Annotated in this window: 375 protein-coding genes, 1 tRNA gene and 9 pseudogenes (1 of these 385 cut by a window edge); 200 read left to right on the forward strand and 185 right to left on the reverse strand. The window is 71.6% G+C overall.

Annotated features, from left to right (window positions below; genetic code table 11):
* Window positions 1-317: 317 nt before the first annotated feature.
* Together GA0070622_RS12540 and GA0070622_RS12545 are read right to left on the reverse strand one after the other, a co-directional pair.
* Window positions 318-845 carry a PH domain-containing protein gene (locus tag GA0070622_RS12540; RefSeq protein ID WP_091573469.1) on the reverse strand — a complete coding sequence of 176 codons (528 nt, stop codon included), beginning with the start codon at window positions 843-845 and terminating at the stop codon, window positions 318-320.
* Between the two features lie 52 nt (window positions 846-897).
* Window positions 898-1125, reverse strand: a complete 228-nt coding sequence (locus GA0070622_RS12545; protein ID WP_091573470.1) for a hypothetical protein — start codon at window positions 1123-1125, stop codon at window positions 898-900.
* Window positions 1126-1364: 239 nt separating this feature from the next.
* On the opposite strand from GA0070622_RS12545, the gene GA0070622_RS12550 reads away from it, so the two are divergent.
* The 7 genes from GA0070622_RS12550 to GA0070622_RS12580 all read left to right on the forward strand — a co-directional run bounded on the left by GA0070622_RS12550 (window position 1365) and on the right by GA0070622_RS12580 (window position 8451).
* On the forward strand, window positions 1365-2471 hold the full coding sequence (locus GA0070622_RS12550; RefSeq protein WP_091573471.1) for an AAA family ATPase: 1107 nt from the start codon (window positions 1365-1367) through the stop codon (window positions 2469-2471).
* The gene (locus GA0070622_RS12555; RefSeq protein ID WP_176559001.1) at window positions 2450-3442 is read left to right on the forward strand and encodes a DUF58 domain-containing protein; all 993 of its coding nucleotides are present in this window, start codon (window positions 2450-2452) and stop codon (window positions 3440-3442) included. Before GA0070622_RS12550 ends, GA0070622_RS12555 begins: the two co-directional genes overlap by 22 nt.
* Entirely contained in the window at window positions 3439-4389 is a 951-nt protein-coding gene (locus GA0070622_RS12560) for a VWA domain-containing protein (protein ID WP_091573473.1), read from the forward strand. The genes GA0070622_RS12555 and GA0070622_RS12560 overlap by 4 nt, the downstream gene beginning before the upstream one ends.
* A 583-nt stretch (window positions 4390-4972) precedes the next feature.
* The gene (gene fabG / locus GA0070622_RS12565) at window positions 4973-5677 is read left to right on the forward strand and encodes a beta-ketoacyl-ACP reductase (protein WP_091573474.1); all 705 of its coding nucleotides are present in this window, start codon (window positions 4973-4975) and stop codon (window positions 5675-5677) included.
* Between the two features lie 24 nt (window positions 5678-5701).
* Window positions 5702-6469, forward strand: a complete 768-nt coding sequence (gene fabI / locus GA0070622_RS12570; RefSeq protein ID WP_091573475.1) for an enoyl-ACP reductase FabI — start codon at window positions 5702-5704, stop codon at window positions 6467-6469.
* A 134-nt stretch (window positions 6470-6603) separates the two neighbouring features.
* Window positions 6604-7635 carry a ferrochelatase gene (locus GA0070622_RS12575; protein WP_091573476.1) on the forward strand — a complete coding sequence of 344 codons (1032 nt, stop codon included), beginning with the start codon at window positions 6604-6606 and terminating at the stop codon, window positions 7633-7635.
* Between the two features lie 36 nt (window positions 7636-7671).
* Window positions 7672-8451, forward strand: coding sequence for an HAD-IIA family hydrolase (locus GA0070622_RS12580; RefSeq protein ID WP_091573477.1), 780 nt, complete (start codon window positions 7672-7674; stop codon window positions 8449-8451).
* A 9-nt stretch (window positions 8452-8460) separates the two neighbouring features.
* Here GA0070622_RS12580 and GA0070622_RS12585 read toward each other — a convergent pair whose 3' ends face one another.
* Window positions 8461-9255, reverse strand: a complete 795-nt coding sequence (locus GA0070622_RS12585; RefSeq protein WP_091573478.1) for a hypothetical protein — start codon at window positions 9253-9255, stop codon at window positions 8461-8463.
* A 161-nt stretch (window positions 9256-9416) separates the two neighbouring features.
* Between GA0070622_RS12585 and GA0070622_RS12590 the strand changes: the two genes are divergently transcribed.
* Entirely contained in the window at window positions 9417-10229 is an 813-nt protein-coding gene (locus tag GA0070622_RS12590) for a DUF3097 domain-containing protein (protein ID WP_091577252.1), read from the forward strand.
* 143 nt (window positions 10230-10372) lie between these two features.
* Here the strand turns inward: GA0070622_RS12590 and GA0070622_RS12595 are convergent, their stop codons facing one another.
* Window positions 10373-11686 carry a serine hydrolase domain-containing protein gene (locus GA0070622_RS12595; RefSeq protein WP_091577255.1) on the reverse strand — a complete coding sequence of 438 codons (1314 nt, stop codon included), beginning with the start codon at window positions 11684-11686 and terminating at the stop codon, window positions 10373-10375.
* Window positions 11687-11774: 88 nt separating this feature from the next.
* Between GA0070622_RS12595 and GA0070622_RS12600 the strand changes: the two genes are divergently transcribed.
* The 5 genes from GA0070622_RS12600 to GA0070622_RS12620 all read left to right on the forward strand — a co-directional run bounded on the left by GA0070622_RS12600 (window position 11775) and on the right by GA0070622_RS12620 (window position 17396).
* Complete coding sequence (locus GA0070622_RS12600; protein ID WP_091573479.1) at window positions 11775-12248, forward strand: NfeD family protein; 474 nt, start codon at window positions 11775-11777, stop codon at window positions 12246-12248.
* Window positions 12249-12253: 5 nt separating this feature from the next.
* Window positions 12254-13360 (forward strand): SPFH domain-containing protein, encoded by a 1107-nt coding sequence (locus GA0070622_RS12605; RefSeq protein WP_091573480.1) that lies wholly within the window; start codon window positions 12254-12256, stop codon window positions 13358-13360.
* A 130-nt stretch (window positions 13361-13490) separates the two neighbouring features.
* Entirely contained in the window at window positions 13491-14294 is an 804-nt protein-coding gene (locus GA0070622_RS12610; protein ID WP_091573481.1) for a hypothetical protein, read from the forward strand.
* A gap of 103 nt (window positions 14295-14397) precedes the next feature.
* On the forward strand, window positions 14398-16599 hold the full coding sequence (locus GA0070622_RS12615) for a transglycosylase domain-containing protein (RefSeq protein WP_091573482.1): 2202 nt from the start codon (window positions 14398-14400) through the stop codon (window positions 16597-16599).
* Between the two features lie 236 nt (window positions 16600-16835).
* Entirely contained in the window at window positions 16836-17396 is a 561-nt protein-coding gene (locus GA0070622_RS12620) for a dihydrofolate reductase family protein (RefSeq protein ID WP_091577258.1), read from the forward strand.
* A 4-nt stretch (window positions 17397-17400) separates the two neighbouring features.
* On the opposite strand, the gene GA0070622_RS12625 is transcribed toward GA0070622_RS12620, so the two are convergent.
* Window positions 17401-19239: a thiamine pyrophosphate-requiring protein gene (locus GA0070622_RS12625; RefSeq protein WP_091573483.1), complete on the reverse strand. Its 1839-nt coding sequence runs from the start codon at window positions 19237-19239 to the stop codon at window positions 17401-17403.
* A 111-nt stretch (window positions 19240-19350) separates the two neighbouring features.
* On the opposite strand from GA0070622_RS12625, the gene GA0070622_RS12630 reads away from it, so the two are divergent.
* The 3 genes from GA0070622_RS12630 (at window position 19351) to GA0070622_RS12640 (ending at window position 23482) form a co-directional block, all read left to right on the forward strand.
* Window positions 19351-20160: a TrmH family RNA methyltransferase gene (locus GA0070622_RS12630; RefSeq protein WP_091573484.1), complete on the forward strand. Its 810-nt coding sequence runs from the start codon at window positions 19351-19353 to the stop codon at window positions 20158-20160.
* A gap of 44 nt (window positions 20161-20204) precedes the next feature.
* On the forward strand, window positions 20205-21656 hold the full coding sequence (gene argG, locus GA0070622_RS12635; protein ID WP_091573485.1) for an argininosuccinate synthase: 1452 nt from the start codon (window positions 20205-20207) through the stop codon (window positions 21654-21656).
* Window positions 21657-21739: 83 nt separating this feature from the next.
* The gene (locus tag GA0070622_RS12640) at window positions 21740-23482 is read left to right on the forward strand and encodes a PucR family transcriptional regulator (RefSeq protein ID WP_483819070.1); all 1743 of its coding nucleotides are present in this window, start codon (window positions 21740-21742) and stop codon (window positions 23480-23482) included.
* Between the two features lie 151 nt (window positions 23483-23633).
* Here GA0070622_RS12640 and GA0070622_RS12645 read toward each other — a convergent pair whose 3' ends face one another.
* Together GA0070622_RS12645 and GA0070622_RS12650 are read right to left on the reverse strand one after the other, a co-directional pair.
* The gene (locus GA0070622_RS12645; RefSeq protein WP_091573487.1) at window positions 23634-24983 is read right to left on the reverse strand and encodes a MurL-like N-terminal domain-containing; all 1350 of its coding nucleotides are present in this window, start codon (window positions 24981-24983) and stop codon (window positions 23634-23636) included.
* Window positions 24984-25018: 35 nt separating this feature from the next.
* Window positions 25019-26476: an RNA-guided endonuclease InsQ/TnpB family protein gene (locus tag GA0070622_RS12650; RefSeq protein WP_255292801.1), complete on the reverse strand. Its 1458-nt coding sequence runs from the start codon at window positions 26474-26476 to the stop codon at window positions 25019-25021.
* Between the two features lie 201 nt (window positions 26477-26677).
* On the opposite strand from GA0070622_RS12650, the gene murD reads away from it, so the two are divergent.
* Entirely contained in the window at window positions 26678-28024 is a 1347-nt protein-coding gene (gene murD, locus GA0070622_RS12655) for a UDP-N-acetylmuramoyl-L-alanine--D-glutamate ligase (RefSeq protein WP_091573489.1), read from the forward strand.
* Window positions 28025-28026: 2 nt separating this feature from the next.
* Here murD and GA0070622_RS12660 read toward each other — a convergent pair whose 3' ends face one another.
* The 3 genes from GA0070622_RS12660 to GA0070622_RS12670 all read right to left on the reverse strand — a co-directional run bounded on the left by GA0070622_RS12660 (window position 28027) and on the right by GA0070622_RS12670 (window position 30167).
* Window positions 28027-28581 (reverse strand): DUF6114 domain-containing protein, encoded by a 555-nt coding sequence (locus GA0070622_RS12660; RefSeq protein ID WP_245666196.1) that lies wholly within the window; start codon window positions 28579-28581, stop codon window positions 28027-28029.
* 1 nt (window position 28582) lies between these two features.
* On the reverse strand, window positions 28583-29212 hold the full coding sequence (locus tag GA0070622_RS12665; RefSeq protein WP_091573490.1) for a DUF6230 family protein: 630 nt from the start codon (window positions 29210-29212) through the stop codon (window positions 28583-28585).
* 190 nt (window positions 29213-29402) lie between these two features.
* Window positions 29403-30167 carry a TetR/AcrR family transcriptional regulator gene (locus tag GA0070622_RS12670; RefSeq protein ID WP_091573491.1) on the reverse strand — a complete coding sequence of 255 codons (765 nt, stop codon included), beginning with the start codon at window positions 30165-30167 and terminating at the stop codon, window positions 29403-29405.
* Window positions 30168-30481: 314 nt separating this feature from the next.
* On the opposite strand from GA0070622_RS12670, the gene GA0070622_RS12675 reads away from it, so the two are divergent.
* Entirely contained in the window at window positions 30482-31168 is a 687-nt protein-coding gene (locus GA0070622_RS12675) for a Tat pathway signal sequence domain protein (protein WP_091573492.1), read from the forward strand.
* Window positions 31169-31229: 61 nt separating this feature from the next.
* Here the strand turns inward: GA0070622_RS12675 and GA0070622_RS12680 are convergent, their stop codons facing one another.
* Window positions 31230-32189, reverse strand: coding sequence for a hypothetical protein (locus tag GA0070622_RS12680; protein WP_091573493.1), 960 nt, complete (start codon window positions 32187-32189; stop codon window positions 31230-31232).
* A gap of 261 nt (window positions 32190-32450) precedes the next feature.
* On the opposite strand from GA0070622_RS12680, the gene GA0070622_RS12685 reads away from it, so the two are divergent.
* Together GA0070622_RS12685 and GA0070622_RS12690 are read left to right on the forward strand one after the other, a co-directional pair.
* Window positions 32451-33752, forward strand: coding sequence for an aspartate aminotransferase family protein (locus GA0070622_RS12685; protein ID WP_091573494.1), 1302 nt, complete (start codon window positions 32451-32453; stop codon window positions 33750-33752).
* Window positions 33749-35239: a CoA-acylating methylmalonate-semialdehyde dehydrogenase gene (locus GA0070622_RS12690; protein ID WP_091573495.1), complete on the forward strand. Its 1491-nt coding sequence runs from the start codon at window positions 33749-33751 to the stop codon at window positions 35237-35239. Before GA0070622_RS12685 ends, GA0070622_RS12690 begins: the two co-directional genes overlap by 4 nt.
* Here the strand turns inward: GA0070622_RS12690 and GA0070622_RS12695 are convergent.
* Complete coding sequence (locus GA0070622_RS12695; protein ID WP_091573496.1) at window positions 35211-36686, reverse strand: acyltransferase family protein; 1476 nt, start codon at window positions 36684-36686, stop codon at window positions 35211-35213. The genes GA0070622_RS12690 and GA0070622_RS12695 overlap by 29 nt on opposite strands.
* Before the next feature lie 161 nt (window positions 36687-36847).
* Between GA0070622_RS12695 and ngcE (GA0070622_RS12700) the strand changes: the two genes are divergently transcribed.
* The 7 genes from ngcE (GA0070622_RS12700) (at window position 36848) to GA0070622_RS12730 (ending at window position 41923) form a co-directional block, all read left to right on the forward strand.
* Window positions 36848-38263 (forward strand): N-acetylglucosamine/diacetylchitobiose ABC transporter substrate-binding protein, encoded by a 1416-nt coding sequence (gene ngcE, locus GA0070622_RS12700; RefSeq protein WP_091573497.1) that lies wholly within the window; start codon window positions 36848-36850, stop codon window positions 38261-38263.
* A 7-nt stretch (window positions 38264-38270) separates the two neighbouring features.
* A complete protein-coding gene (locus tag GA0070622_RS12705; RefSeq protein WP_091573498.1) occupies window positions 38271-39179 on the forward strand; it encodes a carbohydrate ABC transporter permease in 909 nt (302 codons plus the stop codon).
* Window positions 39176-40081, forward strand: coding sequence for a carbohydrate ABC transporter permease (locus tag GA0070622_RS12710; RefSeq protein ID WP_425412762.1), 906 nt, complete (start codon window positions 39176-39178; stop codon window positions 40079-40081). Before GA0070622_RS12705 ends, GA0070622_RS12710 begins: the two co-directional genes overlap by 4 nt.
* A gap of 86 nt (window positions 40082-40167) precedes the next feature.
* A complete protein-coding gene (locus GA0070622_RS12715) occupies window positions 40168-40725 on the forward strand; it encodes a hypothetical protein (protein ID WP_091573499.1) in 558 nt (185 codons plus the stop codon).
* 86 nt (window positions 40726-40811) lie between these two features.
* Window positions 40812-41186: a VOC family protein gene (locus GA0070622_RS12720; RefSeq protein ID WP_176559000.1), complete on the forward strand. Its 375-nt coding sequence runs from the start codon at window positions 40812-40814 to the stop codon at window positions 41184-41186.
* The gene (locus GA0070622_RS12725; protein ID WP_091573500.1) at window positions 41179-41499 is read left to right on the forward strand and encodes an ArsR/SmtB family transcription factor; all 321 of its coding nucleotides are present in this window, start codon (window positions 41179-41181) and stop codon (window positions 41497-41499) included. The genes GA0070622_RS12720 and GA0070622_RS12725 overlap by 8 nt, the downstream gene beginning before the upstream one ends.
* Window positions 41492-41923 (forward strand): SRPBCC family protein, encoded by a 432-nt coding sequence (locus tag GA0070622_RS12730; RefSeq protein ID WP_091573501.1) that lies wholly within the window; start codon window positions 41492-41494, stop codon window positions 41921-41923. Before GA0070622_RS12725 ends, GA0070622_RS12730 begins: the two co-directional genes overlap by 8 nt.
* Before the next feature lie 627 nt (window positions 41924-42550).
* Here the strand turns inward: GA0070622_RS12730 and GA0070622_RS12740 are convergent.
* Complete coding sequence (locus tag GA0070622_RS12740; protein WP_091573502.1) at window positions 42551-43540, reverse strand: N-acetylglucosamine kinase; 990 nt, start codon at window positions 43538-43540, stop codon at window positions 42551-42553.
* 153 nt (window positions 43541-43693) lie between these two features.
* On the opposite strand from GA0070622_RS12740, the gene GA0070622_RS12745 reads away from it, so the two are divergent.
* The 10 genes from GA0070622_RS12745 to GA0070622_RS12790 all read left to right on the forward strand — a co-directional run bounded on the left by GA0070622_RS12745 (window position 43694) and on the right by GA0070622_RS12790 (window position 53139).
* Complete coding sequence (locus GA0070622_RS12745; RefSeq protein WP_091573503.1) at window positions 43694-44656, forward strand: MurR/RpiR family transcriptional regulator; 963 nt, start codon at window positions 43694-43696, stop codon at window positions 44654-44656.
* Window positions 44653-45402, forward strand: a complete 750-nt coding sequence (locus tag GA0070622_RS12750; protein WP_091573504.1) for a sugar isomerase domain-containing protein — start codon at window positions 44653-44655, stop codon at window positions 45400-45402. Before GA0070622_RS12745 ends, GA0070622_RS12750 begins: the two co-directional genes overlap by 4 nt.
* A 24-nt stretch (window positions 45403-45426) precedes the next feature.
* A complete protein-coding gene (gene ngcE / locus GA0070622_RS12755; protein ID WP_091573505.1) occupies window positions 45427-46839 on the forward strand; it encodes an N-acetylglucosamine/diacetylchitobiose ABC transporter substrate-binding protein in 1413 nt (470 codons plus the stop codon).
* Between the two features lie 22 nt (window positions 46840-46861).
* Window positions 46862-47803 carry a carbohydrate ABC transporter permease gene (locus GA0070622_RS12760; protein WP_091573506.1) on the forward strand — a complete coding sequence of 314 codons (942 nt, stop codon included), beginning with the start codon at window positions 46862-46864 and terminating at the stop codon, window positions 47801-47803.
* 13 nt (window positions 47804-47816) lie between these two features.
* Window positions 47817-48773, forward strand: coding sequence for a carbohydrate ABC transporter permease (locus GA0070622_RS12765; RefSeq protein ID WP_091573507.1), 957 nt, complete (start codon window positions 47817-47819; stop codon window positions 48771-48773).
* A 150-nt stretch (window positions 48774-48923) separates the two neighbouring features.
* Window positions 48924-50594, forward strand: coding sequence for a bifunctional 3'-5' exonuclease/DNA polymerase (locus GA0070622_RS12770; RefSeq protein WP_176710454.1), 1671 nt, complete (start codon window positions 48924-48926; stop codon window positions 50592-50594).
* Window positions 50595-50737: 143 nt separating this feature from the next.
* Window positions 50738-51331, forward strand: coding sequence for a nucleotidyltransferase family protein (locus tag GA0070622_RS12775; RefSeq protein WP_091573508.1), 594 nt, complete (start codon window positions 50738-50740; stop codon window positions 51329-51331).
* A 103-nt stretch (window positions 51332-51434) separates the two neighbouring features.
* Window positions 51435-51767: a TfoX/Sxy family protein gene (locus tag GA0070622_RS12780; RefSeq protein ID WP_091577267.1), complete on the forward strand. Its 333-nt coding sequence runs from the start codon at window positions 51435-51437 to the stop codon at window positions 51765-51767.
* Between the two features lie 95 nt (window positions 51768-51862).
* Complete coding sequence (locus tag GA0070622_RS12785; RefSeq protein ID WP_091577270.1) at window positions 51863-52582, forward strand: VOC family protein; 720 nt, start codon at window positions 51863-51865, stop codon at window positions 52580-52582.
* A 62-nt stretch (window positions 52583-52644) separates the two neighbouring features.
* Window positions 52645-53139, forward strand: coding sequence for a hypothetical protein (locus tag GA0070622_RS12790; RefSeq protein WP_245666198.1), 495 nt, complete (start codon window positions 52645-52647; stop codon window positions 53137-53139).
* 9 nt (window positions 53140-53148) lie between these two features.
* Here the strand turns inward: GA0070622_RS12790 and GA0070622_RS12795 are convergent, their stop codons facing one another.
* The 5 genes from GA0070622_RS12795 to GA0070622_RS12815 all read right to left on the reverse strand — a co-directional run bounded on the left by GA0070622_RS12795 (window position 53149) and on the right by GA0070622_RS12815 (window position 60922).
* A complete protein-coding gene (locus tag GA0070622_RS12795) occupies window positions 53149-54051 on the reverse strand; it encodes an amidohydrolase family protein (protein WP_091573509.1) in 903 nt (300 codons plus the stop codon).
* The gene (locus GA0070622_RS12800; protein WP_091573510.1) at window positions 54048-54857 is read right to left on the reverse strand and encodes a metal-dependent hydrolase; all 810 of its coding nucleotides are present in this window, start codon (window positions 54855-54857) and stop codon (window positions 54048-54050) included. The genes GA0070622_RS12795 and GA0070622_RS12800 overlap by 4 nt, the downstream gene beginning before the upstream one ends.
* Before the next feature lie 200 nt (window positions 54858-55057).
* A complete protein-coding gene (locus tag GA0070622_RS12805) occupies window positions 55058-57448 on the reverse strand; it encodes a serine/threonine-protein kinase (RefSeq protein ID WP_091573511.1) in 2391 nt (796 codons plus the stop codon).
* A gap of 77 nt (window positions 57449-57525) precedes the next feature.
* Entirely contained in the window at window positions 57526-58851 is a 1326-nt protein-coding gene (locus tag GA0070622_RS12810; protein WP_176710455.1) for a glycosyltransferase family 4 protein, read from the reverse strand.
* 127 nt (window positions 58852-58978) lie between these two features.
* Entirely contained in the window at window positions 58979-60922 is a 1944-nt protein-coding gene (locus tag GA0070622_RS12815; protein WP_091573513.1) for an amylo-alpha-1,6-glucosidase, read from the reverse strand.
* A gap of 42 nt (window positions 60923-60964) precedes the next feature.
* Between GA0070622_RS12815 and GA0070622_RS12820 the strand changes: the two genes are divergently transcribed.
* A complete protein-coding gene (locus GA0070622_RS12820; RefSeq protein ID WP_091573514.1) occupies window positions 60965-63664 on the forward strand; it encodes an MGH1-like glycoside hydrolase domain-containing protein in 2700 nt (899 codons plus the stop codon).
* Here the strand turns inward: GA0070622_RS12820 and GA0070622_RS12825 are convergent.
* Window positions 63648-65033, reverse strand: a complete 1386-nt coding sequence (locus GA0070622_RS12825) for a WD40 repeat domain-containing protein (RefSeq protein ID WP_245666199.1) — start codon at window positions 65031-65033, stop codon at window positions 63648-63650. The genes GA0070622_RS12820 and GA0070622_RS12825 overlap by 17 nt on opposite strands.
* Window positions 65034-65234: 201 nt before the next feature.
* Here GA0070622_RS12825 and GA0070622_RS12830 point away from each other — a divergent pair, with 201 nt between their 5' ends.
* From GA0070622_RS12830 to GA0070622_RS12840, 3 genes are all read left to right on the forward strand, one after another.
* Window positions 65235-65909, forward strand: coding sequence for an HAD family hydrolase (locus GA0070622_RS12830; protein ID WP_176710543.1), 675 nt, complete (start codon window positions 65235-65237; stop codon window positions 65907-65909).
* Window positions 65910-65931: 22 nt separating this feature from the next.
* Entirely contained in the window at window positions 65932-66717 is a 786-nt protein-coding gene (locus tag GA0070622_RS12835) for a DUF4184 family protein (RefSeq protein ID WP_091573517.1), read from the forward strand.
* A gap of 377 nt (window positions 66718-67094) precedes the next feature.
* Window positions 67095-67802 (forward strand): AMIN-like domain-containing (lipo)protein, encoded by a 708-nt coding sequence (locus GA0070622_RS12840; protein WP_091573518.1) that lies wholly within the window; start codon window positions 67095-67097, stop codon window positions 67800-67802.
* A 21-nt stretch (window positions 67803-67823) separates the two neighbouring features.
* Here GA0070622_RS12840 and GA0070622_RS12845 read toward each other — a convergent pair whose 3' ends face one another.
* The 4 genes from GA0070622_RS12845 to GA0070622_RS12860 all read right to left on the reverse strand — a co-directional run bounded on the left by GA0070622_RS12845 (window position 67824) and on the right by GA0070622_RS12860 (window position 69717).
* On the reverse strand, window positions 67824-68105 hold the full coding sequence (locus tag GA0070622_RS12845; RefSeq protein ID WP_245666200.1) for an SCO0607 family lipoprotein: 282 nt from the start codon (window positions 68103-68105) through the stop codon (window positions 67824-67826).
* Between the two features lie 74 nt (window positions 68106-68179).
* Window positions 68180-68455, reverse strand: a complete 276-nt coding sequence (locus GA0070622_RS12850; protein WP_091573520.1) for a hypothetical protein — start codon at window positions 68453-68455, stop codon at window positions 68180-68182.
* A gap of 47 nt (window positions 68456-68502) precedes the next feature.
* The gene (locus tag GA0070622_RS12855; RefSeq protein ID WP_091573521.1) at window positions 68503-68934 is read right to left on the reverse strand and encodes a RusA family crossover junction endodeoxyribonuclease; all 432 of its coding nucleotides are present in this window, start codon (window positions 68932-68934) and stop codon (window positions 68503-68505) included.
* Window positions 68935-69138: 204 nt separating this feature from the next.
* On the reverse strand, window positions 69139-69717 hold the full coding sequence (locus tag GA0070622_RS12860) for a DsbA family protein (protein WP_091573522.1): 579 nt from the start codon (window positions 69715-69717) through the stop codon (window positions 69139-69141).
* Window positions 69718-69925: 208 nt separating this feature from the next.
* Here GA0070622_RS12860 and GA0070622_RS12865 point away from each other — a divergent pair, with 208 nt between their 5' ends.
* Genes GA0070622_RS12865 through GA0070622_RS12880 form a run of 4 tightly spaced genes read left to right on the forward strand, consistent with a single transcriptional unit; the run spans window position 69926 to window position 74257 of the window.
* Window positions 69926-71209, forward strand: a complete 1284-nt coding sequence (locus GA0070622_RS12865) for an ABC transporter substrate-binding protein (protein WP_091573523.1) — start codon at window positions 69926-69928, stop codon at window positions 71207-71209.
* Window positions 71206-72201, forward strand: coding sequence for a carbohydrate ABC transporter permease (locus GA0070622_RS12870; protein WP_091573524.1), 996 nt, complete (start codon window positions 71206-71208; stop codon window positions 72199-72201). The genes GA0070622_RS12865 and GA0070622_RS12870 overlap by 4 nt, the downstream gene beginning before the upstream one ends.
* A 1-nt stretch (window position 72202) precedes the next feature.
* A complete protein-coding gene (locus GA0070622_RS12875) occupies window positions 72203-73039 on the forward strand; it encodes a carbohydrate ABC transporter permease (RefSeq protein WP_091573525.1) in 837 nt (278 codons plus the stop codon).
* A gap of 9 nt (window positions 73040-73048) precedes the next feature.
* Window positions 73049-74257, forward strand: coding sequence for an ABC transporter ATP-binding protein (locus GA0070622_RS12880; RefSeq protein ID WP_091573526.1), 1209 nt, complete (start codon window positions 73049-73051; stop codon window positions 74255-74257).
* 71 nt (window positions 74258-74328) lie between these two features.
* On the opposite strand, the gene GA0070622_RS12885 is transcribed toward GA0070622_RS12880, so the two are convergent.
* Window positions 74329-75432, reverse strand: a complete 1104-nt coding sequence (locus GA0070622_RS12885) for a winged helix DNA-binding domain-containing protein (RefSeq protein ID WP_091573527.1) — start codon at window positions 75430-75432, stop codon at window positions 74329-74331.
* 380 nt (window positions 75433-75812) lie between these two features.
* On the opposite strand from GA0070622_RS12885, the gene wrbA reads away from it, so the two are divergent.
* Window positions 75813-76430, forward strand: coding sequence for an NAD(P)H:quinone oxidoreductase (gene wrbA / locus GA0070622_RS12890; RefSeq protein ID WP_091573528.1), 618 nt, complete (start codon window positions 75813-75815; stop codon window positions 76428-76430).
* Window positions 76431-76502: 72 nt separating this feature from the next.
* Here the strand turns inward: wrbA and GA0070622_RS12895 are convergent, their stop codons facing one another.
* The gene (locus GA0070622_RS12895) at window positions 76503-78422 is read right to left on the reverse strand and encodes an anthranilate synthase family protein (RefSeq protein ID WP_091573529.1); all 1920 of its coding nucleotides are present in this window, start codon (window positions 78420-78422) and stop codon (window positions 76503-76505) included.
* 258 nt (window positions 78423-78680) lie between these two features.
* On the opposite strand from GA0070622_RS12895, the gene GA0070622_RS12900 reads away from it, so the two are divergent.
* From GA0070622_RS12900 to GA0070622_RS12910, 3 genes are all read left to right on the forward strand, one after another.
* The gene (locus tag GA0070622_RS12900) at window positions 78681-80063 is read left to right on the forward strand and encodes an FGGY family carbohydrate kinase (RefSeq protein WP_091573530.1); all 1383 of its coding nucleotides are present in this window, start codon (window positions 78681-78683) and stop codon (window positions 80061-80063) included.
* A 122-nt stretch (window positions 80064-80185) separates the two neighbouring features.
* A complete protein-coding gene (locus GA0070622_RS12905) occupies window positions 80186-82750 on the forward strand; it encodes a sensor histidine kinase (protein WP_245666201.1) in 2565 nt (854 codons plus the stop codon).
* Window positions 82747-83169, forward strand: coding sequence for a roadblock/LC7 domain-containing protein (locus GA0070622_RS12910; RefSeq protein ID WP_013287300.1), 423 nt, complete (start codon window positions 82747-82749; stop codon window positions 83167-83169). Before GA0070622_RS12905 ends, GA0070622_RS12910 begins: the two co-directional genes overlap by 4 nt.
* A 121-nt stretch (window positions 83170-83290) precedes the next feature.
* Here GA0070622_RS12910 and GA0070622_RS12915 read toward each other — a convergent pair whose 3' ends face one another.
* Entirely contained in the window at window positions 83291-84778 is a 1488-nt protein-coding gene (locus tag GA0070622_RS12915; protein WP_091573531.1) for a GH1 family beta-glucosidase, read from the reverse strand.
* A gap of 839 nt (window positions 84779-85617) precedes the next feature.
* On the opposite strand from GA0070622_RS12915, the gene GA0070622_RS12920 reads away from it, so the two are divergent.
* Complete coding sequence (locus tag GA0070622_RS12920; protein ID WP_176710546.1) at window positions 85618-88515, forward strand: glycoside hydrolase family 48 protein; 2898 nt, start codon at window positions 85618-85620, stop codon at window positions 88513-88515.
* Window positions 88516-88803: 288 nt separating this feature from the next.
* On the opposite strand, the gene GA0070622_RS12925 is transcribed toward GA0070622_RS12920, so the two are convergent.
* Entirely contained in the window at window positions 88804-89499 is a 696-nt protein-coding gene (locus GA0070622_RS12925; protein WP_091573533.1) for a DUF3159 domain-containing protein, read from the reverse strand.
* A gap of 87 nt (window positions 89500-89586) precedes the next feature.
* On the opposite strand from GA0070622_RS12925, the gene GA0070622_RS12930 reads away from it, so the two are divergent.
* A complete protein-coding gene (locus GA0070622_RS12930) occupies window positions 89587-90474 on the forward strand; it encodes a phosphatase PAP2 family protein (protein WP_176710456.1) in 888 nt (295 codons plus the stop codon).
* Window positions 90475-90482: 8 nt separating this feature from the next.
* Window positions 90483-91154 carry a maleylpyruvate isomerase N-terminal domain-containing protein gene (locus GA0070622_RS12935; protein ID WP_091573534.1) on the forward strand — a complete coding sequence of 224 codons (672 nt, stop codon included), beginning with the start codon at window positions 90483-90485 and terminating at the stop codon, window positions 91152-91154.
* Between the two features lie 6 nt (window positions 91155-91160).
* Here GA0070622_RS12935 and GA0070622_RS12940 read toward each other — a convergent pair whose 3' ends face one another.
* Complete coding sequence (locus GA0070622_RS12940) at window positions 91161-92000, reverse strand: DUF1028 domain-containing protein (protein WP_091573535.1); 840 nt, start codon at window positions 91998-92000, stop codon at window positions 91161-91163.
* 63 nt (window positions 92001-92063) lie between these two features.
* The gene (locus GA0070622_RS12945) at window positions 92064-93275 is read right to left on the reverse strand and encodes a low temperature requirement protein A (protein WP_091573536.1); all 1212 of its coding nucleotides are present in this window, start codon (window positions 93273-93275) and stop codon (window positions 92064-92066) included.
* A gap of 145 nt (window positions 93276-93420) precedes the next feature.
* Between GA0070622_RS12945 and GA0070622_RS12950 the strand changes: the two genes are divergently transcribed.
* Both GA0070622_RS12950 and GA0070622_RS12955 read left to right on the forward strand, forming a co-directional pair.
* Complete coding sequence (locus tag GA0070622_RS12950; RefSeq protein WP_091573537.1) at window positions 93421-94401, forward strand: LLM class F420-dependent oxidoreductase; 981 nt, start codon at window positions 93421-93423, stop codon at window positions 94399-94401.
* Between the two features lies 1 nt (window position 94402).
* On the forward strand, window positions 94403-95203 hold the full coding sequence (locus GA0070622_RS12955; RefSeq protein ID WP_091573538.1) for an SDR family oxidoreductase: 801 nt from the start codon (window positions 94403-94405) through the stop codon (window positions 95201-95203).
* A 445-nt stretch (window positions 95204-95648) separates the two neighbouring features.
* On the opposite strand, the gene GA0070622_RS12960 is transcribed toward GA0070622_RS12955, so the two are convergent.
* From GA0070622_RS12960 to GA0070622_RS33680, 6 genes and pseudogenes are all read right to left on the reverse strand, one after another.
* Complete coding sequence (locus tag GA0070622_RS12960) at window positions 95649-98015, reverse strand: transglutaminaseTgpA domain-containing protein (RefSeq protein WP_091573539.1); 2367 nt, start codon at window positions 98013-98015, stop codon at window positions 95649-95651.
* Entirely contained in the window at window positions 97991-99145 is a 1155-nt protein-coding gene (locus tag GA0070622_RS12965) for a DUF58 domain-containing protein (protein WP_091573540.1), read from the reverse strand. Before GA0070622_RS12965 ends, GA0070622_RS12960 begins: the two co-directional genes overlap by 25 nt.
* 2 nt (window positions 99146-99147) lie before the next feature.
* Window positions 99148-100143: an AAA family ATPase gene (locus tag GA0070622_RS12970; RefSeq protein WP_091573541.1), complete on the reverse strand. Its 996-nt coding sequence runs from the start codon at window positions 100141-100143 to the stop codon at window positions 99148-99150.
* Window positions 100144-100168: 25 nt separating this feature from the next.
* Entirely contained in the window at window positions 100169-102793 is a 2625-nt protein-coding gene (locus GA0070622_RS12975) for a fibronectin type III domain-containing protein (RefSeq protein ID WP_091573542.1), read from the reverse strand.
* 145 nt (window positions 102794-102938) lie between these two features.
* Window positions 102939-103700: a fibronectin type III domain-containing protein gene (locus GA0070622_RS33675; protein ID WP_091577278.1), complete on the reverse strand. Its 762-nt coding sequence runs from the start codon at window positions 103698-103700 to the stop codon at window positions 102939-102941.
* Window positions 103701-105980: 2280 nt separating this feature from the next.
* Window positions 105981-106154, reverse strand: a pseudogene (locus tag GA0070622_RS33680) (hypothetical protein); the annotation flags it as partial.
* 198 nt (window positions 106155-106352) lie between these two features.
* Between GA0070622_RS33680 and GA0070622_RS12990 the strand changes: the two are divergent.
* Window positions 106353-106436: transfer RNA gene (locus GA0070622_RS12990), tRNA-Leu, on the forward strand.
* A 532-nt stretch (window positions 106437-106968) separates the two neighbouring features.
* On the opposite strand, the pseudogene GA0070622_RS12995 reads toward GA0070622_RS12990, so the two are convergent.
* Window positions 106969-108261, reverse strand: a pseudogene (locus tag GA0070622_RS12995) (recombinase family protein); the annotation flags it as partial.
* Between the two features lie 387 nt (window positions 108262-108648).
* Window positions 108649-109817, reverse strand: a protein-coding gene (locus GA0070622_RS13010) for an IS3 family transposase (RefSeq protein ID WP_091568968.1) whose coding sequence is annotated in 2 segments (ribosomal slippage) — window positions 108649-109530 and window positions 109533-109817 — 1167 coding nt in all. Because the reading frame shifts where the segments join, the coding sequence is not laid out codon by codon here.
* A gap of 343 nt (window positions 109818-110160) precedes the next feature.
* Here GA0070622_RS13010 and GA0070622_RS13015 point away from each other — a divergent pair.
* Both GA0070622_RS13015 and GA0070622_RS13020 read left to right on the forward strand, forming a co-directional pair.
* The gene (locus GA0070622_RS13015; RefSeq protein WP_091573544.1) at window positions 110161-113127 is read left to right on the forward strand and encodes a BTAD domain-containing putative transcriptional regulator; all 2967 of its coding nucleotides are present in this window, start codon (window positions 110161-110163) and stop codon (window positions 113125-113127) included.
* Window positions 113124-114098 (forward strand): DUF2637 domain-containing protein, encoded by a 975-nt coding sequence (locus GA0070622_RS13020; protein WP_425412763.1) that lies wholly within the window; start codon window positions 113124-113126, stop codon window positions 114096-114098. Before GA0070622_RS13015 ends, GA0070622_RS13020 begins: the two co-directional genes overlap by 4 nt.
* 232 nt (window positions 114099-114330) lie before the next feature.
* Here the strand turns inward: GA0070622_RS13020 and GA0070622_RS13025 are convergent.
* The 6 genes and pseudogenes from GA0070622_RS13025 to GA0070622_RS13050 all read right to left on the reverse strand — a co-directional run.
* Window positions 114331-115254, reverse strand: a pseudogene (locus GA0070622_RS13025) (ISL3 family transposase); the annotation flags it as partial.
* 56 nt (window positions 115255-115310) lie between these two features.
* Window positions 115311-115826, reverse strand: coding sequence for a hypothetical protein (locus GA0070622_RS13030; protein ID WP_091573545.1), 516 nt, complete (start codon window positions 115824-115826; stop codon window positions 115311-115313).
* The gene (locus GA0070622_RS13035) at window positions 115823-117853 is read right to left on the reverse strand and encodes a hypothetical protein (protein WP_091573546.1); all 2031 of its coding nucleotides are present in this window, start codon (window positions 117851-117853) and stop codon (window positions 115823-115825) included. Before GA0070622_RS13035 ends, GA0070622_RS13030 begins: the two co-directional genes overlap by 4 nt.
* Window positions 117850-118179 (reverse strand): helix-turn-helix domain-containing protein, encoded by a 330-nt coding sequence (locus GA0070622_RS13040; RefSeq protein ID WP_176710457.1) that lies wholly within the window; start codon window positions 118177-118179, stop codon window positions 117850-117852. The genes GA0070622_RS13035 and GA0070622_RS13040 overlap by 4 nt, the downstream gene beginning before the upstream one ends.
* Entirely contained in the window at window positions 118179-119300 is a 1122-nt protein-coding gene (locus GA0070622_RS13045; protein ID WP_245666204.1) for a tyrosine-type recombinase/integrase, read from the reverse strand. Before GA0070622_RS13045 ends, GA0070622_RS13040 begins: the two co-directional genes overlap by 1 nt.
* A gap of 169 nt (window positions 119301-119469) precedes the next feature.
* Window positions 119470-120117, reverse strand: a pseudogene (locus GA0070622_RS13050) (transposase); the annotation flags it as partial.
* A 231-nt stretch (window positions 120118-120348) separates the two neighbouring features.
* On the opposite strand from GA0070622_RS13050, the gene GA0070622_RS13055 reads away from it, so the two are divergent.
* Window positions 120349-121107 (forward strand): XRE family transcriptional regulator, encoded by a 759-nt coding sequence (locus GA0070622_RS13055; protein WP_141684550.1) that lies wholly within the window; start codon window positions 120349-120351, stop codon window positions 121105-121107.
* A gap of 154 nt (window positions 121108-121261) precedes the next feature.
* Here GA0070622_RS13055 and GA0070622_RS13060 read toward each other — a convergent pair whose 3' ends face one another.
* The gene (locus tag GA0070622_RS13060) at window positions 121262-121744 is read right to left on the reverse strand and encodes a hypothetical protein (protein ID WP_091573549.1); all 483 of its coding nucleotides are present in this window, start codon (window positions 121742-121744) and stop codon (window positions 121262-121264) included.
* 211 nt (window positions 121745-121955) lie between these two features.
* Between GA0070622_RS13060 and GA0070622_RS13065 the strand changes: the two genes are divergently transcribed.
* Genes GA0070622_RS13065 through GA0070622_RS13075 form a run of 3 tightly spaced genes read left to right on the forward strand, consistent with a single transcriptional unit; the run spans window position 121956 to window position 124165 of the window.
* Window positions 121956-122408 carry a hypothetical protein gene (locus GA0070622_RS13065; protein ID WP_245666206.1) on the forward strand — a complete coding sequence of 151 codons (453 nt, stop codon included), beginning with the start codon at window positions 121956-121958 and terminating at the stop codon, window positions 122406-122408.
* 58 nt (window positions 122409-122466) lie between these two features.
* Window positions 122467-122994 carry a DUF4279 domain-containing protein gene (locus GA0070622_RS13070; RefSeq protein WP_176710458.1) on the forward strand — a complete coding sequence of 176 codons (528 nt, stop codon included), beginning with the start codon at window positions 122467-122469 and terminating at the stop codon, window positions 122992-122994.
* Window positions 122995-123046: 52 nt separating this feature from the next.
* Window positions 123047-124165, forward strand: a complete 1119-nt coding sequence (locus GA0070622_RS13075; protein WP_245666598.1) for an IS630 family transposase — start codon at window positions 123047-123049, stop codon at window positions 124163-124165.
* 3 nt (window positions 124166-124168) lie between these two features.
* On the opposite strand, the gene GA0070622_RS13080 is transcribed toward GA0070622_RS13075, so the two are convergent.
* Window positions 124169-124435, reverse strand: coding sequence for a hypothetical protein (locus GA0070622_RS13080; RefSeq protein WP_091573553.1), 267 nt, complete (start codon window positions 124433-124435; stop codon window positions 124169-124171).
* Window positions 124436-124545: 110 nt separating this feature from the next.
* Here GA0070622_RS13080 and GA0070622_RS13085 point away from each other — a divergent pair, with 110 nt between their 5' ends.
* Together GA0070622_RS13085 and GA0070622_RS13090 are read left to right on the forward strand one after the other, a co-directional pair.
* Window positions 124546-125304, forward strand: a complete 759-nt coding sequence (locus tag GA0070622_RS13085) for a hypothetical protein (protein ID WP_245666208.1) — start codon at window positions 124546-124548, stop codon at window positions 125302-125304.
* A gap of 213 nt (window positions 125305-125517) precedes the next feature.
* The gene (locus GA0070622_RS13090) at window positions 125518-125898 is read left to right on the forward strand and encodes a hypothetical protein (protein WP_141684551.1); all 381 of its coding nucleotides are present in this window, start codon (window positions 125518-125520) and stop codon (window positions 125896-125898) included.
* Between the two features lie 347 nt (window positions 125899-126245).
* On the opposite strand, the gene GA0070622_RS13095 is transcribed toward GA0070622_RS13090, so the two are convergent.
* The 15 genes from GA0070622_RS13095 to GA0070622_RS13160 all read right to left on the reverse strand — a co-directional run bounded on the left by GA0070622_RS13095 (window position 126246) and on the right by GA0070622_RS13160 (window position 140384).
* On the reverse strand, window positions 126246-126707 hold the full coding sequence (locus GA0070622_RS13095) for a DUF4262 domain-containing protein (RefSeq protein WP_091573556.1): 462 nt from the start codon (window positions 126705-126707) through the stop codon (window positions 126246-126248).
* Window positions 126708-126798: 91 nt separating this feature from the next.
* Window positions 126799-127164: a hypothetical protein gene (locus GA0070622_RS13100; RefSeq protein WP_091573557.1), complete on the reverse strand. Its 366-nt coding sequence runs from the start codon at window positions 127162-127164 to the stop codon at window positions 126799-126801.
* 334 nt (window positions 127165-127498) lie between these two features.
* Window positions 127499-127831, reverse strand: coding sequence for a hypothetical protein (locus GA0070622_RS13105; protein ID WP_091573558.1), 333 nt, complete (start codon window positions 127829-127831; stop codon window positions 127499-127501).
* A gap of 470 nt (window positions 127832-128301) precedes the next feature.
* Window positions 128302-128724 (reverse strand): hypothetical protein, encoded by a 423-nt coding sequence (locus GA0070622_RS13110; RefSeq protein ID WP_141684552.1) that lies wholly within the window; start codon window positions 128722-128724, stop codon window positions 128302-128304.
* 290 nt (window positions 128725-129014) lie between these two features.
* A complete protein-coding gene (gene istB / locus GA0070622_RS13115) occupies window positions 129015-129833 on the reverse strand; it encodes an IS21-like element helper ATPase IstB (RefSeq protein ID WP_091573560.1) in 819 nt (272 codons plus the stop codon).
* Window positions 129830-131506: an IS21 family transposase gene (gene istA, locus GA0070622_RS13120; RefSeq protein ID WP_091573561.1), complete on the reverse strand. Its 1677-nt coding sequence runs from the start codon at window positions 131504-131506 to the stop codon at window positions 129830-129832. Before istA ends, istB begins: the two co-directional genes overlap by 4 nt.
* Before the next feature lie 310 nt (window positions 131507-131816).
* Window positions 131817-132305 carry a hypothetical protein gene (locus GA0070622_RS13125; protein ID WP_091573562.1) on the reverse strand — a complete coding sequence of 163 codons (489 nt, stop codon included), beginning with the start codon at window positions 132303-132305 and terminating at the stop codon, window positions 131817-131819.
* 158 nt (window positions 132306-132463) lie between these two features.
* A complete protein-coding gene (locus GA0070622_RS32020) occupies window positions 132464-132790 on the reverse strand; it encodes a hypothetical protein (protein ID WP_141684553.1) in 327 nt (108 codons plus the stop codon).
* Window positions 132791-133416: 626 nt separating this feature from the next.
* Window positions 133417-133830, reverse strand: coding sequence for a hypothetical protein (locus GA0070622_RS13130; RefSeq protein WP_091573563.1), 414 nt, complete (start codon window positions 133828-133830; stop codon window positions 133417-133419).
* A 27-nt stretch (window positions 133831-133857) separates the two neighbouring features.
* Window positions 133858-134862 (reverse strand): DUF4192 domain-containing protein, encoded by a 1005-nt coding sequence (locus tag GA0070622_RS13135; RefSeq protein WP_091573564.1) that lies wholly within the window; start codon window positions 134860-134862, stop codon window positions 133858-133860.
* Window positions 134863-135062: 200 nt separating this feature from the next.
* Window positions 135063-136661: a vWA domain-containing protein gene (locus GA0070622_RS13140; protein ID WP_091573565.1), complete on the reverse strand. Its 1599-nt coding sequence runs from the start codon at window positions 136659-136661 to the stop codon at window positions 135063-135065.
* A 21-nt stretch (window positions 136662-136682) separates the two neighbouring features.
* Window positions 136683-137822: an AAA family ATPase gene (locus GA0070622_RS13145; RefSeq protein WP_091573566.1), complete on the reverse strand. Its 1140-nt coding sequence runs from the start codon at window positions 137820-137822 to the stop codon at window positions 136683-136685.
* A 273-nt stretch (window positions 137823-138095) separates the two neighbouring features.
* Window positions 138096-138398: a hypothetical protein gene (locus tag GA0070622_RS13150; RefSeq protein ID WP_091573567.1), complete on the reverse strand. Its 303-nt coding sequence runs from the start codon at window positions 138396-138398 to the stop codon at window positions 138096-138098.
* Complete coding sequence (locus GA0070622_RS13155; protein ID WP_091573568.1) at window positions 138391-139503, reverse strand: DUF4314 domain-containing protein; 1113 nt, start codon at window positions 139501-139503, stop codon at window positions 138391-138393. Before GA0070622_RS13155 ends, GA0070622_RS13150 begins: the two co-directional genes overlap by 8 nt.
* Window positions 139500-140384, reverse strand: a complete 885-nt coding sequence (locus GA0070622_RS13160) for a hypothetical protein (protein WP_091573569.1) — start codon at window positions 140382-140384, stop codon at window positions 139500-139502. Before GA0070622_RS13160 ends, GA0070622_RS13155 begins: the two co-directional genes overlap by 4 nt.
* Window positions 140385-140776: 392 nt before the next feature.
* Between GA0070622_RS13160 and GA0070622_RS13165 the strand changes: the two genes are divergently transcribed.
* Window positions 140777-141688, forward strand: a complete 912-nt coding sequence (locus GA0070622_RS13165; protein ID WP_141684554.1) for a hypothetical protein — start codon at window positions 140777-140779, stop codon at window positions 141686-141688.
* Window positions 141689-141757: 69 nt separating this feature from the next.
* Here GA0070622_RS13165 and GA0070622_RS13170 read toward each other — a convergent pair whose 3' ends face one another.
* From GA0070622_RS13170 to GA0070622_RS13230, 12 genes are all read right to left on the reverse strand, one after another.
* On the reverse strand, window positions 141758-142813 hold the full coding sequence (locus GA0070622_RS13170) for a C40 family peptidase (protein ID WP_091577288.1): 1056 nt from the start codon (window positions 142811-142813) through the stop codon (window positions 141758-141760).
* 47 nt (window positions 142814-142860) lie between these two features.
* Entirely contained in the window at window positions 142861-143382 is a 522-nt protein-coding gene (locus tag GA0070622_RS13175) for a hypothetical protein (protein WP_176710459.1), read from the reverse strand.
* A gap of 83 nt (window positions 143383-143465) precedes the next feature.
* A complete protein-coding gene (locus GA0070622_RS33070) occupies window positions 143466-144302 on the reverse strand; it encodes a hypothetical protein (protein ID WP_245666217.1) in 837 nt (278 codons plus the stop codon).
* 81 nt (window positions 144303-144383) lie between these two features.
* Window positions 144384-145022 carry a GGDEF domain-containing protein gene (locus tag GA0070622_RS13190; RefSeq protein ID WP_091573571.1) on the reverse strand — a complete coding sequence of 213 codons (639 nt, stop codon included), beginning with the start codon at window positions 145020-145022 and terminating at the stop codon, window positions 144384-144386.
* A gap of 90 nt (window positions 145023-145112) precedes the next feature.
* Window positions 145113-145946, reverse strand: coding sequence for a MarR family winged helix-turn-helix transcriptional regulator (locus GA0070622_RS13195; RefSeq protein WP_091573572.1), 834 nt, complete (start codon window positions 145944-145946; stop codon window positions 145113-145115).
* A gap of 578 nt (window positions 145947-146524) precedes the next feature.
* The gene (locus tag GA0070622_RS13200; RefSeq protein ID WP_176710460.1) at window positions 146525-147346 is read right to left on the reverse strand and encodes a hypothetical protein; all 822 of its coding nucleotides are present in this window, start codon (window positions 147344-147346) and stop codon (window positions 146525-146527) included.
* Window positions 147347-147812: 466 nt separating this feature from the next.
* Window positions 147813-148655, reverse strand: a complete 843-nt coding sequence (locus GA0070622_RS13205) for a replication-relaxation family protein (RefSeq protein ID WP_091577296.1) — start codon at window positions 148653-148655, stop codon at window positions 147813-147815.
* Between the two features lie 367 nt (window positions 148656-149022).
* On the reverse strand, window positions 149023-151461 hold the full coding sequence (locus GA0070622_RS13210; protein ID WP_245666219.1) for a type IV secretory system conjugative DNA transfer family protein: 2439 nt from the start codon (window positions 151459-151461) through the stop codon (window positions 149023-149025).
* Window positions 151462-151535: 74 nt separating this feature from the next.
* Window positions 151536-153323, reverse strand: coding sequence for a VirB4 family type IV secretion system protein (locus GA0070622_RS13215; RefSeq protein WP_091573573.1), 1788 nt, complete (start codon window positions 153321-153323; stop codon window positions 151536-151538).
* Complete coding sequence (locus tag GA0070622_RS13220) at window positions 153320-154291, reverse strand: PrgI family protein (protein WP_091573574.1); 972 nt, start codon at window positions 154289-154291, stop codon at window positions 153320-153322. Before GA0070622_RS13220 ends, GA0070622_RS13215 begins: the two co-directional genes overlap by 4 nt.
* Window positions 154288-155208 (reverse strand): TrbL/VirB6 family protein, encoded by a 921-nt coding sequence (locus GA0070622_RS13225; RefSeq protein ID WP_091573575.1) that lies wholly within the window; start codon window positions 155206-155208, stop codon window positions 154288-154290. The genes GA0070622_RS13220 and GA0070622_RS13225 overlap by 4 nt, the downstream gene beginning before the upstream one ends.
* Before the next feature lie 2 nt (window positions 155209-155210).
* The gene (locus tag GA0070622_RS13230) at window positions 155211-155588 is read right to left on the reverse strand and encodes a pilin (protein ID WP_091573576.1); all 378 of its coding nucleotides are present in this window, start codon (window positions 155586-155588) and stop codon (window positions 155211-155213) included.
* Between the two features lie 1084 nt (window positions 155589-156672).
* On the opposite strand from GA0070622_RS13230, the gene GA0070622_RS13235 reads away from it, so the two are divergent.
* The 9 genes from GA0070622_RS13235 (at window position 156673) to GA0070622_RS13275 (ending at window position 164730) form a co-directional block, all read left to right on the forward strand.
* Window positions 156673-157542 (forward strand): hypothetical protein, encoded by an 870-nt coding sequence (locus GA0070622_RS13235; RefSeq protein WP_091573577.1) that lies wholly within the window; start codon window positions 156673-156675, stop codon window positions 157540-157542.
* 354 nt (window positions 157543-157896) lie between these two features.
* The gene (locus GA0070622_RS13240; protein ID WP_091573578.1) at window positions 157897-158781 is read left to right on the forward strand and encodes a hypothetical protein; all 885 of its coding nucleotides are present in this window, start codon (window positions 157897-157899) and stop codon (window positions 158779-158781) included.
* Between the two features lie 4 nt (window positions 158782-158785).
* Window positions 158786-159763 (forward strand): TRM11 family SAM-dependent methyltransferase, encoded by a 978-nt coding sequence (locus tag GA0070622_RS13245; protein WP_425412777.1) that lies wholly within the window; start codon window positions 158786-158788, stop codon window positions 159761-159763.
* A 47-nt stretch (window positions 159764-159810) separates the two neighbouring features.
* Complete coding sequence (locus tag GA0070622_RS13250) at window positions 159811-160356, forward strand: DNA cytosine methyltransferase (protein WP_091573580.1); 546 nt, start codon at window positions 159811-159813, stop codon at window positions 160354-160356.
* A 508-nt stretch (window positions 160357-160864) separates the two neighbouring features.
* Entirely contained in the window at window positions 160865-161002 is a 138-nt protein-coding gene (locus tag GA0070622_RS33075; RefSeq protein WP_245666223.1) for a hypothetical protein, read from the forward strand.
* 101 nt (window positions 161003-161103) lie between these two features.
* Window positions 161104-161412, forward strand: a complete 309-nt coding sequence (locus GA0070622_RS13260) for a helix-turn-helix domain-containing protein (RefSeq protein WP_141684555.1) — start codon at window positions 161104-161106, stop codon at window positions 161410-161412.
* 62 nt (window positions 161413-161474) lie between these two features.
* Window positions 161475-162611: a tyrosine-type recombinase/integrase gene (locus GA0070622_RS13265; protein ID WP_091573582.1), complete on the forward strand. Its 1137-nt coding sequence runs from the start codon at window positions 161475-161477 to the stop codon at window positions 162609-162611.
* Between the two features lie 594 nt (window positions 162612-163205).
* Entirely contained in the window at window positions 163206-164162 is a 957-nt protein-coding gene (locus GA0070622_RS13270) for a hypothetical protein (protein WP_141684556.1), read from the forward strand.
* Between the two features lie 301 nt (window positions 164163-164463).
* Entirely contained in the window at window positions 164464-164730 is a 267-nt protein-coding gene (locus GA0070622_RS13275) for a hypothetical protein (protein ID WP_091573553.1), read from the forward strand.
* Window positions 164731-164733: 3 nt separating this feature from the next.
* Here GA0070622_RS13275 and GA0070622_RS13280 read toward each other — a convergent pair whose 3' ends face one another.
* Complete coding sequence (locus GA0070622_RS13280) at window positions 164734-165852, reverse strand: IS630 family transposase (protein ID WP_245666598.1); 1119 nt, start codon at window positions 165850-165852, stop codon at window positions 164734-164736.
* Between the two features lie 100 nt (window positions 165853-165952).
* Between GA0070622_RS13280 and GA0070622_RS13285 the strand changes: the two genes are divergently transcribed.
* The gene (locus GA0070622_RS13285) at window positions 165953-166396 is read left to right on the forward strand and encodes a hypothetical protein (protein ID WP_141684557.1); all 444 of its coding nucleotides are present in this window, start codon (window positions 165953-165955) and stop codon (window positions 166394-166396) included.
* Window positions 166397-166994: 598 nt separating this feature from the next.
* On the opposite strand, the gene GA0070622_RS13290 is transcribed toward GA0070622_RS13285, so the two are convergent.
* The 4 genes from GA0070622_RS13290 to GA0070622_RS32845 form a co-directional block, all read right to left on the reverse strand.
* Window positions 166995-169670: an NACHT domain-containing protein gene (locus GA0070622_RS13290; RefSeq protein ID WP_176710462.1), complete on the reverse strand. Its 2676-nt coding sequence runs from the start codon at window positions 169668-169670 to the stop codon at window positions 166995-166997.
* Between the two features lie 119 nt (window positions 169671-169789).
* Window positions 169790-172513, reverse strand: a complete 2724-nt coding sequence (locus GA0070622_RS13295; RefSeq protein WP_091573586.1) for an ATP-binding protein — start codon at window positions 172511-172513, stop codon at window positions 169790-169792.
* A 363-nt stretch (window positions 172514-172876) separates the two neighbouring features.
* Window positions 172877-173587 carry a MerR family transcriptional regulator gene (locus GA0070622_RS13300; RefSeq protein ID WP_091573587.1) on the reverse strand — a complete coding sequence of 237 codons (711 nt, stop codon included), beginning with the start codon at window positions 173585-173587 and terminating at the stop codon, window positions 172877-172879.
* 268 nt (window positions 173588-173855) lie between these two features.
* Window positions 173856-174344, reverse strand: coding sequence for a hypothetical protein (locus GA0070622_RS32845; protein WP_218060573.1), 489 nt, complete (start codon window positions 174342-174344; stop codon window positions 173856-173858).
* A 233-nt stretch (window positions 174345-174577) separates the two neighbouring features.
* On the opposite strand from GA0070622_RS32845, the gene GA0070622_RS13310 reads away from it, so the two are divergent.
* Window positions 174578-175746, forward strand: a protein-coding gene (locus tag GA0070622_RS13310) for an IS3 family transposase (RefSeq protein ID WP_091568968.1) whose coding sequence is annotated in 2 segments (ribosomal slippage) — window positions 174578-174862 and window positions 174865-175746 — 1167 coding nt in all. Because the reading frame shifts where the segments join, the coding sequence is not laid out codon by codon here.
* Window positions 175747-175965: 219 nt separating this feature from the next.
* Window positions 175966-177213, forward strand: a complete 1248-nt coding sequence (locus tag GA0070622_RS13315; protein WP_245666225.1) for a barstar family protein — start codon at window positions 175966-175968, stop codon at window positions 177211-177213.
* A 1264-nt stretch (window positions 177214-178477) separates the two neighbouring features.
* Here the strand turns inward: GA0070622_RS13315 and GA0070622_RS13320 are convergent.
* Window positions 178478-179302 carry a DUF2306 domain-containing protein gene (locus tag GA0070622_RS13320; RefSeq protein WP_091573588.1) on the reverse strand — a complete coding sequence of 275 codons (825 nt, stop codon included), beginning with the start codon at window positions 179300-179302 and terminating at the stop codon, window positions 178478-178480.
* A gap of 151 nt (window positions 179303-179453) precedes the next feature.
* Window positions 179454-180686, reverse strand: a complete 1233-nt coding sequence (locus GA0070622_RS13325; protein ID WP_091573589.1) for a cytochrome P450 — start codon at window positions 180684-180686, stop codon at window positions 179454-179456.
* 210 nt (window positions 180687-180896) lie between these two features.
* Here GA0070622_RS13325 and GA0070622_RS13330 point away from each other — a divergent pair, with 210 nt between their 5' ends.
* The gene (locus GA0070622_RS13330) at window positions 180897-182204 is read left to right on the forward strand and encodes a cytochrome P450 (RefSeq protein WP_218060574.1); all 1308 of its coding nucleotides are present in this window, start codon (window positions 180897-180899) and stop codon (window positions 182202-182204) included.
* Here GA0070622_RS13330 and GA0070622_RS13335 read toward each other — a convergent pair.
* The gene (locus GA0070622_RS13335; protein WP_091573590.1) at window positions 182201-182989 is read right to left on the reverse strand and encodes a DinB family protein; all 789 of its coding nucleotides are present in this window, start codon (window positions 182987-182989) and stop codon (window positions 182201-182203) included. The two genes, GA0070622_RS13330 and GA0070622_RS13335, sit on opposite strands and share 4 nt — an antisense overlap.
* Before the next feature lie 158 nt (window positions 182990-183147).
* Between GA0070622_RS13335 and GA0070622_RS13340 the strand changes: the two genes are divergently transcribed.
* Complete coding sequence (locus GA0070622_RS13340; RefSeq protein ID WP_091573591.1) at window positions 183148-184362, forward strand: cytochrome P450; 1215 nt, start codon at window positions 183148-183150, stop codon at window positions 184360-184362.
* A gap of 6 nt (window positions 184363-184368) precedes the next feature.
* On the opposite strand, the gene GA0070622_RS13345 is transcribed toward GA0070622_RS13340, so the two are convergent.
* Window positions 184369-185238 carry an AfsR/SARP family transcriptional regulator gene (locus GA0070622_RS13345; protein WP_176710463.1) on the reverse strand — a complete coding sequence of 290 codons (870 nt, stop codon included), beginning with the start codon at window positions 185236-185238 and terminating at the stop codon, window positions 184369-184371.
* A 276-nt stretch (window positions 185239-185514) separates the two neighbouring features.
* Between GA0070622_RS13345 and GA0070622_RS13350 the strand changes: the two genes are divergently transcribed.
* The gene (locus GA0070622_RS13350) at window positions 185515-187146 is read left to right on the forward strand and encodes a PhpK family radical SAM P-methyltransferase (RefSeq protein ID WP_091573593.1); all 1632 of its coding nucleotides are present in this window, start codon (window positions 185515-185517) and stop codon (window positions 187144-187146) included.
* A gap of 57 nt (window positions 187147-187203) precedes the next feature.
* Window positions 187204-189024, forward strand: a complete 1821-nt coding sequence (locus tag GA0070622_RS13355; protein WP_091573594.1) for a non-ribosomal peptide synthetase — start codon at window positions 187204-187206, stop codon at window positions 189022-189024.
* A 28-nt stretch (window positions 189025-189052) separates the two neighbouring features.
* Here GA0070622_RS13355 and GA0070622_RS13360 read toward each other — a convergent pair whose 3' ends face one another.
* Window positions 189053-190276 (reverse strand): cytochrome P450, encoded by a 1224-nt coding sequence (locus GA0070622_RS13360; RefSeq protein ID WP_245666227.1) that lies wholly within the window; start codon window positions 190274-190276, stop codon window positions 189053-189055.
* Window positions 190277-190435: 159 nt separating this feature from the next.
* On the opposite strand from GA0070622_RS13360, the gene GA0070622_RS13365 reads away from it, so the two are divergent.
* Window positions 190436-191167 carry a thioesterase II family protein gene (locus GA0070622_RS13365; RefSeq protein ID WP_091573595.1) on the forward strand — a complete coding sequence of 244 codons (732 nt, stop codon included), beginning with the start codon at window positions 190436-190438 and terminating at the stop codon, window positions 191165-191167.
* 26 nt (window positions 191168-191193) lie between these two features.
* Window positions 191194-192957 (forward strand): non-ribosomal peptide synthetase, encoded by a 1764-nt coding sequence (locus GA0070622_RS13370; protein ID WP_091577315.1) that lies wholly within the window; start codon window positions 191194-191196, stop codon window positions 192955-192957.
* A 175-nt stretch (window positions 192958-193132) separates the two neighbouring features.
* Here GA0070622_RS13370 and GA0070622_RS32525 read toward each other — a convergent pair whose 3' ends face one another.
* From GA0070622_RS32525 to GA0070622_RS13390, 3 genes are all read right to left on the reverse strand, one after another.
* Window positions 193133-193717: a phosphopantetheine-binding protein gene (locus tag GA0070622_RS32525; RefSeq protein ID WP_176710465.1), complete on the reverse strand. Its 585-nt coding sequence runs from the start codon at window positions 193715-193717 to the stop codon at window positions 193133-193135.
* Entirely contained in the window at window positions 193714-199422 is a 5709-nt protein-coding gene (locus tag GA0070622_RS13385; RefSeq protein WP_091573596.1) for a non-ribosomal peptide synthetase, read from the reverse strand. Before GA0070622_RS13385 ends, GA0070622_RS32525 begins: the two co-directional genes overlap by 4 nt.
* Window positions 199423-199734: 312 nt before the next feature.
* On the reverse strand, window positions 199735-200349 hold the full coding sequence (locus GA0070622_RS13390) for a GNAT family N-acetyltransferase (RefSeq protein WP_245666229.1): 615 nt from the start codon (window positions 200347-200349) through the stop codon (window positions 199735-199737).
* A 381-nt stretch (window positions 200350-200730) separates the two neighbouring features.
* On the opposite strand from GA0070622_RS13390, the gene GA0070622_RS13395 reads away from it, so the two are divergent.
* The 11 genes from GA0070622_RS13395 (at window position 200731) to GA0070622_RS13445 (ending at window position 222705) form a co-directional block, all read left to right on the forward strand.
* The gene (locus GA0070622_RS13395; RefSeq protein ID WP_091577320.1) at window positions 200731-201171 is read left to right on the forward strand and encodes a flavin reductase family protein; all 441 of its coding nucleotides are present in this window, start codon (window positions 200731-200733) and stop codon (window positions 201169-201171) included.
* 119 nt (window positions 201172-201290) lie between these two features.
* Complete coding sequence (locus GA0070622_RS13400) at window positions 201291-202691, forward strand: cytochrome P450 (RefSeq protein ID WP_091573598.1); 1401 nt, start codon at window positions 201291-201293, stop codon at window positions 202689-202691.
* Window positions 202691-203560, forward strand: coding sequence for an O-methyltransferase (locus GA0070622_RS13405; RefSeq protein ID WP_218060575.1), 870 nt, complete (start codon window positions 202691-202693; stop codon window positions 203558-203560). The genes GA0070622_RS13400 and GA0070622_RS13405 overlap by 1 nt, the downstream gene beginning before the upstream one ends.
* Window positions 203561-203840: 280 nt before the next feature.
* Entirely contained in the window at window positions 203841-205757 is a 1917-nt protein-coding gene (locus GA0070622_RS13410) for an AMP-binding protein (protein WP_091573599.1), read from the forward strand.
* On the forward strand, window positions 205757-211513 hold the full coding sequence (locus tag GA0070622_RS13415; protein ID WP_091573600.1) for a condensation domain-containing protein: 5757 nt from the start codon (window positions 205757-205759) through the stop codon (window positions 211511-211513). Before GA0070622_RS13410 ends, GA0070622_RS13415 begins: the two co-directional genes overlap by 1 nt.
* A 1-nt stretch (window position 211514) precedes the next feature.
* Window positions 211515-211769: an acyl carrier protein gene (locus GA0070622_RS32530; protein ID WP_176710466.1), complete on the forward strand. Its 255-nt coding sequence runs from the start codon at window positions 211515-211517 to the stop codon at window positions 211767-211769.
* A gap of 33 nt (window positions 211770-211802) precedes the next feature.
* Window positions 211803-212747, forward strand: a complete 945-nt coding sequence (locus GA0070622_RS13425) for a chlorinating enzyme (RefSeq protein ID WP_091573602.1) — start codon at window positions 211803-211805, stop codon at window positions 212745-212747.
* A gap of 74 nt (window positions 212748-212821) precedes the next feature.
* Window positions 212822-214018, forward strand: coding sequence for an alpha/beta fold hydrolase (locus GA0070622_RS13430; RefSeq protein ID WP_091573603.1), 1197 nt, complete (start codon window positions 212822-212824; stop codon window positions 214016-214018).
* Window positions 214019-214221: 203 nt separating this feature from the next.
* Window positions 214222-218514: a HemK family protein methyltransferase gene (locus GA0070622_RS13435; protein WP_091573604.1), complete on the forward strand. Its 4293-nt coding sequence runs from the start codon at window positions 214222-214224 to the stop codon at window positions 218512-218514.
* 148 nt (window positions 218515-218662) lie between these two features.
* The gene (locus GA0070622_RS13440) at window positions 218663-221785 is read left to right on the forward strand and encodes a non-ribosomal peptide synthetase family protein (RefSeq protein ID WP_141684559.1); all 3123 of its coding nucleotides are present in this window, start codon (window positions 218663-218665) and stop codon (window positions 221783-221785) included.
* Window positions 221755-222705, forward strand: coding sequence for a GHMP family kinase ATP-binding protein (locus GA0070622_RS13445; RefSeq protein ID WP_218060576.1), 951 nt, complete (start codon window positions 221755-221757; stop codon window positions 222703-222705). The genes GA0070622_RS13440 and GA0070622_RS13445 overlap by 31 nt, the downstream gene beginning before the upstream one ends.
* A 10-nt stretch (window positions 222706-222715) precedes the next feature.
* Here the strand turns inward: GA0070622_RS13445 and GA0070622_RS13450 are convergent, their stop codons facing one another.
* Genes GA0070622_RS13450 through GA0070622_RS13470 form a run of 5 tightly spaced genes read right to left on the reverse strand, consistent with a single transcriptional unit; the run spans window position 222716 to window position 230593 of the window.
* Window positions 222716-223648 carry a TauD/TfdA family dioxygenase gene (locus GA0070622_RS13450; protein WP_091573607.1) on the reverse strand — a complete coding sequence of 311 codons (933 nt, stop codon included), beginning with the start codon at window positions 223646-223648 and terminating at the stop codon, window positions 222716-222718.
* Window positions 223645-224907 carry an ATP-grasp domain-containing protein gene (locus tag GA0070622_RS13455; RefSeq protein ID WP_091573608.1) on the reverse strand — a complete coding sequence of 421 codons (1263 nt, stop codon included), beginning with the start codon at window positions 224905-224907 and terminating at the stop codon, window positions 223645-223647. The genes GA0070622_RS13450 and GA0070622_RS13455 overlap by 4 nt, the downstream gene beginning before the upstream one ends.
* The gene (locus GA0070622_RS13460) at window positions 224900-226336 is read right to left on the reverse strand and encodes a lyase family protein (RefSeq protein WP_091573609.1); all 1437 of its coding nucleotides are present in this window, start codon (window positions 226334-226336) and stop codon (window positions 224900-224902) included. Before GA0070622_RS13460 ends, GA0070622_RS13455 begins: the two co-directional genes overlap by 8 nt.
* On the reverse strand, window positions 226333-227439 hold the full coding sequence (locus GA0070622_RS13465; protein WP_245666231.1) for a pyridoxal-phosphate dependent enzyme: 1107 nt from the start codon (window positions 227437-227439) through the stop codon (window positions 226333-226335). The genes GA0070622_RS13460 and GA0070622_RS13465 overlap by 4 nt, the downstream gene beginning before the upstream one ends.
* Before the next feature lie 10 nt (window positions 227440-227449).
* Window positions 227450-230593 (reverse strand): non-ribosomal peptide synthetase, encoded by a 3144-nt coding sequence (locus GA0070622_RS13470; protein ID WP_091573610.1) that lies wholly within the window; start codon window positions 230591-230593, stop codon window positions 227450-227452.
* 1089 nt (window positions 230594-231682) lie between these two features.
* On the opposite strand from GA0070622_RS13470, the gene GA0070622_RS13480 reads away from it, so the two are divergent.
* On the forward strand, window positions 231683-232981 hold the full coding sequence (locus GA0070622_RS13480) for a cation:proton antiporter domain-containing protein (protein WP_091573612.1): 1299 nt from the start codon (window positions 231683-231685) through the stop codon (window positions 232979-232981).
* A 134-nt stretch (window positions 232982-233115) separates the two neighbouring features.
* Here GA0070622_RS13480 and GA0070622_RS13485 read toward each other — a convergent pair whose 3' ends face one another.
* From GA0070622_RS13485 to GA0070622_RS13495, 3 genes are read right to left on the reverse strand one after another with little or no spacing between them, the layout of a single operon-like run.
* Entirely contained in the window at window positions 233116-234468 is a 1353-nt protein-coding gene (locus GA0070622_RS13485) for an MFS transporter (protein WP_091573613.1), read from the reverse strand.
* 60 nt (window positions 234469-234528) lie between these two features.
* Window positions 234529-235308, reverse strand: a complete 780-nt coding sequence (locus GA0070622_RS13490; RefSeq protein ID WP_218060577.1) for a thioesterase II family protein — start codon at window positions 235306-235308, stop codon at window positions 234529-234531.
* Between the two features lie 22 nt (window positions 235309-235330).
* Window positions 235331-235540, reverse strand: coding sequence for an MbtH family protein (locus GA0070622_RS13495; protein WP_091573614.1), 210 nt, complete (start codon window positions 235538-235540; stop codon window positions 235331-235333).
* Window positions 235541-235841: 301 nt separating this feature from the next.
* On the opposite strand from GA0070622_RS13495, the gene vioD reads away from it, so the two are divergent.
* Together vioD and GA0070622_RS13505 are read left to right on the forward strand one after the other, a co-directional pair.
* On the forward strand, window positions 235842-236981 hold the full coding sequence (vioD, locus tag GA0070622_RS13500) for a capreomycidine synthase (RefSeq protein ID WP_176710467.1): 1140 nt from the start codon (window positions 235842-235844) through the stop codon (window positions 236979-236981).
* Window positions 236982-237040: 59 nt separating this feature from the next.
* Complete coding sequence (locus GA0070622_RS13505) at window positions 237041-238105, forward strand: MupA/Atu3671 family FMN-dependent luciferase-like monooxygenase (protein ID WP_091577331.1); 1065 nt, start codon at window positions 237041-237043, stop codon at window positions 238103-238105.
* A 54-nt stretch (window positions 238106-238159) separates the two neighbouring features.
* Here the strand turns inward: GA0070622_RS13505 and GA0070622_RS13510 are convergent, their stop codons facing one another.
* Window positions 238160-239290, reverse strand: coding sequence for an aminotransferase class I/II-fold pyridoxal phosphate-dependent enzyme (locus GA0070622_RS13510; protein ID WP_091573615.1), 1131 nt, complete (start codon window positions 239288-239290; stop codon window positions 238160-238162).
* A 231-nt stretch (window positions 239291-239521) separates the two neighbouring features.
* Between GA0070622_RS13510 and vioC the strand changes: the two genes are divergently transcribed.
* Window positions 239522-240550 (forward strand): arginine beta-hydroxylase, Fe(II)/alpha-ketoglutarate-dependent, encoded by a 1029-nt coding sequence (gene vioC, locus GA0070622_RS13515; protein WP_091573616.1) that lies wholly within the window; start codon window positions 239522-239524, stop codon window positions 240548-240550.
* Here the strand turns inward: vioC and GA0070622_RS13520 are convergent.
* Both GA0070622_RS13520 and GA0070622_RS13525 read right to left on the reverse strand, forming a co-directional pair.
* Window positions 240544-241713 carry an aminotransferase gene (locus tag GA0070622_RS13520; RefSeq protein WP_091573617.1) on the reverse strand — a complete coding sequence of 390 codons (1170 nt, stop codon included), beginning with the start codon at window positions 241711-241713 and terminating at the stop codon, window positions 240544-240546. The two genes, vioC and GA0070622_RS13520, sit on opposite strands and share 7 nt — an antisense overlap.
* A 72-nt stretch (window positions 241714-241785) precedes the next feature.
* Window positions 241786-242277, reverse strand: coding sequence for a response regulator transcription factor (locus GA0070622_RS13525; protein WP_218060578.1), 492 nt, complete (start codon window positions 242275-242277; stop codon window positions 241786-241788).
* Between the two features lie 862 nt (window positions 242278-243139).
* Between GA0070622_RS13525 and GA0070622_RS13530 the strand changes: the two genes are divergently transcribed.
* The 5 genes from GA0070622_RS13530 (at window position 243140) to GA0070622_RS13545 (ending at window position 251400) form a co-directional block, all read left to right on the forward strand.
* Entirely contained in the window at window positions 243140-243817 is a 678-nt protein-coding gene (locus GA0070622_RS13530; RefSeq protein WP_245666233.1) for an SDR family NAD(P)-dependent oxidoreductase, read from the forward strand.
* A 90-nt stretch (window positions 243818-243907) separates the two neighbouring features.
* Window positions 243908-247462 carry a non-ribosomal peptide synthetase gene (locus tag GA0070622_RS13535; protein ID WP_091573619.1) on the forward strand — a complete coding sequence of 1185 codons (3555 nt, stop codon included), beginning with the start codon at window positions 243908-243910 and terminating at the stop codon, window positions 247460-247462.
* The gene (locus GA0070622_RS33080; protein WP_245666234.1) at window positions 247455-248237 is read left to right on the forward strand and encodes an alpha/beta hydrolase family protein; all 783 of its coding nucleotides are present in this window, start codon (window positions 247455-247457) and stop codon (window positions 248235-248237) included. The genes GA0070622_RS13535 and GA0070622_RS33080 overlap by 8 nt, the downstream gene beginning before the upstream one ends.
* Window positions 248234-250186, forward strand: a complete 1953-nt coding sequence (locus GA0070622_RS13540) for an amino acid adenylation domain-containing protein (protein WP_281187036.1) — start codon at window positions 248234-248236, stop codon at window positions 250184-250186. Before GA0070622_RS33080 ends, GA0070622_RS13540 begins: the two co-directional genes overlap by 4 nt.
* On the forward strand, window positions 250183-251400 hold the full coding sequence (locus GA0070622_RS13545) for a cytochrome P450 (protein ID WP_091573621.1): 1218 nt from the start codon (window positions 250183-250185) through the stop codon (window positions 251398-251400). The genes GA0070622_RS13540 and GA0070622_RS13545 overlap by 4 nt, the downstream gene beginning before the upstream one ends.
* A 25-nt stretch (window positions 251401-251425) precedes the next feature.
* Here the strand turns inward: GA0070622_RS13545 and GA0070622_RS13550 are convergent, their stop codons facing one another.
* The 8 genes and pseudogenes from GA0070622_RS13550 to GA0070622_RS13590 form a co-directional block, all read right to left on the reverse strand.
* Entirely contained in the window at window positions 251426-251935 is a 510-nt protein-coding gene (locus GA0070622_RS13550; protein WP_141684560.1) for an SRPBCC family protein, read from the reverse strand.
* 14 nt (window positions 251936-251949) lie between these two features.
* Complete coding sequence (locus GA0070622_RS13555) at window positions 251950-252492, reverse strand: CGNR zinc finger domain-containing protein (RefSeq protein WP_091573623.1); 543 nt, start codon at window positions 252490-252492, stop codon at window positions 251950-251952.
* 92 nt (window positions 252493-252584) lie between these two features.
* Window positions 252585-253136: a mycothiol transferase gene (locus GA0070622_RS13560; protein WP_091573624.1), complete on the reverse strand. Its 552-nt coding sequence runs from the start codon at window positions 253134-253136 to the stop codon at window positions 252585-252587.
* A 254-nt stretch (window positions 253137-253390) separates the two neighbouring features.
* Window positions 253391-253972, reverse strand: coding sequence for a CbrC family protein (locus GA0070622_RS13565; protein ID WP_091573625.1), 582 nt, complete (start codon window positions 253970-253972; stop codon window positions 253391-253393).
* A gap of 363 nt (window positions 253973-254335) precedes the next feature.
* A pseudogene (locus tag GA0070622_RS13575) lies at window positions 254336-255117 on the reverse strand (transposase family protein).
* Window positions 255118-255353: 236 nt separating this feature from the next.
* On the reverse strand, window positions 255354-256406 hold the full coding sequence (gene trpD / locus GA0070622_RS13580; RefSeq protein WP_091573627.1) for an anthranilate phosphoribosyltransferase: 1053 nt from the start codon (window positions 256404-256406) through the stop codon (window positions 255354-255356).
* Between the two features lie 110 nt (window positions 256407-256516).
* Complete coding sequence (gene tnpC / locus GA0070622_RS13585) at window positions 256517-257764, reverse strand: IS66 family transposase (protein WP_218060579.1); 1248 nt, start codon at window positions 257762-257764, stop codon at window positions 256517-256519.
* A gap of 240 nt (window positions 257765-258004) precedes the next feature.
* On the reverse strand, window positions 258005-258883 hold the full coding sequence (locus GA0070622_RS13590) for a LysR family transcriptional regulator (RefSeq protein WP_091573628.1): 879 nt from the start codon (window positions 258881-258883) through the stop codon (window positions 258005-258007).
* 190 nt (window positions 258884-259073) lie between these two features.
* Here GA0070622_RS13590 and GA0070622_RS13595 point away from each other — a divergent pair, with 190 nt between their 5' ends.
* The 13 genes and pseudogenes from GA0070622_RS13595 (at window position 259074) to GA0070622_RS13645 (ending at window position 270916) form a co-directional block, all read left to right on the forward strand.
* A complete protein-coding gene (locus tag GA0070622_RS13595) occupies window positions 259074-259877 on the forward strand; it encodes a GNAT family N-acetyltransferase (protein WP_091573629.1) in 804 nt (267 codons plus the stop codon).
* A 193-nt stretch (window positions 259878-260070) separates the two neighbouring features.
* Window positions 260071-260505 (forward strand): hypothetical protein, encoded by a 435-nt coding sequence (locus GA0070622_RS13600; RefSeq protein WP_091573630.1) that lies wholly within the window; start codon window positions 260071-260073, stop codon window positions 260503-260505.
* Window positions 260502-261443, forward strand: a complete 942-nt coding sequence (locus GA0070622_RS13605) for an ATP-binding cassette domain-containing protein (RefSeq protein ID WP_091573631.1) — start codon at window positions 260502-260504, stop codon at window positions 261441-261443. The genes GA0070622_RS13600 and GA0070622_RS13605 overlap by 4 nt, the downstream gene beginning before the upstream one ends.
* Window positions 261440-262189: an ABC transporter permease gene (locus GA0070622_RS13610; RefSeq protein WP_091573632.1), complete on the forward strand. Its 750-nt coding sequence runs from the start codon at window positions 261440-261442 to the stop codon at window positions 262187-262189. The genes GA0070622_RS13605 and GA0070622_RS13610 overlap by 4 nt, the downstream gene beginning before the upstream one ends.
* Before the next feature lie 157 nt (window positions 262190-262346).
* The gene (locus GA0070622_RS13615) at window positions 262347-263981 is read left to right on the forward strand and encodes a TlrC/CarA/OleB/SrmB family ABC-F type ribosomal protection protein (protein ID WP_091573633.1); all 1635 of its coding nucleotides are present in this window, start codon (window positions 262347-262349) and stop codon (window positions 263979-263981) included.
* A 79-nt stretch (window positions 263982-264060) separates the two neighbouring features.
* Window positions 264061-265623, forward strand: coding sequence for an FAD-dependent monooxygenase (locus tag GA0070622_RS13620; RefSeq protein ID WP_281187038.1), 1563 nt, complete (start codon window positions 264061-264063; stop codon window positions 265621-265623).
* 106 nt (window positions 265624-265729) lie between these two features.
* A pseudogene (locus tag GA0070622_RS13625) lies at window positions 265730-266323 on the forward strand (MFS transporter); the annotation flags it as partial.
* Between the two features lie 83 nt (window positions 266324-266406).
* Window positions 266407-266685 (forward strand): annotated as a pseudogene (locus tag GA0070622_RS33450) (MFS transporter); the annotation flags it as partial.
* A 70-nt stretch (window positions 266686-266755) separates the two neighbouring features.
* Window positions 266756-267010 (forward strand): hypothetical protein, encoded by a 255-nt coding sequence (locus GA0070622_RS33085; protein ID WP_245666239.1) that lies wholly within the window; start codon window positions 266756-266758, stop codon window positions 267008-267010.
* Between the two features lie 19 nt (window positions 267011-267029).
* Entirely contained in the window at window positions 267030-267830 is an 801-nt protein-coding gene (locus GA0070622_RS13630; protein ID WP_091573634.1) for a GNAT family N-acetyltransferase, read from the forward strand.
* Between the two features lie 678 nt (window positions 267831-268508).
* The gene (locus tag GA0070622_RS13635) at window positions 268509-268895 is read left to right on the forward strand and encodes a hypothetical protein (RefSeq protein ID WP_091573635.1); all 387 of its coding nucleotides are present in this window, start codon (window positions 268509-268511) and stop codon (window positions 268893-268895) included.
* Between the two features lie 20 nt (window positions 268896-268915).
* Entirely contained in the window at window positions 268916-269419 is a 504-nt protein-coding gene (locus tag GA0070622_RS13640) for a DUF6036 family nucleotidyltransferase (protein WP_141684561.1), read from the forward strand.
* A 328-nt stretch (window positions 269420-269747) separates the two neighbouring features.
* Window positions 269748-270916 (forward strand): IS3 family transposase gene (locus tag GA0070622_RS13645; protein WP_091568968.1). Its coding sequence is split into 2 segments (ribosomal slippage): window positions 269748-270032 and window positions 270035-270916, totalling 1167 coding nucleotides; the frame shifts between segments, so codons are not numbered across the junction.
* Between the two features lie 720 nt (window positions 270917-271636).
* Here the strand turns inward: GA0070622_RS13645 and GA0070622_RS13650 are convergent.
* Window positions 271637-272368: a DUF2470 domain-containing protein gene (locus GA0070622_RS13650; protein WP_091573637.1), complete on the reverse strand. Its 732-nt coding sequence runs from the start codon at window positions 272366-272368 to the stop codon at window positions 271637-271639.
* A 70-nt stretch (window positions 272369-272438) separates the two neighbouring features.
* Here GA0070622_RS13650 and rpsD point away from each other — a divergent pair, with 70 nt between their 5' ends.
* Window positions 272439-273047 (forward strand): 30S ribosomal protein S4, encoded by a 609-nt coding sequence (gene rpsD, locus GA0070622_RS13655; RefSeq protein ID WP_091573638.1) that lies wholly within the window; start codon window positions 272439-272441, stop codon window positions 273045-273047.
* Window positions 273048-273094: 47 nt separating this feature from the next.
* Here rpsD and GA0070622_RS13660 read toward each other — a convergent pair whose 3' ends face one another.
* The 4 genes from GA0070622_RS13660 to GA0070622_RS13675 are packed head-to-tail and all read right to left on the reverse strand — an operon-like array spanning window position 273095 to window position 278620.
* Window positions 273095-274240, reverse strand: coding sequence for an alanine racemase (locus tag GA0070622_RS13660; protein ID WP_091573639.1), 1146 nt, complete (start codon window positions 274238-274240; stop codon window positions 273095-273097).
* A complete protein-coding gene (locus tag GA0070622_RS13665; protein WP_091573640.1) occupies window positions 274237-275832 on the reverse strand; it encodes an IucA/IucC family protein in 1596 nt (531 codons plus the stop codon). The genes GA0070622_RS13660 and GA0070622_RS13665 overlap by 4 nt, the downstream gene beginning before the upstream one ends.
* Complete coding sequence (locus GA0070622_RS13670; RefSeq protein WP_091573641.1) at window positions 275829-277448, reverse strand: IucA/IucC family protein; 1620 nt, start codon at window positions 277446-277448, stop codon at window positions 275829-275831. The genes GA0070622_RS13665 and GA0070622_RS13670 overlap by 4 nt, the downstream gene beginning before the upstream one ends.
* Entirely contained in the window at window positions 277448-278620 is a 1173-nt protein-coding gene (locus tag GA0070622_RS13675) for an ATP-grasp domain-containing protein (RefSeq protein WP_091573642.1), read from the reverse strand. The genes GA0070622_RS13670 and GA0070622_RS13675 overlap by 1 nt, the downstream gene beginning before the upstream one ends.
* Before the next feature lie 459 nt (window positions 278621-279079).
* Between GA0070622_RS13675 and GA0070622_RS33685 the strand changes: the two are divergent.
* Window positions 279080-279718, forward strand: a pseudogene (locus tag GA0070622_RS33685) (alanine--tRNA ligase-related protein); the annotation flags it as partial.
* A gap of 537 nt (window positions 279719-280255) precedes the next feature.
* Here GA0070622_RS33685 and GA0070622_RS33690 read toward each other — a convergent pair.
* Window positions 280256-280744, reverse strand: a complete 489-nt coding sequence (locus GA0070622_RS33690) for a CGNR zinc finger domain-containing protein (RefSeq protein ID WP_425412778.1) — start codon at window positions 280742-280744, stop codon at window positions 280256-280258.
* A gap of 88 nt (window positions 280745-280832) precedes the next feature.
* Window positions 280833-281291 carry a Fur family transcriptional regulator gene (locus tag GA0070622_RS32855; protein WP_218060581.1) on the reverse strand — a complete coding sequence of 153 codons (459 nt, stop codon included), beginning with the start codon at window positions 281289-281291 and terminating at the stop codon, window positions 280833-280835.
* An 85-nt stretch (window positions 281292-281376) separates the two neighbouring features.
* Here GA0070622_RS32855 and GA0070622_RS13695 point away from each other — a divergent pair, with 85 nt between their 5' ends.
* From GA0070622_RS13695 to GA0070622_RS13710, 4 genes and pseudogenes are all read left to right on the forward strand, one after another.
* Window positions 281377-281991 (forward strand): superoxide dismutase, encoded by a 615-nt coding sequence (locus tag GA0070622_RS13695; RefSeq protein ID WP_091573644.1) that lies wholly within the window; start codon window positions 281377-281379, stop codon window positions 281989-281991.
* A 4-nt stretch (window positions 281992-281995) separates the two neighbouring features.
* Window positions 281996-282265, forward strand: a complete 270-nt coding sequence (locus GA0070622_RS13700; RefSeq protein WP_091573645.1) for a hypothetical protein — start codon at window positions 281996-281998, stop codon at window positions 282263-282265.
* 863 nt (window positions 282266-283128) lie between these two features.
* Window positions 283129-283299 (forward strand): annotated as a pseudogene (locus GA0070622_RS33695) (cation:proton antiporter); the annotation flags it as partial.
* 268 nt (window positions 283300-283567) lie between these two features.
* Window positions 283568-284857, forward strand: coding sequence for an ArsB/NhaD family transporter (locus tag GA0070622_RS13710; RefSeq protein WP_091573647.1), 1290 nt, complete (start codon window positions 283568-283570; stop codon window positions 284855-284857).
* Between the two features lie 3 nt (window positions 284858-284860).
* Here GA0070622_RS13710 and GA0070622_RS13715 read toward each other — a convergent pair whose 3' ends face one another.
* The 3 genes from GA0070622_RS13715 to GA0070622_RS13725 all read right to left on the reverse strand — a co-directional run bounded on the left by GA0070622_RS13715 (window position 284861) and on the right by GA0070622_RS13725 (window position 287148).
* Complete coding sequence (locus GA0070622_RS13715) at window positions 284861-285307, reverse strand: CBS domain-containing protein (protein WP_091573648.1); 447 nt, start codon at window positions 285305-285307, stop codon at window positions 284861-284863.
* A gap of 72 nt (window positions 285308-285379) precedes the next feature.
* Window positions 285380-286663, reverse strand: a complete 1284-nt coding sequence (gene nhaA / locus GA0070622_RS13720) for a Na+/H+ antiporter NhaA (RefSeq protein ID WP_091573649.1) — start codon at window positions 286661-286663, stop codon at window positions 285380-285382.
* A gap of 113 nt (window positions 286664-286776) precedes the next feature.
* Window positions 286777-287148 carry a hypothetical protein gene (locus tag GA0070622_RS13725; RefSeq protein ID WP_091573650.1) on the reverse strand — a complete coding sequence of 124 codons (372 nt, stop codon included), beginning with the start codon at window positions 287146-287148 and terminating at the stop codon, window positions 286777-286779.
* A 500-nt stretch (window positions 287149-287648) separates the two neighbouring features.
* On the opposite strand from GA0070622_RS13725, the gene GA0070622_RS13730 reads away from it, so the two are divergent.
* Window positions 287649-288458 (forward strand): hypothetical protein, encoded by an 810-nt coding sequence (locus tag GA0070622_RS13730; protein WP_091573651.1) that lies wholly within the window; start codon window positions 287649-287651, stop codon window positions 288456-288458.
* Between the two features lie 39 nt (window positions 288459-288497).
* Complete coding sequence (locus tag GA0070622_RS32025) at window positions 288498-288716, forward strand: hypothetical protein (protein WP_176710468.1); 219 nt, start codon at window positions 288498-288500, stop codon at window positions 288714-288716.
* Between the two features lie 48 nt (window positions 288717-288764).
* Here GA0070622_RS32025 and GA0070622_RS13735 read toward each other — a convergent pair whose 3' ends face one another.
* The 3 genes from GA0070622_RS13735 to GA0070622_RS33700 are packed head-to-tail and all read right to left on the reverse strand — an operon-like array spanning window position 288765 to window position 290393.
* A complete protein-coding gene (locus GA0070622_RS13735; RefSeq protein ID WP_176710469.1) occupies window positions 288765-289853 on the reverse strand; it encodes a CapA family protein in 1089 nt (362 codons plus the stop codon).
* A 53-nt stretch (window positions 289854-289906) separates the two neighbouring features.
* A complete protein-coding gene (locus tag GA0070622_RS13740) occupies window positions 289907-290194 on the reverse strand; it encodes a DUF2277 domain-containing protein (RefSeq protein WP_091573653.1) in 288 nt (95 codons plus the stop codon).
* A gap of 4 nt (window positions 290195-290198) precedes the next feature.
* Window positions 290199-290393 (reverse strand): DUF2795 domain-containing protein, encoded by a 195-nt coding sequence (locus GA0070622_RS33700; RefSeq protein WP_218060582.1) that lies wholly within the window; start codon window positions 290391-290393, stop codon window positions 290199-290201.
* On the opposite strand from GA0070622_RS33700, the gene GA0070622_RS32860 reads away from it, so the two are divergent.
* From GA0070622_RS32860 to GA0070622_RS13755, 3 genes are read left to right on the forward strand one after another with little or no spacing between them, the layout of a single operon-like run.
* The gene (locus GA0070622_RS32860) at window positions 290358-290528 is read left to right on the forward strand and encodes a hypothetical protein (protein WP_218060635.1); all 171 of its coding nucleotides are present in this window, start codon (window positions 290358-290360) and stop codon (window positions 290526-290528) included. The genes GA0070622_RS33700 and GA0070622_RS32860 overlap by 36 nt on opposite strands.
* Before the next feature lie 33 nt (window positions 290529-290561).
* On the forward strand, window positions 290562-290765 hold the full coding sequence (locus GA0070622_RS13750) for a hypothetical protein (protein WP_091573654.1): 204 nt from the start codon (window positions 290562-290564) through the stop codon (window positions 290763-290765).
* A gap of 23 nt (window positions 290766-290788) precedes the next feature.
* Entirely contained in the window at window positions 290789-291865 is a 1077-nt protein-coding gene (locus GA0070622_RS13755) for an FUSC family protein (protein ID WP_091573655.1), read from the forward strand.
* Between the two features lie 137 nt (window positions 291866-292002).
* On the opposite strand, the gene GA0070622_RS13760 is transcribed toward GA0070622_RS13755, so the two are convergent.
* From GA0070622_RS13760 to GA0070622_RS13775, 4 genes are read right to left on the reverse strand one after another with little or no spacing between them, the layout of a single operon-like run.
* The gene (locus tag GA0070622_RS13760) at window positions 292003-293916 is read right to left on the reverse strand and encodes a golvesin C-terminal-like domain-containing protein (protein ID WP_141684563.1); all 1914 of its coding nucleotides are present in this window, start codon (window positions 293914-293916) and stop codon (window positions 292003-292005) included.
* 38 nt (window positions 293917-293954) lie between these two features.
* Entirely contained in the window at window positions 293955-295406 is a 1452-nt protein-coding gene (locus GA0070622_RS13765) for a sulfatase family protein (RefSeq protein WP_091573657.1), read from the reverse strand.
* Between the two features lie 26 nt (window positions 295407-295432).
* The gene (locus GA0070622_RS13770) at window positions 295433-297160 is read right to left on the reverse strand and encodes a glycosyl hydrolase family 28-related protein (RefSeq protein WP_091573658.1); all 1728 of its coding nucleotides are present in this window, start codon (window positions 297158-297160) and stop codon (window positions 295433-295435) included.
* Between the two features lie 29 nt (window positions 297161-297189).
* Window positions 297190-298434, reverse strand: a complete 1245-nt coding sequence (locus tag GA0070622_RS13775; protein ID WP_091573659.1) for an ROK family transcriptional regulator — start codon at window positions 298432-298434, stop codon at window positions 297190-297192.
* A gap of 202 nt (window positions 298435-298636) precedes the next feature.
* Here GA0070622_RS13775 and GA0070622_RS13780 point away from each other — a divergent pair, with 202 nt between their 5' ends.
* The 6 genes from GA0070622_RS13780 to GA0070622_RS13805 are packed head-to-tail and all read left to right on the forward strand — an operon-like array spanning window position 298637 to window position 307293.
* A complete protein-coding gene (locus tag GA0070622_RS13780; protein WP_091573660.1) occupies window positions 298637-299962 on the forward strand; it encodes an ABC transporter substrate-binding protein in 1326 nt (441 codons plus the stop codon).
* Between the two features lie 58 nt (window positions 299963-300020).
* Window positions 300021-302423 (forward strand): FAD-dependent oxidoreductase, encoded by a 2403-nt coding sequence (locus GA0070622_RS13785; protein WP_091573661.1) that lies wholly within the window; start codon window positions 300021-300023, stop codon window positions 302421-302423.
* The gene (locus GA0070622_RS13790) at window positions 302413-303762 is read left to right on the forward strand and encodes a glycoside hydrolase family 125 protein (RefSeq protein WP_218060583.1); all 1350 of its coding nucleotides are present in this window, start codon (window positions 302413-302415) and stop codon (window positions 303760-303762) included. Before GA0070622_RS13785 ends, GA0070622_RS13790 begins: the two co-directional genes overlap by 11 nt.
* Window positions 303759-305501 carry a hypothetical protein gene (locus GA0070622_RS13795; protein ID WP_091573662.1) on the forward strand — a complete coding sequence of 581 codons (1743 nt, stop codon included), beginning with the start codon at window positions 303759-303761 and terminating at the stop codon, window positions 305499-305501. The genes GA0070622_RS13790 and GA0070622_RS13795 overlap by 4 nt, the downstream gene beginning before the upstream one ends.
* A complete protein-coding gene (locus GA0070622_RS13800; RefSeq protein WP_245666241.1) occupies window positions 305498-306469 on the forward strand; it encodes a carbohydrate ABC transporter permease in 972 nt (323 codons plus the stop codon). The genes GA0070622_RS13795 and GA0070622_RS13800 overlap by 4 nt, the downstream gene beginning before the upstream one ends.
* The gene (locus GA0070622_RS13805; RefSeq protein ID WP_245666251.1) at window positions 306466-307293 is read left to right on the forward strand and encodes a carbohydrate ABC transporter permease; all 828 of its coding nucleotides are present in this window, start codon (window positions 306466-306468) and stop codon (window positions 307291-307293) included. The genes GA0070622_RS13800 and GA0070622_RS13805 overlap by 4 nt, the downstream gene beginning before the upstream one ends.
* A gap of 56 nt (window positions 307294-307349) precedes the next feature.
* Here the strand turns inward: GA0070622_RS13805 and GA0070622_RS13810 are convergent, their stop codons facing one another.
* Entirely contained in the window at window positions 307350-307682 is a 333-nt protein-coding gene (locus tag GA0070622_RS13810; RefSeq protein WP_218060584.1) for a phytanoyl-CoA dioxygenase family protein, read from the reverse strand.
* A gap of 20 nt (window positions 307683-307702) precedes the next feature.
* Here GA0070622_RS13810 and GA0070622_RS13815 point away from each other — a divergent pair, with 20 nt between their 5' ends.
* The 5 genes from GA0070622_RS13815 (at window position 307703) to GA0070622_RS13830 (ending at window position 313902) form a co-directional block, all read left to right on the forward strand.
* Window positions 307703-308263: a GNAT family N-acetyltransferase gene (locus tag GA0070622_RS13815; protein ID WP_281187039.1), complete on the forward strand. Its 561-nt coding sequence runs from the start codon at window positions 307703-307705 to the stop codon at window positions 308261-308263.
* Window positions 308264-308353: 90 nt separating this feature from the next.
* Window positions 308354-308530: an NUDIX hydrolase gene (locus tag GA0070622_RS13820; protein WP_245666255.1), complete on the forward strand. Its 177-nt coding sequence runs from the start codon at window positions 308354-308356 to the stop codon at window positions 308528-308530.
* Window positions 308531-308875: 345 nt separating this feature from the next.
* A complete protein-coding gene (locus GA0070622_RS32540; protein WP_176710471.1) occupies window positions 308876-312985 on the forward strand; it encodes an nSTAND1 domain-containing NTPase in 4110 nt (1369 codons plus the stop codon).
* Window positions 312982-313509 (forward strand): LppP/LprE family lipoprotein, encoded by a 528-nt coding sequence (locus GA0070622_RS13825; protein WP_176710472.1) that lies wholly within the window; start codon window positions 312982-312984, stop codon window positions 313507-313509. Before GA0070622_RS32540 ends, GA0070622_RS13825 begins: the two co-directional genes overlap by 4 nt.
* Before the next feature lie 27 nt (window positions 313510-313536).
* Window positions 313537-313902: a CU044_2847 family protein gene (locus GA0070622_RS13830; RefSeq protein WP_091573665.1), complete on the forward strand. Its 366-nt coding sequence runs from the start codon at window positions 313537-313539 to the stop codon at window positions 313900-313902.
* 394 nt (window positions 313903-314296) lie between these two features.
* Here the strand turns inward: GA0070622_RS13830 and GA0070622_RS13835 are convergent, their stop codons facing one another.
* From GA0070622_RS13835 to GA0070622_RS13840, 3 genes are all read right to left on the reverse strand, one after another.
* Window positions 314297-315256, reverse strand: a complete 960-nt coding sequence (locus tag GA0070622_RS13835; protein ID WP_176710473.1) for a peptidase M23 — start codon at window positions 315254-315256, stop codon at window positions 314297-314299.
* A complete protein-coding gene (locus tag GA0070622_RS32545; RefSeq protein WP_176710474.1) occupies window positions 315235-315486 on the reverse strand; it encodes a hypothetical protein in 252 nt (83 codons plus the stop codon). Before GA0070622_RS32545 ends, GA0070622_RS13835 begins: the two co-directional genes overlap by 22 nt.
* A gap of 122 nt (window positions 315487-315608) precedes the next feature.
* Window positions 315609-316217 (reverse strand): DUF2690 domain-containing protein, encoded by a 609-nt coding sequence (locus GA0070622_RS13840; protein WP_176710475.1) that lies wholly within the window; start codon window positions 316215-316217, stop codon window positions 315609-315611.
* A 772-nt stretch (window positions 316218-316989) separates the two neighbouring features.
* On the opposite strand from GA0070622_RS13840, the gene GA0070622_RS33090 reads away from it, so the two are divergent.
* The 3 genes from GA0070622_RS33090 to GA0070622_RS13855 all read left to right on the forward strand — a co-directional run bounded on the left by GA0070622_RS33090 (window position 316990) and on the right by GA0070622_RS13855 (window position 322436).
* Window positions 316990-317412, forward strand: coding sequence for a hypothetical protein (locus GA0070622_RS33090; protein WP_091573667.1), 423 nt, complete (start codon window positions 316990-316992; stop codon window positions 317410-317412).
* An 80-nt stretch (window positions 317413-317492) separates the two neighbouring features.
* On the forward strand, window positions 317493-318215 hold the full coding sequence (locus GA0070622_RS13850) for a hypothetical protein (protein WP_141684564.1): 723 nt from the start codon (window positions 317493-317495) through the stop codon (window positions 318213-318215).
* A gap of 804 nt (window positions 318216-319019) precedes the next feature.
* A complete protein-coding gene (locus GA0070622_RS13855; RefSeq protein WP_091573669.1) occupies window positions 319020-322436 on the forward strand; it encodes a 3-keto-alpha-glucoside-1,2-lyase-like domain-containing protein in 3417 nt (1138 codons plus the stop codon).
* A gap of 188 nt (window positions 322437-322624) precedes the next feature.
* On the opposite strand, the gene GA0070622_RS13860 is transcribed toward GA0070622_RS13855, so the two are convergent.
* Complete coding sequence (locus GA0070622_RS13860; protein ID WP_425412764.1) at window positions 322625-324079, reverse strand: hypothetical protein; 1455 nt, start codon at window positions 324077-324079, stop codon at window positions 322625-322627.
* A gap of 239 nt (window positions 324080-324318) precedes the next feature.
* On the opposite strand from GA0070622_RS13860, the gene GA0070622_RS13865 reads away from it, so the two are divergent.
* The 4 genes from GA0070622_RS13865 to GA0070622_RS13880 are packed head-to-tail and all read left to right on the forward strand — an operon-like array spanning window position 324319 to window position 327160.
* The gene (locus GA0070622_RS13865) at window positions 324319-324999 is read left to right on the forward strand and encodes a class I SAM-dependent methyltransferase (RefSeq protein ID WP_091577355.1); all 681 of its coding nucleotides are present in this window, start codon (window positions 324319-324321) and stop codon (window positions 324997-324999) included.
* Window positions 324972-326258 carry a molybdopterin-dependent oxidoreductase gene (locus GA0070622_RS13870; protein WP_091573671.1) on the forward strand — a complete coding sequence of 429 codons (1287 nt, stop codon included), beginning with the start codon at window positions 324972-324974 and terminating at the stop codon, window positions 326256-326258. Before GA0070622_RS13865 ends, GA0070622_RS13870 begins: the two co-directional genes overlap by 28 nt.
* The gene (locus GA0070622_RS13875; RefSeq protein ID WP_141684565.1) at window positions 326255-326686 is read left to right on the forward strand and encodes a hypothetical protein; all 432 of its coding nucleotides are present in this window, start codon (window positions 326255-326257) and stop codon (window positions 326684-326686) included. The genes GA0070622_RS13870 and GA0070622_RS13875 overlap by 4 nt, the downstream gene beginning before the upstream one ends.
* Window positions 326687-326722: 36 nt before the next feature.
* Entirely contained in the window at window positions 326723-327160 is a 438-nt protein-coding gene (locus GA0070622_RS13880) for a hypothetical protein (RefSeq protein ID WP_091573673.1), read from the forward strand.
* Between the two features lie 83 nt (window positions 327161-327243).
* Here the strand turns inward: GA0070622_RS13880 and GA0070622_RS13885 are convergent, their stop codons facing one another.
* Entirely contained in the window at window positions 327244-327744 is a 501-nt protein-coding gene (locus tag GA0070622_RS13885) for a peroxiredoxin family protein (RefSeq protein ID WP_091573674.1), read from the reverse strand.
* A 91-nt stretch (window positions 327745-327835) separates the two neighbouring features.
* On the opposite strand from GA0070622_RS13885, the gene GA0070622_RS13890 reads away from it, so the two are divergent.
* The gene (locus GA0070622_RS13890; RefSeq protein ID WP_091573675.1) at window positions 327836-328474 is read left to right on the forward strand and encodes a TetR/AcrR family transcriptional regulator; all 639 of its coding nucleotides are present in this window, start codon (window positions 327836-327838) and stop codon (window positions 328472-328474) included.
* A gap of 44 nt (window positions 328475-328518) precedes the next feature.
* Here GA0070622_RS13890 and GA0070622_RS13895 read toward each other — a convergent pair whose 3' ends face one another.
* From GA0070622_RS13895 to GA0070622_RS13905, 3 genes are all read right to left on the reverse strand, one after another.
* Window positions 328519-330213, reverse strand: coding sequence for a DUF1996 domain-containing protein (locus GA0070622_RS13895; RefSeq protein ID WP_245666256.1), 1695 nt, complete (start codon window positions 330211-330213; stop codon window positions 328519-328521).
* Window positions 330214-330412: 199 nt separating this feature from the next.
* Window positions 330413-330721, reverse strand: a complete 309-nt coding sequence (locus tag GA0070622_RS13900) for a winged helix-turn-helix domain-containing protein (protein ID WP_091573677.1) — start codon at window positions 330719-330721, stop codon at window positions 330413-330415.
* Entirely contained in the window at window positions 330718-331197 is a 480-nt protein-coding gene (locus tag GA0070622_RS13905; RefSeq protein WP_091573678.1) for a hypothetical protein, read from the reverse strand. The genes GA0070622_RS13900 and GA0070622_RS13905 overlap by 4 nt, the downstream gene beginning before the upstream one ends.
* A gap of 340 nt (window positions 331198-331537) precedes the next feature.
* On the opposite strand from GA0070622_RS13905, the gene GA0070622_RS13910 reads away from it, so the two are divergent.
* Window positions 331538-331990 carry a hypothetical protein gene (locus tag GA0070622_RS13910; RefSeq protein ID WP_091573679.1) on the forward strand — a complete coding sequence of 151 codons (453 nt, stop codon included), beginning with the start codon at window positions 331538-331540 and terminating at the stop codon, window positions 331988-331990.
* A 137-nt stretch (window positions 331991-332127) separates the two neighbouring features.
* Here GA0070622_RS13910 and GA0070622_RS13915 read toward each other — a convergent pair whose 3' ends face one another.
* On the reverse strand, window positions 332128-332736 hold the full coding sequence (locus tag GA0070622_RS13915; protein ID WP_091573680.1) for a flavodoxin family protein: 609 nt from the start codon (window positions 332734-332736) through the stop codon (window positions 332128-332130).
* Window positions 332737-333043: 307 nt separating this feature from the next.
* On the opposite strand from GA0070622_RS13915, the gene GA0070622_RS13920 reads away from it, so the two are divergent.
* From GA0070622_RS13920 to GA0070622_RS13955, 8 genes are all read left to right on the forward strand, one after another.
* Complete coding sequence (locus GA0070622_RS13920; protein WP_176710476.1) at window positions 333044-334582, forward strand: glycosyltransferase family 39 protein; 1539 nt, start codon at window positions 333044-333046, stop codon at window positions 334580-334582.
* Between the two features lie 370 nt (window positions 334583-334952).
* Complete coding sequence (locus GA0070622_RS13925; RefSeq protein WP_141684566.1) at window positions 334953-336167, forward strand: MFS transporter; 1215 nt, start codon at window positions 334953-334955, stop codon at window positions 336165-336167.
* Between the two features lie 159 nt (window positions 336168-336326).
* Window positions 336327-337097 (forward strand): ABC transporter permease, encoded by a 771-nt coding sequence (locus GA0070622_RS13930; RefSeq protein WP_245666258.1) that lies wholly within the window; start codon window positions 336327-336329, stop codon window positions 337095-337097.
* Window positions 337098-337656: 559 nt separating this feature from the next.
* Window positions 337657-338466, forward strand: a complete 810-nt coding sequence (locus GA0070622_RS13935; protein ID WP_091573684.1) for an RNA polymerase sigma factor SigF — start codon at window positions 337657-337659, stop codon at window positions 338464-338466.
* 639 nt (window positions 338467-339105) lie between these two features.
* The gene (locus tag GA0070622_RS13940; protein ID WP_091573685.1) at window positions 339106-339564 is read left to right on the forward strand and encodes a hypothetical protein; all 459 of its coding nucleotides are present in this window, start codon (window positions 339106-339108) and stop codon (window positions 339562-339564) included.
* 19 nt (window positions 339565-339583) lie between these two features.
* Complete coding sequence (locus tag GA0070622_RS13945) at window positions 339584-340813, forward strand: NRAMP family divalent metal transporter (protein ID WP_091573686.1); 1230 nt, start codon at window positions 339584-339586, stop codon at window positions 340811-340813.
* A gap of 2 nt (window positions 340814-340815) precedes the next feature.
* A complete protein-coding gene (locus GA0070622_RS13950) occupies window positions 340816-341190 on the forward strand; it encodes a hypothetical protein (RefSeq protein ID WP_091573687.1) in 375 nt (124 codons plus the stop codon).
* A complete protein-coding gene (locus tag GA0070622_RS13955) occupies window positions 341180-341470 on the forward strand; it encodes a PRC-barrel domain-containing protein (protein WP_091573688.1) in 291 nt (96 codons plus the stop codon). Before GA0070622_RS13950 ends, GA0070622_RS13955 begins: the two co-directional genes overlap by 11 nt.
* 241 nt (window positions 341471-341711) lie before the next feature.
* On the opposite strand, the gene GA0070622_RS13960 is transcribed toward GA0070622_RS13955, so the two are convergent.
* Genes GA0070622_RS13960 through GA0070622_RS13970 form a run of 3 tightly spaced genes read right to left on the reverse strand, consistent with a single transcriptional unit; the run spans window position 341712 to window position 343413 of the window.
* Window positions 341712-342344: a DUF3618 domain-containing protein gene (locus tag GA0070622_RS13960; RefSeq protein ID WP_091573689.1), complete on the reverse strand. Its 633-nt coding sequence runs from the start codon at window positions 342342-342344 to the stop codon at window positions 341712-341714.
* Window positions 342341-342781, reverse strand: a complete 441-nt coding sequence (locus GA0070622_RS13965) for a phage holin family protein (RefSeq protein ID WP_091573690.1) — start codon at window positions 342779-342781, stop codon at window positions 342341-342343. Before GA0070622_RS13965 ends, GA0070622_RS13960 begins: the two co-directional genes overlap by 4 nt.
* Complete coding sequence (locus GA0070622_RS13970; RefSeq protein WP_245666260.1) at window positions 342778-343413, reverse strand: hypothetical protein; 636 nt, start codon at window positions 343411-343413, stop codon at window positions 342778-342780. Before GA0070622_RS13970 ends, GA0070622_RS13965 begins: the two co-directional genes overlap by 4 nt.
* Window positions 343414-343992: 579 nt before the next feature.
* Here GA0070622_RS13970 and GA0070622_RS13975 point away from each other — a divergent pair.
* Window positions 343993-345345 carry an AI-2E family transporter gene (locus GA0070622_RS13975; RefSeq protein ID WP_091573691.1) on the forward strand — a complete coding sequence of 451 codons (1353 nt, stop codon included), beginning with the start codon at window positions 343993-343995 and terminating at the stop codon, window positions 345343-345345.
* 181 nt (window positions 345346-345526) lie between these two features.
* Window positions 345527-346708 (forward strand): PP2C family protein-serine/threonine phosphatase, encoded by a 1182-nt coding sequence (locus GA0070622_RS13980; RefSeq protein WP_245666262.1) that lies wholly within the window; start codon window positions 345527-345529, stop codon window positions 346706-346708.
* A 282-nt stretch (window positions 346709-346990) separates the two neighbouring features.
* Here GA0070622_RS13980 and GA0070622_RS13985 read toward each other — a convergent pair whose 3' ends face one another.
* Together GA0070622_RS13985 and GA0070622_RS13990 are read right to left on the reverse strand one after the other, a co-directional pair.
* Window positions 346991-348472, reverse strand: a complete 1482-nt coding sequence (locus GA0070622_RS13985; RefSeq protein WP_091573692.1) for a gluconokinase — start codon at window positions 348470-348472, stop codon at window positions 346991-346993.
* A 301-nt stretch (window positions 348473-348773) separates the two neighbouring features.
* Complete coding sequence (locus GA0070622_RS13990; protein ID WP_091573693.1) at window positions 348774-349334, reverse strand: DUF6328 family protein; 561 nt, start codon at window positions 349332-349334, stop codon at window positions 348774-348776.
* Window positions 349335-349598: 264 nt separating this feature from the next.
* Between GA0070622_RS13990 and GA0070622_RS13995 the strand changes: the two genes are divergently transcribed.
* Window positions 349599-350348 carry a ZIP family metal transporter gene (locus GA0070622_RS13995; protein ID WP_218060585.1) on the forward strand — a complete coding sequence of 250 codons (750 nt, stop codon included), beginning with the start codon at window positions 349599-349601 and terminating at the stop codon, window positions 350346-350348.
* Window positions 350349-350846: 498 nt separating this feature from the next.
* On the opposite strand, the gene GA0070622_RS14000 is transcribed toward GA0070622_RS13995, so the two are convergent.
* The 6 genes from GA0070622_RS14000 to GA0070622_RS14025 form a co-directional block, all read right to left on the reverse strand.
* Window positions 350847-352490 (reverse strand): serine/threonine-protein kinase, encoded by a 1644-nt coding sequence (locus GA0070622_RS14000; protein WP_141684567.1) that lies wholly within the window; start codon window positions 352488-352490, stop codon window positions 350847-350849.
* Window positions 352491-352568: 78 nt separating this feature from the next.
* Entirely contained in the window at window positions 352569-353288 is a 720-nt protein-coding gene (locus GA0070622_RS14005; protein ID WP_091573695.1) for an anti-sigma factor, read from the reverse strand.
* Window positions 353285-353902: an ECF RNA polymerase sigma factor SigK gene (gene sigK, locus GA0070622_RS14010; protein WP_091573696.1), complete on the reverse strand. Its 618-nt coding sequence runs from the start codon at window positions 353900-353902 to the stop codon at window positions 353285-353287. The genes GA0070622_RS14005 and sigK overlap by 4 nt, the downstream gene beginning before the upstream one ends.
* A 60-nt stretch (window positions 353903-353962) precedes the next feature.
* Window positions 353963-354652: a class F sortase gene (locus GA0070622_RS14015; RefSeq protein ID WP_091577363.1), complete on the reverse strand. Its 690-nt coding sequence runs from the start codon at window positions 354650-354652 to the stop codon at window positions 353963-353965.
* A gap of 13 nt (window positions 354653-354665) precedes the next feature.
* Complete coding sequence (locus GA0070622_RS14020; protein ID WP_091573697.1) at window positions 354666-355451, reverse strand: hypothetical protein; 786 nt, start codon at window positions 355449-355451, stop codon at window positions 354666-354668.
* A 528-nt stretch (window positions 355452-355979) separates the two neighbouring features.
* Window positions 355980-356783, reverse strand: coding sequence for a hypothetical protein (locus GA0070622_RS14025; protein WP_091573698.1), 804 nt, complete (start codon window positions 356781-356783; stop codon window positions 355980-355982).
* A 299-nt stretch (window positions 356784-357082) separates the two neighbouring features.
* On the opposite strand from GA0070622_RS14025, the gene GA0070622_RS14030 reads away from it, so the two are divergent.
* Together GA0070622_RS14030 and GA0070622_RS14035 are read left to right on the forward strand one after the other, a co-directional pair.
* Window positions 357083-357397, forward strand: a complete 315-nt coding sequence (locus tag GA0070622_RS14030; protein WP_091577365.1) for a hypothetical protein — start codon at window positions 357083-357085, stop codon at window positions 357395-357397.
* A gap of 283 nt (window positions 357398-357680) precedes the next feature.
* Complete coding sequence (locus tag GA0070622_RS14035) at window positions 357681-358292, forward strand: hypothetical protein (RefSeq protein WP_091573699.1); 612 nt, start codon at window positions 357681-357683, stop codon at window positions 358290-358292.
* Window positions 358293-358379: 87 nt separating this feature from the next.
* Here the strand turns inward: GA0070622_RS14035 and GA0070622_RS14040 are convergent, their stop codons facing one another.
* From GA0070622_RS14040 to GA0070622_RS14055, 4 genes are all read right to left on the reverse strand, one after another.
* Window positions 358380-359174, reverse strand: coding sequence for an SGNH/GDSL hydrolase family protein (locus tag GA0070622_RS14040; RefSeq protein WP_091573700.1), 795 nt, complete (start codon window positions 359172-359174; stop codon window positions 358380-358382).
* 332 nt (window positions 359175-359506) lie between these two features.
* Entirely contained in the window at window positions 359507-359980 is a 474-nt protein-coding gene (locus GA0070622_RS14045; protein ID WP_091573701.1) for a response regulator, read from the reverse strand.
* A gap of 188 nt (window positions 359981-360168) precedes the next feature.
* On the reverse strand, window positions 360169-360618 hold the full coding sequence (locus GA0070622_RS14050; protein ID WP_141684568.1) for a hypothetical protein: 450 nt from the start codon (window positions 360616-360618) through the stop codon (window positions 360169-360171).
* 494 nt (window positions 360619-361112) lie between these two features.
* Window positions 361113-361550: a hypothetical protein gene (locus GA0070622_RS14055; protein WP_091573703.1), complete on the reverse strand. Its 438-nt coding sequence runs from the start codon at window positions 361548-361550 to the stop codon at window positions 361113-361115.
* Between the two features lie 488 nt (window positions 361551-362038).
* Between GA0070622_RS14055 and GA0070622_RS14060 the strand changes: the two genes are divergently transcribed.
* Window positions 362039-362833, forward strand: a complete 795-nt coding sequence (locus GA0070622_RS14060; protein WP_091573704.1) for a hypothetical protein — start codon at window positions 362039-362041, stop codon at window positions 362831-362833.
* Window positions 362834-362981: 148 nt separating this feature from the next.
* Complete coding sequence (locus GA0070622_RS14065) at window positions 362982-363194, forward strand: hypothetical protein (protein WP_091573705.1); 213 nt, start codon at window positions 362982-362984, stop codon at window positions 363192-363194.
* Window positions 363195-363214: 20 nt separating this feature from the next.
* Here the strand turns inward: GA0070622_RS14065 and GA0070622_RS14070 are convergent, their stop codons facing one another.
* The 10 genes from GA0070622_RS14070 to GA0070622_RS14115 all read right to left on the reverse strand — a co-directional run bounded on the left by GA0070622_RS14070 (window position 363215) and on the right by GA0070622_RS14115 (window position 374091).
* A complete protein-coding gene (locus tag GA0070622_RS14070; RefSeq protein ID WP_245666264.1) occupies window positions 363215-364426 on the reverse strand; it encodes a low temperature requirement protein A in 1212 nt (403 codons plus the stop codon).
* A 160-nt stretch (window positions 364427-364586) separates the two neighbouring features.
* Complete coding sequence (locus GA0070622_RS14075; RefSeq protein ID WP_218060586.1) at window positions 364587-365429, reverse strand: PIG-L deacetylase family protein; 843 nt, start codon at window positions 365427-365429, stop codon at window positions 364587-364589.
* The gene (locus GA0070622_RS14080) at window positions 365426-366667 is read right to left on the reverse strand and encodes a glycosyltransferase family 4 protein (RefSeq protein ID WP_091573707.1); all 1242 of its coding nucleotides are present in this window, start codon (window positions 366665-366667) and stop codon (window positions 365426-365428) included. Before GA0070622_RS14080 ends, GA0070622_RS14075 begins: the two co-directional genes overlap by 4 nt.
* Window positions 366664-367545, reverse strand: coding sequence for a sugar phosphate isomerase/epimerase family protein (locus GA0070622_RS14085; protein ID WP_091573708.1), 882 nt, complete (start codon window positions 367543-367545; stop codon window positions 366664-366666). Before GA0070622_RS14085 ends, GA0070622_RS14080 begins: the two co-directional genes overlap by 4 nt.
* The gene (locus tag GA0070622_RS14090; protein ID WP_091573709.1) at window positions 367542-369029 is read right to left on the reverse strand and encodes a YcaO-like family protein; all 1488 of its coding nucleotides are present in this window, start codon (window positions 369027-369029) and stop codon (window positions 367542-367544) included. The genes GA0070622_RS14085 and GA0070622_RS14090 overlap by 4 nt, the downstream gene beginning before the upstream one ends.
* The gene (locus GA0070622_RS14095) at window positions 369026-369853 is read right to left on the reverse strand and encodes an MBL fold metallo-hydrolase (protein WP_091573710.1); all 828 of its coding nucleotides are present in this window, start codon (window positions 369851-369853) and stop codon (window positions 369026-369028) included. The genes GA0070622_RS14090 and GA0070622_RS14095 overlap by 4 nt, the downstream gene beginning before the upstream one ends.
* Window positions 369854-369855: 2 nt before the next feature.
* Window positions 369856-370842, reverse strand: a complete 987-nt coding sequence (locus tag GA0070622_RS14100; RefSeq protein ID WP_091577370.1) for a Gfo/Idh/MocA family protein — start codon at window positions 370840-370842, stop codon at window positions 369856-369858.
* A gap of 2 nt (window positions 370843-370844) precedes the next feature.
* Window positions 370845-371993 carry a class I SAM-dependent methyltransferase gene (locus tag GA0070622_RS14105; protein ID WP_218060587.1) on the reverse strand — a complete coding sequence of 383 codons (1149 nt, stop codon included), beginning with the start codon at window positions 371991-371993 and terminating at the stop codon, window positions 370845-370847.
* Window positions 371990-372916, reverse strand: a complete 927-nt coding sequence (locus GA0070622_RS33455) for a hypothetical protein (protein WP_091573711.1) — start codon at window positions 372914-372916, stop codon at window positions 371990-371992. Before GA0070622_RS33455 ends, GA0070622_RS14105 begins: the two co-directional genes overlap by 4 nt.
* Window positions 372913-374091, reverse strand: coding sequence for an inositol-3-phosphate synthase (locus GA0070622_RS14115; protein WP_091573712.1), 1179 nt, complete (start codon window positions 374089-374091; stop codon window positions 372913-372915). Before GA0070622_RS14115 ends, GA0070622_RS33455 begins: the two co-directional genes overlap by 4 nt.
* Window positions 374092-374241: 150 nt before the next feature.
* Between GA0070622_RS14115 and galE the strand changes: the two genes are divergently transcribed.
* Window positions 374242-375318: a UDP-glucose 4-epimerase GalE gene (galE, locus tag GA0070622_RS14120; protein WP_245666266.1), complete on the forward strand. Its 1077-nt coding sequence runs from the start codon at window positions 374242-374244 to the stop codon at window positions 375316-375318.
* A 48-nt stretch (window positions 375319-375366) separates the two neighbouring features.
* Here the strand turns inward: galE and GA0070622_RS14125 are convergent, their stop codons facing one another.
* The gene (locus GA0070622_RS14125) at window positions 375367-375945 is read right to left on the reverse strand and encodes a dihydrofolate reductase family protein (protein WP_091573713.1); all 579 of its coding nucleotides are present in this window, start codon (window positions 375943-375945) and stop codon (window positions 375367-375369) included.
* 148 nt (window positions 375946-376093) lie between these two features.
* On the opposite strand from GA0070622_RS14125, the gene GA0070622_RS14130 reads away from it, so the two are divergent.
* Window positions 376094-377284, forward strand: a complete 1191-nt coding sequence (locus GA0070622_RS14130; RefSeq protein ID WP_176710477.1) for an FUSC family protein — start codon at window positions 376094-376096, stop codon at window positions 377282-377284.
* Between the two features lie 82 nt (window positions 377285-377366).
* On the opposite strand, the gene GA0070622_RS14135 is transcribed toward GA0070622_RS14130, so the two are convergent.
* From GA0070622_RS14135 to GA0070622_RS14150, 4 genes are all read right to left on the reverse strand, one after another.
* Entirely contained in the window at window positions 377367-377930 is a 564-nt protein-coding gene (locus GA0070622_RS14135; RefSeq protein ID WP_141684569.1) for a hypothetical protein, read from the reverse strand.
* Window positions 377931-378805: 875 nt separating this feature from the next.
* Complete coding sequence (locus GA0070622_RS14140) at window positions 378806-380050, reverse strand: PP2C family protein-serine/threonine phosphatase (RefSeq protein ID WP_176710478.1); 1245 nt, start codon at window positions 380048-380050, stop codon at window positions 378806-378808.
* Window positions 380051-380564: 514 nt separating this feature from the next.
* Window positions 380565-380993, reverse strand: coding sequence for a hypothetical protein (locus GA0070622_RS14145; protein WP_091573716.1), 429 nt, complete (start codon window positions 380991-380993; stop codon window positions 380565-380567).
* Window positions 380994-381106: 113 nt separating this feature from the next.
* Window positions 381107-381493 carry an ATP-binding protein gene (locus GA0070622_RS14150; RefSeq protein ID WP_141684571.1) on the reverse strand — a complete coding sequence of 129 codons (387 nt, stop codon included), beginning with the start codon at window positions 381491-381493 and terminating at the stop codon, window positions 381107-381109.
* 346 nt (window positions 381494-381839) lie between these two features.
* Between GA0070622_RS14150 and GA0070622_RS33705 the strand changes: the two genes are divergently transcribed.
* From GA0070622_RS33705 to GA0070622_RS14170, 4 genes are all read left to right on the forward strand, one after another.
* A complete protein-coding gene (locus GA0070622_RS33705; protein WP_141684572.1) occupies window positions 381840-383399 on the forward strand; it encodes a YhjD/YihY/BrkB family envelope integrity protein in 1560 nt (519 codons plus the stop codon).
* A complete protein-coding gene (locus GA0070622_RS14160) occupies window positions 383396-383677 on the forward strand; it encodes a DUF3618 domain-containing protein (protein ID WP_091573719.1) in 282 nt (93 codons plus the stop codon). The genes GA0070622_RS33705 and GA0070622_RS14160 overlap by 4 nt, the downstream gene beginning before the upstream one ends.
* The gene (locus tag GA0070622_RS14165) at window positions 383674-383946 is read left to right on the forward strand and encodes a DUF4235 domain-containing protein (protein ID WP_091573720.1); all 273 of its coding nucleotides are present in this window, start codon (window positions 383674-383676) and stop codon (window positions 383944-383946) included. Before GA0070622_RS14160 ends, GA0070622_RS14165 begins: the two co-directional genes overlap by 4 nt.
* 100 nt (window positions 383947-384046) lie before the next feature.
* On the forward strand, window positions 384047-384244 hold the full coding sequence (locus GA0070622_RS14170; RefSeq protein WP_091573721.1) for a hypothetical protein: 198 nt from the start codon (window positions 384047-384049) through the stop codon (window positions 384242-384244).
* 77 nt (window positions 384245-384321) lie between these two features.
* Here the strand turns inward: GA0070622_RS14170 and GA0070622_RS32560 are convergent, their stop codons facing one another.
* From GA0070622_RS32560 to GA0070622_RS14195, 6 genes are all read right to left on the reverse strand, one after another.
* Window positions 384322-384483 carry a hypothetical protein gene (locus tag GA0070622_RS32560; RefSeq protein WP_176710479.1) on the reverse strand — a complete coding sequence of 54 codons (162 nt, stop codon included), beginning with the start codon at window positions 384481-384483 and terminating at the stop codon, window positions 384322-384324.
* Window positions 384484-384736: 253 nt separating this feature from the next.
* A complete protein-coding gene (locus GA0070622_RS14175) occupies window positions 384737-385384 on the reverse strand; it encodes a TetR/AcrR family transcriptional regulator (RefSeq protein WP_091573722.1) in 648 nt (215 codons plus the stop codon).
* A 248-nt stretch (window positions 385385-385632) separates the two neighbouring features.
* Window positions 385633-386106, reverse strand: a complete 474-nt coding sequence (locus GA0070622_RS14180) for an NlpC/P60 family protein (RefSeq protein ID WP_176710480.1) — start codon at window positions 386104-386106, stop codon at window positions 385633-385635.
* 236 nt (window positions 386107-386342) lie between these two features.
* Window positions 386343-388415: an amylo-alpha-1,6-glucosidase gene (locus GA0070622_RS14185; RefSeq protein ID WP_245666268.1), complete on the reverse strand. Its 2073-nt coding sequence runs from the start codon at window positions 388413-388415 to the stop codon at window positions 386343-386345.
* A 334-nt stretch (window positions 388416-388749) separates the two neighbouring features.
* Window positions 388750-389715, reverse strand: a complete 966-nt coding sequence (locus GA0070622_RS14190; protein ID WP_176710481.1) for an NADP-dependent oxidoreductase — start codon at window positions 389713-389715, stop codon at window positions 388750-388752.
* A gap of 146 nt (window positions 389716-389861) precedes the next feature.
* Window positions 389862-390338: a GNAT family N-acetyltransferase gene (locus tag GA0070622_RS14195; protein WP_091573726.1), complete on the reverse strand. Its 477-nt coding sequence runs from the start codon at window positions 390336-390338 to the stop codon at window positions 389862-389864.
* A 148-nt stretch (window positions 390339-390486) separates the two neighbouring features.
* Here GA0070622_RS14195 and GA0070622_RS14200 point away from each other — a divergent pair, with 148 nt between their 5' ends.
* Window positions 390487-391269 (forward strand): hypothetical protein, encoded by a 783-nt coding sequence (locus GA0070622_RS14200; RefSeq protein WP_091577380.1) that lies wholly within the window; start codon window positions 390487-390489, stop codon window positions 391267-391269.
* A gap of 198 nt (window positions 391270-391467) precedes the next feature.
* Here GA0070622_RS14200 and GA0070622_RS14205 read toward each other — a convergent pair whose 3' ends face one another.
* Window positions 391468-392001, reverse strand: coding sequence for a VOC family protein (locus GA0070622_RS14205; RefSeq protein ID WP_218060588.1), 534 nt, complete (start codon window positions 391999-392001; stop codon window positions 391468-391470).
* Between the two features lie 58 nt (window positions 392002-392059).
* The gene (locus tag GA0070622_RS14210) at window positions 392060-392611 is read right to left on the reverse strand and encodes a hypothetical protein (RefSeq protein ID WP_091573728.1); all 552 of its coding nucleotides are present in this window, start codon (window positions 392609-392611) and stop codon (window positions 392060-392062) included.
* A gap of 309 nt (window positions 392612-392920) precedes the next feature.
* On the opposite strand from GA0070622_RS14210, the gene GA0070622_RS14215 reads away from it, so the two are divergent.
* Entirely contained in the window at window positions 392921-393454 is a 534-nt protein-coding gene (locus GA0070622_RS14215; protein WP_091573729.1) for a dihydrofolate reductase family protein, read from the forward strand.
* Window positions 393455-393559: 105 nt separating this feature from the next.
* Here GA0070622_RS14215 and GA0070622_RS14220 read toward each other — a convergent pair whose 3' ends face one another.
* Window positions 393560-393841 carry an NUDIX domain-containing protein gene (locus GA0070622_RS14220; protein WP_091573730.1) on the reverse strand — a complete coding sequence of 94 codons (282 nt, stop codon included), beginning with the start codon at window positions 393839-393841 and terminating at the stop codon, window positions 393560-393562.
* Window positions 393842-393895: 54 nt separating this feature from the next.
* On the opposite strand from GA0070622_RS14220, the gene GA0070622_RS32565 reads away from it, so the two are divergent.
* Window positions 393896-394066 carry a hypothetical protein gene (locus tag GA0070622_RS32565; RefSeq protein WP_176710482.1) on the forward strand — a complete coding sequence of 57 codons (171 nt, stop codon included), beginning with the start codon at window positions 393896-393898 and terminating at the stop codon, window positions 394064-394066.
* A 276-nt stretch (window positions 394067-394342) separates the two neighbouring features.
* Here GA0070622_RS32565 and GA0070622_RS14225 read toward each other — a convergent pair whose 3' ends face one another.
* Window positions 394343-394747: a DoxX family protein gene (locus GA0070622_RS14225; protein ID WP_091573731.1), complete on the reverse strand. Its 405-nt coding sequence runs from the start codon at window positions 394745-394747 to the stop codon at window positions 394343-394345.
* A gap of 204 nt (window positions 394748-394951) precedes the next feature.
* Here GA0070622_RS14225 and GA0070622_RS14230 point away from each other — a divergent pair, with 204 nt between their 5' ends.
* Window positions 394952-395422: an SRPBCC family protein gene (locus tag GA0070622_RS14230; RefSeq protein WP_091573732.1), complete on the forward strand. Its 471-nt coding sequence runs from the start codon at window positions 394952-394954 to the stop codon at window positions 395420-395422.
* Between the two features lie 140 nt (window positions 395423-395562).
* Here GA0070622_RS14230 and GA0070622_RS14235 read toward each other — a convergent pair whose 3' ends face one another.
* Window positions 395563-396741, reverse strand: a complete 1179-nt coding sequence (locus tag GA0070622_RS14235; RefSeq protein ID WP_141684573.1) for an FUSC family protein — start codon at window positions 396739-396741, stop codon at window positions 395563-395565.
* 91 nt (window positions 396742-396832) lie between these two features.
* The gene (locus GA0070622_RS14240) at window positions 396833-397321 is read right to left on the reverse strand and encodes a hypothetical protein (RefSeq protein ID WP_141684574.1); all 489 of its coding nucleotides are present in this window, start codon (window positions 397319-397321) and stop codon (window positions 396833-396835) included.
* Window positions 397322-397732: 411 nt separating this feature from the next.
* On the opposite strand from GA0070622_RS14240, the gene GA0070622_RS33095 reads away from it, so the two are divergent.
* On the forward strand, window positions 397733-399751 hold the full coding sequence (locus GA0070622_RS33095; protein ID WP_091573735.1) for a cellulase family glycosylhydrolase: 2019 nt from the start codon (window positions 397733-397735) through the stop codon (window positions 399749-399751).
* Window positions 399752-399831: 80 nt separating this feature from the next.
* Here the strand turns inward: GA0070622_RS33095 and GA0070622_RS14250 are convergent, their stop codons facing one another.
* The 3 genes from GA0070622_RS14250 to GA0070622_RS14260 all read right to left on the reverse strand — a co-directional run bounded on the left by GA0070622_RS14250 (window position 399832) and on the right by GA0070622_RS14260 (window position 405246).
* Window positions 399832-401370 carry a ricin-type beta-trefoil lectin domain protein gene (locus tag GA0070622_RS14250; protein ID WP_091573736.1) on the reverse strand — a complete coding sequence of 513 codons (1539 nt, stop codon included), beginning with the start codon at window positions 401368-401370 and terminating at the stop codon, window positions 399832-399834.
* A gap of 165 nt (window positions 401371-401535) precedes the next feature.
* Complete coding sequence (locus tag GA0070622_RS14255; protein ID WP_245666271.1) at window positions 401536-402696, reverse strand: RICIN domain-containing protein; 1161 nt, start codon at window positions 402694-402696, stop codon at window positions 401536-401538.
* Window positions 402697-402891: 195 nt separating this feature from the next.
* A complete protein-coding gene (locus GA0070622_RS14260) occupies window positions 402892-405246 on the reverse strand; it encodes an AbfB domain-containing protein (RefSeq protein WP_091573737.1) in 2355 nt (784 codons plus the stop codon).
* A 323-nt stretch (window positions 405247-405569) separates the two neighbouring features.
* Here GA0070622_RS14260 and GA0070622_RS14265 point away from each other — a divergent pair, with 323 nt between their 5' ends.
* From GA0070622_RS14265 to GA0070622_RS14285, 5 genes are all read left to right on the forward strand, one after another.
* A complete protein-coding gene (locus tag GA0070622_RS14265) occupies window positions 405570-406646 on the forward strand; it encodes an ABC transporter substrate-binding protein (RefSeq protein WP_091573738.1) in 1077 nt (358 codons plus the stop codon).
* 72 nt (window positions 406647-406718) lie between these two features.
* Window positions 406719-408260: a sugar ABC transporter ATP-binding protein gene (locus GA0070622_RS14270; RefSeq protein ID WP_091573739.1), complete on the forward strand. Its 1542-nt coding sequence runs from the start codon at window positions 406719-406721 to the stop codon at window positions 408258-408260.
* On the forward strand, window positions 408247-409221 hold the full coding sequence (locus GA0070622_RS14275; RefSeq protein WP_091573740.1) for an ABC transporter permease: 975 nt from the start codon (window positions 408247-408249) through the stop codon (window positions 409219-409221). Before GA0070622_RS14270 ends, GA0070622_RS14275 begins: the two co-directional genes overlap by 14 nt.
* Window positions 409218-410240: an ABC transporter permease gene (locus GA0070622_RS14280; protein WP_091573741.1), complete on the forward strand. Its 1023-nt coding sequence runs from the start codon at window positions 409218-409220 to the stop codon at window positions 410238-410240. The genes GA0070622_RS14275 and GA0070622_RS14280 overlap by 4 nt, the downstream gene beginning before the upstream one ends.
* 46 nt (window positions 410241-410286) lie before the next feature.
* A complete protein-coding gene (locus tag GA0070622_RS14285) occupies window positions 410287-411297 on the forward strand; it encodes a LacI family DNA-binding transcriptional regulator (RefSeq protein WP_091573742.1) in 1011 nt (336 codons plus the stop codon).
* Window positions 411298-411341: 44 nt separating this feature from the next.
* Here the strand turns inward: GA0070622_RS14285 and GA0070622_RS14290 are convergent, their stop codons facing one another.
* Window positions 411342-413003 (reverse strand): RICIN domain-containing protein, encoded by a 1662-nt coding sequence (locus GA0070622_RS14290; protein WP_245666273.1) that lies wholly within the window; start codon window positions 413001-413003, stop codon window positions 411342-411344.
* A 182-nt stretch (window positions 413004-413185) separates the two neighbouring features.
* Here GA0070622_RS14290 and GA0070622_RS14295 point away from each other — a divergent pair, with 182 nt between their 5' ends.
* The gene (locus tag GA0070622_RS14295) at window positions 413186-414808 is read left to right on the forward strand and encodes an RICIN domain-containing protein (RefSeq protein WP_176710483.1); all 1623 of its coding nucleotides are present in this window, start codon (window positions 413186-413188) and stop codon (window positions 414806-414808) included.
* 42 nt (window positions 414809-414850) lie between these two features.
* On the opposite strand, the gene GA0070622_RS14300 is transcribed toward GA0070622_RS14295, so the two are convergent.
* The gene (locus GA0070622_RS14300) at window positions 414851-415885 is read right to left on the reverse strand and encodes a LacI family DNA-binding transcriptional regulator (RefSeq protein ID WP_091573743.1); all 1035 of its coding nucleotides are present in this window, start codon (window positions 415883-415885) and stop codon (window positions 414851-414853) included.
* 306 nt (window positions 415886-416191) lie between these two features.
* Here GA0070622_RS14300 and GA0070622_RS14305 point away from each other — a divergent pair, with 306 nt between their 5' ends.
* The 7 genes from GA0070622_RS14305 to GA0070622_RS14335 all read left to right on the forward strand — a co-directional run bounded on the left by GA0070622_RS14305 (window position 416192) and on the right by GA0070622_RS14335 (window position 426150).
* On the forward strand, window positions 416192-417454 hold the full coding sequence (locus GA0070622_RS14305; RefSeq protein WP_091577387.1) for an extracellular solute-binding protein: 1263 nt from the start codon (window positions 416192-416194) through the stop codon (window positions 417452-417454).
* A 70-nt stretch (window positions 417455-417524) separates the two neighbouring features.
* Window positions 417525-418496: a carbohydrate ABC transporter permease gene (locus GA0070622_RS14310; protein WP_091573744.1), complete on the forward strand. Its 972-nt coding sequence runs from the start codon at window positions 417525-417527 to the stop codon at window positions 418494-418496.
* A 13-nt stretch (window positions 418497-418509) separates the two neighbouring features.
* Window positions 418510-419391, forward strand: coding sequence for a carbohydrate ABC transporter permease (locus tag GA0070622_RS14315; protein ID WP_091573745.1), 882 nt, complete (start codon window positions 418510-418512; stop codon window positions 419389-419391).
* Window positions 419388-421025 (forward strand): glycoside hydrolase family 43 protein, encoded by a 1638-nt coding sequence (locus GA0070622_RS14320; RefSeq protein ID WP_091573746.1) that lies wholly within the window; start codon window positions 419388-419390, stop codon window positions 421023-421025. The genes GA0070622_RS14315 and GA0070622_RS14320 overlap by 4 nt, the downstream gene beginning before the upstream one ends.
* Window positions 421026-421428: 403 nt before the next feature.
* A complete protein-coding gene (locus GA0070622_RS14325; protein ID WP_218060589.1) occupies window positions 421429-423462 on the forward strand; it encodes an AbfB domain-containing protein in 2034 nt (677 codons plus the stop codon).
* Between the two features lie 49 nt (window positions 423463-423511).
* Complete coding sequence (locus GA0070622_RS14330) at window positions 423512-424708, forward strand: RICIN domain-containing protein (protein ID WP_245666275.1); 1197 nt, start codon at window positions 423512-423514, stop codon at window positions 424706-424708.
* A gap of 395 nt (window positions 424709-425103) precedes the next feature.
* Entirely contained in the window at window positions 425104-426150 is a 1047-nt protein-coding gene (locus GA0070622_RS14335; RefSeq protein WP_245666277.1) for an FUSC family protein, read from the forward strand.
* Window positions 426151-426650: 500 nt separating this feature from the next.
* On the opposite strand, the gene GA0070622_RS14340 is transcribed toward GA0070622_RS14335, so the two are convergent.
* Both GA0070622_RS14340 and GA0070622_RS14345 read right to left on the reverse strand, forming a co-directional pair.
* Window positions 426651-427922, reverse strand: coding sequence for an MFS transporter (locus GA0070622_RS14340; RefSeq protein ID WP_091573747.1), 1272 nt, complete (start codon window positions 427920-427922; stop codon window positions 426651-426653).
* On the reverse strand, window positions 427915-428400 hold the full coding sequence (locus GA0070622_RS14345) for an ArsR family transcriptional regulator (protein ID WP_245666279.1): 486 nt from the start codon (window positions 428398-428400) through the stop codon (window positions 427915-427917). Before GA0070622_RS14345 ends, GA0070622_RS14340 begins: the two co-directional genes overlap by 8 nt.
* Before the next feature lie 578 nt (window positions 428401-428978).
* Here GA0070622_RS14345 and GA0070622_RS14350 point away from each other — a divergent pair.
* The 9 genes from GA0070622_RS14350 (at window position 428979) to GA0070622_RS14390 (ending at window position 448228) form a co-directional block, all read left to right on the forward strand.
* Window positions 428979-430034, forward strand: coding sequence for an amino acid--tRNA ligase-related protein (locus GA0070622_RS14350; protein ID WP_091573748.1), 1056 nt, complete (start codon window positions 428979-428981; stop codon window positions 430032-430034).
* A gap of 153 nt (window positions 430035-430187) precedes the next feature.
* On the forward strand, window positions 430188-432755 hold the full coding sequence (locus GA0070622_RS14355; protein ID WP_141684575.1) for a non-ribosomal peptide synthetase: 2568 nt from the start codon (window positions 430188-430190) through the stop codon (window positions 432753-432755).
* Entirely contained in the window at window positions 432752-436006 is a 3255-nt protein-coding gene (locus tag GA0070622_RS14360) for a non-ribosomal peptide synthetase (protein ID WP_091573750.1), read from the forward strand. The genes GA0070622_RS14355 and GA0070622_RS14360 overlap by 4 nt, the downstream gene beginning before the upstream one ends.
* A complete protein-coding gene (locus tag GA0070622_RS14365) occupies window positions 436003-437349 on the forward strand; it encodes a condensation domain-containing protein (RefSeq protein WP_091573751.1) in 1347 nt (448 codons plus the stop codon). The genes GA0070622_RS14360 and GA0070622_RS14365 overlap by 4 nt, the downstream gene beginning before the upstream one ends.
* Before the next feature lie 70 nt (window positions 437350-437419).
* The gene (locus GA0070622_RS14370; protein WP_245666281.1) at window positions 437420-439273 is read left to right on the forward strand and encodes a non-ribosomal peptide synthetase; all 1854 of its coding nucleotides are present in this window, start codon (window positions 437420-437422) and stop codon (window positions 439271-439273) included.
* On the forward strand, window positions 439270-446373 hold the full coding sequence (locus tag GA0070622_RS14375) for an amino acid adenylation domain-containing protein (protein WP_091573752.1): 7104 nt from the start codon (window positions 439270-439272) through the stop codon (window positions 446371-446373). Before GA0070622_RS14370 ends, GA0070622_RS14375 begins: the two co-directional genes overlap by 4 nt.
* A complete protein-coding gene (locus GA0070622_RS14380; RefSeq protein WP_091573753.1) occupies window positions 446370-447098 on the forward strand; it encodes an aspartate/glutamate racemase family protein in 729 nt (242 codons plus the stop codon). Before GA0070622_RS14375 ends, GA0070622_RS14380 begins: the two co-directional genes overlap by 4 nt.
* Complete coding sequence (locus tag GA0070622_RS14385) at window positions 447095-447313, forward strand: MbtH family protein (RefSeq protein WP_091573754.1); 219 nt, start codon at window positions 447095-447097, stop codon at window positions 447311-447313. The genes GA0070622_RS14380 and GA0070622_RS14385 overlap by 4 nt, the downstream gene beginning before the upstream one ends.
* A 69-nt stretch (window positions 447314-447382) precedes the next feature.
* Window positions 447383-448228: a class I SAM-dependent methyltransferase gene (locus GA0070622_RS14390; RefSeq protein WP_245666283.1), complete on the forward strand. Its 846-nt coding sequence runs from the start codon at window positions 447383-447385 to the stop codon at window positions 448226-448228.
* Window positions 448229-448451: 223 nt separating this feature from the next.
* Here GA0070622_RS14390 and GA0070622_RS14395 read toward each other — a convergent pair whose 3' ends face one another.
* Complete coding sequence (locus GA0070622_RS14395; RefSeq protein WP_176710485.1) at window positions 448452-450113, reverse strand: amino acid adenylation domain-containing protein; 1662 nt, start codon at window positions 450111-450113, stop codon at window positions 448452-448454.
* A 383-nt stretch (window positions 450114-450496) separates the two neighbouring features.
* On the opposite strand from GA0070622_RS14395, the gene GA0070622_RS14400 reads away from it, so the two are divergent.
* Both GA0070622_RS14400 and GA0070622_RS14410 read left to right on the forward strand, forming a co-directional pair.
* Window positions 450497-451801, forward strand: a complete 1305-nt coding sequence (locus GA0070622_RS14400; RefSeq protein ID WP_245666607.1) for an FAD-binding oxidoreductase — start codon at window positions 450497-450499, stop codon at window positions 451799-451801.
* Window positions 451802-452147: 346 nt separating this feature from the next.
* Window positions 452148-452618 (forward strand): hypothetical protein, encoded by a 471-nt coding sequence (locus tag GA0070622_RS14410; protein ID WP_091573757.1) that lies wholly within the window; start codon window positions 452148-452150, stop codon window positions 452616-452618.
* Window positions 452619-452743: 125 nt separating this feature from the next.
* Here the strand turns inward: GA0070622_RS14410 and GA0070622_RS14415 are convergent, their stop codons facing one another.
* Window positions 452744-453349 carry a TetR/AcrR family transcriptional regulator gene (locus GA0070622_RS14415; RefSeq protein WP_091573758.1) on the reverse strand — a complete coding sequence of 202 codons (606 nt, stop codon included), beginning with the start codon at window positions 453347-453349 and terminating at the stop codon, window positions 452744-452746.
* A 70-nt stretch (window positions 453350-453419) separates the two neighbouring features.
* Between GA0070622_RS14415 and GA0070622_RS14420 the strand changes: the two genes are divergently transcribed.
* A complete protein-coding gene (locus tag GA0070622_RS14420; protein ID WP_091573759.1) occupies window positions 453420-454688 on the forward strand; it encodes an FAD-binding oxidoreductase in 1269 nt (422 codons plus the stop codon).
* Between the two features lie 40 nt (window positions 454689-454728).
* Window positions 454729-455460: a MerR family transcriptional regulator gene (locus tag GA0070622_RS14425; RefSeq protein ID WP_091573760.1), complete on the forward strand. Its 732-nt coding sequence runs from the start codon at window positions 454729-454731 to the stop codon at window positions 455458-455460.
* 63 nt (window positions 455461-455523) lie between these two features.
* Here the strand turns inward: GA0070622_RS14425 and GA0070622_RS14430 are convergent, their stop codons facing one another.
* Together GA0070622_RS14430 and GA0070622_RS14435 are read right to left on the reverse strand one after the other, a co-directional pair.
* A complete protein-coding gene (locus GA0070622_RS14430; protein ID WP_091573761.1) occupies window positions 455524-456174 on the reverse strand; it encodes a DUF3159 domain-containing protein in 651 nt (216 codons plus the stop codon).
* Window positions 456175-456488: 314 nt separating this feature from the next.
* A complete protein-coding gene (locus tag GA0070622_RS14435) occupies window positions 456489-457985 on the reverse strand; it encodes an alpha/beta hydrolase (protein WP_218060590.1) in 1497 nt (498 codons plus the stop codon).
* A gap of 264 nt (window positions 457986-458249) precedes the next feature.
* On the opposite strand from GA0070622_RS14435, the gene GA0070622_RS14440 reads away from it, so the two are divergent.
* Entirely contained in the window at window positions 458250-459470 is a 1221-nt protein-coding gene (locus GA0070622_RS14440) for a phthiocerol/phthiodiolone dimycocerosyl transferase family protein (RefSeq protein WP_141684576.1), read from the forward strand.
* Here the strand turns inward: GA0070622_RS14440 and GA0070622_RS14445 are convergent.
* Window positions 459436-460764: an MFS transporter gene (locus GA0070622_RS14445; protein WP_091573764.1), complete on the reverse strand. Its 1329-nt coding sequence runs from the start codon at window positions 460762-460764 to the stop codon at window positions 459436-459438. The genes GA0070622_RS14440 and GA0070622_RS14445 overlap by 35 nt on opposite strands.
* 90 nt (window positions 460765-460854) lie before the next feature.
* On the opposite strand from GA0070622_RS14445, the gene GA0070622_RS14450 reads away from it, so the two are divergent.
* Window positions 460855-461373, forward strand: partial view of a CGNR zinc finger domain-containing protein gene (locus GA0070622_RS14450; RefSeq protein WP_091573765.1) — the 5' portion only. It continues 102 nt past the right edge of the window; 519 of the gene's 621 nt are visible here — the first part of the coding sequence; its start codon is at window positions 460855-460857; the stop codon falls past the right edge of the window.

Consider the following 461373-nt stretch of genomic DNA (forward strand, 5'->3'; position numbering starts at 1 on the left):
CTCCTCGCCGCCGGCCGGCGGACCCCACGGGCCGGGCGGGGGCGCGGCCGGCGCGGCCCACGGCCCGGCAGCCGGTCGCGGCCCGTACCCCGGGTGTGGCGGCCCGTACCCCGGGTGTGGCGGCCCGTATCCCGGTTGCGGTCCGTGACCGGGCGGTGGTTCGTGGCCGGGCGGTGGTTCGTGGCCCGGCGGCGGGGCGGGCGGGCCGTAGCCGGTCGCGGGGGGCCAGGGGTGTCCGTTCGTCGTCGGCTCCGCATCGGCGGGCCGGTCCTCCCGGGGCGGGGGAGCGCCGCCGGACTCCGGCTCGCTCCGCCCGCTCACAGGCCCTCCGCCCGGTCCTCGCCCAACGCGGTCAACCGGTCCCGCAGCCGGGACGCCTCGGCCGGGCGCAGGCCGGGCACCCGGGCGTCGCTGGCCGCCGCGGCGGTGTGCAGCTGCACCGTGGCCAGGTCGAAGGCGCGCTCCAGCGGACCCGCGCTCACGTCGACGAACTGCATCCGGGAGTACGGCACGATGGAGAGCCGCCGGACCAGCAGCCCGTGCCGGACGAGCAGGTCGTCGTCGCGTTCGGCGTACCCCCAGGCGCGGACCGCGCGCACGATGGTGACCGCGCGCCACGCGGACAGCAGCAGCGCCACGCCGATCGCGGCGCCGAGCAGCCAGTGCCCGGCGACGGCCCAGATCACGCCGAGCACCACCAGCGCCACGGCCAGCAGGATGCCGAGCCGGATCAGCTCCACCCAGATCAGGTCGCGGGAGATCGGCTGCCAGCGGACCGTCTCCGGCCAGGGCTCCAGCGGCCCGGGCGGAGTGGGCGGCGGGCCGGCGCGGTCGGCACCGGTCACCGGGCGGACCCGCCGTGGCGGCGGACGGCGCGTGGTCGGACGGTCTGCTCGTTCACGATTCGAGCGTAGGCGATTCCGGCAGCGGCACCACCTCGCGCAGGAAGCCGCGCGCGTCGAGGAAGTCACCGAGCGAGGCGCGGTGCGCCGGGCAGGCCAGCCAGGTCTTGCGCCGCTCGGGGGCGTGCAGCCGGGGATTGTGCCAGCGCAGCTGGAACACCGCGGGGGCGCGACATCCCCGCGCCGAGCAGATCAGCGCCTGGTCCGGGATGGGAGTCGTCACCGGGGCGAGTCTAGGGCCGCACGCCGGAAGTTTGAGCGCCGGGCGGCCACGGGGGGAGCCGCCCGGCGACGGGGTGAATCGTACACACGCCGGACCCCTTGTTGTCCACCCGTGTTCAGCGTTTTCCGCGCGGTGGGACGGCGCGGCGGAATCGTGCCTCTCCCGCCCTCGGCTCTCAGCTAGGCATGACAGTCTTAACGCGCACCACGCCACGACGACGACCCAGCTGTGGAGGACCGGTGGCCCAGCCGACCACGCCCGACGTGCCGAACCCGACCGAGGCGGCGCCGGACGCGCCGCCGCCGGCGACCACCACGCCGGCGCAGGACGCCACGCTGCTGGAGCGGGCGCTGTTCGAGATCAAACGGGTGATCGTCGGCCAGGACCGGATGGTCGAGCGGATGTTCGTCGCGCTGCTGGCCCGCGGGCACTGCCTGCTGGAGGGCGTGCCCGGGGTGGCCAAGACGCTCGCCGTGGAGACCCTGGCCCGGGTGGTCGGCGGTTCCTTCGCCCGGGTGCAGTTCACCCCGGACCTGGTGCCCGCCGACATCATGGGCACGCGGATCTACCGGCAGTCCAGCGAGAAGTTCGACGTCGAGCTGGGCCCGGTCTTCGTCAACTTCCTGCTCGCCGACGAGATCAACCGCGCGCCGGCCAAGGTCCAGTCGGCGCTGCTGGAGGTGATGAGCGAGCGGCAGGTCTCCATCGGCGGCGAGAGTCACCGGGTGCCCGACCCGTTCCTGGTGATGGCCACCCAGAACCCGATCGAGCAGGAGGGCGTCTACCCGCTGCCCGAGGCGCAGCGGGACCGCTTCCTCATGAAGATCGTGGTGGGTTACCCCACCGACGCCGAGGAGCGCGAGATCGTCTACCGGATGGGCGTGGCGCCACCGGAGCCGACCCGGGTGTTCGACACCCCGGACCTGATCGCCCTGCAGCACAAGGCCGACCAGGTCTTCGTGCACAACGCGCTGGTCGACTACGCGGTCCGGCTTGTGCTCGCCACCCGCGCCCCGGCCGAGCACGGCATGCCCGACGTGGCCCAGCTCATCCAGTACGGCGCCAGCCCGCGTGCCTCGCTCGGCCTGGTCCGGGCCACCCGCGCGCTGGCGCTGCTGCGCGGCCGGGACTACGCCCTGCCGCAGGACGTGCAGGACATCGCGCCGGACATCCTGCGCCACCGGCTGGTGCTCAGCTACGACGCGCTCGCCGACGACGTGCCGGCCGACCACATCGTGCACCGGGTGATGTCGACCATTCCGCTGCCCGCGGTCGCGCCCCGCCAGCAGGCCACGCCACCACCGGTGGCCGTGCCGCACAACGGTTGGCCCGGGCAGCGGCCGTGACCCCGCCCACCCGGCTGCCGGCCACCGGCGACCGCTCGGGCGCCGTACTGGCCCGGCTGCAGCTCATGGTCACCCGCAAACTGGACGGGCTGCTCCAGGGCGACTACGCCGGCCTGCTGCCCGGCCCGGGCAGCGAGGCGGGGGAGTCCCGGGAGTACCGCCCCGGCGACGACGTCCGCCGGATGGACTGGCCGGTCACCGCCCGCACCACCATGCCGCACGTGCGGCGTACGGTGGCCGACCGCGAGCTGGAGACCTGGCTGGCGGTCGACCTGTCGGCCAGCCTCGACTTCGGCACCGGGCGGTGGCTCAAGCGGGACGTGGCGGTCGCCGCGGTGGCCGCGCTGGCCCACCTCACCGTGCGCGGCGGCAACCGGATCGGCGCGGTGGTCGGCACCGGGGCGCCGGCGACGCCCGGCCGGTGGCGGGGCGGCTCCCCGCCCGCCGGGCCGGGCTCGCTGCACCGGCTGCCCGCCCGGGCCGGGCGGAAGGAGGCGCAGGGCCTGCTGCGGGCGGTCGCCGGCACCGAGATCCAGCCCGGCCGCAGCGACCTCGGCGCGCTGGTGGACATGCTCAACCGGCCGCCGCGCCGGCGGGGCGTCGCGGTGGTGATCTCCGACTTCCTGTCCCCGCCGCAGCAGTGGGGTCGCCCGCTGCGCAAGCTGCGGGTCCGGCACGACGTGCTGGCCGTCGAGATCGTCGACCCGCGTGAACTGGAACTGCCCGACGTGGGCGTGCTGCCGGTCGTCGACCCGGAGAGCGGGGAGCTGCACGAGGTGCAGACCGCCGACCCGGGGCTGCGCCGCCGCTACGCCGAGGCGGCGGCCGCCCAGCGCGGGGCGATCGCCGCCGAGCTGCGCGCCGCCGGCGCGGCTCACCTGCGCCTGCGTACCGACCGAGACTGGCTGCTGGACATGGTGCGTTTCGTCGCCGCGCAGCGGCACGCCCGTACCCGAGGGACGACCCGATGATCCGATTTCTGCAACCGTGGTGGCTGCTGGCCGTGCTGCCGGTGCTCGCCCTCGCCGCCGCGTACGTCTGGCGGCAGCTGCACCGCCGGCAGTACGCGTTGCGCTTCACCAACGTGGACCTGCTGCGCACGCTCGCGCCCAAGGGGCTCGGCTGGCGGCGGCACGCCGCGGCCACCGCGTTCCTGCTCTGCCTGCTGGTGCTGGCCACCGGGCTGGCCCGGCCGGCGATCGACACCCGGGAGCCGCTGGAACGGGCCACCGTGATGCTCGCCATCGACGTGTCGCTGTCCATGCAGGCCGACGACGTGGCGCCGAACCGACTGGAGGCGGCGCAGGAGGCCGCGAAGCAGTTCGTCGGGGAGCTGCCGGAGAGCTACAACCTGGGGCTGGTCTCGTTCGCCAAGTCGGCCAACGTGCTGGTGCCGCCGACCAAGGACCGGGGCGCGGTGACCACCGCCATCGACGGGCTGGTGCTGGCCGAGGCCACCGCCACCGGTGAGGCGGTCTTCACCTGCCTGGAGGCGATCCGGTCGGTGCCGGCCGACGGCGCCGCCGGCATCCCGCCCGCCCGGATCGTGCTGCTCTCCGACGGCTACCGCACGTCGGGCCGGTCGGTGGAGGAGGCGGCCGCGGCGGCGCAGGCGGCGAACGTGCCGGTCTCCACCATCGCCTTCGGCACCGACTCGGGCCAGGTCGACATCGGCGGCCAGCTCCAGCGGGTGCCGGTGGACCGCAGCGCGCTCTCCCAACTGGCGGAGACGACCCAGGGCTTCTTCTACGAGGCCGCGTCGGTGAGCGAGCTGAAACAGGTCTACCAGGACATGGGCAGCTCGATCGGCTACCGCACCGAGCCCCGCGAGATCACCCAGTGGTACGCGGGGATCGCGTTGCTCCTGGCGCTCTGCGCCGGTGGGCTGAGCCTGCTCTGGACGTCCCGCCTGATCTGAGCCGGGCGCGGGTCGGCGGCGGTCAGTGACCGCCGCCGGCCAGCACGAACAGGACGGCCACCCAGACGGCGGCGAGAGTGAAGCCCAGCGGGGCGGCGTAACGGCTCATGATTGTGCTCCGTGGCGACGGTCGGCCCGGTGACGCGGGCCGCAGGGTGGACCGGGAGGGACGCACACGAAGTCGTGACCGGGTGCTCCGCCGCGCGGCAGGGCCGATCCCGGCGCGGGCCGGGGAGCGGATGCGGTGCGGGGGGCGGGAAGCGGGTCAGCCGCGTCGACCGAGCCGTGGCTCAGCGGGGCTGACGGTGGGCCCGGCCACGACTGGGAGGATCGCTATCTCGCACAGCGATCACCTCCTGCGTTCGGCGGGGCCCGGAGCGCGGGCGCAGAACGGCCCGCAGACGCGATCATCGTACACCCGGGGTGGGTCGGGCGCGCGCTCGGCCGACCGGCCCCGGGTGACCCCCGCCGAGCGGTGGATGCCCGCCGGCCGCGCGCGTCGCTGACCTGGTCGGGTTAGCGCTTACCTGTCGGTAACCCCTAGGCTCCGACCGACCGAGAGATCAGGAGCAGAGGGGGACCCGTGGCCCGTACCGTGCTGGTGACCGGCGGAAACCGGGGGATCGGCCTGGCCATCGCGCAGGCCTTCGCCAAGCAGGGCGACCGGGTGGCGGTGACCTACCGCAGCGGCGAGGCTCCCGAGGGGTTCTTCGGGGTGCGCTGCGACGTGACCGAGGCCGACTCCGTCGACGCCGCGTTCGCCGCCGTCGAGGCCGAGCTGGGCCCGGTCGAGGTGCTGGTCGCCAACGCCGGCATCACCGACGACACGCTGATCATGCGGATGTCCGACGAGCAGTTCACCCGGGTGGTGGAGACGAACCTGACCGGCTCGTTCCGGGTCGCCAAGCGGGCCTCCACGAAGATGCTCCGGGCCAGGTGGGGCCGGATGATCTTCATCTCCTCGGTGGTCGGCCTCTACGGCGGCGCCGGTCAGGTCAACTACGCCGCGAGCAAGGCCGGCCTGGTGGGCGTGGCCCGCTCCATCACGCGCGAGCTGGGCAGCCGCAACATCACCGCGAACGTGGTGGCGCCCGGCTTCATCGACACCGACATGACCGCGGCGCTGCCCGAGGAGCGCCGCACCGAATACCGCAAGGCCATCCCGGCCGGCCGGTTCGCCGAGCCGGAGGAGGTGGCCGCCGTGGTCACCTGGCTGGCCTCGGACGCGGCCGGCTACATCTCCGGCGCCGTCATCCCGGTCGACGGCGGCCTGGGCATGGGTCACTGAGAGAGAGCACGGAGGAACTGCGCAATGTCCGGACTCCTGGCCGGTAAGCGGCTGCTGGTCACCGGCGTCATCACCGACGCCTCGATCGCCTTCTCCGTGGCGAAGCTCGCCCAGGAGAACGGCGCCCAGGTCGTGCTCACCGGCTACGGTCGGCTCTCCCTGGTGGAGCGGATCGCCAAGCGCCTGCCCGAGCCGGCCCCGGTGATCGAGCTGGACGTCACGAACGACGAGCACCTCGCCGGCCTGACCGACCGGGTACGCGAGCACGTTGACGGCCTGGACGGGGTGGTGCACTCGATCGGGTTCGCCCCGCAGAGCTGCCTCGGCGGCGGCTTCCTCGACGCGCCGTGGGCGGACGTGGCGACCGCGCTCCAGGTCTCCACCTACTCCTACAAGTCCCTCGCCATGGCGGCGCTGCCGCTGATGTCCTCCGGCGGCGCGGTGGTGGGCCTCACGTTCGACGCGACCAAGGCCTGGCCGGTCTACGACTGGATGGGCGTGGCCAAGGCCGGCCTGGAGTCCGCCTCCCGCTACCTGGCGCTGCACCTGGGCAAGCAGGGCATCCGCAGCAACCTGGTGGCCGCCGGGCCGCTGCGCACCATCGCGGCCAAGTCGATCCCCGGGTTCGACCAGTTCGAGGAGGCGTGGGCCCAGCGGGCCCCGCTGGGCTGGGACCTCACCGACCAGGAGCCGGCCGCGCGGGCCTGCCTGGCGCTGCTCTCCGACTGGTTCCCGGCCACCACCGGCGAGATCGTGCACGTCGACGGCGGCTACCACGCCATCGGCGCCTGAGGTGTAAGGAGGGGCCCCTTGTTAACGCATTCTGCATAACAAGGGGCCCCTCCTAACATTGCCCGCTCGGGCGTTACCGCCATGAGCCGGGGGCGTCGCACGAGCGTCACGGCGGGCGGGGAAGAATAGGGGCCATGGCGTACGACGCGTTGGTGCTGGTCTCCTTCGGTGGTCCCGAGCGGCCCGAGGACGTGCTCCCCTTCCTGCAGAACGTCACCCGGGGGCGGGGCGTGCCGCCGGAGCGGCTGGCCGAGGTGGCCGAGCACTACCTGCACTTCGGTGGGGTGTCCCCGATCAACCAGCAGTGCCGCGACCTGCTCGCGGCGATCCGGGAGGACTTCGCCGCCAACGGCGTCGACCTGCCGGTCTACTGGGGCAACCGCAACTGGGACCCGATGCTCGCCGACACGGTGGCGCGGATGCGCGACGACGGGGTCACCCGGGCGCTGGCGTTCGTCACCAGCGCATACGGCGGCTACTCCTCCTGCCGGCAGTACCAGGAGGACATCGCCTCGGCGCGGGCCGCGGTCGGCCCGGACGCCCCGCTGATCGAGAAGCTGCGCCAGTTCTGGGACCACCCGGGCTTCGTCGAGCCGCACGCCGACGCGGTCCGCGCCGCGCTCGCCCAGCTCGACCCCGCGAAGCGGGACAGCACCCGGCTGGTCTTCACCGCGCACTCGATCCCGGCCTCGGCGGCCGCCACCGCCGGCCCGCACGGCGGCCGGTACACCGCCCAGTTGGAGGAGACCGCGCGGCTGGTGCACGCCGCCGCGGCCCCGGACCTGCCGTACGACCTGGTCTGGCAGAGCCGGTCCGGCCCGCCGCAGGTGCCGTGGCTGGAGCCGGACATCAACGACCACCTGACCAGCCTGGCCGAGCAGGGCGTGACCGGCGTGGTGGTGAGCCCGATCGGCTTCGTCTCCGACCACCTGGAGGTGGTCTGGGACCTGGACACCGAGGCGCTGGAGACGGCCAAGCAGCTCGGCCTGGACTTCGTCCGCGCCGGCACGCCGGGCACCGACCCACGGTTCGTGGCGATGGTCCGGGAGCTGGTCGCGGAGCGCACCGCTCCCGACGGGGAGCGGCTGCGCCGCCGCCTCGGCGAACTGCCGGCCTGGGACACCTGCCCGGCGCTGTGCTGCGTGCCCGCGGCCCGCCGGCCCTGAGCCCGACCGACCACCGACACCCCTGGGGACGACACGATGCATGACCGCAAGCCGGTGCAGAGCTGGCTCACCGACATGGACGGCGTGCTGGTGCACGAGGGGCAGCCGGTGCCCGGCGCCCCGGAGTTCGTCCAGAAGCTGCGCGCCTCCGGCAAGCCGTTCCTGGTGCTGACGAACAACTCCATCTACACCCCGCGCGACCTCCAGGCCCGGCTGGCCCGGATGGGGCTGGACGTGCCGGAGGAGGCGATCTGGTCGTCCGCGCTGGCCACCGCGCAGTTCCTGGCCGACCAACGGCCGGGCGGCACCGCGTACGTGATCGGTGAGGCCGGCCTGACCACGGCGCTGCACGCCGTGGGCTACGTGCTCAGCGACTTCGCCCCGGACTACGTGGTGCTGGGGGAGACCCGCACCTACAGCTTCGAGGCGATAACCAAGGCGATCCGGCTGATCAACGACGGCGCCCGGTTCATCTGCACCAACCCGGACGCCACCGGCCCGTCGGTCGAGGGCGCGCTGCCGGCGGCCGGCTCGGTGGCCGCGATGATCTCCAAGGCGACCGGGGTGGATCCCTACTTCGTCGGCAAGCCGAACCCGATGATGATGCGCTCGGCGTTGAACACCATCGACGCGCACTCGGAGTCCACCGCGATGATCGGTGACCGGATGGACACCGACATCCTCTGCGGCCTGGAGGCCGGGCTGGAGACGATCCTGGTGCTCACGGGCATCAGCAGCCGGGTCGAGGCGGAGCGCTACCCCTACCGGCCGTCCCGGATCGTCGACTCGGTGGCGGACCTCATCGACGAGATCTGAGCCGGGGCGTCACAGCCGCAGCGGGGCGTTGCAGGCGGCCACCAGGGCCTGTCGGCAGGCGGTGGTCAGCGGTCGCAGCGCCGCGTCCCGCTGCTGGGCCTCGAACGTGTTCACCGCGCCGCCGGGGGCGCTCTCCCCGGCCAGGGCGAGCACCCGGTCCAGCACGGCCGCGCGGGCGAACAGCCGGCGCGCCCGCGGGTCGAAGCCCGGGGGAAGGTCGGTGGTGCCGTCGGGGCGGCGCAGCGCGGCGAGCGCGCCGGCCAGCTCCGGGCGCCACTGGGCGACGTCCAGCCGGGTCAGCGCCGCAGTCGTCTCGGCCAGCGCGGCGGCCAGCTCCGCCTCCGCCTCGGCCGCGCCGGGCGAGGTGAGCGACGCCTTCGGCGCGTCGGCGGGCAGCGGGTGCACCCGCCAGAGCACCGTCTCCCAGGTCATGCCCGAGCCGGAGGTGTGGGTGCGGACCTCCGGCACCAGCCCGAGCCCGCTGGCCACCACGGCCTCGCCGGCGAGCAGGGCCGCGCCGGTGAAGTCACCGGGGCCGGGCAGGCCGCGCGGGTCGCCGGGCGCGGGCAGCACCAGGCGGATCTCGTCCGGGGAGTGCCGGGCCAGGCTGGGCAGCGCCTCCCGCAGGGACACGTCGGTCCAGGTGCCGGGCGCGTCCGCGACCAGATGCTCCTCGTCGCCGGCGATGGCGTCGGCGACCTCGTCGAAGGGCACCAGGCCGGCGCGCCAGGCACGTACCCAGGCGACGAACCGGCTCGACCGGCGCGGAGCCAGCGTGGCCGCGCCCGTTGCGGGGGAGGACATGCGGAAAGGGTACGTGCTCCCCGCCGCCGCTGTCTCGGCTGCCGCTCCGGCGGCGTGACCTGCCCCCAACTACCCCCTTCGCACCGTTTCGTGTCGCCCGGTGGCGTCACGGTCGGCGCGTCGGCGAGCGACACGCCGGGCCGGTGGTTAGCGTGATCGTCATGGCGGGGCGATACGACGGGGACGTGCTGGCGGGCGACTGGCGGCGACGGAAGGCGATCCCGGAGGTCGACGCCGAACCCGACCTGGTGGTCGAGGACGCCGACTCCGGGTTCTGCGGCGTGGTGGTCGGCTTCGAGTCCGGCGCCGTGGTGCTGGAGGACCGGCACGGGCGGCGGCGCAACTTCCCGCTGCTGCCCGCCGCGTTCCTGCTCGACGGCCGCCCGGTCACCCTGCGCCGGCCGGTCCGCGCGCCGGTGCCGGCCGCCCGGCGGCGCACCGCGTCCGGCTCGATCGCGCTGGACGGCGTACGGGCGCAGGTCGCCAAGGCCAGCCGGATCTGGGTGGAGGGCGTGCACGACGCCGCGCTGGTGGAGCGGATCTGGGGCGACGACCTGCGGATCGAGGGCGTGGTGGTGGAGCCGCTCGACGGCATCGACGACCTCCCCGCGGACGTGCGCGCGTTCGCGCCCGGCCCGGATCGGCGGCTCGGCGTGCTGGTCGACCACCTGGTGGCCGGCTCCAAGGAGAGTCGGATCGTGGCGCGGGTGGACTCGCCGTACGTGCTGGTCACCGGGCACCCCTACGTCGACGTGTGGCAGGCGGTGCGGCCGGCGGCGCTGGGCATCGCGGCGTGGCCGGTGGTGCCTCCCGGCCGGCCGTGGAAGGAGGGCGTCTGCGCCGCGCTCGGGGTGGCCGAGCCGGCGGACATGTGGCGGCACATCCTGTCCCGGGTGGACAGTTTCGCCGACGTGGAGACGCCACTGATCAACGCCATGGAGCGGTTGATCGACTTCGTGACCTCGCCTGCGTAGTGGTTTCAGTGCTGCCGTCGACCACGAGACCGTGGCCCAGCCGGCCCGATCCCCGCCCCGCCCTCCCTGCTCCGTGATCAAGGAGTTCACGCCCGCCTGGAGATCCACACCCAAACCCCTTGATCACCGCCCTCGCGGTTGGGTCAGGGGGTTTGGTGGGGGGTGCGGGTCAGGACGAAGGTGGCGATGTCGAGCGCGACAGGGGTTCCGGCCTCGTCGCGGATGACGGTGAGGATCTCGCCGTGCTGGGAGCCGGAGTGGCCGCGCCAGCGGTCCGGTCCCTCCGGGGTGAAGCGCAACGGTGCCCGCCCCGCCGGACCGCCCACCAGGTCGCCGGCGGCGTCGACGTGGAACTCGTGCGCCAGGCCCATCCACCACCAGTGACCGGCCAGCTCGGCCGCCTCGGCTCCGGGCGGCGTGGCCGGGCGCCACGGGGCGGGCAGCGGCGGCTCGGCGTCGAGCACGTGGGTGAGCACGTCGCGGCCGAGCCCGGAGATGTGGTGCCCGCCGCGCAGGCCGTACGAGTTGGCGAAGTCGACCACGGCGGTGCCGGTGGGCCGGTGCACGGTCAGGCCGGCGACGTATCCGGGCATGGAGCCGCCGTGGCCCACGTAGACCCGGTCGCCGACCCGGTAGAGCTCCACGCCGAGGCCGTGCCCGCCGGTCCAGGAGTCCAGGTCGCTGATCGACACCGGCGCGCACATCTCGGTCAGGGTGGCCGGGTCGAGCAGCGCCGGGTCCGGGTCGGCCAGGAACGTCGCCCAGCGGGCCAGGTCCGCGACGGTGGACCAGAGCTGCCCGGCCGGCGCCATCGCCGCGGTGTCGGTACGCGGCTCCTCCCGCAGCGTGTCGTGCCAGGGGTGCACGACGTAGCCCGGGGCGTACGGCTCGGTCGGGTGGAAGGTGGTGCGGCGCATGCCGAGCGGCTCCAGCAGCCGCTCCCGCACCAGGTCGGCCCAGGGCGTGCCGGTGATCCGCTCCAGCGCGCCGCCGAGCAGCCCGTACGCCAGGTTCGAGTAGTGGTAGACGCGGTGCGGCGGGTGGGCGATCTTCGCCGGCGTCAGCCCGGCGAGCAGCGTGTCCAGGTCGGCCCCCTCGGCGCGTTCCCACCAGTGCCCGTCCGGCTCGCGTTGCAGGCCGCTGGCGTGCCCGAGCAGCTGGCGCACGGTGAGCGCGCCGACCGGGGTGCCGGGCAGGTGGGTGTCGAGTGGGTCGTCCAGCGCCAGCCGCCCGGCGTCGCGTTGCTGCATCACCAGCACGGCGGTCATGGTCTTGGTGATCGAGCCGATCCGGTACTGCAGGTCGCCGTCCGGGCGGGGCTGCTCGCCGGCGACCGCCAGGTGTGCCAGCCCGCCGTCGCGGACCACGCCGAGGGCGAGCGACGGGGCGTGCCCCTCGGCCTGGGCCCGGGCGACCAGCAGGTCAACCCGGCGTGCGGTCTCGGGCAGCAGAGCCATCTCGTCCTCCTCGTCGGCGGGCACTGCGCCGAGCCTAGCGATCATGACAGTTCGATGACACGTGCGTTGACGTGTCACGATTGGTCTCGTGGACGCCGTGTTCTGGATCGTGCTGGGTGTGGTGCTGGCGGTCGCCGAGATCTTCACGACGACGCTGTTCCTGATCATGTTCGGCGTCGGCGCGTTCGCCGCCGCCGGCGCCGCGGCGCTGGGTGCCCCGGTGGCGCTCCAGGCGGTGGTCTTCGCCGTCGTCTCGGCGCTCTCGCTGGCGGTGGTGCGGCCGGTGATCCGCCGTAACGCCCGGTCGGCGCTGGAGACCGGCGAGCAGCCGTTCGGCGTCGAGGCGATCGAGGGGTCGAGCGCGGTGGTCCTGGAGGCGGTGGACGCCGACCACGGGATGGTCAAGATCGACGGTGAGCTGTGGACGGCCCGGTCGTACGACGCGACGCAACGCTACGCGCCGGGTGAGCGCGTGCAGGTGATAAAGGTCCGGGGCGCGACCGCCCTGGTCTGGCAGGACGACATTTCCGCCCCGGGCGAGCTGCCCGAAGCGAGAGGGTGAACCATATGGAGTTTGCAGCGATCCTGTTGATCGCCGTGGCGGTCATCGTGGTGGTGACGCTGGCCAAGGCGGTGCGGATCGTGCCGCAGCAGCGTCAGGACGTGGTGGAGCGGCTCGGTAAGTACAAGCGGACGCTGAACCCGGGTCTCAACCTGTTGGTGCCGTTCGTGGACGCGGTGCGCACCAAGGTCGACCTGCGCGAGCAGGTGGTCAGCTTCCCGCCCCAGCCGGTGATCACCTCGGACAACCTGGTCGTCTCGATCGACACCGTCCTCTACTTCAAGGTGGTCGACTCGGTCCGGGCGACCTACGAGATCTCCAACTTCCTCCAGGCGATCGAGCAGCTCACCGTCACCACGCTGCGTAACGTGATCGGCTCGCTGGACCTGGAGCGCGCGCTGACCAGCCGCGAGGAGATCAACCGGCACCTGTCCGGCGTGCTGGACGAGACCACCGGCCGCTGGGGCATCAAGGTGACCCGGGTCGAGATCAAGGCGATCGAGCCGCCGCCGAGCATCCGTGACTCGATGGAGAAGCAGATGCGAGCCGAGCGGGACCGCCGCGCCGCCATCCTCAACGCCGAGGGGCACAAGCAGTCGCAGATCCTCACCGCCGAGGGTGAGAAGCAGGCCGCGGTGCTGCGCGCCGACGGTGACCGGCAGGCCCGGATCCTCCAGGCCGAGGGTCAGGCCAAGGCCATCCGCACCGTCTTCGACGCGATCCACACCGCCAACCCGAGCCAGAAGGTGCTGGCCTACCAATACCTCCAGGCGCTGCCGCAGATCGCCAACGGCACGGCCAACAAGGTGTGGATCGTCCCGACCGAGCTGACCAAGGCCCTGGAGGGCATGGGCGGCGCGCTGGGCGGCCTGGCCAACATGGCCGGCGACGCGCCGGCGCCGGGGGCCAGCCAGACCGCCGGCGAGGTCGAGCGGGAGGCCGCCGAGGCGGCCCAGGCCGCGGCCGTCGCGGCCCAGGAGATCCACGACGAGGTACGCGTCGCGGAGGCGCAGGCCACCGGTGGCAACGCCCCCCAGGGCCTGCCGGCCCCGGAGCCGGTCTCCCCGGCGAGCCTGCTCAACGACCCGTCGGACCAGCGCGAGCGGGGCTGACCGGCAAATCCGAGAATCGCTCATACGGCGCTCCGGCGCCTGCCACCATCGGTGCAGAGGACGGATGGTGACCAGGCCCGGAGCGCCGTTTGCGTGTCCCGGGCGGCCCGTGGCGCGAGCGAGGTGACGCATGAAGGAACCGGCGAACCGGCTCTTCTCCCGGACCCCGGTCCCCGGCGCGCACGATCCCGGTGGACCGCTCGGCTCGCGGCGTACCGGGGGTGGGTTCGGGGTCCTGCCGTTCGTCTCCGAGCCGGGGCGGGGCGCGCCGGCCACGGACGCGAGCTGGGCCTGGTCGGTACGCCGGTTCGCCCGCGCGGCGGTCTGGCTGCTGCCCGCGTACGCGGTCCTCTACGGCGTAGTGGCGATGGCCAGCGACGGCGGGGTGGGCAACGACCCCTACCCGGCCGACGGGCAGCCGCTCTACCTGGTCGGCTGGGTGGCGTCGGTCTGGCTCGGGCTGCTCGCCCTGCTCGCGCTCACCGGCCTGCTCGCCGCCACCCGCTGCCGCCGGATCGCCCTGGCCGGGCTGCTGGCCAGCATCGGCGGGATGGTGCTGATGCTGCCGTTCGCCGGGCTGGCCGAGCAGACGCCGGTGTTCGGGCTGACCGCGCGCGGCATCGTGTTGTTCGGGGCGACCTGCTACAGCGTGGGGTGGTTCCTCACCGGCTGGTCGGTGGCCCGCTCGGGGATGTTCTCCTACGGCGACGGCACCATGCTGATGATCGCCGCTCCGCTGCTCGGCCTGGGCGGCGCGTTGATCGGTTCGCTCCAGACGTTCGGGGCGATCTTCGTGCTGGTCGCCGGCATCGGCATCGGCTACCGCTCGGGTCGCCTCGTCCCGGAGACGATCGCCCGGGACGCGGCCACCGCCAGCGTCGCCGCCGCCCCGGCCGCGCCCTCGTCACCGGACGGCCCGCTTGCCGCCGGATGACCGGATTCCCCGGCCCGGCGGAAACTGAGCGGTTGCCGTGAGGTAACTGACAGTTGCCTGGCGAAGTGGCCGGTAGGCGGCTTTCGCGGCAATCCTGGAGCCCATGCCGTCTCCCCGGTCGCCGCTGTCGCGGCTCCTCACCGTGCTGCTCGCCGGCGTGCTCGCCGGGCTCGTCCTCGCGCTGGCCGCGCTGCCGACCGGCCTGCTCGGCGGGCTCGTCGCCAAGGCGAGCCTCGGGGCGTACGAGGAGCTGCCCGACGCGCTGCGCACCCCCGTCCAGCCGCAGCGCTCCTACCTCTACGCGAACGACGGCAAGACCCTGATCACCACGTTCTACGACGTGAACCGCACCGACGTGCCGCTGGCCGAGATCGCCCCGGTGATGCGGCAGGCGATCATCGCGGCCGAGGACCGGCGGTTCTACTCGCACGGCGGCGCCGACCTGCGCGGCATCGCCCGCGCGCTGGTCGCCAACGTCAAGGGCGGCGGCACCGAGCAGGGCGGCTCCACGCTGACCATGCAGTACGTCCGCAACGTGCTCAAGACCGACCCGACCCGCACCGCCGAGGAGCGGCAGGCCGCCACCGAGCAGACCGTCGGGCGCAAGCTCCAGGAGATCCGGTACGCGAACGCGCTGGAGCAGTCGCTGAGCAAGGACGAGATCCTCAACCGCTACCTCAACATCGCGTACTTCGGCTCCGGCGCGTACGGCGTCGCCGCCGCCGCCCAGCGCTACTTCGGCAAGGCCCCGGCCGACCTGACGCTCGGCGAGGCGGCGCTGCTCGCCGGCCTGGTCCAGTCGCCGGACGCGTACAGCCCGATCGACGGCGACAAGAACCAGGCCACGGCCCGCCGGGCGTACGTGCTGGACTCGATGGTGGAGACCGGCGCGATCACCGCGCAGCAGGCGGCGGCGGCCAAGGCCGCGCCGCTCACCCTGCGCCCGACCGCCCAGCCCAACGGCTGCACCGCGACCGCGCAGGGCCGCGACGACTGGGGCTTCTTCTGCGACTACCTGCGCCAGTGGTGGCTCACCCAGCCGGCGTTCGGCAGCACCCCGGAGGAGCGGGAGCAGGCGCTGCGCCGCGGCGGCTACCGGGTGACCACCACGCTCGATGCGAAGGTTCAGCAGACCGCGCAGCAGCAGGCCACCAAGGTCTACGGGTACGACGACAAGCGCGCGCTGCCGATCGCGGCGGTCGAGCCGGGCACCGGCCGGGTGCTCGCCATGGCGGTCAACCGGCACTACAGCCTGGCCGACAACCCGGCCGGGCAGGCCAACCACCCGAACACGGTCAACCCGCTGATCTCCGGTGGCGCCAGCGTCGACGGCTACCAGGCCGGCTCGACGTTCAAGCTGTTCACCATGCTGGCCGCGTTGGAGGCCGGCAAGCCGCTGGCGACCGGTTTCGACGCCCCGAGCAAGCTGCCCACCCGCTACGCCTCCGACGACGAGGGCAACTGCGACGGCACGTGGTGCCCGGCCAACGCCAACCCGGAGTGGATGGACGGCTACCGGATGATGTGGGACGGCTTCGGCCGCTCCGTCAACACGTACTTCGTCTGGCTCGCCGAGCAGGTCGGCGAGGACAAGGTGGTGGAGATGGCGCAGCGTCTCGGCATCACCTTCCGGGCCGACTCGGATGCCGCGTTCGCCCGGAACGACGCCGCGGACTGGGGCGCGTTCACCCTCGGCGTGGCCGCCACCACGCCGCTGGACCTGGCCAACGCGTACGCGACGGTGGCCGCCGAGGGCACGTACTGCTCCCCGCTGCCGGTGGTCTCGGTGACCGCGCCGGACGGCGGGAAGGTCGACGTCGGGCAGCCGAACTGCAAGAAGGTGCTGGAGCCGGACGTGGCCCGGGCGGCCACCGACGCGGCCCGCTGCCCGGTGGGCCAGCAGTCGGCGTACGGGCAGTGCAACGGCGGCACCGCCACCGGCGTCGACCGGATCGTGGACCGTCCGGTGGCCGGCAAGACCGGCAGCTCGGAGCGGAACGCCACCGAGACGTTCGTCGGGTTCACCCCGCAGGTCGCCGTCGCCGGCATCGCGGCCAACCCGGACGACTCCACCGACCTGGTCGGCTCCGCCGTGCAGGCGAAGGTGATCGACGCGGTGGCCCGGACCATCAAGGCGGCCGTCGCCGGCAAGCCGGTGCGCGACTTCACCGCGCCCAGCCGGGAACTGGCCGGTGAACCGCGGCGCCCGCAGCCGCGCGAGGAACCCCAGCGTCCCACCCCGCGCGACGAGAACCGCGACAACCTCCCGTCGGACCTGCTCCGCTGGCTCCAGGGCCGCGGCTAGCGGTCAGGCGGGTTCCCGCCGCTCACCGCGTCCGGTAGCGGCGGGGGCCGCCTGACCCGGCAGGGCGGCGTCCCGCGCGCAGGTGCGCCGGAGCCCCGATGTCGGTGCGGGTCACGCACCCGGAGGCCGGCCGTCCTGGACAAGAATCGTCGCGGGGGTGTCGGATCCGTCGCGGCGGCTCCGACCCACCGGTGAGCGCGCCCGTCGGGGCGCACCGGTACGCGGAGGAACACACCATGGGCAAGATCATCTACTGGGTGCACCAGTCGGTCGACGGCTTCATCGAGGGGCCGAACGGCGAGTTCGACTGGCCGGAGATGGGGGAGGAGCTGTCCGCGTACTCCCAGGAGCTGTCCGAGCGGGCCGGCGCGTTCCTCTACGGGCGGCGGGTGTGGGAGATGATGTCCTCCTACTGGCCTCGGGTCGAGTCGATCTCCGACCACCCGCACGACCTGGCGTTCGCGCCGATCTGGCGGTGTACCCCGAAGGTGGTCGTCTCCCGCACGCTCGCCGAGGCCGACCACGGCGCCCGGGTGGTCGGCGGCGGCGACCTGGCCGCGGAGGTGGTCGAGGTGCGCGACCAGCTCGACGGGGATCTGCTGCTCACCGGCGGCACCGGCGCGGCGACCGCGTTGGCCGCGCTCGGGCTGGTCGACGAGTTCCAGGTGGTGGTGCACCCGGTGCTGCTCGGCGGCGGACGGCAGGTGCTGCCCGACCTGGCCCGGCAGGACCTGCGGCTGGTCGACACGCGCGGTTTCGACTGCCGCTCGGTGCTGCTGCGCTACGCGCGGGCGTGACCGGTCACCGGCCGCGGCGGCGGGGGCGGTAGGTGGCGAGGGCGGCGGGCACGCCGCGACGGAGGATGCCGGCGCGGTCGCTGTCCCCGCGCAGCACCGCGGCGGCCGTCTTGCGGGCCTGTTCGGCGGTGAAGTGCGGCGGCAGCATCAGCTCCGCCGGGTCGACCACCGCGTTGATCACGGTCGGCCGGTCGGCGCGCAGCACCCGCTGCCACATCTCCGGCACCCGGTCCGGGGAGTCGACCAGCTCGCCGCCGAGCCCGAGCACCTCGGCCCACCGGTGGTACGCCACGTCCGGCAGGTCCTGGCTGTCCGGGAACATCGGCGTGCCCTCGCTCGACCGCTGCTCCCAGCTGACGAACGCCAGGTCCCGGTTGTTGAGCACCAGCACCACGAACCGGGGGTCGGCCCACTCCCGCCAGTACTTCGCCACCGTGATCAGCTCGTTGACGCCGTTCATCTGCATCGCCCCGTCACCGATCAGTGCGATCACCGGGCGGTCCGGGTGGGCGAACTTCGCCGCCAGCGCGTACGGCATGCCCCCGCCCATCGACAGCAGCGTGCCGGAGAGGCTGGCCAGCATGCCCGGGCGGACCCGCAGGTGCCGGGCGTACCAGGCGGTGGCGGTGCCGCAGTCGACGGCGAGCATGGCGTCGTCGGGCAGCGCGTCGTCGAGCGTGGCGAACAGCAGCTGCGGGTTGAGCGGCTCGGCCGGTTGCTCGGCCAGCTCGCGCTGCGCCGCCCGCCACTTTCCGGTGGCGTCGGCGATGGTGGCCCGCCAGGCGGTCGGCGCCGGGCCCGGGCCCAGCTCGTCCAGCAGGGCGCGCAGCGTCGGCCCGGCGTCGCCGGTCAGGTTGACCTCGGTGGGGTAGCGCAGCCCCATCCGGCTGCCGTCCCGGTCGATCTGCACCGCCCGGGCCTGCCCCTCCGGCGGATAGAACTCGGAGTACGGCATCTGGCTGCCGACGATCAGCAGCCGGTCGCACTCCCGCATGAGCTGCCAGCTCGGGCGGCTGCCGAGCAGGCCGATGGCGCCGGTGACCCAGGGCTGCCGGTGGTCGACGGCGGCGAAGCCGAGCAGCGCGGTGGCCACCCCGGCGCCGAGCCGGTCGGCGATCCGGCGTACCTCGTCCTCGGCGCCGAGCGCGCCCTGGCCGACCAGCATCGCGACCCGTTCGCCGCCGCGCAGCACCTCGGCCGCCCGGCGGACGTCGTCCGCCGGTGGCACGGTCGGCGGGCTGCTCGGCACGGCGCTGGTGTGGTAGTAGCCGTGCGCGTGCGGCGGCTGCGGCACCGCCGGTTCGTCCTGCACGTCGGAGGGGAGGACCAGGGCGGTCACGGTACGCCGGGCCAGCGCCGTGCGGCAGGCCCGGTCCACCAGGTGCCGGGCCTGGGACGGGTCGTCGAGCTGGGCCAGGAACGCCGACGCCACGTCCTTGTAGAGCGCGAGCAGGTCCACCTCCTGGTAGTAGCCGCCGCCCTCGGCGGGCAGCGCGGTGTGTCCGAGCAGCGCCACCACCGGCTGGTGGTCGAGCTTGGCGTCGTAGAGGCCGTTGAGCGCGTGGATCGCGCCCGGGCCGCTGGTCACCACCACGCAGCCGAGCGGGCCGCCGCCGTACTTGACGTGCGCGCCGGCCGCGAAGCCGGCGGTCTCCTCGTGGCGCACCTGGATGAACCGGGCGCGGTCCTGGGCGCGTTGCAGGGCCGAGGTCATCCCGTTGATCCCGTCGCCCGGGTAGCCGTAGTAGCGGTGCACCCCCCACTCGGCGAGACGGGCCACCAGGTAGTCGGCGACCGTGGCGTTGCGGGGCAGCCCGCCGTCCCCGCTGTGGTCCGCGCCCATCGTGGTGGTCCCTTCGTCGCCGCTGTCCGCTTCCCCGGTCCCTTCCCCGCCTCGGGCGGGGGAAACCGGCCCGCGCCGGGGCGGCCGGGCGGGTCGGGGCAGAATCGTCGGGTGCCCGTCCACGAGATCACCGACCCCGACGACGACCGGATCGCCGACTACCGCGCCCTGACCGACGTGGAGCTGCGGACCCGCTGGGAGCCCCCGCACGGGTTGTTCATCGCCGAGGGGGAGCTGGTGCTGCGGCGGGCGCTGCGCGCCGGCTACCCGGCCCGGTCGTACCTGGTCGACGCGAAGCGGGTGGACCAGCTCGCCGACCTGGACACCGGGGACGCGCCGGTGTACGCCGCGACGCCGGACGTCCTCCAGCGGGCCACCGGCTTCCACGTGCACCGGGGGGTGCTGGCCTCGTTCCACCGCCGGCCGCTGCCGTCGGCCGACGAGGTGCTGGCCGCCGCCCGGCGGGTGGTGGTCCTGGAGGACGTCAACAACCACACCAACCTCGGCGCGATCTTCCGCGGGGCGGCGGCGCTCGGCGTCGACGCGGTGCTGCTGTCGCCGACCTGCGCCGACCCGCTCTACCGGCGCAGCGTACGGGTGAGCATGGGCGAGGTGTTCGCGGTGCCGTACGCGAAGCTGGAGCGGTGGCCGGCGGGCCTGGACCAGGTGCGGAAGGCGGGTTTCACGGTGCTGGCCATGACGCCGGCGCCGGACGCGGTGCCGATCCAGCGGCTGACCCCGGCGCAGCGGGAGCGGGCCGCGTTGCTGCTGGGGGCCGAGGGGCCGGGCCTGACCGAGGCGGCCCAGTCGGCCAGCGACGTGCGGGTGGTTCTGCCGATGCGGCGCGGGGTGGACTCGCTGAACGTGGCCGCCGCGGCGGCGGTGGCGTTCTGGGAGCTGGGTCGCGACGACCCGCTCTGAGGATTCGCTTGCATGACCATGCGCCTTGACGCATAATCTTTCCTGTGTCCAAGGTTCTCACCTCCCTGCCCATCGGTGAACGCGTCGGCATCGCCTTCTCCGGCGGCCTCGACACCTCCGTCGCGGTCGCGTGGATGCGCGACAAGGGCGCCGTGCCCTGCGCCTACACCGCCGACATCGGCCAGTACGACGAGCCCGACATCGCCTCGGTGCCCGGCCGCGCGCTCAGCTACGGCGCCGAGGTCGCCCGGCTGGTCGACTGCCGCGCCGCCCTGGTCGAGGAGGGACTCGCGGCGCTGACCTGCGGCGCCTTCCACATCCGCTCGGGCGGGCGGGCCTACTTCAACACCACGCCGCTCGGCCGGGCCGTGACCGGCACCCTGCTGGTGCGGGCGATGATCTCCGACGACGTGCAGATCTGGGGCGACGGCTCCACCTTCAAGGGCAACGACATCGAGCGGTTCTACCGCTACGGCCTGCTGGCCAACCCGCAGCTGCGCATCTACAAGCCGTGGCTCGACACCGACTTCGTCACCGAGCTGGGCGGGCGCACGGAGATGTCCGAGTGGCTGCTCGCCCACGGCCTGCCCTACCGCGACAGCACCGAGAAGGCCTACTCGACCGACGCCAACATCTGGGGCGCCACCCACGAGGCGAAGACGCTCGAACACCTCGACACCGGCATCGAGACGGTCAGCCCGATCATGGGGGTCCGGTTCTGGGACCCCGCCGTGGAGATCCCCACCGAGGACGTCACGATCGGCTTCGACCAGGGCCGCCCGGTGACCATCAACGGCAAGGAGTTCGGCAGCGCGGTCGACCTGGTGCTGGAGGCCAACGCCATCGGCGGCCGGCACGGTCTCGGCATGTCCGACCAGATCGAGAACCGGATCATCGAGGCCAAGAGCCGGGGCATCTACGAGGCACCCGGCATGGCGCTGCTGCACGCCGCGTACGAGCGGCTGGTCAACGCCATCCACAACGAGGACACGCTGGCCAACTACCACACCGAGGGCCGCCGCCTGGGCCGGCTGATGTACGAGGGACGCTGGCTGGACCCGCAGGCGCTGATGCTGCGCGAGTCGTTGCAGCGCTGGGTCGGCACCGCCGTCACCGGCGAGGTGACGCTGCGGCTGCGCCGCGGCGAGGACTACTCGATCCTGGACACGAGCGGTCCCGCGTTCAGCTACCACCCGGACAAGCTGTCCATGGAACGCACCGAGGACTCGGCGTTCGGCCCGGCGGACCGGATCGGCCAGCTCACCATGCGCAACCTGGACATCGCCGACTCGCGCGCCAAGCTGGAGCAGTACGCCTCCCTCGGCATGGTCGGCGGCGCGACCCCGCAGCGGATGGTCGGCGCCGCGCAGGCGGCCTCGACCGGGCTGATCGGCGCGATGCCCGAGGGCGGGGCGGAGGCCATCGCCTCCCGGGGCGTCCCCTCCGCCGAGGACGCGGCGCTCGACCGCGCCGCGATGGAGTTCGGCGTCGACTGAGCGGGGCGCGGTGCGTCGACGGGCGGGCCGGCTCCCGGGGCGGGCCTTCGGCAGCGGCGGTGACGCAGGGTAGCGTGTCGCCCGTGTTCCCTACCGTGCGTGAGGTGCTCGCCCTGGTGCCGGTGCGCCACGGCGCGCCCCGCCTGGTCGCCGGCGACGCCGGGCTGGACCGCCCGGTGCGGTGGGTGCACGTGGCCGAGGTGCCGGACATCGCCACCCTGCTCGGCGGCGGGGAACTGGTGCTCACCACCGGCATCGGGCTGCCCGCCGACGACACGGGGCTGCGCGCGTTCATCGGCGACCTGGCCGACGTCGGGGTCTCCGGGCTGGTCGTCGAGCTGGGCCGCCGTTACGTCAGCGGGGTGCCCCGGGTGATGGCCGCCGCCGCCGAGCGGCGCGGACTGCCCCTGGTCGAGCTGCGCCGGGCCACCCCGTTCGTGCGGATCACCGAGGCGGTGCACGCGCTGATCGTGGACGCCCAGCTCACCGAGCTGCGCGCCACCGAGGAGATCCACCAACGGTTCACCGAGCTGTCCGTGGAGGGCGCCGAACCGACCGAGGTGCTCCGCCAGGCCGCCGAGCTGGCCGGCTGCCCGGTCGTGCTGGAGAACCTGTCCCGGCAGGTGCTCGCGTACGACCCGGCGGGAGAGAGCGCGGAACTGCTGCTGGACGGCTGGGAGCAGCATTCCCGGCAGATCCGCCCGGCCGGCCGGACCGCGTACGACCCGGACAGCGGCTGGCTGGTGACCACCGTCGGCGCGCGCGGGCAGGACTGGGGACGGTTGCTGCTGCGCTGGCCGGCGGCCGAGGCGACCCCGCCCACCCGGCTCACCATCCTGATCGAACGGGCCGCCTCCACGCTGGCCCTGGGCCGGCTGATCCGGCGCGACGCCGAGGGCCTGGAACGGCAGATCCACCGCACCCTGCTGACCGCGCTGATCGACCACTCCCGCCCGGTGGACGAGGTGGCCCTGCGCGCCAAGGCGCTCGGCGTCACCCTGGACCGCCGGCACCTGGTCGGCGTGGTGGTCCGGCACCGCGCCGACGACGCGGCCGGCGACGCCGCCGACCTGCCCGAGGACTCCGGCCCGGCCCGGTTGCGCGACCTGGCCGAGGCGGTCGGCGCGGCCCTGCGGGAGGCCAAGCTCACGGCCCTGACCAGCGCCGTCGACGACCAGGCGGTGGGCGCGCTGCTGGCGCTGGCCGACCCGGCCGACGAGGAGAAGGCACTCGCCGCGTTCGCCGCGGCGTTGCGCCGGGTACGCCTCGACGCCGCCCCGGCCCGCCCGCCCGCTGTCCGCCCGACCCGCCAGGGAGACCCCGGTGGCCGGGGCGGATCGTCCGGGGCGGCGCGGTCCGTCGACGCGGTGACCCGCCCGTCGGTGGTCGTCGCGGCCGGGTCCGGCGTGGGCAGCCTGCGCGAGGCGCGCCGGTCACTGGTCGAGGCGCGGCAGATCGCCGAGGCGGCCCGGCGGGACCCCCGCGACCTGCCCTGCTTCCGGCTGCCGCACGTCGGGCTGGCCGGTCTGCTGCACCTGCTGCGGGACGAGCCCCGGTTGCAGACGTTCGTCGAGCGTGAACTCGGCCCGCTGCTGGCGTACGACGCCCAGCACCCTCGGGAGCAGTTGCTCGGCACGCTGCGGGCGTACCTGGAACAGGGGCGGAACAAGTCGGCGGCGGCGTCGGCGGCGCACCTGTCCCGGCCGGCCTTCTACGAGCGGCTGGCGCGCATCGGCCGCATCCTCGACGCCGACCTCGACTCCGTCGAGCAGTGCCTCTCCCTGCACGTGGCCCTGCTGGCCCTAGACGCCGTCCGCACCCCCTGACCCCCCACCCCACCCAGCCCCACCCCCGCCCCCGCCCCCGCGCGGACCGACGGTCGATCATGAAGTTGGCCGGGACGAATCGGGCGTGACGCCGGCTCAACTTCATGATCGACGGCGGGGGTCGGGGTGGGGCGGGGCTGGGTGGGGTGGGTCAGGCGAGCGCGGTGAGGGCCTTGGCGTAGGGGGCGGGCACGAAGTTCGGGCCGCCGGGGGTGAAGACGTCGGAGGTGGACGCCGCCTGCCAGGCGGTGTTCGGCAACGCCGTCACCAGGGCCCGGACCACCGGTGCGTCGCGCCACTGGTCCTGCTGGGCGAGCAGGCTCAGCGCGACCACCGACTCCTCCACCTCGCCGACGCACTCGAACGGCTTGTGGCCGTCGACGCCGAGCAGCTCCCGGTAGCCGGGGATCTGGGACTCGTCGGCCAGCAGGTCGCCGCCGAAGATGCCGGTGAGCCGCTCGCGGGGCATGAACGGGGCCATGGCCAGGAAGACGAAGCGGCACTTCGGGCAGTCGCGGCACCAGCGCTCGCTCGCGTCGCGCAGCTTGAACGCGGCGTTGCAGCTGGTCACCACCGCGTCGTAGCGGTCGATCTCGGCGAAGAGCCGGGCGATGTGCAGCTCGGACAGGGAGCGCAGCAGCGAGAAGTACGGCTCGGTCAGCCCGGCGTGCTCGGCCAGCGCCGCCCGCAGCAGCCCCTCCGCCTCGACGCCCTTGGACCACTGGTGGTTGATCTCATGGCCCTGCCAGACCAGGTTCGGGTCGGACGCGGACCGCTCGTTCGACATCACCACCGGGCCGAGCCCGTGCAGCACGGCGGTGGCGACCGCGATCAGCGAGTTGATCGCGGTGACCGGGATGTGCCCGTTGCGCGCGCCGGCGGCGTTCAACTCGAACAGCACCGGGTCGAGCCGACGCCGGGCGGCCAGCGGCACCAGGTCGGACGCCTCGTTGACCGAGACGATCACGTGGTTCGGGTTGACCGAGAACGGCACCGGGTCGAGGCCGGCCCGGCGCAGCGCCTCCAGCGTGACGATCGAGTCCTTGCCACCGCCGACGGCGGACAGCGGGCGGCGGTCGGAGTTGTCCAGCGGCGTCGCCGGGTCCACGGTGCCGGAGGGCACCTCGGGGCGCAGCTCCAGCACGTGCGGCAGCTGGTTGCGGTACGCGTACTCGGCGAGGCCCTTGCGGTAGACGGCGGTGACCAGCTCGACGGCGGCGGCGCCCAGCGGCGCCGGCAGCACCAGCCGGGGCGGCGCGGCGGCCTTGTAGTAGCTGACGCCGGCGACCACGTGCAGCAGCTCCAGGACCCGGGCGAGGGTGGCCGCGGTGGCGTCGGACACCGGCTCGGCCGGCAGCGGAAGCGTGATCACCTCGGTGAACCGCTGCTCGCCGTCGGGACCGGTCAGGGCGTAGTCGAACAGGACCTCGCCGGTGGCGAAGTCGATCGAGTAGGACGGGAAGGTGAAGGCGTCCATCCGCCGCAGCTGCTCGTTGGGCACACGCAATACTACAGCGCGTCTCAAGGTCCGTTGGGTCATGAGACACCGCCCTTCTCGGGCGTCCCTGCCGTTACGGGTGTTCGTGGCGGCGGGGTTCCTCCGTCGTCAGGGCTGGTTGCACCGGCGCGTGAGCGCTGGCCAGAGCCGGTCCCTCGGGAGGCGTTGGTGATCGGGCCTCGTGCTTCGGGGTCCCGAGTCCGGGCATGGTGTTGCTCGGCCCAGACGGCGAGGTTGACCGCTGCGTTGACGTCCCGGTCCGCCGTGTGCCCGCACTCGTCGCAGCGGAAGACCCGCACGGACAGGGGTAGGGCGGGGCCGGTGACGCGGCAGGCACTGCACATTCTGGTGGACGGGTACCAGCGGGGTGCCCGGATGGCCTGCCCGCCCCGCCAACCTTGTTTGTAGCCGATGATGCGGGCCAGTTCAGCCCAACCCGCATCGGATATGGCGGCGGCAAGACGCCGGTTGCGCAGCAGACCGGCGATGTGCAGATCTTCCAGAGCCAGCCGGTCGTGGGTCTTGACCAGCTGGTTGGCGACCTTGTGCAGAAAGTGACGACGCACATGCGCAACACGATGGTGGGCACGAGCTAGCCGGGTGACAGCCTCGGCCCGATTGCGGGAGCCTCGCCGTTTGCGAGTGACCTGGCGCGACAGCCGGCGTAGCCGAGGCAGGGCCGTCCGCAGCGGGCGCGGTGGATCAGTGACGCGTAGCCGCTGTCGGCCGGTGGTGTCGGCGGCCACCACGAGGGCAGTGAGGCCGCGGTCGATGCCTACCCAACCACCGCTGTCGGCGTCGGGGCGTGGCGGGTGCTGGCGGGCGGGATGCAGGTCCGCCGCCTCCACTGTCACGGTGATGGTCCATCGGCCGGCCCGGCAGGAGACGGTGGCATACCGGATGTGCGCTCGGCCTCCGCGAATCATCCGCCGTAGTCGGCGGGTGTCTTCCCGTACCCCCAGGACTCCGATCCTCGGCAGACAGATACTCCGAGGACCCGCCATCGGATCCCCCACCCGGATGCTCGCCCGACCCGCCTTGGTCTTGCAGCGGATCCGGAACGACGGCTGGGTGCGGCTCTTGCGTTTGAATGTCGGGAACCCCACCCGACGACCTGGCCGCTTCCCCGATCGCGAGTCGGCCCAGGCGGTCAGGGCGCGGCCCAGGTCGACAGCGGCTTCCTCACACACCTGCTGACACACCTGTGCGCGCCACGACAATCCCGTCGCCGCGATCTCGGCCGAACCCGCCGAGTCGACTACAAAGCGGCGGCCCGCCTGCGCCGAGATCTTCCACGAGTTGAACGCGTTGATCAGGTCGAAACCCGACCACGGCACCACCACCGACCCGCCCCGGTGCCTCGCATCCAGGGCGCCCTTCACCAGAGCCAGGCACTGGTTGAACGCGAACCGAGCCGCCCCCGTGTGACGGACCAACACCATCACCTGCGACGGTGACGGGTCAGCTGTGAACCGGAACGCAGTAAACCTCCCCACAGCCCCACAGCATGCCTGCCACCTACGACACAACAGTCCGCGGGCGGCAGGATGGGGCGGAAATCCCGGCCCTGACGAACGGCCGGTGCCGGGAGGGGCAACAGCGGGCGCCCAGGCGTTCGAACGCCCGTGAACCTCAGCCTGTATAGGCTGCAATCGCCCTCATCCTTCATGAGGGGAGGATGTCAACGAGGAGAGCCTGTGCGCCTGTCTGATCTGCGCGGACGTCATGTCGCCGTCTGGGGCGCCGGCCGCGAGGGCCGGGCGGCGGTGACCGCGATCGCCGCGCACGGCCCGGCCGGCCTGGTCGCCGTGGACGACAGCGCGAACTTCCTCGCCCTGCCCTGGGAGGGCCCGCTCGCCGAGGCGGCGCCGCTGGTCACCGGCGAGGAGGGCTTCGCGCGGCTGGCCGCCGCCGACGTGGTGGTCCGGTCGCCGGGGGTGCCGAACACCCACCCGTGGATGGTGGAGCTGCGCCGCCGGTCGGTGCCGGTGACCCAGGGCAGCGCGCTCTGGATGGCCGACCACGCGGACCGCACCGTCGGGGTGACCGGCAGCAAGGGCAAGAGCACCACCTCCAGCCTGATCAGTCACCTGTTCACCGCGATGGACCGGCCGAACGTCTTCGGCGGCAACATCGGCGTGCCCCTGCTCGACCTGCCCGAGGCGGAGCTGTACGTGCTGGAGCTGTCCAGCTACCAGTGCGCCGACCTGACCGACTCGCCCCGGGTGGCGGTGGTGACCGCGCTGTTCCCCGAGCACCTGGACGCGCACGGCGGCGAGCGGGAGTACTACCGGGACAAGCTGAACCTGGTCGCGCACGGCCCGCACACGGTCGTGGTCAACGGCGCCGATCCGCGACTGGCCGTGGAGCTGGGCGACCGGGCGGCGGTGCGGGCCGGGTCGCCGGACACCACCCACGTGGCCACCGGGCCGGACGGCACGCGGTGGTTCCACCTGCGGGACACGCCGCTGTTCCCGCGCGCGGTGCTGCCGCTGGTCGGGCGGCACAACGAGGGCAACCTCTGCGTGGCGCTCGCCGTGCTCGACGCGCTCGGCGTCGACGTGGTGGCGCGCAGGGACAGCCTCGCCGTGGCGGTCGCCGAGTTCCAGGGCCTGGCCCACCGGCTCACCGAGATCCCCGACCCGTCCGGGCTCACGTTCGTCGACGACACGCTCGCCACCAGCCCGTACGCGGCCATGCACGCGATCGACGCGTACGAGGGCCGGCCGCTGACCGTGATCGTCGGCGGCACGGACCGGGGGCTCGACTACACCCCGCTGCGGGAGCACCTCGCCGAGCGGGAGATCACGGTGATCGGCATCCCGGACAGCGGTCCCCGCATCGTCGAGGCGCTGGCCGGGCTGCCGGCGGTCCGCACCGAGCTGGCCGAGGACCTGGTGGCCGCCGTCGGCCTGTCCCGCAAGCTCACCCCGGCCGGCGGCGTGGTGCTGCTGTCCCCGGCGGCGCCCAGTTACGGGCGGTTCCGCAACTTCGAGCACCGCTCCGAGGTGTTCGCCCAGGCGGTCGCCGACACGGCCCGCTGAGGTCAGCCCCGGTCCGCCGGTCCGCCCCGCGACTCCGCCGGCACCGCGTCGGCGGCCGGTGGCGCGTCGGCGGCCGGCGGGGTGTCGTCGCCCGGCACCGTGTGGTCGCCGGGCGGCAGGGTGTCGTCGGCCGGCTCGCGGGGGGCCGGGGGCGCGGGCTCGGCGGCCCGTCCGGGCCGCTGCTTGACCGGTGTCCAGGCGAACGCGAGCGCGCCGCCGACCAGTGCCAGCAGCATGCCGACGAGGAAGCCGCCGAGGTTCGAGGTGAGCCAGGAGACCAGCCCGAGCAGCAGCGAGAGCAGCGCGTAGAAGACCCGCTGCTGCGGGGTGGCGATCAGCAGCACCCCGCAGAGCACGAGGACCGCCGGGACCAGGTACGCGGCCAGGCCCTGCGGCCCGACGTGCAGCAGCACCCCGAGTGGCGCGCGCAGCGTCACCAGCATCTCCGCGCCGCCGAGCGCGATGAGCAGCCCGGCGGTGAACGGCCGGGCCCGTCGCCAGCGGCGCCAGCGCCCGCGGGTGCGGGTGGCCGGCGCCGCGTGCTGTCCGCCGGTCACGTCAGCACCCGTCGGAGCTGAAGCCCATACGCAGGTTGGGCAGCGTGAAGATCGCGGCGGTGGTGGCGTAGTTGTTCTGCCGCAGGTTGGTGATGGTCACCGTGTCGGCCTGCTGGGCGAAGACGCCCGGGTTGCCAGTGACGCCGGGGACCTGGTCGACCGTGCTGGCGTCCTGCCCGACGTTGATCTTCTTGAACGAGGCGTTGCCGGCGATCTCGTCGCCGTCGACGACGAGCGTGCGGGCGGTGACCGGCTTGCCGGAGCCGCCGGCGGTGATCCGCAGGTTGGTCCCGCCCAGGTTGATGCTCTGGCACAGGTTGGTCAGCTCGGCCTTGTCGATGGCCGAGACGATGACGAGCACCTGACCGCCGGTGTCGCCCTGGTTCGGGCTGTCCGGGATCATCTGGTCGAGCGTGGCGAACTGCTCGAACCCGGTGCCCTCCAGCCGGTCGGCGGTGACGGTGAACGGCATGCCGGAGATGGCGAACTGCGCGCCGAGCACGCCCTGCGCGGTCAGCACCACCATGCCGGCGGCCCCGGCCGCCACCGCGCCGAGGGTGACGGCGAACCGGCGCCAGCGGACGCCGCTGCTCGGCTGGTCGGCCTCGATCGGTGCGGTCTGCTCCGACATGGCGGCTCCCTTTCGAGATCAATTCATTAGCGACGATGTGAATTGGCTTTGCGGGGTTTCCGCGCCACGGAGGCGCAGGCCGAAGTTACCGCTGGGTAAAGGGGCGGTCAACAGCCCGTAGCAGCGAGTTGGGCGGCATGTGCGAATTGCGGCCAAAGTGAAAAACCGCAGCGGTTTCCCACCGGGTCGGTCAGGGTTGGCCGGTCGGCGCGCAGGGCGCGGTCGTGCTCGGGCCGTCGTCCGGGCGGGTCGGTCGGGTGGCCCGCCGGGCGCCGTCGGGTCCCAGGAACGGCGCGGTGGCCGCGTACGTGAGCACCGGCAGCAGCGCCGGCAGCTCCTCGGCCCGGCCCTGCGCCACCCGGCCCCGGATCGTGGCGTGGATGCCACCAACCACAGTGGACACCAGCACGTCCCGGTCCACCCCGGTGACCGCCGGCCCGGGACCCGCGTCGGCGAAGAACCGGCGGAAGCTGTGCAGCAGCGCGTCGCGTTCCCGGCGGGCGTCCGGACCGGCCGCGTCCACCTCGACCAGCGCCATCCGGGCGAAGGCGGGCACGCTGGCGAGCACGTCGAGCAACGTGCGCAGCGCCGCCCGGGCGGCGTCCGGCCAGTGCGGCCCGGCGTCCCGGTAGGCGCCCTCCATCAGCTGCGAGACCACCGAGATGCCGTGCCGGTACGCGGCGAGGAACGCGTCCTGCTTGCCGCTGAACAGCGCGTAGAACGCGGGCCGGGTGACCCCGGCGGCGTGGCAGATGTCGCTGACCCGGGCGGCGTCGTACCCCCGGGTGGCGACCTCCCGCACCAGCCCGTCGAAGAGGCGGTCGCGTTGGGTCGCCGCCACCTCCTCGGCCGGCACCCGCCGCGGGCCGCGCTTGATGGCGCGGTCGGGGTCGCGGCCGTGCCGAGCGCCGGGCAGCGGGGCGGGCGCCGGCGGTGGCGGGCTCTGCGTGGTCAAGATATCGGCCTTCCTTGATGCGTTGACTTTACGACCCTCTGAGGTTTATAACTTTCGACACGCTCAGTCCACGCCCCGTCACCGCTGGTGATCTCTCGAACGGTCACCCCTGTCGCGTCGAAGGAGGGCCCGAATGGCTGCCATTATCGCCGCCCACGGGCGTCCTCCCAAGGGCGGAGAGAAGCAGGTGACGCGGCGTCGCCGCAGTGCCCCACGCCGCCGGTCCCGCTGAGTCGCGGCGGCTCACCACCCCCGGCGCCGTCCGTCCCGGACGCCGCCGGCACGTCCCCGTCCCACCCCCGGAAGGAACCCCCATGCCCAGGTACGGACGCATCGGCGCGGGCCTCGCCGCCCTGGCGCTGCTGACCGGTCTGGTCGGCGCCGCCCCCGCCACCGCCGCCCCCTCCACCTCGCTGGCCAGCGCCGTGCTGACCTACCCGACCGTCGCCGGCACCGCCGTGTCGGTCAACGACGTCATCCAGGCCAGCCTGAAGAGCGGCACCAACGCCACCTTCTACTCGTCGGCCAGCGGCACCAGCGGCATCAAGTGCGCCGCGTCCAGCTTCAGCGCGAAGGTGCTGAGCAACCCGACCGCTCCCGGCACCGCCACCGAGAGCCTCACCGCGCAGACGTTCAGCAGCTGCACCACGAACGTCTTCGGCACCACCGGCGTGCAGAGCGTGACCGTCAACAACCTGCCCTACACCACGTCGGTCACCAGCGCGGGCGTGGTCACCATCTCCGGCACCGCGGCCGCGCCGATCCAGAGCACGGTCGTGCTGAACTCCCTGCTCGGCCCGATCACCTGCGTCTACCGGACCAGCACGAACACGCTCACCGGCACGGCGGCCAACGCCACCAACTCGATCGCCTTCACCAACCAGACGCTGACCAAGTTCTCCGGTCCGTCGCTCTGCTTCGGCACCGCGTACTTCACCGCGACCTACTCGCCGGTGAAGGACACCAGCAAGACCGGCAGCCCGGCCGTCTACGTCAACTGACCACCCGACCCATCGGCCGGCGCGCGGCGGTTCGCCGGGCGCCGGCCGTCGGTCCGGGCCGTCAGCCGGTGGTCAGCGCCGCGTGCAGCGCCCGCATGGACCGCAGTGCGGAGCGGATCTCCTGCAGATAGCGTCCCGGGGTGAGGGTCGGCTCCGGCACCGGAACCGGCTCGCTCGCCGCCGGGTCCACCCCGACCGTCTCGATGCCGCACCCGTACGGCACGGCCAGCGTCCGCAGCGCGTCGCAGTGCTGGAACGGCACGTAGATCGGTGCGGTCACCATCAGCACCGGGTCGCCGGCCCGCAGCCGGACGTGCTCGGCCCAGAACCGCTGCGTGTCGGCGGTGTGCGCCCGGCGGCGGTCCGGCTCGCTCGACGGCGCGGCGAGCACCCGGACCGGGGGCAGCCCGGCCGGCCGGTAGGTGCGTGACGACCAGGCGCGGTGCGGGTGGTCGGCCGGCCCGCCGCTCTCCCGCGCCGGCTCGTCCACCCCGAACGCCAGCCGTACGCCGGCGTCCAGGACGTCCACCTCGGTGGCGCACCCGGGCACCCCGGCCCCGGCCAGCATCGCCGACTCGGCGGGGGAGAGCGGCCGGAAGCTGCCCAGCACCGCCACCTCGCCGGCCACCCGGGCCGTGCGGGCCAGCAGGGCCGCGTACGCGGTTCGCCGCAGGCACGCGTGCGCCAGCCCGCCGAGCACCAGCAGGTGCGCGTACCCCGAGCGGGCCGGCGGGGTGGCCCGGACCAGGCCCAGCGCCGTGGCGGCGGCCAGCACCAGTCCGGCGGTCCCCGGGTCGAACGCCGGTTCCCGGGCGTCCGGACGTTCCCGCCCCTGGCGGAAGTCCCAGCGCCGGGCGGAGAACACGTCCAGCCCGGCCAGCACCGCCGCCAGGTCGCCGGCCGGCCAGTCGCCGCCGAAGTGGGCCACCAGGCCGCGCAGTGGCGGTGACTCCACCCAGGACCGCACCCCGGACAGCAGCTCCGCGTGGCTCGTCCCCGCCGCGCCGGCCGGCAGCTCCACCTGAGTCGTCCGCACCCGGCGGATGCTACCGGCGGCGCCTGTCGGTCGCGGCCGTGACGCGACCGCGCTGCGGATCGCGTGGTAGAGCACGCCGACCGGCGACGGGAAGGCCGGCGGATGGCCCGTTTCGCTCCGGATAGCGCAACGACCGCTTGACGTGGTGTCAGGTCGGGGGCGTCGCCGCGCGACACAGTGACAGTTGTCCCTGTCCGGGCGCGGTGGGAGCGTGCGGGGACCAGACCGCCGCTGAAGGGTGCGCCGATGACGTCCGACGACCTCCTCGCCCGGCACCGGGCCGTACTCCCGTCCTGGATGCCGCTCTACTACGCCGAACCGCTGGAACTCGTCGCCGGCTCCGGTCGCCGGGTCACCGACGCGGCCGGGCGCAGCTACCTGGACTTCTTCGGCGGAGTGCTGACCACCATGGTCGGCCACGACATCCCGGAGATCCGGGAGGCGGTCGAGCGGCAGCTGCGCACCGGCCTCGTGCACACCTCCACGCTCTACCTGATCCGGCAGCAGGTGGAACTGGCCGAGAAGGTCGCCCGGCTCTCCGGCATCCCCGACGCCCGCGTCTTCTTCACCAACTCCGGCACCGAGGCCAACGAGGCCGCCCTGCTGGTCGCCACCAACCACCGGCGCTCGCACCAGATCCTCGCCGTGCGCAACAGCTACCACGGCCGGTCGTACGCGGCGATGGGCGTGACCGGCAACCGCGGCTGGTCGGCCAGCGCGCTCAACCCGTTGCAGGTGGCGTGGCTGCACTCCGGCGAGCGGTTGCGCGGCCTGCTGGCCCGGCTCGACGCCGACGACCGGGTCGACGCCGCGGTCGAGGACCTGCGCGAGGTGCTCGCCACCCAGACCGCCGGCGACGTGGCCTGCCTGATCGCCGAGCCGATCCAGGGCGTCGGCGGCTTCGTGCACGGCCCGGACGGGCTCCTCGCCGCCTGGAAGAAGGTGCTCGACGAGCACGGCATCCTGCTGATCAGCGACGAGGTGCAGACCGGCTGGGGGCGCACCGGCGAGCACTTCTGGGGCTACCAGGCGCACGGCGTGACACCGGACCTGCTCACCTTCGCCAAGGGCGTCGGCAACGGCTTCGCCCTGGCCGGCGTGGTCGGCCGGGCCGAGATCCTGGAGTCGGTGCCGGCGATCAGCTTCTCCACCTTCGGCGGCAACCCGATCTCCACCGCCGCCGGCAACGCGGTGCTCGACTATCTGCTCGACCACGACCTGCAGGCCAACGCGGCACGGGTCGGCGCGATCCTCGCCGACGGCCTGCGCGCGGCCACCGCCGAGCTGGACCAGGTCGCCGAGGTACGCGGCAAGGGCCTGATGCTGGCCGTCGAGTTCGTCCGCCCCGGCACCGTCGAGCCGGACGCGGAGCTGACCACCCGGGTCTTCGAGGCGTGCCGCGCCGGCGGCCTGCTGGTCGGCAAGGGCGGGCTGTACGGCAACGTGGTGCGGATGGGTCCGCCGCTGACGCTGACCGAGGACGAGGCCCGCGAGGGCCTGGCCATCCTTCTCGACGCGATCCGGGCGTCGGTCGGGGAGGCGGCGTGAGCGTGATCGGGCACTACGTCGACGGCAAGCCGACCGCCGGAGAGTCCGAGCGGCGCGGCGACGTCTTCGACCCGGCCACCGGCCTCCGTAGCGCCCAGGTGGCACTGGCCGGCGCGGCCGACGTGGCCGGCGCGGTGGAGGCCGCCGAGCGTGCCGCCCGCGGCTGGCGGGACGCCTCGCTGGCCCGACGCACGGCGGTGCTGTTCGCGTTCCGGGAACTGGTGCACGCCCGCCGGGACCGGCTCGCCGAGGTGATCACCGCCGAGCACGGCAAGGTGCTCGCGGACGCCGCCGGCGAGGTGCAACGCGGGCTCGAGGTGATCGAGTACGCCTGCGGCATCCCCTCGGCGCTGCGCGGCGGGTTCAGCGAGAACGTCTCCACCGAGGTCGACTCCTACAGCCTGCGGCAACCCCTGGGCGTGGTCGCGGTGATCTCCCCGTTCAACTTCCCGGTGATGGTGCCGCTCTGGTTCGTGCCGGTGGCGGTGGCCTGCGGCAACGCGGTGGTGCTCAAGCCGAGCGAGAAGGACCCGAGCGCCGCCCTGCTGCTCGCCGAGTGGTTCACCGAGGCGGGCCTGCCCGACGGGGTGCTCAACGTGGTCAACGGCGACAAGGAGGCGGTCGACGCCCTGCTCGACCACCCCGGCGTACGGGCCGTGTCGTTCGTCGGCTCCACCCCGGTGGCCCGTTACGTGCACCAACGCGGCGCGCTGGCCGGCAAGCGGGTGCAGGCGCTGGGCGGGGCGAAGAACCACATGGTGGTGCTCCCCGACGCCGACCTGGACCTGGCCGCCGACGCGGCGGTCAACGCCGGGTTCGGCTCGGCGGGGGAGCGGTGCATGGCGATCTCCGCCCTGGTGGCGGTGGAACCGGTGGCCGACGCGCTGGTCGAGCGGATCGCCGAGCGGATGGGCCGGCTGCGCACCGGGGACGGTCGACGTGGCTGCGACATGGGTCCGCTGGTCACCGCCGCGCACGCCGAGCGGGTGCGTTCCTACGTGGAGTCGGGGATCGCGGCCGGCGCGGTGCCGGTGGTGGACGGGCGGGACGTCACGCCGGACGGCGAGCCGGGCGGCTTCTGGCTCGGCCCGACGCTGTTCGACCACGTCACCCCGGACATGTCGATCTACGCCGACGAGATCTTCGGCCCGGTGCTGAGCGTGCTGCGCGTCGGCTCGTACGACGAGGCGGTGGAACTGGTCAACGCGAACCCGTACGGCAACGGCACGGCGATCTTCACCAACGACGGCGGGGCCGCCCGGCGGTACCAGCACGAGGTGGAGGTCGGGATGGTCGGGATCAACGTGCCGATTCCGGTGCCGATGGCCTACTACTCGTTCGGCGGATGGAAGGCGTCGCTCTTCGGCGACCTGCACGCGCACGGCGCCGACGGGGTCGCGTTCTTCACCCGGGGCAAGGTGGTCACCAGCCGCTGGCTCGACCCGCGCCACGGCGGGGTCAACCTCGGCTTCCCCACCCAGACCTGAGCAGCCGCAGCAGTCCCGCCCCGGCCAGGTACGCCACCAGCGCCGGGGCGGGCAGGCCGAGCGGCTCGGCCGCCTCCTTCGGCGCGAGGCTGTTCAGCAGCAGACCGGCGACCAACGTGGCGTACCCGGCGACGGCCAGCGCGGTCGACACCCCGCCGTGCGCGCGGAATCGACCACGGCCGCCGGGCGGGCCCGACGGGCGGCGGGTGCGGGCCTCGATCGGGCCGAAGACCGCGACCAGGGCGGCCAGCACCACGGCCAGGCCGAACAGCCACGGGACGCGCCAACCCCACCAGGCGGCCGAGCCGACCGCGGGCGTGGGCAGCACGCCGAGCGCGTCGAGCAGGCCGACCAGCAGGATCGCGGCGGTCAGGTGCCAGAGGAAGACGGTGAGCACCACCGCGTTGACCGCGATCACCGCCTGCCACGGGCCGGACCGGCGCAGCCAGCGCCCGGCCGGACCGCGCAGCAGCAGGATCAGCCCGAGCTGGGCGGCGGCCGCGGCGAGCAGCGCCAGGCTCGGCGGCGCCGCGTTGTCCAACCGCTCGCCGGGCACGTGCAGCATCGCCACCGGGTACGGCCCGGCGACGGTGAGCAGCACCAGCGCGACCAGGCCGCCGGCCAGCAGGATCGAGCCGGCCCGGGGGGAGAGCGGCAGTTCGCGTCGGCGCAACCCGGCCCGTTCGTGGCCCTGGCGGCCGTCCGCGCGGCCGACGGCGTCGTGCGGTCCGACGCCCGTCGCCGCCGATCTGCCGGGGCGGCCGGCTCCGGGCGTGTCGCCGGCCGGGTGCGCCGGTGGGCTCGCGTCGTACCAGGCGAAACCGAGCTGGTGCACGGCCAGCCAGGCGAACAGGTAGTTGCCGTCGGCAAGGCCGGCCGGACCGAGGATCCGGCCGAGGTCACCGAGCGCGACCAGCCCGACCAGCGCCACCAGCACGGCCAGCCCGAACCGGCGGTGCAGCGCCACCATGGGTGGGGTCAGCGCCACCACCGCGACGTACGCCACCAGGAACCACAGCGGAATGGTGGCGAACCAGACGACGGTGCGCACCTGCGTCGCCTCGGCGCCGCGCAGCGTGGCGACCGTGGCGCCGGCGGCGAGCACCAGCAGCAGCGTGGTGGTCGGTCGGACCAGGCGGGCGCTGCGGTCCACCAGCCAGCCGGTGGCGGATCCGCCGCGACGCCGGCGGGCGGCCAGCGAGGCGGCGTTGGCATAGCCGCCGACCAGGAAGAACACCGGCATCACCTGGGCCACCCAGGTCAGCGGCCAGGCCCAGGGCAGGTCGGCCAGCGCGGAGCGGCCGGCCGGGCGGCCCTGGTCGTAGCCGATCACCGTGACGCCCCAGTGGCCGAGCACGACCATGGTGATGGCCAGCGCCCGGAGCAGGTCGACGTAGCGCTCCCGCCCCGGCGGCGTGTGCTCGGCGAGCTGCCGCAGGCGGCGCATGGGGCCAGGCTATGCCAGCCGCCGGCGACCGGTACGGATAACGGATCGGTCGAGAAGTCTTGTGATCCGCGTCGCGCCAGCGTAGAAATTCTTCAGCAACAACAGCCGATGTGAAGACAAGCGACAGATCCGCCACCCCGCGTACGAACCGAGGAGTTGCGATGAACAGGCGTGAGATCCTCCGGCGCAGCGCCGCCGCCGGTCTGCTGGCCACCCCCGCCGCCGGCCTGCTCGCCGGCTGCGCCACCTCCGGTGGCGACGACAAGGGCGACGGTGGCGCGTACCAGGGCACCAAGAGCGAGCAGAACCCGCTCGGGGTGAAGGAGGACGCGCCACTGGAGGTGGTGATCTTCAACGGCGGCTTCGGCGAGGAGTACGCCAAGGCGCACGAGGCCATGTACAAGGAGAAGTACCCGAAGGCGGAGATCAAGCACTCGGCCACCGCGGAGATCAGCAAGACGCTCCAGCCCCGCTTCGTCGACGGCAGCCCGCCGGACGTGGTCAACAACTCCGGCGCCGGCCAGATCGACTTCAACGGCCTGGTCTCCCAGAACGCGATCGCCGACCTGGGCGAGCTGCTCGCCGCGCCCAGCCTCGACACGCCCGGCAAGACGGTGAAGGACACGCTGCTGCCCGGCACCGTCGAGGTCGGCTCCTACGACGGCCGGTTCCTGGTGCTCAACTACACCTACACGGTCTACGGCATCTGGCACTCGACCAAGCTCTTCGCCGACCGCGGCTGGACCTACGCCAAGACCTGGGACGAGCACATCGCGCTCTGCCGCCAGATCAAGGCCGCCGGCATCGCCCCCTGGACGTACGCCGGCGTGCACCCCCGCTACATGAGCTGGCCGCTGATCTCCACCGCGATCAAGCTGGGCGGTCCCTCGGTCGCGCTGGCCATCGACAACCTGGAGCCCAACGCCTGGAAGTCGGACGCCATGAAGACCGCCGCCGACGCCTGGCACCAGATCGTCAAGGACAAGTTCATCCTCGACGGTTCGCCGGGCCTGGACCACAAGCAGTCGCAGACCGCCTGGTGCCAGGGCAAGGCCGCGTTCATCTCCTGCGGCTCCTGGCTGGAGAGCGAGCAGAAGGACGTCACCCCGGCCGGCTTCAACATGACCGTCGCGCCGACGCCGAGCCTGGGCAGTGGCGACAAGCTGCCGTTCGAGGCGATCCGGGGCACCGCGGGCGAGCCGTTCATGGTGCCGGCGAAGGCGAAGAACGTGGCCGGCGGGCTGGAGTACTTCCGCACCATGCTGTCGCGCAAGGGCGCCCAGGACTTCACGAAGAAGGTCGCCAGCCTGCCCGTGGTCGCCGGCGCCACCGAGGGCATCGACCTGCCGTACGGGCTCAGCACCGTGGTCAAGGCGCTGGACGCGTCCGGCTCCAACGGCTTCAACTGGGTCTACAACAACTACTACCGCAAGCTGGAGCGCAACCTGGTCGACGCGGCCTGCGGCGAGTTCTTCAGCGGCCGGATCTCCCCGGCGGAGTTCCTCGACCAGTGCCAGAAGGGCGCCGACTCGATCGCGCAGGACAGCTCGGTGAAGAAGTACAAGCGGGCCGCGTGACGATCGGATGCGACACGGCCGATACCCGCTGATCCTCAGCTTCCTGCTGCCACCGCTGGCGCTCTACGGCATCTTCGTGCTCTCGCCGTACCTCCAGGCGTTCCAGATCTCGACCACCGACTGGCTGGGCTACTCGGCGGAGGCCGACCCGGTCGGCCTGGCGAACTTCCGCACCCTGCTGCACGACGGGTACGTCTGGAACGCGTTGAAGAACAACGCGATCCTGCTCGCGGTGGTGCCGGTGGTGACCATCGCGCTGGGTCTCTTCTTCGCCAGCATGCTCACCATGGGCGGGCGCAAGGGCCGCGCCGGCGTCACCGGGGTACGCGGGACGGCCGTCTACCGGCTCGTCTACTTCTTCCCGCAGGTGCTCTCCGTGGTGATCATCGCGTTGCTGTGGAAGGAGATCTACAGCCCGACCAGCGGTCTGCTCAACGGCGGGCTGCGGGCGGTCGGGCTGGCCACGCCGGCCTGGCTCGGCGACCCGAGGTTCGCGTTCTGGTGCGTGCTGGCCGTGATGGTGTGGAGCAACGTCGGGTTCTACGTGGTGCTGTTCGGCGCCGCGATGCAGGCCATCCCGCGCGACATCTACGAGGCGGTGCTGCTCGACGGCGCCTCCCGCGCCACCATGCTGCGGAAGATCACCATCCCGCTGCTCTGGGACACCATCCAGGTGGCCTGGATCTACCTGGCCATCGCGGCGCTGGACGGTTTCATCCTGGTCCAGCTCATGACCAACGGCGGGCCGAACTTCTCCTCCGACGTGATCGGCCTGCGCATGTACGACACCTCGTTCGGCAGCGAGAACAAGTTCGGGTACGCCTCCGCGATCGGCGTGGCCATGTTCTTCCTGACCCTCTCGGTGGCGGTGCTGGCGCTGCGGACCGCCCGGCGTGATCGGATCGAGTACTCGTGACCACAGTGGAAACCGGGGCCCCGACCACCGTCGCGGCGGATGCGGCCATCCCGGCCGACCGTCCGCCCCGGCGTGAGCTGGGCGTGGCGAACGTCTTCTCGCACGGCTTCCTGCTGCTCTGGGCGGCGATGACGATCCTGCCGCTGGCCTGGATGCTGCTCAGCTCGCTGAAGAGCAACGGCGAGATCATCGCCGACCCCTGGGGTCTGCCCGAGGCGCTGCGGTTCGACAACTGGGGACGGGCCTGGACCAACGCCCACATCGGCCGGTTCTTCTTCAACAGCCTGGTGGTGGTGACCGGCTCGCTGACGCTGACCATGCTGCTCGGCGCCACCGCCGCGTACGTCTTCGCGCGCTACGAGTTCCGTGGCCGGCAGGTGGTCTACTACCTGTTCGTCGGCGGGATGATGTTCCCGGTGTTCCTGGCCCTGGTGCCGCTGTTCTTCGTGGTGCGCAGCGTCGGCCTGCTCGGCACCTGGCCGGGGCTCATCCTGGTCTACACCGCGTACTCGCTGCCGTTCACCGTGTTCTTCCTGACCGCGTTCTTCCGGACGCTGCCGACCTCGATCGCGGAGGCCGCCATGATCGACGGCTGCGGGCACTTCCGGCTCTTCTTCCGGGTGATGCTCCCGATGGCACGACCGGGACTGATCAGCGTCGGCATCTTCAACTTCCTCAGCCACTGGAACCAGTTCCTGCTGCCCCAGGTGCTCATCCCCGGCGACGGGCAGGACCGGATGCTCGCCCAGGGACTCAGTTCGCTCGCGGTAAGCCAGGGATACGCCGGCGACTACGCCCAGCTCTTCGCCGGCCTGACCATCGCCGTGCTGCCGGTGCTCGTGGTCTACGTGGCGTTCCAGCGGCAGGTCCAGGCCGGCCTGACCGCCGGGCAGCTCAAGTGAGGTCGTTGCCACAGGCAACGGGACAGTGGGGATGATCGTGCTCCTCTAGGGTGAGCCGGCACGCTCACCTCATCGACAGGAACCTCATGTTCTTCCTCATCTACACGCTGCTGTTGCTGCTCGGCGGCATCGCGATGGTCGCCCTCGGCATCGCCGTCAAGGAGCAGGGGACCGGCTCCCGGATCCTCAACGTGGTCGTCGGGCTCGCCATGTTCGCCTACGGCTTCTATCTGTTCTTCCTCTTCGAGGGCGGCCGCTACCAGATCTTCTTCTACGTCTTCGTCCTGCCGATCCTGCTGGCCGTGCGCGCGGTGAAGGCCCGCAACGAGGCCCGCGAGCAGGCCGCGGCACACCAGTTCGCCGGCGCGCCGCAGCCCGGGATGTTCGCCCCGTCGGCGCACGGCCAGCCGGCTCCCGGCTACCCGGCTCCCGGCTACCCGGCTCCCGGCCACCCGGCTCCGGGTCAGGCGGGCGCCGGCTACGGCGTGGCCGGTCAGGGGCATGCGGCGGCGCCGCACGGCCAGCCGGTGGCGCCGCACGGTCCGGGCCCGCAGGGGTACCCGACCGCGCCGCACGCTCCGGGCCCGCAGGGGTACCCGACCGCGCCGCACGCTCCGGGCCCGCAGGGGTACCCGAGCGCTTGAGCAGGTACGCAGGCCGGTCGCCCGTCGTGGCGGCCGGCCTCTCCTCCGCTTGACCGGTAGGAAATCTCCTACCTATGCTGGTGGGCATGTCCGTCAACCACGTGCAGATCGTCTCCGTACCCGTCAGCGACCAGGACCGGGCCCGCGACTTCTACGTCGACGTGCTCGGTCTGGACCTGGTGCGGGACAACCCGATGGGACCCGGCGGCCGCTGGGTGCAGGTGGCCCCGAAGGGAGCCGCGACCACGCTGACGCTGGTCACCTGGTTCGAGAGCATGCCCGCCGGCTCGCTACGAGGGTTGGTGCTGGAGAGCGACGACCTCGACGCCGACGTCGTCCGGCTGCGTGAGCGGGGAGTCGTGTTCGCCGAGGACGGGATCCAGGTCGCACCCTGGGGTCGGTACGTCACCTTCGCCGACCCGGACGGCAACGGCATCGCCTTGCAGGAGACCCGTGTCTGAGCCGGACGTCTTCGCGGCCCTGGCCAACCCCACCCGGCGCGAGCTGTTGCGGCTGCTCCGCGAGGAGGGGGAGCAGCCGGTGCAGCGGCTCGCCGACCGGTTCGACATGCGCCGACCCAGCCTGTCCGAGCACCTGCGGGTGCTCAAGGACGCCGGGCTGGTGACCGAGCAGCCGGTCGGGCGGCAGCGGTTCTACGCGTTGCGCCCCGAGCCGCTGCGCGAACTGGCCGACTGGCTCACCCCGTACGAGCGGTTCTGGCGCTCCCGCCTGGCCGGGCTGCGCGAGGTGCTGGACGAGTTGCCCGATGAGTGAGCCGGCACGTATCGCGGTGGACCAGTTCCTGCCCCACCCGCCGGCCAGGGTGTGGCGGGCCCTGACCGATTCTGATCTCCTCGAACGGTGGCTCATGCCGAACGACTTCCGGCCGTCGCTGGGGCACCACTTCACCTTCCGCACGCTCGCGCGCCCCGGTCAGGGGTTCGACGGGGTGGTCCACTGCGAGGTGCTGGAACTCGACGAGCCACGGCGGCTGCGGTGGGCGTGGCGTGGTGGCTCGCTCGACACGGTGGTCACCTGGACGTTGGTCCCCGAGGGCAGGGGCACCCGGCTGTTCCTGGAGCACGCCGGATTCGACCCGGACGACCCGCTGCAGCGGCGGACGTTCACCCTGCTCGACGGTGGCTGGCGTACCCGGGTCTGGACCCGTCTCGCCGCCACGCTGACCGCACTGCCCTGACCCGCCGTCCCGCCGCTGCGGTGCGCGGCGGACGTTCCGTCCCGCAGTGGCCGGGCTCTGCCGGCGGCGCGGTGGGTGGAACGTCGGGGGTGTGGGCGGGCCGGTGTGGCGCTTACGGCTCCTCCGAGCCGGTGGCGCTGCGTGCCCGGCGAGTGTGGGTCGTTCACGTCATCGGCTTCTCGGTCGCGGACGGGACGTGGTCTCTCCGTCGCCTGTCGAGCTGATAACACCAACGACTCAGCGGCTGTGGGTGAGGGTGAGTCGTTGGTGTTATCAGCTCGACAGGGTGTGCGGGGGCTTATCGTCCGTCGGCGCGGGGCGCGGGGCGCGGGGCGCGGGGCGCGGGGCGCGGGGCGCGGGGCGCGGGGCGCGGGGCGCGGGGCGCGGGGCGCGGGGCGCGGGGCGCGGGGCGCGGGGCGCGGGGCGCGGGGCGCGGGGCGCGGGGCGCGGGGCGCGGGGCGCGGGGCGCGGGGCGCGGGGCGCGGGGCGCGGGGCGCGGGGCGCGGGGCGCGGGGCGCGGGGCGCGGGGCGCGGGGCGCGGGGCGCGGGGCGCGGGGCGCGGGGCGCGGGGCGCGGGGCGCGGGGCGCGGGGCGCGGGGCGCGGGGCGCGGGGCGCGGGGCGCGGGGTCAGGCCGGTGGCGGGACGAGGCGGGCGTGCAGCGCGGCCGGGTCGGCCACCTCGGGCAGGTCCCGGGCGGCGAGCCAGGCCGCGGCGGCGGCGCCGTCCCCGGCGCTGTGCAGCGGGGCGTCCGGCCAGCGGACGGTCAGCTCGTACCGGACGGCGGCGGCCAACGGCGTGTCGCCGGTGAGCAGGCCGCCGCCGAGCACCACCGGATCGGTCGCGTCGGCCGGGCGGATCCGGGAGACACTCTCGGCCAGCAGCGCGGCGGCCTCGCCGATCAGGGCGGCGGCGGTCGGCTCGCCCTCCCGGGCCGCCGTGACGACCAGCGGTGCGAGGCGGGCCAGGTCCACCGGAGGCCGTCGGGTCACCGCCTGTACGACCGCATCGGCGGTCGCCCGGGGTCGGGCGGCCACCTCGGTCGTGCCGGTCAGCTCCGTGAGCACGCGGCGGGCGAGCACTCCCGGGGCGTCGGCCCGGTCCAGGTCGGTCAGGAGTCGGCGGACCGCCTCGCGGCCCAGCCAGAACCCGGAGCCGGCGTCGCCGAGCAGCCAGCCGTGGCCGTCGGCGGTGCGGTCCAGGCGCAGGTCACGCACCTGGGCGGCGATCGCGCCGGTGCCGGCGATGAGCACGGTGCCCTCGGGCGCGGCGGTCCCGGAGGCGTAGGCGACCAGGGCGTCACCGTGCACGGTGTACGGGCAGGCGAGCCCCGCCTCGGTCCAGGCCCGGTCGAAGGCGTCCCGGCCGTGCGGGTCGGCGAGGAGGCGGCCGGCGCCGGCGAGGCCGATCACGCCGGCGCGTACCCGGGTCGGGTCGACCTCGGCGAGCGCCGCGCGGAGGGCGGCGAGCAGTTCGGCGGCGGCCCGCTCGGCGCCGTGACTGGTCGGGTTGCCGCCCCCGGCGCGGCCGTCGCCCAGGCGTACGCCGTCGAGGCTCAGCGCGGTGGCGCGGGTGGACGTACCTCCGACGTCGAGGCCGACCACGACGGTGTCCGACATGGCTCCCATGCTGGTCGGCCGCGTTCCCGGACGCAAGATCACGGCTGTGCGTCAGGTAACAGTTTGAAAACTTCGCCCACGCTCTTGACACGGAGGGGCCTTCAGTAAGAACTTTTACCACTAACAGTTAACACTCTTTCCGAAAGGCGTCCGATGGTTGATCACGAGGTGGACACCCCCGCGGGGACCGCGGTGATCGACGCCGACGCGGTCGACCGGCGGGGTGCGGTGACCGTCTCCTCGGACGGGGTGCTGGCCAGGGTCCGGGCCGGCGCGGGGGAGCTGACGGGGGCGTTGCGCCGGGTCGCCGAGCACGTGCTCAGCGACCCGGAGGCGGCGGCCCGGGCCACCATCGTCGAGCTGGCCGAGCGCAGCGGCACGTCACCGGCGACCATCACCCGGTTCTGCCGGGCGATGGGCTTCGAGGGCTACGCCGACCTGCGACTCGGCATCGCCGCCGAGACCGGCCGGGCCCGGTCCGCCGGCTGGACCGTCGACATCGGTCGTGAGATCCAGCCCGGCGACCCGCTGTCCCGGGTGCTCGACCAGATCATGGCCGCCGACACTCGGGCCATGCACGACACCGCGGCGCTGCTCGACCTGCACGAGGTGGAGCGGGCGGCGGTGGCCATCGCCGGGGCCAGCCGGGTGAACATCTTCGGCGCCAGCGGCAGCGCACTGGTCGGCGAGGAGATGCAGTTCAGCCTGCACCGCATCGGCGTCGCCGCCTGGGCCTGGAGCGACGTGCACGAGGGGCTGGCCAGCGCCGCGCTGCTGGGCGCCGGGGACGTCGCGCTCGGCATCTCGCACACCGGTCAGACCCGCGAGACCATCGAGCTGCTCGCCGAGGCGGGCAGCCGCGGGGCGACCACCGTCGCGCTGACCGGCTTCCCCCGCTCGCCGCTGGCCGAGCTGGCCGACATCGTGCTGGTCACCGCCAGCCAGGCGACCACGTTCCGGCCGGACGCGCTCTCCGCCCGGCACCCTCAGCTCGTCGTGCTCGACCTGCTCTACATCGCGGTGGCGCAGCGCACCCACGACCGCGCCCACGCGGCCTTCCGGCGTACCGCCCAGGCCGTCGACGGGCACAAGGCCGCGAAGGGGTCCCACACATGATCAGTGCCCAGCGGTACGCGGACGCCGTCCGCCCGGTGCTCGACCGGCTGGTCGACAGCCAGGCCGCCGTGGTGGACCGGGCGGCCGACCTGATCGCCGGCGGCCTGCGCGCCGGCGGCGTCCTCCAGGCGTTCGGCGCCGGCCACTCGGAGGCGTTCGCCGCCGAACTGGTGGCCCGCGCCGGTGGCCTGGTTCCCACCAACCGACTCTCCCTGCACGATCTCGTGCTGCACGGCGACGCGCCCCGCGACGTGCTCGCCGACCCCAAGCTGGAACGCGACCCGGCGGTGGCGCACCAGCTCTACGCCCTGGCGGCGCCGCAGCCGGAGGACGTGTTCGTGGTCGCCTCGCAGTCCGGCATCAACGGCTCCGTGGTGGAGCTGGCGACGCTGGTCAAGCGGGACGGTCATCCGTTGATCGCGGTCACCTCGGTCGAGCACACCGCCCGGGTCGCCCCTCGGCACCCGTCCGGGCAACGGCTCGCCGACCTCGCCGACGTCGTGCTGGACAACGGCGCGCCGTACGGCGACGCACTGCTGCCGCTCGAGGGCGGCGGCGCGGTCTGTGCGGTCTCGTCGGTCACCGCGGCGCTGTTGGCGCAGCTGCTGACCGCCGAGGTCGTACGACGGTTCCACCAGGCCGGAGAGGTACCCCCTGTCTACCTCTCCGCCAACGTCCCCGGTGGGGACGAGCACAACCTCGCCCTCGAGTCGCGGTACGCCGGGCGCCTCCGGCGGACCGCCTGACCCGACACCACAAGGAGAGACAAGATGTCGGTTACCCCCGAGAAGTCCGGCGACCTCAGCCGTCGGACCCTGTTGCAGCGCGCCGCCGCGGCCGGCCTGATCGCGGTCCCGGCCGCCGGTCTGCTCAGCGCCTGCGCCGGCAGCGAGCCGAGCAAGTCCGACGGCGGCGGCGCGGCCAAGAGCAAGGACAACCCGTTCGGCGTCAAGGACGGCAGCGCCGTCAAGGTGGTCGTCTTCAACGGTGGCCTGGGTGACCAGTGGGCCAAGGAAGACAAGGTCATCTTCAACGCCAAGCACGCGAACGTCACGGTCAACATGTCTTCCACTCAGAAGATCAAGACCGAAGAGCAGCCGAAGATGGCGACCCAGCCGAGCGACCTGGTGATGAACTCGGGCGCCGACATGATGGACCGCAGCACGCTGATCAACGAGGGCGCCATCGAGCCGCTCGACGACTTGCTCACCGCGCCGGCCTGGGACGGCGAGGGGACGGTGGCCGACTCGCTGCTGCCGGGCACCGTCGCCGACGGCACCCAGAACGGCAAGTTCTACGTGGTGAACGTGGCCTACACGGTCTGGGGCAACTGGTACAACGCCGCGCTCTTCAAGAAGGAGGGCTGGACCGCCCCGACCACCTGGGACGAGTTCTTCGCCCTGGCGCCGAAGATCAAGGCCAAGGGCATGGCGCCGTACGTGCACGACGCCGCACACGGCTACTACCCCCGCTGGGCGCTGTTCGCGAGCATCTGGAAGGCCGTCGGCAAGCAGGCCGTGGTCGACATCGACAACCTGAAGGACGGCGCCTGGAAGGCCGACGGCATCGTCGCCGCGCTGGAGCCGTGGGAGAAACTGGTCAAGGACAAGCTGCTCCTGCCGGGCAAGCTGGACCACACCCAGTCGCAGCAGGCGTGGCTGGACGGCAAGGCGGCGTTCATCCAGGTCGGCACCTGGCTGAAGAACGAGATGTCGGCGACCATCCCGCCGGGCTTCGAGCTGACCATCTCCGACTACTGGAGCAAGCCGGGCGACAAGGCCGCCAAGGACGTCTTCGCCTCCTCCGGCGAGGGCTTCGTGGTGCCCAGCAAGGCGCCGAACAAGGAGGCCGCGAAGGAGTTCCTGCGGGCCATCCTGTCCAAGGCCGGTTCGGCGAAGTTCGCCGAGCTGACCAAGTCGCTGGCCTCCACCAAGGGCTCCGGTGACAACGTCCAGGACAGCGCGCTGGCCAGCGCGAACAACCTGGTCAAGGGTGGCAGCGGAGAGCTGATCTCGGTGAAGTTCCCGGACTTCTACGCCGACCTGGACAAGGAGAGCCAGAACCTCTCCGAGGAGCTGATGGCCGGCCGGCTCACCGCGCAGCAGTTCGTCGACAAGATGCAGGTGGCCGCGGACAAGGTCGCCAAGGACTCGTCGATCAAGAAGCAGACCCGCACCGCCTGACATCGTCGAGGAAGTGAGTCCAATGCGGCACGGAGTCGCGCGTTTCGTCACGGGCTTCCTGGCCCTGCCCGTCGCGCTGTACCTGTTCTACGTGGTGTGGCCGTTCGCCCAGGCGGCGGGCTACTCGCTGACCGACTGGGGCGGGTACTCGGATTCCCAGAACTTCGTCGGGCTGGACAACTACGTCCGACTGTTCTCCGACGAGCTGATCCGGAAGGCGTTCTGGCACAACGTGTTCTTCCTGGTCACCGTGCCGCTGTTCACGATCGCGCTGGCCCTGTTCCTCGCGTTCCTGCTCAACGTGGGCGGACGCGAGGACAGGGCCGGCATCCGCGGGGTGTTCGGCTCCGGGATCTACAAGGTGATCTTCTTCTTCCCGCAGGTGCTGTCGCTGGTCGTCATCGCGGTGATGTGGCAGCAGATCTACCGGACCGACGGGCAGGGTCTGATCAACGGCCTGCTGATCAAGATCGGACTGGTGGACGCGGACAACCCGATCGCGTTCACCGCCGACCCGGAGCCGTTCCTCGGCGTACCCGCGGTGCTCTGGTGGTTGCTGCTCATCGCGGTGTGGAGCGGCGCCGGCTTCTACATGGTGCTGTTCTCCGCCGCCATGCAGTCGATCCCGAAGGACATCTACGAGGCGGCGATCCTCGACGGCGCGGGTCGGTTCCACACCTTCTTCCGGGTGACCCTGCCGCTGCTGCGGGACAGCATCTCGGTCGCCTGGGTCTACCTCGGCTTCATCGCGCTGGACATGTACGCGCTGGTCTTCGTCATGACACCGAGCCAGGGCGGCCCGAACCACGCCAGCGAGATCTTCGCCTCGGTGATCCAGTTCAACGCGTTCCAGAAGGGCCAGTTCGGCTACGCCTGCGCCATCGCCGTCGCGCTGGCCATCTTCACCATCCTGCTGGCCGCGCTCCAGTTGCGGATCACCCGCCGTGAGCGGATCGAGTTCTGAGGAGGTTTGGACGATGAGCACGGTGACACACTCCTCCGGCCGGACCCGACCCGACACGGAGCCGCCGTCCGGCCCGCCGACGGGCCGGCGGGCCAAGGGCGCCGGCAACGGCCTCGGCGGCCGGTTCTTCAACGGCTTCTCCCACCTGTTCCTCGCGGTCTGGGCGATCATGGTGGTCTACCCGCTGCTGTGGGTGGTGATGTCGGCGCTCAAGACGGACTCGGAGGTGATCCGCGAGCCGCTGTCGCTGATCCCCGACGCGTTGCAGTGGGACAACTTCGCCCGGGCCTGGACGGCCGGGATCGACAGCTTCTTCCTCAACACGCTGCTCGTGCTCGTCTTCAGCGTGTCCCTGACGATGCTGCTCGGTTCCATGGCCGCGTACGCCCTGGCGCGCTACGAGTTCCGCGGCAACCGGCTGATCTACTGGATGTTCCTGTCCGGGTTGACGCTGCCGATCTACCTGGCCGCGGTGCCGCTGTTCAAGGGCGTCTACAACACCGGGGTCAGCCTCCCGCTGCTCGGCCCGAACAAGCACCTCATGCTGATCCTCGTCTACGTGGCCTGGTCGCTGTCGTTCACGATCTTCTTCATGCACTCGTTCTTCCGGACGCTGCCCGACTCGATCGCCGAGGCGGCCCAGGTCGACGGGGCGTCGCACACCCGCACGTTCTTCAGCGTGATGCTGCCGATGGCCAAGCCCGGCCTGATCAGCATCGGCATCTTCAACGTGCTCGGCCAGTGGAACCAGTGGTACCTGCCGACGCTGCTGATGCAGTCGGTCGCCGGTGAGCCGAAGCACCAGGTCATCGCGCAGGGTCTGATCGAGCTGTCGGTCAACCAGGGCTACAAGTCCGACTGGTCCGGCTTGTTCGCCGGCGTCACGATGGCGATGCTGCCGGTGCTGATCGTGTACATCGTCTTCCAGCGCCAGGTGCAGTCCGGTCTCACCGCCGGCGTCAGCAAGTAGCACCCGCCCGCCCCCTCCCGCCGCGGGAAGGAAGGGCCCCTTCTTAACCGCCGTTGTTAAGAAGGGGCCCTTCCTCTACCGGAGGCGTTAAAAGGGGGCCCTTCCTTTCCCCCGCACAGCGTGTCGGTGGGGCGAGGCAGAATCACCTCCGTGCTGGTGGCGGTGGTGGCGGACGAGCGGGGCGGCGGCGTGCTGCAACCGCTCGACGACACCGGTCGCCCGGTCGGCCCGGCCGAGGAGGTCGTCGACCTGGCCGGCGCGGTGGCCGCCCGCGAGGCCGCCGACCGGCCCCGCTGGGTGTGGGCCACCGGCGGCGGCGTCTACCCGGGGTTGCTGCGTGCCGGCGTCCGGCTCGACCGCTGCCACGACGTGGAGCTGACCGAGGCGCTGCTGCTCGGGCACGCCGGCCGCTGGGGCGAGCCCCGGGCGCTGCCCGCCGCCTGGGCCCGGCTGACCGGCGCGCCGGTCCCGCCGGATCCGGCGCCGCGCCCGCCCGAGCCGCCCGGGCACGGCCAGGCCGCGCTCTTCGAGCCGCCGTCCGGCCCCGCGGGCCCGGGCGTCCCGGCCCTGACCCGGGTGTACGCCGACCAGCTCGCCCGGATCGCCGCGACCGCCCATCCCGGCCGGTTCCGGCTCCTGGTGGCCGCCGAGTCGGCCGGTGCGCTGGTCGCCGCCGAGATGGGCGCGGCCGGGCTGCCCTGGCGGGTCGACGTGCACGACGCGATCCTGGCGGAGCTGCTCGGCGAGGCGTCCCCGGTGGGTGGGCCACCTCGCCGGCTGGCCGAGCTGCAGGCGCGGATCGCCGCCGCGTTCGGCGTACGCCGGTTGCACGCCGACTCGCCGGCGGAGCTGTTGCGGGCGTTCGCCCGGGCGGGTGTGGAACTGCCCAACACGCGGGCCTGGGTGCTGCGGGGGGTGGAGCACCCGGCGGTGCCGCTGGTCCTCGAGTACAAGGAGCTCTACCGGATCTGGACGGCGCACGGCTGGGCCTGGCGCGACGCCTGGGTGTCCGGCGGCCGGTTCCACCCGGAGTACGTGCCGGGCGGCGTGGTGTCCGGCCGGTGGGCCACCCGGGGCGGCGGGGCGTTGCAGATCCCGAAGGTGATCCGCCGGGCCGTGGTGGCCGACCCGGGTTGGACGTTCGTGGTGGCCGACGCGGGCCAGCTCGAACCGCGGGTGCTCGCCGCGGTCTCCGGTGACGAGCGGCTGGCCGCCGCGGGCGGCGCCGGCGACCTCTACGCGGCGCTGGCCCGGGACGCCTTCGGCGGTGACCGGCCCCGGGCCAAGGTGGCGCTGCTCGGCGCGATGTACGGGCAGACCGGCGGCGCGGCGGTGCCGGCGCTGGCGGTGTTGCGGAAGAACTACCCGACCGCGTTCGGCTACGTCGAGGCGGCCGCCCGCACCGGCGAGGCCGGCGGGCTGGTCCGGTCGTGGCTGGGCCGCACCTGCCCGCCGGGTTCGGTCGGTTTCGCCGAGGACGACGCGACGCCGGACGGCGAGGCGGATCCACACAGCCCGTCGGCCCGGGCGGCCCGGTCGCGGGGGCGCTTCACCCGCAACTTCGTCATCCAGGCCACCGCCGCCGAGTGGGCCTCGACGCTGCTGGCCACGCTGCGCACCGAGCTTGCCGGCACCGCTGCCGAGCTGGTCTTCTTCCAGCACGACGAGGTGGTGGTGCACTGTCCGGACGGTCAGGCCGCCGCCGTCGCCGAGGCGGTGACCGCGGCCGGCGAGCGGGCCACCCGGCTGTTGTTCGGCGACACCCCGGTCCGCTTCCCGCTCGACCTGTCCACGGTGGACTGCTACGCCGACGCGGCATAGTCCCACAATTTTCCGATTTGCCCCGCTACCCGGCCCTGATCGTGCTCGTTGGGTCCGGTGTGCGTACGACGGGACGGACCGGGCGCGGCTGTGCCCGGTCCGTCCCCCTGGTCGAGGGGGCACCGCTGAACCGGATCGCTGCAATGATCATCGCCGCTGGTGGCGGCCGCCGCATCGGCGGCCCCGAGGCGTTGCTGCACCAGGGTGAGAAGCCGCTGGTGAGCCAGATGATCGACACGATGACCGAGGCGGGCTGCGCGGACGTCGTGGTCGTGCTGGGCGCGGCGGCCGAACAGGTGCGGCAGACCACCGACCTCACCGGCGCCACCGTGGTGGTCAACCGGGCCTGGGGGACCGGCGTGGGCTCCTCGATCCGGGCCGGGCTGGCCGCGCTGACCGACGACGGCATCGAGGCGGTCGTCGTGGTGCCGGTGGACATGCCCGGGCTCACCGCGACGGCGGTCCGCCGGGTGACCGCCTTGCCGTACCCGGACGTGCTGGTCTGCGCGACCTACGACGGCCTGCGCGGCTACCCGATGCTCTTCGGCCGCCGACACTGGTCCGGCATCGCCACGCTGGCCAGCGCCGACGTCGGTGCCCGGCCCTACCTGCTGGCGCACAAGGACCAGATCGTGGACATCGCCTGCGACGCGGTGGCCGACGGCAGCCGGATCGACAGCCCGGAACTGATGGCGCTCTACGGGCTGTCGATACCCGAGCAGCGCGTGGGCGCCTGACGGGTAAGGAAGGGCCCCTTCTTAACGCCTGCGGTAGAGGAAGGGCCCCTTCTTAACAAGCGCGCCCACGGTGGGTGTCGGACCTCGGTGCCAGGATGTGACGGTGGCCTACGACGAGGACCTGGCGAACCGGGTGCGGGAGCTGGTCGGGCGCGAGCCCGGCGTCACCGAACGGCGCATGTTCGGCGGCCTGGCGATGATGCTGCGCGGCAACATGTCGGTGGTGGTGCGCGGCGCCGGCGGCCTGATGGTGCGCGTCGATCCGGCCGACACCGAGGCGGCGCTGGCCGAGCCCGGCGCCGGGGCGACCGTGATGCGCGGGTGGCCGATGCGGGGCTGGGTCACCGTCGACCCCGCCGCGTGCGAGCGCGACGCCGACCTGGCCCGCTGGGTCGACCGCGGGGTCCGCTCCGCCCGGGCCCTGCCGGCGAAGTAGCCCGCCCGATATTCGGCTGCGGCCGGCCCCGCTCCGCCCTACGCTCCCGATCTGTCGACAGACACTCGGACGGCGGATCGGAGATGGGCACCGCGATGACGAGTCACCTCTACGCGATCAGCGTCGACGCGGCGGAGCCGCTGCGGCTCGCCCGGTTCTGGTCGGGGGTGCTGGGTCGGGAGATCGTCGACGACCCGCGCGAGGGGGTCGCGCTCCTGCCCGACGGCGACCCCGGCTTCCGCGTCCGCTTCCTCCCGAACCCACATCCGAAGGCCACGCAGAACCGGGTGCACTTCGACCTGACCAGCGGATCCCCGCAGGACCAGCGGGAGACGGTGGCCCGGGCGCTGGCCCTGGGCGGGCGGCACATCGACATCGGGCAGGGCCCCGACGACGGGCAGGTGGTGCTCGCCGACCCCGAGGGCAACGAGTTCTGCGTCATCGAGGCGGACAACACCTTCCTCGCCGGCTGCGGGCCGATCGGCGCGGTCAACTGCGACGGCACCCGGGCGGTCGGCTACTTCTGGCGCGCGGCGCTGGGCTGGCCCCTGGTCTGGGACCAGGACGAGGAGACCGCGATCCAGTCGCCGGGCGGCGGCGCGAAGGTCACCTGGAGTGGCCCGCCGCTGATGCCGAGCGACGGACGGGACCGGCTGCACCTCGACGTCGTCCCGGCGGGCGGCGACCGGGACGCGGAGGTCGACCGCCTGGTCGCGCTCGGCGCGACCCGGGTCGGCACGGGCCGGCACACGGCCGACGACGTGGTGCTCGCCGACCCCGACGGCACCGAGTTCTGCGTGCTGACGCCCCGCTGACGCGAGGTTCCTCGCATTCGCTACCGTCCGCGGGGGACGACACCCGACGGGGAGGGAGCGTCGTGTTCGCTCGTCATCTGGTGGGCATGGCCACCGCCTGGCTCGTGGTCCTCGCCGAGACGGTCGCCGGCTACCTCGGCCTGCTGTCGTACGCGCTGGTCACCGACGCCGACCCGGGCGGGCCGCTGGCCGGTCCGCTGCTGGTGCTGATCGCGGCGGTGCTCGGCCTGGTCCTGCTGCCGCTGCTCTTCCTGCCCGCCGTGGCCGTCGCCGAGGCGGCCGGCCGGCGCCGGGGAGTCGTCGCGACGTCGGCGCTCGCCGGAGCCGCCGCGATCGTCCTGGCCGTCGGGTACGCCGTCGCCGCGTCGGTCGCCACGGACGTTCCCGCCGCCCGCATCCCGGTCGCCACGGACGTTCCCGCCGCCCGGATCCCGGTCGTGGCGGGGTTCGCCGCGCTCGCGGTCCTTCCGCCGACGGTCGCGTACGCCCTCGCCGCCCGTGGCGTCGGGCGACTCCGGAGCCGCCTCGGGTGGGCGCGGCGCGCCGTCGCCCGGTGAGGCGTCGGCTCAGGCCAGGTCGAACAGCGCGGCCGCGTTGCCCCAGCAGACCGCGCGCAGCCAGTCGTCGCCCAGGTCCAGCCGGGCCAATCCGTCGAGCTGCTCGGCGTACGGGTAGGGGATGTTCGGGAAGTCGCTGCCCAGCAGCACCTTGCCGGCCAGGCCCAGCTCGCGCAGCCGGGGCCGCTGCGCCGGCGGGAACGGCACGAACCGGTCGAAGAACGAGGTGAAGGCCATGGTGGTGTCGAGCCGGACCTCGGCGTACCGGTCGGCCAGGTCGAGGAACGCGACATAGTCGGGCGCGCCGAGGTGGGCCACGACGGTGGCCAGCCGGGGGTGTCGGGCGAGCAGCGCGGCGAACGGTTCCGGCCCGGTGTGCGCGGTGCCCACCGGGGCGTGCCCGGCGTGCACGACCACCGGCACGCCGGCGTCCGCGAGCAGGCCCCACACCGCGTCCAGGGCCGGGTCGGTGGGGCGGAAGCCACCCACCTGCACGTGCACCTTGAACACCCGGGCGCCGGCGGTGAGGGCGTCCGCGACGTACCGGGCGGCGTCCGGCTCGGGGAAGAACGTCGCCGACGGCAGACACCCCGGGGTACGCGCGGCGAAGTCCAGCGTCCACCGGTTCAGCGACTCGGCCATGCCGGGCCGGTGCGGGTACGCCAGCGCGGTGAACGCCCGCACGCCGAGCCGCCCGAGGTGCGCGACCCGGGTGTCGTCGTCCCAGCGGTAGCGGATCGGCCACTCGGTGCCGACCAGCGGGCCGGCCGCGTCGAAGTAGGCCCACACCTTGGCCAGCAGGCGGGGCGGCAGGAAGTGGGTGTGCACGTCGGCCAGGCCGGGCAGCCCGAGCCGCTGCCAGAACGCCGGCACCGCCTCGTCCTCGGCCGGCGCCGGGAAGGCCCCGGTCACACCTGGATGTCGAAGCGTTGCAGCACCGACGGCGCGACCAGGCCCACCGCGGCGAGCACGGCCAGCACGGTCAGCGCGGCCCGCAGCACGACCGTCTCGGCCTTGCTGCCGGTGCGCAACGCGATCTTGTTGGGCAGCCCGATCATGGTCCACATCCGGCGTCTGATCGGGATCGGCCAGAGGATCGGCACGCCGGCCCGGGTGATCATGTCGCCGAGGATGTGCACGAAGCAGCCCACCCCCATGGCGAGGCCGATCATCGGATAGCCCCGGTCGCCGGGCAGGTTGGCGAACGTGAACCAGGCCGCGGCGGCCGACACCAGCGTGACCACGACCCAGCCGGCCCGTTCCGCCCACTCGTCGAAGAGCCCGCGCAGCGCCAGGCCGATCATGAAGAACAGGATGCCGACCACCGCCCACTTGCCGTAGTGGGCGCAGAGCGCGGTGGTGCCCCATCCGACCAGCACGGTGAACGGGATCGTGTGGGTCAGGGTGCGGTGCCCGTTGTTGCGGCGCGGGTCCTTGCTGAGCTTGGTGGCGTAGTAGACGCCGAGGGAGATCTTCTCCATCACCTCGGCGACGAAGAGGCTGAACACGCCGAACGTCCGGGCGACGGTGGCGCCGCCCTGGTTGCGGGTGACCTTGCCGGAGAGGTCGAGGTCGGGAAAGAGCGCCCCGCCCGCGCAGACCGCGGTGCCCACCGCCAGTGCCAGCGGCGTCTGGTGGTAGTCGGCGAACTGGTCCAGCGCCCAGGAGCCGGTCAGCCACACCGCCGCGCCGGACAGCGCGTGGGATGGTCCCATCATCTCGGCTCGCCCTCCCCAGAGATCTTGATCGAGAAAACTACGCCACTGTAGTCAGGCCGTGCGACGGCGGGGCATCATCCGGACGGTCCACTGGGGAGGGGGCGCCGGGGCGTCCCGGTGACGCCCGCCGGATCACCAGGAAGTATGTCGCCCCGGCCCGGCCCGCCGGCCCCGACTGTCGGTGATGAGACGCCTGCCGGTCACCCCGCGGTACGGGTGGGCCGGATCGGCCGGATGCTCTCGCGGATCAGCGCGAACTGCGCGGCGGCGGCGGTCCAGTCGGCGTCGGAGGTGGTCCACCCCAGCGTCCAGCCGGCCTCCTCGCCGGGCAGCACCCGTAACGCGTGCATGCGCTCGCCGTACGGCGCGGTCCACCGGCACTCCCACTCCGCGCCGTCGCCGTCGGCGGCCAGCCGCACCTTCTGGTAGTGGGGTAGCCGGCCGGCGGACGTCAGGTCCCGCTCGGACGACCGCAGCCGACCGACCGGGTCCCCGCCCGGGTAGGGCTCGACGCCCAGGATGCGCCGGGTGGCCGGGTCCTGGAAGCAGGTGGTGTCGCCGGAGCGCAGTTGGAGCCAGCCGGCGGGCAGGGCGATGTGGAACCCGCCGGTGTCGGCCGGCCAGACCCAGCCGGCGGGCACGGTGATCGCCGGGTCGGCCGGTGGCGGGCCCTTCTGCACGGGGGTGCCCGCCACGTCGGGCCGGATGCAGGGGAACGGCGGGGCCGGCACGCCGCCGGGCCCGCCGGGTGGTCCGGGTGGGCGGTCCCAGGGCTGGGCGGAGCCCTCGCCGCGCCGGTCGTCGTCCGGCGGGTGCGCGTGGTCGTCGGTGACGGCGAGCGCGGTGCCGACCCCGGCGGCCACGGCCAGCGCCGCGGCCGCCGCCGCCAGGCCCCAGCGTCGGGCCGCCGCCGCGCCCGCGCCGCCGTCCGTCCGTCCGCCCTCGGGAGCACCGGGAGCGGTTCCGCCGGGCATGCCGCCGCCGAGGATCGGGTCGCCGGACGTGCCGCCGTGGCCGGCCTCGCCGCCGCGCGTGGGCACCCCGCCGAGGTCGTCGGGGCGTACGGGGAGCGCGCCGCTTCCCGCACGGCCACCGCGCAGCACGCCGGTGTCCACCGGGCCGCTGTGGGTGACCGGGGCGGGACCGGGTGGCGGCGACGTCTGCCCGCCGGTGTGCACCGGGCTGAGGGCGTCGGCGCGGGCCTGAGGGCCCTCCGGCCCGGTCGGGCTGCCCGGGTCCACGAAGCTGGTCAGGACCGTGGGACCGAGGCTGCCGCTCGGACGGTCGGTGGTCTCCCGGTGCGGTCCGCCACGACCCGTCCGGGCTGACCCGTCGGGCTGGCCCGGTTCGACCGGCCCGGCCGGTTCGACCGGTTCGGTCGCCGACTCGGTGGCGTCCGCCTCGCCGGGCGGCGCCCATTCGCTGCGCAGGGCCGCCCGACTCCAGGCGCGCGCGGCGGCGGCGGGCGGCATCAGGTCGGGATAGTCGACGGGCGGCCCGGCCGCGGTGCCGGTGCTGTCCCAGCCGTCCGCGTCGGTCCGGCCCGGCTCGTGGGTCCGGCCCGGCTCGTGGGTCCGGCCCGGCTCGTGGGTCCGGCCCGGCGGGTCGGCTGCGCCGGCGGACCCGGTCCGCGCCGGCACGTCCGCGCCGGCCGACCGGCCGGGCGCCTCGCCGGCCGAGCCGGCCGAGCGGGCCGACCGCCCGGCGGCCGGCCGGTCCGCCACGTCGGCGCCCGGCGCTTCGGCGCCCGGCGCTTCGGCGCCCGGCACGTCGGCGTCCGGCGCGGTGGCGGCGGTGAGCAGCCGGACGGTCTCGTCGTGGCCGAGCCGGTTGCGGGGGTCGCGGCGCAGCAACCCGACCAGCACCGGCATCAACGGACCCGCGTGCGGGGCCGGGTCCGGGGGCTGGCTGGCCAGCGCGGCCAGCGTGGCCATCGCGGTGCTGCGGGCGTACGGGGAGCGGCCCTCCACGGCCGCGTGCAGCGTGGCGCCCAGCGACCACAGGTCCGCCTCCACGCTGGACGCGCCCTCGGCGGCGCGTTCCGGGGCCACGTACTGCGGGGAGCCCAGGACCAGCCCGGGACGGGTCATGGCCCCGTCGCCGCCCTCGAACACGGCCAGCCCGAAGTCGGTGAGCAGCACCCGGCCGTCGCGGGCCAGCAGCACGTTGGCGGGCTTCACGTCGCGGTGCAGCACCCCGGCCTCGTGCGCGGCGCGCAGCGCGGCGAGCACGGCCAGCCCGATCCCGGCGGCCCGCCGGGGCGGCAGCGGGCCGTCGCTCTCGATGATCTCCTGAAGCGAGCGGGACGGGACGTACTCCATGATCAGCCACGGGTCGCCCTGGACCCGGACCACGTCGTAGACCCGCACCACGTTGGGGTGGCTGAGCCGCGCGGCCGTCCGCGCCTCGCGCAGCGTGCGCGCGCGCAGCTCGTCCCGCTCGTGCTCGGCGAGCCAGTTCGGCGGCACCACCTGCTTCACCGCCACCTCGCGGTGCAGCTCCTCGTCCCGAGCGCGCCAGACCTGGCCCATCCCGCCGCGGCCGACCAGCTCGAGCAGGCGGTACCGCCCGGCGATCACTACCTCCCGCACCGCACTCCTCACCGCTGGTCGTGGTCCACAATAGCCAACGGATCGGACGGTACCTATCGTTCGTCGGGGCGGCGTCCCTAGCTCGCCGCGCCGGCCAGCAGATTTCCGTCCGGAATGGCGATGGCGGACCGGTTGCCGGCCAGCAGCGCGGCGGCCCGGCGGGCCTGGAACGTGTGGTGCTCCCGGCGGGCGACGGCGTAACTCCCGGCGGTGCGGGCGGCGATGGCCGACCAGGCGTAGCGCCGGGTCACCATGGTCCGCGCCCGGCGCGCCACCCGGCGGGCGAAGACCTCGTCGCCGAGCAGCCGGTCGACCGCGCCGGCCAGCGCGTCCGGGTCGCCGTGCGGGAAGGTCACCCCGGTCACGCCCGGTTCGACGATCTCGGCCAGCCCGCCGGTGCGCGCCACCGCGAGCGGCGCGCCGGCGGCGGCCGCCTCCAGCGCGATCATCCCGAACGGCTCGTAGAGGCTGGGGATCACCGTGGCGTCGGTGGCGGCGAGCACCGCCGGAAGCTGGGTGGCGTCCAGGAAGCCGGCGAACCGGACCGTGTCGCCCAGGCGCAGCCGGTCGACCTGGTCGACCAGCTCGTCCCGGTACGGGCCGTCCCCGGCGATCACCACCCGCAGCCCCGGGTGCCGGTCGGCCAGGTGCGGCACGGCGTGCACCAGGTGCTGCACGCCCTTCTCGTAGACCAGGCGGCCGGCGTACCCGATCAGCGGCCCGCCGGCGGCGAAGCGCGCCCGGGCCGAGGCGACCGCGTGCGGACGGGCCCGCCAGGCCCGGTCGTCCACGCCGTTGGCGACCACGTCGATCCGGCCGGACGGCACGTCGAACAGCCGGGCCACCTGCTCCCGCATGTAGCCGGAGCAGGCGATCACCCGGGCCGAGGCGTTGCTCAGCCAGTGCTCGATACCGTGGATGGTGCGGTTCATCTCCGCCGGCAGCCAGCCCTGGTGCCGGCCGGCCTCGGTCGCGTGGATGGTGGTCACCAGCGGCACGTCGAGGTGCTCGGCCAGGGTGACGGCGGTGTGCGCGACCAGCCAGTCGTGGGCGTGGATCACGTCGTAGCCGCCGGAGCCGGCGGCGCGCAGGGCGGCCCGGGTGAGCGTGTGGTTGAACGCCATCGTCCAGGCCAGCAGGGAGTCGGTGGCCAGCGGGAACCGGACCGGGTCCTCGGCCGCGCGGACGATGCGGACGCCGTCGGCGTACTCCTCCAGCCCGACGCCCTCGGCGTGCCGGGTGACCACGGTGACCTCGTGCCCGGCGGCGGCCAGGGCGACGGAGAGCGCGTGCACGTGGCGGCCGAGCCCACCGACGAGCACGGGTGGGTACTCCCAGGAGAGCAGCAGCACCCGCAGGTGCCGGGCGGGCTGGATGTCGATCACTTCGGCGTCAGCTGACACGCGGCCCCCTTTGAGTTGTGGTGTCCCCGCCCCACGGCGTCGCCGCGGGGTTCCGGTGGGGTCGCCACCCATCCTGCCCAGGGGTCGATAACCAGCGGCGACGCGCCGGTTGCCGGTCTGTAACGCGTTACCGGCGGGCGCGTCGCGCGCGCAGCAGCTCCGCCACCGACCAGGCCTGGAACGGGCAACCGGTGGCGGCGTGCGGCGCGGCGCCGTCGGCGGTCTCGCTGACCGAGCCGAGGCCCACCTCGGTGAGGTGCCCCTCCAAACCCACCAGCAGGTCGTCGGTGTGCAGGCCGGCCCGGCGGTACGCGTCCACCAGCGGCCCGGTCAGCCACGGCCAGACCGTGCCCTGGTGGTAGGCGGAGTCCCGCTCGGCCGGACCGCCCCGGTGCCGCCCGACGAAACCGGGGGAGTCGGGGGCGAGGCTGCGTGGTCCGAGCGGGGTGAGCAGCGCCTCGGCGACGCGGCGCAGCGTGGCCTCGTCCGGCTCCAGCGGCGCGTACGGCAGGGACCAGGCGAGCAGCTGGTTGGGGCGCAGCAGGTCGTCGTCGTGGTGCGCCGCGCCGCCCAGCGGGTAGGCGGGCGCCGGTGCGTCCACCACGTCGTGCAGCCAGCCGGCCGGCGCGGGGAAACGGGAGCGGAACGACGTGGTGGCCCGGGAGTGCAGGTCCCACAGCGCGCCGGCGTCCCGACCGGCCAGCTCGGTCAGCTCGGCGAGCCCGGCCAACCCGTTGACCCACAGCGCGTTGACCTCGACCGGCTTGCCGGTGCGCGGCGTCACCGGCACGCCGTACACCCGGGCGTCCATCCAGGTCAGCGCCACGTCCGGCGGGCCGCCCTGGGTGAGCAGCCCGTCGGCCGGGTCGACGCCGATGCCGTAGCGGGTGCCGGCCACGTGCGCCTCCACCACGGCGTGCAGCGCGGGCAGCAGCTCGTCGCCGAGGTCGGTGTCGCCGGTGACCGTGACGTGCCGGTTGACCGCGTGCAGGAACCACAACGTGCCGTCGACCGTGTTGTGCTCGACCCGGCCGGTGTCGGCGGTGTTCGCCAGCATGCCCTCCGACAGTGTGCCCGCGTACGCCCGCAGCAGGTCGCGGCCCTCGTCGGCGCGGCCGGTGCAGAGGAACAACCCCTCGTAGGAGATCATCGTGTCCCGCGACCAGGCGCCGAACCAGGGGTAGCCGGCCACCACGTCCGGGCCGGTGGCGGCGCGCACCACGAACGCGTCGGCGGCCAGCGCGAGCGTCGCCTCGACCGCGTCGTCGGGCTTCGCCGCGGCCACCACCGCGCGGTGGCGCCGCCGGGCCGCCTCGACGACGGCGGTCGCCGGCGGGGGCTCCTCGGCCAGGTCGTCCGCCCAGGCCAGCACCGTCACCGTCGCCCCCGGCTCGTCCAGCGCGCCGGAGAACCGGCCGGCGTACCAGAGGTCCTCGTCCGGGTGCAGGCCGCGGGCCGCCTCCTCCCGGTGGCGCACGCCGTGCCACCACTGGCCCTCCGGCGTCCAGTCCGGCCCGGCGAGCCGGAACGCGCCGTCGACCACCGCGCCGCCGGCCGCCGGCTCCAGGCGGGGCGCCGGCCCGTCGGCCCGCCGCTCGCCGTGGGCGTCCCGCCACGTGCAGGCGGCGGCCAGGTCCAGCCGGACCGGGCCGCCGGAGACCAGCCGGTGCACCACGGCGACGCACGACCGGCCGTACGTCATGGCGATCTCCCGCTCGATCACCACCTCGCCGATCCGCCACCGCCAGCGCGGCAACCCGTCGGCCAGGTCGAAGCGTTCCAGCAGCTCGAAGCCGCGCGGGTCGACCACCCCGGAGGACCACTCGTGCGCGCCGAGCCGGACCTGCCGCCCCGACGGCAGGGTCACCGCCGGGTCGAGGCCGGCCAGTCCCACCTTGCGGGACGCGGGCGTTTCGCCCGCCACCACGAGCAGGCCGTGGTAGCGGCGGGTGCGCAGCCCGGCGACGGTGCCCATGGCGTAGCCGCCGCGCCCGTCCGTGACCAGCCATTCCCGGCCGGCGGACGCGGACAGGTCACCGCAGACCTGCGGGCCGAAGCGGATGTCGATCAACTTTCCTCCACCGGCAGCGAGGTGTGACATGCCACGGCGACAATGGCCGCTGTGGAGAAGTACCCCGGAGGCGTCGAAGATGTGCGGGTGATCACCGACCGCCCGACCTCCGCGACCTCCGACCCCGAGCGGCACCGGCTCGCCCAGGCCGACGCCGGGGAGCAGGACTGGCGCGCATGGGGCCCCTATCTGTCCGAGCGGGCGTGGGGGACGGTACGGGAGGACTACAGCGAGCACGGCACGGCCTGGGACTACTTCCCCCACGATCATGCGCGGTCCCGAGCCTACCGGTGGAACGAGGACGGCATGGCGGGCGTCTGCGACGACCGGCAGACGTTCTGCTTCGCGCTGGCGCTGTGGAACGGGCGGGACCCGATCCTCAAGGAGCGCATGTTCGGCCTCGGCGGCGACGGCGGCAACCACGGCGAGGACGTCAAGGAGTACTGGTGGTACGAGGACTCCACCCCCACCCACTCCTTCATGCGGTGGCGCTACCACTACCCGCAGGCCGCCTTCCCGTACGACGAGCTGGTCGCGGTGAACGCGCTGCGCGGCCGGGACGACACCGAGTACGAGCTGGTGGACACCGGCATCTTCGACGACGACCGGTACTGGGCGGTCACCGTCGACTACGCCAAGGCGTCCCCGACCGACATGTGCCTCCTGGTCACGGTCGCGAACCGCGCTGACGAGGACGCCACCCTGCACGTGCTGCCCACGCTCTGGTTCCGCAACACCTGGGCCTGGGGGCTGCCCGGCGGCGAGCGGGTCCCGCAGCTGGTCGGCTCCGGCTCCCGGCTGGTCGGCGAGCACTGGGTGCTCGGCCAGCTGCTGCTGGAGGGCGACGGCGACCCGACCCCGCTGCTCTGCGACAACGAGACCAACGCCGAGCGGCTGTGGGGGCTGGCCGGGCGGTCCGCGTACCCGAAGGACGGCATCAACGACCACGTGGTGGCCGGCGCCGCCACGGTCAACCCGGAGCGCACCGGCACCAAGGGCGCGCTGCACTACGTGCTCGACGTGCCGGCCGGCGGGCAGCGGCAGATCCGGCTGCGGCTGGCCCGCACCGCGCCGCCGCCGGCCGGCGACCCGCCCGCCCCGGCCGACCTCGGCGACGGGTTCGACACCGTGCTCTGGGCCCGGCGGGCCGAGGCGAACCGGTTCTTCGACAGCGTGATCCCGGCCGCCGCCACCGCCGACGAGGCCCTGGTCGCCCGCCAGGCGATCGCCGGGCTGATGTGGGGCAAGCAGTTCTACCACTTCGACGTCAAGCGGTGGCTGGAGGGCGATCCCGGCTCGCCGCCGCCGGCCGGCCGCCGGCACGGGCGCAACAGCGCCTGGTGGCACATGAACAGCTTCGACGTGATCTCCATGCCGGACCCGTGGGAGTACCCCTGGTACGCGGCCTGGGACCTGGCCTTCCACTGCGTCACCATCGCCCGGGTGGACCCGGCCTTCGCCAAGGAGCAGCTGCTGCTCCTGCTCCGCGAGTGGTACCTGCACCCCAACGGCCAGATCCCGGCGTACGAATGGGCGTTCGGGGACGTGAACCCGCCGGTGCACGCCTGGGCCGCGCTGAAGGTGTTCGAGATCGACGGCTCCCGGGACCACGAGTTCCTCGCCCGGGTGATGCACAAGCTGCTGCTCAACTTCACCTGGTGGGTCAACCGGAAGGACACCGGCGGCAACAACGTCTTCGAGGGCGGCTTCCTCGGGCTGGACAACGTCGGCCCGTTCGACCGCTCGGCCGCGCTGCCGGTGGCCGGGGTGCTGGAGCAGTCCGACGGCACCGGCTGGATGGGCATGTACGCGCTCAACCTGCTCGACATGGCGATCGTGCTGGCCGAGCACGACCGGGCCTACGTCGACACCGCGACGAAGTTCTTCGAGCACTTCGCGTACATCGCCGCGGCCGCGTACGACCAGGGGCTGTGGGACGACGAGGACGCGTTCTTCTACGACGTGCTGCGACTGGCCGACGGCACGCAGGTGCCGCTGAAGGTGCGCTCGGTGGTCGGGCTGCTGCCGCTGGCGGCGGTCACCCGGCTCACCGCCCGGACCATGCGCCGCCTGCCCGAGCTGGGCGCCCGGCTGCGCTGGTTCCTCACCAACCGCCCCGAGTACGCCGAGGTGATCGGCGCCCGCCGGCTCGGCCCGGACGGCCGTCAGCAGCGCCTGCTGTCGATGGTCGGCCCGGAGCAGGTGGTGCGGCTGCTGGCCCGGATGCTCGACACCGACGAGTTCCTCTCCGAGTACGGCCTGCGCACGCTCTCCCGCGCCCACCTGGACAAGCCGTTCACGGTCACGCTCGGCGGGCAGGAGTTCAGCGTCGGCTACGAACCGGCCGAGTCCACCAGCGGGCTGTTCGGCGGCAACTCCAACTGGCGCGGCCCGATCTGGATGCCGACGAACTTCCTGCTGATCAGCGCGCTGCGCGACTACGCCGCGTTCTTCGGTGACGACCTCCAGGTGGAGTATCCGACCCGGTCCGGGGTCAAGCGCACCCTCGACGAGATCGCCGACGACCTGTCGGCCCGGCTGATCTCGCTGTTCACCCGGGACGGGTGGGGCCGGCGGCCGATCTACGGCGCCGCGCAGCTGTTCCAGACCCACCCGGACTGGCGGGACCTGATCTGCTTCCCGGAGTACTTCCACGGCGACAACGGCGCCGGTCTGGGCGCCTGGCACCAGACCGGGTGGACGGCCCTGGTCGCCGACCTGATCCTCACGCTGCGCCGATGAGCGCGGGGCGCGCCGGCTCCGGCGCGCCCCGCACCGCCTGGGGCAGCGGGAGGAACGCCACCCGGGCGTGGTACTCGCGGGCGAACGTCTCGGTGTCGCTGCCCACCCACAGGCCCCGGTCGGTGGCGTACAGCTCGGCGGTGCCGACGCCCCGCGCCTTGGTCGGGTTCCACGGCAGCGCCCGGCCGGTGGTCGGGTGGATCGCGCCGATGCCGGGCCGGGACACCGCGCCGGCGCCGGCGGAGTTGCGGCCCAGGGGGTTGTCCAGCCAGCGCTGGTGCCCGCCCACGTAGACCGCGGCGCCGGTGACCGCCACCGAGAGCAGCGTGTCGCCGCCGGTGTAGTTGGCCCAGGTCGGCTGCTTGCCGCCGGTGGGGGCGCCGAACTCGAACCGGGCCGCGGTGTCGCAGAGCGTGCCGGGGAACGGCCCGCCGGTGGTGACCACGACGAACCAGCTACCGTCCGGTGCGATGTCGACGCCGCGCAGGTAGGCGGGCATCGTCCTGGCGCACGGCGGCTGGTAGCGGTCGGTGGACCAGCCGGAGAGCGTGGCCCCGGCGGCGGTCAGGTCGGCCACCGCGAGCTGGTGCCGCGCCACGCCCGCCACGGTGCTGAAGTTGCCGGCGAGGACCAGCTTCCGGCCGTCGGGGGAGACGTCCAGCGCCTCGACCTTGACCGGCGCGGTCGCCCCGGAGCTGGTCACCCGGGGCCCGGCCAGGCGCAGGTCCACCGACGGGTCCGCGGCGCCGGTGGTGGCGTCCACCGCCGTCAGGCCGCGCCGGGTCACCCCGCCGACGGTCTGGAACGCGCCGCCGACGACCAGCCGACCGCCGACCAGGCGTACGTCGTTGACCTGGTTGTTGAGGGCCGGCGGGGTGAACCCGGCGACCCGGGCGCCGGTGGCCGCGTCGATCCGGGCCAGCCGGGACGCGGCCACGCCGCCGACAGTGGTGAACGCGCCCCCGACGTAGAGCGAGCGGCCGTCCGGGGCGGCGGCCAGCGCCCGCACCGCGCCGTTGACCCGCGGCCGGAACGTGGTGTCGATCCGGCCGGTGGTCGCGTCGAGGGCCACCAGCCGGGGCATCGCCAGCTGGGCCGACTGCCCGGCGTTGCGGACCGTGGTGAAGGTGCCGGCGAGGTAGACCCGGTTGCCGATCTGCAGGATCCGGTTCACCGTGCCGTCGAGCGCGTGCGGGGTCCAGTCGACCGGGTCGGCGCCGACCATGGTGGTGTGCGGGGCGTTGACGGCGAGGGCCGGAGTCGTCGGGAGCGCGCCGCCCACGGCGGCGATCGTGGCCGCCACGGCGACGACCGCGCGTCGCCGGCGACGGGTGCGGGACGGTGGTGCTGGGGCGGATGCGGTCGTCATCGCCGAAGCATGCCGCCCGAGCAGGCGTTCCGCAGTCGGGTAGCCGCCCCTGACCGCCCGCCGAACGGCCGGTCCGCGCGGGCCCGACCGGTGGTGGGGCGAGGCCCCGCTCAACTCAGGTGTGGCCCGGGGAGGGCCGGAGTAGGGTGTGCGGGTCCACGAGGGGAGGGTGGTGTGACGCGACCGCGCCGGGAGGCCGCCGTGCTGGTCTTCGACGCCGACGACACGCTCTGGGAGAACAACGTCCTCTTCGAGCGGGTGATCGACGACTTCCTCACCTGGCTCGACCACCCCACCCTGGACCGGACGCAGATCCGGGCGGTGCTCGACGACATCGAGCGGGCCAACGCCGTGGCGCACGGCTACGGCAGCAAGGTGTTCCTGCGCAGCCTGGGCGAGTGCCTGGAGAAGCTGCGCGAACGCCCGGCCACCGGGCCGGAACGCGCCGAGATCGAGCAGCTCGCGGCGGCGCTGGTCGGGCACCAGGTCGAGCTGATGCCGGGCGTGGCGGAGACGCTGGACGACCTGGCGACCCGCCACGACCTGCTGCTGCTGACCAAGGGCGAGCGGGAGGAGCAGCAGCGCAAGCTCGACGCCTGCGGGTTGCTGCACCACTTCCGGGCGGCGCACATCGTGGCGGAGAAGGACGCGGACACCTACCGGTGGCTGGCCCGCGAGCACGCGTTCGACCCGACGGCGGCGTGGATGATCGGCAACTCGCCGCGCTCGGACATCCTGCCCGCCCGGGCCGCCGGGATGAACGCGGTCTTCATCCCGAACGAGAACACCTGGGTGCTGGAGCACGAGGAACTCGACCCGACGGACCCCGGGGTGATTCGGCTGGCCGCGTTCGGAGACCTGGTCCGGCACTTCTGATCCGGCCGGTAACGTCCGACAGGTGCCGCTCACCTTCCCGTCGCACCTCGCGCCGGTGCTGCCGCTGAAGCGGTGGCGGCCGCACTGGTTCGACGGGGTGGCGCTGGCCACCGGCGCGGTGGCGCCGGACGTCGCCTACCTGTTCAGCGGCACCCGCCTCGACCTCGGCCTGCGCACGCACACGCTGGGCGGGCTGCTCTGGTGGTGCCTGCCGGTCGCGCTCGCGTACGCCTGGATCGTCCGCCGGGTGGTCGCCGGCATCGCCGCGCACCTGCCCGCGCCGAGGTTCTTCGGCTGGCCGCAGTACGCCGCGTTGGCCGGCGTACGGCATCCCTGGCAGGTCACCGTCTGCTCGGCCCTGATCGGCGCGTTCAGCCACGTCGCCTGGGACCGGATCAGCCACACCGAGCGCCTGCCCCGCCTGTTCGGCGTCGCCGACTTCCACGCCCTGACCGGGATGTACTGGTGGCAGTTCGCGGACGTGTTCGCCAGCCTCGGCGGCGGCCTGCTGGTGGTGGTCCTGGCGCTGTACGACGCGCGTCGCGGCGCGATCTTCGACGGCGTGCCACCGCCCGCGCCGCCGACGAACCGGCTCGTGTTCTGGCGGGTGGCCCTGGCGGTCACCGGTCTGGGGGCGCTGCTGCTGCCCGGGCTGCCGGCGGCCACCATCCCCGCCCCGGCCGGCGTCCGCGTGCTGCACCTGGGGGCGCTCGCCCTCGTCGCCGGCGCCGCGGCGGCCCGGTCCGCGCCGCCGCGGCGGGCCGATCGCGGTCGGCGTCTCGAAGACGAACAGCGCCCGGTCGGCTGACCCTGTTACGTCGACATGCCGCATTTCGGCATTGACATCAATCACAGCCGCGGGGGTGCGGTCGAAGCTTGTCCGACCTGCGCCGACCTGCCTAACCTGAGCCGGCGTCCACGCCTCGTCGGGGTGAGTCGGGGGCGCACCGGAGTCCGGTGGTGTGAGCACCGTGGAGCTGAGTGCGGGCAGACCGGCTCGCCGTGCGGAGCCCGGCGTGGGCGGCGTGCCACGCCCGTCGTGTTCCCACGGCGTAGACCGTTACCACGCCGGACGGCCGGGGTCAGGGCCGGGGAGTTGCGGACCCGGTCCTGACCCGTCCGGCCGACCGGAATCCGGGCGGGACGCCTCTGGTGCGCGCGCCGGTCACGGAGCGACACTGAGTCATGACACCTCAGCGCGTACCGCTGCTCGCCGGGCTGGTCGTGCTGCTCGCGGCGGCCTGCACCTCGACCGGCCACGACGGCGCGACCCCGGCGCCACCGGCGACGTCCGCCACCGCGGCGCCGCCGGTCACGACCGCCGCCGCGACCCCTCCCGCGGCGACCACCGCACCCACCGCGACCGACCCGTCGGCGACCGCCGGTTCCTGGCGGGTGACCTGGGGCTGGGCGGTGCCCGGCTCGCCCGCCCGGGTGACGCATCCGGTGCGCGTCCCGGTGACCCCGGCCCCCGGCGAACCGCTGCCCGTGCTGGTGTCGGTGCAGACCGGCGACCACCCCGCGGAGGGGTTCAGCCGGATCACCTTCGCCTTCCGCGGGCCCACCCCGTCCTACCAGGTCGGCTACGTCCCGCAGGTGGTGACCGAGGGGCGCGGCGCGCCGGTCACCCTGCCCGGCACGGCGTACCTGTCGGTGCGGTTCGAACCGGCGCAGGCGCACGACGCCCGGGGCGGTGGGACGGCCGACGTGCCGCCGGCGGCGATCGGCTACCCGACGCTGCTCGGATGGGCGGCGGCCGGCGACTTCGAGGGGCACCTGAGCTTCGGGCTCGGCCTGCGGCCACCGGACGGTGGGCGGTTGCCGGTGCGGCTGGGCGAGTCGACCCGGCCGGACGGCACCCACGTCGTCTCCGTCGACGTCCGGCGGGCCTGACCGCCGGACCCGCCGGTCGGCTCAGGTCTCGATGACGGCGCCGTTCTCGTCGATGCCGTGGGTCCGCCAGTAGACGTCCCACTCGTCGTCGACGTGCCGCGGCACCTTGTCCGGCGGGAAGCGCACGTACGGGGCGGTCGGCTCCTCCCCGTCGGGGAGGCAGTCCCGGCCGCCGCCCGGGCCGACCGCGATGACCGGGTACTCACCGTCGGCGCAGATGCTCTCCCGGTAGGAGCACCCGGTGGTGAGCATGAGCCCGCTCAGCCCGACGGTGGCGAGGACGACCACGATTCGAGTTCGCACGCGGAGAATTCTCGTCGCCCCGCGCGCGTCCGCCATCGGTACGCGTACTCACCTTCGCCGGCGGGACCGCCGGCTCAGCCGACCTCGCCCCGGACGATCGCCACCGCGACCCGACAGAACTCGTCCATGTCGGGCTGGAAGCCGGCGGCGATGTCCGGGTGCAGGCCGGCGCGGGTCTCGTCGAGCAACCGACGGCAGACGTCCTCGACCGGCTCGCCCGCGTAGCTGGCACGGACCCGGTCGGCGGCCGCCTGCAGGGCCGAGGTCAGCTGATCCTCCAGCGGGCCGCGCAGCTTCTGCTGCACAGGATCGAGCCCGCTCGGATCGAGCGTGACATGTGGCTCCGACATCGGCGCTCCCTTCGTCGGCGTCCGCGGTACCCCACCGCGGGCGTCGGTCAAACCATCGTCGGTACGGCCGCGACCCGGACCTGGTAGGAGAACTCCTCCGCCGGCTCCTCGGCGTACGACAGCCGGCGGATCTGCCGGTCGTCGGCCCAGAGGGCGACGTCGACCAGCACCCCGAGGTGGGCGAGGCCGATGTTGGCCACCCGCTTCTTGTCCTGCAGCACCGCGCACACCCCGCCGAGCAACGTGCTGGCGTCGGAGGTGCGGTGCCCGGGCGGGCAACGCAGGGTCAGGTCCACCTCGATCGGACCGGCGAGCGGGGTCCACCCGGTGCGCTGGGCCGCCGTGCAGGCGGCCTGGAGCAGCGCGCGGACCCTCGTCGCCTGCCGGTGCCCGGCGGCGAAGATGGACAGGGCCTCGGTCTTGACCGGGGGCAGGCCGCTCACCTCGAACGTCAGGGCGAGAGCGCGGGTGTCCTGCACGACGGCACCTCCTCGGGGGAATCCTGCCCAACCGGTACGCGAGCAGACGGCAGTTCCCGCGAGAACCAACCGATCGGGCGGGCGGTGGGGGACGGCCGGCGGCGTATCGACATCGGCGGCGACGCGCTGGCTACGGAGCTAGGGAAACGCTAGTCGAGTCGACTGACGCTGGGTAGTCTCCCCGCTCACGGAGTGGGACGGCGGTCAGCGGCGCGCGCGCTTCAGCTCGTGGAACGTCTCCAGACGCAGCAGCGGCAGCATCGAGTCCCAGATCGTCACGGCGTCCTCGACGCCGGGGACCTCGGTCAGGATCGGGCCGTGGATGCCCCGGCGGGCGTCCGGCACCATCAGCACCGGCGAACCGATGTCCGGCCCGGCGGAGCCGTACGCCAGGGCGTGCGACGCGTGGACCGCCTCGTCCCAGCTCTCGTCGTCCAGCGCGGGCGCCGCGTCGGCCAGGCCGGCCGCGTCCACCGCCGCCGCGACGACCCGGTCGCCGAGCGGGTCACCCGCGTCGTGGCTGCGCGTGCCCAGCTCCGTGTACAGGCGGCCCGCGTCGTGGTGGCGGCCCTGCGCGCGCAGCGCCTCCACCAGCCGCAGCACCCGCCCGGAGGCCGCCATCGCCTCGGCGTACTCCGGGGCGGTCTGCCCGTCGTTGAGGATGGCCAGGCTGAACGCCCGCCACTCGACGCCCAGCCCGCGCGCCTCGGCGACGGCGACCAGCCAGCGGGAGGTGCGCCAGGTCCACGGGCAGACCGGATCGAAGAAGAAGGTGGCGTCCATCACCACAACCTAGGCCGGGGAGCGGCGGGGCGCAGCGCGGCGGTCACCGTCACGTGACCGTGATGTTTCGCTTCGTCGCAGGTCGGGCACGTTCAGCCGCACGAAACGCCCGGGGCGTCGGGCGGACAGGCCGGTGCCTCGACCGTCTCGCCGTGCGCCGGGGCACGGGTGACCTCCCCGGTTCTTCGCCGAAGAGAGGGGGAGGGTGATGACGACAGTCCCCGACACGGCCGCGCGGCGGCCGGTGAGACGCGCGGCGGCTGCGGCCGCCGCGCTGGCGTTGGTGGCCCCGCTGGCCGCCTGCGGGTCCGGCGGCGACGGCGGCACGCCCACGATCAACCTGTACTACCCGCCGGAGCAGAACCTGCAGAAGGTGGTCGACGACTGCAACGCGCAGGCGCAGGGGCGGTACCGGATCTCGTACCGGGTGCTGCCGCGGGAGGCCGACGAGCAGCGGGTGCAGATGGTGCGTCGGCTCGCGGCGCAGGACACCGGCATGGACGTGCTCGGTCTGGACGTCACCTGGACCCAGGAGTTCGCCAGCGCGAAGTGGATCCGGGAGTGGACCGGCCAGGACAAGGCCGAGGTGGAGCAGGGCACGCTCGGCGGCCCGCTGGACACCGCCCGGTACGAGGACAAGCTCTACGCGGCGCCGAAGAACACCAACGTGCAGCTGCTCTGGTACCGGTCCGACCTGGTGTCGCAGCCGCCGAAGACCTGGGACGAGATGATCTCCGCGGCCCAGCAGCTCAAGCAGCAGGGCAAGCCGTACCAGGTGCTCACCATGGGCGCCCAGTACGAAGGACTGGTCGTCCTCTACAACACGCTGGCCGAGAGCGCCGGCGGGAAGATCCTCAGCGACGACGGCAAGAAGGCGGTGATGGACGCCGGGACCGTGCGCGCGCTGGAGCAGCTCAAGACGTTCGCCACGGCCGGCGTGACCTCGCCGTCGTTCAGCAACGCGGTCGAGGACCCGGTGCGGCTGGAGTTCCAGTCCGGGCGCGGCGCGTTCCAGGTGAACTGGCCGTTCGTGTATCCGGCCATGCAGGAGGCCAACCCGGAGCTGGCGAAGAACGTGAAGTGGGCGCGGGTGCCGGGGGTCGAGGCGGGCACCCCGAGCAAGGTCACCATCGGTGGGGTCAATCTGGCGGTCAGCACCTACTCGAAGCACCCGACCGAGTCGTTCGAGGCGGCCCGGTGCCTCCGCAACGCCGAGCACCAGAAGTTCTCCGCGGTCAACGACGGCGTGCCGCCGACCATCGAGGCGGTCTACGACGACCCGGAGATGGCTGAGGCGTACCCGATGAAGGAGACCATCCTGGAGGAGCTGAAGGAGCCGGCGGTGCGACCGCTGACCCCGGCGTACCAGAGCATCTCCACGGTGATGTCGGCGATCCTGTCGCCGCCCTCGGGCATCGACCCCGAGCGGACCGCGGACGAACTGCGCGAGGCGATCGCCGACGCGCTCGAGTCGAAGGGGGTCCTTCCATGAGCGTGAACGCGACTCCGGCGGGCGCCGAGGCCACCGTCGAGGCGGAGGAGTCGACCGGCCGGCACGCGGCCGTGCCGGCCCAGCGTGCCCGGCGGCGCGCCACCGCCCCGCTGAGCGAGAACAAGCGGGCCGAGCGACGCCTCGGCTGGCTGCTCTGCGCACCGGCCGCACTGGTGATGGTGGCGGTCACCGCGTACCCGATCCTCTACTCGGTCTGGCTGTCGTTGCAGCGGTTCGACCTGCGGTTCCCGGACGAGCGGCAGTTCGTCGGGCTGGAGAACTACGTCACCGTGCTGACCAACGACTTCTGGTGGACCGCGTTCGGGGTGACCGCCCTGATCACGGTGGTCACGGTCGCGATCGAGCTGGTGCTCGGCATGGGCCTGGCCCTGATCATGCACCGGACGCTCGTCGGCCGGGGCATCGTACGCACCGCGGCGCTGATCCCGTACGGGATCGTCACGGTGGTCGCGGCGTTCTCCTGGCGGTACGCCTGGACGCCCGGCACCGGTTACCTGGCGAACCTGTTCGACGGCAGCGCGCCGCTGACCGAGCGGGCCAGCTCGCTGGCGATCATCATGCTGGCGGAGATCTGGAAGACCACCCCGTTCATGGCGCTGCTGCTGATGGCCGGGCTGGCGCTGGTGCCGGAGGACCTGCTCAAGGCGGCCTCCACCGACGGCGCCACCGCGTGGCAGCGGTTCACCAAGGTGATGCTGCCGGTGATGAAGCCGGCGATCCTGGTCGCGCTGCTGTTCCGCACGCTCGACGCGTTCCGGGTCTTCGACAACATCTTCGTACTCACCAACGGTGGCAACGAGACCTCCTCGGTGTCGATGCTCGCCTACAACAACCTGATCCGGGGTCTCAACCTCGGCATCGGCTCCACGATGTCGGTGCTGATCTTCATCACCGTGGCGATCATCGCCTTCGTCTTCGTGAAGTTGTTCGGCACCGCTGCCCCCGGCAGCGACGATGGGGAGAGGCGCTGACATGGCCGTGGAAACCACCACCCGGGCGAAGCTGCGCTGGGGCGTGCTGGACCTCGTGGTCGTCGTCTTCGCGCTGGTGCCGGTGCTCTGGATCGCCTCGCTGTCGTTCAAGACCCCGGCCACGCTCACCGACGGCAAGTTCTGGCCGCGCGAGTGGACGCTGGAGAACTACCGGACGATCTTCGACACGGACCAGTTCGTCCGGGCGCTGGTCAACTCGATCGGCATCGCGCTGATCGCCACCGTGATCGCGGTGGTGCTCGGCACGATGGCCGCGTACGCGATCTCCCGGCTGGACTTCCCGGGCAAGAAGCTGCTCGTCGGCGTCTCCCTGCTGATCGCGATGTTCCCCCAGGTGTCGCTGGTGTCGCCGCTGTTCGAGATCGAGCGGCAACTCGGCCTCTTCGACACCTGGCCCGGGCTGATCCTGCCGTACATCACGTTTGCGCTGCCGCTGGCGATCTACACGCTGTCGGCGTTCTTCAAGCAGATCCCGTGGGACCTGGAGAAGGCGGCCAAGATGGACGGCGCCACCCAGGGGCAGGCGTTCCGGCGGGTGATCGCGCCGCTGGCCGCGCCGGGCGTGTTCACCACGGCCATCCTGGTCTTCATCTTCTGCTGGAACGACTTCCTGTTCGCGATCACGCTCACCTCGACCGAGCGGTCCCGCACGGTCCCGGTGGCCCTGCAGTTCTTCACCGGCGAGTCGCAGTTCGAGGACCCGACCGGGGCGATCTGCGCCGCCGCCGTGGTGATCACCGTGCCGATCGTCCTGTTCGTGCTCTTCTTCCAACGCCGCATCGTCTCCGGTCTGACCTCCGGCGCAGTCAAGGGATAGGTGGTAACAGTGGCCGACATCGTGCTGGACAAGGTGAGCAAGCGGTTCCCGGACGGGACCACCGCCGTACAGGACGTCGACCTGGAGATCGCCGACGGCGAGTTCGTCATCCTGGTCGGCCCCTCGGGCTGCGGAAAGTCCACCACCCTCAACATGATCGCCGGGCTGGAGGACATCAGCTCCGGCGAGCTGCGCATCGCGGGGGAGCGGGTCAACGACAAGGCGCCCCGGGACCGGGACATCGCCATGGTCTTCCAGTCGTACGCGCTCTACCCGAACATGACCGTGCGGGAGAACATGGCGTTCCCGCTGCGGCTGGCGAAGCTGGACAAGGAGACCATCAACCAGAAGGTCGACGAGGCCGCCAAGGTGCTGGAGCTGACCGCGCTGCTGGACCGCAAGCCGGCCAACCTCTCCGGCGGCCAGCGGCAGCGGGTGGCGATGGGTCGGGCGATCGTCCGCCAGCCCAAAGCGTTCCTGATGGACGAGCCGCTGTCCAACCTGGACGCGAAGCTGCGGGTGCAGATGCGGACCGTGGTGTCCCGGCTGCAGAAGCAGCTCGGCACCACCACCGTCTACGTGACCCACGACCAGACCGAGGCGATGACCCTGGGCGACCGGGTGGTCATCATGCGCGGCGGCGCGGTGCAGCAGGTCGGCCCGCCGCAGGAGCTGTACGACAACCCGCGCAACCTCTTCGTCGCCGGGTTCATCGGCTCGCCGTCGATGAACTTCCTGCACGCCGCGGTGGAGGAGGGACGGCTGCGCACCGCCCTGGGTGACGTGCCGATCGGCGAGCGGATCCGCCGCGAGCTGGAGGCCGGCGACGCGCCCCGCGAGCTGATCCTCGGCGTCCGGCCGGAGCACTTCGAGGACGCCGCGCTGGTCGACGACGAGACCCGGGCCCGGGGCCTGGAGTTCGAGGCGCCGGTCGACATCGTCGAGTCGATGGGGTCGGACAAGTACGTCTACTTCACCGTCGAGGGGGAGCGGGCCAGCGCCGCCGAGCTGGAGGAGCTGGCCGCCGACGCGGGCGCCTCCGACTTCGCCGGGGCCGGGTCGAGCCTGGTGACCCGCCTGTCGGCGGAGTCGTCGGTGCGCGAGGGCGAGACCCGCCGGGTGTGGTTCAACCTGGAGAAGATCCACCTGTTCGACCCGGGCAGCGGCCGCAACCTGACCCTGCACGAGGGCCGGGCGGCCGGCGCGCTCGCCGACTGAGCACGCTCACGCGCAAGGGCCGGTGGCGTACGCGCCGCCGGCCCTTGCGCTGCGCCGCCACCCGGGCCCGGTCACCAGGAGTGGCGCAGCTCCAGCTCGAGGAAGCGGGCGTAGCCGGCCAGGGCCGTGTCGACCCGGGCGCGCAACGCGACGTCGAACGGCACGAGCTGCCGCACCGTCACGGTCACCGCGCTCTTGCCCAGCGTGCGCTTCCAGGTGCCGACCACCCGGCCGTCGCGCACGACCGTGGACTGGAACATCCCGTTGTTGCCGGGCACCACGGCGTCGGCGTGCGCCGGGTCGAGCATCAGCGAACGGTCCTTGAAGCCGAGCAGGTACTCGTCGAAACCGGGGAGCGTGTGCACGTCGTCGACAGATGTGCGGGGCGCGTCGAGCAGCGCGGCGTCGACCACCGCCGCCTCGCCGTCGACCTCGACCGGGGCGAGCAGGTCACCGGCCAGCGCGAGGGCCCGTGTAGCGTCGGTGACGGTGAGCCCGCTCCAGCGGGCCAGCTCGTGCCGGGTCACCGGACCGTGGCCGCGCACGTAGCGGTGGGCCAGCATCGCCAGCGCCTCGTCCCGCTCCGGGCGGTACGGGTCGGGCACCCACTCGTCGAGCAGCACGAACGTCTGCTCGGCGCCGACGTGCGGGGCGATGCAGGTGATGCCGCGCTGGCTGGCGTACCAGAGCAGGTGGTAGCCGCGCTGGCCGGTGGTGTCCAGCCCGGCGTCGCGCAGCGCGGCCAGGCAGTCGGTGCGGCTGAGCCGACCGCCGCCGGACAGCGCCTCGCCGAGCACGTCGCCGGCCTGGTCGCCGTCGGCGACGGTGAGCCCGAGCTGACGCCAGCGGCCGGCGACGGTGGCCAGCGCCCGCACGCCGGTGACCGCCAGCATCCAGTGCGCGTCGCGCGCCGGCACCAGGTGCACCGTGCCCCGCATCGGCCAGGTGCGCAGCGCCTCGCGCCGCTCCAGCGCCGCCCGTACGTCGTCCTGGGTCCGGCCGGGCAGGCGTGCGCCGAGCGACCACGGCCCGCTGGCGGCGTCCTGTGCCTGCATGGCGCCGAACCACTCGACCACGTCGGCGACGCTCTTCGGCCGGGCGGTGGGGTGCGGGCGCAGCAGCAGGCTGGTCATCCGCAGGGCGAGCGCCTCGGCGCGGCTGAGACGTAAGGGCACGGGCGGCCTCCCGTCGGCGGGTGGACGGTCAGCATAGGCCCGGCGTCCGACGGCACCGGACGGACCGGACCGCCCCTGATCGCGCTGCGCCGGCCACGCTGCCGACGGAGCGCGATCCCCCGTTCAGGTTCCCGGCGCGGGGGCGGCGGTCGGCCGGCGCCGGTGCGACCAGGATCCCCGGCGCGCGCGGGCGGAAGGCCGATTGCCCACGGAACTTGCGCAAATCTTGAGCCGGGTCGCGCCCGGTCCGGCCGCCGGTCCGGGTACCGGAGGTCTCCGGCCCGGCCGGTCGGCGGCGGGCGGCGCGGCACGCCCGACGTTTGACGCGACAAGTAACGGGTAGTCGCCGGAGCTGACCCGAATCGAGGAGGAAACGTCTGATGGATGGCCAGGTCAAGGTCGCGGTGATCTACTACAGCGCGACCGGCATCACCTACCAGATGGCGCAGTCGGCGGTCGAGGCGGCCGGGGAGGCCGGCGCCGAGGTGCGCCTGCGCAAGGTGCGTGAGCTGGCGCCCGACGAGGCGATCCGCTCCAACTCGGGCTGGCAGGCGCACCGGCTGGAGACGCAGGACGTGATGGAGGCGCAGCCGGACGACCTGTCCTGGGCGGACGTCGTGATCATGGGCTCACCGACCCGGTACGGCATGATCGCCGCGCAGCTCAAGCAGTTCATCGACACCACCGGCCCGCTCTGGGCGCAGGGCGCGCTGGCGGACAAGGTGTACACCGGCTTCACCTCGACCGCGACCTCGCACGGCGGCCAGGAGGCGACGCTGCTGTCGCTGTACACGGTCTTCTACCACTGGGGCGGCATCGTGGTGACCCCCGGATACACCGACCCCAGCCAGTTCGTCGCCGGCAACCCCTACGGCGCCTCGCACACCAGCAACAACGGCGAGGTCGCCCCGGACCACGTGGCCCTGGCCGCCACCGCGCTGACCGCCAAGCGGGCCGTGCTGATGGGCGCCGCGCTGAAGAAGGGCATGGCCGGCTGACCGACCCGGGTGGGCGGCCGGTGGCCGGACGGGGGCTCTCGAACCCGTCCGGGCCACCGGCCGTCCTTCGCCCTACCCCCGATCGACCGCCCCATGCGCGCTCAGCGCCGGCCGGTCCAGCAGATGCCCGAGCAGGTCCGCCAGGACCGCCGTGCCGTCCTGGCTGAGCACCGACTCCGGGTGGAACTGCACCCCGGCGAAGCCCGCGCCGCGCAGCGCGTGCACCGCGCCGTCGCCCGGGTCGCGGGACAGCTCGACCGGGCCGTACGGGCCGGACACCCGGTCGGCGTCGGAGCGGGCGGTGAAGCTGGCGTAGAACCCGACCCGTCGGGTCACCCCGAACACCGGCACGTCCTGCGGCAGCCCCTGGTAGGGCGCGTCGCGGCGGTGCAGCGGCAGCCCGAGCAGCCCGGCCAGCAACTGGTGGCCCAGGCACACCGCCAGGGTCGGGCGGCCCGAGGCCAGCAGCTCGGCCAGGAGCGTCCGCAGCGCGGCCATCTTCGGCGCGGTCACGTCGCGCGGGTCGCCCGGGCCGGGACCGACCACCACCAGGTCGTACCCGTCGAGCGGGCCCGGGTCCGGCCAGTCGCGCCGGCTGACCGACAGGCCGAGCGCGCCGAGCTGGTGGGCGAGCATGCCGGTGAACGTGTCCTCCCCGTCGACGATGAGCGCCCGGCGGCCGGCCAGCCCGCGCAGCGCGATCGCGCCCGGCTCCCGCTGCTCCAGCCAGAACCGCGCCAGCGGGGTGTTGCGGGCGGCCAGCGCGGCCCGTACCTCCGGGTCGTCGGCGTGGCGGACGGCCGGCTCGACGCCCGGGTGCGGCGCCTCCGGGCCGAGACCCAGCGCGGCCAGCACACCGGCGGCCTTGGCGTGCGTCTCGGCCACCTCGCCGGCGGTGGTGGAGTGCCGGACCAGCGTGGCGCCGACCGGCACCCGCAGCGCGCCCTCGGGCGAGAACTCGGCGGTGCGGATGAGGATCGGCGCGTCCAGCGTCTGCCGGCCCTGCTCGTCGCGGCCGAGCAGGGCGAGCACCCCGGCGTAGTAGCGGCGGCCGGTGCGCTCGTGCCGGGCGATCACCCGGCAGGCGTTCTCCATCGGGCTGCCGGTCACCGTGGGCGCGAACATGGTCTCCCGCAGCACCTCCCGTACGTCCCGGGAACAGCGCCCGGCCAGCAGGTACTCGGTGTGCGCCAGGTGCGCCATCTCCTTCAGGTACGGCCCGACCACCTGCCCGCCGTGCTCGGCGACGACGGCCATCATCTTCAGCTCCTCGTCGAGCACCATGTACAGCTCCTCCACCTCCTTCGGGTCGTGCAGGAAGCGCAGCAGCGCGTCCCGGTCCACGGTCTCGCCCCGGTGCCGGAAGGTGCCGCTGATCGGGTTCATCTCGACCAGGCCGTCGGCGACGCTGACGTGCCGCTCCGGGCTGGCCCCGACCAGGATCCGGGTGCCGGTGTGCACCAGGAACGTCCAGTAGGCGCCGCGCTCGCGCACCAGCAGCCGACGCAGCGCGGCCAGGGCCGTGGCCAGCGGGTCGCCCTCCACGGTGGCCCGCAGGGTGCGGTGGATGACGAAGTTCGCCCCCTCGCCGTGACCGATCTCGTCGGCCAGCACCCGCTCGACGATCGCCGCGTACTCGTCGTCGGCGATGTCGAAACCGGCGTCGCGGGTGCGCACCGGCGCGTCGGGCAACGCGTCCAGCACCTCGTCGAGCGGTATCCGCCGGTGCCGCTCGACCGCCAGGTATTCCAGCGGCAGGCCGTCGTCCACGCAGTCGAAGCCGCGCTCGGTGATCTGTCGGAACGGCACCAGGGCCAGCGTGCGCGGGCCGGCCGCGCCCTCGGGCACGGGCAAATCGGCGAGCTGGTCGGCGGTGCGTACCGGACCGGCGAACAGGTCGACGTGGTCGGCGCCCTCGCGGCGGACGAGCGCGAAGGGGCCGGGGTCGAGGCCGGCGGCGACAGCGGCGAGCGGGTCGGACGGGCGGGTCATCGGGTCTCCTCGGTGGGCCGGTGGCCGCCGGTGAGGCGGCCCGGGTTGCCGGGGGAGACCGGCGGCCGCCTCGTGGGGCGGCCGCGTGGGGAAGCTACGCGCGGGGGTGGGCCGCCGGGTCGGCGGGCCACCAGCAGTTCGGGTGCGCGGGCATGGCGATCACTGTACGCGATCGGTCGGCGTCGGGGAACCCGATCGCGCGGGAGCGCGTACGGATCTTGGCTTCGCCGCCGGTCCCGCCGGGTAGGTTGACCGGCGATGGACATTCTCGCTCTGGACCTGGGCACCTCCTCGGTACGCGGGCTGGTGCTGGACGCGGACGCCGTGCCGCGCCCGGGCGCGCTGGCCCGCCGCAAGGTGCACCTGGCCACCGGCGACGACGGCACCGGGACGCTGGACGCCGCCACCTACCTGGCGTGCCTGGTCGAGTGCCTGGACGAGCTGGCCGCCGGTGGGCACCTGCGGCGGGTCGGCCTGGTGGCGACGTCCGCGCAGTGGCACTCGGTGCTGCCGCTGGCCGCCGACGGCACACCGTCCGGTCCGGTGCTGACCTGGCTGGACACCCGGGCCGCCCCGCCGGACGGCGACGGCGGTCCGACCGACCCGGAGGACTACCACCGGCGTACCGGCACCTGGTGGCACCGCTGTTACTGGTCGGTGCGGCTGCCCTGGCTGCGGGAGCGGTGCGGGGACCGGACGGTGCGGTTCGCCGGGCTGGCCGAGTACGTCCTCGGCGAGCTGCTCGACGCGGCGCCGATGTCCATGTCCCTGGCCTCCGGCACCGGGCTGCTCGACCTGCGGGACCTGGACTGGGACGCGGAGGCGTGCGCGCTGGCCGGCGTCCGTCCGGACCAGCTCCCGCCGCTGGCCCCGCCGGGCTGGTACGGCCGGCTGGGTGCCGGCTACGCGAGGCGCTGGCCGCAGCTGGCCGAGGCGCAATGGTCCGCGCCGATCGGCGACGGGGCGGCCTCCAACGTCGGGTCCGGCTGCGTCGACCCGTCGCGCGCGGCGGTCACCATCGGCACCTCCGCCGCGGTCCGCATGATCCAGGCGGTGCCGGCCGGTACGGAGCTGCCGCCGCTGCCCGACCAGCTGTGGCGCTACCGGGTCGACCACGACCACGTCGTCACCGGCGCCGCGTACTCCAGCGGCGGGAACCTGTTCGCCTGGGCCGACCGGGAGCTGCGGCTGCCCACGGGTGCGGAGCTGGAGGCCGCGCTGCACCGGGCCGCCGCCGACCTGGTCGTGCGGGCCAATCCCCGCTTCGGCGGCGACCGGCCACCCGGGACGGCGCCGGCCGGCTCCGGTGAGCTGCGCGGGCTGAGCTTCGGCACCACCGCCGTCGACATCCTCGCCGGGCTGATGGCCGGCCTGTGCCGGCTCGTCGCCGACGACCTGGCCCAGCTCGAGGCCGGCGTGGGCGAGCCGATGGAGGTGGTGCTCGGCGGCGGGGCGTTGACCGCCTCACCCTGGTGGCGCGGGGCGTTCGCCGACGTGCTCGCCCCGCGTACGGTCCGGTGGCAGCGCAACCCGGAGATCGGGGCGACCGGCGCCGCGCTGGTGGCGCTCGGTCGGGTCGCCGAGGCGATCGACATCGGCGGCATCGGCCGGACGGACGAGGGCGCCGCGCCGAACACGTGACCGCCCACCCGCCACGCTGACCGTCCTGCTCATGCCGCCCGGGCGGCCGTTGACACCGCCTCCGGGCCTGGTTGGATGGACTCCGCTCCCCGCCGTGGTGGAGTCGGAACGAGGAGGCAAGTGTGGGCGCAGCTCCCGACCCGGCCCGCGGTGCGGCCCCACCGCCGCACCGGCGGCGCTCGGGGTTCCGGCTGCGGGACTGGCGGATGGGCACCAAGCTCGCCACCGTCCTGGTGATCCCCACGCTGGCGTTCCTCGTCCTGGCCGGCATCCAGACCCGGGGGCTGGTCGGGCAGACCACGGCGCTGAGCGACTTCGCCCAGCAGGTCGGCATCGGCCGGCAGATCGCCGCCACGGTGGACCGGCTCCAGCAGGAGCGGGACCGTTCCGCCGGCGAGCTGGCCGCGTTGCGCCGCGCCGGCACCGGCGCCGACCGCGACGCCGCGGTCGCCGCGTTACGGCCGTTGCAGGAGGCCACCGACCGGGCGGTGGACGAGCTGCGCGTCGCGGCCGAGCCGCTGGCCGACGCCGACGCCGCCTGGCGGGTCTCCTACTCCGAGGCGCTGGAGGCGTACGACCAGGTGGTGAACATCCGGGCGGCGGTGCCGCCCGCGGTGCTCTCCAGCGACACCGTGCTCAGCAACTACCACCGGGCCGTGGCGGCGCTGCTCAACCTGCTGGCCGAGCCGTCGCCCGGCGACGACCAGCAGGCGTTGACCGAGTCCGTGCTGCGCTACGTGCAGCTGTCCCGGGTCAAGGAGCTGTCCTCCCGGATCCGCGGCGAGCTGTACGCGGCGTCCCGCGCCGGGCGGTACGAGCAGGACGACCAGGTGAGCCTGAGCGACCTGCGGGCCCAGCAGCTCACCGCGCTGGGCGCGTTCCGGGTCGCGGCGACCGCCGAGCAGGTCCGCCGCTACGACCGGACCTCGGTCGACCCGGCCTTCGTCACGGCCACCCGGCTGGAGGAGCGGACCCTGCCCACCGGCGCGGCGGAGCCCGCGCTGCTGTCCGCGCCGCAGTGGTGGGCGGCCAGCGAGCAGCGGCAGGAGCTGTTCCGCCAGTTGGAGGGCGAGCTGCTCGACGACGCGGTGCGCCGGGCCGACGACGCCAGCGCCCGGCAGCTGCGCGAGACGCTGCTGGTCGCCGGCGGCATCGTCTCGGTGCTCCTGATCGCCGTGCTGATCTCGCTGCTGGTCGGCCGGTCCGTCGCCCGCGCGATGCGGCAGCTGCGCGGCCAGGCGCTGCGCATCGCGCAGGTGGAGCTGCCGCTCACGCTGGAACGACTGCGCACGGTGGACCGGCCGGTGGGCGCGATCGACGTGCCACCGGCGGTGGTCGACTCGCAGGACGAGATCGGCGAGCTGGCGGAGGCGTTCGTGGCGGTGCACCGCAGTGCCGTCGACGTCGCGGTCGAGCAGGCGATGATGCGCCGCAACGTCAACGCCATGTTCGTCAACCTGGCCCGGCGCAGCCAGGTGCTGGTCGAGCGGCAGCTGGAGCTGCTCGACGACCTGGAACGCGAGGAGAGCGACCCGGAACAGCTGGAGAACCTGTTCAAGCTCGACCACCTCGCCGCCCGCATGCGCCGCAACGACGAGAGCCTGCTGGTGCTCGCCGGCACCGAGTCCACGCGACGGTGGAACCGCCCGGTCGGGCTGGGCGCGGTGCTGCTCGCGGCGAGCGCGGAGATCGAGCAGTACCAGCGGGTCCGCCACCAGAACCGCACCGACCTGCACGTGGTCGGGCACGCCGTGGGTGACCTGGTGCACCTGTTCGCCGAGCTGCTGGAGAACGCCACCGCGTTCTCCCGCCCGGAGACCGTGGTGCGGGTGGTGGTCGAGGCGGACGGCCCGGGCGCGCTGGTGGAGATCGTCGACCTGGGGCTCGGCATGAGCCCGGGCGCGCTGGCCGAGGCGAACGCCGTGCTGGCCGAGCCGCCGGCCGCCGACGTGGGCGCCTCGGAGCGGATGGGCCTGTTCGTGGTGAGCCACCTGGGCGCCCGGCACGGCGTGCGGGTGCAGTTGCGCCCCGGCCGGGAGGGCCTGGTCACCCGGGTCCGGATCCCGGCCCACCTGCTGGCCGAGGCCCCCGCCCCCGGGCTGGAGCCGCCCGCTCCGGCGCGGATGCTGACCAGCCAGGTGGCCGCGGCGTCCCGGGCGTTGGGCGCGGCCACCGCCGAGCTGCCGGTGGCCGGGCGGCACCCGGTGCCGCAGCCGGGCCCGCCGGCGGCGCTGCCGGTGTCGCCGCTGACCGGCCGGCCGCTCGGTGACGTGGCGGAGGTTGCGCCGACCGGCCCGCCGACGCCCACCGGCCCGCCCGCCGCGGTGCCCCGACCCCGTCCGGTGCCCGGCCGGGCCGAGGACGTGCTCACCCCGGGGGTCGCGGCGGCGGCCGGCGGCGGCTGGTTCAGCCGGCAGGGACCGACGTCGTCGGTGCTCGGTGTGACGCCGGCGCCGGCGCCGACGCCGGTGACCGGGGGGACCAACGAGCGGGGTCTGCCGGTACGCGTGCCGATGGCCCAGCTCACCTCGGTCACCTCGGCCGCCCGCCCCGCCGTGCGGCAGGAGCCGGACCCCGAGGCGGTCGGCGGTATGCTGTCCCGCTTCTACGGCGGGGTGCGGCGGGCCGAGGCCGAGGAGACCACCGAGATGTATCTGCCGCGCGACGAAGGGGGACGACGACAGTGACGACGTTGAGCCAGGAGGCACGGGACCTGAGCTGGCTGGTGAACGCGTTCGCCGAGCGGGTCCCCGGGGTGGCGCACGCCGTCGTGGTGTCCTCCGACGGGCTGCTGGTGGCGATCTCCGCGCACCTGCCGCGCGACCACGCCGACAAGCTCGCCGCCGTGACCTCCGGCCTGATGAGCATCACCGCCGGCGCGGCGCAGATGTTCGACGGCGACGTCGTCAAGCAGACCGTGGTCGAGATGGGACGGGGCTACTTCCTCGTCATGCAGATCCGGGACGGCTCGATCCTGGCGACGCTGGCCGGCGCGGACGCCGACATCGGCGTGGTCGGCTACGAGATGGCCCGGCTGGCCAAGCAGGCCGGCGAGATGCTCACCCCGGCGCTGCGCGCCGAGCTCCAGCAGGCGCTGCCGCGTTGAGCGGCCATCACGCGCTGCCGCACTGAGCGGCCATCACGCGCTGCCGCGCTGAGCGGCCATCACGCGCTGCCGCGCTGGGCGCGGGTGCCCGGCCGGCGGTCCGCCGGCCGGGCCGTCCCGGTCAGAGCCCGTTGCGGCGGATCACCTCGCGGTACCAGTGGGCGCTGCGCTTGAGCACCCGCCGCTGGCTCGCGTAGTCCACGTAGACCAGGCCCCAGCGCTGGTCGTAGCCCTCGGCCCACTCGAAGTTGTCCAGCAGCGACCACACGTGGTAGCTCTCCAGCGGCACGCCGTCGCGCACCGCGCGGTGGGCGGCGGCGAAGTGGTCGCGCAGGAAGCTGACCCGGCCGGCGTCGTCGACGGTGCCGTCCGGGCCGGGGGTGTCCGGGCAGGGCAGGCCGTTCTCGGTGATGGTGATCGGCACCCGCCCGTAGTCGCGGGTGACCCGGGTCAGGATGTCGTACATGCCCTCGGGGTAGATCTGCTGCCACTCGGCCTCCGAGGTGGGCCACTTCCGCACGGTCCCGCCGCCGCCGGTGACGTAGATCGGGGTGTAGTACTGCACCGCGAGCAGGTCGACCGGGCTGGAGATGATCTTCAGGTCGCCGTCCCGGACGCCGCGGACCATCCGGCTGTCCGGCCCGAGGTCGGCCAGCACGTCCTGCGGGTACTCGCCCTTGAAGACGGAGTCGAGGTAGAGGCGGTTCTCGTAGCCGTCGTAGAGGCGGGTCGCGGCGGCCGCCTCGGCGCTGTCGTCGGCCGGGTAGCAGGGGTGCAGGTTGAGCGCCGGGCCGATCCGGCCGGACGCGCCGGAGGCGCGCAGCGCCTGCACGGCGAGACCGTGGGCGAGCTGGAGGTGGTGCGCCACCAGGTAGGCCGCCGCCTCGTCCCGGTGGCCGGGCGCGTGGTGACCCCAGATGTAGCCGTTCTGCACCACGGTCTTCGGCTCGTTGATCGTCAGCCACGCCGGCACCCGGTCGCCGAGCGCCCGGAACACGGCGTCGGCGTAGTCGGCGAAGCGCTCGGCGGTGTCGCGGTTCTCCCAGCCGCCGTCGTCCTGCAACGCCTGCGGCAGGTCCCAGTGGAACAGCGTGGCCATCGGCGCGATGCCGCGCTCGTGCAGCCCGTCCAGCAGCCGGCGGTAGAAGTCCAGCCCACGCTGGTTGGGGCGGCCGGACCCGTCGGCCTGAATCCGGGGCCAGGAGATGGAGAACCGGTAGCTGCGCAGCCCCAGCTCGCGCATCAGGTCGAGGTCCTGGGCGTACCGGTGGTAGTGGTCGGCCGCGACGTCGCCGGTGTCACCGTTGCGGGTGCGCCCCGGGGTGTGGCTGAAGGTGTCCCAGACGGACTCGCCCCGTCCGTCCTCCTTGGCCGCCCCCTCGATCTGGTACGCCGAGGTCGCCGCGCCCCAGCCGAAGCCGTCCGGGAACCGCAGCCCGCCGTCCGGGTCGGCGTCGGTGTTGCGCTCGGGTGGGCTGTCGCAGCCGCTGACGGCGACGGCTGCGGTCCCGGCCAGGGTGGCGCCGGTGAGCCCGGTCCGGGCCGCGCCGGCGGCGGTGGCGGACAGGGCGGCGCGGCGGAGCAGGCGCCGTCGGGTGAGTAACGACATGGGACTTCTCCTCGAAGTGACGGGCCACCCTGGGGCCGGGAGCGCTCCCAGCATAGGCCAGGGGCGGCCGGCCTCGATCCGGCGGTCGCGGCGGGAGGCGGCGCGGCCGGCGGGCGGCCGGAGGTGGGGTGGGCGGGTGTCGCTCGGGGGGCTGGGGCGAGCGGCGAGGGTGGGGCAGATAGCGAGAAAGGCCGTCCGGGTGGCGTGTCACGCCTGTCCCGTCGGCCTCTTTTGCCGTCGACAACGGGGGTTTAGTGTGGGGACGGGGGAGGGCAACCCCCGTCCCCACCGGTGATGCACACACGCACGAAGTGGAATTGGCGTCCGTCGTGCGTGTCGCGCGGGAGCCGGGCCACGCGAGTGGCTCTGGTTCCACCTCCCTCCGTCTGGCGGGTGATGGCCGGCGGCGGTGTCCGGGCTGGTCCGCCGTCGGCCACAGGGCCGACGCGTCGGGCACGGGTGTCCCCGACGATCCAGTACTTACATCTCCGTCGATGGAAGCGCTCCCATCGGCGATGCTGCGACTGTAACGCCCGTCACGGCTTTGGAAAAGCCCCTAAACGAGATCGAAACATGGACGTGGGTATCTGCCCTGGCCGTTGTGGTGGGAGCGCTTCCATGTCACACTCTCGACACACGCGACGTTGGAGCCAGCTCGCGAGCGCGGGCCGCCGAGGGCACCCGGTGAGAACCGGTGCGGCGCCCGATCCCCGGCACGGCCGGGACGACCCCTTTCCGGACGCCTCCGTCCCCCCGCGTACGCCCGTCGACGCGTGGAGGCGCCCCGCCGGGACCCCGGTCCCGGCCCGGTCCGAGGAGACACCGCCCACATGAGACTTCTGGCCAGACGTCGCCGTACGGCGATGGTCGCCGCCACCGCCCTCGCCATCGGCGGGGTGGCCCTGCCCGCGAGCTCCGCGCAGGCCGCACCGGCCTGCGACGTGACCTACGCGACCAGCGACTGGAGCACCGGCTTCACCGCCACCGTCACCATCAAGAACCTGGGTGACGCCCTGAACAACTGGTCGCTGAAGTTCGCCTTCCCGAACAGCAGCCAGCGGGTCACCCAGGGCTGGTCGGCGAAGTGGAGCCAGTCCGGCAGCGAGGTCACCGCGACCAACGAGTCGTGGAACGGCAGCCTGCCCACCGGCGCGTCCACCAGCATCGGCTTCAACGGCAGCTACAGCGGCAGCAACCCGAAGCCCACCGCCTTCACGCTCAACGGTGTCGCCTGCAACGGCGCCACCACCAACCAGCCGCCGACGGTCTCCCTCGGCGTGCCGGCCGGCCCGTTCGAGGCGCCGGCGGACGTCCCGCTGACCGCGACCGCCAGCGACCCCGACGGGACCATCAGCAAGGTCGAGTTCTACCGCAACGGCCTGCTGGTCAACACCGACACCACCGCGCCGTACGGCTACGACCTGCTCGACCTGCCGGCCGGCAGCTACACGGTGCAGGCCAAGGCGTACGACAACGCCGGCGGCAGCGCGACCGCGGAGAAGTCGTTCACGGTCAGCGCGGCCACCGGGCCGAAGCTGGTCGCCACCCCGTCGGCGGTGAGCGTCGAGGAGGGCGGCAGCGCCACGGTGCGGTACACCCTCAGCGCGGCGCCCAGCGCCAACGTCCCGGTGACCCTCGCCGTCACCGGGGACAGCGACATCACCGTCTCGCCGGCCACGCTGACGCTCACCCCGAGCAACTGGAGCACCGGCGTCACCGCCACCGTCTCCGCCGCGGAGGACGCCGACACCGCCGGCGGCACCGCCACGGTGACCGCGTCGGCCACCGGCTTCGCCCCGGTCGCGGTGGTCGCCACCGAGGTCGACAACGACACCCCGGGCGGCGACAACGCCTACATCAAGAAGTTCCTCGACCAGTACGGCAAGATCAAGAACTCGGGCTACTTCAGCCCCGAGGGCGTGCCGTACCACTCGATCGAGACGCTGATCGTCGAGGCGCCCGACCACGGGCACGAGACCACGTCCGAGGCGTTCAGCTTCTGGCTCTGGCTGGAGGCGCAGTACGGCCGGGTCACCCAGAACTGGGCCCCGTTCAACAACGCCTGGACCGTGATGGAGAAGTACATCATCCCCAGCCACGCGGACCAGGCCACGGCGGGCGCGCCGGGCACCCCGCAGTACGCGGCCGAGCACAACCTGCCCAGCCAGTACCCGTCGGCGCTGGAGGCCAGCGTCCCGGTCGGCCAGGACCCGCTGCGCTCGGAGCTGCAGTCCACCTACGGCACCGGTGACATCTACGGCATGCACTGGCTGCTCGACGTGGACAACACCTACGGCTTCGGCCGCTGCGGCGACGGCACCACCAAGCCCGCGTACATCAACACGTTCCAGCGGGGCACCCAGGAGTCGGTGTGGGAGACCGTGCCGCAGCCGTCCTGCGACACGTTCAAGCACGGCGGTCCGAACGGTTACCTGGACCTGTTCGTCAAGGAGTCCAGCGCCCCGGCCAAGCAGTGGAAGTACACCAACGCGCCGGACGCCGACGCCCGGGCCGTGCAGGCCGCCTACTGGGCGCTGACCTGGGCCAAGGCGCAGGGCAAGGAGGCCGACGTGGCGGCCACCGTGGCCAAGGCCGCGAAGATGGGCGACTACCTGCGCTACGCGTTGTTCGACAAGTACTTCAAGAAGATCGGCAACTGCGTCGGGGCGTCCACCTGCCCGGCCGGCAGCGGCCGCGACTCGGCGCACTACCTGCTCTCCTGGTACTACGCCTGGGGTGGCGCGTACGACGCCTCGCAGAACTGGTCGTGGCGGATCGGCTCCAGCCACAACCACTTCGGCTACCAGAACCCGTTCGCGGCATGGGCGATGACCAACGTCGCCGAGCTGAAGCCGAAGTCGCCGACCGCGGTCTCCGACTGGCAGAAGAGCCTGGACCGGCAGCTGGAGTTCTACACCTGGCTGCAGTCCGCCGAGGGCGGCATCGCCGGTGGCGCCACCAACAGCTGGGACGGCAGCTACGCCCAGCCGCCGGCCGGCACCGCCACCTTCTACGGCATGTTCTACGACGTCGACCCGGTCTACAACGACCCGCCGTCCAACCAGTGGTTCGGCATGCAGGCCTGGTCGATGCAGCGCATCGCCGAGCTGTACCTGCAGACCGGCAACGCCAAGGCCAAGGCGCTGCTGGACAAGTGGGTGCCGTGGGCGATCGCCAACACCACGACCGGCGCCAACTGGTCGATCCCGTCGGACATGAAGTGGACCGGCCAGCCGGCCAACTGGAACCCGACCAGCCCGCAGCCGAACACCAACCTGCACGTCGAGGTGACGGTCAAGGGCCAGGACGTCGGCGTCGCCGCCGCCTACGCCCGCACGCTCATCGCGTACGCGGCCAAGTCCGGCAACACCGCGGCGAAGACCACCGCCAAGGGTCTGCTGGACGCGCTGTCGGCGGCCGCCGACAGCAAGGGCGTCTCGATGCCGGAGAAGCGCGGCGACTACAAGCGCTTCGACGACGTCTACAACGCCGCCGACGGGCAGGGCCTCTACGTGCCCTCCGGCTGGACCGGGAAGATGCCCAACGGCGACGCGATCGCCAGCGGCAAGAGCTTCCTGGACATCCGGTCGTTCTACAAGAACGACCCGGACTGGCCCAAGGTGCAGGCGTACCTGGACGGCGGCGCGGAGCCGGTCTTCAACTACCACCGGTTCTGGGCCCAGGCGGACGTCGCGATGGCGTACGCCGACTACGGCACCTACTTCCCGCAGGGATGAGATGACCCCTCCTCCGTGGGCGGGGTCCGCCCCGCCCACGGAGGAGGCCGCCCCGGCCGATGGGGGAACGGAGCGGCCGGGTCGGCGGACGGCCTGACGCCCACGGTCAGGCCGGGTGGGCCGGCCGTCCGGACGACGCAGCGGACGGACCGGCCCACCACTCCGCCCGGGGACCACCCATGGCGCGAAAAGGCACGGAAAAATCAGCGCTCCACGGGATCACATCCGTGGCGCGGACGGAGTAACGTATTTCACGGAGAGGCCGCTCCCCCCGTGGCGGCCTCTCCACTACTTTTCCGGGGCCGTCGCCGGCTCCCCGTCCGGATCGGGCGCGACCAGCGGGTGTCGTGGTCCCGGGTGTCCGGGCGGCAGCGACCGGCTGACCACCACCCAGCTCGCGGCCAGCGCCGCCGCGATCAGCGGCCAGGTCAGCGCCGCCCGCGTCACGGTCAACGCCACCACCCGCCCGTCCAACCAGAGCGGCACGAAGACCGCCACCCGCAGCACGTAGGTGGCCGTCCACACCCAGCTGCCCCGGCCGTACGCCCGCAGCAGCGCCGGGTCGCGGCGCCACCGGGCCCGCTGGCGCAACGCCACCCCGACCACCACGCCGAGCAGTGGCCAGCGCACCACGATGCTGACCGCCCAGGCCAGCGCGCTGGCCGCGTTGGAGGCGATCTGGAGCAGGAAGAAGTCGGCGGCCCGGCCGGTGCGCACCGCGATCAGCGCGGCCACGCAGACCGCGAGCAGACCGATCAGGACCGAGCGCGGGCGGTCGCCGCGCCGCCACCGCCAACCGGCCACGGCGGCGCCGGTCAGCACCGCGGCGAGCACGCCTCCCCACAGCCCGCCGAGCACCCAGCCGAGCCCGAACGCGAGCGGGGGCAGCGTCGCGTCCACCGCGCCCCGCCGCCCGCCGAGCAGGTCGGCCAGCGACTCCGGGCGCGGCTCGGCGGGCCGTTCCCGTTCCGGTCCGCCGGTCACCTGCCACCTCCTCCGATCGCCCCGCCTCAACCTACGCCGGGATCCGGGGCGCTCCCGCGCGCGCCGGACCGGGCCGACCGCTAAGTTGTGCGGGTGCGGGAGACGGCGAGGGGTTGGACGGCGGTCTGGTTGGTCGTACTGGCCCTGACCCAGACAGCGATGTTCGTGCTGGTGTGGCGGTTCGCCGTGCACAGCGAGCTGGGCCAGTGGCTGGACACGGTCGCGTTGACCGGCAACCGGATCGGCCAGGACCGCATCGACGGTCCGGTGGACACGCTCCTCAACGCCATGTCGGTGGTGTCGCTGCTGGTCGCGACCGCGGTGATCGGCTTCATCGCGTTGATCCGTGGCCGCAAGGCGCTCGCGGTCACCGCCACACTGCTCATCGCCGGGGCGAACGTGAGCACCCAGCTGCTCAAGTACTACCTGACCCGACCGGACTTCGGTGTCGACCCGGAACGGGCCGCCGCCGGCAACAGCCTGCCCAGCGGGCACACCGCGGTGGCGGCGTCGGTGGCGATCGCGCTGATCCTGGTGCTGCCGCGGCAGGTGCGGGTGGCCGGCGCGTTCCTCGGCGCCGGGTACGCGGCCGCCGCCGGGGTCGCCACGCTCTCCGCCGGCTGGCACCGGCCCAGTGACGCGGTCGCCGCGTACCTGGTGGTGGGCGCGTGGGCCGCGGCGGCCGGGCTGGTGCTGCTGTTCTTCCAGCGGGAACAGGCGGTGGTGGAGCCGGGCGACGCGCACCGGCTGGGCGCCGCCGTGCTCGGCGTCGCCGGCGCGGTGGCCCTGCTGGGCTCCGCGCTGGCGCTGTCCTGGTTGGTCGACCGTTCCACCGTCGCCGTCGAGGAACTCGGCCGCCGTCCGCTCTTCATCGGGTACGCGGGCAGCGCGGCCGGCATCGCCGGCACGATCGCCGTGGTGGCCGCGTTGGTGCTCGCCGTGGTGCACCGGCTGGTGCCCCGGTGGAAGGGCTGAGTACGCCGGTGGAACCGGCACGGGCGGCGTTCCGGGACGAGTGCGCCCGGCTGGAGCGGGTGCTGCACGGCCTCGACGAGGCGGCGCTGGACCGGCCCACACCGTGCCCGCCCTGGCTGGTGCGGGACCTGCTCGCGCACGTGGGCACCGGGGCCGGCCGGCTCGCCGGGATGCTCGCCGAGCCCGCGCCACCGCGCGCTGAGGTGGACGCGGCCGGCTACTTCGGCGCGGCCAAGTTCAGCCCGCCGGTCGACCGGGAGCGGATCGACGGGGCGCGGCGGGCCGCCCGGGAGCTGCCCGACGTGACCGAGGTGGCGCGGGAGTTCGGCCGGGCCTGGCGGGCCACCGACACGGCGGTGGCCGACGCGCCCGTCGGCCGGGTGGTGCGGACCCGGCACGGTGACGCGATGGCGGTGGGCGAGTTCCTGCGTACCCGGGTGGTGGAGGTCGCGGTGCACGGCCTGGACCTGGCCGACGCGCTCGACCGGTCGCCCTGGACCACGCCGGCCGCGGCGGCCGTGGTCGTCGACGTGCTCACCGGCGGGCGGCCGGTGCCGGCCCGGCTCGGCTGGGACGCGCTCACCGTGCTGCGCAAGGCCACCGGCCGGCTGCCGGTGACCGACGCCGAGCGGACGGCGCTGGCGGAGGCCGGCATCCGCCGGCTGGCGTTCGGCGGCTGACGCCGGTCAGGCCGACGCGGCACGCCGCAGGTGCTCCAGCACGATCGGATCGATCCGGCCGGGCACGAACCGTTCCTCCAGGTTCTCCAGGCCGGACCAGGCGGCGAGCGCGTCGTCCAGGCCCGCCGGGCCGACCGGGTGACCGGCGGCGGCGAGCAGGTCCGCCACCTCGACGGCGAGCGGGCCGGTCAGGTCGCGCAGGGTGGCCGGGTCGGGGCGACCGAAGATCATGGTGTGGATGCCGAGCAGGCGACCCAGCTCGGCGACCGGGTCCGGGTGGTCGTCCACCCGCAGGTCGACCAGTTCGTCGCCGGTGCCCGCGTAGCCGCCGTGCCGCTGCACGACGAGCAGGGCGGCGCTCTGCCGGCCGCGTCGGTCGCCGCCGGCCCGGTCGCCGGCGGTGAGCGCGGCGAACAACCGCTGCGGGAACGGCAGGTCGGTGTCGGTGAGCCAGGCGTCGCGCAGCGCGTCGATCACCTGCGGGCCGGTCAGGATGTTTCCCTGCGCGGCCCACCCGTCGCCGGCCTGACCGCCGGCCCACGGGTGGCAGCGCGGCCCGGTCCAGGTGGCCCCGACGCCGGTCGCCCCGACCACGCCGAGCTGCCGGTCGTCGCGTCCCGGGTCGGCGGCCACCAGACCGGCCACCACGTCCACGGCGGGGACGCCGGTGCGCAGCAGGGCGAGCGCCTGCGCCCGGTAGGCGAGGTTGGCGTGCGCCTGCGTGGCCACCGCCCCGACCTGCGCCTCGGCGGCCGGCACCAACGCCCCGGCGGCGAGGAACCGGCTGGCCACGGCCACGCCGTAGAGCTGCCCGTCGGCGGATCGGGCGACGAGCGAGAAGGTCACGCGCGGATCGTAGCCCGCGGGTGGGGGCGTCGTCCCGCACCGACCGAAGCGCGTGGGCGACGGTCAGAACGGCGGCGCGGCGGCCTCCGGCGGCCGGCCCCAGGCGCGCCGGGCGTCGGCCACCGCGACCGCCACCAGCACCACGACCGCGACGCTCGCCGCGACCAGCGGCGCGGTCCGCAGCAACAACGGCACGGGCAGCAGCAACGCGGCGATCGCCACCAGCCGGGACGGGGACACGCGGCCGAACACCTCGTACTCGAACCGGGCCCGGCCGGCGAGGAACAGCGCCGGGCCGCCCAGGATCATGGCCAGCCAGGGCAACTCGTTGTGCCCGGTCGGGTGTTCGATGACCAACTCGTAACCGATCGCGGTGGCCACCACGCCGATCACCATGACCAGGTGGGTGTCGGCGGCGGAACGGCCGATGGTGGCCGGGTGCGCGGCCCTTGTCACCGCCTCGCCGAGGATCTGCCCGGCCCGCTGCACGTAGATCCGCCACAGCAGGATCGAGGTGGCCAGCGCGAACGCGAACGCCGCGACGGTGGTCGGCTGGGTCGGCACGCCGGTGAACGTCCAACCGGCGAGCAGGATCGTCTCGCCGAGCGCGACCAGGAAGAACTGCTGGTAGCGCTCGGACAGGTGCTCGCCGTGGATGTCCCACCGGGAGAGCGTCGAGCGGCCCAGGCCGGGCACCGGCCAGCCGAACCGGGCGGCCAGGTATTCCACCAGCAGCGCGAGCGTCCAGAGCACCACCCGGGCGTCGACCGGCAGCACCGCGCCGGCGAGCCAGAGCACGCCCGTGGCGCAGAACGTGATCAACATGCGCAGCTTCAACCGGCGGTACTGGAGCTTGCGCAGCACGAGCATGAGGATCGCGGGCCGGCTCACCTGCGCCACCACGTACGCGACGGCGAACGGCAGGCCGTTCTCGCTGAACGCGCGGGGGATCGCCACCCCCATCACCATCGCCGAGAGCAGCGCGGTGATCACGATGATCTGCAACCACAGGTGGTACGGGTCGTACCGGCTGGTCGTCCACGCCGTGCCCTGCCAGACCGCCCAGAGCGCGAACAGCAGCAGCAGCGTCTTGCCGCCACCGGTCACCGCGGACCAGTTCGTCTGGCCGCCCTCCAGCGCCAGGTCCTCGAAGGCGCGTGCGGAGATCCGGGTCAGCGCGAACACGTAGACCAGGTCGAAGAAGAGTTCCAGGAAGGTCGCCCGGCCCCCGTCACCGTCGGTCGCGCGCAGCGCGGCGGGCTCGGCGACCTTCACCGTCGTCTCCCGTCCCCGATCCCGCTCACCCGGCAGTCGTAACACTCTTTCCGGGCGTCATGGTGCGGATCGGTCGTATCGGTGGAGGATCTTGCTCCCGGCGGTGGTGGACGGGCACGATCGACAGGTGACGAACCGATGGGGTATGACCGTACCGCTGGGCGGCATCCCGCTCGCCGACCACGCCGCCGTCTACGCGGCCCTCGACCACGCCGGGTTCACCGACGTCTGGTCGTCGGAGGTGGCCGGGACCGACGCGTTCACCCCGCTCGCGCTCGCCGCCGCCTGGGCGCCCCGGCTCCGCCTCGGCACCGCGATCACCCCGGCCTTCACCCGGGGCCCGGGGCTGCTCGCGATGAGCGCCGCCGCCCTGGCCGAGGCCGCGCCGGGCCGGTTCGCGCTCGGCGTCGGCGCCTCGTCGCCGGTGGTGGTGCGGGACTGGAACGCGGTGGCGTACGACGAGCCGTTCAAGCGGACCCGGGACGTGCTGCGCTTCCTGCGGGCCGCGTTGCGCGGCGAGACCGTCGACGGGGCGTTCGACACGTTCGCGGTCCGGCGGTTCACGCTGGAGCGTCCGCCGGCCGTGCCGCCGCCGGTCCTGCTGGCCGCGCTGCGCCCCGGCATGCTGCGACTCGCCGCCGCCGAGGCCGACGGGGTGATCCTCAACTGGCTCGCCGCCGAGGACGTGCCGACCGCCGTCGCCGAGCTGGGCGAGCGCCGTCCCGGCTTCGAGGTCGCCGCGCGGATCTTCGTCTGCCCCACCGAGGACGCCGGGTACGCCCGCGCCCTGGGCCGCCGCCTGATCACCGGCTACCTCACCGTGCCCGCGTACGCCGCCTTCCACCGCTGGCTGGGTCGGCAGGAGACGCTGGGCCCGATGTGGCGGGCGTGGGAGGCGGGGGACCGCCGGGGCGCCGCCGCCGCGGTCCCGGACGAGGTGGTCGACGCGCTCGTGCTGCACGGCTCGCCCGAGCAGTGCGTGGCCGGCGCCCGCCGGTACGCCGCGCACGGCGTTGACGTGCCGGTGCTGGCGGTGCTGCCCACCCCGGAGACGACCGAGGGCGGCGCGGACGCCTGGGCCGGTCTGCTGCCCCGGCTCGGCGTCGACGCGACGGAGGTGGCCTGAGATGAACCTGACCGACCGGGTGGTCGTGATCACCGGTGGGGCCGGCGGGATCGGCGCGGCGCTGGGCCGGCGGTTCGCCGCCGAGGGCGCCGCCGCCGTCGTGCTGGCCGACCTGGCCGCCGACGCGGCCCGCGCGGCGGCCGAGGCGATCGGCCCGGTGGCGTCCGGGGTCGCACTCGACGTCACCGACGAGGCGGCGGTACGCGCGCTGGTCGACGAGACCGAGCGCCGCCACGGCCGGATCGACCTGTTCTGCGCGAATGCCGGCGTGGCCACCGGCGGCGGCATCGACGCGCCGGACGCCGACTGGGACCGGGCCTGGCGGGTGAACGTGCTCGGTCACCTGCACAGCGCCCGGGCCGTGCTGCCCGGCATGCTGCGCCGGGGGCAGGGCCACCTGCTGCTCACCTGTTCGGCCGCCGGGGTGCTGACCGCGGTCGGAGACGCCCCGTACACCGCCACCAAGCACGCGGCGGTCGGCTTCGCCGAGTGGCTGGCCATCACCTACCGCGACGCCGGCATCCGGGTCAGCGCGCTCTGCCCGCAGGGCGTGGACACGCCGATGCTCGCCGACGGTCTCGCCGAGGGGCACCTGGGCGCCCGGGTGATCGCCGCGTCCGGCGCGATCCTCACCCCGGACCAGGTCGCCGACACCGTCGTCGCCGGGCTGGCCGAGGAACGGTTCCTGATCCTGCCCCACCCGGAGGTGGCCGACTACGCCCGCCGCCGGGCCGAGGACCCGGACGGCTGGCAGGCCGGGCTGCGCAAGCTCGTCCGCAAGCTGCGCGCCGCCGATCGCTGACCGAGGTGCCGGCGCGCGTCCCGGGTCATGTGCGGTCTGCCGGTGCCGGCGCGGCCTCCCAGTGCCGCCGGAACCGGTCGCCGGTCCCGGCGGAATCGTGCCGGTGCCGCCGGTGCCGCCGGTGCCGCCCCGGCCCGTGTCTCGTGGCGCTGCCTTTCGAGCTGAGTCGTTGGTGATATCGCGCCGAGGCGGCCCAAGGCCGTGCGGATCCCGAGCCGCCGAGATCGTCGGCCGGCACGGGCGCGCGCCGTGGGCATCGACGCGACGCCGTCCGGCAGGGGTGAGTCGGTCGAGATCGCGGCGGGCACGGGCGGGCGCTGTGGGCATCGACGTGACGCCGTCCGGCAGGGGTGAGTCGTTACTGATATCAGCTCGAAAGGCGTCCGCGACGCTTGCCGTCACCCCGCACCCTGCCGCTCGCGCCGGCACGTGCCCGGGCGGTCCGTCAGCGGCGCCAGCGCAGCGGACCCGGGTGCACCGTCCATCGCAGCCGCGCCCACCGGGACCGGGCCGCGCGCAACGCCGTGATGTAGCCGGTGCACACCTCCACCGCCCGGTCGGCCTGCGCCGCGTCGACACTGCCCGGCGCGAAGGCGACCCGGTTCACCAGGTCCGCCAGCTCGCCCACCCCGCCGTCCACACCGCCGTCCGGCCAGGCTGCGCCGCTCACGCCTGCGCCGCTCACGCCCGCACCGCTCACGCCCGCGCCGCTCACGCCCGCACCGCTCACGCCCGCGCCGCTAACCGCCGCGCCGGCCGTCGGCGGACCCGAAGCCCGGGCCGCCGCGAGCGTGGCCCGGGCCTGCTCGGCGACCTCCTCCGCCGCCAGGTCGTCGCCCACGGGCCGGCCGGCCAGCCGCAGCGCGTCGGTCAGCTCCCGCCAGGCGCCGGTCACCCGCCGGCCGGGGTCGCCCCGCTCCAGCCGGGACCGGCTCAGCCGGCGGCGCATCGCGGCCAGGACCGCCAGCACCGCACCGACCAGCAGCACCAGGCCACCGACGCCACCGGCGACCAGCACCGGCGTACCCGGGCCCCGGTCCTGCCGGCCCGGCGCGGGCGCGGCGGCCGGGGGAGTGGCGGAGGGCTCCTCGGTCGGCGCCGGCACCTCCGACGGCGGCGGGTCCTCCGGCTTCGGCCGGAAGTCCTCCTCCACCGGGCGGGGCTCGGAGTCCGGGCGCGGCATCGGATCGAACGGCACCCAGCCGACGCCCTCGAACAGCACCTCCGGCCAGGCGTACGCGTCGGCGGCCCGCACCGGCCCGTCGGCCTTCGGTTCGAACCCGACCACCACCCGGGTGGGCAGACCGGCGAGTCGGCCGAGCACCGCGAACGCGGCGGCGAACTGCTCCGACGTGCCCCGCTGCCCGCCGCCGTTGCGCGGCCCGAACAGGAAGAACGTCAGATTGGGGTAGGCGTGCCCGCTCGGGGCGTCGGCGGTGACCCGGTAGTGCTCGGCGAGGAACGTGGCGATCGCGTCGGCCCGCGCGTACGGGGCGCCGTTCTCCTCGGCGAGCTGGGTGGCCAGCCGCCGCAGCTGCTCCGGCGCGCCGTCCGGCACCCGCAGCACCCGGGCCACCGCGTCGCCGGCCGGCACGTTCGCGGTGGTGACCAGGTTCAGGTCCGGGCGCTCCCGCACCGAGGACACGTCGTACCGCAGCCCCGGGGCCAGCCCTTCCGGCCGGATCACCGTGCCGGTCTCCGGGTCGTAGGCCACCCGCGCGCCGGTCACCTCGCGTGGCGTGGGCACCGCCGGCAGCAGCCGCCCGGTCAGGTCGCCCACCGTGATCTCCTGGCGGACCGTGTCGGTGGTCGCGCCGGGCGCCGACTCGGCGGCGGGCAGGACCCGCCCCGCGTTGCGATAGGTGGCCCCGACCCGCCAGGTCACCCCGTCGTAGTCGCTGAGCACCGCCAGCCGGATCCGCGGCGGCCCGCCGTCGCCCGCGCCGGCGAGGGTACGCACGTCGAGCAGCCGCTGGTCCGGGTTCAACGCCCAGCCCGAGATCCGGATCAGCGGGTTCTCGTCCAGCGACTCGACCTGCGGCGGCTCCACGTAGCGGCGCGGATCGACCGGACGGTCCTCCACCTGACCGGCCACCACCGGTGCGAGCAGCGCGGCGAGCCCCACCACCACGGCCAGCCCGGCGGCGGTCGCGGCGACCAGTCGCAGCCGCACCGCCGCGCGTACCGTCGGGGGGAGGTCGTCCACCGGATCGCCGGCGGCCGGGTCGGCCCGCCGGCCCGGTATGGCCAGGCCGGCGGCGGCGACGGCCGCGAACAGCACCGTCGGCCCGACCGCCGGCTCCGCGTTCGGCCCCACCACGTAGAGCACGCCTCCGTAGAGCAGCACCGGCGGCAGGTAGCCCAGCAGCACCCGCCCGGCCCGCAGCGCCACCTCGGCGGCGGTCAGCCCGGCCAGCCAGGCGGCCACCACCGGGACCAGCACGGTGTCCGGCGCCGGCTCGACCGGGATCATCGCGGTGAGCAGCCGGGGGATGGCGTTGCGCGCGGCGTCCACGGCCACCTCGCCGAGCCCGCCGGGCAGCGCCGCGTGACTGGCGGCCAGCCGCAGCGACAGCAGCGTCCAGCCGGTCAGTGCGGCCACCGACAGGGGCGCCACCAACCAGGACGGCAGTCGCCGGGCGGCCACGCTGACCAGCACCGAGCCGACCGCCGCGCCGACCATCAGCCGGGTCAGCAGCGGGTCCGCGTACACCCGGCCCAGCACCACACCGGACAGCGCGACCAGCACGACCAGCGCCGCCGGCACCGGCACGGCGCGCAGCCGCGTCACCACCGGCGGATCCCGTCCCACTCGGCGGCGAACGCCGCGCCGTCCCCCGCGTCCAGCACCACCAGGCCCGTCGCGCCGCCCGCCGTCGGCCCGGTCGCGCCGAACACACCGACCACGACCGACGGGTACGCGCCGCGCAGCGCGCCGACGTGGCCCAGGTCGTCGCGGCCGCCCGGCCCGGTGAGGAACACCAGCGTGTCGCCGAGCCGGTCCCGGCGCAGTCGGGCGGTCGCCGCCGGAAGCACCTCCGCGTCGCCGTCGGTCAGCTCGACCGCGGCGAGGCGGTCCAGCGGGCCGGCCGCCCCGGCGGGCTCGGCCTCGGCGGGCGCCACCAGCAGCAACCGCACCGGCAGGTCCTCGCGCACCGCGGCGGCCACCACCGACGCGGCCGCTTCGCACGCCGACTCGAACGACTCCGCCACGCCCGCGACCCGTCCCGGGTGTGCGGCGGACCGGTTGTCCAGCACCACCACGAGCCGCGGCAGGCTGGTGTCCACGTTCTCCCGCACCATCAGCTCGCCCACCCGGGCGCTGGTCCGCCAGTGCACCCGGCGCAGCTCGTCGCCGACCACGTACTCCCGCAACGAGTCGAACGTGATGGAGCCGTGCGGCACGCTGTCGGTGCGCCCGTCCAGGCTGCGCCCCGCGCCGGTGGGCACCGCGGACAGCGGGTGGATCCGCGGGTGCACCCACACCGGGACGGTGTCGCCGTAGCCGCGGGCCAGCGCCACCAGGCCGAGCGGGTCACGGCGGACGACCCGCAGCGGCCCGACCGGCACCACTCCCCGGCGCTGCGTCGGCACCGCATAACGCACCACCGTGTCGCCTCCGGGGCGCAGCCGTAGCAGCGGCACCGGCACCAGCGCGCCGGCGCAGCGATCCTCGGCCACCAGGTTCGCCGCCCGCAGCCGGCCGGTGTTGCGCACCGTCAACTCCATCGCCGCCGGCTCGCCGCGGGCCACCCGGTCCGGGTCGGCCCGACGCTCGACGGTCAACCGGGGCCGCCACGCGGCGGTCACCCCGGCGTAGCCCACCGCCACGGCCGCCGCCGCGCCGAGCACGGTCAGCTCCGGGTACGCGTACCGGAAGCCGACGCCGAGCAGCACCAGGGCGGCGACGAGCAGCCCGATCCCCCGGGCGGTGATCCCCACGCTCAGCCGTGCACCGGGGCGGGCTGGCCGGACGGCAGCGGCACCGGCACCGAGGCCACCGCCTGGCGCAGCACCTCGGCCGGCGTGACGCCCCGCACCTGCGCGTCCGGGGTGAGCAGCAGGCGGTGCGCGAAGACCGGCTCGACCAGCGCCTTCAGGTCCTCCGGCATGATCCAGCCCCGGCCGTCGATCAGCGCGTACGCGCACGCCGCCCGGGTCAACGCGATCACCCCGCGCGGGCTGACCCCGACCCGCACCTGCGGGTGGGTACGGGTGGCCGCGGCCAGCCGCACCGCGTACGCGTAGAGCGGCTCGGCGATGTGCACCCGCCGGGCCATCTTCACCATCTCACCGACGGTGGCGGTGTCGGTGACGGCGGTGAGTGAGTCGGGGGAGCGGACCGTGGCGCCCCGCAGCACCTCCACCTCGACCGCCTCGTCCGGGTAGCCGACGGAGAGCTTCACCAGGAACCGGTCGAGCTGTGCCTCGGGCAGCCGGTAGGTGCCGTCCATCTCCACCGGGTTCTGCGTGGCCACCACCAGGAACGGCTGCGGCACCGGGTGGCGTACGCCGTCCACGGTGACCGTCCGTTCCTCCATCACCTCCAGCAGCGCCGACTGGGTCTTCGGCGAGGCCCGGTTGATCTCGTCGGCGATGACGATGTTCGCGAAGACCGGCCCGGGGTGGAACTCGAAACCGCGGCTGGCCTGGTTGAAGATCGTCACACCGGACACGTCGGAGGGAAGCAGGTCGGGCGTGAACTGGATCCGCCGCCACTGCCCCTTCACGGTGGCCGCCACCGCCCGCGCGAGCGTGGTCTTGCCGACCCCGGGCACGTCCTCCAGCAGCACGTGCCCCTGCGCGAACAGCGCGGTCAACGCCAGCCGGACCACCTGCGGCTTGCCCAGCACGACCGCGTTGACGTTGTCGGCCAGCCGGGCGGCGAGGGCGGCGAAGCCCTGCACCTCCGGCTGGCTGAGCGGTTCGTGCGTGTTCACGGTGTGCCTTTCGGTCCGGGCGAGGTCAGCAGGTGGGCAGCACGTTGAGGTTGTCGCCGCCCTCCAGGTTGAGCCACGCCCACGGGATGTACGTCTTGCCCTCGTACGCGATCTGGATCCACCAGGTGCTCTGCTTGTTGTTGTTGTAGATCCAGGCGTCGACGTCCTCGCCCTTGGCCTTGCAGTACGTGCGCAGCCGCGTGCCGTCCGGCACCCAGCCCGCCTGCCGGTCGTCGTCCTGCTGGGTGACCTTGAAGATCTCGTTCCCGTTGCGACCCGGCACGTCCTTGTTGCAGTACGTCCGCTGGTCCCCGTCCGGGCCGTTCTTGCAGGTGGCGATCCCGTAGACCGGGTCGGTGGTCTGGGCGCGGTCGGCTGTGCCCTTACCGGCGGCGTTGGACGCGGTCAGCGTCACCGTGTAGGCCGTGCCCGGCGTCAACCCGGTCACCCGCAGGCTGGAGCAGCTCCCGCTGGCCGTCTTCCCGCCGGTCGCCGCCGTGCAGGTGGCCCGCCCGCCGCCCGCGTCCACGGTGAACGTCACCGTCACCGAGGTGGCGTCCGCCGACGAGCCGGTCACCGTGATCCGGGGCGGGGCCACCGTACGCGCGGTGGTGCTGGCCTCCGGGCCGTCGCCGGCCTCGTTGACCGCCTTGACCTTCACGGTCACGTTCTGGCCGTTGCCGAGGCCGCCCACGGTGGCCCGCACGTCGGTCACCTCGACGGTCTTGCCGCCGGCCTCCACCACGTACTTCGTCACCGGGCGGCCGTTCTCCACCGCCGGCGACCACTCCACGGCGATCGTCCCCGGCTGGTCGGCCACCGTGGACGCGCGCAGCTCGGTCGGTGCCTTCGGCACCGTGAACGGCACCACCGTGTTGCTCACCGGCGACGCCTTCGACCCGGCGCCCCGGTCGCTGACCGCGGTCACCGTGAACGCGTACTGGGTGCCGTACTCCAGCGCGCCGGCCGGCACCACCAGCTCGGTCTTCGGCGACTCGCCGGCCGGGGCGCTCGCGCCGGCCGAGGTCGCGGTCACCGCGTACTTCGTGACCGTGTTGCCCTGGCCGTCGGCCTCGGGCCAGCTCACCCGGACCGTGCCGTCCGGGCGGGCCTCGGCGGTCACCGAGGCCGGCGGGTCGGGCACCTCCGCGGTCGGCACGACCGGGTTGCTGCGGCGCGCCGGACCGTCGCCCTTCGCGTTCACCGCGTGCACCGAGAACGTGTACGTCTCACCGTTGGTCAGACCGGTGACCTCCAACGCGCGCTGGTTCGCGCCCACCTGGTGGGTCTGACCGCCGCCCTCCACCACGTACCGGGTGATCTCGGCGCCGTTGGACGCGGCGGCCTGCCAGCTCACCCGCGCCGACGCGTTGCCCGCGGCGGCGGTGACCGCCTTCGGCGCGCCCGGCTTGCCCACCTTCGGCTTCTTCGGCGGGGGCGGCGGCGGGGGAACCGGCGGCGGGTCGCCGCCGAGCACGTCGTTGGCGTACTTGTTCACCTCGCGGACCCGGTTGCGGTCGTCGACCACCTGGGCGGTGGACGAGTCCGGCGGGTTGATGAACAGGTGGTTCTCCCGGACCTCCAGCTCCACCGGGCCGGGCCGGCCGGAACCCTTGATCGTCTCCACCAGCTGCCCGGCGGCGTCGAACGAGTAGACCGCGCCGGTGCTCTCGTCGGCGCAGTAGAACCGGCCCGCCCAGGCCACCGCCGGGCTGAGCCGCGCGCCCGTCCCGGGCACCGTGAACCGCTTCACCTCGGCGCCGTCGCGGACCACGTGCACCGACCGGTCACCGGGAACGGTGACCGGCACCTGCGGCCCGCTGGTCCGCGGCGGCAGGTTGCCCGGCGCGGTCATGGTCAGCCCGGCCCGCTGCGTGCGGCCGCCGACCACGGTCACCAGCGACGCGGACGTGCGGTCCAGCACCGCCACACCCTCGTCGAGCGTGGACACGACCAGCTCGTGCGCGGGTTCGGCCACCTCGTGGGTCTCGACCCGCTTCGGGCTGAGCCCGGCCGGCGGGGCGGCGCCGGGGGTGTCCGGCAGGTCGGCGGCGGTGATCGCCGAGACGGTGCCCTCGCTCGGCACCGCGATCCACAGCTTGCCGGCGCCGTCGAACGTCCCGCCGGCGATGCCCGGCGGGTAGCGGACCGGCTCGCCCACCGGCGTCAGCGCCCGCGGGTCGAGCTGCCGGACGATGCCCTGCACCGCGTCCACCACGAACGCCGCGTCCTCGTGCAGCGCCACGCTGACCCCGAACCCCGGCGCGGTCGGCGTGCTGGCGGTGATCTGCAACGTCGCCAGGTCCAGCGAGCTGACCTGGCCGGTGTTGAGGTCGCGCAGGATCAGCAGCCGGTCGGTCTGGGCGACCTGCATCTGGTGCCGCCGCCCGCCGGGCACCTCCATCCGGGTGTCCACCCGGGCGGTGACACCGTTGACCCGGGCCAGCTCGCTGCGGGTGGTGCTCCACAACCAGGAGGACGCGTCGTAGTTGGCCACCGCGTTGTCGGCGGCGCCCAGCCCGAGCACGGTCAGCCCCATCGCGGCCAGCAACGCGGCCACGGTGCCGATGGTCACCAGGCCGCCGCGCGTCCGCGACCGGGGGCGGGCCGTCTCCGGCCCGGTGCTCGTGACGTCCTCGATGGTGGTCACTGCCGGCTGCCTCCCCGCGTCGGTGGGGGAGGGCGCCGCGCGTGGTCGACCCTCCCCAGAGCCGGGAGCCATCATAGGTGCCGGCAGGAGCCGGTGAAACCCGCACCGTCTCCCTGTGGACACCGAGCGTGTCCTCGGTGGCCCCTCACTTCGGCGTGGCGCCGCCGTTCCGGTCCGTGCACACCTGACCGGACGTGGCGTACGAATCGGTCGAGTAGACCGCCAGCACGGTGAAGCAGTAGTCCAGCCGCGCGCTCAACCCGTTCACCGTGTACCGGGTCTGCCCGGCGTCCACGGTGGCCATCACCCCGAGCTTCTGCCCGGCCTGGCCACCAGCCACGACGAACGGCACCGCGCCGTTCGTCGGGTCGGTCCAGGTCACCGTGATCGTGGTCGTGTCGTCCCGCAACCGCAGGTCACCCGGCGGCGGCCCGGTCACCTTCGGCTTCGGCGCGCTCGGCGCCGGCGCCGGCGGCGCCGCGTCCCGGTTCAGCCACACCCCGCCCGCCCCGACCGCGACCACCACGGCCAGGACCGCGCCGCTGACCAGCAGGGCCAGCGTCGTCCGGTTCCGGCCGCCCGACTCCGGCTCCTCCACCTGCGGGTACGCGGCCGGCTGGTGGAACGACGGCGGCACCGCCGGCCACGAGCCCTGCTCCGGCCACGAGCCCTGCTCCGGGTACGCGGGCTGCTCCGGGTACGGGGGGTGGTCCGGCCGCGTCGGCTCGGGGAAGTCGAGCAGCCCGTCGTAGACCGGCAGTGACCGTCCCTCGTCCGGCGTCTCCTCGTGCTCGTCCGGCTCCGTCCCGTGCCCCGGCGCCGGCTCGGTGGCCGGCTCGGGCTCCGGGCCGGACGGCCGGTCCACCGGTTGGGGCGGCGCGACGCTGCTCCACGGTGGAGCGGTCATGCCCCACGGCGGCACCGGCGACCCACTGACCGGTGAGGCGCTGATCGGGGCCGCGCTGACCGGCATCCCGCTGACCGGGTACGCGGCAGGCCCGCTGACCGGGTGACCGGGTGGTCCGCTGACCGGGAAGGTCGGTGGGGCGCTGACGGGTTGTCCGGGTGGTCCGCTGACCGGGAAGGTCGGTGGGGCGCTGACGGGTTGCCCCGGCGGCCCGCTCACCGGACGGGTCGGTGGGGCGACGACCGGCGGGACCGGTGGCGCGGTCGACGGGGGCATGGGGGCGGCCGGCCCGGCGGCGGACGGTGCGGCCGCCGACGCCTCAGTGGCCGGTGGCCCGCTCACCGGCGTGTCACCTCGCGGCGGCGCGCTCACCGGGAACGCGCTCAGCCGCGCCGCGTCCACCGGCGGAGTGTTCGGGGGCGGACCGCCGGTGGGACGGGCGTCCGGGCGGGCCTGACCTGTCGCGGTCGCCGCGCGCTCCGCCTCCTCGCGCAGCAGCGGACCGATCTGCTGCACCTGGACGGTCGGCCTGTCCCAGCCCGGGCCACCGGGAACGGGCGGCGTCGTGCCGGCTTCCGGCCGGCCCGGTGGGTTCGGGTCCGGGCGTCCTGGCGTGCGTTCGCCGGCACCGGGCGCCGGCACTCCCGGCGCTGGCGGCGCTGGCGGCGGCGAGGGAACTGCCGGGCGGGGCGTGGAGTCCGGCGCCGTCGGAGCCGGTGGTGCGGAGATCGGTGTCGCCCCGACGGGTGCGGGTCCGGCAGCGGTCGCCGGTGCCGCCGTGGTGCGCGACGGCGGGGCGGGCGCCGCCGGGACCGGAGGTGTCGAGGCGGCCCCGGGGAACTGCGCCGCCGGGGCGGGTGGGCCAGAGGTGGGGGCGGGGACCGGTCGCCCCGGGGCCGGAGGAGCGGAGACCGGCGGGGCGGCGGGCACGGCCGGTGGCGGCGGAAGGACGCCGTGCGCCGGCGGGCCCGAGGTCGGGGCCGGCGGGACCGCGCTCGGCGCCGGCGGCACCGAGATGACGGCCGGCGGTGGCGGGAGGACGACGTGTGTCGGCGGACCCGAGGTCGGCCTCTGCGGGACGACGGCCGCCGGCGGCGGGAGTGTTCCAGGGGCCGGCGGGCTGGAGATCGGCGCCGGTGGCGCCGCGGTGACAGCGGGCGACGGTGGTGGGATGACCGGGGCCGGTGGCAGGGCGGAGGTCGAGGTGACCGGCGCCGGTGGCACGGGCGGTACCGAGACGGGATGCACCGGGCCGCGCGGCGCGGACCCGTGCGGGGCGTTGGCCGGCGCCGGGCCGGCCGCCGACGTCGTCTGCCAGGTGGCCGGTGCGGCCGGCGGCCCCGGCAGCGAGGGCGCGGGCGGAACGACCCGTGGGTGTCCCGGCGGCGGTGCACCGACAGCGGGAGGGACGGTCGGGGGCACCGGCGTGACACCGGGGACCGGCGGTCCGGTCAGCGGTGGCGCCGGCGGGACGGCGGGTGCCGGTGGCCCGACCGTCGGCCGCGGCGCGGTGTCGAAGGCCGCCGGGCGGCCCGGACCGGCGGCGGGTGGCGCGGGGAACCGGGTGGTGGCTTCCTCGGGCGGCGCGGCGAACCGCGTGGTCGCCTCCTCGGGCGGCGTCGGAAGGCCGGTGGTCGGCGGCACGGGCGGAGGAGCCCACGGACTCGACGTACGGTCCGGCGCGGCCGGTGCGAGCGGAGGCGATGAGATCGGGATCGCCGGCGAGGGCGGCAGCGTGCCGTGGGCGCGAGCAGGGGCTCCCGGGCGCGGCGAGGGAGGCGCCGCCGGATCGGGCGCGGGCGTCGGCCGCGGCGCCCGGGGCGTCGGCTGCGGGGCCCACTCTGCACCCGGTACGCGTGGTGCGGGCGGCACCGGGGGAGTGGGTCGCGGCGGGACCGGCGGGGGAGGGTACGACGGCGTGACCGCCGGTAGCGACACGGTGGGCCCGGACAGCGCCGGATCGGGGCGCGGGCCGGCAGCGGCGGCGGAGCCGCCGGGAGGGGGGCCGTAGCCGGCGGGAGCGGCGGCGGAGCCGCCGAGGTAGTGCCGGGCCGCGCGTACCGCCGGGTGGTCCGGACCGAGCACGGCGGGCCCGGCGGTGGCGACGCGGCTGTAGTTGCGGCGGGCCTCGTGCCGGTTGCCCAGCTCCTCCGCCACCGCGGCCAGGTCGAAGCTGAGCGCGAGCATCAGCGGGTCGGCGTCGCCGCGGCGACGCTCACCGGCCGCGTACGCCTCCTCGAGCGTCCGTCGGGCGGCGGCCGGGTCGTCGGCCTCCCGGTGCAGCCGGGCCAGCAGGTGGCCGGTGGCCAGGACGTCCTGGTGGTCCTCGCCGTACGCCGGTCGGGCCGCGGTGATCGCGTCGGCGAGCAGCCGGCGGGCGCCGGTCAGGTCGCCCGCCGCGCGCAGTGCGAGGGCCTGGTGTTGAGCGGCGGTCAACGGGGAGGGGTGGGACACGTGAGCAATGCTGCCCGGAATCGTCCGTCGCGCGCTACCCGCCCGCCAGTGGACGGCCTTGACCTGGGGAAACGTGGGGCGTCAGCGGTGATGTGCATGATCGTTCCGGGCCGTGTACAGTAATCCCCCGTGCGGCCCGACGGCCGGCTGATCCGGTGAGAAGATCACCTCGGCCGACCGGGTAGGCTGTACGTGCAGGTCCGGGTGGCGGAATGGCAGACGCGCTAGCTTGAGGTGCTAGTGCCCGTATAGGGCGTGGGGGTTCAAGTCCCCCCTCGGACACAAACCATTGCCCCACGGTGCGCGCTGAGATCCACTTCAGCGCGCACCGTTTGTGTTCCGGCTGGTAGTTCAGCCGGAGTCCGAGTTGCCGGTAGACCTCGGCCTTGTCGGCGGGGTCGGCGTGACGGAGCACGGTGGTGATGTCGCCGAGCGCGGTCACCAGAGCCGCGATCTCTGCTCGGCTCAGCCGGCGCGGAGTGGCACCCGCGATGGCGCGTAGTTCGGCTTCCGCGCGGGTGCGTTCGGCCTGGGCTTGGGCGATCCAGCCGGTGACCACGGCCGGGTCGGCGCCGGCGTCGAGGGCGGCGCGGTAGCGCTCCAGCTTGGCGTCGCACTCGGTGATGATCGCTTGGGCTGCGGTGCCCGTTGTAGGCGGATGGTTCAGGGGTTGGGCGTCGGCCATCGCGGTGATCGTCTGTGCGATGCGGTGGGGCGCGAAGGCGGAGGCCAGCCAGGCGTCGAGTGGTTCGGTGAGTGCGTCCTCGCGTAGGTACACGTTGCGGGGGTGGGGGACCTGGTTGGCGAGTGCGTACTCCTGCGGGAAGCGGCAGCGGTAGTAGGCGTCGCCGTGGTTGTACTGGCCCTGCATGCGACGGTCGCAGGCGGCGCAGTAGATGAGGCCCCGGAAGGCGTACGGGTTGCGGGTGCGCTGCCGGACGTGTTGTCCACCGGTTCCCTGGCCCCGCCGGTGCAGGATGGCTTGGGCCTCTTCGAAGGTCGCGTCGTCGATGAGTGGTTCGTGGGTGATGTCCTTGGAGACCACCCACTTGTCGCGGGGGTTCCAGCGCATGACGCCGGTGTGGCCCATGGCCACGTCGTCGACGTCGAGCAGCACTTCGTCGGTGCGTTGCTTGTTCCAGACCTGCCGGCCGGTGTAGCGGGGGTTGGTGAGTATGACGCGGACGGCGCTTTTGGACCAGGCGATGCCGCTGCGGTGGCGGTTGCGGGCGCGGTCGTGGGCTGATGGGCAGGGCACGTGATTGGCGGTGAGTCCCTCGGCGATGGCGAACAGGCCGATACCGGTGATGAACTCGGTGAAGATCCGACGGACGACGGGCGCGGTCTGCTCGTCGGGGATGAGGCCCTTGAGGTGTTTGCCGTCGGCGGCCTTGGCCGGGTTGGGGTGGGGTCCGAGGTCGCGCAGTGTGTAGCCGTAGGGCGGGCGACCGCCGAGGTAGCGGCCCTCGAGCAGGGTCTGGGCGGCCATGGCGGTGCGGACGCGCAGCTTGATGCGGTTGCGTTCGCCTTTGCTCATGCCGCCGAAGACGGACATGACCAGTTCGTGGGCCTCGTTGTCGGGGTCGATTGGGCCGCCGATCTCGGGCACCCACAGTTCGACGCCGTAGTGAGCGAACAGCGGCACCGTGAGGCCGAACTGGTTGCCGTAGAAGGCGCGGTGAGGTTCACCGACCACGACGGCGGAGAACCCCCGCCGAGGATCGCGCAGCGCCGCGAGAAGGAGGCTCGCCTGGACTCGTCGCTGCCAGGGGAGGGAGCGGCTCTGGCCGACGTCGAAGTACTCCGTGACGATGCGTCCACCGTGAGGCTGAATGAGTGTGGTTGCCCGGGTGAGTTGCCAACTTCGGGACGATTCGGGGTCCTGGTTGTCCTCGGTCGACACGCGGCCGTAGAAGGCGAAGGGTTTCGGTGGAGGGGCGTTCATCGGTTCTCCTGGTTCGAGTTTTCGGTGCGGCGGTCGTTCACGTGTCTGAGGAGCTTCAGCAGGGCGGCAGCGGCGCCGGGGTTCAACTCGGGTGGCTGCTCGGGTACTACCACGCTGGCGACGCTGGGCGGTGCACTGCTGTCGACGGTCTCGACCGTCCATGAACGATCGTCTTCGCTCGTCTGGTCAAGTCCCTCGTCGGCCGGCGCGGCCGAATCCGGCTCTTGGTGATGTTCAGACTGGTGGTCGGGCGGCAGCGTCATGCGCCTCCGTCCGGCGGTCGCCCCGGCCGGCACACGCTGCGGTGGGCCTGCGCCGTCCGCTCCTTGGCCTCCGTCAGCTCGCGGTGAGAGGGGGCGGACTGGAGGTCGAGGCCAGCATCGGCCGCGAGGATGGGCGGGATCGTGGCGCTGTAGCTCGTAGCGCTGGTGACTCGGGCCGTGGCAGATGGGTGGGTTGTCATGGGAGATGTCCTTCGGGTTGGTCGGTGCCGGTTGCTCCGGCGGGCATGAAGAAGGGGTCTGCTGCACCGGCAGGTGACAGGCGTAGTCACGCGGCCTGACTGGCCGGTGGGTGCATGATGGTCTCGAATTCAACGGGGGTCAATCGGGACAGTGACCGTTGGCGTCGGCGGCGGTGGTAGGTCCGTTCGATCCAGGTCACGATCGCGATCCGTAGTTGCTGGCGGGTGGTCCATGATCGTCGGTTGAGGACGTTGTTCTGCAGGAGGCCGAAGAAGGATTCCATGGCGGCGTTGTCGCCGGCGGCGCCGACACGGCCCATCGATCCGGCCATCCGGTGGCGGTGGAGGGCTCGGACGAATTTCCTGGAACGGAATTGGGATCCGCGGTCGGTGTGCAGGATGCAGCCGGCCAGGTCACCGCGTCTGGCTGCGGCGTTGTCCAGTGCGGCGACGGCCAGGCGGGACTTCATCCGCGAGTCGATGGAGTAGCCGACGATGCGGTGGGACCAGACGTCCTTGATCGCGCACAGGTAGAGCTTGCCCTCGGCGGTGTGGTGCTCGGTGATGTCGGCCAGCCACAGCCGGTTCGGGCCGTCGGCGGTGAAATTCCGCCGGACCAGGTCGTCGTGCACCGGCGGGCCGACCTTGCCGCCCTTACCCCGACGCTTGCGCTTGCCGAAGGCGCTCCACCAGCCGTTGCCGGAGCAGATCCGCCACGCGGTGCGGTCGGCCATCGGCTGCCCGGCGTCGCGGGCCTCGTCGACCAGGAACCGGTAGCCGAACTCCGGATCGTCGCGGTGGGCGTCGAACAACGCGTTGGCCCGGTACGCCGCCACCAGGTCGGCGATGGTGACCGGTCGGGCCAGCCACCGGTAGTAGGGCTGGCGAGCGATGTTCAATACCCGGCACGTCACCGCCACGGGGATCCCGTCGGCGGCCAGCTCGCTCACGAGCGGGTAGAGCCTTTTCCCGGCAGATGCGCCTGCGACAGGTAGGCAGCGGCCCGGCGCAGGACCTCGTTCTCCTGCTCCAACAACCGGATCCGCTTGCGCGCCTCGCGTAGCTCGGCCGACTCATCGCTGGCCGTCCCCGGCATGACGCCAGCGTCGATGTCGGCCTGGCGCAGCCACTTGAACAGCGTCATCGGGTGGACCCCGAAGTCCTTGGCGATCTGCTCGACGGTCACGCCTGGCTCGCGGTCGCGAGCGACACGCACGACGTCATCGCGGAACTCTCTGGGGTAGGGCTTGGGCACAGCGACATCCTTCCAGCCTGCCCGCAGGGCAAGCCATCTCAGATGTCACCTATCGGTGCAGCAGACCCGAAGCACCGTTAGCGAGACAGCCCCGGCGCGGTAGCGCGTGCCGCCCACTGCGGCGCGACCGTTTGCAGGAGCCGTGACTCGGTGAGCTGCGGCTGTAAGGGCGTGTGAGGTTGTGTAAGGCGTTGTCAGCCGTCGCACCGGTGCACCGCCATTACCACGGCCATAGCGTCAAATCATTCCCAGACCACCGCCATCCGCAGCCCTCGTTCGCGGCGCGCTCGCCGCCGCATCCGACCTAGCGGCGGCCTGGCAGTCTGCGACGCGAGGAGGTCAGGTGAAGTCGAGAGCAGCGAACGCCGCGGCCGCCGCCACGTCCATCATGTGCACTCTTGTCGTTGCCGCGATCCTCGTCGCAAGCGGTGTGTGGCAACCTCGGCTACCGTCGCCAGCGGCGCTCCGGCAATGGATTCACCAACCGTTGACGACCGACTTCGTCATCCTCCTGGCCGGAGCAGGCGCCGTGATGCTGTGGCTGCTCCTGGCAACCACCGTCCTGACCCGCGCCTACACGACGCTGGCACGCCGCCTGCGCTGGCTGCCCGCCCTCCATCTACCCGGCCCGGTCCAGGGCCTCACCGCCGCGCTGCTCGGCGCCACCGCCGTCACCACCGCCACCGCGGGCACCCCCGCCCACTCCGCCCCCGCAACCGGAACCGCGCACGACAGCGACGCGCAGCCTCCGCAAGCTTCGACCACCGCCCCAGCGACCCGCCCTGTGAGCAGCAGCCAACAGCTGATTCTGATGCCGGCTGACCGTACCTCCACTCACACCGTCAGGCGGGGGGACACCCTCTCCAAGATCGCCGCTGAGCGGCTCGGCGACGCCGACCGCTGGCCCGAAATCTTCGCCCTCAACCGCGGCATCCACTTCATCCATACCGGCGGAATCCTGCGCAACCCAAACGTTATCTACCCCGGCTGGACCCTCACCCTGCCCGACGACGCCACCCCACCGACCACACACCGGCCCCGCCCCGAATCACCACCGACGGCCCCGGATGAGCCGGACCTCGCCACCCCGGCCCCCGCCCCGACAACCGCCCCGCCGCCCTCGACACCGCACCCGGCCCCACCCACGGCAACCACTCCCACAATCGAGCCGAGCCACGCGCCGACACCCACCACCGCCAGCACCTGCGCCAGCACAGACAACACCACGAGCACGCCTACCTCCGAACCGACCGCGGACCGTGGACCCCGCCCCACCAGCCCCGACCGCGGCGTGGCGCTGCCCAGCGGCAGCTGGATAAGCCTCGGCCTCGCCCTGGCCATCACCACCGCCGCCGCCCTCGTCTGGGCGCACCGGCAGCGCCGCTACACCGCGGGCAAGCCCTCCACCACGCCGCGCTGGGAGAAGCAAACTCTCGCCCCCTTGCCCCGGCTGATTGGGCAGATCCGCCGCGCGCTGCGCCATACCGCCGCCATGGCGGGAGAAACGGGCCAAGACAACGAGCCGGCGGACGACGCAGCCGGCGATCCGGACGGCACCAGCTCCCTGAGCAACACCAGTTCGACCAGTCAACAAGTGACGTCACGCGATCCGTCGGCCACCGCCTCACCCGCCACCACCGCGCTGACCAGCACCCACAGTTTCGGCCCGGTCATGCCGGCGCCTGCGCCGCTGACGGTATGGCCGCCCGCCGGACTGGGCCTGACCGGACCCGGCGCAGACGCCGCCGCCCGAGGCTTCCTCACCGCCGCCCTCGCCACCGACACCGACGAACATCCCCAGGCGCGCACCCACGCCGTGATGACGGCCGCGACTGCGGCGACCCTACTCGGCGCCACCACAGGCACCCTGCCCCGCACACCCCGGCTCAGGATCACCCCCACCCTCGACGACGCGCTGAACCTCCTCGAAGCCCTGGCGCTGCACCGCACCCGACTGATCGACCAGCACGAGACCGCCACCGTCGCCGACCTACGCGCGGACGCCTACGAAGAGCCCCTCCCACCGGTCATGCTCCTCACCCACCCCCCAGACCGGCGCGAGCGCCCCCGCGTCGCCGCCCTGCTCACCCAAGGGCAGCACCTGGACATCCACGGCGTGCTCCTCGGCCCCTGGTCCGACGGCACCACCGTCACCGTCAACGAAGACGGCACCACCACCCCCGCCGACGGCGACCACGCCTCCCACCGCGCCGACATCGGCCGGCTCACCGTCCTCGAACCCACCGAAACCCTCGATCTGCTCACCGTGCTGGCCGAGGCCCACACCGGCGAGGCCCCCTCCCCGGCCCCCGCCGAGCCCACACCCACCGCACATGGCACAGGCGCACAGCCCGACCCGCGAACACCCCTCGCAGACCAACATCAGCCAGCAACGACGCCGGCCGACACCCCCCTACACGCCGCTCACCACGAAATCCAGGCGCTCGACACCGGCCACGCTGACGCCCTCGACCAGCCTCTCGCCACCAGCACGTCGGCGACCAGCTCCACCCCACCAGCCCCCGAAACCGGCACCGTCACCACGGTCGCGATCACCGTGCTCGGCACTCCCGCCCTCACCCACGCGGACCCCCAGCGCAGCCTGCGCGCCAAATCCCTCGAACTGCTCGTATACCTGGCCGCACGCGACGGCACCGCCACCACCGAGGCCATCCTCGACGACCTGCTGCCCGACGCACCCGCAAGCAAAGCCACCCACCGGCTGCACACCTACGTCTCCGACCTACGCAGCGCCCTGCGCCACCACGGCGGACCCGGCACCTACCTCACCCACCCCCACCACCGCTACGAACTCAACCCCGACCGCCTCGACGTGGACCTGTGGCGGATGCGCGCCGCCCTCCGCGCCGCCAACACCGCCACCAGCAAAGCCGAACGGGTTGCAGCGCTGCGCCGCGCCGTCGACACCTACCGCGCACCACTCGCCGACGGCTGCGACTACGAGTGGCTCGAGCCCCACCGGGAAGCCGTGCGCCAACAAGCCCTCGACGCGGCCGTCGCCCTCACCGAGGAACTCGACGGCCAACCAGCCGAGCAGCTAGCCGTCGTCGACGCCGCCATCGGCCAGCACCCCTACGCCGAGCAGCTGTACCAGGTGGCCATGCGCGCCCGCGCGCACCTCGGCGACATCGACGGCCTGCGGACCCTACGCCGAACCGTGACACGGCAACTCGCCGACATCGACGCCGAGCCCAGCGACGACACACTCACCCTGGCCGACCAACTCATCACCAAGCTGCGCCCCGCCAGCCCAGAAGGTCGGGCGTCAGCGCAGGGAGCACGCTCGTGAGCCCGCTGACCAGCCCCACCACCCGCGCCGCAGAGAACTCGACAAGCGAGGCCGCGACTGACGTGGCTGTGGTGCACCTGAAGCGGCTGCGATGGGCAGTACGGGCAACCCTCACCCTCGGAGTCGCCGCATCGGTCGCCGCGAACGTGCTGCACGCCCGACCGAACCCCATCAGCCAGATCATCGCCGCGTGGCCGCCGCTGGCGCTGCTGCTCACCGTCGAGCTGATCTCCCGCGTCCCGCACCACCGCCGCTCCCTCGGCATCATCCGCATGGCCGCCACCAGCGTTATCGCCGCTATCGCCACCTGGGTGTCGTACTGGCACCTCGTCGGGGTCGCCGCCCGCTACGGCGAGGCCGGCGCAGGGGCCGCCTACCTCCTGCCCATCTCCGTTGACGGCCTCGTCATCGTCGCCAGCGTCAGCCTCGTCGAGCTCACCGCCCGGATCCGCGCGGAACAACCCGAACAGCACCCCCAGCCTCCTGTGGCCGCCACACCCAGCCCTGCGTCCACGACACGCATGCCGCACGTCGCGTCAGCGGGCCGCCGAGACGGGGGCACTGTAGACCCGTCATCCGGCGCGAGGGCATCAGCCGATCCGGTCCCGTGCCCTGACCCGCCGCAGCGTCGCCCACAACATGACGCCAGCGACGGTGAGCGCCGGCCGAGGCGCCACCTGGTCGACGTCGCCAAGCCACCCTCGGCCAACGCGCGGGCGCAGCAGCCGCCCGCCACCAGCACCGCGAACGGCGAGCCGGCGGTGAACGGCGACGAGCTGGTGCCGTCGGAGACGGCCGCCGCCGTTGCCCACTGGCACCGGCGGGAGCCCCACCTGCATCCGGCCGAGATCGCGGCGCGTATCGGACGCTCGGAACGCACCGTGCGCCGGTACTGGCCGCCACGTCCGCAGACACCACCGTCAGCCAACGCAAACCACACCAGTGATCTCACCGAAGGGGCCTGCACCTAGCGACCTCGACCGCTCCTACGACCCACGGAACTCCGGGGGAAGAGATGTCGGCGTACGGGTTCCGGTGCGCAATCGGGTACGCCAGACGTGCAAGGTCGGGGCGCGAAGCATTCGGGACGCTGCGACGGCGGCCGGCCCCACCTCCCCTACTCACGAGAGTAGTCGGTGCACGTGTCAACGCCGGCTGAACTTTGGCTCTGGCACAGATTCTGTGATTGATCTTGGCGGCGGCTCACGTGTTGGTCAGGACGCGTTTGCGCAGGAGGTCGAGGTTCGCCCGGCCATACATCTGTCGCTTGACGGTCTTGATGCGGTTGACCTGGCCCTCGACCGGACCTGAGCTCCAAGGTTGGGCGAGGCCGGCGACGACGGCGTCGCGGTCGCTGGCCAGGCCGGCGGCGAAGCCGCGGATCTCGGGGTATCCGGCGTGGCGGGCGCGGTTGATCCAGGCGTCGAGGTGCTGCCCGGTGCCTTGGTGGCGGACCAGCGCGGCGAACCCGCGGGCGAGGCCGGCGATGGTGTCGAGGTCCGGGCAGCGGCGGCGGGCGTCGGCGAGATCGGCGTGTTCGTCGTCGGTGAGTTTGTGGCCGGGTCGCATGATCCAGGCGGTGATCCGTCGGGCCGACGGCACCCGGACCACGGTCGCCGGGGCAGGCCGGGCGCGGTTGGTGGTGAGCCAGTCCCGCAGCACCCGCACGCTGCCTTGGTAGCCGAGGGCCAGGATCTCGGCGTGCAGGTCAGCGGTCTGGTGGACGCCGTCGGTGAGGCGTTGCCGCAGGTAGGGGTGGAACGGGGCGAGGACGCTGGGTCTGCTGCTGGCGTTCGGGCCGATCAACGCCTCGGCGGTGGCGGCGTGGGCGTACTTGCGGGCGGTTCTGACGTTCATGTCGAGGCGGCGGGCGGTCGCGCTGATCGAGAGTCCTTCGGCTCGTAGGGCGTGCACGGCCGCGTGTCGTTGACGGGTGTTCGCCGCCCGACGCCCCGCCCCGACTGGTTCGTCGGCTAGCGCGGCCAGGGCAGATGGTGGTTCGGCGTGGGTGCGGAGGCATCGGCGGTGCCCGCGGATGACCCTCTCGACGGTGTCGCTGAGGTTCTTCAGCAGGTGCCACCGGTCGGCGACCTGGATCGCGTCAGGTGCTCCCTTGCGGGCGCCGTCTAATGGTGAGATCAGCTATTGGAAGTGTTGGAATACCTGCCGTCGGTCGAGATGCGTCAGATGTCGCCGGGGGTTCTAGTAGCGGCGAACTGTGCCGCGGCGTCGAGGACTTGTCCGAGGAAGCCGCGCAGGTCGGGGGCGACGGGCTCGAATCCGCTGTCGGTGGAGGCGTCGCGTGAGCGACGCACCGTGTTGTCAGGGCTGATGGCGTAGAGGATTCCGCCGCCGTTGCTGGCGAAGATGGTGCCGGTGTTGTCTCCCTCGAGGAGGACGGGGCCGTCGGCGAGTTGAGTGATGACGTCGTCGGGCGCGTGGATGAAGATGCCGTTGCCGATGTCGGACATGGTCACTTCGTGGATCACCTGATAGAAGGTGATGAGGTCCGGCGGAGTACTCGGCTGTGCCCGGAGAGCGTCGAGAGAGCTCTGGTCAGGGCCTGCTGGGATGACCTCGTTCTGTCCGGGCGGGAACGGGTAGTAGGTGTCGAACGCGGCCAGCACCGATTTCAGGTGCGTGGTGATGTCGGCGGCCCAGGTGCGGACCCAGCGCGGGTCGAGAGAGTCGGAGTTCACTGAGGTGTCCTGTTGTTCGAGGCAGGGCTGGCGGGAGACGACGAGCGGGCGCTGACTTCGGCGGCGTAGGAGGTCCAGTCGCCGTTGGGGAGCTGTTGCCATTGGATGGCGGCCTTGATGTGGATACCGAGCATTTTCGCCAGGATCGCTGCCGGGACCTCGGCAGCGAGCATGAACAACGCGGTGTTGCGGCCTTGGCGTGGTTGCAGTCCGTGCGCGTGCAGCCGTCGGGCGAGGGCGCCTTCGGTGAGTGGACGTGCTGGCCATCTTCCGGGAAACAGCCAGGTCGACGGTGTGTTGATCAGGCTGCCGCCTGGCGTCTGGCTGGTGGCGTCCGCGAGTTCGTTGACGAGGCGGTCCAACGGGGCAGGAAGGACGACGGGCCGGCTGCCCAGGGTGAGCAGGGTCTGGCCGTCGGCGTGTTGGACGTGGTGGGTGGTCAGGGTGCTGATGACGTTGAGTTTCTGGGCGTAGAGCAGGATCAGGAGTCCGGCGACCCGGTCGGTGGTCGGGTAGGTGTCGTCGTGCAGCAGGCGTCGCGTATCGGCCCAGCGGCGGTCCTGGTCGAGTGGCCCGGCGGGGCCGGTCCAGCGGGTTGCCGGAGCGGTGAGCCGGGGTGCGTGGTGGTGGGTGGTGGCCCATCGCACGAAGTTGGTGGATCGGGTCGCGGGTGCGGGTTTGCTGGCCAGCCACTGGTCGAGGTCGGCTTGGGTGCAGGTGGCCAGGGCCGATCCGCGGGTGTGCAGCCAGTCCAGGAAGGCAGCGGCGCCCGCGACGTGTCGACGGATGTTGGTGACCTGCTGGTGGGAGGCGGGCTGACCGTCGAGGCGGCCGCGCAGCCGCCGCAGGTGGTGCCAGACCGCGTAGGAGTGCAGGACGCGTTGGTGCTCGAGGGTCTCCCGCGCGGCGATCGTCTTGGTGATCCACGGTTCCAGGGCGGCCAGGCGCTCGTCGCGTGGCGGCAGTGCGCCGGCGACGACGAGTATGGAGCGGATGTGCGCGAGGGCGCCGCTGGGCGGTATCGCGTCCAGCGCCTGGTGGGTGATGGTGGGCCGTGTGAGCGCGACGGTGTGCAGGGTGTCGCGGACGCCGGGGTTGTGCAGCCAGTCCAATGCGTGGTCGGGGCGGTCGACCTGGGCGAAGGCTTGGCGCAGCCGGTCCAGTTGAGTTGCGGTGGTGCCGTCGGCGACGGTGAGGATCTGGCGGAGGCGGCGGTCGAGGGAGCAGCGGGCGCATTCGGTCGTGGTGAGTTGCCAGGTGATGCCGCAGACGCCGCAGCGGGTCCAGAATGCCGGGTCGGGGTTGATGCAGCGGGCGCACAACGGCGCGTCGAGCGTTCCGCCCTTGACCGAGGCGCCAGCGCCGCAGCGGGAGCAGACGGCCCAGCGTTCGCGGCAGCGGTCACACATCGGCTGGCCGGTAGCACGGGAGATGCTGCCCCGGCCGGTCCGTCCGCAGATGCCGCAGACGAGCTCGGGCCGCGGACGGCAGCGGGTGCAGACCGGCCCGGTCTCGGTCATCGCGGCGACCCGCCGCTGGTCGCCGCAGCTCGTGCAGGCCTTCCAGCTTCTGGGGTCACGCCACCAGCAGGCCTGGCAGATCGGGTGGCCGTTGTCGTTGCGGCGAGCCGGAGGCCGCAGCTTCCCGCATCGACCGCACGTCATCGCCACGGCCTTTCTGGTGCAGCCGTCGCAGAGCCGCAGCCCGTCGAACGGCCGGCCGAGCGGGCGCTGCTTCCCGCAGCGTGGGCAGAGCGGCGCGACCACGGTGGTGGCGCCAGCCCGGACCAAGGCGTCGACGAGGCGCAGCACGCCGGGCAACGTCGCGGCGGCGGCCTGGCCGGTGAGCAGGTCCGGCCGGCCGACGACCTCCTCGGCGATCCGGCGCTGCCCGGCAGGCAGCGCAACCGCCTCGCGGACCGCGGCAAGGACTGTTTCCGTCTCCAGGGCGGGCTCGAGCTCGGCCAGCAGCACCAGCAGCGGACCGACCTGCTGCGCGAGCAGCGATCGGTCGATCCTCTTGGTCACTCGGTGATCCTGGCCCGCTTCGGCCGCAGCACGCCCAGGCCGGCCGGGTCGGTGCCACCCGCCGCCTTCTTCGGCCGGGTCTGGGCACCGGCCGCCGGGACCGGCTCGATGAGGTCGTCCATCGAGCAGTCGAGGATGTCCAGCAGCGCCATCAGGATCTTCAGGCTCAACCGCTCGGGCCGCTCGGTGACCAGCCGGAACACCTGGCTGGAGGACAAGGTGATGTCCCGTTCGGCCAGCGGCTTGATCAGGTCCGTGGTCTGGAACATGCCGCGGTCGGCCATGATCCGACGCAGATGCCAGCGGTAGTCCAGCTTGGGGGCCATCAGCGGTCCTTCCCGTCCGACGGGGCCGGCCCCAGGGCCGGCGCGAGTGCCTTGCGCAGTGCGGTGTTCATGAAGTCGTCGGACACATGCGTGTAGATCGCCGTGGAACTGTCGCTCTCGTGCCCGACCTGGACCTGGATGAAGCGCCGGTCCACCCCGTCCTCAGTGTTGTGGGTGACATACGCGTGCCGCAGCGCGTGCGGGGAGAGGGTTCTCGGCAGTCCCAACGCTTCCCTGTAGGACACGAACCTCGCGTTGATCTCCGGCGGCTGGATGCGCCCGCCACGTTCGGTCACCCACAACGCTGGATGGTCGGTGAACCCGAACCGGGGACGGACGTTCTCGACGTAGTCGCTCACCGCCTCGACCGCCCACCCGAACACCGACAGCACGTTGCGGCGCCGGGGCGGCTGCCCTCGTTTGGCCTTGCCGTAGCGGACGTGCAGCGATCCGTACCGGCCGAACTGCGGGGCAGCCGGGTTGCGGCCCCAGTCCGCGATGTCGAGCTTCGAGGTCTCGGTGCGGCGCAGGCCCCAGCCATACATCACCTTGAACAACGTCGCGTCTCGATAGGCCGCCAGGGCGCCCTTGCGCTTCGCGCGGACCGCGCGCTCGACCTGGTCGTCGGCGTAGTCCAGGAACCGCTGCAGCTCGTCGCGGCTGAACGGACGCTCGTCCGGATCGCCCTCATACGACTGCAGATGGGCGATCGAGTTCCACTCGTGCACGATCGCCACCGGGTGCTCGCCCGGCCCGAACTCCTGCTCGCATGCGACCGCCCAGCCATACCGGCCGTCGCAGAGAAACTCGTTGAAGATCCGCAAAGTCCCCTGGTAGGCGCGGATCGTCGCTGGCGCCAAATGCCGCTCCGCCGTCAGCGACATCGACCACTCGTCCACGTGCGCCGGCGTCCACCGCCACGGGTACTCGTTGGTGAACGCCATGAACTGGCGTACCAGCCGCTCCCGCTCCGCGATCGTCTCCTCCCGCAGCCCCCGCGCGGTCTGCTGCGCCCGCCAGCCCCGCAACATCGCCTCGCCCATCGCGTCCTGCGGACGCAACCGGATCACACCCGACACCAGCTCCAGATGCGCCGCACCCGCCAAGCCGACCCGCCGCAACCGACCCTCCCGACACGCCCGGACAGCGGGACGATCATGCATCAGAAGGGATCATCAAGCCAAACACGCAGGTCAACGCCGTGCCCTGCCGTGGGGTGCGTTAGGCTCCAGCTACCGCCCCCACCACGCCTTCAGCGACTTCTTCGCCCGTCTGATGCAATTCCCGAGGGTTGGCATAGCTGCCGCCTCGATCCCGGCAGATGATCTGCACGCCGGGATGCTCGCGAAGCCACGCGGAGAGGGTGTCGGCGGTGCGGTCGGACAGAACGTCGATCGGCCGGCGGGTATGCATGTCGAGCAGCACCGTCGCATATCGGTGCCCTCGGCGGCGGGCGAAGTCGTCGACGCCCAGCACCGTCGGAGTCACCGGCGGCGGGTCGGGCATCCGGCGGATCATCCGGATCAGCGTCGAGCGGGACACCGACACCGCCAACCGCTGCGCCAACCGGCTGCCCGGTCGACCGCCCAACGCCACCGCGACAGCTTCCAGGTCACCGGCTGCGACGACGGTGTGACGGGCATGCCGACGAGTCAGGCCAGGAACCTGCTCAACGAAGGTCCGCCGCCTGCATTCGGTGTTCACGCAGGTGAATCGGCGGACCGTCAACGCGACCAGCACCTCGTGACCACCTAACCTCACATCGGCCAGCCTCCGCACATAGCGACCATGCACAGTGGTCGACCAGGTGCTGCAGGTGCCACATCGCGCCTGCACAGTCTGTGTCGCCGCGTCGATCCTGACCCCGACGCCCCGGACCACCACCGCGTCCAACCGCAGGCCCGTCAGGTGCGGCAGCAACGCCGGAATGATCTCCATCCCGGCACCCAACCCGAACTACCGACGAGCGCGACTCACAAAATGTGTGCCAGAGCCAGTTTTCAGGCGGAGCCGACAGCACGGGAGCTGGCGCCCGGAGCGCGGCACGTCCGGACGGTAACGGGCCACCTCGGCGTAACGCTGTGTAGCGCGCGGATCGCGGCATGAGCGGATGTTCTCGCCGTTTCAGGCGTCAGCAACGTGGACCAGCGGACGGTACGGTCGCACGTCGTGGGAGATTCACCGTTCGGCGTGCGGTTGTGGCGCCTGTTGTCGCAGCGACGGCCTACGTTTGACACGTCGATCGAGCAGATGCGGGTCGTCCTGACCCGGGAGGCAGGCGTCCCGAGCGAGGAGCTCGCCGCGGTCATCGACAACAGCGCTGCGCCGGGACCAGACCTCGTCCGAAAACTGGCGCCGGCACTCCGTATCCATACCGCCGACCTTTTCGTCATCGCCGGGCTGCCGGTGCCGGATGACCTGGCCTCGGCCTGGCCAACGTCGCCGTGGAACGTGGGTTCGGTCGTCCGACGCGCCGCCCGGATGGACGCAGACCAGCGGGACCGGCTGGCGGCGCTGGTCAGATCCCTGCCGGTGCAGCCGCCGGATAGATCCCAGCCGGCCGACGACTACCCGGACACCCCTGGAGCGCTACTGCTGCGCCTGCTGCGCAACCGCAACATTCGCCCACAAAACGCACAGATCCTCCAGGTTGTCGGAGACGGTCCGTACGTCTCTGACTCCACAGTCGCGATGCTGGGCCCAGGCAAGGTGACCATCACCCCGCAGTACGTGACGGCGTTCGCGCACCTGCTCGGCTATCCGCCCGGCGACATGGTCGCGCTGACCGGGATCGGGCCGGTCGTCGAGGAGGCGAGGGTACACCCAGCGAGCGCGGAGATCGCCGCGCTGGCCTGGAGTGCCCGGCTGCTCAGCAGTAAGCAGTTGAGCCAAGTGATTGAAACGGCCGATGCTATACGGCACGCCTGAATCTCCGCTGTGGACGCCCTCAACCTAACGTAACTCGACATCGATGCCGCTGTCTGCGGCATGTGCGTGCACACGACTCGTGCGCCTGTGAGGGTGCATCCTGCGGTGGGTGCCGCTATCAGGGCGATTGGTTCCCGATCGCCGGGGGTGGCGGTTACTCGCGTCCCACGGCGATAACCCGTGCCCGGTCGCCGTTAAAGTCCGGGTTGAGGCGGTCGGCCAGGCAGGACCGGTGCGCGGCGAACGACGCACATCCCGCTTTCTCGCTGCTGCGCACATCGACAGTAACGCCGTCGCCGCCGGGGCTGAGGATCGTGAGCTGGCCGCAGCATCCGCACGGCCAGCTGAACTCGCGCAGGTCCGCGGCACGCATCGTCAGGCGTATCCAGACGGGCGGGTGGTACCGGCTGATCTCTTGGACGACCGCGTCGACCTGCTCGCCTACCGGCGGGTACTCCTCGGGCAGTGCCCGAGGAGCGCCCGACGGGCTGTCGATGAAGCCGGCGTCCACCGACGCGCCCACCGTTTCATGTCCGAGGACCTCGGCCATGACCCCCCAACGCTCATGGCTCATGACCCTCGCCCGGACAGCGGTTCCCACCACCAGGTCACCGCCAACGCTGTCGAAACGCTGCATCGGCTGATCGTCGCGCACCGCCTCGTCAGCGGCACAGCCGGGGGCATGCCCACTCCAGTCGGTGGGCAGCCCCAACGACGGCCCAGATACGACTTGCAGCACGTCCGCTCGCTCGGCGGCAGATGCGCGCACGAGGGCTGGCCTCAACACAGCGTGGGGGCCTCCGTTCCTGAGATGCGCCTCCTACGCCAGAATGCCGGATGATCCCTGCGTGGAAATCACCCAACTGCTCCAGGCGGGAGTGACCAACCCGCACCCCGATCAGGCGGCCAGTGCCACCTGGCTGGCCATGGTGTACGCCAGCACCAGGGCACTCGGCGGTGTGGTCACCCCCTCGGCCGAGGAGCCGATGACCGGCCGAAATCACTACAGGGTCGGAGTGCGGCTTCGTGATGGCAGGCCCATGAGCATCCTCTTCAACGCTGCGGCATTCCTGGTCGCTGGAGCCGAACGACAAGATCCCCACATGGTCGACGCGGTGTTCGTTGACGTCCCCGGTGGGGAGATCTACCGCCGCGCAGCGCTGCGGCTTGCCACCGCGGCAGAGCTGAATCAGCCGCTTGAAGACCGACACCTAGATCTTCTTACCGAAGAGGAACGCCAGGATGCCGCCTACCACCAACCGAGTCGGCTCGGTGACCTGCTCTTCAACTGGTTCGACTGAGCTGCCCCTCCGCGCTGGCCATGCGGCATGTGCGGATGTCCCGATCGGCGCTGCAGGAGTGAGCGACAGGCAGATCTTCGAGGCCTTCCAGGGGTCGTATGCTCTCCGGATCGTGGACAGAGACGAAGACCAGGGCGTCACCGGCCCTGCGGTGGTCAGGTGCATTCAACGCGCCTACCTGACGGTGGCGCCTGCGGGGGATGCTGATGGGTTGGACTTCGATCCGGCACACGTAACGCGGCTGGTCGGGCTGGAGCCCACGCGGGTTCACATGCGCGGCGAAGCCTTGGGGCCGCGCGTGCGCAGGTCGAGCGGCTGGTACGTCGACGTGCCGCAGCGGGATGAGTACGACACTGAGCTACTTCTCAGGGAGTTGCTCGATGTGATCGAGCCTCACGCCGAAGGGCTGGCGCACGCCCAGCAGGTGCTGGGACTCCGGGCGGGGATCAACGTCGTGGCCGAGATGCGCTCTGGACGAGACAGAGCCGGCGACATCCGGGTGACGACTCCCGCTTTCCACCTCACCGCGGCGACGATGCGGCGACTGGCTAGTGCTCTGACCACGAAGGTTCGCGGTGTTCGATGACACGCCGTCCGGCCTGGCTGACGGACGGCATCGCGGCCATCAGGCTGTGGCGGTGGCAGAACCCGTGCGCGTCCGGCGGCTCAGCGACCAGGAGGGTCAGCAGCTGCTGAGGATCACCCGTCGTGGTACCGGCTCGGCAGTCCGATTACGGCGGGCCATGGTCGTGCTCGCTTCAGCCGGTGGGAACACCGTGCCGGCGATCGCCCGGCTGGTGCAGGCGGATGAGGACACGGTTCGGCAGGTCATTCACCGGTTCAACGAGATGGGCATGGTCAGCCTGGACCCTCAGTGGGCGGGTGGCCGTCCCCGCCTGATCAGCGACGATGACGAAGCGTTCATCGTCGAGACGGCCAGCGCCCGCCCGGAAGCACTGGGGCGGCCGTTCACCCGCTGGAGCGTGCGGAAGCTCGCCGACTACCTCACCGGCCATGCCGCCCGCCGAGTTCGGATCGGCCGGGAGCGGCTGCGACAGATCCTGCATCAGCACAGGATCACGTTCCAGCGGACGAAGACGTGGAAGGAGTCCACCGACCCCGATCGGGATGTCAAGCTGGCCCGCATCGAGTACGTCACCGCGCATTTCCCGCAGCGGGTGTTCGCCTTTGACGAGTTCGGGCCACTGGTCATCCGTCCGCAGGCCGGTGCCGGGTGGGCGCCGTCAGGGCATCCGCAGCGGCTGCCGGCGAACTACCACAAGTTGCATGGGGTCCGGCAGTTTCACGGCTGCTACAGCGTCGGTGACGACCAACTTTGGGGTGTGGTCAGACGTCGCAAGAGCGCCACCAACACCCTGGCCGCGCTCAAATCGATCCGGGCCGCACGTCCGGACGGGGCGCCGATCTACGTCGTCCTCGACAACCTGTCCGCGCACAAGGGCACCAAGATCCGGGCGTGGGCGGCTCGGAACAAGGTCGAACTGTGCTTCACCCCGACGTATGCGTCCTGGGCCAACCCGATCGAAGCGCAGTTCGGCCCGCTGCGGACCTTCGTGATCGCCGGCTCCGACCACCCGAATCACACCGTCCTGACCCGCAAACTGCAGGCCTACCTGCGCTGGCGAAACGCCAACGCACGCCACCCCGACGTTATGGCCGCCCAACGCCGCGAGCGCGCCCGTATTCGCAGCGAACGCCAACAAGTCTGGCGACAGCCGACCACACGTGCTGCCTGAGCGTCACGCGCCGGTTGGCCGCCCCACCTCGCCAAGCGCATCCAGTAACCGCTGCCTCGCCTCCTGCAGCCGGACCGGGTAGTCCGGCCTGAACACCTCCACCAGCGAGGTCTCCAGCGCACCCGAGATGCGATACAGCGGTGACCACACCGCCCGGTCACGATCGACCAACTCGTCGAAATCGGCAGTGCCCATCATCCGATGAAGCCAGTCCGAGAACACCAACGCCTCGTCCCGGCTCAGCCCGATCATGAAGTCATCCTCCGCCACCGCGCCGAGGCTACCGTCCGCTCAACACCGCGAACGTTCGTGGTCAAGGCACTAGCCTAGACCTGTGGCTCGACTGCGATCAGTACGTCTACTGACAGGCGACGCCCGTCGTGCCCACCTTCACCGAAGCCGACGACAGTCGACCGTACCTCCGAACCCTCAACGCGGCCATGAGGGCCGGCGTAGCGATACAGGATCGAACTAAACGCGATGCGGTCACCGGTATGACCAGCGATGATCCGTCGGTGGGAAAGGTGCGCGGGGCCGATGGTCTGCGCGGCCGTTTCGAGGGCGCGTTGCGCGACCTGCGGGGGCGGCGCCTGACGTCGGTCGACTACTGGGACGTGCACAACTTCGGCCCGGATCGCGCGCCATGGGACTATGGCGACTGGCATCACGCCGTCATGGGCGTGCAACTCGGCACCGACCTCGGCGCCGTGACCGTGACCTGGACCGACACGTTCTACCCCTATGGCGTCGAGGTCTTCCACGAGCCGATCGGACATCACCTCGTCCTCGGCGAATCCGGTCCGGCCCGCGTCGGCCCGGATGTCGAGGGCCAGAGTCGCTGGGCTCCACTTCTCGGATCAAGGGTGCACAGCACGGCCTGCCACTGGGAGCAGTTCCAGATCGGGCCGAGCGGGCGGGCGAACGGCAGCATCGCCGCGCCGGCGCATTCGGTCGACGTGCCCGTCGCGTTGCGCCTGGATTTCGCGGCAGGTTCGATCTGGTTCGTCGCTGCCATCCCGCAGCTGCTCGACCCGCAGGGCGTCTTCATCCCCGGCGACGAAATCATGGTGGTCTTCTCCGCCGAGAAGATGCGCGACCTGGGCTTCGAGGACCCCGCGTTCATTGGCCCATCCCCCTGACCAGCTCGACCAATTCAGCCGCACCCGAACCCGTGCCCGTAGGGTCGCCTGATCAAGGGGTTCGGTCGGGCGCAGCCGTCACGACAGGCGGCAGAAGAGGATGTGCGACGGGTAAGGGGCTAGCGTGATTGAGTCATGCGCTGTATCGGTGGGAGTAAGAGGAATTCGGTGACTATGACGGACGCGTTGGATGAGACGTGGAGGTGGGCCGCGTTGGACGATCTCGCAGTCATCTGGAACCGTGCCGCCGACTACGGCGCTGACGGTCAAGCCCCTGAAGGAACACCGCCAGGGATTGCGCACCTTTCCTTCCTGTTACGTGTCTACAACTCGGCCATGGGCGGCGGCTTGGGCTTCGCCGTGGAGGTCAACGAGCCTTTCCGCTTGAGACGGGCGATCGACGCGATGCGATACTTCCGCCTGTCCGAGCTTGCTGACCTCCTGACTGACGTCTTGAACCATGAGTCGGACATCGAATACGCTGGATCGCGGGAACGTCAGTTCTATGACCTTCTCGGACCAGCGGAGGAGAATCTGGATAAGGCATTCAGAGTCAGAGCGGCCGAGACTCCAAGCGACTTCGGTCTTCGATAGAGCCCGCCGGGCTCAGGCCGAATGTTATGCGATCTGTGCACTTATCTCGGCAGATCCGGACACCACCGGGGCTCGGCAAATGTCACTATGGGTAGTCGATGAAGTCTGTGTGCTGGCGGCGACTCGGCCGGTCAGCCCGCCGATGAGCTTGCGGATGTCGATGGCCGTTGTGTACTCGCTGGCGTACGCGGTTCTGCGCTGCAGCCCGTACGCCGACAAGAGACGCCGCAAAGACGAAGGACCGATCTTCTTCCTCGCGCCGGTCGTTGACAGGCGGCTCCGGCGACGAAGGACCTCGCGGCGAGGGGCCGGATGCGACATCGCATCCGGCCCCACGGGGCCGAGGCCTACGGCTGCCCGATCAGCGGCTGCGCGGCGGAGGGAAACCCGTAGGCGGTGTCCCAGGGGAAGCGGCCGTGCCGGTCAGGCCAGACAACCTGCTGCAGGCGGACGCGGTCGGGGCCGTAGCGGCCGATCGCGCCGCCCGGGTGCAGCTGCTCGGTCGGGTCGCCGTCGATGATGACCGCGTCGTATCCGGCGATGAGGTCGCCGATGCGCTGACCGTGACGGAAATGCTCGGCCTTGTCGTAGACCCTGCTCGCGAGGTCGTTGAGCAGCGCTTGGGAGGTAGCCGGGTCCAGTCCGGCGATGATCAGCTCCGGGTAGTCATGTGCGGTGAGCCCGACGGTGTAGGCGAAGGGTGCGGTGTCGGCGGTGTCGTCGTCGCTGGGGACGACGAGAGTTACCGCCCAGCCCACCCTGTCGATGATCTCGCCTTGGCGGTACAGGAAGTCATCTATGCCGGTCACGAGGAACGCTCCTTCATTGGGATGCGGGCAGCGGTGGCCAGCCGCGCGGCTCGTGCCGCACCCGCTCCGCGCATTCGTTGGTGTGGTTCGTTCAGGTAGAGGTGCTGAAGTCGGATGGACCCTGCTCGGGCGGGTCGACCTCGACGAAACCGAAGAGCCGTGCGATGAGTTGCAACGCCTGGGTGTCGTAGCGGTCGGCGAAGCCGCGGCAGATCGCCGGTTTGACCTCGGGATGCGTGTAATGCGGAAGCGTCGAGTGGCAGATGATGAAGGACTGCCTGGTTCGGGCTTCAGTGACAATGTCGTGTAGCCGGCCCGGGGTGAGATGCATCTTGTTGCCTGGCGCGAACACGCAGGTGTCACACTGTCGCGATAGCAGCCGTGACTTGCCCAGCTGAGGGTCGCCGACGCTGAGGTCGCCGCCATCGGCGTCGTCCGGGTCGATCGCGGGTGCCATAGGGTTTCTCCTCTCCTTGTGAAGCATTGGGGCGCTGTTCGAGCGGCTGGTCTGTGGGGCGAGGCTTGCTGGCGGTCCGGACCTGCACCGCAGGTGCGCGGGGGCGCGACCAGCGCGTTAGCCGCGGGCGAGCCGGATAGGTTCTGGCAGCCTGCAGCCGACGCCGTTGCCCGTGGTTGCGGCATCCGCGTCCGAGGCCCCGGTAGCCCGCGGTGGTAGGGCGCAGGGCATGAGGCGCCGAAGCGCGGACAACGCCCGTGACTTGGTGAGGCGTCAGTCGCCGGTAGGACGGAAGGACCGACTGCGGCGCCGGGTGGGGAGTCAGCGCGGGTTGTTAGGCGGCGTGCGGCGCCGGCATCGGCCGTTGCGGCGGTGGGACCGGCTGGATGGGCCGGAACCAGCCGGCGAACCGCGCCGCCGCGCTGGCTGGAGCAGCGATCTTCGCTCGCCCTCGGGCGAGCACTTCGCCTCGGGTGGCCGCGTGGCAGGCGCGGCGGGCGTCGCGCGCCGGCGGGCAGGGGTAGGCCTCGCCGGTGCAGCGCAGGTTGGCGCAGCGGTCCGGCCGGTGGGGATCAGGGAGGTGGGCAGACGCGACGTCGGCGGCGAGCAGCCACAGCAGGACGTCGGTGACGTCGCGGGGGATGCGGCGGCGGTGCGGCTGCGTCATCGGCGTTGCCTCTCGCGGATTGTCGGCTCGGGTGGCCGCCACCCAGGCCAGCGGTGTGGGCCGCTGCCGGGTCCGCCGGGGTGGCGGCAGCCACGAGTGACGCTCGACTTTCCCGATAGATCAAGTCGTCGAGCGGGTGAGCCTGAGCTTCAGCCAAGGAGGGAGCGGCCGCAGTGGGCAGGAAGCATTCCAGCGCCCAGCGCGCCGACGGCTCGGCAACGCCCTGTCCCGGGAGGCTGGACGGCCTGCGGCCGCCCGACGAGCAGATCCACCGCACCATGCGTGGCCCGCAGCAGTCTCCGGCCTGGAAGTCGGCTGGTAGCGGCGGACCCCCCGGAACCTGCTGTGTGTGGGATTTCCGCACTTTTCTCGGGAGCCGCGCGGTGATCGCCTCACCCCCACCGTGGTGAGCGGGGCCAGCCTCACAGTCAGAGGAGACCCGCTTTCCCCGGGTAACCGGGATGCGCTGGTTACCGCGGGCAGCCGGGCCACGGGTCGGTGGGGTCAAGGTCGCCCGGGTCGGCGTTGTCGCGTTCGTTGCCGTTCCACTCGATGCGTGCCTCGATTTCGGCGCCGGCGAGGGCGGTTTCGATTGCGGCTTCGGCGGCGTCGAAGGCGTCATCGCTCGTGCCGGCCGTGAGCTCGGCGAGGACGGTCAGGGTGAGGCGGACCTGCCAGCGGCGGGGCAGCAGCGGCAGGTCGACGACCTCCATGACCCGGTTGGCCGCGTCTATGTCGATGTCGTGTTCGCTGACCGCCTCGCGCAGCGCCTGCCACATCTGTCTGCGGAGCTGCGTCAACGATTCGCCGATTGCGGGCGGCGGCTGCGGGTCGCTGTGGTTGATTCCGGCAGGTTGAACCGGCACCACCCGGGCAGGTTCTTTGGGCACCACCTGCAGTCGTGATTGATCGGCAGGTGTTGATGGTTAGCTTCTTTGGGGACCAGTCTGGCGAGCTGTCACGATCGGCATCTTTATTGGGCACCAGGTTGCGACGCGGCCCGAGGTTCGGATGTGGGTCGCTGCGCTGCGTTCGGGCTGGAGCTGGTTAGTATCGGGCCAGACCGGGTTCTTTCAGGCCGCGCTCCCGATGCGGGGTCTGAGGGACCCGGCTCTTTATGTGAGGGTGGAACGCGGCGGCGCCGGGACGGTTCGTCCCGGCGCCGTTGTTCCTGCCGGGGCTGTCAGCTGCGGTTGCGTTCGAGGGTGCTCTGAAGTCGGTAGGAGTCGTTGCCGGTCTCGACGAGGTAGCCGTTGAAGGTGAGGCGGTCGACGATGGCGGAGCAGAGGCGTTCCTCGGTGAAGGTCTTGTCCCATTCGGAGAACGGGGCGTTGGAGGCGACGGCGATGGCTTTGCGTTCCTCGCGTTCGGTGAAGATCTGGAACAGCAGTTTCGCGCCGGTGCGGTCGAGGTTGAGGTATCCGAATTCGTCGAGGCAGAGCAGGTCGTAGCGGGAGTAGCGGTAGAGGGTTTTGGACAGGCGCTTCTCGTTGTGGGCTTCAGCGAGTTCGTTGACGAGGTTCGCGGTGGTGGTGTAGCGGACCTTGAGGCCGTGTTCGGCGATGGCGGTGCCGATGCCGATGAGCAGGTGGCTCTTGCCGGTGCCGGAGTTGCCGACCAGGACCAGGGGTGCGCCGGCTCGGACCCAGGCAGGGTTGGCGAGGTTGTTGACGTAGACGGCATCGACCTGGGGGTTCTTGTCGTAGTCGAAGTCCTCCAGGCGTTTGGGCCGGTGGAACGCGGCGTCTCGGACGAGGCGTTGTCTGCGCCGCTCGTCACGGTCGGCGATCTCGGCGCGTAGGAGGTCGAGCAGGAAGCCTTTGTAGTTGGCGCGGTCGCGCAGGGCCTGTTCGGCGATGTCGGCGTATCGGTCGCGGATGCTGGGCAGGCGCAGTTCGGTGCAGGCGGTGTCGATGGCGGCGTCGATCGGGTCGATGCCTGGGGCGGACTGGCGGGGCCTCGGGGTGCGGGACACCTTGGCGGTGGAAGCGGTCGCGCTCACGCGGATGTGCCTTTCGATCGGTGGGACAGCAGCTGGTCGTAGACGCTCATCGGTGGTGGCTTGTGCTCGGTGCCCGAGGGCAACCGCCGCGCGTGCAGGGAGATCACCCGCGCCCCGGCGGGAACTGGCTCGTCGGCCGGCTCGGCCAGGTCAAGTCCGTCCTCGACGCCGTCGTCGACGGGCGCCACGGCGTCCGACGGGTTCGCGGCGACGCCCGCGTCGGCGGCCTTCCGTGCCTCGATCGCGACCAGCTCCGGGCTGCAGGAGCCGGCGTTGACGGTGGCGGTGATCCCGGCGACCAGGGCCGCGTGGGGCAGCTGCCGATGCAGCAGCAGCACCTCGATCAACGCCCGGGTGCCTTCGGCCTCGCCGTGCGCGGCGCGGGCGGCGGCCCAGAACGCGTCGTGCGCTGATGTGAACGACCCCTCGTGCCGGGCTTGAGCCAACGCCGTCGACCCAGCGAGGGCGCCGGGCTTGACCAGCAGGATCTCCAGGTAGTGGTCCAGGTCGTCGCGGTAGTCGTAGCGGCGGGACAGCCGCGGGTGGCGGGCGACGACCTGCCGGCCGTCGAACACGAGGACCTCGTTGGCTCGCAGGCTGACCCGGACCTTGCGGTCGATGAACCGGGCGGGCACCGAGTAGTAGCACTGCCGGACCACGATGCGGGCGTTGCGGCGCACCAGCGGCGTGAGTGTGGTCCCGAGCTCGAAGTCGTCGGCCGGAAGCGGATGCAGCAGCGGCGCCTCGGCGCCGAAGTTGAACCCGATGCTGGCCGGCGCGCCGTGCACGTGCCTGGCGTCTTCGGCGGCGTCGATGGCGGCCAGGCGGTCGTTGAGCTCGGCCAGGGATGCGACCTGCGGAGGCGGAACCAGGTGGTTGCGACGAAACCGGCCGCCCTCATGCTCCACCCCGCCCTTCTCGTGCGCGCCGTCCTTGCCGGGCAGGCAGTAGAACGCGTGGAAGCCGTAGTGGGAGCGGAACACCACCCACCGCTGCGACTCGATCCGGCCGCGGCCGAACAGCACTTGGCGCACCGCGGGTTTGAGATTGTCGTAGCGGATGTGGCGGGTCGGCACCCCGCCGAGGATCCGAAACGCCTCGACGTGGCCCTCCATGAACGCCTCCTGGCCCTGGGAGGCGAACACCCGGTGCACCGCCTTGCCGGAGAACGACATCCGCAGCGTGAACAGGTAACACTTCATCTGCGTGCCACCGACAACGGCGAACGCCTCGGCGAAGTCGACCTCCGCTTCCTCACCCGGCGGGTGGACCTGCGGCACCATCCCGTCAAGGTGCCCACGGCCCTCACGCGCCTCAGCGAGGATCTCCGGCCGTCGTCGAGCGACGTAGTTGCGCACCGTCGAGTACGACGCGTCGGTGAAACCGTGCTCGACGGCGAGGCGCTGGCAGATCCGCTCGATCGTGTGCCGCTGTTTGCGCGGCCCCACCACGTCCGAGCGCAGCATGTCGTCGACCACCGCGAGCACCGGCCCCAGAGCGAGGGGCCGACCGCGGACCGGCGGCTTGCGCGGCGGTGGAACCGCCGACGCCAACGCCGCCCGGACGGTGCGGCGCGACACCTGGTGCCGACGCGCCAACTCCCGCTGCGACACCGACGGATCCGCCCGCCGATCAGCGCGGATGCGCTCGAACAATTGAACACGCGTGAACAACTCGGCCTCCCGATATGACCGAGATCAACCTAAACCGGCCGATATCAACAAGTCGAGCAAGAGCGGCATGCCGGGCGTTTCGCGTGTCGAGCGCGAGTGTGGAACCGATACGGACCTTCACTAGTCACCGGCCCTCATCGGCCGGAAGCTGCAGGTGAAGGCCCCACCCCGAGCTTCCGGCCGGCCGGCGCGCGAACTTTGGTGACCGTGGCGAGTCGCCGTGACCGCGCCTGGTCGGGGCTGCCGGCAATACTCCCGCAGTCGAGCCGGCGGGCCGCCGCGAAAACGGCGGCCGCCGGCCCGTGGGTGATCAGGCGCTGATGTAAACGGAGATCGAGGGGACCATGCCGGCGAACGGCTTGGAGAAGTTCGCGCAGGCGACCCACCAACCGGTGCCGTGAGCGCCAGGCTTGCCCGTGTTCGGGACGTACCGGGTGTAGTTACTGAACGCCGTGGCGGACCACCCGTAGGTCTCCAACGCCTTCGATCTGCAGCCCTCGTTGTACCAGTTCGACTCGTTCGACGACGGCTTGTTGGGGCACAAGTAGAGGTAGAGAGTTGTCTGCACTTGGCCCGCCGAGTCGTTGCAGTAGCGCAGCTTTGCGATCACGCCTCCCGCGCCGGACGAGACGTGCGGCGCGTCCATGGTGATGTTGCACGGGGCTTGCGCGGTGTCACTGCTGGCCGATGCAGGGGCGCTTGCGGCTCCCGAGGCCAGCACCACGGCCAGCGCCACAAGCAGGCGAACAAGCCACGCTCGGTGGCCCACGTTCGCGACAGAGCTCGTTCCGTTGATCATTTCGGATTTCCTCCCCGTCGACAACAAAGCCGGCGACTGTGAACTACGCCGTCGGCCATCGACACTGCTCGTGAGAGCGACCAATGTCAACGCCGCCTGTCTCAGAAGGCGTCATATCCGACCTGCTTAACCTCCAGGAGAAAATGCTCATTCATCAGCTAATGATTGGCCGCACGGGGATCTTGGCCGGCCGGTCGAACGATCATTTCCCGTAACGTACCTACCCGCACGCCGATCCCGGCAAGTGCCTCCGGTACCAGCGTGAGAGCGACCTCCAACCCCCCCCAGGGCTGCTCGTGAGGAACCACCACGGTCGCACCGGTCGCTCGATAAGCTCCACCATCCTCCAGATGAGCATGAGCATCCTCGACAGGCGACCAACTTTTCAGTAGACGCGACACCTCATCAAGAGCGCCGGCAGGCACATCCGAATGCGCCTCATAAGAGATCATCACCTCCCAACGACCCACCATGTCGCCCGACATCACTCCACCCCATTTCGATGATCTTCAACAGCACTAATAACTCACGATTAGTGAACCACTCGCGCAGCCTCACGCGCACCGGCATCTACGGCGTGAGGTCGCCGAGAAGCGGCTCAATGCGCTTCAGGCCAGACGTCGGCGAGCGGAGCGTCGTGATCGACGCCAGCGACTCATCCGACCGAACACCCCGCCCGAGTGGTCCGGATCGCCAACCTTCAGCCCGCGCAACGCACGCCCGGTGGTGCCGAAACAACCTGTCGATCAAGGCCACAGTCGCCAAGATGGCACCAACTCTAGTTGTCGATCTTCAGCACCGACATGCTGAGCACCAGCGACCAAACACCACTCGGTGGTGCCCAAAGAACCTGCCCGGGTGGTGCCGGTTCAACCTGCCGGAATCACTGTGGTGGTTACGCAGGTAGGCCTGGATCTGGGTGGTGGTGTGAGTGAGCCATCCCAGCGGGGCTGGCTGGCCGGGGTGGAAGGCGTCCCACGCATGGCGCAGGACGGATTCGAGGCTCGGGGGTGCGGCAGGGGCCGCCGTCGGTTCGGTCATCAGGTCCTCCGGTGCGTAGCGTGCCGGCGCACCCGCCGCCCGGTCGGGGCGGCGGGTGCGGGTGTCTGGCTCAGGGCGTCGAGTCGGTGGCGTCGCCCGGCGACTCGGCGGGGTTGACGCACTCGGGAATCGGGAGCACGGCGAGGTCGGTGCGGATCAGGGCGCCGCAGGTGTGTCGTAGGGCGGCGGTGGCCTTGTCGTGCTGGGTGAGAGCGGCGGTGAGGGCGTCAGCGACCCGGTCAAGCCGCTGTCGTAGCGACAGAACGGTGTCGGCGTCGCTGCTGGCGTGGACGTCGCAGAGCAGGTTCGCGGCGTCGGTCAGGGCGGTGATCTGGGCGCTGGTGGCGGCGATGGTGCCAGCCGCGGCAAGCAGCGCGCACAGCTGCTCTGGGTGGTGTGCGTAGGCCTCGGCGAGCTGATCAGGGTCGAGGGCGTAGCCCTGGTCGTGCAGCAGCCGCTGGACGTCGAGGTGTAGAGCGGACATGGATGTCTCCAGACGGGACGGGCGCGGTCAGGCGATGGTGGGCTGGCCGGGGTGGGGCCAGCCGTCGAGCACGGACGGGGGGAGCCCGGCGCGCAGCGCCTGGTCGATCAGCCGGGCGAGGGTGTAGGCGGGGTTGGCGGCCAGGGCGCGGTCGACGGCGATGGAGGCGAGCGCGCCGTCGCCGCGGCGCCACGCGGCGAAGGCGAGCAGACTCGCCGGTGCGGCGGCGAGCGGCGGGTGCGCGCGGCGGGTGATGTCGGTCCACATGGCGACGTGCCAGGGCTGGGCGTCGGTGGCCTGCCAGGCGACGTCGCGGATCGCGGGGACGGGCAGCAGGACAGTGAGCCAGGCCAGCTCGTCATCGGTGAGGGTCTGCTCGTCGGCGTAGCGGGCGAGCATGTCCCGCACCGCCTGTTCGCCGGCGCGGATCAGGCCGTCGCGTCCGGCCTCGCTGATGAGGGTGCGGCGGCGGGCTCGGGCGTGGGCGGTGGCGCGGGTGACGGCGACGCGGGCGTCCCCGGTGGTGGGGGCGATGCTGGCCACGAGCGCGGCCCGGTCGGGTAGGGCGTGACGGCCGGCGACGATGGCGTGCATGGTGATGTCGCTGCGCTGGGGGTCGAAGGGCACGCCGTCGGTGGGGCAGCAGGCGGGGTCCTGGCAGAGGTAGGAGAAGTAGCGGCCGTCGGTGACCCGCAGCGCGTCGAAGACGTCGATGTCGGTGGCGGCCAGCCGCGGGATCACGGTGTCGATGGTCGGGGTGACGGTGGCGGCGGGGCCGTAGCCGACGGCGATGGCGCGGGTGGCCGCGGCGTTTCGCAGCATGCGGAGCTGCGACAGGATGTAGTCGTCGGCCCAGGCGGCGACCTGGCTGGGCTGGGGGAGGTCGGCGCGGCTGGCGACGGCGATCCGGGTGCCGGTGAGGCCGACGATCAGGAGGCTGTCGGTGGGGTGGAAGCCGAGCAGGTAGGGCACGGCGGTGAGCAGGTCCGCGGGCGAGGTGATCGGCAGGCGCGGGTTGTTCGGGCTGTTCACGTTTTCTCCTGTTCTGTCGTGATGGGTCCGGGCACGGCTGAGCGGCCGTGCTCGGCGGTGGAGTGCGCGGGGTGGCCGAGCAGCGGCCAGTGGGAGCGCGATGAGTGATCTCGACCGGTGGTTGTTGGCGTGACGGCTGGAGTTCGGTGGACCGCGAGCCGACACCTCGGCCAGGGGAGAGCCCGGCCGAAGAGGCGGGGTCAGGCGTGCTCGAGGGCGGTGACTGCGGCGTCGGCGATGTGGCCGATGGCCTGCACCGGGTCGGGCACCAGGATGGTGGTGGTGTCGGTGAAGGTGTGCCCGTCCAGGTCGGCGGGGCGCAGCCACAGCACCGGGCAGCCCGTGCGGTGCAGGGTGGTGATGAGGCGTTGGGCGGGGCCGGTGTCGGGCAGGTCGCCGTCGGAGACGACGGCGAGCATCCGCAGCCGGCCGGGCTGGCGCAGCTGCAGCAGCTGGTCGGCGAGTTTCACCGCGTCGGTGAAGGCCGTGCTGCCGCCATCGGCGCGTAGTTCCAGCACGTGGGTGGGCCGTCGCCGGGGCGGGACGAGCAGGGTGACGTCGTTGCCGAAGGCGATGGTGGCGGTGACTGCCTGGTTGCTGTGGGCGGCGTGGGCGAGGATCCAGCCGGCGGATGACAGGGGCGCCGCGTAGGGGTGCATGGAGTAGGAGGCGTCGACGATGACGCCCAGGTGCAGGGTCGGTTTCGGCGGCGGCAGCTGGGTGCGGCGTTGCCAGGGCGTGGCGGTGGGCATGGCGCCGGCGGCGATCTGCGCCTGGGCGGTGATGGCGTGGCGGGTCCGCAGCCGTCCCGGCGGAACCGTGCTGGGCCGCGTGTCGGGTTCAGCGTGGTGGGTGCGGGCGGCGCGCAGCCGGGCGGCGAGGAGGCGGGCCGCCGCACGTTCACCGTCGGTCGGGTCGCGGCGGGTCCACGTCGCGGGCGCGCAGAACCGTTCGGTGATCTGCTGGTCCCGGTATTGCCCTGGTGTGAGCCCGGCGGTGTGGGCGAGGTAGTCGGTGAGCGCCTGGGCGAGCAGGCCGGCGAACACGCCTGCGTCCGCTGCGGGTGCCTGTGGTTGGCGGTGGGGGTCGATGTCGAGGATGCGGCACCACCGCCACGCGAGGTCGATCATGGTGTCGGCGTCGCTGTCGTCGACGGTGTGGGCTTGGCGCCACAGCTGGCGTAGCTGCAGCAGCCGCTTGCGGCCGAGGACGGTGGTGACGGCGGCACGGATCCCTCGGGTGTCCTTAGCGGTGAGGATGCGGGCATCGACCCGCGCCAGGAGCAGTCCAGCGAGGTGGGCGGCGTGCCAAGGGTCGTCGACGGCGACGTCGTCGGGGCTGATCAGGGTGGTGACCGTGTGGCGTAGCCACCGCCGGTCGCCGCGCCGACGGGTGCGCTGTCGGTACTCGATGCGGGACTCCTCCAGTAGCTCGGCGACGGCGGCGACGACGGCGGGGGTGCCGGGCGGGGTGCGCCAGCGGCTGTGGGCGGCGTGCGCGGCCTCGTGTACCAGCAGCCCGTAGGCGGTCGGTACCAGGCGTTTGTGCCCGGCGCGGCGGGGGTTGGCGATGTCGGGGGAGCCGATGTAGGTGGCGTCGACCTCGATGCGGCCGGCGTCGGGGTAGCAGCAGGCGGGTGCGCCGCCGCCGGCGCCGGGGGCGACGGTGACGGTCAGGTCGCTGCGCCCGGCCAGGGTCGGGATGTGCCGGGTCCAGGCGTCGCTCCACACCTGCCAGTCCGGATCACTGGCCGCGGGTGCGGCGGGGCCGGGCTGCAGATGTGGGGATGGATGAGGCATCAGGGGTTCTCCTTTCGGGGGTCAGCGCTGTTTGCCGAGGGTCAGCGCGGTGATGTCGGTGCCGAACTGTTGGCGCAGCGCGGTGAGGACCTGATCGCGGTCGTCGGCGGGGGCGCGGCCGGCCAGGTTGGAGATGGCGGCGGGCAGGCCGAGGGTTTTGCGGACGCGGGCGAAGCCGAGCAGCTCCCGCAGTTGCGGCGCCCAGCCGACGCGCCCGGCGGCGAGGTCGGCGTTGAGCGCGATCGCGGCTTGGACGGCGGGGTTGGGGACGCCGAGGTGGCGGGCGAGGTCCCAATCGGTCGTGACCTCGATGTGCACGTCGAACCGCGACGCCAGCGCTTCGGTGAGGATTGCGCCGTGGACGCCCGGGTTGTGGCCGGCGATGACATAGAACCCGTCGACGGCTTCGACGCGTTCATTGCGGTAGCCGGGAATGGTGATCACCCGGCGGCCGTCCATCGCGGGGTAGAGCACGGCGAGGACTTTCGGCGGGATGAGGGTGGCGTCGTCGACCAGCAACGCCCTGCCGTCGCGCATGGCGGTGACGAGGGGCCCGTAGACGAACTCGAACCCGCCGTCGGGCAGCGGGATGAAGTTGCCGAGAAAGTCCTCCACGACGGTGTCGCCGGTTCCGGCGACGGTGAGCAGGTCGGGGAAGGCGGCCTCGACGAGGGCGGTCTTGCCGGTGCCGGGCGGCCCGTAGAGCAGCACGGGGATACGCTTCTCGCGCAGCCTGCGCAGCACGTCCACGTCGGTGGCGCCCGCGAGCTTGCGGGGGAAGTACAGGTCACCGTTGGGGCGCGTGACGGGCTGCCGCCGACCCGCCCCGTGACGTCCTTGGCGGGGTGTACGCGGGGCGGGCGGTGGCATAGTCCCGGCGGCGTCGATCCCGGCCTGGGTGATCTGGAACCGGTGCGGGCCCGTCAGGTGGGTGGCGTAGCCGGCGGCGGCCATCTTTTTGCACGCTTCGAACACCGCGCCGGTGGACGGGGCGGCGATCGCCGTGGTCAGCTCCCCGACCTTGAACACCCGGTCGGGGTGCGCGGCGAGGTGAGCGGCGACCTGCCGGTAGAGGTAGCCGGGCCGGCGGCCGTCACCGGGATCTGCTGTGGGGGAGGCATCACCGGTTTGCGGGGCTGTGGGTGGGGTTGCAGGGTCCATGCAGGCCTCCTGTGATCTGGGGTGGGGCCCGCGCACCCCCGTCTCCGGGGTGCGCGGGCAAGGTGCGGTGTCCGCGCGGTGGAGACGGGGCGGTTGACGGGCCGGACCCCGGTTGGCAGGGGATGGCCGGCAAGCTCCGTGAGGTGCTCAGCAGGCAGCCCAAACGGGCTGCGGATCGGTGGTGCCGCCGCCATCGGGTGGTGGGCGACGACAAGGAACGCACCCGCGCCGGAATTGATCAAGTCGGTCCGGCAACGGGTGCCCCGGGAGGGGTTATCTGCGGCGGAGGGTGACCTCGCTGCGGGGGCGGCGGGAGATCTGCACGGTCAGCCCGAAGACGCTGCCGTCGGACAGCTCCAGCCATACCCCGCGGTCCAGAGTCAGGACCCCCGCGTCCCGGTACGTGCGCGCCGAGGTGATGGTCACCGGCAGTCCGTCGTCGTGGGTGAGCTGCGGCAGGTCGGCGTCGTCGCACAGCTCGTCCAGGTCGGCGCTGGTCAGCAGGCGCAGGACGAGGGCTTGCAGGAGTTCCTCGTGGGCGTACTCGCCGAACTCGTCCGCCAGGTCGTCAGGCATCAGCTGCTCCCTCCGCCGATGTTCCGGGAGTGCTGGCGGCGGTGGGCGGGTCGGGGATGTCGCCTGCGATGCGGTCGCAGTCGTACGGATGCACCGGCAGCCACGTCCACGCGCGGCCCATCACCATGTACCGGCCGCCGGCGTCGGGGCTGATCCGTTCGACCGCGTCCGGGTCGTCGTGCACGCGGGTTTCGTCGGCGACGATGACATCGCCGTCGAACGACAGCCGCGCCATGGACTCGTCGACCATCCGCTCCTGCCGCTGCCCGCTGATGCCTTCGGCGGCGAGCTGGTGCCGGTAGCGGTCGCGGGCGGCCTGCTGGTCGGCGACGATCGCCTCGGCTACCTGCCGGGTGCAGGTGAACACCGCCCACCCGTTCCACGTGTCCACCAGGATGCCGACGAACCCGACCGGGATCCGCATCTGTCCGTCGCCGTTCGGCGTCCACGCCCAGTCCCCGGCGAAGACCCCCGGCCCGCCCAGGCGCACCCGGTCGGGAGCCAGGTGGCTCATGTCCCGGTCGTCGCTGTGCGGGTGCAGCACGATCCGGCACTGCCGGGCCACCTCGGCTTCGGCGGCGTCGTCGAAACCGTCGCACCACGCCCACCGCGTCTGGTCGCGCCGGCGGGCGGTCAGGTCCTCCCACGCCGGAGCACCCTGCGGGGCGTGCTCGGCATACCGGTCGCGGTCCTCGGCCAGGACGTACCGGTCGACGGTGGGCAGCCCGTCCATGACGGGCGGGTCCACGTCATCGATGCCGGCCAGCACCTGCCGCGCGACGTCGCGGACGTCGCCGGTGGCCCTCCCGCCGATGAGGTTCTGCGCCCACCACACGGCTGCGTCCCAGCCAGCCGCCGTGCCCGCGACCCGCATCGCGTCGAGCACCTGCTCCCAGCTGGCGACGCCAGTAGGGGCGGGGAGCCGGCGGACGCGGTCACCGGCGCCGAGAAGCATCGACAGGCAGGAGCCGCTGTCCCAGTTCACCTCGAGGACCCGCTGGTCCGGGTCGTAGTGGCGCACCGTGCCCTCGTCACCCGGACGCAGCAGCGTGTGCAGGTCGCCGGTGTGCTCCAGCGCCACCCGCTCGCCAGGCTGGTAGGTCATCGGGCCCCCTCCCGCCCCGTCAGGACGGCGTGGCAGCGAGCGGCGACACCGTCGCGGACGGCGTCGGTGAACCCGTCCCGCACCGCGTCAACCACCAGCGCCTGATCGTGGTCGGGCAGCTCCGACCAGCCAGGGGCGCCGGCCGGGACGTGGGCTTGGTAGCGGTCGGCGTCGTAGCCGGCGACGTCGAAGCGTGGCAACGCCGCCAGGACCGCGTCGTCGCTGCTGTCGATGCCCTCGAGGACCGTCTGGGCGGTCTGCGCCTGCTCCGATGCGGTGCGTCCCTCGAGGGCGTGCTGCTGCCACCAGCCCACCGCGAGCTGTCCCTCACGCTCACCGGCGTTCCGCAACGCCAGCAGCACCTCCGAGTCGACCGGCGACACGGCCGCCTGATGGGTGCTACTGGAGGCGGCGCTGGCCGGGGAACTGGCGTACGGGGCTGCGGAAGTGGCCGGGTCGAGCCAGTCGGCGGCGAGCAGCACCCCCTCACGGCGGTACCGGGCCGGCACGGTCTGCTCATTGGTGACCCGGCGCAGCCACCCGGCCAGCGCGGCACGGATCGTGCGGGAGGCGGTGGCGTAACGGGCCCGTGCTTCCCGGGCACGCCGGTTCGCCTCCTGCGCGTTACGCCGGTCCACCTGGGTATGCAGGTCGAGCAGCCACTGGTGCTCCACGCTGCTGATCCAGCCGCAGCCGGGCTCGGTCAGCAGCCGGCGCAGCGCCTCGGCGTAGTAGTCGTCGCCGTAGCGCGGGGTCTTCTCGTGGTGGACCAGGGTGTTCTGGATGTTCTGCAGCCGGCGGCCCAGCGCGACCCAGTCCGTGTGATCCTCGGGCCGGGTCCCCGGCTGTTTCCTGCTGCTGGTGTGATCCGTGTCGGTCACGCTGATGTCCTCTCAAAGGGATGGGGGATCCGCAGCGGGCGGCGCCCGGGGGCCGCGGAGGCCGACGGGATCCGTGGACGGCTGTGATGTGGGGCGTAGATTTCTGTGAGAGTGCTGTTGCTCGATGGCTTGGCCTGCCCGTCGATCCGGTTTCTCGCGGACTTGGCGGTGCTTCCATAACGCCGATCTGACATTTCGCTCGGCAGCTAAGGGCCGCTTCAGGTGGCGGGGATGACCGAGCTTCTTGCTGCCATGGCGATAGTTCTGGGGCTCTTGATATTCCAAGGCGGTGGCATCGTGCAGGGCGGGGCGGCGCTGCCAAGGACGGTGCCAAGAGGCGGAGGTCTAGAGCTGGCAGCGGGTTGGTCCCGTCCAGGGATAGGGTGCGCCCTGTGAATGCCACCTCGCCCGATCCCCGTGTGCCGCCGGCTCCTTCGCTGGCTGAGGGCTTCCGGGAGGTGCTCGACGCCTTCGAGGAAGATGCGGGCCGCGCGCCCCATCTGGTGGAACTGCTGGAGATCCTGCGCGAGGGCGCCCGAACGCTGCCTAATAATGCGTTGGCCGACGGCCACCCGGACGAGATTGTGGGTTTCGTCGTGCGGCCACGCACACGCGCCCGTAATACCGACGTCCTTGGCGGCCTCAACGACGGCCCGTACGTCGCCGCCTCAGATGCCTTCAACCATTGGTGGCAGACCGGCGCGGGTGCGCCTATCACCCTCGTCGACCTTGCCGCCGTAGTGCTTGAGGCGCTTCGCTATGTCGGCCCAGCCCTGCTCGACTCCTCGGAGGTCGCCCGGCTCACCGCGATTACCCCGAAGCGAAGGCGGGCGAAGGCCCGCGCCCGCATCGGTGACATCATCGCCGTGCCCACCGATAACCACCACTACCACCTGGTCGTGCTCGTCTGCCGGAACAGGTTCGGCGCGGCCTTCGGATTGATCCGCGGTCGGTATCCGCTGCGGAATCCGCCAGCTGGCCTCACTGCGGCAGCCACCGGCATCGTCAGATACTGCGACGAGGAAGCGATCTCGACCAGGCGGTGGCGCATAGTCGGGCACGACAGTCAGCAGCTCGGCTGGTTTCCCGCCGATCCGGAGATCTACCACCGGCCCGGACCGCTGCTTGAAGGCTTGCCCACCGTCGGCGAGTTCGGATCAGGAGAGACAGCGACCGGTCACCTGCGTGACCTGACCGCCGCCGAGGCGCTCGCCATCGACCTGGCCGGCAGCTATGAGCAGGTGTACCTGCACGAGCATTTTGAGCCGGCGCTCGCCGAATTCATCGCCCCGCACAACGGTTAGCCCAAGGAACCTCGAACGCTCGGCGCATCCCAGATGATCATTTCCACCATGAACCGACGCCGCGGTGGTTCAGCTGATGACGCGGCGCACGGCGGCGAGGTGCGCGGCCCACACGGACAGGCGACTGATCTTGACGACGTCGCCGCTGTGCGGGGCCTGCACGATCAGCCCCTGGCCGAGGTAGAGGCCCACGTGCCCGGGCTTGGTCGTGGTGCCGCGGCTGCCGGGAATGAACAGCAGGTCCCCCGGCCGCAGGTCCCGGTAGTCGGTGACCGGCCGGCCCGCGTGGATCTGGTCGCTGGTGGTGCGGGGCAGGATGATGCCGGCGGCCCGGTACGCCTGCTGGATGAGGGAGGAGCAGTCGCATTGGCGGGCGGGGATACCGGAGTGGGGTGCGGTGCAGTCCCCGCCGAAGGTGTACGGGCTGCCGAGCTGCGCCAGCGCCCAGCCGACCGCCGTCACGACCGGCCCCGGCGTGCCCGCCGGCAGGGTGAACCCGGCGGGCAGCGGCACCTGCTCGCCGCCGGGCTGGCCGTCACCTGCGTCGAACAGGCACAGCGGGTTGCTCATCGCCTGCTCCAGATCCCCTCCGACGGGCCCGGCGGGGGTGCCGCCGGCCAGGACGCGGACCAGGGCGATCGCGTCGTCCTCCCACTTCGCGTAGGCGCCGGGGTAGGCGGAGCGCTGCACCGCTTGGGCGGCGTCGGTCAACGCCATGGCCTGCCAGCCGTCGACGGCCAGCAACGCCCGGTAGAACCGGCCGGCCGCGTAGCGCGGGTCCTGGAGTTGAGCGGGTGTGCCCCAGCCCTGGGACGTGCGCTGCTGGAACAACCCCACCGAGTCGCGGTCCCCGCGGGACAGGTTGCGCAGGGTGGACTCCTGCATGGCGGTGGCCAGGGCGATGACCCAGCCTCGGGGCGGGACCGTGAGCTCGACGCCGACGGACACGATCACCGCCGCGTTGGTGACCTGCTCGCCCGTCGAGCCGCCAACGCCGGTGGCAGGCGGGGACACGGTGACGGTGGGCAGCAACGGCTGCCGGCCCGGGCCGACAGTGCCGTTGCACGCGGCCGAGGCGGTACCACCGCCGGTGAACAGCATCCCCACTGCGCCCGCGCACAGCATCAGCACGGCGAGCACCCCGGCGGCGATGGCGGCGAGACCGCGCCCGCTCACCGCAGGGCTCCCGCAGGCTGATGTGGGGCGTGGCCCGCTGCCGGGGAGCGGCTCGCCGGGGTGCAGGTGGCATCCAGTGACGGGGGCAGGCAGCCGGCGAGCCGGTAGCGGGCCAGGTGCTGCCCGTCGTCGGTGTGCACGGCGACCTCGGCGGTGAGCGGGTCGATCAGGTAGATCCATTCCACGTCGAGGTGCCGGGCGTGCGACAGCGGGAACACAGTCACCGGTTCCGGCGCACCGTCGGTGGTGCTGGCGAGGGTCATGCCGACGCCGGGCACCGGGCGCTGCCCGGCGAACCCGGATTCGGTGGCGGCGGTGATAGCCGGGTCGAGGTACTCCCAGTCGGCGGCGAGGATCGCGGTGCTCAGTGCGTGGGTGTCGCGGCGGGCGTGGCCGACCCAGATTGCGGCGATGGCGGGCACGACAACGCTCGGGTAGCCGTCGAGGAGCACGAACCGGGCGTACACGAGGCGCGGGTTCGCGACATCGGTGGTGCCGACGAAGCAGTGGGTGCTCACGGGGCAGGTCTCCTTCGCAGCAGATGCGGGAACGGGAGGCAATGAGGTGCGCGGACCGGTGGCCCCGACGCGGGACCGGCCGGTCACGGCTCGTCCGGTTGCTGAGGTGCCGGCCACGGGGCGGGCTTGGCGCGCCAGCCGAAGATCGGGTCGCTGGTCTCGACGGATCCGCAGCGGCTGCAGCGGATGTAGGTGTCGTCGCCGTAGCCGGCCATGGACGGCATCTCGTCCTGGACGACCTCGTCGACGGCCCCGCACACCTGGCAGCGCAGTGACGTCCCGTCGGGCCCCCACGTGATGAAGATCGGCTCCTCGTCGGTGCCGCCCGGTCGCCCTCGCGGGCCGGTCATGCCATGCCCCCGTCTGCTGCTGGCCTTCTGGGTGGTGGCGGTGAGGAGGGCGGTCAGTCCCGGGTAGGTGGCGGGGACGTTGCCCGGGTCGGGGCTGTCGTCGATGAGCAGCAGCGGTTGGTCATCGCCGCGCGGGTGGGTGAGTTGGTAGAGGCGGCCGTCGGTGTCGACGGCGTTGATGCGGCGGGCCTGCCCCGGCGCGTCGCCGTTGGTGAGGATGTCGTCGTAGCAGGTGGCCCAGGCCAGTAGCCGCGCGTCGGGTTCGGTTGCCCTGATCAGGCGGACGATCGTGTCGAGGGTGGCCTGGTAGGGCGTTGCCGCGTGGGGCTGGCGCAAGCCTGCGGCGAGGCGGTGCAGCAGGGCGGGCAGGCCAGCGGGGTCGGTGAGCAGGTCGTCGCGGCGCAGCGGGAATTCCACGCTGCGCAGAGCGCGTGCGGGCGAGGCCGTGTGGAGGGGGCGGGTGTGGATGAGCAGCAGCGTCGGGGGCTGGCCCCAGCCCAGATGCTCGGCGTCGACGTCGGTGGCCAGGAGGCAACCGGCCAGGGCGTGGACAGCGGTGAGGGACAGCACAGGGGTCTCCCTTGTCAGGGGCGGAAATGGGGGAGGGCCCCGCAACCGGGTGGTTGCGGGGCCCTCAAGGCGTCAGACCTGTCAGTGGTGGTGGCGGTCGCGGCTGCGTCCCACCGGGGTGGCCAAGGGATGGTGGCCGTACACGCCGGTACCGGAACGCTTCGCGTGGTACATCGCCGTGTCCGCCTCGGCCAGCAGCTGGCGGGGGTTGGCGGACAGGTAGGCGGGGTTGTGGGTGTAGCCGACGGAGCCGCTGACACGGACCTCGCCGCTGTTCAGGCGGAAGGGGGCGGCGCCGATGGCGTGCCATGCGGTGCGGGCGGCACCGGCCACGTCCTCCTGGTCGCCCCGTACGAGGAGGGCGAACTCGTCGCCGGACAACCTTGCGGCGATCTCCACCGGCGCGTCGAGGGCGGCGAGGAGCCGGCCGACGTGGGCGAGGAGCAGGTTGCCGGCGTCGTGGCCGAGGGTGTCGTTGACCGTCTTGAACCCGTCGAGGTCGAGCAGCACCACCCCGACCGCCGCCCGGTCGGCGAGGGCGGCGCGTAGTCGGGTGAGGAACAGCCGCCGGTTGGGCAGCCCGGTGATCTCGTCGTGGCTGGCCTGGTAGCGGGCCGCGTCGAGGGCTTGCTGTTGACGCCACAGGAGGGCGCCGGCGAGGGCGAGGCCGGCGAGGATCCCGCCGACGGTGGTGACGATTCCTTGCAGGATGGGAGACACTCGGATCGCTCCTTGGTCAAGAAGGAGCACCGGGGGCGGGCGTGAGGCCGCAAACTTCGACGCCCGCCCTCGGGCTGCCTGACGAATGGGCTACAGACCGCCGGTGGCGGGGGCGAGTTGAAAGGTGGCCGGCCGTTCGACGGTCTGTACGAGCGCGCCGGCGGCGACCAGCTTGATCGCCGCGTTGAACACCGCGCCCTGGCTGGCTTTCCTCGCGCCGCTACCGGCGTTCGCGGCGTCGATGAGCTTGCACAACTCACTGGTCTTGTACTGCCGGTCGGGGTGGGCCTCGAGGATGTCCAGTACGGCACCGCGCAGGGAGCCCTTCACCCGGCGGCCATTCCCCGTTGCGGTTGCCTGCCCCTGCGGGTCGGCGTTCAACCCACCCTCGCCCTTGGCCTCGGCGTCGTCGGGCGCGGCGTCGGACTGCTGGCGGTCGTGGCCTGCTTCCTCCGAGGGCGGCCGCTGCTCGTCGCCGCCCCTGGAAGACGTGACGGTGTCCGGCGGAGCAGGTGCGCCGCCGGTGGAAGCCAGGGCCGGGGACGCCTCGTCTGCCGGTGCAGGGGGCTCGCTGTCCCGTTCGGGCGCGTCAGGGGTGTCGAGGGGATCGGTTGGGGTGGCGGTGTCCGAGGTGGCGGCCGCGGTCCCGCCGGGTGGTGTGTCAGCCGCATCCTGGGTGGACGGTGGCGTGGCGGTGGTGGTGCGGCCGGTGTCGGTCAACCGCCACATGGCGCGGTTGTCGTCGCTGCGGAACCGCTCGGCGTGCCCGGTCTTCTCCCAGGCGCGTAGCTTCGCCGTCGCCGTGGAATAGCCGAGCCCGGCGTGCTCGGCCACGGCCGTGGCAGTGGCCTCGCCGAGCTCGCGGAGCGCGGCGAGGACCGTGAACATCGTGTGCGCTGGCACGGGCTGCGGTGCATCCGTCATGGGCACGTCCTTCCTGGTGTGGAGGTCAGCAGTGATCCACGCTTCAACCGCACCGCTGATCAAGTGCGACGACCGGATCTCGGGACATCCCGAGATCCGGTCTGCGGTCGGTTGCCAGCCAGGGGCGTGGCGGGCGCGCGTGGGAAGGAATGACTGATCGGCCGGGGGGCGCCGGCTGGGGTGCGGTCAGAACGAGGGGCCTGATGCCGTGTGCCCCGGTGAGGCGGTGGGCCGGGCAGGCCATGGCGTGCTGCGCGACGGGCAACCCGCCGTCGATGTGGACGCTGTGGGAGGAACTTCCTGCCGATGGCGCTGGAAGAGGAATACGGCGGCCTGTTTCAGGCCGGGCGGGAGCGGGTGCCCCCTGGCCGGGGCGCCCGGCCTGTGGAGCACTGACCGCCGCTGCGTGCGGCGGTACGGCAGCTGGCCGTTGAGGCATCTGCGTTGCGCCGACGGCAGCAGCGGAGAGTAGGCCCCGCAGGGTGACACAGCCTGTACCGGACCGCTGGGGCATCCCAGCTGGGCTGGGCCCTGCAGCGGGTTGCCGGTGCCCTGGACCCCGGGCGTTGAGGTGGGGTCTAGAGGGCGACGGAGAGGAGCCGCTGATCGGGGTCGAGGGTGTCGAGGTGGGCCAGGGCCTGCTCGAGGTAGGTGATGCGGTGGGCGAGGGCGTCGCTTTCCGGGGCGAGCTTGCGGCCGTCGGCGGTGAGCATCGCGTCGCCGGCGACGGCGCTGGCGGCGCGGTAGTGCTGGTAGGCCATCTGGCCCGCCTGGTACATCTCCAGCTCGCCGACGCTGGGCTGGCCGGGGCCGGGAGCGGCGGCGGCGTGCAGGCGCATGGCGTGGACGCGGGGTTGGGCGTGGAAGTCCGCGATCGCGGTGTCGAGGGGGTAGCGGTCGGGGTCGGTGAGGTGGCGGGTTTCGATCAGCGGCCATGGGGTGGCGGCTCGGGTGCCGTGGACGATCTGCTGCCAGATCTGGTAGCGGATCCCGGCGCCGAGGGCGGCGGCGTGGCGCATCCCGTGCAGGTCGAGCAGCCGGACTGGTCCGCCCGCACAGGGCGCGGGTCGGCCCTTGCGCAGCCCGATCAGTTGCTGGCGCTGCCAGACGCGCAGCTGCGGTACCGCCCAAAACTGGGGCGTGAGGGTGCCGGTGACATTGAAGTGGGTGTCGAGCTGGTGGCTGGTGAGCGCCTGCGCGGGCAGCGCGTCGGGCAGGCAGATGATCATCGTGGCGATGGTCGGGGCCGGCGTGACGGTTGGCCGGGCGGTGGCGGTGGGCCGGGTGCGGACCGGGCGGGGCGCCGCTGCCGGCATTGCCTTCGCGGACGCCGGTCGTGTCGGGGTGGCTGGCACACGGCTGCCGTGGCGGGTCAGCGGGGTGCCGTTGACAGTGGACATAAGCCGTCCTCCTTTGGTGGGGGTTCGCGTGGGCGCGCAGGGATGACCGGCCCATCGGGTACGTGGGTCGGATCAAGGGAAGAGGTGGTTGTGGGTGGCTGGTGTGACCTCGAGGGGTCGCCGCGCGGGCGCGTGCCGACCGGCCGAAGCGGGTGGGCGTCGCGTGTCGCTGGGATGCGGCGGGGGATCCCTGAGGTGGGACGAGCCGGGTGGAGCGAATATCTGGGGTGTTGTATGCCGGAAAGGTAGCGGCTGCCACTCACAGCGCGTTGCGACGCGACAGCGGCAGGAAGAGGCCTTTGGCCTGCACTGTGAGAGATCACCACCCGCTGTGGGGCGGATGAGGTGTCTCGCTGTGAGAGGTCGATCCACTCACAATCGATCTTGCGGTGTGACAGTCATGCCCCGCGCTGAAGGGCGTGGCTGGGCCGTGACCTGCGGTGTGAGCGGCTGTGAGCGGAGCCTGTCAGAGGTCGGCGTCGCGGTCGGTGTAGCGGTGGGGGTTCGTGGCGGGGTTGTCGGGGCCGTGGTCGCTGGGCAGCTCGTGCAGCCAGCGGCGTAGCCCGGGCTCGGTGGCCAGTGTCCAGGCCGGTCCTGCGGGGTGTTCGTCGTGGATGCCGGTGGCGACGGGCATGGCGGTGGGCACTCCGGCGAGGGCGCGTAGGAGGTTGGCCTCGCGGCGTCGGCTGCGCACGCGCAGCAGGACCGGGTAGCGGGGCCCGAACTGGGTGAGGCGTTCGTAGCCGCGCAGCTTGCGCAGCACGACGGCGAGCGGTTCGGTGCCGTTGTCATGCTCGAGGAAGAACCCGACCTGCTGGTCCCCAACACACCACACGCCGTGCCCGTCGGGTCGGATGCCGGCGAGAGCGTAGGCGGCGGTGGCGTGCTGCTCGGACCACCACCTCGCCAGCCGCACGTTTGGATGGGTGCGGGCGTGGGCGAGGAGGTCGACGAACAGTTGGTTGGTGCCGAGCAGGTGGGCGAGGCGGGAGCTGCCGACGATGCGTTCGGTGCGCTCGATGCTGCTGCGCGGCGCTCGGGCGTCGGGCCGGTCCGGGTCGTTATAGGCGGTGGGGTGCACGAGCATGCCGAGCGGGCCGAGGGCGTAGAGGTACTGCCCGTCGCCGGTGGTGATGTCGACGAAGCGGCTGACGGCCTCGATGCCGTGCAGGGTGGCCAGCCGTAGCCGGGCGGAGCGGCGGGAGGTGAACGCCGCGTCGGTGATCTGGTCGGCGGAGAGCACGTAGTGCTCGGCCAGCCAGGCGAGGAGCTGACGGTCGCGCAGCGTGAGCCGGCGCAGGTTCTCCAGACGGGAGCGGCGGCTGGTGGTGCTGCGCGAGGCGAGGAGCCGGGGGTTGGATGACCGGGGATGGAAGACAGGTCGATCGGTAGACACGAGCGGACATCCCTTCAGGGAGGAGGTGGATCCCCTCCGTTGGAGGGGTCTCTGGGATCAGGGTTGGTGGTGACCGCGCCGCTGCGCCGCCGTGTGCTGCGCTGACAGGCCTGCCCGCGCTGGTCGCAGCGGCTGTCAGCCCGTTGGCGGTGAAGGGCGGAGGAAGCGTCTGCGGAAGGGGCTACGGAAACCCCGCCAGGCGCCTGACAGACGCCGAAGAAGCCTCCGTCAGCCCGGCCACCTGGTCACACCGGCCGAGCCTCTTGCGGTCGACCGGGCCTCAAGGACTGGCCTTGTCACCCTCCGCACGGGGTGCGCGGGTCCGCTGAGGCGGCTTGGAGTAGCGGTCGACCAGAGCGTCGATCGCGCCGATGTCCTGTGCCGGGACGGCGCGCGCCGCGGCCTGCCGGATCGCGGTCGCCTCGCCGATCAGCGGCTTGGGCGGGCGGGTCCTCATGGTGAACGCTGGCGTCTGCCGGCCGCCCACGACCAGACGGGTGGCGGCGGTGTAGGCGTCGAGGTGGGTCAGGTCGTGCTCGTCGAGCTCCGGCAGGGTGTGCCGCGCCAGGACGCGGGCGTCCTCCGGCGCGCACGAGAAGTAGATTTTGTTGCGGGCGTTCGCTGATGCGGCGGCGAGGAGGTCCTTCGGGAACTGGGCGAGGTCCTGATGCGCCAGGACGAGCGAGAGCCGGTACTTGCGGGCCTCGGCGAGCATCGTGTCGAGGCTGTTGGCGAGGGTGAGGAAGTTCTGCGCCTCGTCGATGATCAGGGTGGCGTCGCGGCGTTTGTCGGGGGCGATGCGTGCCCGGGCGGTGGCGGCCTGCCACACCTGCGCCAGGACCAGGGAGCCGAGCAGTTTGCTGGTGTCCTCACCCAGTTGGCCTTTCGGGATGCGCATGAGCAGCGCGCCGCCGTCGAGGACCTTGCCGATGTCGAAGCTCGAGCGCGGGTAGCGCATGGTGCGCTTGACGAAGTCGCGCAGGAGGAACGCCCGGAGGCGGGCGAGCACTGGTCCGATGACCTGCGAGCGCAGGGCGGGGTTGAGCTCGTCGTACCACTGCCAGAACCCGGACAGGCCGGCCGGGTCGTCCAGGTCGACGGTCATCGCGGAGCGGAACTGGGCGCTGTTGAGCAGGGGTGGGATGTGTTGCAGGGTGACGTTGGCGTGCCGCAACAACGTCAGGCAAGCGACCCGCATGACGTCGTCCATCCGAGGGCCCCACGCTTTGGCGAAGATGTTCCCGAAGATCGACACCAGGTTGTCGACCACGAGGTCAGGGTCGTCGCCGGCGAGTGGGTTGATGGTCGGCGGATTCGGCTGGTCCGGGTCGAAGATGACGAGGCGGTCAGCGACCGATGCCGGGAGCCGGTCGAGGATGTCGAGGACCATGTCGCCGTGCGGATCGATGACGACCGTGCCGCGGCCGGCGGTGATGTCGTCAACGGCCATGTTGACCAGCAGGGTCGTCTTCCCGCTGCCGGTGGAGCCGATCACGTGCAGGTGATACCGCGCATCCGGCACGGCCAGGGCCACGCCGTGGCCGCCGACCTCGGCGGTGCCGAGGAGCTTGGTGCCGCGTCCGCCGGCCGCGACGGCGACCGGTGCGGGCATGGACTTCGCCCGCGCGCGGTCCAGGCCAGGGACGGCCAGATCTTGGGGCAGCGCGGCGAGCGCGGCCAGTTCGGGCGTGGAGGTGAGGAATCCGGCGCCGAGGCGCCGCCGCGCGAGGACCGCGGCCGGGGCGGGCATGCGGGCTCGGTGGGTGAGCCGGTTGCGGCCGGAGTACACGGCGAAGGATGAGGCGATGGTGTCGGCGATGCCCCGTAGCCGTGGCCGCTGGTCGGTGCCGGCGCGTCGGCTGTCCTTGCCGACGGCGTATCGGATGGCGGTCTCCCACAGCGGGTGGGAAGCCTTGTCGAGGATGGCCCGGACATCGCGTTCCACTCCGGGGTCGCGGCGACCCGTCTGGCCATACCTGCCGGGGCTGGGGGTGCGGCCGGGTAGGAATGCCTCGACGAGCCACAGCAGCGGCGCGGCCGGGTTGATGGCGGGCAGGGCGGTCTTGCCGTCGCGCAACCTGCCGGCGGTGCGTCGGGCGCGTCGGGCGCGGCGGGGTGTGGCGGGGCGGGCGAGGATCTGCACGCAGGCGTGCTCGTCGGCCCGCAGCCCGGAGCCGGCGGAGATCAGCGCGCGCAGCGGGTCGTTGTCGTGGTCGATGCGCAGGGGCAGCCATTCGGCGGCGGTGGGCAGCAGATGTCCGCCCACCCCTGTTGGCATGTCGAGCGGGATGGGTGGGGCGGGGGTGTCGTCGGTGGTGCAGGCGGCGCCGGGCCAGGCGGCGCGGACGGCGGCTTCGACGGCGCCGGGTGGGACGGTGCCGGGTACCCAGATGGAGATGAGCAGCCGTCGTCCCGTCCAGGCGTACTGCCAGGTGACGTGAGGGCTGCCGTAGAGCCAGCGGCGGCGCCGCGACGGGGTGAGGGTGCCGGCGAGGTTGGCCCACAGCGCGCCCGCGCAGTGCGCGTCGACCTCGGGGGGTGGGGCGATCGTCACGAGCCGTGCACCCGCACTGTGCCGGCGGTGCCGCCACGCTGCGACCAGGTTGCGGCCGGCGACGTGCGCCACGAGCAAGCCGGCGGCGACGGCGAGCAGCCACGGCCGCTGCCCCACCCACGCGGTGGCCTCGAGCAGCCAGCGGGTGGCGCCGGTGGGCGGCACGACAATATCGGCGTCTGGGCCGGTCGGATGGGGGGTGAAGGTCAGGATGGCCGCGGGGTCTGCGGCGGGTGGGGTCACAGGTCGTCTCCCCCGTCGAGGTCGGCGAGTTCGCTCGGGCGGGTCGTACACAGCTGGTGCTCCGCCTGCGAGGCGATGGCCTCGAAGCCGGTCCGGTTCGTACCGGAGATCAGCAGTCCGGTGCCGACCCGCGCGGCGAGGAGCAGCCGCCGTTCGCCGGCGGTGAGCCCGAAGGCGTCGCCGATGGCGTCGATGGCCTGTGGGGCCTGCTTGAGCAGGATCTGGGTGGCGGCGTTGGCGACGACGGCCTGACCGAGGTCGGTGCCGAGAAGGTCGGCGACGTCCTGGGTGATGACGGTCAGGCCGGCGTGGCGTTTGCGGGCGGCCTTGGACATGCGGAACAGGAACCGGGCGCCTTCACCGTCGCGCAGGAGCAGCCACGCCTCGTCCACGACGACGAGCCGCCGTACGTCCGTACGGCCGGGGGAGTCGACCTGCCGCCAGATCGCGTCCAGGGCGAGCAGGGTGCCGACGGTGCGCAGTTCGTCGGGCAGGTGCCGCAGGGACCACACCACGAGGTGCCCGTCGGGGCGGGTGGTGGTGGGCCCGTCGAACAGGTGCGAGAACGACCCGTCGACCCAGGGGGTGAGGCGGGCGGCGAGCTGCCCAGCGGCGGGATCGGTGTCGGCGTGCAGGCAGCCGGCGAGGTCACGAAGCAGTGGGGCGGGCCGGTGGTGCGTGGTCGGGTCCGCGGTGATGCCCGCATGCCGGTAGACGGCCAGGATCGCCCGGTCCAAGGCCGCCCGTTCCGCCGGTGGCGGCTGCTGACCCAGCAGCACGCTGATGAGGGTGTGCAGGAACAGGCCACGGCGGGTGAGCACGTCAGGGCGGGAGTCACCTGCCGGCAGGTCGAGAGGGTTGACCTTCACCCCGCACGCGCCGAGGCGGACCACGGCTGCACCGACCGCGTCGGCCAACCGCAGGTACTCGTCCTCGGGGTCGATGACGGCGACCTGCACCTGCTGGTAGAGGTTGCGCAGGATCTCCAGCTTCACGAAGTACGACTTGCCGGCGCCCGAGCGGGCGAGAACGACGCTGTTGTGGTTCTCCTGCGCCCAGCGGTCCCACCACACGATCCCGCTGGAGTCGGGGTTGATCCCGTAGAGCACCCCGCCGTCGGCGGGCGGGTCGCCGGGCAGCGGCGCGGGCAGGTCCGCAGAGGCCAGGGGGAACGCGGCGGCGAGAGCGGCGGTGTCCATGGTGCGGCGCATCTGCAGGCTGTCGGTGGCCAGCGGCAGGGTGGTGGTCCACCCGGCCAGGTGCCGCCACGTCGCCGGCTGCACCTCGATCAACGTGGACGCGGCGGCCGCCTTCACCTGCGCGCACGCCTCCAAGAGTTCGTCCTCGGTGCGGGCGTGCACGGTCAGGTAGAGGCCGACGCGGAACAGCTTCGCCGCACCGCGCGCCAACCGCTGGGCGAGGTCCGCGGCGTCGTCGGCGGCGGCTTCCACGGATGGGTCGGGCAGCTTGCCGCGGCCGGCGTCGGCCCGGCGGGACGATTCGAAGCGGGCCCGCTGGTTGCGCAGCCGGGCGGCGGCGACCGGGGCGGGCAGCGGGTCGATGTGCAGGGCGAGGTCGAGGCGGCCCGGCCACGACAACAGGGGTTCGAGCCAGGCCGGGCCAACCTCGGCCGGGTAGCCGGTCACCACGAGGGTGGCGGCGTAGCCATCCCCGACGCGCAGGAACCGCGGGGTGACCTCAACCGCAGCGGGGGCGACGGCGGCCGCCAGCCCGTCCGGCTGGCAGCCACCGTCGGCAGGCTGGGATCTGCGGCGCAGCTTCATGTCGGTCGGCTCCTTCCGTGCCGGTGACGCCGATGGGGCGTGGGTGAGGTAATGACGGTGTCGGGTGCCGCGAGGCCGCCGGGCCGGGGCGGCCGGTAGGGGTCGGCGGCCGCGGCGAGCGCCGCGGTGACCGCCGGCCCGTCCAGCGCCCGGGTGGTGACGCCGAGACCGGACAGGGCGCGGACCGTGTCATCGGCGCGCCGTCGCGCCGTGTGCTCGCCACGCTCACCGGCGCGCGTGCCGGTGACGATGAGGACCTGCCGGCGCAGCGGATCCTTGCGCGCGGCGAGGTCGTCGAGGAAGCGGGCGTGGTCGCAGGCCGCGTCGGTCAGCGCCGGGTGCGGCAGCCGCATGGCCGCGTGGGCGAGGCTGTGGGCGGCCGAGTGCAGGTCCACCGGCTGCGCCGACACCACGATCTGCGTCGGGGCCGACAAGCTGTTGAGCCAGCGGCCGAAAGTGTCGACCAGGGCCGCCTGCTCATCGCCGGTACGCAGCGCGAGGTTGACGTTCGTCGTGGCGACCATCGCCGCTCGCGCGGCGCCGAGCCGGATCTCCCCTGCGTCGTCGATGGCGTCGGCGGGCAGCTTCAGCGGCGCCGGCAGCATCACCCTCGTCGTCGGCGCCTGCACCCAGTCCGGTGTCTTCGACGTCGTGTCCGTTGTCGACAGCGCGCGCGGAGCCCGCGCGTGACGGACGGCGGCGAGCAGCCACCCGTCCAATGGCAGGCCGTCGCGCCGGCCGACAGCGACACCGAAAACCAGGCCGCCGCCGACAACGGCGGCGCCGACGAGCACCGGCGCGGGCACGACCTGATGCAGGGCCCGCCAGACGCCGTAGAAGGCGAGGGCGGCGACGGCGAGGATCGCCAGCTGCCGGAACGTCAGCCCGTACAGCACCTTGTCGGGAGCGTCGACGTCCGCGGGCATCCGCACCCTGCCCGGATCGGCGCGTTCGTCGTGGCGGCTCATCGGCCGACCGCCTTCAGCCCGCGGCCGAGGCCGAAAACCGTACGGGTGGCCTGCTGCACGACGATGACCCGCACCGCCGCGCCGAGCATGTTCACCCCGCGGCCGCTGTTGCCCGCGGCCACGTAGCGGCGCATCAGGGACGGCACGCGCAGCGTCGTCCAGAGCATGACCATGACCACGAACAGGTTGATCGCGCCGCCCGGATCCACCGGCAGCCCGAGCACGGGCAGCAGGTGCTCGGGGTCGGTGAGCATCCACTGCCCGGCGTAGAGGGTGAAGCCCTGCACCACGGGCACGGCGAGGACACCGGTGTAGGACCGCCACCACATGCGGGCGACCGGTTCGGTCTGCGGCATCGCGTGACACGCGAGGGCCAGTGGGGCGAAGGCGGTCAGGACGATGACGACGGCGAAGCGGACGATCACGCTGAACGCGGTGCCCGCGAGGAGCACGGCGATGATCGCCACGCAGATCACGAACAGCAGCACCGCCGTGCTGTCCTGCCCGGCGAGGATGTGCGTCTTGATGGCGCGCAGCGCGCCGTCGCTGTCGCCCTCGGGTGTGGTGAGCGCGCCGGTCAGGGCGTTGGCCAGGTCGATGAGCATGCCGCACCACAGCTGCGAGAAGTGCGCGGCGACGAACCCGACGACCAGCCTCGGAACCAAGTCTTTGGCCGTGTAGCGGGTGGTTTCACTGCCGCCGGCGGTCATGGTGAGTACCCCGGCGGCCACGAAGGCGAGGACGAAGACGGTGTCGACGACGAGCACCGAACGGCCCGTCAGGGCCTGCACCTGCGGCAGGGCGGTGACCTTCGGGGTGATCAGCAGCGCGCTGCTGATCACCCCGAACAGCGCGTCCAGGCTCGCGAGGATCGCCGCCGCCAGCCAGTCCAGGATCTGGTCGAGTAGCCAGCCCATGGTCAGCCCCCGACGATGCCTTGGACGACCTGCAACAGGACAGGGGCGAGGACGGCCAAGCCGTAGCCGACCAGGGCGTTCTTCAGTGCGCCCTTGGCCCGCTCGACCTGCGCCGGGTCGCCGCCTGCGGTGGCCCAGTAGACGCCGGCCAGAACGAGGAACAAGGTGGCCAGCGCGGCGAGGATGCCGACCAGCCAGGCCCGCAGATTGGCGATGACAACCGGCAGCGAGTTCACCGCCACGATCGCCGGCGAACCCGGATCGGCGTGCGCGGCGGCCGGCGCCGCCACGACCAGGATGACGCCGACGGCCACCGGGACGAGGCGGCGCAGGACGGGGACGTTGGTGAGAGCACGAAAACGTGCCGACATGCGGGACATGACTCTTTCACCTCCGGCCCCGCCGACGTCCGGGGACGCGGCGGGGTGCTAGCGGATGGTCACGGGAGACCGCCGCCGGGCCCGCGGACGGCACGCGCGGCGAACCAGACCGTCCCCGGGAGGAGCCCTTCCTCCCTTGTCGGGTAGCGGGTGTTCGATGAGGTGTCAGCGCACCAAGCACTGCGCGGCACCCGAGGCGGCCGGCACGGCGGGCGGCCCGACTAGGTGCGGACCCGGCGGCGGGCGGGATCCTCGCCACACGATGGGCGACGAGAAGTCCCGCACCCCCAAACCGCCGGTTGTGTGCTCTGGCGAACGCCCCCGGTTATCACCGCCACTCACAGCGGCCCACAGCAACTCCATCTCGCGCCGATGGGGCTCCGCCTCGACGTGATGGCGGATGTCGGCCAGGGACCACCGACGCGCGACACCTGGTCGCGTCGTGGCGATGTCAGGCACGGCTGTCACACACGAAGCACCGCTGAAGGCCGCCCACGTTGGCGATAGGCGCCGATGACACGGCGCGGACGACACCTCCTGCGACCATCACCGCCGATGTCACCGATGCGTTGCCATCCTGCCGCTGACTGACCTCAGGTCTCGGTGTCAGCCCGGCGTTGTGACGTCGTGGGGGGGGGGGGGGGCATTGATGGACGTCGATGCCGCGTCGCGCCAGACGCGGCATCGGTGACATCGTCGTGGTCGCCCGATGTCACAGGTGCCGGGATGTAAGTCGTTGTGAGCGGCCGTGAGCGGCGGTGAGTGTCACCTCCGGCCGGCGGCAACCCCGTCGCGCTGCATCCGGCTGTCGACGGCTCTGCCCTCGGCGGCCGGTGGCATCAGCGCCTGGCCTATGTCACAGCCCAGCTCAACGGCACTGACAGATCCAATGCCAACGACATGCCTCGATGTCACGGGTTGCCTGCCTGTGGCGGTGTCACGAGTGCCGGCGCCGCCCCCGTAGGGCCATGGCCTGCGCTGTGAGCGGGTTGTGTGACGGCCGTGGCCCAATCGGTACCGCCGCGCCGCCGTGACATCGCGACCTTGCCGAACCGGCGGTCATCTTCGACAGGGGAGTTGTGACATGAGCCTGTCCGCCACCGACTGGCCAACCTCGCCGCTCGCAGCCGCCGACGCCGCCTTCACCGCCCTGACCAGCGAGCCAGCACCCCTGACACTCGACATGGATGCCTGCGGGGTGCCCAACGCCGCGGGGTCGGGTGTCATGACACTGCCGGCGCTGCGCGACTGGCTCCTGCGTCACCCTCAGGCATACGCGCTACGCGACGGCGTGTGGCGGGAGCTGATCCGCCGTGCCCGCTTGGACGGGCCGGCGTGGGTGATCGCCGCGGTCGGGATGGCCATGCCCGCCCTGCGCCGCTACGCCGGCCAGTTGTGCGCCGGCTACGACGGCGACCCCGACGACATCGACGCCGAGATCCTCACCGGATTCCTCACCGCCCTGCGCGACCGCGTCGACCTGACCCGCGACGCCCCGTACGCGGCGCTGTGCCGGGCGGCGTGGCGCGCCGGGCACCGGCTGCGCCTGCAGGCCGGCGAGTACACCTCGATCGCCGACGTCGACCACCTGCCCGGCTCCCGCACCCCCAAGGTGCCCTACGGACACCCCGACGTGCTCGTGCGCCGCGCCGTCGGCCTGGGCATCCTCGACCTAGACGACGAACAGCCCTACATCGACGTGCGGCTCGGGCGGCGGGCGATCGAGCCGATCGCCGCCGGACTCGGCATCACCGTCGACGCCCTACGCATGCGTCTGGGCCGCATCGACACCCGCATCGCTGACGCACTGCACAGGGGCCTGCTCACCGGCATCGCCTCCCCGCACGCCGCCGCCACCCTCGCCGCGCAAGCCGACCACCGAGCAGCCACCCGCGCCGGCCGGACCACCACCAGCCGACCACACCTCGACAACGAAGCCGCGGCGGCCGCCTGAGGCGTCCACTGGCACGGCCCTGCCTGACCGGCCCGAACTCGCAACACCCGGCGGCGCCCTCACCCTCTCCGGTGAGGGCGCCGCCGCATGTCCCCACCGCACAGCAGCCCAACCCCACACCCCGCCCCGCCCAGCCGGGTTGAGCGGGCGCACCTGGAGCCAACAGACGGGGTGCTCGCCACCCCCTCACCAGCCCATGGCTATACCACCGCTGACCTGCGATGTGAGCGCAACGAACCCCTGACCGTGAGCGCTTGCGAGCCGCTGTGAGAACCGGGGGCGTTCGTCAGAGCACACAACCGCCGGTTTGGGGATGTCAGCGCACCACCCGCGCGGCGCGGAGCCGACATCCAGATGAGCGAGCACACGCCGCAGCACCACCACGACCCCGCCCACCCCGTCGACCCGCATGTCGACCCGACCCTCATCGACCTGGTGGCCGGTGACCCGCCGGTCCCGATCACCGTGTGGCGCACCGCCCGCACCGACGCCGACACCGGCCGCGCGATCGGCGCCCGGCTGGCCTACCGGCTCGTGGCCGCCTACAGCCGCCCCGGCGACGCGGTCATCGACCTCACCACCGACCACGCCCTCACCAGCGCCTGCACCACGGGCGGGCGCCGGCACCACCCCGGCTGGTTCACCGACGCGTCCAGCCTGATCATCGGCCCGCCGACCCGCACCGACCCGGCCGCCCAGCCCGACAACGGCGACCTGCCGGACACGGCCGCCTGGTTCGGTGACGACCTCACCGACACCAACCTGCCCCCGTTCAGCAACCCGGCTGCCCCTGTGCCCGACGGCGCGTCCCTGGCGGAGGCGACCAGCCTGGTCGTGGCCTGCTGGCCCCTCGACACCGCCGACGCGACCAACCGCATCCGACTGGCATGGCTGTTGACCGCCTGCGGGCGGCTGCTGCACTCCGGCGGCTGCCTGATCCTCGTCGTCACCGCCCCCGCCAGCGCGGCCGCCCCGCAGGACTTCACCCCCGTCGTGCACGCGGCCGCCGCCGTCGGGCTGGGCTACCTGCAGCACATCGTCGCCGTCACCGCCGACACGTGCGGCGACGCGTTCGTCTACCACGTCACCGACGAGGAACTCCTCGCCCTCGCCACGCAGGCCGAGCAGCCGTGGACGGTGGCGCACCTGCAGGTGCACGCGGACCTGTTGGTGTTCACCCACCACCAGGCGCCGACGCCCCAGCGGAATCCCCGCGCGCGAGGTGGTCACCGTGGCTGAGGACCTGCCCTTCACCGCCGACCCGAACCAGCCGACAGACCCGGTCGAGGACACCCACCACGGCCAGCACCGCCTCTACGAGGACCGCCACCGCGACACCGGCGAACGCCGCGTCCTGGACGGGCCGGAGGGACTGTCGGTGTGGGCGACCGCCCAGCGGACCGGGCCGGTGCAGCGCCGCGGCCGCTACGTGCCCGAGTCGGTCAAGCACCCCGCGCGGATGCTGCCCGCGATCGCCGCGCACGCCATCGCCGCCTACACCCAGCCCGGCGACCTGATCCTCGACCCGATGTGCGGGATCGGCACCACCCTGGTCGAAGCGATCCACACGGGCCGCGACGCGATCGGGGTGGAGTACGAGCCGCGATGGTCGAACATCGCGGACGCGAACATCACTCACGCGCAGCAGCAGGGCGCCGGCGGCCGGGCCTCCGTGGTCCGCGGCGACGCCACCCGCCTGCGATCCCTGCTGCCCGCCGCCCTCACCGGGCAGGTCGCCCTGGTCGTCACCTCACCGCCGTACGGGCCCACCGTTCACGGCCTCGTCCGACCCGGCGCCGACGGGGTGGCGAAGTTCGACAACGCCTACAACGACGGCACCGACCGCGGGAACCTCGCCTACCGGGACCTCACCGGCCTCACCGACGGGTTCGAGCAGATCCTGTCCGGCTGCGCCGCCCTGCTGCGCCCGGGCGGCACCGTGGTGGTCACCGCCCGCCCGTGGCGCAAGAACGGCCAGCTCGTCGACCTGCCCAGCGCGGTCATCGCCGCTGGTGTCCGCGCGGGCCTCATCCCCACCGAGCGGTGCGTCGCGCTGCTCGCCGCGGTCCGCGACGGGCGGCTCGTCGCCCGGCCATCGTTCTTCCAACTCCAAGCCGTGCGCAAGGCCCGCACCGGCGGCGCCCCGCTGCACCTGATCACCCACGAGGACGTGCTGATCTTCCGGCGGCCGGAACTGCCCGCGGAGGTCGCCGATGACTGACGACCACCCGAGGGCGCCAAGGCCCGGACCGGTGTGCGGGAGGTGGCGTGAGTGACCACGGTCCCGGGCCGCGGATCGGATCGCTGTGCACCGGATACGGCGGCCTCGACCTGGCCGTCGAACTGGTGCTCGGCGGCCGCGTCACCTGGTACGCCGAAACCGACCGACACGCCCGTGCCGTCTGCGCCCACCACTGGCCGCAGGTGCCCAACCTCGGCGACATCCGCACCGTCGACTGGACCCGGGTCGACCGTGTCGACGTCCTCACCGCCGGCTTCCCCTGCCAGGACATCTCCAACGCCGGCAAACGCGCCGGCATCACCGGCCCCCACTCAAGCCTCTGGCACCACATCACCCGAGCCCTTCGCCTTCTTCGACCACCCCTCGTGTTCGTGGAGAACGTCGCCGCCCTCCGCAGGCGCGGACTCGACGTCGTCCACACCGACCTGGCCACGCTCGGGTACGACACGAGCTGGCTATGCCTACGCGCATCCGACATCGGCGCCGCCCACCGACGCGACCGGCTGTTCCTGCTCGCCACCACCAGAGGCGGGGGAGAACGTGCGGACACTCCCGACACCCTGCGCCCGTGACGGCAAAGGACCCGGACACCAGAACGGGCTGCCCGACGTCATCGAATCCCACGGCAGCCGCCACCAGCTGTTGCCGACCCCACGCGCCAGCGACACCGGCACCCCCGGCCGCCGGGCAGGCGACGGCTTCCGGCCGCCGCTGTCACAGGTGCTCCTGCCCACTCCTCGGGCGACGGACGGGCAGAAAGGCTGCCCGGGACAACGGGGCTCCCACGGGGACCTCACCCTGCCGTCCGCAGCCGTGCGATGCGCAGCGCCTGCCCTCCCGACGCCCCGGGCCTCCGATGCGCGAGGCCCCGGCCACCACGGCGACGGCGGCCCCGACCTACGCACCACCGTCGCCCAGCTCACCACCAGCAGCCTGGGAACACCCGATCAGGCGACCTGGGGAATCTACGCACCGGCGATCGCCCGCTGGGAGCTCCTGATCGGCCGGCCCGTTCCCGCGCCCACCCAACCCGGCCAGCACGGCAAGCCCGTACTCGCACCGCCGTTCGTGGAATGGCTCATGGGCCTACCCGACCACTGGGTCACCGACCCCACCCTCGATCTCCCCCGCACCGGCGCCCTGCGCGTCCTCGGCAACGGCGTCGTCCCCGCCCAAGCGGCGACCGCCCTCCGTCTCCTGCTCTGCCGCCACCGCTGAACGCCACCACACGGAACTCTGCGCGGGCAGCCTCATGCGGCTGCCCGCGGAGACCCCCGTCCGCCTTGGCCACGTCACCTCCACGCTCCCGGGAGCCCACTATGCCTTTGAACCCTTCGCGATCCCGACGCCGGCTACCGCCGCCCACGCCTCCACCCGCCCATGCTGGTGATCTATCCGACGATCAAGGCCCGCGCCTCTACACCCCCGCGGAGGCCGCGGCGCTGCTGCGCGTCCCGGAGTCCTGGCTGCGCCGCCGCGCCGGGCGCCGCCAGATCCCCCGCACCTTCCTCGGCAAGCACCTGCGATTCTCCGCCGCCGACCTCGCCGCCATCATCGCCGCCGCCGCCGAACCCGCCGCCGGACGGCGACGGGCCAAGCGACCACCACCACCCACCGGCACGACTTGAGCGCCCCCCGAAGTCACGCGTCAATCACCGCCGCACCCGAACCGACCCGATCGGAGTAACCCATGGCCTGGGTGGAAAAGCGCGGCACCAAATTCCGTGTCCGCCTCCGCATGCCCGACGGCACCGTCACCACCGACTCCACACACGAACGCCGCACCGACGCCGCCATCCGCGCCAAGGAAATCGACGTGGAAGTCGCCCGCGACACCTTCATCGACCCGCGCGGCGGACGCATCCCCCTCAGCGACTGGGTCCACATCTGGGAACAGACCCACCAGGCGTCTCCCGCCACCTGGGCCGCCTACCGCAGCCACCTACGGCTGCACATCCTGCCCACCCTCGGCCCGTTGCCCCTGGTCGACATCCGCCGCCAACACATCAAGACCCTCGCCGTCGCCCTCGGCAACCGCCTGGCACCCCGATCCGTCGCCGACGTGATCATGGTCCTGTCGATGATCCTGCAAGAAGCGGTCGAAGACCGCCGGCTCCCCTTCAACCCCTGCCGAGGCATCCGCATCCCCAAAGGCATCCGCGCCGAACGACCTCACGCCACCGCCGAGCAGGTCGCCGCCATCGTCGCCCGCCAAGCCCGCCCATCCGACGGGCTGATGATCCTCACCGCCGCCTACACCGGCATGCGATGGGGAGAAATCGCCGGCCTCCACCGCGACAACCTCGACCTCACCCTCGGCAGCATCTACATCCACCCCGACGTCGGCGCCCTGCACGAAGTCGAAGGCAAGCTGTACCTCGGCCCACCCAAAACCAACGACTCCGTCCGCCACATCCGCCTACCCCGCTTCCTCACCAACCTCGTTACCACTCACCTCGCCAACCACCCCCACCACACCGTCTTCCCCGGCGCCCGCGGCTACCACCAACGCCGCTCCAACTTCAACCGCCGCGCCTGGACCCCCGCCGTCGCCGGAAAACTCGAGCGGGGTACCCCGCCGATCCTGCCCGGCATGCACTTCCACGACCTACGCCACACCCACAAGACGTGGCTCATCGAAGACGGCATCCCCGAGATCGCCCAAGCCCGCCGCCTCGGACACCGCCTCGCCGGCGTCAGAGGCATCTACAGCCACGTCACCGAACCCATGATCACCAACCTCGTCGACGCCCTGCAACGACGCTGGGACACCACCAAACCCGAGCGCGGCGACGGCACCGTCCGGCGGCTGCGTCCGGTCGCGTGACAGCCCCATGGGGAAGGATGAGGACACATGCTGCAGGCGTTCGTAGCCAGCGCCATGTGCAGGAGAATCGCGACGCACGTCGAACTCGCCGCCCCGGCGGCAGGCCCGCTGACTGGCCGCAGCGCTGACCTCAGGAACGTGACGCCTTCGACGCAGTCCGGCAGCGCCACGGCGACCAGCAGTGGTGGCTGCTGTTCTCCGGCGTCGAGGCCGGCAACGGCCACGGCCGCCCGGTCGATCCGACCGAAGCCGCCCGGATAGCCGCCGCTTTAACCTCGCCGTATCGGCATGCGCTGGTGTGGACCGCGGGCTTCTACGACGACGCCGGATTCTGTGGCCCTGCGACGCGCCCTACTGCCACCACCACTGGAACGTCTCCCGCACCGGTTACGGCACCTGGCGACACGGCCACGGCAACAGCCTCGACCCGTTCGGATGGCCCGACGATCTCCGACCGACAACGTGGCCGAGCCATGCCGCTAACCGGTGCGGCACGCTGGCTCACCCCCTCAGGCTCGCCCTACGCCGTTGCCCGGGGCCGCACTGCGCTACCGCTCCCTCAGCTCTGTCAGAGGACGATGCAACGATGGACCCGTGACGTTGATCGATGAGATTCGAAACCCATCGTCCTCACTGTCGACGTTCCTGCGACACCAGCTACCTGGACGGAACTCTGTCGTGACCCGGTGGACACGGGAGCTGGCTCTGGCCACGCAGGTGCCGGCGCCCACAACCCTCGACCCGTCCGATCGCCCCCGACTGGGGAGCGCCTTCGAGATGCGGCTCGGCTTCGACCTGGCAGACCAGGCACCGTATCCGGACCTGCTGCCGATGCTGCCACCCCAGGAAGCGACACGGGTCCTGATAGCCGCCGGCCTCCAGAAGGTCGACATTCCATCGCCAACCCCAGACGGACTCAATAGCTGGAGACGACGGACCGACTGGAATTCCGGGACGGCCGACGGGCATTTACACAGGGACGTGTGGAACCTGTCCGAGTTCGCCGGCTTGCTCCGCAGGACGGGCCGGCCCGACCGGCAGCAGTGGCAGGGCCTGTATCGCATCATGCAGGAGAAGGTCTGGCCGAACGCCTACCCCGCTGGCGTCGCCGACGCAATGCCGACGCTCTGGCGCGCCTACCTCGACGGCGGACGCGGGGAGATGATGCGACTCGGGACCCCGCGCGTGACCCAGCCCGTGTACGACGCGTTCGCTGTCGGAGACCTCGTCCTCGGTGGTTGCCTGGTCGACATCAAGGTGTATGCCGACCCCGCACCGGCGCTACCGGAATTCATGGATCAGTTACTGGGCTACGTCCTGTCCGACTCAGCTGACGCCTTCGCGATCCGGTCGATCGGGGTATACCTCGGCTGGCACGCCCGCCTGTTGACCGCCGAACTCTCCGAGCCCCTTGGCTGCGAGCAGACGCAACTGGTGCAGTCGCTGACAGAACTCCGTACCGCCATGCGGGCCATCATCCGTCCCGAGGTGCAACGAGCGCGCTTCTACAAGCACGGCACCCTCCCCGGACCCCCGGGTGAGCATCCGTAAGCAAGAGCGAGGCAGGTGCAACCCGCCAGCCGCGCAACGATGAGGCAGCCATCGTTCAATTTGAGCCACTGACGCCGAACTCGCCGAAGCTCTCGCCTCGCCGCGGGCCTCCGTCCGGATTCGGCTGAGTCCCCGCATCGTCCGACGAGGCGACTGGTGGAAAGGGGCCGAGGGTCTGGGTCAGGACGCTCCGCTCTGCGTGTCCCGGGCTGATCGCTAACCAGTCGATCCCGACCTGCGGAGTCGCTAGTGCCTTGACCACGAACGTTCGCGGTGTTGAGCGGACGGTAGCCTCGGCGCGGTGGCGGAGGATGACTTCATGATCGGGCTGAGCCGGGACGAGGCGTTGGTGTTCTCGGACTGGCTTCATCGGATGATGGGCACTGCCGATTTCGACGAGTTGGTCGATCGTGACCGGGCGGTGTGGTCACCGCTGTATCGCATCTCGGGTGCGCTGGAGACCTCGCTGGTGGAGGTGTTCAGGCCGGACTACCCGGTCCGGCTGCAGGAGGCGAGGCAGCGGTTACTGGATGCGCTTGGCGAGGTGGGGCGGCCAACCGGCGCGTGACGCTCAGGCAGCACGTGTGGTCGGCTGTCGCCAGACTTGTTGGCGTTCGCTGCGAATACGGGCGCGCTCGCGGCGTTGGGCGGCCATAACGTCGGGGTGGCGTGCGTTGGCGTTTCGCCAGCGCAGGTAGGCCTGCAGTTTGCGGGTCAGGACGGTGTGATTCGGGTGGTCGGAGCCGGCGATCACGAAGGTCCGCAGCGGGCCGAACTGCGCTTCGATCGGGTTGGCCCAGGACGCATACGTCGGGGTGAAGCACAGTTCGACCTTGTTCCGAGCCGCCCACGCCCGGATCTTGGTGCCCTTGTGCGCGGACAGGTTGTCGAGGACGACGTAGATCGGCGCCCCGTCCGGACGTGCGGCCCGGATCGATTTGAGCGCGGCCAGGGTGTTGGTGGCGCTCTTGCGACGTCTGACCACACCCCAAAGTTGGTCGTCACCGACGCTGTAGCAGCCGTGAAACTGCCGGACCCCATGCAACTTGTGGTAGTTCGCCGGCAGCCGCTGCGGATGCCCTGACGGCGCCCACCCGGCACCGGCCTGCGGACGGATGACCAGTGGCCCGAACTCGTCAAAGGCGAACACCCGCTGCGGGAAATGCGCGGTGACGTACTCGATGCGGGCCAGCTTGACATCCCGATCGGGGTCGGTGGACTCCTTCCACGTCTTCGTCCGCTGGAACGTGATCCTGTGCTGATGCAGGATCTGTCGCAGCCGCTCCCGGCCGATCCGAACTCGGCGGGCGGCATGGCCGGTGAGGTAGTCGGCGAGCTTCCGCACGCTCCAGCGGGTGAACGGCCGCCCCAGTGCTTCCGGGCGGGCGCTGGCCGTCTCGACGATGAACGCTTCGTCATCGTCGCTGATCAGGCGGGGACGGCCACCCGCCCACTGAGGGTCCAGGCTGACCATGCCCATCTCGTTGAACCGGTGAATGACCTGCCGAACCGTGTCCTCATCCGCCTGCACCAGCCGGGCGATCGCCGGCACGGTGTTCCCACCGGCTGAAGCGAGCACGACCATGGCCCGCCGTAATCGGACTGCCGAGCCGGTACCACGACGGGTGATCCTCAGCAGCTGCTGACCCTCCTGGTCGCTGAGCCGCCGGACGCGCACGGGTTCTGCCACCGCCACAGCCTGATGGCCGCGATGCCGTCCGTCAGCCAGGCCGGACGGCGTGTCATCGAACACCGCGAACCTTCGTGGTCAGAGCACTAGCCTGATGCCCGTGGGGGAGCAGCCGTCAGGCCCGCAGTGGTGCATCGTCGGGAACCTGCTGCCGTATCCGTATAGCCCGCGCGGGCCGCTGGCCGCCCATCGCAGTCAGAAAATCTTCCCCGCCGGTGCGAAGCTGTACGTGATCGGCGGCTTCGCCGGGATGGGCTACGAGACGGTCACCGTGATCGGTCACACCCACCGGCGGCGCCGTCCGGTGCTGGCGCACCTCAAGGCGGCGTACGTAGGCGCTTGGCGGGCGGAGCTGGTCTACTGGCCGGTGCTGCTGCGCATGATCCTGCGCGCGCAGCGGGAGCAGCCACGCGAATGCCACCGCTGGCTCAACCCACCCCACGACGGTCGCCAGGGTCGATATGAGGCTGACGACCCCGCCTACGGGGAGCACTTGGCCCGCATCGCCGCCAGCTTTCGCCAGACACCGACCGGCAGCGGGTGAAGCTGCACGCTCCCACCCGCCGACACGAGCAACGCGTTGTGGTGAGGACCGGCTGCCGCGGCGGCCAGTCCCGGGCCGGACGCGGAGTTCGTCTTCGGCCCCGACGGCGCGTGGCGGTAGGGGAGACCGACATGACGCGAAGCCGAGTCAGGCATTCCACCCACGATGAAGAGTCGAAGCTGTACGAGACGGTGCCGCACCCGGGGTGTGTGTGGAACTACTGAATCGGCAGCAAGGGCAACTTCGCCACGGATCGGGCGGTGTTCCCTGAGGCCGTAGAGGCGGCGCAGGCGTCAGGCGCCGATCTGGACGATTCCTCCGACGATGACGAACTTCATCGCTGTGTTCCGTCCGTGTGGCGGCCCACGTGGTGTTCTCGCACGGTAGTAGGGCTCGGTGTGAATGGAGTGACGCCTCGGTGAGTCCGTCGTTTGCGTCGATGACAGGTGTAGCGCGGCAGGACCGCCTGGCCGCAGCCGCTTTGACCACGGAGGACCGGCCGGCGCCGGGCGGCGACCGCGAGCGTCTGGAGATCGCCGGATGCTGCCGCCGCGTCCGGTCGAAGGTTGAACCGTCCAGGCAACCGAGGCGGCTCGACTCAGGTCGGTCCTGCGTCTCCCACCACACTCACCAAGCCCTGAACCCACCGGACCAAGAACTCCCGCACGTGTAGAGGTACCGCCCTCTTGTCGAGCTCGCGCTCGAAGGCCTTCTGCGCCTGCTCGTCGCCATCACGACCCGCCCGGGCAAGATCGAAAACGTGGATAGGCTGCGTGGGAGGCACACGCGCTTCCAGGTACGGCAGCGACAGCACGAGATGGCTTGAAAGATCCTCGCCCGACGGTGGTACGGGCTCCTCCTCGATACGCCGGAACGTGAAGGACGACTCTGCCTGGAAGGGCGGCAACCACGGCACCGCATGGGCTATCAGCTGCTCCCGCACGAGGTGCGCAGTCTCCTTCAACGGATGGGACTGGTCAGGTGCGACGCCGATGTCATCGACGAGAAGTCCCACCACCCATGGATATCCCGCCCCGCTCAGCGCCATGTCCGACACATAGAGGGGAAGCGCGCCATAGTTGGCGATGACGTCGCTCAGGGCACCGGCATCTCTGAGCTGCGCCCACGGCCGCCTATGACGCCACCGTTCATGCGCAAGCTCGTGCCGCTCCTTCAATTCTTCCTGCAGTTCCGCCCAAACCGCCGCACGCTCCTGATCCTCGGTGAGCAGTCGTCGAGACAGCACGGACAGGATGAAATGGGCTACGTCATCATCTGCTTCCAGCCGATCACCGAAGGCTTCTGCCAGCCTACGACGGATGAAGGTGAGGTTCCCCGGCAGGCTCTGAAATAGCAGGGCGTACAGCGGGCCATCCGCTACCCCCAACGCCCAGGGAACTGTCGGCATCACCTGAAAACGATCGGCTTCTTGGAAGGCGCATGAGCGGCTCACTGCGAGGTCAACGACTCGACACGTCACCTCCGGCGTCACACACACGTCACCAAGAGCACGTGCGCAGAAGGCAAGGAGCGCGTCTCGTTCGTCTTGCGCTGTCACCCGGTCGACGTCGTCGAGCGCGAGTCGAAGCGCCGCGTCACCGCCATCGTCGACGTTGCGGTCGATCAGCTGCAGCGCGAGCTGGGCTACGACCTCCCACTGGTTGCGGCGCACGTGTGGCGCGAGCTGCTTCCAGACCTTCGCCGGAGTTCTCGCTCGGCGTACGAGATGCTCCGCGGCGAAGTATTCCAGGGAGGTGCGGTGCGAGAACCCGAAGATCGGTTCGGTAGCGGTAGAGCCGACTTCCACCAAGATCCAGGCACGCCCGGCGCAGTAGTCCAGGAACTCCGTCGCCACGGCCGCCGCCTGGTCCTCGTCGAATCCTTTGCCGGTCAGATGTCGCTCCAGGGCCGCCTTGATGCGGCTGCGCGGCTGCTCCGGAACCTTGTGACGGGTGAGCAGTGTCCACGCGAGGTCTTGAACGGCGGAACGGACTCGGCCTTCGAACCCCAGCGCACGGGAAATGCCCCGCATCTGGTCCCACTGCTCGAAGACCATCAGGGCACACCGCTCATAGATCTGGCCGCGATTGCGAGGAATGAAATGATCGGTGGCGTACATGGAGCACAGCACACTGAGCAGCAAGGGACTGCTGCGCAGGTCGTCTATCCGTTCGCTTTCCCGCAGAAACGCGCTGGCCAGCCGATCTCGCTCAACAGGCGGTAGCCCGTCGTCGAGGCGGAACCATCGTCGCACGTAGGACTCGACACGTTCGGCGTCGAACGCGGCGAGCACGCAGGTACGAAACAGCGTGGCGTCGAGCGCCGCCTGCGCGTACCCGACCCGGCGCGACGTCGCGATCACCGGCACGAGCGGATAGAGCAACACGAAGCCTTTGACAAGGTCCGCGACACGGCTGCGAAGGCTGATGTCGGTCAGTTCGTCGAGCCCATCGAGGATGACCACAGCGCGGCCGTTCATCAGCAGGTACTCCACCGTGTCGGTGGTGAGGCTGACGTTGTACGGATCCTTCGCGACGCTCACGAGGTGCTCGACCAGCGTGCGATCACCTGCCTCCAGGGCGGCCGAGAAGTGACGAAGCACGACCAGTAGCGGCACCACAGTGCCGTCCGGGTCGGCTGCCAAGTCGTGGGCAAGCTTCGCCGCCAGCGTCGATTTACCTGCCCCTGGATCGCCCAAGATCACATGCCGGCGTCCCGGATCGACCAGCTCGTCGATGACAACCACGGTCTCTTGAGGTGCATCTAGATGTAACGACGGCGCCACGTAGAGCTGATCCCAGGGAACGCTGCGGACCTTGCCGTTGTGCGGCATGCGCAGATCGCCGTGCACTGATGCGACCTGTGAGCGCAGGCGTGCCGACTCAGCATGAATACGGCTGAGCTCAGGCAAACGGCTGAGAAGGACACCGTTGCGGGCAGCGGCGGCGGTGAGGTGCCCCTGGGCCGCCAACGCCTCGGTCGCTGTGGACCCTGCCGAAGAGTGGGCCACCGCCCTGAGCTGATCGAGCACCACGTCGGTCAGTCCGAGCAGACCCTCGACCGGCACTCCGGCAGCGAGGCGAAGTCCGTGGCGCAGCTGCTCACGCACCGCCGACACGTGCTCCTCACGAGCGCCGCCCCCAACGCTCAGCTCGGTGATCACCAGCTGAAGGGCAACCTGCTCGAAGTCCGGAGACGTCAAGTAATCGGCCAATCCCGAAGCCTCGCGGGGCGACAGGTCTTCCAGCAGGACGGCGGCAGTCTCCTGCGCCATGAGAGGCCGAGCGGAGTCACGCAGTCGCCGGACATGGGCGTCACGACGCACCCGCGCGATCAGCTGCCCTGCGACTCGCGCGGCAGCCCGGCTCAAAGCTGCTTCCGCACCAGTGACCATTAGCCGTCCCCCTGCTGCGGCTCGTCGCCGACGGCCGGGTCAGTGTGACCTTCCTTCCGGTGACCGTGGACACCTTCCTGCTGCTGACGGTCGCCCGCCTCCAGAATCGACCGGTTGATCGGCACACAGTGCAAGAAGCGATCTCGAAGCTGGCCACCCAACGCTGCGGCCTTGTCGAGCACCAGCGACCGGGCGAGACTGACCGACCGTTCGGCGGCGCCGATGTCGCCCAGTGCGTGCTGCACAGCGGCGCGCCGGAAGAGCACCTCCTCTGCGGTGACCGCAGCGAGGCGCCATCCCGCCTCGCGCAGATGCTCGACGGCGCGTCCGCTGAACTGGAGAGCTTGCTGAGCATCACCGTGGTCGAGGTGCCACTGGCCGAGCAAGGACAGCGTGACGATCTCGCTTCGCCTCATGCCGGTGCGTTGGGTCTCCTCGAGGCAGGTGCGCAGCATCTCCCCGGCGAGCGTGTCATGAGCCGGATCTACGCCAGCCATGGCCATCAAGCACTCCGCGTAGAGGTTTGCCACCAGTGGCGCGAGGTTTGCCTGCCACGTCACCGCGGCCTCAGCCTGAGCGTTCCGCAGATGCTCCAGTCCCGACGCATCCTGATGATCGTGAACGCGGCGGGCGCCGAGGTAGGCAAGGTTCACTGCATGCCAACCATCAGGCTCTTCTTCATCGCGATATCCGAGTGCCTCCACCAGGCACTGTTCGGACTCCGCATAGTTTCCGACCCCAGCTTCCGCCTGTGCCAGATAGTTGAGCCCGATGGGAAGCAGGCCCAGATTCGGGCGCCGGCGGACCTGCTCGATGGTGGCGCGAAGCCGGGTCAGCGCGGCACCGAGCCGTCCCGCGTCGTACAGGTTGACGCCGATTTGCAGGGCGACCATGTGGCGGGCGCGCTGGACGACCGGATCCTCCGACTGCCGTACAGCCTCGTGATCCGACGCCGTGGCCTCCGCGTGAGCTAGGACCGCGAGCCCGCCCTCGACGTCGATCTTCGGTAGCTGCCGTCCGTACTCACATCCGGCCAAGAGGATGCTCACCGGGTCGCCGGTGTCGAGTGCCTCCTGCCACGCCTGCTGAAGAGGAGGGATCGCAGTAGGGACCCCCCGCGTGTACAACAGCACCTTGCCAGACAAGTAGCGGGCGCGAATGCGGAGGTTGACATCACCGGAACCCTCTGCGGCGGAGACGGCCTCGGAGGCAAGGGCCTCCAGCCGGACGGTCCCGTCCGACTCTGGCTTGGTACGCCAGCTCAGCTCACTGGCGGTCAACAGAAGCTCAATCAGCTGAGCGCGTATCCGTGACGCCTCCTCGCCCGCAGGTGCCTGTCGGATACTCTCCAGGCCGTCCTGGGCGACCTTGATGACCTCAGGCGCTGACGCGCCCGTCTGCGAGAGTCGGCACGCGACGAAGTGCGCCACCCGACCGGCCGCAAGCCAGTCGTGCCCCAAGCGGTGATGCCGCACGAGCTCAAGCGCCACACCCTGGGTCAGATCTCGGTAGTCCTGCGAGTGCTCATGCATGATGTGGCCGATCCTGCGGTGCCGGTCCCGGCGCTGCCGTTCACTCTGATCCGAGTAGAGAGCTTCTTGCACCAGGTCGTGCTCGAAGGCGTAACGGTCGGCTCCCAGCCAGTCGTCCCACCTGTCTGACTGAAGCACGTGCAGCAATCCCGTGTCGCTTGCCAGCCGGTGGAGTCGGTCGGCCACTCGATCGCGCTGCTCGTCGAGAACTCTCGCTACCACGCTGCTATGAAACGTACGTCCTTCAACCGCGCCGACTGCCAGGAGCCGGCGATCCTCGTAGGAGAGCCGGCTGAGCTGCGCGGTGACCATCTGCCGTACCTGCTCCGCCAACCGCGCATCGTCAGGGTGCGCCATGACCGGACCACCTGGGCCGGGCGGCAACGCTAGGCCTTTCCTGCGAGCGAGCGAGTAGCGGAGCAACAGCGGATGGCCGCCGGTGCGTTGGGCCAGTTCAGCAGCCGTCACATCCGCGGACATGCGCGCGGCGTACTCGGCGACGGCCGACTCGGGCAGGCCACGTAGCTGCATACGCCGAGCGAGACCCTTTCCCAGTAGGTCTTCCGTGAGTCGACGCGCGGCAGGGTTTGCTCGGAGCTCGTCGCTGCAGCCGACCAGGACGATCAGGACTGGTTGGTCCTCGATGGCGCGGGCGACATAAGACAGCACGGAGCAGGAGCTTTCATCGATGCGATGGAAGTCGTCGATCGAGATGACCAACGGATGCCGCTCCTTGACGATGCGAAGCAGCGCTTCTGCCATCGCTCTGGCGGCGGTGTGGTTCTCGACCAGCGGCGCTCCGGGGACCGGCCCGGAGAGGGTTTCCGCGACCATCTTCAAGGTCGACCCCACCCCTGGGACAAGAGTCAGGAGCTCTGGCCAGCGCTGCTTGACCGCGTCACTTGATCGGCGCCAGAGACGCGTCTTGCGGGGCCTGTTCTGCTCGATCAACAACACCAGGTCAATGAGCGGCCCATATGCCTCTAGCTGCCCTACCTGAAGGTGGCACTCCACTGACAGGAACTCAGCAGGCCCGCCTGCCTGCTGGACTTGACGCAGCAAGGCGGTCTTACCGATACCTGGCGGACCATCGATGATCAAAAAGCCGCCACGACCACCGCAGGCATGGTCCACCAGCGTCCGGACCGCTGAGCGCTCATCTTCCCGGCCAACGAAAAGATCAGCGGACATCTGACCTCCGAGAGATGCGCCATCAAGGTGGTTCGATCCTGCCAGACGGCCTCCACATGTCGCCCTGAGCCGGGGCGATCCTCAGGGCGCCGACGAATTCCACCCCGGTGTCGACCGAATGCGTCCATGAGGGAGCGCGGTGGGAGCAGGTGGGAGCGCTGAGGCGTGGGACGACAGCGACGGGGACAGCGCGTGGCCGGCCCGGAGACCCAGGTCATGGCGATTGATCTCTGCGGCTGTCGTGCCTGACCTCTTCGGTGTGCCCGAAAGCTTCAGCACCCGTGGCTCGAGTTCGCAGGCCGACGACGTCCGCTCATGCGGGAGGTAGTGCGTTCGCCGTGGGTCGGGGTGTGCGGTCCGGGGTCATGCCTGGCTCAGGTCGATGACGTTCCCGTCGGGATCACGGACACAGGACGTACGCGGTTTCCAGGCGAAATCGGTCGGGGGATGAACCTCGACGCCGCCGGCCTCTATCGCACGGTCATGAGCGGCATCGACGTTGTCAACGAGCAGCCCAAATCGTGTGCTGTCATGCCTCGACATCCCTCCGTCCCGCTCCTCTAGCGTGATCAGGAAGAACCGGTCGGTGCGGTACGTGCCGAACTGCACCGACGAGATCGCTTCGTTGAACACGACGTCGAACGCAGCCGTGTAGAACACGGCCGCCTCCTGGACGTCTGCGACCTTGATGCGGATCTGCACAGGACGAATGGTCTGCAAAACTGGCATTGCAGTTCCCTTCTCGATGAATTCGTCGACGGCGACGATCCGCTGCGACACCTCGCGGATCTGAGCAACCAATCGCTCGCGGTGTGCATCCAGCGCTGACCGCACCTGTCCTGCAGGTCGGCCCACCACCGCACGAACCTCGTCGATCGGCACGCCCACCGCGCGCAGGCCGCAGATCAAGCGGGCGTCGTCGAGCTGGCCATGGTGGTAGCGCCGGTAGCCACTGCCTGGATCAACCTGAGCCGGCTTGAGCAGTCCGACTTCGTCGTAGTGACGTAACGCAGGGATTGTCAGGCCGGTCGCCGCAGCGAACACACCGATGTTGAGCAGAGCATCACCGTTCACCCATCAAGCTTCGAGCCTCAGGCGGCGTGAGAGTCAACATCAGCGCCCTCAGGATCAGCGCGGCGCTCTCTTCTGGTCGCGATCCGCTTGCCGCCTGCCCACGACGGGTCGGGCTGGCTGGCGACCGGACATGGCCGAGATGAGGGCGCGGGCCGCAGGGGAGGCGAGACAGGATCGACCTCCGCCCGCCCTGGTGCCTGCGACAGTGACGATCTGCTCGTCGAGTGCGGTGATCGTCTCCTCCGCGAGGCGTCGAGGCAGGGCATGATCACCACTGGAACGTCTTCCATTCCCGCTGCGGAATGCACCCTTCGCTGGTGTCCCAGCAGCGATCAGCCCATGCCTTCGCCACCACGACGGGGCGGCTGAGCACAACGTCGCCGGCTCGCTGCGCCCGTAGCAGCACCCCCAGTTGGGGGGAGCACGGATCGGCGTGCTGCGAGTACCGCAAATCGATGTCGCGGGCTGCGAGATAGTCACTGAACTCGTGCTCCAGGCGTGACGGTGTCTGCCCGACCAGCCGCATTCCCTGAAGGATCACCTGAGGGCCGCGCAGCGCGTTGAGCGCGATACCGGCCATTCCGATCGATCCGTCGTAGTAGGTGGTAGCCGCCGGCCCTGACAGCCCCGCGTCAGGGTGGGGCTCCAGCCAGAAATCTGCCCACCCGTCACCGCCCGGGGTGCCCTGCCGGGTGGCAGCTGCGAGGACACCCTGCACCGCTGATTGAACGTCGTCGTGCGTCATGCCGAACTTCATCGGGCCGACACGCTCGAAGGGCGTGAATGACCACCGGAGCCGCTGTGACTCCAGCAGAACGTCCCACACGTCCGTCCGGCTTATCCCTTGACTCCTGTGTGTGGCGGCGATGCAGCGAAGCTGAGATCTTGAGGTGCATCGACAGAAGCGGCTCTGAGGTCCACAGGGTCTGCTGCACCGATAGGTGACATCTGAGATGGCTTGCCCTGCGGGCAGGCTGGAAGGATGTCGCTGTGCCCAAGCCCTACCCCAGAGAGTTCCGCGATGACGTCGTGCGTGTCGCTCGCGACCGCGAGCCAGGCGTGACCGTCGAGCAGATCGCCAAGGACTTCGGGGTCCACCCGATGACGCTGTTCAAGTGGCTGCGCCAGGCCGACATCGACGCTGGCGTCATGCCGGGGACGGCCAGCGATGAGTCGGCCGAGCTACGCGAGGCGCGCAAGCGGATCCGGTTGTTGGAGCAGGAGAACGAGGTCCTGCGCCGGGCCGCTGCCTACCTGTCGCAGGCGCATCTGCCGGGAAAAGGCTCTACCCGCTCGTGAGCGAGCTGGCCGCCGACGGGATCCCCGTGGCGGTGACGTGCCGGGTATTGAACATCGCTCGCCAGCCCTACTACCGGTGGCTGGCCCGACCGGTCACCATCGCCGACCTGGTGGCGGCGTACCGGGCCAACGCGTTGTTCGACGCCCACCGCGACGATCCGGAGTTCGGCTACCGGTTCCTGGTCGACGAGGCCCGCGACGCCGGGCAGCCGATGGCCGACCGCACCGCGTGGCGGATCTGCTCCGGCAACGGCTGGTGGAGCGCCTTCGGCAAGCGCAAGCGTCGGGGTAAGGGCGGCAAGGTCGGCCCGCCGGTGCACGACGACCTGGTCCGGCGGAATTTCACCGCCGACGGCCCGAACCGGCTGTGGCTGGCCGACATCACCGAGCACCACACCGCCGAGGGCAAGCTCTACCTGTGCGCGATCAAGGACGTCTGGTCCCACCGCATCGTCGGCTACTCCATCGACTCGCGGATGAAGTCCCGCCTGGCCGTCGCCGCACTGGACAACGCCGCAGCCAGACGCGGTGACCTGGCCGGCTGCATCCTGCACACCGACCGCGGATCCCAATTCCGTTCCAGGAAATTCGTCCGAGCCCTCCACCGCCACCGGATGGCCGGATCGATGGGCCGTGTCGGCGCCGCCGGCGACAACGCCGCCATGGAATCCTTCTTCGGCCTCCTGCAGAACAACGTCCTCAACCGACGATCATGGACCACCCGCCAGCAACTACGGATCGCGATCGTGACCTGGATCGAACGGACCTACCACCGCCGCCGACGCCAACGGTCACTGTCCCGATTGACCCCCGTTGAATTCGAGACCATCATGCACCCACCGGCCAGTCAGGCCGCGTGACTACGCCTGTCACCTGCCGGTGCAGCAGACCCATGACTGCTCCGGCAACAGTCGCTCTGGTGATCGTCACCGCCGCAGCGTGGCACACGTCGACCGCTGGCGGTTCAGAGGACCGACGCCGTACATGATATTGATCGCCTACCGCGATTAGTTGCGACGGTCCCTGGCTCTGACGGGCCTACTCGCGCGGCGTTGCAGGATGCGGGAGAGCCGGGGCAGATGGGCGGTGACGCGTTCCTTACGCGGCTCGGTAGCCCGGAGGCGGGCCCGCGATGGCTGCTCCTCGGTGAGGTCGGCTTCGACAGCGTCTATGAGGACGATGTGCCGCTGGCGGCATGTGCGGAGATCGAAGGACTGTTCACCGACCTGCCTCAGCGACCGCGGGAACGGTTTACCCTCGTTGGCTGCGCTCCTGACGGCGCTTTCGCCGACCTGCTCAACCGGCTGCCCGCCGAGGCCCTCGGCACCGAACGGGCCTGGCTCGACGACGTCGCGATAATGGCGCCCGCGCCATCGAAGAGCATGTCGCCGTCCTGGTCGGGCGAGTACCTCGGTGACGTGCTCGTGCTCGGACAGCGGCCAAGCCGGGTGGGGCCCGGATTTGTGGACATCGACCTCGACGGGCTCGTCCACGTCTACGACCGCACGGATGCCGTGGTGCGTCCCGGCAACGTCGCCCAATTCGTCCTCCTGGGTGGGGACGAGACGCCGTACGGCACATGCCGCGACGTCAGCGGCGTGTTCCGCGAGCAGGCCCCACCGCTGGTGCCGCAGGTCCGGCTTCTCGGCTGCCGGCCGGAGGCGCCCTTGCTGGCCGCGCTCGACGCGGTTGGGCAGTCGAGCAAGGCCAGCCTGCGTCGCCGTCGCATCCGCGCTGAGGTGCACACGATCGCGGCCGACGGCTCGGCCCACCGGGTGATCGACGCCGTGGTGTCCGGAACAGTCGAGTCAGGCGAGCCGTCACGGTTCGGGGGCGAGCTCCTCGACGTGACCGTCGACAGCGACCCACAGGAACCGCTGCCCACGGCAGTCCTCGACATCCTCACGCACTGGCACCACGGGCCGCCCGCCCAGAAGAACATGTGGTCCGGCTACGGCCGAGAGTTGCGACACCAGTGGGCCATGGTCGCGGCCGCCCACCAGTCTGTTGCGCAGGACCGACCGGCCGGCACTACGTACGACCTCGACGGCCGGTTCGTCACGGACATCGAAGGGTTCTACTGCGCGGTCGGCGAGGCGATCAACGGCCCGGGCGGATACTTCGGCTGCAACCTCGACGCCTTCGACGACTGCCTTCGTGGAAGGTTCGGCGCATCGACGCCGTTCCGGCTGGTGTGGCACGACTCGACCGTCGCTCGTGACCACCTCGTCGCCGGCTACGACCGGCGACGACTCGCACCGGCGGCGACCATGGAGCACCTGCTCGGCATCTTCGCGGAACACGACGTCGAGATCGACCTGCGTTGAGCCGGACCGTCGCTGCTGCGCTGTAAAGCGGTTCGGACTTGCGGATTCGGTGTCGTCGTCGCAGCGACCGGCCCGCAGCTCGTGGAGAGTCGGCTGACAGATGTCCTCCCGGAGCGGATTGGGAGTTGCTCGACGCGGTGACGCCGAGGCAGCAACCGCATCGCAGACGGTGGTTTGGTGCAGCACATCCGGCAGCCACGCCGGTGTCGGCCTGGGCGGCGGCACCCGGTGTTTGCCGGTCATACGCCGGTGACGTCGTGCCGAGATTGGGGAGCGGGGTGGGAGCAGAAGGGTGCACTGAACGGCGTTCAACAGCATCAAGCGGCAGTGAACGGCATCCAACTGCACCCACCCCGACCTGGACGTTCTCGTTTCCGCAGGTCAGAGTCGGTGCAGCGTCCTGCTTCACACGGAGTGCTCAGCGGTTTACGCAGCAGTCGGCAGTGATCTATGTCGCCTGGCAGGGAGTATGCGCAGGTCACGGCGGTAAGGAGCCGCTGCACGGCCTGGCCTTTCAAGTGGGAGCAGATTGGGTGCAGGTTGGCGAAGTGGTCACCCCGCCCGAAGGGCTCACCGACACCGGACAGGGAGGGCGGCTTTGACCTGCGGTGATGCGGTCGAGCGGTGCGGCGTGACCTCCCTGAAAAGACCGAAGTGGTCAGCGCTGGCTGCTCCCCGCCTGGCTGCCGCGGCTTGTCGTACTTGGCCCGCTGACGCCAGTCACCGGAGCCATCATCCATCGACGTGCAGCTCCAGATCCGCCGTGGCGGAGTCTTGTCGGGGTTCCGGCAGCTGAGACTCGAATCCCACGGACAACCCTCTGAGCAGGGCTTCCTGGGCGGTGACCTCTTCGGCGTGCCCGAAGTGGTCTGTCAGGTAGCTCAGGGGTCAGGCTCGGTGGTGGTCTACGGCAGATGGGGCGGCCGCCGCCGTTGCGGCGTGGTCGAGCTATATAGGTATCTGCGGGTCTAGCTGGCCGCCGGACAGCAATGCACCTCGACCTTGGATCGGAAGCCTGATGCCCACCTGGAACACAACCCCGAGCAGCAACTGACCCCCTGCGCGGCGCGCTCGTCGTGCACCGCATCTCGGGTGATGCCGCGGCCGGCAGCCGGGAGACCTTGGCCCCGGACCCCGGCGTCCCGGGATCGTTGCCCTGATCTCGCCCAGGGTGGTTGACGCGGACAATTCATCCGAGGCGAGGGGAAGTGCACCGCACGGCGCTTATCCTCAATCAGCAGGTCGGGCCGCTGAAGCGGATGCTTCAGCGGAGACGGTTCGCGGCGGACATCTCAGCGGGGTCCGTCGGCCGCCGTTCGCGTCGCTTCATGGCGGCCCGGCGCCGCGCTGACCGGCGGAGCTGCTCACGCTCTAGGTACCACTCCACCGCGAGAAGCGCGAGAACCCAGCCGAGCCAGACATCCACCCCGGTCCAGACCTGCATGAGGAGTTCTTCGTTGCCACCGAATGTGGTGTTGAGTTGCGGCTTGAAGATCCACCCGAGCGGAATCCCGAGGAACTGGTTCAGCACGTTCGACGCGGTCAACGCGAAGCTGCGCAACATCCACCGGCGGTGGTCGTCGATCCGGCCCTGTCGGGCGAGGACGAGCCCGTAGCCCGTGAAGGCCAGCCACAGAAGAGACGAGAGGATGTCGCTGGAGACGGTGAACGGGCTGTAGGGCCAGTACGCCGAGATGACCAGAACCGAACCCGCTGCGGGAAGGATGCCGGCAAAGACGTAGATCCGGCCGGAGCGCACATGTAGGCGCGGGTAGCGAACGCGTAGGCCCGGCCAGACCTGTAGGACGCCGGTGAGAATGGCCAACGTGCAGGCCGCCACGTGGACCATCAGTGTGGGGAAGTACCACGGGTGCTCCGCGGGCGAGAGGCGACCGATGTGCGGATTGAAAGCGTAGAAGCGTGCCCAGATGGGGATCAGGCTGATGGCAAGCGCGGCCACGAGCGCCCCGAAGGCGAGGCCAGGCCCGCGACGCCGCCGGTCGCGGGGGCGGCTGGAACGCTGATGGTCCCCGCGTTCGCCGGCGCTGTCAGAGGGGTCGGCGACTGGCGATTCGGTGGCGTGTGACATGCGTCCAGGATGGCCGGATCGGATGGCGGGGACGTATCCCTTCTTCCTGTGACACCGTCCAGCAGTCCGCAGTCATGCAGCGCGGCGGACCGGGTCGCCGTCCGGGACCAGGCGGGCGGCAGACGCAGGCGTTCGACGGCGGCTGTCCGCGTTAGCGCGCCGGCTTCCGGCGACGTACGACGGTGCAGGGCAGCGACGCGAAGCCGCGCTGGTGCGGCGAGTGGATCAGCCGGGCGTTGTCCATGTCGATCTCGTATTCGGACACGAGCGCACCGACCTCCTCGAGTGCGACGGTGATCTCGAGCAGTGCGAGCGCGGCACCCAGGCAGAAGTGCGGACCGCGACCGAAGCTGATCATCTGGCTTGTGTCGCGCTCCAGGTCGAAGCTGTCAGGTCGGGGAAACACCCTCCGGTCCCGGTTGGCGGACGCGGGCAGCAGCGCGACGCGCGCGCCCTCGGGGAGCCGGGTGCCGTGGATGACGGTCTCCCGGGTCAGCGCCCTGGCCATCATCTGGCTGGGCGAGTCGTACCGCAGCGTCTCGTTGCCCCAGGCCGTGGCTCGCCCGTTCAGGCCGGCGCGCTGCACCTCGGGGAACCGCCAGCCGTAGTACCAGGCCAGTCCGAGAAGTTTACCCGTCGACTCGTTGGTCGCACTGACGAGAAGGAAGAGAAAGGCGACGATCTGCGCGTCGGTGAGCGGCCGACCGTCCACCCGCGCCTGGATCATGGCTGACGTGAGGTCGTCGCCGGGGTGCTTTCGTAGGCGGCCGATCAGGTCGACGTAGTACACGGCGAGCCGGAATCCCGCGGCGACCGCCTCGCCGGATCTCTCATCGGTGCCGTCCTCGCACTCGTTCAGTCGATCGTTGTCGGCCCGGATCCAGTCCCGGTCGGCGGCGGGTATCCCCACCAACTCGCACATCACGTCGTTGGGCAACGCCGCCGCGAAGTCGGCCGCGAAGTCGAACGTCGTGCACTCCAGGGCCGACGCCAACCTCGCGCGGGCCAGCTCCCGGACCCGGGTCTCCATCGACTCGACCCAGCGCGGCTTGAAGGTGTTCCCGAGCAGTCGGCGCATCTGGCCGTGCTGCGGGGGATCCATGGCGAGGAAGAAGCTCGTCTTGACCGCCTGCGGTCCCCACAGATCGTGCTCCAACGAAATGCCGTTGCGGCTGGAGAAGAGGGTGGGGTCGCGCAACGCGGAGAGCACGTCGTCGTACCGGGACAACGCCCAGAAGTCACGCCGCTCGTTGCGATAGACCGGCGCGTGCTCCCGCATCCACGCGTAGGTGGGATAGGGGTCCTCGTGCATCCGGTAGGAGAACGGGTCGTAGCCGGGGGGCGCTGCCTCTGCCGCGGCGGCAGGCGCGGGATGTGCATCCATCAACTGATCTCCAGTACGACGGTGGTGTCCGGCCCGTTCTCAGGAACGGTAGGGCCAGGTCGCGGATCCCGTCGTGTCCCGTGAAGCGGGGGTGTCCGCGGGGCGCCGCTCAGGCGGCCGGTGCCGGCTGCCCCTGCTTCGAGTGACACGACCGTTGGTGGCCGGCACCGTACGTTCACACCTGAACGGACATCGACGGGACGAGGTGGCGTGGATATCCAGGACCGGGTCGACGGCGTGCCGCCGGCAGGCGGTTACGACCCGTTCGACTACCGGGTGCAGGAGGACCCGCATCCCGTCTACGCGTGGATGCGCGAGCACGCGCCGGTCTACCGCAACGAGCAGCGCGACTTCTGGGCGTTGTCCCGGTACGACGACGTGCTCTCCGCGCTGCGCAACCCCGCTCTGTTCTCCAACCGCAACGGCATCGCCCTCGAGCGCGAGCTCTGGGGACCCGAGGCGGTCAAGACGAGCTTCTTCCTCGCCATGGATCCGCCGCAGCACGGCTGGTACCGCAACCTGGTGTCGTCCGCGTTCACTCCCCGCCGGATCGCCGCGATGGAGCCGCGCATCCGTGAGCTCGTACGCGGGCGACTGGAGCCGCTTCGCGACGAGGTCACGTTCGACTTCACCGCGGACTTCGCCGCCGCGCTGCCGAACGACGTCCTCTGCGAGATGCTCGGGATCCCCGCCGCCGACTGGGACCAGATCCGGGTCGACACCGACGACCTGAACCATCGCGAGAACGGATCGAGCGGGCGGAGCCGGCTGTCCACGCTCGCCGCCTTGCGGCTCGCCGCCTACTTCGTCGGGCTGGTCAAGGAGTTGCGCCGCCGACCGGGTGACGACCTGACGTCCGACATGATCCGGGCCGAGGTCCACGGGGCGAAGCTGACCGACAGTCAGATCGTCGCCTTCCTGTTCGTGATGATCGGCGCCGGCAACGAATCGACCGGCAAGACGCTCGGCAACGCCTGGTACCAGGGTTGGGTCCATCCGCAGGTCCAGCGGGAGGGACTGGACGGACGGGCCGAGGAATGGGCGAGCGAGACCCTCCGGTACGACTCGTCGAGCCAGATGATGGCGCGCCTGCTCACCGAGGACACGGTGCTCCACGGGGTGCGGTTGCCGGCGGGCGCGCGGGTGGCGATCCTGCCGGCCTCGGCGAACCGGGACGCGCGGGTGTTCCCCGAGCCGGACCGCTACGACCTGAACCGAGACACGAGGCGGATCATCAGCTTCGGGCACGGACCGCATCACTGCCTCGGCGCCGCGCTGGCCCGCCTGGAGATGAGGATCGCGCTGGAGGAGATCGGCGCGCTGGTCTCGAGCTACGAGATCGACGTGGCCAACGCCCGGCGCTCCCACTCGCCACACCAGCGCGGGTTCGCGTCACTGCCGTGCGAGGTGCGCCGACGCAAGCGCGGAGGTCGCCGGCATGACCCGGACAGCGTGACCAGCGCGCCGAGGACCACCCCGGGTATCCCGGCCCGGCCTGGGGAAGGACAGCGGGCCTAGCGCGCCTCGATCGTCCGAAGGTCGCGGATGGCGAAGCGGTGGTGCTCACACTCCTCCTGCATGACCACGCCGAGGCACTCGCCGACCGTCCGCCGTTCCGCCGGGTAACCCGGCGCCGGTGGGCGCGTGCACTCCCGACCCAGTTCCTCGTCGGTGAGGTCGTCAACGAGCCCACGCATCAACGCCATCCGGTCGGCGCGCACCTTCACCACCTCCGCCAGTGACGGACGCGCGCCGTGGTCGATGCCGAGCCCGGCCGCGTCGGCCGGCGCGTAGGCGGTCTGGGTGACGCCGAGCCGGTGGTACGGCATGGGCTCGTCGAGGACGGTACGGCGCGCCCAGGCGTCGGTGATGAACACGAGATGACGCAGCGTCTCGACGAAGGACCACTCCTCGTCGACGCGCTCGTGCAGCGCCGACTCCGGCAGCCGCTCGGCCCGGGCGAGGGTCTCCGACCAGAGGCGTTCCACCACGTCCCACATCGCACGGTGGTCGTCAGCCGTGCGCATCTGCCGGAGCCGGACCCGCTCGGGATGCCGGCGGTCGAGCTCGGCCGCCACGAACGCGGTGACGTCGACACCGTTGACGACGAGGTTCTCGACATGGCCCGACACATCGACGTCGACCAGCCAACCGTCGACGATCTTGACCTTGCTCATGTCGCAGTCGACGAACCGTGCGCCGGTGAGGTCGGCGACCGTGAAGCGTGCCTTCCGGTAGGCGGCGTTGTTCCCGTCGTCGTGCCAACCGGCTGACCACCGGTGTGGTCCGTACTGTGCGGTCATCACATCATTGTGCGTGATCTTCCGGGCTTCCGACGGATCCGACGCGGCGGGACCGGAAGTGGCGTCGGCCGCGTACGTAACCGTCCGACAACTGCCGCCGTCTACGCTCCACCCGTTCCTGACGACCGTGGTCAGCAGATCAGGGAGAAGGTGGTGTCATGGCGACCGCCGTCATCAATCTGGACGATCTCGATCTGTTCGTGTCCGGTGACCCGTACGCCGCGTGGGCCTGGTTGCGGGAGAACGAGCCGGTCTACTGGAACGCCAGCGCCACCGGCGGATACTGGGCGCTGACCAGGTACGCGGACGTGAACGCGGTCTATCTGGACCCGGTGACGTTCTCGTCCCGGAACGGCACCGTGCTCGGCGGTTCGTACCGGAGCGCGACCGACACCGCGTCGCAGCAGATGCTCATCTGCTCCGACCCGCCTGCGCACCGGCAGCTGCGCCAGCACGTCCACAAGGCGTTCGGGCCGCGGATGATGGAGCGGGCCGGGCATCAGGTGCGGACGTACCTCAACGACGCGCTCGACCGTCTCAGCGCCGACGGCGGCGGTGACTTCGCCGTGGACATCGCCCCCCGGCTCCCCGCCGGACTGCTCACCGCCATGTTCGACATCGGTCTCGACGACGCCCTGCACCTGCTTCGGCTCACCCGCATTATGATCGGCTATCGGGACGAGGAGTACGCCGGCGACAGCGGGGAGTCGATGACCCTGGCCGGCGCCCAGGTGGAGATCTTCGACTTCCTGGCCACCCTGCTCGACCAGCGGCGCCGCGACCCGGGTGAGGACCTGATCAGTATCCTGCTGGCGGCGCGGACCAACGGCCGTGAGCTGTCGGAGAGCCAGATCCTCTACAACGCGCTGAACGTGGCGGTGGGTGGCGACGAGACCACCCCCTTCACCGCGTCGGCCATCGTGGAGACGCTGATCCGGCATCCGGACGAGGAACGCCGGCTGCACGCCGACCCCAGCCTGCTCGGCACCGCGGTGGAGGAGCTGTTCCGGTGGACCTCGACCAACGCGTACGTGTGCCGGACCACGACCAGGGACGTGACGGTGCGGGGCGTCAGGATCCCGGCGGGGGAGACACTCACCCTGTGGAACGCTTCGGCCAACCGGGACGAGGAGCAGTTCCCGCGTGCGGACCGGCTCGACCTCGGCCGTACCCCGAACCACCACGTCGCGTTCGGCGTCGCCAACCACCGGTGCATCGGCATGGGCGCGGCCCGCATGGAGATCAACCTGCTGATGCAGGAGCTGCTGGGGCGGGGCCTGCGGTTCGAGCTGTCCGGTCCGATCGAACGGCTGCGGTCGAACTTCATGCTCGGCGTCAAGCATCTGCCCGTCGCGCTCGCGACGCGGCGGTGACGGCGCTCAGGCCGGGGTCCGCAGCAGCGAGGCGTGCCCGGTCGGATGGAGTTCCCGCTGCCAGACCCGGGCGTCGATGGGGTGGCCGGTGAACTCGCCGCCGATCGCCCGCGCGTAGAGCCGTTGGGTGGTGGGGTCCGGCGCCGTCTGCAGGTGGTCCCGCAGCCGGTGCGCACACAGGCCGTACCAGCGTCGAACCTGCGTGAGCTGACCGAGGTGCGCGTGGACCAGCATCAACAGCCGGTACGCCTCCTCGTGGAAGGGCTCGACCTCGAGCATCCGTTGGCACCACCTGATCACGCCGACGTGGTCGCGGCGCAGGATCGTCGTCTCGGTCAGGAAGGCCAGGGCGCACAGCAGCCGGCTGCGCAGCCACTCCCGGTGGGCGGCCGCCCACTCGTAGGCCACATCCGGCAGGAAGTCCCCGTGGTAGGCCCAGGCCGCCTGCCGGTAGTGACGCGCCGCCGCCGCCCGGTCGTTCCGGAGCTGCGCCGCGTGCGCCGTGTCGACGTGGTGGATGAAGGTCTCGAAGTCGACCTCCACGCCCTCGACCTCGAGCAGATATCCCGGGCCCCGGGTGAGCAGGCGCAACGTCGGTGCCTCCGCCGGGCGGCGCTCGCCCTGCGGCTGTTCCAGCACATTCCTGAGCATGTGAGCGGCGACCTTCAGCGAGCTCGATCCGCCGGACCAGGGCACGCCCGGCCACAACGATTCGTAGAGCATGTCGCGGGAGACGATCCGCCCGGGCCGGAGCAGGAGGAACTGCAGCAGGTTGCGCGCCTTTCCCGCCTGCCAACGCTGCACCGGACGGTCGTCGAAGGCGAGTTCGAAGGTGCCGAAGGTGCTGACGGATATCCGGGAGCTCCGCGTCGCCACGCGCACGGCCTGTTTTCCTTCCACGGCATTCCCTCGTCCGGACCACCAGTACTCGGCTCGACGCTACCGGCGGGCCCCGGACCGGCGATGTCACATGAAGGAGGGGCGGAGGGAGCACCGAGGTCAGTTGACCGGGCGTCCGGCGCCTGCATAACCGGAATGGAACCCGGTCCGGATACCGTTCCCGCCCTGGCACCCGGTGGCACGCTGGATCCCTCAGCCGCGGCGGCCTCTTCGCCGACCCGACCACCGCAGTCGTACGAGAGGTGGGGCTCAATGGATCGTCACGGTCTCGACTGCGTGGTGATCGGCTACAACGAGGGAGACTTCGAGGACTACCGGGTCATGTGCGAGCGGGCCGGCCCCAGCAGCCCGGAGTACCAGATCATGCGCTCCGAACATCTGGTCGTGGACGGGCAGGCGATGCCGTGGCTGGACGCCTTCAGCCGGCTGCGGAGCCGGGCGACCGGCCGCAACGACCGCTACCACGTCGGCGAGGTGTTCAACCTCGCGGCGCTCTACCTCACCAGCTACCTGCGCAAACACGGGCTGAGGGCGGAACCGGTCTCGCTGTTCAGCAGCGAGCAGGACCGGGTCGCGGCATTGCTCGCCGAGCAGCCCGCGGTGGTGGTCGTCACCACCACGTTCTACGTCAACATCCTGCCGGTGGTGCCGGTCGTCGAGCACATCCGGAAGGTGTCGCCGTCGAGCCACATCGTCATCGGCGGCCCTCTCGTCGACAACCTTCTGCGATCGGGACTGACCGAGACCGTCCAGGACCTGTTCTTCGCCATGGGCGCGGACACCTACATCCAGGAGTCGCAGGGCGAGCGGAGCCTGGCCCAGTTGTGCCGTGCCCTGCGTGACGGCGGCGACCTCGCCGCCGTGGACAACCTGTTCCACTGCCCGGACGGCGAATGGGTCCGCACCAGGCGGCGCCCGGAGAACAACGACCTCGACCAGTGCTCGATCGACTGGGCCCGCTTCCCGCCCGAACTCATCGGCGAGACGGCCCAGCTGCGAACCGCCCGCAGCTGCGCGTTCAAGTGCAGCTTCTGCGACTACCCGACCCGAGCCGGTGCGCTGACCACCGCGTCGGTCGAGACGGTACGGGACGAGCTGAGGGCGCTCGCCGGGCTCGGCGTCCGCAACGTGGTCTTCGTGGACGACACCTTCAACGTGCCGCCGAAGCGCTTCAAGCAGCTCTGCGAGATGATGATCGAGGAGGACCTCGGGCTGAGCTGGTACTCCTACTTCCGGTGCTCCAACGTGCGCGACGAGGAGGCCTTCGACCTGGCCGCCCGCAGCGGCTGCGCCGGCGTCTTCCTCGGCATCGAGTCGGGCGACGCCGACGTGCTGGCCAACATGCACAAGCTGGCACAGGACAGCCAGTACCGCACCGGCATCGCCTCGCTCAAGGAGCGAGGCATCACCACCTTCGCCTCGATCATCGTCGGCTTCCCCGGCGAAACCGAGAAGACGGTGCAGAACACCATCGACTTCCTCAACGAGACCGCTCCCGACCTGTGGCGGGCGCAGGCCTGGTGGGCCAACCCCCGATCCCCGGTCTACCAGCAGAAGGACCTGCTCGGCATCGAGGGCGAGGGCTACAGCTGGTCGCACTTCACCATGACGTCGGCGGAGGCCGCCGCCCTCACCGACCGGATGTTCGACCAGGTGACGGAGTCGGTGTGGCTACCGCTGTACGACTTCGACTTCTGGTCGCTGCCGTACCTCGCCGGCAAGGGTGTCGGCGTGCCGGAGCTGACCGGCCTGCTGCGCACCAGCCAGGAACTGATGCGGGCACGCAACCGTGGCGGCGACCCGGTCGGGCTGGCCGCACTCGAACAGCGGTTCGCCGACGAGGTGGCCGGACTGCGCATGGAGCCCGCCAAGTTTCGCTACTGACGGCCCGGCGTCGACCGCACGGTGACCCACCGTCCATCTACGAAAGGGCATGCTTCCATGGCGTTGCTCGCGTCGGCGTCGACGCCCACCCCGGCACCGGACCGGACGGATGCCGACTGGCGGTCCGTCGTCAGCCGCTTCGAGCAGGTGGTCGCGGCGCACCCGGACCGTCCGGCGCTGGTGTTCGGCAGCACCGTACTCACCTTCGGCGAGCTCGCCCGACGTAGCGCCGCCGTGGACGACGGGCTCCGGAGCCGCGGCGTGGGGACCGAATCCCTCGTCGGCCTGCTGCTCCCACGCGGCGTCGACCTCGTGGTGGCGCTGCTCGGCGTGCTGCGCAGCGGCGCCGGCTACCTGCCCCTGGATCCGACCCTGCCCGCTGCCCGGCTGAGGTACATCTGCGACCGTGGCGACGTCACCCTGGTGCTCTCCGACGCCGGCAGCCGGCGCCGCCTACCGGCCGCGTCCGCGAGACGGATCCTGACGGTCGACACCTGCGCGCGGGCCGTCACCGGCGGCGCACCGGACCGGGCGGAGATCCGCCCTGCCCACCGTGCCTACGTGATCTACACCTCGGGATCGACCGGCCATCCCAAGGGGGTCGAGGTCACGCACGGGTCGTTGGCCTCGCTGGTGGACGCCCTGGCGCCGGTCGTCGGACCGGCCCCGGCACGGGTCGGTTGGAACGCCAGCCCGTCCTTCGACGCCTCGGTGCAGCAGTGGTCGCGGCTCTGCCGCGGGGACACCGTCGTCCTCGTCGGTGACGAGGTGCGCGCCGACCCCGAGGCGATGGCGACGCTCATCGCCGAACAGCGGCTCGACGAACTCGACATCACGCCGTCGCATCTGGTGTCGCTCCTCGAGCATCTGCCGGTGGAGAACCGGGACCGGCCGCTGCGGCTGCTGGTCGGCGGGGAGGCCGTCCCGGCGGGACTCTGGGGACGGCTGGCGGAGCTCAACGCGGCCGGCGTGCTGGCGCCGATCAACCTCTACGGCCCCACCGAATGCACGGTGGACGCGACGTACGCCCGGATCGACGGGTCCGGCGGGCCGCACCTGGGTGCGCCGCTGGCCGGCGTCCAGGTCCACCTGCTCGACGACCGGTTGGAGCCGGTGCCTCCCGGCGGCGACGGCGAGTTGTACGTCGCCGGCACCGGAGTGAGTCGCGGGTACCTCGGACAGCCCGGACTGACGGCGCAGCGGTTCGTCCCGGATATCGTCGCCGGGGACGGCCGTCGCATGTACCGCACCGGCGACCGCGCGCGGATCGGGCCGGAGGGCCGGCTGGAGTACCTCGGCCGCCGCGACGACCAGGTGAAGCTGCGCGGCTACCGGATCGAGCTGGGCGAGATCGAGGCGGTGCTGGGCCGCTGCCCGGGGGTGGCGCAGGCGGTCGCCGTGGCGAGTACGGACCTGCCGGGCGGCGAGGGTCTGGTCGGCTACTGCCGGCTCGACCGGGACGCGGAGGGCCGACCTGTCCCGTTCGACGCCGAGGCGGTGCGGCGGGTCGTCGGCCAGCACCTGCCCGACTACATGATGCCGTCGGTGCTGGTCGAGATCGACCGCTTCCCGCTGACCCGCAACGGCAAGATCGATCGTGCGGCCCTCCCCCCACCGGTTCGGCCGGAACGTGAGGAGGGCCAGGAGACCACCCCACGGAGCCCGACCGAACGCCTGCTCGCCGAGGCGTGGTGCGCCGTACTCGGCGTCGACCGGGTGGGCGTCGACGACAACTTCTTCGACATCGGTGGGCAGTCACTGCTCGCGATCCGGCTGGTGGCGCTGCTGCGCCGCCGTACCGGCCGGTCCGTCCCGCTGGTCACGGTGTTCAAGCACCCGGTGCTGCGGCAGCTTGCCGCGTATCTCGACGACGCGTAGCAGCCACTCGCGGTGGCCGCCCGGGGGCTCAACCGGCCTTCAGCATCACCGGCAGGTTGCAGGTGCCGCCGAGGAAGTTGGAGTAGACGCGCCGGGGGCTGCCGGTCACCTCGATCTCCGCGACCAGGTCCCGCAGGGCGGTCAGCGTCGCCGCGAGCTGGATGCGACCCAGCCGCGCGCCGACGCAGAAGTGCGGCCCGTACGCGAACGTCAGGTGCCGGTTCGGCGCCCGGTCGAGGAGGAACCGCTCCGGTCGGTCGAACTCCCGCTCGTCGAAGTTGGCCGACGAGAGCCAGGCCGTGACGATCTGGTCCTCGCCGATCCGTCCGCCCCCGATCGCGACCGGCTCCGTGGCCAGCCGGCCGAGGTGCCGCGACGGCGTGGTCCAGCGCAGCACCTCCTCGACCGCGGTGTCGACGCTGACCTCACCGTTCCTGAGCGCGCGCCACTGCGCCGGGTTCTCGGTCAGCGCCAGCACCGCCCCGGTCATCGCCAAGCGGGTGGTCTCGTCGCCGCCGAGGATCAGGCTGTAGCAGTTGAAGACGACCACGTCGGTGCTGAGCCGGCGACCCTTGACGCGGGCGTTGGCGAGAATGCTCACCAGATCGTCCCCGGGAGCGTGCCGACGTTGCTCGGTGAGCTCGATGAAGTAGGCGAGGATCTCGTTCTTCGAACTCCACGCGTCGGTGGTGGTGTGCGCCGGCACGTGCGAGCTGACCGAGGAGGAGCCGAGACGGTGGACGTACGCCCGATCCTCCTCCGGCACCGCGAGCAGGTCGCAGATGGTGGCGAGCGGCACCTGCGCGGCCACGTCGTCGCCGAAGTCGCAGTGCTGCTGCTCCACCACCCGCCGGACGAGCTGCCGCACCTGCTCGGTGATCCGCTGCTCCAGCCGATCCAGGACCTCTTGGGTCAACGCGCCGGCGATGAGGCGTCGTACCTCCGTGTGGCGCGGCCCGTCGGTCACCGCGAGCATCTTCCCCGTCGCCGAGTCGCCGCCCACGAGCAGGGTCTCCAGCACGTTGCCCTGGGTCGAGGTGAATCTCTGGTCGCGCAGGACCGTGGCGGCGTCGGCGTGCCGAGTCACCACCCAGAAGCCAGGCGTGTCGCCCCTCGGCGGGTGCCGGTAGAGCGGCTGCTCGGCGCGCAGGCGCCGCCACACCGCGGTGAGGTCCCACTCGGCGTGGACGGCGGGCGAGGTCAGATCCAGCGACTCCAGCTGGTCCGGGTCGAGCATGGGCAGCTGGGTCACGGGCACCCCTTCGCTGTCGCATCCGCTGCTGGCGGGCCGCCGACGAACATGCTCGACTATCCCGCGGCCCGGTTATCGGGTGGTTACGGGTCCTGCGTGCATAACCGGCGCCTAACCTCGCACCGCTAGCGTCTCGGCAGTTGACACCCGGGAGGGCACGTGCGCCAACCGTCCACGCGCTGGCTGCTGCAGGAGCCGTCGTCCGGAGCCAGACCGCTGCTGTTCTGTTTTCCGTACGCGGGCTCGGGCGCGTCGTCGCTGCGACGATGGCCGGGCCGGATCGGCGAGATCGAGGTACACCCCGTGCAGCTGCCTGGCCGCGAGAACCGGATCAGGGAAGAGCCGTACCGCGACTTCGAGACCTTCGCGCGGGACGCGGTGCGGGCGCTCGGCCCGTACCTCGACCGACCGTACGCGGTGATCGGCCACTGCATGGGCGCGCTGCTCGCGCACGCCTTCACCAGTCACGCCCAGGAGGTGGGTGCGCCGCTGCCCGAGCGGCTGTTCGTCTCCGCGTCCCTTGTGCCGGCCCGCGGCTTCTACGGGTTGTACCACCCCTGGATGTCCGACCGCCGGATCGCTCAGGAGCTGCAGCGCGTCTCGACCGAACTCGGCGACGGGGCGCTGCCGGAGGAACTCGTCTCGCTGGCCGCCCGGGTGCTGCGTGGGGACGTGCAGACGTGCCTGGACCACGCGCCACCGGCGAAGTGGCTCGGCGTGCCGATCAGCGCCATCGGTTGGGACGGCGACCTGGACGTCGGCCGCGACGATCTCTCCGAGTGGCGGCAGTACGGCGAGACCACGGAGTACGTCCTGCCCGGGGACCCGCTGAGCTTCCTGGCGGCACCGAGTGGCTTGAGGAAGATCGTCGAGGACGACTTCGAGTGCTGACCGACGAGACCGAAGAGGTGAGTCCCATGGCCACATCGACAGACCCTCCGGCGACCCTTCCCGAGTTGCTGGCCAGGACCGTCAGGCGCCATCCGGACCTGACCGCGGTCAGCGACCAGGAGACCGAGCTGACGTACGCGCAGCTGGCCGACCGGGTCGAGGTCGTGGCGGCTCAGCTGGTCCGGCTCGGCGTGACCGCCGAGGACCGCGTCGGCATCTACCTGCCGCGCGGGGTCGGCGCCGTCGTGGTGGTGCTCGGGGTGCTGCGCGCCGGCGCCGCGTACGTGCCGATCGACGTCAGCTACCCCAACCTGCGTCGGGACGAGATGGTGAAGGCCGCCGGGCTGCGACTGCTAATCACCGAGCCGGGCCGGGCCCGGCGCCTCACCTCCCTGCCGGTGGAGGTCGCCGAGCTCGACTGGCGGACCCCGGAGCCGGGTGCCGTGGCCCCGGCGCGGGTCGGGCCGGACAGCGCCGCGTGCGTGCTGTTCACCTCCGGTTCCACCGGCCAGCCCAAGGGTGTCGTGCTCGAGCACCGGCAGATGGCGGCGTTCGCCGAGGATCCGGTGATACCCGTCGTCGGCCCGGGCGACCGCGTCGCGCAGTCGTCGAACCTGTCGTTCGACACCTTCACCTTCGAGCTGTTCCGCAGCGTGGCCGGTGGTGCCCAACTGGTGGTGATGCCCGCCATCGCCGACCTGATCGGCGCCGATCTGCAGCGGCAGCTCCGGCGCCACCGCATCACCGCGATGCTGGCACCGGCGATCGCGCTGAACCACGTCGCCCGACACGACCGGGAGGCCTTCGCCTCCCTGCGGGTGCTCTGCTCCGGCGGGGACGTCCTGCTCGCGGACACCTGCCGCCAGCTGCGCGACGGCGGGTTCACCGGGCAGCTGTGGAACCTGTACGGCCCGACCGAGGCGACCGTGGCGTGCTCGGGTCAGCCCATCGAAGAACTGCCCGACCAGTGCGTCCGGGTGCCGATCGGGCAGTCGCTCGACTTCGCGCGGCTGTACGTGTTGGACGACACGCTGGCCCCGGTGCCGCCGGGCGAGCCGGGGGAGCTGTACGTCGGGGGCGCCGGTGTCGGACGCGGTTATCTGGACCTGCCGGGCCTGACCGCGCAGCGGTTCGTCGCCGACCCGTTCGCGAGCGACGGCGGCCGGATGTACGCCACCGGCGACCGGGTACGGACCGATCCCGGCGGGGCCCTGGAATACCTCGGCCGGGTCGACAGCCAGGTGAAGGTCTCCGGGCACCGGGTCGAGCCCGCGGAGGTGGAGCGGGCCCTGTACCAGCATCCGCAGGTGCGCGAGGTCGCGGTCACCGGGGTCGGGGAGGCGGGCGACCTGCGTCTGCTGGCGTTCGTCATCCCGGCGGTCGAAGAACTCTCCCCGGCCGAGATGCGGGCCTTCCTGAGCGAGCGCCTGCCCGCCCCGTACGTGCCGGCCGAGTTCGTCGTCCTGGACGCGATGCCGCTGGACGCGCACGGCAAACGGGACTGGGCGCAGCTTCGCGAGATGGCCGCCGACCGGTCCCGCCGGCGCCGCGCGTACGAGGCGCCGCGCAGCGAGACCGAGCGCTACCTCGTGCGGCTGTGGGAGGAACTGCTGCGGGTCGAGGCGATCGGGGTGCACGACGACTTCTTCGGACTCGGCGGTCACTCGCTGCTCGCCGCCCGGGGCCGGATGCGGATCCAGCGTGACCTGCGGACCAACCTGCCGCCCCAGGTCGTGTTCGAGAACAGCGTGGTCGAGGACCTGGCACGAGTGATCGACAGCGCTCGCTGACCGGCCCGGCACGCCGACGGTAGCGGCGCTGTCCGGCCTGTCTACCGCGCCTGGTCCTCGTGGTGACCGGCCCGCCTGGGCTCGGCGACACGGCGGCCCAGCGACACCGCCCCGGCCGCGTCCCGATCATCGATCGGGGCGCGGCCGGGGCTGATCGCCTGAACCGGCGGTGCGGTCACTGGTCGGCGGCCCGCTCCCGGGTCTCGACGATCAACTGCGCCAGCTCGTCGACGGTGGGGGCAGCCAACACGTCCACCAGGGACACCGGTGCGTCGAACTCCTCGCGGATCCGGGTGGCGAGCTGGGTCGCCAGGATGGAGGAGCCGCCCAGCGCGAAGAACTCGTCGTGGACTCCGACCCGGTCGACTCCGAGGAGTTCCTGCATGATCTCGGCCAGCCGGCGCTCCATCGGCGTCCGTGGTTCCGCGTGACCGTTGTCCTGCCCGCTCGGCTCGCCGGGGAGCGGCAGGACACTCAGGTCGTAGTCACCGGCCGGCGTGAGCGGCAGCTCCGGCAGCACGAAGACATGTTCGGGGATGAGGTAGTCGGGCAGTTGTCCGGCAAGGTGGCGCCGGATCCTGGCGGTGCTGACCGCCGGATCCGGTCCGGTGACATAGCCGAGCAGCGTTGCCCGGCCGTCGGCGCCGACGTGTGCGGTGACGACCGCGCCGAGGACGTCCGGCACGGTGTACAGCGCGGCCAGCGTCTCGACCGGGTCGACCGGGAGGCCGACGCCGATGCTCGCCTCGGTCTGACTCATCGCGGCGCTCCTCCCGTCGTGACCTTCGAGCCGTAGTCCTGACGCAGCTTCCCGACGTATTCGAGGGTGCCGTCGGACCAGCGGCGCGCGAGGTCGCCGGTGCGGTGCTCGCCGAGCCAGATCTCGGCGACCTCGCCGACCGCGGCGGGCAGCCCGGTCGGGAGCCGGAGCCGCGCCGCCGCGCCGTCGGGCTCCGTGCCCAGGGGGACCCTCGCCGGTGCGGCGTCGATCCGCCAGTCGTCCGGAGCCACGTACGCCGCGAGCGGCCGGCCGTCCCGGCCTCCGCGGTATACGCCGACGAACCGGCAGGTCGGCGACATCCGGCGCAGCGCCTCGATGTCCCGGGAGATGAGCTCCCCGGTGTTCTCCACCAACGCGTACCGCAGGCAGGAGAGCTCCGGCCGGGGGCCGCGGGCAGCCATGGCCCGCAGCACCGGCTGGGTGAGGCAGACCACGGTGATGGAGTTGGCCGCCAGCCATCCGACGAGGGCGTCGACGTCACCGGCGAGCGGACGCTCAGGGACGACCAGCGTCGCGCCGGCGTGGAACGCGCTGTCTGCCGTGGACAGCAGCTGGCCAGCGGTGCCGGAGAGGACGGCGAGACGGTCGCCGGCATGCAGACCGAGCCGTTCCACCGCCCAGCCCGCAGCGTCGTCGGGTGACGGCGCCGCGCCGCGTCGCACCGGTGACGGGTCGTCCCGGTCGGCCGGGTCGGTGTGGAGGTCGCGCAGGTCGACCACCCCGTCCGGGACCGGGTCCGTCGGGTCCGGGTCCGCCACGGTCCCGGCGTCGTCGGAGGGTCGTGCCGGCGGTTCCACCACGGTGAACTCGACTCCCGCCCGGGCGCAGCCGAGCGCCGTCGCGACGAAGGTGGCGGTGGGTCGGCGCACGAGGCGCAGCGGCCCCGCGCCGGGGGTGTTCCGCTCGGCGACGATCTCCGCGGCCCGGTCGACCGCTCGGCTGAGCCGGGCGTAGCTCCACTCGCCGTCCCGGTCGATCATGGCGATCCGATCGGGACGGCTGCTCGCGTGCCGCTCGACCGACGAGTGCGGCGTCGGCCCGGGAGAGGTCGTACGACCGGCGTCCACGCCGGCGGGCTCCAGCGGGTACTCGAGGATGCCCTTGGTGGTGTCGACGCCGACGGCGCAGAGCATCGCGCGCAGGTGTTCGAGCAGGGCGTCCATCATCGCGTCCGGGTAACGCTCGGCGTCGAACTCGAGCCGTAGCCCCAGCGCGCCCTTGAATTCCTGGGCGGTGAACACCAGGTCGAAGCTGCTGAGCAGCTTGGGCAGGTCCATCAGTTCGAGGGAGACGTCACCGAACTGGTCGACCGGCGGCAGCTCGAACACGTTCAGGACCACCTGGAACAGCGGTGTGCGGCGTGGGTCCCGGGGTACCTGCAGCTCCTTCACCAGCACGTCGAACGGCGCGTCGGAGTGGGCGTGGCCGTCCAGGGCGACCCGGCGTACCCGCCGCAAAAGCTCGGTGAAGGTCGGCTCACCGGACAGGTCGACGCGAAGCGGCATGGTGTTGATGAACACGCCGATGAGGTTCTCGAGCGCCACGTCCGTCCGGCCGCTGACCGACGTCCCGATGACGAGGTCGGGTTGGCCGGACCAGCGGCGCAGCACGGTCGCCAGGCACGCCAGCACCACCATGAACGGCGTGACTCCGTGCCGCCGGCACAGTTCGTGCAGGGCGGCCGTCTCGCTCTCCGTCAGGGTGGACCGGGTGCGGCCACCACCGGCACCCGGGGACCGCTGGGTGTCCGGCATGGTCAGCGCGGGCGGAGCGCCGGCCAGGTGGTGGCGCCAGTAGTCCACCTTGCGGGCGAGCGTCTCGCCGGAGTGGTGCCGGCGCTGCCACACCGCGAAGTCGCGGTACTGGACCGGTAGCTCCGGAAGGCCGGCCCGGGCCGGGTCGCCGCCGGCCGCGTAGAGCGCCGACAGCTCACCGGCGAACAGGCCGATCGACCAGTTGTCCGAGACGATGTGGTGGGTCATGATGTTGAGCAGATGCTCGGTGTCGCTCAGCTTCACCAACAGGCACCGGAACAGCGGTCCCTCAGCGAGGTCGAACGCGGTGCTCGTCTGCTCGTCCATCAACTGCTGAGCGATCTCCGCGCCGTTCTCCCGCCCGCTCAGATCCAGGATCTCCAGACGCCAGTCCGCCACGTCGTCCACGACCGTGACGGGTCTGCCGTCCACCACCGGAAATCTCGTCCGCAGGATCTCGTGGCGCTCGAGGATCGCCCGGATGCTCTTCTCGAGCACGTCGAGCGCGAGCGGACCGATCATGCGTCGACGCCCGCCGACGTGGTAGGCGGTGCGGGGCCGTAGCTGGTGTTCCAACCAGAGGCGTTCCTGGTCGAACGAGAGCACCGGCTCCGCGTCCGCGGGCCGGGGCCGGATGGTGTTGCCCGGGTCGGCCCGGTGCGCGGCCTGGGCCAGCAGCGCGATGGTGGGGTGTTCGAAGAAGTCCAGCGGGGAGAGACCGATGCCCTGGTCCTGGGCCCTGGCCACGACCTGGATCGCCTGGATCGAGTCGCCGCCGAGGTCGAAGAAGTTGTCGTGGATGCCGACCTGCTCGACGCCGACGACGGCAGCCACGATCTCGGCCAGCTGCCGCTGCAGCGGCGTGCGCGGCGGGACGTAGTCCTCCGCCAACTCGGGTCGGACGCCGTCAGGCGCGGGGAGGCGGTCCCGGTCCACCTTGCCGTTGGCGTTCAGCGGCAGGGCGTCCAGCGTGACGAAAGCCGACGGGACCATGTACGAGGGCAGGTCCTGCTCGAGGAACTGACGGAGCTCACCGAGGTTCGGCGGGGCCGCCGACCCGTGCGGCACCAGGTACGCCACCAGCCGCCGGTCGCCCGGGGTGGGCTCGTAGAGCGTCACGGTCGACTCGGCGACCTGCGGGTGCCTGCTGAGCACCGACTCGATCTCCGCAGGCTCCACCCGGAATCCCCGGATCTTGATCTGCGTGTCGACCCGGGAGATGAACTCGAGGTTGCCGTCGGGACGCTGCCGCACCAGGTCACCGGTGCGGTACAGCCGCTGCCCCGGCCTCGTCGGATCGGGGTCGGCGACGAAGCGCTGCGCGGACAGTCCGGGCCGGCTCAGGTAACCGCGGGCCAGGCTCGGCCCGGCGATGTAGAGCTCGCCGCTGGCGCCCGTCGGCACGGGCCGCAGCCGACGGTCGAGGATACGCAGCTCGGCCGAGGGCAGCGGGGTGCCGATCGGGAAGTTCGGCCAGTGGTGCACCGGGTCGTCGGGGTCGAGCCGGAAGAAGGTCGAGCTGACGGTGGTCTCGGTCAGGCCGTACACGTGCGCCAACGGCACGGCCAGCCGTCGCCACATGGCCAGCCGCTCGGGCAGAACGCGCTCGCCGCCGATGATGACCAGCCGGAGGCTGGGCGCCAGCTTCCGGTTCTGACGGTCCAGCTCGCGGGTCCACTCGTGCCAGTACGCGGTGGGCAGTTCGATCACGGTCAACCGCTCGCGGTCGATCAGGTCGGCGAGGTCGTCCTCCCCGCTGATCAGGTGCTGCGTGGGAATGACCACCGCGCCGCCGGCGAGCCAGGTCGGGAACAGCTCCTCGGCCAGCACGTCGAACCCCGGTGAGGCGAACTGGAGGAACCGGTCGCCGGCACCGAGACCGAGCCGGTCGACGACGTCCCGCGCGAACGTCGCCAGGGAATGGTGCTCGATCATCGCTCCCTTGGGCCGGCCGGTGGAGCCGGAGGTGTACACCACGTACGCCAGCGAAGCTGGATCGGGCGGGTCCGGCAGGTCGAGGTCGGCCTCGTCGGTGGCGTCACCCGCCGCGCCGGACGCACCGTCGAGCAGCACCGTCCCGTCCGACGGGACGGGGCCGGTCCCGGCCAGGCGAGCCGCCAGCCGTTCCTGGGTCACCAGCACGCGCGCGTCCGCGTCGGTGAGCATGAACGCCATCCGGTCCGGCGGGTACGTGGGATCCAACGGGACGTACGCTCCGCCCGCCTTGAGCACACCGAGGATCGCCACGGCCAGCTGCGGCGAACGGTCCACCAGGATGCCGACCCGGGTGTCCCGGCCCACCCCCCTGGCCCGCAGGTCCCGGGCCAGCCGGTTGGCCTCCCGGTTCAGGGTGGCGTAGCTCGTCGCGACCCCGTCACAGACCACCGCGGGGGAGTGCGGGGCCAGCGCGACCCGGCGCTGGAACAGCTCGACGAAGCCCGGCTCCGCGGAGCGCGACCCGGTGGTCGCCACCCGCGTCGCCGGAGCCGGGCCCACGGCGAGGTCGACCTGCCCGACGGTGGTCTCGGGGGCGGAGACGAGCTGGCGCAACACCCGGTCGAACTGCTCGGCGAACACCACGACGGTGTCCTCGTCGAACATCTCGGTCATGTAGACCCACTGCAACTGCAGTGTCCCGGCGCTCGGGTTGGCGTCCAGCGTGAGCGGTGCCGCCGCCACGTTGACCTCGATCGGCTCCTCGGTGATGCGCAGTCCCGGGACCTCCAGGGTGCGCTCCGGCGTGCGGACGTCGATCCACATGTGGGACATCGACGTCCGGGACGCCTCATGTCCGAGGTCGAGCTGCTCGAGCAGGCGGTCCATGGGCAGGTCCTGGTGGTCGTACGCGGTGAGCACCGTGTCGTGGGCCTGTCGCACGACCGCACGCAGCGACTGCCCGTCCGCCAGCCGCATCCGCAGCGGCAGGGCGGTGACGAAGCAGCCGATGAGCCGCTCGACCTCGGCCCGGCCACGCCCCGAGACGAGCTCACCGATGACGAGATCCTCCTGCCCCAGGTACCGGTAGAGCAGCACTGAGCACGCAGCGAGCAGCACCACGCCGAGCGACGCCTTCTCGCGCTCGCAGAAGCGGCGGAGGTCGTCGGCGAGGTCGGGCGGCAGGTCCACGATGTGAGCTGCCCCGGAGTACGTCGGCCGGGCCGGGAACGGCCGGTCACTCGGGAGCGTCAGCGCCCCCGGGATGCCGTCGAGGGTCTGCCGCCAGTGCTCCACCTCGGCGGCCATCCGCTTCTCTCCCACCTCCCGCTGCCAGGCGGCGAAGTCGCCGTACTGGATCTCCAGCGGGGGCAGGGCAGGACCGCCGCCGTTGTGTTTCGTGAGGTACAGGGCCGCGAACTCCTGAACCAGGATCGCCACCGACACCAGGTCGGCGGCGGCGTGGTCGGTGATGATCAGGACGACGTGGTTGTCCTCGCCCATCCGCAGGATGAAGGTCCGCAGACGGATGGGCTCCGACGGAGCGAACGGCCGTACCACTTCGGCGTTCCAGTGCCGGAGGAACTCCTCACGCTGCTGCTCGGGCGCCAGGTGCATCAGGTCGACCATGGGCGTCGGAACCGGCGCGACCGCGTGCACCACCTGCACCCGCGCGCCGTCCGGTTGCAGTTCGATCGTGGAGCGCAGCACCTCGTGCCGTCCGGCGATCTCGGAGAGCACCTCGCTGAGCAGGCTCAGGTCCAGGTTTCCCTCGACGCGGAACGCGCCGGGGATGTTGTTGGCGGGCCGGAACTTCGCGATGGCCCACTCCCGTTCCTGCTGAAACGCCAGTGGCGTGGCACGGGAGCGGTCGCGTGGCCTGATCCGGTCGTCCGACTCGGTGCCACGCGCCGCCGCCCGGTCCGCGAGCCGCCGCTCCAGCAGTTCCCTCTGCTCCGGCGACAGCGCGGCAATGCGGCGTTGCAGGTCAGTCATGTGGTCACCACCATCCCTGCGTCAACACGCAGTAGTCGTTCGGAACAGGGCCCGGCGCGGGCCGGGCAGCGGCAGATCCCGGGCTGTCCGCCCCGAGGCGTAACCGGGTCCGGGACCAGGCGAACACGTGTCCACGTCCGAATGTCCATCCCGTCTGCGGTCGCTGGAGACGGCCCCGACTGATCCGGGCACCGCCCGCGGCGGCGGGCACATCGACGGCACCGCCAGGGCAAACGTTATGGGGCTTCGGGATGGCGGTGATGTCACGGAAAGCCGGTACGGGGAAGCCGGCCGCCGGAGCGGTCGCGCCGGTCAGCGGGGGTGGTGCCCGCCGTCGAAATCGATCCGCATGACGAGGCGCCGGACCGAGAGCCGGGCGATCTCCGTGAAGCCGGCACCGGCGAAGATGCTCCGACTTCCCACGTGCAACTCTCCCCAGGAGACCTCCTGGCCCGGCCGTACCAGCATCGGGTAGCCCTCCAGGGCGCGGGCCCCACCCGTACGCGCGTGGCGCACCGCCGCGCGGGCCAGGGCCCGGCTGACGCCACGACGCCGGAAGCCCGCCCGGGTCACGAAGCAGGTCACCGCCCAGACGTCCGGGTCGGTCCGGTCCTCGTCGCGGCCCGTCCAGGGCAGGCGGCTGCGCAGCAGTTGTTCGTAGGCCGGACGCGGCTCGACCGCGCACCACCCCGCCGGCTCCCCGTCGAGGTAGGCCACCAGGCCACTGGTGGTGCCGGAACCCGGATGGTCGCAGTCGGTCTGCTCCCGCAGTCGGTGCGCGCGTTCGTCGTCGCTCACCGAGCGCCACTCAGGACCGAGGATCTTGAACCGCTGGCAGTAGCACCGCGCGGCGTGGCACCTGGCGGCCCCGAGGACCAGGAGCAGGTCCTCCCAGGAGGCCTCGTTCGCGGGTACCACCGAGATCACGGCTTCCTCCCGGTCGTGGCGGTCGTCGGCACCGCACGGTTCCCGCTCGATCCGGTCGGCGCCGGGGCGAGACCCTCCCCGAGGCTGCCCTGTCCCGGCACCCACCGTCAACAGGTAGGACGGGACGCGGCGGTCACCCGCATGCGCCGCCCGGCCCGGCCGTATCACCTCTTCACGGGACATCGCCGCTGCCCGGGTCGTGCTTGACTGGCGGGCAAGCATCGGCGCGCACCCCGGAGGACGCCGCTCCCGACCCGATCCGTGCGGCCCGTCCGCCGGCGCTCCGCCGGCGCCCGTCGAGCCGGGAAGGACGCCCCTGCCGTGAACAGCGACCTCGGGACCGACCATCGGCGCGTCACGGGTGACCAGCTGCGCCTGCTGATGCGCCGGCAGGCCGCCACCGTCACCGTCATCACCACGCTGGCCGGCGACCGACCGGCCGGATTCACGGCGACCTCCTTCACCTCCGTGTCACTGCGACCACCGCTGGTCTCGTTCTGTGTCTGCCGCGGCTCGTCGAGTTGGCCGGCGGTGCGGGCGGCCGCACACGTGGCCGTACACCTGCTCGCCGGCGACCAGGCCGAGCTGGCGCGTACCTTCGCGGCCAAGGGCACGGACCGGTTCGCCGGCCCCGTGCGGTGGCGGCCGGGCCCGTACGGAATGCCGCTGATCGACCGGACCCTGGCCTGGATGGTCTGCCGCGTCAGCGAACGGGTGACGGCCGGCGACCACGCGATCGTGCTCGCCGAGCCGGTGACGGCCGAGTACACCGACGGTCGGCCCCTGCTGTACCACGACGGCCGGTACGTACGGCTGGCCTGACCTCGCCCGACGGGCCTCGGGCCGCCCCGGCGGGCGGGCCACGTCGGTCGGCGTGCCGGCGGTCCTCCCCCCTTTAGGGGACGCCCGGCCGACGTGCCCCGGTGGCTACGTTGCTGGGCATGGCAGTTCCGGACGACGGTCCGTCCCGCACCTCGACGAAGGACGCGCCGCTCCTCGACGACCGGACCGATCCCGTTCCGGGCATCGACCTGGCCCGTCCGGAACTGCACCGCACGATCGACCTGCACGCCGTCTTCACGGACCTCCGGCGCGACCACCCGGTCTTCTGGCACGGCCCGAAGAGCCACGCCGGCTTCTGGTCGGTGACCCGGCACGCCGACACGGTCCGGGTCTACCGGGACACCGACACGTTCTCGGCCACCCACGGCATGACGCTCGACACCCTGCGCCCCGAACTGGACCCGGGCGCCGGGATGATGGTCGAGGTCACCGACCCGCCCGAGCACCGCCGTCTGCGCCGCAGCATCGGTGCCTTCTTCTCGGCGGGCGCGGTGTCCACGATGGCGCCGGCCATCGATGATCTCGTGGTCCGCCTGCTGACCGACATCCGCGACCGCGACGAGCCGGTGGACTTCGTGCGGGCCGTGGCGAGCCGGATACCCACCCACGTGGCCGGACTCCTGCTCGGCCTCCCGCCCGAGGACCTGGACTGGATCACGTCGCGGACCTCGCAGGTCTTCCTCGCCGGCGCCGACGCCTCCCGCGCCGCGACCGCCGACCTGCGCGAGCAGGCGGCGCAGGCCAACGCGGAGCTGCTCGGCTACTTCTCCAAGCTCGTACGGGCGAGCAGGCGGCGGCGGTCCGACGTGCGGGGCCTGGTGCAGAGGCTCGCCGAGGGCACCGGGGACCGGGAGGGGCTGAACACGGCCGAGGTGATCCTGAACTCGCTCAACCTGGCGATCGCGGGAACCCAGACCACCCGCAGCTCATTGAGCAACATGATGCTCGCGTTGATCCAGTTCCCCGACGCCTTCCAGGCGCTGCGGAAGGACCCCACGCTGGTGCCCACCGCCGTGGAGGAGGCGGTCCGGTGGGCGAATCCGGTGCGGCACCTGGCGAGGGTCGCGACCCGCGACGTCGAACTCGGCGGGGCAAGGATCCGGGCGGGGGATCCCGTCGTCGTCTGGCCGTTCTCCGCCAACCGGGACGAGGCGGTGTTCCGGCTGCCGCACGTGTTCGACATCCGGCGCTATCCCAATCCGCACATAGGGTTCGCGACCGGCACGCACAGCTGCCCCGGCTCCGGGCTGGCCCGGGCCCAGATGCGTACCACCCTGACCCGGCTGGTGGAACTCTTCGCCGACGCGGACCTCGCCGACGCCCCCCAGCTGGTGCAGTCGAACTTCCTTCTCGGATACGAGCGCCTCCCGGTCCGGTACACCGCGGCGGCGTCAGTCCCGCGCCTGTCCGCACAGGCGACCGACGGCGACCGGCCCGGTGCCGATTTCGCGACGAGGGACGCGCCGAACGGCTCGTCCCGCACGACGGAGGGGATGTGATGCGCGTGGTCGACGTGTCGGAGGAGGCCTTCCGCGCGGCTGTCGACAAGCTGCGGGTGCCCGGCATGGGCACGGAGGTCCTCGCCCCGCTCCTCAACGCGCTGGTGCGCTTCCACCGTCCGCGGCGGGTGCTGGAGATCGGCATGGGCTACACCACGCCGTTCCTGGTGGCCGCGCTGGCCAGCGTCGAGGAGGAGGTGAGCGCCGAGGCGCGGGGCCTGGCCGACAAGTCGCGATCGTACGTCGAGGGCGGCACGGACCTCGACGACGCCTGGCTGTACACGGAGCCGGCCATGCTGGCGCCGTCGTACTACCTGACGCCGTACCGGTCGCGGTTCGTGGCGGTGGACAACCTGTCCGGAGGTTCGGCCGCGGAGCACGTCCTCGACGTGCTGGCCGAACTGGGGCTCGACGACCGGGTCACGGTGGTCAACGCCGACCTGCACGACTGCGCCGACCGGTTGCCCGACGACCTCTTCCCGATCGACCTAGCCTGGGTCGACGCCTGGGAGTGTCTGTACTTCTTCGACCACTTCTGGGACCGGATCAATCCGGACGGCGGGCTGGTCGCCATGCACTACTTGATGACCTATCCGGAGGGAGAGGCCATCCTCGAGTACTTCGCCGAGGTGCAGCGGGCCCGCCGCGGTGAACTGGAGATCATCAACCTGCTCGAACCGCACAAGCTGGCTCAGAACAGCGTCACCATCCTGCGCCGGACAACCGCGTGCCGACCGCGCGTCTACGCCGAGCAGGGCGGCGGCATCCGCTACACCCGCCGTCTCCAGGAGGACGCGGCCGGTCAGCTACGGCTCGCCGGAGCCGACAGCGCCCGCGTCGGTCCCGACGCCCGACGCCCTCTGAAATGACGCGAGCACGTCTACCGGTGCCGGCGCCCGCCGGGCCGGTCGACCCCGGTGCCGGGACGCCGGCCCCGCGGCGTCGACGGCCGTCCGCGGCGCCGGCGACCGGCCCCGGCCGGCCCGGCCGCCGTGGTGCACCGGCATCCCGCTGCGGGCGGCCGGTGGCCGACGGCTGTGCAAGGCCGGCGCGGGCGGGGCGACCCGGCCCCGGCGAGGCACCCGGGACGGCGGTTCCCCGCTTTAGGGGACACCCGCCGCCGGCCGGTGCCCGGTTAGGTTCCTGACCATGGCAGATCAGGCCCTTGGCGACGTACTGCTCGACCGTGCGGAACGGACTCCGGACGAGGTCGCGTACGAGCTGGCTGAGCCTTCCGGCCGGGTCACCACGATGAGCTACGCCCAGCTGGCGAGCCGGGCGTCGGTGTTGGCGAGACAACTCGCCGCCGGTGGCGACGGTCCGGTGCTGCTCGCGTACCCGGCCGGCCTGGACTACGTGGTCGCCGTCTTCGCCGCGTTCCTGGCCGGGCGGCCGGTGATCCCGGCCTACCCACCGGGACCGTCGTCGCTGCCCGACCGCGCCCGGTTGAGCGGGATCGTCCAGGACGCCCATCCGTCGACCGTGGTGGCGGCGCAACACCACGCCGAGCTCGCCGTGCCGACGGTGCTGGCCGTGCCCGGCGCCGAGGCGGACGGGTCCGTGGCGCCGCCGCGCTGCGCGGCCGACTCCGACGTGGCGATCATCCAGTACACCTCCGGCAGCACCGGTCAGCCGAAGGGCGTGCTGGTACGACACGACAGCGTGGTGGCCAACACCGCCGCCATCGCGGACCGGTTCGGGTTGGACGTCACCTCCCGCGGGCTGACCTGGCTGCCGCCGTTCCACGACATGGGGCTGGTCGGCGGCCTGCTGACCCCGATGGCGGCCGGGATACCGGTCCGTATCCTCCAGCCCGGGGACTTCCTCAAGGCGCCGCTGTGGTGGCTCCGGCAGATCACCGAGAGCGGCGCGACGGCCAGCGGCGGCCCCAACTTCGCCTACGACCTCTGCGTCCGCCGGGTACGCTCCGCCGACGAGCTGGCCGGCCTGGACCTGTCCGGATGGCGGGTGGCCTTCAGCGGCGGCGAGTCGGTGAAGCACCAGACCATGGCCGGGTTCGCCCGGACCTTCGCGTCGACCGGCTTCCGCCCGGAGGCGTTCCTGCCCTGTTTCGGCCTGGCCGAGGCGACCCTCATGGTCAGCGCCGGACACTGGTCGCCGACGGCCGCCGCGGACACGGCGGTCAGCTGCGGCCGGCCGGTACCGGGCCAACGGGTCACGATCGTCGACCCGGAGCGCCTGACCCCGGTCCCCGACGGCGACGAGGGCGAGATCTGGGTCGGCGGCCCGCACATCACCCCCGGCTACCTCTCCGGCGAGTCGGGCGACCTGTTTGGTGAGCTCGACGGGACCCGGCTGTTGCGCACCGGTGACCTGGGATACCTACGCGAGGGCGAGCTGTTCCTGACCGGTCGGATGAAGGACGTCATCGTCTTCCGGGGGGCCAACTTCCACGCCGGCGACATCGAGTCGGCAGGGCTCGAGGCGGTAGGCCGACAGGCCGGGGCGGCTGCGGCCTTTCTCGTCGACGAGGGACCGGAACCGCTGCCGGTACTCGTGGTCGAGGTGCGGGGCCGGCCCGACGAGAAACTGGCGGCCGGCGTTCGCGCCGCCGTGCTGGCCCGGACCCGGTTGCCGCTGAGCCTGGTGGTCCTGGCGCCGCCGCGCTCGGTGCCCCGTACGTCCAGCGGCAAGGTACGGCGGTCGGCCTGCCGGGAGGTCCTCCTGGCCGGTGGCCTCGACGCCGCGGTGGTCAGCGACCGGCCGCGCCTCGCGGCGCTGTCCGAACTCCGCGACCGGGAGCGAGTGACCGGAGATCTGGCCGCGGTGGTCTGCGGGATCCTCGCCGCCGTCTGCGGGGTGGGACGCTGCCGGCCGACCGACGACCTGGCCGGCCTCGGGATGGATTCGGTGCAGGCGGCGGAGGCGGCGGCCGTCCTCGAGGACGCGGTCGGACTCACGGTGCCGCTGGAGACGCTGCTCGGGGCGGCGACGCCGCGCGACATCGCCGACACCCTGCTGGCGCGCTGGCTCGCGGATGACTGCACCCCGACCCTTGTGCGGGACCGGCTGGCGCTCATCGGTGAGGGCGCGGGAGTCGGCTGATGGATCCTGCCGTCGGACGGAGCCTGGTCGAGCGCTGGCGGGCCGGTCGCGGGACAGCGCCGTCGATCCCTGACCGGCCGGCGCCGCTCACCTCGGCTGAGCGCGGGGTGCTGACGCTGGAGCGGCTCCGTCCCGGCACCCCGGTTCTCAACCTGTGCTTCGCCGCCCGGCACACCGGGCACCTCGACGAGGACCGCCTCGACGCGGCCCTCACCGTGCTGCTCCGCCGGCACCCCGCCCTGCGCAGCACGTTCGTCGACGGCGCCGAGGGCCCGGCCCGGGTGGTCGGGGACACCGCGACGATCGCGGTGTCGTGGACGGACCTGCGCCACCTGCCGTCGAGGCGTGCGGCCGCCGCCCGCGAGTTCGCCGAGCGGACCGCGGCCGAGCCGTTCGACCTGCGGCGTGGGCCACTGGTCCGGGTCCGGGGCTGCCGACTCGCCGACGACGAGCGACTGCTCGTCTTCGCCGCCCACCACCTGGTCTGCGACGGCGCGTCCCTGCGGATCCTGCTCCGCGAACTCGACGCCGCCTACCGCGGTGAGCTCACCGGCGTACTGCCGGAGCCGCCCCCGGTGCCGGTGGATCCGACGGCGCTGGCGTACTGGCGTGCCCACCTGGCCGACCTGCCCGACCTGTACCTGCCGGGCGACCTGACCCGGCCCGCGCCGCCGACGTTCCGGGCCGGATCGGTTCCGTTGTCCCTGTCGGACGACCTGGTCGACACCGCCGAGGTCCTGGGGCGGGCCGAGAACGCCACCCTGTTCATGGTGGTGCTGGCCGGGTTCCAGCTTCTCTTGTCGGTCCACTCCGGACAGACCGACTTCGCCGTCGGGGTGCCGGAGGCCGGCCGGACACGGCCCGGCCGGCACGGCGTGGTGGGCCTCCTGTCCGACCTGTTGGTGGTGCGCGCGGACCTGAGCGGGCGCCCCACCTTCCGGGAACTCGTCCGGCGGGCGCGGGAGACCTACCTCGGCGCCTTCGCCCACCGCGCCGTGCCCTTCGAGGAACTCGTCGCCGCGCTCGCGCCCGGCCGTGCCCTCGACGGCGCGCTGGTGCGGGCCAGTCTCGTCTTCCACGGCCGGCGTGCCGAGACGACACTGGCCGGGTCGCCACTCGTGCCGGTGCCCGTCGCCCGCGCGGGCCTGCGCTTCGGAGTGGAACTGCATCTCTGGCGGGAGCCGGCCGGACTCCGAGGCACCTGGGACTACAGCGCGGAGACGTTCACCCCGACCGAGGCGGCCCGGATGGCGCGGCGGATGCCGGTGCTGCTCGCCCGGGTGCTCGCCCAGCCGGACCGGCCGGTCGACCAACTCGACCTGCTGACCGACGACGACCGGACACTGCTGGAACGCTGGGGCCGGGGACCGACGCCAGCCGTCCCGGACGTGGGCCTCACCGAGCTGTTCCACGCCCAGGCCGCCCGGACACCGGCCGCGGTGGCCGTCCGCGACGGTCGACGCGAGCTCACCTACCGGGAACTGGACGGGCTATCCGACCGACTGGCCCGGCACCTGCGTGGTCTCGGTGCCGGTCCGGGAGAGACGGTCGGCATCCGGCTCGCCCGCTCCGTCGACCTGGCCGTGGCCGTGCTCGGCGTACTCAAGGCTGGTGCGGCCTGCCTGCCGCTCGATCAGCCCCGACCAGGGCAGGTGGATCCGACGCCGGGGCACGGCCCGGTCCGCACGACCGTGACGGAGGCCGACCTCGCCGCCGCCCGTCGACTCCCCGCCTCCTGCGTGGGCGGCGGCCCCCCGGCCGCACCGGAGGACCCGGCCTTCGTCTTCCGCGCGGTCGACGCCACGGGCCGGGCCCGGGCCGTGCTCGTCACTCACCGCAACGCGGCGGCGGTGGTGCTCTGGGGCCGGCAGACGTTCTCACCCGCGCACCTGGCCCGGGTGCTCGCGGCGACGCCGAGCTGCGACGGCCACGCGGTCTTCGAGTTGTTCGCACCGTGGTGCGCGGGCGGCACCGTGGTGGTGGCCGACGACGCGCGCGCCATGCTCGCCGATCCGCCCGACGTGACGATGCTCTGCGCCACGCCGTCGGCGGTCCAGGCGTTGGTCGCGGTGGACGCCCTCCCGCCCGAGGTGCGCGCGGTCGTCCTCGCCGGCGAGGCGGTCCCCGGCGCGCTCCTCACCGACCTGGACCGCACCGGCCACGTCGAGACCGTCGTCCGCCGCTACGGTCCGGCCGAGAGCACGAGCGGCGCGACGTGGGCCGCGCTCCGGCGGCCGGAGCGGCCGACCCCGCTGGGGGTGTACCTGCCGCACCAGCGTGGCTACATCCTGGACCGGGCGCTACGCCCGGTCCCGGTCGGTGCGGTCGGCGAACTCTACCTGGCCGGCAGCGGCCTCAGCCGGGGCTACCTCGACCAGCCGGGCCCGACCGCGGCGCGGTACGTCGCCGACCCGTTCGCGGCGCTGCCCGGTGAGCGCATGTACCGGACCGGCGACCTGGTCCGGTACCGCTCGGACGGCGCTCTGGTCCGGCTGGCCGACCGCGAGCGGCAGGTCGTGGTACGCGGTCAACGGATCGATCCGGACGAGGTCGAGAGCTGCCTGCGGCGGCACGCCGACGTGTGCGACGCGGTCGTGGTCCCGTACCGCGACCAGCTCGTCGCGTACCTGACCGCTGGCGAGCTGACCGGCCCCGAGCTGGACGACGTCCGGTCCGCCCTGCTCGAGGCCGGACTGCCGGCCGAGGCGGTCCCCACGGGCCTGGTCGTACTCGACACGCTGCCGCGGACGCCGAGCGGCGCGGTCGACCGGGCGGCGTTGCCCGCGCCCGACCTGACGGACCGCCCGGGCGGCGAGCAGCCGCAGGGACCCGACGAGCACCTCATCGCCGAGGTGTGGCGGCAGGTTCTCCGGATCGACGAGGTGGCGCGGTACGACGACTTCTTCGACCTCGGCGGGGATTCGCTGCTCGCCGGCCAGGTGCTCAACCGGCTGCGCAGGCGGGCCGGCACGAGGCTTCCGCTGCGGCTGCTCTTCGACCACCCCCGGCTCGCCGACCTGGCCGTGGCGTTGTCGTCGGCCCGGGCAGCGGCCGACCAGCCGACGATCACTCCGCGCCGGCCGGATGCCGAGCCCGTCCTCTCCTTCGACCAGCAGCGGGTGTGGCTGGAGAGTCAGCTCAGGCCCGGGACCGCGTACAACGTGCACGGGCGCCGGTGGCTGCGTGGCACGCTGGACGTCCCGGTCCTGGAACGCAGCATCCGGGCGATCCTCGACCGGCACGACATCCTCCGGACGACCTTCCCTCTGGTGGACGGGCGGCCGGTGCAGCGGGTGGCGGCGCCCGACCCGGGCTGGCGGATCGCCGTCGAGGACCGGTGCGGTCCCGGCGCCGCCGCCGAGCGCCTGGCCGACGAGCAGGCGAACACCTCGTTCGACCTCGCCCAGGGGCCCCTGCTCAAGGTCCTGCTGGTCCGCCGCAGCGACACCGAGCACCTGCTCAGCATCACGATCCACCACATCGTCTCGGACGGATGGTCGGTCGGTCTCTTCCTCCGCGAACTCTCGGCGCTCTACCGGGCCGGTGGTGACGTCACCCGGGCCGACCTGCCGGCGCTGCCCGTGCAGTACCTCGACTACTCTGTGTGGCAGCGGAGGTGGCTGACCGGCGAGCGGCTGACGAAGCAGGTCGAGCACTGGCGACGTCGGCTGACCGGTGCCCCCGCGCGACTGGCCCTGCCCGCCGCCCGCCGGCCGACGCCCGGTCAGGGCGCCGTCGGCGGTCGGGTGGACGCCGAACTCGGCGCCGACGACGTGGCCGCGCTGCACCGGTTGTGCCGCGAACACGAGGTTACTCCGTTCATGGCCGTGGCCGCCGTCCTGACCGTCGTGCTGCGCCGCTGGTCCGGGCAGGACGACCTGGTGGTCGGGGTGCCGGTGAACACCCGCGACGACACCCGCACCAGCTCCCTGATCGGGTTCTTCGTCAACACGGTCCCCCTGCGCGTCGGGCTGGCCGGCAACCCGGAGTTTCGCGAGGTGCTCGCTCGGGTCCGGCAGGCCGCACTCGACGGGTACGCCAAGCAGGGCGACACCCCGTTCGACGTGCTCGTCCGCGAGCTGCGGCTGCCGCGTGACCCGTCCCGGGCACCGCTGTTCCAGGTTCTGCTGAGCATGATCGACGACACCGGAGCCGCCTGGCAGCTGCCGGGCGTCGTCGTGGAGCCGGCCGAGGGCCCGCCGCAACCGAGCAAGGTCGACCTCACCCTCAACGTGCACCTCACCAGTGGTGGGCTCCGCCTGGAGCTGCTGTACCACGCCGACCGCTACGACGTCGCGACCATGCGCGCCCTCGTCGGCCAGCTGCGCGCCCTGTTGAGGGCGGTCACCTCGGATCCCGGCCGCGGGATCCTCGAGTACGAGCTGTCCGGGAGCGCGGCCACCGGCGCCGCCACGCCGACGCCCGTCCCGGCGCCACACTCCATCCTGGAGCAGCAGGCACGCCACCACCCGCGGCGCACCGCGGTGGTCGACCGGGACGGCTCATGGACCTACGCTCAGCTCGCGGCGGCGGCCCGCCGCGTCGCCGAGATAGCCGGTGACGCCAACCGCGTGATCGTGGTCCGGCGGGCGTCGGCCGGCTTCACGGCAGCGGTGCTCGGCTGTGGCCGAGCCGGTGTGCCGTTCACCGTCGTCGCACCGGACGACGTCTCGCGGGTCGCGCCGGTTGCGTGCACCGTGCTCGATCCGGGGCCGCGCGCCGTCGACGGCGCGGTGGACGTCGCAGCGCTGCTCACCGCCGCAGCCGCGCCCGCGGACGCGCCGGACGCAGGCGGCGAGCCGGTTCCGGCGCCCGGCCACTGGGCCGTCGAGCGGCTCCAGCTCGGCGCCGATGACCGGGTCGCCGCTCTGACCGGTGGCTGCGGCCCGGCGATGTCCGCCGCCGTCGCCGCCGGCGCGACCCTCGTCGTTGCCGACGACGCCACCTCCGGTGAGCCGGATCGGCTGGTCGCCTGGCTCCGCGAGGCCGGGGTGACCGTCCTGCACCTCTCGCCGGCCCGGCTGCGCGCCGTCGCGGCCGTGGGCGCGGTCCTGCCCCGGCTGCGGCACGTCGTCCTGGACAACAACGGCGACCTGACCGCGCACGACGTGCCACGCGCCCGGCGACTCGCGCCGGCCGGCCGGCTGGTCGCCGTCTACGGCGCCGGGGAGAGCCAGCAGCCGTTCGCCGTCCATGAGGTGCCGGAGGTCTGGGTGCCGTCCGTCGCCCCGCTGCGGGTGCCGATCGGCGTCGAGCTGGCCGGCCCGGCCGCGCTGCGCAACGCGGTCGGATCGGTGGCCGCCGTCGGTGAGGTGGTGCAGCTGCCCGGCACCGAGGACCTCGTCCGGCGCCGCCCCGACCAGGTGCTCGAGTTCGCCGCGCCGCGCGCCGGACGTCGCCTGGACGGCCGCCCGTACGCCGATCCGCTGGATACCGTCGCGGCTCTGTTCGAGTTCCCGGACGTGCACGACGCGGTGGTGACCGCGCGGACCGGCCCGCACGGGCCCGGCGAACTGGTGGCCCACGTCGTCGTCCGCGACAGGTCGATCAACCTGGACCGGCTGCGTCAACACCTGGTCAACCGCCTACCGGACTATCTGGTCCCGCGACACGTCGTACCGGTGGAGCGACTCCCGCTCACGCCGGACGGTGACCACGACCTGGCCGCCCTGCTCGACCCGGCCGGCGAGGCGTCCGGGGCCGACACCGGGCGCGCCGCCGACCTACCGCAGACAGCGATTCCGAGGAGGAACTGACGTGACCAATCGAGCTGCCGAGCAGACCGTGGGTCGGTCCGAGGCCGAACTCGTCGACCGGGTCCTGGCGATCGTGCGGGAGGTGCTGTCCCGACCCGACCTGGGCCCCGACGACGAGGTGATGGACTTCGGCGGCACCTCGCTGTCCATCCTGCGGATCCTCGCCGAGACGAAGCGCGTCCTCGACCTGAACGTCAACCCGCGTGACCTCAACGGAGCCGTCACGGCTCACAACCTGGTCCGCGCGGCCCGCTGACCCCGCCCACTCACAGAATCGAGCTGAGTCGCGATGACCGACACCGCACGCGCCGAATTCGCTCTGACCACCGACGAGCAGGAGACCTTCTGGAAGCAGGGCTTCATCGGCCCCTTCCCGGTGCTGGACGAGGAAGAGATGGTCCGCACCTGGCGGTCGGAGCGGCTCGCCCTCCTGGACCGCAGCAACGCCATCTACACCGAGGAATGGGCCGTCTCCGGGAACACCAACATCTCCAACTACGACCGCCACATGGACAACGACTTCCTGGCTGACCTGATCATGAACCCGCGGATCACCGACCGGGTGGCCAGCGTGATCGGACCGGACGTGCTCTGCTGGCGTACCGAGTTCTTCCCGAAGTACCCGGGGGACGAGGGAACCGACTGGCACCAGGCCGACACCTTCGCGAACGCCTCCGGCAAGCCGCAGATCGTCTGGCCCGAGGACGCCGAGTTCGGTGGCACCATCACCGTCTGGACCGCTTTCACCGAGGCCACCACCGACAACGGTTGCCTCCAGTTCATCCCCGGCTCGTACCGCAAGATGAACTACGACGAGACCAAGGTCATGAAGTACACGCCGGACCGGATCAACAACGAGACGAAGGGGGGCGTCCGGCGGGGCTTCTTCGGCTACGACTACCGCGAGCTGCAGATCGACCCGGACTTCGTCCCGGACGAGAGCAACGCGGTCCCGATCGTCATGCGGCCGGGGGAGGCGGTGATGTTCTGGTCGACCCTGATGCACGCCTCCTATCCGCACTCCGGCAAGAGCGACAACATGCGGCTCGGCTTCGCGTCCCGGTTCGTGCCGACCTCCACGCACGTCTACCCCGACACGGACGTGGTCGAGGAGTACGGCGGCAAGGTGAGCCTCGACCGCTACGGTGCGGTGCTGGTCACCGGCGAGAACCACTACCACCACAACCGGATCGCCACGCACACCACCACCGGGCATCCGTTCCGCCGGAGCTGAGACGGGTGGCGGGCCTGGCCCGGGCCCGCCACGCCGAACCTCCAGCGAAGCTGCCGAACCCCCCAGGGACGCTCATGACAGCCGAGATCCAGCACTCTCCGACCACGGCGGAGCCCGGGCGGGCCGAACTGGCGGCCCTGGTCGACGCGATCCGACAACTGGAGGGCCTGACCGGTCAGGTCGGCCCGTTCGCGCTTCCCGCCGATACCTGCGACCGGGCGCCGGAACTCGTCGCGGCGGTCTGCCGGGCCTTGGACGTGCCACTCACCTTCGACGCGCCGGCCGGTGAGCGCGACCGGGACTTCGCGGTCGCCGCCCTGGCGGCCGAGATCCGACGGGCGCAGCGCGCGCCGGGGCTGACCGACGGTCGCGGCGACCCGGCCGCGTCGGCCGCCGAGGCGCGGCGGATACGCGACGAGGAGGACGCCGGGTTCCGGCTGCACCGGGTACGCCGACCCGACGGTACGGTCCTCGCCGTCTGGGACGCCGGCCCGCTGGACGCCCCGCCGATCCTCGTCTCACCGGCGTGCGCGATGAGTTACCGACTGTCGCTGCCGTGGGTCCGCGCACTGCGGGGCTCGTACCGTTGCCTGGTTCCACAGACCCGCGGCACCAGTGAGCGCATCGACGATCCCCAGGCCTTCGACCGGCGCGGTTACGACATCCACGCCCAGGCCGACGACCTGGTCGCGCTCATCGCGGAGGTGGCCTCCGCCCCGGTGCACCTGATGGGGCTCTGCGGCGGAGCGGTCCCCGCCCTGATCGCCGCCGGCCGCTGCGCCGACCGGGTGAGCTCGCTGAGCCTCTGGCACGCCGACCTGGAACTGGGTCCGGACGCCGAGAAGACCGACCATCAGGTCAACCTGCGGGCGTTGCTCGACCTGGCCGGCGAGTCGCGCGACACCGCGGCCTGGATGCGGGACAAGCTGACGAGCGGCCCGATGACCGGCGTCCCGGCCGGAGCGGGCCCGTTGGTGGTCCGCCCCTACGCCACTGCCGAACTCTTCTACCGGTACGCCAAGCTGACCGCGGCGACGATGCACTGGGACTCCCGACAGACGGCGGGCGGGGTGCCACAGCCCAGTCTGATCGTCACCAGCAGGGACGACCACACCGCGCACCCGTCCGGATCGCGTCGGCTGGCCGAGATCCTGCCGGACGCCCGACTCGTGGTCGCGGACCACGGAACCCACCTGGACGCCTTCCGGGCGACGCCGGAGCAGGTTTCCTGCCTCACCTCGTTCCTCGCCTCGCTGCCCGCGGGCGGCTGAACCGCGATCCACGCGCGGAGCTGCCGGCGCCTCCGGTGGGGGACCCTGCCGACCCGTGCCGCGCGACGGTGTGGCCCCGGACCGCGGTCCGACCCGCCGGGCACGTCGCCGTGCCCGACGACCCCGCTGACCTGCGCCTGCGCGTCTCCGCCCCTCCTTTATGTGACACCCACCCCGACCCGGCCGCCCCGTACCGTCGGGCCATGGCGCACCCTTCCCAGGTCGAGCTTCCCACCGGCCAACGGGCCGTAACGACAACCGACGGCGGGGGAAACCCTCCCGGGCCGTCGGGGGAGCCCTACCAGGACGCCATCCTCGCCATCTGGCGTGATGTGCTCGGCCGTTCGGACATCGACGTCTCCGACGACTTTCTCGCACTGGGCGACCACTCACTCGCCCCCGTCGTGGTGGCGCGGATCCGGCGGGCGCTCGGCGTCGACATCCCGGTGATGGACATCTTCGAGTGCCGCTCGGTGTCCGCACTGGCCGTCGCGGTGGCCGCCAGATCGGCTGCCGCCGAGACCGGGGCCCGGCGGGGCGTGACCCGGCGGCCTCCGGACAGCGAGCCCCTCCTCTCCTTCGACCAGCAACGCCTCTGGCTGGAGAGCCAGCTGCTGCCCGGTGTGGTGTACAACGTCCACGCCCGACGGCGGCTGGTGGGTCAGCTCGACGTGGCCGCCCTGGAGGCCAGCATCCGGGCCATCCTCGCCCGGCACGAGGCGCTGCGCTCACGGTTCCCCACCGTGGAGGGGCGACCGGTGCAGGCGGTGGACGACCCGGACGACAACTGGCGTATCCGGTTCGAGGACCTCACCGGAGTCCCGCACGACGACCGGACCGTCGCCGCCCGCCGTTTGCTGGACGAGGAGTCCACCACCCCGTTCGACCTGGCCGTCGGCCCACTCTTCCGGTGCATGCTGGTCAAGGTGGGCGACGACGAGCACCTCCTCGGCGTCACCATGCACCACATCGTCTCGGACACCTGGTCCATCGGCCTGTTCGTGCGGGAGCTGTCGGCGCTCTACCAGTCCGGCGGCGACGTGGGCCGGGCGGATCTGCCACCGCTGCCGGTCCAGTACCGCGACTACGCCACGTGGCAGCGTGGCCGGCTCGTGGGCGAGACGCTGGAGAAGCAGTTGCGGTACTGGCGGGGTCAGCTCGCCGGCGCGCCACCGGTACTCGCCCTGCCCGCGCCGCAGCGACGGACCACCTCGCAGCGGGCCGAGGCCGACCGGATCGAGTGCGTGCTCCCGCGTGCCGAGACCGCCCGGCTGCACCAGCTGTGCCGTGCCCAGGGGGTCACTCCGTTCATGGCGCTGCTGGCCGGTCTGACCACCGTGTTCAGCCGCTGGTCCGGCCAGTCCGACGTGGTGATCGGCGTGCCGCTCGCCGGCCGCACCCACAGCGGGACGGAGAACCTGATCGGGTTCTTCGTCAACGTCCTGCCGTTCCGCATCGACCTGTCCGGGAATCCGACCTTCGCCGAGTTGCTGGCGCGGGTCCGCCGGGTGGCTCTCGAGGGCTACGACCACGCCGACGCGCCGTTGGACGCGCTCGTGGAGGATCTGCAGGTGGGGCGGGATCCCCGCCGGACCCCGCTGTTCGAGGTGGTCCTCAACGTCGTCGGTAGTCCCGAGGCCGAGCAGGCCAAGGGCTTCACCGTGGAGCCGATGGACTCGCCGTCGCTGTTCAGCAGGTTCGACCTGTCGGTGTCCGCCCAGGAATCCGACGGCAGCCTGCGGCTGCAACTCGACTTCGCCTCCGAACGCTGCGACGCCGCGATGGTTCGCGTCCTCGTCGACCACCTGCGCACGCTGCTGCGGGGGGCGGTGGACGACCCGACGCGGCCCATCCTGGACTACCCCTTCGGGCCCGCCGGTGACACGGGCGACGTCGCGGCCCCGTCCGGCGCACCGTCGGTGCCGGCACCGCACCTGGCCGTCGAGCGCCACGCGGGGGCCGCCGACCGGCCCGCGGTGGTCGACGGCGGCGGCGAGTGGGGCTACCGCTGGCTGCACCGGGCCGCCGAGCGCGTGGCACGGCTGCTGGCGGAGCGGAACGTGCGGCCAGGGGACCCTGTGGTGGTCGTCCGACGGCCCACGGCCGGCTTCGTGGCGACGCTGCTCGGGTGCCTGCGGGCCGGGGCGACGTACGTGCCGGTCGACGGCGACGAACCGGCCGGGTCAGGCGTCGACGCGGCCCCGATCGTGCTCGACCCGGGCCCCACCGACGAGGTCGACACAGGAACTGTCGACCTGAGCGCGCTGCTCCACGAACCCGACGACGAACCCGACGACGATCCGCCTCGGACCGGCGAGGAGAAGGGACCGGCCGCCGGTACGGCCGACTGGGCCGTCGAGCGGTTCGACCTGCGGGACGCGGACCGGTTCGCGGTGCTGTCCGCATCCCCGCACCACCTGATGTCGGCGCTGTGCAGCGCGTTCCACGCCGGGGCGACCCTGGTCCTTCCCGATCCCGCCGCCACCGCCGACATCGGTGCCCTCACCCGATGGCTGCGGACCAGCGCCGTCAGCGTCGTCCACCTGGAACCGCCACTGCTGCGGGCGCTGGCCGACCAGCGCCCGGGGCCCGGACTTCCCGCGCTCAGGTACGCGTTCGTCGACAACTCCGGTGGCCTCGTCCCGCACGACGTCGGCGTCCTACGCAACCTCGCGCCGGCCTGCCGGTTGGTCGGGGTGTACCGGGTACGGCCCGACGGCCGGCCGCGGGCGGCGTACGAGGTTCCGCAGGAATGGGACCTCGGGACGGCGCCGCTGCGGATCCCCCTGGGTCGGGAGCTGCCGGACTGCCCGGCCTGGCTGGCCCGACCCTCGGGAGGGCCGGCGGCGGTGGGCGAGGTGGGCGAGCTGGTCTTCGGCGAGCTGCGGACCGGCGACGTGGGACGCCGGTGGCACGACGGCTCGTTGGAGTTCGTCTCGAAGGTCGGCGTGGACCCGGGCTTCGATCCCCTCGAGACGGTGACCACCCTGCGGGACCTGCCCGAGGTCCGGGACGCCGTGGTGACCGAGCGGGCCGGGCCGGACGGTCGGCGCAGGCTCGTCGGCTACGTCACCGGGCCGGACCCCGACCTCGGGTCCGTCGCCATGCGCAAGCACCTCATGACGCGGCTCCCCGACTACCTGATCCCGGACCAGATCCTCGTGCTCTGCGGCCTTCCGCTCACGCCCGGCGGAACGTACGACCTGGCGGCCCTGCCGGAAGCCGACCTGGACGCCGGCGACATCGACGACTACGTGGCGCCCCGTACGCCGATGGAACGCCAACTCGTCGGGATCCTCCAGGAACTGCTCGGCATCGACCGAGTCGGCATCTACGACAGCTTCTTCGAACTGGGCGGGTTCTCCCTGCTCGCGACGCAGCTCACCACCAGGATCCGGGCGGACTTCAACGTCGAACTCGCCATGCGGGACGTGTTCGAGTCGCCCACCGTCAACGAGCTCGCCCAGCTGATCGTGCACGCCCAGGGCGAACTGTCCGGCACGGACGATCTCGAGGCCCTGCTGGCCGAGATCGAAGGTGCCGGGACCGTCGAGGCGCCGGGCGGCCCGGCGCCGGCAGTGCCCTCGGCCGAGGAGGACCGGTCCGGGACATACGACCGGGTGGTGGCACGCCTGCGGGAGTCGGCGGTGTTCTCCCCTGACAAGCCGGACGAGACACCCGAGACGTCGGCCCAGGCGCTCTGGTACGCCGCCGTGGGATCGCCCCGCTCCGTCACCGCCGTCACCCTGCCGCTTCCCACCCTGTCGGACGCGCAGGAACGGATCCTGCACGAGCTGGTCGGCCGCCGGGTCGCCGGCGAGCCGTTGGCCTACCTGACCGGTCGGGCCAGCTTCATGGGCCTGGAGCTGCTTGCCGAGACCGGCGCGTTGATCCCGCGGCGGGAGACGGAACTGCTCGGCGGCGCTGCACTCGACCTCGCCAGGGAGCTCGCCACGGACACCTCCGGCGTCCGGCTCCTTGACCTCGGCACCGGTGCCGGCAACCTCGCCGTGTCGATCGCGGTCCACGAGCCGAGGTCGCGGGTCTGGGCCGCCGATCTCGAGGCCGGGGCCGTCGCGGTGGCCAGGCGCAACGCCGCCTTCCACAAGGTGGACGATCGCCTGGTCGTGGCGCAGGGCGACCTGTTCGCGGCGCTCGACGGGCTGTCGCCGGCGCCGTCTCCGTTCGACCTCGTCGTCTGCAATCCGCCGTACATGCCCACCGACAAGGCCAGGAGTCTTCCTACCGAGGTCGGCGGGCACGAGCCCACGGCCGCGTTCGACGGCGGCGACATCGGGCTGTCCGTTGTCTACCGGCTGATCGCCGAGGCTCCTCGGCACCTGGTTCCCGGCGGCTGGCTCTGCTTCGAGCTCGGTGCCGGCATGGGCCGGGTGGTCGAGAAGCGCCTCGCCGCGCAGGGCGCGTACGGCGAGATCCGAAAGGTCACCGACCAGTACGGCACCACCCGCGTGATCCTCGCCCAGAGGCTCCCGTGACAGGGCCGGAGCGACCGGAAGCGCGCCTCGACCCGGGCCCGGGCGAGGAGGGGCCGGCCCGCCGTCGCCGTGCCATGACCGCCGACCGGAGCCGGCAGAGACCCCGCCGGGGGACCGCCGGACCGGTCCCGCTCGGAGGTGAGAACCCGTGAGCCATCCTGATCCCGCGACCGTAGGCCCCGCCCCCCGCGACGAGCCTCCCCAGCGGACCACGCCGCTGCCGCCATGGGTCCTGCCGGACGCCGAACCCGGTCGGGGGTCGCAGCGGCGGCACCTGCCGGCGGCGGTGCGCGAGGCGCTGGCCGGCATGGACCGGGACGGCGACCGGCTGACGGCCCTCGTGCTCGCCGCCTGGCTCGCGGTGCTGGCGCGCTGCGTGGGGGAGCCGGAGGTGAGCAGCGCGGTGGCGGACCGGACCGGTCACCTGGACCGCGTCTCGGCCACGGTCGGCGGGACGAGCTGGACGCAGCTGGCCGGCGGGCTGCGGCGCTCACGCCTGGCCGGCCCCGCGTCCGCCGTGCTGGACCTGCACGGGGCCGCCGCGGCGGACCGCGCACCGTTGCTGGTACGGCTCGACTCCACCGGTGGGGAGCTCGGCGTCAGCTACGAGACCGCGTGCGTCTCGCATTCCGCCGCCGACCGGGTGCTCGGCTATCTGGCGCGTGCGCTGGCGCTGGCGCTGGACGATCCCGAGCAGCGGGTCGACCTCGGCGAGATGCTGAGCGAGGGGGAGCGCCGGTACCAGCTGGACGAGCTGTGCGGCCCGCGGGTCAACAACGGCCCGGACGGCTTCGTCCCGGCGTTCCGCGCCCGTGCCGCCGCCCACCCGGATCGGCCCGCGCTGCACCACCGGGCGGAGAGCCTGACCTACGGCGAGCTGGACCGGGCCTCGGACCGCGTGGCTGCCCGGCTGAGCTGCCTCGGCGTGTCACCGGGGCAGGCCGTGGCGGTCGTGAGCGACCGCCACCTGGACTGGGTGGTGGCCATGCTCGGTGTGCTCAAGGCCGGCGCGGTCTACCTGCCGGTCCGACCCGACTTCCCGGCGTCGCGGGTGGAGGACCAGCTCAGCCGGGCCGAGTGCGGTGTGGCGTTGACCGATGACAGCGGGGCGGCCCTGCTGTCCGCCGTGGCCGGCCTCGGCTGGCCGGGCCGCGTGTCCACCATCGCCGCTCTGCGGGACGGTAGCGAGGTCGCGGCCCCGCTACCGGCGCCCGGACTGGATCAGCCGGCGTACGTGTACTTCACCTCCGGCTCCACCGGCCGGCCCAAGGGCGCGGTCTGCGCGCACGACGGCATGATCAATCACCTGTGGGCCAAGGTCGACGACCACGACCTGGGGCCGAAGGACGTGGTCACCCAGACCGCGTCCCAGTGCTTCGACATCTCGTTGTGGCAGATCTGCGCCCCGCTGCTGGTCGGCGGCGCGGCGGTCGTGGTGGACACCGATCAGCAACTCGACGTGGCCGGCTTCGCCGCGCTGCTGGCGCGGCACCGGGTGACCACCGTGCAGATCGTGCCGTCGTACCTGGAGGTGCTGCTGGCCCACCTGGAGGCCGGCGCGGTCCGGCTGCCCCGGCTGGCATCCGTGTCGGTGACGGGAGAGGCGCTCAAGGCCGACCTGGTCCGGCGCTGGTTCTCGGTCATGCCCGGTCTGCGGCTGGTGAATGCGTACGGCGCGACGGAGGTCTCGGACGACACGATGCACGAGGTGTTGGACGGGCCGCCCGATCGCGACCTGTCGGTGGTCAACGTCGGCCGCCCGTTGCGCAACATGCGGGTCTACGTGGTCGACGACCAGCGGCGGCTGATGCCGCTGGGAGCCCGGGGCGAGATCGTCTTCGCCGGCGTGTGTGTCGGCGGGGGTTACATCAACGATCCCGAGCGGACCGCCGAGGCGTTCGGCGAGGACCCCTACTTCCCGGGCGAGCGGCTCTACCGCTCAGGTGACCTGGGTCGGTGGTTGCCGGAGAAACGCCTGGAGTTCCTCGGCCGCCGCGACGACCAGGTCAAGATCCGAGGGCTGCGGGTGGAGACCGGGGAGATCCAGGCGGCCCTGCTCCGGGTGCCCGGGATCTCCGCCGCCGCCGTGGTGCCGGTCGGCGAGGGCAACGGCGCCCGGCTCGTCGGCTTCTACGTCTCCGAGTACGAGTTGGCCTCGATCGACCTGCACGATCTGTTGTCGGCCCGGCTGCCCGAGTACATGGTGCCCGCGCATCACTTCCGCCTTGCCGAGCTGCCGTTGAACGAGAACGGCAAGACCGACAACCGACGGCTCCGGCAGCTGGCCGAGGAACTGGCCGCCGGCATCCACGCCTTCGAACCACCCCGATCCGGGGACGAGCAGCGGCTGGCCACCCTCTGGGCGGAGGTGCTGGGACTGCCCGCCGGGAGGGTGGGCCGGCACGACGACTTCTTCGACCTCGGGGGTACCTCCCTCTCGGCGGTCCACCTGCTGATGCGGCTGGACCACCAGCTCTCCCTGACCGACATGCTGACTCACTCGGTGCTACGCGACCAGGCACGCCTGCTGGAGGCGGCCGGCGACACGGCGGCGGCCCTGCTGTTGCACGAGCTCAGCCCTTCGGCGCAGGGCCGGCCGGCGCTGGTGTGCCTGCCCGACGCCGGCGGTAACGCGATCAACTTCCAGCACCTGGCCGACCTGGCGGGGGAGCGGGTGCAGGTTCTCGCGGTGGAGCTGCCCGGCCACGACCTGGCCCGGCGGCAGGAGGACCTGCTGGACCTGCCGGGCCTGGCCGAGCGCCTGGGCCGGGAACTCGCCGGCCGGTCCGGGCTCTACCTGTGGGGTCAGGGGGCCGGCGGTGCGGCGGCCCTGGCCACCGCGCGGGCGCTGGAGCGGGCCGGGACGACGGTGGCGGGCGTGATCCTCGCCTGGGACGAGACGACACCCGAGGGCGGCCGGGTGGTCGACGCCCTCTCCGACGACGAGGTCGTCGACCGGCTGCGCCGGCGTCATGCCTACGTCGACGTCGACCGGGCCACGCCGGGCCGGGCTGCGTTCGTCGCCAGGGCGTACCGGCACGACTGGGCGGAGGCGCTGCGGTTGCTCGATCGGCTCGACGGCCGGCCTGATCTGGACTGCCCGGTCGTCGAGGTGACGCTCGGGGCGGCTCGCGGCAGGCTGCGGGCGGACCCCGACCGGATCGTGCGGCGAGACCTGCCGGGTGGTGAGGTGGACGTCGCGCGGCACCACCCCGACGAGATCCTCGGGACGGTGGACGGGTGGCACGAGAGAGTAGCCGCTACGGCATGACCCCGATCCGGCAACTGGTGGGCCACCCCCGCCGCGGCACCAGCCGGGTGGGGGTGGGCACCGCCCACGGCACCTTCGGGGAACTGCTCCAGGGTGCCCTTCCGGGACCGGGCGAGGCGGACGGGGAGGGTCGCTTCCTGGTGACCCTGCCGGTGGCCCGCTGGTCCAGCGCCCGGTTCGAGCTGCAGGCGCCAGGGACGGGGCTGACGGTGAGCCCGAGCCACAAGACCAAGGCGACGGCCCTGGCCACCGCCCTCCTCACCGAGCTGGGACACCCGGTGGCCGGTTCGCTCGTGCTGACCAGCACCATTCCCGAGGGCAAGGGGCTGGCGAGTTCCTCCGCCGACCTGGTGGCCACGGCGCGCGCCGTGACGGCGGTGCTCGAGCGGTCGGTTCCGGCCCGGCGGCTCGGCGCGATGCTCGCCGCCATCGAGCCGACCGACGGGGTGATGTACCCGGGAGTCGTGGCCTTCGACCACCGGCGCGGCGCCCACCTGCGGACGCTGGGGCACCTGCCGGCACTCCAGGTGGTCGCGGTGGACCAGGGCGGCCAGGTGGACACCGTCGCCTTCAACCGTCGCTGCGCCGCGTACGGGGCGTCGGAGCGGCGGCACTACGAGCGGTTGCTGGGGGAGTTGGCCCGGGCGGTCGCCGCAGGTGACCTGGCTGCGGTGGGGGCGGTCAGCACCGAGAGCGCCGCCCTCAACCAGTCTCGGATGCCGAACCGCAACTTCGTCGCACTCCGGGACATCTGCCGGCTGGTCGGCGGGTTGGGGCTGGTGGCCTGCCACAGCGGCACCATGATCGGCATTCTGCTGGATCCGCGACACAGCGGCTACCGGTCACAACTGTCGGAGGCGGTGCACCTGGCCGAGGGCCTGTCCGGTGCCATCCACCTCTACCGGACCCTGGCGGCCTGAGTCCGCGCACTCAGCGAGGGACCGCCGGCGCCGCGTGCAGGACCGCCATCTCGCGGGAACCGGTGAACGGCTCCGAACTGTGCGCCGCGCGGATGTTGTCCAGCACCAGGACGTCCCCCGCCCGCCAGGTGACGTGGGCGCTGACCCGGTCGTACGCGGCGTTGACCGCCTCGACGTCGGCGGCGGTGAACGGTGATCCGTCCCCGAAGGAGGTCTCGAAGGGAAGACCGGCCCGGCCGAGAGCCGTGATCAGGTACGTCCGCACCGCGGGGTCCATCGTCCACTCGCTGCAGAAGGCGAGCAGGTTGGACCAGGCGAGGACGCCGTCCTGCCCGGTCCTGCGGAGCGCGGGACGGGTCCGCCGGGTGAGCAGGTGGTCCGGCCCCCAGCTGAGGTCGATGCCCTCGCCGGCCGCGTAGGCCTCCACCGCGGCGACGTCCATGTCCGGGAACGCCTCCTGCCAGGACATTCCGATCAGGCCCGCGGCGTAACGGCGTACCAGGATCCAGCCGTGCCGCGCGGCCCGCCGCACCAGCGCGTCCGGCAGCAGGGGCAGCACCGCCCGCCCGTCGGCCACCCCGGTGCGCCCACCCGTCGCCGGGGCCCGCAGGCAGCTGACCAGCAGATAGGGCGGCGGCTCGCGCTGCCAGCCCAGCTCGTGGTGCATGCACATCGGCGCGGTGGCCGGCCACGCGGGTTGGGACCACACGCCGTCGCCCAGGTCCCGCCGGGCGGCGAACGGCTCGGTCTGGTCCACCGCCCTCAGTCCGAGCCGGCCGGCCAGCGCGGCCAGCGCGGGAGCGCCGGCCACGCCCGCGTCGCGTACCAGCACCGCACCGGCCGGCTCGAGCAGCGCGGGAACCGGGTCGGGGCCGCCCGCGTGCGTCAGCACCTCGGCGAGCGACAACTCCGGCAGCGAGTTGACGCCGATCTGGTCGGTCATGGTCTTCCCCCTCCGCTGTCGGCCGACGGCCGACGGTCGCCGGCCGGGGCGACGTCGATCCGCAGTTCCCGCACCGCTCGCTCCGCCCGCTCGGCCGCCTCCCGCCGGGTCCGCCCGGTGGCGATCACATGACCCAGCCGGTCGAGGAACGTGCCCTGACGGACGATCGCCCGTCCGGGGCGGGCGGTGACCGCCGCCGTCACCACACCCGGCAACGCGAGCGCCGCCGCCGGGTCGGGCACCGCCGTGACCTCGCCGTCGTGGGCGGGCACCACGAACCTGATGCTGGCGTACGCCCGCCCCGGCGGGTGGCGAACTGTTCTCCTGCCCGCCGCCGTCGCGACCAGCTCGGCGACCAGGTCCTCGCCGGTGGCGGCGAGCAGCGCCTGTGGAATCATGCCCCCGGCCAGCCGGGGGTTCACCTCCACCACGAACGGCCGGCCGTCCACCAGGCGCAGCTCGACGTGGGCCGCGCCCCAGCGCAGTCCCAATGCGGCGAGCGCGGCGAGCGCGGCGTCGGCCAGCCGCGCGCCGGTGCGGGCGTCGACGTCGGCCGGAACGTCATGGCCCACCTCCAGGAACCCCCGGGACTGGTCGAGGTGCTTGGTCACCACCGCGCGCACCTCGCCGTCCAGCACCTCGACCGAGAACTCCGGACCGGCCAGGTACGACTCGACGAGGACGCTGGCCTGCAGCGGACGACCCCGCTCGTCGGCCGTGGTGGCGAGCAACGTCGCCGTGTGCGCGGCCACCTGCTCGCTGCTGTCACAGCGGCGGACACCGATGGAACCCGACCGGCTGATCGGCTTGACCACGACCGGGAGCCCCAGCCGCTCGGCGCCCGCCACCGCCTCTGCCGGGGAGGTGGCCGACCGGAAGTCGGGGGAGGGGACGCCGCAGGCGGCGAAGCGTTGCCGTTGGACGGCCTTGCTCCGCGCGGCGGCGAGCAGCGCCGGGTCTTCGCCGGGCAGGTCCAGGGCGCGGGCGGCGCCGGCCGCGGTGGCGACGTACAGCTCCGAGCTGGTGGTCACGCCCACGACGCGGTGCGTCCGGGCCAGAGACCGGCACGCGGCGACCACAGCCGGGAGCGATCCGGTCTCGCAGTCGTGGCCGACGACGTCCAGCTCCGCCAGGTAGGGGTAGCGGCTGGCGTCGGCGGTGAGCAGGTGCGGAACCAGGCCCAGGTCGCGGGCGCGTTCGGCGAAGATCCGGCCGGTGCCGGTGGTGTTGCTCTCCACGAAGACCATCGCCTCACGCATCGCACACCGCCTCGGTGGCCCGCCGGAGCTCGTCCAGCGCGTGCCGCTCGGCGGTCCGCAGCGCGTCCAGGTCCCGGCGCAGGCCGTGCCGTAACCGCCACGCGGCGGCCAGGGACTGCCGCCGGCTCCCCGGTCCGCCCCCGTACCGGGCGCGGTCGGCGGCGACGCCCAGGTCGATCTTGTCGAACTCGGCCGGGGGCCACTCACCGTCGCCGTCGACAGCGCGCAGAACCGCCGCGCCGATGCGTTCGTGGGCCTCGCGGAACGGCACCCCCCGGCGAACCAGGTCGTTGGCCAGGGCGGTGGCGTCGACGAAGCCACGTGCGGCGGCGGCGCCGGCCACCTCCGGCCGGGGCCGCGCGCCGGCCACCACGAGCGCCGCCAGGGCCAGCACGTCCCGGCTGGTGCGCAGGGCTGGGTCCACCGGTGCCATCGCCTCGGTGCCCACCTCGATCGAGTTCGTGAAGGGGGCGGCCTTCGTCGCCGTGATCGCGGCCACCCAGGCTCCCACCACCCGGCTGGGGCGTGCCTTCAGATACTCCAGCAGGAAGGCGTTGCGCTTCTGCGGCATGGCGGACGAGCTGCCGACCAGCCAGTCGGGAAAGTCGACGTACGCCAGGTCGGCGCTGCTCCAGAGCTGGAGGTCGGTGCCGAGGCGGGACACCGTCACGACGAGGCCGGCGGCGACTCCGACGGCGTCCAGAGCGGTGTCCCGCGAGGCGATGGCGTCGACCGCGTGCACCGGACCGTAGTCGAAGCCGAGGAGCGTCGCCGTCCGGGTGGTGTCCAGCTCCAGGTCGGTGCCGGCCACCGCGTGGGCGCCCAACGGGCACCGCCGGATGGACCGGACCGTGTGCACCACCCGGTCCAGCTCGCGGTGCAGGGCCAACGCCACCCCGGTCAGGTAGTAGCCGTAGGTGATCGGCATCGCGGGCTGGTAGTGCGTGTGGATCGGCATCACCGCGTCGAGGTGCCGTTCGGCGGCGCGGAGCAACGCGGTGAGCAACCGGCACCCCTCGGCGGCCAGGTCGAGACCGGATCGCCGCAGGGTGAGCAGGGTGGTCGTCGCGTTCAGATCGTTGCGGGAGCGGCCGGTGTGCAGCAGGCCGCCGATCTCGGGGCCGCACCGCTCGGTGACGGCCTGCTCGTACGCGAGGTACAGCCCCCGGGGCCGGGGCCGGGCCAGCACCGGCGCGAAGTCGTCCGCCTCGATCTCGGCCACCGTGCGTAGCAGCCGGGCCGCGCGGCGACGCGGGATGATCCGCTGCTCGGCCAGCATCACCAGGTGAGCTCTGTCGACCCGGCCGATCAGTCGCAGCGCGTCCCGGTCGGCGGCGTCGTCGGGCCGGCCGTAGTACAGCCGCTGCGCCTTGCGGGAGAGAGCGGCCCTGATCCGTCCGGTGTCGACGGAGACGTGCTGCGGTGTCATCCCCGCACCTGCTCGTCGCGCAGGTCGGCCAGAGGGCGTCGGCCCCAGCGCAGCCACGTCCAGCCGGGGTCGGCTTCGGGCCGGCCGACCTCGCGCGGTTCGGGATCCCCGGACACCTGGCGGGCCGGCGCGGCGGCGAGCCAGCCGTCGTCGTAGACGGTGTCGAGATAGCGGTCGCCCTGGTCCGGCAGCATGACCACGGTGCGGGCCCGCGGGTTGCGGGCCGACCACCAGCGGGCGACCGCCATCGCCGCCCCGGACGTCGGGCCGTGGAACAGGGCGTGTCGACGGTGCAGGCGGCGGGTCTCCCGGTACGCGACGGCCGCCGGGCACCAGTGCACCTCGTCGAAGACCGTGTGGTCGAGGTTGCCCGGAAGCACGCTGTTGCCGAGCCCGCGCAGCTCCCGCGCCCGGTCGGGTTGACCGAACAGGACGCTGCCGGGGGTGTCCACCGCGATCGCCACGGTCGGGCAGCCGCGGGCCCGTAGGCCGAGCGCCGTGCCGCACATCGAGCCGCCCGAGCCGACCGGTCCGATCAGCGCGTCGACACCGCCGAGGCGGGCCACGAGATGGTCGGCGACCAGACCGTAGGAGTCCGGGTTCAGCGGGTTGTCGTACTGCCGGGGCCAGAACGTGTCGGGATCGGCATCGCGGACGGCGGCCAGCCGCGCCAGCCGTACCGTCTGGAACTCACCCAGCGCGGAGGGCGTGGCGCACATCTCCACGGTGGCCCCGAGATCCGCCACCCGGCGACACAGCCGCTGATCCATCGCCGGGTCGGTGACCAGCGTGAGCGGGCGTCCGATCAGTGCGGCCTTCATCGCCAGCGCGAGCCCGAAGGTGCCGCTCGTGGACTCCACGATCCGGGTGTCCGGACCGATCTCGCCAGTGGCGACGGCGGTGGTCAGGATGTGGTGCGCCGGCAGCATCTTCATCAACCGGAACGAGGCGCCCCACAGGTTGGGGCCTAGCGGCACCAGGTGCGGCGCGAGGTCGACGGTGACCGCGTCGACGGTAGGCCCGCCGTCGCGGGTGTACACCGCGTCGGCTCGATCCTCCGGCTGGGTGACAGGCGTACGCGCGGCCACGCTGACCCGTTCCACCACCCGCCCCCTACGCCCCGTCCAGCACGGCGACCTGCTCCACCGGCCGGGAGGGGTCGTCGGCCATCTCCCCGAGCAGGCGGAGGTAGCCGTCGGCGAGCCGGTCGATCGTCGCCCGGTCGAAGAGCCGGGTCGCGAACTCGAGGCGGCCGTCGATGCCGCCGTCCGCCTGTTCGGTCAGTTCGCACCGGAGGTCGACGTTGGTGCCGGGCGCGTCCGGCATCGGGAAGCCGGGCGGATCGGCGGCGATGCCGTGCACCGCGAACATCGTGTCGACCAGCGGATTGCGGCCCGGCGCGGGCATGGTCGCGACGACGTCGAGCACGGCGGCGACGATGTCCTCGAAGGGCAGCAGCGCGTGGCTGTGCGCGGCCACCGCGGCGTCGCGGACGCGGGTGAGCAGTCCGGCGAAGGTGGGGTGGTCGCCGACGTCGACCCGGATCACGGCGGTGTCCTCGAACATGCCCACCAGGTCGTTCAGCTCCGGCCTGTGCCGTCCGCCGACCGGAGTCCCCACCGTGAGATCGGTCCCCCGGCAGCGGCGGGCCAGCACCGCGTAGAACGCGGTCAGCAGGCATATCCGAGTGGTGGTGTCGTAGGTGAAGGCGACGTCCCGGAGCCGGCCGACGACCGCGGCCGGCACGGCGAACCGCACGGTGCCGCAGCGCCAGTCCCGGCTCGGCGTGCGCGGCCGGTCGGTGATCAGATCAGCCTGTTCAAGCCGGGCCAACGCGGTACGCCAGAAGTCCAGGTGCCGGCGCACCGCCGGGCTGGCGGCCATCTCCCGCTGCCACTCGGTGTAGTCCGTGTACCGCAGGGGCGGATCCGCCACGGCCCGCCCCCGGTACGCCCAGCGCACCTGCTTCGCGATCAGCCCCCGGGACCGGTTGTCGGCCGCGATCTGGTGCAGGACGAGCAGCAGCAGCGTCGCGTCCTCGTCCGCGCACCGCACCACCCGGAAACGGATCGGCAGCTCCTTCTCGAGATCGAACGGCCGGGAGAGCTCGGCCGAGAGCACCCGCTCCGGGTCGTCCTCCTCGACCTCCAGGGAGACCGGCTCGGCCTGCTGCACGTCGAGCGCCGGCTGCCCGGAGTCGTCGTACCGGTACCGCGTGCGCAGGATCTCGTGCCGGGCCAGCAGCCCGGTCACCGCGGCCTCCAGCGCGGCCAGGTCCAGGGGGCCGGGCAGGCGGACGACCAGCGGCCGGTTGTCGGCGGCGCTGTCTGGCACCCGCTGCTGGTGCAGCCACAACCGCCACTGTGCCGAGGACAGGCGGGAGGTGTGGCCGGACGGCAGAGCGACCAGCGGTGGCTCCGGCGTGTCGTCGCCGTCCAGGAGGACGGCGAGACCGTAGGCGGTCCGCGCCTCGAACAGGGCGTTGATCGGCACCTGCCGGTTGAGCCTTCCGTTCAACAGCAGGACGGCCTGGACGGCGCGCAGGGAATCGCCGCCGAGAGCGAAGAAGTCCTCGTAGAGGCCGATCTCAGGGCGCCCGAGCACGGCGGCCAGCACCTCGGTCACCTGCGACTCGGTCGGGCCGGCGCCGTCGGGCGCCGCCCCGTCGAGGCCGGCGGATCGAGGTGTCGGGTCCGTGGGTGCGCTGGTGGGGGGTGCGGGCAGCGCCGACCGGTCCAGCTTGCCGTTGGGCGTGGTGGGGAAGGCGTCCAGCACGACGAACTGCGTCGGGACCATGTAGGGAGGCAGCGACCGGGCCAGGTGCAGGTGGAGCCGCCGGGACTCCGGCGGGTCGGCCGGATCGGCCGGCCGGACGTAACCGACGAGCCGCGGGAACCCGCCGAGGTCGTCGATCGCCCGCACCGCCGCCTGAGCCACCCCCGGGTACCGGACCAGCGCCGCCTCGATCTCACCCGGTTCGACGCGGAAGCCCCGGATCTTGAGCTGGTCGTCGCCGCGGCCGAGGATCTCGATCCGGCCGTCGGGGTGGTGGCGTGCGATGTCGCCGGTGCGGTAGAGCCGGCCACCGGCCGACCCGGCGAACGGATCAGCGACGAACCGCTCCGCGGTCAGGGCCGGCCGGCCGAGGTAACCCGCGGCCAGGCCGGCACCGCCGATGTAGAGGTCGCCGGCGCCGCCCGGCGCCACCGGCGACAGTCGCTCGTCGAGCAGGTGCAGAGACGTCTCCCGGACCGGATGGAACTCCGGCTCGACGCCGCGTTCGAAGCGGGTGACCGCCGACCAGATGGTCGTCTCGGTCGGGCCGTACAGGTCCCACAGTACGACCCCCTCGCCGAGGAGCCGCTCGGCCAGGTCGGGGGTGAGCCGCTCGCCACCGCACAGGACGGTGAACCCGGGTGGTGGCGACCAGCCGGCCTCCAGGAGCAGCCTCCAGGTGACCGGGGTCGCCTGAAGCGCCCGTGCGCCCGTCCGCGTGAGCAGGGCCGTCAGCTGGCGTGGATCCGCGACCTCGTCCTGCCGGGCCACCACCACCCGTCCTCCGCTGGTCAACGGGAGGAACAGCTCCAGGGCCGCGATGTCGAAGGAGACCGTGGTCACGGCCGGCAGCACCACGTCGTCCGGCAGGCCCGGACGCGACCGCATCGAGTGGATGAAGTTGGCGAGCGCGCGGTGGGTGACCAGGACGCCCTTGGGCTGGCCCGTCGACCCCGACGTGTAGATGGCATAGGCGGCCGAGTCCGGGTCCAGCGGGGCGAGCGGCGGCGGGTCCGTCGGGACGACCACGTCGTCGAGGTGGACCGACACGGCGGCGTGCAGGCCGGGAGTGCTCGCCGGATCGGCGGTCACCAGGAACCGCACCCCGGCGTCGCGCAGGATGTGGTTGAGCCGGTCGGTCGGGTGCTCCGGGTCGAGCGGCACGTACGCCGCGCCGGCAAGCTGGACGCCGAGCAGCGCCGGCACCAGGTCGACCCCGCGCGGCACCGCCACTGCGACCGGCTCACCCTGCCCGACGCCCATCCGACGCAGGTGCGCGGCCAGCGCCGCGGCGTGCGCGACCACCTGCCGGTAGGTCAGCCGGTCGCCGGCCGACTCGACCGCCACGGTATCCGGTGACCGTTGCGCCTGGGCCCGGACCAGGTCCGGCAGGATCCCCGCCGGCTCCGCTCCCCGGCCGTCGGGCCGGCCGAACGGTGAGCCGCCGTCGTTTTCCGCGGCCTGGTCTCCGGCGGAGGTCATGCGGCTCCCCTTCCCTGGGCGGGATGTCGTGCGGGCGACGGCGTGGCCGTGGTGTCCCGGCGCGCGGCGTCGGAGGGCCGACCCACGTCGGGCCGGGGGTGTCGATGACCGGGGCACTCCGTCGGAGGCGGAACGACGAGCGGCGGACCGCCGGCCCGCGGTGGGACGCCCTCCAGCAGGTGACCGGTCATGGGCGCGTCCGGGTCGTACGCGACTCCGGCCAGCAGGAGCACGAAGGAGCGTGCCCAACACTCGGGGAGGTGGGTGACGGTCGCACTCGTCATACTCTCGACATAGAGGCGGTGGCTGTCTTGGGAGAGAAGGATGGTCATGTCGACGGACCCGCCGGCGGCGGTCGTCGGCGCGCTCTCCACCCGGAACCGCCCGGCCCGCCGCAACGCGGCGCGGAAGCTGTCCGTCGGCCTCCACGGCTGACCGGCGACGGGAACGGTGACCTCCCGCGTGCCGTGGATGACGCGTGCCCGCAGGGTCGAATCCGCCGGGGACAGCCGGGCGGCCAGCACACTGGCGCAGATCCACAGCGGCAGGCTGTCGTCGGCTCCCGCCGGCGACCGCAGCACCCTCGTCAGGTACGGCGGCAGAGCCACCGGCCCGACGCACTCGGACCGGGAACCCGGCTGGTTGCCGTCTGTGGTGTCGAGGCCCCCGTCGTCGTCGACCGGCCGGGTCACGGGGCTGGTCGGGGGTACGGCACGCCCGGTATACCGGTGACTGCTGCTCACGGGCGCTCCTCTGGCCAGAGCTGTCTGCGCCCTCAGTTAAGAACCGGTGCCCGAGGAGGTCAACCGAGGACGCTGTCCCCGTTTCGGCGGACACCGGCCGGCCCGACACTCGGGCAGCCGCATCGGCGGCGGGCCCGGGACGGCTCCCGACGTCGCCGGTTCAGGTGACTCCAGCGGCCCAGGTCCCGCCACCTAGCGTCGGATTGGCGCCGCCGCCGGCCCGCGAGTCCGGACGCCGTCGTCAGTCCCGGCGAGAGCCGGACCGGGCCACCCCCGCCGCGCACCTCCCGTCGGGCCCGTCGCGGCGGGCGGCCCTGACCGCGGTGAGGGAAGAGGTGAAGCTACGGTGACGGTGGACGGATGGGGCCGGCTGCTTGTCGCCCTCGTGGCAGTCGTCGCGACGGCGCGGCTGTGCGGCGCCCTGGCCCGGCGGCTCGGTCAACCCCCGGTGATCGGCGAGATCCTCGGCGGCATCCTGCTCGGGCCGACGCTGTTCGGCGGGGTGCACACGAACCTGCTGTTCCCGGCGCAGATCAGACCCTCGCTGACGATCCTGGCCACCATCGGTGTCGTCCTGTTCATGTTCTTCGTCGGCCTGGAGGTCGACCCCGGCCGGCTGCGCGGTCAGGGTCATCTCGCCACCAGTGTGTCCATCGCCGCGGTCGTCCTGCCCTTCGGCCTCGGCGCCCTGCTGGCGACGTATCTCGTGGCTCGTCATCCCACCGCGCACCGGGTGGAGTTCGTGCTGTTCCTCGGCACGGCGATGGCGGTGACCGCCTTCCCGGTGCTGGCCCGGATCCTGACCGACAAGGGGCTGCTCCACACGCCGATCGGAGGGCTGGCGCTCGCGTCCGCGGCGGTTGGCGACGTCATCGCCTGGGCTCTGCTGGCCGTCGTGGTGACCCTGGCCGACGGTGGCGCGGACCCCTGGCGGATGCTGCTGGCGGTGCCCTACGTGCTGCTCATGCTGCGGGTGGTGCGGCCGCTGCTGGCGCGCTCGGTCGGGCGCCTGCCCACCGGCTGGCTCGCCGGCGCCGGCGCCCTGGCCGTGACCTCGATCGGCCTGCTGGCGTCCGCGGCGGCGACGGAGTGGATGGGCCTGCACGCCATCTTCGGCGCCTTCCTCTTCGGCGTCGTGGTGCCCGCTCGGGACGACGTGGTGGCGTACGCGCGGCTGCTCCCCACCATCGAGCGGGCCTGCTCGTTCCTGCTCCTGCCGGTGTTCTTCGTCGTCGCGGGTATCAAGGTCGACCTGTCCGCTCTGGACGGGCTCGCACTCGGCGAACTGAGCCTTATCCTGCTGGTTGCCATCGGGGGCAAGGCCGGCGGCGCTTTCCTGGGTGCGCGGCTCAACGGCCTACGGGCCCGGCACTCGGTCGTGCTGGCGATCCTGCTCAACGCCCGCGGGCTCACCGAACTGATCGTCCTTACGGTCGGTCTGGAACTCGGTGTGCTCGACCGGGAGCTGTTCTCACTGATGGTGGTCATGGCCCTGGTCACCACGGCGATGACCGGCGTGCTGCTGCGGTGGGTGTACCCGGAGGAGCGGGTGCGGCGGGACCTCGCCGTCCGGGACGAGATGGCCCGGTCCGGCAGCGACTCCGGCGGTCCGGGCGGGCCACGCCCGATTCCCCTGCCGGACTGATCTTCTCTCCCTGCGGGACGGAGGATCCCCGGCGGCAGTGCGCGGGACGGCGCAGTCGCCCAACCGCGACCGCCGACTCGTCTGCCGGCGCCGGACCCCCTACCGGTGGAACGGTGCGGCTCGCGGGCCAGGGTTCACAACCGGGCGGCGTCACCCGCCGGGACGGCGTCCTCTGCCCGGTCGGGAGTCGCATCCGGCAGGTCGTCCTCCAGCCGGCGCAACGGCCGGTACGCCCAGGCGACGGCCACGCAGACGGCGGTCAGAAGCCCCATCACCATCAGCAGCAGGGCGATGCCACGTCCGGGACCGTCGCCGACCAGGGCCGCGAGAACCGGGTGTCGGACCTGGTCCCGACCGACCAGCGGCTCGAAGACCCGGTCGGCGAGAAGGCCCGCCATGGCGTACGCGACCAGCTGCGGAGCTGAGGCGACCATGTTCTGCAGCGCCATGGTCCGGCCCATCAGGTAGGGCTCCACTTTCGACTGCCAGAGGGTCTGGTTGCTGGTGATGACCACTGCCAGGCTCGCGAGGAACAGGAAGGCGGCGCCACCGACCAGGATGACGTTGGGCCGGAGCGCGCCGAGGACGATCGCGGTGGCGAGCACGAGCGAGAAGCCGAGCACTCCGTGGACCTTCCGGCGCGGCCCACCCCACGCGCTCATCGCCACGCTGGCGGCGATCATACCGAGGCCGCCGATCGACATGACCGTGCCGAGGGCCCCCGGTGAGCCGAAGGAGAGCACGAGCGGCGTGATCAACAGGTCGACGAAACCGGCACAGAAGTTCAGGGCGCCGATGAAGACCAGCAGGGCCAGCAGCCCGTGGCGCTTCCGGACCTGACGCCAGGCCTCGCGGAAGTCCCCGAGCAGCGTCGGCGTTCCGGCGGTTGCCGCGGGCCCCCCGCGTACCGCCTTCGGGATCCGGATGGCGATCAGGGTGAGCAGGGCCAGGCCGAACGAGAGGCCGTCGAGCAGGACGATGCCCTTGATGCCGAGGGAGAGCAGCAAGGCTCCGGCGGAGACCGGTGCCAGGACCTCGCTGGCGGCCAGCGCCAGCATCCGGATCCCGTTGGCCCGCCCGAGGTGCTGCTTCGGCACCAGTAGCGGCACCGACGACTCGAAGGCGGGCATCTGAAGCGCCCGCAGGGTGGAGTTGACGGCGACGAAGACGTACAGGTGCCAGACGTCGAAAGTCTCGGTAGCCAGCAGCCCGGCCAGGGTCAGCACGGCGAGCATCGAGCCGACGTTACTCACCAGCAGTGCGCGCCACGGCCCCCACCGGTCCACTAGCGACCCCGCGACGGGAGAGGCCAGGATCAGCGGCAGGTAGGCCAGGGCGTAGACGAAACCGAGCGTGGTGACCGAGCCGGTGATCCGGTAGACGTAGACACCGAGCCCGAAACCGGCCAGGGCGGACCCGGTCAGCGAGACGAACTGCCCGCACCAGAGGATCGCGAACGCCCGGAACCCCGAGGTTGCGGCTGTCATGTCTCTCCTTCGCACGGGCGGCCCCCGGCCGGGAGGCGGCCACCGCCCGGGTGACCGCGGCTATCCGAGATCCCGGCCGATCGTCTCGAGGACACGGCGCTCCGCCTGGGCATCGAAGAAGTGTCCGCCCGGCAGCACGTCGAGGTCGAAGCGCCGGGACGTCTCCTTGCGCCAGGCGGCCATCCGCTCCGGGGGCGCCGAGGTGTCCTCGGCGCCGGCGAACGCGCGGATCCGGATGTCCAGCGGCGCCGCCGGCTGGAGCTGGTGAGTGCTGAGCACGGCGAGGTCGGCACGCAGGGTGGGAAGCAGGATCTCCAGCAGACTCGGATCGGCCAGGACCTCGGCGGGCGTGCCGCCCATCTCGTTCAGGTAGCCCTCGAGGCCGTCCTCGCGTCCCTCCCAGGGCCAGGTGCCACCGTCCAGGCTCGGGCCAGGGTCGTTCGCGACGTACAACAGGCGGGGCATGGGCAGCCCGCGGGCCCGCAGCGAGTGGGTCAACGCCCACGCCACCCGTGAGCCCATGCTGGCGCCGTAGCAGGCGAACGGCCGGTCGAGCATCGGTTCCATCGCCGCGACGAGCCCGTCGACGAGCGGTCCCATCCGGTCGTACGCGGGCTCACAGAAGCGGTCGGCGCGTCCGGGCAGCTGCACGGCGATCGGCTCGACGGTGTCCGGCAGCAGCCGTGGCCAGTGCCGGTACATCGCGGCGCTGCCGCCCGCGTGGTGGAAGCAGAACAGTCGCGTCCCGGACGGCCGGGTGTGACGACCGAAGCGCTTGAACCAGCGGCGGTCGCCGTCCTGGCTCTGCGGCGTCAGCTGCGCCTTGTCGACGTGGGGCACCTGGCACCTCGGGTGGGTTCTGTCAGCGCGCCGCGGCGGCGGAGCGGGTGCTGAGCGGCCGGATGTCGATCCAGTTCGTCTCGATGTAGTCGAGGCAGGCCTGCCGGCTGTCCTTGCCGTGCACCACCCGCCAGCCGGCCGGGACCGCCAGCGCGGCCGGCCAGAGGGAATGTTGCTCTTCGTCGTTGACGAGCACGGTGAAGGTGCCGTCAGGGTCGTCGAACGGATTCACTGCATCGACTCCTCTGGGTGCGGATCCACGGACCACCGAGGGCGGTCGGCCTGCCGACCTGGCCGCAAAGCTACCGAGGGAGGTATCCACGGTATTGTCCCGTGAATCGAGGACAGCCTCCCGCTGCCTCCCTCGGCCGCCGCTCCCGTCCCGGGTTCACGGGACATGGCCGGGGCCGGCGGGCCGCCATACGGTTTCCGGAAGCGGCAGCTCCCCGCCGCCCGCCATCGTGTCGGAAACGGCCCCGCACGCCCCTCTCCGACCGCTCGGCCCGCGACCGCACTCGGGACGGACACCGGACATGGACCTCGCCATCGCGCGGCTCGAGGACTGGATGCGCGACTACTACCACAAGGTCGACCACGACATCGGCAGCAGCGGCGTACGCGACCTGTCGATGCGGGAGTTCCGCACGCTGTGCGGGTTCGAGTTCGCGGAACTGGACCCGATGGTGTTCCACGACAGCGAGAGCTACGGCGGCAGCAGCCTGCGGGCCGCGCTCGCCGACCGGTGGACGGGTGGCGACGTCGACCGGATGATGGTCACCCACGGCTCCAGCGAGGCGATCTATCTGGTGATGCAACTGGTGCTGGAGCCGGGTGACGAGGTGATCGTGGTAGATCCGGCCTACCAGCAGCTCTACGACATCGCCGCGGGGCGGGGCTGCCGCATCACTCGTTGGCCGCTGAACAGCCGGGAGGGCTTCGCCGCCGACCTGCCGCGACTGCGCGAACTCGCCGAGTCCGGCCGCCCCCGGATGATCGTCGTGAACTTCCCGCACAACCCCACCGGCAGGTCCATCACCATCGAGGAGCAGCGGGAGCTGGTCGACATCGCCGACCGGGCTGGTGCCTGGCTGGTCTGGGACAACGCGTTCGGTGAGCTCACCTACACGGCCGACCCGCTTCCGCTGCCCGCCGCGTACGACAAGTGCATCGCGTTCGGCACGTTCTCGAAGAGCTACGGGCTGGCGGGGCTTCGAGTCGGCTGGTGCCTGGCGCCGCCGGACCTGCTGGCCCGGATGGCGCTGCTGCGCGACTACATCGCGCTCTACGTATCGCCCGTCCTGGAATTCTTCGCCGAGCAGGCGGTCCGGCACGCCGACCGGATCGTGGCGCTCCAGCGGGAGCACGCCCGGGAGAACCTGCGGCTGCTGCGTGAGTGGGCCGACGGCGTGCCGGACCTGGTGCGCCTGAACACGCCGGACGGCGGCGTGACCGCCTTCGTCGAGTTCCCGGACCAGCCGGACGTGGTCCGGTCCTGTCGACGCCTCGCGGAGCAACATCGGGTTCTGCTCGTACCCGGCTGGTGCTTCGGCGACGCCTACCGCGATCACGCGCGGCTCGGCTTCGGCGGCACCACCGCGGAGCTGACGGCCGGGCTCACCCGCCTGGAACAGGTGCTGCGGGAGGACGTCCGGGTGGCCGCCGCGCGCAGGTGAGACCCGGGGGTGCGGCGACCACCCGACGGCGTTTCGAACCCGACCGAGGGATGATGACCATGGACTTCAGCCTGTTCTTCTTCGCCGACACCGGCGCCGGCGGCGCCGACGGCTACCGGCTGCTCCTGGAGAGCGCCCGGTTCGCCGACGCCAACGGATTCTCGGCGGTCTGGACACCCGAGCGTCACTTCCACTCGTTCGGCGGCCAGTATCCCAACCCGGCCGTCGTCGGAGCCGCCCTGGCGGCGGTCACCACGCGGTTGGGCATCCGGGCGGGCAGTGTCGTGGCACCCCTGCACCATCCCGTGCGGATCGCCGAGGAGTGGTCCGTCGTGGACAACCTCTCCGGGGGACGGGTCGGCGTGTCGTTCGCCTCCGGGTGGCACGCCGTCGACTTCGTGCTCCGACCGGAGAACTACCCGGACCGCAAGAACGCAATGGTGGAGTCCGTGGAGACGGTACGGCGGCTCTGGCGTGGCGAGGAGGTCGAGTTCCCGGACGGGGCCGGTGAGAAGAGCTCGATACGTGTCTTTCCCGCTCCCATCCAGGCCGACCTGCCGATCTGGATCACCAGCGCCGGCTCCACCGACACCTTCCGTGCCGCCGGTCGGCTGGGCGCCGGCCTGCTGACCCATCTGCTGGGTCAGGGCCACGACTCGCTCGCCCGCAACATCGCCGCCTACCGGGCGGAGCTGACGCGGACGCACGGAGCGGACGCGCGGGGACACGTGGCGCTGATGCTGCACACGATGATCGGGACCGACCGGGACGAGGTTCGGGAACTTGTCCGGGAACCCTTCAGCCGATACCTGGGCAGCTCCATCGACCTGGTGGTCAAGGCGTCCTCCGGGCTGCTGCCGCCGGGCTTCGACCCCAGCCGGCTGCCCGAGCGGGACAGGCAGTTGCTCGTCCGGCACGCCTTCGACCGCTACTTCACGACCAGCGGCCTGTTCGGCACGGTGGCGGACGGCGTCGCCGTCGTGGAGCGGCTCCGCGCGGTCGGCGTCGACGAGATCGCCTGCCTGGTCGACTTCGGCGTACCGCACGACGACGTCCTGGGGTCCCTTCGTCACCTCGCCGAACTGCGCGGTCGCACGGCCGCTGCGGAGCGTGCAGCCGGCTAGGCCCGAGGTTCCGTCGACGGATGTCGCCGGCGCCTCTCACGACGCCGCCGTTGCTCAGGAGGCCGCGGACAGTTCCCGGTAAGCCTGTGCCAGCGTCCGGGCAGCCGTCCGGACGGTGTCGAACGGCCGGGCCAGGGAGACGCGGATGAAGGGCAGACCTCCGGCGGGATCGGCCCAGTGGAACGGCGCACACGGCAGCACGTGCACGCCCCGCACGAGCATCTCCTTGTACAGCAGCGAGGAGTCCGGGCCGTTCGGCGGCAGCTCGATCCGCGCGACGCTGATCTGCGAGGTCGGGTCGGCCAGCCGCAGCCCGACCGTCCCGATCGCCTCCCGGACGGTCCTCCGGTTGCGCTCGACGAGCGCGCGCGCCCGATCGTAGCCGCCGTTCACCCAGTCCGTGGCCAGCGCTGTGACAAGCTGGAGCACGACCGGCGACGCCGCGAGCAGCGACTCGGAGAACGCGCGCTCGATCGGCAGCCGGGTCCGCTCGCTGTACGCCAACAAGCCGATCTTGAGTTCATGGGTCGGCCACAGCTTCCCGGTGTCCTCGATCGTGATCCAGTCCGCGCCCGCGGCGTCGAGGACGGCGTAGCTGTCGTACTGCGCGTCGCGGACCTGGCCCCGGAAGCTGGCGTCGATGATGATCGTCTGGCCGTGCCGGGCGGCGTGTTCGGCCAGCGAACGCAGGTGCCCTTCGGGAGTGACCAGCCCGGTCGGGTTGTTCGGGTGGGTGACGACGATCGCGCCGACCGGCGGTCCGGGCCAGTCCTGGTCGAGCAGCGCGCTCTCGGACATTGGCACCAGGTTGAGGCCGCGGGTGACGAAGAGGTCGGCGATGTTGTCGAACGTCGGATGCAGCAACGCGACGGTGGTGCCGGCCGGTAGTGCCCGGGCGACGATGTCGGTCGCCAGCGTCGACGAGTAGCAGCTCAGGATGCGGCCGGTTCCGACCGGTGCGCTGTGTTGCCCGATCGCGGCCAGGAACGTCGTGTGCGCCTCGGTCTCGATGCTCGGGAAGGAGCGGCGTGTCGCCTCGACGAACATGTCGGGGATCTGAGCGACAATGGTCGCCTGCTCCTCGGACAGAAGAAGACGCGCGTGACCATCGGTCAGGTTGAGACCACCGTCGAGGTCGGTCAGCGCGTCGACTTCCATCGTGGTCAGATTGGCAAGCTCACTCATCTCTCACATCCTCTGGCTTCCGCCCGCACTGGACGCACACGAGCGCCACGGCGTGGATGGGCTACAGCTGCTCTCCCGTCGCGGAAACCCTAGGTGGCCGGCTCGACGCCGCACCTGTCCCTTCTACTGGGGACCGATGCCCGCGTACGGCTTGCACCTAGACTCCGACCAGGCGTGACTGGCCGGCGCGGCCTGCGACGCGTACGGCACGTGGCGAGGAGAGGCGAGGGGATGCATCACCTGACGCTGACATCGGACGACAACGCCGCGCTCCTTCCGATGCTCACCGAGCTGGCCAAGACCTACGACACCATCGAGAACCCCGAGCTGATCCGACGGGCGCCGGTCCTCGCCCGTAGCCTGCCCGCCCGGCTGCTGGAGTTCCTGGAGGAGTTCCGCATCGGCGAGCCGTCCGCGTTGTGCCTGGTCTCCGGTCTCGAGGTCGATGAGAACGTGCTCGGACCGACCCCCACCCACTGGCGCGACAGCCAGTACGAGTCGTCGGCGTTTCCACAGGAGATCTTCTTCCTGTTGTGCGCCTCCGCCCTCGGTGACGTGTTCGGCTGGGCCACCCAACAGGACGGCCGAATCATGCACGACGTCCTTCCGATCAAGGGACACGAGCACTACGAGCTCGGCTCCAACAGCCTCCAGCACCTGTCCTGGCACACCGAGGACGCGTTCCACCCCTGCCGGGGCGACTACGTGGCACTCATGTGCCTGAAGAACCCGGACCAGGTGGAGACGCTGGTCTGCGACGCGGGTGACCTCGACTGGTCCCGGCTGGACGTGGAGGCCCTGTTCGAGGCCGAGTTCACCCAGATGCCCGACAACTCGCACCAGCCGCAGAACACGGCGCAGTCCACCGGAGACCCCACCGTGGACCGGCTGCGGCAGCGCAGCTTCGCCCTCATCCAGTCGTGGAACGACGATCCGGTGAAGCGGCCGGTGCTCTTCGGCGACCGGCGCGACCCGTACATGGTCCTCGATCCCTACCACATGAAGACCGAGGGATGGCCGGAGCGCTCGCTGCGGGCGTTCCAGGGCCTGTGCGACCAGATCGAGGAGCACATGAGGGACGTGGTCCTGCGCCCCGGCGACTGTGTGTTCATCGACAACTTCCGCGCCGTGCACGGGCGCAAGTCGTTCCGCGCCCGCTACGACGGCTCCGACCGCTGGCTCAAGCGCCTCAACGTCACCCGCAACCTGCGGGGCTCGCGCGCCTGGCGCCCGGCGCCCGACAACCGCATCATCTACTGACTGCGGCCGCCGCCGGCGGCGGCGAGGCGTCCGGCGAGATCGACCATGTCACCGCGGTCCAGATTGCTGACGCTGACCCGGAGCGTTCGCCGGTCATCGGGAAGGAAGGCGGTTCCCGGCAGCACCAGCATGTCCTGTTTGACCACCAGGTCCCGGACGACGTCCTCGGTGTGCCGGTCGGCGAAGGGGTGACGGATCCAGCCGAAGAAGCCGCCACACGACAGCAACTCGAAGCCGCCCGGCCGGGCCGCCATGACGTCCGAGAACCAGGCGCGCCGGTCGGCGATCTCCCGTGCCCGTGCCGCGCGCCACTGCCGCGCGCCGGTCAGGCCGGCCCAGGCCGCCTCCTGGCCGATCCTCGGCGCGCAGACCGCCACGCAGTCGAGCAGCTTGCACACTTGACGGTGGAGTTCAGGCGCGGCGACCACGGCTCCGACCCGGTACCCGGGAATCGCGAACTCCTTGGAGAAGGAGTGCAGGCTGACGAGCGTCCGGGCCCAGTCGGGGTCGGCGAACAGGTGGTGCGCCGGCTGGTCGGTGTCCCGGAAGGACCGGTACGTCTCGTCCACGATCAGCGCGACGTCGTGCTGGCGGGCCACCTCGGCGAAGTCGGCGATGACGGTGGGGCCGATCGTCACCCCGGTGGGGTTACCCGGCGTCACCAGCACGATCGCCCGGGTGCGCTCGGTGATCAGGGCGCCGGCGGTCGCCGCCTGCGGCACCAGGTCCGGTCCCGGCTCCAGATAGACCGGCCTGATCCCGTTCAGGCGGAGCCACATGTCGTGGTTGAAGTAGTAGGGGAGGGGCAGCACAATTTCGTCGCCCGGGCCGGCGAGCGCGGACGCGACCAGGCTGAACGCCTGGTTGCAGCCGGCGGTGACGACCACCTGATCGGGGTGGATCGGGGCCGCGTAGTCCCGGCTCAGGTCGGCGGCGATGGCGTCGCGCAGTCGGGGAAGGCCCGGTACCTCGGTGTAATCGCCACCGTGCGGGTCCCCCGCCACACGGACGACGTGCTCGGTCACCGTGGGCGCGGTCGGGTACTGCGGCGCGGCCTGGGCCAGATCGAGCAACGGCCGGTTGCCCTCGCGGAGGTCCAGTAGCGCGTACGCGCTGCTGATCGGTGAGTCGACCTGGTCACGGGTCCTCTGACGGAGTTGCACGGCGGTCCCACCTCTTGTCCGGACGATGACCGGTGCCCCCTCCGGCACGCTGCGGAGACGGCCCGCCGGCGGCTATCCAGCCAGCCGACCGAGGAGGGCGGCCCGCGTGAGCTCGGCCTTGTTGCCCGCGCCGAGCTTCGCCCGGATGCGCTTGACGTAGGTGTCGACGGTGTGCGGGCTGATGCCCAGCCGGGTGGCGATCTGACTGTGGGTGAGCCCTCGGGAGATCTGGCGCAACACCTGCTCCTCCCGCTCGGAGAGATGGCAGGCGACAGTTTCGGCCCGCGCCACGTGCGCCTGCCCGTCGCATCCCTCAGGGCGGACACATCCGCCGGACGCGACGGTCCGGACCGCCTCCACCATCCGCTCGCCGGACTCGCGCTTGCTGATGACACCGGACGCCCCCGCCCGAAGGTAGGCGCCGGCGTTGGTGTCCGTGTCGTTGTCGAGGACCAGGACCGGCGTGCACCTGGCCACGGCGGTGATGTAGGCGTGGTCGCCGACGGGTGACAGTGCGTCGGCGTCGATCAGGACGGCGTCCGCCAGCCAGGACGTCTCCTCCACGAAGGTTGTTCTCGCCGCGACGACTTTCACGCCGGCCCGGGTGAGCGTGTGGACGAGACCAACAAGAAACATCGGTGAACTTACAATGATGTCTGTCCGGATCACAGGGCCCCCCGGTCATCGCGACTACGCTTCGTGTGGCCGGCGCCGCTCGCGCTGGCGTTCTTCTGGCTCCTCCCGTCGTCTCAGCCGTCGAGGGCATGTTGCGGCGCCCCGACGCAGGAAGGAGCTACGGGACGTCGCTCATGTAGCCACCGGAGCCTTGCCGGACTGTGTCCACCGGGTGCGCGGCGGCGGTTAACACATCAACTTTGGTCACTGGATGATATCGACTGTCACGACGCTAGCAGGATTTCGTGGCCGTTGATCGGTCCCCCCTTCCGGGGACGTGCCGGGCCGACTCGCCGAGGTCCGGCGGTCACCCGCCACCGCATCGAGGGACGTGTCCGACCGCGATCGGCGGTCTAAGATGGGGGACCCGTTGATCGAGGGACGTGGCGGCCACGTAGGTGCTGGTGAAGCGCTCCCCCGTGGACCTGCTCCGGCCGCCGCGCCATCAGGTCGGGGTTCCGGCACCCTCCGGCTGTCCTCGGTCCGACCGCACCGGCCCCGAGCGCTGACAGCGGCGCCGGTCACGTGGAGCCGGGCCGTGACAGCGCCCGCCGGAGCCGGGGCGACGCGGCCGGCCACGGCCGCCTGACGAGAGGATGAATCCGCCGTGGGCGGGCGCGAAACCGGCGGCCAGAGCAGGGCGAACGGCGCGGTGATCAGGCCGTTCGGCGCTGTGGCACGTGTCGTCCCGCCGACCGTGGTCCGGTCCCCGACCGAGCCCTGGTCGTCCCGGCCGCCCGCGGACGGCCGCGTGGCGCTCGTCAGCGGAGGTAACAGCGGCCTCGGTCTGCAGGTCGTCCGGCTGCTGGCCGAGCAGGGGATGCGGGTGGTGCTGGCCAGCCGCTCGGTCGACCGGGGCCGCGCCGCGCTCGAGTGGCTGGGCGTCCACGCGGACCGGGTGGCGGTACGCCAGCTCGACATCACGGACCCGGCGAGCGTCGCCCGCCTCGCATCCTGGCTGGACCGGCGTCTCGGCCGCTGCGACGTGCTCGTCAACAACGCCGCCATACCGTTCGACGCCGCCTCGGCCGATCTCGGCGTCGTCCAGCGCATCCTGGACACCAACCTGCTCGGCACGTGGCGGCTCATCCAGGCGATCGTGCCGCTGATGCGTACGGGTGGGTACGGTCGGATAGTCAACGTCTCCAACAGCCTGGGCGGCGTCGCTGCGACCCGTCCGGGCCTACCGGCCTATCGCATCTCGAAGAGCGGGGTCTACTCGCTGACCAGGATGCTCGCCGACGAGCTGTTGGGCGACGGCATCCTTGTGAACGCCTGCAGCCCGGAGCCGGCGTACCCGGTACCGGGTGACAGCCCTCAACCGGCCGAACTCTCCAGCTGGGCTGACACGCCGGTCTGGCTCGCCACCCTGCCGGACGACGGCCCCACCGGAGGCTTCTACCGAGGCCGGAACGAGATCGTCTGGTGAGCGCAGGCGTCGGAAACCCGGGCTCGACGTCCCGGTATCCCTCCTTCATGTGACGCCAGCGCCGTCCACCTCGTCGGTACGTTCGGCTGCATGGAGCCGAGCCACCGACCCGCCGCGGTGCCGGCCGTCGGCGCGCCGGGCACACCTCCAACGCCCCTGGCCCAGGTGACCGGTGCGGCGGCAGCAGTCCTCGCACTCGACCCGTCCCAGTTACGGGAGCTGGCCACCGGTCACTCCTTCGCGTCCCTGGGCGGTTCCTCCCTCAACGCCGTCCAACTGGTCGCCGAAGCCGCGCACCTGGGCTGGCATCTGGAACTGGCAGACCTAATCTCCCGCGAGCCGCTGGCCCACGCACTGCGCTCCGCCCGCCCGGCCGCGCCGTCGCCCCGCCCCGCGTCGCCGGCCACCCCCGTGCGGCTGGTGCTGCCCGGTCAGGCCGGGATGCTGCGCTGGGACGACCGCGGCTCCGGCAGGCCGTACCACCTGCTGTTCACCGCGGACATCCGCGACGGCGGCGGTCCCGACCGGGTTGCCGCGGCGGTCGGCGTCCTGACCGCACGACACGAGTCCCTGCGGACGATGTTCCTGCGCCACGACATCGACGAGACGGGATTCGCGCGGCGGGTAGAAGCGGTGGCCCGGCCGCGAATCGCTCGCCAGGTGCTGCGCACGCCGCCGGGCACCGACATGGTCGACGCGGTCAACCGCCAACTGGCCGCCGCGAGTGGGCAGCTGGTGAAGCCGTTCCACCAGGTTCCGGTCTTCTTCCAGATCACCGAGGACGCGGCGGATCCGCGCCGACTCCTGCTGTCGCTCCTGTGCCATCACGCGCTCCTCGACGGTTGGTCCGTCAACCGGCTGTTCCGGGAGTTGGCCGACGAACTCGCCGGCGCCCAGCTGCCGGAACCGGTGACTCCCGAGCTGCTCCGGGCCGCGGGCCCCTCCCACGACGTGTCCACCGCGCTGCTCGAACGACGCGTCGCCCAGCTCCGCGGCGTACCCGCCCCGTTGGAGATGCCCTCCGACCTGGCTCGACCGGAGCGGCAGGAGCCCGACGGCCATCGGCTCACCCGGTCCCTGTCCCGGCCGTCCGCGCAGGCGTGGCGGCGGTTCGCCGGCGTCACGGGGATCAGCCGCACGGCGGTGCTGCTGGCCGCCTGGGCCCTGGTCCTGGCTCGCCGCACCGCCATGTCTGACCTGCTCATCGGTGTCCCCATCGCACGCCGGCAGACCCCCGACCTGGCCGCGGCGATGGCCTACGCCACCAACCTCGTTCCGGTTCGGTGCCGCATCGACGACGACGCGTCGATCAGCGGCTACCTCGCCGGTGTCGCCGACGACCTCGCCGACGCGGTCCGTGCCGCCGACGTACCGTTCGAGCGGCTGCACACCGCGCTCGGTGGTGGCGGTGACCGGCGGCGGGCACCGCTGGTGCAGATGGTGGTCGCGCCGGAGGACGAACTGATCCAGCGCCGGATCGAGAGCGGCCCGGTGCGGGTCGACCTGTACGAGGGGCATTGCGGCGGAACACCTTTCGACACGGTGCTGTTCGTCGGCGGCAGCCCGGACGAACCGACGGTGGTCTGCGAGTACGCGACCTCGGTGCTGACCCCGTACGAGGCCGCGGAGCTGCTCGACGCCCTTGATCACACTCTCGTGGAGCTGCACCGGGCCACCCGGGTCGGCGAGGTGCGCACGATCTCGGAGCCACAGCGGCAGCGGCTTTGCCGGATTCGACAGGGACCGCCGACACCGCCGGACAGCGACGTCTGGCAGCTCGTGCGCGCCACCGCCGCCCGGCTGCCGGAAGTCGTGGCGGTCCGCGACGAGCAGGGTGAGCTCACCTACCGGGAGTTGATGGATCTCGCCGGCGAGCAGGCGCGCGAGCTGCGACGGGCGGGCGTCGGCGCGAACGACGTGGTAGCCGTCGCGGTCCGGCGCTCCTGTCGTGAGGCGGTGGCCGTACTGGCCGCCCTGCGTCTGGGGGCCGCCTACGTCGGCCTCGACCTCGCCGACCCCGAGCGGCGGATCCGCGAGGTGATCGAACTCGCCCGGCCCGCCGCCGTGCTCACCGACCACCACAGCGAGGCGCGGCTCCAGCAGGTCGCGCCCGCGGATCTACCGCGCCTGCGGGTGCGCCTGGCCCCACCGGCTCCCGCCGACGACGGCGCGGGCGATCCCGGCTCGCTACCCGAGCCGGCCATGGACCCGGAGCGGATCATCTACCTCACCTTCACGTCGGGCTCCACCGGCGCCCCGAAGGGCGTACGGGTCCGGCACGGGTCGGTGGTCCGGTTGGTCTCTCCGGACCTGGGCGACGCAGCGGTGTGTGTCGAGGGCGACCGAATGCTGCGCATCTCGCCGTTGGCCTTCGACCTAAGCCCGATCGAGCTGTTCGGGCCGCTGGCCGTCGGCGCCACGGTGGAGGTGCATCCCGAGGAGATCCCGACGGCCGCAGGTGTCGCGGAGCACCTCGACGCCCGCGACATCACGGTCGCCTGGATCACCGCCGGCCTGTTCCGATTGGTCGCCCGGCACCGCCCCGACTGCTTCCGCCGCATGCGCTACGTGATGTCCGGCGGTGAGGCGGTCGACCCCGACGCGGTGCGGGCGGTCCTGACCCACAGCCCCGGGGTACGCGTCGTGAACGGCTACGGCCCGTCGGAGAACGCCACGTTCACGACCACGCATCCGGTCCAGTCCTGCTCCGATCTCGACCATCAGACACCGATCGGCACCGCCGTGCCCGGGACCGGCGTCCTGGTGCTCGACGAGTCGGGCCGGGTCGTGCCTCCCGGGGGGATCGGCGAACTCGTCGCCACGGGGGCCGGCCTCGCCGTCGACTACCACCGCAACCCGGAGGCGACCGCGGCGACATTCGGCCGCCCCGCCCCGGACACCGGCGAGCGGGCCTACCGCACCGGGGACCTCGTCCGGTTGGACGGCTACGGCCGCCTGCGGTACCTCGGCCGCAACGACCACCAGGTGAAGGTCGGCGGAATCCGCATCGAGCTGGGCGACATCCGCGCGCGTCTGCTGGAGTGTCCCGGGGTGGCCGGCGCCGCCGTGGTAGCTGTGCCGCAGGGACCCTCGAACACGGTGCTCGCCGCGGTGGTGCCCGACGGGCCGGCGACCGTGGCCGAGTGGCGGGACCGGTTGGCGGCCCAGTTACCGCCGGCCGGCGTGCCCTCCCTGTGGGCGATCGTGGCGGCGCTGCCGCTGACGGTCAACGGCAAGACGGACGCCGCCGCCCTCGAGCGTGTCGCCAGGCCGATCGGTGCCCTGCTCGGATCCACCGACGACCCGGAGGCGGACGTCGGCGTCGACGGTCCGTCCGGTCCGCCTGCCAGCCCCGCCCCGGACGGCGCGGCCGACCAGCGCCACCGGAAACTGGCCGAGTCGGCCTGGCACGCGGTGCTCGGAGCCCCACCCAGCTCACCGGAGAGTGACTTCTTCGCCGCCGGCGGCGACTCACTGCTGATGACCCGGCTGATGCTGCACCTGCGGCGCCAGCACGCCATCCGGATCCGGCCGCGGGACTTCTACTCCGACCCGACGATGCGCCACCTGGTCGCCTGCATCGCGCGTGCCGAGGTCGAGCAGTCGGGCGACCGCGATCCTCGCCGAGGAGGCTCCGTTGTCTGAGCTGCTGCTGCTCGTGCTCGACTATCCGGGCCGCCGCACCGAGGCCCGCGTCGCCGACCTCGGTCTCGAGCATGCCGGTTTCGCGGTGCGCTACCTGCTCCGCGAGCCGTTCGTCCGGGAACCGACCGCGCCCCGGTACGCCGAGGAGCTCCTCGCGCAGACCCCGGTCGACGGTCCGTGCGCCGGGGTGCTCGCCTACTGCATGGCGGCGTCCATCGCCCAGGAGGTGGCATCCCGCGTGTCGGCCGCCGCAGAGCCCACCGCGCTGATCCTCTTCGACGGGGAACCGGCGAGCCCGGCGGCGATCGAGGAGCAGTTCGACGTCACGGCGCGCCAGCTGGCGGCACAGCTCGGAGGAATGCCGCCGCAGGCTTCGGACGCCTCCGTGTTCGATCCGGCGAGACTGGCCGGGCACCCCGAGGACGTCATCGCCGCGATGCGCCACACCCTGGTCGAACTCGGCGTGTCCGCGGTGGGCGAGGGCGACGACGATCCGTACGCCCGGGACACCGCCGAGGACCTCGCAGACTTCTATCTCGACTGGCTGGTCCATCTCGTCGCGGCGAACAACGCCAGCTGGCCGGCGTGGGGTGGCGAGGTGCTGCACGTGATGTCCAGAGACCACGGGTTCGCCGGCCCATGGCCGGGGGCAGCGACGACAAGGCATGTCCGCTGCGGCGTGCCCCGGCCCGAGCTGCTGCGCCATCCGGAGGTGCTTCCGACCGTTCGGGCGTTCCTGGACAGCCGCGTCCCGTCGGTGAGGAGGAGAGCGTGAACCAGGCTCGGACGCCGGACGGCGACGCGTACATCGTCGTGCGCAACGGTGAGGGACGACTGGGAGTGTGGCCCGCCCCGCGGCCGGTTCCGGCGGGATGGTCGGCGACCGGCCCGGCCGGCACCCGGGAGAGGTGCCTGGCGGAGGTCGGGCGCCAGAGTGACACACCACGGCCGCGAGGCCCGGCCGGAGAGACCCTGCTGACGATGGTGCGGCGGACGGTCGACCGGGTACCGGACCGACCGGCGGTGCGCGACGACGACCGGTTCCTCTCGTACGCGGATCTCTGGCGGGAGTCCGACGCGGTGGCGACGTGGCTGACCGGTCGCGGCGTGTCGCCCGGGGACCGGGTCGTCGTCTACCGCGAGCGCGGCGTCTCGACGCTGACCAGCATCCTCGGCGTATTGAAGGCGGGCGCGGCCTACATCGCGGTCGACACCCGCTATCCGGACGCCCGGCGTGATCTCATGATCCGCGCGGGCCGACCCGCCCTGGTGCTGACCGGGCCGGAGCTCGCCCACCAGCTGTCCGAGACCGGCGTGCCGGTCGGTGAACTGGACTCTGCCGGATGGGCCGCGTCGGGCACGGTGAGCCCCCCTCCACTCGACGTCCGGGCCGACGACGCCGCCTGCGTCCTGTTCACCTCCGGCTCGTCCGGCCAGCCGAAGGCGATCGTGCTGGAGCACCGTAACCTGCGGTACTTCGCCGAGAACGAGGCGCTTCCGCCGCTGACGGAGCAGGACCGCACCGCCCAGGTCTCCAGCGTCTCCTTCGACGCGTTCCATTTCGAGATCTGGGCCAGCCTCGCGGGCGGTGCCGAGGTGGTCGTCATGCCGTCGCTGTCGACGCTGATGGGGGAGGACATGGAGCGCGACCTCCAGCGCCGGCGGATCACCGCGATGCTCGCCCCCACGATGGTCGTCAACCACGTCGTGCACGAAGACCGCGACGCGTTCGCGCCGCTGCGTGTCCTGCACACCGGCGGAGACGTCCTCCAACCGGCAGCCTGCCGTGAGCTGCTCGCCGGCGGATTCACCGGAGAGTTCCGCAACCTGTACGGCCCGGCCGAGGCGAGCACCGCCTGCACTGGGTTCCTCGTCAACGACCTGGCCGAGGACGCGGACACCGTACCGATCGGAGCACCGCTCGCCGGGGCGTCGGTGTACGTCCTCGACGCGAACCTCGACGCGGTGGACGTGGGCCAGGTCGGTGAGATCCACATCGGCGGCACCGGTGTCGCCCGCGGCTACCTGGACCAACCGGTCCTGACCGCCGAACGCTTCCTGCCCGACCCCTTCGGCCCGACCGGCGCCACGATGTACGCGACCGGCGACCTCGCCCGCCGCCGTGCCGACGGCCTACTGGAGTTCGTCGGCCGGGCCGACGACCAGGTGAAGATCCGCGGGTACCGCGTCGAGCCGGGCGAAGTGGAACGGCTGTTGGGACGGCACCCGTCCATCACACAGGCGGTCGTCCTGGCGATCGGTGCGGACCACGACCGGCACCTCGTCGCGCTGGTGGTGCTACGGGAAGCCGTTCCCCTCAACCGCCTGCGCGCGTTCGCGGTGGCGCAACTGCCGACCTTCATGGTGCCGGCGGTGATCATCGTTGTTCCCGAGATCCCCGGCAACGAGCACGGCAAGCGAGACGTCCGGACGCTGCGGGCCGTCGCCGAGGAGCATCTGCGGCGCCGGGCGAACCGGGTCCGGCCGGCCGACCCGACCCAGGTGTATCTGGCTGGCCTGTGGGAGGAACTGCTCGGGGTGGAGACTGTGGGTGCCACCGACGACTTCTTCGACCTCGGCGGCAACTCGCTCCTGGCGTTCCGGGCCCAACGGCGGATCAGGCGCGATCTCGACGTCGCGCTGGACATCCGTGACGTGCTCGACAACAGCGAGCTGGCAAAGCTCGCCCTGCGTATCGACGAGCACCGGCAGGCACGGCGATGACCGCACCCGCCCCGATCGTCGACCTGACCGACGTCGAAGCCTTCGCGGCCGGCGCGCACCGGGAGATGTTCCGGTGGCTGCGGGCCACCGACCCGGTGCACGCGCACGTGTTTCCCGACGGCGGGCGGTTCTGGGCACTAACCCGGTACCGGGACGTGGTGGCCGCGTACACGGACCACCGGACGTTCAGCTCCAGCGGCGGCGCCATGCTGGGCGGGTCGTTCCGCAGCCGCGAGGACACCGCCGCCGGACGCATGCTCGTCGCGTCGGACCCACCGCGCCACCGGCTGCTCCGCAAGGTGATGCACCACGCGTTCAGCCCAGAACGGATCCGACTGGTCCAGCGACAGGTCGAGCTGCTAGTCGACGCGGCCGTCGACCGACTGCTGGCCGATGGCGGCGGCGACTTCGCCACCGACGTGGCCCCGGAACTGCCCGCCGGAGCGTTGATGGCGATGGTCGGCCTCTCCCAGGACGAGGCACACGAGCTGATCGGGATGACCCGACGCATGATCGGGTTCCGGGATCCCGTGCTGGTCGAGCAGACCTCCGACGTGCGGCTGCAACTGGCCGGCATCCAGGCGGACATCTTCGACTTCTTCGAGGAGGTGATCCGCCTGCGCCGGCACCGACCTGGTGACGACCTGGTGAGCCTGCTGCTCACCGCGACCATCAACGGGCGGCCGCTGCCCGAGGAGGAAGTGCTCTACAACTGCATGAACGTGGCCGTCGGCGGCAACGAGACGAGCTCGTACACGGCCTGCTCCGGTCTGCTGGCGCTGCTGGACCACCCGGACCAGTCGAGCATCCTGCTACGCGATCCCGAGCTGCTCGACTGCGCGATCGGCGAGATGCTGCGGTGGAGTTCGACCAACGCGTACGTCCAGCGCGTCGCCGTCCGCGACACCGAGATCGGTGGGCGTCACATCCGGTCCGGAGACTCGGTGACGCTGTGGAACGTGTCCGCAAACTTCGACGAGGACCAGTTCGACGAGCCGAACGTATTTCGCGTCACCCGCACCCCGAACCGTCACCTCACCTACGGCGTGGGCATCCACCGCTGCATCGGCGCCACGCTGGCCCACGTCGAGCTGGGAACGCTGTTCGCGCGGATCCTGCCGCACCTGCCGAGGATGCAGCAGGCAGGGGAGGCCCGCAGGCTGAGGTCCAACTTCATCCTCGGCACCACCTCGATGCCGATCGTCATGATTTGAGTGGAAGCAGAACGGAGTGTGGACCCTATCGACGGACGGAGATGGGCGGCTGGTCCCCCCTGCGAGGGGGCATGACCTGCGCCGGCAGTGTCCCGTCGTACCCGGAGTAGGCCTCCAGCGGTCCTTCCGCGACATGTCTAAGATCATCGAAGGCCTCCTGCAGGAGGCTCACTCTCCGCCTGAAATGCGAGTCAGCCTCGCGCGGTCGCATGATCACCGACGCCACGAGTTCCGAACCGTGGTAGTTCGGCACAAGCCGACAGGCGTAGTGGAACGGCGACCGGACTGGCAGGACGAGGAGGTGGTCAAGGAGCAACCTGTCACGGTCAAACCTGGTCCTGAGAACGACCGTTCCCTGCCGCGTGGTGAGGTGATACTCGTTGCTGGAGATTAATCGCGACCCGCGGACGGACCTTAGAAATCGCGGCCACATCGCAACGTCGGATGCCATGTCCCAGAGGACATCCGGTGGACGCCGGATCGACACCGACATCGTCACGGCGGCGAGGGTTTGACCGCCATCTCTGTCATCCATGTGGGGCACTCCGCTCAAGGATCGATGTCGCGGGCAGGGTGACGACCTGAGCGGCAGATGTCGCCGACCGCGCCAGAGGAAGCGTTGCGGGCTCGGTACGCGGCGACGGCAGCGCGGTTTCCGCAGCGACCCGCACAGAACTTCTTGGATCCGTTTCTCGAGAGGTCGACCATTACCTCACGGCACTCTGGGCGCGCGCAGAGACGCAGCCGGTGAAGCTCCCCACGCTGCACCAGGTCGGCGACGGCCATTGACGTCCGGATGGCGAGTTGGGCCGCAACGGAGCCGTCCGGCGCCAGAAGCTCCAAGCGGTAGTTCTCCGTACCGCCATCTCTCACCATCTGCGGGAGGGCGTCGAACTTGTGCAGGAGTTGGTTGACTACGCTCACGGCGACAGCCTCAGATCCCGGCCAGAGCGCCCGGAGACGGTGACGGAGGCTGCGGAGCGCGCATAGATCACTCAAGCCGCAATCCGCCTCTGTCCACCAGTCGATGGTGCGAAGCAAGTTCTCGAGAGCCGCCTCGTCGGATAGATGGTCGTGCTCGCTGTCAGTCATGTTCACCAGTGCCGCTGCGGCTAGCAGCGCTGCCTGATGTGGGGAAGTCACCTGCTTCCTCCCGCAGTGGCATCGACTCGTGCCTGCCGCGATCAGCCCGTCTCGCTGCCTCGACGCGGGGGGTCCTCACCTACGAGGCCGTCCACCGACTCACGTATGAGGTCAGCGTGACCGACATGCCGCGCGTACTCCTCGATCATGTCGATGAGGATGCGGCGCAGGGTGGGCACCTCAGTCAATTTGACGTACCGGGCTGGTTGGTCCAAGCCGCCCTCGGCCAGCGCTTCTACGACCGCCGCGCGAGACCGGGCCGCAGCATCCTGCCAGAGGGTCATGAGCTGCTCGGGTGTGTCCGCCGCGGCCGAGTTCCACTCCCAGTCGGGATCGTCGTCCCAGTCCACCGTGTCCCAAGGGGGCGGTAGATCCCGCCCGAGCAGCCGCCGCGTGAAGTACTCGTCCTCGACGCCGGCGAGGTGCTTGAGCAAGCCACCAAGGGTCATTGATGAGGTACCTACGGTCGCCCTCATGCCCGCTTCGTCGAGCCCTCCGCACTTCCACGCCAACGTCGCGCGCGACCTCTCGAGGGCACCGAGCAGTGTATCGGTCTCGTTGCCGTCGAGAGGAGGTCCATCGATATAGGCCATAAACGATGAGCATACCGGCCGCGCCCGTCGCTGTGGCGTCACCGCTAAGAGGGACAACGCGCTCACCGTCGCGTCCGAGTCGCTGACGCGACAGGTTATTGGCCCTTCGGCGCCCGGACCTGTCTTCCCCCGCGATGCCTCATGACGCGCTGCGCGCACTGGTCGTCACCGCGCCACCCGATTGGTCGCCGCGACAACACGTCACATCGACTTGCGCCTCGCGGGCCACCAGGAGGACTACACGTGCGTGAGCTTCAACGTCTTGCTGATCGGCAGCGGCGGTGGGGCATCGGTTCGTATCGCCCCTCGGACACCAAGGTTCTCCCACGGTGCGTGCTGAGATCGACTTCAGCGCGCACCGTTTCCGTCTCCGGGTGGTAGTTCAGTCGGAGGCCGAGTTGCCGGTAGACCTCGGCCTTTTCCACAGGGTCGGCGTCGCAGAGCGCGGTGGTGATGTCGCCGAGCGCGGTCAGCAGAGCCGTAATCTCTGCGCGGCTCACCCGACGCGGGGTGGAACTCGCGATGGCGTGTAGGTCGCCGCAGTGGTAGAGCCAAGATCGTTGCTGCCAACCGGTGAAGCCAGGGGTCCGACGGGTAATTTCTTCGATGACGTGGTGCGGCACGTCGTCAGGCACGTCGACTGCGTCGCTGAATTCGGCAGGCATGTCCAGGATGTCGCTGCCATCCGTGGCGGCGGCGACGACGCCAAGTGCCCTGGAGGCCTCCTCGGAGTAGATACAGTGCAGGCAAGGACTCTCGGGCTGCCCGCCGTAGATCGGTCCCCGGTAGAGGTCGGTGTCCTGGGAGGCGAGCAGCTCGGCTGCGCTACCGATGATCTACGGAGCTTCGCGGGGCCCGAGGTCTCTGGGTTCAGGGTAGCCCCATTCGGCGAGCATGCTCATGGCCCGTCGGTAGGTGTGGTCACGATAGATGCCCATTTCGTGGCCGCGGTAGACGAGGGCCTTCAGCGACATGCCCCAGCGGCGCTTGAGTTCGTGGAGCTCAGGGGGACAGAGCATCGGTTTCCCGACCCGAGGCTCCGCCCGCCGCTGTCACCGGCTGACGAACCACCCGTGCGACGGTCGATCATGATCGTATCGGGGGTCGCGGTGCAGGTCCGCGTTCGGCGCCGGTAAGGCGACTCCGGCGAGGTATCGCCGGTCGGACCGACCACGGACGTGGGTCTTACTGAGCCATTTTCATCCTGCGTAGCGGTCGGCTTCGACGTGGTGCAGGACGAGGATGGCCTGCACGATCGCGGTCGCTCGGCGTGGGCAGCAGCGCAGCTTGACCAGGATCTTCCAGGTCTTGAGGGTGGCGATCGCGCGTTCGCCTCGGGCACGGATCTTCGCGTGGGCCGGTTGACGGCCTTCTGCCGGCGTGACAGCTTCGGCCGGAAGCGGCGCCGCTTGAACGGAGTGCGCACGCTGCCGCGGGCGCCTTGATAGCCCTTGTCCGCGAAGGTCATCACGCCGGCGCTGGTCAGGGCGTCGATGATGCCGTGGGTGCGGGCGGCGGTCAGGTCGTGCGTCGAGCCGGGCAGCGCGGCCGAGGCCCAGACGAGACGCCCGGCCGCGTCGGCGATGACCTGCACGTTCACTCCGTGACGCTTGTGCTTTCCGGAGTAGTACGGCTTCTGGTTGGCGACCCGGTCGATCGAGATCAGGGTGCCGTCGAGGATTGCGTAGGCGAGCAGCTGGATCCTGGTCCTGGCCGTGGTTAAGTCGTCGGCGGTCGCGGCGAGTAGGTCGATGGCCTCGCGGACATAACGCCAGGTCGTCGTGACGCCGATCTCGAATCCGGCGGCCAGGCGGGTCAGGGTGTCGCCGTTGCGCAGGTGGGCCAGGGCGAGCAGGGCTTGCCGGCCGGGGTCGAGGCGTCGCCACCGGGAGCGTCGCTGCTGGCGGCGGGTTCGGATGAGGGCGGCGAGGTGGTTCAGGCTGCGGGTGGACAACGGAATCGCGGCAGGGTAAGACAGCACAGCGAGGCTCCCGGTTGGGGCATCTGATCTTGGTCGATTGCTGTCCTACCGGGAGCCTCGTCCTACCTGGACACCGGCCTCCCGCACCGCCCGTGACCTGCACCGTCACGATGAAAATGGCTCACTGGGTGAACCCGGAAGCCGTCATCGCGGGCGATGTCGAGGGCGGCGGCGGGTAGGTCGTGGATGCGTCGGGTGGTTAGGTCGCCGGAGAAGGCGAGAGATCGACCCTTCGGTTACCGGGAGGCCACATGCCGATGCCCTGCCGACACCTCGACCCATCGGGCCAGCGTCCCGGCCGCGGCACCGCTGTCGATCACCTCCGCGCACCGCGCCCAGGCCGGGCGCAGCTGCTCCGCGAACGGCCCGGGGGTGGCCGTCACGGCGGCCAGGGCCGCAGCCGCGTTCAGTAGGACCACGTCCCGGACCGGCCCGGGCCGCCCGGCCAACAGGTCATGGACGACCCGGGCGTTGGCCGCCGCGTCCCCGCCGCGCAGCGCGCCTTCGGCGGGTCGCGGAATGCCCAGCGTCCGAGGATCCACGACCTCGTGCCGGGCCTGGCCGTCCCGGATGATCCACACCTGCGACGTGGTCGCCGTGCTGAGCTTGTCGAGCCCGTCGTCGCCGCGAGCCACCAGGGCCGTCACGCCGCGGCGGCGCAGCACCTCGGTGATGATCGGGAGCAGGCGCGCATCGGCCACGCCGATCAGGCGGTGTGCCGGGGAGGCCGGGTTGATCAGCGGGCCGAGCGCATTGAACACGGTGGGAATGCCCAGCTCTCGGCGGATCGGGCCGGCGTGCCGCATGCCCGGGTGCACCTGCGGCGCGAACAGGAAGGTGATCCCCGCCTCGGCGGCCACCCCGACGTGCGCGTCGGGATCGAGGTCGAGCGGGATGCCGAGCGCCTCCACTACGTCGGCGGAGCCCGCGGACGTCGCGGAGGCCGAACGGCCGCCGTGCTTGACCACGGTGGCGCCGGTGGCGGCGACCACGATGGAGGCCATCGTCGACACATTGACGGCATTCTTTCCGTCCCCGCCGGTGCCGACCAGGTCGACCGCCGGCCCCGCGATCGACACCGGCGTGGCCGCTCGCAGCAGCGCGTCGACGCAGCCGTCCAGCTCGTCCGCCGTCGCGCCCTTGGCGCCCAGTGCGGTGAGGAAAGCGGCCACCTGGACGGGCGAGGCGTCGCCCCGGACGATCTGTTCCATCGCCCAGCCAGCGGCACCCCCGGTCAGGTGCTTACCGGCGACCAGTGCTCTCAGCAGGGCCGGCCACGACTCGGTCACGAGTTTCCTGTCTACTTGACGTTGCGGTTCTTCGCGTTCCAGTGATGCTCGAGGTTCTTGATCAGCGGTAACTGGATAGGTGCCTAATCTCGGGTGCGTGGGTGCCCTGATCAGGCGGTGGTGGGGGTCCAGGGGCTGCCGGCAGCGGCGGTGATGAGCGCGTCGAGCATGCCGACGCCTTGCCGGGTGGCGGTGGCGGTGTAGCTGCGGATCGCGGCGAAGTGTTCGGCTCCGGTGAGGGTGCGCATGCTGCCGGAGACTTTGATCCTCAGTTTCGGCATGCGGATGGTCTGCTCCGCGGCGTTGTTGTCGAACGGTACGTGAGGATCGGTGAGGAAGCGTAGGTAGTCGTCGCGGCGGTCGCGGAGCCGGACGAACAGGGCGTGGTGTTTGCGTTGCAGTTTGCTGCCGCGCTCGGCGGTGGCGTGGGCGCCGAGCACGACGGCCGAGCGCAGTAGGTGCTGCTGGTCGGCCAGAGCGGCCTGGTCGGGTGTTTCACCGGCGGTGTGCGCGGCGGTGACGAGCCGGTTCAGTTGCTGCAGGGCGCGGATGGCTTGGGCGGCCAGGTCGGCGACCTGGCCGGTGGCGGTGTCGGTGACGTAGACCAGTTCCCGTAGCACGTGGGCGTTGCACAGAGCGTGGATCGCGGTGGTGTAGGTGTCGTACGGCGCCCACGCGTCATGCACGGCCACGCCGCGGAAATGCGGGAGGATCCCGATCGCGTCCATCGCCGTGGTGCCGCGTTTCGGGTGCACCGCGAGGAGCACGTCCGTGGGTGTGGACGCGGAGTGCAGCCACGCGAGGCGACCCGCGGTGCGCATCCCGGTCTCGTCGAAATGGGCTACCGGCGCGGCGGCGATGCGCCCGGCGATCACCGGCAACACCTGGTCGATGACACCGAGGGCGGTGCGTTTCACCCACCCGGCTACCGTGCCCGCCGCCACGGGGACCCCGAACAGGTCCTTGATCGCCGCCGCGGTGCGGGACACGGACAGGAACTGCCCGTGCAGCAGGTACACCCCGATCCCCGCAAGGCGTGGCCCGTAGGCTACCGGCGCGGACGCTTGCGGCGGCGCAGTTGCGGTGGTGTGATGCCCACACACGCACGCGAGGGTGAGCAGTTGATGCTCCGGCTTGGCCAGGGCGGCGCGTCCGCGGTCGCTGAGCTGGAGCCGACCGCCGGCGAGTTCGGCCAGCCCGCCGGCCTGCAGCAGCGGCCAGGCGAACGCCGCGATCGGTTCGCCGGGATAGAAGTCGCCGCCGTCGAGCACCTCGGCGACTGCGGCGACGGTTGCGGCGGCGGGGCGGCGGGTCGTCTCGCTGCACCGCAGCCGACCGGCCGCCACAAGGTGCAGCACGGCGTGCAGGTTGGCGTGGGCCTGCGCAGCGGTGGACCGAACCGTCTCAGACATCGAGACCGGCCAGGTCGAGGCGTTCGAGCAGGCTGGGCTTACGCGCGTGTACCGTCCGAATCTCGGTCAGCCGGGTCGAAGCCACGGTCGGCGCGGCCAATCTGTGGCGCGCGGCAGTCAGAAGCTTGTTGAGCCGCAGTCACGGTCTGCCGTTGGGATGGGCGGCGCAAGGCCCGACTACGTCGTTTATTGCGCCTTTGTGACGACTTGAAGGAGAGCGCGTACCAGCGCATTCTCTCCGCCATTGCGCCACACCGGCGCGTAGTGCAACACCGGTCCGTCGGTGATGGGCAGGAAGGTGATGTCGCCTCGCTGTCGGGTGGATGCCACGTCCGACCCGATCGGAGACACGACGTCACCACGGGCGATCGCCCGGAAGGCCTCCTCGAGGGTGACGATGCCCAGTCCGCGCCGGATGGGTCGTCCCGCCGGGGTGGTGGACGGGGTGTGCGCCTCCCACACGTAGTCCGGAATGGGTCCCTCGGGGTAGACCACCGGATGATCGCCGAGATCCTCCAGCTCGACGCTGCCCCGGCCAGCCAACGGATGACCGGCGGCCACCGCGAGCACCAACTCCTCCCGGTGTAGGACCGGCCCGACCGTGAGGTCGGGCTCACGGATGGGCAGCCAGAGAATCCCGATGTCGACCGAACCGGCCCGCAGCGGCCCGAGCGGGTCGGTCGGCAGGATCTCGCGCAGGCGCAGCTCGCACTGCGGGTGCCGCTGCCGGAACAGGTCGAGGATGGCTTCGACCGACTGGTAGTGGGTGGCCATCGTGCCGATGGTCAGCGTGCCGGCCTGGCCGCGGGCGGTGGCGGTGGCCTCCTCGATGCCGGAGATGATCTCGCTGTAGCCGGCGCGGAGACGGTCGCGCAGCCGCTCGCCCAGAGGGGTGAGCCGAACAGCACGGCTCGTACGCTCGAAGAGGCCCCCGCCGATCCGGCGTTCCTGCTGTTTGATCGACTGACTGACCCGCGACTGGGACACGTGCAGACGCTCGGCCGTGCGACCGAAGTGAAGCTCTTCGGTCAGTGTCAGGAAGATCTCGATATCGCGCAGCTCCATCGGACGGCCCTGTCTCCGATCGTCGTGGCCTGGGACTGGGCAGTCTACGGCCGCGACGAGAACGGGCGGCGCGAGCGTGGCGCGGACCACCGGCCGTCGCGGGGCCCGTCGGCGATCGATCACCGCTGGCTAATGCGGCGATGCGATCTTCTGCGTTGATCGGCCAGGGCGGCCGGGCGATGGTGGACGCATGAGCGAAAGCGTGATCGACATAGTGGCGGTGCCGGATCATCTCGGCACCCCACGCTGGCACGCTGTGACCTCGCCCGGTGCGGTGGCCGGGGTCGCCGGCCTGCGTCCGGTCATGCCGTTCGGGTACGAGCTGCCGGAGGCACCGACCGCCCTGGAGTCGGACACCCTCGAGCTGAATCTGTACGTGCAGCCGCAGTGGCGTCGTCGAGGGATCGGATCGCGGCTGCTGGCCGCCGTCGGCGCACACGCGGTGGGCCGGCGGTTGATCGTGGAGACCAGCCCGGGTTCCGCCGCGCGGTCATTCTGTGAGCGGCACGGATTCCGGCGCATCGGATCCGGGAGCCATGAACTGCTCACCTACTGCGATGTCCACCATGCATGGCTGGGTGAGTTGGTCGATGTCGAGCACCCCGGATACCGACTGCGTCACTGGACCGGGGATCCGTGCGGCGCGACCAGCGTCGAGCAACTGCTCCGGCATCCGAGCCGTCCCGGCGCCGCGGTGGTGAGCGCCGCCGAGGCGGACGGCGGGGTGGTCGCCTATGTCCTGGCGACGACAGGTGCACTGCCGCAGCGGCGCGCCCGCCAGTACGGCCCTGCCGTGCTCGTCGGTCATCGCGGACGACGCCTGGGGCTGTGGGTCAACGCCGCTCTGCTCATCCGACTGCGCGAGGTCCATCCACACGTCGAGGAGATCGAGACCCGCACCGCCGACGGGGACTCCGACCTGGTCGCCCTGCGTCGACACCTGGGCTTCCGCCCTCTCGGGCGGCGTATCCGTTACGAACTCACCCTGCCGTAACCGGCGGCCCTGACTCCGATCCACCGGTACGTCCGGGCCGATCCGTGCCCGATGAAGAGAGGTTTGTCGTGAAAAATCCTGTCCGCCTCCGGTCGTGGGTTGCCCCGGTCGGGAGCCGAGACCCGCCTGGTGATCCCGGGCCGCCACCCGGCGGTCACCACCTGCCCACGTCAACATCAAGGAGCTCACCACCGTGTCCGTCAACCTTTCCACCCAGGACAAGCTCACGGTTCGCACGGCCGCATACGGCGCGGTCACGCTGCTGTCGGCCGCCGGAGCCGCCGGCGGCTCACCCCACAGGATCGCCACCGATGGGTCCATCGCCCTCGCCTCAGCAACCGGCCTGGTCGGGCATGTGCTCGCGGAAAAATCCACGGGCATGGACCTGAGTGGCGGCTCGGTGGCCCAGATCGCCGATCGCGTGTTGCCCGCCCTGACCGAGGCGATGCGCCTGCTCGCCGAGCATGCTCCGTCCGAGGTGGACAACTTCCGCCGCACCGTCGTCGTCGCCCTCGATGCGGCCGTGCGTACCCGGCAGGGCGCACCCGCTCCCACCGTCGCCGACATGACCAACAAGATCATCGCGGCGCTCGACGTCGCTGCGGCGACCCCGGAGGTGACCACGTGACCACCCCGGCGATCTCGGTCTCGGGCCTGCGCAAGGAGTACAAGGACAAGACCGTCCTCGACGGCGTCGACTTCGACGTCCACGCCGGCACGGTGTTCTGTCTGCTCGGCCCCAACGGCGCGGGCAAGACGACGACGGTGAACGTGCTGACCACCCTGGTACAGGCCGACGGCGGCACGGTCCGGGTCGCCGGCCACGACCTTGCCACCGATGCCAGGGCGGTCCGCGCGGCCATCGGCGTCACCGGCCAGTTCGCGGCCGTTGATGAGTTGCTGACCGGCCGGGAGAACCTCCAGCTGATGGTGGACCTCAACCGAAGGGTCGCCGGCGACGGAGCGCGGATCGTCGCGGACCTGCTGGACCGGTTCGAGCTGGCCGCATCGGCGGACAAGCCGACCTCCACCTACTCCGGTGGCATGCGCCGCAAGCTCGACCTGGCGATGACGCTGGTCGGCGGTCCACGGATCATCTTCCTGGATGAGCCGACGACGGGCCTGGACCCGCGCAGTCGCCGCACCTTGTGGTCGATCGTGCGGGAACTGGTCGCCGACGGCGCGACCATCTTCCTCACCACCCAGTACCTGGAGGAGGCCGACCAGCTCGCCGACCGCCTGGCGGTGCTCGAGCGGGGCCGCCTGGTCGCCCAGGGCACCCCGGACGAGCTCAAGCGCCTCATCCCTGGGACACACGTACGGCTGCGGTTCGCCAACGCCGCCGAACTCGACGCCGCCGCGGGGGTCTTTCCCGAGGCGGCCCGCGACGACGACGCGCTGGCCCTGCGGGTGCCCGCCGACGGTGGCACGCAGTCACTGCGGGCCCTGCTGGACCGGCTCGACGAGCACTCCCTCAGCGCCGAGGAGTGCTCCGTGCGCACCCCCGACCTCGACGACGTCTTCCTCGCCCTGACGGGCCACACCACGGAGGTCGACACGAAATGAGCGCTCAGTCCCACTCGCTGGTCATGTTGCGCCGCAATCTCAAACACCTCACCCGGAACCCGACGTCGGTGTTCAACGCCGTCCTGATGCCGATCATCATCATGCTGATGTTCGTCTACATGTTCGGCGACGCCTTTAGCGTCGGCGTGGACTACATCGACTACGCGACGCCGGGCCTGATCCTGCTGGCCGTCTGCTACGGGCTGGGAGCCACCGCGACGGCGGTGAACTCCGACATGACCAAGGGCATCATCAACCGGTTCAAGGCTATGGACGTCTCCCGCGGCGCGGTGCTGGTCGGCCACGTCGTCACCAGCGTGCTGACCAACCTGATCGCCATCGCGGCGCTCGTCGGAGTGGCCTTTCTGCTGGGGTTCAGCCCGAGGGCCGGCCTGGTCGACTGGCTCGCCGCTGGTGGTGTCGTCGTTCTGCTCGCGTTCGCGGCGGGCTGGCTCACGGTCGCGCTGGGACTGTCGGCGAAGTCGCCGGAGACGGCGGGCATGGCCGCCGTGCCGCTGGTCATGCTGCCGTTCTTCAGCAGCGCGATCGTCCCGGCCGAGAAGATGGGGCCGGGCCTGCGACAGTTCGCCGAGTACCAGCCGTTCACGCCGATCATCGAGACCGTGCGCGGCCTGCTCGACAGCGCACCTGACACCACCGACGCGGCCGTCGCCGTCGCCTGGTGCGTGGCCATCGCCCTCGTCGGCTACCTGTGGGCGCGTTCCGCCTTCACGAAGCGGGCGTGACCCGGCCGGTGTGGGGCGTGTGCGGCGCCATCTCGGTGAACGTAGCCCAACGAGGCGGCGCCGCAACCGGTCGAGAGCCCTCCGTCGGCACCCGGCCGTCGCGGCCGAACGGCCGTCACCAACATGTCCTTGTCCACCTGCCAGATCAGGGGGCGTCTTGCTCGCGTCGCAACTTTCGCTGCATGACATCATCCGCCGCTACGACGAGCGCACCGTGCTGGCCGGCGTGTCCTTCAGCGTCAAACCGGGCGAGAAGGTCGGCATCATCGGCGACAACGGCGCCGGGAAGTCGACCCTGCTACGCCTGATCGCCGGAGTGGACCGACCCGACAACGGGGACCTGACGGTGATCGCCCCGGGAGGTGTCGGCTACCTGGCCCAGTCGCTGGCGCTGCCGCCACATTCCTCGGTCCAGGACGCGATCGACCTCATCCTGGCCGACCTCCGCGAGCTCGAGTCGCTGATCATGCACACCGAGGCCGGACTGAACGGTCTGTCGAGGGCTGAACTCGTCGCCGGCCTGGACCACTACGCCGGGCTGGTCTCCCGTTACGAAGCACGGGGCGGGTACGGGGCGGACACCCGGGTCGAGAAGGCGTTGCACCGGCTCGGCCTGCCGAATCTGGACCGCACGCGGGCGCTGGGCACCCTGTCCGGTGGGGAGCGCTCCCGGTTGGCGCTGGCTGCCACGCTGGCCTCCGAGCCGGAATTGCTGTTGCTCGACGAGCCGACCAACGACCTCGATGATCAGGCCGTGGGCTGGCTGGAGGCGCGCCTGCGGCAGCACCGCGGCACACTGCTCGCGGTCACCCATGACCGGGAGTTCCTCAGCCGGGTCACCGACACGATCCTGGACGTCGGTCAGGGCAGGGTGACACGCCACGGCGACGGCTACGACGGGTACCTGACCACCACGGCCGCCGAACGCCGCCGTCGGCTACAGGAGTACGAAGACTGGCGCCACCAGCTGGTCCGTAACCGTAAGCTCGTTGCCGCGAACGCGTTCCGTCTGGAAGCGATCCCGCGGAAGGCGCCGATGGCCAAGTTCGGGCACGGCGCCTTCCGTGCCCGCGGCCGTGATCACGGTGCGATGGGACGCATCCGCAACGCCAAGGAGCGCATCGAGCGTCTCACGGCAGACCCCGTCGCGCCGCCGCCCGACCCGCTGGTGTTCTCGGCCAGCATCACCGGCGTCGACAAGGACGCCCCGGAGACGGTTGCCGAGCTCACCGAGGTTCGCGTCACCGACCGGCTGTACGTGCCGTCACTGCGGATCGGCGGCACGGACCGGCTTCTGGTCACCGGGCCCAACGGTGCGGGCAAGTCCACCCTCATCCGGGTCCTGGCAGGAGAACTGCGCCCGGACCATGGAACGGTACGCACGCAGGGCCGGATCGGTCACCTGCGGCAGCAGATGACGCCGTGGTCGCCGAACCTGACCGTGCTGGAAGCGTTCGCCGGTGGGCCGGCTGGTGACCCGGACGAACTGCTGTCGCTGGGCCTGTTTCGTCCGATCGACCTGCGGTTGCGGGTGCGGGAGTTGTCGTACGGACAACTCCGCAGGCTCGAAGTGGCCCGCCTGGTCAGCAAGCCGGTCGACCTGCTGCTGCTGGACGAGCCGACCAATCACCTCAGCCCTGCTCTGGTCGAGGAGTTGGAGCAGGCGCTGGTCGACTACCCGGGCGCGGTGGTCGTCGTCACCCACGACCGCCGGATGCGGGCTCGATTCGCCGCCACGCACCTACAGCTACGTGCCGGCCACGTGGAACAACTCAGCGAGAGGACCGGCTGACGCCGGACCTGCCGCGACGGCGGTGCCATGAGCAGAAGAGAACCTCAGAGGGGAATGGCAAGTAAAGGACACTGACGTCATCATCGTGGGCGCCGGTCCGGCGGGCTTGATGTTGGCCGGGGAAGTGCGCCTGGCCGGAGCCCGAACGGTGGTGCTGGAGCGCCACCCGCAGCCGCGAGACATCCCGAAGGCCAGCGGCCTCGGCGGGCGGATCCTGGACCTGCTGCGCCACCGGGGAATTCTGCGGCGATTCGAGGAAGCCAGCAGCAATCCCCAGGTGGCCGCTCGATTTCCGTTCGGCACCATGCACCTGGACTTCACGCACCTGGCGGATCCGCCGATGCGGGCGATGCCGATTCCGCAGCGGGAGGTCGAGCGACTGCTCGAGGAACGCGCGCGGGAACTCGGCGCCGACGTCCGTCGCGGACACGACGTGGTCGGGGTGACTCAGAACGATGCCACGGTGACCGCGGACGTGCGTGGACCGAACGGGCCTGACCGAGTGACCGCTCGATACCTGGTCGGTTGCGACGGCGGGCGCAGCCGGATCCGCGACCTCGCGGGGATCGCGTTCCCCGGCGTGACCTACCCGGAGGTCAACAGGCTGGGCCAGGTCACCGTGCCCGACTCGGTGACGGTGCTCGACAACGGCGACATCGACGTTCCCGGACTGGGCCGGATCCGGGCGGGATTCACCCGGACGGACCGCGGGGTGTTCGCGTTCGCGATCACCGCCGGCGTCCTGTCCATGCAGATCACCGAGGACGAAACCGCCGAGTACGACGACGACGAACCGCTGACCCTGACCGAACTCGCCCAGAGCGCTCGCCGTGTGCTCGGCGCGGACCTTCCCCTGGGGGAACCGATCCGGCTGTCGCGATACACGTTCAAGGATCGGCAGGCCGAACGCTACCGCCACGGACGGATCATGCTGGCCGGCGACGCAGCCCACCTGTTCCCCGCCACCGGTACGGCACTCACCGTCGGCATGCTCGACACGGTCAACCTCGCCTGGAAGCTGGGCGCCGACATCCACGGCTGGGCGCCGGCCGGCCTGCTGGACACGTACCACGACGAGCGTCAGCTCGCCGGCGCACGTGCACAGCTGCAGACCCGAGCCCAGGCGGCACTGAGGCGCGGACACGACCCGGCCGCCGAAGCGCTCCGGCAGGTCTTCCAGGAACTGGTCGTCGACGAGCCGGCGCTGCGCCGGATGGGAGCACTCGTCGCCCAAGCCGACGTCCGCTACCCGATGCCGGGTGCCGGCCACCACGCCCTGGCCGGCACCTTCGCACCCGACCTCACCCTGCACACCGACCGGGGCACCACCAACGTCGCGGAGCTCATGCACACCGCGCGGCCCGTCTTCCTCGACCTTGCCGACCGCCCCGAGCTGCGCCAGATTGCCGGCGACTGGGTCGCTCGCGTCGACATCCGCACCGCGAAGACTGACACCCCGCCAGCAGACGCCCTCCTGATCCGTCCCGACGGGCATGTCGCCTGGGCCGCGACGCTCGACGAACCCACCGCCACCGCCGGGGCCACGTTGCGAGACGCGCTCTCCCGCTGGTTCGGCACACCGCCAATGAGCAGGGGAGTGCCAGCTCTCGCGGACGGCTGCTCGAACGGACCGGCGTCGTGAAGGTGGTACGGACGCACAGGGTGCGGGGACATCCGGGGGTTCGGTTACCCGCGTCGATCGCCCTGTTCCACCCGGCACCGCGCGGTCGGGTCGAGGGAAGTGCCGGATGACCTCTGACCTGCGGAGGTTGCCGGTCGGGTTCGGGCGGCTGTGGGCTGCACAGACGGTGTCCTCGCTCGGTGACGGGGTCTCGCACGCCGCGCTGCCGCTGCTCGCGTTGATGGTGACGCGGGACCCGATGGCGCTCGCCGTCGTCACGGCCGCCGGGACACTGCCATGGCTGCTCTTCGGGGTGCTCGGCGGTGCGCTGGTGGACCGCTGGGACCGCCGACGCACGATGTGGGTCACGGACGCGGCGCGTGCGGTGTCGCTTGCGATTCCGGCGGCGGCAGCCGCGTTCGACGTCCTGAACGTTCCGCTGCTCGCGGCCGTCGCCTTTCTGCTCGGCCTCGGCGGACTCCTCTTCGACACCGCCGCCACCGCCTATCTGCCGGAACTGCTCGGCCGCGACCCCGCACTCCTGGAGCGAGCCAACTCTCGCCTACGGGGTGCCCAGACCGCCATGTCCGGCTTCGCGGGGCCGCCCGCGGGCAGTGCGCTGCTCGCGCTCGGGCGGGCGGTTCCGCTGCTCGCCGACGCGGTGTCGTTCGTACTCTCCGCACTGCTCGTTCGGTCGCTGCCCGCCGTGTCCCGGCCCGTGCCGCAGGCCCGCGAATCGCTGCTCCGGCAGGGCGGGCCGGAGCAGCGTACGTCTTCCGGAACCGGTTGCTGCTCGGGCTCGCCTTGCGCCCGGCGGTCGGGAACGTCGCCTTCCTCGCGGTGGGGACCGTCCTCGCCCTCTTCGCACACGACCGTCTCGGCATCGACACCTACGGCTTCGGCCTGCTCCTTACGGCAGAAGCCACCGGCGGCCTGCTCGGTGCGGGCATCGCCTCACACCTTGGCCGGCGACTCGGCACCGGCACCGCACTGACCTGCACAGCCGCCGCCGAAGGGCTTGCCGTCCTGGGCCTGGCCGCAGCCCCGAACCCCTACCTGGCCGGGCTGGCGCTCGCGATCTGCGGAACCGGCATGGGCGCCACGATGATGCTCGCACCCTCCCTGCGGCAGGCGATCAGTCCCAGCCGCCCTGATGGGCCGCGTCACCTCCACCTCCCGCATGCTGGCCATGTGCGCCGCCCCGTTCGGAGCCTTTCTCGGCGGCTGGCTGGCCACCACCTTCGACGTACGCACGCCGCTCTACGCCGCCGGTCTCCTCCTCGCCATGACCGCCGTCACGTCGACCATGACCAGCAACCGCCGGGTCGAGGCGGCGCTCCGTGGCTCTTCCGACCGGGAGAGCCAGACCCAGGACAGCCGCCCCGCCGACGCGGTCATCGCTGCCTGAACTGCCGGAAAGGCATCAGATGCTCTACTCGACCGCACGCGTCGTCACCGACCGCCCCCACCGCCACCTCAAGCATCTGGTCTCACACATGGGGCGCAAGGTGCCCACCAAACTCGACGAGGAACGCGGGTCCATCTCCTTCAGCGTCGGCAGCTGCCTGCTCGTGCCCTCGACCGCCCACCTCGACCTGATCGTCAGAGCCGACGCGGCGGACGACATCGCGGCGGTGGCGGACACCATCACCCGCCACCTGCTGCGATTCGCGACCAGGGATCCGCTCACCGTCGACTGGCTGCCCCTGGTGCGACCCGCCACGACCGAGGACGACGCCGCTCTCCTCACCCTCGACCGGTCGGCGTGGACCGTCGGGTCGGAACTACCCTCCACCCGCGCCGAGCAGCGAACGGCCTACTTCAACGAACGACGGAGGCCCGAAACGCACCTGGTCGCCGCGCTCGGCGGCCAGCTCGTCGGCACCGTGAGCACCCACCGGACGGTGCAGTTCCCGGAGGGGGCTCACGTCTTCGGCCTGTGGAATTTGATGGTGGCCGAGCAGGCCCGTCGTATGAGTATCGCTTCGGCCCTGCTCTCGGCCGCCGAACGTCTCGCCGGTTCACACGGTGTGAAGAAAATCGGACTGCGCGTCCTGGAGACCAACACCGGCGCCATCCGGCTCTACGAACAGCACGGTTATGTCGTCGAAGGCCGACACGCCGACGAGTTCCTGATCGACGGCGCCTACGTCGACGACATCAGCCTGGGTAAGTTGTTGGTACGGGGCTTCCACGTTTCTCCAGCCAGAGCGGAAGTGGCATCCTGATTCACAGCGGAGTGCTCCGGGCGCACGCCGCAGCGTGCGCGGCGCGTGGCCTCGGGTCGACCACAACCAGGCCAGTGCCGGCGACGACAGCTGCGAACAGTAGCGCCAACCGTCGCTGAATTGCCCTCCGCTGCGCGGTCACCAAGGAGCACACGCCAGGACAGGCGCGGCGGGCTGGCTGATTCACAGCGGAGTGCTCCGGGCGCACGCCGCAGCGTGCGCGGCGCGTGGCCTCGGGTCGACCACAACCAGGCCAGTGCCGGCGACGACAGCTGCGAACAGTAGCGCCAACCGTCGCTGAATTGCCCTCCGCTGCGCGGTCACCAAGGAGCACACGCCAGGACAGGCGCGGCGGGCTGGGCGCCGGTGGCGGACAGGATTGAGGTTTCTCCAGAATGTCGCACACTGAGTCCCGCTCGACTGCGCCGTCACCTCCGCGAGAAACTCGAGCCACGCACGCATCCACCCTCTGTAAGTTCGCGACAACGTCACGGACCGCGCCGCCTTTGGCCGAGATCACAAGAGTGATCCCGAGCGCGCAGCGTGAGTGAACGGTCCGAGCAGGGGCGCAGCACGAAAATCGGACCCCGTCGCCACCTCACCTCTGCGGTGTTCGCGGTCGGCTCCGCGATAGTCTGCAACGGATGAAGCTGTCGGCTCGAAGATGAGGTTTGCCCGATGGGTTCCAGCTACGAACCGATGAGTCTGGCCAGGCTCGCCACCCACCTGACATCCGCGGACACCGACCAGACTCGCTGGAAGCTCGTATGGGAGTTCCTCGAGGAGTACCGCTGGGAACCCGCAGAAACCAGGGTCGACCTGTTGAGCGAGGAGCCCCGGCTGACTGGGGACTCTCGGTGGGATGCGCTACTTGCCGCAGTCGCGGAGCACCTGCTGGCTCAGGCAGATCTTGCTCCGCCCGCATGGGTCGACGCGCGTGTGCTGCGGCGGGCGTGGTTCCCGGCCGAACTGGCCATCCACCGGGCCGACGCCCTGGCATGGGCGCCGGCTGCATTTCGAAAGCATGGCGTGTACCTGTCCGTTCACGACCTGGCGGCGGCGTGAGCGGGTCAGGCGGCGTCCTGATGGGGCGCGCGGAGCTCGAACGGGCATTTGCTCGCCTGGGCGAGCGGCTTGTCCGCCGCGGGGTCGTCGCCGACATCTTCGTTGTGGGTGGTGCTGCGATGGCGCTCGCTTACGATGCGAAACGGGTGACCAGGGACGTCGATGCGATGTTCGTCCCGCACGGTGTCGTCCTCGACGAGGCGCGTGCGGTGGCCGATGAACTCGGACTGCCGACGTGGTGGCTCAACGAGCAGGCCAGCGTGTATGTCTCCGGCAAGGACGACCCAGGCAGGCGGCGGGTCTTCGACCACCTCGGCCTGCGCGTGATGGCGGCCTCGCCGGAGCATATCTTCGCAATGAAGGCGCTCGCGGCGCGGGCCCGCGACGTGGACGACCTTCGGACCCTGGCAGCGTTGGCCAAGGTGGCGACAGTGGATGACGCCCTACGTCTGTGCAGCGACTTCTACCCTGACGAGATTGTTTCGCCGCGGGCCATGGGAGTCATCCGCGAACTGTTCGAGTAGGTCGAGCACTTCCGTCAAGTGCGTAAAGAACACCGATAGTACCGGTCTGCAAATGGTTGCCTGCGTACTTCGGCCACCACTGGAGCGAGTTGACCGAATCTGTTGCGGTTTGGGGCCAGCCACCGAGAGGCAGGATCCGTTCACTGTTTCACCTGCACGAGTGTTCAGCGACGACGTGGCGGTCTCTAGATATCGAGTCCGGGGCCATACTGCTGGGTCGGTGGATGCTTGCGTGGCCGCGCCGCGAACACCAGCCGAAGGGGTCTGCTGCACCGATAGGTGACATCTGAGATGGCTTGCCCTGCGGGCAGGCTGGAAGGATGTCGCTGTGCCCAAGCCCTACCCCAGAGAGTTCCGCGATGACGTCGTGCGTGTCGCTCGCGACCGCGAGCCAGGCGTGACCGTCGAGCAGATCGCCAAGGACTTCGGGGTCCACCCGATGACGCTGTTCAAGTGGCTGCGCCAGGCCGACATCGACGCTGGCGTCATGCCGGGGACGGCCAGCGATGAGTCGGCCGAGCTACGCGAGGCGCGCAAGCGGATCCGGTTGTTGGAGCAGGAGAACGAGGTCCTGCGCCGGGCCGCTGCCTACCTGTCGCAGGCGCATCTGCCGGGAAAAGGCTCTACCCGCTCGTGAGCGAGCTGGCCGCCGACGGGATCCCCGTGGCGGTGACGTGCCGGGTATTGAACATCGCTCGCCAGCCCTACTACCGGTGGCTGGCCCGACCGGTCACCATCGCCGACCTGGTGGCGGCGTACCGGGCCAACGCGTTGTTCGACGCCCACCGCGACGATCCGGAGTTCGGCTACCGGTTCCTGGTCGACGAGGCCCGCGACGCCGGGCAGCCGATGGCCGACCGCACCGCGTGGCGGATCTGCTCCGGCAACGGCTGGTGGAGCGCCTTCGGCAAGCGCAAGCGTCGGGGTAAGGGCGGCAAGGTCGGCCCGCCGGTGCACGACGACCTGGTCCGGCGGAATTTCACCGCCGACGGCCCGAACCGGCTGTGGCTGGCCGACATCACCGAGCACCACACCGCCGAGGGCAAGCTCTACCTGTGCGCGATCAAGGACGTCTGGTCCCACCGCATCGTCGGCTACTCCATCGACTCGCGGATGAAGTCCCGCCTGGCCGTCGCCGCACTGGACAACGCCGCAGCCAGACGCGGTGACCTGGCCGGCTGCATCCTGCACACCGACCGCGGATCCCAATTCCGTTCCAGGAAATTCGTCCGAGCCCTCCACCGCCACCGGATGGCCGGATCGATGGGCCGTGTCGGCGCCGCCGGCGACAACGCCGCCATGGAATCCTTCTTCGGCCTCCTGCAGAACAACGTCCTCAACCGACGATCATGGACCACCCGCCAGCAACTACGGATCGCGATCGTGACCTGGATCGAACGGACCTACCACCGCCGCCGACGCCAACGGTCACTGTCCCGATTGACCCCCGTTGAATTCGAGACCATCATGCACCCACCGGCCAGTCAGGCCGCGTGACTACGCCTGTCACCTGCCGGTGCAGCAGACCCAAGGCCAAAAATAGAGTTGCAGCTGACGCCCCGAATAGTATGGCTGCCGCATTGGGCTCGGCCTGGCGCGAACGCTTATCCGGCGCTCTCCTTGATGCTTTCATCAATGTAGAACCGTCCGGACCCGCTGCGTCGGGTTGAACGGGTGTCGGCGGAGTGTCCGGCTCGGCGAGCAGGCGTGTGCCGCCGGAGCGGTAGAGGCTGTCATGAATCTCGTCGGCAGAGAGCAAGTTGGTCACTGCACGGTCGATCGTTGCCGCCCGACCGCAGACGGTGTCTCCGGCAGTGGGCGGACTTGCCGCGCCTCCTGCTGGGGGAGCGGGGTGACCTGTCGTGGCCGCAGAGGCGTGGTCATGCGCCGTTACTGATCGTTCAGACCGGTAAGGCCTTTCGCCTGGCCGACAGGTCGCGCGGTGGTTCTGCTCGCCCGTCCTGAGCCTGGTGCCGGCGGCGGTCTACTGATCAGGCGGCGCGGTGGGCCGGGCGGAGCGAGGTGAGCGCGCGAAGGGCGTCGGCGCGGGAGACGGGCTGATCGTCGTCGGACTGCAACGAGCCACGTCGACTGACTCCCCAGGGCCGGGGTGACCAGCCTCAGTCCGCGCGAACCAGCCGGCGCGTTGCCGTCGACCGTAGTGCGTTCGGGCGGGTGCACCTACGCGCCGGCCGTCGTGGACGGTCACCGCCGCGTTCAGGCGGCGGCCCGGGGGCAGACCATCGGGTGCAGCAGCCGGGACAGCTCGGCGACGTCGGCGACGGGCCGCTCGAAGGCGAGTCGGGTGCGCCGCGTCGCGCCGGGCCGGCCGTAGGCGATCAGCAGCCCGTACCGGTCGATCCGGACCACGCGCGGCGACTCGGCCCCGGGCAGTGCCAGGCGGCGGCGCAGGTAGCCGGTGACCTGGTCGGCGTGGTGGTCGGTGAGGTCGGCCAGCAGGTCCGACTCGACCGGGTGCAGCGGATCGGGCTCGGCCCCCGCGTACGCGTCGGGGTCGATGCGGCGGACTCCGCCGGCGCGTTCCCAGCGGGCCTCGGCCACCTCGAACCGGTGCAGGTGGAACCGGGTGCCCAGGTCGAGCAGGTCGCCGGTCGGATGGGTGGCGGCGAAGTCCAGTGCGGCGCCTCGGGCCTGGTCGCCGTCGAGGCGCTCGGCCCAGCCGGAGATCCAGGCCCGGCCGAGGGAGGGGGCGCCGGCGGCCGGCGGGAGGTCGAGCACGTCGAGGACGGTGGCGACGTCGCTGTCTCCGGCCGGCGGCGCCAGCGCCACGGCGAGGTCGCTGAACACCGGCACCAGCAGCAGCACCCGTCCGTCCGGGTCGGTGGCGTGCCGGACCTGGTGCGGGCCTGGGTCGCGGGCCAGGTGGACCAGAGCGGGCAGCCGGCCCGCGATCAGGGTACGCACGATCTCCGCCGGGCTGGGTCGCATCCTCGACCTCCTCAAGATAGGTTAGGCTTACCTAATAAACAGGCTAGACCATTCGATCGGAGACGTCGACGTGAACCACCCCCGGCCCAAGGCCCGGCTCTCCCGCGCCCTCGGCGTCCCGCTCACGCGCAAGTGCGTGCGGTACGTCGAGCGGCGCCCCTACCCGCCGGGTGTGCACGGCCGCAACCGCCGCAAGACCTCCGACTACCAGGTGCGGCTGCTGGAGAAGCAGCGGCTGCGCCACCAGTACAACGTCAGCGAGGTCCAGTTGCGCCGCACGTTCGACGAGGCCGCCCGCGGCGCCGGCAAGACCGGCGAGTCGCTGGTCACGCTCCTGGAACGGCGTCTCGACGCGGTGGTGCTCCGGGCCGGGCTGGCCCGCAGCATCTACCAGGCGCGCCAACTCGTCGGGCACGGTCACTTCACCGTCGACGGACACAAGGTCGACCGTCCGTCCTACCGGCTGCGGCCGGGCCAGGTGGTCGCGGTCCGCGAACGCAGCCGGACCCTGCCGCCGTTCCAGCTCGCCGCCGCCGGCGCGCACGCCGACGAACAGCCCCGGCCGTACCTGTCGGTGGAACTCGCCGGGCTGCGCGCGACGTTGCTGCGCGAACCGGCCCGTCGCGAGGTGCCGGTGATCTGCGACGAGCAGTTGGTGGTCGAGTTCTACTCCCGCTGACGGGGACGACGAACCGGCGACGACAAGGACACGCTCCCCGCCCGCGGTCATCGGCCGGGCGGGCGGGCCGCCCACCCGGCCGCGATCCGGTGCGGGTCGCCGGTGCGAAACTCCGGGGGCTCGTGCAGCAGGAAGTCGCGGTGGCTGATGTTCCAGGCGTACGCGCCGGCCATGGCGAAGACCAGCACGTCGCCGACGCCCACCGGGCCGGCATCGGTCGAGCGGGACAGCACGTCCTTCGGGGTGCACAGCTGCCCGACGACGGTCACCGGCCCGCCGTCGGTGCGCGGGCCGTCGCCGCCGTGCCGCGGGTGCACGGTGAACGGCTGCGGGTGGCCCTTGGCCGCGGGCGTGCGCAGGTGGTGGGTGCCGCCCGCGACCACCGCGAACCATTCGCCGTGGGAGCGTTTCACGTCGATCACCTCGGTGAGGTACGCACCGCAGTAGACGGTGACCGAACGGCCCGGCTCGACGCGCAGCCGCACCCCCGGGTACGCGTCGAGCAGGCCGCCCAGCGCGCGACCGTAACCAGCCCAGTCGAACCGGGCCGCCGGGGCACCGTAGTCGACCGCCATGCCGCCGCCGACATCGATCTCCCGGGCGCCGACCTCGTTGACCGACCAACGGACCACATGCTCGGCCACGGTGGCGGCGAGCGGCCCGTCCAACCCGCTGGCCAGGTGGACGTGCACGCCACGCACCTCCACCCCATCCGGGGGGCGGCGCGCGCAGGCCACCGCCTCGGCCGGGTCCATGCCGAACGGGCTGGGTCGTCCGCCCATCACCAGGCTCGCGCCGGGCGCGTCCAACGGCAGGTTCACCCGCAGCAGCACCCTGGCCGGTGTGCCGCCGGCGACCGCCAGCGTGCCCAGGCGACGCAACTCGGCCGGGGACTCCACGTGGATCCGCGCCACCCCGGAGGCGAGCGCGGCTGCCAGGTCCGCGCCGGTCTTGCCCGGCCCGGCGTACGCCGCCGCCGGGCGGCCGGGCAGCACCTCGGTGAGGCGTCGCAGCTCACCTCGGCTCGCGGTCTCGAAGCCGTCGACCACCGGTGCCAGCGTGCGTAACACGTCCGGCTCCGGATTCGCCTTCATCGCGTACAGCAGCTCGACCCCGGGCGGCAGCGCCGCGCGGATCGCCCGGGCGTGCCCGGTCAGCGCGTCGAGGTCGTGGACGTAGACCGGCCGGGTCACCCGCGACCGCCGAACGGGTTCGGCACCGGCACGAACGGCGCCGCCCGGTCCGCGTCGCGCCGCCAGCGCACCAGCAGGTTCGCCTTGGCGACCAGCGGCTCGCCGGCCAGCAGCGCGCGCAGCTCCGGCGGGTCGTCCAGTTCGGCGGCGACCGTCGCGACCACCTCGCGCACCTCCCGCCACAGGGCCGGCTCGATGCCGGGCCGGGCGTCGGCGAGTGCGCCGCAGATCCCGGCGAGGTGGTTGACGAACAGACAGTAGACGACCCGTTGCCGGGCGTCCTTCGGGCCGTATCCCACCTGTCGGGGCAGGCCGTGCGGCCAGTCGGTCCAGCGGCTGGTGTCGAGCTTCACCCCTTCCAGGTCGCGCAGCAGCATCCGCGCCGGGCGGCCGTCGGGGTCGCGCACGACGACCACGTTCTGCAGGTGCGACTCGTGCACCACTCCGTGCCGCAACCAGGCGCGCAGCACGGCCGGCGCCAGCATCGCGACGTAACGCCGCCACCAGTCGACCGGGTCGGACACCGGCAGCGGTGCGGCGGCCAGCGCCGCCGCCAGCACCGGCGTCTGACCGGGCCGCAGGTGGGCGCGCAGCCCGGTGCGCAGGATCGTCCCGTACGCCTCGTCCGCGCCGGGCAGGTCGACGGTCCGGTAGGCGGGCTCGGCCAGCAGAGCCACGCCGTCGGGCAGCGGCACGTCGGCGAGCAGCCCGGTCAACGCGACCGCGCCGGTCAGCTCGTACCGGGCGTTCTTACGCAGGCAGTTGGTGATGCGCACGTGCAGGCTGGTCTTGACGAACAGGTCGGCATCGGGGGAGTAGAGGGTGCGGACGCTCGCGGTGGGGCGCACCGGTCTTCCGGCCGCACCGAGCCTCCGCACCCGGGCATGTACCGGTGGCATCAGCCTCAGCTGCCACGGATGCACCGGCAGCACCCGGTGCCCGGCCGGCGGGCGTGGCGGGTCCAGGGCGGCCAGCAACTCCTCGAAGGGCCCGGCCCCGGCAACCAGGCCGTCCGGCACGGCGAGCCAGTGCAGCCGGAACGCGGTGCGCAGCTCCGGCGCGTACGCCCGCCATTCGTCCGGGTCGCCGCTGCGCCACTTCGGGGTGGGATGGTGCGGATGGCCGAGGACGAGCGACTGCTCGGAGGCTACGTAGGCGTCGACCGCCGGGTCCCCGGTCGGCGTGGGGTCGGTGTCCGGCTGCCCGGCCAGCAGTTGGGCGGTCACCTCCCGGCTCGCCTGCACCTGCCCGACGAACTCGGAGTTGTTCCGGCCGGTGCGCACGGCCAGCTCCGCGGCCACCAGAGCGGCCAGTTGATCCGCGTGCACCTCTGCCCACCGGCCGCCGTCCGGGCGGGCGCGCACCGGCCCGTGGTAGCGGTGCGCGCCGACCGGGGACAGCCGGGTCACCGCGCAGCGCAACGCCATGCCGGTGGCCGGCAGCCGGACCCGCACCTGGTCACCGGCCACGGTGGCCTCGCCTGCGGGGGCGGCGACCTCACGGACCAGGCAGCCGAACACGGCGTGCGCGGCGGCCAGGTCCGCCGGGTGGGTGTGCCGCGCCGCCCGGGGGCGCAGGCCGGTGCTCGTCATCGCGTCTCCCGCAGGTAGTTCGGGCCGGTGCGCCGGTAGTACTTGTTGACGTCGGCGCAGCCGAGGCGTTGCTTCGGCAGCAGAGTGCCGGCGGTGACCATCGCCTTGACCGGCAGCCGGTCGGCGCACAGCACCCGGTCGGTGAATGCGTGCGCGGCCGGCCCGTCGCCCCACCGGTCCCGGGCGGCGACGAGTCGTGGTGTCAGCGCGGCGGCCGGCGTCGGCACCGGCACGCCCCGGGCGGCCAGCGCCAGCAGCGGCGCGGCGGCGGCCAGGTGCAGGGTGATGGTCACGAACACGTCGGCCAGTTCGCCGGGGTCGGTCACCCACATCCGCGCGTCCCGCAGCGCCACCGCGTCGTGGTGGCGCGGGTCGAGGCGGGCGCCGTCGTCGTCCTTGTAGAGCAGGCCGATCGTTCCGTCCGGTGCGAGGAGCACGTGGATGTTCTGCGGGTGGGCCTCCAGCGCCACGCCGTACCGGAGCCACAGGCAGACGTGCCAGTCGAGCAGCAGGTCCAGATAGGAGTCGAGCACCGCGGCGGCCCGACCGCCGCTGACCCGCTCCAGCACCGTGCCGGCCTCCGGGTCGGGCGCGGCGAGGGCCGCGACCGGCACCACCCGCGATCCGGCCAGGTTCCGGGGGAATCGGCGGATCAGGAACGCCGGACCGTCGTCGCCGGTGTGCCCGAAGGTGCGCTCGTCGGCGTGCCGGATCCGGCCGGCGAAGGCCGGTTCGGCGGCGGCGATCCGGTCGAGCAGCCCGGCCACCGCCGCTCCGTCGGCCAACGAGTCCGGCCGCAGGCCGCGCCGGTTGCGGGCGCCCAGCGTCGCGGTGGGCAGCGGCAGCTTCAGGTGGGTGTACGGGTCGTCGGCGAGCGCCACCGTGCGCATGGACAGCGTCGGTCGCACGATCACCGCCGGTCGTTCGGTCAGCGGCGGCGCGTGCCGAGCCGCGGTGAGCGGATGCACCGGCAGCAGCAGGTCGTCGGCCCGGTCCGCGGCCGGCCACCAGGCGGGCAACGCTCCGGTGAGCCGCACCGCCGCCCGGGACGCGGCCTGCCAGCGCAGCGCGAAACGGGGCGCGTGCTCCGGGGCGTACCGGAGCAGGTCGTCGTCGTCGAGGCCGTGCCGGCACCGGTCGGTCGGGTAGACCGGATGGCCGGCGTGCGCAGCGAGCACGTCGTCGAGCAGCGCCGCCGGCATGCCGACCGGCGCGGTCGCCCGTTCGGCGGCCACCGCGGCGAACACCGCCGGCCGGGCTCGGGTGGCGAGCCGGCGGGCCCGCAGATCGGCGTGGCACTCGGCGGTGAACGTCCGCCAGCCGGTCTCCGCCTCCGGGTCGTCGGCCGGGGCGAGCAGCGCGAGCAGGCCGTCGAGCTTGTCCACCACGCGGTCCGGGCCGTCCGGGTCGCGCACCCGCACGGTTGGTCGCGCGCAGCGCAGGGCCGCCTGGAACCCGTCGGCGCGGACCGGGATGCGCAACAGCCCACCGGCGTGCGGCACCTCCCACCGGTCGGAGCCGAGGAGCCGGCCGCGCCGGAGCAGGCCGAGGTGGTCCTCGCGCAGGAGGGCGTCGAGCACCCGGCGGAAGACCTGCCGTTCGCTGTCGTCGGTCATCAGGTGATCGTCCAGCGCAGCTCGTTCCGGAACGCGGTCAGCGCGGCCCGCACAGCGTCGGGGTCGGGTCCGATGCCGTGCAACACGGCCAGGTAGTCGCGGTTGGTGCCGGTGTGCTCCGCGACCCGGCCCGCCTCGAGCAGCGGCCGGCAGGACAGTCGGACGCCGTCGCGGATTGTGTCCACCGACCCGGGCGCCGCCGCGAGCCGGCCGGACCGGTCGGCGCAGACGTACTCGACCCGGGCGTGCCGGTCGAGCGCGACCGGGTCGGGCACGTCCATCGCGGCCAGCGGCTCGCCGAGGTGCAACCGGATCACGTGGGCGAACAGCGGAACCCCGAGCAGGTCGGCGAGGATCACGTCCATCCGGTCACCGATCAGGCGGTCGTTCACCTCGATCAGCCGAACCCGGTCGCCGCCCACCACGTACTCGGTGTGGCAGGCGCCGAAGTCGACGCCGAGCGCCCCGAGCAGCGCGCGGAGCCGCGTGTCGTGGGCGGGCGACGGAGGCGACCAGTCGAGGCTCGTCTCGGTGAAGGTGGGCGGCGGACCGAGGCCGGTCCGCCACCCGCCGAGCACCGCCAGCGACACGCCGTCGCCCAGGGTGTCGTAGGTGCGCAGCTCGCCGGCCAGGTACTCCTCGACCACCAGGGCCACATCCGCCCGCCGCCGCCGGATCGTGGCGACCCGGGCCGCCAGCTCGCGCCGGTCGGCCACCAGGTACACGTCCTCGCTGGCCACGCCGTCGCGCGGCTTGACCACGGCGGGGAAGAGGTCGTCCGGCACAGTGGGTGCGGCATTCGGTTCGACGGTGACCACGCGGACCGGATCGAGGCCGACGGCGGCGAGCGCGCGGCGCATCGCCGCCTTGTCCTTGCAGCGGCGGGCCGCCTCCGGATCCTTACCCGGCAGACCGAGCTTGCCGGCCGCGACGGCGGTCGCCTCCTGGAGGTGGTCGCTGTTGGACAGCAGCGCGGCAGGCGGCTCGGCCGCCGTGGCCGTGACGACCGCCGCCGCGTCGCGGACCGCGCAGTGCCGCACCGGGACGCCGGACGGCCACTCGCCGGGGCGGTCGGTCAGCACCGTGATCGGCAGGCCGAGCGCGTCCGCCGCCGGAAGAAAACCTTCCACGACGGCGTCAGTGGGGTTCAGCGCGGTCAGATAGAGCCGCATCCCACCCCCTCGACTCGACATTAGGAAAGCCTACCCTAAATATGGGGTTCATCCGGTTCATCGGTAACCTGGCGCGTCGTCACGGACGATCGAGCGCTCGACCCACCGCACGCGCTACCCGGGCCGCCGCGTGGCCACCTCGCAACCGCACGCACTGTCGAGGGGGACCGCCGCTTTCCCGTCGACGATGTCATCGATTGGCCCAAGTCACCGGTCGCGGCGCGCATCGGCGATCACATCCTCTCGCACCATTGGCCCCCGAGCCTCCAGACGCCCGTGGGGACCACGGGCACCCACCCGCGCGGACTGCCGCACCATCGAGGGACCGAGCGGCGCACGGTGCACTTTCGCGCGGTTGGGAACGGTCGCGGTCCGGTGAGCGGCTCTTGGTTGCAGGACCGCCAGCTCTCGCAACCCCGACGGCCGGTAGACGTCCTCGTGCGAGGTGGTGTGTTCGCCATGCCCACCCCTGGGCAGATCGTCACCGTGGTGCTCGACGTCACCACGTTCTTCGCCGAGTCCGGCGGACAGGTCGCCGACGCCGGGCACCTCACCGGCCCTGACGGCGCGGGCGAGGTGATCGACGTGCAGCGACCGGTCAAGAGCCTCGTCGCCCACCAGGTCCGCGTCACCGCCGGGCACCTGACGGTCGGCGCCCGCCTCACCGCGCACGTCGACGCGACCTGGCGCCTCGGTGCCCGGCAGGCGCACTCCGGCACCCACGTGCTGCACGCCGCGCTGCGGCAGGTCCTCGGCCCGACCGCGTTGCAGTCCGGCTCCTACAACCGGCCCGGCTACCTGCGGCTGGACTTCGCCTGGCCCGGCGGCCTGTCCCCGGCCACCCGCAGCGAGGTCGAGGACGGCGCCAACCAGGCGCTGCGCGACGACCTCCCGGTCACCGCGCAGGTCATGCCGCTGACCCGGGCCCGGGACCTAGGCGCCCTGGCCCTGTTCGGGGAGACCTACGACGAGCAGGTCCGGGTGGTCGAGATCGGCGGGGCCTGGTCCCGGGAGCTGTGCGGTGGCACCCACGTCACCCACTCCAACCAGATCGGCCTGCTCGCGCTGACCGGCGAGTCGTCCGTCGGCGTCGGACACCGCCGCGTCGAGGCGGTCGTCGGCCTCGACGGGCTGCGCTACCTCGCTCGGGAGCGGGACCTCGTCACCCAGCTCGCCGCGCAGCTACAGGCCCCGCGCGAGGACCTGCCCGAGCGCATCGGCGCGCTGCTCGATCGCGCCAAGACCGCGGAACGTCGCGCCGACGAGCTCACCCGAGTGCTCACCGGGCAGTGCGCCCGACGCCTCGCCGTCGACGCGGTACGCATCAACGGCACCCGCCACGTCGGCGTCGTCGCGGCCGACAGCGAGGACTCACGGCAGCTCGCCGAGCTGATTCGCGCCGCGCTACGCCAAGACCAGCCCGGCGTGGTGGCGGTCGCCGCGTCCGTGGCGCGCAACACCCGCCTGGTCGTCGCCACCACCGCGGCGACATCGGACCCGCTCGGCGCCGTACACCTGGTCAAGGCCACCCTCGACGGGCGCGGCGGCGGCACCGCCCGTTTGGCGCAGGGCGGAGCCCGGGTCGCACCGCCGAGGAGGTTCTCGCCACGCTCGCCGCGGGCATCTGAGCACCCGTCAGGTGACGCGCCGCCGCGTGCGGTGCGCCCGCACGTGCACGCGGGTGGCGCAGCGCGACGAGCAGAACCGACGACGCCGGTTCGTGCTCCCGTCCAGGAACACCACACCGCACGCCGGCTCGGCGCACACCTTGAACCGGTCGATGCCCTGGTCGCAGAGGAACACCGCGAGCGCGCTCACCGCCGCTGCCACGTACTCGACCGCCGGGGCGCTTCCCACGGCGGCGACGTGCAGATGGCGATCCGACGGGCCGGTACCGGAGATGACCGGCCGCAGCCGGTGCCGGGTGAGCAGCCGGTTGAGCCGCCCGACAGCTTCTCGGTCGCGGCCGGCGGCGGCGTCGACGAAGACCGCGCGCAGCTGCCGGCCCGCCGACGCCAGCACCGCCAGGCCGGTCGACGTGAGCCCGTCGCTGAGGCCCGGCCACCGGGTCACCACGGCGTTCGCCTGGGTGATGTCGTGGAACCGCGCGTTGGCCAGGCACACCGCCGGCGCCGTCAGCTCACCGCGGTCGGTGAGATCCGTCCGGTGCTGCCTGCGGGGGCGGGCCCGGCCGTGCGACCAACCGACGCGATCAGGTGATCCTGGTGCGGCACGACGCGCACCACCCGTACACGACCACTCCGCCGTTACCTCCGTCCGGATCCACCTCGACGCCGACCGCCCGGGCCGCCGTGACCGTGCCAGCCACCGCCGAGGTCGGTAGCTGGCGCATGCCGCCGCAGCCCTGGCACACCGCTTGGTGGTGCGGCCGGCCGGCCATCCCGAACGTCGCCGCGCCACCGACCGGCGCGACGTGGGCCACCCCGAGGTCCACCAGGTGGGTGAGTACGCGGTGCACGGTGGACAACTCCACCGGCCGCCCTCGGCCGGTGAGCCGGAGATGCACCTCGCTCGCGCTGAGATGCTGGCGCTCTTCGGCGGCCTCGCCGAGCGCGTGCACGACGCCGCGACGCGCGAGGGTCGTGCGGTGACCGGCGCGGCGGAGCCGATCCAGCACAGCGCTCACCCGGTCGGTCTGCGATGTGATCAATCCCCGCTCCTCACGACAACCGCCACCTTGTTGCAAGATACTGGCAACAACCAAACTACGGCAGCATCACCGGAAGGAACCTCTGATGGCGCTCTACACCCTGCCCGACATGCCCTACGACTACGGCGCGCTGGAACCGGCCATGTCCGGCGAGATCCTCCAGCTGCACCACAGCAAGCACCACGCGGCGTACGTCAAGGGCGCCAACGACGGCCTGGAGAAGCTCGCCGAGGCCCGCGAGAAGGGCGACTTCGCCACGCTTGTCGGCCTGGAGAAGACGTTCGCGTTCAACCTCTCCGGGCACGTGCTGCACTCGATCTTCTGGGGCAACCTGTCCCCGGACGGCGGCGACCGTCCGGACGGTGAGCTGGCTGCGGCGATCGACGAGCACTTCGGTTCGTTCGACGCGTTCGCCGGTCAGCTCTCGGCGGCGACCAAGGGCGTGCAGGGCTCCGGCTGGGGCGTCCTGGCGTGGGAGCCGCTCGGGCGGCAGCTGATCGTCGAGCAGGTCTACGACCACCACGGCAACGTCGGCCAGGGCGCCACGCCGCTGCTGGTCTTCGACGCCTGGGAGCACGCCTACTACCTGCAGTACCGCAACGTGCGCCCGGACTACGTCGACCGGCTGTGGAACCTGGTCAACTGGTCCGACGTGATCGCCCGCTTCGACGCCGCCCGCGCGACGAGCCCGAAGATCTGACCCGGTGGATCAGACCACCCCCGCCACGGCGGAACTCCTTCAACGCGCCGCCGGGGTCATCGCCGCCAAGCACCGCGGTGACCTCGCCGGCGCCGAGGAGCTGCTCGCCGCGTTCCCCGGCGAGCAGGCCCGCACCCTCGGGTTCTACCTGCTCGCCGACCTGGCCCTCGGGCTGGTCCGGGCGGGCAGCGGCCAGTCCATGGACGACCTGGTCCGGGAGCTGTCCCTACTCGTCGCCGCCACGGCGAGCCAGCCACCAGTCGAGGGAAGCTAAGCGCAGGGTCCTCGACGCCCGCACCACCCGCGACGAGGACCCTGTCAGCGGCAGGCGCCGAACGGTAACCCTCATCGGCGTTACGGCAGGCCCGCAGCAGCAGCTAGGCCTACGGCTTGAACAAGATTCGAGGTCGCATAGGGACATCGTGGACTGATCCTTCCGTCCTACGACGCTGTGCACGTTGTGCCGAGCAGAACGATCACCCTGCAGTCTGGTCACCGCGTCACGAGCCCGTCTCGTTGCTGCCCGTACTCTGCGCCAGCATGGAGACGAACGCTGCGTGGTGGAGCTTGGAGGCGTTGAACGCTGAGGTGCCTGACCACCATCACGACTCGACGGTGGAGAATCTCGACGGCACCCCGATGACGCTGAGGGGATCGCCACGATTGAGAATCTCCGCCGTGCGATCCGGGCTGGGGTTCGGCTGCCGGCGATCGTCTTTGTGCATGTACCAGGTGGGCCGCGATTCGAGCAGTTCAGTGACCCTCGATATGCGGGCGCCTACCACCTACTCGAAGGTCGCCACCGCTACAACGCCGCTTACCGGGAGCGGACGCCGACGATCTTTGCGTGGGTCGCTCACATCGGCTGCTGCGGCGGACCCGGCGCTGACCTCGTGGCAGTGGAATCTGGCGGGTAGGCGTGGCGCCATCTGGGCTGCCCTGCAAGAGGCAGCGAGGGCGGCACGATCATCGCCGACCCGGGACGCCGGGCCATGCGGGTTCAGAGTCGGTGAGCGCCGAGGATTCGCGCGAGAAGGACGTCGCGCTCCTGGTAGATCGCTGCCACTGCGGCAGCGAGCGCGTGGGACTGCTCACCTTCGCGCGGCCTGGGCCGGGGTGCAGCCGGCGGGCGACGACGAGTCCGGCATCACCGCCGCCGACGAGGTGTTCCACCTGGTAGCGCCGACCATCGTCCTCTCCATCTTGGCACATCCCTCGACCGACGTCCTGGTCGCCAGGGCTCTCGACGATGCCGGCGAGACACCCGGTTGGCATGGCGTGCTGCGCCGGATCCGCCGGGCCCGACGCGCGACGGTGAGTTCGGCGCGGCGAGCTGGTCCGGTGCCCGGCAAGGACCGCACCACGTCCGCTGGCGGCGACGGTGCCGTGCCCGACAGTGACCTCACTGACGCTCCGACGTCGGGCAGCGCCGCGCGTCGACCACCCCGAGGGCCCGAAGGCGAGGAACCCGTGCAGAACGGTGGTTGACCGGCCGGCCTGATAGGTTGATCTCAGGTGTGCCGGGAAGCCTGGTCGGCGTCGCGGTGACGGCTGACCAGAACCGGAGAGACGCCCCATGAGCACCCTGGCCTGGATGGCGGTGGCGGTGTTCGCCGCCGCCTACGTCCTGATCGCCACCGAGAAGATCAACCGGGTAACGGTGGCGGTGGGCGGTGCGTCGATCATGCTGGCGATCGGGGCGACCGATGCCGAGCACGCCTTCTTCTCCGAAGAGGCGGGAATCGATTGGAACGTCATCTTCCTGCTGTTGGGCATGATGCTGATCGTCGGCGTGCTGAAAAGGACCGGCCTGTTCGAGTACCTGGCGATCTGGAGCGCCAAGAAGGCCCGCGGCCGTCCATTCCCGATCATGGTGATCCTGGTGGTGGTGACCGCCGTGGTGTCGGCGGCGCTGGACAACGTCACCACGGTGCTGCTGGTGGCGCCGGTGACGCTGCTGGTCTGCGAGCGGCTCGACGTGCCACCGATCCCGTTTCTGATCGCCGAGGTCATGGCGTCCAACATCGGCGGCGCGGCCACTCTCGTCGGCGACCCCCCGAACATCATCATCGCCAGCCGCTCGGGGTTGAGCTTCACCGATTTTCTGAACGTCATGGCCCCGTTGGTGCTGATCGTGATCGTCGTCTTCGTCGGCCTGTGCCGGATCATGTTCCGCCGGGCGTTTCGGTATGACGCCGAGCGTGCCGCGCGGGTGATGGCGCTGCGCGAGGCGGACGCGATCCGGGACCGCCGTCTCGTCGTGATCAGCCTGGTGGTCCTCGGCGCGGTGCTGCTAGCGTTCAGCCTGCACACCGTGCTGCACCTGGAACCGTCGGTGGTGGCTCTGCTCGGCGGACTGTTGCTGCTGGTGTTGTCCCGGCTGGACGCGGGAGAGGTGGCCAAGGACGTCGAGTGGCCGACGCTGGTGTTCTTTGCCGGCCTGTTCGTCATGGTCGGCGCCCTGGTCGCCACCGGGGTGATCGACGGCATCGCCCGGTCGGCGACCGAGGCCGTCGAGGGCAAGCTGTGGCCGGCCACCATGTTGCTGTTGTGGGCCTCGGCGGGGTTGTCGGCGATCGTGGACAACATCCCCTACGTGGCGACGATGAGCCCGATCGTGAGCGAGTTGGTGAACGCCGAGGGCGGGCTCGACAAGGCTCAGGTGCTCTGGTGGGCGCTCGCCATCGGCGCTGACTTCGGCGGCAACGCCACTGCTGTGGGTGCCTCGGCCAACGTGGTGGTGCTCGGCATCGCCGACCGTGCCGGCCACAAGATCACGTTCTGGGGGTTCACCAAGTACGGCCTGATCGTGACCGTGATCTCGGTGGCGATCGCGGTGCCCTACCTGTGGTTGCGGTTCTTCTGACGCTCAGGTGCCGAGGATCCGGTCGAGCAGCCCATCAAGAGTGATGGCGCCGGTCATCACCTGGTCGCGGTTCACGACCGCGACCAGGGGCACGTTCGTCCGGGCCATCACCGAGGCGACCTCGAGCAGGGTGGCGTCGGCGCTGACCGCCGGCAGGCCCGGACGGTTGCGGGGGAGCAGGTCCGCGACGGTGCGGTTACCGATCCCTGCCAGGACCACATCGGCGGCGGCCTCGTCGATCACCCGCGCCAGCGCCGGATCGTCCTGACAGTAGGACGGCAGCGCCATCCGCAGCACCTGCGTGCCGGCCAGCACCGTCGACGGGCGGCCTGCGGTGTCCACCACGATCAGGCCGGGCAGATCCTGCGCGGCCAGGATCCGGGCGGCCTCTCGGGCCGGCATGTCCTCGGTGACGGTGTCCATGGAGATCGCCACATCGCTAGCGCGCATGCCCCGACGATACGCCCGGGGCAACGCGCTGATCGCACCGATGTCGCATGGGCGGCTCCACTCGCGCTGAACCTATCTCTGGTAGACGTCGGGAACGTCGTCATGGTCGTGGTCGACCCGCTCGGCCTCGTAGATCTGCCGGTACGCGCGATTCCGTACCCGCAAGATGATCATGGCGAGGGTGGCGGCGATCAGGGAGCCTGCCAGCACGGCGATCTTGACCCGGTCGTCAGCGTCGCTGCCGATACCGAAGGCGAGTTCGCCGATCAGCAGCGAGACGGTGAAACCGATGCCGGCCAGCACGGCCAGCCCGGTCACGTCGATCCAGGCCAGCCCTGAGTCCAACCGAGCCCGGGTGAACCGGGCGACGAGCCAGGTTGCCAAGAGGATGCCGATCGGCTTGCCGACGACCAAACCGAGCACGATGCCCACCGCGATCGGGTCGGTGAGCGCCTGCGCGAGGCCGTCGAGCCCGCCGACGGCCACCCCGGCGGACATCAGCGCGAACACCGGCACCGCGGCGCCGGCCGAGATCGGCCGGAATCGGTGTTCGAAGTGCTCGGCCAGACCCACCCCTGGCCCGGTGTCCCTGGAACGCAGCACCGGGACGGCGAAGGCGAGCAGCACCCCGGCGACGGTGGCGTGCACGCCGGAGGCGTGCACGAGCGCCCAGGTCGCGAACGCCAGTGGCAGGAGCAGCCACCACGAGCGCACTCGCCGCTGCACCAGCAGCGCGAACAAGCCCAGCGGCAGTGCCGCGGCCAGCAACGGCAGTACCGACAGGTGGGCGGTGTAGAAGACCGCGATGATGACGATCGCCAGCAGGTCGTCCACCACTGCCAGGGTCAGCAGGAAGGTGCGCAGCGCGGTCGGCAGGTGCCGGCCGATCACCGCCAATACGGCGAGGGCGAACGCGATGTCGGTGGCGGTCGGTACCGCCCAGCCTTCCAGCGCGCCACCGGAGTTCACTACCACGTACAGCAGTGCCGGCACGAGTACGCCTCCGATCGCGGCGGCGACCGGGACCGCGGCTCGGCGCGGATCACGCAGGTCGCCGGCGACGAACTCGCGCTTGAGTTCGAGACCGGCGACGAAGAAGAAGATCGCCAACAGCCCGTCGGCCGCCCAGGTGGCCAGCGAGAGGTCAAGGTGCAGCGCGGGAGGCCCGACGCTAAGCGCCGTCATCGACTCGTAGCGGTGAGCCCACGGGGAATTGGCCCAGAACAGCGCCACAGCGGCGCCGATCAGCAGCAGTGCCCCGCCGATCGTCTCCTTGCGCAGCACCTCGGCTATGCGACTCGCCTCGGCCCAGGAACCGCGGCCGAGGACACGAGGGGGTGACTGCGGGCCGGACATCACAGGCGAGCACCTCTCGGAGAGACAGGTCGGAGCCATCTGCCGACCAGACTTCGCGGCGCACCGGAACCCATCGTACCGGCGGCAGCCACGCCTGAAACGTTCGCCGCGAGCTACGACCGGCGGTGCCCCTCGTCCCTGCGCCTCAGCGCGCGCAGGCACCTGTTGCCCACACCCAACACCACGGCCACCACGAAGACTGGTGTGAAGCCCCACGGAGACGGAACCGGCGGCGCGCTGTCGGCGAGGAAACCGACGAACACGCCGACGGCCACGACTGCGACGGCAAGTGACGCGCGCCAGTCGCTCAGCGCCGTCGCCAACAGGCCGCAGGCGACCGCCATCACCAGCACGCGTCCCACCGGGTCTTCCGGAGGAAAGACCACCGCCGCGGCGAACGAAGCCACCACGACACCGACCGCACCGGCCCCCAGATCTCGGATCAGGACGACCCGGTGAATCTCCGCTTCGTCAGCAACGTCCACGGCCTCAGTCTCTCCTCGTGCCCAGCCGGTGCCACGCTGCGACGGCCAGGAAGTTGGCTCCAACGATACGGTCTTCCCGCCCCAGAAGTCCGCACTGCTCGTGGACGCGGTTCTCTTGGCAGGTAGGGATGCATGACGTCTCGTTCGGGCTATCGTGGCGCACCCGCAGTGGAGACCAGGGGTGCGCGGCGCGGCATGGCCCACAGCGGATTGACCTTTGTCGCCTTCTCGTGCCCGGGCCCGACGAGGGCGCGGTGACGGGGCAGCGGCGCCGCTATCGTTTCGTGGCTCGCCTGGATGACCTGATCTCGCTGGATCGTCCTGTCAACCGAGCAGGTCGGGCGTCGCGGCGGCTGGTCTGCGGCCCGGCGCCCGGGTTTTGGACGTCGGCTGCGGGACGGGGTTGGCCATTCCCCTCGCACGGGCAGACCGGCCCCTCGCCGTGCCCGGAGACCGGATCGGAGATCTGCTCGGCCCGCATCAGACCGAGGCTAGAGTCGATGGCGTCGATGGTGGAGGTACGTCTCACGCTTCGCGCGAACCTCTGCGAGGTGGCCGTCGTCGACGATGGGCTCAGCGATCGACTACCGAGGAGCATCGTGCTGTCAGGATTGGACGAGGCAGACAAGGTCTCCAGTGTGGTCGGCGCCGTCGTCGCGGTGATAGCGCTCATCGTCACCATTCGTGCAGCCAGGCGTCAGCCGCCGATCGATGCGGCGTCGTATCCCGGACACGGCACCTCGACCCTGAGGAAATCATCCGGCCGAGCCACCACGCCGGTCGCACTGATAGTCATTCTGGCGGTCGTCGTGCTCTGCGTCGTACCGTCCTGGGGCATCATCTACGCCGTCACGACGTTCTCCGACGACGGGGCCGCCGGCGGTCGGTCGGCGAGCCCGGCGACATCCGACCCCGGGCGACCAGCCACCGCCCTGCCGGGCAGTCCCATCGCCGACGTGGCGCTGTGGAAGGACGAGATCCGCCTCGACAGCACGCCACGCGACTTCGACCAGGAACCCCCGGCGCGCGGGAACATGAGCACCGATCTCGGCTCGGACGGCTATCTGAACGGCTCGGTGTACACCAGGTTCTGGGGCAGGGCGGTGGTGCTCTGGCCTGGCCGGACCGGGCCCTCCCGCGCCGACTGTGCCGGCCGGTTGCAGACCCACGGAGTGAGGACCGTGAGCATCGACATCCGCAGCCGGGTGTGCCTGGAGACCAACCAGGGGCGGATCGTGTTCATCAAGGTTCTACGGCGCGACGGCGACGACGGATACGCCGCCGAGGTGACGATCTGGAGTTCGAGCTGAGCGCTCGAGCCGATTACCGCGTCACGGTGCCTGTGCTGTATGGTGCAGGCACGCGGAGTGATCACCCAGCGGCGGCGTCCCGGTAGTCGACAGGTGCTGAGCGAGTCCGGCGCCCTCGCCGCCGTTGTCGTCGAGCAGCTCTCGGAAGCGTTGGAACTCGTCGAGGATGATCAGATCGGGCTCGAGCTGGTCGAGACCGATGGGATGCCCGACGACCTGCGCGCGACCCTCGCGGAACGGCTTTCCCAGCAGCGGTAGCCGACCTGTGACGCCACGTCGCCGGCGGGCAGTGTGCCGACGGCCGCGTTATCCAGGGCGCCGGGCCGACAGACCGGTGCACCCCTGCGCGGCGGCGAGCTTGTCGAGGATGCGCCGCTTGTCCGCCCCGGTGGCTGGAACCGGTTGGCCGCTGCCGGAGACCGTCGCCGGGACGAAGCGGCTCTCCACCACCGTCCGGTCGCGGACGACCAGTTTGAGCACGCCGGAGTCGGTGCTGTGCGAGGTGCTGTACCAGAGAAAGTTGCCCAGGCCGTAGTGCACGTAGGTCTGGCCCAGCCAGCCGTTGGCGAGCAGCGTGTGCGCGTGCGCGCCGACGACGATGTCCGCGCCGGCCCCGGACAACCGTTGCGCGAACGTCTTCATCTCAACCGTCGCGCACGAGTTGCCCTCCACGCCCCAGTGCATGAAGACGACGACCAGGTCGGCCTGTTTGCGCGCCGCACGCACCGCGGCGGTGGCGCGGGCGGGATCGAACGCCATGGCCACCCCAGACCGGATGTCCGTCGCCCGCCACGATTCGGCCAGGTCGTGCACCTGCGACATGCCGAGCACCGCGATCCGCAGCCCGCGTACCGTCGTCAACCAGGGCGCGTAGGCCGCGTCGGCGTCGCGGCCGGCGCCGAACACCGGGTACCGGGCTTCCGCCGCCGCGTCGAGGGTGTCCGAGAGTCCCTGCCGGCCGTAGTCGAGGATGTGGTTGTTGGCGATCGACACCGCGTCGACCCCGGCGGCGCGCAGCGCCGCGAAGGCGGTCCTGGGGGCCCGGAACTGGTAGGTCTTCGGCTGGGGGGTGCCCCGGTCGGTCACCGACGTCTCCAGGTTGAGCAGCGTGACGTCGGCGTCGCGCAACGTCGAGGCGATCGGTCCGAAGGTCGTAGCCGGATCGTCGAGCAGGCCGAGAGTGCGGCCGGTGAAGTGCACGTCACCGGCGAAGGCCAGCCGGACCTCGCGCGGGGCGTGCGGCGCGGTCGCGGTGCCGGACGTCACCGCGGTCGGACCCGTCGAGCCCTCGCGCCACTGCGGCGCCGGGCCGGTCGAACCGCAGCCGACCAGGCCGACGCCGACTGCGACCGCAGTCAGCGCCGCCAGCGGTGAACGCGCCGTCCTGCGGGACACGCGCTGAGGGTACGCGCTGCGCGTGTCACCCCGCGATGCGGTGTCCGGGGCCGTCAGTTCGAGGCGGTGGCCCGGGGCCCGTACCTCTCGGCCGCGCGTGCCTTGGCCTTGGCGGCCTCCACCTCGCGGTCACGACGAGGCGCCTTCGTCACGAGGCCGTCCAGCAGGGTCCGGGTCGCCGCCGTGATGACCCGGACCGCCTCGTCGAACGCCGCCTCGTTGGCCGCCGACGGTCGCGTCGTGCCGCTGACCTTGCGCACGTACTGCAGTGCGGCGGCCCCGATCTCGTCCTCGGTCGCGGGCGGCTCGAAATTGTTGAGCACGCGGATGTTTCTGCACATCCCCCTACCATGCCAGGCCGGACCGACATCGGCGGACATGCGACCGTCGCGGCCTGAGCATCGGGCCCCACCGGTTGGTCACCTCGCTCCGCGTCGTGAGGGTGACATCGGGCAGCCGTCGCAAGCCACCCAGGACTTCCTCGTCGGCGGGCCACCTCCGCGCGTGGCGGACGAGGTCCTGCCGGTCGACCAGAAGCACGAGATCCTCCGGCAGTTGCTCGACGTCCGCGCGGTCGGTGCGGACAATCGCCGGGCAACCCAACGGACCGGCCGGTACACCGCGCGCGATCTCGCGGATTCCGCCGCTCGGACCGCCCGAAATTTCGTACCTTGAGAGCGGTCTGTCACTGGGCGGAGGAGGTAGCTGATGACCGTAGCGGCGGACGAGCAGGAGAAGAGCGCCACGACCGACCCGGTGCTGTTCTCGTCCGACGGGGACCCGCACCACATCGTGGCGCAGGCCGGGCAGCCGGAGGAGCATCTCACCTCGCGTTACGTCCCCGGCGACGGCGAGTCCGAGCCCGTGGGCACCGACGGGCAGCACCCGGACCCGCCCCGGAAGGACGCCTGATCAACGGTCGGCCCCGGCCGTGGATGCGGCGACTGGGCCGGGACACCTACGACCGGCTCCGGGGTTACCTGGTCGTCGCCCTCCAGGCGGGGCTGGCCGCGGGGCTGTCGTGGTACGTCGCGCACGACGTGTTGGAGGCCAAGCAGGCGCTGTTCGCGCCGGCCGCCGCCGTCGGCACCGTTGCGGCCTCCCTGGGCAACCGCGTCCGGCGCACCGCCGAGCTGATCGGCGGGGTGATCGTCGGGGTGCTGGTGGGGCAGGTCATCATCGACCTGATCGGGGTCGGGCCTGTGCAGACCGGCTTCGTGGTGGCCCTCGCCATCTCGACGGCGGTCGCCTTCCGCGGCAGCGGAGCCATCATCGTGCAGGCCGCGAGCACGGCGGTGTTGCTCGGCACCGTCTCGCCACTGCACCAGCACCTGGCCGTGCCGCGAACCCTCAACGCGTTGGTCGGTGGCCTGACCGCCGTCGTGGTGGCGTTGCTGCTCCTGCCGCTGAATCCGGTCCGCGTGGTGCGCCGGGCCGCGGGCACGACCCTGGACGCCTTCACCACCCAGTTGACCGCCGCCGCCACGGCCCTCTCCGAGGAGGACGACGTGCGGCTGACCGAGGCGCTGGGGCGCCTGAGCGCCGTCGAGCAGTCGAAGCAGGAGGGCTTCGGCATCCTCGGGGCCGCTCGAGAGGTCGCCAGGCTGTCACCCTGGCGCCGCCGTCGCCGCTCGGTGGTCCAGCGCTACCAGCACGTGGCCGAGCATCTCGACCGGGCGTACGCCGACAGTCGGGAGATGGTGCGGTGGGCGCTGCGCGTCCTGCGCACCGGGGAGCCGGTGCCGAACGGCCTTGCGGCATCGATCGAGCACCTCGGGCAGGCGGTGCGGCTGCTGCACCGCGACTTCATCACGGACCGGGACCCCGATCGTGGCCTCGCCTGCGCCGAGCAGGCGGTCCGCGAGGTCGACCGGGCCGCGGCCGGCGACGTGCGGTTCGCCGGCCGGGTGGCGATCTATCAGCAGCGGGTGGCGCTCAGCGCGCTGATGCAGGCGGCGGGGGTGCAGCGGCCGGACGCCAATCGCCGGGCCGGCCTCCCGAGCCAGGACTGACGGTGCCGGCGTCGGGCGCGGCCAATCAACGACGACTGAGATGCTGGAGCGGGCTCATCACGATGCGCGGACGGTGCTGATCGGCCGGCGGGCCGGGGCGGGGACGCCCCGGCCCATTGGTGCGGATGGGTCGGGGGTCAGCCGACCTTGACGAAACGCACCGCGTCGGCCACGGTGTAGCCCGCGTCGGCGGCGCTGATCTTGACGTGGTCGCCGCTGCCCGGTGCGAACGGCCAGGTGCCGAGCAGCTTCCAGGTGCCGCCGCCGGTGCGCTGGTTCACAGTGAGGCCCGTCGTGACCCCGCCCGCGTAGTTGATCTCAACCGGGGCGGCGTCGGGCCGGTCCGGCGCGGAGGTGTAGCGCAGATACACCTCGTACCGTCCGGTGGTCGTGATCGGCGACGTCCAGGTGGCGGTCTTGCCGGTGTCGGCGCCGGTCGTGCCGTCGTGCCAGTAACCGGTGCCCCAGTAGCCGGAGGCGCCGGTGCTCGCCGTCCACGTGCCGGTCTTCGAGAACAGCGGCGAGGCGTTGTCGACGACGTCCTCGGTGGCGGTGCTGTAGCTGCCCGAGCCCAGGTAGGTGGTCACCGACTGGCCAGGCAGGTTCAGCATGGCGGTGCCGCCGGTGACGGCGACCGCGGGCCGCCAGGCGACGTTCTCGGTCGCCGAGGTGCGGTACGGCTGCAGCGACGTCGTCGACACACCCGAGAGCTTGAGGTCGACGTTCGCCGCCGTGGTGTTCTCGTTGACGACGACTGTCGCGAAGCGGCCGGTCGTCGGGTCCTTGTACGACGACACGTACACGCCGGTCGTCGGCTGCGGCGTCGTGTCGATCCGCTTCCAGCCCGGACGCACGAACCGGCTGAACTGGGCGGTCGTCCACACGGTCTTGCCGATCTCGTACGCGCCGGTCTTGTCGTTGATCGTGACGAGGCCGCCGCGCGCGTCGGGCAGCGTGGCGTTGTCGTCACCGGTCACGTAGCGCCACCACACCCACGCGTTGCCCTGGGTTCCGGTGAAGAACTCGTGGATGCGGCGGGCGTTGCGCACGCCCTGCTGGGTCGTGGTCGGGCCGGGGGTGCACTCGCTCATCCAGATGCGCTTGCCCGCGCTCTTGGCCCGCGGCAGGGGTGCGGACTGGCAGTTGTTGAGCGGCTGGGTCTGCCAGCCGCCGTCGGCGCCGCCGCTGTAGGCGTGCGTCGCGTGGATGTCCATGGCCGCCATTGTCGCCGGGTCGTTGTAGATGGCGTCGTTGACGTCGCTGAAGCTGACGTCTTCGGCGAGCATCAGGTCCACGTCCACCCCGTCGCGGGCCAGCGTGGGAACCATGTAGTCGCGGGTGAACCTGTTCAGGTCGGCGTGGCTCCACACCGTCTTGTCGGCGTAGGACAGCGGCGGCTCGTTCGCCATCGACAGGATGGCGACCGGGACGCCGAGCTGGCTGCGGTACGCCTGCACCGTCCGCGACAGGTAGTTCGCGAACGCCTGGTACTGGTCCTGGCGCACCGGTGAGTTGTCGTACGGCACGGCCTTCATGTACTCGGGCGCGTTGTGGTAGTTGAGCCACGGCAGGGCGCCGGGCTGGCGCTGCGCCATCTGCTGGTGGAACCACACCTGGTAGTGGTCGCGCAACCGGCCGGGCTGGCACCGGCCGCTGGGGTCCGGCGTGTTCGGGCAGTTCAACTCGAACTCGCCGGCTCGCATCGAGTGCGACAGCGGGTTCGGCTTGGTGCCGACCCGGTCGGCGGGGCAGCGCACGGCCTCGTCACCGTCGCAGCCGCCGCCCCACGGCTCGTGCCGCACGATGGTCATGCCCGCGCCGGCCGAGCCGTCGAACAGCGCGTCGAAGACCTGGTTCTGCTGGCCGGGGGTGAGGGCGTCCAGGTAGCGGACGAAGAAGTTCGAGGCGGCGCCGAAGCCTTCGACGTTCTGCCGGACGTCGTTCCACTCCAGGGTCGCGACGGGGTCGGCCGCCCGCGCGGGCACGCCGGTGAGCAGGACGGTGAGGAGAATGGGTACGCCGAGCACGGCGCGCCGCAGAAATCGTCCCACGGGGGTCTCCTTGGGGTCGGAGGTACCGGGTGGTGCGGTCAGGTGCGGTGGAGCCAGCGGGGCTCGCCGGGGGGCAGCGGCCAGAAGGTTCCGTCGGCGTTCTGCCCGACGCCGGTCGTGGCGAGCCCGGCGGCGGCGACGGCGGGTTCGCCGTGCCGTTCGAACCAGTCGTCGAGCAGGCCCCGTAGCTCGGCGACCCGGCCGCTGCGGCGGGGATCGTCGACGAGGTTGGTGGCCTCGTCGGGGTCGGAGGCCAGGTCGTACAGTTCGTGGGGTCCGTCGGGGAGGCGGTGCACGTACTTCCAGTCGCGGGTGCGCAACATCCGGGTGGGCCCGTACTCGTCGTGCACCACGACGTGGCCCTGGGTGCCCGTCGTGTCGCCGGTGAGCAGCGCCGCGAAGCTGCGGCCGGGCCCGCGGTAGGAGCCGGGCACCGCGACCCCGGTGTACGCCAGCAGCGTGGGCAGAAGGTCGTAGCCCGACACGAGGGCGTCGGAGACCCGCCCGCCCGGCACTCGGCCCGGCTGGGCGACGATCGCGGGCACCTGCACCGACGTGTCGTACATGTTCGCCGGGTAGGTGGCGTTGCCCTTGCCCCACAGACCGTGGTGGCCGCAGTTGAAGCCGTTGTCGGAGAGGAACACCACGAGGGTCGACTCGCGCAGGCCGTGCCGGTCGATCCGGTCGAGGACCCGTCCGATGCCGGCGTCCATGGCGGTGGTGGCGGCGAAGTAGCCGATCAGGTTGTCGCGCGGGTTCTCGTAGGCGGCGTCCATCTCGCGGCTGAAGTCGAGCCGCCACGGGTGGTCCGGCCCCTGCGGGCAGGAGACGAAGGGGGTGTCCGCGTAGAGGTCGGTGTAGGCCCGGGGGTGCTGGTCGATCCAGGGAACGTGCGGCGCGGTGAAGTTGAGGTGCAGCAGGAACGGCTCGGCCCGCCGCGCCTCGGCGTCGAGGAACACGCCCGCCTCGTCGGCGAGCGCGTCGGTGAGGTACCCCTCGACGGTCTCCCGCGTCGCGCCCGTCCATTCGCCGCCGTCGGCGTCGGCCACGCCGCGGTACATCGTCGCGCCGTGGTACCCGCCGCCTCCCTTCTCGTGCGCCCACCAGTGCACGTACGGCTCCCGGGGCTGGTCGCTCGCCCCGAGGTGCCACTTGCCGACGTGGCCGCACCGCCAGCCCGCCGTGGCGAGCACGTCGACGTAGGTGGCCCGGCGCCGCAGGAAGTCCGTCGCGCCGGCGCCCGTGTTGCCGTCACGGATCCAGTCGTGCACGCCGTGCCGGGACGGGATCTCCCCGGTCAGCAGGGACGCCCGGGCCGGCGAGCAGACCGGTGAGGCGCTGAAGAACGCGTCGAGACGTATCCCGTCCGCGGCCAGTCTATCGAGCACCGGTGTGCGGATCTCGGGGTTGCGGCTACCCAGCGCCCAGGTGCCCTGGTCGTCGGAGAGCACGACGAGGACGTTGGGGCGGTCGGGGTCACGGCTGGCCATGGTGTTTCTCCTTCGCGCCGGACGTCTCAGCCGAGCCGGCGGGCCAGCTGGTCGGCGTAGAGCGAGCGTGGTTCGAGGGTGGCCCCGGCGCCGACACCCTCGACGACGTCGGTGGGCTGCGGGTTGGAGCCGGGAGTGAAGGTCACCGCGACGGTGGTGACGGTGTGGTAGCCGGTGCCGGTCGAGCTGGTGCCCATGACGTAGCCGTAGCCGTGCTGGGCGGTCTCGATCAGGTACCGCGACGCGGGGCTGGCAGCCCCGCCCGTGACGTTCCAGAACACCGACTGGCTGGTGGTGTGCCCGGCGTGCAGGCTCGCGTGGCCTCGGTTGACGGCGTTGAGGCAGTCGCCGTCGAAGGTGATCGAGTCCCACAGGTTCGACGGTGACAGGTAGCGGTGGAAGTCGCTGGGCAGGCGCCCGAACCGCAGGGTCGAGTCGTGCACGACGTTGCCGCTGGAGCCCATCCGGTCGAACGTGACGTTGTGGCGTCCGTGGTCGATCGTCGAGCTGGTGAGCAGGTTCTCCTGCGCGTTGACGAACTGCACCAGGTAGCCGTTGCCGCCGGCGCCCTTGTACTGCGGCTTGGCCACGTAGACGTCCTGCAGGGTGACGTTGCGGGTCTCGACCAGCTCGATGCCCTTGGACAGGATGTGCACGTCGGCGGTGTTGCCCTGCGGGCGGAACGTCTTGACGTCGCGCACCCAGCCGTAGACCACCCGGTCCATCGAGATGACCGAGGCGTCGTGCATCTGGTACGCCCCGGTTCCCGGCTCGTCGAACTGCTCGTCGCCGGTGCCGGGTGTGGTGTTCTGCCGCATGCCGATGGAGATGCCCTGCACGCCGACCTCGCCGAGGTGCGACGACACCGTGTAGATCCGCGGATTCCAGCTGGGGAGCAGCCGGTAGCGCAGCGGGATGTCGACGGTGACGCTGGTGGCGGTCTTCGCGGTGATCCGGCGGTAGAACACGAGGCCGCCGGCGACCCGCTGCCCGTCGACGACGGCCTGGTCCCAGTAGCCGGTCATGGCGTGGTCGGCGATGAACTGGTCGGTGACGCTGCACCGCACCACGATCCAGTCGCCGACGGCCAGCCCCGCCGTGTTCGCCACCGGAAGAACGGTGGCCTGGTGCCCGACGGCTGCGGTGACGGCCTTGACGTTTGTCTCCGCCCCGTACCACCAGTCGTCCCAGGCGAGCCGATTCGCGACCGGACCGACCCGGATGACATTCTTGCCGAACGCGGCGCCCGGGTCGCGCATGACCGACGCCGCGTTGTAGATCCGGGTGCTGCTCGATCCCGCGCCCTTGAGGATCGTCCGCGAGCTGTGCAGCCAGAGGGTGTAGGGGTTCGACCCCTGCGGGCTCACGCGATACGTCCCGGCGGGCAGGTAGACCGTGCCGCCGCCGTCGGCCGCGGCCGCGTCCAGGGCCTTCTGGATCGGCACGGTGTCGTCGGCGACGCCGTCGCCGACCGCCCCGAACCGCGTTCGTACGTCGTACACCCGGGAGGCCCAGGACGGATTCGTCGGGATCGGGTCCCGGCCCTCGTGGTAGCCCGCGTAGCTGAAGTCGTGCAGGAACTTCGCCGAATCGGCGGGGTTCTGCCGGTATCCAGGCGTCCAGCCGGTCGGGTAAAGAGAGCTGCGCCACGGCGCGGCGGCGGCGGGGGAGGCCGTGCCGAGAACGGTGCCGGCGGGCACCGCGGCGGCGAGGGGGGTCGCCGCGAGGGCACGAAGCAGGGAGCGTCGGTACATGTCGTCCTCCGGGGGTGAGGAGTGGTGGTTCAGGCCGTGGCGGCCGCCTCGGGCAGCAGCCGGTGGATCAGCGGGGGGCGGTCGCTCGTCCAGACCGGCGAACGCAGCAGTTCGTGCAGCACGATCGCGGCGGCGCCCCGGGCCCAGTCCTGGTCGGTCACGTCGAGCAACTCGACGTACAGTTCGTCCGGCCGGTGGCCCGGGGTGTGCAGGGGCACCGCGGCGCGCAGCCGGTCGAGGAAGAGGTCCTTCGCGCGCAGGCCCTCCCCGGCGAGGAGCACCAGGGCCGGATCGAAGAGGTTGATGAGGTTGGCGATGGCGACGCCGAGGCTCTCACCGGCCCGCCTGAACAGCTCCCGCAGCCGCTCGTCACCGGAGCGCGCCCGGTCCACGATGGCGTCGATGTGGTCCTCGACGGTGAGGCCGGGGTCGTGGCCGAGGACCGCGCGGACGATCCCGTAGTCGCTGGCAACCGCCTCCAGACAGCCACGCTTACCGCAGTTGCAGTGCGGCGCGTACGGGGAGGCATCCACTGTGGTGTGGCCGAAGTCGCTGGCCGCGCCGTGCGCGCCGCGGAACAGGCCGCCGCCGAGGACGGCGCCGAGCCCGATGCCACGGCCGACCGTGACGACGAGGAAGTCGCCGGCGTCGCGGCCCGCGCCGAAGCGGTTCAGCCCCATGGCGAGGGTGTTGACCACGTTGTCGATCCACACCGGCACACCGAGGCGGGACTCGAGCCAGCCGCCGATGTCGGCGTCGCGCCATCCGCGAGCGTGCGAGAACACGATGCGCCGACGCGCGGCGTCGACAACGCCGGGAACGCCGACGCCGACGCCGAGCAGGCTCTCCCGGGGGACGCCGGCCTCGCGTACCGCCTTCTCGATCGCGGCGGAGATCATCTCGACGGCCTCGCGCGGGGCGGCGTCGGGGGCCACCGGTGCCTCCAAGGCGTGCACGACGCTGCAGCGCAGGTCGGCGACGACGACGGTCATGTCGTCGTCGCGCAGCTTGATGCCGACCAGATGACCGGTCTGCGGGGCCAGGTCGACCAGGACCGGCTGCCGCCCGGCCGAGGCGCGGACGGCGGCGGTCTCGGTGATCAGGCCGGCGGCGGCGAAGTCGGCGACGATGTGGGTGATCGTGCTGGCCGTCAGCTGACCGCGGCGGGCGAGGTCGGTGCGCGACAGTGGACCGTGCTCCGCGATCAGTTGCAGCACGAGATGGCGGTTGATGTCTCGGAGGAGACGTTTGCTGCCCGGTCTCGTGGCGGCCACGGGATCCCCCTTTTCTTCGGTGAAGCAAATATGACGGTGCGGGCCGGTGCCGTCAAGAGCGGAACGTCCCCGCCGTTACGCACACGTTGCCGACGGATGACGACCGACCTCTTGACGGTGCGCGGCCCCTGCCTCATATTTGCTTCACTGAACGAAGGAAAATCCCCCATTCCACGTTTGCATCCGCCTGAAAGAGGCCACCATGCCCTCGTTCACCTCGTCCGGGTTCTCCCGGCGATCCTTCCTCCGCACCGCCGCCGGCGGCGCCCTCGGTATCGCCACCGGCGGCGCGCTGGCCGCCTGCGGTGGCGGCTCTGAGGCCGGCTCCGACGGAGCGGTCGGGCTGCGCGCCGCCTGGTTCGGCGGCGACGACCGGCACAAGCGGACCGTCAAGGCCTTCGAGATCATCCAAGGCAAGGTCCCGAACACCACGATCAAGACCGAGTACGGCGGCTTCGACGGCTACTTCGACAAGCTGTCGACGCAGATCTCCGGCGGCGGCGCCCCGGACATCGTGCAGATGAACTTCGACCCGCAGCTGTCGGACTTCGCCCTGCGCAACGCGCTCACCGACCTCAGCAAGCACGTCGGCAGGGGACTCGACCTGTCGGCCCTGCCGCAGGTCGACCAGGCCAACGGCAAGGTCGCCGACAAGGTCTACGGCGTCAGCCTCGGCACCCTGGTGCCCGCCGTCATGGTCGACACCACCGCGCTCGCGTCGCTGAAGCTGACCGCACCGACCAGCTGGAACTGGGACAGCTACGCCGACTTCGCGCTCACGGTCAGCCAGGCCGGCGGCGGCAAGGTCGCCGGCACCGAGGACGCCAGCGCCTACGACCACGTGCTGCTGGTCTGGCTGTTCCACCGCGGCCGGCCGGGCATCTTCGCACCGGACGGCTCGGTCGCCGCCACCGAGGCCGACGTCACCGAGTGGTTCCAGTACTGGGAGAAGCTGCGCCGCAGCGGCGCCTGCGTCGACATCAAGGTCCAGGCCGCGCACAACAACGGCGACCACCCCACGAACCCCCTGGTCATCGGCAAGGCGGCCCTGGCGCTGCAGTTCTCCACCACGCTCGGCGTGTGGTCCGGGATCACCAAGCACACGCTCGCCTTCGCCCCCATGCCCGACGCCGTCTCCGGCAGCAACCCCGGCAACTACGCCCGCCCGTCGGCGCTGTGGTCGGTGCCCCGCGGCACGAAGAACGTCGACCGCACGGTCGACGTCATCAATACGTTCATCAACGACACCGAGGTCGCCAAGGCGCTCGGCTTCACCCGCGCGATGCCCAACGCCAACGCGCTCAAAGCGATCGGCACCGAGCTCGCCCCCGCCGAGAAGGCCCTCATCGCCCACACCAACGCCATCCTCGCCAAGCCGCTCGCGCCGGCGCCGCGCGTACCCAAGGGCGGCAGCGAGACCGGCAAGATCCTCAAGCGCAACGCCGAGGAGGTCGCGTTCGGCCGCACCACCGCCCCGGAGGCGGCGAAGAAGTTCGTGGCCGAGATCAAGGCCGCCGTCGGAAAGTGACCTGCCCGCAACGACACGGCGGCCGGCCGCGCGGCCGGCCGCCGGAGGGATCGGATCGATGACACCCCAGCCCCACCGGAAAGACTTCGACGAGCACACCTTCGACCTGGTCGTCGTCGGCGGCGGCCTCGCCGGCCTCTGCGCGGCGCTCGCCGCCGCCCGCGGCGGCACCCGCACCGCCATCGTGCAGGACCGCCCGATGTTCGGCGGCAACTCCTCCAGCGAAGTCCGCGTCGTGCCGCACGGGGCCTCCCACGGGGCCGCCTGGGGCGCCGAGACCGGCATCGTGCACGAACTGATCCTCGCCGACCGGGCCACCAACCACGAGTCCTTCTTCGACCACGGCCTCATCAACAGCCTGTACGACCTCACCCTCTTCGAGGCCGCGCGCAGCGAGCCGCTGCTCACCACGTTCATGAACACGTCGGTCCGCGGAGTCCTCGCCGACGACCTGGCCGAGCCGGACGGCCGCTACACCCGCCGCGTCGTCGCCGTGCACGGCAGCCAGCTCGGCAGCGAGAAGGAACTGCTGCTGCGGGCCCGGCAGTTCGTCGACGCCAGCGGCGACGGCACCGTCGGCAGCCTCGCCGGCGCCGAGCACCGCTACGGCCGCGAGTCCCGCGCCACCTTCGGCGAGCCGCTCGCCCCGGCCGAGGCCGACGAAACCACCCTCGGCTCCACCATCACCATGCGGGCCAAGAAGATCGACCGTCCGGCCCCCTACACCCCGCCGGCGTGGATCGCGCGGTACACCTCCCCGGACGACTTCGTGATGGACCGCCGGCTCTACCACATCGAGAAGGAGCAGTTCGGCGGCTACTGGTGGTTGGAGGTCAACAACCCGTTCCACCAGATCGACGACTACGAGGCGATCCGCGACGAGCTGCACCGCCACGTCCTCGGCGTCTGGAACTACCTCAAGAACCACAGCCCCGAGAAGGAGCGGTTCACCAACTACGTCCTGGAGTGGATCGGCCAGATCCCCGGCAAGCGGGAGTCCCGCCGCTTCGTCGGCGACGTCACCGTCACCGAGCAGGACTGCCACGCGGACCGACGCTGGCCCGACGGCGTCGCCTACGCCAGCTGGTGGATCGACCTGCACATCAAGGGCGGCATCAACAACCGCGAGGCCCCCGGCGAACGGGAGAACATCGACAAGCGCTACAGCGACTACATCCGGGTGGTGCCGTTCTCCCTGCCGCTGCGCGCGTTCTACAGCCGCAACGTCGAGAACCTGTGGCTCGCCGGGCGGATCTACTCGGTGTCGCACATCGCCCTCGGCCCGGTCCGGGTGCAGCAGACCCTCGCCGCCGCCGGGCAGGCCGTCGGGCTCGCCGCCGCGCACGCCCTGCGCCACGGGGTGACGCCCCGGGCCCTGGCCGACCCGGACGGCCCGTACATCCAGCCGCTGCGGCAGGACCTGCTGCGCCACGACGCCCGCCTGCTGGGCGTCCGCAACACCGACCCGACCGACCTGGCCCGCACCGCGAACGTCACGGCGAGCAGCAGCGTCCCACTTGCGCTGCCCGACCCCATCGGCCTGCCCGACACCAAGCACCGCTGGCAGCCGCTGGACACCGACCGCGCCCAGGTCGTGCCCTTGACCACCGGGCGCGTCGACGAGGTCGCCGTCTACCTGCGGCACACCGGCGACACGGCGACCGAGGTCACCGTCGAGCTGGAGGAACTGCAGCGCATCTGGGACCGCGAGCACGGCAAGCCCGTCGCGTCGGCCATGCTGCGGGTGCCTCCCGGCCACGAGGGCTGGCTGGCCGTGCCGCTCGACGCCGCGGTCACCCCGGACCGGCCGCACCGGGTGATCCTGCGCGCCGGCGGTCCCGCGACGGCCGACGTCGCCTGGGCGACGGCCACGCCGATGCCCGTCGGCACGGTCGCCCAGTACCTGTGCGTCTCACCCGGCGGGCCGGAGGACAAGAACGCGCACCTGGACTGCCTGTCGCCCGCCGAGGTCGACCTGCCCGCGTACGAGCTGTGGCGACAGTTCCGCAAGGGCGCGCACGGCCTGCGCCTCACCCCGGAACAGCGGCCCTACGAGGCCCGGTACGCGGTCAACGGCGCCGCCTGGCCCGAGGACCTGCCCAACCTGTGGGCGTCGGCACCGATCGGCCAGGATCCCGAGTGGCTGCGCCTGGACTGGCCGGAGCCCGTGACGTTTCGGCACGTGCGGCTGAGCTTCGACACCGACCTGGACGCGGGCTGCGACAAGCGACCCGGCTTCTACCGCGCACCGCAGTGCGCCCGCGACTGGCGACTCGCCGCGCTCGTCGACGGCGAGTGGACCGAACTGCACCGGGAGACCGGCAACATCCAGCGGCACCGGGTGGTGCGACTGCACGCGCCGGTGACCACCACCGCCGTACGGGTCGAGATCCACGCCGTGCACGACGACACCGCCACCTTCGGCGCCCGCATCTTCGAGGTTCGCGTCCATGCAGACTGACACCGACCCGACCGCGCCGCCCGCCGGCCCCCAGGTGCCGCGGCGGATGCTCGACGCCCTGGACGAGGTGGCCGGCGCGGTCGCCAACCGGCTGTCCCCGACCCTGCCCCGGGCGGCGCGGCTCTTCCGGGCCGCGTTCCGCAACACGCTGGAGACCACGGTCCGGCCGCAGGACGACGGCACCGTTTACGTGATCACCGGCGACATCCCCGCCATGTGGCTCCGGGACTCCGCGGCGCAGGTCCGGCCGTACCTGCTGCTCGCCGGGCAGAACGACGACTTCGCGGACCTTCTCGTCGGCGTCGTCCGCAGGCAATGGCGCTACATCCGACATGATCCGTACGCCAACGCGTTCAACGAGACCGCCAACGGCGCGACGTGGGACCCGTCCGACCTGACCGCCATGACCCCGCTGGTCTGGGAGCGCAAGTACGAGATCGACTCGCTGTGTTACCCGGTGCTGCTCGCCGCCGACGTGCACGCGGTCACCGGCCGAACGGACCACCTGGACGCCGACTTCGTCGCGGCGGCCACGAGGATCCTCGAGGTGTGGGACGCCGAGGTCGACCACGACCGCGACTCGCCATACACCTTCTACCGCGCGGGCGAAGGGCTGGCCCGCGCGGGCCGGGGCACCCCGACCGCACCGACCGGCCTGCTGTGGTCCGGGTTCCGCCCGAGCGACGACCCGTGCGAGCGGCACTTCCTCGTACCGGCGAACGCCATGGCGGCGGTCGCCGGGCGGCGGCTCGCCGAGCTGCTCTCCGCCGGAGCCGACGAGCCCGGCCGGCGGGAGCTCGCGGCGCGGGCACGCGGCCACGCCACCCGCATCCGCGCGGCGCTGGCCGACCACGCCGTCGTCGCGCACCCGGACCACGGGCGGATCTACGCCTACGAGGTGGACGGGCTCGGCGGCGCGGTGCTCATGGACGACGCGAACGTGCCCAGCCTCCTGTCCCTGCCCTACCTCGGCTGGTGCGCGCCGGACGACCCGCTGTACACGGCCACCAGGGCGTTCGTGCTCAGCCCCGGCAACCCGTACTACTACGCCGGGCGGCACGCCGCCGGGATCGGCAGCCCCCACCAGGGCGACGCGTCCCGGGTGTGGCCGATCGCGCTCGCCATGCAGGGCCTCACCGCGACCGACCCGGCCGAACGGGAGGCGCTGCTGGCCACCCTGGCCGCCTGCGACGCGGACACCGGCCTGATGCACGAGGAGTTCCACGTCGACGATCCCGCCGACTACACCCGGCCCTGGTTCGCCTGGGCCAACTCGCTCTTCGCCGAGCTGTGCCTGCTGCACGCGGGCCTGCCGGTGCCCGGAGGTGACCGGCCGTGACCCGTACGCCGCTGTGGCTGTTCCTGAGCGCCGCCGACGATCCGGCCGCGCCGTACGTCGGTGCCACGCTGGGCCGCCTCGCTCGGGAGTCCGGGGCGCTGTTCGAGGCCTACCTCGAGAGCCGACGGGAGGGTTCGCTGTTCGCCCGGACCGGGTCGACGGTGCTCGGCGGCGGCCACCACACCCAGTTCAACCAGCTGTGTGCGCAGCACGACGTCACCGTGTTCACCCTCGGCCACTCGGCGGTGTTCGACTCGTCGGTGCGGGCGTTCGGCCTGACCGTGGGCGCCCGGGCGCACGACCCCGGCGAGCTGTACGCGCAGGCGTACGCCCACCTGCGCCGGAGCGAACCGGCGACGGTGTTCGTCGGGCCCGTCGGCGACCTGGCGCCGTACCTGGTGCCGGAGGTCGCCGGCCGGGACGTCCTCGGCTTCCCGGTGGGCGCGGACCTGCCCGCCGGCCGGTCGGTGCTCGCCGCCTACGCCGACGTGCCCGGCGCGGCCGTCGTCGACACCTGGCACGACGGCGACGATCTGGGCAGCGTGACCCTCCGGATCGCCGACCGGCACCGGGCAACCGCCCAGGGCGTCTGCTTCGGGGACCCGGTCGCGGTCCTCGCGCAGCTTCCCCGGCTCGTCCGCGAGCGACGGGTCGCGGTCTTCGCCCCGGCGCGTCCGCTGCCTCCGGCGGAGGTCCGCTTCTCGCCGTACACCGAGGAGACCTCCGCGATCGCCGAGCAGACCGCCACGCTCGCGCTCGACGTCGGCGACCCCGTCCTGATCGGGCGACAGACCGGCGACGGCGACCTCTTCGCCTGGTCGCGACACGGGGTGTGCATGCAGATCACCGAGCCGAACCGGCCGGCCTTCCCGGTGCTCGCGGACACTCCGCAGCCGTGGTCGCCAGCCCCGGCCTGCGACGAGGGCGAGTACACCGACGACGAGCTGCGCGACCTCGCCGCGCAGGGGGCGGTGCTGACCGCCATGATGTGGCACTCCGGCGAGATCGCGCACAACGAGTCGATGCTCAACCTGCTCGACCTGGCCGGCGCCACCGGCCTCAAGATGGGCGTCGGTGTGCACGCCGCGCGGTACCGCACCGCCCCGCAGACCTGGGAGCTGCTCGCCGCGGGCGTCGACCGGGGCGGGGTGCGCGGGCTCGTGGAGCCCGTCCTGCACTCGGGTGGCCGCGGCGTGCTGGCCGAGTTCGACTGCCCGCCCGAGGCCCTCGCCGAGCACTGCGCCGCCGCCCTCGACGAGATCCGGTCGATCGCCGGCCCGGGGCAGACCCCGTCGGGCTACTACGCCTTCTGCGACACCGACCTCGACACGTTCGCCCCGGCATCCGACGCCGTCTACGCGGCCATCGAGTCGGCGGGCCTGTCGTACGTCGTCTCGTCCGCGCGCCCCGGACGCAACCGGGTCGTCCGGCGCACCGACGGCTGCGTGGTCGTCAACCAGAGCGCCCGGTCGGTGGCGCACGCCTCCCCGTTCGTGCGGATCACCACGGCGGAGGAGTTGCGCGAGGACGTGGCGCCGATGCGGCCCGGGTGGGTGCTGGCCACGCTCGACGCCCCCGTGATCGCCTTCGCCCCCTACATCTGGCGGCACGGCGGCCGGTTCATGCGCGTCGTCGACTGGTTCACCTCGACCGGGGAGGCGGGGGAGCGGCGCAACGTCCTGCCGTCGACTGTCGCCCGGTACGCCCGCATCCTCGCCGACGGGGGGTTCCTGCCGTGACGCTCCTGACGAGGCGGGCCGCCCGCCCGAGGCCCGACTCCACCCGGCCGCGGCTGGCCGGGCGGAGCGGATCCCGGCGGCGCCACCGCCACAACCGGGCGGCGTACCTGCTGCTCGCCCCCTGGCTCGTCGGCCTGCTGGGCCTCACCGCCGGCCCGATGGTGGCCTCGCTCTACCTGTCGCTGACCGAGTACGACGTGCTCAACCCGCCGGTGTTCATCGGCGCGGACAACTACGTCGAGATGTTCGCCGACGATCCGCGCTACCTGTCGTCGCTGTGGACGACGACGATCTACGTCGCCGTGTCGGTGCCGGTCAAGCTGGCCTTCGCGCTCGGCGTGGCACTGGCCCTCAACCGAGGGCTGCGCGGGCTCAGCTTCTACCGGGCGGTCTACTACGTCCCGTCGCTGCTCGGCGGGTCCGTCGCGATCGCCGTCATGTGGCGCCAGATCTTCGGCGGGGACGGCCTGGTCAACTCGCTGCTCGGCGCCCTCGGGTTCACCGACCTGCCTGCCTGGGTGGCGGACCCGGACTACGCCCTCGGCACGCTGATCGTGCTCGCGGTGTGGCAGTTCGGATCCCCGATGGTCATCTTCCTCGCCGGCCTGAAGCAGATCCCCGGCGAGCTGTACGAGGCCGCCGAGGCGGACGGTGCCGGCACCTGGCGGCGGTTTCGCAGCGTCACGCTGCCGCTGCTCACCCCGGTCATCTTCTTCAACGTGGTGCTGCAGCTCATCGGCTCCTTCCAGTCGTTCACCCCGGCGTTCGTGGTCTCCGGCGGCACCGGCGGCCCGCTGGACTCGACGCTGCTCTACACGCTCTACCTCTACGAGCAGGGCTGGGCGAACTTCCGGATGGGCTACGCGTCCGCGATGGCCTGGGTGCTGCTCGGCATCATCGGCGCGCTCACCGCGGTCGCCTTCATCACGTCCCGCTACTGGGTCCACTACACGGACGGTGACAAGTGAAGCCTCGTCTGCTCACCCACGGCGTGCTGCTGCTCGGGCTGGCCGTCATGCTCTACCCGGTGCTCTGGCTCGTGGCGAGTTCGCTGCGCCGCGGCGAGGACATCTTCACCAGTCGGGGGCTGTGGCCCGATCCCGCCACGCTCGACAACTACACCACCGGTTGGCGGGGCGCCGGCGAGGTCGGCTTCGGCCGGTACCTGACCAACTCGCTGCTCGTCTGCGCGGGCGCCGTCGTCGGCAACATGATCGCCTGCTCGATGGCCGCCTACGTGTTCGCCCGGCTGGACTTCGCGTTCAAGAAGGTGCTCTTCGCGATCATGCTCGCCACGATCATGCTGCCGCACCACGTGACGCTCGTCCCGCAGTACGGCCTGTTCCGCGCGCTCGGGTGGATCAACACGTTCCTGCCGCTGATCGTCCCGAAGTTCCTCGCCGTCGACGCGTTCTTCATCTTCCTGATGGTGCAGTTCATCCGCTCGATCCCGCGGGAACTCGACGAGGCCGCCGAGGTCGACGGCTGCGGCCCGATCCGCATCTACTGGCGGGTCGTCCTGCCGCTGCTGACCCCGGCGCTGGTCACCACGGCCATCTTCACCTTCATCTGGACCTACGACGACCTGTTCACGCAGCTCATCTACCTCAACGACCCCGCGCGGGCCACGGTGCCGATCGGGCTGCGCACGTTCCTGGACGCGACCAGTTCCTCGAACTGGGGAGCCATGTTCGCCATGTCGACGGTGGCGTTGCTGCCGGCGGTCGTGGTCTTCACGTTCTTCCAACGGCGGCTGGTCGAAGGCATCGCGGCCAGCGGCGTGAAGGGCTGACCAACACCGCACCGCACCGCGCCGCGCCGGGGTCACCCGGCGCGGCGCGGTGGCCGTCAGGCGTTGCGGTACGCGTAGTGCTCACCGGCACGGAACGACGGCGGCTGTTGGTAGGTGTCGACCCCCGGCTTGCCGCGCAGCAGGAACGCGCTCGGGTAGGGCTGCTCCGGGTCGGTGATCCGGGTCGAGGTGGGGATGTGCCGGATGGTCAGTCCGCAGCGCAGGCGCGGTGAGGTGTCGGCCTCGCTGCGGTGGATGATGTTCGGGTGGTGGACCTCGACGTCGCCGGGCGCGAGGTCTTTGCGACCGAGCGACAATATGTCGACGTGATGGCGGCAACCGCCGAGATGGTCGATGCCGGCGCGGTACGAGGAACCGAGAGGAGGCACGCTTGCTTCGTGGGACGCTGGTGGGGCTACGGGCACGGCAGGCGTCGGATGTGGCGGTGCTGCACGACGAGCTCTACAACGACGTGGACACCCGATCTCGGGCTGACACCCGGGCTTGGCGACCGATCCCCGAGGGATCCACCGCGTCGCCGTACGCGCTGACAGAGCCAACGGATGAAGCCGCCTGCTTCTCCGTGGTCCGGCTCAGCGACGGGGAACTGGCCGGTGAGGCGTTGCTGTGGGGCATCGACTCCCACAACCGCAGCGGACACCTGGGACTGTCGCTACGCCCTCGGCTACGCGGGGCCAGACTGGGCGAGGACGCCACCAGGCTCTTGTGTCACTACGGCTTCCGCACACTCGGTCTGCACCGGTTGCAGATGGAGACCCTCGTCGACAACAGCGCCATGATCCGCATCGCGAACCAGGTCGGGTTTCGACGAGAGGGCATCCGACGTCAAGCGGCCTGGGTCGACGGGACCTTCGCGGACGAGCTGACGTTTGGGCTGTTGGCGAGCGAGTGGGCCGAAGCCCGCGACGGAACCGCCGGCCACAGTCCGACATCGTCGTCGAGGGCGTGAGGGACTGGCCGAACGCCACGGCTGTCCAGTGCTCGCCCCCACGGCACGGGCGGCTACGCGCTCATCGTCGATGGCGGCGTCCTGGATGAGGTGGGCACCGCCGACATCCACCTGCCGCCCGACGAACTGCGCAGTTGGGCCAGGTGCCGCCAGGCGGACATCAAGCAGCGGATGCCGGAGCCGCTGGCCCGTCGCGTCATGACGGCGCTGCGGGCGAAGGCCGAGGGTGAGACCTTCGATCTGGAAGATGGTTTCTCCGCGCCGTGAGGGTATGTCGGCGGCGTGCCTCCTAGCTTCAGCGACCGCGTCGTCGCGCTGGTCGGGCCGCCATGTCGGAGCCGTCCGGACCCGCCGCGTCGGGCTGAACGGGTGTCAGCGGGCGTCCGGTTCGGCGAGCAGGCTCGCGCCGCCGAAGCAGCGGCCGGGCAGCAACCGACCTGATGCAGGGGACACCGGAAGCCGGTGTGCGCGGCTATGATCTCGGAACACACCCGCTACCCGGAGGTGGTCGACGGTGACGCGCGCGGATTTCCGTCCCCGGCTGCCGGGCAGGGACGATCCGGTGCTGGTTCCGGTCGGCTCGAGCGGAGTCGGCCGGGTTTCGGGCTGACCATGCCGGGGTCCCTGCGCGAGCCCGGTCAGCTCGCCGTCGTCCGCGTCCTCGACCGGTCCGGCCGCCCCGTCGGCACGGGGATCTTGATCGGTCGGCGGCACGTGGTCACCGCGGGGCACAACCTCACCGCGGCACTTGGCCGCCCGGACGTGCTCGGCGGTACGGTCCGTCTCGACTTTCCCTTGGTCGCGGCGGGCGTCGAGGTGCAGGCGACGGTCGAACGGTACGTACCTGCGAGGTCCGGCACGGCGTCCGATCTGGGTGGCCTGGTTCTCGCCACCGACCCGCCCGACGGCGTGTTGCCGGCGCCGGTGGTCGCCGGCACGCCGGGTCCGGGCGTCAGGTTCCTCCTCTACGGCGTTCCCGCCGGCCGCGAGGCGGGCTTCTGGACCGAGGGGTCGGTCCTCGGCTTGACTGCCGGCCGGCTGCTACAGGTGCGGACGACCGCGGGCTCACCGGTGGGGATCGTCCCGGGCTACAGCGGGGGTCCGCTCTGGACGCCGGAGCGGGCCGGCGTCCTGGGCATCGTGCTCAGCGCCGAGGAGCGGCTTCGCTGGTCGACCGCGTACGCGCTGCCGATGGGAGAGGTGTTCGCGCTCTGGCCCGACGCCGTGGAAGCGAGTCGCCCTCCGACGCCGTACCGTGGTCTAACGGCCTTCGACAGCACCGACCGCGACGTCTTCTTCGGCCGGCAGCGCGAGACCGACGTGCTCGTCGAGCGGGTCCGCAACAATCCGGTCACCGTGGTGACCGCCGGCCCTGGCATCGGCAAGTCGTCGCTGGTGCGGGCGGGCGTGACGCCGGCGATGCGCGAGCGGGGGCACCGCGTCGGCTTCGTCGACGTCGGCGTGGCCGGCCGCCGGGCGGAGCACCTGGTCGCCGACGCGTTGGTGCCGCTGTCGACCGGGACGGACGCGAGGCTGACGGAGAGGCTCGAGGAGGCCGACCGGCTCGCCGCCGTGATCGCCGCCGGCGGCCTCGGTCCGGTCGTCGCCGCACTCGGGCGGCCGGCGCCGGTGGTCCTGGTGGTCGACCAGTTGGAGGAGCTGGTCGCCGCCGATCCCGATCTCGTCGAGGCGGTGTTCGCCCTCCTTCTCCCGCACTGTCGTCGGGGTGATCACCGGCTTGGTGATCTGCGCGTGATCGCCTGCCTGCGGTTGGACTACCTGGGCGCGGCCGCCACGAGCGTACCCGTCGAAGTGCTGGAGGCGCCGTTCGTCCTGGCGCCGATGGGTGCGACCGCGCTGACCGAGGCGATCCTCCGGCCGGCCGAACGGACCGGAGCCGTCCGCTTCGCCGCGGAGACCGCCGAGCAGATCGTGGCCGACGCGGCGGCCTCGGCGGCCGGATCGCCCGGAGAGCTGCTGCCACTGATCGAGCTGACGGCCACCGAGCTGTGGGAGAAGGCCAACGGCACCCCGATCGACCTCGGCGACTACCACCGCGGGGGAGGCGTCGCCACCGCTCTCGTACGCATGGCCGACCAGGCCGTCGACCGGCTCGGCGTCACCGGGGCCGAGGGCGCGGCACGCCTGCTCACCCGACTGGTGCGGGTCGGTGCCGAACCGGCACAGGACACCCGCGCCACCATGACCGCCGACGAGCTGGACCGGAACGAGTGGGAGACGGTCCAGCGGCTGGCCGGCAGCCGACTGCTCACCGTCGTCGAGCGGACGGACGGTGAATTGGCGGTCCGCCTGGCCCACGACGCCCTGATCACACGCTGGGACCGGTTACGCGGTTGGGTCGAGACGGATCGTGCGTTCCGCTCCTGGCAGGACCAGGTGGCGGCGGGACGCCGCCGCTGGCAGTCCGGCCGCGATCCGGAAGCGCTGCTGCGGGGCGCGGCACTCGGTGAGGCGATGGACTGGTGGCAGCGGCGCCCCACCGACCTGACGCCCGACGAACGGCGATACGTCGAGGCCAGCCGCGTCGAAGCCACCCGCGAACGACGACGGCGCGTGCGACACCGGGTGGTCCTGGCCGGCTTTCTCGCGCTGACGGTGGCACTCCTGCTCGGCGCCGTGACTCTGGTGCCGCTGTCCCGGGAGCGACTCGCGGACTCGCTCATGGACGCCGCCGCCGGGCTCGGGGACGATCCCGCCGCTCGGATCCTGGTGGAGACCGCCGCGCTGCGGATGCGTCCACGTCCGGACACGACTCGAGCCGTGCTCGACGAACTCCTCACCCACACCGACACCGAGGCGCTCCTGCCCGTCGACGGTCAGGTGGAGCGCCTGGCCACGCTCGGGGACGACCGGCTGCTGGTCGTGGACACCGGCGGGCTCACGGTGTGGGACGTCGACGACCATCCGGCACGGATCGTCCACCGGGAGGACGGCGCCACCGCCGCGGCGGCCAGTGCTGACGGACGTCTCGTCGCGGTCGGCTTCGGCTCCGGCCGACTGGTGGTCCGCGACAGCGCCACATGGGCGGAGCGGGGCGGCTACGAGGGCCCGCAGAACACGGATGCCACCGGCGCCTCGGTTGCCGCGCTGTCGTTCGACGCCGAGGGCAAACGCCTGGCGGTGGCGGGCACCCTGTCACGACGGGTACGCCTGATCGACCTCACCTCGTCCGCCGTGCGCGACCGGGTCGTCGACGACGCACCGGTGCTCAGCTACGAGGAGGTGGGGTTCACCCCCGACGGCTCGGTCCTGGCCAGTGCCGGTCAGGTGCTTGGCGCCAGGGTGTGGGACCCCCGATCGGACCGCGTCCGTCCGGTGACCGCGGATCCTCGCGACACCCGCGCCGGCGTGCTGCCGGGTCCGGTGTCCTGGGTGTACCGCTGCGTCGCGAGTGAGCTGCGGCTCGTCGATCCCGGCAGCGGCGGGGTGCTACGCCGCGACCCGGTGCAGGATTCGAGGTGCGCCGTCACGGTGGGCGCTGTCGCGGGTACGCGGGTTCTACGGATCGACGACCAGGATGTCGACCCTCTCGGTGCCGGAACGGTCGTGCGGCGCCGGCTCGAGCTGTTCGACGGGGATCGACTGCTGGGCATCTACCCGGTCGGCGCCGCGTCGCCGCGCTCCGGGCAGTACGCGCTGACCGCCCGCGGCGGACACCTCGCGTTCCTCGACGGGCGGGTCGTCCGTCTCGTACGCATCCCGGCGAACGCGGCACCACCGTCGGGTCCCTACGCCGAGGCGCGATTCCTCGACGGCGGAGGCGTCGTCGCCGCACGTGGGGTGGCCGACCTGGAGGTCCTGGCACCCGACGGGGCAACCGTCGCCAGCCGTCGCGGCACCGGACCGACGGCGTCGCTGGACGTCGCCCCCGACGGGCGGACGCTGGCCGTACTCGTCGCCACCGACGAGCGCGGGCTTCACGTCGACCGCTACCGGCTGCCCGAGCTGGAACCACTCGGCACCTCGTTGCCGGTGGTGGCTTCGGCGCCGGGTCCGGAACCCGTCGGGCTCACCACGTTGACCGACGGCAGGCTCGTCGTCCGGCTCGGTGCCGAACTGCTGGTGTACGTCCGTCCGTCGGACAGCGCACCGCCGCGCCGGTTGTTCCTCGCCGGCGACGGCCGACACCGGCGCGATTCGACCGCCGTCGTGGCCCGACCAGGCACGAGTCAGGTCGCCGTCATCGCGCCCGGCGGGTCCGGCCTGCAACTCGTTGACGTCGGCGCCGGTACCGTGGGTCCGGTGTGGGGTCCGCTGCCCGGCGGCGAGACCCGCACGATCACCTTCACCGACGACGGCGCCCGCGCGGTGATCCGCGGCGACGAGGGCGTCACCGAGCTGGACCCGAGCCGGGGCGTGATCACCGCCGTCCGTAAGGGTGCGAGCTTCGCCGAGCTTCCCGACGACGGACCCCGAGCCGACGAGATCCTGCGCGGCTGGCCGTCGGTGCTCGACGCCTGGGGGTATCCCGCGGACGTCCGCTCCGTGTGGCCGCCCGGACCGCGTTCACCGGTGTCCTCCGTGTTCGTGCTGCTCTCGCCGGATCGGAGCCGGCTTCTCGTCATCGCCGGCCAGCGTCTGCTGGTGCTGCCCAGCGATCCGGCACAGTGGCGTGCTCCGCTGTGCCGGATCGTCGAACCGAGCCGCGAGCGGGCCCGCCACCACCTGGAACCTCTCGCCGTGCTCAAGGAGGCGTGTTGACCGCCGTCGGGTGGCGCCGCCGGGTGGCGCTTGCTCTCCTGCTGATTCTGGCCCTGACCAGCGCCTGTACGCGCGACGAGTCTTTCCCGCGTGCGGCGCCGTCGGGTCTCGACCCCGGCTACCGGCTGAGCGACCCGCCGCCCACCCCGGACCCGGATGCGTCGTTCGACCTGGAGGCGGCCCTCGAGGTCGTGCGACGTTCGACATACGCCCCGGAGCGACCCGAGGGGCCACTCAAGGGACCCCTCCGTGCCATCTGGGCCACGTGCACGGGCAGCGTCAACGGCCGGTGTCAGGCAGTGTTCTTCTTCTATGGTCAGCGGCTCGTGGATCGCATCGAGGGCATCCTCGTCCGCGTCGTCGCGCAGGACGGCCGGGCCGTGCAACTCGAGCTGCCGCGGTACCGGTCCGGCGATGCCGGCTGTTGTCCGACGGGGAGATCGACGCGGCACACCGCTCGGATCGTGGCCGAGCGCGTCGTCGTGACACCACCGATCCCCGCCGACCCCAACGGCAGCTACTGAGTTCGCCTACCGAGGAAGTGAGCAACCATGAGTGAGCGAATCGAGTACCTGTCCTTCGCCGACGGTGACGTCCTGCCCATCGACGCCCGGAGCCCACTGGCCGCCGATTCACCGTTCGAGGTGCCTCCCCAGCCGGTGGCACGCGACACCGACCGCGATCTGGGCCGACGGTTGACCGAGAGCGCCGAGGACGCTCTGGAGCGAATCCGTCGATTCGGCACCCTGGCGGCCGAGCGCTTCGCGGACATGCCACAGCAACCGGACAAGGTGATCGTTCAGCTCGCCGTGGTGGTTTCCGCGGAGGTGGGTGTGGTGCTGGCCAAGTCCGCCGGCTCGGCCAATCTCACCATCACCGTCGAGTGGAATCGGGAGGGCGCTGCCCGTACCGGATGAGTCACCACCCGCACGAGTCGTTGCAGCGCGAGATCGGCGATCTTTCCAGCCTGCGACGTGAGACGGCAGGAGGGCTCACATGCTCGCAGGTCGGTAAACCATCCTTTGTGCCTCTACCTTCCGTAGGCAGGGCGCACGGAGTACGTCGGCGCAATTGATCGCCCGAGATCCATCACAATCGTGCCGACGAATCCTCCGCCGACCTCGACCGCTTGATTCGCTGCGGTGGCTGCCCGGACGGAGTTCTTCCTGCGCCGATCGCTCCCTCGCCGCCGTTTTTGCAAGCCCATCGCTCACCCGGGCGACCGCCGAAGCCAGACCTCAGCATGAGGGCGGGCGGGGCGGCCCGGGACTGGGGCCGACACGCCGGGCCGGCCCCAGTCGCTACGTGCGCTCAGCAGGTGCCGGCGACGGATCCGCTGACGCCGGTCCAGGTGAAGGCGTCGCTGACCCACGTGCCGTAGGTGAGCCGGTTCCACAAGGCGGTGGTGCCCCAGCGGCCGGTGTGGGTGGTGCCGGAGCGGGAGCAGGACACCGTCACCGTCGCCCCGTCGGCTAGCGAGCCGGCCAGCGCGTAACCGGTGCCGGGACCGGTGCGCCGGTTGACCGTGGCCGCGCCCCAGCCGTCCACGACGGCCTGGTTCAGCCCCAGCGCGCCGTGGTTGTAGAGTGCGCCACCGACGTTGACCTGCGTGGACCCGTGCAGCGCCGATCCCTGGTAGGCGGCGCTTCCTGCCGTGATCACCCACTTGCCGAGGTTGTGCCCGGCGACCGGCACGTAGGTGTCGTTCTGTCGCAGGGCGAAGTGCACATGGCGGCCGTTGGCGCCGCCGCCGCAGGTGACGTCGGTCCCCGTGTCGCCCAGGTACGCACCCTCGCCGACGCTCGTGCCGTTGACGTTGACGTTGTTCCACAGGTGGTAGTAGTCGGTGGCGTAGCCGCGATCGTGGATGACCCTGACCCAGCCCCGGCACAGCGTGTAGGCGACCCCGGCCCGCGCCGCCAGGACGCGCTGGTCGCCGCCGGTCAGGTCGAGCGCGCTGTAGGGCAGGTCATTCCCCGCCCAGCCGTGCGGTCCACCGGTGTAGTACCAGCTCTGCCCGAGCCCGTACGGCAGCCGCATCCCGGTGCGGTAGTCACCGCCGGCGAACGCCGGCCGGGCGGCTCCGAAGATCGCCTTCTCCGCCGCGGAGACGACCGTCTCCGGCGCGGCGGTGGCCAGGGTGGCGAAGTCCCGCTGGCCGTCGAACGACACCTGCCAGCCCGAGGTCGACCGGCGTGCCACGAACACCCAACCGGCTGGGTAGGCGCTCTCGACCGCCGGCGCGACGATCACCGCGCTGCCGGACGCCACGCCCACCGTCGACCGGCGTGGCGGGTGATCGTCACCCGCGTGTCGTCCTGATCCGCGGCGCGAAGCCCGCTGACGTCGCTGGTGGCCGCACGGGCGAGCAGAGCGCTTGTGACGGCGTCGCGCAGCCCGTCGACGCCGGCGGCGCGGGCCTCGTTCGCCGGTGCCACCAGCAGCCCCAGACCGAGCAGTGCGGCGCCGGCGGCCGCGAAGAGTGTGCGCAGTGGTCTCATGGATACTCCTTTCGGACCCGATGCGTCGCACATCGAGGTCAGGCGAATCGCGGGATCTCCGCGCCGCCGGTGACGGCTCGGCCACGTCGGCCGGCCGTGCGGGTCGTCGGGTGGGGTGGCAGTCAGGCGAGAAGGAGCCAGTCCGTCCCGCCCTCGGCCACCCGCTGGTCGCCGCTGAGGATCACCACCTCGGCTCGCAGGCGCCGTCCGGCACCGGTGAGCAGGATGTCGCCCCAGTGCACGTCGAAGACGTACTCGTGGGAGAACGTGGTGATCACGCCGTCCGGCCGGCGTCGCGTCCGCAGGACCACGGTCGCCGGGTGATGCTCGGCCCAGTGCTCGAACCCGGGGTAGCCCTGGAAGCGGGGCCACGCGGCGTGGCGGGTGGGGGAGTAGCGCAGCTCGATCTGGCCGATGGTGCGGTGCGGCAGCATGGCGACCTTGCGGGCGTGGACCGTGACGGCGTCGTGGTGGCACCGCGCTCGTTCGGGGTCGGCGCCGTCGGCGAGCGCTTGCGTCGGCAGGGCGGACTGCACCAGTGTGCGTGGTTGGGCGGACGGGCTTGTCGCCGCCCGACGGGAGACGTCGGCCTGGTGCCACTGGTTCCGCCAGCTGTCGACGTCCCCACCGCAGGCGCGCACGACGGCGATGGTGGCCGCGAGGGTGGGGAAGCGGTGCCCGGCGAGCGCGTGGGCGATGGTGGTGCGGGAGACGAAGCCTCGGGCCTCCATGTCGCGGAGGCTCGGCCGGCCAGCGCCCTCGCGCAGAGCCCGGAGCGCTGCCGCCAGATGGGCCGTCTCGTGGTCGGTTCCCGCCGTCCCCGATCGTCCATTGTTCACTGCCGATTCCCTCCGCCGGTAGGCAGATGGTAGGGCAGTGGGGCAACCACGCGTCACGGTCTGCCGACCGCACGTAACCGTCGACATTGGTCGATGGCGTTGGCGGCTGCACCGCGGCGCCTCGTCGCGGTACGCCCGTTCTCGTCGAAGCTCGGAACGGCTCATCGAATCCACCCCCGCGCGGCCTGTCCCGGTCGGACCGGCATCGAATTGAGTCGACGTGAAGATTGTCGATGCCAGGAGGTCGTCGCGTCATGGCACACCTGTCAGTTGACAAGACCTGGCCACGGAGCCGGACGTGCCCGCCGGTGAATGACGGCACTTCCGGTGGGTAACCGGCCGGGGCTCGGCGTCCGCCCGCCGAGGGAAGCTTCCGACCCGTGAGGAGCGCTGATGCCTGGTTGTCCCGCCCACGTACGCCGTCGCGGCGACGTCGTCGAGCTGCGGGTGCACGGGGTGTGCGGAGCGCGGGCCCGAGCGGTGCTGGACCGGCCGCACGTCGATCAGGTCGCCGGCGATCGCAGTGGCGGCTTCTATCGGCCGCGGGCAGGTTATCCGGGACAGCCGGGGTCCGTGCGGCATTCAGCCGGAGATGTACCGCTCGAGTGATCTTCCGTCCGGTAGGGCGGCCCGCACGCTGTCCCTGGTCTTCCTGTAGCTCTTCATGCTCACCGACGTCGCGATCTGGATGCGGCCGTACAGCCGGGGGGACGGATCTGTGGTGAAGGCGTTGTGCCGGCTGCTGGCCTTCACGCTGACCGTGCTCTACGTCCTGTCGGTGGTCGCGGTGGCCCTCGACCTGCTCGCCTGGAAGTGCCTGGCGTCACCGCAGTGCCTGGCCGGCCGTGACTGGTTGTCGTGGCGGGGTGGGCGACCGGTCGGCGTGCGGCTCGCCGTCATGTCCCTCGTGCCGCTGGCGACGATCGGGCTTCTGTGGTGGCTCAGTACCCGGCCCGGGCGCGCCTTCGAGGCGTTCGAGCCGGAGCGGACCGAGACGACACCGGGGGACCGGTTGGACTCTCCGGATGCTGGCGGTCCACCGCCACTGATCGGCGTCTCCGCGCCATCCACGTCACCGGCGGTCTGAGCGCCGTCGACGGCACGCTGCTCGTCGCCGCGCAGGCCGGCCGTGCGCCGGGGTCCGTCTCGGTCCTGTTGGTCGCGACCGTGACCGTGATCGGTTGCTGCGTCGGCCTGCTGTGCGTGCCCGTCCTGGACGGCCGCGCGGCGTGGGTCGACGTGCTCGCCCGGGCGCTGCCGACGACGGCCGTCGTTCTGACGACAACGACGATCGTCGCGGTGATCACCGCGGGGGGTCCGTGGGCGGGGGCCTCGGGGCTAGCGGGATACGGAGCGCTCGTCGTCTGGGTGTTCGCCGCGCAGACGGCCCTGCTCGCCGTGCTGGGCCTGGTGGTGCTGCCGAGGCGTGGCGAAGACCGTCGCCGCCCGGTGCTCCTGCACGGGCTCGGCGTGTCGGCGATCGCCGCCGCCGGCGTCGGCCTCGCGGTGGCCTTCTCCGCCGAGTTGGTCTACCAGATCGCACACCCGTTAAGTGGGAAGCCGTCGCCCGACGGGGAGGTGCTACTCAGTCCTCCGCCGCTGGCGTACAAGTGGGCGATCTTCGCGGTCATCCTCGCCGTCGGCGGCGCGACCGTCGTCGGCGGCGCGGCGACACTCGCCGAGCTGCTGCGGGGTGCCGGGATGGGCATGGAGGCGGCGTCCGATCACGAGGCGGGGTCCGAAGCCGCTCGGGATGGCCGGCGTCTGACCAGGACGTTGGTGCGCAGGCGGGACCGGGCCGTCGGCCGGCGCCGGTGCGGGACGGCCCCACACCGACGTGCGCGGCGAGGAGGCCGGCCCACGACGGGAAGAGACCGAGGTTTGGGCTGACGTGAGTCGGGGATTCCAGCCGCGCTCCACGCCACGGTACGGGGCCGGCGGCGCATCGGCGTCGCCGGCTCCGAGGCGGTCGGGTGCCGAGCGCGTCGTGGCGACGGCGTCGACACCCCTGCCCCGTGGTCGGTGTCGTCTTTGCCGAGCCCCGAGGCTGGCAGCGTCTCGCCGACCACGATACCGAGCAGGGACGCCACGACGGCGCCGCAGAACAGAGGCCGTCGGCGACCGCCCGCGCGCCAGATCGGCCGTCTCCCGCGGGAAGAGGGCGAGGTCGACCCGGACGCGTCCGCGGTCACGCCTGCCACCGGTCGGGTCCCAGACGATGGACGGAGGAACCCTCCGGGTACGCCAGGGGGTTGACCGCCAGCACCTCGATGGTCCCCGTCGAACGGTGGGCTGCGCGGGGTGGAACGGGTGAGCTGCCCGGCCCCGCAGGGCCGCCGTCGCGGCGGTAGGCGCACCGAGGTCGGTCCGCGCTCCGGCCCGGAGTGCCGCCACTGCCCCGTCGGCCGGTATGCCGAACTACCCGGCATGACGGCATCCGGAGTTACCGCGACTTCCCGCAGATGATGCACCAACATTCTCTTGTAATCGGCGATAGTTCCGCTGTAAGCGCCAAAACTTCTGCTCACTGCATGCAAAGACCGTCGACGTATCGCTGAAAGTCTTCTAAGGTCGTGCTACGTCACGGCATCAGGCTTGGTCGATCTTCTCGTCGCCGGCCGGCTCCGTGTCGGACCCGGCGGTCAGCTCCTCCGCAACGGGCCGCCGCCTCCGTCCCCCACCGCTGGAGGAACCATGGGCACACGGCGGCTGCGCCGACTCCGCAGCTCGGTCCTGGCAATGCTCACCCTCACCGCCACCGTCCTCGGGGCCGCTCCGGCCCACGCCGCACCGGCCCAGGAGCCGGGCGTGACGCTGCGCGTCTTCGACGTGCAGGTGCCACTGAACGAGATCTGCACCCTCAAACCGGGGCAGACACCCAACGTCGACAAGCTGATGTCGACCATCGACTGGACCTCGACCGCCGACTTCGGCTTCGACGACTACTTCGTCTCCCAGGTGCTCGCCAACCTGACCGTCACCCAGGCCGGCAGCTACACGTTCCGGCTGACCAGCGACGACGGCTCCCGGCTGACGATCGACGACGACGTCGTCGTCAACCACGACGGGCTGCACGGCCCGACCCCGCCCGAGGAAGGCACCCTCACCCTCACCGCCGGGCTGCACCCGCTGCGTATCGACCACTTCGAGCGCACCGGCGGGCAGCAGATCACCCTGGAGTGGAGGACGCCGGGCTCGTCGACCTTCGCGGTCGTGCCGAACTCGGCGCTGAGCACCGACGCCGGTGTCGTCCGGGTGACCGCGCCGGGCAGGAAGGAGTGCGAGGGTGTCACCGACTCCCCGGGCGACGGATTGCCGCTGACCGGCGTGCATCCCGGCTACACCCTGACCAACCTGCGGCCGAGCGGCTTCCAGCCCAAGGTGACCGGGATGGACTGGCTGCCCGACGGCCGCCTGGTGATCTCCACCTGGGGCGGCAGCGACCAGTCCGGCACCTCGCAGGACGGCGAGGTGTACATCCTCGGCAACACCGGTGGCTCCACCAACCCGGGCAGCGTCACCACCAAGAAGATCGCCGGCGGCCTCAAGGAGCCGATGGGGCTCAAGGTCGTCGACGGCGTGGTCCACGTGTCGGAGAAGCAACGGCTGACCAGGCTCGTCGACACCAACGGCGACGAGGTCGCCGACCGCCTCGACACGGTCGCCACCTGGCCGTACGGGGGCAACTTCCACGAGTTCGCCTTCGGCCTGCTCTACGACGCCGGATTCTTCTACCTGAACCTGTCGGTGGCGATCAACTACGGCGGCGCGACGACCAACCCGCAGCCGGCGCCCAATCGCGGCACCACCATCAAGGTCAACAAGGACACCGGCGCCGTCACCTACGTCGCCGGCGGCCTGCGCACGCCGCACGGCATCGGCTGGGGCCCGGAGAACGGCATCTTCGTCACCGACAACCAGGGCGGCTGGCTGCCCTCGTCGAAACTGCTGCATGTCAAGCAGGGCCGGTTCTTCAACCACTACACGAACCCGGCCGGCCCGTTCGACACCAACCCGGTCACCCCGCCGGTGCTCTGGATGCCGCAGAACGAGATCGCGAACTCCCCGAGCACCCCGCTGTACCTGAAGTCCGGCACGTTCGCCGGGCAGTTCGTCATCGGCGACGTCACCTACGGCGGCCTCCAGCGCGCGTACGTCGAAAAGGTCGACGGCGAGTACCAGGGCGCCCTGTTCCGGCTCACCCAGGGCCTGGAGGCGGGCGTCTCGGAGGTCAACCTCGGCCCGGACGGCGCGATCTACGTCGGTGGCCTCGGCGCCGGCGGCAACTGGGGTCAGAGCGGCAAGCTCTCGTACGGCCTGCAGAAGTTGACGCCGAACGGCACCAGCGTCTTCGACATCCTGGCCATGCGGGCCACCGCCACCGGATTCGAGCTGGAGTACACCCAGCCGCTCTCGGCCGACACGGCGGCGAACCTGGCCGCCCACTACAAGGTCAAGCAGTGGCGCTACCAGCCGACCGCCAGCTACGGCGGCCCGAAGATCGACGAGGAGACGCTCCCCGTCACCTCGGCCACCCTCTCCGCCGACCGTAGGAAGGTCAGCCTGAGCATGAGCGGCCGCAAGGCCGGGCACGTGGTGTACGTCCGCTCGCCCCGCCCGTTCACCTCCGACAGCGGCCAGTCGCTGTGGAGCACCGAGGCGTGGTACACCCTCAACGCCATCCCCGGCACCACCCCGCCGCCGACCGGCGGGAGCAACCTGGCGCTCGACAAGCCGGCCACGGCGGACAGCTCCTGCGCCACCACCGAGGGGCCGCAGAAGGCGGTCAACGGCTCCGTCACCGGCGGCAACACCGACAAGTGGTGCTCGAAGGGCACCACCAAGCACCTCCAGGTCGACCTCGGGGCCGGCACGGACGTGAACCGGTTCGTCGTCAGGCACGCCGGAGCCGGCGGCGAGAACACCGCCTGGAACACGAAGGACTTCACCATCGCCACCAGCACCGACGGGTCGAACTGGACCACCCGCGCCACGGTGACCGGCAACACCGCGAGCACCACCACGCACGACATCGCCACGGTGAGCGCCCGCTACGTCCGCCTGACCGTCACCGCACCGACCAGTACCACCGACCCGGCGGCCCGGATCTACGAGTTCGAGGTCTACGGGCCCAGCGGATCCGGTGGGCCCATCACCGGCAGCGCCGGCAAGTGCCTCGACGTCAGCAACGCCGGCACCGCCGACGGCACTAAGGTCCAGCTCTGGACCTGCAACGGCACCAACGCCCAGAAGTGGAGCCGGGTCGGTGACACCTACCGGGCGCTGGGCAAGTGCCTGGACGTCTCCAACGGCGGCACCGCCAACGGCACCAAGGTGCAACTCTGGACCTGCAACGGCACCGGCTCCCAGGTCTGGCGACCGCAGACCAACGGGACCCTCCTCAACCCCCAGTCCGGCAAGGTCCTCGAGGCCGCCGACGGCAGCACCGCCGACGGCACCCAGATCCAGATCTGGGCATACGACGGCGGCGACAACCAGCGGTGGTCGGTCGAGGCAAGCGCGGGGGCCCGCATCACGCTCCTCGACGGGGACGACCTGGACGCATGGCAGAGCACCGGGGGCGGGGCGGCGACCTGGCCGTTGGCGAACGGTTCGGCGGAGGTCGCCGGCGGCGACATCCGCACCCGGCAGACCTTCGGCGACTTCCGTCTGCACGTCGAGTGGTACGAGCCGACGTACCCGGCGGACGTCACCGGACAGCAGCGCGGCAACAGCGGCATCTATCTTCAGGACCGGTACGAACTCCAGGTCCTCGACTCCTTCGGGGACACCTCGCTGGACAACACCGAGGCCGGCTCGATCTACGGGCGGAAGGCGGCCGACAGCAACGCCGCGACCGCGCCGCAGACGTGGCAGACGTACGACGTCGTCTTCCGCGCCGCCCGCTTCGACGGCGCCACCAAGACGGAGAACGCCCGGGTGACGGTCCGCTGGAACGGGGTACTGGTGCACGACGACGTGCCGATCTCCGGCCCGACGGGCGGTGGGGCCGCCGAGAGCGCGGCGGGTGGCCCGATCCGCCTCCAGGACCACGGCGATCCCGGTGCCAACGTCCGCTACCGCACCATCTGGATCGAGCCGCTGACCTGATCAGACGCCCGTCCGGACGGCACGGCGGCGAGCACGTTCACCCTGCTCGCCGCCGTCCCGCCGTTGCGTGGCGTACCTTGACCTGCTGGCCAGGTGGGGTTGGGCTCGGTGTTGACCGGGGCAGCTGTCCGGCGCCGCGTCCGCCGGGAATGGCCGGACATGCGTCGTCGGTGTCGGCCCGCGCTGCCTCACCAGACGGTGAGGACCAGATGATTGACGGCGAGCGCCGTGGTCGCCTGCACTATGAGCCAACCACGCCGGTGTCGGCCGGGCAGCACGGCAGCCCCCGCGACGAGCCAGACGGTGAACGGCAGCCAGATCCGCTCGACCTCTGCCTTGCTCAGCCCGGACAGGTCCGCCAGCAGGATCGCCGCCAGCGCGGCCGTCGGCAGCAGGAGCCACGACGTTCCGGCCACGGTGGGACGTGGCGTGATCCGGGCCCTCGGGACAGACGGTCGGGCCGCCCACGGCGCCCCGGCGGCCGCACGCGCGGCTCGCGACACGCGGGCCAGCGCCCGCCGCGCCATCGGGGCGGCGGCCGGTCCGGCCGAGGCGACGACGCAGGCCAGGTTTGCCCACACCCAGTAGGCGTACGGGCGGTCGCTGGCGATGCCCTGGTAGTACCGCTCGACGACGAGGTGGTAGCCGTCCCACCACCAGAAGCCGGCTGCGGCGAATCCGGCGACGACCGCCGCGGCCCCCACCAGGGCGTACGGCAACGGGGTGAACCGCCGGGTGACCACCAGGACGGCGAGGGCGATCGGTGCCGTCAGCACCAGTCCGTAGGAGAGGAACACGGCGGCGCCGAGGACGACACCGGCCCCCAGCGCCGCCGCGGCCGACACGACGCCGCGCCGGCGTGCCGAGAACGCGAGCAACGCGACCCCGGCCGAGGTGACCCCGGCGAACAGCCCGTCGGCGGAGGCACCGATCCACACGGCACCGGGAAACAGCACCACGAACGGAACGGCGGCCCGGGCCGCCCGGTCCCCGCCGAGCAGCAGGACGGTCACCGGCACGGTCACCGCGACGGTGGCGCCCACCAGCACGCAGAGCACTGCCGCCCAGCCTCCGCCGGCCAGGCCGATCCGGTCGAGGCCGACGAAGACCAGAAGCGCGCCGGGCGGATGACCGGCGACGTGGGTGGTCCACGAGTCGGGCTGGAAGTCGAGGATGCGTCCGGCGAAGCCCCGCACCATCGCCGGGACGTCGCGTACTCCGGGGACCTCGGTGAGATATTCGGGCCGGGTCGTCAGTCGGTCGGTCAGGCCCCGCTGCGCACCGTCGATGAGTGCCAGCGAGAACGTCCAGGCGAGCGCGGCCAGGTAGGCGAGCCCGAACAGGGGAACCCGGCCGAGGCGGGCGGCCAGCCGTGGACCATGCCAGATCACCAGGGCGGCGGTGGCGAGCGCCAGCGGTGTCCCGGGGCCGAGGTGCGGCAGCGGGTGGCCGAACAGCGGCGCCGCCGACGCGCGCACCGGCCGTCCGGCCAGGCCGAGCACCGCGCCCACGGCGGCGGCCGCCACGAACAGCCCGGCCGCCCCCACCGCCGCGACAAGATCCCCCCGGTTCGGCCGCGTCGAGTGGTGCCCGCGCCGCTGTCGGGCGCCGGGAGGGGGGTCCGGAGGCCTTAGCGCGGTCATCTCGGCCGGACCGCGGTGATCGTCGCCAGCGGATCGGATACGCTCTCGCCCGGTGTCGGGTCGACCCGGCGCCCGGCGCCCGGTCGGACGGTTGCCCCGACACGGACGAGAGAAACTCGCGTCATCGGGTGAACATTAGGGCGCTGCATGCCGGGGCCGGCCGTCCCGTAAGGGTGCGGTAATGACCGGTCCCCGTTTCGTAAGCCTTGGCCGTCGCCGCTGCGGTTAGCGTTCCCCACATGATCGATGCGGCGCTGCGGTCCCGTTCGGTGGCCAGCTCACCCCTGGACGTCTACGGCGTCGCACTGCGACGGGCGGCCGCCGGCAACCCGGTAGTGCTGAACGCCGCCGACCCCGCCGGGCGGTCCCGCAGCCTCGCACCCGCAGCGTGGTGCGGAGGACTGGTGGACGGGGACGAGAGCCTGCTGCGGCGCTGCGTGGGCCCGGTCCTCGACGTCGGCTGCGGTCCCGGCCGGCTCGCCGGCGCGCTCGCGGCCCGGGGACACCCGGTGCTCGGTATCGACGTGAGCGCCGAAGCGGTCCGGCTGGCTCTGCTCCGGAAGGTGTCGGTGCTGCGCCGCGACGTGTTCGCCCCGCTTCCTGGCGAGGGCCGCTGGGCGCGGGTCCTGCTGGCGGACGGCAACATCGGCATCGGCGGTGATCCCGCACGTCTGCTGCGCCGCTGTCGGCAGGTGGCCGCGTCGCGCGGTGCGGTGCTGGTCGAACTCGATCCGCCGGGAGCGCCGTCCTGGGCCGGGCACCTGCGGCTCAGCGTCGACGGAGAGCGCGCGAGCGCGCCGTTCCCCTGGGCGTACGTGGGAGTCGACGACGTCGCCGCTCTGGCCCGAACCGTCGGGCTGCGGGTGCGGGAACAGTGGACGGAGGCGGGGCGATGGTTTGCCAGCATGAGCGGCATCTGACAAGAACCCGCGCTCGGGCGCGGGACGTCGGCGGGCGGCTGCGCCGGTTCGGCCGGTGGCTGGGCGAGCCCCTGCCGGCGCCGCCCGCCCGGTGGCAGCGCGGACCGTTCCGGGACGGCGCCTTCAGTTCACCGGCGCGGTCGGCGCGGCTCTCCACCCACCTGGGGATGGCGCTCGCCGTGGCGTTCGGGGTGTGCTTCACCACCGGCCTGCTCAGCCATCTCGCCCAGCATCCGCCCGCCGGGTTCGACTGGCCCCCCCGGCCGGTGCAGTTCTACCGGGTCACTCAGGGCCTGCACGTGGCGACCGGGCTCGCCACGGTGCCGTTGCTGGCGGCGAAGCTCTGGGCGGTCTACCCGGAGCTGTTCCGCTGGCCACCGGCGCGCGATGCCGCCCACGCGGTCGAACGGATCAGCGTGGCCATGCTGGTTGGTGCGGCGCTGTTCGAGCTGGTCACCGGCGTGTTGAACGTGTCGCTGTGGTACACGCCGATGCCGTTCTACTTTCCCGCGGCGCACTACTGGACCGCCTGGCTGGCCGTCGGGGCCATCCTGATCCACGTCGGCGTGAAGCTGCCGGTGATCCGGGACGCCCTGCGCGGTCACCGTGCCGCCGAGCTGACGACGGCGGTGGATGGGGTCCCGGCCGCGGGCGGTGCGACGCGGCGGGATCTGCTCGGCGCGGTCGCCGCGGCGGCCGGGGTCATCACGCTGAGCACGGTCGGGCAGACCGTCGCTCCGCTGTCCGCGATCTCGGTGCTCGCACCACGGCGACCCCGGATCGGGCCGCAGCGGTTGCCGGTCAACACCAGCGCCCTCGCCGCGGGAGTGGCCGGAGCGGCCGCCGACGCGTCGTACACGTTGGAGCTCGTCGGTCCCGCCCGCAGCGTTCGGTTGTCCCTGGCGGAGTTGAACGCGCTGCGCCAGCACACCGTGCGCCTGCCGATCGCCTGCGTGGAGGGGTGGAGCGCCGACGCGACCTGGACGGGGGTGCGGCTGCGGGACCTCGCCGCGCTCGTCGGCGTCGACGCCCGGCACGCCGAGGCGACGGTCGAGTCGTTGCAGCGGACCGGCCGGCGTAGGTCATCGGTCGTGGCCGGTCCGCACCTCGACGACCCGCTCACCCTGCTGGCCGTGCGGCTGCACGGCGAACCGCTGCACCCCGATCACGGTTACCCCTGCCGGCTGATCGCGCCGAACCGCCCCGGCGTGGCGCAGACCAAGTGGGTCGGCCGGATCAGCTTCGAGGAGCGTCCGTGAGAGGGACGAGGGTCGCTCTGGTCACGGTGGGCACGCTGATTTCCGCGTATGCGCTGCTCCGCGTCGTGACCGACCGGGACGCCGACCCTCTGGGGCAGTTGCTGTTCCTGGCGGGCCTGGTGGCTGCGCACGACGCGGTGGTACTGCCCGTGGCCATCGTGCTGGGAGCGCTGGTCGCCCGGTTCTCGCCCGACCGGATCCGCGGACCGATCCGGTTCGCGGGGTTCGTCACCGCGGCGGTCCTCGTCGTGGCGATGCCCCTGGTCCTCGGATACGGCCGCCGGCCGGACACCCCCTCGGCGCTGCCGCTGGGCTACGGCCGAGGTCTCGGCATCGCCCTGCTGGTGGTGTGGTCGGCCACACTCGCGGCCTCCGCGCTGCGGCAGGTCAGCCGACGCCGCCGGCGCACCCGCGGGCAGGAGGAGTGACTCACCGACCGCCGTCGGGCGAGCGACGGCCCGACCGTGCCGGCGCCACACCTGCCCGTCGTCGTCGGCCAGGTTGAGGAAGCGCTCGATCCCGTTCTGTTTCGCGAACCGTCGCATCGCCTCGTCACCGCTGCCGAGCCCGGCGACCCCGACCACGCTGATCAGGCCGGCGGTGTCCCGCTGCACCGCGGCGACCTCGCCGGCCACCGCGCGGCACCGGGTGCCCAGGCCGCCCAGAACCACGACACGGCCAGCTTACCGGCAAGCCGGTACGGGCCTGAGGTGCCGCCGTCGATCGTCCCGGCGGTGCGTGAGAGCGCCTGCGGCACCACCGCCTCGTTCGTGCCGCCGCCCGCCGTCGGTGCGATGGTAGCCGCGGGTGTCGGCCGCGCCGCCGCGCTCGGCCCGGCGGTCGTGCTCGCCGAGCCGGCGGGCGGCGCGTGCCGCCGCAGGCGGCGCGGGTGGCCGTGGTGAGGGCTGCGACGGCGGGGCGGTACGGATGCCGGGCATGACCGGATGTCGGCCCGTTCGCTCGCTCGGGTGGCCCTTCCGCCTCCTTACGCTTGTGCGGTGGACCCGTCCCCGTTCTTGCTGCGGAGGTAGCGGACCAGCCCGGCGACGTCGTCGGGCACGAGTCGGCCGATGGCGCCGCTGGAGTACACGGCGGTGAGGATCGTGCCGTCCGGGGCGAGGACGAATCCCGTCGACTGGAGGTGACGAGGCTCGTCGTTGACGTAGGCACCGGTCGCCGTCGCGACGTGCGTGGCGTCGGCGCTGTGGCCGACGGGGTAGGCGAGGTGGTGCTTGTCGACCAGAGCCTGGGTGGTGGGTTCGTCGTCGACGGAGAGTGCCGCCACGCGCACGTCGAGCGCGGCGAGGGTGTCGGCGGCGCGCTGGAACGCCGCGAGTTGGGCGTTGCAGTAGGGGCACCAGGCGCCTCGGTAGATCAGGACAACGCCGTAGTGCCCGGCGAGTTCGTCGGGCAGCCGCAGGGTGCCGCCGCCGGTGCGGGGCACCTGGAGGGTGGGAAAGCTCTGGCCGTTGTCGAGTCGCGCCACGGTCGTCTCCTTGCCGGTCGATACTGGTTCACCGACGAGTCAACCCCGCAGAAACTGGACTGGCAAGTCCAGTTAGGCTAGCCTCTGTGCCATGACGGTGTCGGGTCGGGCCAAGCTCACCGCCCGGGGCGCGCGGACCCGGGAGCGGATCGTGGACGTGACCGCCGCCCTAGTGTTCGCCCAGGGTGCCGCCGGCACCAGCCTGGACGAGGTGATGGCCGGAGCGGCGGTCAGCAAGTCTCAGCTCTACCACTACTTCGCCGACAAGGATGACCTGCTCCGTGCGGTGATCGAGCGCCAGACCGGTCGGATTCTCGCCGGCCAGCGGGACGCGCTGGAGGCCATCGACTCGATGGCGGGACTGCGTCGATGGCGGAACCTCGTCGTCGCGACGGTGGAAGCGGGTGGGCCTGTCGGCGGGTGCCCGCTCGGCTCGCTGGCCAACGAGCTGGCCGACCGCGACGAGGCGACCCGAGCAGTCCTGGGCACCTCCTTCGCGCGGTGGGAGGCCCAGTTGGCCGCCGGACTGACGAAGATGCGGGTCGCCGGGCGGCTGGTGTCGGACGCGAACCCGGAGATGCTCGCCGAGGTTCTCGTCGCTGCCCTGCAGGGTGGTCTGCTCCTGGCGAAGACCCGGCGGAGCGTCCGGCCGCTGGCCCGGGCACTCGATGTCGCCATTGCCCACATCGGCGCTCTCGCGCCCGTCGCCGAGGGTCCGCGACCCGGGTGAGCGGCCCGGCGGGTCGATGCTCCGCCGGGCCGGCAACCCTCCGTTCAGGTGCAGCGGCGTCCCGCGTTGACACAGGAGACGATCTTCCGCATCTGCTTGTCGCTGTTGACGTTGACGAAGTCGTTGTGGTCGGAGAAGGGGTTGTGGTTCTCCTCGGGGAACGAGTCGAGGGCGTACTGGCCCTTGAGTTGGATGTGGCGCGGGATGTCGTAGGAGATGCTGATCCTGAGCTGGGGGATGGCGACGAACGCCGGTGGGCAGGCGCCGGTCTCGGGGTCGGCGAAGGCCAGGTGGGTCCGGTGGTTCTCGCTGTCGGTGTCGCGGCCGTTCCAGCAGCCGGGGAAGTCCTGCACCCGCATCACCCGGCTGCTTCTCGGGCAGATCGGATACTTGTCGGAGAGGCGGTCGGTGAAGCCGGAGCAGGTCCAGGTGGCGCGAGCGTTGGCCGGGCCGCGGCTGGTCGGTTTGGCGTCACCGGTCAGCGCGCGCAGGAATCGGGGCATGGCCGTCACCTTCGTGGCCGGATTGCCGCGGTACTCGATCAGCACCTGCGACGGTTGCACGATGCGACCGGTGTTGTTGGGCAACTCCAGGTTCGGGCCCTGCGGTACGGGCAGCGCGCCGTCGTCGCCGATCCCGGGGTTGTTGCCGCTGTCCTGCCGTCCGGCGGCGGCGCGGCGATCGAGGGTGCAGGCGGCGAGGGTGCCGAGCCCTGTCGGACGGAGTCCGGCGCGGCCGACGGCGATGGAGATCCGGTCGAGTGTGGCGGCCCGCTCGTGCGTGAGCGGTTCGACGATGGCGTTACGGGTGAAGGTCGGGTCGCCGTTGCCCTGCGCGCGGGACAGCCGCTCGTTCGCCTCGGCGATCTGCCGCTCGAGTAGGTCCAGGTTGCGGTTCACCTCGTCGAGCGCCGACGTCGGCACCGCCGCCAGCTTGTCGCGGACCGTCGGGCAGGTGACGGTGGGGCTGGCGCCGCTGCCCGTGGCGGGGTGGCCGGTGTGCAGCCCGTCGTAGCTGATCTCGCAGTCCACCAGCGAGACGAGTTCGCCGGGGCGGCCTCCCGTCTCGTTCACCGTTCTGGAGATCCGTCTGATGACCAGGGCGCGCTCGGTGCGCAGCCGCCCTAGGACTGAGGCGTTGAGGCGCTGGTCGATGCGTCCTCTGCTGGCGCGCATCTCGTTCGCCGCGGTGACGAGCTGTCGATCGAGGGCGGCCAGGTCGCGGTCCACGGCGATCCTGGCCGACGCGGGCAGTGCGGGCAGGCGATCGGCGACCCGGGGGCAGGACACCGTCGGCTGCACCATGCGCAGCGCCGCGGCCACCTCGGCGTCGGCCCGCACCGTCCGGTCGATGCGCACCACGGGCCAGAAGTACGACGACCGGTCACCGTTGCGGCAGGTGGTGCCCGCTGCGGCCAACGCCGCATCCGGGGTGTCCGCGTCGATGGCGAGGTTGCCCACGAAGTCGTGCACGTGCTCCGCCCCGTTCTTGACTCCTGGCTGGGCGACCGGATTGTCCGGGCTGAACTTACCGATGCGGTTGGTGCCGCAGTCGACGGTGAAGACACCCGCCGATGCCGCCGTACCGGGTCGGGGTGGTGCGAGGGTGACGGCGACCTTCTCGATGGGCACGAAGTCCGCCAGGCTCGTCTCCGCCGACGCCGCACCTCGGCCACCACCGGAGACGAACGTCGCCGTGAGTACGCCGGCGGCCGCCACCGCCGTGACGGCCGCAACCACCTGCGCCGCCCGCCGCCTACCGTGTCGCCTTATGCCGTTCATGGGCTTTCCTTCCGCTCGTCCAGCCCCGCACGGATCGGCGCTGGTCGTTGAGCGGTACGGGAAGCGCGACGACGGAGACGGGTCGCGGAGCGTCGGTCACCGACTGGTAAGAACTTGCGGTGGTCGCATCCGACAGGAAGCTACCGGCTGTGCGGTTCTACGAGCGCAGGCTGCCGCCGGCCCGCGCGACGATCTCCTGCAAGGCCGCGACGTGCCCGTCGAAGGCGTGCCGGCCGGCCCGTCCCAGCCGCACGGAAGTGCGCGGCCGCTTACCCACGAAGCTCTTGCGCACCTCGACGTAGCCCGCCTGCTCCAGGGTGCTGAGCTGCTTGGACAGCGCCGAGTCGGACATGGCGAGCTGCTCGCGCAGGTATCGGAAGTCAGCCCAGTCGCTCGCGGCCAGCAGGCTGACCAGCGACAGCCGGGTCGGCGCGTGGATCAGCTCGTCGAATCGGGGCGCCGTCACCGCCGGGCGCCGAGGGGTCGGGTCGCCATGACGGTGCGCAGGTGCCGCATCAGCCACGGGCCGGTGGCGGTCATCGCGCCCGCCGTGGCCGCCGCGCCGACCGTCGCCGGCAGCCCCAGGCCCGTCGACGCGGCCGCGTACCCGACTACGAGCCCGGTAGCCACCAGCCCCAATACCCAGACGAGGATCGTGACGAGGCCGCGTACCCCGAGCAGGCTGTTACGGATCTGAACCCGCTGCCGCAGCGCCACCCGGCCCACGACGACGGCCAGGCCCAGCGCGAACGCGACCGAACCCACGGCCACCAACCACGGCCGCCCGCCCTCCACGGCGGCGGTGAAGACGACCGTCAGCCCGCCCACAGCGGGCCAGTACCAGCCGGGAACCAGGGTGGCGTCGATGGCCTGGGCGCGGCGGGTGCGGATCTCGACGAGAGCGTCGGCGGCGGCCGAGTGCGAGGCGGCGGGCTCGGTCATCACTTCTCCTTGCTCGGGCAGATAACACTTTCCAAGTGAGAAAGTAAGCCCCGGGATCACGCCTGGCAAGGGGCATATCGCCGGAGCGGCGGACGCGACGTGCGCTCTCACCACGGGGCACCCGCACCTGCGGGGCTGCGGTGCTCCCTTGCGCTTGAGTCGCGGTTGGCGGCAGGTGCGGGCGACGGTGACGGACCGGTTGATGTCCGGACGCGGATGGTTCGGTCTGGCGTACGGGCGGTAGTTGCCTGATCTAGCCTGGAGGATGGCGGAAGCGGTGTGTTCGGGCGGCGCCGCGTTGCGGTCGTGACGCCAATTCACGGGGGAGGCCGGACGAGTCATGGACGGCAGCACCGGGATGTGGGGCCGTGCGGTGGTGTCCGGTCTCGCCGGAACGGTGGTCATGACCGCCTTTCAACGGCTTGTCGAGATGCCGCTGACCGGCCGCGGCGACAGCTTCGCCCCGGCCAACCTCGTCGAGCGGGTGCTTCCCGTGCCGGAGACGGGCGAGCGCGGGCGCAGAGGGTTGAACTGGGTGGCCCACTTCGCGCTGGGCGGGATGTGGGGAGCGGCGTTCGCCGCCGCGTTGGCAGCCGGTGTACGGAGGCAACGTGCCGTGCACGCCGTGTTCGCCGTGGTCTACGTAGGGGACGTCGTGCTGAACACCGCACTCGGGCTCTACCAGCCGCGTCGGTGGAGCGCCCAGGACTGGGCGGTCGATCTCGTCGACAAGTACGTGCAGGCCCAGGCGACGGGCCTGATCCTCGGCCGGATCAGCGGGGCGCGACGCTGACTCTCGCCGCTCGCACCCGCCTGCCGAGGTGATCGGCGAGCGCGGGCGGCACGGCCGCCTCCGCAGCCGGAGGACACCCGAGCGGGCGCCGCACCGCTGTGCATCGGGCGCGGCGGTGCCGCCCTGCCCGAGGTGGGTCAGGACGCCGGGTAGGGGTGCCCCGCCAACAGCCGGGCCAGGTGTGCGGTGTTGGCGGCGAGGGCCTTCGTCGCGGCGCCGGTGGTGTCGGGCTTCGGTCCGGCGTCGGCGTAGTCGGTCTTGCCCATGGCCTCACCCACCCAGTAGGTGGACGCGGAGGCGGCGACGGTGAAGCCGACGTCGTTGAGTGCCTGCAGCACCTCGGCGGTCACGTGGTGGGCGCCGTCCTCGTTGCCGACCACCGCGACCGCGGCGACCTTGCCGAAGGTGCGCAGGCGTCCCTGCGCGTCGGTCTCGGACAGCTCCGCGTCGAGGCGCTCCAGGACCATCTTGCACACGCTGGAGGGCTGTCCCAGCCAGATCGGCGTGGCGATGACGAGCACCTGCGCCGCGAGCAGCTTCTCCCGGATCGTCGGCCACTGGTCGCCGTCGCCCTCGTCGGTCGAGACACCGAACCGCACGTCGTGGTCGACGACGCGGACCACCTCACCGTCGACGTCATGATCGCTCAGCGCGGTCAGCACCTCACGGCCGAGCAACTCGGCGCTGGACGGGGCAGGAGACGGCTTCAGGGTGCAGCACAGCACCAGAGCGCGCAGCGTGGGCACAGTGGAGTCCTCTCGGGTGGGATAGCACATGTCCTACCCCTATCCGGTGAGGATCAATCGGGCGCGCTCGTTTGTCCCGGTCCGCAGCGCGTGAGGGTCGTCGTCGAAGCTCGCGGTACAAAGGCGCCGGAGGTGCTCCGGCATCCGACACCCCGACGCTGCGTGGTGCTCGGGCTCATCCCTGGCCGGTCGGTCGCCGCCAGGAAAGTCGTCACGAAGCCCCGGGCCGGCTGATCCAGCCGATTGGCGCCTCGGGTGGCCGCGGATGCGATGTTGCGGTTGGTCGACGCTGTGTACATTCACCGTCGTGACGCCGCCCGCAACGCGCAGTCCCCGGCCTGGGCCGGTGGAGGTGCGCCCGCGTACCTCGGTGCCGGCTCTCGCTGTCGGCCCGGTCGTGGCCGTCGTTGTCGCGTTGGCGGCGTTGCTGGCCGGAACAGCCTCGCGCTACGGCTATCACCGTGACGAGTTGTACTTCCGGTTCCTCGGGTTTCATCCTGCCTGGGGCTATGCGGATCAGCCGCCCGGCACGCCGATGCTCACCCGCGCCGCGGTGGAGGTTTTCGGTGACTCGGTGTGGGGGCTGCGCGTGCCGGCGGTGCTCGCCGGGATCAGTGTCGCCGCACTCCTCGCGCTGATCGCCCGGGAGGCCGGCGCCCACCGGTGGGGCCAGAGCCTCGCCGCGTGCGGCGCGGCCGGCACGTTCCCGTTGTTGTTCGGGCACATCCTCATCACCGCCACGGTCGACATGGTGGTCTGGTTGCTGGTGCTGTTGTTCGCGATGCGGGCGCTGCTGCGCGGTCAGCCTCGCTGGTGGCTTGCCGCGGGTCTCGCCGTCGGGGTCGGGCTGTGGTTCAAGCTGCTGATCGTCCTGCTGGTGGCTGTGCTGCTGGTCGCGGTGGCCGTCGTCGGACCACGTCCGGTGCTGAGGTGCCGATGGCTGTGGGCCGGAGTGCTGGTGGCGGTGCTGGTCGGTTCGCCGAACCTCGTCTACCAGGTCGCCAACGAGCTACCGCAACTGGAGATGGCGGACGCGCTGCGGGAGCACAAGGGTGATGAGGCCCGGGTGCTGCTGGTGCCGGTGCAACTCGTGGTCGTCGGCCTGCCCCTGCTTCCGGTGCTCGCCGCCGGCCTGGTCTCGCTCGCGCGCCGGCCCACCCTGCGGCCGGTGCGGGCCATGGCGCTCGGGTACAGCTTCCTGGTGGTGGCCCTGTTCGTGCTGGCCGCGCAGCCCTACTACACCGTCGGCCTGGTACTGACGATCTACGCCGTCGGCGCGGCGGCCACCGAACCGTGGATGACGACCGCGCCACGCCGGGCGGCGCTGTCGGTGGCCGTGGTGGTGAACGTCGCCGCCGCGGCCGCATTCGCGCTGCCGGTGTTCCCCCTGGCGACGCAGGAACGCGTCGGCCTGGCGGAGCTGAACCAGGGCACCCGGGACCAGATCGGCTGGCCCGCCTACACCCGGCAGGTCGCCGACGTGTTCGCCGCACTACCCGCCGGCGACGCGGCGCGGGCGGTGCTGATCACCGGAAACTACGGCGAACACGGCGCCATCCACCGCTACGGACCCGCGCTCGGACTGCCCATCGAGCGGTTGTACAGCGGCCAGAACGAGCTGCACCGCATCGCCTCCCCACCCGAGGGCAGCGACGTGGTGATTCTGGTGGGGCTCGGCGAGGACGGCAGTGAGGTCCGCGATTGGTTCGCCTCCTGCCAGATCGCCGCACGACTCGACCACGGACTGGACATCGACAACGAGGAACAGGACCGGCCCGTCACCGTCTGCCGGGGCCCTCTGCAGACGTGGTCGGCGTTGTGGCCGCGGTTCCAGCACTACGACTGAGGACGCCGTGCGGCGTCCGGCCCGGCCCTTCTGCCTGAGAGTCCGCGGAGGCCAACCGTCCGCGTCGCGGCCGTCGTCCGATCGAGCAGGCCCGGAGGGCGTCGTGAAGCGGCGGGCGCGCGTGCCGGACGGACGTGTCGTCGACGTCGGACAGGCAGTGCACCCGGCCTTGCAGCCAGCGCTCGCTTCTGTGCTGATCCTCCGGTCGGCCGGGAGTTTTCCGGGCTCCGCCCCCGATGCCACTCGGTGGCCTCACGACGACCGGCGGTCAATGCGGTCGCCAGGGCCGGAGGCGGTGCGGTGCCTCGCCGCTCGGCGCAACATGATCGGTGCGTGCCGTACGGTCGGCAGGTGTGACCCCAGGGTGCAGATGGCAGCGGTGAAGCCCGGTTCCCGGCGGGGGCGGTGGTGGGCGCCGTACCGCCAGGTGTGGTCGGTACCTGGCGCGGCGGCGTTCAGCTCGGTCGGAGCGGTGGCCCGGCTGCCGCAGGCGATGGTCGGCCTGGGCGCCGTCGTGATGATCACCGCACTCGGCAGTTCGTACACCGTGGCCGGGGCGGTCGCGGGTGCCGTCTCCCTGTCGCAGGGGTTGCTTGCGCCTCAGGTCAGCCGGCTTGCCGACCGCCTCGGGCAGACCCGCGTCCTCGGCCCGCAGGCGGTCGTCAACGTCGCGGCGCTGTGCGTCCTGGTCGCCGCCGCCCATCGGCACGTCGGAGCGCTGGCGTTGGTGCCGCTCGGGGTGCTGGTCGGGGTGTCCCTGCCGCAGATCGGCGCCTTCGCGCGGGCCCGGTGGACGGCGTTGCTGGCCGGTGACCGGCGGCTGGCCACGGCCCTCGCGGTCGAGTCACTGATCGAGGAGGCGGTGTTCGTGATCGGCCCAGTGCTGGTCGTGGCCGCCACCACCGCCATCGCCCCGGCGGCCGGGCTGCTCATCGCCGCCGCCCTGGTGGCGTTCGGTTGCGCCGCGTTCCTGGCACAACGCGCCACCGAACCGGCCGTCCTGCCGTACGGGCGTCCGGAGCATCGGTCGCGGGCCACGGCTCATGCCGGCCTGCGGGTGCTCATCGGGGTGTTCCTGGGCATCGGCGCCCTGTTCGGGTTCGTCGAGGTCGGCGTGGTCGCGCTGACCCGTGAACTCGACCGCCCCGGTGTGTCCGGGGCGATGCTGGCCCTCTGGGCCGCTGGCAGCCTCGCCGCCGGCGTCGTCTACGGCAGCCGCACCTGGCAGACCCCACCCGTACGTCGATTCGGCACGGGCGTGGCCGCGATGGCCGCCGGCACGGTCCTGGTCGCGGCCTGCTCCGGCTCGCTCACCGGCACGACTGTCGCGCTGGCTATCGCCGGTGCGGCGAACGCGCCCACCCTGATCACCGGCAACGCGTTGGTCGCCGCGGTGGTGCCGGCACACGCGGTGACCGAGGCCTACACCTGGCTAGGAGTGACCATCTTCGCCGGCATAGCCATGGGCGCGCCACTCGGCGGCGCCCTCATCGACCGCTTCGGCTCGCACGCCGCACTGTGGGCCGCCACCGCCGCCGGGATCGTCGCCGTGATCACCGCCGTCACCGGACGACGCCATCTGTAGGGCTGCCCCGCAGCGTCCGACGATCCCCCAACCGGCACAGTGACCGGTCATGGCTGACCAACTGGGCGGTCGTTGATGGAAACGGTCGACCAACGCTGCTATCGACCGCCTCTGCGCCCTCTGCGTGGTCGCCATCGGCCCTGAGGCGACACTGGCCGGGTGACCTCGACAATGCTGGTGCTCGGGCCGAAACTCGCCATCGCGCTGGCGCTGATGACCGCAGCCGCGGCCACTGTCGCCACCGTCGGACGGCTCGGGCACGGCCGGCAGATCGCCGTCGCCGCCGTCCGGGCCGCGCTGCAACTGGCCGCCGTGTCATTGGTGATCACCGCTATCGTCGGCTCGCTGTGGGCCACCGGGGTGTTCGTGCTGCTCATGAGCGTGGTCGCCGCGGGCACCTCCGGCCGGCGGATCACCGGCGGGCCGCACGGATGGTGGGCGGGAGTCCCGATCGCCACCGCCAGCCTGACCGTCGTCGCCGCGCTGCTCCTGGCGGGCCTGGTGCCCCCACACGGTATTGCGATCATCCCGATCGCCGGCATCCTGACCGGCGGCGCCATGACCGCCACCAGCCTCGCCGGGCGGCGCTTCAACGACGATCTGCACGCCCGGCGCGGCGAGGTCGAAGCCGCGCTCGCGCTGGGCCTGCCTCCCCGGGACGCCCGGTTGCTCGTCTGCCGCCCCGCCGCGAGCCAGGCCCTCGTCCCCGCCCTCGACCAGACCCGCACCGTCGGCCTCGTGACCCTCCCCGGCGCCTTCGTCGGTGTTCTCCTCGGCGGCGCCAGCCCGCTGACGGCGGGGATCACCCAACTGTTCGTCCTCGTCGGCCTTCTCGCCGTCGAAGCCACCGCCATCGTGCTCACCATCGAGGTGATGGCCCGAGGACAACTACGGCCGCAGGCGATCACCCGACGCCGTCGTAGTGACTGAGGGTCGTCACCAGGGCGTCTACCGTGGAGGCGCAGTCGCCCTGCACAAGGTTCGGCGCCCGCAAGCCGGTCAGGACCGCATCGATCTGGTCGTCGAGTTGGTGCCACGGCCACCTGAACCCAGCACCGATCAAGAGCCGCACGGGTCGACGTCCCGCACCTCGAATAGGACGGCGGAGTCGGCGACCTCGGTGAGCACGCGGGCCTCGACGACGATCGCTGAGGGCGAGGGGTGTCAACGGCAGCGTGATCAAGAGTGGCTGGCGCACCCGCTCGACGCCGAATCCGCGTTGACGGCGCGCCGCGGCAGCCCGCCGAGGCCGAGTGAACACACCCGCCGAACAGATCCGCGCCGCCCTGACTGAACCTGCCTGCGGCGGTCGGCGTCCGCGCGATGGCCAGCACCGCGCGAGCCTTTCTGGAGCGGACTTGTCGTTGGCGCCACAGCGGGCCGTGAATCTATCGTCCGTTCGGTTGATTATTGTGTGCCTTGTCGTCTAGAGTTTCGCCACGATCGGTGCGATCGAGTCGGCGCCGGTCCAGCGAGGTGGGAGGGCAGCATGACCACGATGACCATGGCACCGTCCGCCGCTGGGATGCGCCGCGCGCCGCAGACCGGTGAGGAGTCCCGCGCCAGCGAGCTGATCGGGGCGCTGGCCGCCCTGCCCGCGGGCCACCCGCAGCGGGCGAGCCTGCGTAATCAGGTCATCGAGGCGTGGCTGCCGCTGGCGAACCACCTGGCCGCCCGCTACAGCGGTCGCGGCGAGCCGGCCGGCGACCTGGCCCAGACCGCGGCGCTCGGCCTGATCAAGGCGGTCGACCGGTTCGACGCCTCCCGCGGGGTCGACTTCGCCGGCTTCGCCATCCCGACCATCCTCGGCGAGATCAAGCGGCACTTCCGCGACCGCACCTGGAACATCCGGGTTCCGCGTCGCCTCCAGGAGCTGCGGCTGCGCATCTCCGAGGCGAACAGCACGCTGACCCAGACCCTCAACCGGGCCCCGACCGTGGCCGACATCGCCACCCACCTCGACGTCACCGAGGAAGAGGTGCTGGAGGGTATCGAGGGCGCTCAGGCGTATAACGCGGTGTCGCTGTCCGCTCCGATCGGCGACGGCGACAGCGCCACCGAGCTGGGCGACACGCTCGGCACCGAGGACAACGAGTACGAGCTGGCCGAGCTGCGTGCCTCGCTGGGCCCGGCGCTGGCCACGCTCGACGAGCGCGAGCAGAAGATCCTCACGCTGCGCTTCTACGGCAACCTGACCCAGAGCGAGATCGCCGCCCGGGTCGGTGTGTCCCAGATGCACGTGTCGCGGCTGCTCGCCCGCGCCCTGACCAAGCTGCGGGGCCAGCTCACCGAGGCCTGACCCGCCGTCAGCCCTAGGCTACTTCCGCCATGACCGTCGCGGAGACGACCGCTCCGACCATCCCAGAGACGAACGAGCCGCACGCTGGTTCAGCCTGCGGCTCGTTCCATGCTCCTGAGGCGGGCGCGCACGAGGCCTTCACCGAATTGTGGCGCCACGAGCGGCGTCGCCCGGCTGATTCCGGAGCACATGGCTCGCCACGTGAGATGATCATGCGGTAGGGTGGCCAGTCGCACCGGGGGGTAGCAGGGTCGTGTCTGCTCGCATCGAGACTTCGTGCAGGCATGGCCCCGCTTCAACATCCTCGAGGGAACGAGACGCTGCGGTTGGGCCGAGCCGACTGACATCGACCAGTAAGTGCTCGGCTCCGGATAGCGAATCGTCCATGGCGATGCGGCGTCGGGCGGGCATGGCGGTAGCGCCTGCTCGGGCGAACAGGCCCGAGCGCGGACTGGCTCCTGACTGACGGTCGGTCGGTCGGTCGGTCGGAACCCTAATGGTGACCACGGGGGCACGCCGTGCGTCGCCGCACCTGTCATGAGGCGCTCACCGTTGAACGGGCAGGGTGGTTGCGCAACGCGCCGATGACCGGCGCTTGCAGTAGCCTGCTGTCGACGGGCGTGTGGCTGAGGAGGACGATTGCGAGCACGCGCGTGGGCGGCCGTCGTCGCGACGCTGGTGGCTGGCGGGTGGGGCGCAGCGGGCTACCTGACGACGAAGCCCACCGACTTCCACGACTACCGCAGGGTGGCGGTGCAGGCCGCTCAGTCGACCTTGCACGCGGTAGCCACCACCCGGATGGTTGGTAGCGCTGCGTCGCAGGATCGACTGTGGTCGCCCTACGTGTCGAGTGTCCTCGACGACGCCCGCGATGCTTTCGCGGGCGCGGCCAAGAAGATGGCCGGCGAGACGCCCCCAGACGAGCGGACGACGGCCATGCGCGACGAGCTGACGCCGCTGATGTCGACGGCTGACGAGCGCATGACCGAGGCGGAGGAGGCCATCGACGCCGAGGATGCGACGGCGCTGCGCCGGGCGGTGGACGCTCTCGCGCCGGTGGCCGAGGCCCTGTCCATCTTCATCGAGGAGCATCGGTGACCCTCCGGACGCCGCCTCGATGAAGAAGCTGCTGGCTATCACGCTGGGCATCCTCACCGCCATCGGCGGCTTCGTCGACATCGGCGACATCGTCTCCACCTCCGAGGCGGGCAGCCGCTTCGGGCTGGCCCACACCTGGGTGCTGATCGTGGGAGTGATCGGCATCTGCGTGTACGCCGAGATGGCCGGCCGGGTGACCGTGGTCAGCACCCGGCCGGTCTTCGACCTGATCAGGGAGCGTCTAGGGCCCCGGGCGGCGCTGGTCAACCTGCTGGGTTCGTACCTGATCACGCTGTTGACGCTCGCGGCCGAGATCGGCGGCGTCGCGCTGGCGTTGCAACTGATCAGCGGTGCCCCGTACCTGCTGTGGGTCCCCGCCGTCGCGCTGGTGCTGTGGCTGGCTCTCTGGCGGGTGAGGTTCGAGACGCTCGAGCGGATCTTCGGCCTGGGCGGACTCGCTCTGGTGATTCTCGTGGTGGGCATCTTCTGGCTGCACCCGCCGTTCGACACGCTACGCGCGCAGACGATCTCGACGTCACCGCCGCCTGGCGAGAACTGGCCGACCTACTGGTTCCTCGCGGTCGCACTCTTCGCCTCCGCGATGACCCCTTACGAGGTGTTCTTCTTTTCCTCCGGCGGGGTGGAGGAACGCTGGACCCCGAGGGATCTGACCCTTTCCAGGATCAACGTCTTCCTCGGCTTTCCCCTCGGCGGCCTGCTCGCCTTCGGTTTCCTCGCCACCTCGGCGATCGTCTTCCATCCACTCCAGGTGTCGGTGGACACCCTCGGCCAGGCCGTGTTGCCCGCCGGGCTGGCCTTCGGCCAGGTCGGCCTCGGTCTGATCATCCTCGGTGTCTTCGCCGCCACGTTCGGGGCGGCGATGGAGACGAGTCTGTCGGCCGGGTACGCGGTGGCCCAGTACTTCGGCTGGTCGTGGGGGAAGGCGCTACGCCCTCGACAGGCCGCGCGCTTCCACACGGTCGTGCTGATCAGCATCCTGCTCGCCGTCGCCGCGCTGCTGAGCACCATCGACCCGATCCAACTCACCGAATACATGCTGATCTTCAGCGCGGTCGTGCTGCCGTTGACGTATCTTCCGATCCTGATCATCGCCAACGACCGCGGCTACCTGGGGGATCGGGTCAACGGACCGTTCGCCAACACCCTCGGCGTCGTCTACCTCGTGGTCGTCGCCGCCGCCGCGGTGGCGGCCATTCCGCTGATGGTCATGACCGGTATGGGAGGCTGAGCATGCCCCTGCTCATCGGATTCGACCTGCTCGACCGGCAGATCGTCGACTGCGACGGCATCCCCGTCGGCAAGGTTGACGACGTCGAACTACGACGCCGCCCGGACGGGACACTGATCATATCGGCACTGCTGACCGGGCAGCAGGCCCTGGGTGCCCGCTTCGGTGGCACCCTCGGTCGATGGATCGCCGCCACCGCGGCCCGCCTCGACATGCACCGGCGTGGACCTCGCCGCATCGGCTACAACCTCGTCGAGCGCGTCGCGTCCGCCGTTCACCTGACAGTCCGCCGAGATCTGCTGCCCGAGCCGGCGCTCGAGAGCTGGCTCAACGATCACCTCGTCGGCCGCATCCCGGGAGCCTCCGATGGCCAGTGACCAAGACACGCTCCGAGCCAGCGACCTTCTCGGCCGCAACATCATCGACGGCTCCGGCCGCCCACGTGGACACATCGTTGACATCGTCGCGGACGGCCATGAGCGCGGCCACCTGGAGGTCACGGCGGTACTGGCCACGGCCGGTCCGTGGGGACGGCTGCTCGGTTACGAACGGGATGAGGTTCGCGGGCCCTGGATCATCGAGGTCCTCGCCCGACGCGTCCTGCGACGCCACGTGAAACGCGTTCCATGGTCGCAGGTGCGGTTCGCGGAAGACTGATCGGATGCGCCCGAACCTGAGCCAAGGGCCACAGCGCCGTGCAGTCGGCGCAGAGCACGGTCATTCGCACACGAAATCGGTGCTGACGCCGTCGAGAATGCCGTCCTGCTGGTCCGAGGGCGCTGAGCGCCTCAGGTTTCCCTCGGCTCGGTTCCACTGCCGCGGGTCGCCACCGGCTCGCAGCCACCGCGCACAAGCGATCGTGACGCAGGCGGCTGCGAGCCGGGCGACGAGTCGCGCATCATCGGTGCTGAGCGCTGTCCCTGACGTCGTGAGCGGCAGCCTGGGCGTCGTCCTTGACCGCCTGGGCGGCCTCCTGCGCGGTGGACCGCACCGACTCGGCGGCGTGCTGCGCCGGCTCGCGCAGTTCCTCCCTGAGCTCCCCGGCGACCTCGCCGAGCTTCTCCTTGACCACGCCGCCGTGCTCGGTCGCCTTCTCCTTGACCTGCGCGGCGAGCTGCTGCTCCCGCCGGGTGGCCGGGATGAGCGAGGAGACCAGCATGCCCACGCCGAAGGCGATCACGCCGGCGGCGATCGGGTTGCCCTCGGACTTCTGCCGCACCACGTGGGGCGCGCGGTGCGCTGCGTCGCTCACCGCGGAGGCGGCGGAGTGGGCCTTGTCGCCCACCGTGGACGCCGTCGAGGAGGCGTGGTCGCCCACCGAGTGGGCGGCGTGGCCGGTGCTGTGGCCGAGGTCGGAAGCGGTTCCCATCACCTTGTCCTTCACGTTCGTCAGCGCGCTGCGCACGCGCTGCTTGCGGTCGTCGACGATGCGGCCCGGGCTGACCTTGTACGCCAGGGCGTCCACGTCCGAGCTGAGGTTGTTGCGGGTGGCTTCGATCTCCCGGCGGATCTGGTCGGGATCGGTGCTCATCGGGTGACTCCCTCCGGGTGCGGCTTGAGTGCGTCGGGGATGCGCTGCACGGTGTCGTTGGTCTGCTTCAGGCCACGGATCTGCTCGGCGTTCCGCTTCGCCTTCGAGTAGAGGACGGCGGCGACGACGGCCCAGATCACGGCCACGATGAGCGCGGCCAGGCCGGAGTCCATGACGTTGTCGAGGAACTGCCACACCGCGATGGAGACGAAGAGCGCCACCATGTAGCCGCCGAAGCCGGCGCCGCCGTAGAAGCCGGCGGCCTTGCCCGCCTTCTTGCCCTCCTGGCGGATCTCGGCCTTGGCCAGCTCGACCTCCTGCCGCATCAGCGTGGACAGGTCGCCGGTGACCTGGCTCATCAGCTCACCGATCGAGCTGCCCCGCACCTCGTCCGCGCTGTGATGGCGCCCGCCGGGATCCTGGATCGACGCGCTCATGCCGTCGGCCCGCTCGGTACGACATTTCCGCCCGCGACAGGGCTCGGCGGGGTCTGCACGGGCATCACCGGAGTCGTCGGTAGGACCGCGGTGCGGTCCTGGTCGTACGCCGGCCGCACGCCACCGTCGTCGTTGCCGACGGCGGCGATGTTCCGGGTGAGCCGGCCCGCGACCACGCCGAGCAACGCGGCGCCGACCAGGAACGTGCCGGGGTTGCGGCGGGCGTAGCTCTTCACCTCGTGGAGCAGGTCGCACGGCTCGCGCTGCTCCAGCCAGCCGGCCACGCCGTGCACCCGCTCGGCCGCCTGGTGGGCCAGCTCGGTGACCGGGCCGGAGCCGCCGCCCTGCTGCGCCATCGAGCGCATCTCGTCGGCCAGCGACCGCAGGCCGCTGGCGGCGCGCTGCTGCTGCTGACCGGCCTGGGAGGTGACCTGGTTGCGGGCCTCGCCGTAGAGGTCGCGGACCTGCCGCTTGGCCTCGCCCACCACCTCCTGACCCTGCTGCTTGGCGGTCTGCGCGGCCGCGCCACCGGCGCCTGCGGCGTCGGAGCCGACCTGCCGGGCCTGGTCGCGCACGCCGCCGCCGTTCGTCGACTCGTACGTGGCGGACGTGGGGGAAAGATCGTGAGTCATGGTGTCCCTTCCGCTCGTGCGTTCCTAGCGGTTGTCTTCCGGGGGTCACGCAAATTGCTTTCCGCGTGACAACCGTCCTACCCGCGAACTGCGGAAACCATGCTCATCAATGGCGGGACCTCGCAGCCGTTCTCCTCGTTGGCATTGACGAGTGCCGCCGCTTCGCAGCGGCCAGCGAGGGGGCTCAGCGCCACCACGACGAGAGGTTGTCCGGCAGCTCCTGCCGTCCCCGTGAGTCGCTACCCCCACTCCATCCATACGGCGCTCTCGAGCTGAAGACCTGCGCGCTACGCGATAAAGGCGGCAGTCGGACAGGCGGCGGTTCGTCCGGCGGGTCCGCTTGTCGGCCCGTCATCCGAGACGAGCGATCATGTCGGCCCCGCTGTCTGATGGCCCCTGGTTCGTGTCTAGTCCCCGCTCGTTGGCCGTGCCACTGGAGGCAGGAGTTCGCCGGCTATCAGCCATCGACCGTCGTGGCCTGCGGCGTTTCCGTCACTGACCGAGGGGTAGGGATGAGGCCGTCAGGACGCTCTGGCCTACCGCCGCCGCGCAGGGCAGACCACAACAGGGGGACGAGCCATGCGTTGGACGTCGCAGGTGCGGGACCAGGCACGCGCGCGGCTGGAAGCTGCCCGGCAGGCCGAGCCTCCACCCTTCGACGAGTCCGGCCTGGGCACCCGAATCGGCCAGGTGCTCGTCGTCGATTCGGGTGAGCCGGACGGTGCTCACGCCCTGGGTGTGCCACGCGGGATCAGAGTGGCCGCCGCATGGGCCTGGCGGCTGATCCTGCTGGTTGCCGGCGCCTACGTACTCATCAAGACGGTCAGTGTGCTGCGAGTGGTCGTCATCCCAGTTATCGTGGCGCTGCTGCTGGCAGCGCTCCTGCAGCCCGCCGCAGCGCTGTTGCGCCGGCGCGGTATCGGAGCCGCACCTGCCGCCGCACTGGTCCTGGTCGCGGGACTGGTTGCGGTGTTCGGCACGCTGGCGATGATCGTGCGGACCTTCATCGACCAGTACGACGAACTCGCCGACCAGGTCCGCGGCGGCCTCGACGAAGTGCAGGCGTGGCTCGCCCGCGGCCCGCTGCATCTCGACGACCAACAACTCAGTAGCTTGGTCGATCGGGCCCAGGTGCAGGTCACCCAGAACCAGGGCGCACTGACCTCCGGAGCACTGAGCACCGCGACCACCCTCGGCGAGCTGCTGACCGGGTTCTTCCTCGTACTGTTCACCTTGTTCTTCTTCTTGCGTGACGGCGATCGGATCTGGCGCTTCCTGTGCCGTCTGCTGCCACACGGCGCTCGGGTATCCATCGCCCGTGCCGGCCACTACTCGTGGCACACGCTGATCTCCTATGTCCGCGCCACCGTGCTCGTCGCCTTCGTCGACGCGCTCGGCATCGGCATCGGTCTGCTCGTGCTGGACGTGCCGCTTGCCCTTCCGCTTGCCGCGCTGGTCTTCCTCGGTGCCTTCATTCCCGTCGTCGGTGCGACAGTCTCTGGCGCCGTCGCCGTACTCGTGGCGCTGGTCGCCCAAGGTCCAGTGAGTGCGCTGATCATTCTGGGCGTCGTGATCGCCGTGCAACAACTCGAAGGTCACGTCCTTCAACCCTTGATCATGGGCCGTGCCGTGGCGCTGCACCCCTTGGCGGTCATCCTCGCCATTGCCGCTGGCATCGTCGTCGCGGGTATCGTCGGCGGTCTTGTCGCGGTGCCGCTGCTCGCGGTCGTCAACACCGCCACGCGTTACCTGGCTGCGCATCCCGACGGTCAGCCCACCGTCGACCGCACACCGCCGGGCACTCGTCCTACCGACAACGATCAAGCAGACGCCGAGGAAACCGCCGACGACCGGCGTGCGCGCACAGAGGAACCGGTGCCTGCCGTCGACAGCTCCGTCGACGAGCGGGCCACCGGCCCATCGTCAGCCTAGGGTGGGACCAGACGACGGCCACATCCATCGCAGTGGCGGGAACGCCTCCGACCTGGCCGGTCGTGCGGGGGGCAACGGGTGACGGCGTGGGCGCAGGGAGATGAGGAACGTGAGCGAGGCTTTGTCACTGCGACGTATGTTGGTCCGATCCCATCGGGCCCTCCCCGAGGATCTACCGGGGATGGTCAGACGGGCCGTCCGCGAGCTGGGGGCGTCGGATGCGGTGATGTTTCTGGTCGATCACCATCAGCGAGTGCTGGCGCCCTTGTCCGACGAGCGGTCACCGCGGCGCGAGTTGATCGCCGTGGACGGCACCCTCCCGGGCCGCGCCTACAGCACGATGAGGGCTGTCGCCGCAGTCGGCGGCGACGCGAGCGCATGGTTCCCGCTGGTCGACGGGTTGGAGCGGCTCGGCGTCGTGGAGATCATCGGTCCAGGCGAGCTGCTCAACACGCGGCAGGCGGAGCTCGCCGACGTGGCCGCGTTGCTCGCCGAGCTGGTCATCACGCGCGGCATGTACAGCGACACGGTTGAGCGGATCCGCAGGCGAGAACCGATGAATTTGGCGGCCGAGATGCTGCGCGCCCAATTGCCGCCGTTGACCTTCGCTACCAGCAACATGGTCATCAGCGGGATCCTGGAGCCTGCGTACGACGTGGGTGGCGACGCGTTCGACTTCGCCGTCAACGGCGATGTCGCGCATCTGGCGTTGTTCGACGCCGTCGGACACGGGTCGCAGAGCGACCTGCGGGCCGTCATGTTGGCCTCCATCGCCCTCGCTGCCTACCGCAACGCGCGCCGTGCCGGCTACGACCTGGTGGCGACCTACCATCACATCGACGCGGCGGCACGAGGATTCGACCGATCCGGCCTGATCACCGGCGTGTTTGGCGAATTGGACCAGCGCACCGGCCAGCTTCGGGTGATCTCTGCCGGACACCCGAGCGGCATCGTGCTACGGCAGGGCAAGATCGCGGCCGTTCTGCCCACCCCGACCGCGCTGCCGGTCACGCTCGGGGAGTACCGCCAACCGGTGGTCACTCGATACAGCCTTGAGCCGGGCGACGATGTGCTGCTCTACACCGATGGCATCACCGAAGCCCGGTCCGCCGACGGCGAGTTGTTCGGCCTCGAACGGCTGTCCGACCTCGCTGTCCGTGCCCTGGCCGACGATCTGCCACTGCCGGAAATCGCCCGGCGGCTCGTGCACGCCGTGATCGCACACCAGGACAACCGGCTGCAGGACGACGCGACCGTGCTTTTCGTCCGCTGGACAGGTGCGCCGGACGGCGGCGAGGATGGCCGCAACGAAGCCCCGCGGAACACCGGTGTCGAGGATGACACTGGACACCTCCGCCGATAGGCGGGCGGCTACGTGGTTCGACGCGGCCGAATTGTTCCGGCTGCGCCGGCGGGGCGGAAGGCTCGTGGCGGTCGCCGCGACCTCGGCCGCTGCCCGAGCTTCGACCTCGAAACGCGCCTCCGAGCCGTCACCCCTTCGCTGGAAGCGACCCGCTTCGCGCTTGCACTCCTACGGCGCGCCGCCTGGGTCGCGCCTTGATCCGCAGCGGTTCTTTATCCCAAGACCTGGGCCATTCCGCCAATCCGCTGGGTGCCCTCGACAGGAGAAGTTGGCACCGCATCGTCAGCTGCGTCTGAGCGTTTCGTACGATTCGGCGAACCGTGCGCGCCGCTGTGCGTAGTGTTCCACGTGCGCGGGCTCGGGCTCGTACGTCGCTCCGGTGGCCCGGCTCGCGCGCGGTACGTCCGGCGCCAGCGCGTCGAGGGCGAGTAGCGCGGTGCCCCGTTGCGTCGCGCGGCGTCGGGTCACGTGCGTGACAGGTCGCCCGAGCACGTCCGCGAGGATCTGCAGCCATTCCGGGTGGTCGTTGCTGACGCGTCCCGCTGCCGCGACCTCCAGGACGTGCGGGGCGGCTGAGTGTAGTTCGTCGGCGACTCGCGCATAGGTGATGGCGACGCCCTCGACGATTCCGCGGAACAGGGTGTCGGCGTCGCTGGCCGCCGATATTCCGCCGAGCACGGCGCGTGCCCCGCCGGCCCAGCCCGGTGCTCGTTCCCCGGTGAGGTACGGCAGCACCAGCGGCGTGGTGTGGCTCGGCGGCGCGGTGAGGGTGCCCGCGAGTGCCGGGCTGAGACGTAGGGTGCTCTGTGCCCAGCTCACGGCGCGACCGACGTCGTTGATCGCTCCACCGAGCAGCGTGCGTCCCGCGTCGACCCGGTAGTTCCACAGTCCGAACGGCAAGGGCTCGGCCGGGCCGTCGAGCAGCACTCGCAGCGCACCGCTTGTGGCTGTCGCCGCGGTGAGCACGGTGGCGTCGGTGGCCCCGGACCCGACGTTGCTGGCGAAGCCGTCGGTGATGACGGGAAACCACGCCGCCTTCGCCAGTGCGGGCCAGCGCGTCGTGTTCGCTGCCGGAGTCGGTTGGTTCGTGTTTCGGGGCGGGGAAAGCTGATCGGGGCTGACGCCCGCGGCGGCGAGCAGTTCGGCGTCGAACTCGCCGGTACTGCGGTCGAGCAGGCCCGTCCACGCCACCGTGGAGGTCCCGGCCAGGGGGTGGCCGATCAGCCGAGCCAGGACGTACTCGCCCAGGGACCACCAGTTCGCGGTATTGGCGACGAGGTGCGGCTGTGTGGCGGAGAGCCAGCGCACGCGTGGAGCGTGGTAGCTCGTGTGGAGGCGGGTTCCGGTGCGCTGGTGAACCGTCCGTTCGTCAAGCTCCTCGCGTAGGGCGGAGATTGCGTGCGCGCTGCGGGAATCGGCGTAGGTCAGGCACAGCGTCAGGGGGCGGCCGGCCTTGTCGACCGCGATCAGCGAGGCGGCGAAGGTGTCCATCGCGACGCCAGCGATGCGGGTTCCCAACCGCGGGTCGCTGGTTGCCGCGTCGAGGACCTCTTCGACCTCGGCCGTCACCTGATCGGGGTCGATGATCGAGGTGCCGTCAGGCGCGACGGTGAAGGCGTGCGGCACCTTGTGCTGCAGGCCGTGGATCCGCCGCCCGGACGCGTCGTGCACGCCGCCGCGGGTCGCCGTGGACCCGATGTCTATCGCGAGGACCAGCGGATCCATCGCCGAGTCGAGAGCGATGTCGTCGCCGCTCAGAGGCATCGTGGTCCTCGCTGTGTCGGGCGTCGGGGGTCTCCGGCGACCATAGTCCAACCCTGATGCCGGGCGCACTCTTTTCTTCGGCCCGAGGGCGTTCTCCCTGGTGCAGGAGACAGGTATCGAAGCCGGGAGATCGTCCGCCTGGTCGGACCGGCCGCAGCCGGAACCCTGCCACGCAGGGGTTGAGGTCAGGAGGTATCGAGGCGGGCAGGGCCGAGGACAGGGCTCTCAGGGCTCGCTCGCTCGCACGCCGGCGTCGGCACGCCTTGCGGCGGTGCGCTGAACCGCTGCGCCGATCATGCCATCAGTCGGCGCTGCGGATCTCGTGTGGTTCGTCGACTGGCTTGCGCGGTCGCGCCAATGACGCAGCCTGTCCTGTGCGTCGCGCATGCTGTGCCATCGGTAGCAGATACCAGACGGCGACGAATGCCGTGGCGAGGCCGGCGCCGACGGCTACGGCTGCGGGTGTGCCGACGACGACGTCGATGACCAGGTAGACGGCGCCGACGATGGCCAACCAGAGCGACGACAGGCCCGCCAGCGCCAGCCGGCTCGCCGCGGCTACGAAGTCCGACTTGCGATCCCGGTGAAACAGGATCCGGTGGTGGTTGACCGGCGCGATGAGGCACACCGTCGCCACCGCCGCAAGGAGAAGTGTGGTCAGGTAGGCAGCGCGCTGCCCGTCGCCGAGGATCCCGAACCGCTGCGTGAAGGGCAGGGTCAGGAGGAAGGCAAAAAGGATCTGCACTCCGGTCTGGGCGACCCGCAGTTCCTGAAGCAGTTCGTCGAAGTGTCGATCTGCGCGCTCCTGCTCCGACTCGTCCCGCCCGTCCGGCGCCGCGTCCCGCCGGTACTGATCGCTCACGTCGAACTCCCTCGATCACGGCTGTCTGCCGAGGGCATCCTCTCACCACGCATCTGGCGTCCGTACAGGCGACGGCTGAACGACGAACCACGCCCGCAAGGCCGCGGTCAGATCGGTCGCTGCGGGCCGTGCCGCAGGGGAGCCGGGCCGGCGTTCAGCCGCCGGCAGCGTCGATGCGTGGGCCGGGTCCGCCGCGCGTCAGGTGGTTGAGCACCACGCCGGGCTGGGTAGTGGCAACACGTGAGAGCGTTTATCTTCGGCATGGTGGCATCGAGCGCGCTGCTCCTGGGTGCGGCGGCCGGCGTGTGGATCCGGCTGCCCAAGAGGTGGCTGGCCGTTCTGCTCGCGTTCGCCTCGGGTGCGTTGATCACGGCGCTGGCCTTCGAGTTGTTCGAGGACGCCTACGAGCAGGGTGGGATCTGGCGTGCCGCGATCGGGCTGGTGGTCGGTGCGGGGGTGTTCACCGCGCTGAGCGCCGCACTGGATCGGGTGGCGCAGGGCGGCCGTCGACAACAGCACGGTAGCGAGAAGCTCGATCCGGACGCTGCCGCTCGGGACCGGGCCGCGTCGACCGCGTCGACCACCGGCGCCGCCGGCCTGGCACTGCTGGCTGCCGTCACCCTCGACGGCGTGCCCGAGAACGTCGCGCTCGGTGTGTCGCTCGGTGAGGGCACCGGTGGGCTGGTGCTGCTGGCGGCGATCTTCGTGTCGAATTTTCCCGAGGCGTTGGTCGGCAGTGCCTCGATGCGGGCACAAGGCCGGTCCATTGCCTTTGTGCTCGGCACGTGGGGGGTGTGCGCCGCGGTACTCGTCGCGGCCGTGGTCCTGGGCGCCGGCCCCCTGTCCCACACCGCTCCGGAGACCATCTCGCTGCCGCTGGCGTTCGCCGCAGGGGCGGTGCTGGCATCTCTCGCGGACACCCTCATGCCGGAAGCGTACGAGAAAGGCGGGCCCTCGGTCGCGTTGAGCACGACCGCTGGGTTCGTGCTCTCCTTCGTCCTCGCCACGCTGTGAGTGACGCCGCCGATTCTCGTTTCCTGCCCTACGGTGACCGCTCGACGTGTTGGCCGTGGGCAGGCGTGACCGTACTCGGCTTTGAGGGCTGCATTGAGAGCGCGCCCGGTTCGCCGCCGCGAACTCGCGCACGTGCAGGCAGGCCTGCGCTCAGCGTTTGCCGAGACTGACGACCGCGCGCGGTCGCACGCGAGCATGTCGGCCAATCTCTCCCCGCGGTGCCGCTGGGCGCGGGCGGGCCGGCCTGCCCTCACCGCAGCGACCGGGACGGGGTGATGATGCCGTACGGTCGATCGTCCGTCGGACGGAGTCGACCTGCGCGCGGATGTCGGGTGCAAGCGCGCCTGGAGCGGGGCTGGCCGTCACGGAAGGGCCGCCGCGCTGCGGCCGGTTTGGGGGACCGGTACCGACCGAAGCTTGATGCTGAACGCTGGAAGCCGGGCCCTCGAATGACGTCGGGTAGATCGTGACGCCAATCCGTCTGCCGTCTCCGCCTCCTCACGCGAGGCGAAAGGTCGCGAGGGCTGTCTGCTGGACTGAGCGGGTCCGGATCCACCGGCTGTCCTGGGTGATCCAGGACAGGCTGTAGGCGCGGGATCGGCCGTCGTTGATCAGCAGTCGGCGGACGTGCAACCGCTCGCCGTTGGGCTGGTCGCAGGTGTACTCCCATTCGGCGGCGCCACCCGGGCGGATGATCGGCCCGATGCTGATCCTCTGATAGCCGGTCAGTGCTCCGGTCTCGAGCAGGTCGCGCTCGGCAACGTCCCATCGCTTCGACGGTACGGCGGAGGCCCTGACAGTGGGGTCGACGGCGATGGCGTCTGTCCGGGCGGGATCGCGGAGGCAGATCGTCGTGCCCTCGGTGTGTCGGGTCCACCGCTCGGGGACCGCGATCAGGAATCCTGCCGGGTCCTGGTGCCACGCCCACCCACTCGGTGGGGCGTGCGGTGGCGGTTCGGTGGGCTCCCGCAGCGGTTCGGCCTCGCCGGCGGCGTCGTTCAGGCACAGGTGGCCGGGCCGCGCCGGCGCGGTCGTCACCACCGCGTCGGCGGCCGGGCCGTCGAGTCCGCCCGCCGGTGTGCCGTCCTGGGCGCGCACGGCGCCGACCACCGCGCCGGCTGCCGTGACGACGACGGTCCCGACTCCCAGCAGGCCCAACACGGCGCCCGCGAACGCCCAGCCGGTCGTCCGGTCGCGGGTGGTCGACGTCGTGACCGCGAGGGCCGTGGTGTCGATCGTGTCCTGGGGGACCGGGTCGGTCGCGGCGGCGGCTCGGCGCCACCGACGCGGCCGGGCGGACGGACGCGCGGGCACGGGGTGAACGGGCGAGGTGGAAGCCAGCACCTGTTCGAGTCGATCACACGCTTCCTGAGTGGACAGTCGCTGGCGGGGATTGCGCTGCAGGAGACCGAGGATCGAGGGCTCGAGCGGCGGAACGGTCATCCGGTCCGGTGCCTCGGTGGCCAGGGCGGCGAGCGTGGCCAGGGCGGTGGGCCGGGTCCACGGCAGCCGGCCCTCGGCGGCCAGGTAGAGGGTCACGCCGAGGGCCCACAGGTCGGCGGCCGGGGTGGACCTCCCGTCCCGGGTGCGCTCCGGAGCGACGTACTGGAGTTTCGACAGGGTCGCCGCGGTGACGGCCGCCGGGGCGCGGCTGTCGAGGATAGACAGGCCGAATCCGCCGAGTATCACCCGGCCGTCGTCGGCGAGGAGCACATTCCGTGGGCAGATCTCCCGGTGCAGCACCCCTGATGCGTGGGCGGCGCCGAGAGCCGCGAGCAGGTGCAGACCGACCCGGGTGACCTCGGCCGGAGCCAGCGGACCGCCGGCGGCGACCACCTCGGCGAGGGAGCGGGAGGGTACGTGTTCCATGACGAGCCAGAGGCACCCGTCGGCGCTCACCACGTCCCACATCCCGGCCACACCCGGATGGTCCAGACTCGCCAGGGCGCGTACCTCCCTGAGCGTCGCGTCGCGCAGGCGCGACCGCTCCGCGTCGCTCACCCAACCTGGTAGGGCGATCTGCTTGAGTGCGACGTGCCGGTCGAGCACCTCGTCGCGCGCCAACCAGACCCGCCACGGGGTCGCCGTGTCACCGATCGGCACGAGCCGGCGGTACCGGCCGGCGAGCAGCTCGTCATCCACGCTGGTGATTCGAAGCGGCTCCCGGCCCGGATGGGAACGGGCGACAAGAAAACTGCCCGCGGCCCGGCGCCCCCGGGCTCAGCCGAGTTCGACCGTACCGACGAACTGCGTGGGGGCGTCGGAGCCGCCTCGGGGCTCGTTGGACACGCCGAACGTGCCCGCACCGGCGACCGGACCGATGACCGTGGTCGACGCCCTCGCTCCCTCGGCGAGTCGTCCCACCTTACGAGGCTCGCCACCCCGGATGAGCCACAGCTCGTAGATCCTTCCGCGGCCGGGCTCGGGCAGGTCGCGCAGCAGCACCACACCACGGTCGCGCTCGCGCGAGACCACCACGGTGGCGGCACCGCCGGGCTGCAGCGACCGCTCGAACACCCGGGCGTCCGGAGCGTCCAGGACGGCGGCGATGCGCCGGGCCTCGTCGGCGCTCGCCCGCTCGTCGCTGATCCGTCCGTTGCTCACGGTCCAGGTGACCGCGCTCGCGCCGCCGGCCACGAGTACGGCCGCGGCGGCGGCCACGGTGAGCCGTCGCCACGTTCCTGCCCGCCGTCCGGCGCCTCTGGCGTCGGTCCTCAACTGCGGGGTGCGCGCCACCTGGGCCAGGGTCCGCTCCCGCAGCCCCGGTGGTGTGGCCACGACGTTCTCGTCGGCGAGCCGCGCCGCCGTCTGCCGAAGCTCGGCCACCTCGGTGCGGCACGGCTCGCACTCGGCCACGTGCCGCTCGAACGCCGCCCGCTCGACGTCGTCAACCGCGTCGAGAGCGTACGCGCCGGCGAGGGTGTGGATGTCGCCGCTCATGCCCGCCCCTCGATCTCGACGCCGAGGCAGTCGCGCATCCGGATCAGCCCGTCGCGCATCCGCGTCTTCACCGTCGGTAGCGGTGTGCGGAGCTTCTCGGCGACCTCACGGTAGGTGTGGCCCCCGTAGTAGGCCAGGGTCACCGCCTCCCGCTGGACCGGTGTCAGCCGGCCCAGACACCGGCGGACCTGTTCCCGCTCCAGCCGCGCGGTGACGTCCTCGACCACCTCGTCGTAGGGAACGTGCGCTTCGGACGCGGCGACCTGCGACGTCCGTCTGGTGTGCGCCTGTTCCGAGCGCACCCGGTCCACGACCCGGCGGTGCGCCATGGTCAGGATCCAACCGACAGCCGAGCCGCGACCGGCGTCGAAGCGGCCGGCGGTGCGCCACACCTCCACCATCACCTCCTGCGTCACCTCCTCCGCCTGCGCCGCGTCGCGAACGACCCGGCGGGCCAGCCCGAGAACCCGACCCACCACGATGTCGTACAGCGACGCGAACGCCGTCTCGTCGCCACGCGTCACGCGCGCCAGCAACTCCTCGGCGGTCGGCGGCGTCGCGGTGTCGGGCGGTACCGGCCGGACCCGCCGCGCCTGTTCCGGGTCACCGCTCATTCTCGGCAGGTCCTTCCGCATGCGGGACGATGGGTGTGCCGCCTACATGTACCCGACGTGCTAGGCGGGATGGGCATGGGCGAGGCGCGCGTAGACGATGACATTGTCGCGGTAGTGCTGCGTGTTGTCGTCGAACTCGCCGCCGCAGGTGATCAGGCGCAGTGCCGCGTGGTCGACGGCCCCGTACACCTCGTCGGTGGGGAAGCGGTCCTTGGGATACTGCGCCACCCTGGTCACGGTGAACATCGCGCTGCTGCCGTCCTGCCGGTCGACCGTGATCCCGGCACCGACGGCCAGCCTGCCCAGACCGAAGAACGTTCCGCGGTGGCCCTTCCAGTCGATGTGGCCGGCCAACACGGCCGGGCCGAGCGCGCCGGGCGTCGGCGCCCTGGTGAACCACCCGACGTCGGCGGGGCTGTCCGGAACCTGCATCGCCCCGTCCGCCTGCAGGCCGAGGGCGACGACCGCGGCGGTGGCCCGCAGCGACGGGATCGACACCCGCCTCGGCGGCGACGAGGACATCAGCGGGCCCGAGGTCAACTCGCCCGGCCTGGTTGCTGGGCCGGCCGCCGGTTCCGCGGCCGGCGCCGCAGCCGAGACGTCAGGTCGGGGCGGTTCTCCGCCCGGTTCGGCGACGGCGAACCCGATGGTCACGGCCGCCGTCAGGATGAGGATGCCGGCCACCGCCAGGAGCGTGGCGCGCTCCCGACGGCGGCCGGCCGGCACTCGCGCGTCGCCGGTGTCCGTCACGACCGCCTCCGGTTCAGCGCCCGTCGGCGAGTCGGCGGCGGGCGACCACCGCACCGGCGGCGCCGAGCAGCGCGAGAGCACCCACCGACCACATGACCGGCGCGCCGCCGGAGGTGCTGCCGTCGCCGGTGGCGACACCCCCTGCGGGTACGGAGCCGGCCGCCGCGCCGCTGACCATGCCGCACGTCGCGGGGTCGGTGGCCTCGGCGGGGATGCCGTTGACGCCGACGGACTTCGCGAACGTCGACTCCCCGAGCGCCTCCATGTCGTACGCGCCGTTCTTGTTGGCGTCGATGCCGTGCTGCACGAGATGCAGGTCCTTCAGGTGTTCGATGGTGCCGGCGGGCAGCTCGGCGGCGGGGATGGTGCGCTCGTAGCTGAGGTTGCCCCGCGCGTCGGCCTTCGGCATCCGGTCCACCGCCAGGCCGCTGGCCCTGGTGGTGTCCCCGGTGGTGGTCAGCGAGATGAAGATGTCGCCGTACATCTTCAGGCCCTCCTCGGTGCTGACGTAGCCGTTGCCGTCGGCGTCGGCGGACTTGTCCGGACAGTGGAAGTCCATGCCGTTGACCGCGCCGTGCACGTGCTGGGCGTGCGGCGAGTTCGGCGTCATGCCCGTCGACCGGATCATGACTTGCAGGTCGCCTCCGTCCGTCGCGGTCAACGTCGCGGTCCCGGTCGCGCCGGTCTCGTTGAGATCCTGCAACCGGACCTGCACGCTCTCGTCAGCGTGCGCGACGCCCGGAACCGAGAGAGCCAGCGCGGCCACGGGCAGGGCGAGCAGGGCTCGGGAAAGTCTCACAACAGGTCTCCGTCTCCGCCTGGTCACGGCGCTGGTGTCGTTGCTGTCGAGAGGGATTCGTCGCCCACCGCCCGCCGGACTGGTGCCGGCTCGCACATTTCTCGACCGGCGCCCGGGCCACCCCGCCTGTCGCGGTGGCACCGTGCCGTCTGCTGCTTCGGCAACGTCGACGTCAGGGCGAGCGCCCGGACAGGCCGATCGATCGGAGGAGACGTGGACGATCGGGTGCGATCACTGGCCCTCGGCGCGCCTGTGCGGCGTTCATCGCCGTACCTGTTCTCGGCCGTTGCTCGGCAAGGGCGAACAGACCCGCCGCTACGACACGGTGATCACCCCATCCGGCTACGCCTTCGTCGTCTGGGCGCCGATCTTCGCCGGGTGCGCCCTGTCGACCGTAGGTCAGTGCCTGCCCGAAGGTCGAAGCCATCCCGTCAGCCGCCGCAGCGGATGGCCCCTGGCCGGTGCCTACGCGGTGAGCACCGCCTGGTCGCTCGCCGCGCAGAGTGATCGGCGCGCTGGCACCGCCGGTCATGCTCGTCGATTCGACGGATCGACCACTCCGTGTCGCTGGAGCGCCCGACGCACCAGTCCGAGGCCGGAGAGCCCGGGCAGTCTCTCGATCCGGTCGTCGAGCTGCCGGATCTCCTGCCAACCGGCCTCATCAGCGAGCAGATACCGCATCAGGTGTGCGGTCTCGACCCGAGGCATCCCCGCCGCGCCGGCCGGTGCCCAGAAGTGACGCAGCGCGAAGCGGGTCAGGCGCCGGACGCGCACCGAGCGGGCCAGCCGATCGCAGGCCCGGCCGGCGTAGTAGGCGGCATGCCGCACCTCCTGACTCGTCACCCGATGCAGGACGTCGGTCAGGACGGGGTGCTCCTCCCGTAGGACGAGCCGGTGATAGCAGCTGTGGGTCATCCACTCGTTGATCGCGCCCCACGTCATCCGGATGGCGGCGGCGTCGTCACCGCTGACGCCGTAGCGCAGAGCCCACCAGGCCGGCCCGCGGCGACCACTTCGACCGACCCCCCACGGCGCCGCCGTCACAGGCGGCGTGCCGGTCGGGACATCGTGTGCGGTGAGCACCCTGACCAGCACCTTTCGATGCCAGTCCTTCTCGTAGATGCACCTGGTCAGGACGGCTGTGTCGGTCTGTTCGACTTGCGCCGGCGCGACCAGCAGGTCGAGCGGGTGGCAGATGTCACACAGGTAGCGCAGGCAGCGTAGCGCCCCGGGCGACAGAGGCCAGCGTCGGAAGACGTCGTAGTCCACGCCGTCGTCGGGGTGGACAGCCGCGCGGGTGTAGGGACCGGACTCGAAGGCCATGAACTGCATTCGGAGGCGGCTGCTTGACGGATGGGTCGGTCGGCCACCCGGCACGGGCGCGGCGCCGTCTCCCGTAGTCCCGACCGACCGACCGCACGCCGAGCGCCGCCGCCGAGGGTGTCGGGCCGGCGTCGGCGTGGCATTCGCGGCGACCTGTCCTCGACGGCGAAACGATCACGGCGTTCGCCCGTGCCCATACCGTTGACGATGCTCGGCGCGTGGTTGGTCGTCCCGTGGCGCAGACTCGTGCGCGGAGGGACGGATCGCGCCGGGTTCCGGTGCCGGCCCTGGTCCATTACGGTCGACTGATGGTGCACGTGCCGTCGCTGCCAGAGACCGACCGTGTCGTCCTTGCCGAGGTGCTCGGTGTGGCGGGCCGGTACGGCACCGGGCGGGATCGCGACGCGTCGCGGCGGGAGGCCCTGTCGCAGGTCCGCGCGGTGTGCGTGGATCCGTGGCTGTTGGGGGTGGCGGCGGGAACGGTTGCAGTCGGCATTCCGTCGGGATGCGCGGAACCAACCGTGGAGCTGCTGCGGAACGCCGGGGCGGACATGGGTGTGGCCGCTGATCACGAGGCTGAGGTCCGGGCCCGCTCGGGGGAGTCGACGTATGACATGACGTGACGTGACGCGAAGGCGGCGCCGGTCCGTCGCCCGGCGAGCCAGCCCCGCACCTGCGTGCGGCCCGGCGACCAGTACAAGGCGGGCCGAGGGGCGAGGTTTGGGCAGGTGCGACCCGGGAATCCAGGTGCGCTCCACGCCACGCTGCGGGGCCGGCGACAAGATGCCACCGGCCCCGCAGCATGGCTCGGGTGTGTGGTACCGCCGCCGCGAGGCCGTCGTCGTGTGGTGGGCCCCGATCCGGGTACCCGGCGGATCCGGCGGTCGTGCGAGGACGGGGGAGCGGGTGACGGAGCAGGAGCGGGCGCAGGCTCTGGTGACGGCGTTGACGACCGAGCACTTCGTGCTGCAGACGTCACGTTCGGCAACGGTCGCGGAGTCCGTGGGTCGCGCCACCGTGTTCCTGTCGACGCTGTCAGCCGGGCTGATCGGGCTCGGCTTCGTCGCCGGCAAGGGCACGGTCGCCGCGGCGTACCTGGCCGCCGTGATGCCCACGCTGTTGGTCGTGGGGTGGCTGACCTTCGTACGCCTCACTCAGACCACCGTGGAGAACGCCGTGGACCTTCAGCGGATCCGTCGCATCCGCGCCTATTACCACGAGCAGTTCGAGCCGGACGGCCAGTTCTTCGCCGACGCCGTCGCCCCGGGCGACAACGCACGCGTGGCATGGGCGGCGACCGGGGTGCCGCCGAGCCGGTTTGCGATGCTCTACACCGCAGCCGCCATGGTGGCAGCGATCAACTCTCTGCTCGCCGGCGCTGCCGCGGCGCTGCTGCTGGCTCTGGCCAGAACCGTACTCGAGGCGGGCATCGCCGCGGGCGTCGTGATCGCTGTTCTCGCCTTCGCGGCGCAGATCCGCTTCCAGAGCCGAGTCATGTCCCGCCTACCGGAGCCGTGATTTCAGAGATCCGGTCGGACACCGAGGTGCTGAAGCACCGAGCGCCCCTCGGGCCCGACCGGTCGGTCGGGCCCGAGGCGCGCTCGGTCAGCCGGTGACGGCGGTGAGTGCCGGTAGGTATCCGCCCGAGTAGCCGCTGGCCTTCGGGTGGTAGGACTCGACGACGGGCCAGGTCGTGCCGTTGATCCACGGGCTGCCGGCGCACACACCGTGTCCGGCGAAGCGGCCCCGCACGTCGGCGTAGGCGAAACCGGCTGCCGACGCACGGCCGGAGATGACGCCGGACATGGTGTCGGCGCCGCCGTTGAGCAGGCCACGCTTGTACTCGTTGATGCTGCCGAGACCGCAGGAGCCGAGTTCGAACAGGCGCGGGTAGCCGAGCACGACCACCCGGGCGCCGGGCGCGCGGTTGCGGATCGCCCGGTAGGTTTCGTCGAGGCGGCCGGGCAGCGTGTTGGTGATGTAGGACTTGGCGTTGTTGACGGCGGTGAGGCATCCGCTGTCCGAGCCGAGGCGACAGGTGGTGACGACGTCGGCGAAGCCGGCGTCGTTGCCGCCGATCGAGAGCGTGACGAGGTCGGTGCCGGCGTTCAGCGCGCCGAGCTGGTTGTTCAGCACCTCGCGGGTGGTGGCGCCGGAGCAGGCGACGAACTGGAAGCTTGCCGGTGCGTGGCTGTTGGCCCACAACCTTGGGTACGCCTGTGGGCTGCGCCGGCACGAGCCGCTGCCGCTGTCGTAGTTGTTGGTGCCGACACCGGAGGAGTAGGAGTCGCCGAGCGCGGCGTAGTCCGTACCGGCGGCGGAGGCGGGGGCGGCGAGACCGAGGCTGAGCAGCAGGGCGGTGGCGAGACTGCCGAGAAGCGCCAGGGGGCGACGGGTCATGCGGGACCTCCAGGGGGATGAGGGCCCACTTCGTAACACGTCGTCTACCGGTCAGTAACAATCGCCGGAGCCGATTCCATGACTGGCGCTTTTTGTCGTCGCCGGCCTTGCTGTGGATGGAATCTATCGAGAAGAATGGATGGGTTGGTGGTGCGGGGAGGGCGGGAGCGGCCGACCGCTTCCGCCGTCACCGATGCGCCTCACCTCAGCGGTTCGGCGGCAGCCGTTGTGGTCCGCGGCCCTCCGCTCGTGGTCGACGCCGCCTCGGTCCGATCGAGCAGGACATCCGATCGTGCGTAGGTGTCAGGTCGGAGGGCGGGGGCCGGCCGTCTTCACGCCGTGCGGGGACGTGGCGGCAGGGTTGCGGTGGCACCGTAGAAGCGGTGGATCAGCCCGACGACGCGTTCGAAGTCGTCGAGGTCGATGGGCTTGGCGATGTAGGCGTTGGCGTGCGCGGTGTAGCTGGCCACCACGTCGGCGTCGACGGCGCTGGTGGTGAACACGACGAGCGGGATGGCCTGCAGCCACGGGTCGGTTTTCACCGCGGTGAGGACCTCGCGGCCGTTCATGCGGGGCATGTTCAGGTCGAGCAGGATCAACTCCGGACGTGGGGCGCTGGCGTACTGGCCCTGACGGCGCAGGAACGCCATCGCCTCGACTCCGTCAGGGACGTGGTGCAGTTCGGCGACAAGGGCGTGGGCGGCGAGGGCTTCCTGGATGAGGGCGACGTCAGCGGGATCGTCCTCGACCAGCAGCACCCGCAGCGGCTCTGACCGGTCACGAGAGGTATCTCCGGCAGCGTTCACAGCCGAAGAGTACTTCCTGAATCCGGCGCAGTTGACCGAGTGGATCTCGCCCTGTCCGCAGGATCACTACCGGACCGGCCCGCGCCGTAGCGGAGGAGCGCGGAGGGCCTCGGTCGTGTCCTGAGGGTATGCGAAGGGCCGGCCTGGCTGCGGTGCCCGGACAGATAGACAAGACCGCTCGAGTCGGATCATCCCCACCTCAGTCGGAAGTATCGACCGGAGGAGGGCAGAAGCAGCAGTACGACGACCACGAGGGTGCCCAGGGCGACGCCGCCGCGGAGCAGCGCGTGCAGGAGGGGGTGCCAGTCAGGCATGCGCTGCTCGGTGAGCTGAGTGACCCGCTCGGCGAAGGCCAGGTCGTCCGGCGCGCTGCCCCGGGCGAACACGGCGTCAAGGACGTTGAGGCCCGAGCAGCACACCAGGAGCAGGCTCACCGGCGCGAGCCAGAAGCGAGCTGCGCCCTGCCGCCGCGTGATCTGCGTCGCGGCGACGAGGTAGCTGCCTGCCAGGACAGAGAGCCACACCAACGAGACCAGGTGAGCGAGGGCTACGGCCAGCATGGTGTTGTCGCCGGCGCCAGCCTCCTCGTAGATGGCGCCGAGGAGAGAGTCGCGCCGCCAGGTCAGCGCCAGATGCATAAAGGCCATCACGATGAGGAGAAGAAGGAGCCAGAGCGCCAGCCGAATGGGCGCAGGTCGATTTGTCATCATCACGCCCTTCGAGCGTCGCGGGCGCTTGGCACCCGTCAATCTATCGTGGAGCAACAAGGCGGACTAGGTCCAGGGGCAGATGACGGGTCTATCTGCGACGACGGCCTCGAACGACGAGCACAGATCACATCCGGGTCAGCGGGGCCGGACCATACCGTGGACCACTCTTGCCCGATGCGTCTCGTGCCGCGTTGGAAGCCAAGCCTCTTGCGGACGATCCGGCCCCGCCGACACCCCGTGAGTTGGCGCCGTAGGAGTCGAGCACCTGAATCTCGTAGCGGTCCTGCGGATGGACGCCGCTGATGCCGATCATCCGGGCGAGCACTCGCTGTTCAGTCCCTCAACCTTGCACGAGCGAGTCGTACGCCTCGGCGCCGTTCGAGAGAAATCGACTACTGGCTACGGCCTCAGCAGCACGTGCCTCAGCACGGATAGCCGGTGCGGACCCTGTCGAAGGCGGCCTCGCGGGTCAAGCCGGTGTCGCCGACGCTGGTCGGCCCGTTGCGGGCGGACCGGCCGAGCTGCACCGGTTCGATCACGGTGCGGCGGATCTGGTACCTGTTGCCGTCGGTCGTTCTTTCCGCGCGCAGGCCGACCAGTGTCAGGCCGTCGCCTCCACGGAGGCACCCGACACCGGTACCGGACCAGGCGAACCCGTTGTCGAACCGATACTGCTCGCCCTCGGCGTTGTGCGTCACGACCACCTGGCATCCGGTGAACGCGAAGAGATATGCCTGCCGCGAGCCGCTGAGCAGGATCAGCGACGAGCCGTCGGCGGCGACGAAGCCGTGCGGTTCGAGTTCGCTGGGTTCGGCGACCGAGAAGCGGGTGGAGGTGGTCAGGCCGGCCGCGGTCCGCACCCCGACGCGGTTGTCCCCGTCATCGACCAGGAACAGCGTGTCCCGCCGGCCGTCGTGGTCGAGATCGCCCGTCAGTGCGGCGCGGGAGCCCGGCGGAATCGGGTCCTCGTTCGCCGGGCAGCCCGGGCCGGTGCCACTGTCCGGGTCGCCGGGGTAGGCGTGGCGGGCTTGACGGGCCCGTGGTCGTGGCGGTGCCCGGCGTCGCGGGTGCCGCCGGGGCGGCGGCGTCCTCGTCGGTGCAGCCGCTCAGGCCGGTGAGTCCGAGAACGATTACGGCTGTCGTCAGCGTGACGGTGGAGCGTCGCTTCCTCCCCCTCCTCGGTGGCACGTGCGACGGCGTACGTGGTCGCGTGGGCTCAGTGCCCTGTCCGGGAAGAGTTCACTCCTTCGTCCACCGGGGCGCGACGTGCCGGGGTGGCGATTACCTCCCGGGGGAGCGCCGTAAGCCGGGGGAGTCGCCCATGCTGCGACGGGGTAGGAACCGGGGCGTGACGCAGACGGTGGGGACGGTGCGGCGGATGTTCGAACGCGGGACGGGTGGAGGGATCGTGGGGCTGCTCCTGTTGGCTGCGCTGGCCGGCGGCTGCCGGGCCGGCGAGCCGCGGGACGCCGGTCGCCCGGGCCCCGGCGGCGACGGCCACGCGTGGACCGACCGCGGCGCCGGCGGCGAGGATCGGCACACGGTGGCCGCGGATCGGGGTGATCTGCGTTCCGCTGACTTCGTGCTGGTCGACGGCGCGGACGTGGTGCGGGTGCGGACCGCCGATCTCGGGGACGACCTGTACCGGGTGTCGACGCCGGCGGGGGCGAAGGTCCGTCCGGCGGTGTCGGTGTCCGACGGCACCGTGACGGCTGGTCTGGCCGCTGCCGGCGGCGCGGGGCCGGCGCTGGTCGAGGTGGCCCTCCACGACGACGTGCGGTGGCGTGTCCGGCTCGGCGGTGGTGCCCAGGAGGAGGTGCTCGACCTGCGCGGCGGCCGGATCGAGGAGGTCGAGCTGACGGCCGGCACGAGCCGCGCGGAGGTCACCTTGCCGCCCGCCGTGGGCACCGTGCGGCTGGTGATGAGCGGCGGGGCGAGTCGGCTGCTCGTGCACCTTGCCGGCGACGCGCCGGTGCGGGTGCGCGCCGCGGGCGGGGCCGGCCGGGTGAGTGTGGACGGCGTCGATCGGACCGGCGTGGCCGGTGGCACGGTGCTCACGCCCAACGGTTGGGACACCGCGACCGACCGGTACGACGTCGACGCGGTCGCAGGAGTCTCCGACCTCGTCGTCGACCGCACCTGACCGGGCCTGCCGACGGACCAGATCACGGGACCGGCAGCGGCGACGACCGCGTCACCACCGGTTCGGACGGTGTTCACCGTGCGGTGGCCCGTACGGGAGACGAGCGGCGTTCAATGGTGGTGAGCAGTCCGCCGTCGGGAGGTTCGCCGTGGCGTTGCCGTTGCACGAGGGTCTGCTGTTCGCCGGGTGGATGATCGCTCTGGCCTGCGCGGCGGCCGGTGGGTACGCGATCCTCGCCCATCGCGAGTCCTCCCGGCCGCTGACGATGCTGCGGGTGGGGCGGTATGGGGTCGTGGTGGCGATGGCGGGGCTTGTGGGACAGGCCATCTGGGCGTTGCTCATCGTGCTCGTCGACCGATGACGTCGGACGACGGGTGGTGATCAGCGACGGTGGCGGCGCCGGTGTTCACGGTGTGACACGACCCCGACACTGGCGACGACCGCGGCGGCGGTGACGAGGCCGGCCAGGGGCACGGCGAGTCGGCCGGTGAAGCTTGCCGCCAGGGTGAGCGCGGCCGCGGTCGGTGCGATGAGCTGCTCGGTCGTACCTTGCTTGTAGTGACGGGTCTGCAGCAGCCAGACGGCGAGCAGGAACAGGGCGGTGGGCGCGGTCACGGCCAGAGCGACGGTGGTCGCGTCGGCCGTGCCGTGTCCGACAGCGTGCTCGAAGGCTGCCTCCAGGCCGGCGCCGACCGCCGCGGCCGAAGCGAAGATCACGTAGTGGCCGTAGCCCCAGTTGAAGCCGGATCGGCGATCGAGCAACCTGTCGCGCCCGGGCACGGCGAAGTAGATCGACCAGAAGGAGAAGACGATCAACAGGCCGCCGGCCGCGATCGGCAACAGTTGGTCGAGCTGGTCGGCGCCGTCCACGGCGGACTGCAGTGCCACCGAGGCGGCGGCGATCGTCTCGCCGAGCACGATGATGGTGAACAGGCCGTACCGCTCGGCTATGTGTCGGGGGTTCCACGGGGTGGGCCGGCCGCGTTCGGCGGCTGCGGGCACGCTGAGTTCGGCGGCGGCCATGGCGATGAACAGCCACAGCTTCGTCGGCGCCGGTACGGCGAGCAGCAGCAGCCATCCGAACTGGCAGGCGATGATCCCGACGGCGTAGCGACGCGCCGTGCGCCGTGCCCGGTCGGTCTCGTTGCGGGCCGCCCGCATCCACTGCACGCTCAGGGCGGCACGCATGATGACGTAACCGACGAAGATGAGGGTCCAGTTCTGGTCGTCGAAGGCGCGGGGCACGCCGGCGGCGAGCACCAGGACTCCGGCCATCTGTGTGAAGGTCAGCAGCCGGTAGCCGATGTCGTCGGTGTCGTAGGCGGAGGCGAACCAGCTGAAGTTCATCCAGGCCCACCAGATGGCGAAGAACACCGTCGCATAGGCCACCACACCGTCGAGTGAGTGCCCGGTGGTGACGGCATGGGCGAGGCGCTCGCCGGCCTGCGCGACCGCCACGACGAACACCAGGTCGAACAGGAGTTCGAGCGGAGTGGCCGAGCGGTGTGGCTCGTCGCGCCGCCGGGGCGTCATGGGCCGGCGGACCCACCCCCCACGGCTGACCTCCAGATTCGACGACGAGGTGCTGCTCACCAATGGCCCCTTCCGACGGCTGCGGCGCCGGCGACACCCGAGCGTGCCGGCCGGTGGGACGCGGTCCTTGCCCTGCGCGAGGAGGCCGATCCGGTCGCCGATCGTGCAGAGGTCCGGACCCGGCGGGAGGGCAGCGCGAGCCACTGCCGGACGGACGACGTCACGGCGGGCCGACCGCCGCGCCGGGCACCGACCTGCCACCAAGCGGTAGTCGATCCGTCGTCGGACCGCGCAGCGCCTCCACCGCGCCGGCGACGTCGAGGCGGGTGGCTTCGGCGACGGCGAGGTCCCGCAGCGAGACCGCCGCCCCGGCGTCGCCGAACTGGTACGCGAGTTGGCTGCGGTACCGGCCGGCGGCGTCCACCTTCGTCACCAGGTGATCGGCGATGTCGACAGCCACCTCGACGCCGGCCGGCACGCACCGCCAGGGGGTTGCCGCCGGTCGGCGGGCGACGTACGGCACGTCGCGCCACCAGAACGCGTCGGCGGCGATCCCGGCGACGGTCTCCGCGACGATCTGATGGTCGACGTGGTCGCCGAGCGCCTGCGGCGCGAGGACGAGGTCGGCGTCCGCGAGGTAGGCCCGCAGTGCCGGTGCGAGCATCTCGACCGCCGGATCGCCGCGGCGGACGCCGGCGAACAGCGCGTCCGCGTCCGCGTACCCCCGGTGGGGTGCCTCGGCCAGCGGGAGATGCACCGGGCGTACACCGAGCACCGCGCAGGCGGTCCGGTCCTCGGCGCGGCGCAGCGCCATGTAGTCGACGTCGGCCGGCAGTCCCTTGTCGAGTTGGCAGGCCAGGGCGAACGCCGGCGGGTCGGGAACGGTCGCGGTGAAGCAGGTGACGACCCGCACGGTCCACCCGGCCGCCACCAGCGCGGCGAGGGTGCCGCCGGCGGAGAAGACCGCGTCGTCCAGGTGCGGGCTGACCGCCACCGCCCGTCCGGCGATCCGGTGCCGGTCGCCGGCGGTCGTCGCGGCGGCGCGGCCATCGCGGCCGGTCACAGCAGGTGCGGGGCCGCGCGGAAGCGGCAGGTCGGGTCCACCGGCGGATCGGGGATCTCCGGTACGTCGCGGGACGGCTTGTCGTACCCGCTGACGATCCGGTCGGCGACGACCGGCCAGCTCCACCGCCGCTCGACGTCTCGGCGGGCCTGTGCGGCGAGCCGGCGGCGCAGCGCCGGGTCGTCGAGCAGCCGGCGGACGGCCCCGGCGAGCGCCGCCGGATCCCCGGCCGGCACCAGCACGCCGTTCTCGTCGGGGCGGACGCAGTCGCGGACGCCCACCACGTCGGTCGAGACGACCGGCAGTCCGCTCGCCATCGCCTCCAGGATCGTGTTGGAGAAGCCCTCGGCGTAGGTCGGGCTCACGAAGATCCCACCCCGGGCGTAGACCTCGTGGGCCAGCTCGTAGGGCACCGCGCCGAGCAGTTCGGTCACGCCGGTGAGTCCCAGCTCGGTGATGCGCCCAGCGACGGTGTCCAGGTCGGGGCCGATCCCGGAGAGCAGCAGCCGCACCGGCACCGCGTCCGCGCGTAGCTTGGCGACCGCGTCGAGCAGGTCCAGCACGCCCTTGCGGACGTCGATGCGACCGTGGTAGAGCAGCACCGCCGGATCGGACACCCGACCGGGGTCCGTCACCGGTACGAAACGTTCGGCGTCGGTGGCGCCCGGCACCACGGTGAAGCGGGCCGGATCCAGCTCGTGACGCCGGCACACCTCGGCGGCGAACGACGGCGACCCGATCAGCAGGGCCGGGGCGTGCGTGAAGACGGCCCGCACGAGCGTCCGGTGGGTGGTGCAGCAGGTGCCCACCCAGTGCCCGTCGCCGCCCTGCACGGACACCACGGCGGGCAGTCCTGCGGCGCGGGCCGCGCGCAGCACGGCGAGGCCGTTGGGATAGGCGTACTGGGCGTGCAGCACGTCGAAGGGCCGGCGGGCGTGCAGCCGCAGGATCGTCTCGGTCATCTCGTCGACGTCGGCCTCGAAGTCGGCCGGCTCGCCGCGGACCACGGCCTGCTCGCCACGCGCCTCCAACGCGTGCACCTCGACGCCGGCGGGCACCCGCTCCGGTGGGGGCGGCCCTCCGCCGTACACGGCACGACCCGCCCGGTCGGCTCGGTACTGGGAGATCAGGGTGGGTTCGTGGCCGGCGCGGACCAGGTGCCGCAGCAGGTTCTCGGCGTACGCGCTCATACCGGACACCGCCGGCCAGTAGCGGCGGGACACGAAGCAGATCCTCACGCGCCCACCTCCGCGGCGACCGCGGGCCGCGACGCGTGGCTCGACGCCGCCCGCTCCGCGTCGCGCAGCGCGGCCAGCGCGGCGGGCACCAGCGTGTCGGCCCGGTGCGCGTCGCGGGACAGTTCGAGGCTGACCAGGCCTCCGTAGCCGACCTGGGTGAGCGCGCCGAGCACGGCCGGGAAGTCGAGGTCGCCCTCGCCGGGCGCGCGGTGCTCGTGCCGGCCGCGCGGCATGTCCTCGATCGCGCAGGCGCCGAGCCGGCCGGCGAACGCCTGCACCGCGGCGGCCGGCTCGTGGCGGCCGGCCACCAGGCAGTGCCCGGTGTCCAGGGCCAGGGTGAGGCCGGGCACCTCGGCGGCCAGGCGGGCCCAGTCGTCGCAGTCCTCGACGAGCATTCCCGGCTCCGGCTCGAACGCGCAGCGCACCCCGCGTCGTTGCGCGTACGCGACGACGTCGTGAACGCCGTCGACGAGCCAGCGCCAGCACCGGTGGCGGTCGGCGCCGGGCTCCGGGACGCCCGCCCAGAACGACACCGCCTCGCTGCCGAGGCCGGCCGCCACGTCCACGCAGGTGCGCAGGAAGTCACGCCGTCGGACCCGGTCGGTCCCGTCCGGCGACACGAGGGTCGGGTGGTGCTTGCGCCGCGGGTCGAGCAGGAACCGCGCGCCGGTCTCGACCACGCTCGCGAGTCCGAGCGCCCGCAACCGGCGGGCCAGCCGGTCGGTCCGCGCGGCCAGGTCCGCCGCGAACGGGTCGTGGTGTGCCACGTCGAGGGTGAGCGCGACCCCGTCGTAGCCGCAGTCGGCGAGCAGGGTGAGCGCGTCGTCGAGGCGGTGCGAGGTCAGGCCGTTGGTGTTGTAGGCGTAGCGCAGGGTCATCGCCCGCTCCGCTGCACGGCGTGCCGGGTGGGCTCCCGGTAGAGCGGATAGAGCGGGCCGATCGTGCGGGCCACCGCCGCCAGGTCGAGCCAGGCGTCGGCGGCGCCGAGCCGTTCCCGGCCGGCCTGGTCGAGGACCACGGGCGCGGCGCCGGCGTGCGGCGGAGTCCCGAGACCGACCAGCGGTGAGTCCCGCTCCCGCAGGCGTTCGATCCCGCGCGCCGCGATCCGTCCGTACGACATGGTTTCCGCCTCCAGCCCGGGCACGATCACCTTGGCCACCGTCGCGCCCTCCCCGGGCGCGACGACGACCAGCACGTCGAAGTCGGCGAGCCGGCGCAGCAGTTCGGCCAGCAGCGCGCCCTGGTCGTCGAGGCTGCCCGGCGCGACGGTGGGCAGCGCGCTGAGGGGCACGCTGTCGCGGCGGGCCAGCACCACCGGTTCCAGCAGCGCGAGCAGTTGCGCGCCGTCGAGGTGCGTCCAGCCGCGCATGGCGGTGATCGCCCGGCTCTCCTGCGCCTCGGCCGGCCGGGCGAACTCCCGCCGCCAGTACGCCTGCGGCGCGACCGGCCGCAGCAGGTCCAGCGGTGCGTGCGAGAAGACCTTGCGGGATCGCGACGAGACGTACTCCAGCAGCGCCTTGCGCAGGGCGACCTCCCGGTCCGGGTGCACGGCCTCGCCGCAGGCGGTGACCGCCAGTGCCGGTGTCTCGGGCTGTCGGTCGATGCCGACCACATGCACGTCGGGCATGCCGAACGCGGTCGAGGCGAGCTTGGGCAGCACCTCGATGCCGGCGTCCGCCAGGCGGTCCAGCATCAACCGGATGACCGGGTCGTGTACCTCGTCGACGTCGATCACGACGCCGGCGTCCATGGCCCGGAACGCGGTGGTGTTGCCGTCGCGTTGCAGCAGTTCGAGCAGGCCGTGCGCGACCGCCCGCTCGACGGTGTCGCCGGCGCCGGAGCCGTTCGTGATCACCGGGATCAGCCGCTCGGCCGGGTCCTGCCACGGCAGGTCGGCGCCGTCCGCCGCGCAGAACTCGGCCGGCACCAGCACCGTCTCACCGGTACGCCAGCGCAGCGTGGGCAGCCAGGAGCGGGGCTGGTCGTCGTCGACCACCGTGCCGGCCGGCAGGACCAGTGAGCGGGGATCCACCACCCCGTGCGCACCGACCGCGCCGCGAAGCTCGCGGTAGGAGGCCCGGCGGGGCGTCATCGTCCGCAGGTGGCCGTGCAGCAGCAGGGCCTCCGCCAGCTCCCCGTACGCGCCGGTGCGGGCCTGCTCGACGGTGGCGCCGTAGCCGACGGCGGCGGCCCGGGGCCAGCCGGCGCCCAGGTGGTCGGCGGAGATCACCGGTACACCGAGGCGGTCCAGCCCGGACACGTCGAAGTCGCCCACCTCGCCGGCCGGCAGGGCGTCCGCGAGCCGGTCGGCGACCGACCGGGCCGAGGTGATGGGCGTGCGCGGTTCGACGGCTCGGGTCATGTCAGCTCCTCGATCGGGATCGGGCCGGCCACCGGCTGCCCGCGCAGGTGCCGGTCGAACAGGGCTAGCACCTGCTTGCGGGCGACGGGTGCCGCGTACTCGAAGGGGGTGGCGACCGCGTCGAAGTCCAACTCCTCGACCAGGTCGCGCGCCTGGCGCAACTCGGCGTGCGAGAGCGGGATCTGGGCGTGGTAGGCCTTGTGGCAGGAGAGCGCGACCGGCGTCTCCCCAGCCACCTCCACCTTGATCAGGTCGCCGACGAACAGGATCCCGCGCCGCTCGTCGTGCAGCACGCTGTGCCCCGGAAAGTGGCCGCCGCTGCGGTACATGGTCAGGCCGGGCGCGAGCGGATGCCGGTCGTCGGTCGGCCAGGTGACCTGGAACGCCTTGGTCCAGACCAGGTCGTCGACGCCGATGGCGAGGACCGGCGGGGCCAGTTCGTCCTGGAGTTGCCACAGCGCGCCGTATCCGTGTACGTGGCTGGCGCCGAGCGCCACCAGGCCGCCGCGGGCGCGCAGCTCGGCGATGGCGGCGGCCGGATACCAACCGGCGGCCTCCCAGCCGACCTGGCCGACGTCGGTCTCGATCACCCAGCCGGTGCTGCCGAGGCCGAGCTGCGGGTCGCTCCAGTAGCCGGTCACTCCGGGCGCGACGGCGGCCGAGCGGGCCTGTCGGCCGACCGCCACCTCGTCGGCCGCGAGGAACCGCCAGCCGTCCGGGGGAAGCGCGTTGCGCACGTCGGTGCAGACCGGGCAGGACGGCGGCGGGCCGAACCACCGCTGCCAGTGGCCGCAGTTCGTGCAGGCGTAAGGGCGCAGGGGCACGGTCAGGTCCTTTCGGCGGCGGTGTGCAGCAGTTCGTACAGGTGCAGGTCGCGGGTCAGCGGCCACTGCCAGTCGCCGCCGCGGACGGCGTCGGCGAAAGCCTGTGCCTGTGCGGTGAACGGGCTCATCCCGGTGTCGAACGGCACCGCCTCGGCGGTGCCGGTCTCGGCGTCGAGTCGGGTCAGCGTGCCGCCGGCGGTCTGGCCGAGGGTGTCGGCGGCGACGAGTTGGGCGCGGGTGCCGACGACCTCCAGCCGGCGGCGGGGCAGCGGGTCGGCGGTGTTGAACGAGACGTGCGCCTGCACCAGCACCCCGCCGCCGGTGACGCCGGTCAGCATCGCGCCGTCGTCCACTCCGTACGGATGCACCCGACGTTGGGTGCGGACGGTCAGCTCGGCCAGGTCGTCGCCGAGCAGCACGCCGATGAGGTCGACGCCGTGCGGGGCCAGGTCGGCCAGGGCGCCGCCGCCGGAGCGCGCCGGGTCGATGCGCCAGTTGTCGTGCGGCCGCCCGTCCGGGCTCCATCCCGGCGGCAGCCAGCAGCCGTAGACGATCCGCACGGCGGTGACGGTGCCCAGGTCGCCGGCGGCGACGAGGTCGGCGATGCGCCGGTGAGCGGGGTGGAACCGTTGGTCGAAGGCGGCTCCGGCGAGCGTGCCCCCGGCCGCGTCGACCAGCCGTCGGGCGTCGGGCAGGCTGGCCGCGAGCGGTTTTTCGCACAGCACCGGCCGGCCCGCCTTGGCCACCGCCGCGACCACGTCGGCGTGCGTGTGGTTCGGCGTCGCCACGTGCACCGCCTCGATCTCGTGGTGGTCGAGCAGTTCGTGCAGGTCGGTTGCGGCGATCCGGTCGGGGGCGAGCGCGCGGGCGGCGGCGGGGTCGCTGTCGCAGGCGCCGACGAGCCGGTGTCCCGCCGCGCGGATCGCCGGCACGACGTGGTCGCGGGTGACCCACCCGCAGCCGACGACTCCCCATCCGAACGGCCGCACGGTCACCACCGCTCGGGCAGGTCGAGCAGCAGCCGACGGCGTACCGCGTCCGGGCCCGGCTCCGCCGGCCAGCGCTCCGGAAGGTAGCCGGCGGCCCGGCCGCCGTACTCCTCGGCCCAGCGCGGGTCGGGCCAGCGACGGGCGCCGTCGACGTAGAGCGGGTTGGGTCGCAGGGGGCTCGCCGGGGCCGGTTGCAGCAGCCCCGGGTCGGCCGCCGGGCCGGCGGGGTCCCGGGCCAGGCCGACGGCCTCGGTGCCGGTCAGCTCGGCCGGAACCGCGGGTTCGGGTGGCCGCCCGGCGACCGCGGCCGCCGTCAGCTCCTCCTCGGCGTAGGCGGTGGCCCCCGGCAGCAGTGCGGTCCATTGCTCGGCGGGCAGGGGCAGCCCGGCTTGGCCGGCCGGATGCCGCGCGTTGTGCAGGTGACCCAGCAGCAGCGCCCCGCCGGGCCCGGCGCAGGCCAGGGCGGCGGCCACCGCAGCGGCCTTGTCCGGAAGGAAGTAGAGGGCGTCGTGGCAGGCCACGTGCCGGGCAGCCGTGGGCGGTGGCAGCGGCCAGGCGGCGGTCAGGTCGGCGCAGACCAGGGACACCCGCGCGCCGGGCGGAAGGACGAACCGGCGGGCCAGCCACAGCTTCGCGAAGACCACGTCGACTCCGACGGCATCGCGGTGTCCGTGACGGACCAGGTGACGCAGCAGGTGCCCAGCGCCGCAGGCCAGGTCGACCACGGGCCGGCCGGCGGGCGGGTGTGCGGCGGTCAGCGCCAGGGCGGCCAGCCAGCTCGGATCGGACCAGCGATGGAGGAAGTACACCCCGACCCGACCGAGACCGAGCAGCCGGACCGCCTCGCGCAGGGTGCCGGCGCGCAGCGCGGTGCGGAGCTGCTCCGGCGGGGGTGGTGCCGCCTCCCACCAGTCGTCGGCGTCGCCGAGCAGCAGCACGGCGGCGGCATCGGGTTCGCCCGCGTCGAGCGCGGCCACCGCCCGCTCCCGCAGATCGTCGCGCCCCGGGCGCAGCCAGGGGATGCCCTCGACCACGGGCCAGCGGCGAAGACCGTCGGCGAGCGTGTGCCGGGTGTCCGGGTGCAGTGTCGTGCCGTCGGGGCCGCGCCACCGGAAAGTAGCGCCGACGGGCGCGGAGGGGGACGCGGTCACAGCCCGGCCGCCCGCAGCACCGACCGGTGGTAGTCCACCACCGGGCCGTCGTGCACCAGCGCCAGGTCCACCAGGGCCTGGTTGGCGGTGAACGCCGCCGCGCGGGCGTGGTGGTGCACCTGGAGCACCCGGTCCAGCACGTCGGCGGCGTGGAAGGCCCGCCCGAGCGGGGTGCCCGCGTCCGCCCGGGCCGGCAGCACCGCGGCCACCCGGGCCGCGACCCGGCCCGGAAGTTCCGTGAGCGCCAGCGCGGTGAGCCGGTCGACGACCGGATCGAGGTACGCGCCGAGCAGTTGCTCACCGGCGAAGCCCGCGTCCGGCATCCGGGCGTTGTGCAGATGGTGCGCGAGGCCGAGCAGGAACGCCTCCGCCGGGTCGGCGCCGACGTCGTCGGCGAGCAGCGCGCCGTACACCCCGACGGCCCAGCAGTGGTCGGCGTGGCTCTCCGGCGGCTCCAGGACCAGCCGGGAACGTCCCGGCGCGGTGGCACCGGCGCGGGGCTGCCGGCACAGCGCGACCGCGAACGCCGGCACCGGCCGATCGGGGATATCCCCGCCGGCCGGGTCGGCCAGCGCGGCCCGGATTCGACGCCGAGTGGTCGGGTGCAGCGCGCCGTCTAGTTCCCCTGCGGCCCGGGTGAGCACGCTCGCCACCTCGGCCGGGACCAGGCCACAGTCGCCGAGGGTGGCCGCGTCGAGCCCGCCGAGGCGGGCGCCGGCCAGCGCGGCGGCGCACTCCCGGTCGGCCACGTCCGCCGGATCGGCGCCTGCGGCGAGGGCCGCCCAGGCCCGGACGAACGCCCGTTCGGCCGCCGAGCCGTCGGCGTGCGCCACCCGCACCCGCTTCAGGTCCCCGACCTGCCGCAGCGTGGGCACCGAGACGGCGAGCCGGTCGACCGGCGCGGCGGCCAGCACGGTGGTCATGCCGGCGCGTCCAGCCAGTCCAGCAGGGCCCGCTCCTGGGCGTGCAGCGCGTGCTCCGGCGTCCGCCCGTCCCGGGTGACCGGCGCCTTGAAGAAGTAGCCGAGTTGTTCCTGCGCGCCGCGCTCGCCCCGGCGGCCGGCCTCGGCCAAGAGCCGCACCAGGTCCAGCACGAGCGGCGCGGCGAGAATCGAGTCCCGGCACAGGAAGTCGACCTTCAGTTGCATCCGTTGGCCGAGGAAGCCCACGAGGTCGATGTTGTCCCAGGCCTCCTTCGCGTCGCCGCGCGGTCGGTAGTAGTCGATCCGCACCACGTGGTCGTCGACGTCGTAGCCGAGAATCTGGTTGAGCACGGAACCCTTGGTGTCGAGCTTGCTCGCCAGCGACGACGGGTCGTCCAGGATCTGCCCGTCCCGGTTGCCGAGGATGTTTGTCGAGTACCAGCCCTCCACGGTCAACGCACGGGACCGGAAGGCCGGTGCGAGCACGGTCTTGACCAGCGTCTGACCGGTCTTGCCGTCCTTGCCCGCGACCGGCACCCCCGCCCGTTCGGCCAGTTCCAGCAGAGCCGGCACGTCGGCGCCGAGACCGGGCGTGAAGTTGACGTAGGGACAGCCCTCCTGGATCGCCGCGTAGGCGTAGAGCAGTCCCGGTGTGATCACCGGATCGTCGGCGTCCAGCCCGGCCTCGAATGCGGCCGGGCTGCGCAGCGCCGGTGACGCCGGGTCCGGCCGCGCCTCGGTGGAGGCCAGATTCACCACCACGACCTGATGCGCGGAGATCTCGGCCCGGAACCGGGCGATATCGGCGCGCAGATGCGCCACCCGCTCCCGCAACGGCCCGATGGGCACCGTGTTGGCGCCGGTGGCGTTGCGGCAGTACGCCGGGTCCGCCACCGCCGGCCAGGGGCTGATCCGGCCGAGCGGCCCGGCGACGGTGTCCAGCTGAGCCGGCTCGACCACGCGATGCACGTGCGCCGCCTTGGCCAGGTCGTCCGGCGCCAGGTCCCAGCCGCCGAAGACCATCGACTCGTACGGCACCAGATCCGTGCGGTGCGCCAGCGGCAGCCCGGCCATGTCCCGCATGCCCAGGCGCAGCAGTTCCACCCCGGCTATCGCCGTCGTCGCCACGGCGCCACCCAGTCCGACCACCGCGACCCCGATGCGCTGCTCCGTCATGCTGCCTCCCGATTCGACCGGGTCGTCCGACCCGGGCCGCCGCGTACCCGCGCGACGCCCCGCCAGTCATGCACATCCGTCGAACTCACCGTCCACGCGCCGATCCGTCGATTCGCCGGAAAGGAACGGTGGCCTGCGGCCAGGATGCAGATGGCGGCGTCACCGGTCGTGGTGGCGGTCACCCGGGGAGGTCTACTGGTGAAGGTGCTGATCGCGGGCGGAGCGGGGTTCATCGGCAGCACTGTCGCCTCGGCGTTGACCGATGCCGGACACACGCCGGTGGTGCTGGACAACCTGGTCACCGGGCGGCGCGAGTTCTGCCGCGGACGGGCGTTCCAGCTCGGCGACATCGGCGACGCCGACGCGGTGGACCGCATGCTGCGCCGGCATCCGGACATCGGGGTGGTGGTGCACTGCGCCGCGCTGATCGCGGTGCCCGACTCGGTGGCCCGCCCGGTGGACTACTACCGGGCCAACGTGTCGGCGACGCTGGAGTTCGTCGACCGGCTACTTGCCCACGGCGTACACCGGTTGATCTTCAGCTCGTCCGCGGCGATCTACGCTCCGGGCGCGGGCCTCGGCGTCGACGAGACGTCGCCGCTGGAGGCCGGCAGCCCGTACGCGCAGACCAAGCTGGTGGTGGAGCGGATGCTCGCCGACATCGCGGCCAGCAGCCCGCTGCGGGTGCTGTCCCTGCGCTACTTCAACCCCATCGGCGCGGACCCCGCGATGCGAACCGGGCTGCAGACCGCGGTTCCGTCGCACGCCCTGGGCCGGCTGATGCTCGCGCACCGAGCCGGTGTGCCGTTCGCGGTCAACGGGCTCGACTGGCCCACCCGCGACGGCTCGGGACTTCGCGACTACGTGCACGTCTGGGACCTGGCTGTGGCACACCTGCGGGCACTGGAACGCTTCGACGACATCTTCGCCGTCGGTGCCGCTCCGCACGTGGCGGTGAACCTGGGCAGCGGCACCGGCACCACCGTGCTCGAACTGGTCGCGGCGTTCAACGCGGTGGTCGACCGGCCGGTCCTGGTGCGGGAGGCGCCGCGTCGGCCCGGCGACGCCGCCGGCGCGTACGCCCGGGGTCGCCGGGCCCGTGAGTTGCTGGGCTGGCGGGCGCGACGTGACCTCGCCACCGGCATCGCCGACTCACTGGCCTGGCACGACCGGCGCGAGCGGCTTCTCGGGGATCTGGCACCGCGCCGTCGGCAACTCGCTGGCTGATCGATCGGACCTTTGGGCACGCCGAGTCGGGCACCATGGGTCGCCGCATCATCGGAGGGTGGGGCGGTAGACAAGCTCCTGGGTGTGGCCGTCGAGGGTCCGGCTCTCGAGCAACTCCAGGTCGAAGTCGTCCGCTCCGTGCAGAACGGGGCTGGTTCCGCTTCGTCCGGATATGACGGGGAAGATGGTCACCTGGAGTCGGTCGACCAGTCCGGCGGCCATCAACGCCCGGTTCAGCGACAGGCTGGCCTGCGAGCGTAGCGGCACGTCCGACGTCTGCTTGAGCTGGGCGACGATGTTCACGGCATCGCCGCTGACGATGGTCGCGTCCGGCCAGCCGAGGGTGTCGTGCAACGTGGAGGAGATCACGGTGGCGGGCATGCGCATCAGCCGGACGTTCCACTCGTCCGACGAGTGGGGATCGAGGCCCGAGGTCATGATCTGTGCGACCTCGCGGAAGGTGGTGGCACCGTAGACCATCCGTTGTGGCGCGCTGAAGAGGGCAGCGCGGTGCTCGAGCAACTCGGGGCCCTGCTTGCCCCAGTAGCCGCCCCAGTCGATGCTCCGATCGTAGGAGCCGTAGCCGTCGACGGTGGAGAAGACATCCCAGGTATACGTGGCGGTCATGACAACATCCTCGTCTGTGTTGTGGAAGAACGGGCGTGGACGTCCCGCTCTCCGCGTCTGCTTACCCGCCTCGCGAGCGGGACCTCGCCGCGCGGTCCGCACGCCCACGAAACGGGATTCGGGCACCTGATGACGGGTAAGGACTCGTGTGGCTGACGACCGGCGGAACGGGCGCGCCGCCGGCGCGGCGTGGCGTGCGGCCGCCGAACACGGTGAGCGGGACGTCGTGAGCGCGCGGCGGCGCGGTCAGGCCGCCGGCCGGGTCCGCCTCCGTCAGACGGAGGTCATCCTGGTGATCTCGGTCCAGGCCGGTCTGGCGGCTGCCCTCGCCGCCGTTCTCGCCGACCACCTGCTCGGCCCGGGGGCGCACGTGTTCGCGCCGTCCGCGGCCGTCGGCACGATCGCGACGGCCATCGGGCAACGCGCGCGGCGTACCGTCGAGTTGCTGGCCGGCGTCGGGCTCGGGATCGCCATCGGCGACGGGTTGCGGTTCCTGCTCGGGTCGGGCCCGTGGCAGACCGGGGTGATGGTCGCTCTGGCGATCGCCGCGGCTCTGCTGCTCTCCGGCCGGGGTAGCGCCCTCGTCGGTCAGGCCGGCGGCACGGCGGTGCTGATCGCCACGCTCGCACCGATGGAGCGCGGGCTCGAGCTCCCACGGATCTTGGACGCCCTCGTCGGTGCGGTCGTGGGCATCGCCGTCGTCACCCTGCTGCTGCCGGTCAATCCGCTGCGCATCCTGGACAAGGCCACCAAGCCGATCTTCGACTCGTTGTCCGGTCAGCTGAACCGGGTTGCGCGCGCGCTGGTCGACCGGGACGCCGAAGCCGCCGTACGGGTGCTCGAGGAACTCCGCAACCTCGACGACGACCTCGGTCGGATGCACGAGGCGCTGGCCGGCGCCGACGAGGTGGTCACGCTCGCACCGGTGCGTTGGCGCCGCCGGCAGCAGTTTCACCGGTACGCGGACATCGCCCAGCACCTGGAGCGCCTGGTCGTTGACGCGCGTGGCATGTCCCGCTGGGCAGCGAACGCGCTGCAGTATCGCGAGCTGATGCCCCCGTCGTTGCCCCGGGGGATCGCCCGCCTCGCCGATGCCATCGACCAGCTACGGCGGGAGAGTCACCGCGGAAGCGGCCACGCGCACAGCCGGGACATGGCCCGACAGGCGGTCGAGTTGGCCGCGGCGGCCCGGAGCGGCGGCCTGCGCACGTACGGCGACGGCCTCGTCGCCGACCTGCGGACGGCCGCCAGCGACGTCCTTCGGGCGACCGGTTGTCCACCGCCCGAGGCGAACCGGATCGTCCGCGCGGCGGCCGACGCCGGGACGACGGCTACCTGACCTCTCGACACGAACGACGGAGCGGGGAGGATGTGGTGGGGCGCCACCGGCGCGCTTCCGGGGCGGGCCGCACCACGCCGGCTCACCATCGCAGCGGCACGCGACCCGCGGCGATGAGGCCGAGTCGGCGGGCTGCGCTCATTAGCTGTGCGATCCTGCGGCCGTCGCCCGTCGGGGGTAGGCTCCCGGCCGGCACACCATAGGCCGCGATCACGCCCGAGACCAGGGCCGTCGTGGTCCAGCCGACCGGCACCTCGATCAGGCCGCCGGCGAAGGGCAGTCCCGTCGGGTCGTGCAGCGCGAGGCCCATGGCGTGCCGGCGCGCGTACCATCCGGGTGCCGGCGGTGGCGACGCCGCGTGCCCCCACCGGGCGAGCCCGAGCACGATCGCGGCCTCGACCTGCGCCTCGTGCACGTGTCCGTTCAGGGCCTCGGTCATCGCCGGGCGCCCCGGCGCGAACCACACCACGGCCGGCGACCGATCGACCGCTTCGGACCGGTGCGGTAAGAGGAGCACCCGGACCGCGCCCGGTTCAGGGGTCCGCCGTCGAGCGGTCTCAGCCTCCGCGAGCATCCACGCGTCACTCACGTGGTCCCGCTGACGCGCCCGGGGAGCTGCGGTCGGATCGCTCGCGTCGTACACCACGTGACGTAACGTACCGAACACCCGCGGGGATGTCCGAGTTCGATGGAACATCGTCGGGCCCGAACCTCGGGCGCCGCACCGTCCTGCCATCGTGACGAATCCAGAATGTCTCCGCGGTGCCCGCGCTCCGGTGCGGTGCCGTGCCCTGCGCGCGGATCGCCAGGGCGGACACGGCCGGACGAGCCGCCCTCTGTCGTTTTCCGCAGATTGCGTACTGTGACATTCCCATAGGGGTACCGGCCTGCGGTTTACTCCCGATGCTCAAGCCGGGGCACCGGCCCGTCCGATTCGCCGGTCAGCGCTTTCCGTCAGTCCGTCCCGTTGGCAGGAGTTACCGTCTCGGATGCGGGGCACACCCTTCCAGGAGAGACCACGGATGTGAACATGCCGCATCGGGAGTCTGACGCGACACAGCAACTCAGAATCGACTTCTTCGTCGGTGATCGGCTGATGCGCCGCCTGCGCCGAACCGCGGCGCCGATGTCTGCGGGGTGGCGGCATCTTCCGGTCGTGCCCGACTGGTACTGCGGCGACTGCGCCCAACCCTGGCCGTGCCGAGCCGGTCGCGATCGCCTGAGGGACGAGCACCGCCGTGCGCCCGGAGCCGTCTTCCAGTACCTCGGCGCCTGCTACGCGCGGGCCCTGACCGATCTACCCGCGGAACCGACCCGATACCTGCACGCACGGTTTCTGGGCTGGATACCGCGTCGTCGGACGCCCAATTCCGTTCCCGATCGGAGGTACGGACGAGACGTGCCGTCGAACTGAGCCCAGCGCGAGCACGAGGGGACCGGCAGGAGGAGGCTTGAGGTGAGCAGCCGCGGTGCCTGTCCTCGCCGCAGGCGGCGGCCGACGCGGCGGAGCAGGCGACACGGTCAGGCCTCATCCTCCGTCGCTTTCGCAGGCCAGGTCAGGTGGAGCAGGGCGGTGTCGTCGTTGTGTCGGCCGTCGTCGCCGCGCCTGATCTCGGTGAGGAGAGCGGTGAGGAAGTCGCCGGGATCGGTGGTGACGCTCAAGCTGCCGGCGAGGTTGACGAATCGTTGCTCGCCGAGCCGGGTCCCGTCCTCGGCGAACCCTTCGTAGGCTCCGTCGGTGTAGAGCAGCAGTCCCGCGTCTTTCGGAAGAGTGACGACGGACTCCTGCCAGCGGCCCCGTCCAGGGAACATGCCCAACCCGAGGTGGTGACGGATCGGCGCGGGGTAGGCGCCGTCGGGTGTGATCACCAGGGGTGCGGGATGGCCGGCGCTGACGACGACCACGGTCGAGCGGTCCGGGGTGACGCGGATGGTGCAGGCGGTGGCGAACATCGCCTCGCGTGGTCGTTCGGCCACCAGCACCTGTTCCAGCAGCCGCATCCGGGAGGTCTTGTCCACTCCGGCCAGGGTCAGGGTGCGCCATCCGACGCGGAGGCCGACGCCGATCGCGGCCTCGTCCGGGCCGTTGCCGCAGACGTCACCGATGACGGCGTGGATCGTGTGGTCCCTGTCCTGCACCAGGTCGAAGAAGTCACCGCCGAGCAGCGATCGTCCTCGCCCCGGTACATATCTGCTGGTGACCGCCAACGTGGGATCGGTGATCAACGGCGTAGGGAGCAGGCCCCGCTGCAGCCGGAGGTTCTCGCTGGCCTGCATGCGGCTGTCCCGCAACTGCCGCTGCGTGACGACCACCCGGCGGCGCTGAACGGCGTACTCGACGGTGCGCCCGAGAAGCGTCCCGTCGATCTGGCCCTTGATCAGGTAGTCCTGGGCGCCGGCGGCGACGGCCGCCGTGGCCGTGGCGGCGTCGGCCAGGCCGGTGAGCACCACCACGGCCGCGTCCGGCCATCGGTGCAGCACCTGCCTGAGCGCCGCCAACCCGCGGCTGTCGGGCAGGTGCAGGTCAAGCAGTACACAGTCCGGCGTCGAGGTGGTAGCTGCGGCCTCGGTCAGGCTGCTGGCCTGCGCGAACCGGGTGCCCAGGCCACTGTCCGCCAGCAGTTCCCGGGTGAGCAGCGCATCGCCGGGATCATCCTCGATGAGCAGGACCGCGAGATCTACCGCTGCGGACGATGACGCCGGACGCCCGACCGTCGACGGTGCGGCGGTGGACGGCGCCACCGGCCGGTCGGCGTCACTGAGCACGGCAGATCCCCTTCTCCCCGGCTGCGACATGGATGCTGACGTCAGCGCGATGCGTGATCCGCTCGTCCGGTGGATCCCAGCCATTATCACCTTCGCTCACGCCGTCGGATACGCCGCCGGCGTCGATGTGGCCGCGCCGCCCGACGACGTACGCCCGGCGCCGGTCGAAGGTCGGTCCGGGAACGAAACGAAGGGAAAGTCAGACGCCCGACGCGGACTCGCAGTCGAGGTCGATGATTGCCGACGGGACTGGCGGGGCATCAGGAAGGTAGATCCGATCGGGTTCGAGTGGCAGCGATCCCCGTGCTCGATCGCGAGGAAGAGAGGTCCCCTGCCGCTTCGGGCGGCAGGGGCTCTCCTTCGCGGCGGATGATCCTCACGGTCGAAGCCCCGGCAGCCGCGTTGCGTGGTAGCCGCGTTGCGTGGTAGCGGCGCCGAAGTGACAGGCGCGAGGTACGTCTACGCGTCGTGAGTCAGCCCTCACCGATTCGCTGTCTGCACCCCGTCGCCGTGGTCAGGGTCGGTCGTGCTCGTCATCGTCCAGTGAAGCGGTGTACGTGCGGGCGTAGTAGTCCCCGACACGCTGACGGAACCCTGCGGTGTCGAAGTCCGCCTCGTGGTACCGAGGGGAGTTCTTGATCTGCTCCTTGGTGCGGTCGACGAACAGGGTGCGTGCGTCGTGGTCGGCGTAAGCGACGGTGCCCGCGGGCAGAAGCACTTTGCGACCGAAGATCCACGGACCGGTGTCCACGACGAGCAGGGCGTCGCCGACGTCGTAGCTGGCCCGGTCGACCGAGCCGATCTGTCCGTCGGTGGCCTCCACCCAGTAGCCCACCATGTCGGCGTGCGGGCTGCCGGCCGAGCGGCCCGCGTCCGGATCCTCGGTGCCGCGGGCAGCGTCGAGAAAGCTCTCGCGCCAGGTCCAGGGGGTGAACGGCTGCACAGCGACCTCCGGTCCGGACGAGCGTCGTTCCTGCTCCTATAAAGTACCCAGGGTCAGGTGGGCTGAATCCGTCATGGGGGCGTCGCGTAGCACCCCCTGCCCGGCCGAGGAGATCAGGCGGGCCGGTCGAGGGGGATTTTCGCCCACACCACTTTGCCGGGCCGGCCGTCGTCGATGGTGTGCGCGCCCCACTCGCGCGCCATGGCCTCCACGATCAGTAGGCCCCGCCCGCCGATCCGATGCGGGTCCGGCGCGAGACGTCGGGGTTGCCGGGTGGAGTTGTCGAACACCTCGACGAGGATCGCGTCCGCCTGGCGCGTCAGCTCCAGCTTTCCGCCGTCGTCGGTGTGCCTGATGACGTTGTGCATCAGTTCCGTGATGACGGCGAGCGCGTCGTCGGCGACATGCGCGGCGTCCCAGTCGGCAAGGATTTTCCGGGCAGCCTGGCGGACCGGCGCGCTGTCAGCGCTGCCTCCGAAGGGCATCCGCACCGAGTCCATACCGAACACCTACCCTGCTCCACCGCATCCGTACCGTAGTCGATCATTCTGGCGTCGGCGAACCGGGCACTGCCCGCGTCCCGACCGCGCCGTCACCGCACGTTCGGGCGACCCCGGCGTGGATCGAGCAGTCCATGCCGCCTGACCCGGATCAGGTGAGCGCCGCTTCTCAGCCATCGAGCAGGGGAGTGTCTAGGCTGGTCGACGACGTCGCCGGCCGACGATCCGGTCCGAACGGGCCGCTCCTGTTACCGGATCGTCTCGGCGGGGTACCGGCGAGGACTTGTCGCGTCCTGTCCGCGCGAAGGAGGGCAGAGTGGCGAGGAACGGATCAGCGGCCCACAGCGTGACCGCTGGCAGTGGTCAGGTGCCGCAGCGGCTGCGGCAGATGCGCGCGGCGGCGTGGCGCGGAGTGTTCCGGCGCGCGGCGCAGGGGTTCATGAAGAACAGTTGTACGGACCTGGCGGCAGGTCTGACCTATTACGCGGTGCTGGCGGTCTTTCCGTCCGCGATCGTCGTCGTCGCCCTGGTCAATCTTGTCTCCGAGGGTGACCGCACCGTCGACACGATCGTCGACCTGCTCCGCGACCTGGGGGCCGGGGCGGTGGTGGACCAGCAGTTGCGCGACCTGATCCAGGAGGTGGTGTCGAGTCAGGGTGGCGCGGGGGCGCTGTTGAGTTTCGGGTTGCTGGGTGCGCTGTGGTCGGCGTCGGGCTACGTCGGCGGTTACACCCGGGCGTCCAACGTGATCCACGGGGTGCGGGAGGGGCGGCCCTTCTGGAAGTTGCGTCCGCTGCAGCTGCTCATCACCGCGGTGTCGCTGCTGCTCATGGCCGTCGTCGTGGTGATCCTCATCGTGAGCGGTCCGGTCACCCGAGCCGTCGGCGACGCCTTGGACATCGGCGAGACCGCCCGCACTCTGTGGTCCGTGCTCAAGTGGCCTGCCCTGGTGTTGATCGCCATGGTGATGCTGGCGATGTTGGGGTGGCTCGCGCCGAACGTGCAGCCGCCGCGGTTCCGGTGGCTGACCGTGGGCGGCTTCGTCACCCTGCTCGCGGTGGCGATCGTGTCCTTCGGTTTCGGCTTGTACGTGGCCAACTTCGGCTCCTATGACAAGACCTACGGCACGCTCGGCGGGGTGATCGCGTTCCTGGGCTGGCTCTACCTCGTCAACGGTGCCGTCCTGTTCGGTGTCGAGATCAACGCCGAGGTGCAGCGTGGCAGGGCGCTGCAGGCCGGTCAGCCCGCCGACGATCCCGTCCTGCCTCCACGGACCGCAGCCGACGGCAACCGCTCCGACGAGGTGACGACGCATGCGGCGCGACCGGGTGAGCGGCCACCCTCGCCGCAGCGAGACGCCGCCGACGACGGCGCTCGTCCCCGCTCGGGGGCAGCTATCCTGGCGTTTGCGCCGCGACTGCTGGGGGCATCACGGGAGCAGCCAGACGAGGAGGCCCCGGTGTCGCCAGACGCAACCACCCGTGCACAGGAGTCGCCCTCCGGTACGCCGGAGGCGATGTCGACGTCGGAACTGGTCACCCGGGCCGCCGAGCAGGTGAGCACGCTGATGCGTGACGAGCTGGCGCTGGCCAGGGCGGAGATGGTCGCGAAGGGCCGGCGGGCCGGAGCCGGTGGCGGACTGTTCGGCGGCGCCGCGGTCCTGAGCCTGTACGGGTTGGGACTGCTGCTGGCGCTCGCGGTGGTGCTGCTGGACCTGGTCTGGCCGCTGTGGCTTGCGGTCCTGGTCGTCCTGGTGCTCGTGTTCGCCGTGGCCGCGGTGATGGCGCTGCTCGGCCGTCGGCAGTTGCGCGCGGCGACGCCGCTGGTGCCGCAGGAGGCGGTTTCCGGGGTCACGGCGGACGTGGACGCGGTGAAGACCGCGGTTCGGGAGGGACGATCGTCATGAGTGAGAGCACACCGACGGACCCGCAGCAGTTGCGGGCAGAGATCGCGCAGACGCGCGCCGCTCTCGGTGACACCGTGGAGGCGCTGGCGGCGAAGACCGACGTCAAGGCCCGCGCCAAGGCCGGCGTCGAGGACGCCGCCGCGCGGGCTCGGGAGAAGGTCACGACGGCGGCAGGTCGCATCGAGGGGGCAGCCGGGGCGGTGCCGCTGGCGGTGGTCGGCGCGGCGGCGGTGCTGGCGGTGCTGGTGGCCCTTCTGGTCCGGCGGCGGCGGGCGTGAGTCACGTCGCGGCGAAGGTCGCGTACCGACCGGTCGGCCTCCTGCTCGGCGTCGGGGCGGGACTGGTGTCGGGGCTGGTGTTCAAGCAGGTGTGGAAGCTCATCGAGGGCGAACAGGACGCACCACACGCCACCGACCAAGACCGTGGGTGGGGCGAGATCGTCATCGCCGCCGCGATCCAGGGCGCCATCTTCGCGGCGGTGAAGGCCACCGTCGACCGGGCTGGTGCCGTCGCCGTACACCGGGCTACCGGATACTGGCCAGGCTGACACGGACATCCGGGTCGCCGCATCGACGTGCGGCAACGGCAGACGACTTCGCGCCTGCGAGAGCAGCACCATCTTCGGCCAAGGGTCAGAGAGGAACACGATGAAGGTCACGAGGTTCGCCGCCGGCCTGGCGGTCGGCTACGTGCTCGGCGCCCGCGCCGGCCGCGCCAAGTACGAACAGATCACCGGGCAGGCGCGGGCCCTGCGCGCGAACCCGACGGCCGCCCAGGCCGGGGCTGCCATCGTCGAGCTGCTCTCCAAGCCCAAGGCCACCCCTACGCTGCCGACGCCCGAGTAGCGTGTCCGCGCCTCGGCCAGCCGCTGACACCGGCAGGCAGGCCCGCAGGCCCGGTGGTGACGTGCTGAACCGCCACGTCACACCGCTCGGTCGTCGGTGACGGTCGCCAGCGACAGGTCATGTGCGGCTGCCTCGATCCAGTCCAGAAGCACCTCGATCCACTGGTCCACCTCCGCGACCCGTCGAGCCAGGTCGGCGAGACGCAGCGCCTGCTGCTCCATGACAGCTTCGAAGGTCATGCGACGACCTCGTTCTGGAGGATGGCCCTCGCTTCTCGGCTCTGTGCGGCCATGTCAGTGCCACACCGCCCGTCCGGCCGGCGTGGCCGAGCAGTGGCGGGTGAACCTGCTGAGGAGCGCCGGCGGTGCGGACGATGTCGCGATCACCGTACACGTGTTCGGGAACCGACGAACGCAGCGCCTCCGGCCGGAGGGATGCTGGTCCCACCTCGAACCGGGCTCCGCTCGACCTGCGGGATGGCGCTGTGGCGCGTCACGTGACCGTCCCCGTTGCGGGGAGGTCGTACGTCGCGGCCGTGACGCTGGTCAGGTCGACGCCGGCTGTGTGGCTGGCGTATCTGAGCAGGTAGGCGCGGGCCTGCTCGAAGGTGACGGAGGTGCGGGCGATGATGTGGTAACCGTAGGCATCCTCGAGTGCGACGAGGTTGCGGGCGGCTTCCGCAGCGGGTAGAGCGAGAGTGAAGGCGCCCTGGTCGCTGCCGGCGTCGAGGAGATCCTCGTACAGTTGGGCCTGCCGGTCGTAGAGACTGCGGCGTAGGGCGGCGTGGTCGGGGCGGCGGCGCGCGCGTGGGGAGAACTCGTAGAGCAGGCAGCACAGTTCGTCGTCGGCACCATGGGGCAGGCCGGCGTCAATCGCGGCCGCCAGCTTCCTGGCGTGGTCGATGTGTTGCTCCACCGCGTGCGCCCGTTGGCGGTGGAACCGGTCGGCGGCGTCTTCGAAGACCTGCTGGAACAGGTCGTCGAGGTGCCGGTAGTAGTAGGTGACGGTGCCGGGAGACATGCCCGCCGCATCGGCGATGTCCCGGATCCGCACGCGGGCCAGGCCGTGCTTGACGATCGCGTGGCGAGCCGCCGCGGTGACGTGGGCGCGCTGGTGGTCCTGATCCTTGGGGCGGGCCATCTGTCTCTCCGGTGACGGTGGGCTGCCGGGCCGCCTGCCCACGCTACCAACGCTGTCGCCGCTGTGCCGTGCGCGTACCGGGGTGGCGTTGACGCGGAGCACGGCTTCGTGGTGGTCCGGAGGTGGTCGGCCGGCCGGTTGCGACACCGCCGGCACCGGCTGACGGCCGATGGGGCCGCCGAGGGGTCTGGGCCCTGGTGAGGGCCGGCCGGTGGTCTACCGCGCTCGCCGGCCGGCCCTACGTCGGATCAGTAGCCGTTGGGCGTCAGCACGTCCACGAAGATCGGATCGGGTTCGGTGCCGCCGAGGGTGATGGTGTCGTACTTGACGTAGCCGTAGTAGGCGTTGGCGTCGATGGCGCGGTTGTCGCCGACGTACACCCCGGTGTGGTCCAGGTCGCCTCCGTAACGGATCCCGTCGTTCGGGTCCGTGTCCCAGAAGATCAGGTCCCCAGGCCTGGGGTTGTTGGTGCGCCGCCCCTGATTGATCTGCCCCTGCAGCCAGTAGTTTAGCTGTAGCCCCCGACCGGTGGCGGCCTTCGTGCCGTCCCAGATGGCGTGGCGGTTGAGGCACTCGCAGTCAACCCTGGCGGTCCCGCACGTCCACCCGTACGCCAGCTTGTAGGGCGTGCCCAGGTATGCCTTGGCGGCGTTCACCACGCTCGTTCGCACGCCGGCCGCCTGAGCCGGACCAGTGGTCACCTGCACCGTGCCGACGGTCATCAGAACGATGACCGAGGCCACCGCCCCGCCTCGACGAACCGCGCCACGCACTCTGCGTCGAAGATCCATTCCCATTCCCACTCCTCACCGTCCCGGCGCCGAGGAGGTCCAGCGCCCGAATTCTTCGTTCGGGACAGCAAAGAATAGACGGGTCTCGCTGTCAAGGGGGCGAGGTCGACTGCTCGCCGGGCCACGCCCCCGCGGCGTCCATCTCGGCAGCGGGCTCACCAGATGGTCTAGACATCCTCCAACCGGATGTAACCCGTGCGTCCTACCGCCTCGATCGTCCAGCAGTGGCCGAAGGCTCGGACCCGCTCCGCGGTCATCCGGCCGAACTCCTCCGGTATGTCCGGATCGAGGGTCAGCCTGCCGTCGACCGGGTGGAGATCGAGCATCGCCCGCAGCAGGGCCAGCGGTGCTCCGCTCGCCCACGCCTGTGGGCTGCAAGCGGTGGGATAGGGCACGGCGAACAGCATCAGCTCCCGTGCGTAGCCGCTGAGCGCCTCCGGCAGCCGATGGCCGAACTGCTCGGCCGCCTCGAACATGGCGAGACTGATCCGGTTGACCTCGTTCCGGAAGCCGTACCGGGCCATACCGAGCGCGGCGATCGAGTTGTCGTGCGGCCAGACGGTGCCCAGGTGGTAGCCCAGCGCGTTGTAGCGGCGCTCCTCCCGCGACAGGGTGCGGATGCCCCAACCGGAGAACATGTCGGGCGACATCAGCTGCCGCACCACCTGCTCGGCCCGATCCGCCGGAACGATGCCGCTCCACAGCAGGTGACCCATGTTCGAGGTCTTCGAGTTGATCCGATTCTTGTCCCCGTCGAGACCCACCGCGTAGTAGCCGCCGCGTTCCTCGATCCAGAAGTCGCGGTTGAACCGTTCGAACAGCGCGGCGGCATCCGCGCGTAGCCGCACGGCGAGGGCCGGATCCCCCAGCGGTCCGTCCGCCAGCTCCGCCAGCCGCATCTTGGCGTCGTACGTGTAGCCCTGCAGGTCGCATGTGGCGATCGGCAGAAACGGAATCTTGCCGTCGGAGAAGCACACGCCGTCTGGTGAGTCCCGCCAGCACTGGTTTCCCAGTCCCTCCGGGGAGCGGGTGCCGTACTCGACGTACCCGTCGCCGTCGCGGTCGCCGTACGTGTCGATCCACCGCAGCGCGGCCAGCGCGTTGTCGCGTAGGTGCCGCACTGTGTCGTCGTCGCGGGTCCACCGCCAGTACTCGGAGAGCAGGATCAACCACAACTGGGTGGCGTCCGCCGTGCCGTAGTTCGGATTGTACGGTTTTACGCCGGTTCGCGTCAGCTCGCCGCTGCGAAACTCGTGCAGGATCTTGCCCGGCTCCTCGTCGGTGAAGTCGTCGCAACGGGTGCCCTGCAGCCGGGCGAGAGCCAGCAGCGCGCCGCGCGCGAGCGCCGGCCCGGCCACCAGTGTCTGGTAGGCGGTGATCAGCGTGTCGCGGCCGAAGACCGTGAGGAACCAGGGCAGCCCGGCGCCGGGAAGCATGATCTGCTGACCCTTGATCTCCATGTCCAACCGCAGCGCCCCGAGATCCTCCCGCGACCGGCCGAGCACCCGTTCGAGCATCGGGTTGTCGCTGCGTACCCGCGCCCGGTCGTCCACCCACCGACGCAGCGGATCGTCGACCCGGCCGTGAATCACCTCGGCGATGTCGCCGCGAACCGGCTCGACCACACCGAGACCGGGCGGCAGCGGCACGTGGAGGTCGAGCTGCCAGATCTGGCGAGGCGCCAGATCGAGCTGCCAGATCAGGTCGTTGCCCTCGACCCGGTCGGGCGGGATCGACGTCCGCACCGCCGTCTCGGCGGTGAAGTCACCGTTGGCGTACGCGAACACCAACGCAGCTCCGCTCGCGTTGCGCCGGCGATCGATCCGGGCTGAACGGTCCCGCACTCCGGACTTGACCTCGAACAGGTCGGCGAAGTCGGCTTCCACCGACAGCCGTACCTCGATCCCGACCGGCTCGGTACGGAACGAGACCAACTCGATCCGCTCCCGGAAGCCGTCGCCGATGTAGCGTAGGCGGCGCACTCCGAGACTGTCCGTGGGTAGACCGGGCAGATGGGAATTGGTCAGGACGAACTGCGCCGAGTAGTGCTGCAGCGTCTGCGAACGCAGCACCAGCAGGCGCCCGCCGTTGACGGTCAGCAGCCACCCGCTGAGCAACCGCGTGTCGAGGTGTACCAGGCCGCCGATGGTGCCGGGCGGCACGTCCCCGACCGAGTCGGAGTACATGAACGTCGGCCCGCTGAGCACGGCGATGGAGTCGGGGCCCAGTTCGGGCGGCATGGCCCGTTGGTCACCGCTCTCCCGCGCGGCACGTACACCGGGTGTGGGATCGGCGGGTGTCGGACGCGCGGCAGCTGCCATATCCCTGACCGTAGAGCGACGCCCACCCGGCCACATCACCCGTTTCGGATGATTCCGGCCCGGGTGGATCATCCATGTCGGGGGCGGGCAGGATGGGCCAGGCGGCATGGTGACCGGCAACCGCACGAGATCGGGTCAGCCAGCGCTGTGGGCGTTCCGGGGCCAGCCGGCGATCGGCAAGCGATCCCGACCGCCCCCCGCGGCGACGTCGACCGGTCGAGACGTCGGGAGCGCCGAATGGGGTCCGTGCGGATCAGTGGACCCGTAGGAGAAGCTTGCCCAGATAGGGCGCCTGCAGGCGGCGGTGCGCCTGGGCCGCCTCGGCGAGGGGAAAGGTCTCGGCGACGTGGATCTCGAACGGTCCCGACTCGATCAGATGGTTGAGCCGGCGCAGCTGGTCGGGCCCGGTGATGCCGTCGTAGGCACGCGCGCCGCGCCCCGCCGGGGCGGTGGGCTCCGGCTGCACCCCGTGCGGGTAGGCGAGCGTGCCGTCGGGTTTCAGCAGGTCACCCAGGCGCGCCAACATTGGACCATTGGCCATCGCCAACAGCCCGTCGACACCGCCGGGCACGGCCTCACCCGCCCGTGTCGGCGTGGCGGCGTCGTGCCCGTCGAGGACGACATCGGCGCCGAGCCGGGACACCAGGCGAACGCCTTCGTCGCCGGAGGCGATCGCCACGACCCGCAGCCCGAGCCTCTTGGCCAGCTGAACCGCCAGATGTCCCTGACCACCGCTGGCGCCGAAGACGAGCACCGTGGCCCCGGCCGGTAGGTCTAATGCATCCAGTCCGGCCAACGCGGTCAGCGCGTCCGTCGGCATCGCCCCCACGTGCTCGATCGGCACGTTCTCGGGCACCCGCGTCACGTATTCGGCCTTCACCGCGGCGTATTCGGCGTAAAAGCCACCCTTGGGCCGGGAGAACGCGTACGCGTAGACGGCGTCGCCCACCGAGAGGTCGTCGACGGTGGCGCCGACGGCGGTGACCGAGCCGGCCGCGTCGGAGCCCGGAACGATGGGGAAGGTGGCGCCCTCGGGCACCAGTTGGCCCTGGCGTTCCATGACGTCCCACACCCCGACTCCGGCGGTCCATACCTTGAGCAGGATCTCGTCGTCGGCGATCTGCGGAATCGGCAGTGTACGGGCCGTGAGCACCTCGGGCCCGCCGAACTCGTCGAACGCCACCGCCCGCATCGACCTCAACTGCTCATCACGGCTCATCACTCGTCCTTCCATCTGCTCGCCGGAGCATAAAGCCGGGTCGACCGTCAGGACCGGAGAATTAGCAATCACGGTGGCCGGCGTCGGACCGGCCGCGGATCGCTTGCGTCGTGGCGCGGACGGGCGGAAGTGACCCGTGGGTGCTGTCAGGCAGGTGCGGAGCCGGTCGCCTCGTGGTGCATGACGTGTCCGGTGGCAGGGAAGGCCTCGTTGCCGGCGAGTCGTCCGGTTCGGGTCTGCGTCACGGTGAAGCCCTCACTCTCGTACAGCGCGAGGGCGGCCGGGTTGCCGTCGAGCACGGTGACCTCCACCCGCGGGCCGGCGGCACTCAACGCATGCCGCAGCAGCGCTCTCCCGACGCCTCGCCGGTAGCGGTGCGGATCGACGTACAGCCAGGTGATCTCGTCCTCGCCGAGTGCGACGAAGCCGGCCACGCTTGCGTCGATCTCGGCCACCCACACGCAGCCGTCGAAGAGCCCTTCGGCGTCCGCGGTCTGCGCGAGCGTGCGGAACGCGTCGACGCCGGCGGAGCCGCGCAACTCGTCGAGCCGGGCGGCGTCGTGGATCCGCGCGATCGCCGGCCAGTCACTGTCGCAGTAGGGCCGGATGACAATGGCAGACATCGCGCGATGATGGCAGGTGGTGTGGGGCTTGCCCAAGCCGATTCTCGGCGGCGGGGCGGGCCGGCGCCGGGGCGCCGGGGTTTCGAAAATCGTCGACACACCGGCCGCGGGCTGCGTAGCGTCGCCTCGAATGAGGGAGGTCGATATGCTGTGTGCCGTCACCCGCCGATCCCTGCTGGCCGCCGGCGCGACAGGACTGCTGTCCACGGTTGCCGGGGCGTCGCCGGCGCTGGCCGGACCGGTCGGGCCGATCCCGCCGTCACTGGTGACCAGGTACGGTCTGGACACCCGGTGGTACGGCAAGTACGTCGACGCGTGGGGGCTGCCGGTCTTCGGTCCGCGCCACGTGCAGGACGCGACCCTGGTGCGGATGCGGGACCAGCTCCGGACCTTGCTGTGGACCTACCCCTACTGGCCCGTGCCCGAGTTGGGCCGGCGCAACGTGCGCCTCGTGGTCGTCGCGCGAGGTGAGCGCATGAGTTCGATCCCCGAGGTGTACCAGCGGTTCGGTGAGACCTTGGACGCTCGGTACTGGGCGGGATTCGGCGCCACCGACTCCTTCCCGCTGTCGGTCTGCACCGAGAGCAACGTGCTCGACAACCAGGGGCGGGAGAACGTGTTCGTGCACGAGTTCTCGCACACTCTGCATCTGATGGCCCTGCAACACATCGACCCCGCTCTGTCTGCCGAGTTGGCCGGTGCGTGGAGCAGCGCCCGCGCCCGCGGCCTGTGGAGGAACACGTACGCGGCAGCGAACATCCAGGAGTACTTCGCCGAGGGTGTCCAGAGCTACTTCGGAGTGAACTACCCCGGACCGGCGGGCGGCGACGGTGTGCACAACGACATCAGCACGCGGACGGCGTTGCAGGCCTACGATCGAGCCCTGTTCGGCCTCCTCGACCGCATCTACCGAGGTGCGGTGCTGCCGTGACGACGATCACCACCGTCCACGTCGCCGCAGTTGACGAGTGGCTGCGACACCGACCTCAGTGGGCCGAGGCGACCAGGAGACCGCCCCGCCGCGAGCGACCGGAGGCGGTGGCCGGCGGCGGGACCGGGCTGGCCGATCGGTGCGGAGGTGTGGGAGCCCGCGCGACACGGGGCTCGAGTCGGTCCGAACTGGCGCCGGTCAGGCGAAGTCGGCCGCCGTCATCCCGGCTGGATGGTCGGGTGGCCACTGCACGAGCTCGATCCGGTAGCCGTCGGGGTCGGTGAGCCACGATGTCCGCATCCCTGGCCCTGGTTCTGTCGGCGGCTCGGCGGCAACGCCCCTCGTTGCCAGGTCGGCGAGCGTAGCGGTGAGGTCATCCACCTGGATGACGAGGTGGTTGACGGCGCCGATGTCGTTGACCGGCCTCGCGGGATCGTGCACAAGCTCCAGGCTGACAAACGGGTCGTCGGGGAGTTGAAGCATGGTCAGGCTACCGAACCCGGTCTCGGGGACATTGCCGATCCTGGCGTATCCGAGCGCGCTGTAGAAGGCGAGCGAGCGTTCGAGACTGGTTACTCGAAGACCGAGGTGTAACATCCGCATGCCCGGGAGACTATCGCCGTCTCCCGTCCGTGGTGGGCGATGTCCGACCACGCGACGCCAGTCGCGGCATGCTGCCCGAGGACGCAGGTGACGATCGGCCAGGTCCGCCAACAGCGCGATGAGCAGCACCGGCGCCTCCGGGTCGGCGCCCTCCTGCCGCGCCGAGGGAACTTCACAAGGCCGAGGCTCAACGCCGCCTCAACTCGGCCTCCATGCGCTGAAGAAGGGTCTTTCTGGCCTTACCCCGCCGCTCGCGTTGCAGCGCGGCGCGGAGTTCTCGGGTGTCGAGCCCTCGTACGACCTTCCCCGCCTCGGCGACCGGCAGGTCCGACAGTCGGTTCGGAGCGGTCACGTTCTTTCGCGCGCGTTGGGCCGGCCCGGTGTTGGGGACGAACTGCCGCCCCGTCCTGGACGCCCGCCGCTTCTTGCTCTCGGTTGCCGCGCGCTCCTGGTCAGAGAGCTGTTCCCAGGCCCGTCCGGGGAGGTAGCGGCGGGTCTCACCGCCCTGGCGGGCCCTGGTCGAGCCGTCCTCGGTCCGCCAATCCTGATCGCCCCACCGTTGCAGGGAGCGCTGCCGCTCGTCCTTGGGGCCGATGAACCCTCCACCCTGTCGCTTGTACTCCTGGGTGAGCAACTGCGATTTGCGCGCCGACCACTGCCCCTTCCGACCTCCCTTGTCGGAGTCGCGGATCTGCGCCTTGAGCCTTTCCCGCAGTTCGGGTTCGGTGTATTTCGCCATGCCGGGACGATTCCCCGTTCGACCGGCCCCATGCCTTCGGTCGGGCCACCCGTGCCACCACGTCGGCTCTGGTGCGTGGCCGGGAGGTCACAGCCCACGATATGAGGTGTGCTGGCGGGCCCCTGACCGTCCGATCCGGCGACCCGACTTGTTCGCGGTGGGGCGACTTCCGCCGGGCGCACCCCGGGCCTACTGTGCGAAGGTACGCGGCTGCCCGGCAGTACGGGGCCTGGGTCAGGTCGGAATGCGGCGGTTCGGTCCCGCTCGGGCCGGGGCCGGCCACGCCTCCGGCAACGGAGAGGAGCCCTGATGGGGGCACTGATTGTGTCCGTGCAGACGACGATGGACGGCGTCATGGATCAGCTCGAGGGTTGGTTCGAGGAGCAGGGTGACGTCGAGCACCACGGGATCGAGGAGTTGCGTGCCGCCGACGCGGTCCTGTTGGGACGCAAGACCTACCAGGAGCTGGCGGAGCTGTGGCCGAAGGGGTCGGGGCCGTACGCGGACCTGATCAACCCGATGCCGAAGTACGTCGCGTCGCGGACCCTGAACGAACCGCTGGCCTGGAACGCGAAACTGCTCGGCCGGGACACCGTCGAGGAGGTGGCGGCGGTGAAGGCTCAGCACCCCGGATCACTGATCTCGTACGGCTGTGGTGAGCTGGCCAGCGTGTTGGCGCGCCACGGGCTCGTCGACGAGGTGCGCTTCTGGTTGCACCCGGTGGTCTGGGGCGACGGTGAGAGGCCGTTCCGGCCGGGCAGGTTGCCGATCAGACTGCGACTGGTCACCGCCGCCCCCTACCCCACGGGTGTCGTGAGACTGAGCTATCAGCCGCTCGTCTGACGGCGGGCGGTTGTCAGGTCCGCCGGACGGCGTCGGGCATGTAGACCGGCGTCGGTCCGGGCCATGCGCGCACGGCCGCGATCAGGCGGGCGGCCGTTCCCTCCGTCACCCGTGTCGGGGGCCGCAGTCGAAGAGAAAGTAGACCGCCGGTCCGGCGCGGTGCCGGTGGGGTGGCAGCCAGTCGATCACCAGGACTCGGGAGGGGACGACGCGCAGGCCCGTCTCCTCGCGGATCTCCCGGGCGCACGCCTGCTCCGGAGTCTCGCCGGCTTCGACGTCACCACCCGGAGGCACCCGGTCCGGACGGTATGCGGGCTGAGTCAGCAGGACCCGCCCGAGCCGGTCGGTTTCCGCCGTCGTGGTGTGGTCGATCGGCCCCGGTCTCATCGCGGTGGCCGGCTCGCGGTCGCCGACGGGGAGACTCTGATGGATGATTGCTCCATGACAAACCCCGATCTCGACCCTGACGTCTACCCGCCCCTCGATCCGCGTGAGCCGATACCGGACGACGCCGACGAGCTTCTGACCGACACGCCCGGGGAACTACCGAAGGCCCCGGTCGAGCCGATGCCGGACGACGGCGAGGCGGGCGGGGTGCCCGAACCGGCATGACGCACCGTGGCACACGACGATACGGAGTTTGTCTGCGGCCGCGGCTTCGCCCGCCACCTCGACGCTCTCGACGACCGGCCGGCGACCTGAGGCGCCCAGGTTGAGCGGCCACCGCCGAGAGGCGCTCCCGAGGGCGCTTCCTGCGCAGCCGCTGCCGACAACTCCGATCGGTCGTGGTCCGATCGGGGTGAGGCTCAGCACCGCGGTGAGGGGCGGTGTCCCCTCCCGGTGGGGCCGGCCGCTCTACGCGTCCGGGTTCGCGACCGGTCCGGCGGCTCAGCGGGCAAAAAGCTCGACGACGGAGCGGCGGCGGCCCCAGGCGACGAGCACGAACAGTGCGAGCAGCACCACGGGTGTGATCACCAGTGCGCCACCGTGCAGGATGAACGCCTGGGTGATGGCGGCGCCCACCATGAGCAGGGCGAGTCCGGCAGCCGCCAGGCCGGCGAGCCGTGGTACGAGCAGTCCGATGCCGCCGGCCGGTTCGAGCAGGCCGACGAGGACGCGAAACCAGGGCGCCGCGCCCATGTCCTCGAAGGTCTGGACCGCGTACGTCTCGCCGACGAGTTTGGGGCCGGCCGAGGCGACGACGAGGAACACGCCGAGGACGCCCTGTAGTGCCCAGAGCGTGCGGTGCATCCCGCGGGTGACCTGTGCGGGCACGGCATCGACAGCAGTCATGATGATCGTCCTTCCTGATGGTCGGGCTTTCTGCCTCCGCCGGCAAGCGGATGCACCGGTTCGACCGGCGAGACAGCCGGAACTCATCGCCGATCCTGCGCCGAGATTTCGCCGGCCTCGTGTCGAAGCTCGTCGGTGGGTTCGCGATTGAACCGGGTACGCGGGGGCACTACGACGTGACGTTCCGTCGTTCGAGGAGGTTCCGTGAGTACCGTGACCGAGTCCGTCGACGTCCGGGTGCCGATCCGGGCGGTGTACGACCAGTGGACGCAGTTCGAGTCGTTTCCGCAGTTCATGGACGGCGTCGAGTCGATCACGCAGATCGACGCGACCCACACGCGTTGGGTCACCAAGGTGGCCGGGGTGACCCGGGAGTTCGACGCGGAGATCACCGAACAGCACCCCGACGAGCGGGTGGCTTGGAAGAGCACCGGCGGCGACACGAAGCACGCAGGTGTGGTCACGTTCCACCGGCTCGCGCAGGACGAGACGCGCGTGACGATCCAGCTCGACTGGGAGCCGGAGGGTCTGGTGGAGAAGGCCGGCAGCGCGGTCGGGGTGGACAGTCACCAGGTGAAGGCCGATGCGAAGCGGTTCAAGGAGTTCATCGAGGGCCGGGGCAACCCCACCGGCGCCTGGCGCGGCGAGGTCGACCGCCCCGACGCCACGTCCTGATCGGCGTCTCGGTGCCGCTCTTCCGGGTCTGACCCCATGGGGTCAGACCCGGAAGAGCACCCGTACTGCCGGCACCCCGGCTCCGTTACTTCAGTTCAGCGCGGGTGCGCGGCGCAGCAGCGTCCGGCGGGCGACGGCCGTCATCGCTGCGTGGCCTGCCGGACCATCCGGTTGGCGTCGGTGCGGGAGATCGCGGTGGCGCGCAGCAGATCTCGGGCGATGGTGCGGATCTGGGCCATGACCACGGTTCCGGAGAGGCCCAGGCCGTCGCGCGCGGCGTGACCAGCCTGGTGGACGGCCCGCAGTGCGTGGTGTCGTGCCGAAGACGGTTCGCGCCCCCGCACGAACTCGGCGTGCAAACTTCCTACGGCGTGGCCCAGGTCGACGACGGCATGACCGAGGGCAGCCGGGATCGGCTCGTCGTCACTGATCGCCGTGTACGCGCGCCGGGCCAGGCCACGGGCACCCAGCACGGCCCGGTCGACGTGTTCGGCGCCGATGCGATACTCCCGCAGAGTGCTGCGCCAGCGGAAGCGCTGCGGTGAGTACCTGACCACTTCGAGCCCACCCTGAACGGCGTCGGAGAGTTGGGTGAGCTGCGCCCCCATGCTTCGAAGTCCCTGGAGCGAGTCGGCGACGGCTGCCGGGTCGCGGCGGACCAGTGCGTGACCCACCTCGGTGAGCTGGTGGGACAGGTCGTCCAACTCCGGGCCGGCGGCGCGTTCGACGATGCGCAGGGGGTTGAGTGGTAACAGCAGGAGCACCACGACCAGTGCGCTGGCGCCCCCGAGGACAGCGTTGAAGACCTGCGGCGCGTCGACCCGTTCGCTGGCGGGGGCAACGCTCGTCACCAGGACGGCGGTGCCGCCGGCCTGGGTGATCAGGCTGCCGCGTCCGACGACCGCGATGGCGGTCGCGATCGTGACCGCTGCGATCACCGCGATCTGCCAGGCTCCGCGGTCGACGACCACGACGAGCCCGTCGGCGACGGCCGCGCCCAGCGCCACTCCCACGACGAGTTCGACCGTCCGCCGCAGTCGCTGCCCCGCGGCGGCAGCGACCGTGCCGACAGCGGCGATGGGCGCGAAGACCGGGTTGTTGTCGAGGGCGACGGCGCCGGCGGCCGTCCAGGCGAGACCGGCGGCGAGACCTGCCTGGATCGCGACCACGAGGTAGATGCCCAGTTGACGGCGTCGATTGCGGAGGCTGGCTCGTCGTTGCGATCTCCACCGCCGGAGGACCGCCTCGGCGCGGGCGTCGTGGTCGCCGGTTCGGCCACCGGGTCGCCTGTCGGCGGAAGAGTCACTGCGCCCTCGCATGACGCGAGATACCCGAACTTTCCGTGGACAAGCGGGCAGATCTCACGTGCTCGCGTGAGCGGGCAGAGTGCCCGTTGACTGGATTCGGACGTCAGAGGGGACCGGTTGCTCCCGGGTCGAGACCGAGGTGTTCCAGTGCCGTGCTGCCCACCCACCCGTCGGTGACGGGAAAACCGTGGCACCGGCTGACGACACCACCGAGGGGAATGGCCCACACGTGCTCGACCAGGAGAATCAGGACGCCGCTGCCGGCCGGCATCTGCTGCCGCAGTGAACCGATTCGGCCGGCAATGAACAGGCCGTTGTCATCTGTCGCCGGCTCGCTGGTCAGCGACGCCTCCGCGCCCGCTTCCGTGATCAACCTGCTCAGCAGCCGTCCGGGCGTTCCCGACCAGGTCCGCGCCAGGTCGGAATCCGTAAGCTCCCGCATGGTCCGGTCCGGACGCATCGCGACGGACCACATGTCGAGCACATGAACGCAGGATTCGTCGCGCATGAGAGAGCACACCACGTCGTGCACCTCACGGGGAATTCGATCTCCGCGGAATCCGATCATCATCAGCTGCACCGGTCCGATCACGTCGCCCTCCCAGTCGTCGAGGTCGACCCCGTGCGCCTGTCATGCCGGGGCGGAATCGACGGATTGGCGCTTCCGGGCTGCGGCGTGCGGGAATGGTGAGATGCCGCTGCGCAGACCACGCCCGGCGTCAGGGTGACCTGGCCGAGAGGCGGAGGCGTCGAGCACGTTACCCACTCGCGAGGTCGAGCAGGGTGACGTTGTCGTCGACTACCCCGGAAGCGGAGGCGCTAACGCGGTCCGGGGCCGCCAAGCGTTTTCGAAATCTCTGGCCGGCACCCATCTGCGTATCACAAGCTTCGATGGAAGCGCTCCCATTTCGCTCCACCACACCAGCTTTGGGGATTGCGAATGAGAATTTTTTCCATCCGATGTCATCCGCGCTCTCCCGTCATGCGACGAGGAGTCGCCCGGATGCTCGTTGCCGTCGTGGCCGCTGCGACGATGCTCGCGCCCAACGGCGCGCAGGCGCAGCCTGTTGCCTCGCTCATGGTCGACGGGTCTGTGGCGGCGCCCGCCGCCGGCGACGACTGGCTGCACGTCCAGGGAAACCAGATCGTCGACGCCGCCGGCAACGCGGTCTGGTTGACCGGAACGAACTGGTTCGGGTTCAACGCCACCGAACGGGTCTTCCACGGCCTGTGGTCGGGCAACATCACCGACATCACCAGGTCGATGGCGAACCGTGGAATCAACATCGTCCGGGTGCCGATCTCCGCCCAACTGCTGCTCGAGTGGCGCAACGGCCAGGCCGCGGTGCCGTCCGGAGTGAACACCTGGGCCAATCCCGAACTGGCCGGTATGACCACGCTTCAGGTCTGGGACTATTTCCTCCAGTTGTGTGCCCGCTTCGGCATCAAGGTCCTGCTCGACGTGCACAGCGCCGAGGCGGACAACTCGGGCCACCTCTATCCGGTCTGGTGGAAGGGCAGCGTCACCCCGGAGCTGTTCTACCAGGCGTGGGAGTGGGTGGCCAACCGCTACAAGAACAACGACACGCTCGTGGCGATGGACATCAAGAACGAGCCGCACGGCAAGCACACCGAGTCGCCCCGGGCGAAGTGGAACGGGTCCACCGACCAGGACAACTTCAAGAACACCTGCCAGGTGGCGGGACGCCGGATCCTCGCGCTCAACCCGAACGTGCTCATCCTCTGCGAGGGCATCGAGATCTATCCGCGAGACGGCGTGAGCTGGAACTCCACCGTCGAGGGCGACTACCACTTCAACTGGTGGGGCGGCAACCTGCGCGGCGTCCGCCAGTATCCGGTCGACCTCGGGTCCCAGCAGGACCAGCTCGTCTACTCGCCGCACGACTACGGACCCTTGGTCTGGGAGCAGCCCTGGTTCCAGAAGCCGTTCGACAGGGCCACGCTCACCGCGGACGTGTGGGACCCGAACTGGCTCTACATCCACAAGCAGAACATCGCGCCGCTGCTGATCGGGGAGTGGGGCGGCCGGCTCGGGCAGGACGCCCGACAGGACCGCTGGATGACCGCGCTGCGGGACACCATCGTCGAGCACCGGCTGCACCAGACGTTCTGGGTGTTGAACCCGAACTCGGGTGACACCGGCGGGCTGCTGCTCGACGACTGGAAGACCTGGGACGAGCAGAAGTACGCGTTGCTCAAGCCGGCCCTCTGGCAGCACGGCGGCAAGTTCGTCAGCCTGGACCACCAGGTGCCACTGGGCGGCGTCGGTTCGACGACCGGCAAGAGCGTCTCCGACGTCTACGGAGGCGGTGGCGGTGACACCAGCCCACCCAGCGCGCCGGCCGGGCTGCGCTCCACCGGCGTGACGGCCTCGTCGGTCGCGCTGGCCTGGAGCGCCTCGACCGACAACGTCGGCGTCACCGGCTACGACGTCTACCGCGAGGGCGCGAAGGTCAACGGCTCTCCGGTCGTCGGCACCGCCTACTCCGACGTCGGCCTCACCGCCGGCACGGCGTACCGCTACACCGTGCGTGCCCGGGATGCCGCCGGCAATGTGTCCGCGCCGTCCGCCGCGCTCACCGTGACCACCAGCGGGGGAGGCGGCGGCCCGACGACGACGATCATCGGGCAGGCGTCCGGCCGGTGCGTGGACGTGTCCGGTGGGCGCACCGCCGACGGGACGGTGGTCCAACTCTGGGACTGCCTCGACAACCAGGCGCAGCAGTGGCGGCGGTCCGGCAACACGTTCGTCAACCCCAATTCCGGCAAGTGCCTGGACGTCTCTGGTGGACGTACCGCCAACGGCAGCGTGGTGCAGTTGTGGACCTGCTTGAACAACGGCGCCCAGCAGTGGGTGGTCAACAGCGACGGCTCGGTGGCCAACCCGAACTCGGGCAAGTGCCTGGACGCGGTCGAGTACGGGACGACCAACGGCACGCGACTGCAGATCTGGGACTGCGGCCGGCCGCTGGGCGGCAACCAGCGGTGGCGCCTGAGCTGACGCGTCGTTGAGCGGCACGGCGTCCCGCCCCGCGGCCCACCTCGGACCGGCCCGGACGGGACGCCGTGTCACGCCCCGAATCAGCCGGTGCGCCACTTCTGGTTGGCGGTGCCGGCACACTCCCAGAGAATGAGTCGCGCGCCGTCGTTGCCGTTCCAGTCCTTGATGTCGACGCACTTGTTGGCCTGGGGGTTGACCAGGTCCCCGGCAGCCGAGAGCACGAACTGCTGGGCGGGGTTGCCGCTGCAGTTGGCGATCTGGATGACCGCGCCGTTGTCCCGGGATCCCCAGGCGACGTCCATGCACTTGTTGTTCTGCGTGCGTAGGCTGCCGCCGGTGAACGTCCACCCCTGGGCCGCCGTGCCGTTGCAGGTCCAGGTCTGCAACGGAACTCCGTCGGCGAAGTTCGAGTTGGGCACGTCGATGCACTTGTTGTTCCAGTTGCTGATGATCCGGGTGCCGGCGCCGCCCCCGCCGGTGGTGACCAGGCTCAGTCCGTAGACGCCGAGGATCTCGTTGACCGGCTGGAACCACATCGTGCCGCCGGTGGAGCAGTTGCCCGATCCGCCGGAGGTGACTCCCTGGGCCTGGTCCCCGGATAGCCAGGCGCCGCCGGAGTCGCCGCCCTCGGCGCAGGCGTTGCTGCGACTGAGCCCGTAGACGGCGCCCTGCGCATAGTTGACCGTCTCCTCCCGCCCCAGCAGCGTCCCGCAGCGCCAGCCGGTCGTGCGTCCCGACCGGCACACCGAACTGCCGATCACCGCGTCGCGGGAGCCGGCGACAGGAGCGTTGCCGCCGGCGTAGTTGTTCACCCAGGGGCGCGGCGTCCAGTCGGCGGTGGTGCGCACCCAGGCGTAGTCGTTGCCGGGGAAGGACGAGCCGGCGAAGGTGCCCTGGGCGACGTTGTTGAAGCCACGGGTGGGGCTGCCGGTGCCTCCGCAGTGTCCGGCGGTGACGAACCCGCCCACCACCGCGAAGCCGACGGAGCAGAGCACGTTGCCGTTGATGACGAACTGGTCGCCGCCGCGGATGTCGTACATCGGGCGGGGTGCGTCGGGTGCCGGCGCGTAGCGGACCAGCGCGTCGGCGAGGCCGGCGCCGCGCACGAACGCTCGGCCGACGCGTTCCTGCCCCGGCGCGACCCGCACCACCATCTCGTTGGCGGCGACGTCCACGTACCATCCCCGGGCGGCGGCGCCGGGCGGCCGGCCGGCGGCGCTGCGGTCCAGGGCGGTGCGCGCCGAGGTCAGACTCGTGAGCGTTCGAGGGACGAGCCGGGGCCGGGCGCCCTCGGCCCGGACCGCGTCGGCCGCGGACGCTTCGGTGACGGCGACCGTGAGGGGGCCGTCCGCCTCCAGCCACGAGCCGGCGTACCGGGTGCCGAGGTGCGAGCGCAGCCGGCGGTCGACCACCGCCGCGGCGGCCTCGGCCGTGAGTCGGGCGGTGAGTTGATCGTCGGTCAGGTGCAGGTCGCGGCGCATCGCGGCCGCCATGCCGGCCGGCGGTCCGGTCACCGCCGGGCGCGCCCCGGCTTCGTGCGCGGCGGGTGCCGCCGTCGGGGCCGCCGGGATCGACAGCCCAAGCGTCACGGCGGTGAGCAGCGCCATTGTCCTGATCATCGAACTCCTTCCGGTTGTTCGCGGACACGTCGGAGGCGACGCGGGAGAGCGCTCTCAGCGTGAAACCGTAAAGAGTCCTTGTCAATAGAGAACCCTCGATTTGTTTCGTGGGTGGCGGCTCGCCCCGCCGGCTCGACGGGACGAGCGCCGGTCACCGCCCGGACGTCAGCGGAAGCTCCACGTCTGGTTGGACTGGTGGCTGCCGCAGTCCCAGATGATCAAGCGGGTGCCGTTGGCGGTGCCCCAGCCATCGGCGTCGAGGCACTTGCCGGACTGCGGGTTGCGCAGGTTGCCGTCGACGGTCAGCCACCGCTGCGCGCCGTTGTCGAGGCAGGTCCACAGCTGCACCACCGTGCCGCCGGCCGTCCGCCCGCCGGAGACGTCGAGGCACTTGTTCGTGGCGGTGTTGACCAGCGTGTTGCCCTGCCAGCGCCAGCGCACCTCCGGGCCGCCGTGGCAGTCCCAGAGCTGTACCCGGGTGCCGTCGGCGCTGCGCCCGCCGGAGACGTCGACGCAGCGGCCGGATCCGGCACCGGCGATCATCCGGTCCGGCTGGACCGGCAGGCCGGGGACGCCACGCCGGTTGCCGAGCGTCCATGCCTTCGCGCCGAGGCCGAGGTTGCCCGGGATGGTGCCGTTGAGGAAGTCGCGGTACCAGCCGATCCAGTACGGAAGTCCGTACTGGTTCCGGGTGTAGCCGTGGTCGGCGGCGGAGTGCAGGTCGACCGCGCCGGGGACGCCACGCTGCTGGAAGTAGTACTGCTCGCCGAGTTGGTGCAGCATCTCGTGCACCCAGCCGGCCAGCGCGTCCTGGTTGTAGCCCAGGTCGTCACGGGCGTTGACGCTGCTCCAGCCGGTGTTGTGCGGCCCGGGCACGCCGCTGGAGAAGTAGGCGTGCGGTCGGAACGCGTTGTAGACGAAGACGCCGTCCCACTCCTTGGGGTGGACGAACTCGGCGACGTCCTCCGGGATGTTGCCGGGCTCGACCATCAGGCCCGCGTACCCGATCGAGGTGAGCGGTCGCGGTGAGACCACCACCTGGGTGTTCATGTCCACGGCGCCGTTGGTCAGGTCCTCGACCATGCGCGGGAACGTGCCGAGGAAGGCGGTGCTGGCCGCGTCGACCTGTGCCGGGCTGAGCGTGGCCGACAGGTTGGGTACCCGCGACACCGGCTTGACGATCATCAGGAAGCGCAGCGACACCTGGGGTGCGGCCGCCGCGGCATGCGCCGGCGGCGTACCGGTTCCGGCCCCCGGCAGAGCTGCCGCGCCGAGCACGACCGTCACGGCCGTGCGGAGCAGCCGCCGGATCAGGGATGACGTCATGGATGGATCTCCGATCCCGGCGGGCGTTGGGGCGCGGGCCCGCGGCGGCCCGTCCGCCGGCCCGCGCCGGTGCGGGCCCGGCGAGGCTGTGACAAGTGTCGATCGACGGGCGCGCTGTGCCGAGACGTTTCGAAACCTCAGCGCCGACGGTGGTCCGGGACGCCAATGTCGTTCCGGCGTCCCGGACCGTCCAGGTCAGGGCGCCCAGGGCGCCGTGATGTTCCAGGTGCTGTCCGCAGCCCACAACGTCGGTGAGTTCCACGCCTCGCCGCCGGCGCCGTTGCTCAGCCAGACCTCCGAGTTGTAGTGCCGCAGGTACTTGCCCCGGAAGTTGTAGGACTCCAGCGAGACGCCGCTGCCCGTGACACCGACCCGCGCGCACCAGGTGGCGTCCGCCCGCAGTAGCGTCGATCCGTCGTTGGGTGAATTGCGTACGCGCGAGTTCTGGTGCCGCAGGAACTGCCCCGGGTAGTTGACCGACTCGAACGAGTAGCAGGCCGGGTCGGCCAGACCTGTCCGGACGGTGTAGGTCGCGTCGGTCTTGAGCAGCGTGGAACTGGTCGCGTCGACCACGTCGGTGTAGGCGAGGCTGTCCCGGTGCCGTAGGTACCGGTCGGTGAAGCCGGGAGTCGTGACCTGGAAGGATCGCCGGGCGTTCAGAGGCAGTGCCACCGGCGCCGAGCTGCCGATCGACCGGGACGCGTTGACGAGCGAAAGATTCGCGTCCCGCACCCGGGCCTGGTCCATCTTGACCACCTGCCGGTCGTAGGTGAGGAAGCCGTTCAGCTCACCCTCCTGGTCGGCGATCTCGGTGTAGACCGAGGCGCTCAGCCCCTTGCCGAGCATCAGGTTCTGCGTGCCCTGCACCAGGCCGACGTACCGGTCGGTCAGCGCCGTGGAGTTCGGCTGCCACTCGTAGGCGAAGAAGTTGCCGTTCGGGCTCCACTCGTGCCCGGGCGCGCGCAGGCCCAGGCCGCCGAACTCGCCGAGCACGGCGATCCGGCTGCTCGACGGCACCGGCGAGTCCGGCCCCAGGTAGACATGCCAGTCGTCGATGTCACCGTTGCCGGGGTTGCCCAACGACTGGCAGCAGTTGTAGCCGCTGTGCGCGTTGACCAGCCGGGTCGGGTCCTGGTTCTTCACGTTCTGGGCGGCCCTGCGGGTGTCGGCGAGTGCGCGCTCGCCCCACCCCTCGTTGTAGACGGTGTAGGTGACCACCGCCGGGGAGCTGCGGTGCTCGTCCACGATCTCGCGGGCCTCGGTCTCGAGCTGTGCCTGCTGCGCGTCGGTCGCGTTGATGTCCTGCGCGGTCAAGGACGGGACGTCCTGCCACACCAGCAGACCGAGCCGGTCCGCGTGGTAGAACCAGCGCTGCGGTTCGACCTTGATGTGCTTGCGCACCATGTTGAAGCCCAGGTCCTTGTGCTTCTGCAGGTCGAAGGCGAGCGCGGCGTCGGTGGGGGCGGTGTAGAGCCCGTCCGGCCAGAACCCCTGGTCAAGCGTCCCGGTCTGGAAGACGAACTGGCCGTTGAGCTTGGGCCGCAGGACTCCGTTGACCACGCCGGTGCTGATCTCGCGCATGCCGAAGTAGTGCGTGGTCCGGTCTACCTGAGCGCCCGTGGCGTTGCGCAGCGTGATTCGCAGGTTGTAGAGGAACGGGTCGTCGGGCGACCAGCGGCGGGCGTTCGGCACCGGCACCCTGAACTCGGTGAAGCCGCCGGTGGCGGAGCCGACCACGGTGGCGCCGGTGAGCGCCTCGGCCACGACGCTGTGCCCGCCGACGTCGCCGCGCGTGAAGACCCGCACGCGAAGCGTGTTGTCGGCCAGACTGGGATAGAGGTCGACGCTGCTGATCGAGGCCGCCGGCACCGGTTCCAGCCACACCGTCTGCCAGATGCCCGAACTCGGCGTGTAGAAGATGCCGCCGGGCTGCTTGGTCTGCTTACCGATCGGCGGCAGGCTGCCGTTCTGCCGGCTGTCGGTCGGGTCCCACACCTTCACCACGATCTCGTTGGCGCCGCCTCGCAGTTGCGGGGTGACGTCGAACGTGAAGGCATCGTAGCCACCGGTGTGACCACCGACGGCGGTGCCGTTGACCCAGACGGTGGTCTGCCAGTCGACGGCGCCGAAGTGCAGCAGCACCCGACGCCCGCTCCAGTTCGCCGGCACCGTCACGGTCCGCCGGTAGTACAGGTAGTTGCGGTTGTCGCCGGCGGCCCGCTGCACGCCGGACAGCGCGCTCTCCACCGGGAACGGCACGTTGACGCGCTCGGGCAGGTCGGTGTTGAACCGGGGGGCGTCGTCGGTGGCGGATTGGCGGAGTTGCCACTCGCCGTTGAGGTTGAGCCAGTCCGGCCGGGTCATCTGTGGTCTCGGGTAGTCCGGCAGCGGGGTGCCGTTGAGTGCCTGGGCGGTCCAGGGGGTGGTCAGGGGCGGATTCTTGGCCGGCGCGGCGTGTGCCGGTGTGGCCGGCGCGGTGAGCAGGCCGGTGACCAGGGCCAGGATGGCGAGCAGGGGTGCCGCGAGGCGTACGGGACAGGGATGTGTCATGCCGTCTCCATCGGACGGGCCGTCAGGGCCGGGCTGCGCCGCTGGCGGCTGGCGGTGGGGTGTCGGGGTGGCCGGTGTCCCGGTCCGGGGCCGGGTGCGGATGTCGATGGGACTTCCGGAGCGATCGGTGACAATCGTATTGACTTCCATGGCTACCCGTATAACGTTATAGAGGTCCGACGGACAACCCGTCAATCCTCTTCCATCGATGCGTCACCCCACGTCGAGCAGCGATCACCACCCCACCGCCTGGCTGCCCGGGTCGCGTTCCCGTGCGCCTCTGCCCGCCGCCGGGTCGGTCCACCACGTTGTGAGGAGTAGCCATGAGCGCCGGAAAGAAGGTCCTGGCCCATTTGTCGGTCACACTGATCGCCGCCTCGGCGTTACTGACCGGCTGCACCAAGAGCGAGACCGACGGCACGCCGGCTCCGGCGGGTAGCGGTGGTGAGCAGCAAGTCGCCTCCGCCGCGCCGAGCGGCGCGAGTTGCACGCTGAGCAGCTACGGCGCGCCGAAGCTGGACCTGACCAACGCCGTCGTGGGCTTCTCTCAGTCGGAGAAGGAAGCCAACCCGTTCCGGATCGCCGAGACGCAGTCGATCCGGGACGAGGCGACCAAGCTCGGGGTGAAGAAGCTGCTGGTCACCAACGCGCAGTCGCAGCTGTCCAAGCAGATCAGCGACATCCAGGACATGCTGGCGCAGGGCGCCCAGTTTCTCATCGTCGCGCCGCTCAACAGCGACGGCCTGGAGCCGGCCCTGCAGGCGGCGGCGGCGAAGAAGGTGCCCGTCCTCACCATCGACCGCAAGATCAACGCTACCAGTTGCGCTGATTACCTGGCCTTCCTCGGTTCGGACTTCGTGGCCCAGGGCAAGCGGGCCGCCGACGCGATGGTCAAGGTGACCGGGGGCAAGGGCAAGGTTGCCATCCTGCTCGGGTCCTCGGGCAACAATGTGACCACCGACCGCACCAACGGCTTCGTCGACCAGGTCAAGGCGACCGCGCCCGGGCTGGAGATCGTGGCGCAGCAGACCGGCGAGTTCGCCCGGGACAAGGGCCAGGCCGTGATGGAGCAGCTCATCTCCAGCAATCCCGGCATCACCGCGGTCTACGCGGAGAACGACGAGATGGCGCTCGGTGCGGTGACGGCACTGCGCTCGGCCGGCAAGGATCCGGGCAAGGACGTTAAGATCGTCTCGATCGACGGCACCCGTAACGCCGTGCAGGCCATCGTCGACGGCACCATCAACGCGGTGATCGAGTCCAACCCGCGGTTCGGGCCGCTGGCCTTCAAGACCGCGCAGGACTTCTACGCCGGCACCCCGATCCCGGAAAACGTGATCATCTCCGACCGGGAGTACGCGACGGACAACGCCCGCGAGTCGCTCGGCAGCGCCTACTGACCGTCCGTTCCGGGCCGGTGCGCCATCAGGCGCACCGGCTCGGTCGGCCTGTCCGACCAAGGGAAGACCGACATGACTGACGATGCGGTGCCGCCGGTGCTCGAGGTGCGGGGTGTCACCAAGAAGTTTCCGGGTGTGCTCGCGTTGGACGGGGTGGAGCTGAGCCTGCGTCCCGGCGAGGTGCACGCCCTCGTCGGCGAGAACGGCGCCGGAAAGTCGACCCTGATCAAGGTGATCACCGGCGTCTACCGGCCGGACGCGGGGACCGTGCGGTACCTCGACCACGAGGTCGCCTTCGACCGCCCCATGGACGCGCAGCGGGCCGGCATCTCGACCATCTACCAGGAGGTCAATCTCATTCCGCTGATGAGCGTGGCGCGCAACCTGTTCCTCGGTCGGGAGCCGCGCCGCTACGGGCTGGTCGACGTGGGGAGGATGAACCGCCAGGCCGGCGAGGTGCTCTCCCGCTACGGCATCGAGGTCGACGTCACCCGCCCACTGCGCTCGCTGAGCCTGGCCGCCCAGCAGATGGTCGCGCTGGCCCGCGCCGTCGCCGTCGACGCCCGCGTGCTCATCATGGACGAGCCGACGTCGTCGCTCGAATCCCACGAGGTGGCCACCCTGTTCGAGGTGGTACGGCGGCTGAGCGCCCGGGGCATCGCGGTGGTCTACGTCAGTCACCGCCTCGACGAACTATACGAACTGTGCGACCGGATCACCGTCCTGCGCGACGGACGGACCGTGCACAGCGGAGCGCTCGCCGAGCTGGACCGGCTACAGCTCGTGGCACACATGCTGGGGCGCAGCCTGACCCAGGTCGCCCGCGAGGGTGTCACCGCCTTCACCGGACACGGGCCGGCCCTCGGCGACCCGGTCCTGCTCGCCGAGGGCCTGCGCAAGCGGCATGCGCTGGACGACGTGTCGTTCACCGTGGCCGGCGGGGAGGTGGTCGGGCTCGGAGGACTACTCGGCTCCGGCCGCTCGGAGACGGTCAAGGCCGTCGTCGGCGCGCTGCCGTTGGACGCCGGCCGCGTCGTCGTGGACGGCCGGCAGATCCGCCGACCCACGCCCGCCGCCGCGCTGCGCGCGGGCGTCGCACTGCTGCCGGAGGACCGCAAGGCCGAGGGCGTCATCCCCGAGCTGTCGGTACGGGAGAACATCGTGCTGGCGGCCATGCCGCGACTGGCCCGGGCCGGGGTGATCAGCCGGGCTCGCCAGGACCGGATCGTCGAGACGTTCATGCGCCGCCTCCGCATCCGGGCGTCCGGCCCCGAGCAGCGGGTGGGTGAGCTGTCCGGCGGCAACCAGCAGAAGGTGCTGCTCGCCAGGTGGCTCTGCCTCAGTCCGCGCCTGCTGCTGCTCGACGAACCGACCCGGGGCATCGACGTGGGCGCCAAGGCCGAGGTGCAGGCGCTCGTCGCCGAACTCGCCCGAGACGGTCTGGCCGTCGTGCTCATCTCCTCGGATCTCGAGGAACTGGTCGAGGGCGCGGACCGCGTCGTCGTGCTGCGGGCCGGTGCCGTGGTCGGGGAGCTGACCGGCGACGACGTCTCGGAGGACGCCATCATGACCCGGCTCGCCGCCGACAAGGAGGACCCCGATGAAGACCGCTGAGGCCGGCCCCCTCCTCGATCGGCCGGTCGACCGGGCGGCGATGACTCGACACGTGCAGGACTACGGCGTCTACGTCGCGGTCCTGGCGCTGCTGCTGTTCAACGTCGCCTTCACCGAGAACTTCGTCGAACTGGGCAACATGCGGACCCAACTCGTCCAGGTCGCACCGGTCCTGATCGTGGCGCTGGGCATGGCCCTGGTCATCGGCAGCGAGGGTATCGACCTCTCGGTCGGGTCGGTGATGGCGCTGGCGGCCGCGGTGCTGCCGCTCTACCTGGGGTTCGGCGCGGCGCCGGCGATTGCCGTGGCGCTGCTGGCCGGCGTCGTCGCCGGTGCCCTGAACGGCACCCTCGTCGCCGCGGTCGGCCTGCAACCGATCGTGGCGACTCTCGCCCTGCTCGTCGCGGGCCGGGGAATCGCACTGGTCGTCGCGGACGGCCAGCTCAAGCAGATCCGCAACGCCGACCTGCTCGCGCTCGGCAGTCAGGAGGTCCTCGGCCTGCCGGTCGTGGCGTGGATCGCCGTCCTGCTCGCGACAGTCGTCGGGCTGTTGGTCAACCGGACCACCTACGGCCGGCAGTTGGTGGCGATCGGAGGCAACCGGGCCGCCGCGCGACTGGCCGGCCTGCCGGTACGGCGAGTGTTGATCGTGGCCTACATGATCTGCGGGCTGTTCGCCGCCGCGGCCGGCGTACTGGCGACGGCCCGGCTCACCGCCAGTGACCCGTCCGCGATCGGCAACCTCATCGAACTGTCGGCCATCACCGCGGTCGTGGTCGGCGGTACTCCGTTGAACGGCGGGCGGATCCGCGTCCTCGGCACGGTGGCCGGTGCGTTGCTCATGCAACTGCTGCGCGCCACGATGATCAAACACAACCTGCCCGACTCCACGGCACAGATGGTGCAGGCCGTCATCATCCTCGTCGCCGTCTACCTCGCCCGGCAGCGGAGGACACGATGACCGGCGTCACCGACAGCACGCAACTCACGGCCGTCGCGGCACAGGCGCCACGGAGGCGTACCGCCACCAGCGAGCGGGTCGCGGCGCTCGCGCAGCGGCACGGCGCCCCGGCCGTGCTCCTGCTCGCCTGTGTCGTTTCGGCCATCCTGTTCCCGGCCTTCGCCACCTCGGACAACCTGGCCGGAATCGCCATCCAGTCGGCGACGCTCGCCATCGTCGCGCTCGGCATGACCTTCGTGATCATCAGTGGCGGCATCGACCTGTCGGTCGGTTCCGTCTTCGCCCTCGGCGGGGTGCTGGCGGCGTGGGCCTCGCCGTACGGCACCGCGGCGGCGCTGCTGGTGCCACTGGCCGTGTGTGGCGGGATCGGCCTGCTCAACGGCCTGGTGATCGCTCGCACCGGCCTCGAACCCTTCATCGTCACGCTGGCCAGCCTGCTCGGCGCCCGCGGCCTGCTGCTCGCCATCACCGGCGAGGGCGCGACGACCTACCTCGTGCCGAAAGGCGCGACGCTGCTCGATGTCGGTCGCGGCACCCTGCTCGGCGTCGGCTACCCGGTGTTCGTCGCGGCCGTGCTCTGCGTGCTGGGCGCTCTGCTGTTGCAACGCACCGGATACGGTCAGGCGGTGTTCGCCGTGGGCGGCAACGCGGAGGCGGCGTCGCTGATGGGGCTGCCGGTGGCGCGAGTAAAGGTTCTCACCTATGTGCTGAGCGGGTTACTGGCCGGCCTCGCCGGCGTGCTGAACACCGCCCGGCTCGGCTCGGGGGTCACCATCCTCGGCGTCGGCCTGGAACTGGACGCCATCGCGGCGGTGGTCATCGGCGGGACACTGCTGATCGGCGGCGCGGGCAGCGTCAGCGGCAGCATGTGCGGGGTCCTGCTGCTCGGCGTCATCCAGAACGTCATCAACCAGATCGGTAACCTCACCTCCTCACTGCAGTCGGTGGTGAGCGGAGTGTTCCTGGTGGTCGTCGTCGTGACACAGACCTATCTCAGCCGGATCCGGCGGCTGCGGTGAGGCCGATCCGGGAGTCGGGCGGCGGTGCGGGCGGGAGGGACGGCTCATGGGTGTGAGTCTGAAGGACATCGCGGAGCGGGCGGGGGTCTCACTCGCCACCGTCTCGAACGTGGTCAACGGCTACCGGCCGGTGGGGGAGAGCACCCGGCAGCGGGTGCAGCAGGCCATCGACGAGCTGGGCTACACCCCCAACCTGAGCGCGCGGCACCTGCGCCGCGGCCGCACCGGGCTGATCGCGCTGGCCATCCCCGAGTTGACCAACCCGTACTTCGCCGAGCTGGCCGACGTTGCCATCCGGGAGGCCGCCGGGCTCGGTTACACGCTGCTGATGGAGAACACCGCCGGCGAGCGGACCGAGGAGCTGACGCTGCTGGACGGCGCGCAGCGGCACATCATCGACGGTCTGATCCTCAGCCCGGTGGCGATCGGTCGGAACGAGGTGCTGGGCCGCCGGGCCCAGTTGCCCCTGGTGCTGATCGGTGAGGGCGTCTACGACGTGCCCTACGACCACATCGCGATCGACAACGTCGCGGCGAGTCGGACGGCGACCGCGCACCTGGTGGCGCTCGGTCGCCGGAGGATCGCGTTCGTCGGCGCACCGCCGTGGGACGACCGGCAGTCGGCCCACCTGCGCATCCGCGGCTACCGGGAGGCACTCGTCGAGGCGGGGATGCCGTTCGACCTGCGGCTGGTCGCACCCACCGCACAGTTCGGGCGCACCGATGGTGAGCGGGCCATGCGTCACCTTCTGACGCTGGACGAGCCGCCCGATGCCGTGCTCGCGTACAACGACCTGACCGCCATCGGAGCGCTGCGCGCTCTCGCCCGTGCCGGCGTCCGCGTGCCGGACGACGTGGCGGTCGCCGGCATCGACGACATCGAGGAAGGGCGGTTCAGCAACCCCACGTTGACCACGATCGCCCCGGACAAGCGGGAGATCGGCCGGCTGGCGGTCCGGCGTCTGGTGGCCCGGATCGAGGGCGACGCCCGGCCGCCGGCGCACGAGCAGCCCACCTTCCGCTTGGTCGAGCGGGAGAGCAGCGGCTCGACACGATGACGACGGGGTGGACGCCGGCGGGGGCCGGCGCCCACCCCCACTTCCTAACCGAGGCGCCAGATCTGGTTCGACTGGTTCGCGCCACAGGTCCAAATGATCAGCTCGGTGCCGTTCGCGGTGCCCCAGCCGTCCGCGTCCAGGCACTTGCCCGACTGCGGGTTGAGCAGCGTGCCGTTGCTCTGCTGGACCCAGCGCTGGGCGCCGCTGCCGGCGATGCAGGTCCAGAGCCACACGTCGCTGCCGTTGGCGGTACCGCCGCCGCGTACGTCGAGGCACTTGCCGGACTGGGGGTTGACGAACGCGTCACCCGACCGGCGCCACTGCTGCGGTGCGCCGCCCCAGCAGTCCCAGAGGATGACGTTGGTGCCGTCGGCAGTGCCGCCCCCGGCCACGTCGACACAGCGGTTGCTGCCCTGCCCACGGATCACGGTGCTCGTGGTGGTGCTGGTGCCGCCGACGTAGATCGACTTACGGATCTCGTTGAGGAAGCGGCTGCGGATGGTGGGGTCGGCCTGGATGCGCGAGTCACCCCAGTAGCCGTTGGCGCAGCCGGGCTGGCCGGCCGGAGCGCCGTTGCACTGCCACTGCGTCTGGGCGTCCCAGTTGGTGTTGATGTAGGCGACGGCCCGGATGACGTCGGTGTTGGCGTTGACGTAGCCGAAGAAGTCGGCGTACCAGGTGTCCCAGAGCGCCGTCGCGCTGATCGGCTGCGGGTTCTTCGCGAAGATGCAGCTGGAGGTCTTGGCGCCGGTGGTGAAGCCCTGCGGCGCGGCCTCGGCGATCATGACCGGCTTCCCGTGCCCGCGGGCGAAGTTCAGCGCCCGGTCCTGCAACGCCCTCGGCGACGTGTTCGGGGCGCGGCAGGACCACTGGTAGCGCTGGTAGGTGGCACCGTAGAAGGCCGACAGACCGACCCAGTCGACGTACTGGTCGCCGGGGTACCAGGCGTCGAAGTGGTTTGCGGCCGTGACCACGTAGTTCCACTCCGGGTGGTCGGTGTGCTCGTCGATCGGCCAGCCGGCGGACTGCCAGACCGTGGCGACGCGGCTGGCGCCCAGCGCGTCGATGCGACCCTTGATGAACCGGAACGCCTCCTTGTAGAAGTCGGCGTTGTAGCAGTTCCACGGCCCGTCGTACTCGTAGCCGATACGCAGGAACACCTCCCGCCCGGTGTTCTTGAGCCAGGTGATCATCTCGTCGACCTTCTGGCGGTAGGCGGCGGTCAGGTTGACCACGTCGGCGTCCGGACGTCCGATGATGGCCCGCAGCGGCTGGTTGTTGCACCCCGTGCTGGCGTCGGAGAGGTAGAGACCGACGGCGAGAGCCGCGCCCGGGTACTGCGCGAGCGTGGCCGGGAAGTCGACCGTGCCTGAGCCCCAGTTCGCCGGGCCGTAGAAGCCGGCCAGCGGCGGTGGGTCGCCGCCGAGCAGCAGGTTGGTGTACAGGGTCACCCCGCCGGGGCGGGGCGCGGTCGCGTCGGCATCCAGGACGTCGCGCTTGTAGTCGGCCAGCGTGCTCGAGTCCTGGCCCATGAACAGGCGGACCTTGCCGTCGGCGGGAAGATTCCGGCCACTGACCGCGGCGCTCGCGGCGGGCGCGGGGATCAGGCCACCGACGGTCGCGGTCGTCGCGAGGACGAGGGCGAGCGCGGCACGTATCAGGGTACGGGACCGGCGTGCGCCGCCGGTCGAGCGGATGGTCCGCATCGGGGCTCCCTGGTTCGGAGGTGGTGGGGTGGCCGTCCGCGCGCCGGGCGATCCGGCGCGGGAACGACGGCCGGAACATAACGACGTGTCGATCGGAAGTCTCGTAGTTTCGAAACACGCCAGCAACAATCGGTTATCGAAAACCGTCGACGTCGCAGCGGCCGGCTGCCTAGCGTTCGCCCATGTCACGTACCCGTCTCCTGGTGTTGCTCTCGGCCCTGCTGATGGTCGTCGGCGTCGTCACCGTGCTGCCCCCGCCCACCCCCGTCTCGGCCGCGACGTTCCTCCCGGCCGACGGTGGCCGACTGCTGTTCGTCGGCCAGTCCACCGCCGCCGCCTGGAACGACTACACGTCGTTCGCCGCCCCACCCTCCGGCGGCTCCGTCTACTACGAGGTGAGGTCCGGCACGTGGGTCAACCCAGGCCACCGCGACCACGCCACCCAGCTCGCCCAGCAGGGGCGGATGGTCCAGATCGGAATCTCCTGGAAGGACAATCCGCCAGGCTTCACCGGCGGTGACGAGAACGCCAAGGCGGCCCGCTCCCGGGCCGTCACCCGAGAGATCGCCGACGGCCGGTGGGACGCTCAGTTCACCAACCTGATCGCCTTCGTGAACCAGTATCCCGCCGCGAGGTTCTTCCTCCGGCTCGACTACGAGGTGTCATCGTTCTACCACTGCACCGACGCCTCGTGCGCGTCCTACCGTGACGCCTTCGCCAGGCTGCGCTCGCTCTTCGACGGCGCGAAGCGGCAGGACAACGTCACCTATGTGTTCCACCCGGTGCGTGGCGAGTTCGAGAAGCTCTACCCGGGCGACGCGGTCGTCGACTGGATCGGCGTCTCCATCTTCGCGCACGAGCTGTGCCTGCCGATCTACGAACGGGGCTACCTCTACAACGGCACGCCGCCGCAGAACTACGACACCGCTGCGCTGCAGTGCCGCAACGCGTACGTGGGAACCGACTCCGCCGGCAACCCGGCGGCGGTGTGGCGCAACTGGGACCACGACGCCAACGTGTTGAAGATGATGAAGTTCGCCAAGGACCACGGCAAACCCATGATCATCTCAGAGGCGGGGATGATGAACTTCACCGACAACGGCGCCGACACCGCGGGCCTGGAACCGCAGCGCGGCGACCTGTGGGTCCGTCGGCTGTTCTCGCTGATGGACTACGTGGGCCCGATCCCGAACATGTCGGGCAGCTACGACCTGCGGGGCGTCATCCGCGCCGCGGTCTACATCAACCTCGACTTCCGCTACGGCTGGGACGGCGTCGACGACGGATCCTTCGACTTTCCGGTCAACTCGACCTGGTTCGTCGACGGCCGGCTGTCCCGGTACGCCGAGGCACGTGCCTCGTTCTGTCGGGGTCTGGTCGACCGCAACTTCGTCACCCGCTGTGCCGCAGCCACCGACGGGGCGATCGTCGGCGCCGGCAGCGGACGTTGCGTCGACGTGGCCGGCGGCGGCACGGCGGACGGCACCACCGTGCAGCTCTGGGACTGTCTCGGCAACGGCGCCCAGCGCTGGCGCCGGGCCGGCGACACGCTCGTCAACAGCGGATCCGGCAAGTGCCTCGACGTCCGTGGCGTCGGCACCGCCGACGGCACCCCGGTGTGGTTGTGGACGTGCATCGCCGGCAGCGCGGCCCAACGGTGGCTGGCCGATGCGGACGGCACCCTGCGGAACCCGAACTCCGGCAAGTGCCTCGACGCGACCGGACGGGGCACCGTCAACGGCACCCGGTTGCAGATCTGGACCTGCGGCAACAACCAGTCCAACCAGCGGTGGCAGCTGATCTGACCCAGGGCGGACCGGGCCGCCGGCTGATGCCGGCGGCCCCGGTCAGGCCGGCGGAGGGGCGGTGCTCTCCCGGCGGACCAGGGTCGTGGCCAGCTCGATGCGATGGGTGTCGAGCCGCTGGCCGCCGATGATGCGCAGCAGAGTACGAGCGGCGGTGCCGCCCATCTCCCGCAGCGGCTGACGCACGGTTGTCAACGGGGGAGCGGTCCACTGGGCGAAGTTCAGGTCGTCGAAACCGACCACACTGACGTCGTGCGGGATGCTGCGCCCGATCTGTCGCACCGCCTCGTAGACGCCGGTGGCCTGCTGGTCGCTGCCGGCGAAGATGGCGGTCGGCGGCTCCGGCAGGGCGAGCAGGCGCTGGGCGGCGGCCAGCCCGCCGCTATGGTGGAAGTCGCCGTAACGGACCAACTCGCGGCACGCGGGCAGACCCGCCGCCTCCAACGCGGCCCGGTAGCCGGCCACCCGGGCCCGGGTGCACAACATCTGCTCCGGGCCTCCGATTACGCCGATCCGGCGGTGACCCAGAGCAAGGAGATGTTCGGTGGCGGCGTAGCCGCCGCCGAAGTTGGTGGCGCCGACTGATGGTACTTCCGGCGGCGGCAGGCTCACCCCGTCGACCACCACGAACGGCAGCGTCCGCCGGGACAGCTCGGCCCGCTGTTCCTCGGCCAGTTCCGAGAGCACCAGGATCGCACCCTGCGAGCCGCGGGAGATCAGCGAGTCCAGCCAGCGTCGGGTGAGGCTGGCCCGGTTGTGCACGGCCGAGACGACGAGGCTCATGTTGACCTCCTCGGCGACCTCCTCGACCCCGGTCAGGATCTCCAGCGCCCAGGCGCTGTCCAGCTCGTTGATCACCAGATCGAGCAGGTCGCCGCGCCTGCTGGTCCGCCGCGGCACCCGCGGCCGCTGGTAGCCGTGCAGGGTGAGCAACCGTTCCACCTGCGCCCGGGTTGTCGGCGCGACGTCGCTGTGCCCGTTGAGCACCTTGGAGACGGTGGGCACCGAGACGTTCGCCTCCCGGGCGATCGTCGCCAGCGTGCACCGGGACGCCGGAGCAGCCGATGTGCCTCCCACGGTGCCTCCCTCTCGCCGCGGCCCGATGATGCGCCGCGTCCGGCCAGTCTGCCCCCGCCCGGGTCACAGTTTCCAACATGTTTCGAAACTTGTTGGTCGATGTTTCGAGCCGCCCTACGTTGTGTCGCACCGCACCGGTGCCGTCGCCGGGCCATCCGGCAACGGCACCACCGGACCGTCCGCGCCCGTCGTGGATCGGCCGGGCGGATCCACCAGCACGACAGCGTCCCGGGCCGGCCGGCCCGGTCATTGAGGAGGCAAACGATGGCGCCTTGGCGCACCCCGCCCCGTCGCGGAGCCGTGGGCATGAGGCTGGCCGCCGGACTGGTCGCCGCCGCGCTCGCCGCCACCGCGAGCGGCTGCGGTGGCGGCGACGGCGGCTCGGGTGGCAAGACCACTCTCACCGTCGCGGTGTTCAGTGACTTCGGTTACGAACCCCTGGTCAAGGAGTACATGACCGCGCACCCCGACATCGAGGTCAAGATCCGCAAGGCGGAGTTCGACCCACACCACAAGCAGCTCGCCACCCGGCTGGCCGCCGGCGCCGGCGCGGCAGACGTCGAGGCGGTGGAGGAGGGCTTCCTGCCGCAGTTCCGCCAGTCCAAGGACAAGTTCGTCAACCTCGCCGACTACGGCGCGGCGGACCTGAAGAGCCAGTGGCTGCCGTGGAAGTGGGAGCAGGGCGTCGCCGACGGCGGCGCGTTCGTCATGGGTCTCGGCACCGACATGGGCGGTCTGGCACTGTGCTACCGCGCGGACCTGTTCAAGGCCGCCGGGCTGCCCACCGACCGGAACGAGGTGTCCAAGCTCTACACGAGCTGGGACGACTACTTCGCCGTCGGTCAGCGGTTCGTCGCCTCCGGCAGCAAGGCCAAGTGGTTCGACAGCGCCGGCAACGTCTACAGCGCCATGATCAACCAATTGCCGTACGGCTACTTCGACCCCAGCGACCAGTACGTCGGCGACACGAACCCGCAGATCAAGGACACCTTCGCCAAGGTCGCCACGGCGGCCGGCGGCAAGGGCATGTCCGCCCAGCTCGACCCGTTCAGCCAGCAGTGGAACGTCGGGTTCAAGCAGGGCACCTTCGCGACCCTGCCCTGCCCGAGCTGGATGCTCGGGCTGATCAAGGACGGGTCCGGGCCCGCCAACGCCGGCAAGTGGGACATCGCCAAGGTGCCCGGCAGCGGCGGCAACTGGGGCGGATCCTTCCTGACGATTCCGAAGCAGGGCAAGCACCCCAAGGAGGCGTACGAGCTGGCGAAGTTCCTCACCTCGCCGGAGTCGGAGACCAAGATCTTCCAAAGTGTCGGAAGCCTGCCCTCCCAGCCCGGGCCGCTTAAGGACCCGGCGGTGCTCGACTTCCGCAACGAGTACTTCAACAACGCCCCGGTGGGGGAAATCTTCGCCCGCTCGGGTGAGACCCTACGCCCCAACTACCGCGGCACCCGGGACGGGGACGTGCGGCCGGTCTTCGGACGCGCGCTGGCCCGCGTCGAGCAAGGCAAGCAGTCTCCCGACGCGGCCTGGCAGGCCGCGCTCGGCGAGGCCCGCAAGACGCTCGGCTGACCGGCCGTCGATTCGCGGGTGGCACGAAACGTCGGTGCCACCCGCGTCGACGCGAACCCTCGGAGTTGACATGACCACCGATGTAGGCCTCCGCCGCGCCGCCCGGCACCGACCGGCGGCCCCTCCACCCGCTCCCCGCCGCCGCACCCTGGCCGACGTACTGGACCGCCGGGCGACGCCATACCTGTTCATCGCACCGTTTTTCGTCCTGTTCGGAGTGTTCGGCCTGTTCCCGCTGCTCGCCACGCTCTGGATGTCGCTGCACGACTGGCACCTGATCAACGGTGACGACGGTTGGACAGGACTGCAGAACTACCGCGCGCTGCTCGCCGACGGCGACTTCTGGAACGCGCTGCTCAACACGCTGAGCCTGTTCGTCATCTCCACCGTGCCGCAGCTGCTGCTGGCCCTCGGCCTCGCGGCGGCGCTGAACACCACCCTGCGGGCCCGCACGTTCTGGCGAGCCGGGGTGCTGGTGCCCAACATCGTCTCGGTGGTCGCCGTGGCGCTGGTCTTCGCCCAGGTCTTCGGCAAGGACGCCGGCATCGCGAACTGGCTGCTCGGCTTCGTCGGGATCGACCCGATCAACTGGCAGGCCGAGAAATGGTCCGCGCACCTGGGCATCAGCGTCATCGTGATCTGGCGTTGGACCGGCTACAACGCGTTGATCTACCTGGCCGCCATGCAGGCCGTGCCGGCGGATCTCTACGAGTCGGCACGGCTCGACGGCGCCTCGGCCTGGTCGGCGTTCTGGCACGTCACAGTGCCGATGATCCGACCGACGATCCTGTTCACCACAGTGGTGTCGACGATCGGGGGACTGCAGCTGTTCGCCGAACCGCTGCTCTTCGACGGTCAGGGTGAGCCCAACGGCGGCTCCGACCGCCAGTTCCAGACCGTGACCATGTACCTCTACGAGAAGGGCTTCACGCTCTTCGACGCCGGCTCCGCCTCCGCGGTCGCCTGGCTGCTGTTCCTGCTCATCGCCGTGTTCGCGCTGGTGAACTTTCTCGCGGTCCGGCGCTCGGTGGCGAGCCGGTGAAGGGAAGACGACCATGGTGACCTCCACGCGCATCGGCGGCGCGCCGACGCCCGCGGCTCGGCTCGGCCGATACTCGCGCGGACGCCGGCCCGGAAAGCTGATCTACCTGTTTCTCGCCGCCGTGCTGGTGGCCTCCCTGTTCCCGCTCTACTGGACGTTCGTGGTCGCCAGCAACGACAACAGCGTCATCGGCAACACCACCCCGCCGTTGGTGCCCGGCGGGCACCTGTTCGACAACATCGCTCGGGTGTTCGACAGCTCCGACTTCGGTGTGGCGTTGACCAACTCGTTCCTGGTCGCCACCTCCGTCGCGGTGGGCAACGTCTTCTTCGCCTCGCTCGCCGGGTTCGCCTTCGCCCGGCTGCGCTTCTGCGGCCGCAACGGCCTGCTCGTGCTGGTCATCTCGACGATGATGGTGCCGACCCAGCTCGGCATCATCCCGCTCTACCTGTTGATGACCGAGTTGGGGTGGACCGGGCGGTTGCAGGCGCTGATCGTGCCCGCGCTGGTCTCCGCGTTCGGGGTGTTCTGGATGCGGCAGGCGGTCGAGGAGACCGTGCCGGCGGAGCTCGTCGAGGCGGCCCGGGTCGACGGGTGCAGCCTGATCCGGGTGTTCTGGCACGTCGCGCTTCCGGCGATCCGTCCCGCCGCGGCGGTGCTGGGACTGTTTACCTTCATGACGGCGTGGAACGACTTCTTCTGGCCGCTCGTGGTGCTCAACCCGGAGAACCCGACCGTCCAGGTGGCGTTGTCGGTGCTGGCCAGCGGCTACTACACCGACTACGCCCTGATGCTCACCGGCGCCACCCTCGGCGTGCTGCCGGTGCTCGTGGTCTTCGTCCTTCTGGCCCGACAGATCGTCGGGGGAATCATGCAGGGAGCGGTCAAGGGATGACGGAACTGCTCGCACCCGGACGGCCGGGCCCCGCCGGCGAGGCCACGACCGTGATCCGCAACCCGGTGCTGCCCGGCTTCCACCCCGATCCGTCGATCCTGCGGGTCGGCGACGACTACTATCTCGCCACGTCCACCTTCGAGTGGTATCCAGGAGTACGGCTCCACCACTCCCGGGACCTGGTGCACTGGCGCCCGCTCGGTGGTGTGCTGACCGATCGGCGCCTGCTGGACCTGACCGGATGCCCGGATTCGGGCGGGGTGTGGGCACCCTGCCTGTCTCACGTCGACGGCGAGTTCCATCTGGTGTTCACCGACGTCGACTCGTACACCGGCGGGTTCTGGGACACCCCCAACTTCGTCACCACCGCAGCGTCGATCGACGGACCCTGGTCGGACCCGGCGCCATTGCACGCCCGCGGCTTCGACCCCTCGCTGTTCCACGACCACGACGGCCGAAGTTGGCTGCTGTCCAACGCCTGTGACTGGCGCCCGGGCCGATCCTGGGCCGGCGGGATCATCGCGCAGGAGTACGACCGACGTCAGCGGGTTTTGGTCGGCGAGCCGGTCACACTCTTCGACGGCACTGCGGCCGGTTTCACGGAGGGACCGCATCTGTATCGCCGAGGGGACTGGTACTACCTCGTCACCGCGGAGGGTGGCACCGGTTGGGAGCACCAGGTGACCGTGGCCCGCTCCCGCTCGCTGACCGGCCCCTATGTCGCCGATCCGGCCGGACCGATGCTCACCTCGACCCACCGCCCGGATCTGCCCCTGCAGAAGGCCGGCCACGGCAGTCTGGTCGCCGCCCCGGACGACGAGTGGTATCTCGCCCACCTCACCGCGCGCCCGCTCGGACGCCGGGGCGCCTGTGTCCTCGGACGCGAGACCGCGCTACAGCGCGTCGACTGGACGGTGCACGGCTGGCCGCGCGTCGAGGGGGGCATTCCGCACGAGCGGGTTCCCGGCCCCCGGCTACCGGCGCGGCCGTGGCGGGAGGCGCCGCAGACCGACGACTTCGACGACGACCGGCTCGGCCCCGCCTGGTCCACCCTGCGCCGGCCACCGTCGCCGGACTGGCTGTCGCTGACCACGCGCCCCGGTCACCTGCGGCTCGCGGGCGGCCAGTCGCCGTCGTCGCGGCACCGGGCGAGTCTGGTCGCCCGGCGGATCGACCACCCGCGCGCCACCTTCTCGGCGGTGGTCGACTTCACACCCCGGTCGTACCAGCACCTGGCCGGGGTGGTCGCCTACTACAACACCCGCAACTGGTACTACGCCCACCTCACCTACCAGGACGGCATCGGCGTGGTGGCGGACGTGCTGACCTGCCGACGTGGACGCTTGCGCCGCCTAAACCGGCCGGTGCCGGTACACGGGCCAGTCGAGTTGCACGCCGCGCTGGACGGGCCGGCACTGCGCTTCGCCCAGGGAACGCCGAGGTCGGTGCCGACCTGGTGGCCGGACGTATTCGACGCGACGATCCTCTCCGACGAGCACGCTACCGAGATCGTCGACGGAGTGCCCGAGGTGTGGGGCTTCACAGGTGCCTTCTTCGGTCTCTGGGTCCAGGACCTCACCGGCGGCGACGCGTACGCCGACTTCGACCGAACGACGTACCGGGCGGCGCGGTAGCCCGCCGACGCCGTGGAAGCTACCCGTGAGGCCGCGCCCGTCACTCCGCCGGGTCCCGACGTGAGCAGTGTTTCGAAAACCCTGGCTCGAACGCCAACAGGCATCGCATCCTGTCGATGGAATAATTGCCGGGGCGTACCAGCCAGAACATCCTCGCGCGGGCTCCGGTCCGTCCGCCACCGGGCGGCGGACGGACCGGAGCCGGCCGGCGGCCGCAGTCCGCCGGGAGCGCGCACCACCACCAGGAGACACCATGACCGCACGACGACCAGGGTTGCCCGGCCCTACCGGCCCCGCACCCGCACGGGCACGGCCCGTCGATACCCCACCCACGAGCCCGACCCCGGAACGGCCTACCGGCGGGCACCGCCGAGAAAAGGAAAACGGATCGCGAACCGAACCGGTGGGTACCCGCGCATCCCGACTCGTCGTGGTCACCATCCTGGCCCTCACCGGTGTCGTCGCAGCGCTCACCGCACCCGGCGCCGCCCGCCCGGCCACGGCCGCGAGCGGGACACCCGTCGACAGCCAGGCCGCCCTCTATCCGCGCGCGGTACGGCTGACCAACTCCGGCACCGCGAACGGGCGGGTGATTCTCACCGTCACGCAGTTCCCGGCCGGCGGACCGGTCGCGGGTATCTACGAGAGCACCACCGATGGTCCCTTCCGCCGCGTCGGCACGGTCACCGATCCGGTGGCCCGGCAGGGCCTGTGCTGCAGCACACTGTTCGAGCTGCCGCGACCGCTCGGCGGACTGCCCGCGGGCACCCTGCTCTGGGCCGGCAGCGTCGGCCAGGACGGCGGAATCGACCGGCGCATGTCGATCCGCGTCTGGGCGAGCAACGACGTGGGCCGCACCTGGCGCTACCTGTCCACCGTCGCCCAGGCGAGCAACGCCGGCGGGCTGTGGGAGCCGGAGTTCTTCGTCGACGCGGCCGGCCGGCTCGTCGCACACCTCGCCGACGAGAGCCAGCCCGGCCGCAGCCAGGTCCTCGTGCAGTCGATCAGCACCGACGGGCTCACCTGGTCACCCCGGTCACCGATCGTGACCGGACCACAGCCGGGGCACCGCCCCGGCATGCCCGCCGTCCGCCGGATGCCCGACGGTACCTACCTGCTCGCGTACGAGGTATGCGGCTTCGGCGGCCAGTACGACTGCGCGGTGCGCTTTCGCACCTCCGCGGACGGAACGACCTGGGGCGACCCGGCCCGGCTCGACCCTCTGGTCCAGACCGCCGACGGCCGCTACCTGACCGCCACCCCGACGCTCGCCACCACCGCGACCGGCCGCGTGCTGCTCGTGGCGCAGCGGGTCCGTAACGCCGACGGCACCGAGGCCGTCCTCAACGGCCGAGCGCTGTTCGTCAACCTGGACAACGGTCGAGGCTCCTGGTACCCGGTGCCCGCTCCGGTGGCGGTGCCCGACGCGCGCCCCGGCGTCTGCCCCAACTACAGCTCCACGCTGGTGTCATCCGCCGACGGCTCCTCGCTGTCACAGGTCAGCACCGATGACGCTGCCGACGGCACCTGTCGTGCCTACTCGGCTTCGGCGCTGCTGCCGCCGGCTTCCGCACGCCCCGGCCGCCTCGCCGGCGCCGCTGGGACCTGCGTCGACGTCGCGGGCGGCGGCACCGCCAACGGCGCCGCTGTGCAACTGTGGCAGTGCAACGACGCGCCGGTGCAGCGGTGGACCCTACGGCCCGACGGGTCGATCGGCGCTCAGGGACGCTGCCTGGACGTACCCGGGATGGCGACCGGGGCCGGCACCAGACTGCAGATCTGGGAGTGCAACGGCTCACCGGCCCAGCAGTGGCTGCGCCGCGGCGACGCACTGGTCAACCCGAACTCCGGCCGGTGTCTCGACGCACCCGGCGGCGCGACAGCCAACGGCACCCGCCTGCAACTGTGGGACTGTAACGGCCTCGCGCCACAACGCTTCCCCTTCGTCACGGCCGTCGATCATCCGCCGCAACTGCGTGCCGGAAGCACCGTTTCCCTGCGGGTCACCACACCCGGCTTCACCGACCGCTACCTGCGCCATCGGAACTTCCTCGCGGTGACGTCGGTGCTCGACACCGGCTCCGCCGAGCCCGACCGACGCGACGCGACGTTCCGCGTCCAGTCAGGTCTGGCAGACCCGACCTGCGTCTCCCTGGCGGCCGTCAACATCGCCGGCGCCTACCTGCGGCACCGCGACTTCCGGGTGCGGCTGGAGAGCTTCACCGACACCGCGCTGTTCCGCGCCGACGCCACGTTCTGCCCGGAGAGCGCGCCGGGCGGAGTCCGCCTCCGCTCCGTCAACCTGACCGACCGCTACCTGCGCCACTACGACGCCGCCGGATACGTCGCCGAACCCGGAGGCGGCAACGCCTTCGACAACCCCGCCCATTTCGACGACGACACCGTCTGGCAGCCGACCGGCCCACTCGCTCCCTGAACCACCCGCGTGTCACCGCGACTGCCCACGTCTCACCGAGGAGGATCCATTGAACTGGCAATTCCGCCCACTCGCCGCCGCCGCCGGGCTGGTGGTCACCGCGGCCACCGCGCTGCTGGCGGTCAGCGCGGCCCCGGCCAGCGCCGCCCCGTTGCTGTGCGACCAGTACGCCACCGCCCAGGTCCAGAGCGGTCGGTACATCGTGCAGAACAACCGCTGGGGTGCCAGCACCACCCAGTGCATCGACGTGTCGAACGCCGGCTTCACGGTGACCCGCGCCGACCACAACAACTCCACCAGTGGCCCGCCGGCCTCCTACCCGTCCATCTACGCCGGCTGCCACTACGGCGCCTGCACCGCCAACAGCGGCTTGCCGGCCCGGGTGACCGGGTTGACCAACCCGAGAGCCACGTTCAACATCAGCACCCCCAACTCCGGTGAGTGGGACGCGGCCTTCGACCTGTGGTTCGACGCCAGTCCCAACCCGCCGGGACAGAACTACGGCGCCGAACTGATGATCTGGACCAACCATCGCGGCCGCCCCCAACCCATCGGCAGCCGGATCGCCACCGTCACCATCGAGGGCGGCACCTGGGACGTGTGGTTCGGCAACATCGGCTGGAACGTCATCTCCTACGTACGGACCACGCCGAGCAACACGTTCGCCAACTTCAGCCTGAAGTCCTTCATCAACGACTCCGTCGGCCGTGGAAAGATCAACACGAGCTGGTACATGACGAGCGTTCAGGCCGGCTTCGAGCCCTGGATCGGCGGTGCGGGCCTGGCCGTCAACCTCTTCGACTTCAACGTCAACGGCAACGCCGCAGGCGGCGGTGGTGGCGGCGGAGGCGGCACCTCCGTCATCCGCGGGGTGGCCTCCAACCGCTGCGTCGACGTGGCCGGATGGGGCAAGGCCGACGGGACCCCGGTGCAGCTCTACGACTGCTTCCCGAACAACGGCAACCAGCAGTGGCGTCGCGTCGGAAACACGTTCGTCAGCGTCGACTCAGGAAAGTGCCTGGACGTCTCGGGCGGGCGTACCGCCAACGGGAGCGTCGTGCAACTCTGGACGTGTCTGAACAACGGTGCCCAGCAGTGGATCGTCAGCGGTGACGGCTCGATCGTGAACCCGAACTCGGGCAAGTGCCTGGACGCCACCGAGCTCGGCACGGCCAACGGGACCCGGTTGCAGATCTGGGAGTGCGGCCGCCCGCTCGGTGGCAACCAACAGTGGCGGCTGGGCTGACCGGCGTCATCTGTCGGAGCACCCCGGCACCGGTCGGACGGCCGGCCCCGGGGTGCTCGCGGTGCCGGGCGGTCAGCAGCGTCGACATCGGCTTACCGTCGTCTCGCCGGCGGCGCCCCGCGACGATGACCGAGGACCGCACCAGGCCGACCTGATCATGTAACTCCAGGTGCGCAGACATCCCGATCGCGGCCGACCGTCGAGGCGCGCACCCGTAGCGCGCAGGGAACGCGGATGAGTTCGTGCCTCTGGGGGGGGCGCCCTGGATCGCGGCGAGCAGCAGGCGCCCGGCGACGCGACCCATCTCCAGCAGTGGCAGACGCGGCGTCGTCGGGGCGGAGCGGCGCGGGCGGGCCGCCGGCCGGGTTCGACTGCGTCAGCTGGAGGTCATCCTGGTGATCTCGGTGCAGGCCGGGCTGGCGGCCGTTCTCGCTGCCCTGCTCGCCGCTCGTCTGCTGGGTCCGGGAGCGCATGTCTTCGCCCCGGCGGCGGCGGTCGGCACGATCGCTACCGCGATCGGGCAACGGGCGCGGCGTACCTTCGAACTGCTCGCCGGTGTCGGGTTGGGCATCGCCGTCGGCGACGGGCTGCGGTTGCTGATCGGCTCAGGGCCGTGGCAGACCGGGGTGATGGTGTCCTTGGCGATCGCCGTCGCGCTGCTGCTGTCCGGCAGGGGCAGCGCGCTCGTCGGTCAGGCCGGCGGCACCGCGGTGCTGATCGCCACGCTCGCCCCGAAGGAACGCGGGCTGGAGCTGCCGCGGATCCTCGATGCCCTCGTCGGCGCGATCGTGGGCATCGTCGTGGTCACCCTGCTGCTGCCGGTCAACCCGCTGCGCATCGTGGACCGGGCCAGCGCGCCGATCTTCAACGCGCTGTCGGGACAGCTCCATGCGGTGGCACGCGCGCTGGCCGACGGTGACGCGGACGCACCGGTACGAGTGCTGGACGACCTGCGTGACCTCGACGATGATCTCGGTCGGTTGCACGAGGCGTTAGCCGGCGCCGGCGAGGTGGTCACCCTCGCGCCGATCCGCTGGCACCGCCGGCAGCAGTTCCACCGGTACGCGGACACCGCGGAGCACCTGGAGCGTCTCGTGGTGGACGCGCGCGGCGTCTCGCGCTGGTCGGCCAACGCGTGGCAGTACGGCGAGTCGATCTCCCCGTCGCTGCCCCGGGCGATCGCCCGGCTCGCGAGCGCCGTCGATCAGTTGCGCCGGGAGAGCCGCTCCGGCGGCGATCATCGGCAGAGCAGGGAGTTGGCCCGGCAGTCCGCGGAGTTGGCGGGCGTCTCGCGGCGCGGCGGACTGCACACCTACGGCAACGGACTCGCGGCCGACCTCCGGACGGCCGCGAGTGACCTTCTGCGCGCGACCGGATGCCCACCGCCGGAGGCCAACCGAATCATCCACGGCGCTGCCGACACCGGGGGCGCGGGCACGTGAGCCGTCCGCCGGACGACGTCCAGCCCTCGCCGGTGGGCGGCGCGGGCGGGCGCGGCCTGCTGTCGGGAGTGTGGAGCCAACGCACCTCTCCGCTGCCGACGTCCTGACAGCGAGAGGTGCCGTCAGCGAGACGGCCGGCGCCCTGCTGCACACCGTCCTGCGCCCGCTGACGCGTGTCGCGCGGATCCGAGGAGGCCGAGACCGCAGCTAGACTTGCGCGAGCTTCAGAGTCTCGCTGAGCGTCATCAGCGGTGGGGTAACGGTTTGTGTTGCCCCTCGGACACAACCCATAGGCCCACGGTGCGCGCTGAGATCCACTTCAGCGTGCACCGTTTGCGTTTGCGGGTGGTGACGATGGCACCACCCCGGGCGAGGTCGCCAGTTACCTCGTCCACGCGTTGGTCACCTCCAGGAAGGCGAGTTGCGCTTCGCCCAACGCCTGGCCGACAACGGCATCTCCGCGCCCGTCCCGGTCGGCCGGACCGGCCACGGCGGGTTCCTCACTCCTCCGGCAGATCGCGCATCGTACGCAGCGGAGAGAAGACGACCCAGAGCACCCCGAGCAGGGCACCGAGGCTGGCGATCCAGAGGGCGGGGCGGACCCCGATCGTGGCGCCGAGCGCGCCGCCGATCAGCGCGCCGACGGGCCGGATGCCGTAGTTGACGGTGCGCCGGAAACCGGAGACCACGGCGAGCATCGTCTCCGGTGTGGCCGCGATCTGCACCGATCCGGCGGTGATGTCGAGGATCATGACGCCCAGGGCGGAGACGAACTCGGCAGTGAGCAGCAGCGCGAGCACCAGCGGTCGCGGTCCCCCGGCCAGTGGTACCAGGATCAGTGGGGCCGGGAAGACGACGAGACCGAGAATCACTGCCGGGCCGATGCCGATCCGGCGACTGAGTGGGCCGGTGACGGCCGCGCCGAGGAATCCGCCGAACGAGCCGGCCCCGATGATCAGGCCCAGCAGGCCGGGGGAGACGTCGAGCTCGGTGGTCACGTACAGCACGAAGAGTGCGGCGAACATGTAGTTGAACAGGTTGAGCGTGGTGGCGCCGAGCAGGACCGCGCGTAGCACCGCGGAGCGGGCCACGTAGCGCACGCCGGCGGCCATGCCCAGGCCGGGGCCGGTTTGTGCGGGACGCTCGGTGACCTTTATCCGGGTCAGGAAGACACCCGATGTCAGGTAGGTGAGCACGTCGGCGACCAGCGCGACCGGAGCGGTGAGCACCTGCACGAGCACGCCGCCGATGCTCGGGCCGGCCACGTCGGACATGGCTCTGCTGGCGCTGATCAGACTGTTGGCGTCCACATAGTCCTGCCGCCGGACCAGGCTGGCGAACAGGCTGCTGTGGGCCACCTCGAAGAACACCGAGAGGATCCCGATCAGGAAGGCCACGACACAGAGCAGCGGCAGGTTCAGTGCGTCTGTCCACCACAGCAGCGGCACGGCCAGCAGGAGGCCCGCCCGGCCCAGGTCGGCGACGATCATTACTTGACGACGGCGCGGGTAGCGGTCCACCCACGCGCCGGCTGGCAGTGAGAAGAGCAGGTTCGGCAGCAGCGAGGCGGCGGTCAGGTAGCCCATCTCGGCGGGTCCGGCGCCGAGCGCGAGCACGGCCAGCAGCGGCACGGCGAGCATGGTGATCTGGTCGCCGAAGAGCGAGACGGTCTGGGCGGACCAGTAGCGGCGGAAGTACGGCTGCTGGAGCAGCCTCGGGATGCGCGGCCGGCGCGGGGGTGCCGGATCTGCCCGGACCAGGGGTTCAGTCACGATCCGTCCCCGCTCGCTGCCCTTCGACGGGTACGGGCCTACGCGGCACCGCCATCTGGATGATCTGCACGGGGCGCGACCCGGGCGGGCGTCTCGCCGGGTCGGCAACCCGTTCGTCGTGCCGGGCCAGCAGCCCCTCGATCTCCTCCGTGAGCCCACGCGGCTCAGCGGCGGTGACGTGCAGCAGCGCGTCGCCGAAGCCGGCGGCGGTCCGCCATTCGACGGGCTCGTCGCCGCGGACCGCGAGGTAGTCCCGCGCGCGTCGCACGAGGAGGGCGAGCATCACACCGTCGAGCTGGTCGGTGGCGGCCTTCATGGCCGGATCGTCCGAATCGTCGTCCCAGGAGGTGTCTCGCGCGGTGGCCCGCCGGGGCCGTTCTCGACTCTCCGCTGCGGCCGCACGTTCAGCGAACCCGTACTTGGCGAGCTGTCGCAAGTGGAATGAGCACTTCGGAACGTTGTCATCGAGCCGGGTCACACGCTAGAGAATGCTTCAGAAAGGCATTTATGGCAACTGACTTCCGTCGGGCGCCCGTCGGCCGGTCAGCCGTCGCGGCTGTCGCATACGAGACCGGTGGGGCATCCACTGCGAAGGTATTGCTCGACTGCGTCTCGCGGGAAAGGCCAGCCCGGATACGCACCACGGCGGCCGACCGGTGTCGTCGACAAATTGGGTCTTAGTCTTATGGATGTTTTGTGGAATTTCGTCGGGCTGCGTCCGTTTTTGCACCGGGGTGAGGGCGGTGCCGGTGGTGGTGTCGTACGCCGACAGCGGGCGGGCCTGCTGGTCGCCTTCGGTGGCCGTGGCGGGCGGGGGCGCATCGCGAGCTATCGACCCGAAACCCCTGCTCACACCGCCTTCAATCGACTACGCAACTGCCCTGCCGGCGCCTCCGGCGACAAGATCGCCTGGCCGGGACGGGCCCCATGGATCGACGACCGTGCCGTAAGATCCATGTTGGAGGATGCAGTGCGAGAGATTCCCTGAACTCGTCCGCGGCGAATGCTGCCACCGACTGAACGCGCCCTTGCAATGACGATTGAAGAGGTTGGTCTGTGACGCCGTTCGATACCACGTACGTCTCCATCGATCCGCCGGCACATCGTGACTACAACGATCCCTCGACGGTGATAAAGGATCTGCGGTCCGATTGGTACGGCCTGATCGCCGACCTCCATGATGTCGTCCACACGGAAACCGTCCGCTATGCAGCTGCCCAGGGTCTGAAGCATCTCTTCCTCCCGATCACCACGCGAACGGTGACGTGCCCGACCGCGTTGGGCAGCGACGCGGAGCCGGTGCCGGTGACGGTGGGCGGGGTACGCACCTACCTCGCCGATTCCATGCAGTTCGCCCTTGAGTACGGGTGTCGCGTCGCCCCCGGCGGCTGCTACACCATCATGCCGTCGTTCCGGGGGGAGCAACCCGACAAGACTCATCTCGGGCAGTACGCGCACAGCGAGGCCGAGATCCCTGGGGATCTGGATGCCCTGATCGTGTACGTGACCGGCTACGTCAAGGCGCTTGCCGGTGCCGTCCTGGAGACCGTCGGTGGGCGGCTGGAGGCGGCCCGAGGTGATGTCTCCCATCTGGTCAGAATGGTGGAGGCGGCCAGCTTCGAGCAGTTGACGTTCGAAGAGGCCGTCGCGTGCGTCGCTGACGTGGAAGGCGCGGTCCGCGACGAGGGTACGTGGCGCACGCTCACCCGCAAGGGCGAGCGGCTGCTGCTGGACCGGGTCAGCGAGTTCCTCTGGGTGCACCACTTCGACAGTCTGGCGGTGCCGTTCTACCAGGCTTCCGGCGACGACCAGTTCAGGACGGCCCGGGCCGCCGACCTGTTCTTCGGCATCGGCGAGGTGGTCGGCTCCGGCGAGCGGCACACCGATGCCGATCGACTGCGCAGATCCATGGCGCTGCATGGCGTCAACGAGCACGAGTACGCGTGGTACGTCCGCATGAAGCAGGAACTCCCGATGCTGACCTCGGGATTCGGCATGGGGATCGACCGATTTCTGATGTGGGTCCTCAACCACGACGACATCCGGGACCTGCCCCTGATCTCTCGCATCGACGAGCCCGAGGACTGGCCTGACGCGGTGGTCAGGCCCTAGCGCCGCTCGCGGTCCGTCCGTCCGTATCCGCTGGACTCCTCGTCCGCACTCGACCACTGTGAGGGTTCGTTGGCGACACCGTCACCTCTGGGTTCCGCGGCCCGGCGCCGCACGCCGGACACCGCCCCGGACGGGGCATCCCAGTACGCCGATGTGCCGGTCCGGCTGGACGAGGAGCTTCGGCGGGCGGAACCGCCGGCCGATCCGCGTTCCGATTCCGCGGTCCTGCCGTTCCTGAACCCCGTCGAGGGCGAAGCGTCCGGCAACGACACGCGGACCGTCCTGATCAAGCCGGACGGCGCCACACTCTCCGCCCTGCGTACGCTGGCCCATCGGCTGGAGATCGAGGAGCGCGCGTTGCTTCTCGCCGCATGGGCGTCGCTGCGCTCGCGCTACACCCGTACCGTGAACCAGCCGATCTCGGTGGTGACCGACGGCCCGGCGGCCCCGGAGCTGCGGCCCACTTCGGGGCCTCTCGGGCACCCGGTCCTGGTGCGCCTGCCGATTGCGGCCGAGGCCGCGTTCGCCCTGGCCGCCCGAGCCGCCGAGAACGCGCTGGCGACGACCGCCGCCGACGAGCACCTGAGCGGCCCCGCACACCGGCCCGAGACCTCGTTCCGATACCAGAGGAATTCCTCGTCGCACAGCGTGGAGCTGGAACCGGCCGAGTTCGGCGAGTCCCCCGGCCGGCTGCACCTGGATTGTTGGGCGGGCCCGGCCGAGCTGACGTTGATCATCGCCGCGACCGGCGGAGGGGTGGCCGAATCAGATCTGGTCTCGTACGCACGAGCGTTGGAGTTGTTGCTGGCCGATGTGCTGACGGATCCCGACCGGGCCGTCGGTCGACTGCGCCTGACCGATCAGGTCGAACAGCCGCCACCGCAGCCGGCGCAGCAGGATCCGGTGCTTCTCCGATTTCTTCGGCAGGCTGACCGCGTTCCCGATGCTCCCGCAGTCCGCTGCGGTGCGGATGTGATCAGCTACCGCCAGCTGGCGGCTTGGGCCGAGTTGATCGCGGCGATGCTGCACGATCACGGGATCCGCCCGGGTGATCAGGTGCCAGTGCTGGTCCCGGCGACTGTCGGCACGCCGGCGGCGATCCTGGGCTGTTGGCTCGCGGGTGCGGCGTTCGTTCCGCTGGATCCGGTCTGGCCCCGGGGCCGGACAGAGGCGATCCTGCGGCAACTGGATCCCGGCCTGGTGCTGGTTCCGGAAACCGTCGAGCAGTTCTCCTGTTCGGTTGATGTCGTCTCACTTCCTGCCTGCCCGCCGTCGACCGTCACCTTCCGACCGAGGCTGGTCAGCGGCGCGGACGTGGCCTATGTGATGTTCACGTCGGGCACTTCGGGAGTGCCCAAGGGCGTGGTCATCGGGCATGCCGAGCTGGCCCACTATGCTGCCGCCAGCCGCTTGGAACTGGAGCTGCCCGACCGGGCGAGTTTCGCCGCCGTCTCCACGCTGGCGGCCGATCTCTCGTACACGGCGGTCTTCCTTCCCCTGACGAGTGGCGGATGCGTACGGCTGGTCGGCGCGGACCGTGCCGCCGAGCCGCAGCTGCTGGCCGCCGAGTTCAGCGACCGACCGGTGGAGGCGCTGAAGATGGCGCCGTCGCAGATGTCGGCGCTTCTCACCGAGACAGCGGACGCGCGCGGCTGGCTACCGACCGAGGTGCTGGTGCTGGGTGGTGAACCGCTTCCGCCGGGTCTGGTCGAGCGGGTGGCCGAGCTGAGTCCCCGACTGCGCGTCTACAACGAGTACGGCCCGACCGAGACCACCATCGGCGCGTCCTGCCAGCTGGTGCGGCTTCCGGCCGACCCGCGGTGCGCCTCGGTCCCGGTGGGAACGACCCTGGGCGGTTGCGCACTGACCGTGGTCGACGATTCGGGTCTCCCGCTCCCACCCTGGGTGCCGGGAGAGGTGATCATCTCCGGCCCCGGGGTGGGAATCGGCTATCTCGACGAGGTGCAGGCCGGACGGGACGGCTTCGGCGAGCGCGGGAGACGGCAGTACCGGTCCGGAGATCTCGGCCGCCTGGTGCCCGGTGCCGGCGTCGAGGTGCTGGGCCGGCTGGATGACCAGGTCAAGCTGCACGACTATCGGCTTGAGCCGCAGGAGATCGAGATGTTGCTGCTCCGTCAGCGCAGTGTCGAGGCCGCCGCCGTTGTCGCCCGCCGGGATGACCGCGGGCTGGCCACCCACCTGGACGCTTACGTCGTCCGTGGTGATGGGCACGGCAGCGTGCAGGCCGAGGCACTGAGGAAGGCGCTCGGGCGTCACCTTCCACCGGCACTCGTGCCGACGGCGTGGCAGTTTGTCGATGCCCTGCCGTTGACCCGCAACGGCAAGGTCGACCGGGACGCCCTGCCCCCGATCGAGGTGAGCACCACCGCGTCGGTCGGTCCCGACGACTCGGTCGTGCAGCGGTTGTTGGCGATCTGGTCCGACGTGCTCGGCATGGAGCCCATCTCTCCCGACGACGACTTCTACCTCCTCGGAGGGCATTCCCTGCACGCCATGCGACTGGTCTCACGGGTCAAGGAAGCGTTCGGCACCGAACTCTCGATGGCCTCGGTGCTGAGCGCCCGGACGCCGGTGGCCATGGCCGCCCTGGTGCGTGAGCGGCTGTCGGAGGACCCCGATCTCGTACCGCTGCGCCCGACCCGGCATCTGGACGGTACGCCGGTCTCCGGCCTGCTCGGATCCGGCGACGGTTCCCGATGACCGCCACTGACGAGCGGCCGGCGCTCGTGCGGGCCAACCGGCCCGCACGGATTCCGCTCTCCTTCGCCCAGCGACGGATGTGGTTCCTGCACCGCTACGGCGAATCGGGGTCGGCCTACAACCTGACCTTCCTCTGGCGGCTGGAGGGCGCGGTCGACGAGCAAGCGCTCGGCCAGGCGCTACGGGACGTGATGACCCGGCACGAGACCCTGCGCACGATTTTCCCGGAGGAGGCCGGTGAACCGGCGCAGCAGGTACTCGACCCGGCCGTCCTCGTGACACCGCTGACCGTACGCTCCGTCGCCGCGGCCGAGGTCGAGGCCGTCGTCCAGGAACTGGCCGACATCGAGTTCGCCCTGCAGGACGACCCTCCCTTTCGGGCCGCGCTGCTGACCAGCGGTCCTCGGGTGAATCACCTGGCCCTGTTCGTCCACCACATCGCCTGCGACGGCTGGTCGTTCGGACTGTTGGCGCGCGACCTGTCCACGGCCTATCGGGCTCGTATCGCGGGCACGGCTCCGGACTGGGCCCCGCTGCCGGTCCAGTACGTCGACTACACGATCTGGCAGCAGGCGCTACTGGGCACGGACCAGCAGCCGAGCGAGCTGACCACCAAGCAACTCCGGTACTGGACCGAAACGCTGGACGGAGCTCCCGAGCTGATCAGCCTGCCCCTGGACCGGCCGCGACCGTCGGTGGCCAGTTACCGGGGCCGCACCACCGAACTGACCATCCCACCGAGATTGCACGATGAGCTGGCCGAGCTGGCCGCCGAGCGGGGCTGCACGCTGTTCATGGTGCTGCACGCGGCGCTGGCGGCGGTCCTGTCCGCGTACGGTGCTGGCCAGGACACCGTGCTCGGCACCGCGTTCGCTGGGCGCACCGACCGCGCACTGGAACCGCTGGTGGGTTTCTTCGTCGACACGCTGGTGTTGCGCACCGACCTGTCCGGCGACCCGAGCTTCGCGGACCTGCTGGAACGGGTCCGCGACGCCGACCTGGCCGCCTTCACGCATCAGGACGTGCCCTTCGAACGCGTCGTGCAAGCGGTGAAACCGGAGCGATCGAGCGCCTACCATCCACTGTTCCAGGTCTTCTTCGCCTTTCACGACGGCGAGGCCGCGAATGAGCTGCGGCTGCCGGGCGTGGTGAGCGCCTCGCTCCCGGAGCCGGTCAACACCGCCAAATTCGACCTGTCCGTCGATTTCTTCCAGCAGAGCAGCGGGGATGACGCCGGCGTGCGAATCGTCCTCGAGTACGCGACGGATCTGTTCGACACCGCCACCGTGACGCAGCTGGGCGCTCGTCTGCTGCGATTGTTGAGTGCGGTGTCGGTCGATCCGGACGTGCCGATCAGCCGGCTCAGCCTCCTCACCAGCGCCGAACGGCGCATGCAGTTGCAGCAGTGGAACGGGCCGGTCACGGACGAGCCGTCGCTGGATCTGCCCATGCTGGTGCGGCAGATCGCCGAGCAACGGCCGGCGGCCGTTGCCGTTTCCGGCCGAGAGGATCACCTTACCTACCGTGAGCTGGCCGGGACCGCCGCCCGGATCGCCGACGAGTTGGTGGCCGCCGGTGCCCGGCCGGACACTCTGGTGGCGGTGCTGTCCCATCGGACGCCCTGGTACGTGGCGGCCGTGCTCGGTGTGCTCGGCGCAGGCTGTGGGTTCATGCCGGTCGACGCGAGCACGGGTATCTCCCGGGCGGCGCAGATGCTGGAGGACGGGCGGGTCGGGCTGCTGCTGGCCGCGACCGACCTGGTCGACCGGGCCGAGTCGGTCGCCGCGTCCGCCGGGCTTCCGGTGCGGGTCCTGTCGCCCGGTTCCGGCCTCGCCGATCCCGCCACGCTCGCTCACCGGCCGAGCCGGGACGAGCTGGCCTATGCCGTGTTCACCTCCGGCTCGACCGGCCGGCCCAAGGGCGTCCTGGTGCCGCACCGGGGTCTGGCCAACCACCTGCGAGCGATAGTCGAGCTGTACAAGCTGGGCGAGCACGATGTGCTGGTGTTCAACGCGCCCCTGACCTTCGACGTCTCGGTGTGGCAGGCCCTCACCCTCCTGGCCGTCGGAGGCCGCGTCCACACGGTCGACGACGACCTCGCTCGTGATCCGGTCGCACTGGCCGATTGCTGCGCCGACCAGGACGTCACCATCCTGCAGGTCGTCCCGTCCTTGCTGAGGGCCATGTTGGAGGCGTGCGAGGAAGCACCCCGGCTGGCCGGCAGTATGACCGGACTGAGGCTGATGCTGGCCCACGGTGAGGAATTGCCGCCGGACCTGATCAGCCGGTGGCATCGGCAGGTGCCCGGAGTGCCGTTGGCCAACGTTTACGGCCCCGCCGAATGCTCCGACGACGTGTCGATAGCCATGCTGGACACGGATGTGACCGGCCCGTCCAGTCGCGCCTCCATCGGCAAGCCGTTGATCAACACTTTCGTCTACGTGCTTGACGAGAGGCTGGCGCTGGTGCCCGCCGGGGTGACCGGCGAGCTCTACGTCGCCGGCGCCGGCCTCGCCCGGGGATATGCGGGCCGCCCGGCGTTGACCGCGGAACGGTTCATACCCAATCCCTTCGGCTCACCGGGGCAGCGGATGTACCGCACCGGCGATCTGGTCCGCTGGAACTCCGACGGGGAGCTGGAGTTCCTCGGCCGTGCCGACGGCCAGGTCAAGATCCGCGGATTCCGGATCGAGCTCGGCGAGATCGAGCACCATCTCCGGTCAGCGCCCGGGGTCGACCAGGCGACCGTCATCGTTCGGGAGGATCGGCCCGGCGACCGGCGGCTGGTCGCCTACTTCACCGCCAACGACCAGGTTCCGGTCTCCTCGCTCAGGACTGCGGCGGAAGAGTCCATGCCCAACTACATGGTGCCCGCCGCGTTCGTGCAACTGGAGGAGATGCCGCTCACCGGCAACGGCAAGCTCGACGTGCGGGCACTGCCCGCCCCGAACTACTCCGGCGGCGGCCAGGAGCCGTCGAGCCCGGAGGAGCACCAGCTGTGCGCGTTGTTCGGAGAGGTCCTGGGAGTCGAGCGGGTCGCCGCCGACGCCAGTTTCTTCGAGTTGGGCGGGCATTCGCTGATGGCGACCCGACTGCTCAACCGCATCCGCACGGTGATGGGCGCCGAAGCGTCGGTCCGCGACCTCTTCGACGCGCCGACCGTGGCTGGTCTTGCGAGCACGTTGGCCGGCCGCAGGCACTCCTCGCGCCCGAAACTGCGGCGCCGGACTCGCCAGGGAGAGCTGCTGTGACGGCAACCGAGGAGAGGAGCCAGGGCATCATCCCACTGTCATTCTCCCAGCGTGGGCTCTGGTTCTTGAACCAGTTGTACCCGTCCGACACCTCCTATCACGTCCGGTTGGTGTGGAGGTTCTCCGGGGACCTGGATGAGTTCGCCCTACAGCAGGCCCTGTGCGACGTCGTCCTGCGGCACGAGAGCCTGCGCACCGTGCTGCCGGAAACCGATGGTGTCCCGGAACAGCGGGTGATGTCCCTGGCCGATCTGGGTCCGCTGCTCGTCTGCGTTCGGACCAGCGACGAGAAGGCGGACGAGGCCGAGGAGGTGTTCGCCACCCGGGGATTCGACCTGAGGACGGACATTCCGCTCCGCGGAGAGGTGCTGCGCGTCGACCCGGGTCGCGGTCTGCTGGTTCTGGTCGTGCACCACGTGGCCTTCGACGGCTGGTCGGAGGCGATCTTCTGCCGGGATCTGAGCCGGGCCTACACCGCTCGATCGGTCGGAGTCGCTCCCCACTGGCCGGAGCTGCCCGTGCAGTACGCCGATTACGCCCTGTGGCAGCACGAACTCCTGGGCGACGAGCGCGATCCGGACAGCCTGGTAGCCCGCCAACTGTGTTACTGGCGAGACCGGCTGGGCGGGCTGCCACAGGAGTCCGGGCTGGCGGCTGACCAGCGTACGAGGGCAACGGGTCCGATCCGCACCCGGAGCTTCCGAGTCGACGCGGACACCCACCGTGGCATGGCGAGACAGGCGCAGCGAACCGGCGCGACGATGTTCATGGTCGTTCACGCCGCTCTCGCTGCTGCCATCACCACGCTCGGCGGTGCGACCGATCTGCCGTTGGGCACCGTGGTCTCCGGACGGTCCGACGAAGCGCTCAACGAACTCGTCGGCTATTTCACCAACACGGTCGTGCTGCGTACCGACACCTCGGGGAACCCGACGTTCACCGAGTTGCTGGGGCGGGTTCGAGAGGTCGACCTGGGCGCCTTCGCCAACCAGGATGCCCCGTTCGAGAAGGTGGTCGCCGCGGTGAATCCGAGGCGGCGACGAGTCGGCAGCCCGCTCATCCAAGTTCTCTTCCGGGTCGAGGAGCAGGCCAAACCCACGCTGGACATGGGTCCGGTGCACTTCGAATACCAGGAAAGGGCCAACACGGCGGCCAAGTTCGACATCGAGGTGGTGCTCGAGGAGGAGTTCGCCGACGACGGTGAGCCCCAGGGGCTGGCCGGGACCATCGAATACCGCTCGGACGCGTTCGAGGCCGCGCGGATGGATGCCCTGGCCGAAGAGCTGGTCCGTTCGCTGATGGCGATCGCCGCCGACCCCGACAGCCGGATCGACGCGAGCTGACGGCCTCGACGCGCGGCCGCCGACCCATCGACCTTCCGGATCCGTTCCGTCGCTACCCTAGGAGCTGAGTGTGGTTTCGCGTACTTCCGGTGTCACGGCGAATGCGGAGCACCGGTCCGCCCCTGCCCCGGAGGCCACCGACGACCTCGAACAAGATCTCGACACCGCGCACACTCTGCATGAACTGATCCAGGCGCAGGCCGAGCGGACACCTGACGCCATCGCGGTGGAGTCGGGCTCGCAGCAGATGCGTTTCCGCGAACTCGATCTGGCTGCTCGCGGATTCGCCCGCACACTCGCCGCGCGGGGCGTGTCCGCGCGCTCGCCGGTCGGTGTCTGGTGCAACCGGGGTCCGAACCTGCTCGTGGCGCTGCTGGGCGTGCTGCACGCGGGAGCGGCGTTCATCCCGCTGGACCCGGATCTTCCGCCCGCGCGAGTCCGCTCGATGCTCGCGGAGGCGGGAGCGGACCACTGCGTCGTGGACAATCCGGCCTGCGGCCCGGTCGACGATCTCGCGGTCGAGGTGATCCCCGTGACCGGCGACGCCGGCGACCCGCTGACCGTCCCGGTCGATCCGGACGACCTCGTCTCCATCTACTACACCTCGGGATCGACCGGAAAGCCCAAGGGCGTGGCCATCACCCACCGTGGCTGGGTGAACCGGATGCGCTGGATGCAGCAGCGGCACGAGCTGCATCCCGGCGAGGGCGTCCTGCAGAAGACGGTCCTGAGCTTCGACGTCTCCGCGGTCGAGCTCTTCTGGCCGCTGATCGTCGGCGGTCGCGTGGTGATGCTGGAGCGCGGCCTGCACCGTGATCCACGAGCTATCGCGCGTACTGCGGCGGCGCACGAGGTGGCCGTGCTCCATTTCGTGCCCAGCATGCTGGCCCTGTTCCTCGACGACGTCGCCGGGAGCCCACCGCCGACGCTGCGACACGTGATTTCCAGCGGTGAGGCTCTGCGTCCCGAACTCGTCCGCCGATTCCACGAGGTGTTCCGCGGCACGGAGTGTTCGCTGCACAACCAGTGGGGCCCGACCGAGGCGTCCATCGACGCCACCATCCACACCTGCTCACCTGAGGACGCCGGGTTGGCCGCGGTCCCGATCGGCAAGCCGCTGACGAACTACCGGGTGCACGTGCTCGATGAATCCGGCACGCCGGCGCCCTCCGGGGTCGAGGGGGAGTTGTACATCGGTGGCGTCGGGCTGGCCCGCTGCTACTGGAACGACCCGGCGAAGACGGCCGAGGCGTTCCTGCCCGACCCGGCCGTACCGGGAGAGCGGCTGTATCGCACCGGAGACCGCGCGGTGCGCGGCCCGGATGGTGCCATCACCTTCCTGGGGCGGCGAGATCATCAGGTGAAGATCCGGGGAAACCGGGTCGAGCTCGGCGAGATCGAGAGAACCCTGGCCCGGCATCCCGAGGTCGCCGACGCCGTCGTGACGGTGTACGAGCCGCAACCCGATGACAAGCGGTTGCTCGCGTACGTGGTTGGCCGCTTCGGCATGGTCGACACCGAGGCGGTGCGCTACTTCCTGATCGAACGGCTGCCCGGGTACATGCTTCCGGCTCGCCTGATCGCCTTGTCGGAGCTGCCGCTCACGGCCAGTGGCAAGGTGGACCGCGCTCGGCTACCCGTACCGACGAACGAGGCGCCTGTCGCCGGTCGCGCCCCACACAGCGAGTCCGAGCTGCTGGTGGCCGAGGTCTGGGCCAGGTTCCTGCCGGCCACCGATGCCGATGCGGACTTCTTCGAACTGGGCGGGCACTCACTGCTCGGCACCCAGATCATCAGCGGGCTGCGACGCGCCCTCGGTCTGGAACTGCCGCTCATGCTGCTCTTTGACAATCCGACGATCGCGGACCTGGCACTGGCCATTGAACGCGAACTGCTGAGTGAGCCTGAGGATGTCCCGCGATGAGCGAGCTCGACAAGCGCTTACGGGCCGCTCGTGCCCGGCTCGCCGACGTCGTCCAACCCAACTCCGCGGAGGTCGCCGGCCGTGGTGATCCGGCTCGCCATGTGTCCGCGGCGCAACAGTGGTTCTGGCTGGAGGACCGGATCGTCGGTGGCTCCCCGAAGTACAACGTGTCGGAGGCGATCCAGCTCACCGGGGAGCTCGACATCCGCGCTCTGCGGACCGCGGTGGCTGCCGTGGCGACCCGGCATCCGGTGCTGCGCACCGGTTTCGTCGATCGGGGCGGGGCCCCGATGCCGGTCGTCCATGAGCCCGACGCGGTTCCGGTGCTGCTGTGCGACGTTCGCGACCACCCGGATGTTCCTGCCCTGGTGGCCACGGCGGATGCCGAGCCGATACCCCTCGCGACCCGGCCGCCGATGCGGGTCCATGTGTACCGCGTAGCCGATCGACGGTGGCTCATCCTGCTGACTGTGCACCACATCGCCGTCGACGCGCCGTCGATGTCGCTGCTCTGGGCGGAGATGGCGGGCCAGTATCGCAGGGTCAGCGCGGGGGGTCCGCCGCTGTTGAAACGCCCGAGGGTGTGCTACGCCGATGTCGCCGCTGCCGCCGCGGCGCCGTCGCCCGACGATGTGGACTACTGGAAACGCACGCTGACCGGCGCTCCCGATCTGGAGCTTCCGCTGGACCGGCCACGGGGCACGCCCGGCGAGCGGCCGGGCGCGCAGTTGCCGATCACCGTACCGGCGCCGTTGGCGGCCCGGATCCGTCGATGCGCCAGCCGCTGTGGGGCGACCGAATTCATGGTCCACACCGCGGCCTTCAGCGCGCTGCTCGCCATGCTCAGCGGGCAGCGCGACGTGGTCGTCGGGACTCCGGTGCTGGGCCGAGCGGGCAGTGAACTCCAGGACGTGATCGGCCCCTTTCTCAATGTCCTGGCACTACGCATCGACCTGAGCGGCGAGCCGGACTTCATCGAGCTGATCCGGCGCACCCGCCGCACGGCGCTGGAGGGGTTCTCTCGGGGGCAGGTGCCGTTCGCCGAGGTGGTGAAACAGGTCGGCGCCCAGAAGGCACGGAACCGCAACCCGCTGTTCGAGACGATGATCACGGTGGAACAGGGCGAGCCACCGCTGCCCAGGTGGCCAGGTGCCATCGTGGCCAGGGTGCCGATTCCGACGAGCCACGCCAAGTTCGACCTGGAGATGATGCTGACCACCGGGTTGCCCGACGGCAGTGTTCAGGGTGTGGTGGCCTACGCCACCGACGTGCTCGACGCGGCCACCGCCGACAAAGTCGCGGAGCTGTACATCCGGCTTCTCGACACCGTCACGCAGCGCCCGTACGAGCCGGTCACCGGTGCGACCCTGCTCGGGCCCCATGATCCCCCGGTCTTCACCGGCCCCGAACGTGCCGTGGGCGCCAGCTTGCTGCAGCGCATCGTCGAACAGGCCGGTCGCACCCCGGACGCGCCCGCGGTGGGCGACCGGACGCGGGTGCTCACCTACGCGGAGCTGCTGGCCACCGCGGCTGGAATCGCCGGACAGCTCCGCGAGGCGGGAGTGTGTCGGGACGACACCGTAGGCGTCTGCCTCGAGCGCACACCACAGATGGTCGCCACGCTGCTCGGTGTCTGGCTGGCCGGGGCGGCCTACCTGCCGCTCGACCCGTCGTACGGCGAGAAGCGCATCGGGTACATGCTGCGGCGCAGCAGTACTTCGGTAGTGCTGACCGACGGCACGACAGGGCAGCTGCTGGACTGGAACGCGGCGGGGACGCGGTCATTGCCTGTCACCGGGGCCCGCGCTGCTGTGGTGGAGAACGGCATGGTGGACCCGGAAGGTCTGGCCTACGTCATCTACACCTCCGGCTCCACCGGCCGCCCCAGGGGTGTGATGGTCCGACACGCCGGCTTGGCGGGCTTCGCCGTCGACTGGATCGAGCGGCTGGGGATCGATCCGACGGACACGGTGGCCGCCACCACCACGATCTCGTTCGACATGGCGGTGTTGGAACTCCTGGTGCCGCTCGCCGTCGGGGCGCGCGTGGAGCTGATCGACCGTGACACCGTCATCGATGGTCATCGCCTCGCCGAGGTCATCGAGACGGCCGGGGTGACGGTGATGCAGGCGACCCCGGCCGGGTGGTCGCTGCTGATCGGCTCCGGCTGGTCCGGCGCGCCGCTGCGGGCGCTCAGTGGTGGGGAGGCCCTACCCGCCGCCCTCGCCCGGGACATCGCCGCGCGCACCGAGCGGTTGTGGAATGCCTACGGTCCTACCGAGACCACCATCGGCGCCAGCGCGTACCTGGTGCCCACCGACACCGAGATCGCTCCCGCGTTGGGAGAGCCGTTGGTCAACACGACGCTCGCGGTGCTCGACTCGGGAGGTCGCCCGGTGGCGCCGGGCGCTGCCGGAGAGCTGTACATCGGCGGCAGCAGGCTCGCGCGGGGCTATCTCGGTGACCCTGCCGCAACCGCGGCCCGGTTCGTACCCGATCCGACCCGGCCCGGTGAGCGGTTGTACCGCACGGGTGACCTGGTTCGCCGCCGCTTCGACGGTGCCCTCGAGTTCCTGGGGCGAGCCGACAACCAGCTCAAGATCCGTGGCTACCGGGTCGAGCCGGAGGAGATCGAAGCTCGGTTGCGGGACCACCCCAGCGTGGCCGACGCCGCGGTGCACGCCGCCGGGCAGGGCATCGAGCGGGTGCTGGTTGCCTACCTCGTGTGGCGTACCACCGAATCAGACGGCTGGTCCCGGGTCCGGAAGGCCCTGGCGGAGGTCCTGCCGGACTACATGATCCCGACCATGGTCGTCGCGATGGAGCAGCTCCCCATCACGCCGAACGGCAAGCTCGACCGGGCTGCGTTACCCGCGCCCCCGCTGCCCGCCGGTCGTCCGTCGGCGCCCCCACAGACTCCGCTGCAACGTCGGGTGGCGGCGATATGGTCGAGCGTGCTGGGTGTCGACGGGGTCGGGATCGACGACGATTTCTTCGCCCTGGGCGGGCATTCCCTGCTGGCCGCGCGGCTGGTTGCCGCGGTGCGGGAACAACTCGGCGCCGACGTTCCGATGCGACAGCTGTTCGCCCATCCCACTGTCGCAGCCCTGTGCGAGTTCATCGGTGAGCGGCCGCACTCGGCGGACCACGAGCCGGACCTGCCGGTGGCCACCGGCGCGTCCCCGTTGTCCTCGACTCAGCAGCGATTCTGGTTCCTGGACCGGTTGCGCGCCTCCCGCACCGACTACCACGTCAGCGTGGCGGTCCTGCTGCGAGGCACGATCGACCCGGTGCTGGTGCACGAAGCCCTGCTGACGGTCGTGGCCCGGCACGACATCCTGCGTACCCGATTCGGGGACGGCGCGGTCCAGGTGATCGATCCGGTGCGTCCGCTCTGGACAAACGTGGTGGAGCTCGGGCGGCGCACACCCGTCGCCTTCGTGGATGAGATCGCCGCGCAGCCCTTCGACCTGGCGGAAGGCCCGCTGATGCGCGCCGGGCTGGCACGTTCCGGCGGGGATCACGTACTGGCGCTCGTGCTGCACCACGCGGTGATCGACGGATCCTCCATGCCCATCCTGTGGCGGGAGTTCAATGCGGCCTACCGTGCTCTGGCCGCCGGTGAGCCCCCGGCGGGGCGCCCGCCTGTCCAGTTCGCCGACTATGCCAGGTGGGAGCGGGCGCGTACCGATGATGGACGCGATCTGTGCTATTGGCGGCAGCGCCTGGCCGGTGCCTCGGCCACCGAGATCCCTCCGGACCGCCCACGGCCGGCGGTGTTCGTCGAGGACGGCGCGGAGCTGCGATTCGAGCTGGACGCGGCGACGACCGCGGCGGTGGACCAGTTGGCTCACCGAGGAGGCACGACGCCGTTCGTCGTCCTGCTCGGGGCGTTCGCGGTGACCGTCGGGCTGCTTGCCGGCACCACCGACGTCGTGCTGGGCACACCCATCGCCGGCGCCGGGCGCAGCAGGCCCGAGTTCGCCGAGCTGATCGGTCCGCTGCTGAACAGCGTGGTGGTGCGTGCCGACGTCCGTCCCGAGCACCGTTTCGCCGACCTGCTGGCCGAGCTGCACCTGGACGTCGCGGACGCTCACGACCACCAGCAACTGCCGTTCGAGCGGCTCGTGGAACAGCTGGACCCGCAGCGCGACCTGGCCCGGCACCCGCTGTTCGGCATCATGTTCGCACTCGACGCCTTTGACGAGAGCACGGTGGATCTGCCGGGGGTGATCGCGGAGCCGCTGGACGCCAGCCAGGTCGCGGTCAAGCTTGACCTGAGCATGTCGCTGATGCGTGCGGCGGAGCACATCGACGGAGCCCTGCAGTATGCGACCAGCCTGTACGACCCGGCGACGGCAGCGGTGCTGGTGTCGATGTTCCGCCGGGTTCTGGCCCTCGTAGTGGCCGCACCGGACGATCCGCTCGGCGCGCTGCCGCTTGCCGGGCCGGATGATGTGCTGATGCCGCTCCCGGCGGAGCAGCCGACCCGACCCGGGGAGCCGACAGAGCCCGAAACCACCTTGACCGAGCTGGTCGAAAGAGGCATTCGGGATGACGCGCCGACCCTCACCGCGGGCGGCCAGACCCTGACCGGCGCTCAGCTGCGTGGTCGGGCCGATGCGCTGGCCGTCCAGCTGCAGCGCGCAGGTGCTGGTCGGGGGGTGCTTGTCGGCGTGCTGCTACCTCGGTCGGCGGACCTCGTCGTGGCCATGCTGGCCGTCCTGCGCAGCGGATCGACCCTGCTGACCCTCGATCCCCTCCAGCCGCCCACCCGCTTGCGCCGCCTCCTCGCAGATGTGCCGCTGGTGGTCACCGACCGGCCGGTCGGCGATCCGGCCCTGGCCGAAACCGTACGGATCATCGAGCCCGACGGCCCACCCGGCGGTGTCCCGACGACCCGGGGACCTGAGCCGGACGACATCGCGTACATCACCTACACCTCCGGCTCCACCGGCACACCCAAAGCCGTGGCCACCAGGCACGGGGCCGCGGCCGGCTACCTGCGGCACGTGATCAGGGAGTACCGGCTCGGCCAGCGGGACGTGGTGCTGCAGTTGGCGGCGTTGTCCTTCGACGCCAGCGTCCGCGACATCCTGAGCACACTGGCGGCCGGCGCGCGGCTCGTGCTGACGCCCGACCAGGAGACCCATGACCAGCGCGCCATCGCGAGGGCGTTGCTGGATCACGAGATCACCGCGCTGCTGTCGATGGTGCCGTCGATGCTGGGGGCATTGGTCACCGCCGCCAGGCAGTTGCCGCGCCGCCCCGGGCTACGTCTGATCCTGACCAGTGGGGAGGAGCTGCCGGCCGCGGTGGCGACGGCCGCCCTCGACCTGGGAGACCAGGTCGAGGTGGTGAACCAGTACGGGCCTACCGAATGCACGATGACCACCACGTTCCACCGGGTCACCGAGGCGGATCTGCGTGCCGGATACATACCTGCCGGCAGACCGCTACCCGATGCCCGGGTGCTCATCCTCGATGCCGGAGGACGGCCGTTGCCGCGCGGGGCGGTCGGCGAGCTGGCGATCGGTGGCCCACGCGTCTCGGCCGGCTATCTGGGCGCACCCGGCCTCACCGCGCTCCGCTTCGTGCCCGATCCCTTCCAACCGGGGGCACGGCTGTACCGGACCGGCGATCTGGCGCGTGTCGATCACCACGGCGAGGTCCGTTACCTGGGCAGGCTGGACCACCAGGTCAAGGTTCGCGGGGTTCGGGTCGAGCCTGGTGAGATCGAGTCCTCGCTGCTGGCGGTGCCGGGAGTACGGGCCGCAGCGGTGGTGGTGGTCGGCGAGCGGGACCGGGTGGAGCTGGTCGCCCACGTTGTCGCCGATCCCTTCGACGCTTCTCTCCTCCGCGCCAGCGTCGTCGAAACCTTGCCGCAGTCGTATCACCCCTCGCGCTTCGTGCGCGCGACGGAGTTGCCGCGCACAGTGCACGGCAAGGTGGATCGGGCCGAACTGGTACGCCGCACCCCGCCGGCCGTCGGCCCGGGTCGTGAGGTCCTCGGCCCGCGTGATGGCGCTGAGCTGCGCATGGTGCCCGTGTGGGAAAGAGTGCTCGGGTGCGGCCCGATCGGAGTGCGTGACGATTTCTTCGAACTCGGTGGGCATTCGCTCAAGGCCGTGGAGCTGATCGACGCGATCGCGGAGACATTCGGTGTCGAGCTGCCACTGAACGCGATCTTCCAGCACCGCACGATCGAGGCGCTGGCTGCCCGGACCGGACAACCTGCCCAGGACCGGCTGATGGTGCTGCTGACCGCCCCGGATCTCAGCGGTCCTCCGCTGTTCCTGGTGCACCCGCAGTCCGGTGACGCGTGCGGCTATGTCGCGCTCGCCCGGGAGTGGGGACGGTGGCGGCCGGTCTACGGGATCGAGGCCGTCGGGTACAACACGGACGTCGCGCCGCTGGCCGACATCCCCGCCATGGCCCAGCGGTACGTGTCCGAGATCCGGGCGGTGGCGCCACACGGGCCGTACCTGCTGGCGGGTTGGTCGTTCGGCGGCAATGTCGCTCTGGAGATGACCCGGCTGTTGGAAGCGGCCGGTGAGAAGGTGGCGTTCCTCGGTGTGATCGACGCACGCGCATTCGGTGTCGACTCCACCGAGCACCGATATGAGAACGTGGCGGATCTGGAGAAGTTCTCTCTCTCCCATGGAGTGAGGGATGCCGAGATCTCCGCCGAGGGGCAGGGCGGGAACGCCGACTTCGAGGAGGTTCTCGCCGGGCTGACGCGACATCTCGTCGACCGGGCACGGCTGCCGGCCGGAGCCCAGACGCCGGCGCTACGGCGGATGTACGAGGTGTTCACGGCCAACGGTCATGCCGCTGATCGCTTCCGACCGGCCGAGGTTGGCGCGGACATCTGGTTGTTCAAGGCTTCGGAGCAGCATCCCAGTCTGTCCCGTCCGGTGGTCAGACCCGAGAGTTGGCAGCAGTTGACTCGTGGCGAGATACATGTGAGCCTCCTGCCCGGCAACCATCACGATCTCTTCACCGAGCCGAACGTGGCCACGGTGGCTGTTCGGCTGCGCGACGCCGTGGACGCGGTCCTCGCTGTCGACTCCGGCGCAACCCCGGGAACTGACTCATGAAGCGGATCGGCATCGTCGGCGGGGTCGGGCCGTACGCGGCCGCGCACTTCTACCGGCGGATCCTCGATCTGTGCCCAGCCGTCACCGACGAAGAGTACGCGGCCGTCATACTGGTCGCGGAACAGATCCCCAGCCGGATCGACCATCAGCTGGCACGCGGGCCGAGTCCGTTGCCCGCGCTGGAGGAGGCAGTCCGCAGGCTGTGTGTGGCCGGCGCGGATCTGATCGCCATTCCGTCGGCCACCACACACGTCTACCGAGCCGATCTGCTGCGTGAGTCCCGGGTTCCGATCGTGGATCTACTGCTGGAGGTCGCAGCGCATCTGGAGCGCGCGGACCTCTGCCGGCCGCTGATCCTGGCCACCGAGGCCACCGTCGCTCTGCGGAGCTTCGAACCGCTTTTTTCCTCCGCCACCAGGGCGATCTACCCTGATCCGCACGGACAGCGCCAGATCACGGACTTCATCTACCGAGTCAAGCGCGGCGAACCGTCGGATCGAACTCGTGCGGAGTTCACCCAGTGCGTACGCGCACTGCTGAGAGCCCATCCCGATGCGGATTGTGTGGTACTGGGCTGCACCGAGTTGTCGGTGATCGCTCCCGCGGTCGAGGTGGCCGTGCCGATCGTGGACGCCACCGACGTCCTGGCCCACGCTGCGCTGAACTACCGAGCTGACGCGACGAGCCCGCGAACCAACAAGGACGAACTGGAGGTCCGACTGTGACGAACACTGATGTCTCTGACGAGTGGCTGGTTGTGGTCAACGACGAGGAGCAGTACTCCATCTGGGCCAAGGGTCGGCCAGTCCCTGCCGGCTGGCGAGCGGTCGGTGAGCCGGACAGCCGTGATGGTTGCCTGAGGCGCATCGAGGAACTCTGGACGGACATGCGCCCCAAGAGCCTCCGAGACCGGATCGCAGCCGCCTCGGACGCCCCATGAGGCGTCGCCTCTCGCACGTGGCAGATCAGCCCAGACGTGCACCGCACTTCTTCGTCGTGGAGAAACGGCGTGGGACTGCGATGGGCATCAACGGAAGAGGGGACCTTGTTCAGACACCGTTCGGCGAAGCTTGCCGTCACTGTTCAGCCGGCCGACGACTTCATGCCCACCCCGCGCGCGGCGCAGCGGGCGTGGTGGTTGCAGCGGGCCGGCGAAGAGCTGGTCGACGATCTCATGCATCTCGATGTACTCAGTACCGGGCTGGTCGCCGGGTCCGATCGGCCGGCAATCGCCGGGGGATGGCGCGACAGTGACGCTCACTATGCGGCCGACGAGTTGATAATCGAAGGTCAGCAGGTAATGCAGGACTGGGAGGCGCCGCTGATGCGTGCGATGGCCGCTCAGGTCGCAGCATCTGGTGGCGACGTCCTCGAAATTGGTTTCGGGATGGGGATATCGGCGACGTACATGCAGGACATGGGCATCCGCTCGTACACCGTCCTGGAGGCCAACGAGGACGTTGCTGAGGCGTTCGCACATTGGCAGAGCGGTTTCCCGGACGCCACGACCACGTTGATCCTCGGACCGTGGCAGGAGACATTGCCGACCCTCGGTCTCTACGACGGCATCTTCTTCGACACGTATCCGGCTGACGAGGACGAGTTCATGAGGTACGTCGTCGACGATGTCACCTTCGCCGCCCATTTCTTCCCGCACGCGGCCGCCCACCTGAGGCCAGGCGGGGTTTTCAGCTACTACAGCAACGAAATCGACTCGCTGAGTCGGCGGCACCAGAGGCGACTGCTTGAGCACTTCAGCAGCTTCTCTGTCGAGGTGGTGCGTGACCTGCTGCCGCCCGAGGACTGCCATTACTGGTGGAGCAATTCAATGGCGGTCGTACGAGCGGTCAAATGACCCGTCCGTGGGTGTGCGATCCGGTCGCGGAACGGCGGTGGACGGATTCCGGCATGTGACGCACGTCGGTGCCCGGGCGGACGGTGGCGTCGGGCGGTGGTCGGGTGTGCGGCCACCGCAGAGCAGGCAGCCCGGTGCGCGTGCTCCTGCGCGCCGGGCTGCCATGCCGTCGATCAGGGCCGCCCGCGTGTCGAGCACACGTCCGGCCAGCTGCGACGAGTGCTCAGTTACCTCCGGTGGGCCTGGGTGAGGATGTTCCGGCCGTCTTCCCCGCCCGCGCTGACCAGCGTGCGGCCAGGGCCTCGGCCACGAGCGTCTGAACGGCAGGCCGGTCGATCTTGCCGGAGGTGGTCAGCGGCAGTCGTTCGGCGGTGACGGTCGCCGTAGGGATCATGTACGCCGGCAGGCGACGGGACGCCTCGGGGATGACCGATGCGGCGTCGCCGACGATCAGCGTGGCCAGCATCGGCTCACCGGAGGGTCCCGGTATCAGCACGTTGGCGACGTCCTGGACACCGGGGCAGTCCCGCAGTGCCGCGTCGATCTCCTCCAGTTCGACGCGATAGCCGCGCACCTTGACCTGGTTGTCCAGCCGCCCGAGAAACTCGAGGACGCCGGGCTCGCACTCGCGGACGAGGTCGCCGGTCCGATACGTGCGCTGGCGCTCGCCGCCGACCTGGATCTCGCGGAAGCGCTCCGCGGTCAGCTCGGGCTGGTTGAGATAGCCGTCGGCCAGCACGCCGCCGACGTACAGTTCGCCGGCCGAACCCGGGACCACCGGGTGGCCGGCGTCGTCCAGGATCCACAGCCGCCGGCCGGGCACGGCCGAACCGATCGGCAGACCGCCGCCCGTGGCCGGTAGTGGGTCGTTCCCGGCGAGCCGGAACGCCGTGGCCGTCACCACGCACTCCGTGGGCCCGTAGCCGTTGACCAGGTCGATGCCGCGGAACGGACTGTCGCGGTACCGATGGACATCGGCGAGCGACGCGGCCTCCCCGCCGATCACCATCAGCCGCAGCGTTCGAAGGTCGGACGCACTGATCAGCGCCGCGTCCGCCAGCAGCGCCCGCCAGTACGCCGTCGGCAGCTGGAGGACCGTGATGCCGTGCTCCGCGACGAGCCGCCCGAGGGCCGCGGCATGAGGCAGTTCGCGGGGCCGGATCACCACCGTGCCCCCCGCCAACCAGGTCGGCCAGATCTCCTCCTGAGCGACGTCGAAGCTGAGCGACGCGAACTGCAGCACCCGGTCGCCAGGCGTCAGCCCGAAGAGATCGGCGGCAGCGGCGGCGTGCCGGGCCGCGGCGGCGTGCCCGACGATGACGGCCTTGGGACGACCGGCAGAGCCGGATGTGTAGATCGCGTACGCCGGAGCGTCCGGGCGTGCCCCGGCTGGCGCGGCTCCGGTCGTGGCGACGAGGTCGGGGGAGACCACCAACCGGCATCCGGCGTCGCGCATGGCCTCGGCACGCCGGGCGTCGGGATGGGCCGCGTCGAGCGGTACCGCGCAGGCGCCGGCGCGCATCGTCGCGGCCAGCGCGAGCACCGCCCCAGCAGATCCGTCCGCCATGACGGCCGCGCTGTCGCCGGGTGCCAGCCCGGCCTCCGTCAGTGCCGAGGCGAGCGCGTCGACACGGGCGTCGAGTTCGGCGTACGAGAGCCGGACCGCCTCTCCGATCAGGGCCGGACGGCCGGGCCATGCGGCGGCGCCGTGGCGTAGCACGTCATCCAACGTCTCGTGCGGGTACTCCACGATGCACCGCTCCTCAGGTCCGCCAGGTGCACGGCAGGGCACCCCGGCCGAGGCGCCCTCGTCGTCGTGCTGATCGCCGAGAGGGTACCCGCTCAGCTGTGCGTTGAGGTTGAGGACATCGATCCGGTTGCCCAACGGGTCGGCACATGGCCGGCGGTTGCCCGGGACGCCGCCACTCACCGCGGGACGACGTCCACTTCGGTCGGTAAGCGTAGTCGCGAACGGATGTGACGAGCGACGCTCGCCGACTGGGCGCTACGCCGAGCATACGGCGCTCCACAGCGGACACCGATAGCGCCTGACGATCCTCGAAGGTGTCGACAGCGACCGCGCCGTTCCCTACACTCAGCCGGTGGAGCGCTGTCAATGAGAGTTGGCGACGCAGTCACCAAATCCGAAAAGGGCTGATTTTGACTGACGCGGGGCTGGCAGTAACTGCTCTTCATTCGCTCCTGGGCGATCGCATTCTCGGGCCGGACAGCAAGTCGTACGATGAGCATAGGCGTGTCTGGAACGCGGTGCACGATCGGCGCCCAGCGCTAATTGCCCGGTGCGTCAATGCGGTCGAAGTCTCATCCGTTCTGCGTTACGCGCGGTCTGCCGGTCTCGCCGTCACCGTGCGCGGGGGCGGCCACAACGTCGCGGGTAGGGCTGTCTCGGACGCCTCGGTGATGATCGATCTGTCGCTGATGCGCGGTGTCTCGGTCGATCCGTCGGCTCGGTCGGCGAGGGCGCAGGGTGGATGCCTGCTGCGGGATCTCGATGCCGCCACCACCCCCCATGGTCTCGCGTGTCCGGCCGGGGTGGTCTCACACACCGGCCTGGGTGGACTCGCGTTGGGGGGCGGGTACGGCTGGCTCGCTCGCCGATGGGGCCTCACCTGCGACCACATCCTGGCTGCCGAAGTCGTGCTTGCGGACGGTTCGATAGTCGAGGCCACCGAGAGCGCGCACAGCGAGCTGCTGTGGGCACTGCGAGGTGGCGGTGGCAACTTCGGCGTCGTCACTCGCTTCACACTTCGCCTCCGTCCGGTCGGTCCGGTCGTCCATCGCACCGGGGTCTATTCGATGGGCGACGGTGTCGATGCGCTGGCCGCCTATCGTGAGTTCGCCGAACAGCAGTCGGCGGAGTTGCACACAGTCGGGGCCTTCAAGATCGCCTCGGAGCAGGACTGGATCCCCGCGAAGCTCCGGGGCCGACCCACGTTGCACTTGACCGCGGCCTGGTTCGGTGACCCAGGTGACGGAGACGACGCTGTCAGACCGTTGTTCGACAAGTTCGCCCCGGCGGGGAGGCTGGAGCGGGTGCTCTCCTTCTCCGACCTCCAAGCCCTCGGCGACCACAGTGAGCCGCATGGGCATCGCTATTTCACCAAGTCCTGCTATCTCGGTGAGATCAGCCCCGCTGTCGCCGAGGCGATGGTCCGTAACGCCGAGGAGATCCGCTCCCCGCGGTCCTGCGTTGATTTCGAATACCTGGGCGGCGCGATCACGGACGTTCCGGATGAGGATTCGGCCTTTCCGTGGCGGGCGGCACCGTACATGTACACCGCCTCCGCGCACTGGACGGATCCCAACGCCGACGACGAAGAAGCGGCCTGGTCCCGCCGCAGCATCGCGAGGCTCGACAAATGGCACTACGGCGGTTCCTATGTCAATTACGTGCAGGACCAGCCGAGTTCCGGTTCGATCGACATATATGGTGCCGACCGTTACCGGAGGCTCGCTGAGATCAAGAGGCGTTACGACCCGGACAACCTGCTGCGGCACAACCAGAACATCGCACCGGAGCGCTCGCTCGCCGAAGATCAGCAGATTGCCTAAGTCCTGCTCTGGAGTTCCCCCCCGGCTGGTGGGGCGTGCCAGGCGGTTTCGTATCCCGGCGGATGAGCGTCAGGCATGCACCTGCGGGTCCGGATCCGTCCGGGACCTTCGATGGTCTCGATGACCACTGCTGAACGTCGGCCCGACGACGTCCCCACCGGCGAAGCCCGGGTCGACGAGGCCCTGCGGCTGCTCTCCGGCGTGCCGGTCGAACTCGATGTGCCGGGACGTGCGGACGGATGCGGGTGGGCCCTCATGCCGCGAAGCGCTCGTCACCCACGTGCTGTCGGCGCCGTTCGCCAGCGTCCGATGTGCCGATGAGCGGATCCCCGACTAGCGTGCGCATGTGGCCGAGTCCTTGGACCTCTCAAGTCCGGCTTCGCGTCGGGAGGCGCTCCGGATGGTTGACGTCGATGATCCTGGCCCTCACCACGCGATGCTCCGCGAGATCTTCGACCGCGAAAGGGCGTGGCGCGAAGGCCCGGACGAGGGCGAGGGCGACGAGTACGAGCAGATATACGTGACGGCCCTTCTGCTGTTCCTTGTCGGCGATCCCACGGACTCGCCCCGCCTGTATGGGGCGAAGTTCCGCACTGGCGACATGGACCTCGGCGTCGGCTTCGACGCCCAGGCCATCTTCGGAGCGGGCCGGGGCGACACGCTTCAGTGGCTCCTGACGAACGGCTACACCGACGAGCACGCGCGTCTGTCTGAGTGGTTGTCGCAGTCGGGAGACCCGAAGATCGACGATTGGGCTCGACACAAGCGCGCCTACTTCTACTCACCGGACGGCATGCTGCTCCTGGATCCGCTCTAGGCGAGCCCTGGCAAGCAGGGCCCGTCCGCTCGTGCCGCGTAGCGAGTGGACCTGCACCCTGGTGCCGGCGCTTCGGTCCTGAAGGCCGATGGGTGATCCGGTTCGACGTCGAGCGCTGGTACGTCTCAGCGAAGAGCGGCCGTGGCCTGGGCGACCAGCCAGCGTTCCGCCTGCTCGTAGGTCCACCCGTTGTCGTCGAGCAGGGTGAAGTAACCGGAGTATCCGAAGTAGAACCAGAGGATGTCGGTCGCCTCCGCGACTGTTGTTCCCGCCCTCAAGCCGCCGACGTCGCGGAGTCGCACGGCGACGGCTTCGACGGCGTCGCGGTAGCGTCCGGTGGCCACCCGCAGGCTGTCGGCGACCTCGGCGTGGTGCGGCGCGGTCGTCAGCATCAGCCGCATGATGTCGCCGTACGTCTCGCGCATGGCCCGAACCGTAGCTGCCGTGTCCCGCAGGATCTCGTCCGGGTCGGTGAGCGTCTCCTGCCGGGAGAGGGTCTGCGCCACGATCGGCGCCTGGCTCCACAGGTCGACGAGCGTCCGGACCAGCCCCTGCTTGCCGCCGGTCACCGCGTAGACCGTGGCCGGTGCGACGCGGGCCTCCGCGGCGATGTCCTCGATCTTCGTGGCGAAGTAGCCGTTGCGGGCGAAGAGTGAGCGCGCCGCCTCGATGATGGCGGCGCGGGTGGCCGCGGCGTACTCGGCCCGACGGCTCCTCGGTGCTTCGGTCATGGTCGTGTGAGCATAGCCTCCGCCATTCGTCAGAGTTGGTCTCTGACGAGTGAGTGGCTACTCTGATCAAATGGGTGACATGCTGACGTCCGGCACGGAGTACGAAGCAGCGCGGACGATCTGGAACGGTGCGGTGACCAGACGTCCGCTCGCCGTCCTTCGGTGCGCCACCACGGCTGACGTCCAGGCCGGGGTGCGGACCGCCCGGGAGAAGGGCCTCCCGCTGTCGGTGCGCGGCGGCGGGCACGACTGGGCCGGTCGCGCGCTGACCGACGGCGGGCTGACGCTGGACCTGAGCCCGATGCGGCGGGTGAGCGTGGACCCGGAAACCGCGGTCGCCACCGTGGCCGGCGGTGCCACGTCGGCCGACGTGGCCGCGGCCGCGCAGCGGGCCGGTCTGGTCGCGGTCACCGGGACGGCCGGTTCGGTCGGCATGGCCGGCCTGACGCTCGGCGGTGGGTACGGTCCACTGAGCGGCCGGTTCGGCCTTGCCGCCGACAACCTGCTGTCGGCCGACGTGGTGCTCGCCGACGGCACGTCGGTCACCGCGGACGAGGAGCGCGACCCCGAGTTGCTCTGGGCCCTGCGCGGCGGAGGCGGCAACTTCGGCGTCGTCACCTCGATGCGGATCCGGCTGCACGCGGTGCCGACGATCCTGGCCGGGATGATCATGTTCGGCTCCGACGTGCTGCCGGAGCTGGAGGAGTCGCTGCTACGCGGGCCGGACGAGCTGACCGTGCAGGCCGGCTTCATCACCGCCCCGACCGGTGGGTCGGCGCTGTTCGTCGCGCCGACCTGGTGCGGTGAGCCCGAGGCCGGGACCAAGGTGCTCCAGCGGCTCACCGAGCTCGGCGAGCCGCTGACGGCGCAGTTCGGCCCGACCACGATGCCCGACCAGCTCGCACAGATCGACGCGATGTTCCCGGCGGGTCGCCACGTCGAGATCGGGGCGCGCACGGTGACCGGACTCGACCGTACGGTCCAGGAGATCCTGCTCGACGCCGCCGACGCCAAGACCTCGCCGCTGTCGGCGATCTCGCTGCACAGCCTCCACGGCGCGGCCGCTCGCGTCCCCGCCGACGCCACCGCGTTCCGCAACCGGACGCCGCACCTGATGGTCGAGACCATCGCGGTGTGGGAACCCGGAGACCCCGCCGAGGATCGGCACCGGGCCTGGGTCCGGAAGACCGACCGGCTTCCGGGCGGCTATCCCAACCTGCTCGGTCCGGGCGACGCCGAGCGCACCGCCGCAGCCTTCGGGCCGAACGCCGAGCGCCTGCTCTCCGCCAAGAAGCGGTACGACCCCGAACTGGTGTTCCACGCCCCGGGAAGGCTCTGACGGCCGGCGCCGAGGATCCACCATCGAACGGAGGTGCGCAGTGGGCTGGAGCACCCGGGAGATCGCCCAACTCGCCGGCACCACGCTGCGGGCGGTACGCCACTACCACGACATCGGGCTGCTGACCGAACCACCCCGGCGCACCAACGGCTACAAGCAGTACGGGGTTGCCCACCTCGTCCGGATCCTGCGCATCAGGCGCCTGACGGAGTTGGGTTTCTCGCTGTCGCAGATCGCGACCATGCAGGACACCGACAATCAGCCCGTGGAGGCCCTGCGCACCCTCGACGCCGAGCTCGCGACCACCATCGAACGGCTCCAGCGGGCCCGCCTCGAACTCGGCGTCATCCTGCGACAGCCCACACCGGCGGAACTGCCACCCGGTGTCGTCACACCCGATGTCGTGTCGACGATGCCGCCGGCCGACCGTTCGTTCGTCGTCGTGCTGACCCGCGTGCTCGGCGCCGACACCATGCGGGCCTGGGGGGACATGCTGCGCAAGCCCGTCACCGACCCGGTGGCCGAGCGGTTCGACACCCTTCCCGCGGACGCCGACGCGCAGGCTCGCGCGGCCGTGGCCCGGGACCTGGCCCCCTACGTGCGCACGCTGCTCGCGGAGAACCCCGGAGTGCGGATCACGAACGCCGGCACCCGGTACAGCGCACGCTACGTCGAACAAGCCGTCGGCAAGGCCCTGTCGGAGCTCTACAACCCGGCGCAGCTGGACGTCCTGCGGCGCACCCACCGCCTGCTGTCCGAACCGCGGGACTGATCGACGGCACCGACCGGCGCGCGGCGAGCGGGCCGGGGACGGGTGCCGGTGGACCGCACGTGGTCAGCGGCGGGCCGCGACGAGACGTCTGGTGCTGCGCCGGAAGCTCCACACGACGACCAGCGCGGCCAGTACGGTGAGCGGAGTGCCCATGACAACTCGGGCAAGGCCCAGCCCACCGGTGCTGTCGGCCAGGTAGAGCCACTGCTGGACCGCGAAGCGGGACCCGAACACCGACGCCGCGGCGAGGGTCGCGACATCGTGTGCCACCCGTACGGCTCGGTCGGATCGCCATGCGTGCGTGCCGCCGTGCAGGGCGTTCCAGATGACACCGGTCAGCGGCCGGCGAGCCAGCACCGACCCGGACGTGACGACGAATCCGGCCAGCGAGGCCCAGATCCCGATCACGAAGAAGTCTCGCGCGGAGCCGGTCCAGGCGACGATCCCGGCGGCCACCGCCACACCGAGCAGGCTGCCCACCGCCGAGACGAGACGCTCGCCGCGCAACCACCGCAGGATGAACAACGCCAGCCCGGTCGCGACCGCGACACCGACAGCCACCGGCAGCGGCAGGAACGCGTCGGCCGTGACGAACACGATCACCGGGACCGTGGAGTAGACGAACCCGGCCGGGCCGCCCATCTGCCGCAGGACGGTGTCGGCGGGCTGGGCGGTGCCGTCGGGAGGAGTGGGCCCACGGTCCCGCTCCGACATCACATCTGGGTCGACCTCGTTCGGCATTGGACAATTAGCCGGTGTGCCGCAGCGGCACACTCAAGCACGCGCGGCACGGTGTGTCCGACCTCACGACCGGCGGCGCGACCGCTGCCGCCGCTCGATGCCGGCCGCGAGTTCGACGTCGAGGGCGCGGAACGTCTGTTCCGCGCCCTCGACCGATTCCCACGCCACGGCGATGTCGCAAGCGACACGCCCAGGTCCACCAGGCGACGGATCCGCAGCAGCCGGACGACATGCCGGATCCCGTACTGCTTGCCACTGCACACCGTGCCCCAAGGGCACGGTCAACGTCAGCCGCGCCGGCAGGTCCGGTTGCCGGCCGGCATCGTGCCATCCACGAGGTACGACGTGGCGAGGTTCAGCGCGCAGGCGTTGCCACCGAGCACGTAGACGCCGTGCCCGCTCCCGTCGACGGTGACCAACCGGGAGCGCTTCTCGAACTTCTCCCGCAGCAGCCTGCCACCGGCGAGCGGGGTGACCGGGTCGTGCCGGTTCTGCAGGATCAGCACGTTGCGCGGTCCCTTGTCGTTCACCGCGACCGGCGGCTGCGCCGGCTCGTGCGTCCAGAAGGCGCAGGGGGTGATGTTGGCGCTGGCCGCGCCGAACAGCGGGAACCGCTTGCGGTCCTGCGCGACGGCCCGCCGGTAGGTGTCCACGTCCTCGGGCCACGCGACGTCGTTGCAGGTGACGGCGAGGAACACGGTAAGCGCGTTGTCCTGCGGGTTGGGGGCGGTCGCCGCCTTCGCCCGCGGCGCCTCGCCGGGGTTCAGGTAGGTCTGCCAGATCCGCGCGAGGCTCGGGTACTGGATCGGGTTGTAGAGGGAGCCGAAGGTGATCTGCCGGAAGACGGCACCGGTGAGCCCGTCGGCGGCGGGCGTCTCGTCGAGCCGCTCGGCGAGCGTGAGGTAGGTCCGGCGTACCTGCCGCGGGGTGCGGCCGAGGCCGTAGGACTCGTGCCGCTTCGCCGCCCACGCCGCGAAGTCGGGGAGCGTCTGCTCCATGCCGAGCGCGAACCGGCGCAGTCCGGCCTGGTCGAGGTGGGTGTCGCCGACGATGCTGTCCAGCACCACCCGGTCGGTGGTGGCCGGGAACATCGAGGTGTACGCGGCACCGAGCGCCGAGCCGTAGGACGCCCCGTAGAAGCTGGCCGTCTTCTCGCCGAGCGCGGCGCGGATCCGGTCCAGGTCGCGGGCCATGTTCGCGGTCGTGAGGTGGCGCAGCCGGCCCTCGGTGTCGTTGGCCGCACAGCGTTCGGCGACGTCCTCGGCGATTTCCGCCTGGCGGACCACCGCGGCGTCGTCCGGCGCGTACGGCGGGATGTTGGCCCAGTAGGCGTCATCGGCGGTGAAGCCGCAGCTCACCGGCGACGAGTGCCCGACGCCCCGGGTGTCCATGCCGATCAGGTCGTAGGCGTCCGTGACGCCGGTCGGCAGCCCCTTCGAGACCAGGAAGGCCGGCTGGTCGAGCCCGGTGCCGCCCGGCCCGCCCGGGTTGAACATCAGCACGCCGCGTCGCTTCTCCGGTTTCGTGCTCGCGATCCGCGACACCATCAGCTCGATCTGGGTGCCGTCCGGGTCCTGGTAGTCCAACGGAACCGGCACCGTCGCGCACTGCACCGGCAGCTGAACCGTCGGGGGCACCACCACGTCCTTCGGGCAAGCCGTCCAGCGTGGACCCGCCGCGGCCGGTCCCGCCGGCGCCCCGCCGGCGGTCGCCGGAATCACCGAGACCAGGGCCCCGACCAGTCCCAGCGTCCCCACCAGGGCCATCGCGCGTCTTTGCGACATTCTCATCTCCTGTCCGACCCACGTTCAGCGGGTTCGCACCCATGCGAACCTGTGCCCTCGGGGCACAGTCAAATGCGGCACGGCAGACGTCGGTTCGCATCTCCGGACGTCGTCGAACAGATCACACCCGGGCGGGGTTGAGTGTGCCGCTACGGCCGGGTGTCTCATCGAAGCCGCCGTCACCCGCCAGCGGCGGGGGCACCGGCCGAGCAGTCCGAGCAACGAACGCGGCTGACCGATCGGCACATCGACACGAAGGAAGACATGCGCCACTCTCCAGCACACCCGATCGTGCGTCCCCTGGGGGCGTTCGAGCACATCATCGACCTCTACATCGGTCGCAACCCGGTGCAGTTCTCGCTCGTCGTCGAACTCGCCGCGCCCGTCTCGGCACACCAACTGGAGCGCGCGCTCGCGCAGCTGCAGCGGACGCACCCACTGCTCACCGTCGGCATCGATCGCAGCGGCGACCGCCCGACCTTCCGGACGTCGACCGAACCCATCGAGGTCCGACACGTTGGGGGAGACTGGCGCGACGCGGCGGCGCAGGAGCAGGCCCGTCCCGTCGACCCCGACGGAAGCCCGCTGGCGCGCGCGACGCTCGTGGGCGGCGCACCCGGTGACCGGGGGAGCGCCATTGTCCTGACGTTCTCCCACCAGATCACCGACGGACGCGGCGCGCTCCGGGCAGCGCACGACCTCCTCGTGATCCTCGACGGGCGGACGCTCCCGGCCCGGCCGGCGCCCCTGGACCAGGAGAGCCTGCTCGAACGTCTGCCCCGGACGGAGCGGCCGACCGATCACACCCCGGGCCCTCCGGCGGAGCCGGCTGTCGGCACGATCCGTCCGTTCGACGCCACGGCGCCGAGCATCGAGATCGCCGAACTCGACCCCGCGACGACCGCACATCTTCGCTCCACCGCCCGTGCCAACGGGTCGACCGTCCAGGGCGCGATCTGTGCCGCCGCCGCGCAGGCGCTGGCCGCGCTCACTGGGGCCGAGAGCATCCGCGTCAACGTTCCCATCGATCTCCGCTCGGCGCTGGGCCTCGAGGACGACGTGGTGAACCGCTTCACGGCGACGAGCGTGGTGCTGCGCGCACCCGCGCAGAACACGCTCTGGTCTCTCGCGAAGGACGCGACGGCGCAACTGCGAGTCGCGCGGGACGGTGCCCGGCATGCGGCACTGATGCTGGGCTCGCTCAACCCCGCCGACGCCTCGGAGGCGGAGGCGGCGATGCTCGCCGCCACGGCTGCCGACCTGGAGATCACCAACCTGGGGACATCCGAACCCGACACGTCCTCCGCCGTCGCGATCTGGGGACCGACGATGACGACGCAGGTCCGCGACGAGCGGATCCTCGGCGTCGTCACGCACGCCGGGTCGCTGCGGCTCGTCCTGACGACACACGGCGACACCAGCGGTCTTCCTGCTGACATCGCCGGCCGCCTCACCCGACTCGGGGGTTCCGCAGTCGAAGGCTAGGTTCTGCGCCCGGCACCCGGTCGCGGCCGGACCGAGCGGTAGGTGGCGACCTCGTCATCCGCCGGGTCGACCGCGACGTGGGTCCCGGGCGTCGCGGGCCGGTACCGGCGCGTCCGATCTCCGGTACCGCACCGCGGCTGGGGCGGGGCGCGGGCCGGATGAGTCGTTCGCCGAGGGCCAGCACCAGGGCGGCTACGCCGAGCAGGGCGCCGATCAGCACCGTGGCGCGCACACCGTGGCTCGGCAGGGCTAGGCCGCCCACGAACGCGCCGGCGGTGATGCCGACGTTGACCGCGGCGGAGACTGTGGCGGCGGCGAGGTCGGAGCGCCCGGGGGCCACCTGGAGAACGAGGCCGCCGAGCGTCGCGGTGAACGCGGCGAATGCCAGTCCGGCCAGAGCGATCAGGCCGACGGACACCGACGGCCGTTGGCCGAACGTGTACAGGCCGAGCAGTGCTGCCGACTGCAGTGCGACGGTCGTGAGGAGAGCGAGCCACGGGCTGCGGTCCAGCAGCGCGCCGATGGCGAGGATGCCGAGCACGCTGGCGATGCCACGTGCGAACAGGATGGCCCCGACAGACGCGGGGGAGAATCCGCTGACCTCGGTGACGAAGAGGGCGACGTAGGTGTAGGCGGCAATGGCGCCGGCGGTCGCCAGGACGGCCATCGCCACCAGCAGCCAGAAGCGTCGGGCGTCGGGCGTCGCACCTCGGGCGGCGTGTCCGTCTTCCGGCCGGGTCGAGGGCAGCAGCGCGGCCACCACGACGAACACCACCGCGCCGAGTCCGGCTGTCGCCAGGAACGATGCGCGCCACCCGGCGCGGTCGCCCAGCCAGGTGCCCGCGGGCACGCCCAGGGCCAACGCGACGGTGCCGCCGGCGAATACGACCGCGACGACCCGCCCGCGTAGTGCGGGCCGGAACAGCTCAGCCGCAGCCGGCACCACCACGGCCCAGAACAGCGCATGGGTCGTCGCGGTGACCATCCTGGCGACCAGGAGCAGCGCGAAGGTGCTCGTCAGCGCCGTGACGGCGGTGCTGAGGACGAAGCCGGCCAGGAGCGCCGACAGCAGCCGGCGGCGAGGGACCCCGCGGACCAGCGCCGTCAACGGGACCGAGGCGACCATCACCACCGCGCCGTAGGCGGTGACGAGCATGCCCACCTGCGGCGGCGAGACGGCCAGGTCCCCCGCCATCGGGAGCAGCAGCCCGATGGGCAGCGCCTCGGCGGTGGTGTAGAGGAACGTCCCGCCGGACAAGCCGATCAGTGCCCCCGCTGCCCGTCCGCGTCTCATCAGACCCCCCGGGTTACCGGCAAAATTACTTATGATGGAAACATGCTAGTGGCGTGCTTCGATGCGGGTCAACTGGTAAAGTGAGTTTCGATGGAAACACTCGAGGGCGTGACGCGGATGCGCCTGGTAGGCGGCAATCTCGCGCTGGACTTCATCAACACCCGCACCGGTCCGCCCGTCGGATCTCCGGACGACGACGTGCTGACCGGCTACCCCGAGCTCCTTGCCTGGAGCGTGTACGGGGGTGCGCTCAGCGAGCCGGAGGCGGAGGCGTTGCGCCGGCTGTCACACGATGATCCGGCTGGCTCCCAGGCCGCCTTCGCCCGATCGCTGCGCATCCGCGACGATCTCGACGGGGTGTTCCGGGCAGTGGCCGCTGATCGCAGCCCGGACGCGTCCGTGCTGGCCCGGCTGCGAGACGACGAAGCGGACGCGCTCGGTCACGCACGACTCGATCAGGGGCGTACGTTCGAATGGACCTGGCGAGACGACCGGACACTCGCCCGGCCACTGCGACCGGTGGTGCACGCGGCGGTCCAACTCCTCACCACAGGCGCACTGGACCGGATCAAGGGATGCGGCGGCTGTCGCTTTCTCTTCCACGACGAG

The sequence above is a fragment of the Micromonospora sediminicola genome (genome assembly GCF_900089585.1).
In the GTDB taxonomy this organism is placed as follows: Bacteria; Actinomycetota; Actinomycetes; order Mycobacteriales; family Micromonosporaceae; genus Micromonospora; species Micromonospora sediminicola.

Coding starts and splice junctions, on each gene's coding strand:
- GA0070622_RS14170 (WP_091573721.1), top strand. CDS start 384,047: ATGAAGGTCACGAGGTTCGCCGCCGGCCTGGCGGTCGGCTACGTGCTC.
- GA0070622_RS14215 (WP_091573729.1), top strand. CDS start 392,921: ATGGGGGCACTGATTGTGTCCGTGCAGACGACGATGGACGGCGTCATG.
- GA0070622_RS12585 (WP_091573478.1), bottom strand. CDS start 9,255: ATGTCCTCCCCCGCAACGGGCGCGGCCACGCTGGCTCCGCGCCGGTCG.
- GA0070622_RS13125 (WP_091573562.1), bottom strand. CDS start 132,305: ATGATCAACGGAACGAGCTCTGTCGCGAACGTGGGCCACCGAGCGTGG.
- GA0070622_RS14025 (WP_091573698.1), bottom strand. CDS start 356,783: ATGCAGTTCATGGCCTTCGAGTCCGGTCCCTACACCCGCGCGGCTGTC.
- GA0070622_RS13865 (WP_091577355.1), top strand. CDS start 324,319: ATGATCGATGCGGCGCTGCGGTCCCGTTCGGTGGCCAGCTCACCCCTG.
- GA0070622_RS13980 (WP_245666262.1), top strand. CDS start 345,527: ATGGTCAGACGGGCCGTCCGCGAGCTGGGGGCGTCGGATGCGGTGATG.
- GA0070622_RS13290 (WP_176710462.1), bottom strand. CDS start 169,670: ATGGCGCAGGAGACTGCCGCCGTCCTGCTGGAAGACCTGTCGCCCCGC.
- GA0070622_RS13415 (WP_091573600.1), top strand. CDS start 205,757: ATGGATCCTGCCGTCGGACGGAGCCTGGTCGAGCGCTGGCGGGCCGGT.
- GA0070622_RS32540 (WP_176710471.1), top strand. CDS start 308,876: ATGCCGGGGTCCCTGCGCGAGCCCGGTCAGCTCGCCGTCGTCCGCGTC.
- GA0070622_RS14225 (WP_091573731.1), bottom strand. CDS start 394,747: ATGACTGCTGTCGATGCCGTGCCCGCACAGGTCACCCGCGGGATGCAC.
- GA0070622_RS12730 (WP_091573501.1), top strand. CDS start 41,492: ATGAGTGAGCCGGCACGTATCGCGGTGGACCAGTTCCTGCCCCACCCG.
- GA0070622_RS13470 (WP_091573610.1), bottom strand. CDS start 230,593: ATGACCTCCGCCGGAGACCAGGCCGCGGAAAACGACGGCGGCTCACCG.
- GA0070622_RS13400 (WP_091573598.1), top strand. CDS start 201,291: ATGGCAGTTCCGGACGACGGTCCGTCCCGCACCTCGACGAAGGACGCG.
- GA0070622_RS13985 (WP_091573692.1), bottom strand. CDS start 348,472: ATGCCTCTGAGCGGCGACGACATCGCTCTCGACTCGGCGATGGATCCG.
- GA0070622_RS13975 (WP_091573691.1), top strand. CDS start 343,993: ATGCGTTGGACGTCGCAGGTGCGGGACCAGGCACGCGCGCGGCTGGAA.
- GA0070622_RS12850 (WP_091573520.1), bottom strand. CDS start 68,455: ATGTCGGAGCCACATGTCACGCTCGATCCGAGCGGGCTCGATCCTGTG.
- GA0070622_RS13610 (WP_091573632.1), top strand. CDS start 261,440: ATGAGCGCTCAGTCCCACTCGCTGGTCATGTTGCGCCGCAATCTCAAA.
- GA0070622_RS12720 (WP_176559000.1), top strand. CDS start 40,812: ATGTCCGTCAACCACGTGCAGATCGTCTCCGTACCCGTCAGCGACCAG.
- GA0070622_RS14190 (WP_176710481.1), bottom strand. CDS start 389,715: ATGAGCCGTGATGAGCAGTTGAGGTCGATGCGGGCGGTGGCGTTCGAC.
- GA0070622_RS32525 (WP_176710465.1), bottom strand. CDS start 193,717: ATGAGTCAGACCGAGGCGAGCATCGGCGTCGGCCTCCCGGTCGACCCG.
- nhaA (WP_091573649.1), bottom strand. CDS start 286,663: ATGTCCGGCCCGCAGTCACCCCCTCGTGTCCTCGGCCGCGGTTCCTGG.
- GA0070622_RS14185 (WP_245666268.1), bottom strand. CDS start 388,415: ATGCCGCCCGAACTGGGCCCCGACTCCATCGCCGTGCTCAGCGGGCCG.
- GA0070622_RS13460 (WP_091573609.1), bottom strand. CDS start 226,336: ATGACACCGCAGCACGTCTCCGTCGACACCGGACGGATCAGGGCCGCT.
- GA0070622_RS13195 (WP_091573572.1), bottom strand. CDS start 145,946: ATGACGGATGCACCGCAGCCCGTGCCAGCGCACACGATGTTCACGGTC.
- GA0070622_RS13925 (WP_141684566.1), top strand. CDS start 334,953: ATGGCAGCGGTGAAGCCCGGTTCCCGGCGGGGGCGGTGGTGGGCGCCG.
- GA0070622_RS13370 (WP_091577315.1), top strand. CDS start 191,194: ATGGCCACATCGACAGACCCTCCGGCGACCCTTCCCGAGTTGCTGGCC.
- GA0070622_RS12785 (WP_091577270.1), top strand. CDS start 51,863: ATGACGAGTCACCTCTACGCGATCAGCGTCGACGCGGCGGAGCCGCTG.
- GA0070622_RS13225 (WP_091573575.1), bottom strand. CDS start 155,208: ATGGGCTGGCTACTCGACCAGATCCTGGACTGGCTGGCGGCGGCGATC.
- GA0070622_RS13860 (WP_425412764.1), bottom strand. CDS start 324,079: ATGACCGCGCTAAGGCCTCCGGACCCCCCTCCCGGCGCCCGACAGCGG.
- GA0070622_RS13650 (WP_091573637.1), bottom strand. CDS start 272,368: ATGCGACCCAGCCCGGCGGAGATCGTGCGTACCCTGATCGCGGGCCGG.
- GA0070622_RS13140 (WP_091573565.1), bottom strand. CDS start 136,661: ATGCCTCATCCATCCCCACATCTGCAGCCCGGCCCCGCCGCACCCGCG.
- GA0070622_RS14050 (WP_141684568.1), bottom strand. CDS start 360,618: ATGCATCTGGCGCTGACCTGGCGGCGCGACTCTCTCCTCGGCGCCATC.
- GA0070622_RS13545 (WP_091573621.1), top strand. CDS start 250,183: ATGACCGCACCCGCCCCGATCGTCGACCTGACCGACGTCGAAGCCTTC.
- GA0070622_RS14375 (WP_091573752.1), top strand. CDS start 439,270: ATGAGCGAGCTCGACAAGCGCTTACGGGCCGCTCGTGCCCGGCTCGCC.
- GA0070622_RS14320 (WP_091573746.1), top strand. CDS start 419,388: ATGACGGAACTGCTCGCACCCGGACGGCCGGGCCCCGCCGGCGAGGCC.
- GA0070622_RS13855 (WP_091573669.1), top strand. CDS start 319,020: ATGGGCACACGGCGGCTGCGCCGACTCCGCAGCTCGGTCCTGGCAATG.
- GA0070622_RS12615 (WP_091573482.1), top strand. CDS start 14,398: ATGCCGTCTCCCCGGTCGCCGCTGTCGCGGCTCCTCACCGTGCTGCTC.
- GA0070622_RS14305 (WP_091577387.1), top strand. CDS start 416,192: ATGAGGCTGGCCGCCGGACTGGTCGCCGCCGCGCTCGCCGCCACCGCG.
- GA0070622_RS13215 (WP_091573573.1), bottom strand. CDS start 153,323: ATGAAGCTGCGCCGCAGATCCCAGCCTGCCGACGGTGGCTGCCAGCCG.
- GA0070622_RS13100 (WP_091573557.1), bottom strand. CDS start 127,164: ATGGCACCCGCGATCGACCCGGACGACGCCGATGGCGGCGACCTCAGC.
- GA0070622_RS13385 (WP_091573596.1), bottom strand. CDS start 199,422: ATGACTGACCTGCAACGCCGCATTGCCGCGCTGTCGCCGGAGCAGAGG.
- GA0070622_RS12595 (WP_091577255.1), bottom strand. CDS start 11,686: ATGGCTCTGCTGCCCGAGACCGCACGCCGGGTTGACCTGCTGGTCGCC.
- GA0070622_RS14180 (WP_176710480.1), bottom strand. CDS start 386,106: ATGACCGTCGGCACGGTGCAGGTGACCACTGGTCCGGCTCAGGCGGCC.
- GA0070622_RS14435 (WP_218060590.1), bottom strand. CDS start 457,985: ATGTCGCAAAGACGCGCGATGGCCCTGGTGGGGACGCTGGGACTGGTC.
- fabI (WP_091573475.1), top strand. CDS start 5,702: ATGTCCGGACTCCTGGCCGGTAAGCGGCTGCTGGTCACCGGCGTCATC.
- GA0070622_RS13555 (WP_091573623.1), bottom strand. CDS start 252,492: ATGACTGACAGCGAGCACGACCATCTATCCGACGAGGCGGCTCTCGAG.
- GA0070622_RS12915 (WP_091573531.1), bottom strand. CDS start 84,778: ATGTCGTTACTCACCCGACGGCGCCTGCTCCGCCGCGCCGCCCTGTCC.
- ngcE (WP_091573505.1), top strand. CDS start 45,427: ATGTCGGTTACCCCCGAGAAGTCCGGCGACCTCAGCCGTCGGACCCTG.
- GA0070622_RS14005 (WP_091573695.1), bottom strand. CDS start 353,288: ATGAGCGGCGACATCCACACCCTCGCCGGCGCGTACGCTCTCGACGCG.
- GA0070622_RS13640 (WP_141684561.1), top strand. CDS start 268,916: ATGGGGCGCGCGGAGCTCGAACGGGCATTTGCTCGCCTGGGCGAGCGG.
- GA0070622_RS13235 (WP_091573577.1), top strand. CDS start 156,673: ATGAGCCTGTCCGCCACCGACTGGCCAACCTCGCCGCTCGCAGCCGCC.
- sigK (WP_091573696.1), bottom strand. CDS start 353,902: ATGAGCGGTGACCCGGAACAGGCGCGGCGGGTCCGGCCGGTACCGCCC.
- GA0070622_RS13170 (WP_091577288.1), bottom strand. CDS start 142,813: ATGCTGTGCGCGGGCGCAGTGGGGATGCTGTTCACCGGCGGTGGTACC.
- GA0070622_RS12750 (WP_091573504.1), top strand. CDS start 44,653: ATGATCAGTGCCCAGCGGTACGCGGACGCCGTCCGCCCGGTGCTCGAC.
- GA0070622_RS14260 (WP_091573737.1), bottom strand. CDS start 405,246: ATGACACATCCCTGTCCCGTACGCCTCGCGGCACCCCTGCTCGCCATC.
- vioC (WP_091573616.1), top strand. CDS start 239,522: ATGCATCACCTGACGCTGACATCGGACGACAACGCCGCGCTCCTTCCG.
- GA0070622_RS13870 (WP_091573671.1), top strand. CDS start 324,972: ATGGTTTGCCAGCATGAGCGGCATCTGACAAGAACCCGCGCTCGGGCG.
- GA0070622_RS13910 (WP_091573679.1), top strand. CDS start 331,538: ATGGACGGCAGCACCGGGATGTGGGGCCGTGCGGTGGTGTCCGGTCTC.
- GA0070622_RS14445 (WP_091573764.1), bottom strand. CDS start 460,764: ATGAGACGCGGACGGGCAGCGGGGGCACTGATCGGCTTGTCCGGCGGG.
- GA0070622_RS13435 (WP_091573604.1), top strand. CDS start 214,222: ATGGCGCACCCTTCCCAGGTCGAGCTTCCCACCGGCCAACGGGCCGTA.
- GA0070622_RS12580 (WP_091573477.1), top strand. CDS start 7,672: ATGCATGACCGCAAGCCGGTGCAGAGCTGGCTCACCGACATGGACGGC.
- GA0070622_RS12860 (WP_091573522.1), bottom strand. CDS start 69,717: ATGGACGCCACCTTCTTCTTCGATCCGGTCTGCCCGTGGACCTGGCGC.
- GA0070622_RS13790 (WP_218060583.1), top strand. CDS start 302,413: ATGCAGACTGACACCGACCCGACCGCGCCGCCCGCCGGCCCCCAGGTG.
- GA0070622_RS13770 (WP_091573658.1), bottom strand. CDS start 297,160: ATGTACCGACGCTCCCTGCTTCGTGCCCTCGCGGCGACCCCCCTCGCC.
- GA0070622_RS14175 (WP_091573722.1), bottom strand. CDS start 385,384: ATGGCCCGCCCCAAGGATCAGGACCACCAGCGCGCCCACGTCACCGCG.
- GA0070622_RS13200 (WP_176710460.1), bottom strand. CDS start 147,346: ATGTCCACTGTCAACGGCACCCCGCTGACCCGCCACGGCAGCCGTGTG.
- GA0070622_RS13220 (WP_091573574.1), bottom strand. CDS start 154,291: ATGAGCCGCCACGACGAACGCGCCGATCCGGGCAGGGTGCGGATGCCC.
- GA0070622_RS13295 (WP_091573586.1), bottom strand. CDS start 172,513: ATGTCCGCTGATCTTTTCGTTGGCCGGGAAGATGAGCGCTCAGCGGTC.
- GA0070622_RS14270 (WP_091573739.1), top strand. CDS start 406,719: ATGACTGACGATGCGGTGCCGCCGGTGCTCGAGGTGCGGGGTGTCACC.
- GA0070622_RS13755 (WP_091573655.1), top strand. CDS start 290,789: ATGCGGCGACTGGGCCGGGACACCTACGACCGGCTCCGGGGTTACCTG.
- GA0070622_RS12665 (WP_091573490.1), bottom strand. CDS start 29,212: ATGTCGGAGCAGACCGCACCGATCGAGGCCGACCAGCCGAGCAGCGGC.
- GA0070622_RS12765 (WP_091573507.1), top strand. CDS start 47,817: ATGAGCACGGTGACACACTCCTCCGGCCGGACCCGACCCGACACGGAG.
- GA0070622_RS32565 (WP_176710482.1), top strand. CDS start 393,896: ATGACAAACCCCGATCTCGACCCTGACGTCTACCCGCCCCTCGATCCG.
- GA0070622_RS32025 (WP_176710468.1), top strand. CDS start 288,498: ATGGTGCAGGCACGCGGAGTGATCACCCAGCGGCGGCGTCCCGGTAGT.
- galE (WP_245666266.1), top strand. CDS start 374,242: ATGGCGGCGTCACCGGTCGTGGTGGCGGTCACCCGGGGAGGTCTACTG.
- GA0070622_RS13960 (WP_091573689.1), bottom strand. CDS start 342,344: ATGAGCACCGATCCCGACCAGATCCGCCGGGAGATCGAAGCCACCCGC.
- GA0070622_RS13130 (WP_091573563.1), bottom strand. CDS start 133,830: ATGTCCGCTCTACACCTCGACGTCCAGCGGCTGCTGCACGACCAGGGC.
- GA0070622_RS12760 (WP_091573506.1), top strand. CDS start 46,862: ATGCGGCACGGAGTCGCGCGTTTCGTCACGGGCTTCCTGGCCCTGCCC.
- GA0070622_RS14295 (WP_176710483.1), top strand. CDS start 413,186: ATGTCACGTACCCGTCTCCTGGTGTTGCTCTCGGCCCTGCTGATGGTC.
- GA0070622_RS13230 (WP_091573576.1), bottom strand. CDS start 155,588: ATGTCCCGCATGTCGGCACGTTTTCGTGCTCTCACCAACGTCCCCGTC.
- GA0070622_RS13730 (WP_091573651.1), top strand. CDS start 287,649: ATGGCGTCGATGGTGGAGGTACGTCTCACGCTTCGCGCGAACCTCTGC.
- GA0070622_RS13260 (WP_141684555.1), top strand. CDS start 161,104: ATGCCTTTGAACCCTTCGCGATCCCGACGCCGGCTACCGCCGCCCACG.
- GA0070622_RS13410 (WP_091573599.1), top strand. CDS start 203,841: ATGGCAGATCAGGCCCTTGGCGACGTACTGCTCGACCGTGCGGAACGG.
- GA0070622_RS12745 (WP_091573503.1), top strand. CDS start 43,694: ATGGTTGATCACGAGGTGGACACCCCCGCGGGGACCGCGGTGATCGAC.
- GA0070622_RS14220 (WP_091573730.1), bottom strand. CDS start 393,841: ATGAGACCGGGGCCGATCGACCACACCACGACGGCGGAAACCGACCGG.
- GA0070622_RS14310 (WP_091573744.1), top strand. CDS start 417,525: ATGACCACCGATGTAGGCCTCCGCCGCGCCGCCCGGCACCGACCGGCG.
- GA0070622_RS13740 (WP_091573653.1), bottom strand. CDS start 290,194: ATGTGCAGAAACATCCGCGTGCTCAACAATTTCGAGCCGCCCGCGACC.
- GA0070622_RS13240 (WP_091573578.1), top strand. CDS start 157,897: ATGAGCGAGCACACGCCGCAGCACCACCACGACCCCGCCCACCCCGTC.
- GA0070622_RS33085 (WP_245666239.1), top strand. CDS start 266,756: ATGGGCCGCGTCACCTCCACCTCCCGCATGCTGGCCATGTGCGCCGCC.
- GA0070622_RS14160 (WP_091573719.1), top strand. CDS start 383,396: ATGAGTGAGAGCACACCGACGGACCCGCAGCAGTTGCGGGCAGAGATC.
- GA0070622_RS12625 (WP_091573483.1), bottom strand. CDS start 19,239: ATGGGCGCGGACCACAGCGGGGACGGCGGGCTGCCCCGCAACGCCACG.
- GA0070622_RS12685 (WP_091573494.1), top strand. CDS start 32,451: ATGACGTCCGACGACCTCCTCGCCCGGCACCGGGCCGTACTCCCGTCC.
- GA0070622_RS13485 (WP_091573613.1), bottom strand. CDS start 234,468: ATGACAGCCGCAACCTCGGGGTTCCGGGCGTTCGCGATCCTCTGGTGC.
- GA0070622_RS12740 (WP_091573502.1), bottom strand. CDS start 43,540: ATGTCGGACACCGTCGTGGTCGGCCTCGACGTCGGAGGTACGTCCACC.
- GA0070622_RS12775 (WP_091573508.1), top strand. CDS start 50,738: ATGATCATCGCCGCTGGTGGCGGCCGCCGCATCGGCGGCCCCGAGGCG.
- GA0070622_RS33095 (WP_091573735.1), top strand. CDS start 397,733: ATGCTCGTTGCCGTCGTGGCCGCTGCGACGATGCTCGCGCCCAACGGC.
- GA0070622_RS12675 (WP_091573492.1), top strand. CDS start 30,482: ATGCCCAGGTACGGACGCATCGGCGCGGGCCTCGCCGCCCTGGCGCTG.
- GA0070622_RS33675 (WP_091577278.1), bottom strand. CDS start 103,700: ATGACCGCTCCACCGTGGAGCAGCGTCGCGCCGCCCCAACCGGTGGAC.
- GA0070622_RS32845 (WP_218060573.1), bottom strand. CDS start 174,344: ATGAAGTTCGGCATGACGCACGACGACGTTCAATCAGCGGTGCAGGGT.
- GA0070622_RS13950 (WP_091573687.1), top strand. CDS start 340,816: ATGCCCCTGCTCATCGGATTCGACCTGCTCGACCGGCAGATCGTCGAC.
- GA0070622_RS12695 (WP_091573496.1), bottom strand. CDS start 36,686: ATGCGCCGCCTGCGGCAGCTCGCCGAGCACACGCCGCCGGGGCGGGAG.
- GA0070622_RS13350 (WP_091573593.1), top strand. CDS start 185,515: ATGGATCGTCACGGTCTCGACTGCGTGGTGATCGGCTACAACGAGGGA.
- GA0070622_RS13340 (WP_091573591.1), top strand. CDS start 183,148: ATGGCGACCGCCGTCATCAATCTGGACGATCTCGATCTGTTCGTGTCC.
- GA0070622_RS14430 (WP_091573761.1), bottom strand. CDS start 456,174: ATGTCGGAGCGGGACCGTGGGCCCACTCCTCCCGACGGCACCGCCCAG.
- GA0070622_RS13315 (WP_245666225.1), top strand. CDS start 175,966: ATGGGCGGTGACGCGTTCCTTACGCGGCTCGGTAGCCCGGAGGCGGGC.
- GA0070622_RS14255 (WP_245666271.1), bottom strand. CDS start 402,696: ATGACGTCATCCCTGATCCGGCGGCTGCTCCGCACGGCCGTGACGGTC.
- GA0070622_RS12590 (WP_091577252.1), top strand. CDS start 9,417: ATGGCGGGGCGATACGACGGGGACGTGCTGGCGGGCGACTGGCGGCGA.
- GA0070622_RS14250 (WP_091573736.1), bottom strand. CDS start 401,370: ATGATCAGGACAATGGCGCTGCTCACCGCCGTGACGCTTGGGCTGTCG.
- GA0070622_RS12575 (WP_091573476.1), top strand. CDS start 6,604: ATGGCGTACGACGCGTTGGTGCTGGTCTCCTTCGGTGGTCCCGAGCGG.
- GA0070622_RS12875 (WP_091573525.1), top strand. CDS start 72,203: ATGGCCGTGGAAACCACCACCCGGGCGAAGCTGCGCTGGGGCGTGCTG.
- GA0070622_RS13320 (WP_091573588.1), bottom strand. CDS start 179,302: ATGTCACACGCCACCGAATCGCCAGTCGCCGACCCCTCTGACAGCGCC.
- GA0070622_RS13560 (WP_091573624.1), bottom strand. CDS start 253,136: ATGGCCTATATCGATGGACCTCCTCTCGACGGCAACGAGACCGATACA.
- GA0070622_RS14285 (WP_091573742.1), top strand. CDS start 410,287: ATGGGTGTGAGTCTGAAGGACATCGCGGAGCGGGCGGGGGTCTCACTC.
- GA0070622_RS14085 (WP_091573708.1), bottom strand. CDS start 367,545: ATGACCCTGCGCTACGCCTACAACACCAACGGCCTGACCTCGCACCGC.
- GA0070622_RS14115 (WP_091573712.1), bottom strand. CDS start 374,091: ATGACGGAGCAGCGCATCGGGGTCGCGGTGGTCGGACTGGGTGGCGCC.
- GA0070622_RS12840 (WP_091573518.1), top strand. CDS start 67,095: ATGACACCTCAGCGCGTACCGCTGCTCGCCGGGCTGGTCGTGCTGCTC.
- GA0070622_RS13665 (WP_091573640.1), bottom strand. CDS start 275,832: ATGACGAGCACCGGCCTGCGCCCCCGGGCGGCGCGGCACACCCACCCG.
- GA0070622_RS12955 (WP_091573538.1), top strand. CDS start 94,403: ATGAACCTGACCGACCGGGTGGTCGTGATCACCGGTGGGGCCGGCGGG.
- GA0070622_RS12820 (WP_091573514.1), top strand. CDS start 60,965: ATGGCCGCTGTGGAGAAGTACCCCGGAGGCGTCGAAGATGTGCGGGTG.
- GA0070622_RS13510 (WP_091573615.1), bottom strand. CDS start 239,290: ATGAGTGAGCTTGCCAATCTGACCACGATGGAAGTCGACGCGCTGACC.
- GA0070622_RS14275 (WP_091573740.1), top strand. CDS start 408,247: ATGAAGACCGCTGAGGCCGGCCCCCTCCTCGATCGGCCGGTCGACCGG.
- GA0070622_RS13060 (WP_091573549.1), bottom strand. CDS start 121,744: ATGCAGCGTTTCGACAGCGTTGGCGGTGACCTGGTGGTGGGAACCGCT.
- GA0070622_RS14360 (WP_091573750.1), top strand. CDS start 432,752: ATGACCGCCACTGACGAGCGGCCGGCGCTCGTGCGGGCCAACCGGCCC.
- GA0070622_RS32560 (WP_176710479.1), bottom strand. CDS start 384,483: ATGACCTTCGAAGCTGTCATGGAGCAGCAGGCGCTGCGTCTCGCCGAC.
- GA0070622_RS12895 (WP_091573529.1), bottom strand. CDS start 78,422: ATGACCCGCCCGTCCGACCCGCTCGCCGCTGTCGCCGCCGGCCTCGAC.
- GA0070622_RS13395 (WP_091577320.1), top strand. CDS start 200,731: ATGCGCCGGCAGGCCGCCACCGTCACCGTCATCACCACGCTGGCCGGC.
- GA0070622_RS13040 (WP_176710457.1), bottom strand. CDS start 118,179: ATGGCCCCCAAGCTGGACTACCGCTGGCATCTGCGTCGGATCATGGCC.
- GA0070622_RS14210 (WP_091573728.1), bottom strand. CDS start 392,611: ATGGCGAAATACACCGAACCCGAACTGCGGGAAAGGCTCAAGGCGCAG.
- GA0070622_RS14315 (WP_091573745.1), top strand. CDS start 418,510: ATGGTGACCTCCACGCGCATCGGCGGCGCGCCGACGCCCGCGGCTCGG.
- GA0070622_RS13695 (WP_091573644.1), top strand. CDS start 281,377: ATGGCGCTCTACACCCTGCCCGACATGCCCTACGACTACGGCGCGCTG.
- GA0070622_RS14150 (WP_141684571.1), bottom strand. CDS start 381,493: ATGGACTCGGTGCGGATGCCCTTCGGAGGCAGCGCTGACAGCGCGCCG.
- vioD (WP_176710467.1), top strand. CDS start 235,842: ATGGACCTCGCCATCGCGCGGCTCGAGGACTGGATGCGCGACTACTAC.
- GA0070622_RS13590 (WP_091573628.1), bottom strand. CDS start 258,883: ATGGAGCTGCGCGATATCGAGATCTTCCTGACACTGACCGAAGAGCTT.
- GA0070622_RS14420 (WP_091573759.1), top strand. CDS start 453,420: ATGGGTGACATGCTGACGTCCGGCACGGAGTACGAAGCAGCGCGGACG.
- GA0070622_RS13750 (WP_091573654.1), top strand. CDS start 290,562: ATGACCGTAGCGGCGGACGAGCAGGAGAAGAGCGCCACGACCGACCCG.
- GA0070622_RS13970 (WP_245666260.1), bottom strand. CDS start 343,413: ATGACTCACGATCTTTCCCCCACGTCCGCCACGTACGAGTCGACGAAC.
- GA0070622_RS13710 (WP_091573647.1), top strand. CDS start 283,568: ATGAGCACCCTGGCCTGGATGGCGGTGGCGGTGTTCGCCGCCGCCTAC.
- GA0070622_RS32545 (WP_176710474.1), bottom strand. CDS start 315,486: ATGAGACCACTGCGCACACTCTTCGCGGCCGCCGGCGCCGCACTGCTC.
- GA0070622_RS13935 (WP_091573684.1), top strand. CDS start 337,657: ATGACCACGATGACCATGGCACCGTCCGCCGCTGGGATGCGCCGCGCG.
- GA0070622_RS12825 (WP_245666199.1), bottom strand. CDS start 65,033: ATGACGACCGCATCCGCCCCAGCACCACCGTCCCGCACCCGTCGCCGG.
- GA0070622_RS12705 (WP_091573498.1), top strand. CDS start 38,271: ATGCGACACGGCCGATACCCGCTGATCCTCAGCTTCCTGCTGCCACCG.
- GA0070622_RS12900 (WP_091573530.1), top strand. CDS start 78,681: ATGGACATTCTCGCTCTGGACCTGGGCACCTCCTCGGTACGCGGGCTG.
- GA0070622_RS33090 (WP_091573667.1), top strand. CDS start 316,990: ATGCTCACCGACGTCGCGATCTGGATGCGGCCGTACAGCCGGGGGGAC.
- GA0070622_RS13670 (WP_091573641.1), bottom strand. CDS start 277,448: ATGACCGACGACAGCGAACGGCAGGTCTTCCGCCGGGTGCTCGACGCC.
- GA0070622_RS13635 (WP_091573635.1), top strand. CDS start 268,509: ATGGGTTCCAGCTACGAACCGATGAGTCTGGCCAGGCTCGCCACCCAC.
- GA0070622_RS13105 (WP_091573558.1), bottom strand. CDS start 127,831: ATGACGCAGCCGCACCGCCGCCGCATCCCCCGCGACGTCACCGACGTC.
- GA0070622_RS13430 (WP_091573603.1), top strand. CDS start 212,822: ATGACAGCCGAGATCCAGCACTCTCCGACCACGGCGGAGCCCGGGCGG.
- GA0070622_RS13150 (WP_091573567.1), bottom strand. CDS start 138,398: ATGCCTGACGACCTGGCGGACGAGTTCGGCGAGTACGCCCACGAGGAA.
- GA0070622_RS32020 (WP_141684553.1), bottom strand. CDS start 132,790: ATGTCGGGCGACATGGTGGGTCGTTGGGAGGTGATGATCTCTTATGAG.
- GA0070622_RS13145 (WP_091573566.1), bottom strand. CDS start 137,822: ATGGACCCTGCAACCCCACCCACAGCCCCGCAAACCGGTGATGCCTCC.
- GA0070622_RS13595 (WP_091573629.1), top strand. CDS start 259,074: ATGAGCGAAAGCGTGATCGACATAGTGGCGGTGCCGGATCATCTCGGC.
- GA0070622_RS13450 (WP_091573607.1), bottom strand. CDS start 223,648: ATGACCGACCAGATCGGCGTCAACTCGCTGCCGGAGTTGTCGCTCGCC.
- GA0070622_RS13765 (WP_091573657.1), bottom strand. CDS start 295,406: ATGGCCAGCCGTGACCCCGACCGCCCCAACGTCCTCGTCGTGCTCTCC.
- ngcE (WP_091573497.1), top strand. CDS start 36,848: ATGAACAGGCGTGAGATCCTCCGGCGCAGCGCCGCCGCCGGTCTGCTG.
- GA0070622_RS33455 (WP_091573711.1), bottom strand. CDS start 372,916: ATGACCACCGTGCTGGCCGCCGCGCCGGTCGACCGGCTCGCCGTCTCG.
- GA0070622_RS14040 (WP_091573700.1), bottom strand. CDS start 359,174: ATGACCCGTCGCCCCCTGGCGCTTCTCGGCAGTCTCGCCACCGCCCTG.
- GA0070622_RS13830 (WP_091573665.1), top strand. CDS start 313,537: ATGAGTGAGCGAATCGAGTACCTGTCCTTCGCCGACGGTGACGTCCTG.
- GA0070622_RS14415 (WP_091573758.1), bottom strand. CDS start 453,349: ATGACCGAAGCACCGAGGAGCCGTCGGGCCGAGTACGCCGCGGCCACC.
- GA0070622_RS14440 (WP_141684576.1), top strand. CDS start 458,250: ATGCGCCACTCTCCAGCACACCCGATCGTGCGTCCCCTGGGGGCGTTC.
- GA0070622_RS13945 (WP_091573686.1), top strand. CDS start 339,584: ATGAAGAAGCTGCTGGCTATCACGCTGGGCATCCTCACCGCCATCGGC.
- GA0070622_RS12610 (WP_091573481.1), top strand. CDS start 13,491: ATGAAGGAACCGGCGAACCGGCTCTTCTCCCGGACCCCGGTCCCCGGC.
- GA0070622_RS13325 (WP_091573589.1), bottom strand. CDS start 180,686: ATGGATGCACATCCCGCGCCTGCCGCCGCGGCAGAGGCAGCGCCCCCC.
- GA0070622_RS13355 (WP_091573594.1), top strand. CDS start 187,204: ATGGCGTTGCTCGCGTCGGCGTCGACGCCCACCCCGGCACCGGACCGG.
- GA0070622_RS14280 (WP_091573741.1), top strand. CDS start 409,218: ATGACCGGCGTCACCGACAGCACGCAACTCACGGCCGTCGCGGCACAG.
- GA0070622_RS13155 (WP_091573568.1), bottom strand. CDS start 139,503: ATGACCTACCAGCCTGGCGAGCGGGTGGCGCTGGAGCACACCGGCGAC.
- GA0070622_RS13840 (WP_176710475.1), bottom strand. CDS start 316,217: ATGGAGGCCCGAGGCTTCGTCTCCCGCACCACCATCGCCCACGCGCTC.
- GA0070622_RS12865 (WP_091573523.1), top strand. CDS start 69,926: ATGACGACAGTCCCCGACACGGCCGCGCGGCGGCCGGTGAGACGCGCG.
- GA0070622_RS13550 (WP_141684560.1), bottom strand. CDS start 251,935: ATGGATGACAGAGATGGCGGTCAAACCCTCGCCGCCGTGACGATGTCG.
- GA0070622_RS12620 (WP_091577258.1), top strand. CDS start 16,836: ATGGGCAAGATCATCTACTGGGTGCACCAGTCGGTCGACGGCTTCATC.
- GA0070622_RS13535 (WP_091573619.1), top strand. CDS start 243,908: ATGGAGCCGAGCCACCGACCCGCCGCGGTGCCGGCCGTCGGCGCGCCG.
- GA0070622_RS13265 (WP_091573582.1), top strand. CDS start 161,475: ATGGCCTGGGTGGAAAAGCGCGGCACCAAATTCCGTGTCCGCCTCCGC.
- GA0070622_RS14090 (WP_091573709.1), bottom strand. CDS start 369,029: ATGACCCGAGCCGTCGAACCGCGCACGCCCATCACCTCGGCCCGGTCG.
- GA0070622_RS12605 (WP_091573480.1), top strand. CDS start 12,254: ATGGAGTTTGCAGCGATCCTGTTGATCGCCGTGGCGGTCATCGTGGTG.
- GA0070622_RS13955 (WP_091573688.1), top strand. CDS start 341,180: ATGGCCAGTGACCAAGACACGCTCCGAGCCAGCGACCTTCTCGGCCGC.
- GA0070622_RS12800 (WP_091573510.1), bottom strand. CDS start 54,857: ATGATGGGACCATCCCACGCGCTGTCCGGCGCGGCGGTGTGGCTGACC.
- GA0070622_RS13890 (WP_091573675.1), top strand. CDS start 327,836: ATGACGGTGTCGGGTCGGGCCAAGCTCACCGCCCGGGGCGCGCGGACC.
- wrbA (WP_091573528.1), top strand. CDS start 75,813: ATGGATGGCCAGGTCAAGGTCGCGGTGATCTACTACAGCGCGACCGGC.
- GA0070622_RS13405 (WP_218060575.1), top strand. CDS start 202,691: ATGCGCGTGGTCGACGTGTCGGAGGAGGCCTTCCGCGCGGCTGTCGAC.
- GA0070622_RS13965 (WP_091573690.1), bottom strand. CDS start 342,781: ATGAGCGCGTCGATCCAGGATCCCGGCGGGCGCCATCACAGCGCGGAC.
- GA0070622_RS14290 (WP_245666273.1), bottom strand. CDS start 413,003: ATGCGGACCATCCGCTCGACCGGCGGCGCACGCCGGTCCCGTACCCTG.
- GA0070622_RS12715 (WP_091573499.1), top strand. CDS start 40,168: ATGTTCTTCCTCATCTACACGCTGCTGTTGCTGCTCGGCGGCATCGCG.
- GA0070622_RS14235 (WP_141684573.1), bottom strand. CDS start 396,741: ATGCGAGGGCGCAGTGACTCTTCCGCCGACAGGCGACCCGGTGGCCGA.
- GA0070622_RS13905 (WP_091573678.1), bottom strand. CDS start 331,197: ATGACCGAGCCCGCCGCCTCGCACTCGGCCGCCGCCGACGCTCTCGTC.
- GA0070622_RS13715 (WP_091573648.1), bottom strand. CDS start 285,307: ATGCGCGCTAGCGATGTGGCGATCTCCATGGACACCGTCACCGAGGAC.
- GA0070622_RS33075 (WP_245666223.1), top strand. CDS start 160,865: ATGGGCCTACCCGACCACTGGGTCACCGACCCCACCCTCGATCTCCCC.
- GA0070622_RS14030 (WP_091577365.1), top strand. CDS start 357,083: ATGGTGCACGTGCCGTCGCTGCCAGAGACCGACCGTGTCGTCCTTGCC.
- GA0070622_RS13425 (WP_091573602.1), top strand. CDS start 211,803: ATGACCGACACCGCACGCGCCGAATTCGCTCTGACCACCGACGAGCAG.
- GA0070622_RS13785 (WP_091573661.1), top strand. CDS start 300,021: ATGACACCCCAGCCCCACCGGAAAGACTTCGACGAGCACACCTTCGAC.
- GA0070622_RS14265 (WP_091573738.1), top strand. CDS start 405,570: ATGAGCGCCGGAAAGAAGGTCCTGGCCCATTTGTCGGTCACACTGATC.
- GA0070622_RS13505 (WP_091577331.1), top strand. CDS start 237,041: ATGGACTTCAGCCTGTTCTTCTTCGCCGACACCGGCGCCGGCGGCGCC.
- GA0070622_RS12560 (WP_091573473.1), top strand. CDS start 3,439: ATGATCCGATTTCTGCAACCGTGGTGGCTGCTGGCCGTGCTGCCGGTG.
- GA0070622_RS14125 (WP_091573713.1), bottom strand. CDS start 375,945: ATGACCGCCACGTATACCTGGGATGTCTTCTCCACCGTCGACGGCTAC.
- GA0070622_RS12870 (WP_091573524.1), top strand. CDS start 71,206: ATGAGCGTGAACGCGACTCCGGCGGGCGCCGAGGCCACCGTCGAGGCG.
- GA0070622_RS12950 (WP_091573537.1), top strand. CDS start 93,421: ATGACCGTACCGCTGGGCGGCATCCCGCTCGCCGACCACGCCGCCGTC.
- GA0070622_RS13335 (WP_091573590.1), bottom strand. CDS start 182,989: ATGACCGCACAGTACGGACCACACCGGTGGTCAGCCGGTTGGCACGAC.
- GA0070622_RS13780 (WP_091573660.1), top strand. CDS start 298,637: ATGCCCTCGTTCACCTCGTCCGGGTTCTCCCGGCGATCCTTCCTCCGC.
- GA0070622_RS14195 (WP_091573726.1), bottom strand. CDS start 390,338: ATGTCTGCCATTGTCATCCGGCCCTACTGCGACAGTGACTGGCCGGCG.
- GA0070622_RS13455 (WP_091573608.1), bottom strand. CDS start 224,907: ATGCGTGAGGCGATGGTCTTCGTGGAGAGCAACACCACCGGCACCGGC.
- GA0070622_RS13630 (WP_091573634.1), top strand. CDS start 267,030: ATGCTCTACTCGACCGCACGCGTCGTCACCGACCGCCCCCACCGCCAC.
- GA0070622_RS14380 (WP_091573753.1), top strand. CDS start 446,370: ATGAAGCGGATCGGCATCGTCGGCGGGGTCGGGCCGTACGCGGCCGCG.
- GA0070622_RS13675 (WP_091573642.1), bottom strand. CDS start 278,620: ATGCGGCTCTATCTGACCGCGCTGAACCCCACTGACGCCGTCGTGGAA.